This window comes from Acidovorax sp. GW821-FHT09A11 (assembly GCF_059418365.1).
In genome coordinates, this window is record NZ_JBWKPS010000001.1 from 78,777 (window position 1) to 526,164 (window position 447,388).

General features: G+C 67.3%; 409 protein-coding genes, 2 tRNA genes and 1 pseudogene (2 of these 412 only partly in view). 233 read left to right on the forward strand and 179 right to left on the reverse strand.

What is annotated here, in order from left to right; translation table 11 throughout:
• The 4 genes from AC07PV_RS00360 to AC07PV_RS00375 all read right to left on the reverse strand — a co-directional run.
• Positions 1–1,009, reverse strand: the 5' portion of a protein-coding gene (locus tag AC07PV_RS00360) for a nitrite/sulfite reductase (RefSeq protein ID WP_218340994.1). The gene continues 779 nt to the left of window position 1, outside the view; only the first 1,009 of its 1,788 coding nucleotides appear in the window; its start codon is at positions 1,007–1,009; its stop codon lies off the left edge, out of view.
• Positions 1,010–1,019: 10 nt separating this feature from the next.
• Positions 1,020–1,823, reverse strand: a complete 804-nt coding sequence (locus tag AC07PV_RS00365) for a sulfite exporter TauE/SafE family protein (RefSeq protein WP_218340995.1) — start codon at positions 1,821–1,823, stop codon at positions 1,020–1,022.
• A 146-nt stretch (positions 1,824–1,969) separates the two neighbouring features.
• Entirely contained in the window at positions 1,970–3,883 is a 1,914-nt protein-coding gene (gene mnmC / locus AC07PV_RS00370; protein WP_494629464.1) for a bifunctional tRNA (5-methylaminomethyl-2-thiouridine)(34)-methyltransferase MnmC2/FAD-dependent 5-carboxymethylaminomethyl-2-thiouridine(34) oxidoreductase MnmC1, read from the reverse strand.
• A 270-nt stretch (positions 3,884–4,153) separates the two neighbouring features.
• Positions 4,154–4,429 carry an oxidative damage protection protein gene (locus AC07PV_RS00375; RefSeq protein WP_218294608.1) on the reverse strand — a complete coding sequence of 92 codons (276 nt, stop codon included), beginning with the start codon at positions 4,427–4,429 and terminating at the stop codon, positions 4,154–4,156.
• A gap of 166 nt (positions 4,430–4,595) precedes the next feature.
• On the opposite strand from AC07PV_RS00375, the gene AC07PV_RS00380 reads away from it, so the two are divergent.
• The 16 genes from AC07PV_RS00380 (at position 4,596) to AC07PV_RS00455 (ending at position 18,172) form a co-directional block, all read left to right on the forward strand.
• Positions 4,596–5,621, forward strand: coding sequence for a sulfate ABC transporter substrate-binding protein (locus tag AC07PV_RS00380; RefSeq protein ID WP_494629039.1), 1,026 nt, complete (start codon positions 4,596–4,598; stop codon positions 5,619–5,621).
• A gap of 113 nt (positions 5,622–5,734) precedes the next feature.
• Positions 5,735–6,325, forward strand: coding sequence for an NADPH-dependent FMN reductase (gene ssuE, locus AC07PV_RS00385; RefSeq protein ID WP_218294609.1), 591 nt, complete (start codon positions 5,735–5,737; stop codon positions 6,323–6,325).
• 253 nt (positions 6,326–6,578) lie between these two features.
• Positions 6,579–7,535 carry a sulfonate ABC transporter substrate-binding protein gene (locus AC07PV_RS00390; protein WP_494629465.1) on the forward strand — a complete coding sequence of 319 codons (957 nt, stop codon included), beginning with the start codon at positions 6,579–6,581 and terminating at the stop codon, positions 7,533–7,535.
• A gap of 43 nt (positions 7,536–7,578) precedes the next feature.
• A complete protein-coding gene (locus AC07PV_RS00395) occupies positions 7,579–8,535 on the forward strand; it encodes a sulfonate ABC transporter substrate-binding protein (RefSeq protein ID WP_494629041.1) in 957 nt (318 codons plus the stop codon).
• Between the two features lie 172 nt (positions 8,536–8,707).
• Positions 8,708–8,929 (forward strand): hypothetical protein, encoded by a 222-nt coding sequence (locus tag AC07PV_RS00400; RefSeq protein WP_494629043.1) that lies wholly within the window; start codon positions 8,708–8,710, stop codon positions 8,927–8,929.
• A 26-nt stretch (positions 8,930–8,955) separates the two neighbouring features.
• On the forward strand, positions 8,956–10,119 hold the full coding sequence (gene ssuD, locus AC07PV_RS00405) for an FMNH2-dependent alkanesulfonate monooxygenase (protein WP_494629045.1): 1,164 nt from the start codon (positions 8,956–8,958) through the stop codon (positions 10,117–10,119).
• A 22-nt stretch (positions 10,120–10,141) separates the two neighbouring features.
• Positions 10,142–10,516 carry a VOC family protein gene (locus AC07PV_RS00410; protein WP_218294613.1) on the forward strand — a complete coding sequence of 125 codons (375 nt, stop codon included), beginning with the start codon at positions 10,142–10,144 and terminating at the stop codon, positions 10,514–10,516.
• Positions 10,513–11,385, forward strand: a complete 873-nt coding sequence (ssuC, locus tag AC07PV_RS00415) for an aliphatic sulfonate ABC transporter permease SsuC (protein ID WP_218341000.1) — start codon at positions 10,513–10,515, stop codon at positions 11,383–11,385. Before AC07PV_RS00410 ends, ssuC begins: the two co-directional genes overlap by 4 nt.
• A 186-nt stretch (positions 11,386–11,571) precedes the next feature.
• Entirely contained in the window at positions 11,572–12,543 is a 972-nt protein-coding gene (locus AC07PV_RS00420) for an aliphatic sulfonate ABC transporter substrate-binding protein (RefSeq protein ID WP_494629046.1), read from the forward strand.
• A gap of 4 nt (positions 12,544–12,547) precedes the next feature.
• Positions 12,548–13,360, forward strand: coding sequence for an ATP-binding cassette domain-containing protein (locus tag AC07PV_RS00425; RefSeq protein WP_218341002.1), 813 nt, complete (start codon positions 12,548–12,550; stop codon positions 13,358–13,360).
• Between the two features lie 92 nt (positions 13,361–13,452).
• On the forward strand, positions 13,453–13,668 hold the full coding sequence (locus AC07PV_RS00430) for a TOBE domain-containing protein (protein ID WP_007857120.1): 216 nt from the start codon (positions 13,453–13,455) through the stop codon (positions 13,666–13,668).
• Between the two features lie 195 nt (positions 13,669–13,863).
• The gene (locus AC07PV_RS00435; RefSeq protein ID WP_494629047.1) at positions 13,864–14,520 is read left to right on the forward strand and encodes a TetR/AcrR family transcriptional regulator; all 657 of its coding nucleotides are present in this window, start codon (positions 13,864–13,866) and stop codon (positions 14,518–14,520) included.
• 106 nt (positions 14,521–14,626) lie between these two features.
• Positions 14,627–15,628, forward strand: coding sequence for an NADP-dependent oxidoreductase (locus AC07PV_RS00440; RefSeq protein ID WP_494629048.1), 1,002 nt, complete (start codon positions 14,627–14,629; stop codon positions 15,626–15,628).
• A gap of 89 nt (positions 15,629–15,717) precedes the next feature.
• Entirely contained in the window at positions 15,718–16,425 is a 708-nt protein-coding gene (locus AC07PV_RS00445) for an SDR family oxidoreductase (protein WP_218294619.1), read from the forward strand.
• Positions 16,426–16,775: 350 nt separating this feature from the next.
• A complete protein-coding gene (locus AC07PV_RS00450) occupies positions 16,776–16,991 on the forward strand; it encodes a TOBE domain-containing protein (RefSeq protein ID WP_056168199.1) in 216 nt (71 codons plus the stop codon).
• Between the two features lie 215 nt (positions 16,992–17,206).
• Complete coding sequence (locus tag AC07PV_RS00455) at positions 17,207–18,172, forward strand: CysB family HTH-type transcriptional regulator (protein WP_218341006.1); 966 nt, start codon at positions 17,207–17,209, stop codon at positions 18,170–18,172.
• A gap of 37 nt (positions 18,173–18,209) precedes the next feature.
• On the opposite strand, the gene AC07PV_RS00460 is transcribed toward AC07PV_RS00455, so the two are convergent.
• The 16 genes from AC07PV_RS00460 to AC07PV_RS00535 form a co-directional block, all read right to left on the reverse strand.
• Entirely contained in the window at positions 18,210–18,746 is a 537-nt protein-coding gene (locus tag AC07PV_RS00460; protein ID WP_494629050.1) for a hypothetical protein, read from the reverse strand.
• Positions 18,747–18,817: 71 nt separating this feature from the next.
• Positions 18,818–21,175, reverse strand: a complete 2,358-nt coding sequence (locus tag AC07PV_RS00465) for an ATP-dependent DNA helicase (RefSeq protein WP_494629051.1) — start codon at positions 21,173–21,175, stop codon at positions 18,818–18,820.
• Positions 21,172–21,993, reverse strand: coding sequence for a hypothetical protein (locus AC07PV_RS00470; RefSeq protein WP_494629052.1), 822 nt, complete (start codon positions 21,991–21,993; stop codon positions 21,172–21,174). The genes AC07PV_RS00465 and AC07PV_RS00470 overlap by 4 nt, the downstream gene beginning before the upstream one ends.
• A gap of 96 nt (positions 21,994–22,089) precedes the next feature.
• The gene (gene dgoD, locus AC07PV_RS00475) at positions 22,090–23,238 is read right to left on the reverse strand and encodes a galactonate dehydratase (protein ID WP_218341009.1); all 1,149 of its coding nucleotides are present in this window, start codon (positions 23,236–23,238) and stop codon (positions 22,090–22,092) included.
• Positions 23,235–23,924, reverse strand: a complete 690-nt coding sequence (locus tag AC07PV_RS00480; RefSeq protein WP_218341010.1) for a 2-dehydro-3-deoxy-6-phosphogalactonate aldolase — start codon at positions 23,922–23,924, stop codon at positions 23,235–23,237. The genes dgoD and AC07PV_RS00480 overlap by 4 nt, the downstream gene beginning before the upstream one ends.
• Positions 23,921–24,967 (reverse strand): 2-dehydro-3-deoxygalactonokinase, encoded by a 1,047-nt coding sequence (locus AC07PV_RS00485; protein WP_494629054.1) that lies wholly within the window; start codon positions 24,965–24,967, stop codon positions 23,921–23,923. Before AC07PV_RS00485 ends, AC07PV_RS00480 begins: the two co-directional genes overlap by 4 nt.
• A gap of 7 nt (positions 24,968–24,974) precedes the next feature.
• Entirely contained in the window at positions 24,975–25,913 is a 939-nt protein-coding gene (locus AC07PV_RS00490; RefSeq protein WP_494629055.1) for a dihydrodipicolinate synthase family protein, read from the reverse strand.
• 109 nt (positions 25,914–26,022) lie between these two features.
• On the reverse strand, positions 26,023–27,756 hold the full coding sequence (locus tag AC07PV_RS00495; protein ID WP_494629057.1) for an IlvD/Edd family dehydratase: 1,734 nt from the start codon (positions 27,754–27,756) through the stop codon (positions 26,023–26,025).
• A 35-nt stretch (positions 27,757–27,791) separates the two neighbouring features.
• Complete coding sequence (yjfF, locus tag AC07PV_RS00500) at positions 27,792–28,844, reverse strand: galactofuranose ABC transporter, permease protein YjfF (RefSeq protein WP_494629059.1); 1,053 nt, start codon at positions 28,842–28,844, stop codon at positions 27,792–27,794.
• A complete protein-coding gene (locus AC07PV_RS00505; protein ID WP_494629060.1) occupies positions 28,841–29,893 on the reverse strand; it encodes an ABC transporter permease in 1,053 nt (350 codons plus the stop codon). The genes yjfF and AC07PV_RS00505 overlap by 4 nt, the downstream gene beginning before the upstream one ends.
• Positions 29,886–31,412 carry a sugar ABC transporter ATP-binding protein gene (locus tag AC07PV_RS00510; RefSeq protein ID WP_494629061.1) on the reverse strand — a complete coding sequence of 509 codons (1,527 nt, stop codon included), beginning with the start codon at positions 31,410–31,412 and terminating at the stop codon, positions 29,886–29,888. The genes AC07PV_RS00505 and AC07PV_RS00510 overlap by 8 nt, the downstream gene beginning before the upstream one ends.
• 243 nt (positions 31,413–31,655) lie before the next feature.
• Positions 31,656–32,885 carry a multiple monosaccharide ABC transporter permease gene (mmsB, locus tag AC07PV_RS00515; RefSeq protein WP_494629063.1) on the reverse strand — a complete coding sequence of 410 codons (1,230 nt, stop codon included), beginning with the start codon at positions 32,883–32,885 and terminating at the stop codon, positions 31,656–31,658.
• 5 nt (positions 32,886–32,890) lie between these two features.
• The gene (gene mmsA, locus AC07PV_RS00520; RefSeq protein WP_492253410.1) at positions 32,891–34,528 is read right to left on the reverse strand and encodes a multiple monosaccharide ABC transporter ATP-binding protein; all 1,638 of its coding nucleotides are present in this window, start codon (positions 34,526–34,528) and stop codon (positions 32,891–32,893) included.
• Positions 34,529–34,637: 109 nt separating this feature from the next.
• Positions 34,638–35,708, reverse strand: coding sequence for a multiple monosaccharide ABC transporter substrate-binding protein (chvE, locus tag AC07PV_RS00525; protein ID WP_494595988.1), 1,071 nt, complete (start codon positions 35,706–35,708; stop codon positions 34,638–34,640).
• A gap of 140 nt (positions 35,709–35,848) precedes the next feature.
• A complete protein-coding gene (locus AC07PV_RS00530) occupies positions 35,849–36,814 on the reverse strand; it encodes an ABC transporter substrate-binding protein (protein WP_369642702.1) in 966 nt (321 codons plus the stop codon).
• Between the two features lie 77 nt (positions 36,815–36,891).
• A complete protein-coding gene (locus AC07PV_RS00535) occupies positions 36,892–38,346 on the reverse strand; it encodes an aldehyde dehydrogenase family protein (RefSeq protein WP_494629064.1) in 1,455 nt (484 codons plus the stop codon).
• Positions 38,347–38,464: 118 nt separating this feature from the next.
• On the opposite strand from AC07PV_RS00535, the gene AC07PV_RS00540 reads away from it, so the two are divergent.
• Positions 38,465–39,427: a LysR substrate-binding domain-containing protein gene (locus AC07PV_RS00540; protein WP_218294635.1), complete on the forward strand. Its 963-nt coding sequence runs from the start codon at positions 38,465–38,467 to the stop codon at positions 39,425–39,427.
• A gap of 177 nt (positions 39,428–39,604) precedes the next feature.
• Here AC07PV_RS00540 and AC07PV_RS00545 read toward each other — a convergent pair whose 3' ends face one another.
• Positions 39,605–40,399, reverse strand: a complete 795-nt coding sequence (locus AC07PV_RS00545; RefSeq protein ID WP_494629066.1) for an SDR family NAD(P)-dependent oxidoreductase — start codon at positions 40,397–40,399, stop codon at positions 39,605–39,607.
• A 131-nt stretch (positions 40,400–40,530) separates the two neighbouring features.
• Between AC07PV_RS00545 and AC07PV_RS00550 the strand changes: the two genes are divergently transcribed.
• Entirely contained in the window at positions 40,531–41,463 is a 933-nt protein-coding gene (locus AC07PV_RS00550) for an SMP-30/gluconolactonase/LRE family protein (protein WP_494629466.1), read from the forward strand.
• A gap of 22 nt (positions 41,464–41,485) precedes the next feature.
• Positions 41,486–42,418 carry an aldose 1-epimerase gene (locus tag AC07PV_RS00555; protein WP_494629067.1) on the forward strand — a complete coding sequence of 311 codons (933 nt, stop codon included), beginning with the start codon at positions 41,486–41,488 and terminating at the stop codon, positions 42,416–42,418.
• A 79-nt stretch (positions 42,419–42,497) separates the two neighbouring features.
• On the opposite strand, the gene AC07PV_RS00560 is transcribed toward AC07PV_RS00555, so the two are convergent.
• Together AC07PV_RS00560 and AC07PV_RS00565 are read right to left on the reverse strand one after the other, a co-directional pair.
• Positions 42,498–44,099: a rhodanese homology domain-containing protein gene (locus AC07PV_RS00560; RefSeq protein WP_494629068.1), complete on the reverse strand. Its 1,602-nt coding sequence runs from the start codon at positions 44,097–44,099 to the stop codon at positions 42,498–42,500.
• Between the two features lie 31 nt (positions 44,100–44,130).
• Complete coding sequence (locus AC07PV_RS00565) at positions 44,131–44,796, reverse strand: cysteine dioxygenase family protein (RefSeq protein ID WP_494629070.1); 666 nt, start codon at positions 44,794–44,796, stop codon at positions 44,131–44,133.
• Positions 44,797–44,957: 161 nt separating this feature from the next.
• Between AC07PV_RS00565 and AC07PV_RS00570 the strand changes: the two genes are divergently transcribed.
• The 4 genes from AC07PV_RS00570 (at position 44,958) to AC07PV_RS00585 (ending at position 49,240) form a co-directional block, all read left to right on the forward strand.
• Positions 44,958–45,986: an ABC transporter substrate-binding protein gene (locus AC07PV_RS00570; RefSeq protein WP_218294640.1), complete on the forward strand. Its 1,029-nt coding sequence runs from the start codon at positions 44,958–44,960 to the stop codon at positions 45,984–45,986.
• Positions 45,987–46,178: 192 nt separating this feature from the next.
• Positions 46,179–47,264 carry an ABC transporter permease gene (locus AC07PV_RS00575; protein ID WP_492804841.1) on the forward strand — a complete coding sequence of 362 codons (1,086 nt, stop codon included), beginning with the start codon at positions 46,179–46,181 and terminating at the stop codon, positions 47,262–47,264.
• The gene (locus tag AC07PV_RS00580; RefSeq protein WP_494629071.1) at positions 47,258–48,061 is read left to right on the forward strand and encodes an ABC transporter ATP-binding protein; all 804 of its coding nucleotides are present in this window, start codon (positions 47,258–47,260) and stop codon (positions 48,059–48,061) included. Before AC07PV_RS00575 ends, AC07PV_RS00580 begins: the two co-directional genes overlap by 7 nt.
• A gap of 9 nt (positions 48,062–48,070) precedes the next feature.
• Positions 48,071–49,240 (forward strand): c-type cytochrome, encoded by a 1,170-nt coding sequence (locus AC07PV_RS00585; RefSeq protein WP_492253401.1) that lies wholly within the window; start codon positions 48,071–48,073, stop codon positions 49,238–49,240.
• Positions 49,241–49,362: 122 nt separating this feature from the next.
• On the opposite strand, the gene AC07PV_RS00590 is transcribed toward AC07PV_RS00585, so the two are convergent.
• From AC07PV_RS00590 to AC07PV_RS00625, 8 genes are all read right to left on the reverse strand, one after another.
• A complete protein-coding gene (locus AC07PV_RS00590) occupies positions 49,363–49,752 on the reverse strand; it encodes a VOC family protein (protein ID WP_494595970.1) in 390 nt (129 codons plus the stop codon).
• Positions 49,753–49,937: 185 nt separating this feature from the next.
• On the reverse strand, positions 49,938–50,306 hold the full coding sequence (locus AC07PV_RS00595; RefSeq protein ID WP_218294645.1) for a hypothetical protein: 369 nt from the start codon (positions 50,304–50,306) through the stop codon (positions 49,938–49,940).
• Between the two features lie 308 nt (positions 50,307–50,614).
• Entirely contained in the window at positions 50,615–51,607 is a 993-nt protein-coding gene (locus AC07PV_RS00600; protein WP_494629072.1) for a Bug family tripartite tricarboxylate transporter substrate binding protein, read from the reverse strand.
• A gap of 128 nt (positions 51,608–51,735) precedes the next feature.
• Positions 51,736–52,953, reverse strand: a complete 1,218-nt coding sequence (locus AC07PV_RS00605) for an acyl-CoA dehydrogenase family protein (protein ID WP_218294647.1) — start codon at positions 52,951–52,953, stop codon at positions 51,736–51,738.
• 132 nt (positions 52,954–53,085) lie between these two features.
• Positions 53,086–54,702: an AMP-binding protein gene (locus AC07PV_RS00610; protein ID WP_494629074.1), complete on the reverse strand. Its 1,617-nt coding sequence runs from the start codon at positions 54,700–54,702 to the stop codon at positions 53,086–53,088.
• Positions 54,703–54,830: 128 nt separating this feature from the next.
• Positions 54,831–55,259: a DUF1801 domain-containing protein gene (locus AC07PV_RS00615; protein ID WP_218294648.1), complete on the reverse strand. Its 429-nt coding sequence runs from the start codon at positions 55,257–55,259 to the stop codon at positions 54,831–54,833.
• Positions 55,260–55,298: 39 nt separating this feature from the next.
• Positions 55,299–55,796 carry a GrpB family protein gene (locus AC07PV_RS00620; protein ID WP_218294649.1) on the reverse strand — a complete coding sequence of 166 codons (498 nt, stop codon included), beginning with the start codon at positions 55,794–55,796 and terminating at the stop codon, positions 55,299–55,301.
• Positions 55,797–55,807: 11 nt separating this feature from the next.
• The gene (locus AC07PV_RS00625) at positions 55,808–56,812 is read right to left on the reverse strand and encodes a LysR family transcriptional regulator (protein WP_218294650.1); all 1,005 of its coding nucleotides are present in this window, start codon (positions 56,810–56,812) and stop codon (positions 55,808–55,810) included.
• A 201-nt stretch (positions 56,813–57,013) separates the two neighbouring features.
• Between AC07PV_RS00625 and AC07PV_RS00630 the strand changes: the two genes are divergently transcribed.
• From AC07PV_RS00630 to AC07PV_RS00640, 3 genes are all read left to right on the forward strand, one after another.
• On the forward strand, positions 57,014–58,120 hold the full coding sequence (locus tag AC07PV_RS00630) for an LLM class flavin-dependent oxidoreductase (RefSeq protein ID WP_494629075.1): 1,107 nt from the start codon (positions 57,014–57,016) through the stop codon (positions 58,118–58,120).
• Entirely contained in the window at positions 58,120–59,187 is a 1,068-nt protein-coding gene (locus tag AC07PV_RS00635; protein ID WP_369642687.1) for an ABC transporter substrate-binding protein, read from the forward strand. Before AC07PV_RS00630 ends, AC07PV_RS00635 begins: the two co-directional genes overlap by 1 nt.
• Positions 59,188–59,481: 294 nt before the next feature.
• Positions 59,482–60,039, forward strand: coding sequence for a dihydrofolate reductase family protein (locus AC07PV_RS00640; protein ID WP_218341032.1), 558 nt, complete (start codon positions 59,482–59,484; stop codon positions 60,037–60,039).
• A 146-nt stretch (positions 60,040–60,185) separates the two neighbouring features.
• Here the strand turns inward: AC07PV_RS00640 and AC07PV_RS00645 are convergent, their stop codons facing one another.
• Positions 60,186–61,124 (reverse strand): LysR family transcriptional regulator, encoded by a 939-nt coding sequence (locus tag AC07PV_RS00645; protein ID WP_494629077.1) that lies wholly within the window; start codon positions 61,122–61,124, stop codon positions 60,186–60,188.
• A 96-nt stretch (positions 61,125–61,220) separates the two neighbouring features.
• On the opposite strand from AC07PV_RS00645, the gene AC07PV_RS00650 reads away from it, so the two are divergent.
• Entirely contained in the window at positions 61,221–62,459 is a 1,239-nt protein-coding gene (locus AC07PV_RS00650) for an MFS transporter (protein ID WP_494629078.1), read from the forward strand.
• A 118-nt stretch (positions 62,460–62,577) separates the two neighbouring features.
• Here the strand turns inward: AC07PV_RS00650 and AC07PV_RS00655 are convergent, their stop codons facing one another.
• Both AC07PV_RS00655 and AC07PV_RS00660 read right to left on the reverse strand, forming a co-directional pair.
• A complete protein-coding gene (locus AC07PV_RS00655; RefSeq protein WP_494629080.1) occupies positions 62,578–63,177 on the reverse strand; it encodes a putative pterin-binding protein in 600 nt (199 codons plus the stop codon).
• Between the two features lie 100 nt (positions 63,178–63,277).
• Positions 63,278–64,309, reverse strand: coding sequence for an ABC transporter substrate-binding protein (locus tag AC07PV_RS00660; RefSeq protein WP_494629081.1), 1,032 nt, complete (start codon positions 64,307–64,309; stop codon positions 63,278–63,280).
• Positions 64,310–64,786: 477 nt separating this feature from the next.
• Here AC07PV_RS00660 and wecB point away from each other — a divergent pair, with 477 nt between their 5' ends.
• From wecB to AC07PV_RS00690, 6 genes are all read left to right on the forward strand, one after another.
• Positions 64,787–65,932 (forward strand): non-hydrolyzing UDP-N-acetylglucosamine 2-epimerase, encoded by a 1,146-nt coding sequence (gene wecB / locus AC07PV_RS00665; protein WP_492910566.1) that lies wholly within the window; start codon positions 64,787–64,789, stop codon positions 65,930–65,932.
• A complete protein-coding gene (locus tag AC07PV_RS00670) occupies positions 65,907–67,232 on the forward strand; it encodes a glycosyltransferase (RefSeq protein ID WP_492253390.1) in 1,326 nt (441 codons plus the stop codon). Before wecB ends, AC07PV_RS00670 begins: the two co-directional genes overlap by 26 nt.
• Before the next feature lie 2 nt (positions 67,233–67,234).
• Positions 67,235–68,395, forward strand: a complete 1,161-nt coding sequence (locus tag AC07PV_RS00675) for a glycosyltransferase family 4 protein (protein WP_492253389.1) — start codon at positions 67,235–67,237, stop codon at positions 68,393–68,395.
• Between the two features lie 15 nt (positions 68,396–68,410).
• Positions 68,411–69,901 carry a polysaccharide pyruvyl transferase family protein gene (locus tag AC07PV_RS00680; RefSeq protein ID WP_492253388.1) on the forward strand — a complete coding sequence of 497 codons (1,491 nt, stop codon included), beginning with the start codon at positions 68,411–68,413 and terminating at the stop codon, positions 69,899–69,901.
• A 148-nt stretch (positions 69,902–70,049) separates the two neighbouring features.
• Entirely contained in the window at positions 70,050–72,242 is a 2,193-nt protein-coding gene (locus AC07PV_RS00685; protein ID WP_494629083.1) for a glycosyltransferase, read from the forward strand.
• Positions 72,239–73,162, forward strand: coding sequence for a class I SAM-dependent methyltransferase (locus AC07PV_RS00690; protein ID WP_218294664.1), 924 nt, complete (start codon positions 72,239–72,241; stop codon positions 73,160–73,162). Before AC07PV_RS00685 ends, AC07PV_RS00690 begins: the two co-directional genes overlap by 4 nt.
• Positions 73,163–73,185: 23 nt before the next feature.
• On the opposite strand, the gene AC07PV_RS00695 is transcribed toward AC07PV_RS00690, so the two are convergent.
• The 3 genes from AC07PV_RS00695 to AC07PV_RS00705 all read right to left on the reverse strand — a co-directional run bounded on the left by AC07PV_RS00695 (position 73,186) and on the right by AC07PV_RS00705 (position 76,018).
• Positions 73,186–74,445 (reverse strand): ABC transporter ATP-binding protein, encoded by a 1,260-nt coding sequence (locus AC07PV_RS00695; RefSeq protein ID WP_494629085.1) that lies wholly within the window; start codon positions 74,443–74,445, stop codon positions 73,186–73,188.
• Positions 74,435–75,253, reverse strand: a complete 819-nt coding sequence (locus AC07PV_RS00700) for an ABC transporter permease (protein WP_492253385.1) — start codon at positions 75,251–75,253, stop codon at positions 74,435–74,437. The genes AC07PV_RS00695 and AC07PV_RS00700 overlap by 11 nt, the downstream gene beginning before the upstream one ends.
• Positions 75,254–75,367: 114 nt before the next feature.
• Positions 75,368–76,018, reverse strand: a complete 651-nt coding sequence (locus tag AC07PV_RS00705) for a 2OG-Fe(II) oxygenase (RefSeq protein ID WP_218341038.1) — start codon at positions 76,016–76,018, stop codon at positions 75,368–75,370.
• An 817-nt stretch (positions 76,019–76,835) separates the two neighbouring features.
• Between AC07PV_RS00705 and AC07PV_RS00710 the strand changes: the two genes are divergently transcribed.
• The 6 genes from AC07PV_RS00710 to AC07PV_RS00735 all read left to right on the forward strand — a co-directional run bounded on the left by AC07PV_RS00710 (position 76,836) and on the right by AC07PV_RS00735 (position 84,530).
• Positions 76,836–77,657: a class II aldolase/adducin family protein gene (locus AC07PV_RS00710; RefSeq protein WP_494629086.1), complete on the forward strand. Its 822-nt coding sequence runs from the start codon at positions 76,836–76,838 to the stop codon at positions 77,655–77,657.
• Positions 77,654–78,808: an acyl-CoA dehydrogenase family protein gene (locus tag AC07PV_RS00715; RefSeq protein ID WP_492253383.1), complete on the forward strand. Its 1,155-nt coding sequence runs from the start codon at positions 77,654–77,656 to the stop codon at positions 78,806–78,808. Before AC07PV_RS00710 ends, AC07PV_RS00715 begins: the two co-directional genes overlap by 4 nt.
• Positions 78,805–79,857, forward strand: coding sequence for an NAD(P)-dependent oxidoreductase (locus AC07PV_RS00720; RefSeq protein WP_492253382.1), 1,053 nt, complete (start codon positions 78,805–78,807; stop codon positions 79,855–79,857). The genes AC07PV_RS00715 and AC07PV_RS00720 overlap by 4 nt, the downstream gene beginning before the upstream one ends.
• A 162-nt stretch (positions 79,858–80,019) precedes the next feature.
• Positions 80,020–80,973: an ABC transporter substrate-binding protein gene (locus AC07PV_RS00725; RefSeq protein WP_494629088.1), complete on the forward strand. Its 954-nt coding sequence runs from the start codon at positions 80,020–80,022 to the stop codon at positions 80,971–80,973.
• A 187-nt stretch (positions 80,974–81,160) separates the two neighbouring features.
• Positions 81,161–82,366 (forward strand): MFS transporter, encoded by a 1,206-nt coding sequence (locus AC07PV_RS00730; RefSeq protein WP_255591468.1) that lies wholly within the window; start codon positions 81,161–81,163, stop codon positions 82,364–82,366.
• Positions 82,367–82,463: 97 nt separating this feature from the next.
• Positions 82,464–84,530 (forward strand): hybrid sensor histidine kinase/response regulator, encoded by a 2,067-nt coding sequence (locus AC07PV_RS00735; protein ID WP_218294672.1) that lies wholly within the window; start codon positions 82,464–82,466, stop codon positions 84,528–84,530.
• Between the two features lie 36 nt (positions 84,531–84,566).
• On the opposite strand, the gene arsB is transcribed toward AC07PV_RS00735, so the two are convergent.
• The 3 genes from arsB to AC07PV_RS00750 are packed head-to-tail and all read right to left on the reverse strand — an operon-like array spanning position 84,567 to position 86,504.
• Positions 84,567–85,631 carry an ACR3 family arsenite efflux transporter gene (gene arsB / locus AC07PV_RS00740; protein ID WP_494629089.1) on the reverse strand — a complete coding sequence of 355 codons (1,065 nt, stop codon included), beginning with the start codon at positions 85,629–85,631 and terminating at the stop codon, positions 84,567–84,569.
• 60 nt (positions 85,632–85,691) lie between these two features.
• On the reverse strand, positions 85,692–86,135 hold the full coding sequence (locus AC07PV_RS00745) for an ArsI/CadI family heavy metal resistance metalloenzyme (RefSeq protein WP_494629091.1): 444 nt from the start codon (positions 86,133–86,135) through the stop codon (positions 85,692–85,694).
• 42 nt (positions 86,136–86,177) lie between these two features.
• Complete coding sequence (locus AC07PV_RS00750; protein WP_218294675.1) at positions 86,178–86,504, reverse strand: ArsR/SmtB family transcription factor; 327 nt, start codon at positions 86,502–86,504, stop codon at positions 86,178–86,180.
• Between the two features lie 292 nt (positions 86,505–86,796).
• Here AC07PV_RS00750 and AC07PV_RS00755 point away from each other — a divergent pair, with 292 nt between their 5' ends.
• Entirely contained in the window at positions 86,797–87,852 is a 1,056-nt protein-coding gene (locus tag AC07PV_RS00755) for a methionine ABC transporter ATP-binding protein (protein WP_494629092.1), read from the forward strand.
• A gap of 15 nt (positions 87,853–87,867) precedes the next feature.
• Complete coding sequence (locus AC07PV_RS00760; protein ID WP_218294677.1) at positions 87,868–88,533, forward strand: methionine ABC transporter permease; 666 nt, start codon at positions 87,868–87,870, stop codon at positions 88,531–88,533.
• A 123-nt stretch (positions 88,534–88,656) separates the two neighbouring features.
• Here AC07PV_RS00760 and AC07PV_RS00765 read toward each other — a convergent pair whose 3' ends face one another.
• Positions 88,657–89,622 carry a tripartite tricarboxylate transporter substrate binding protein gene (locus AC07PV_RS00765; protein WP_492805361.1) on the reverse strand — a complete coding sequence of 322 codons (966 nt, stop codon included), beginning with the start codon at positions 89,620–89,622 and terminating at the stop codon, positions 88,657–88,659.
• 142 nt (positions 89,623–89,764) lie between these two features.
• Complete coding sequence (locus AC07PV_RS00770; RefSeq protein ID WP_218294678.1) at positions 89,765–90,856, reverse strand: tartrate dehydrogenase; 1,092 nt, start codon at positions 90,854–90,856, stop codon at positions 89,765–89,767.
• Between the two features lie 105 nt (positions 90,857–90,961).
• On the opposite strand from AC07PV_RS00770, the gene AC07PV_RS00775 reads away from it, so the two are divergent.
• Positions 90,962–91,942 (forward strand): LysR family transcriptional regulator, encoded by a 981-nt coding sequence (locus AC07PV_RS00775; protein ID WP_218294679.1) that lies wholly within the window; start codon positions 90,962–90,964, stop codon positions 91,940–91,942.
• A gap of 91 nt (positions 91,943–92,033) precedes the next feature.
• Positions 92,034–92,663 carry an Lcl C-terminal domain-containing protein gene (locus AC07PV_RS00780; protein ID WP_494629095.1) on the forward strand — a complete coding sequence of 210 codons (630 nt, stop codon included), beginning with the start codon at positions 92,034–92,036 and terminating at the stop codon, positions 92,661–92,663.
• A gap of 33 nt (positions 92,664–92,696) precedes the next feature.
• Here AC07PV_RS00780 and AC07PV_RS00785 read toward each other — a convergent pair whose 3' ends face one another.
• Positions 92,697–93,539 (reverse strand): EamA family transporter, encoded by an 843-nt coding sequence (locus tag AC07PV_RS00785; RefSeq protein WP_492253378.1) that lies wholly within the window; start codon positions 93,537–93,539, stop codon positions 92,697–92,699.
• Between the two features lie 123 nt (positions 93,540–93,662).
• Between AC07PV_RS00785 and AC07PV_RS00790 the strand changes: the two genes are divergently transcribed.
• On the forward strand, positions 93,663–94,568 hold the full coding sequence (locus AC07PV_RS00790) for a LysR family transcriptional regulator (protein WP_218341046.1): 906 nt from the start codon (positions 93,663–93,665) through the stop codon (positions 94,566–94,568).
• Positions 94,569–94,676: 108 nt separating this feature from the next.
• On the opposite strand, the gene AC07PV_RS00795 is transcribed toward AC07PV_RS00790, so the two are convergent.
• The 3 genes from AC07PV_RS00795 to AC07PV_RS00805 form a co-directional block, all read right to left on the reverse strand.
• On the reverse strand, positions 94,677–94,985 hold the full coding sequence (locus AC07PV_RS00795) for a hypothetical protein (protein ID WP_218294683.1): 309 nt from the start codon (positions 94,983–94,985) through the stop codon (positions 94,677–94,679).
• A 115-nt stretch (positions 94,986–95,100) separates the two neighbouring features.
• Complete coding sequence (locus AC07PV_RS00800; RefSeq protein WP_218341047.1) at positions 95,101–95,649, reverse strand: GNAT family N-acetyltransferase; 549 nt, start codon at positions 95,647–95,649, stop codon at positions 95,101–95,103.
• The gene (locus AC07PV_RS00805; RefSeq protein ID WP_494595920.1) at positions 95,646–96,263 is read right to left on the reverse strand and encodes a helix-turn-helix domain-containing protein; all 618 of its coding nucleotides are present in this window, start codon (positions 96,261–96,263) and stop codon (positions 95,646–95,648) included. Before AC07PV_RS00805 ends, AC07PV_RS00800 begins: the two co-directional genes overlap by 4 nt.
• A 271-nt stretch (positions 96,264–96,534) precedes the next feature.
• On the opposite strand from AC07PV_RS00805, the gene AC07PV_RS00810 reads away from it, so the two are divergent.
• The 9 genes from AC07PV_RS00810 (at position 96,535) to AC07PV_RS00850 (ending at position 105,566) form a co-directional block, all read left to right on the forward strand.
• Positions 96,535–97,623 (forward strand): DUF6817 domain-containing protein, encoded by a 1,089-nt coding sequence (locus AC07PV_RS00810; protein ID WP_218294686.1) that lies wholly within the window; start codon positions 96,535–96,537, stop codon positions 97,621–97,623.
• Positions 97,624–97,726: 103 nt separating this feature from the next.
• Entirely contained in the window at positions 97,727–98,524 is a 798-nt protein-coding gene (locus AC07PV_RS00815) for a MetQ/NlpA family ABC transporter substrate-binding protein (protein ID WP_218294687.1), read from the forward strand.
• A 123-nt stretch (positions 98,525–98,647) separates the two neighbouring features.
• Positions 98,648–99,856, forward strand: coding sequence for an N-methyl-L-tryptophan oxidase (gene solA / locus AC07PV_RS00820; RefSeq protein WP_492253372.1), 1,209 nt, complete (start codon positions 98,648–98,650; stop codon positions 99,854–99,856).
• A 141-nt stretch (positions 99,857–99,997) separates the two neighbouring features.
• Positions 99,998–100,489: a rhodanese-like domain-containing protein gene (locus AC07PV_RS00825; protein ID WP_494629096.1), complete on the forward strand. Its 492-nt coding sequence runs from the start codon at positions 99,998–100,000 to the stop codon at positions 100,487–100,489.
• Positions 100,490–100,548: 59 nt separating this feature from the next.
• On the forward strand, positions 100,549–101,472 hold the full coding sequence (epsC, locus tag AC07PV_RS00830; RefSeq protein ID WP_494629097.1) for a serine O-acetyltransferase EpsC: 924 nt from the start codon (positions 100,549–100,551) through the stop codon (positions 101,470–101,472).
• Entirely contained in the window at positions 101,469–101,741 is a 273-nt protein-coding gene (locus tag AC07PV_RS00835; RefSeq protein WP_494629098.1) for a helix-turn-helix domain-containing protein, read from the forward strand. The genes epsC and AC07PV_RS00835 overlap by 4 nt, the downstream gene beginning before the upstream one ends.
• A gap of 78 nt (positions 101,742–101,819) precedes the next feature.
• On the forward strand, positions 101,820–102,752 hold the full coding sequence (locus tag AC07PV_RS00840; RefSeq protein WP_218341054.1) for a family 2A encapsulin nanocompartment shell protein: 933 nt from the start codon (positions 101,820–101,822) through the stop codon (positions 102,750–102,752).
• An 8-nt stretch (positions 102,753–102,760) separates the two neighbouring features.
• Positions 102,761–104,818 carry a family 2A encapsulin nanocompartment cargo protein cysteine desulfurase gene (locus AC07PV_RS00845; protein WP_494629099.1) on the forward strand — a complete coding sequence of 686 codons (2,058 nt, stop codon included), beginning with the start codon at positions 102,761–102,763 and terminating at the stop codon, positions 104,816–104,818.
• A gap of 196 nt (positions 104,819–105,014) precedes the next feature.
• Positions 105,015–105,566: an NADPH-dependent FMN reductase gene (locus AC07PV_RS00850; protein WP_494629100.1), complete on the forward strand. Its 552-nt coding sequence runs from the start codon at positions 105,015–105,017 to the stop codon at positions 105,564–105,566.
• 168 nt (positions 105,567–105,734) lie between these two features.
• Here the strand turns inward: AC07PV_RS00850 and AC07PV_RS00855 are convergent, their stop codons facing one another.
• Positions 105,735–106,379, reverse strand: coding sequence for an FMN-dependent NADH-azoreductase (locus AC07PV_RS00855; protein ID WP_218294694.1), 645 nt, complete (start codon positions 106,377–106,379; stop codon positions 105,735–105,737).
• 261 nt (positions 106,380–106,640) lie between these two features.
• Between AC07PV_RS00855 and AC07PV_RS00860 the strand changes: the two genes are divergently transcribed.
• The gene (locus AC07PV_RS00860; RefSeq protein ID WP_218294695.1) at positions 106,641–107,588 is read left to right on the forward strand and encodes a LysR family transcriptional regulator; all 948 of its coding nucleotides are present in this window, start codon (positions 106,641–106,643) and stop codon (positions 107,586–107,588) included.
• Between the two features lie 170 nt (positions 107,589–107,758).
• Entirely contained in the window at positions 107,759–108,628 is an 870-nt protein-coding gene (locus AC07PV_RS00865; RefSeq protein ID WP_218294696.1) for an HDOD domain-containing protein, read from the forward strand.
• A gap of 33 nt (positions 108,629–108,661) precedes the next feature.
• Here AC07PV_RS00865 and AC07PV_RS00870 read toward each other — a convergent pair whose 3' ends face one another.
• The 3 genes from AC07PV_RS00870 to AC07PV_RS00880 all read right to left on the reverse strand — a co-directional run bounded on the left by AC07PV_RS00870 (position 108,662) and on the right by AC07PV_RS00880 (position 111,374).
• Entirely contained in the window at positions 108,662–109,804 is a 1,143-nt protein-coding gene (locus AC07PV_RS00870; RefSeq protein WP_494629101.1) for an ankyrin repeat domain-containing protein, read from the reverse strand.
• Positions 109,801–110,346, reverse strand: a complete 546-nt coding sequence (locus AC07PV_RS00875; protein ID WP_494629467.1) for a sigma-70 family RNA polymerase sigma factor — start codon at positions 110,344–110,346, stop codon at positions 109,801–109,803. Before AC07PV_RS00875 ends, AC07PV_RS00870 begins: the two co-directional genes overlap by 4 nt.
• 113 nt (positions 110,347–110,459) lie before the next feature.
• Positions 110,460–111,374 carry a hypothetical protein gene (locus tag AC07PV_RS00880; RefSeq protein ID WP_494629102.1) on the reverse strand — a complete coding sequence of 305 codons (915 nt, stop codon included), beginning with the start codon at positions 111,372–111,374 and terminating at the stop codon, positions 110,460–110,462.
• 219 nt (positions 111,375–111,593) lie between these two features.
• Here AC07PV_RS00880 and AC07PV_RS00885 point away from each other — a divergent pair, with 219 nt between their 5' ends.
• The 8 genes from AC07PV_RS00885 to AC07PV_RS00920 all read left to right on the forward strand — a co-directional run bounded on the left by AC07PV_RS00885 (position 111,594) and on the right by AC07PV_RS00920 (position 118,682).
• Positions 111,594–112,322: an AAA family ATPase gene (locus tag AC07PV_RS00885; RefSeq protein WP_494629103.1), complete on the forward strand. Its 729-nt coding sequence runs from the start codon at positions 111,594–111,596 to the stop codon at positions 112,320–112,322.
• A gap of 112 nt (positions 112,323–112,434) precedes the next feature.
• Positions 112,435–113,076 (forward strand): peroxiredoxin, encoded by a 642-nt coding sequence (locus AC07PV_RS00890; protein ID WP_218294700.1) that lies wholly within the window; start codon positions 112,435–112,437, stop codon positions 113,074–113,076.
• A 66-nt stretch (positions 113,077–113,142) separates the two neighbouring features.
• The gene (locus AC07PV_RS00895) at positions 113,143–113,727 is read left to right on the forward strand and encodes an RBBP9/YdeN family alpha/beta hydrolase (RefSeq protein WP_218294701.1); all 585 of its coding nucleotides are present in this window, start codon (positions 113,143–113,145) and stop codon (positions 113,725–113,727) included.
• A 229-nt stretch (positions 113,728–113,956) separates the two neighbouring features.
• Positions 113,957–114,961: a sulfate ABC transporter substrate-binding protein gene (locus tag AC07PV_RS00900; RefSeq protein ID WP_494595895.1), complete on the forward strand. Its 1,005-nt coding sequence runs from the start codon at positions 113,957–113,959 to the stop codon at positions 114,959–114,961.
• Between the two features lie 157 nt (positions 114,962–115,118).
• The gene (gene cysT, locus AC07PV_RS00905; RefSeq protein ID WP_218294703.1) at positions 115,119–115,970 is read left to right on the forward strand and encodes a sulfate ABC transporter permease subunit CysT; all 852 of its coding nucleotides are present in this window, start codon (positions 115,119–115,121) and stop codon (positions 115,968–115,970) included.
• Positions 115,967–116,875 (forward strand): sulfate ABC transporter permease subunit CysW, encoded by a 909-nt coding sequence (gene cysW, locus AC07PV_RS00910; RefSeq protein WP_218341177.1) that lies wholly within the window; start codon positions 115,967–115,969, stop codon positions 116,873–116,875. The genes cysT and cysW overlap by 4 nt, the downstream gene beginning before the upstream one ends.
• A 12-nt stretch (positions 116,876–116,887) precedes the next feature.
• A complete protein-coding gene (locus tag AC07PV_RS00915) occupies positions 116,888–118,012 on the forward strand; it encodes a sulfate/molybdate ABC transporter ATP-binding protein (protein WP_218341063.1) in 1,125 nt (374 codons plus the stop codon).
• Between the two features lie 142 nt (positions 118,013–118,154).
• Positions 118,155–118,682: a disulfide bond formation protein B gene (locus AC07PV_RS00920; RefSeq protein ID WP_218294705.1), complete on the forward strand. Its 528-nt coding sequence runs from the start codon at positions 118,155–118,157 to the stop codon at positions 118,680–118,682.
• An 80-nt stretch (positions 118,683–118,762) separates the two neighbouring features.
• Here the strand turns inward: AC07PV_RS00920 and AC07PV_RS00925 are convergent, their stop codons facing one another.
• Positions 118,763–119,383, reverse strand: coding sequence for a glutathione S-transferase (locus AC07PV_RS00925; protein WP_494629469.1), 621 nt, complete (start codon positions 119,381–119,383; stop codon positions 118,763–118,765).
• Between the two features lie 53 nt (positions 119,384–119,436).
• Entirely contained in the window at positions 119,437–120,441 is a 1,005-nt protein-coding gene (trhO, locus tag AC07PV_RS00930) for an oxygen-dependent tRNA uridine(34) hydroxylase TrhO (protein WP_218294706.1), read from the reverse strand.
• A 92-nt stretch (positions 120,442–120,533) separates the two neighbouring features.
• Between trhO and AC07PV_RS00935 the strand changes: the two genes are divergently transcribed.
• On the forward strand, positions 120,534–122,165 hold the full coding sequence (locus AC07PV_RS00935; RefSeq protein WP_494629105.1) for a GAF and HD-GYP domain-containing protein: 1,632 nt from the start codon (positions 120,534–120,536) through the stop codon (positions 122,163–122,165).
• A gap of 175 nt (positions 122,166–122,340) precedes the next feature.
• Here the strand turns inward: AC07PV_RS00935 and AC07PV_RS00940 are convergent, their stop codons facing one another.
• A complete protein-coding gene (locus tag AC07PV_RS00940; protein ID WP_494629107.1) occupies positions 122,341–123,069 on the reverse strand; it encodes a Crp/Fnr family transcriptional regulator in 729 nt (242 codons plus the stop codon).
• Between the two features lie 219 nt (positions 123,070–123,288).
• Here AC07PV_RS00940 and AC07PV_RS00945 point away from each other — a divergent pair, with 219 nt between their 5' ends.
• Genes AC07PV_RS00945 through AC07PV_RS00960 form a run of 4 tightly spaced genes read left to right on the forward strand, consistent with a single transcriptional unit; the run spans position 123,289 to position 127,105 of the window.
• The gene (locus AC07PV_RS00945; protein WP_494629108.1) at positions 123,289–123,840 is read left to right on the forward strand and encodes an ester cyclase; all 552 of its coding nucleotides are present in this window, start codon (positions 123,289–123,291) and stop codon (positions 123,838–123,840) included.
• Positions 123,837–124,628 carry an SDR family NAD(P)-dependent oxidoreductase gene (locus AC07PV_RS00950; RefSeq protein WP_494629110.1) on the forward strand — a complete coding sequence of 264 codons (792 nt, stop codon included), beginning with the start codon at positions 123,837–123,839 and terminating at the stop codon, positions 124,626–124,628. The genes AC07PV_RS00945 and AC07PV_RS00950 overlap by 4 nt, the downstream gene beginning before the upstream one ends.
• A gap of 26 nt (positions 124,629–124,654) precedes the next feature.
• Positions 124,655–125,728 carry an MBL fold metallo-hydrolase gene (locus AC07PV_RS00955; protein WP_494629112.1) on the forward strand — a complete coding sequence of 358 codons (1,074 nt, stop codon included), beginning with the start codon at positions 124,655–124,657 and terminating at the stop codon, positions 125,726–125,728.
• A gap of 54 nt (positions 125,729–125,782) precedes the next feature.
• A complete protein-coding gene (locus tag AC07PV_RS00960; protein ID WP_494629114.1) occupies positions 125,783–127,105 on the forward strand; it encodes an MFS transporter in 1,323 nt (440 codons plus the stop codon).
• A gap of 69 nt (positions 127,106–127,174) precedes the next feature.
• Here the strand turns inward: AC07PV_RS00960 and AC07PV_RS00965 are convergent, their stop codons facing one another.
• The gene (locus AC07PV_RS00965) at positions 127,175–128,050 is read right to left on the reverse strand and encodes a LysR family transcriptional regulator (RefSeq protein ID WP_492804922.1); all 876 of its coding nucleotides are present in this window, start codon (positions 128,048–128,050) and stop codon (positions 127,175–127,177) included.
• A 98-nt stretch (positions 128,051–128,148) separates the two neighbouring features.
• On the opposite strand from AC07PV_RS00965, the gene blaACA reads away from it, so the two are divergent.
• Positions 128,149–129,063 (forward strand): ACA family class A beta-lactamase, encoded by a 915-nt coding sequence (gene blaACA, locus AC07PV_RS00970; protein WP_494629116.1) that lies wholly within the window; start codon positions 128,149–128,151, stop codon positions 129,061–129,063.
• Here the strand turns inward: blaACA and argA are convergent.
• The 4 genes from argA to AC07PV_RS00990 all read right to left on the reverse strand — a co-directional run bounded on the left by argA (position 129,050) and on the right by AC07PV_RS00990 (position 135,015).
• Entirely contained in the window at positions 129,050–130,396 is a 1,347-nt protein-coding gene (gene argA, locus AC07PV_RS00975; RefSeq protein WP_218294715.1) for an amino-acid N-acetyltransferase, read from the reverse strand. The genes blaACA and argA overlap by 14 nt on opposite strands.
• A gap of 85 nt (positions 130,397–130,481) precedes the next feature.
• Positions 130,482–132,512: an AAA family ATPase gene (locus tag AC07PV_RS00980; RefSeq protein ID WP_494629118.1), complete on the reverse strand. Its 2,031-nt coding sequence runs from the start codon at positions 132,510–132,512 to the stop codon at positions 130,482–130,484.
• A gap of 22 nt (positions 132,513–132,534) precedes the next feature.
• Complete coding sequence (locus tag AC07PV_RS00985; protein WP_218294716.1) at positions 132,535–132,786, reverse strand: hypothetical protein; 252 nt, start codon at positions 132,784–132,786, stop codon at positions 132,535–132,537.
• A 360-nt stretch (positions 132,787–133,146) separates the two neighbouring features.
• Positions 133,147–135,015, reverse strand: coding sequence for a serine hydrolase domain-containing protein (locus tag AC07PV_RS00990; protein ID WP_494629120.1), 1,869 nt, complete (start codon positions 135,013–135,015; stop codon positions 133,147–133,149).
• A 198-nt stretch (positions 135,016–135,213) separates the two neighbouring features.
• On the opposite strand from AC07PV_RS00990, the gene hrpA reads away from it, so the two are divergent.
• Positions 135,214–139,296: an ATP-dependent RNA helicase HrpA gene (gene hrpA, locus AC07PV_RS00995; protein WP_494629122.1), complete on the forward strand. Its 4,083-nt coding sequence runs from the start codon at positions 135,214–135,216 to the stop codon at positions 139,294–139,296.
• A gap of 66 nt (positions 139,297–139,362) precedes the next feature.
• On the opposite strand, the gene AC07PV_RS01000 is transcribed toward hrpA, so the two are convergent.
• Positions 139,363–139,719 (reverse strand): hypothetical protein, encoded by a 357-nt coding sequence (locus AC07PV_RS01000; protein ID WP_494629123.1) that lies wholly within the window; start codon positions 139,717–139,719, stop codon positions 139,363–139,365.
• A 212-nt stretch (positions 139,720–139,931) separates the two neighbouring features.
• On the opposite strand from AC07PV_RS01000, the gene AC07PV_RS01005 reads away from it, so the two are divergent.
• From AC07PV_RS01005 to AC07PV_RS01125, 25 genes are all read left to right on the forward strand, one after another.
• Positions 139,932–141,617, forward strand: coding sequence for a long-chain fatty acid--CoA ligase (locus tag AC07PV_RS01005; protein ID WP_494629125.1), 1,686 nt, complete (start codon positions 139,932–139,934; stop codon positions 141,615–141,617).
• A gap of 625 nt (positions 141,618–142,242) precedes the next feature.
• Positions 142,243–142,503: a hypothetical protein gene (locus tag AC07PV_RS01010; protein ID WP_218341077.1), complete on the forward strand. Its 261-nt coding sequence runs from the start codon at positions 142,243–142,245 to the stop codon at positions 142,501–142,503.
• 153 nt (positions 142,504–142,656) lie between these two features.
• Positions 142,657–142,968, forward strand: a complete 312-nt coding sequence (locus AC07PV_RS01015) for a hypothetical protein (RefSeq protein ID WP_218294722.1) — start codon at positions 142,657–142,659, stop codon at positions 142,966–142,968.
• 157 nt (positions 142,969–143,125) lie between these two features.
• The gene (locus AC07PV_RS01020; RefSeq protein WP_494629126.1) at positions 143,126–143,326 is read left to right on the forward strand and encodes a hypothetical protein; all 201 of its coding nucleotides are present in this window, start codon (positions 143,126–143,128) and stop codon (positions 143,324–143,326) included.
• Between the two features lie 42 nt (positions 143,327–143,368).
• Entirely contained in the window at positions 143,369–143,644 is a 276-nt protein-coding gene (locus AC07PV_RS01025; RefSeq protein ID WP_369642651.1) for a hypothetical protein, read from the forward strand.
• A 196-nt stretch (positions 143,645–143,840) separates the two neighbouring features.
• The gene (locus tag AC07PV_RS01030; protein WP_494629128.1) at positions 143,841–144,308 is read left to right on the forward strand and encodes a Spy/CpxP family protein refolding chaperone; all 468 of its coding nucleotides are present in this window, start codon (positions 143,841–143,843) and stop codon (positions 144,306–144,308) included.
• A gap of 16 nt (positions 144,309–144,324) precedes the next feature.
• The gene (locus tag AC07PV_RS01035; RefSeq protein ID WP_218294726.1) at positions 144,325–144,642 is read left to right on the forward strand and encodes a hypothetical protein; all 318 of its coding nucleotides are present in this window, start codon (positions 144,325–144,327) and stop codon (positions 144,640–144,642) included.
• A 9-nt stretch (positions 144,643–144,651) separates the two neighbouring features.
• Positions 144,652–145,338: a response regulator transcription factor gene (locus AC07PV_RS01040; RefSeq protein WP_218341080.1), complete on the forward strand. Its 687-nt coding sequence runs from the start codon at positions 144,652–144,654 to the stop codon at positions 145,336–145,338.
• Complete coding sequence (locus tag AC07PV_RS01045; RefSeq protein ID WP_218294728.1) at positions 145,335–146,741, forward strand: sensor histidine kinase; 1,407 nt, start codon at positions 145,335–145,337, stop codon at positions 146,739–146,741. The genes AC07PV_RS01040 and AC07PV_RS01045 overlap by 4 nt, the downstream gene beginning before the upstream one ends.
• 364 nt (positions 146,742–147,105) lie before the next feature.
• A complete protein-coding gene (locus AC07PV_RS01050; protein WP_218294729.1) occupies positions 147,106–148,071 on the forward strand; it encodes an ABC transporter substrate-binding protein in 966 nt (321 codons plus the stop codon).
• A 35-nt stretch (positions 148,072–148,106) separates the two neighbouring features.
• Positions 148,107–148,943: an ABC transporter permease gene (locus AC07PV_RS01055; protein WP_492245387.1), complete on the forward strand. Its 837-nt coding sequence runs from the start codon at positions 148,107–148,109 to the stop codon at positions 148,941–148,943.
• Positions 148,940–149,719: an ABC transporter ATP-binding protein gene (locus AC07PV_RS01060; protein ID WP_218294731.1), complete on the forward strand. Its 780-nt coding sequence runs from the start codon at positions 148,940–148,942 to the stop codon at positions 149,717–149,719. Before AC07PV_RS01055 ends, AC07PV_RS01060 begins: the two co-directional genes overlap by 4 nt.
• A gap of 13 nt (positions 149,720–149,732) precedes the next feature.
• Positions 149,733–150,554, forward strand: coding sequence for a histidine utilization transcriptional repressor HutC (gene hutC, locus AC07PV_RS01065; protein WP_218294732.1), 822 nt, complete (start codon positions 149,733–149,735; stop codon positions 150,552–150,554).
• Between the two features lie 64 nt (positions 150,555–150,618).
• Positions 150,619–152,160 (forward strand): histidine ammonia-lyase, encoded by a 1,542-nt coding sequence (hutH, locus tag AC07PV_RS01070; RefSeq protein WP_494629130.1) that lies wholly within the window; start codon positions 150,619–150,621, stop codon positions 152,158–152,160.
• A gap of 52 nt (positions 152,161–152,212) precedes the next feature.
• Positions 152,213–153,937 (forward strand): urocanate hydratase, encoded by a 1,725-nt coding sequence (gene hutU / locus AC07PV_RS01075; RefSeq protein WP_494629131.1) that lies wholly within the window; start codon positions 152,213–152,215, stop codon positions 153,935–153,937.
• Positions 153,938–154,046: 109 nt separating this feature from the next.
• Positions 154,047–154,793, forward strand: a complete 747-nt coding sequence (locus AC07PV_RS01080) for an IclR family transcriptional regulator (protein ID WP_369642648.1) — start codon at positions 154,047–154,049, stop codon at positions 154,791–154,793.
• A 31-nt stretch (positions 154,794–154,824) separates the two neighbouring features.
• Positions 154,825–155,574, forward strand: a complete 750-nt coding sequence (locus AC07PV_RS01085) for a transporter substrate-binding domain-containing protein (protein WP_218341087.1) — start codon at positions 154,825–154,827, stop codon at positions 155,572–155,574.
• A 26-nt stretch (positions 155,575–155,600) separates the two neighbouring features.
• Positions 155,601–156,269, forward strand: a complete 669-nt coding sequence (locus tag AC07PV_RS01090; protein WP_218341088.1) for an amino acid ABC transporter permease — start codon at positions 155,601–155,603, stop codon at positions 156,267–156,269.
• The gene (locus tag AC07PV_RS01095) at positions 156,266–157,060 is read left to right on the forward strand and encodes an amino acid ABC transporter ATP-binding protein (RefSeq protein WP_255594646.1); all 795 of its coding nucleotides are present in this window, start codon (positions 156,266–156,268) and stop codon (positions 157,058–157,060) included. Before AC07PV_RS01090 ends, AC07PV_RS01095 begins: the two co-directional genes overlap by 4 nt.
• A 55-nt stretch (positions 157,061–157,115) precedes the next feature.
• Positions 157,116–157,985 (forward strand): phytanoyl-CoA dioxygenase family protein, encoded by an 870-nt coding sequence (locus tag AC07PV_RS01100; protein ID WP_492245383.1) that lies wholly within the window; start codon positions 157,116–157,118, stop codon positions 157,983–157,985.
• A 17-nt stretch (positions 157,986–158,002) separates the two neighbouring features.
• Complete coding sequence (locus AC07PV_RS01105; protein ID WP_369642646.1) at positions 158,003–158,620, forward strand: HutD/Ves family protein; 618 nt, start codon at positions 158,003–158,005, stop codon at positions 158,618–158,620.
• Positions 158,621–158,710: 90 nt separating this feature from the next.
• Positions 158,711–160,009, forward strand: a complete 1,299-nt coding sequence (hutI, locus tag AC07PV_RS01110) for an imidazolonepropionase (protein WP_494629471.1) — start codon at positions 158,711–158,713, stop codon at positions 160,007–160,009.
• Positions 159,999–161,396 (forward strand): formimidoylglutamate deiminase, encoded by a 1,398-nt coding sequence (locus AC07PV_RS01115; RefSeq protein ID WP_494629133.1) that lies wholly within the window; start codon positions 159,999–160,001, stop codon positions 161,394–161,396. The genes hutI and AC07PV_RS01115 overlap by 11 nt, the downstream gene beginning before the upstream one ends.
• 30 nt (positions 161,397–161,426) lie before the next feature.
• Positions 161,427–162,248 (forward strand): N-formylglutamate deformylase, encoded by an 822-nt coding sequence (gene hutG / locus AC07PV_RS01120; RefSeq protein ID WP_218294741.1) that lies wholly within the window; start codon positions 161,427–161,429, stop codon positions 162,246–162,248.
• 194 nt (positions 162,249–162,442) lie between these two features.
• On the forward strand, positions 162,443–162,652 hold the full coding sequence (locus AC07PV_RS01125) for a hypothetical protein (protein WP_218294742.1): 210 nt from the start codon (positions 162,443–162,445) through the stop codon (positions 162,650–162,652).
• A gap of 39 nt (positions 162,653–162,691) precedes the next feature.
• On the opposite strand, the gene asd is transcribed toward AC07PV_RS01125, so the two are convergent.
• From asd to AC07PV_RS01160, 7 genes are all read right to left on the reverse strand, one after another.
• On the reverse strand, positions 162,692–163,543 hold the full coding sequence (gene asd, locus AC07PV_RS01130) for an archaetidylserine decarboxylase (protein ID WP_218294743.1): 852 nt from the start codon (positions 163,541–163,543) through the stop codon (positions 162,692–162,694).
• Positions 163,544–163,607: 64 nt separating this feature from the next.
• Positions 163,608–164,321: an ABC transporter ATP-binding protein gene (locus AC07PV_RS01135; RefSeq protein ID WP_369642642.1), complete on the reverse strand. Its 714-nt coding sequence runs from the start codon at positions 164,319–164,321 to the stop codon at positions 163,608–163,610.
• A gap of 1 nt (position 164,322) precedes the next feature.
• Positions 164,323–165,099, reverse strand: a complete 777-nt coding sequence (locus AC07PV_RS01140; protein ID WP_218341094.1) for an ABC transporter ATP-binding protein — start codon at positions 165,097–165,099, stop codon at positions 164,323–164,325.
• Positions 165,089–166,093, reverse strand: coding sequence for a branched-chain amino acid ABC transporter permease (locus AC07PV_RS01145; RefSeq protein ID WP_218294746.1), 1,005 nt, complete (start codon positions 166,091–166,093; stop codon positions 165,089–165,091). The genes AC07PV_RS01140 and AC07PV_RS01145 overlap by 11 nt, the downstream gene beginning before the upstream one ends.
• A gap of 64 nt (positions 166,094–166,157) precedes the next feature.
• Entirely contained in the window at positions 166,158–167,021 is an 864-nt protein-coding gene (locus AC07PV_RS01150) for a branched-chain amino acid ABC transporter permease (protein WP_218294747.1), read from the reverse strand.
• Between the two features lie 18 nt (positions 167,022–167,039).
• Positions 167,040–167,681, reverse strand: coding sequence for a LysE family translocator (locus AC07PV_RS01155; protein WP_494629134.1), 642 nt, complete (start codon positions 167,679–167,681; stop codon positions 167,040–167,042).
• A gap of 155 nt (positions 167,682–167,836) precedes the next feature.
• Positions 167,837–169,024 carry an ABC transporter substrate-binding protein gene (locus AC07PV_RS01160; protein ID WP_218294749.1) on the reverse strand — a complete coding sequence of 396 codons (1,188 nt, stop codon included), beginning with the start codon at positions 169,022–169,024 and terminating at the stop codon, positions 167,837–167,839.
• A 251-nt stretch (positions 169,025–169,275) separates the two neighbouring features.
• Between AC07PV_RS01160 and AC07PV_RS01165 the strand changes: the two genes are divergently transcribed.
• The 4 genes from AC07PV_RS01165 (at position 169,276) to AC07PV_RS01180 (ending at position 172,240) form a co-directional block, all read left to right on the forward strand.
• Complete coding sequence (locus AC07PV_RS01165; RefSeq protein ID WP_218341097.1) at positions 169,276–170,532, forward strand: HPP family protein; 1,257 nt, start codon at positions 169,276–169,278, stop codon at positions 170,530–170,532.
• A 224-nt stretch (positions 170,533–170,756) separates the two neighbouring features.
• Entirely contained in the window at positions 170,757–171,008 is a 252-nt protein-coding gene (gene infA, locus AC07PV_RS01170) for a translation initiation factor IF-1 (protein WP_218294751.1), read from the forward strand.
• 172 nt (positions 171,009–171,180) lie between these two features.
• Positions 171,181–171,257: transfer RNA gene (locus AC07PV_RS01175), tRNA-Pro, on the forward strand.
• 185 nt (positions 171,258–171,442) lie between these two features.
• Positions 171,443–172,240: an acetyltransferase domain-containing protein gene (locus tag AC07PV_RS01180; RefSeq protein ID WP_494629136.1), complete on the forward strand. Its 798-nt coding sequence runs from the start codon at positions 171,443–171,445 to the stop codon at positions 172,238–172,240.
• A gap of 144 nt (positions 172,241–172,384) precedes the next feature.
• Here the strand turns inward: AC07PV_RS01180 and AC07PV_RS01185 are convergent, their stop codons facing one another.
• The 6 genes from AC07PV_RS01185 to AC07PV_RS01210 form a co-directional block, all read right to left on the reverse strand.
• A complete protein-coding gene (locus AC07PV_RS01185; RefSeq protein ID WP_218294753.1) occupies positions 172,385–173,170 on the reverse strand; it encodes a foldase protein PrsA in 786 nt (261 codons plus the stop codon).
• A gap of 67 nt (positions 173,171–173,237) precedes the next feature.
• On the reverse strand, positions 173,238–173,498 hold the full coding sequence (locus AC07PV_RS01190; RefSeq protein WP_494629137.1) for a BolA family protein: 261 nt from the start codon (positions 173,496–173,498) through the stop codon (positions 173,238–173,240).
• A 13-nt stretch (positions 173,499–173,511) separates the two neighbouring features.
• Positions 173,512–174,060 carry a septation protein A gene (locus AC07PV_RS01195; protein ID WP_218294755.1) on the reverse strand — a complete coding sequence of 183 codons (549 nt, stop codon included), beginning with the start codon at positions 174,058–174,060 and terminating at the stop codon, positions 173,512–173,514.
• 24 nt (positions 174,061–174,084) lie between these two features.
• Entirely contained in the window at positions 174,085–174,498 is a 414-nt protein-coding gene (gene msrB, locus AC07PV_RS01200) for a peptide-methionine (R)-S-oxide reductase MsrB (RefSeq protein WP_492804946.1), read from the reverse strand.
• Complete coding sequence (locus AC07PV_RS01205; protein WP_492804948.1) at positions 174,495–175,976, reverse strand: protein adenylyltransferase SelO; 1,482 nt, start codon at positions 175,974–175,976, stop codon at positions 174,495–174,497. Before AC07PV_RS01205 ends, msrB begins: the two co-directional genes overlap by 4 nt.
• A 121-nt stretch (positions 175,977–176,097) precedes the next feature.
• Positions 176,098–177,141 carry an AraC family transcriptional regulator gene (locus AC07PV_RS01210; protein WP_218341100.1) on the reverse strand — a complete coding sequence of 348 codons (1,044 nt, stop codon included), beginning with the start codon at positions 177,139–177,141 and terminating at the stop codon, positions 176,098–176,100.
• A 183-nt stretch (positions 177,142–177,324) separates the two neighbouring features.
• Between AC07PV_RS01210 and AC07PV_RS01215 the strand changes: the two genes are divergently transcribed.
• On the forward strand, positions 177,325–179,031 hold the full coding sequence (locus AC07PV_RS01215; protein ID WP_492804950.1) for a carboxylesterase/lipase family protein: 1,707 nt from the start codon (positions 177,325–177,327) through the stop codon (positions 179,029–179,031).
• A gap of 30 nt (positions 179,032–179,061) precedes the next feature.
• Here AC07PV_RS01215 and AC07PV_RS01220 read toward each other — a convergent pair whose 3' ends face one another.
• Positions 179,062–179,748, reverse strand: coding sequence for a Crp/Fnr family transcriptional regulator (locus AC07PV_RS01220; protein WP_494629138.1), 687 nt, complete (start codon positions 179,746–179,748; stop codon positions 179,062–179,064).
• Positions 179,749–179,964: 216 nt separating this feature from the next.
• On the opposite strand from AC07PV_RS01220, the gene AC07PV_RS01225 reads away from it, so the two are divergent.
• The 20 genes from AC07PV_RS01225 to AC07PV_RS01320 all read left to right on the forward strand — a co-directional run bounded on the left by AC07PV_RS01225 (position 179,965) and on the right by AC07PV_RS01320 (position 201,101).
• Positions 179,965–181,608 (forward strand): 3-(methylthio)propionyl-CoA ligase, encoded by a 1,644-nt coding sequence (locus AC07PV_RS01225; protein ID WP_218341102.1) that lies wholly within the window; start codon positions 179,965–179,967, stop codon positions 181,606–181,608.
• A 281-nt stretch (positions 181,609–181,889) separates the two neighbouring features.
• The gene (locus AC07PV_RS01230; protein WP_218294762.1) at positions 181,890–183,122 is read left to right on the forward strand and encodes a branched-chain amino acid ABC transporter substrate-binding protein; all 1,233 of its coding nucleotides are present in this window, start codon (positions 181,890–181,892) and stop codon (positions 183,120–183,122) included.
• Positions 183,123–183,190: 68 nt separating this feature from the next.
• On the forward strand, positions 183,191–184,144 hold the full coding sequence (locus tag AC07PV_RS01235) for a branched-chain amino acid ABC transporter permease (RefSeq protein ID WP_218294763.1): 954 nt from the start codon (positions 183,191–183,193) through the stop codon (positions 184,142–184,144).
• A gap of 4 nt (positions 184,145–184,148) precedes the next feature.
• Entirely contained in the window at positions 184,149–185,480 is a 1,332-nt protein-coding gene (locus AC07PV_RS01240; RefSeq protein WP_218294764.1) for a branched-chain amino acid ABC transporter permease, read from the forward strand.
• Between the two features lie 2 nt (positions 185,481–185,482).
• Positions 185,483–186,274 carry an ABC transporter ATP-binding protein gene (locus tag AC07PV_RS01245; protein WP_218294765.1) on the forward strand — a complete coding sequence of 264 codons (792 nt, stop codon included), beginning with the start codon at positions 185,483–185,485 and terminating at the stop codon, positions 186,272–186,274.
• A gap of 3 nt (positions 186,275–186,277) precedes the next feature.
• Positions 186,278–186,973 carry an ABC transporter ATP-binding protein gene (locus AC07PV_RS01250; RefSeq protein ID WP_218294766.1) on the forward strand — a complete coding sequence of 232 codons (696 nt, stop codon included), beginning with the start codon at positions 186,278–186,280 and terminating at the stop codon, positions 186,971–186,973.
• Positions 186,974–187,283: 310 nt separating this feature from the next.
• Entirely contained in the window at positions 187,284–189,383 is a 2,100-nt protein-coding gene (locus AC07PV_RS01255) for a 3-hydroxyacyl-CoA dehydrogenase NAD-binding domain-containing protein (RefSeq protein ID WP_218294767.1), read from the forward strand.
• 77 nt (positions 189,384–189,460) lie between these two features.
• A complete protein-coding gene (locus tag AC07PV_RS01260) occupies positions 189,461–190,636 on the forward strand; it encodes an acetyl-CoA C-acyltransferase (RefSeq protein ID WP_218294768.1) in 1,176 nt (391 codons plus the stop codon).
• Positions 190,637–190,639: 3 nt separating this feature from the next.
• On the forward strand, positions 190,640–191,152 hold the full coding sequence (locus tag AC07PV_RS01265; RefSeq protein WP_494629140.1) for a PaaI family thioesterase: 513 nt from the start codon (positions 190,640–190,642) through the stop codon (positions 191,150–191,152).
• A gap of 136 nt (positions 191,153–191,288) precedes the next feature.
• Entirely contained in the window at positions 191,289–191,765 is a 477-nt protein-coding gene (locus AC07PV_RS01270) for a hypothetical protein (protein WP_494629141.1), read from the forward strand.
• Between the two features lie 54 nt (positions 191,766–191,819).
• Positions 191,820–193,673 (forward strand): acyl-CoA dehydrogenase, encoded by a 1,854-nt coding sequence (locus AC07PV_RS01275; protein ID WP_218294770.1) that lies wholly within the window; start codon positions 191,820–191,822, stop codon positions 193,671–193,673.
• The gene (locus tag AC07PV_RS01280) at positions 193,673–193,873 is read left to right on the forward strand and encodes a hypothetical protein (protein WP_494629142.1); all 201 of its coding nucleotides are present in this window, start codon (positions 193,673–193,675) and stop codon (positions 193,871–193,873) included. Before AC07PV_RS01275 ends, AC07PV_RS01280 begins: the two co-directional genes overlap by 1 nt.
• 145 nt (positions 193,874–194,018) lie before the next feature.
• Positions 194,019–194,810: an SDR family oxidoreductase gene (locus AC07PV_RS01285; protein WP_494629144.1), complete on the forward strand. Its 792-nt coding sequence runs from the start codon at positions 194,019–194,021 to the stop codon at positions 194,808–194,810.
• A 153-nt stretch (positions 194,811–194,963) separates the two neighbouring features.
• Positions 194,964–195,395: a PaaI family thioesterase gene (locus AC07PV_RS01290; protein WP_218294773.1), complete on the forward strand. Its 432-nt coding sequence runs from the start codon at positions 194,964–194,966 to the stop codon at positions 195,393–195,395.
• Positions 195,396–195,489: 94 nt separating this feature from the next.
• Complete coding sequence (locus AC07PV_RS01295; protein WP_218294774.1) at positions 195,490–196,506, forward strand: NADP-dependent oxidoreductase; 1,017 nt, start codon at positions 195,490–195,492, stop codon at positions 196,504–196,506.
• A complete protein-coding gene (locus tag AC07PV_RS01300; protein ID WP_218341107.1) occupies positions 196,506–196,958 on the forward strand; it encodes a GNAT family N-acetyltransferase in 453 nt (150 codons plus the stop codon). The genes AC07PV_RS01295 and AC07PV_RS01300 overlap by 1 nt, the downstream gene beginning before the upstream one ends.
• Entirely contained in the window at positions 196,955–198,646 is a 1,692-nt protein-coding gene (locus tag AC07PV_RS01305) for an isovaleryl-CoA dehydrogenase (RefSeq protein ID WP_492804962.1), read from the forward strand. Before AC07PV_RS01300 ends, AC07PV_RS01305 begins: the two co-directional genes overlap by 4 nt.
• Before the next feature lie 40 nt (positions 198,647–198,686).
• Positions 198,687–199,631: a glutathione S-transferase family protein gene (locus tag AC07PV_RS01310; protein WP_494629146.1), complete on the forward strand. Its 945-nt coding sequence runs from the start codon at positions 198,687–198,689 to the stop codon at positions 199,629–199,631.
• Positions 199,628–200,533, forward strand: a complete 906-nt coding sequence (locus tag AC07PV_RS01315) for an SDR family oxidoreductase (protein WP_492253340.1) — start codon at positions 199,628–199,630, stop codon at positions 200,531–200,533. The genes AC07PV_RS01310 and AC07PV_RS01315 overlap by 4 nt, the downstream gene beginning before the upstream one ends.
• On the forward strand, positions 200,523–201,101 hold the full coding sequence (locus AC07PV_RS01320; RefSeq protein WP_494629147.1) for a methylated-DNA--[protein]-cysteine S-methyltransferase: 579 nt from the start codon (positions 200,523–200,525) through the stop codon (positions 201,099–201,101). The genes AC07PV_RS01315 and AC07PV_RS01320 overlap by 11 nt, the downstream gene beginning before the upstream one ends.
• A gap of 15 nt (positions 201,102–201,116) precedes the next feature.
• Here AC07PV_RS01320 and AC07PV_RS01325 read toward each other — a convergent pair whose 3' ends face one another.
• The gene (locus AC07PV_RS01325; RefSeq protein WP_494629148.1) at positions 201,117–201,902 is read right to left on the reverse strand and encodes an IclR family transcriptional regulator; all 786 of its coding nucleotides are present in this window, start codon (positions 201,900–201,902) and stop codon (positions 201,117–201,119) included.
• A gap of 200 nt (positions 201,903–202,102) precedes the next feature.
• Here AC07PV_RS01325 and AC07PV_RS01330 point away from each other — a divergent pair, with 200 nt between their 5' ends.
• The 6 genes from AC07PV_RS01330 to AC07PV_RS01355 all read left to right on the forward strand — a co-directional run bounded on the left by AC07PV_RS01330 (position 202,103) and on the right by AC07PV_RS01355 (position 208,239).
• Positions 202,103–203,104, forward strand: coding sequence for a TRAP transporter substrate-binding protein (locus tag AC07PV_RS01330; RefSeq protein WP_494629150.1), 1,002 nt, complete (start codon positions 202,103–202,105; stop codon positions 203,102–203,104).
• 129 nt (positions 203,105–203,233) lie between these two features.
• Positions 203,234–203,683 carry a type II 3-dehydroquinate dehydratase gene (locus AC07PV_RS01335; protein WP_218294782.1) on the forward strand — a complete coding sequence of 150 codons (450 nt, stop codon included), beginning with the start codon at positions 203,234–203,236 and terminating at the stop codon, positions 203,681–203,683.
• Between the two features lie 189 nt (positions 203,684–203,872).
• Positions 203,873–204,451, forward strand: coding sequence for a TRAP transporter small permease (locus tag AC07PV_RS01340; RefSeq protein ID WP_494629151.1), 579 nt, complete (start codon positions 203,873–203,875; stop codon positions 204,449–204,451).
• Positions 204,448–205,728, forward strand: a complete 1,281-nt coding sequence (locus AC07PV_RS01345; protein ID WP_492253337.1) for a TRAP transporter large permease — start codon at positions 204,448–204,450, stop codon at positions 205,726–205,728. Before AC07PV_RS01340 ends, AC07PV_RS01345 begins: the two co-directional genes overlap by 4 nt.
• Before the next feature lie 133 nt (positions 205,729–205,861).
• Positions 205,862–206,905, forward strand: coding sequence for a diguanylate cyclase (locus AC07PV_RS01350; RefSeq protein ID WP_218294785.1), 1,044 nt, complete (start codon positions 205,862–205,864; stop codon positions 206,903–206,905).
• A 116-nt stretch (positions 206,906–207,021) separates the two neighbouring features.
• Positions 207,022–208,239: a multidrug effflux MFS transporter gene (locus AC07PV_RS01355; protein WP_218341114.1), complete on the forward strand. Its 1,218-nt coding sequence runs from the start codon at positions 207,022–207,024 to the stop codon at positions 208,237–208,239.
• Positions 208,240–208,335: 96 nt separating this feature from the next.
• Here AC07PV_RS01355 and AC07PV_RS01360 read toward each other — a convergent pair whose 3' ends face one another.
• The 6 genes from AC07PV_RS01360 to AC07PV_RS01385 all read right to left on the reverse strand — a co-directional run bounded on the left by AC07PV_RS01360 (position 208,336) and on the right by AC07PV_RS01385 (position 214,010).
• Positions 208,336–209,259 carry an NAD(P)H-hydrate dehydratase gene (locus AC07PV_RS01360; RefSeq protein WP_492245362.1) on the reverse strand — a complete coding sequence of 308 codons (924 nt, stop codon included), beginning with the start codon at positions 209,257–209,259 and terminating at the stop codon, positions 208,336–208,338.
• A 9-nt stretch (positions 209,260–209,268) separates the two neighbouring features.
• Entirely contained in the window at positions 209,269–210,036 is a 768-nt protein-coding gene (locus tag AC07PV_RS01365; RefSeq protein WP_494629154.1) for a histidine phosphatase family protein, read from the reverse strand.
• A 9-nt stretch (positions 210,037–210,045) separates the two neighbouring features.
• Positions 210,046–210,330 carry a hypothetical protein gene (locus tag AC07PV_RS01370; RefSeq protein WP_494629156.1) on the reverse strand — a complete coding sequence of 95 codons (285 nt, stop codon included), beginning with the start codon at positions 210,328–210,330 and terminating at the stop codon, positions 210,046–210,048.
• Between the two features lie 95 nt (positions 210,331–210,425).
• On the reverse strand, positions 210,426–211,535 hold the full coding sequence (locus AC07PV_RS01375) for a DUF72 domain-containing protein (protein WP_494629158.1): 1,110 nt from the start codon (positions 211,533–211,535) through the stop codon (positions 210,426–210,428).
• A gap of 57 nt (positions 211,536–211,592) precedes the next feature.
• Positions 211,593–212,003 (reverse strand): hypothetical protein, encoded by a 411-nt coding sequence (locus AC07PV_RS01380; RefSeq protein WP_494629160.1) that lies wholly within the window; start codon positions 212,001–212,003, stop codon positions 211,593–211,595.
• A 285-nt stretch (positions 212,004–212,288) separates the two neighbouring features.
• Positions 212,289–214,010 (reverse strand): IPTL-CTERM sorting domain-containing protein, encoded by a 1,722-nt coding sequence (locus AC07PV_RS01385; protein WP_494629162.1) that lies wholly within the window; start codon positions 214,008–214,010, stop codon positions 212,289–212,291.
• A gap of 405 nt (positions 214,011–214,415) precedes the next feature.
• Here AC07PV_RS01385 and AC07PV_RS01390 point away from each other — a divergent pair, with 405 nt between their 5' ends.
• The 3 genes from AC07PV_RS01390 to AC07PV_RS01400 all read left to right on the forward strand — a co-directional run bounded on the left by AC07PV_RS01390 (position 214,416) and on the right by AC07PV_RS01400 (position 218,960).
• Entirely contained in the window at positions 214,416–216,785 is a 2,370-nt protein-coding gene (locus AC07PV_RS01390; protein WP_494629163.1) for a Tex family protein, read from the forward strand.
• 60 nt (positions 216,786–216,845) lie between these two features.
• Positions 216,846–217,673 (forward strand): HDOD domain-containing protein, encoded by an 828-nt coding sequence (locus AC07PV_RS01395; protein ID WP_218294793.1) that lies wholly within the window; start codon positions 216,846–216,848, stop codon positions 217,671–217,673.
• Between the two features lie 87 nt (positions 217,674–217,760).
• Positions 217,761–218,960: a phospholipase gene (locus AC07PV_RS01400; protein WP_494629165.1), complete on the forward strand. Its 1,200-nt coding sequence runs from the start codon at positions 217,761–217,763 to the stop codon at positions 218,958–218,960.
• A gap of 7 nt (positions 218,961–218,967) precedes the next feature.
• On the opposite strand, the gene AC07PV_RS01405 is transcribed toward AC07PV_RS01400, so the two are convergent.
• Positions 218,968–221,799, reverse strand: coding sequence for an EAL domain-containing protein (locus AC07PV_RS01405; RefSeq protein ID WP_494629167.1), 2,832 nt, complete (start codon positions 221,797–221,799; stop codon positions 218,968–218,970).
• 260 nt (positions 221,800–222,059) lie between these two features.
• Entirely contained in the window at positions 222,060–223,196 is a 1,137-nt protein-coding gene (gbd, locus tag AC07PV_RS01410) for a 4-hydroxybutyrate dehydrogenase (protein ID WP_494629169.1), read from the reverse strand.
• A 59-nt stretch (positions 223,197–223,255) separates the two neighbouring features.
• On the opposite strand from gbd, the gene AC07PV_RS01415 reads away from it, so the two are divergent.
• From AC07PV_RS01415 to AC07PV_RS01425, 3 genes are all read left to right on the forward strand, one after another.
• A complete protein-coding gene (locus tag AC07PV_RS01415; protein ID WP_369642617.1) occupies positions 223,256–224,134 on the forward strand; it encodes a 2-keto-4-pentenoate hydratase in 879 nt (292 codons plus the stop codon).
• A gap of 71 nt (positions 224,135–224,205) precedes the next feature.
• Positions 224,206–225,174: an alpha/beta hydrolase gene (locus AC07PV_RS01420; RefSeq protein WP_494629171.1), complete on the forward strand. Its 969-nt coding sequence runs from the start codon at positions 224,206–224,208 to the stop codon at positions 225,172–225,174.
• Between the two features lie 8 nt (positions 225,175–225,182).
• Positions 225,183–226,040 carry a YbgC/FadM family acyl-CoA thioesterase gene (locus tag AC07PV_RS01425; protein WP_218294799.1) on the forward strand — a complete coding sequence of 286 codons (858 nt, stop codon included), beginning with the start codon at positions 225,183–225,185 and terminating at the stop codon, positions 226,038–226,040.
• A 151-nt stretch (positions 226,041–226,191) separates the two neighbouring features.
• Here the strand turns inward: AC07PV_RS01425 and ygfZ are convergent, their stop codons facing one another.
• On the reverse strand, positions 226,192–227,106 hold the full coding sequence (gene ygfZ / locus AC07PV_RS01430) for a CAF17-like 4Fe-4S cluster assembly/insertion protein YgfZ (RefSeq protein WP_494629173.1): 915 nt from the start codon (positions 227,104–227,106) through the stop codon (positions 226,192–226,194).
• A 45-nt stretch (positions 227,107–227,151) separates the two neighbouring features.
• Between ygfZ and mltG the strand changes: the two genes are divergently transcribed.
• The 6 genes from mltG to AC07PV_RS01460 all read left to right on the forward strand — a co-directional run bounded on the left by mltG (position 227,152) and on the right by AC07PV_RS01460 (position 231,914).
• Positions 227,152–228,135 (forward strand): endolytic transglycosylase MltG, encoded by a 984-nt coding sequence (gene mltG / locus AC07PV_RS01435; protein ID WP_494629175.1) that lies wholly within the window; start codon positions 227,152–227,154, stop codon positions 228,133–228,135.
• A 74-nt stretch (positions 228,136–228,209) separates the two neighbouring features.
• Complete coding sequence (gene tmk, locus AC07PV_RS01440; protein WP_494629176.1) at positions 228,210–228,887, forward strand: dTMP kinase; 678 nt, start codon at positions 228,210–228,212, stop codon at positions 228,885–228,887.
• Positions 228,884–229,906 carry a DNA polymerase III delta subunit-related protein gene (locus AC07PV_RS01445; RefSeq protein WP_492245354.1) on the forward strand — a complete coding sequence of 341 codons (1,023 nt, stop codon included), beginning with the start codon at positions 228,884–228,886 and terminating at the stop codon, positions 229,904–229,906. Before tmk ends, AC07PV_RS01445 begins: the two co-directional genes overlap by 4 nt.
• 17 nt (positions 229,907–229,923) lie before the next feature.
• Positions 229,924–230,283, forward strand: a complete 360-nt coding sequence (locus tag AC07PV_RS01450; RefSeq protein ID WP_015013859.1) for a PilZ domain-containing protein — start codon at positions 229,924–229,926, stop codon at positions 230,281–230,283.
• Positions 230,284–230,436: 153 nt separating this feature from the next.
• A complete protein-coding gene (locus tag AC07PV_RS01455; RefSeq protein ID WP_218341126.1) occupies positions 230,437–231,243 on the forward strand; it encodes a TatD family hydrolase in 807 nt (268 codons plus the stop codon).
• Positions 231,240–231,914 carry an ankyrin repeat domain-containing protein gene (locus AC07PV_RS01460; protein ID WP_492253327.1) on the forward strand — a complete coding sequence of 225 codons (675 nt, stop codon included), beginning with the start codon at positions 231,240–231,242 and terminating at the stop codon, positions 231,912–231,914. The genes AC07PV_RS01455 and AC07PV_RS01460 overlap by 4 nt, the downstream gene beginning before the upstream one ends.
• A 38-nt stretch (positions 231,915–231,952) precedes the next feature.
• On the opposite strand, the gene msbA is transcribed toward AC07PV_RS01460, so the two are convergent.
• A complete protein-coding gene (gene msbA / locus AC07PV_RS01465; RefSeq protein ID WP_492245351.1) occupies positions 231,953–233,761 on the reverse strand; it encodes a lipid A export permease/ATP-binding protein MsbA in 1,809 nt (602 codons plus the stop codon).
• A gap of 240 nt (positions 233,762–234,001) precedes the next feature.
• Between msbA and tolB the strand changes: the two genes are divergently transcribed.
• From tolB to AC07PV_RS01500, 7 genes are all read left to right on the forward strand, one after another.
• Complete coding sequence (tolB, locus tag AC07PV_RS01470; protein WP_218294807.1) at positions 234,002–235,321, forward strand: Tol-Pal system beta propeller repeat protein TolB; 1,320 nt, start codon at positions 234,002–234,004, stop codon at positions 235,319–235,321.
• Positions 235,322–235,365: 44 nt separating this feature from the next.
• Positions 235,366–235,905 carry a peptidoglycan-associated lipoprotein Pal gene (gene pal, locus AC07PV_RS01475; RefSeq protein ID WP_218294808.1) on the forward strand — a complete coding sequence of 180 codons (540 nt, stop codon included), beginning with the start codon at positions 235,366–235,368 and terminating at the stop codon, positions 235,903–235,905.
• Positions 235,906–235,913: 8 nt separating this feature from the next.
• Positions 235,914–236,702, forward strand: a complete 789-nt coding sequence (gene ybgF, locus AC07PV_RS01480) for a tol-pal system protein YbgF (RefSeq protein WP_494629179.1) — start codon at positions 235,914–235,916, stop codon at positions 236,700–236,702.
• On the forward strand, positions 236,702–237,532 hold the full coding sequence (locus AC07PV_RS01485) for a tRNA threonylcarbamoyladenosine dehydratase (RefSeq protein WP_492253324.1): 831 nt from the start codon (positions 236,702–236,704) through the stop codon (positions 237,530–237,532). Before ybgF ends, AC07PV_RS01485 begins: the two co-directional genes overlap by 1 nt.
• 43 nt (positions 237,533–237,575) lie before the next feature.
• A tRNA-Lys gene (locus tag AC07PV_RS01490) sits at positions 237,576–237,651 on the forward strand.
• A 357-nt stretch (positions 237,652–238,008) separates the two neighbouring features.
• The gene (locus tag AC07PV_RS01495) at positions 238,009–238,815 is read left to right on the forward strand and encodes a hypothetical protein (RefSeq protein WP_494629180.1); all 807 of its coding nucleotides are present in this window, start codon (positions 238,009–238,011) and stop codon (positions 238,813–238,815) included.
• A complete protein-coding gene (locus tag AC07PV_RS01500; protein ID WP_494629181.1) occupies positions 238,812–239,918 on the forward strand; it encodes an OmpA family protein in 1,107 nt (368 codons plus the stop codon). Before AC07PV_RS01495 ends, AC07PV_RS01500 begins: the two co-directional genes overlap by 4 nt.
• A gap of 80 nt (positions 239,919–239,998) precedes the next feature.
• Here AC07PV_RS01500 and AC07PV_RS01505 read toward each other — a convergent pair whose 3' ends face one another.
• Positions 239,999–240,466 (reverse strand): tyrosine-type recombinase/integrase, encoded by a 468-nt coding sequence (locus AC07PV_RS01505; RefSeq protein ID WP_494629183.1) that lies wholly within the window; start codon positions 240,464–240,466, stop codon positions 239,999–240,001.
• A 193-nt stretch (positions 240,467–240,659) separates the two neighbouring features.
• On the opposite strand from AC07PV_RS01505, the gene AC07PV_RS01510 reads away from it, so the two are divergent.
• Positions 240,660–241,262 (forward strand): IPTL-CTERM sorting domain-containing protein, encoded by a 603-nt coding sequence (locus tag AC07PV_RS01510; protein WP_494629184.1) that lies wholly within the window; start codon positions 240,660–240,662, stop codon positions 241,260–241,262.
• Between the two features lie 296 nt (positions 241,263–241,558).
• Here the strand turns inward: AC07PV_RS01510 and AC07PV_RS01515 are convergent, their stop codons facing one another.
• From AC07PV_RS01515 to AC07PV_RS01530, 4 genes are all read right to left on the reverse strand, one after another.
• A complete protein-coding gene (locus AC07PV_RS01515; protein WP_494629186.1) occupies positions 241,559–242,827 on the reverse strand; it encodes a DMP19 family protein in 1,269 nt (422 codons plus the stop codon).
• Positions 242,824–243,159 carry a DUF4303 domain-containing protein gene (locus AC07PV_RS01520; RefSeq protein ID WP_218294813.1) on the reverse strand — a complete coding sequence of 112 codons (336 nt, stop codon included), beginning with the start codon at positions 243,157–243,159 and terminating at the stop codon, positions 242,824–242,826. The genes AC07PV_RS01515 and AC07PV_RS01520 overlap by 4 nt, the downstream gene beginning before the upstream one ends.
• Positions 243,160–243,756: a hypothetical protein gene (locus tag AC07PV_RS01525; protein WP_492253305.1), complete on the reverse strand. Its 597-nt coding sequence runs from the start codon at positions 243,754–243,756 to the stop codon at positions 243,160–243,162.
• A 124-nt stretch (positions 243,757–243,880) separates the two neighbouring features.
• Positions 243,881–244,279 (reverse strand): SMI1/KNR4 family protein, encoded by a 399-nt coding sequence (locus tag AC07PV_RS01530; RefSeq protein ID WP_494629473.1) that lies wholly within the window; start codon positions 244,277–244,279, stop codon positions 243,881–243,883.
• A 211-nt stretch (positions 244,280–244,490) separates the two neighbouring features.
• Between AC07PV_RS01530 and AC07PV_RS01535 the strand changes: the two are divergent.
• Positions 244,491–244,904 (forward strand): annotated as a pseudogene (locus AC07PV_RS01535) (methyl-accepting chemotaxis protein); the annotation flags it as partial.
• 136 nt (positions 244,905–245,040) lie between these two features.
• Here AC07PV_RS01535 and AC07PV_RS01540 read toward each other — a convergent pair.
• Positions 245,041–247,017, reverse strand: coding sequence for an alkyl/aryl-sulfatase (locus AC07PV_RS01540; RefSeq protein WP_494629187.1), 1,977 nt, complete (start codon positions 247,015–247,017; stop codon positions 245,041–245,043).
• Between the two features lie 80 nt (positions 247,018–247,097).
• On the opposite strand from AC07PV_RS01540, the gene AC07PV_RS01545 reads away from it, so the two are divergent.
• A complete protein-coding gene (locus AC07PV_RS01545; RefSeq protein ID WP_494629189.1) occupies positions 247,098–248,021 on the forward strand; it encodes a LysR family transcriptional regulator in 924 nt (307 codons plus the stop codon).
• A gap of 209 nt (positions 248,022–248,230) precedes the next feature.
• Positions 248,231–248,449, forward strand: coding sequence for a hypothetical protein (locus AC07PV_RS01550; RefSeq protein ID WP_218294817.1), 219 nt, complete (start codon positions 248,231–248,233; stop codon positions 248,447–248,449).
• 158 nt (positions 248,450–248,607) lie between these two features.
• Here the strand turns inward: AC07PV_RS01550 and AC07PV_RS01555 are convergent, their stop codons facing one another.
• Complete coding sequence (locus AC07PV_RS01555; RefSeq protein WP_218294818.1) at positions 248,608–249,672, reverse strand: AI-2E family transporter; 1,065 nt, start codon at positions 249,670–249,672, stop codon at positions 248,608–248,610.
• Between the two features lie 233 nt (positions 249,673–249,905).
• On the opposite strand from AC07PV_RS01555, the gene AC07PV_RS01560 reads away from it, so the two are divergent.
• The 5 genes from AC07PV_RS01560 to AC07PV_RS01580 all read left to right on the forward strand — a co-directional run bounded on the left by AC07PV_RS01560 (position 249,906) and on the right by AC07PV_RS01580 (position 257,495).
• Positions 249,906–252,785: a 2-oxoglutarate dehydrogenase E1 component gene (locus AC07PV_RS01560; RefSeq protein WP_218294819.1), complete on the forward strand. Its 2,880-nt coding sequence runs from the start codon at positions 249,906–249,908 to the stop codon at positions 252,783–252,785.
• Positions 252,786–252,840: 55 nt separating this feature from the next.
• On the forward strand, positions 252,841–254,103 hold the full coding sequence (gene odhB, locus AC07PV_RS01565) for a 2-oxoglutarate dehydrogenase complex dihydrolipoyllysine-residue succinyltransferase (RefSeq protein ID WP_218294820.1): 1,263 nt from the start codon (positions 252,841–252,843) through the stop codon (positions 254,101–254,103).
• A 90-nt stretch (positions 254,104–254,193) separates the two neighbouring features.
• Positions 254,194–255,621 (forward strand): dihydrolipoyl dehydrogenase, encoded by a 1,428-nt coding sequence (gene lpdA, locus AC07PV_RS01570; RefSeq protein WP_494629190.1) that lies wholly within the window; start codon positions 254,194–254,196, stop codon positions 255,619–255,621.
• Positions 255,622–255,702: 81 nt separating this feature from the next.
• Positions 255,703–256,800, forward strand: a complete 1,098-nt coding sequence (zapE, locus tag AC07PV_RS01575) for a cell division protein ZapE (protein ID WP_218294822.1) — start codon at positions 255,703–255,705, stop codon at positions 256,798–256,800.
• Complete coding sequence (locus AC07PV_RS01580; protein WP_218294823.1) at positions 256,797–257,495, forward strand: hypothetical protein; 699 nt, start codon at positions 256,797–256,799, stop codon at positions 257,493–257,495. Before zapE ends, AC07PV_RS01580 begins: the two co-directional genes overlap by 4 nt.
• 116 nt (positions 257,496–257,611) lie before the next feature.
• Here the strand turns inward: AC07PV_RS01580 and AC07PV_RS01585 are convergent, their stop codons facing one another.
• A complete protein-coding gene (locus AC07PV_RS01585) occupies positions 257,612–258,418 on the reverse strand; it encodes a PP2C family protein-serine/threonine phosphatase (RefSeq protein WP_218294824.1) in 807 nt (268 codons plus the stop codon).
• Between the two features lie 107 nt (positions 258,419–258,525).
• Here AC07PV_RS01585 and AC07PV_RS01590 point away from each other — a divergent pair, with 107 nt between their 5' ends.
• Together AC07PV_RS01590 and yoaA are read left to right on the forward strand one after the other, a co-directional pair.
• Complete coding sequence (locus AC07PV_RS01590) at positions 258,526–258,729, forward strand: YdcH family protein (protein WP_369642568.1); 204 nt, start codon at positions 258,526–258,528, stop codon at positions 258,727–258,729.
• On the forward strand, positions 258,729–260,777 hold the full coding sequence (yoaA, locus tag AC07PV_RS01595; RefSeq protein WP_494629193.1) for a DNA repair helicase YoaA: 2,049 nt from the start codon (positions 258,729–258,731) through the stop codon (positions 260,775–260,777). The genes AC07PV_RS01590 and yoaA overlap by 1 nt, the downstream gene beginning before the upstream one ends.
• On the opposite strand, the gene AC07PV_RS01600 is transcribed toward yoaA, so the two are convergent.
• Positions 260,740–261,537: an outer membrane protein assembly factor BamD gene (locus AC07PV_RS01600; RefSeq protein WP_218294827.1), complete on the reverse strand. Its 798-nt coding sequence runs from the start codon at positions 261,535–261,537 to the stop codon at positions 260,740–260,742. The genes yoaA and AC07PV_RS01600 overlap by 38 nt on opposite strands.
• 181 nt (positions 261,538–261,718) lie before the next feature.
• On the opposite strand from AC07PV_RS01600, the gene dnaE reads away from it, so the two are divergent.
• The 3 genes from dnaE to clpA all read left to right on the forward strand — a co-directional run bounded on the left by dnaE (position 261,719) and on the right by clpA (position 268,134).
• Positions 261,719–265,252, forward strand: a complete 3,534-nt coding sequence (gene dnaE, locus AC07PV_RS01605) for a DNA polymerase III subunit alpha (protein ID WP_218341139.1) — start codon at positions 261,719–261,721, stop codon at positions 265,250–265,252.
• A gap of 107 nt (positions 265,253–265,359) precedes the next feature.
• Entirely contained in the window at positions 265,360–265,728 is a 369-nt protein-coding gene (gene clpS, locus AC07PV_RS01610) for an ATP-dependent Clp protease adapter ClpS (protein WP_029414237.1), read from the forward strand.
• Positions 265,729–265,785: 57 nt separating this feature from the next.
• The gene (clpA, locus tag AC07PV_RS01615; protein ID WP_218294829.1) at positions 265,786–268,134 is read left to right on the forward strand and encodes an ATP-dependent Clp protease ATP-binding subunit ClpA; all 2,349 of its coding nucleotides are present in this window, start codon (positions 265,786–265,788) and stop codon (positions 268,132–268,134) included.
• A gap of 152 nt (positions 268,135–268,286) precedes the next feature.
• Here clpA and AC07PV_RS01620 read toward each other — a convergent pair whose 3' ends face one another.
• Complete coding sequence (locus AC07PV_RS01620) at positions 268,287–269,666, reverse strand: lytic murein transglycosylase (protein WP_494629194.1); 1,380 nt, start codon at positions 269,664–269,666, stop codon at positions 268,287–268,289.
• Between the two features lie 213 nt (positions 269,667–269,879).
• Between AC07PV_RS01620 and sbcB the strand changes: the two genes are divergently transcribed.
• The 3 genes from sbcB (at position 269,880) to AC07PV_RS01635 (ending at position 274,060) form a co-directional block, all read left to right on the forward strand.
• Positions 269,880–271,325, forward strand: a complete 1,446-nt coding sequence (gene sbcB / locus AC07PV_RS01625; protein WP_369642565.1) for an exodeoxyribonuclease I — start codon at positions 269,880–269,882, stop codon at positions 271,323–271,325.
• A gap of 138 nt (positions 271,326–271,463) precedes the next feature.
• Positions 271,464–272,711 (forward strand): cystathionine gamma-synthase family protein, encoded by a 1,248-nt coding sequence (locus AC07PV_RS01630; RefSeq protein WP_494629195.1) that lies wholly within the window; start codon positions 271,464–271,466, stop codon positions 272,709–272,711.
• 29 nt (positions 272,712–272,740) lie between these two features.
• On the forward strand, positions 272,741–274,060 hold the full coding sequence (locus tag AC07PV_RS01635) for a protein kinase domain-containing protein (RefSeq protein WP_494629197.1): 1,320 nt from the start codon (positions 272,741–272,743) through the stop codon (positions 274,058–274,060).
• A gap of 9 nt (positions 274,061–274,069) precedes the next feature.
• Here the strand turns inward: AC07PV_RS01635 and AC07PV_RS01640 are convergent, their stop codons facing one another.
• Entirely contained in the window at positions 274,070–274,777 is a 708-nt protein-coding gene (locus AC07PV_RS01640; RefSeq protein ID WP_492805007.1) for a hypothetical protein, read from the reverse strand.
• Positions 274,778–275,024: 247 nt separating this feature from the next.
• Between AC07PV_RS01640 and AC07PV_RS01645 the strand changes: the two genes are divergently transcribed.
• From AC07PV_RS01645 to AC07PV_RS01655, 3 genes are all read left to right on the forward strand, one after another.
• Positions 275,025–275,516: a DUF2753 family protein gene (locus AC07PV_RS01645; protein ID WP_218341142.1), complete on the forward strand. Its 492-nt coding sequence runs from the start codon at positions 275,025–275,027 to the stop codon at positions 275,514–275,516.
• Positions 275,517–275,609: 93 nt separating this feature from the next.
• Positions 275,610–276,233, forward strand: coding sequence for a superoxide dismutase (locus AC07PV_RS01650; RefSeq protein ID WP_494595776.1), 624 nt, complete (start codon positions 275,610–275,612; stop codon positions 276,231–276,233).
• Between the two features lie 67 nt (positions 276,234–276,300).
• A complete protein-coding gene (locus AC07PV_RS01655) occupies positions 276,301–277,245 on the forward strand; it encodes a ZIP family metal transporter (protein WP_492253293.1) in 945 nt (314 codons plus the stop codon).
• Between the two features lie 188 nt (positions 277,246–277,433).
• On the opposite strand, the gene AC07PV_RS01660 is transcribed toward AC07PV_RS01655, so the two are convergent.
• Positions 277,434–278,663 (reverse strand): nucleoside recognition domain-containing protein, encoded by a 1,230-nt coding sequence (locus AC07PV_RS01660; protein ID WP_218341145.1) that lies wholly within the window; start codon positions 278,661–278,663, stop codon positions 277,434–277,436.
• A 239-nt stretch (positions 278,664–278,902) separates the two neighbouring features.
• Between AC07PV_RS01660 and AC07PV_RS01665 the strand changes: the two genes are divergently transcribed.
• From AC07PV_RS01665 to AC07PV_RS01695, 7 genes are all read left to right on the forward strand, one after another.
• A complete protein-coding gene (locus AC07PV_RS01665) occupies positions 278,903–279,616 on the forward strand; it encodes a YebC/PmpR family DNA-binding transcriptional regulator (RefSeq protein WP_218294839.1) in 714 nt (237 codons plus the stop codon).
• A 63-nt stretch (positions 279,617–279,679) separates the two neighbouring features.
• Entirely contained in the window at positions 279,680–279,979 is a 300-nt protein-coding gene (locus tag AC07PV_RS01670) for a DnaJ domain-containing protein (protein WP_218294840.1), read from the forward strand.
• The gene (locus tag AC07PV_RS01675) at positions 279,976–280,554 is read left to right on the forward strand and encodes a hypothetical protein (RefSeq protein ID WP_218294841.1); all 579 of its coding nucleotides are present in this window, start codon (positions 279,976–279,978) and stop codon (positions 280,552–280,554) included. Before AC07PV_RS01670 ends, AC07PV_RS01675 begins: the two co-directional genes overlap by 4 nt.
• A 150-nt stretch (positions 280,555–280,704) precedes the next feature.
• Entirely contained in the window at positions 280,705–281,469 is a 765-nt protein-coding gene (locus AC07PV_RS01680; protein WP_218294842.1) for a hypothetical protein, read from the forward strand.
• 169 nt (positions 281,470–281,638) lie between these two features.
• Positions 281,639–282,934, forward strand: coding sequence for a hypothetical protein (locus tag AC07PV_RS01685; protein ID WP_218294843.1), 1,296 nt, complete (start codon positions 281,639–281,641; stop codon positions 282,932–282,934).
• 159 nt (positions 282,935–283,093) lie between these two features.
• On the forward strand, positions 283,094–284,362 hold the full coding sequence (locus AC07PV_RS01690; RefSeq protein ID WP_218294844.1) for a GGDEF domain-containing protein: 1,269 nt from the start codon (positions 283,094–283,096) through the stop codon (positions 284,360–284,362).
• Between the two features lie 176 nt (positions 284,363–284,538).
• The gene (locus tag AC07PV_RS01695) at positions 284,539–285,186 is read left to right on the forward strand and encodes a DUF1569 domain-containing protein (protein ID WP_218294845.1); all 648 of its coding nucleotides are present in this window, start codon (positions 284,539–284,541) and stop codon (positions 285,184–285,186) included.
• Positions 285,187–285,316: 130 nt separating this feature from the next.
• On the opposite strand, the gene AC07PV_RS01700 is transcribed toward AC07PV_RS01695, so the two are convergent.
• Positions 285,317–285,973, reverse strand: coding sequence for a hypothetical protein (locus AC07PV_RS01700; protein ID WP_218294846.1), 657 nt, complete (start codon positions 285,971–285,973; stop codon positions 285,317–285,319).
• A gap of 157 nt (positions 285,974–286,130) precedes the next feature.
• Here AC07PV_RS01700 and AC07PV_RS01705 point away from each other — a divergent pair, with 157 nt between their 5' ends.
• The 3 genes from AC07PV_RS01705 to AC07PV_RS01715 are packed head-to-tail and all read left to right on the forward strand — an operon-like array spanning position 286,131 to position 291,101.
• A complete protein-coding gene (locus AC07PV_RS01705; RefSeq protein WP_218294847.1) occupies positions 286,131–287,198 on the forward strand; it encodes an HlyD family secretion protein in 1,068 nt (355 codons plus the stop codon).
• Positions 287,195–289,966: a ribosome-associated ATPase/putative transporter RbbA gene (gene rbbA / locus AC07PV_RS01710; protein ID WP_218294848.1), complete on the forward strand. Its 2,772-nt coding sequence runs from the start codon at positions 287,195–287,197 to the stop codon at positions 289,964–289,966. The genes AC07PV_RS01705 and rbbA overlap by 4 nt, the downstream gene beginning before the upstream one ends.
• A 1-nt stretch (position 289,967) precedes the next feature.
• Positions 289,968–291,101 (forward strand): ABC transporter permease, encoded by a 1,134-nt coding sequence (locus tag AC07PV_RS01715; RefSeq protein ID WP_369642555.1) that lies wholly within the window; start codon positions 289,968–289,970, stop codon positions 291,099–291,101.
• Between the two features lie 58 nt (positions 291,102–291,159).
• Here the strand turns inward: AC07PV_RS01715 and AC07PV_RS01720 are convergent, their stop codons facing one another.
• Positions 291,160–292,434, reverse strand: coding sequence for an amidohydrolase family protein (locus tag AC07PV_RS01720; protein ID WP_218294850.1), 1,275 nt, complete (start codon positions 292,432–292,434; stop codon positions 291,160–291,162).
• A gap of 119 nt (positions 292,435–292,553) precedes the next feature.
• On the opposite strand from AC07PV_RS01720, the gene AC07PV_RS01725 reads away from it, so the two are divergent.
• Positions 292,554–292,946, forward strand: a complete 393-nt coding sequence (locus AC07PV_RS01725) for a VOC family protein (protein WP_218294851.1) — start codon at positions 292,554–292,556, stop codon at positions 292,944–292,946.
• Between the two features lie 64 nt (positions 292,947–293,010).
• Here the strand turns inward: AC07PV_RS01725 and AC07PV_RS01730 are convergent, their stop codons facing one another.
• Genes AC07PV_RS01730 through AC07PV_RS01745 form a run of 4 tightly spaced genes read right to left on the reverse strand, consistent with a single transcriptional unit; the run spans position 293,011 to position 296,210 of the window.
• The gene (locus AC07PV_RS01730; protein ID WP_494629199.1) at positions 293,011–293,745 is read right to left on the reverse strand and encodes an AraC family transcriptional regulator; all 735 of its coding nucleotides are present in this window, start codon (positions 293,743–293,745) and stop codon (positions 293,011–293,013) included.
• Positions 293,746–293,758: 13 nt separating this feature from the next.
• A complete protein-coding gene (locus tag AC07PV_RS01735) occupies positions 293,759–294,223 on the reverse strand; it encodes a hypothetical protein (protein WP_494629200.1) in 465 nt (154 codons plus the stop codon).
• Positions 294,224–294,228: 5 nt separating this feature from the next.
• On the reverse strand, positions 294,229–295,152 hold the full coding sequence (locus AC07PV_RS01740) for an ABC transporter permease (RefSeq protein ID WP_492805022.1): 924 nt from the start codon (positions 295,150–295,152) through the stop codon (positions 294,229–294,231).
• Positions 295,149–296,210, reverse strand: a complete 1,062-nt coding sequence (locus AC07PV_RS01745) for an ABC transporter permease (RefSeq protein ID WP_494629202.1) — start codon at positions 296,208–296,210, stop codon at positions 295,149–295,151. The genes AC07PV_RS01740 and AC07PV_RS01745 overlap by 4 nt, the downstream gene beginning before the upstream one ends.
• Positions 296,211–296,311: 101 nt before the next feature.
• Between AC07PV_RS01745 and AC07PV_RS01750 the strand changes: the two genes are divergently transcribed.
• Positions 296,312–296,860 (forward strand): hypothetical protein, encoded by a 549-nt coding sequence (locus tag AC07PV_RS01750; RefSeq protein ID WP_494629203.1) that lies wholly within the window; start codon positions 296,312–296,314, stop codon positions 296,858–296,860.
• Between the two features lie 31 nt (positions 296,861–296,891).
• Here AC07PV_RS01750 and AC07PV_RS01755 read toward each other — a convergent pair whose 3' ends face one another.
• The 8 genes from AC07PV_RS01755 to AC07PV_RS01790 form a co-directional block, all read right to left on the reverse strand.
• Complete coding sequence (locus AC07PV_RS01755) at positions 296,892–298,463, reverse strand: ABC transporter ATP-binding protein (RefSeq protein ID WP_494629204.1); 1,572 nt, start codon at positions 298,461–298,463, stop codon at positions 296,892–296,894.
• Positions 298,460–299,431, reverse strand: coding sequence for a 5'-methylthioadenosine/S-adenosylhomocysteine nucleosidase (locus AC07PV_RS01760; RefSeq protein ID WP_494629205.1), 972 nt, complete (start codon positions 299,429–299,431; stop codon positions 298,460–298,462). The genes AC07PV_RS01755 and AC07PV_RS01760 overlap by 4 nt, the downstream gene beginning before the upstream one ends.
• 99 nt (positions 299,432–299,530) lie before the next feature.
• Positions 299,531–300,541, reverse strand: coding sequence for a BMP family protein (locus AC07PV_RS01765; protein WP_218294858.1), 1,011 nt, complete (start codon positions 300,539–300,541; stop codon positions 299,531–299,533).
• A 206-nt stretch (positions 300,542–300,747) separates the two neighbouring features.
• Positions 300,748–301,377, reverse strand: coding sequence for a uracil phosphoribosyltransferase (gene upp, locus AC07PV_RS01770; protein ID WP_494629207.1), 630 nt, complete (start codon positions 301,375–301,377; stop codon positions 300,748–300,750).
• Positions 301,378–301,567: 190 nt separating this feature from the next.
• Positions 301,568–302,560: a threo-3-hydroxy-L-aspartate ammonia-lyase gene (locus AC07PV_RS01775; protein WP_218294860.1), complete on the reverse strand. Its 993-nt coding sequence runs from the start codon at positions 302,558–302,560 to the stop codon at positions 301,568–301,570.
• A 163-nt stretch (positions 302,561–302,723) separates the two neighbouring features.
• Positions 302,724–303,569, reverse strand: coding sequence for an enoyl-CoA hydratase-related protein (locus AC07PV_RS01780; protein WP_369642548.1), 846 nt, complete (start codon positions 303,567–303,569; stop codon positions 302,724–302,726).
• 151 nt (positions 303,570–303,720) lie between these two features.
• Positions 303,721–304,527, reverse strand: a complete 807-nt coding sequence (locus AC07PV_RS01785) for a glycine-rich domain-containing protein (RefSeq protein WP_494629208.1) — start codon at positions 304,525–304,527, stop codon at positions 303,721–303,723.
• 191 nt (positions 304,528–304,718) lie between these two features.
• Positions 304,719–306,242 carry a helicase HerA-like C-terminal domain-containing protein gene (locus tag AC07PV_RS01790; RefSeq protein ID WP_218338489.1) on the reverse strand — a complete coding sequence of 508 codons (1,524 nt, stop codon included), beginning with the start codon at positions 306,240–306,242 and terminating at the stop codon, positions 304,719–304,721.
• 80 nt (positions 306,243–306,322) lie between these two features.
• Between AC07PV_RS01790 and AC07PV_RS01795 the strand changes: the two genes are divergently transcribed.
• From AC07PV_RS01795 to rng, 7 genes are all read left to right on the forward strand, one after another.
• The gene (locus tag AC07PV_RS01795) at positions 306,323–307,042 is read left to right on the forward strand and encodes a YebC/PmpR family DNA-binding transcriptional regulator (protein ID WP_218294864.1); all 720 of its coding nucleotides are present in this window, start codon (positions 306,323–306,325) and stop codon (positions 307,040–307,042) included.
• 115 nt (positions 307,043–307,157) lie between these two features.
• Complete coding sequence (gene purD / locus AC07PV_RS01800) at positions 307,158–308,435, forward strand: phosphoribosylamine--glycine ligase (protein WP_494629210.1); 1,278 nt, start codon at positions 307,158–307,160, stop codon at positions 308,433–308,435.
• A gap of 142 nt (positions 308,436–308,577) precedes the next feature.
• Positions 308,578–309,546, forward strand: coding sequence for an oxygen-dependent coproporphyrinogen oxidase (gene hemF / locus AC07PV_RS01805; protein ID WP_218338490.1), 969 nt, complete (start codon positions 308,578–308,580; stop codon positions 309,544–309,546).
• 205 nt (positions 309,547–309,751) lie between these two features.
• Positions 309,752–310,633: a ribosome silencing factor gene (rsfS, locus tag AC07PV_RS01810; protein WP_218338491.1), complete on the forward strand. Its 882-nt coding sequence runs from the start codon at positions 309,752–309,754 to the stop codon at positions 310,631–310,633.
• Between the two features lie 73 nt (positions 310,634–310,706).
• Positions 310,707–311,174: a 23S rRNA (pseudouridine(1915)-N(3))-methyltransferase RlmH gene (gene rlmH / locus AC07PV_RS01815; protein ID WP_005798500.1), complete on the forward strand. Its 468-nt coding sequence runs from the start codon at positions 310,707–310,709 to the stop codon at positions 311,172–311,174.
• Positions 311,175–311,273: 99 nt separating this feature from the next.
• A complete protein-coding gene (locus tag AC07PV_RS01820; protein ID WP_369642544.1) occupies positions 311,274–311,888 on the forward strand; it encodes a Maf family protein in 615 nt (204 codons plus the stop codon).
• Between the two features lie 144 nt (positions 311,889–312,032).
• Positions 312,033–313,520: a ribonuclease G gene (gene rng, locus AC07PV_RS01825; protein ID WP_492805035.1), complete on the forward strand. Its 1,488-nt coding sequence runs from the start codon at positions 312,033–312,035 to the stop codon at positions 313,518–313,520.
• A 26-nt stretch (positions 313,521–313,546) separates the two neighbouring features.
• Here rng and AC07PV_RS01830 read toward each other — a convergent pair whose 3' ends face one another.
• Positions 313,547–314,155 carry a glutathione S-transferase family protein gene (locus AC07PV_RS01830; protein WP_494629211.1) on the reverse strand — a complete coding sequence of 203 codons (609 nt, stop codon included), beginning with the start codon at positions 314,153–314,155 and terminating at the stop codon, positions 313,547–313,549.
• Positions 314,156–314,246: 91 nt separating this feature from the next.
• On the opposite strand from AC07PV_RS01830, the gene AC07PV_RS01835 reads away from it, so the two are divergent.
• The 4 genes from AC07PV_RS01835 (at position 314,247) to AC07PV_RS01850 (ending at position 318,323) form a co-directional block, all read left to right on the forward strand.
• The gene (locus tag AC07PV_RS01835; protein WP_218294871.1) at positions 314,247–315,200 is read left to right on the forward strand and encodes a helix-turn-helix transcriptional regulator; all 954 of its coding nucleotides are present in this window, start codon (positions 314,247–314,249) and stop codon (positions 315,198–315,200) included.
• 174 nt (positions 315,201–315,374) lie between these two features.
• Positions 315,375–316,349: a quinone oxidoreductase family protein gene (locus AC07PV_RS01840; RefSeq protein ID WP_494629212.1), complete on the forward strand. Its 975-nt coding sequence runs from the start codon at positions 315,375–315,377 to the stop codon at positions 316,347–316,349.
• A 32-nt stretch (positions 316,350–316,381) separates the two neighbouring features.
• Positions 316,382–317,329, forward strand: coding sequence for a LysR family transcriptional regulator (locus tag AC07PV_RS01845; protein ID WP_494629213.1), 948 nt, complete (start codon positions 316,382–316,384; stop codon positions 317,327–317,329).
• A gap of 79 nt (positions 317,330–317,408) precedes the next feature.
• A complete protein-coding gene (locus AC07PV_RS01850; RefSeq protein ID WP_494629214.1) occupies positions 317,409–318,323 on the forward strand; it encodes a DMT family transporter in 915 nt (304 codons plus the stop codon).
• 20 nt (positions 318,324–318,343) lie between these two features.
• Here AC07PV_RS01850 and AC07PV_RS01855 read toward each other — a convergent pair whose 3' ends face one another.
• From AC07PV_RS01855 to lptF, 5 genes are all read right to left on the reverse strand, one after another.
• Positions 318,344–319,516 carry a pyridoxal phosphate-dependent aminotransferase gene (locus AC07PV_RS01855; protein ID WP_494595743.1) on the reverse strand — a complete coding sequence of 391 codons (1,173 nt, stop codon included), beginning with the start codon at positions 319,514–319,516 and terminating at the stop codon, positions 318,344–318,346.
• 70 nt (positions 319,517–319,586) lie between these two features.
• The gene (locus AC07PV_RS01860; RefSeq protein WP_218338495.1) at positions 319,587–320,528 is read right to left on the reverse strand and encodes a CysB family HTH-type transcriptional regulator; all 942 of its coding nucleotides are present in this window, start codon (positions 320,526–320,528) and stop codon (positions 319,587–319,589) included.
• 43 nt (positions 320,529–320,571) lie between these two features.
• A complete protein-coding gene (locus AC07PV_RS01865; RefSeq protein WP_369642537.1) occupies positions 320,572–320,955 on the reverse strand; it encodes a sirohydrochlorin chelatase in 384 nt (127 codons plus the stop codon).
• A gap of 33 nt (positions 320,956–320,988) precedes the next feature.
• On the reverse strand, positions 320,989–322,095 hold the full coding sequence (lptG, locus tag AC07PV_RS01870) for an LPS export ABC transporter permease LptG (RefSeq protein WP_494595740.1): 1,107 nt from the start codon (positions 322,093–322,095) through the stop codon (positions 320,989–320,991).
• Positions 322,092–323,195, reverse strand: coding sequence for an LPS export ABC transporter permease LptF (lptF, locus tag AC07PV_RS01875; protein ID WP_218294878.1), 1,104 nt, complete (start codon positions 323,193–323,195; stop codon positions 322,092–322,094). The genes lptG and lptF overlap by 4 nt, the downstream gene beginning before the upstream one ends.
• 73 nt (positions 323,196–323,268) lie before the next feature.
• Here lptF and AC07PV_RS01880 point away from each other — a divergent pair, with 73 nt between their 5' ends.
• The 4 genes from AC07PV_RS01880 to AC07PV_RS01895 all read left to right on the forward strand — a co-directional run bounded on the left by AC07PV_RS01880 (position 323,269) and on the right by AC07PV_RS01895 (position 327,070).
• Positions 323,269–324,798, forward strand: coding sequence for a leucyl aminopeptidase (locus AC07PV_RS01880; RefSeq protein WP_494629216.1), 1,530 nt, complete (start codon positions 323,269–323,271; stop codon positions 324,796–324,798).
• A 7-nt stretch (positions 324,799–324,805) separates the two neighbouring features.
• Positions 324,806–325,240 carry a DNA polymerase III subunit chi gene (locus AC07PV_RS01885; protein WP_218294880.1) on the forward strand — a complete coding sequence of 145 codons (435 nt, stop codon included), beginning with the start codon at positions 324,806–324,808 and terminating at the stop codon, positions 325,238–325,240.
• Positions 325,240–325,812 (forward strand): hypothetical protein, encoded by a 573-nt coding sequence (locus AC07PV_RS01890; protein WP_494600366.1) that lies wholly within the window; start codon positions 325,240–325,242, stop codon positions 325,810–325,812. The genes AC07PV_RS01885 and AC07PV_RS01890 overlap by 1 nt, the downstream gene beginning before the upstream one ends.
• A 130-nt stretch (positions 325,813–325,942) precedes the next feature.
• Positions 325,943–327,070: a branched-chain amino acid ABC transporter substrate-binding protein gene (locus AC07PV_RS01895; protein ID WP_218294882.1), complete on the forward strand. Its 1,128-nt coding sequence runs from the start codon at positions 325,943–325,945 to the stop codon at positions 327,068–327,070.
• 132 nt (positions 327,071–327,202) lie between these two features.
• Here AC07PV_RS01895 and AC07PV_RS01900 read toward each other — a convergent pair whose 3' ends face one another.
• From AC07PV_RS01900 to lexA, 3 genes are all read right to left on the reverse strand, one after another.
• Complete coding sequence (locus AC07PV_RS01900) at positions 327,203–328,210, reverse strand: D-2-hydroxyacid dehydrogenase family protein (RefSeq protein ID WP_218294883.1); 1,008 nt, start codon at positions 328,208–328,210, stop codon at positions 327,203–327,205.
• 263 nt (positions 328,211–328,473) lie between these two features.
• Positions 328,474–328,971 (reverse strand): hypothetical protein, encoded by a 498-nt coding sequence (locus tag AC07PV_RS01905; RefSeq protein WP_494629218.1) that lies wholly within the window; start codon positions 328,969–328,971, stop codon positions 328,474–328,476.
• A gap of 156 nt (positions 328,972–329,127) precedes the next feature.
• Complete coding sequence (gene lexA, locus AC07PV_RS01910) at positions 329,128–329,802, reverse strand: transcriptional repressor LexA (RefSeq protein ID WP_494629220.1); 675 nt, start codon at positions 329,800–329,802, stop codon at positions 329,128–329,130.
• 83 nt (positions 329,803–329,885) lie between these two features.
• Between lexA and AC07PV_RS01915 the strand changes: the two genes are divergently transcribed.
• Genes AC07PV_RS01915 through AC07PV_RS01925 form a run of 3 tightly spaced genes read left to right on the forward strand, consistent with a single transcriptional unit; the run spans position 329,886 to position 331,771 of the window.
• Positions 329,886–330,842 carry an asparaginase gene (locus tag AC07PV_RS01915; RefSeq protein WP_218294886.1) on the forward strand — a complete coding sequence of 319 codons (957 nt, stop codon included), beginning with the start codon at positions 329,886–329,888 and terminating at the stop codon, positions 330,840–330,842.
• Positions 330,843–330,861: 19 nt separating this feature from the next.
• A complete protein-coding gene (locus AC07PV_RS01920) occupies positions 330,862–331,281 on the forward strand; it encodes a hypothetical protein (RefSeq protein WP_218295306.1) in 420 nt (139 codons plus the stop codon).
• A 19-nt stretch (positions 331,282–331,300) separates the two neighbouring features.
• Entirely contained in the window at positions 331,301–331,771 is a 471-nt protein-coding gene (locus tag AC07PV_RS01925; RefSeq protein WP_218294887.1) for a DUF6152 family protein, read from the forward strand.
• A 151-nt stretch (positions 331,772–331,922) separates the two neighbouring features.
• Here the strand turns inward: AC07PV_RS01925 and adk are convergent, their stop codons facing one another.
• The 6 genes from adk to AC07PV_RS01955 all read right to left on the reverse strand — a co-directional run bounded on the left by adk (position 331,923) and on the right by AC07PV_RS01955 (position 336,208).
• Entirely contained in the window at positions 331,923–332,579 is a 657-nt protein-coding gene (adk, locus tag AC07PV_RS01930) for an adenylate kinase (RefSeq protein ID WP_369642533.1), read from the reverse strand.
• Between the two features lie 237 nt (positions 332,580–332,816).
• Positions 332,817–333,644 carry a 3-deoxy-manno-octulosonate cytidylyltransferase gene (gene kdsB, locus AC07PV_RS01935; RefSeq protein ID WP_370627702.1) on the reverse strand — a complete coding sequence of 276 codons (828 nt, stop codon included), beginning with the start codon at positions 333,642–333,644 and terminating at the stop codon, positions 332,817–332,819.
• Positions 333,641–333,823 carry a Trm112 family protein gene (locus tag AC07PV_RS01940; RefSeq protein WP_056062396.1) on the reverse strand — a complete coding sequence of 61 codons (183 nt, stop codon included), beginning with the start codon at positions 333,821–333,823 and terminating at the stop codon, positions 333,641–333,643. Before AC07PV_RS01940 ends, kdsB begins: the two co-directional genes overlap by 4 nt.
• A gap of 80 nt (positions 333,824–333,903) precedes the next feature.
• Positions 333,904–334,950 carry a tetraacyldisaccharide 4'-kinase gene (gene lpxK, locus AC07PV_RS01945; protein WP_494629222.1) on the reverse strand — a complete coding sequence of 349 codons (1,047 nt, stop codon included), beginning with the start codon at positions 334,948–334,950 and terminating at the stop codon, positions 333,904–333,906.
• 6 nt (positions 334,951–334,956) lie between these two features.
• Positions 334,957–335,391 (reverse strand): ExbD/TolR family protein, encoded by a 435-nt coding sequence (locus tag AC07PV_RS01950; protein ID WP_218294890.1) that lies wholly within the window; start codon positions 335,389–335,391, stop codon positions 334,957–334,959.
• Positions 335,392–335,563: 172 nt separating this feature from the next.
• The gene (locus AC07PV_RS01955) at positions 335,564–336,208 is read right to left on the reverse strand and encodes a MotA/TolQ/ExbB proton channel family protein (RefSeq protein ID WP_218294891.1); all 645 of its coding nucleotides are present in this window, start codon (positions 336,206–336,208) and stop codon (positions 335,564–335,566) included.
• 352 nt (positions 336,209–336,560) lie between these two features.
• Here AC07PV_RS01955 and xseA point away from each other — a divergent pair, with 352 nt between their 5' ends.
• Positions 336,561–337,886 carry an exodeoxyribonuclease VII large subunit gene (gene xseA, locus AC07PV_RS01960; RefSeq protein WP_494629224.1) on the forward strand — a complete coding sequence of 442 codons (1,326 nt, stop codon included), beginning with the start codon at positions 336,561–336,563 and terminating at the stop codon, positions 337,884–337,886.
• Between the two features lie 181 nt (positions 337,887–338,067).
• Positions 338,068–338,649: a superoxide dismutase gene (locus AC07PV_RS01965; protein ID WP_218338504.1), complete on the forward strand. Its 582-nt coding sequence runs from the start codon at positions 338,068–338,070 to the stop codon at positions 338,647–338,649.
• 102 nt (positions 338,650–338,751) lie between these two features.
• On the opposite strand, the gene AC07PV_RS01970 is transcribed toward AC07PV_RS01965, so the two are convergent.
• Both AC07PV_RS01970 and AC07PV_RS01975 read right to left on the reverse strand, forming a co-directional pair.
• A complete protein-coding gene (locus tag AC07PV_RS01970) occupies positions 338,752–339,276 on the reverse strand; it encodes a DUF192 domain-containing protein (RefSeq protein WP_494629225.1) in 525 nt (174 codons plus the stop codon).
• A gap of 208 nt (positions 339,277–339,484) precedes the next feature.
• The gene (locus tag AC07PV_RS01975) at positions 339,485–339,715 is read right to left on the reverse strand and encodes a hypothetical protein (protein ID WP_218294896.1); all 231 of its coding nucleotides are present in this window, start codon (positions 339,713–339,715) and stop codon (positions 339,485–339,487) included.
• A gap of 193 nt (positions 339,716–339,908) precedes the next feature.
• Here AC07PV_RS01975 and icd point away from each other — a divergent pair, with 193 nt between their 5' ends.
• From icd to AC07PV_RS01995, 4 genes are all read left to right on the forward strand, one after another.
• Entirely contained in the window at positions 339,909–341,171 is a 1,263-nt protein-coding gene (gene icd / locus AC07PV_RS01980) for an NADP-dependent isocitrate dehydrogenase (RefSeq protein ID WP_494629226.1), read from the forward strand.
• A 333-nt stretch (positions 341,172–341,504) separates the two neighbouring features.
• Positions 341,505–343,355, forward strand: a complete 1,851-nt coding sequence (locus tag AC07PV_RS01985) for a PAS domain S-box protein (RefSeq protein ID WP_218338506.1) — start codon at positions 341,505–341,507, stop codon at positions 343,353–343,355.
• A complete protein-coding gene (locus AC07PV_RS01990) occupies positions 343,352–343,747 on the forward strand; it encodes a response regulator (RefSeq protein ID WP_218294899.1) in 396 nt (131 codons plus the stop codon). Before AC07PV_RS01985 ends, AC07PV_RS01990 begins: the two co-directional genes overlap by 4 nt.
• An 18-nt stretch (positions 343,748–343,765) precedes the next feature.
• Positions 343,766–347,407, forward strand: coding sequence for an EAL domain-containing protein (locus AC07PV_RS01995; RefSeq protein WP_494629228.1), 3,642 nt, complete (start codon positions 343,766–343,768; stop codon positions 347,405–347,407).
• A 50-nt stretch (positions 347,408–347,457) separates the two neighbouring features.
• On the opposite strand, the gene mmsB (AC07PV_RS02000) is transcribed toward AC07PV_RS01995, so the two are convergent.
• From mmsB (AC07PV_RS02000) to AC07PV_RS02050, 11 genes are all read right to left on the reverse strand, one after another.
• Positions 347,458–348,351, reverse strand: coding sequence for a 3-hydroxyisobutyrate dehydrogenase (mmsB, locus tag AC07PV_RS02000; protein ID WP_218294901.1), 894 nt, complete (start codon positions 348,349–348,351; stop codon positions 347,458–347,460).
• A gap of 106 nt (positions 348,352–348,457) precedes the next feature.
• Entirely contained in the window at positions 348,458–348,847 is a 390-nt protein-coding gene (locus AC07PV_RS02005; protein ID WP_218338508.1) for a DUF488 domain-containing protein, read from the reverse strand.
• Between the two features lie 30 nt (positions 348,848–348,877).
• Entirely contained in the window at positions 348,878–349,342 is a 465-nt protein-coding gene (locus tag AC07PV_RS02010; RefSeq protein ID WP_369642528.1) for a TfoX/Sxy family protein, read from the reverse strand.
• A gap of 71 nt (positions 349,343–349,413) precedes the next feature.
• Positions 349,414–350,580: an acyl-CoA dehydrogenase family protein gene (locus tag AC07PV_RS02015; protein WP_494629229.1), complete on the reverse strand. Its 1,167-nt coding sequence runs from the start codon at positions 350,578–350,580 to the stop codon at positions 349,414–349,416.
• A 45-nt stretch (positions 350,581–350,625) separates the two neighbouring features.
• On the reverse strand, positions 350,626–351,006 hold the full coding sequence (locus AC07PV_RS02020) for a lysozyme inhibitor LprI family protein (protein ID WP_494629475.1): 381 nt from the start codon (positions 351,004–351,006) through the stop codon (positions 350,626–350,628).
• 198 nt (positions 351,007–351,204) lie between these two features.
• Positions 351,205–352,728, reverse strand: a complete 1,524-nt coding sequence (locus AC07PV_RS02025; protein WP_494629231.1) for a CoA-acylating methylmalonate-semialdehyde dehydrogenase — start codon at positions 352,726–352,728, stop codon at positions 351,205–351,207.
• A gap of 277 nt (positions 352,729–353,005) precedes the next feature.
• Complete coding sequence (locus AC07PV_RS02030) at positions 353,006–353,548, reverse strand: phage tail protein (RefSeq protein ID WP_218294906.1); 543 nt, start codon at positions 353,546–353,548, stop codon at positions 353,006–353,008.
• Between the two features lie 12 nt (positions 353,549–353,560).
• Positions 353,561–354,745, reverse strand: coding sequence for a type 1 periplasmic-binding domain-containing protein (locus AC07PV_RS02035; RefSeq protein WP_494629232.1), 1,185 nt, complete (start codon positions 354,743–354,745; stop codon positions 353,561–353,563).
• The gene (locus AC07PV_RS02040; RefSeq protein WP_494629233.1) at positions 354,742–355,770 is read right to left on the reverse strand and encodes a sulfotransferase family protein; all 1,029 of its coding nucleotides are present in this window, start codon (positions 355,768–355,770) and stop codon (positions 354,742–354,744) included. The genes AC07PV_RS02035 and AC07PV_RS02040 overlap by 4 nt, the downstream gene beginning before the upstream one ends.
• Positions 355,758–356,606 carry an aspartyl/asparaginyl beta-hydroxylase domain-containing protein gene (locus AC07PV_RS02045; RefSeq protein ID WP_492245982.1) on the reverse strand — a complete coding sequence of 283 codons (849 nt, stop codon included), beginning with the start codon at positions 356,604–356,606 and terminating at the stop codon, positions 355,758–355,760. Before AC07PV_RS02045 ends, AC07PV_RS02040 begins: the two co-directional genes overlap by 13 nt.
• Entirely contained in the window at positions 356,603–357,439 is an 837-nt protein-coding gene (locus AC07PV_RS02050) for a hypothetical protein (RefSeq protein ID WP_369642522.1), read from the reverse strand. Before AC07PV_RS02050 ends, AC07PV_RS02045 begins: the two co-directional genes overlap by 4 nt.
• Before the next feature lie 445 nt (positions 357,440–357,884).
• Here AC07PV_RS02050 and AC07PV_RS02055 point away from each other — a divergent pair, with 445 nt between their 5' ends.
• From AC07PV_RS02055 to AC07PV_RS02065, 3 genes are all read left to right on the forward strand, one after another.
• A complete protein-coding gene (locus tag AC07PV_RS02055; protein WP_494629235.1) occupies positions 357,885–358,808 on the forward strand; it encodes a LysR family transcriptional regulator in 924 nt (307 codons plus the stop codon).
• 451 nt (positions 358,809–359,259) lie between these two features.
• Positions 359,260–359,721: a YiiD C-terminal domain-containing protein gene (locus tag AC07PV_RS02060; protein WP_494629236.1), complete on the forward strand. Its 462-nt coding sequence runs from the start codon at positions 359,260–359,262 to the stop codon at positions 359,719–359,721.
• A gap of 326 nt (positions 359,722–360,047) precedes the next feature.
• Positions 360,048–360,617 (forward strand): EF-hand domain-containing protein, encoded by a 570-nt coding sequence (locus tag AC07PV_RS02065; RefSeq protein ID WP_494629238.1) that lies wholly within the window; start codon positions 360,048–360,050, stop codon positions 360,615–360,617.
• Positions 360,618–360,768: 151 nt separating this feature from the next.
• Here AC07PV_RS02065 and AC07PV_RS02070 read toward each other — a convergent pair whose 3' ends face one another.
• The 5 genes from AC07PV_RS02070 to AC07PV_RS02090 form a co-directional block, all read right to left on the reverse strand.
• Complete coding sequence (locus tag AC07PV_RS02070; RefSeq protein ID WP_007856361.1) at positions 360,769–360,927, reverse strand: DUF3309 family protein; 159 nt, start codon at positions 360,925–360,927, stop codon at positions 360,769–360,771.
• Between the two features lie 239 nt (positions 360,928–361,166).
• On the reverse strand, positions 361,167–362,798 hold the full coding sequence (locus AC07PV_RS02075) for a DHA2 family efflux MFS transporter permease subunit (RefSeq protein ID WP_494629239.1): 1,632 nt from the start codon (positions 362,796–362,798) through the stop codon (positions 361,167–361,169).
• Between the two features lie 15 nt (positions 362,799–362,813).
• On the reverse strand, positions 362,814–364,118 hold the full coding sequence (locus AC07PV_RS02080) for an HlyD family secretion protein (protein ID WP_255590774.1): 1,305 nt from the start codon (positions 364,116–364,118) through the stop codon (positions 362,814–362,816).
• 53 nt (positions 364,119–364,171) lie between these two features.
• Positions 364,172–365,641 (reverse strand): efflux transporter outer membrane subunit, encoded by a 1,470-nt coding sequence (locus tag AC07PV_RS02085; RefSeq protein WP_494629240.1) that lies wholly within the window; start codon positions 365,639–365,641, stop codon positions 364,172–364,174.
• Positions 365,642–365,682: 41 nt separating this feature from the next.
• Entirely contained in the window at positions 365,683–366,186 is a 504-nt protein-coding gene (locus AC07PV_RS02090; protein ID WP_218338520.1) for a MarR family winged helix-turn-helix transcriptional regulator, read from the reverse strand.
• A gap of 256 nt (positions 366,187–366,442) precedes the next feature.
• Here AC07PV_RS02090 and AC07PV_RS02095 point away from each other — a divergent pair, with 256 nt between their 5' ends.
• Entirely contained in the window at positions 366,443–367,033 is a 591-nt protein-coding gene (locus AC07PV_RS02095) for a Pr6Pr family membrane protein (protein WP_494629242.1), read from the forward strand.
• An 82-nt stretch (positions 367,034–367,115) separates the two neighbouring features.
• Positions 367,116–368,069, forward strand: coding sequence for a ketopantoate reductase family protein (locus AC07PV_RS02100; RefSeq protein ID WP_218294918.1), 954 nt, complete (start codon positions 367,116–367,118; stop codon positions 368,067–368,069).
• Between the two features lie 35 nt (positions 368,070–368,104).
• On the opposite strand, the gene metE is transcribed toward AC07PV_RS02100, so the two are convergent.
• A complete protein-coding gene (gene metE, locus AC07PV_RS02105; RefSeq protein WP_494629243.1) occupies positions 368,105–370,486 on the reverse strand; it encodes a 5-methyltetrahydropteroyltriglutamate--homocysteine S-methyltransferase in 2,382 nt (793 codons plus the stop codon).
• Positions 370,487–370,594: 108 nt separating this feature from the next.
• On the opposite strand from metE, the gene AC07PV_RS02110 reads away from it, so the two are divergent.
• Positions 370,595–371,521 carry a LysR family transcriptional regulator gene (locus AC07PV_RS02110; protein ID WP_492805082.1) on the forward strand — a complete coding sequence of 309 codons (927 nt, stop codon included), beginning with the start codon at positions 370,595–370,597 and terminating at the stop codon, positions 371,519–371,521.
• Here the strand turns inward: AC07PV_RS02110 and AC07PV_RS02115 are convergent.
• Positions 371,499–371,933, reverse strand: a complete 435-nt coding sequence (locus AC07PV_RS02115; protein ID WP_218338525.1) for a nuclear transport factor 2 family protein — start codon at positions 371,931–371,933, stop codon at positions 371,499–371,501. The two genes, AC07PV_RS02110 and AC07PV_RS02115, sit on opposite strands and share 23 nt — an antisense overlap.
• A 97-nt stretch (positions 371,934–372,030) precedes the next feature.
• Between AC07PV_RS02115 and AC07PV_RS02120 the strand changes: the two genes are divergently transcribed.
• Positions 372,031–372,897 (forward strand): LysR family transcriptional regulator, encoded by an 867-nt coding sequence (locus AC07PV_RS02120; protein WP_494629244.1) that lies wholly within the window; start codon positions 372,031–372,033, stop codon positions 372,895–372,897.
• A gap of 110 nt (positions 372,898–373,007) precedes the next feature.
• The gene (locus AC07PV_RS02125) at positions 373,008–374,309 is read left to right on the forward strand and encodes a M20/M25/M40 family metallo-hydrolase (protein WP_494629246.1); all 1,302 of its coding nucleotides are present in this window, start codon (positions 373,008–373,010) and stop codon (positions 374,307–374,309) included.
• Between the two features lie 88 nt (positions 374,310–374,397).
• Here the strand turns inward: AC07PV_RS02125 and AC07PV_RS02130 are convergent, their stop codons facing one another.
• From AC07PV_RS02130 to AC07PV_RS02145, 4 genes are all read right to left on the reverse strand, one after another.
• Entirely contained in the window at positions 374,398–375,366 is a 969-nt protein-coding gene (locus AC07PV_RS02130) for a 2-hydroxyacid dehydrogenase (RefSeq protein WP_494629247.1), read from the reverse strand.
• 76 nt (positions 375,367–375,442) lie between these two features.
• Positions 375,443–375,904 carry a nuclear transport factor 2 family protein gene (locus tag AC07PV_RS02135; RefSeq protein WP_492246475.1) on the reverse strand — a complete coding sequence of 154 codons (462 nt, stop codon included), beginning with the start codon at positions 375,902–375,904 and terminating at the stop codon, positions 375,443–375,445.
• A gap of 133 nt (positions 375,905–376,037) precedes the next feature.
• The gene (gene kdgD, locus AC07PV_RS02140; protein ID WP_218339050.1) at positions 376,038–376,949 is read right to left on the reverse strand and encodes a 5-dehydro-4-deoxyglucarate dehydratase; all 912 of its coding nucleotides are present in this window, start codon (positions 376,947–376,949) and stop codon (positions 376,038–376,040) included.
• Between the two features lie 51 nt (positions 376,950–377,000).
• Complete coding sequence (locus AC07PV_RS02145) at positions 377,001–377,972, reverse strand: Bug family tripartite tricarboxylate transporter substrate binding protein (protein WP_218294926.1); 972 nt, start codon at positions 377,970–377,972, stop codon at positions 377,001–377,003.
• 371 nt (positions 377,973–378,343) lie between these two features.
• On the opposite strand from AC07PV_RS02145, the gene AC07PV_RS02150 reads away from it, so the two are divergent.
• Both AC07PV_RS02150 and AC07PV_RS02155 read left to right on the forward strand, forming a co-directional pair.
• Complete coding sequence (locus AC07PV_RS02150) at positions 378,344–379,450, forward strand: lactonase family protein (RefSeq protein ID WP_218338530.1); 1,107 nt, start codon at positions 378,344–378,346, stop codon at positions 379,448–379,450.
• An 81-nt stretch (positions 379,451–379,531) separates the two neighbouring features.
• A complete protein-coding gene (locus tag AC07PV_RS02155) occupies positions 379,532–380,524 on the forward strand; it encodes a Bug family tripartite tricarboxylate transporter substrate binding protein (RefSeq protein WP_218338531.1) in 993 nt (330 codons plus the stop codon).
• A gap of 69 nt (positions 380,525–380,593) precedes the next feature.
• On the opposite strand, the gene AC07PV_RS02160 is transcribed toward AC07PV_RS02155, so the two are convergent.
• From AC07PV_RS02160 to AC07PV_RS02220, 13 genes are all read right to left on the reverse strand, one after another.
• Positions 380,594–380,893 (reverse strand): helix-turn-helix domain-containing protein, encoded by a 300-nt coding sequence (locus tag AC07PV_RS02160; RefSeq protein ID WP_218294929.1) that lies wholly within the window; start codon positions 380,891–380,893, stop codon positions 380,594–380,596.
• A 237-nt stretch (positions 380,894–381,130) separates the two neighbouring features.
• Complete coding sequence (locus tag AC07PV_RS02165; RefSeq protein WP_218338532.1) at positions 381,131–381,460, reverse strand: EthD family reductase; 330 nt, start codon at positions 381,458–381,460, stop codon at positions 381,131–381,133.
• 164 nt (positions 381,461–381,624) lie between these two features.
• Positions 381,625–383,460 carry an ABC transporter ATP-binding protein gene (locus AC07PV_RS02170; RefSeq protein ID WP_218338533.1) on the reverse strand — a complete coding sequence of 612 codons (1,836 nt, stop codon included), beginning with the start codon at positions 383,458–383,460 and terminating at the stop codon, positions 381,625–381,627.
• A 108-nt stretch (positions 383,461–383,568) separates the two neighbouring features.
• Positions 383,569–384,366: a sulfite exporter TauE/SafE family protein gene (locus AC07PV_RS02175; protein ID WP_370627704.1), complete on the reverse strand. Its 798-nt coding sequence runs from the start codon at positions 384,364–384,366 to the stop codon at positions 383,569–383,571.
• 88 nt (positions 384,367–384,454) lie between these two features.
• Positions 384,455–385,387, reverse strand: coding sequence for a LysR family transcriptional regulator (locus AC07PV_RS02180; protein WP_218338534.1), 933 nt, complete (start codon positions 385,385–385,387; stop codon positions 384,455–384,457).
• A gap of 23 nt (positions 385,388–385,410) precedes the next feature.
• Entirely contained in the window at positions 385,411–385,878 is a 468-nt protein-coding gene (locus tag AC07PV_RS02185) for a CopD family protein (protein WP_218294934.1), read from the reverse strand.
• A gap of 112 nt (positions 385,879–385,990) precedes the next feature.
• On the reverse strand, positions 385,991–386,236 hold the full coding sequence (locus AC07PV_RS02190; RefSeq protein ID WP_494629249.1) for a hypothetical protein: 246 nt from the start codon (positions 386,234–386,236) through the stop codon (positions 385,991–385,993).
• Positions 386,237–386,350: 114 nt separating this feature from the next.
• Positions 386,351–387,715: a sensor domain-containing protein gene (locus AC07PV_RS02195; protein ID WP_218294936.1), complete on the reverse strand. Its 1,365-nt coding sequence runs from the start codon at positions 387,713–387,715 to the stop codon at positions 386,351–386,353.
• A gap of 199 nt (positions 387,716–387,914) precedes the next feature.
• Complete coding sequence (locus tag AC07PV_RS02200) at positions 387,915–388,778, reverse strand: isocitrate lyase/PEP mutase family protein (RefSeq protein WP_494629250.1); 864 nt, start codon at positions 388,776–388,778, stop codon at positions 387,915–387,917.
• Positions 388,779–388,851: 73 nt separating this feature from the next.
• Positions 388,852–390,039 carry a 2-methylaconitate cis-trans isomerase PrpF gene (gene prpF / locus AC07PV_RS02205; protein ID WP_494629251.1) on the reverse strand — a complete coding sequence of 396 codons (1,188 nt, stop codon included), beginning with the start codon at positions 390,037–390,039 and terminating at the stop codon, positions 388,852–388,854.
• A 36-nt stretch (positions 390,040–390,075) separates the two neighbouring features.
• Positions 390,076–392,712: a Fe/S-dependent 2-methylisocitrate dehydratase AcnD gene (gene acnD, locus AC07PV_RS02210; protein WP_494629253.1), complete on the reverse strand. Its 2,637-nt coding sequence runs from the start codon at positions 392,710–392,712 to the stop codon at positions 390,076–390,078.
• A gap of 53 nt (positions 392,713–392,765) precedes the next feature.
• Positions 392,766–393,938 carry a bifunctional 2-methylcitrate synthase/citrate synthase gene (gene prpC / locus AC07PV_RS02215; RefSeq protein ID WP_494595671.1) on the reverse strand — a complete coding sequence of 391 codons (1,173 nt, stop codon included), beginning with the start codon at positions 393,936–393,938 and terminating at the stop codon, positions 392,766–392,768.
• Positions 393,935–394,339, reverse strand: a complete 405-nt coding sequence (locus AC07PV_RS02220) for an acyl-CoA thioesterase (protein ID WP_218338539.1) — start codon at positions 394,337–394,339, stop codon at positions 393,935–393,937. Before AC07PV_RS02220 ends, prpC begins: the two co-directional genes overlap by 4 nt.
• 123 nt (positions 394,340–394,462) lie before the next feature.
• Between AC07PV_RS02220 and AC07PV_RS02225 the strand changes: the two genes are divergently transcribed.
• Positions 394,463–395,947, forward strand: coding sequence for a short-chain fatty acyl-CoA regulator family protein (locus AC07PV_RS02225; RefSeq protein WP_218338540.1), 1,485 nt, complete (start codon positions 394,463–394,465; stop codon positions 395,945–395,947).
• 27 nt (positions 395,948–395,974) lie between these two features.
• Here AC07PV_RS02225 and AC07PV_RS02230 read toward each other — a convergent pair whose 3' ends face one another.
• Complete coding sequence (locus AC07PV_RS02230; protein ID WP_218294943.1) at positions 395,975–396,178, reverse strand: hypothetical protein; 204 nt, start codon at positions 396,176–396,178, stop codon at positions 395,975–395,977.
• Positions 396,179–396,196: 18 nt separating this feature from the next.
• Here AC07PV_RS02230 and AC07PV_RS02235 point away from each other — a divergent pair, with 18 nt between their 5' ends.
• From AC07PV_RS02235 to AC07PV_RS02265, 7 genes are all read left to right on the forward strand, one after another.
• The gene (locus AC07PV_RS02235; protein WP_218294944.1) at positions 396,197–399,352 is read left to right on the forward strand and encodes a bifunctional diguanylate cyclase/phosphodiesterase; all 3,156 of its coding nucleotides are present in this window, start codon (positions 396,197–396,199) and stop codon (positions 399,350–399,352) included.
• A 288-nt stretch (positions 399,353–399,640) separates the two neighbouring features.
• Positions 399,641–403,165, forward strand: coding sequence for a chromosome segregation protein SMC (gene smc / locus AC07PV_RS02240; protein ID WP_494629254.1), 3,525 nt, complete (start codon positions 399,641–399,643; stop codon positions 403,163–403,165).
• Positions 403,166–403,322: 157 nt separating this feature from the next.
• The gene (locus AC07PV_RS02245; protein WP_218294946.1) at positions 403,323–404,444 is read left to right on the forward strand and encodes a cell division protein FtsZ; all 1,122 of its coding nucleotides are present in this window, start codon (positions 403,323–403,325) and stop codon (positions 404,442–404,444) included.
• Between the two features lie 8 nt (positions 404,445–404,452).
• Complete coding sequence (locus AC07PV_RS02250; protein WP_218294947.1) at positions 404,453–404,920, forward strand: GNAT family N-acetyltransferase; 468 nt, start codon at positions 404,453–404,455, stop codon at positions 404,918–404,920.
• The gene (gene ligA, locus AC07PV_RS02255; protein WP_218294948.1) at positions 404,913–407,000 is read left to right on the forward strand and encodes an NAD-dependent DNA ligase LigA; all 2,088 of its coding nucleotides are present in this window, start codon (positions 404,913–404,915) and stop codon (positions 406,998–407,000) included. Before AC07PV_RS02250 ends, ligA begins: the two co-directional genes overlap by 8 nt.
• 29 nt (positions 407,001–407,029) lie before the next feature.
• The gene (locus AC07PV_RS02260; protein ID WP_494629256.1) at positions 407,030–409,378 is read left to right on the forward strand and encodes a penicillin-binding protein 1A; all 2,349 of its coding nucleotides are present in this window, start codon (positions 407,030–407,032) and stop codon (positions 409,376–409,378) included.
• 821 nt (positions 409,379–410,199) lie between these two features.
• Positions 410,200–411,078: a hypothetical protein gene (locus AC07PV_RS02265; RefSeq protein WP_492245294.1), complete on the forward strand. Its 879-nt coding sequence runs from the start codon at positions 410,200–410,202 to the stop codon at positions 411,076–411,078.
• Between the two features lie 69 nt (positions 411,079–411,147).
• Here AC07PV_RS02265 and AC07PV_RS02270 read toward each other — a convergent pair whose 3' ends face one another.
• Positions 411,148–411,699: an NUDIX hydrolase gene (locus AC07PV_RS02270; RefSeq protein WP_218294951.1), complete on the reverse strand. Its 552-nt coding sequence runs from the start codon at positions 411,697–411,699 to the stop codon at positions 411,148–411,150.
• A 120-nt stretch (positions 411,700–411,819) separates the two neighbouring features.
• Positions 411,820–412,515 carry a fumarylacetoacetate hydrolase family protein gene (locus AC07PV_RS02275; RefSeq protein ID WP_494629257.1) on the reverse strand — a complete coding sequence of 232 codons (696 nt, stop codon included), beginning with the start codon at positions 412,513–412,515 and terminating at the stop codon, positions 411,820–411,822.
• Positions 412,516–412,656: 141 nt separating this feature from the next.
• Here AC07PV_RS02275 and AC07PV_RS02280 point away from each other — a divergent pair, with 141 nt between their 5' ends.
• The 3 genes from AC07PV_RS02280 to pgeF all read left to right on the forward strand — a co-directional run bounded on the left by AC07PV_RS02280 (position 412,657) and on the right by pgeF (position 414,763).
• Positions 412,657–413,112 carry a MarR family winged helix-turn-helix transcriptional regulator gene (locus AC07PV_RS02280; RefSeq protein WP_218294953.1) on the forward strand — a complete coding sequence of 152 codons (456 nt, stop codon included), beginning with the start codon at positions 412,657–412,659 and terminating at the stop codon, positions 413,110–413,112.
• A gap of 110 nt (positions 413,113–413,222) precedes the next feature.
• Complete coding sequence (gene maiA / locus AC07PV_RS02285; RefSeq protein WP_494629259.1) at positions 413,223–413,891, forward strand: maleylacetoacetate isomerase; 669 nt, start codon at positions 413,223–413,225, stop codon at positions 413,889–413,891.
• On the forward strand, positions 413,888–414,763 hold the full coding sequence (pgeF, locus tag AC07PV_RS02290; RefSeq protein WP_494629260.1) for a peptidoglycan editing factor PgeF: 876 nt from the start codon (positions 413,888–413,890) through the stop codon (positions 414,761–414,763). Before maiA ends, pgeF begins: the two co-directional genes overlap by 4 nt.
• On the opposite strand, the gene AC07PV_RS02295 is transcribed toward pgeF, so the two are convergent.
• Positions 414,683–415,018, reverse strand: a complete 336-nt coding sequence (locus AC07PV_RS02295; RefSeq protein WP_494629261.1) for a hypothetical protein — start codon at positions 415,016–415,018, stop codon at positions 414,683–414,685. The two genes, pgeF and AC07PV_RS02295, sit on opposite strands and share 81 nt — an antisense overlap.
• 124 nt (positions 415,019–415,142) lie before the next feature.
• Here AC07PV_RS02295 and AC07PV_RS02300 point away from each other — a divergent pair, with 124 nt between their 5' ends.
• The 3 genes from AC07PV_RS02300 to phbB all read left to right on the forward strand — a co-directional run bounded on the left by AC07PV_RS02300 (position 415,143) and on the right by phbB (position 419,249).
• Positions 415,143–416,843, forward strand: a complete 1,701-nt coding sequence (locus AC07PV_RS02300; RefSeq protein ID WP_218294957.1) for a PHA/PHB synthase family protein — start codon at positions 415,143–415,145, stop codon at positions 416,841–416,843.
• Between the two features lie 187 nt (positions 416,844–417,030).
• Positions 417,031–418,209 carry an acetyl-CoA C-acetyltransferase gene (locus AC07PV_RS02305; RefSeq protein ID WP_218294958.1) on the forward strand — a complete coding sequence of 393 codons (1,179 nt, stop codon included), beginning with the start codon at positions 417,031–417,033 and terminating at the stop codon, positions 418,207–418,209.
• Positions 418,210–418,511: 302 nt separating this feature from the next.
• Positions 418,512–419,249, forward strand: coding sequence for an acetoacetyl-CoA reductase (phbB, locus tag AC07PV_RS02310; protein ID WP_218294959.1), 738 nt, complete (start codon positions 418,512–418,514; stop codon positions 419,247–419,249).
• A 490-nt stretch (positions 419,250–419,739) separates the two neighbouring features.
• Here phbB and AC07PV_RS02315 read toward each other — a convergent pair whose 3' ends face one another.
• The 6 genes from AC07PV_RS02315 to dapC all read right to left on the reverse strand — a co-directional run bounded on the left by AC07PV_RS02315 (position 419,740) and on the right by dapC (position 427,497).
• On the reverse strand, positions 419,740–421,797 hold the full coding sequence (locus AC07PV_RS02315; protein ID WP_494595650.1) for an ABC-F family ATP-binding cassette domain-containing protein: 2,058 nt from the start codon (positions 421,795–421,797) through the stop codon (positions 419,740–419,742).
• Positions 421,798–421,908: 111 nt separating this feature from the next.
• Positions 421,909–422,841 carry a 50S ribosomal protein L3 N(5)-glutamine methyltransferase gene (gene prmB / locus AC07PV_RS02320; RefSeq protein WP_494595648.1) on the reverse strand — a complete coding sequence of 311 codons (933 nt, stop codon included), beginning with the start codon at positions 422,839–422,841 and terminating at the stop codon, positions 421,909–421,911.
• The gene (gene dapE, locus AC07PV_RS02325) at positions 422,838–424,043 is read right to left on the reverse strand and encodes a succinyl-diaminopimelate desuccinylase (protein ID WP_494595646.1); all 1,206 of its coding nucleotides are present in this window, start codon (positions 424,041–424,043) and stop codon (positions 422,838–422,840) included. Before dapE ends, prmB begins: the two co-directional genes overlap by 4 nt.
• Before the next feature lie 156 nt (positions 424,044–424,199).
• Positions 424,200–425,363: a PilT/PilU family type 4a pilus ATPase gene (locus tag AC07PV_RS02330; RefSeq protein ID WP_218294963.1), complete on the reverse strand. Its 1,164-nt coding sequence runs from the start codon at positions 425,361–425,363 to the stop codon at positions 424,200–424,202.
• 78 nt (positions 425,364–425,441) lie between these two features.
• Positions 425,442–426,275 (reverse strand): 2,3,4,5-tetrahydropyridine-2,6-dicarboxylate N-succinyltransferase, encoded by an 834-nt coding sequence (dapD, locus tag AC07PV_RS02335; protein WP_218294964.1) that lies wholly within the window; start codon positions 426,273–426,275, stop codon positions 425,442–425,444.
• 16 nt (positions 426,276–426,291) lie between these two features.
• Positions 426,292–427,497, reverse strand: coding sequence for a succinyldiaminopimelate transaminase (dapC, locus tag AC07PV_RS02340; protein ID WP_494629262.1), 1,206 nt, complete (start codon positions 427,495–427,497; stop codon positions 426,292–426,294).
• Between the two features lie 168 nt (positions 427,498–427,665).
• Between dapC and AC07PV_RS02345 the strand changes: the two genes are divergently transcribed.
• On the forward strand, positions 427,666–429,156 hold the full coding sequence (locus tag AC07PV_RS02345; RefSeq protein ID WP_218338554.1) for a methyl-accepting chemotaxis protein: 1,491 nt from the start codon (positions 427,666–427,668) through the stop codon (positions 429,154–429,156).
• 68 nt (positions 429,157–429,224) lie between these two features.
• Here AC07PV_RS02345 and AC07PV_RS02350 read toward each other — a convergent pair whose 3' ends face one another.
• From AC07PV_RS02350 to AC07PV_RS02360, 3 genes are all read right to left on the reverse strand, one after another.
• Positions 429,225–429,878, reverse strand: coding sequence for an RnfABCDGE type electron transport complex subunit B (locus AC07PV_RS02350; protein WP_494629264.1), 654 nt, complete (start codon positions 429,876–429,878; stop codon positions 429,225–429,227).
• Between the two features lie 71 nt (positions 429,879–429,949).
• A complete protein-coding gene (locus AC07PV_RS02355) occupies positions 429,950–431,488 on the reverse strand; it encodes a polyhydroxyalkanoate depolymerase (RefSeq protein ID WP_494629265.1) in 1,539 nt (512 codons plus the stop codon).
• Positions 431,489–431,694: 206 nt separating this feature from the next.
• Positions 431,695–432,789 (reverse strand): GTP pyrophosphokinase, encoded by a 1,095-nt coding sequence (locus AC07PV_RS02360; RefSeq protein WP_218294968.1) that lies wholly within the window; start codon positions 432,787–432,789, stop codon positions 431,695–431,697.
• A gap of 251 nt (positions 432,790–433,040) precedes the next feature.
• Here AC07PV_RS02360 and AC07PV_RS02365 point away from each other — a divergent pair, with 251 nt between their 5' ends.
• The gene (locus AC07PV_RS02365) at positions 433,041–435,848 is read left to right on the forward strand and encodes a bifunctional diguanylate cyclase/phosphodiesterase (protein ID WP_494629267.1); all 2,808 of its coding nucleotides are present in this window, start codon (positions 433,041–433,043) and stop codon (positions 435,846–435,848) included.
• A 6-nt stretch (positions 435,849–435,854) separates the two neighbouring features.
• On the opposite strand, the gene dusA is transcribed toward AC07PV_RS02365, so the two are convergent.
• Positions 435,855–436,871: a tRNA dihydrouridine(20/20a) synthase DusA gene (dusA, locus tag AC07PV_RS02370; RefSeq protein WP_370627708.1), complete on the reverse strand. Its 1,017-nt coding sequence runs from the start codon at positions 436,869–436,871 to the stop codon at positions 435,855–435,857.
• Positions 436,872–437,235: 364 nt separating this feature from the next.
• Here dusA and AC07PV_RS02375 point away from each other — a divergent pair, with 364 nt between their 5' ends.
• Positions 437,236–437,823 carry a lysophospholipid acyltransferase family protein gene (locus AC07PV_RS02375; protein WP_218294985.1) on the forward strand — a complete coding sequence of 196 codons (588 nt, stop codon included), beginning with the start codon at positions 437,236–437,238 and terminating at the stop codon, positions 437,821–437,823.
• Positions 437,824–437,924: 101 nt separating this feature from the next.
• Here AC07PV_RS02375 and AC07PV_RS02380 read toward each other — a convergent pair whose 3' ends face one another.
• The gene (locus tag AC07PV_RS02380) at positions 437,925–438,377 is read right to left on the reverse strand and encodes an Lrp/AsnC family transcriptional regulator (RefSeq protein WP_218294986.1); all 453 of its coding nucleotides are present in this window, start codon (positions 438,375–438,377) and stop codon (positions 437,925–437,927) included.
• Positions 438,378–438,548: 171 nt separating this feature from the next.
• Between AC07PV_RS02380 and AC07PV_RS02385 the strand changes: the two genes are divergently transcribed.
• Positions 438,549–439,679, forward strand: a complete 1,131-nt coding sequence (locus AC07PV_RS02385; RefSeq protein WP_494629269.1) for a saccharopine dehydrogenase family protein — start codon at positions 438,549–438,551, stop codon at positions 439,677–439,679.
• A 191-nt stretch (positions 439,680–439,870) separates the two neighbouring features.
• Here AC07PV_RS02385 and AC07PV_RS02390 read toward each other — a convergent pair whose 3' ends face one another.
• Complete coding sequence (locus tag AC07PV_RS02390; protein WP_492253235.1) at positions 439,871–441,730, reverse strand: AMP-dependent synthetase/ligase; 1,860 nt, start codon at positions 441,728–441,730, stop codon at positions 439,871–439,873.
• Between the two features lie 328 nt (positions 441,731–442,058).
• Between AC07PV_RS02390 and AC07PV_RS02395 the strand changes: the two genes are divergently transcribed.
• Entirely contained in the window at positions 442,059–443,219 is a 1,161-nt protein-coding gene (locus AC07PV_RS02395; RefSeq protein ID WP_218338560.1) for a sensor domain-containing diguanylate cyclase, read from the forward strand.
• A gap of 8 nt (positions 443,220–443,227) precedes the next feature.
• Here AC07PV_RS02395 and AC07PV_RS02400 read toward each other — a convergent pair whose 3' ends face one another.
• Positions 443,228–443,863, reverse strand: a complete 636-nt coding sequence (locus AC07PV_RS02400; protein WP_218338561.1) for a GntR family transcriptional regulator — start codon at positions 443,861–443,863, stop codon at positions 443,228–443,230.
• A 129-nt stretch (positions 443,864–443,992) separates the two neighbouring features.
• Between AC07PV_RS02400 and scpA the strand changes: the two genes are divergently transcribed.
• The 3 genes from scpA to meaB form a co-directional block, all read left to right on the forward strand.
• Positions 443,993–446,164 (forward strand): methylmalonyl-CoA mutase, encoded by a 2,172-nt coding sequence (gene scpA, locus AC07PV_RS02405; RefSeq protein WP_492805121.1) that lies wholly within the window; start codon positions 443,993–443,995, stop codon positions 446,162–446,164.
• Positions 446,165–446,241: 77 nt separating this feature from the next.
• Positions 446,242–446,670: a GNAT family N-acetyltransferase gene (locus tag AC07PV_RS02410; RefSeq protein ID WP_218294992.1), complete on the forward strand. Its 429-nt coding sequence runs from the start codon at positions 446,242–446,244 to the stop codon at positions 446,668–446,670.
• Positions 446,667–447,388, forward strand: the 5' portion of a protein-coding gene (gene meaB / locus AC07PV_RS02415) for a methylmalonyl Co-A mutase-associated GTPase MeaB (protein WP_218294993.1). Its footprint extends 295 nt past the window's final position; only the first 722 of its 1,017 coding nucleotides appear in the window; the start codon lies at positions 446,667–446,669; its stop codon lies beyond the right edge, outside the window. The genes AC07PV_RS02410 and meaB overlap by 4 nt, the downstream gene beginning before the upstream one ends.

Sequence of the window (447,388 nt, forward strand, 5' to 3'; positions counted from 1 at the left end):
ACGCCTGCAAGGCTGCGGGGGCCACGTCGGCAATGTCGGCCAGCTTGGGTGGCACAAAGCAGGCGGCCACGCGGTCGAACTCGGCCTGGGGCACGGTGTGCGGGCCGCCGTCGATCTCCATGATCTGGCGGTACTCTTCTTCCACATCGTCGATGTACTGCTGGCCTTCGGACTTGACCAGGATCTTGATGCGGGCCTTGTACTTGTTGTCGCGGCGGCCGTGCTCGTTGTACACGCGCACGATGGCCTCGATGTAATTCATGATCTGATTCCAGGGCAGGAACTCGCGGATCACCGTGCCGATCACGGGCGTGCGGCCCATGCCGCCGCCCACGAAGACCTTGAAGCCGATCTCGCCCGCCTCGTTCTTGACGAGGTGCAGGCCCACGTCGTGCCAGCCGGTGGCGGCGCGGTCGTCCTTGGCGCCGCTGATGGCGATCTTGAACTTGCGCGGCAGGAACGCGAACTCGGGGTGCAGCGTGGTCCACTGGCGGATGATTTCCGCGTAGGGGCGCGGGTCCACGATCTCATCCACGGCGACGCCGGCCAGTGCGTCGGTGGTGGTGTTGCGGATGCAGTTGCCGCTGGTCTGGATGCCGTGCATGTCCACGGTGGCCAGCAGGTCCATCACGTCAGCGCTCTTGGACAGCGGAATCCAGTTGAACTGCACATTGGTGCGCGTGGTGAAGTGGGCGCAGTTCTTGGGCAGGAAGGTGGTGCCCAGCAGGCCCTGGCCTTCCATGGCGGCCTTGAACACGGCCGCTTCGGGCTCGTCGTACTCGCGGGCGATGGTGGCCAGCACGCGCAGCTGGCGGCTGGCGATCTCGCCGTAGGGCACGGCCACGCGCAGCATGGGGGCGTAGCGCTGCACGTACCAGCCGTTTTGCAGGCGCAGGGGGCGGAAGTCGTCCTCGGCCAGTTTGCCGGCCTGCCAGCGGTTGAGCTGGTCGCGGAACTGGCGGGCGCGCTGCTTGACGAACGTCTTGTCGAAGGGTGTGTATTGATACATCGTGGACCAATCAGATCATTATTAATTTGGCGCCTGCCCAGGCCAGCAGGAGGGACAGCGCGGAGCGGATCAGGCGCTCGGGGGTGCGGGTGACCAGGCGCGAGCCCAGCCAGATGCCCGGCAACGAGCCAGCCAGCAATTGTGCAAGCAAAGGCCAGTCCACCGAACCCAGCGTGGCATGGCCCAGACCCGCCACCAGGGTCAATGGCACGGCATAGGCGATGTCGGCACCGATCACGCGGGGCAGGGGTAGCAGAGGGTAGACCAGCAGCAGCACCGTGACGCCGATGGCGCCCGCGCCCACCGAGGTGAAGGTGACCAGCGTGCCGATCACGGCGCCCAGCAGCACGGGCAGGCTCCAGTGGCGGGGGCGGGTGGATTGCTCGGTGCTGGCCTGGCGCTTGGCATGGTCGGCCGCCTGGCGCTGGCGCGAGAAGGCCACCACCTTGTACAGCGTGGCCGCGGCTGTCAACAGCAGCGCGAAACCGAGCGTGGTCGTCATGATCCGCTGCGCCTGGGCACTGGCGGGGCCCAGGACCTTGAGCGCCCACAGCGCCAGCAGCGCGGCCGGAATGCTGCCCGCGCACAGCTGGGCCACCACGCGCCAGGGCACCAGGCGCTGGCGCGCCATGCTCACGGTGCCGCCCATCTTGGTGAATGCGGCAAACAGCAGGTCGGTGCCGATGGCCAGGTGGGGCTTCACGCCGAAGAAAAAGATCAGCACGGGGGTCATCAGCGAGCCGCCGCCGACCCCGGTCAGGCCCACGATGAACCCGACCGCAAAGCCTGCGAAGACAAACACCAATTCATGCATAGGGTGCGAATGTAGGATGCTCGCTTATGGATGCAAACTATTGTTTCGTCCTTCCAATATGCCTATTTGCTTATAAGCAAGGATTGGCGCGGGTTTCCACGGGGTAAGCCGCCGTGATTCCCGGTCACGAAGCTGTTACAGGCCCGCTACAACCGTTCGCTGCCCAGCGCTTTGGCGAGTTTCGTGTCGATGGGCAGGGGTTCTCCCTGCAGGCGGGCGGCCAGCAGTTCGCCGCACAGAAGCGCCAGGGTCAGCCCGCGCGCGCCCATCGCTGTGCAGGCCCAGAGCCCGGGCAGCGCCTCGGCGTCGACGGGACCCACGATCGGCAGCCGGTCGGGCGCGGTGCAGCGCACGGCGGCCCAGGCGTGCAGGGGGCCGGGCGCAGCCTCCGCCGCCTGCGGTGCGGCGGCAAAGGCCGCGCGCAGCACAGGGGCCGTTTGGGGCAGCAGCGCCTGGAGCTTGGCCCAGTTGGCCGCGTGGGCCGCCTGGACGTCGGCCCCGGACGGAGGCAGGGTATCCACATCGCGCTCGAAGGTGGAGCCCATCACCCACGCAGCCGGGCCGCACGGGCCGTCACCCAGCGGAAAGCGGGGCACCAGGTTGCCGTTGCCGTTCACGGGAAAAGGCACCCCGGGCCCGGGGCCTGCCTGGTGCTCGCCCCAGGACACCTGCCCGCGCACGGGCTGCAGGGGCCATCGGTGTTCCAGCAGCATCGCACTGCCCGCGCCCGCGGCAATGACGATGGTGGGCGCCTGGGCGAGCACCTGGCCCCGGGCGTCCAGCGCCTGCCAGACGGGCGCCGCGCCGGCGGCCTCCACACGCCGCAGGCGGGCCACCTCGCAGTGGCCCTGCCAGTGGATGCCGGGTTGCGCGAGCAGGGCGGCCGCCATGCGCGCGGGGCGTATCCAGCCCCCCTGGCTGTGCCAGCACGCGGTGGTTTCGCGGCCCAGGCCCGCGGCGGCCAGCGTTGCCGGCGGGGCCGGCTCGCTCCAGTCCACGCCGGACCCCTGGCCCCAGCTGGCGGCCAGCCCGGGGGTGCCGTCGGTGCGGTGCTCCAGCACGCCGCAGGCCAACCAGTCGGTGCCTTCGCGCAGCAGCCATCGGGCTTGCTGCAGGGTGGTGCGCACGCCGCTGCGCGACAGGCGCGACAGCACGCTGTCGTCCGGCGACACATGGGGCGCGAACACCCCCGCCGGCAGGCCCGAGGCCCCGGCGGCGGGTTCGGCGGCGCTGTCCAGCACCCGCACCTGCCAGCCCCGGCGCGCCAGGCTGGCCGCGCTGGCCGCGCCGGCGATGCCCCCGCCGATCACGATGCAATCGCCGGGCAGCGCGGGTTCGGGCTGTGCGCGGGGGGCGGTGCGCGGCTCCCAGTGGGGGGCGTACTGGGCGTGCAGGTTGTCGCGCTTGGGCGGCACGCCCGGGACACGGGCCACCGCGAAGCCGCACTGGGTGAGCGCGTCGCGCACCGCGCGCGCGATGGTCCAGGTGGACAGGCGGGTGCCGCGCTGGCAGCAGCGTGCCACGGCCTTCAGGGTGTGCAGGTCCCAGATCCCGGGGTTGCGCTGCGGGCTGAAACCGTCGAGGTAGATGGAATCCACCGTCAGCTGCTGCTGGCGCAGCACGGTCTGTGTATCGCCCACACACAGCGTGAGCAGCACCCGGCCTCCGTCGAACCGCAGCCGGTGCACCCCGGGCAGCAGGCCCCACCATTGGCGATGAAGCTCCTGCGCCAAGGGGGCCAGCTCGGGGTGGGCCGTGGTGGCGCGCAGCAGGTCGGCCGCGCTCACGGGCCAGGCCTCGGTCGACACGAAGTGCAGCAGGGTGGGGCGTGCGGGGTCAGCCCGCCAGGCGGCCCAGGTCACCAGGAAGTTCAGCCCGAAGCCGAACCCCGTTTCCAGAATGCGCCATTGCGGCTGCCCCGCCCAGGCGCCAGGCAGGCCGCAGCCCTGCAGGAAAACGCGGCGGGCCTGGTCCAGGCCGCCATTTTCACTGTGGTAGCGGTCACCAAAACGGGGGCTGTAGGGGGTGCCGTCCGGCAGCCAGTCAACAGGCTCGGAGATGACGCACCCCCTGAGTCGCTTCGCGCCGTCCCCCTCTCTCACGCTTCGCGTGGGAGGGGGCCGCAGCCAGCGGCCTGGCAAATCCAGTTCCGCGGCTACCTCGTCCGGGCAGCGCCAGTTTCATGGGCTGCGGGTGGTCGGTAATGCTACGGAAAACTGACATGGAGGCTCATGCGCTCGGTGGGACGTAGCCCGCTGCGGCATCCGCACCACCGCCGAAAAAGTGGTTTTGGCGAAACCACTTTTTGCAGCGCTGCATTTCGCTGCGCTTCATTGCGCGCTGGGCGGGACATATCCCGCCGCGGCGTCTGCGCCACCGCCAAAGAAATGGTTTTCCATCTGGCGGGCCAGGTACTGGCGGGCACGCGCGTCGGCCAGATTGAGGCGGTTTTCATTGACCAGCATGGTCTGGTGCTTGAGCCAGCCTGCCCAGGCTTCCTTGCTCACGTTTTCCCAGATGCGTTTGCCCAGCTCGCCGGGGTAGGGCGGAAAGTCGAGGCCCTCTGCTTCCTTGCCGAGCTTGATGCATTGAACGGTGCGTGCCATGGGGTTCCTTGTTGATGGGTGGAGTCTGCCGCAGCGCAAAGGGCTGCTCAGATGATTTGGATATAAAGAACTGAAATCTCAGTAGTTCCAGTTTTGAAGAGGGTCTTCCAGAATGCGTTTCATCGGTGAGTTGCACCGTTTTGCATTCGAAAAAAAGAGGCTCCCTATGAACTTTCGCCGCGACTTTATCAAGTTTCCCTTCGCCGCCGCCCTGGCGGGGAGTTTGGCCCTGACGGCATTGCCGTCGTTTGCGCAGTCCGTGACGCTGCTCAATGTCTCGTACGACCCGACGCGCGAGCTGTATGTGGATTTCAACCAGGCGTTCGCCAAGCACTGGAAGGCCAAGACCGGCCAGGACGTGACCGTCAAGCAAAGCCACGGCGGCTCGGGCAAGCAGGCGCGCTCCATCATCGACGGGCTGGACGCCGACGTGGCCACCCTGGCACTGGCCGGCGACACCGACGCGCTGCATACCAACGGCGGCTGGATCCCCAAGGACTGGCAAAAGCGCCTGCCCCATAACAGCTCGCCCTACACCTCGACCATCGTGCTGGTGGTGCGCCAGGGCAACCCCAAGGGCATCAAGGACTGGGACGACCTCGTCAAGCCCGGCATCAGCGTGATCACGCCCAACCCCAAGACCTCGGGCGGCGCCCGCTGGAACTATCTGGCCGCCTGGGAGTTCGCCAAGCGCAAGAACGGGGGCAGCGATGCCAAGGCGAAAGACTTCGTGGCCAAGCTGTACGGCAACGTGCCCGTGCTGGACACCGGCGCACGTGGCTCCACCATCACGTTTGCCCAGCGCAACCAGGGCGACGTGCTGATCGCCTGGGAGAACGAGGCCTACCTGCTGGAAAAGGAATTCGGCACCAAGTTCGACGTGATCGCGCCCTCGATCTCCATCCTGGCCGAGCCCGCCGTGACGGTGGTGGACAAGAACGTGGACAAGAAGGGCACGCGCGCCGTGGCCGAGGCCTACCTGCAGTACCTGTACACCGAAGAAGGCCAGGACATCGCCGGCAAGCACTTCTACCGCCCCGCCGTGTCGGACAAGGCCAAGGCCAAGTACGCCAAGCAGTTCCCCAAGCTGAACCTGTTCACCATCAACGACGCGTTCGGTGGCTGGGACAAGGCGGCCAAGGAGCACTTTGCCGACAACGCCAGCTTCGACCAGATCTACACCAAAAAATAGGCTCACCCCGAAGCGGCCTTCGGCCGCCTCCCTTCAAGGGGCGCCACCCGTGGCCCGGCGAAGCCGGATCCACGGTGGCGCTGGCCAAGTCACGCCCTCTGGAAACACATTTCATGTCCGCTCTTCTCATCGCCGGCAGCCCCTCCGAGCGTTCCCGCTCCGCCGCCCTGCTGGATGCTGTGGCCCAGCGCCTGTCGGTGCGCGGCGCGCTGGTGGACCGCATCCATATCCGCGACCTGTCGCCCCAGGCCTTGCTGCTGGCCGACTTCGGCCATCCCACCGTGGTGGGCGCTGTCGACCAGGTGGCCCGGGCCAGCGTGCTGGTGGTGGCCACGCCGGTTTACAAGGCGGCCTACAGCGGCGTGCTCAAGGTGTTCCTGGACCTGCTGCCGCAGACGGCGCTCAAGGGCAAGATCGTGTTGCCCCTGGCCACCGGCGGCAGCCCGCACCACATGCTGGCGCTGGACTACGCGCTGCGCCCCGTGCTGCAGTCGCTGGGTGCCAAGAGCATCCTGCCGGGCATCTATGCCACCGATGCGCAGGTCACGCTGACGCCCGAGGGCGCCTACCACCTGAACGACGACATCGCCACGCGGCTGGACGATGCGGTCAACGTGCTCGTGACCGAGACGCTGCGCCCGTTCCCTGCCCAGGCCACGCGGTTCGCGCCGGTGCATTTCTCGCAGGTGCGATGTAGCGTCTGACGGGCCCCGCCCGCACATCCGCAGCGGTGGGGTGCCGCGGCCCGGCTGGGCTCCCCCATTTTTCGTTTCCCTCTTTCGATGGCCCCGCTGCCCGCAGCGGTGGGCAGGGCGGAGCACTGCCCGGTTCAGACGCCCCCTTTTTTTCATGATTCAAAGGACATTCACCATGAGCACACTGACACGCGACGGCGCAGCCAGCTCAGACCGCGCCCACGATGCCCCGCCCGCCGGCGGGCTGGCCGCCCTGCGCAACATGTTCATCGGCTTCGTGGTCTTCACCGCGTTCGTGCTGATCGCCGCCTTCCTGCTGGCGCAGCCGGTGCATGCCCAGACCAGGGGCGAGCTGCGGATTGGCTACCAGAAGTCGGCCAGCCTGTTCGTGCTGCAAAAAGCGGCGGGCACGCTGGAGAAGAAGCTCGCTCCCCTGGGCTTCGGCGTGAAGTGGGTCGAGTTTCCGGCTGGCCCCCAGCTGCTGGAAGGCCTGAACGTGGGCGCCGTGGACGTGGGCTATGTGGGCGAGGCGCCGCCCATCTTCGGCCAGGCCGCTGGCGCCAAGTTCGTCTACTTCGGGCACGACCCCGCCGCGCCGCGCGCCGAGGCCATCCTGGTGGCCAAGGACTCGTCCATCAAGTCGGTGGCCGACCTCAAGGGCAAGAAGGTCGCGCTCAACAAGGGCAGCAACGTGCACTACCTGCTGGTCAGGCAGCTCGAGAAGAACGGCCTCAAGCTCTCCGACATCCAGCCCGTGTACCTGGCCCCGGCCGACGGCCGCGCCGCGTTCGAGAGCAAGAACGTGGATGCCTGGGTGATCTGGGACCCGTTCCAGGCCGCCGCAGAGAAAGCCACTGGCGCCCGCGTGCTGGCCGACGGCACGGGCGGCGTGGTCAACAACTACCAGTACTACCTGGGTGCCCGCGACTTCGTCACCAGGAACCCCAAGGTGGTCGCGGCACTGTTCGAGGACTCGGTGGCCCAAGGCATCTGGCTCAAGAAGAACCTGCGCCAGGCCGCAGAGCTGATCGCGCCGCTGCAAGGCCTGCCGGTGGACGTGGTCGAGCTGGCGCTGCAGCGCTACGAATTCAACGTCAAGCCCATCACGCCCGATGTCGCGGCCGACCAGCAAAAGATCGCCGACACGTTCTTCGAACTGAAGCTGATCCCCAAGGCCATCAAGGTGAGCGACGCAGTGGTGCTCGGCGCCCAGCCCTGATGCCCCGGCCCATTGCATACGCATCCATCTTCAGAAGAACACCATGACGACTTCGATCTCCCTGTCCCGCCGCCGCCTCGTCCAGGGTGCGGCCAGCGCAGTCGCGCTGCCGGCCTTCGGCGCGTTGGCGCAAACCCCTGCCCGTGAGTTCCGCATCGGCCACCAGAAGGGCTTCCTGAGCCTTCTCAAGGGCCGCGGCACGCTCGAAAAGCGTCTGACCCCGCTGGGTGTCTCCATCAAATGGACCGAGTTCACGGCCGGCCCCGTGCAGCTGGAGGCACTGAACGTCGGCTCCATCGACTTCGGCGACGTGGGCGAAGCCCCCCCGATCTTCGCGCAGGCCGCGGGCGCCCCGCTGGCCTATGTGGCCGCCACCGTGCCCCGTCCCAAGGCCGAGAGCGTGCTGCTGCCCAAGGGCTCGCCCATCAAGACCGTGGCCGACCTCAAGGGCAAGAAGATTGCGCTCAACAAGGGCAGCAACGTGCACTACTTCCTGGTCAAGCTGCTCGAGAAGAACGGCCTGAAATATGCGGACGTGAACGTGGTCTTCCTGCCCCCGGCCGATGCACGCGCCGCATTCGAAAAAGGTTCCATCGACGCCTGGGTGATCTGGGACCCGTTTGCCGCTGCCGCCGAAAAGACGCTGGACGCCCGCCTGCTGGCCGACGCCACCGGCGTGGTGGGCAACCGCGCCTACTACTTCTCGTCGCTGCAGTACGCCGACAAGAACACCGACGTGCTGCGCATCGCCATCGAAGAGATCAACAAGATCGACATCTGGGCCAAGGTCAACCGCGACCTGCTGGCGGCCGAACTGGCCCCGCTGTTCGGCATCCCCAAGCCCGTGCTCGATTTGTCCACGTCGCGTGCCGAGTACGGCACGGGCCCGGTCACACCCGAGATCCTGGCCGAACAGCAAAGGATCGCCGACACCTTCTTCGACTTGAAGCTGATTCCCCGGCGGATCCAGGTGCGCGACGTGGCGCGCTCGCCGTGGTAGAGGCCGGGGTGCACCCCCTGAGCCGCTTCGCGTCTTCCCCCTCTCCTGCGGGAGGGGGACGCACCCGGTGGCCTGGCAGAGCCAGTTCCACGGGTGCACTGGCCTGGGCCGCGCCAGTTTTGAACGCCATGCGTCACACAGTCCGCCGCAATTGAAACCAAGGAGCCCTGACATGCCCAACGCTTTCGCAAACCCTGTCCACGACGCAGCACGCCGCGTGCTGCGCACCACGGCCAACGCCTGGCGCCTGAAGGCGCCGGCGCGCAGGCTGGTCCGCACGCGCAACCGTGTGCAGGCCGGTGTGCGTGCCGATGTGGCGGCGGGGGGCATGCGGGCCTGTCCATTGCGTTTCGGCTTTTCGCTGGCGGGCTACGGCCTGGCCTTCTCCTATTGATGACCCCCACACGGCAAAGCGACACCATGAAAATCTACTGGTTCATTCCCACCCACGGCGACAGCCGCTACCTTGGCACAGCCAGGGGCGCGCGCCAGCTCAGCCTCGAGTACCTGCAGCAGGTGGCAGTGGCCGCCGACAGCCTGGGCTACGAAGGAGTGCTCATTCCCACCGGCCGTTCGTGCGAAGACCCGTGGGTGATCGCATCGAGCCTGCTGGCGGTCACGAAGAAGCTCAAGTTCCTGGTAGCGGTGCGCCCCGGCCTGCACCAGCCTGCGCTGGCCGCGCGCATGGCCGCCACCTTCGACCGCCTGTCGGGCGGGCGTCTGCTCATCAACCTGGTGACGGGTGGCGACCGGGCTGAGCTGGAAGGCGATGGCGTGTTCCTGGACCACGCCACGCGCTATGAGCAGTCGGCCGAGTTCATCCGCATCTGGCGCGAGATTCTCACGCGCAGCCACCGGGGCGAGACCTTCGACTACGAGGGCAAGCACCTGTCCGTCAAGGGCGCCAAGCTGCTGTTCCCGCCGCTGCAGGAGCCGCACCCTCCGGTGTACTTCGGCGGCTCGTCCGACGCAGCGCACGACCTGGCGGCCGAGCAGGTCGAGACCTACCTCACCTGGGGCGAGCCCCCGGCCGAAGTCGCCAGGAAGGTGGCCGACGTGCGCGCCCGTGCCGCCAAACACGGCCGCACCGTGAAATTCGGCATCCGCCTGCACGTCATCGTGCGCGAGACCGAGGCGCAGGCCTGGGCCGCGGCTGAAGAACTCATCAGCCATGTGGACGACGAAACCGTGGAGCGTGCGCAGTCGGTCTTTGCGCGCATGGACTCCGAAGGCCAGCGCCGCATGGCCGCGCTGCATGCCGGGGGTGTGAAGCGCAGCCGCGCAGACCTGGAGATCAGCCCCAACCTGTGGGCCGGCGTGGGCCTGGTGCGCGGTGGCGCGGGCACGGCGCTGGTCGGCGACCCCGAGACGGTGGCCGCCCGCATCACCGAATACGCGAATCTGGGGCTCGACCACTTCGTGCTGTCGGGCTATCCGCACCTGGAAGAAGCCTACCGCTTCGCTGAACTGGTGTTCCCGCTGCTGCCGCTGGGCGTGCGCGAGAAGCTCGCTGGCGGCAACCCGCTCGGCCCCTTTGGCGAAACCGTGGCCAACGACTTCGTGCCACGTGCGTCGCAAAGCTGAAACCCCTGACAGGAGCCATGCCATGAGCATCCAGTCCATCAACCATGTGCAGCTGGCCTTTCCGGCCGGTGCCGAGGCGCCCATCCGGCGCTTCTATGCCAGCCTGCTGGGGCTGCCCGAAGTGCGCCTGCAGGCGGGCAACACGCTGCGCTTTGCCGCGGGCACGCAGCGCATCGACCTGGTGCCCACCGAGCACTGGCAGCCCGCGCCCGCGGTATCGCACCTGGCCTTCGAGGTGCAGGACCTGCCCGCATTGCGCCACCGCCTGCTGCAGGCCGAACTGGCGCTGGTGGAAAACCGCGCACTGCCCGGCTACCTGCGCTTTTACGTCAAGGACCCGGCGGGCAACCAGCTGGAGTTCTTGGAGCCTGACCACGAACCGGAAATCAACCCATGACACAGACACAGACTGTCCGAGAGCTGCAGGTATCGCCCGTGGCCGACTCCGTCGATCTGCCGATCGAGAGTCCCTTGCTACCCGCGCCGCTGGCCCGCTTCCTTGCCAGCGTTGCGCAGCGCCTGCTGCCCTGGGCCGTGCCCGTGGGGCTGATCGTGCTGTGGCAGATCGCGTCGTCGCAGGGATGGCTCTCCACCCGGGTGCTGCCCGCGCCCCTGGAGGTGATCAAGGCCGCCTGGACGTTGACCGTGTCGGGCGAGCTGTGGACCCATGTCAAGGTGAGCGCGGGCCGCGCGCTCGCGGGCCTGGCGATCGGCGGTGGCCTGGGCCTGCTGCTGGGCCTGCTCACGGGCTCGGTGCGCGTGTTCGAGACCTTGCTCGACTCCACCATCCAGATGGTGCGCAACATCCCCGCGCTGGCGCTGATTCCGCTGGTCATCCTGTGGTTCGGCATCGATGAGTCGGCCAAGCTATTCCTCATCAGCGTGTCGGTGTTCTTCCCGATCTACCTCAACACCTTCCACGGCATCCGCAACGTGGACCCCGGTTTGATCGAGATGGGGCGCACCTATGGCCTCGGCCGCTGGCAGCTGTACAAGCAGATCATCCTGCCCGGCGCGCTCTCCAGCATTCTGGTGGGCCTGCGCTTCTCGCTGGGCCTGATGTGGGTGATCCTGATCGTGGCCGAGACCATCTCGGCTCAGGCGGGCATCGGCTACCTCACGATGAACGCCCGCGAGTTTTTGCAGACCGACATCGTGCTGGTCGGCATCCTGCTGTACGCACTGCTGGGCAAGCTGGCCGATCTGTTCGCCAAGGGCCTGGAGCGCTACTGGCTGCGCTGGCATCCTGGTTATGCAACCCCCTGAGCCGCTGCGCGGCTTCCTCCTTCTCTCTACGCGCTGCGCGCTAGGGGAAGGGGGACGACACCGGCGCGGCGGCGGGGCGGCCCTTGCGCGGCGTCTCTCGCACCGGGCGCGCCAGTTGCAGGGGATGCGGCGATGCATCGGCCCCTGAGTTGCCAAGTTCCTCCTCATTTCAAGTTATCGACCACCATGACCACCCCTTTCCACATTCATCGGCGCACCATGCTGGGTGCCATCGCCGCGCTGTCGAGCGGCCTGGCCGCCGCGCAGGGCAAGCCTGAGACCCTGCAAACATTGCGCATAGGACTTCAAAAATCCTCCACCCTCACCACCATCCTGCGCACGCGCGGCACGCTGGAGCAGTTGCTCGCGCCGCTCAACGTCAAGGTGACGTGGCACGAGTTCACCAGTGGCCTGCCGCTGCTCGAAGCGCTGAACCTGGGCAACATCGATGTGAGCGCCGACGTGGCCGACACCGTGCCGGTGTTTGCCCAGGCAGCGGGCGCCAACCTGACCTTCGTGGCGCAGGAGTCTCCATCGCCCTCGGCCCAGGCCATCGTGGTGCGCGCCGACTCGCCCATCAAGACGGTTGCCGACCTCAAGGGCAAGAAGATCGGTTTTGCCAAGGCCGCTGGCGTGCACTTCTTGTTGATCGCCGCGCTGGAAAAGTCGGGCCTGGCGTTCAAGGACATCGAGCCCGCGTACCTGACCCCCGCCGATGGCCGCGCCGCCTTCGAGCGCGGCGCCATCGACGCCTGGGTGGTGTGGGACCCGTTCCTCGCTGCCGTGCAAAAGCAGTCCACTGTGCGGGTGCTGGCCGACGGGCGCGACCTGGCCTCCTACCAGCGCTACTACCTGGCAGGCACTTCGTTTGCCCAGGCGCGGCCCGACGTGCTGCGCGTGTTCTTCACCGAGCTGCAAAAGGCTGGCGTCTGGGTCAAGCAAAGCCCCAAGGACGCGGCCGCGCTGCTGTCGCCCGTATGGGGGCTGGACGCGGGCGTGATCGAGCTGGCCAACAGCCGCCGCAGCTACGAGGTGCGCGCCGTGGTGCCCGCGGCGCTGACTGAACAACAACGCATCGCCGATGCCTTCTTTGCCGAAAAGCTGTTGCCCAAGCGCGTGAACGCGCTGGACGTGCCGCTGTTCAAGACCGGAGCCTGACACCATGACCCAGACGACCCACACCCCCGCCGCGCAAGGCGTGCGCCTGGAAGTGCGCGGCGTGGACAAGCGCTACGGCGCGCGCGACGTGCTCAAGAAGACCGAGCTTGTGATCGAGCCCGGCCAGTTCGTGGCCATCGTGGGCCGCAGCGGCTGCGGCAAGAGCACGTTGCTGCGCCTGGTGGCCGGGCTCGAATCCGTCTCGGGCGGCGCGATCCGCCTCGACGGCAAGGACGTCGCCGGGCTGAGCGACGACACCCGCATCATGTTCCAGGACTCGCGCCTGCTGCCCTGGAAGCGCGTGGCCGACAACGTGGCCCTGGGCCTGCCGCCCGCGCGGCGCGGCGCCGCCGCCGATGTGCTGGCCCGCGTGGGCCTGGGGGACCGCCTGACCGAGTGGCCCGCGCGCCTGTCCGGCGGCCAGCGCCAGCGCGTGGCCCTGGCCCGCGCCCTGGTGCACAACCCGCGCCTGCTGCTGCTCGACGAGCCCCTGGGCGCGCTCGATGCGCTGACCCGCATCGAGATGCACCGCCTCATCGAAGGCCTGTGGCGCAGCAGCGGCTTCACCGCGCTGCTGGTGACCCACGATGTGCAGGAGGCCGTGGCCCTGGCCGACCGCGTGATCCTGATCGAGGACGGCCAGATCGCGCTCGACCAGCGCATCGACCTGCCACGCCCCCGGTCGCACGGCGACGCTGCCTTTGCCGCCATCGAAAAACGCATCCTGGACCGCGTGCTGCAAAAGCCCGATGGCGAACCGGCGCACGAAGCGCCGTGGCCCGGCGTGCCTGCGCATGGTCTGCGCTGGGCGGTGTAGCCGTTTCTGGCGCCTGCTGCCTTTCATTGCTTTCTTTTTTTTGTCTTCTGTCATTCCTTTCTTCGCCCTACGGCCCCATCAAGGAGAACCCCATGTCCATCCAAGCCATCAACGTCCGCAACCAGTTCAAGGGCAAAGTCCGCGAGATCGTGCGCGGCGATGTCGTCTCCGAAGTCGATGTCGAAACCCCCTGGGGCATCGTCACGTCGGTCATCACCACGCGCTCGGTGGACGAGCTGGCGTTGGTCGTGGGCTCCGACGTGGTGGCGCTGGTCAAGTCGACCGAGGTGTCCATCGCCAAGCTGTGAGTGGATGTGAGAGAAATAGGCCCCTACCGCTTGCTGGTAGGGCGCAAGGCGCTATGAAAATTGTAGTGTTTGCAGGCAGGCCCTTTCGCAGGGCCTGAGTCTCTGGTGTCGAGGGCGCAGGGGGCTCGGGTGGATGGGGCCTCGCAGAAGCTGCGGCTCAGACGGCCGGGATTGCGACACAGAGTGATATGTCGTATGATGCGCATCATGCTAAAGTCCACACCCCATTCCAGAGCCGCCGCCAAGGAGGCCACGCACGAGCGCATCGTGTCGGTGGCCTCGCGCGCGATCCGGCGCCAGGGGTACCACGGCACGGGCGTGGCGGACATCATGAAAGAGGCGGGCCTGACGCACGGCGCCTTCTACGCGCACTTCGACTCCCGCGAGGCCATGCTGGCCGAGGCGGCCGCCAAGGCGTGCACGGAATCCGCAGCGCTGGCGGCCGGTGCCGCGGCCGGCGAGCCGTCGCCCCGCGCGCTGGCCGCCATGCTCTCGGCCTATCTGTCGCGCCAGCATGTCGAGAGCGTCGAGATGGGCTGCCCGCTGGTCGCCCTGGGCTCGGAGACATCGCGCCAGGCGCCCGAGGTGCGCCGCGTGGCCACCCGGCACATCAAGGAAATGGTCGACCTCATCGCGCGCCAGTCGCCGCAATGGGGGCAGCCCGGTACGCACGAGCAGGCGCTGGTCACCATGGCCACCATGGTGGGCGCCCTGGTGCTGGCCCGCGCGGTGGACGAGCCCGCGCTGTCGGACAGCCTGCGCGAGGCCGCGCTCAAGCACCTGACGCAGCTGACGAATTCGACGCACGCTGCAGACTCTGCGCCTGCCACGCCGCCCGGCGCGCCCGGCTGACTCCCCCAGCAGCGCGCTTTTTTTTGCCTTTACATATGATGATCATCATGCGAATTTGCTTGCGAGCTGCACGGTTCTGCGCTTTGCCCCTCACCCAGGATGCCCCATGAAAGCCTTTGTCCTCGACCGCTATGCCAAAAAGGCCGCGCTGCGGCTTGCCGATATGCCCGCCCCGGATCTGCGCGACGACGAGGTGCTGGTCTCCGTGCATGCGGCGGGAATCAACCAGCTGGACGCGAAGATCCGCGACGGTGAGTTCAAGCTCATCCTGCCCTACAAGATGCCCCTCGTCCTCGGGCATGACGTGGCGGGCGTGGTGGTCAGCGTGGGGCCGCGTGTGCGGCAGTTCAAGCCCGGCGACGAGGTCTACGCCCGGGCCGACGATTTCCGCATCGGCGCCTTTGCAGAACTCATCGCCGTCAAGGAGTCCTCGCTGGCGCTCAAGCCCCGGGGCCTGACGATGGAAGAGGCGGCGTCGATCCCGCTGGTGGGCCTCACGGCCTGGCAGGCGCTGGTGGAAAAGGCGCAGCTGAAAAAAGGCCAGAAGGTCTTCATCCAGGCGGGGTCCGGCGGGGTGGGCACCTTTGCCATCCAGCTGGCCAGGCACCTGGGCGCCACCGTCGCCACCACGGCCAGCGCGGGCAATGCGGCGCTGGTCCAAAGCCTGGGCGCCGACGTCGTCATCGACTACAAGACGCAGGACTTCGAAGAGGTGCTGCGCGACTACGACGTCGTGCTGCACAGCCAGGACGGCAAGGCGCTGGCCAAGTCGCTGCGCGTGCTCAAGCCCGGCGGCCAGGTCGTCTCGATCTCCGGCCCGCCCGACCCGGCATTCGGCCAGACGCTCCGCGCGCCCGGCTTGGTGCGGCTGGTGATGCGCCTGCTGAGCGCGGGCACCCGGCGGCGCGCCAAGGCGCTGGGCGTGGGCTACTCGTTCCTCTTCATGCGGGCTCACGGCGCGCAGCTGCGGGAGATCACGCGCCTTGTCGAATCGGGCGCCATCCGCCCGGTGGTCGACAAAGTCTTTCCGTTCAGCGCCACCAACGATGCCCTGGCCTATGTGGAAGCGGGCCGCGCCAAGGGCAAGGTCGTCATCCAGGTGGTGTGAGCCAGCAGGCCGCTGCACATCCCTTTTTCACACGTCGCCGGTCCCCACCCAACCTCCCATCCGTTCCACCTGTCCCTCTGGAGATTTTCATGAAGATCGAAAACGCTGTCGTCCTCATCACCGGTGCCAACCGCGGCATCGGCCTGGCATTTGCGCGCGAGCTGCTCGCCCGCGGCGCACGCAAGGTCTACGCCGGTGCGCGCGACCCCGCCACCATCACGCCCCAGCCCGGCGTGCAGGCCCTGCGCCTGGATGTCAACAACCCGGCCGATGTAGCGGCCGCTGTGGCAGCGGCGCCCGACGTGACACTGGTGATCAACAACGCCGGCATCGCCCAGCCCGGGGGCTTTCTGGCCGCCGACAGCGAAGAGGTCGCGCGCCGCCTCTTCGACACCAACTTCTTCTCCGTGCTGCGCGTCAGCAAGGCGTTCGCACCCATCCTCGCGGCCAACGGCGGCGGCGCGCTGCTCAACGTGCTGTCGGTGGCATCGTGGGTCAACGGCGGCGAGCTGGCGGCATATTCGGCCAGCAAGTCCGCCGCCTGGTCGCTGACCAACGCGCTGCGCCACGAACTGGCGGCGCAAAAGACGCAGGTGCTGGGGCTGCACATGGCCTATGTCGATACCGACCTGACGCGCGGCTTCGACGTTCCCAAGTCGAGCCCCGAGCAGATCGTGCAGCGCGCGCTGGACGGTCTGGCGGCGGGTGCGGACGAGGTGCTGGCCGATGAACTCACGCAGCACGTCAAGCTGTCGATGACGGCCACGCGGCCGAGCTACCTGCCGCAGCCCGCCTGAGACACCAGCGACTTCCCCGGCTGAACCGGCCGCTTGCATTCGCCCCGCCAGATCGAGAGGTCTGGCGGGGCGGCTGCGTTTTGCGGCGGCCATCGGGTGGGGCGGCCCGAACAACGGTGCACTCCCAGGGCCCGTGCTTATGCCGTGGCGGCTGCAACTCATGCCCCACACATCTAAGTCAAAGCTTATGAGTAATGACCATTTATTCGTATAAGAAACTTAATTTACATTGCTTCTGGTTGTTTAGTTTTGTGGGTGCGTAGCGGGTGACCCCGCGCGACCGATCGTTGTCGAAGCCCGCCACCGCCAAGTGCCTGCCCATTCTTTTTCCATCTTCCAGGAGCCTTTCCATGTCCATCCAAGCCATCAACGTCCGCAACCAGTTCAAGGGCAAGGTGCGCGAGATCATTCGCGGCGACGTCGTCTCCGAAGTCGATGTCGAAACCCCCTGGGGCATCGTCACGTCGGTCATCACCACCCGCTCGGTGGACGACCTGGCCCTGGTCGTGGGCTCCGACGTGGTGGCGCTGGTCAAGTCCACCGAAGTGTCCATCGCCAAGCTGTGATCCGGATTTGATGAAAATGGGCCGCCGGCGCTTTCTGGTAAAGCGCTGGCAGCTATTGAAAATATAGCGAACGCCTGTCTGCGCTGGGAGGCCGGCGAGGCGCGTGCACCGGTTCGGTTCAGGCCGGGCGACGAGGTCTGCGCGCGGCGGGCCGATTTCCGCGCGGGTGGCCATGCCGAGCGGGCCGCCCCGCCCATCCATCTCTACAGGGACCCATGAATTTTCAGCAACTGCGCTCCGTGCGCGAAGCCGTGCGCCGGGGCTTCAACCTGACCGAGGTGGCCAACATGCTGCATACCTCGCAACCCGGCGTGAGCCGGCAGATCCGCGAACTGGAAGAAGAACTGGGCGTGGAGATTTTCGTGCGCGCGGGCAAGCGCCTCACGGGCCTGACCCCGCCGGGCGCAGCCCTGCTGCCCACGGTGGAGCGTCTGCTGCTCGAAGCCGACAACCTCAAGCGCGCGGGGCAGGATTTCAGCGACAGCGCGCAGGGCCGCCTGTCGGTGGCGGCCACGCACTCGCAGGCGCGCTACGCACTGCCGCAGGTGGTGCGCGACTTCCGCGCGCTGTTTCCGCAGGTGTCGCTGCACCTGCACCAGGGCTCGCCGCGCCAGGTGGCCGAGATGCTGCTCAGTGGCGAGGCCGATATCGGCGTCGCCACCGAAGCGCTCGCGGGCTATGACGCGCTGGTCACGCTGCCGTGCTACCGCTGGACGCACAGCATCGTCGTGCCGCCCGGCCACCCGCTGCTGGAGCTGCAGGCGCCGGTCACGCTGGAGCAGCTTGCGCAGCACCCCATCATCACCTACGAGCTGGGCTACACGGGCCGCGCGCACATCGACGAAGCGTTTGCCCGCGAAGGCATCGCGCCCGACATCGTGCTGACGGCCATGGACGCCGACGTGATCAAGACCTATGTGGAGCTGGGCATGGGCGTGGGCATCGTGGCATCGATCGCGGTGGACGCCGAGCGCGACCGCCACCTGCGGCTCATCGACGCGGGCCATCTGTTCGAGGTCAACCTCACGCGGCTGGGCCTGCGCAGGGGCGCCTGGCTGCGCGGCTACGCCTACCACTTCATCGAGAGCTTCGTGCCCACGCTCACGCGCGAGGCGGTGGAGAAGGCCGTGCAGCAAGGCGCGCAAGGGGCGGGCGAGCTTTCGGAGCCGGTGGACCGCTGACGCGGGGCCCGCGGCACCGGCCCACGGGGCGCGGCCCTCAGCGCGGCAGGCAGCCCGCCATGCCCTGGCCGGGCGCGGACACATCGGCCAGCGCGAGGGCCACCGTGGCGTCGTCCTGCCCCGGCGTCTTGGTCAGGCGCGAGCCATTGTTCCACCGCCACTGCCGGCCGTCGAAGCTGTAGATGAGCGTGTGCGTGCGGTTGGACACCAGGTGGGCGGGCGTGAGGGTGATGGCCTGGGCGTCGGCCTCCGACGCGGCGGCGGCCCGGGCCTCGTTGTCCTTGACCACGATCTTGCCCACATAGGGGGTGATGGCGGATTCGGTGCGTGTGAGCTCATGCTGCACCTGGGCGGGGCTGTGGCCGAGCTTGATCCATGGGCCGGCGCCCAGGCGCTGCACGGCGGGCGTGCGCCCGGCCAGGAACCCGGTGCACGATGCGACGATGGCGTCAAACCCCGCCTGGGCCGCGCTGGCCGGGGCTGCCGGGGTGGCACCCGAGCCCGAAGGCCTGTCGCAGCCCGCCAGGGCGATGGTGAGGAGCAGAACCAGGGGGACGCGCAAGGGGAGGGACATGGGATGTGTGGCGGGCGGGATGCACTGGGGCCATTGTGAGCCGCGCGGAGGCCGCCGGGGCTTGACCGGGATCAAGTCTTTGCATTGCCCGCGTGGGCGGCGTCCAACCCGGCGCGGCGGGGCGCCCCGCACACCCACCAGCCTGGCAGCAGCGCTTGCACGGCGTCCCGGCCATAGCGGTCGTCCATCAGGTGCACCACGCCCTCGTCGGTGGGGGTGCGGATCACGCGCCCGGCCGCCTGCACCACCTTCTGCAGGCCGGGGTAAAGATAGGTGTAGTCGTAGCCCGCCCCGAACAGGGTTTGCATGCGCTGGCGGATCTGCTCGTTGACGGGGTTGACCTGGGGCAGGCCCAGCGTGGCCAGGAAGGCGCCGATGAGGCGCTGGCCCGGCAGGTCGATGCCCTCGGCGAAGGCGCCGCCCAGCACCGCGAAGGCGATGCCCTGGCTGGTGTCGGTGAAGCGATCGAGGAACTGCCGCTGCTCCGCTTCCAGCATGCGGCGCGACTGGCACCAGTGGGGTACCTCGGGGTGGCATTGCGCAAACAGCGCCGCCGCCTGCTGCAGGTAGTCGTAGCTGCTGAAGAACGCGAGGTAGTTGCCCGGCCGCGCGTGGAACTGCCGCGCCATCAGCGCCACGATGGGAGGCAGCGACGCGCCCCGGTCCGCGTAGCGGGTGGAGATGTGCCGTGCCACCCGCACCTGCAGTTGCGCGGCCTGGAACGGGGACTCGACATCGATCCAGCAATGCCCGGCGGGCAGCCCCAGCAAATCGGCGTAGTAGCGCGCGGGCTGCAGCGTGGCCGAGAAGAGCGTGCTGGTGTGTGCTGCTTCCAGCCGGGGCCGCAGGAAGGGCGCGGGCACCACGTTGCGGATGCAGACCAGCGATTCGCCCGGCGTGGGTGCCTTGCCGCCCGGGGCCGCAGCGGGCCGCGTGATGTCCACCAGCGAATGCGCATCCAGCAGCTCGGCCATGCGCACCACGTGCAGGGCATCGAAGTAGAAGGCCTGCAGCGCCGGATCGGGCTGCGCCGGCTGGTCGGCGAAGTGTTCGGTGAGCGTGCTGCCGCACTGCTGCAGCGCGGCCAGCAGCTTGTCGGGGAAAGCCTCCAGCACGGCATAGCCGCCGGTTTGCGCCTTGTCCAGCGCCACCCAGCAGCGGCGCACCTTGTCCAGAGCCTTCTTCACGGGGGCATGGCGCGCGGCGGTGGTGCTGCGGCGGGCCTCGGCCAGCGCGGCGGGGCGCAGCTCGGCGGTGTACATCTTGCGGCCTCGCTCGACGAGGTTGTGCGCCTCGTCCACCAGCAGCGCCGCGCGCCAGCCATTGGCCTGGGCCAGGCCGTGCAGCAGCCCGCCCATGTCGAAGTAGTAGTTGTAGTCGCCCACCACCACGTCGGCCCAGCGCGCCAGCTCCTGGCTCAGGTAGTAGGTGCAGACCTGGTGCTGCAGGGCGGCCTCGCGCACGCGCGCCTGGTGCAGTGCCACCCGCTGATCCGCGCCGCCGGCCGATGGCTGCAGCGCGGCGGCGCGTGCGGCGGGGAGGCGGTCGTAGAAGCCCTGGGCCAGCGGGCAGGATTCGCCGTGGCAGGCCTTGTCGGGGTGCTCGCAGGCCTTGTCGCGCGCCACCAGTTCCAGCACGCGCAGCGGCAGGGCGGGGGCGCTGCCGCACAGGCGCGAGAGGGTGTCCAGGGCCGTCTGCCGCCCCGAGGTCTTGGCGGCGAGGAAGAACACCTTGTCCAGCCGCTGCGCGGGCACCGCCTTGAGCAGCGGGAACAGGGTGCCCATGGTCTTGCCGATGCCCGTGGGCGCCTGGGCCAGCAGGCAGCGGCCAGCGGAGGCGGCCTTGTAGACGGCTTCCGCCAGGGGGCGCTGGCCGGTGCGAAAGCCGCCGAACGGGAAGGCCAGTGCCGTGAGCGCCGCGTCGCGCGCGGCGCGGTGCGCCACCTGCGCCTCGGCCCAGGCGATGAAGCGCTCGCACTGCGCCTCGAAATGCCGCTGCAGCTCGGAGGCGGCATGGTGTTCGGTGAACACCGTCTCCTGCTGGCTGCCGATGTCGAAGTAGACCAGCGCCAGGTCGATGTGGGCCAGGCCTTCCTGCGCGCACAGCAGCCAGCCGTAGATGCGCGCCTGGGCCCAGTGCAGCGCGCGGTGCGAGGCGGGCTGGCGGTCGAGCCGACCCTTGAAGGTCTTGACCTCGTCGAGCCGGCCATGCTCGGGGTCGAAGCCATCGGCCCGGCCGCGCACGCGCAGGCCCTTGTAGCTGCCGGCCAGCGCCACCTCGGCGCGGTAGCCCGCGCCCCGGCGCGCGGCGGCCACCGCATGGCCGGCCATGCCTTCCAGCGCCGTGGGGGCGGGCGTGAAGCGCAGGTCCAGGTCGCCCTGCTTGGCGGTGAACTCGCACAGCTCGCGCACCGCCACGGTGTAGGTCATGGCATGTCCGCGGGAGGCAGTTCGCCAGCACCGGGCTCGCCCAGGTGGGCCTGCGCCGTCTCGTCCTCGCCGCGCAGCGGCGTGGCCTTGCACAGGGCCATCCACACCGCGAAGGGCAGGGTGCAGCTCGCATGGCGCGCGGGGCGCAAGAGCTCGAAGCGGCCATCGTCCAGCCCGCCATGCAGCACCCAGATGCCGAAGTGCTCGGGAATCTCGTCGGCCTCAGCCACGCCGGCCGGGAACACGTAGTAGCATTCCTCGCACAGCCACTGGTAGGCTTGGCGCTTGGCATCGTGGCGCAGGTCCGAGAGCAGGTCGGATCGGCTGTACTTGATCTCGTGCACCATGGGCTGCAGGTAGGCCGGCACGCTGGTATTGCGCACCGAGAACAGGTCCGGCCGCGCCATGCGCCAGACGTTGGCTGCGGTGCGGCTGGCGGGCGTGTCTTCGCTCCACAGCGGGCTGCTGGTGGCCGGGATGGGGGCAGGGGCTTCGGGCACAGCCCCGTCGATCACGGCGCGCAGCGACAGCTCACGCCAGACGATGCGGCCCGAGGCCAGCAGGTGCCCGGCAAACTTCTGGCCCAGGCGGTCGTGCGCGCTCAACGCCCGCGCGCCACGCTGGCGCGCCTGTGCCAGGGTGCGGATACCTTCCTCGGTCAGGCGCAGCGTCTCGCAGCCTTCGGGCGAGGTGTGCAGCACCACCAGCTGCGCGGCCAGCAGGTCGATTTCCAGCGCATCCTTGCACGGCCAGCCCGCCGAACGCCAGATCTGCATCAGGCGCGCGCGGTGAAAGCGGGTGAGGGTGAGCGGTGTCATGGCACAAGGATAAAACACTGATTGTAATTACAGTGTTCTGCCCGGACGCCACCTGCTTTCCGGACGCTCGGTACACCCCGGCCGGCATGCGGCCCGTCACCATTCGGCGAAGCTGCCGTCGCGGTGGCGCCACACGGGGTTGCGCCAGCGGTGGCCTTCGGACGCGCGTTCGCGCACATACGCCTCGTTGACCTCAATGCCCAGGCCCGGGCCCTGGGGAATGGCCACCATGCCGTCCTCGTACGCGAACACCTCGCCGTTGGACACGTAGTCGAGCAGGTCGTTGCTGGCGTTGTAGTGGATGCCCAGGCTCTGCTCCTGGATGAAGGCGTTGTAGCAGACGCCGTCGAGCTGCAGGTTGGCCGCCAGCGCGATCGGCCCCAGGGGGCAGTGCAGGGCCAGGGCCACGTCGTAGGCCTCGGCCATGGTGGCGATCTTGCGCGTCTCGGTGATGCCGCCCGAGTGCGAGGGGTCGGGCTGGATGATGTCCACATAGCCCTCGGACAGCACGCGCTTGAAGTCCCAGCGCGAGTACAGCCGCTCGCCCAGTGCGATGGGGGTGGACGAGAGGTGCGCCAGCTCCTTCAGGGCCTCGTAGTGCTCGCTGAGCACGGGCTCCTCGATGAACATCAGCCTGTAGGGTTCGAGCTCCTTGAACAGCACCTTGGCCATGGGCTTGTGCACGCGGCCATGGAAGTCCACGCCGATGCCCACGTTGGGCCCCACCGCCTCGCGCACGGCGGCCACGTTCTGCAGGCATTTCTCGACCTTGTCGAAGCTGTCCACGTATTGCATTTCCTCGGTGCCGTTCATCTTCACCGCGGTGAAGCCGCGCTCCACGGCGGCCTTGGCCGCCGCGGCGGTCTCGCTGGGCCGGTCGCCGCCGATCCAGCTGTAGACCTTGATGCGCTCGCGCACGCAGCCGCCCAGCAGCTCGGACACGGGCACGCCCAGGGCCTTGCCCTTGATGTCCCACAGCGCCTGGTCGATGCCCGCCAGCGCACTCATGTGGATGCCGCCGCCGCGGTAGAAACCGCCGCGGTAGAGCACCGTCCAGTGGTCCTCGATGTGGCGCGGGTCCTTGCCGATCAGGTAGTCGCCCAGTTCCTCGACGGCGGCGGCCACGGTGTGGGCCCGGCCTTCGAGCACGGGCTCGCCCCAGCCGACGATGCCTTCGTCGGTCTCGATTTTCAGGAAGCACCAGCGTGGTGGCACCAGGAATGTGGTCAGTCGGGTGATCTTCATGGGGCAGGATGCAAAGCGGAAATGGAAGAGGCGGCGGAGGACGCGCCGCCGTAGGCGCCGCGCCAGGCCTGCATGAAGGCCGCGGCCTGGCGAGCCACGTCGGGCGCAGTGTCCCCCGGACGGTAGAGGGCCGAGCCCAGGCCGAAGCCGCTGGCCCCGGCGGCCGCGTAGGTGGCAATGGCCTCGGGCACGATGCCGCCCACGGGCACCAGCGCCATGGGCGGGGTGATCACGGCGCGCCAGGCCTTGAGCACATGCGGGGGCAGGGCTTCGGCCGGAAAGAGCTTGAGCATGTTGGCGCCCGCCGCCAGCGCGGCATAGGCCTCGGTCAGCGTGGCCACGCCGGGCGCGCAGGCCATGCCGGCCGCGCGTGCGGTGCGGATCACTTGGGGGTCACTGTGGGGCATGACGATGATCTGCCCGCCTGCCGCCGCCACATCGGCACAGGCCTCGGGCGTGAGCACCGTGCCTGCGCCCACCAGGCAGTCGGCGGGCAGCGCGTCGCGCAGCGCGCGGATGCTGGCCAGGGGCTCGGGGGAGTTGAGCGGCACCTCGATGATGCGAAACCCCGCGTCGTACAGCGCATGGCCAATGGCCACCACCTCATGGGGCTGCACGCCGCGCAGGATGGCGATCAGGCCGCAGTGCTGCATGGTGTTGAAGAGGTTCTTGTCGATGGGGTTCATGCGGCTTGGCTCCTGGGGGATGGTGTTTGCTGTGCGCCAGGGGTAACCAGCCCGGCTGCCAGCGCGATCTGCCACAAGCCAGTGACCGTGGCTTGGGCGGCAATAGTGGGCGGCGCGAAGCCGCAGGCCTGCAGGGCGATGGCGTAGCGGCGGCACAGGTCGGCCTCGCCGCACAGCACCAGCGGGATGGGGGCGGCGCCAGTGGGCGGGTGCAGGCGCGCCAGGCTGGCGATCTCGTGCCCGATGAGGATGCCCGACAGGTAGTCCGCCTGTGCCGTGGCGGGCAGTGCGCCGGTCAGGCCCAGCGTGCGCGTGCTGAAGATGTGCGACAGCAGGCCCGGGGCGGCATCGCTGCCGCGCGCCACCTGCAGGCCTTGCGCGAATGCGGCGTCGTCGGGATCGGCCGGGGCCTGCATCGTCCGGCCCAGGATGGTGTGGCCGCGCAGTACGGCAAACACTTCGCCCGTCATGAAGGTGTGGAACCGATCGATGCTGCGCCGGGTGCCGTCTCTCTGCGCCACCACCCACTTGCTGTGCGTGCCCGGCAGGCCCACGAGCAGCGGGCCTTGGCCCGCCAGGGCGGCATCGGCCAGCACGCCCAGCACCTGCGTCTCTTCGCCGCGCATCACATTGGGCAGGCCGGAGCGCTGCAGCAGCCCGGGCACGATGTGCAAGGGTGCGCCGTTGCCACGCTGCACCACGGTCAGCCCGCGCGCGAGGTCGTCCAGCGAGGTGGGGGTGTCCAGGTATTGGGCTTCGCGCCAGCCCTGGGCGCTGCCCACCATGCCGCAGGCCAGCACCGGCACCGAGGGCAGGGTGGCCAGCCAGTCGCCGCAGGCGTCTTGCAAGGCACGCTCGAAAGCCGCGCCGGGCTCGGCATCGGCCTGGCCCGCGGGTGCCGGGGGCAGGTTCATGATGCCCCAGGGGCGGCTGCGTTGCTCCAGCACCTTCCCGTGGGCACCCAGGCGAAAGGCGCGCAGCGAGCTGGTGCCCCAGTCCAGGGCGATCAGGCGGGTGTCCGGGAGGTTGGCGGTGTGGGCCATGGCGTGCCTATCGGCCCCAGCGCAGCACCAGCGGGTCCAGCCGGCGCGCGATGTCGATGAGGCCCCTGCGTACTTCAGGGTGCATGGCCGGGAAGGGGTGGCGGCCGGCCTCGCAGGCGATCACGCCGCCTTCCTTCATGAGTGCCTTTGCGGTGAGGATGCCGCCCTGGCGGTTCTCGTGGTTGATGAGCGGCAGCCAGCGCTGGTAGAGCGCGAAGGCCTGGTCCATGTCGCCCTGGCGGTGGGCTTCGATGATGGGGCGGATGCCGTCGGGGAAGGCGCCGCCCGTCATCGCGCCGGTGGCACCGGCATCCAGGTCGGCCAGCAGGGTGATGGCCTCTTCGCCGTCCCATGGGCCTTCGATGGCCGCACCGCCCAGGCGGATCAGCTCGCGCAGCTTGCTGGCGGCGCCGGGCACCTCGATCTTGAAGTAGGCCAGGTGCTCGATCTCCTGCGCCATGCGCGCGAGGAACGGGGCCGACAGCACGGTGCCGCTGGCGGGCGCGTCCTGCACCATGATCGGGATGCCGATCGCATCGGACACGCGGGCATAGAACTCGTAAATCTGCGCCTCGGGCACGCGGAAGGTGGCGCCGTGGTAGGGCGGCATGATCATCACCATGGCGGCGCCCATGTCCTGCGCGGCGCGGCTGCGCTCGGCGCACACGCGGGTGCCGTAGTGGGTGGTGGTGACGATGACCGGCACACGGCCTGCCACATGCTCCAGCGATGTGCGGGTGATGACTTCGCGCTCGGCGTCGGACAGCGAGAACTGCTCGGAGAAGTTGGCCAGGATGCAGACGCCGTCCACGCCGGCATCGATCATGAAGTCAAGGCAGCGCTTCTGGCTGTCGAGGTCGAGCGTGCCGTCTTCGTGGAAGGTGGTGGGCACCACGGGGAAGATGCCTCGGTGGCGAGGGTTCTGGAGGGAATGTGTGGCTGGCATGGCGGAGGAAAGGTGGAGATTTGAGTGGAATACGGCTCTGGCGCTTGTCTATCAAGCGCTAATTGCTATGAAATATGTAGCATTCCAACGAGCTGGTTAGCCGCCGGCATCAGTGAGAGTGGCGAGGGACGGCGGCGCCACGGCAGCCGACGAGGAAGTCGAAGTCGCAGCCATCGTCCGCCTGCAGTACATGGTCCACATACAGGCGCTGGTAACCGCCGCGCCCGCCGTTGTCGGTGCCCGCCAATGCGGCCAGGCGTGCCGCCAGTTCCTCGTCGCTGATGTCCAGGTGCAGGCGGCCCTGCTCGCAGTCGAGCTCGATGAAGTCGCCGTCGCGCACGGCGGCCAGCGGGCCGCCCGCGGCGGCCTCGGGCGCCACGTGCAGCACCACGGTCCCGTAGGCCGTGCCGCTCATGCGTGCGTCGGAGATGCGCACCATGTCCTTCACGCCCTGGCGCAGCAGCTTGGGCGGCAGGCCCATGTTGCCCACCTCGGCCATGCCGGGGTAGCCCTTGGGGCCGCAGTTTTTCATCACCATCACGCAGCTGGCGTCGATGTCCAGGTCCTCGTCGACGATGCGCTCCTTGTAGTGCTCCAGGTTCTCGAACACCACGGCGCGGCCCCGGTGCTTGAGCAGTTCGGGCGACGCGGCCGAGGGCTTGAGCACCGCGCCACGAGGCGACAGGTTGCCGCGCAGGATGCAGATGCCGCCGTCGGCGATCAAGGGGTTGTCCAGGGGGCGGATCACCTCGTCGTTGTACTGGGGTGCCTCGCGCACGTTGTCCCACAGGCTCTTGCCATTGACGGTGAGCGCGCCGGGGTGGGGCAGCAGGTCGTTTTCGCCCAGGCGGCGCAGCACGGCGGGCAGGCCGCCCGCGTAGTAGAACTCCTCCATCAGGAAGCGGCCCGAGGGCTGCAGGTCCACCAGGGTGGGGGTGCCACGGCCGATGCGCGTCCAGTCCTCCAGGTCGAGCTGCACGCCGATGCGCCCGGCAATGGCCTTGAGGTGGATCACGGCGTTGGTCGAGCCGCCGATGGCGGCATTGGTGCGGATGGCGTTCTCGAACGCCTCGCGCGTGAGGATCTTGGACAGCGTGAGCCCTTCGTGCGCCATCTCCACGATGCGCCGGCCTGACATGTGGGCCAGCACGTAGCGGCGCGCGTCCACGGCCGGTATGGCCGCGTTGTGCGGCAGCGAGGTGCCCAGCGCCTCGGCCATGCAGGCCATGGTGGAGGCCGTGCCCATCGTGTTGCAGGTACCGGCCGAGCGGGACATGCCCGCTTCCGCCGCGAAGAACTGGTGTTCGTTGATTTCACCCGCCTTCAGCGATTCGTGCAGCCGCCACACGGCCGTGCCCGAGCCGATGTCCTTGCCTTCGAGCTTGCCGTTGAGCATGGGCCCGCCCGTGACCACGATGGCCGGCACGTCGCAGCTGGCCGCGCCCATCAGCAGGGCAGGGGTGGTCTTGTCGCAGCCCACCAGCAGCACCACGGCATCGATGGGGTTGCCGCGGATGGATTCCTCCACGTCCATGCTGGCCAGGTTGCGCGTGAGCATGGCCGTGGGGCGCAGGTTGGACTCGCCGTTGGAGAACACCGGGAACTCGACCGGAAAGCCCCCCGCCTCGTAGATGCCGCGCTTGACATGCTCGGCGATCTTGCGGAAGTGGGCGTTGCAGGGCGTGAGCTCGGACCAGGTGTTGCAGATGCCGATGATGGGGCGGCCGTCGAACTCATGGTCGGGGATGCCCTGGTTCTTCATCCAGCTGCGGTACATGAAGCCGTTCTTGTCGGCGGTGCCGAACCATTCGGCGGAGCGGAGCTTGCGCGGGGAGGAGGTCATGCTGTTGTGGTTCTGGGAGAGGTGATTCGTGGAATTCAGGAAGGCTTGCCGCTGCGGTGCGTGAGCAGGCGCTGCAGCAGGCAGAAGACGAAGAGCAGCACGCCGACGACGATGCGCGTCCACCACGAGCTGAGCGTGCCGTCGAAGGAGATCAGGGTCTGGATGATTCCGAGCATCAGCACACCGAACAGCGTGCCGGCCACATAGCCCACGCCGCCCGTGAGCAGGGTGCCGCCGATGACCACGGCGGCGATGGCGTCGAGTTCCATGCCCGTGGCGTGCAGGCCGTAGCCCGAGAGCATGTAGAAGGTGAACACCACGCCGGCCAGGGCCGAGCAGAAGCCCGAGAGCGTGTACACGCCGATCACCGTGGCGCGCACCGGCAGGCCCATGAGCACGGCCGAATGCTCGTTGCCGCCCACGGCATACACATTGCGGCCGAAGGGCGTGCAGTGCGCGACGAAGATGGCGGCCAGCAGCACCGCCATGGCGATCAGTGCGCCCAGCGAGAGCGACGCGCCCTCCCACAGTTCCAGGCGCCACTGCGCCATCTCGGAATACGCCTCGTCGGCCATGCTGATCGAATCGATGCTGATCAGGTAGCACAGGCCGCGCGCGAGGAACATGCCGGCCAGCGTCACGATGAAGGGCTGCAGCCGAAAGCGCTCGATCAGAAAGCCCATGAAGGCCCCGAACACCGTGCCCATGAGCAGCACCAGCGGGATGGCGGTGAGCGGGCTCCAGTGGTGGTGCTCCACCAGGCTGGCCAGCACCATGGTGGTCAGCGCCACCACCGAGCCCACCGACAGGTCGATGCCGCCCGAGAGGATCACGAAGGTCATGCCCACCGCGACGATGATCAGAAAGGCGTTGTCGATCAGCAGGTTGAGGAACACCTGGGCCGAGAAGAAGCCGGTGTAGAGCACCGAGCCCGCCGTGGCCATGGCCAGGAACAGCGCGATGGTGGCCGCCAGCGGCAGGTACTTGGGGTTCAGGCGCATGCGGGCAGGGATGGTTGGGCGTGCTGGTGCGGTGGTGGGCGTGGCGCTGGGCGCCGCATCCAGGGCGGGGCTGTGTCCGCCGCTCATGACAGCGCTCCCCCGGCCGCGGGGCGGCGCACCAGGGCGCCCACCTGGGCGCGGAAGTCGGGCGACTGCAGCAGCATCACGACGAACACCACCACGGCCTTGACCACCAGGTTGATCTCGGGCGGCACGCCCAGCGAATAGATGGCGTAGGTCAGCGTCTGGATGATGAGCGCGCCGATCACGCTGCCCACCATGCTGAAGCGCCCGCCGGTCAGCGCCGTGCCACCCAGCGTGACGGCCAGGATGGCGTCGAGCTCCAGCATCTGGCCGGCGTTGTTGGCGTCGGCGCTCTTCACGTTGGAGCTGATCAGCAGGCCCGCGATGCCCGCGCACACGCCGCAGAAGGCGTAGGCCGCGACGACCAGGCGGCGCGACTGCACGCCGGCCACGCGTGCCGCCGTCGGGTTGATGCCCACCGCCTGGATGAACAGGCCCAGCGCCGTGCGCGTGACCGCCAGGTACAGGCCGGCGAACACCGCGGCCAGCACGAACAGCGAGAACGGCAGGCCCAGCAGGTAGCCCCCGCCCAGGAAGAAGAAGGGCGCGTAGTAGATGGTGATGATCTGCCCGTCGGTGATCAGCTGGGCGATGCCCCGGCCCGCCACCATGAGGATCAGCGTGGCGATGATGGGCTGCATGCCCACCTTGGCCACCAGCAGGCCGTTCCACAGCCCGCACAGCAGTGCCGCGCCGATGGCGCCGGCCATTGCCAGCGGCAGGGGAAAGCGGCTTTCGGTGCCCGAGACCGAGCCGCCGATCATCCAGGCACCCACGGCGGCGGCGATGGCCACCACCGCACCCACCGAGATGTCGATGCCGCGCGTGGCGATCACCATGGTCATGCCCAGTGACACCAGCGCCAGCGGTGCCGCGCGGTTGAGGATGTCGACCAGGCTGCCGTAGAGGTGGCCGTCGCGCCACTCGATGTGCAGGAAGCTGGCGTTGAACGCCGTGTTCACGGCCAGCAGCAGGGCCAGCGTGACCAGCGGCCAAGTGAGCCGGTGGCGCAGCGCGGCGGCAAACAGGGAAGGGGTGGGTGCGTCAGGCATTTTCGGAGGCAATCAGTTCGTACACGGCTTCTTCGCTGCTGCCGGCGGGCAGCTCGCCGACCTTGCGGCGGTCACGCAGCACCACGATGCGGTGCGCCACGCGCACCACCTCGCTCATTTCGGAGGAGATGAAGACCACGGCCATGCCGGCCTGGGCCAGGCGCAGGATCTGCTCCATGATTTCCTGCTTGGCGGCCACGTCGATGCCGCGCGTGGGCTCGTCCAGGATCAACAGGCGCGGCTCGATGGCCATCCAGCGCGCCAGGATCGCCTTTTGCTGGTTGCCGCCCGAGAGCAGCGCGATGGGCGTGTCCACGCTGCTGGTCTTGATGCCCAGGAGCTTGACGTAGCGCTCGGCGATCGCCGTCTGCTCGGCGCGCGACAGAAAGCGCCCCATGCCCATGCGCGCCTGCAGTGCCAGCGCGATGTTCTCGCGCACCGAGAGCTCGGCCACGATGCCATCGGTCTTGCGCTCCTCGGGGCACAGGGCCAGGCCCTCGCGGATCGCGTCCATGGGGTTGGCGAAGGCCACTGCCTTGCCGTCGATGCGCAGCACGCCGCGGTCGGGCACCTGCAGGCCGAACAGCAGGCGCGCCAGTTCGGTGCGGCCCGAGCCCAGCAGGCCCGCCAGTCCCACCACCTCGCCGGCCCGTACCTTGAGGTCCATGGGCTGCAACTGGCCGCTCTGGCCCAGGCCCTCGGCCTGCAGCAGGGCAGTGCTTGCGCCATCGAACTGCGGCGAAACAGGCGGTTCGGTGGACTGCGCGGCCAGCTCGCGCCCCAGCATGGCATTGATCAGCGCCTGCGCCGGCAGGTCGGCCGCCGCCCATTCGCCCACCCAGGCGCCGTTGCGCAGCACCGTGATGCGGTCCGACACGGCGTATACCTGGTTCAAAAAGTGCGTCACGAACACGATGGACAGGCCCTCGCCACGCAGGCGGCGCAGCACCTCGAAGAGCTTTTGCACCTCGTCGTCGTCCAGGCTGGAGGTGGGCTCGTCCAGGATCAGCACCTTGGCCTCGATGCTCAGCGCGCGGGCAATGGCCACCAGCTGCTGCACGGCAACCGGGTAGTCCGAGAGCAGGCGCGTGACGTCGATGGACAGGCCGATGCGCGCCACGAGGTCGCGCGCGTGCTGGTGCAGCGTGGCCCAGTCGATGCGAAAGCCCTGGGCGATGCCGCAGCGCGGGTAGCGCCCGGCGAAGATGTTCTCGGCCACCGACAGGTTGGGGCAGAGGTTGACCTCCTGGTACACCGTGCTGATGCCCAGGCGCTGGGCTGCCAGCGGCGAATCGGGCCACACCGCCTGGCCGGCCAGGCGCATCTGGCCGCCGCTGGCTTCGAGCACCCCGGTGAGCACCTTGATCAGCGTGGACTTGCCCGCGCCGTTCTGGCCCATGAGGGCATGAATCTCGCCCGGGTACAGGTTGAGCTGCACGTCGCGCAGCACGGGGATGCCCGCGAATTGCTTGTGGATGCCCGCGAGCTGCAGCACGGGAGTTTGGGATGGGCTGCTCATGGTGCTCCAAACGGTCGTTGCTGTCCGCACAGTCCGCAAAGCAGGCGCGGCGCAGGCCAGTGCCCCCGCGCAAGGGCCGCCCCGCCGCGCTGGGGGCGTCCCCCTCCCAGATTGCGAAGCAAACTGAGAGAGGGGCTGAGGGCCGCGGCTCCAAGCCTGCCTGCGCAGGCTTGGACGTGCCCGAAGAGCGGCCGACTCTGGCGGACGCACGGAGGCGCGAAGCGACTCAGGGGGGGCTTCATTTCAGGCCTTGTTTTTGTTGTACACGTCGACCAAAACCGCCGCCAGCAGCACCACGCCCTTGATGACCTGCTGGTAGTCGATGCCGATGCCCAGGATGGACATGCCGTTGTTCATCACCCCCATCACGAAGGCGCCGATGACCGCGCCCATGACCTTGCCCACGCCGCCCGAGGCCGATGCGCCGCCGATGAAACACGCCGCAATCACGTCCAGCTCAAAACCCAGGCCCGCCTTGGGCGTGGCGGTGTTGAGCCGCGCTGCAAACACCAGTCCGGCCAGGGCCGCGAGCACGCCCATGTTGATGAAGGCATACAGCGTGAGCCGCTCGGTCTTGATGCCCGAAAGCCTGGCGGCCTTTTCGTTGCCCCCCATGGCGTAGATGCGGCGGCCAATGGTGGTGCGGCTGGTGACGAAGTCGAACAGCACGATCAGCAGCGCCATCACGATGAGCACGTTGGGCAGCCCCTTGTATGACGCCATGAGGTAGCTGAAGTACACCAGCAGGGCGCCAAACACCACCGTGCGCGCGATGAACAGGCCGGCGGGTTCGGCGCGCACACCGTGCCGCAGGCGGTTGGCGCGTTCGCGCAGGCCGCTCACGGCCAGGGCAGCGGCCACGGCGGCGCCCAGCAGCAGCGAGGTCAGGCGCAGCCCCTCCACGTTGAACAGGTCGGGAATGAAGCCCGAGCTGAGCATCTGGAACGCCGAGGGGAATGGCCCCACCGACTGGCCTGCCAGCAGCGCCAGCGCCAGGCCCTTGAACACCAGCATGCCCGCCAGCGTGACGATGAAGGACGGAATGCGCGAGAAGGCCACGAACCCGCCCTGCACCGCACCGATGAGCCCGCCGCAGAGCAGGCACACCAGCGTGGCGGGTACGAAATGCCAGTTGTATTCGACCATCAGCACCGCTGCCAGCGCGCCGATGAATCCACACACCGAGCCCACCGACAGGTCGATGTGCCCGGCCACGATGACCAGCAGCATGCCCAGCGCCATGATGACGATGTAGCTGTTCTGCAGCACCAGGTTGGTGAGGTTGAGCGGCTGCATCAGCGTGCCGTCCGTCATGTACTGGAAGAAGCCCATGATGGCCACCAGCGTGATCAGCATGCCGTACTCACGGAAGTTGTGCTTGATGTGCTCCAGCAGCGGCTTGTCGTGGTGGGCCGGTGCCTCGGCGGGTGCGCTGGCGAGCGTGGCGGTGGGGGAGGGGGTCATCTGGCTCATTTCAGTTATCCGTTGCGTTGTCCGCTGCCCTTGAGACCGGCGCTGCCCATGCCAGAGCCGCCGCGCAAGGGCCGCCCCGCCGCGCTGGCGGCGTCCCCCTTGAGGGGGAAGGCGCGAAGCGACTCAGGGGGAGCATTGACTATTGCACGCATGATCTTTTCCTGGGAGGCTTCGGCGGTGGGCATCTCGGCCACAAAGCGGCCCTCGTTCATCACGTAGATGCGGTCCGTGATGCCCAGCAGCTCGGGCATTTCGGAAGAGATCACGATCACGCACTTGCCCTCGGCCGCCAGCTGGGCGATGAGGGTGTAGATCTCGTACTTGGCGCCCACGTCGATGCCGCGCGTGGGCTCGTCCAGGATAAGCACCTCGGGGTTGGTGAAGAGCCATTTGCCCAGCACCACCTTCTGCTGGTTGCCGCCCGAAAGGTTCAGCGTCTTCTGGTCCACCCCCGAGCAGCGGATGCGCAGCTTCTCGCGGTAGTCCTGCGCCACCCGGTGCTCGCGGCCGCTGTCGATCACGGTGGCGAACGAAACACCTTCCAGATGCGCCAGGGAGGTGTTGAACTGGATGTCTTCGTTCAGCACCAGGCCATTGCCCTTGCGGTCTTCGGTCACATAGGCCAGGCCGTGGCGCACGGCCTTTTCCACGGTGCCCACGTCGATGGCCTTGCCGTGCAGCCGCACCTCGCCGCTGATGCGCTGGCCCCAGGACCGGCCAAAGATGCTCATGGCCAGCTCGGTCCGGCCCGCGCCCATCAGTCCCGCAATACCGACGATCTCGCCGCGCCGCACGTTCAGGTCGATCCCCTTGAGGTGCTCGCGGTCGCCGTGCTGAGGGTGGTGGGCACGCCAGTCGCGCACTTCAAAAACGATGCCGCCGATCTGCGGCTGGCGCTGGGGGTAGCGATCGCTCATCTCGCGGCCCACCATGGCCTGGATCACGCGGTCCTCGCTCACCGGGCCTTCGCGGCAGTCCAGCATCTGCACGGTGCTGCCGTCGCGCAGCACGGTGATGGCATCGGCCACCCGCGAGATCTCGTTGAGCTTGTGCGAGATCAGGATGCAGGTGATGCCCTGGGCTTTCAGCTCCAGCAGCAGGTCCAGCAGGGCCTGGCTGTCGTTCTCGTTGAGGCTGGCAGTGGGCTCGTCCAGGATCAGCAGGCGCACCTTGCGCGACAGCGCCTTGGCAATCTCCACCAGCTGCTGCTTGCCCACGCCCAGCTGGCCCACCGGTGTGTCGGGCGACTCGCGCAGGCCCACCTTGTGCAGCAGCGCCTGGGCGCGGCTGTGCGCGGCCATCCAGTCGATGACGCCGTGGCGCGCGGTCTCGTTGCCCAGGAAGATGTTTTCGGCGATCGAGAGCAGCGGTACCAGCGCCAACTCCTGGTGAATGATGATGATGCCCAGGTGCTCGCTGTCGCGGATGCCGGAGAACTGACGCTCCTGCCCGTCGAACAGGATCTGGCCGCTGTAGCTGCCGTGTGGGTAGACACCCGACAGCACCTTCATCAGCGTGGATTTGCCCGCCCCGTTTTCGCCGACGATGGCATGGATCTCCCCGGCCTGCACCTGCAGGTTGACCTGGTTCAGCGCCACCACCCCGGGGAAGGTTTTGCGGATGTCCCGCATTTCAAGAAGCATGGTCTCTCAGTCTTTTGGCGGGCTGCGGGCCCGTCCCGGTTGCATGCCGTCCGCTAGGCACCAGAGGTGCCAGGCGGACGGCGGCTCTACGTGCCGAAGCCTGGCATGCCTACTTGATTTGTGATTCCTTGTAGTACCCGCTGCCCACCAGCACCGCGTTCCAGTTGGAGGCATCCACCGACACGGGCTTGAGCAGGTACGAGGGCACCACCTTCACGCCGTTGTGGTAGGTCTTGGTGTCGTTGATCTCCGGCTGCTTGCCCGACAGCGTGGCGTCCACCATGTTGGCGGCCACCTTGGCCAGTTCGCGCGTGTCCTTGAACACGGTGGAGGACTGCTCGCCCTTCAGGATGGACTTGACCGATGGCACCTCGGCGTCCTGCCCGCTGACCACGGGGCAGGGCTGCTGGGCGGTGCAGTAGCCCACGCCCTTCAAGGACGACAGGATTCCGATGGACAGGCCGTCGTAGGGCGAGAGCACGGCATGCACCTTGTCCTTGCCGTAGTAGGCCGACAGCAGGTTGTCCATGCGCGCCTGGGCGACCGAGCCGTCCCAGCGCAGGGTGCCCACCTTGTTCATGCCCGTCTGCTTGCTGCGCACCACCAGCTTGCCGCTGTCGATGTACGGTTGCAGCACGCTCATCGCGCCGTCGTAGAAGAAGAAGGCGTTGTTGTCGTCGGGTGAGCCGCCGAAGAGTTCGATGTTGAACGGGCCCTTGCCCTGCTTCAGGCCCAGCTTGTCCACGATGGACGTGGCCTGCAGCACGCCGACCTGGAAGTTGTCGAACGTGGCGTAGTAGTCCACGTTCTTCGAGCCCTTGATCAGCCGGTCATACGCGATGACCTTCACGCCCTTGTCGGCCGCGTTCTGCAGCACGCGCGAGAGCGTGGTGCCGTCGATGGAGGCAATCACCAGCACCTTGGCGCCCTTGGTGATCATGTTCTCGATCTGCGCGAGCTGGTTGGGGATGTCGTCGTCCGCGTACTGCAGGTCGGTCTTGTAGCCGCGCTCCTTGAGCACCTTGACCATGTTGTCGCCATCGGCGATCCAGCGCGACGAGGACTTGGTGGGCATCGAGATGCCGATGCTGCCCTTGTCCTGGGCATGGACCAGTGGGGTCGCGCCCACGGCGGCCAGCGCCACGGTGGCCAGCACGGCCTTGAAAATTTCGCGCTTCATTTATCTGTCTCCAGGTTCTATGTTTTTTGATGTTGGCCTATGCCATGTCCGCTATCTGTGAAACTGGCGCGCCCCAGGCCAGTGCCGCCGCGCTGGCGCCTTCCCCCTGAGGGGGAAGGCGCGCAGCGACGCAGAGGGCATCAATATTTGCGCTTGGGGAACTCGGCGGCGGCCACTTCCATCGGGAAGATGCCTTCCTCGGTCACGATGCGCTTTTGCACCGCCTTGCCGGCCTTGATGTCCTTCACGGCCGTCATCAGCTGCGGGCCCAGCAGGGGGCTGCATTCCACGCTCACGTTGAGCTTGCCGGCGATCATGGCCTCGAAGGCGCCCTTGACCGCGTCGATGGAGATGATGGTGATGTCCTTGGCGGGCTTGAGGCCGGCTTCCTCGATGGCCTGGATCGCGCCGATGGCCATGTCGTCGTTGTGCGCGTACAGCACGTTGATCTTCTTGCCCTCGGCCTTGAGGAAGGCTTCCATCACCTCCTTGCCCTTGGCGCGCGTGAAGTCGCCGGTCTGCGAGCGCAGGATCTTGAACTTGGGGTCGGCCTTGACGATTTCCTCGAAGCCCTTCTTGCGGTCGATGGCCGGGGCCGAGCCCACGGTGCCCTGCAGCTCGACGATGTTGATGTCGCCCTTCTGGTCCTTCATCTTGTCCACCAGCCAGCGGCCGGCCTTGCGGCCTTCCTCGACGAAGTCCGAGCCCATGAAGGTCACGTACAGGGACTGGTCCTTGACGTTGACCGAGCGGTCGGTCAGCACCACGGGGATCTTGGCGGCCTTGGCCTCGCGCAGCACGTTCTCCCAGCCCGACTCGACCACGGGCGAGAAGGCGATCACATCCACCTTCTGCGCGATGAAGGAGCGGATGGCCTTGATCTGGTTCTCCTGCTTTTGCTGGGCGTCGGAGAACTTGAGCTCGATGCCGGCCTCCTTGGCCGCGGACTTGATCGACTCGGTGTTGGCGGTGCGCCACTCGCTCTCGGCACCCACCTGGCTGAAGCCCAGCACGATGGGCTTCTGGGCCCAGGCGGCGCCCGGGAGCAGCCCGGCAACGGGGGCGCAGGCAAGGGCGGATACGAGGGTCCGGCGGTTCAGTTTCATCATTTGTCTCCTGTCTGTCTGTTGTTGACGCTGTTGTGGAAGAAAGAAATGCACTGCGGGAAAGGGAAGCGGGCGTTTCAGGCGAGCATGTAGCCGGTCTTGACGGTGGTGTAGAACTCGGCGGCGTGGCGGCCCTGCTCGCGCGGGCCGTGGCTCGACTCCTTGCGCCCGCCGAAGGGCACGTGGAAGTCCACCCCCGCCGTGGGCAGGTTGACCATGGTCATGCCGACCACGGCGTTGCGCTTGAAATGCATGGCGTGCCTGAGCGAGGTGGTGCAGATGCCCGCGCACAGGCCGTAGGGCGTGTCGTTGGCCAGTGCCAGCGCATGCTCGTAGTCGTCGGCGCGCAGCACGCAGGCCACGGGGCCGAAGATCTCCTCGCGCGCAATGCGGTGCTCGGGCCTGGCCAGGAACAGCGCCGGGGCCATGTAGTGCCCGGGCGTGGCGCGTTCGAGCCGCTCGCCGCCCCAGACATGCTGGGCGCCCTCGCTCCGGGCGATCTCCACATAAGAGAGGTTCTGCTCCAGCTGGCTGGAGTCCGCGACCGGTCCCATCTCGGTGCCGCGTTCGAGCGCATGGCCCACCTTCAGGGCCACGAGCCGCTGGCGCAGCCGGTCCACGAAGGCATCGTGCACGCTGGCTTCGACGATCAGCCGGCTCGATGCCGTGCAGCGCTGGCCGGTGGAAAAGTACGAGCCCTGCAGCGCGCAGTCGATGGCCTGGTCCATGTCGGCGTCGGCCAGCACCACCAGCGGGTTCTTGCCGCCCATCTCCAGCTGCACCTTGGTGCGGCGTGCCGTGGCCGACTTGAGGATACGGTCTCCGGTATCGACCGATCCCGTAAAGCTGATCGCATTCACCAGCGGGTGTTCCACCAGGGTCTGGCCGACCTCGCGGCCACTGCCCATGAGCAGGTTGAACACGCCGGCCGGAAGGCCGCAGCGGCTGATGATCTCGGCCAGGGCCCAGCCGCAGGCGGCCACCAGCTCGGCGGGCTTGAACACCACCGTGTTGCCATAGGCCAGGGCGGGGGCGATCTTCCAGGCCGGGATCGCGAACGGGAAGTTCCAGGGCGCGATGATGCCGACCACGCCCACGGGCTCGCGGGTCACGTCCACCTGCACGCCCTGGCGCACCGACGCCATGAGCTCGCCCGGGATGCGCAGCGCCTCGCCGGCAAAGAACTTGAAGATCTGGCCGGCGCGGGCCACCTCGGCCACGGCCTCGGGCAGGGTCTTGCCTTCCTCTCGGGCCAGCAGCGTGCCCAGCGCGTCCTTGCGCGCCAGCAGTTCGCTGCCGATCAGGTCGAGCACGTCGGCGCGGCGCTGGGGGCTGCTCTGGCTCCAGTGGGGCAGGGCGTCGGCGGCGGCGCGGATGGCGCGTTCGGTCTGGTTGCGGTCGGCCCGGGCGTATTCGGCCACCACCTCACGGGTGTCCGACGGGTTGGTGCTCACCCCGGTGGTGGTGCCGATCTCCCAGCGCCCATTGATGAGGTGCCGGGGGGTGAGCTGCTGTGTGTCGCCGAGTTTCATGGGAACCTGGGAAAGAACCTTGGTGCGGATGTGCGGCAAAGTCTAAGATCGATTTAGATATCAATCTAATAGTTTTTTTGACAAAATACATATACGTCCACGCATTCTGGAAAACCCCATGAGCACCTACAACCACTGGTTCATCCGCGCACGCCTGAAGACGCGCCAGCTGCTCTTGCTGGTGGCCCTGGCCGAGGAGGGCAACATCCACCGCGCGGCCCAGGTGCTCAGCATGACCCAGCCGGCGGCCTCCAAGCTGCTCAAGGACCTGGAGGACGTGCTGGAGGTTTCGCTGTTCGAGCGCCTGCCGCGCGGCATGCGCCCCACCTGGTATGGCGAGACCATGATCCGCCACGCGCGCATGGCGCTGGCCAGCCTGAACCAGGCCCATGTGGAGCTGGCGGCGCTCAAGACCGGGCACTTCGGCCAGGTGGGCATCGGGGCCATCACCTCGCCGGGCCTGAGCCTGCTGCCCGCCGCCGTGGCCCTGGTCAAGCAGGAGCACCCGAGCCTGCGCATCTCGCTCGATATCGAGACCAGCCCGGTGCTGATGGACCGGCTGGAGCAGGGCAAGCTCGACATCCTGGTGGGCCGGCTGTTCGAGGAGCACGACAAGGCCAACCTGCGCTACGAGCCGCTGAGCGAGGAACTGGTCTGCGCCATGACCCGCCCGGGCCACCCCCTGCTGGGTGTGCCGGGCCTGGCCCTGCGCGACGTGCTGGCCGCGGGCTGGATCGTGCCGCCCGCGGGCAGCGTGCTGCGGCACCGCTTCGACCTGATGTTCCAGCAGGAGGGGCTGGCGCCGCCGGTCAACGTGGTGGAGACCGCGGCCCTGCTGTTCATGACGCGGATGCTGCAGCAAAGCGACATGATCGCCGTGGTGGGGGCCGACGTGGCGCACTACTACGCATCGCACGGCATGGTGTCGATCCTGCCGCTGGCCATGCCCTGCCACATGGACGCCTTCGGCATCATCACCCGCAGCGACCGCCTGCTGTCGCCCGCGGCCAAGGTGATGATGAAAGCGCTCAAGCAGACCAGCCTGGTGCAGTACGGGCGCCGGCTGGAAGCGGGAGACTGAGCGTGCTTCCCTGTCGGAGCTTGTGCTTGTCGGTGCCGCTCGATACTGGCGCGGCATAGGCCGGGACCGCCGCGCAAGGGCCGCCCCGCCGCGCTGGCGGTGTCCCCCTTCTCTCGAATGGCGCAGCCATTCGAGAGAAGGGGGAAGGTGCGAAGCGACTCAGGGGGATGGTCCGAATCACACCCAGCCGGCGTCGACCTTGAATTCCTGCGCGGTGCACATCGCGGCATCGTCGGACGCCAGGAACAGCACCATGCGCGCGATGTCGTGCGGGCGCAGCTTGTCGGGCAGGCACTGGTTGCGCGCCAGTTCCTTCTCGCCCTCGGCGTCGAGCCAGAGCTTGATCTGGCGCTCGGTCATCACCCAGCCGGGCGACACGGTGTTGATGCGGATGCGGTCCTGGCCCAGGGTGCGCGCCAGGCCCCGCGTGAGCCCGTTCACCGACGACTTGGCAATGGCATAGCAGGGGTAGCCTGCGCCCTTGCCCTGCCAGCCCGTGGAGCCCAGGTTGACCACCGAGCCCGCGCCCAGGCGGCGCATGCCGGGCACCACGGCCTGGATGGCGAAGAAGGCCGGGCGCTCGTTGATGGCCATGCGCTCGTCGTAGTAGTCGGGCGTCACGGATTCCAGCGTGTGGCGGTCGTCGCTGGCCACGTTGTTGACCAGCACCGAGAAATCGCCCACCGCTGCCGCTGCACGGGCAATGGAGTCCTGCAGCGCGGCGATGTCGCGCACGTCGCACACCTGCCACCAGGGCCGGGCATGGCCCGCGTCGGCGATCTGCTGGGCCAGCGCCTCGCTGGCTTCGCGCGCCACGTCCACGAAGGCCACGCGCGCACCCTGTTCGGCGAACGCCGCGACGATGGCCGCGCCGATGCCGCTGCCCCCGCCCGTGACGAAGACCGATCGGCCTTGCAGGCTGGGAAACTGGGCGAGCGTGGGCTGGGAGGGGATATGGATATCAGTTGTCATTGCAATTTGTATATCGAAAAATTCCAAAAATAATCATTCCATGCATCAATTGACGTTGATAAGATGCCCGGCGTCAAGAGGCAGGCAGGTAAACAACAAACAGGAGACAAGCTTTGAGCAACCAGAATCCCATGGCAGCGGCCGCTGCGCCGTCGCGATTTCCCGTCCCCACCCTCACGGGGCCCCTGCGCTGCGTGGTCCAAGCCGATGCGCAGCTGGGGGAGGGGCTTGTATGGTCCGTGCGGGAGCAGGTGGTGTATTGGCTGGACATCCTGGGCTGCCGCCTGTACCGGCTGGACCCGGCCACGGGCGTGCAGAGGCAGTGGCGCTTCGACGAAGAGATCTCGGCCCTGGCCGAGCGCCGGGACGCGCCCGGCCTCATCATCACCCTGCGGCGCGGCTTCGCGCTGTTCGACCCGGCCACCGACAGCGCCCCGCACTACCTGCACCAGCCCGCGGCCGAGCTGCCGGGCAACCGCTTCAATGACGGCAAGTGCGACGCGCAGGGCCGCTTCTGGGGCGGCAGCATGGACTTTGATTGCCAGCTGCCCACCGGCGCGCTCTACCGCTACGACCCCGACGGCCGCTGCACGCGCCATGACGAGGGCTTTGTGGTGACCAACGGGCCCACCTGGGCCCTGGCGGAGGGCCGCCAGTGCCTGTACTTCAACGATACGCTCAGTTCCATCACCTGGCGCTACGACTTCGATGCGGCCGCAGGCACCGTTTCCCACAAGCAGATGTGGAAATGCTTCAGTGCCGAGGACGGCCTGCCCGACGGCATGACCACGGACGCCCTGGGCCGCCTCTGGATCGCCCACTGGGGCGGCCACTGCGTGACCTGCCACGACCCCGAGACGGCCGAGGAACTGGGCCGCGTGGTGCTGCCCGCGGGCCAGGTCACCACCTGCGCCTTTGGCGGCGCGGACCTGCGCACGCTGTTCATCACCACCGCGCGGGTCGGCCTCACGCCCGAGCAGCTCGCTGCACAGCCGCTGGCCGGCAGCGTGTTTGCCATCGAGATCGACAGCCCCGGCGTGCCGGCCCATCTGTTCGGCGGCTGACCTCCTTCACGAAAGCATGCGCATGAGCGACGCCACCACCCACCCCATCACCTGGTTGAGCCACGCGGGCCAGCACCTGGGGCTGGTCCCCTCGCTGGGCGGCAGCGTGGCCGCCTGGCAGATCGACGCCCCCGGGCAGCCCGGCGGCCGGATCGACCTCTGGCGCCCCTGGGACGGGGCCACGCCCGATCTGTACAAGATGGCCTCCTTCGCCATGGTGCCCTGGTCCAACCGCATCAGCGGCGGCGGCTTCACGCACGCCGGGCGGTTCCATCCCGTGCGGCCCAACCGCGCTGGCGAGCCGTACCCCATCCACGGCGATGGCTGGCTGCAGCCCTGGGAGATGGCCCAGCCCGCGCCCGACACGCTGCAGATGCAGATGCGCTCCGAGCGCTTTGACGGCAACCCCTACGAGTACGAGTGCGTGCAGACCTTCCGGCTGGTGGAGGGCGGCCTGGACCAGTCGGTACAGGTGCGGCACCTGGGCGCACAGCCGCTGCCCTACGGCCTGGGCCTGCACCCCTGGTTTCCGCGCACGCCCGGCACGCGCATCAGCGCGCCGGTGGGGGCCGTCTGGCTCAGCGGGGCCGACCCGCTGCCCACGGAGCTGACGGCCCGGTTCCCGCCAGGCTGGAACCTGAATGAAGGCATCTCCGCCCACGGCAGCCTGATCGACAACGCCTACACCGGCTGGGGCGGCACGGCGCGCATCGAATGGCCGGAGCGGGGGCTGCAGCTCACCGCGCACATGCCCGACTTCGCGCAGGATGGCGGCGCGGCGGGGCACTTCTGCCTCATCTACCGCCCGCCGCAGGGGCCCGCGTTCTGCTTCGAGCCCATCACCCAGCCCATTGACGCCTTTCACCAGCCTGGGCAGCCCGGCCTGCGCACGCTGGCACAGGGGCAGACGCTGGCGCTGAACGTGCAGTGGCGCCACGGCCGCCTGGATGGCTGAGAATCAACATGAAAAATGGCTCCAGCGCTTTTGGAGAAGGCGCTGGCAGCTATGAAATGTGGAGCGCCTGGTGGCCTGGTCACAGCACCTTGAAGCCGTGCGTGCCATCGCGCCCCAGCTGCTCCACCAGGCCGAACTCCCAGTCCAGGTAGGCCTGCATGGCTTCGCGCGGGCTCTCGGTGCCTTCATAGGGGCGGCGGTAGCGGTCGATGCGGGGCGAGGCCAGGCGTGTCTCGCCATGTTCCAGCGGCAGGCCGGCCGCGATCCAGGCCAGGGTGCCGCCCTCGAGCACATGCACCGGGGCGCCCGTGAGGCGGGCCAGGTCCTGCGCGGCATAGCGGGCCAGCAGGCTGCTGCCGCAGGTGAGCACATAGCGCTGCGCGCGCGGGATGGACTGCACGGCCTGCGCGAGCTGTGAGCGGATCACGAACCACGCGCCGGGGATGTGGCGCAGCGTGTAGTTGGCGCTGGTGGTCAGGTCCAGCACGGCCGTGTGGTCGGCGCCGCCGTCTTGCAGCCAGGCCGCCAGGTGGGCGGGGGTGGCCCAGGCGATGGGGCCTTCGGGTTCGGGCACGGTGTTGGCCACGGCGCCGGTCTCGCTGAAATCCGCCGGCTGCGCGCCGTCGAGCACCCACACTTCCCAGCCCATCTGGGCCAGCCACGATGCGCTCATGTTGGCGCGCACGCCGTCGTCGTCCACCAGCACCAGGCGCGCGCCGCGCACGGCGGCCGTGTGGTCGGTCTCCTGCACCAGCTGGCCGCCGGGGGTGTTGCGAAAGCCGGGCAGGTGGCCGGCCGCGAACTCCTCGGGCGTGCGCACGTCCAGCAGGTAGGTGGTGCGGCCGGCCTCGGCCGCGAAGCGGGCCAGGTCGCCGGCCTGGGCGCGCTGCACGCGGGCCCGGTCGGCCACGTTGCGCGCCTGTTGCGGTGCCTGATTGCGGTCGATGTGCACGGCGGGGTCGAAGCGTCGGCTGGCGCCGCGTTCCAGCGTCTGCCCGGCCAGCAGCCAGCCGATGGTGCCGTTGCGCAAGGCGGCCACGGGGTTGGGGATGCCCGCGTTCACCAGCGACTGCGTGCCGATGATGCTGCGCGTGCGGCCCGCGCAGTTCACGATGATCTGCGTGGCCGGGTTGGGCGCGAGCGCCTGCGCGCGCAGCACCAGCTCGGCGCCGGGCACGCTCACGCCGGTGGGGATGTTCATGGTGTGGTACTCGTCGTAGCGGCGCGCGTCCAGCACCACCACGTCGGCCTGGGCATCGATCAGGGCCTGCACTTCCTCGGCCGCGAGCGAGGGCGTATGGCGCTCGGCCTCCACGAGCTCGCCGAAGGACTTGCTGGGCACGTTCACGTCGATGAACAGCTCGCCCCCGGCATCGCGCCAGCCCTGCAGGCCGCGCGCCAGCAGGGTCACACGGGTGTAGCCCAGCTGCTGGAGCGTGCGTGCCGCGGGTTCGGCCAGGCCCTCGCCATCGTCGTAGACCACGATGAGGGTGTCGCGGCGGGGAATGCGCGCGAAGGCCTCCAGCTCGATCTTGCTGGCCGGCAGGTTGGCGGCGAACAGCGGGTGGCCCTGGGCATAGGGGTCTTCCTCGCGCACGTCGAGCAGGGCGATTTCCTCGCGGGCGAGCAGGGCCTCGCGGACCTGGAGGACGGAAGTCTCTGGAATAGTGGAAGCAGTCATGGGGAAATCGTACGGGTCTTCGAAAACAGGTTCAGGCCGAGGGCGCCGGGCTGCGGGACAGGTCCCAGATGTTCGGAAGCGTCGCATTGCTGTAGCCCGAGATGAAGGGCTTGGCCGTGCCGTCTTCCAGGTACACGCTGCGTTGCACGGCGCCGATGTTGGCGCCATACACGTGGATGCTGATGGAGGTCTGGCCCTCCCACGCATTGTTCACCCGGTGCACGTCGCCGATGGTGGGCGACACGGCATCGACATCGCCGGGCCGCAGCCGGTGCGGTGCGCCCTCTGGCGCCCAGCGCCCATCGGCGGTGCGGGCGAATGCCTGCGAATCTTCGGCGCCGCGCAGCATGCCGATCAGGCCCCACACCGTGTGGTCGTGGATGGGCGTGGCCTGGCCCGGGCCCCACACAAAGCTCACCACCGAGAAGCGGCCCAGCGCATCGGCATGCAGCAGGTACTGCTGGTAGCGGTCGGGGTTCGGCTGCGCAAACGCGGCCGGCAGCCAGTCGTCGTGGGCCACCAGGGCGCCCAGCAGGGCGCCGCCGCGCGCCAGCAATTCTGGCTCCGGCGGCGTACTTTCCACCAGCGCGGCCAGTTGCTGCACGAAGTGGCGCAGGCGGGCGGTGTCGGGCGCTGTGGACGTTGGTGTCGCGCAGGAGGCGGGCTGCGGCAGGGCCGTGGAGGCGAGGGCATTCATGCGCTGTATTGCACCAGTGTCCGGCGCGGGGGTGTGCGGAATCTTTTGCATATGCATCTCCGTTTTTCTTCGTTCTCTTTTGGTGCCCGTGCGCATGCAATGCGGTCAGCGGGCTGCGGATGCGCGGCCATTTTGTCTTTTTCACACAAAAGGTGCAGGGCATGAACAACAAGGGTCAGATTCTGGGTGGGGGAGAAGCGCGCTGGTCGCGCCGGCAGTTGCTGCGGGCCACGGGCGCGGCCACGGTGGTGGGCGCCTCGGGCGTGGTGGGCAGCCACGTGCTGGCCGCCGGCAAGCTGCGCGAGGTGAAGCTGGCGTGGAACGCCAATGCCATCTGCCTGTCGGCCGCCCCGGTGGCGATCGAGCGTGGCATCTTCGAAAAGCACGGCCTCAAGGTCGAGCTGGTCAACTTCGCCGGTTCCACCGACCAGCTGCTGGAGACCATCGCCACCTCCAAGGCCGACGCCGGCCTGGGCATGGTGCACCGCTGGATCAAGCCGCTGGAGTCGGGCTTCGACGTGAAGCTGGTGGGCAGCTCGCACGGCGGCTGCTCGCGCCTGGTGGGCTACGAAGCGGCGGGCGTGACCAGCCTGCAAAAGCTCAAGGGCAAGACCATTGCCGTGTCGGACCTCAACAGCCCGGGCAAGAACTTCTTCTCGGTGCTGCTCACCAAGGCCGGCCTGAACCCCGAAAAGGACGTGACATGGCGCCAGTTCCCCGGCGACATGCTGGGCCTGGCCGTGGAAAAGGGCGAGGCCCAGGCCATTGCCGACGGCGACCCCAACCTGCTGCTGATCCAGCGCCGCACCAAGGGCCTGGTGGACCTGGCCTCCAACCTCTCGGGCGAGTACGCGGCCAAGACCTGCTGCGTGCTCGGCGTGAGCGGCGCCCTGGTACGCAACGACAAGGGCACGGCCGCGGCCCTCACGCGCGCCATCATCGAGGCCTCGGACTTCGTGGCCGACAACCCGAACGAGACGGCGCGCATCTTCAGCCCTTACTCCAAGGTGCCGCAGGACGACCTGCGCGCCGTGCTGGGCACGCTCACGCACCGCAGCCACCCCGTGGGCACGGCCCTGCGCCAGGAGATCGAGTTCTACGCGCGCGACTTCAAGCTGGTGGGGGTGCTCAAGCCCTCCACCGATCCCGCACGTTTCGCCGCCCACGTGCATGCCGACGTGCTGGCCTGAAGTGGCGCATTCCCTGAGTCGCTTCGCGCCTTCACCCCTCTCTCGCATTGCCGCGCAATGCGGGAGGAGGACGCCCCCAGCTCGGCGCGGTGCGGTGCCCCTTGCGCGGGCGCACTGGCTGTGGGCGCGCCAGTTTCACGGGTTGTGGGCGATGCGCATCGCCACACGAGCTGACATTCACCGGAGTTTGCCATGAGCACCGTTGCCGACCATATCCTGCCAGCGCCCAATTCCGTGGCCGAGGCGCCCCGGGCGCGACGCCCCGCGGCGCCTCCCGCGAAGGTGGCCGCGCCCGCCGCATTCGGCGCGGCCCGGCCCATTCCCGCCTTCTGGCGGACGGGCCTGTTGGCCGCCGCCGCCTGGGCGGCGCTGGGCCTGCTGACCTACCTGTGGCCCAACAAGCCGGCAGGCTTCAGCGAGTGGGCATTCACCGAAGAATTCGCCATCGGTGCCGGTGCCGTGGCAGTGCTTCTGGCGGTGCTGGCGTTCGTTGCGGGCGCGCTGGGGCCCGTGGGCCACAAGGTGCGGCGGGCCGGCCCCTGGCTGGTGGCCATCGCCGCCGGCCTCACGGTGTGGGAGGTGTTCACCGCCAAGCTGGGCACCTTGCCGCCCCCGTTCTTCGCACCGCCGCAAAGCCTGGTGGAGGTCTACGCCACCGACTGGGCGCGCCTGCTGGAAAGCGCGGGCGCATCGGTCCGCCTGCTGGCGCTGGGCATCGCCATCGGCGCGGCGGCGGGTTTCACCACGGGCGTGCTCATCGGCTGGTCGCGCCAGGCCAGCTACTGGATCCACCCGGTGCTGCGCATCCTGGGCCCCGTGCCCACCACGGCGCTGCTGCCGGTGAGCTTCTATTTCTTTCCGTCGAGCTGGTCCACGGCGATCTTCCTGATCGCGCTGGGCACGGCCTTCCCGGTCGCCATCCTCACCTGGTCGGGCGTGGCGGGCGTGCACAAGAACTACTACGACGTGGCGCGCACCATGGGCGCGTCGCCCTGGTTCCTGGTGCTGCGCGTGGCCATCCCGGCGGCGCTGCCGCAGGTGTTCGTGGGCCTGTTCATGGGCCTGGGCGCGGCGTTCTCCACCCTGGTGGTGGCCGAGATGCTGGGCGTGAAGGCCGGCCTGGGCTGGTACCTGACCTGGGCCCAGGGCTGGGCGGCGTACCCCAACATGTACGCCGCGCTGATCGTGATGGCGCTGCTGTTCTCGGGCGTGATCACCTTGCTGTTCGTGCTGCGCGACCGGGTGCTGTCGTGGCAGAAGGGGGTGGTGAAATGGTGAGCACCGCGACCGCCCCTGAAGCGGGTGTGGGAGCCAAGGTGACGGGCGCACGCATCGACGTGCGCAATGTCAGCCACTGGTTCGACCTGCCCGCCGGCCCGCTGCACGTGATCGACGAGCTGGACCTGTCCATCGCCCCCGGCGAGTTCGTGGCCCTGCTCGGGCCCAGCGGCTGCGGCAAGAGCACCTTGCTGCGCCTGGTGGCGGGGCTGGAGCCCGCGACCACGGGCGAGCTGCTGCAGGACGGCGCGCCCATCACCGACCCCGATCCCTCGCGCATCGTGGTCTTCCAGGACCCCACGCTGTTTCCCTGGCGCACCGTGTGGGACAACGTGGCCCTGGGCCTGCAGGCGCGCGGCATCCTGCGCCAGCAGCGCCACCGGGTGGACGAAGCGCTGCGCCTGGTCGGCCTGCAGGACTTTGCCAAGGCCTTCCCGCACCAGCTGTCGGGCGGCATGGCGCAGCGCGTGGCATTGGCCCGTGCGTTGGTCAACGACCCGAGCCTCCTGGTGCTCGACGAGCCGCTGGGCAAGCTCGACTCGCTCACGCGCCTGACCATGCAGACCGAGCTCGTGGACCTGTGGCTGCGCACGGGTTTCTCGGCCCTGCTGGTCACGCACGATGTGGAAGAGGCGCTCTTCATGGCCCAGCGCGTGGTGGTGTTCTCCGACCGGCCCGCGCGCATCCAGCAGGTGCTGGTGAACGATTTGCCCTACCCGCGCCACCGCGGCGACCCGCGCCTTGCGGCCCTGCGCCACGAGGCCCTGGCGTTGCTGGGCCTGGGTGCGAGCTGGTAGGCCAGCGGGTTGTCGCCGGATCTGCTGAACGGCCTGCTCGAAGGCCTGCTCGCCGCGCAGCAGGGCCTGCGCGCGGTGCTGCATGCGCTGGGCCTGGCGCCGGAAGTCCATGGCCAGCCCGCATGGCCGTGGGGGCACCGCATCGCGGCCGAGATGCTGGCGGTGGACGCGGGCCACGCGCGGCAGGTGCTGCTGTCCCTGCTGTGCGCGGGGGCCGCGCTGCTGGCCCTGGCGGTGTCGCTGCCCTTCCAGCGCGCGCGCCCGTGGCTGATCGCCTTGGCGGCCGCATTGCTGGTGTTTGCCCCCTGGCCCCAGGCGCACCTGCTGCTCGCGCCCGCCGTGCCCACCAGCCTGCACCAGTCGCCCACCGGTTTCGCTGCCGGGGGCATCGTCCGCGGCCAGGCTGTCTACCAGCAGCACTGCGTGCGCTGCCACGGCGCCGATGGCCGGGGCGAAGGCCCCGATGCCCCGCAGCTGGCCCAGTGGCCGCCCAACCTGAACGGCGCGCTGCTGTGGAAGCGGCTCGACGGCGAGCTGTTCTGGCGTGTGCGCGAGGGCATGCACAACCGCGCCGGCGTGCAGACCATGCCGGGCGTGGGCAGCGCGCTGCGCGACGAAGAAATCTGGGACGTGCTGGACTACCTGCAGGCCCATGCCGCAGGGCAGATGCTGCGCGAGGCCGGCACCTGGGACCGGCCCGTGCGCCTGCCCGGCATGGCCGTGCAGTGCCGCCATGGCCGGGCCCGCCAGAGCCGGGACCTGGTGGGCCAGCGCGTGCGTGTGGCCGTGGCGGGCCCGGGCGTGCCGCTGGTGGCCGATGACCCGCGCCTGGTCACCCTGGTGGCGGGCGCCTTGCCGGCGGGCGCCGATGCCGAGTGCCAGCCGCAGGGCGATCCGCAGCACAAAAGCGCCGTGGAGCAGGCGCTGGCCCTGGTGCTGGGCGTGTCTGCCGCCGAACTGCCGGGCTACCAGCTGATCGTGGACCGCGCGGGCTGGCTGCGTGCGCGGGGCCAGCCCGGCAAGGCCGCGTGGTCCGAGGACGACCTGGTCTGCCGGGCCACCGCCGCGCCCGCGCCGCCGGTCGGGGCCGCCACGGCGCCGGTGGATGGCCTGCAGGCGCTCATACGCCGCATGGACGCCGAGCCGGTGCGCCTTGTGCGAGGAGGCTTTCCCCACTGAGCACCGGGCCTTGGGCCGCCGTGGGGCCAGGGCCCGGAAAATGAATGAAAACGGCTTGCAGCGCCGTTGGATAAGCGCTGATAGCTATCAATGAGATAGCATTTCGCCACGGCCTCGGTGGCTCACACTCCCGGCTGGACCAGGTTGATGAGATTGCCGCACGTGTCCTCGAACAGCACCGCCTTGATGGGCCCCATGGCCAGGGGCGTGCCACGGAACGCCACGCCCCGCTCCGAAAGCCTGCGGAACTCCGCATCGATGTCATGGGTCATGAACGCGGTGGCCGGAATGCCCGCCTCGAACAAGGCCTTCTGGTAGACCCGCGCGGGCGCGAAGGCCATGGGCTCCAGCACCAGCTCGACGCCCGTGGCGCCTTCCGGCGATGTCACGGTGAGCCAGCGGAAGGTGCCCATGGGAATGTCATGCTTCTTCTCGAAGCCAAGGACCGTGGTGTAGAAGTGCAGGGCGTGGTCCTGGTCTTCGACGAACAGGCTGGAGAGCGTGATTTGCATGGGTTCTTCCTCGCGGTTTTCGTGGGGGGAGGGGCTGCCGGGCCGGAACCTCCCTGGATTCCGGCGGCCTGTGGGCCGGATTCTCCACGGTACGGCTTCGCGCCGCCACCGCGCCACCCCGAAGCACAAAAGCCCGCGAATGCGGGCTTTGTACAGGGAATGGCGGGCCACGGGCGGCGAGAAAGCTAGGGCTTCTCTATGTATCCCGGCTCGGCGGCCTCGTCCGCGGGCTCCTTGGGCGCTTCGGGTTCGACCACCTGGCCCACGGCCGCGCCGCCGAGGGCGCCGGCAATGGCGCCTGCCGTGCCGCCCACGAACACGCCCACGGGCCCGGCCACCGCCACGCCCACGGCCGCGCCGGCGGCGGCTCCGGCCATCATGCCGCCCCCCATCAGGGCGGATTTGGACTCGCGCTCGGATTCACTCGGGCTCAGGGTATGTTGCGCGGCGGGGTCGGGGTCCTGCGAGGGGACGCCGTGGCCGGGCACGGCCTGTGCGGCCAGGTCGGGGTCGATGGGTTTTTCCTCGGCCACGGGATTCGAGAGGGTGTTCATGGGGCTCTCCTTGTCGTGTTGCGGGCAGGCGAGCAATGTCACTCGCTGCATTCATTCTTGGACGGGGGGGGCGCGCTGCCCGCCATCCAAGGAATCGGCCGCCTGTCGGACAAATGCCCGTGGCGCGGGCCTGCTTGACGGGGGGCAAGGAGCGGGCGGCCCCGGGGCCGGCCCGTGGCGCAAGGGTGCGAACGCGCGGCGGCCGCGCCGCAGCCAGGGTTTGGGTATGAAAAGTGCCGCTGCCGACCATCCATCCAGCGGTAGTTGCTATAAAAGGAGAAGCGTTGGCGAGAAACGGCCGGCCGCCGCTACATCGGCTCCAGCCGCGCCCTCTTCATCATGGTTTCCGTGAACGCTATTTCCTTGCCGAAAGCGCGTGTGAAGGCCTCGCTGTCCTGCACGAAGACCTGGCCGCCCTGTTCTTCCAGCGCGCTCACGACGGCGGGCTGCCTGAGCGCGGCATCGAGGGCGGCGCGCACGCGCGCGACGATGGCGTCGGGCGTGCCGGTGGGCACCGAGACACCGCCCCACGACGTCAGCTCCACGCCGGGCACCTGCAGCTCCGCCAGCGTGGGCACGCCCGGCAGCTTGGGGTTGCGCCGGGGGCCGGTCACGGCCAGGGCCCGCAATTTTCCAGCCTGGATGTTGGCGTACGCCACCGAGGTGATGGGGGCGCCGAAAGTCACCTGCTGGCCCATCACGGCATTCACGATCTCCGAGGCGCCCTTGTAGGGCACGTGGGTGGCTTCGGCCTGGGCCACGCTCAGCAGCATCTCCACCCCCAGGTGCGACGGGGTGCCGATGCCGCCCGACGCGTAGTCGATCTTGCCCGGCTGGGCGCGCATGCGGGTGAGCAGTTGCTCCAGCGTGCGGATGTCGGAGCTCGCGTGCACGATCACCGTGGTGTCGGAACTGGTGAGCCCGATCACGTGGCGGAAGTCCTTGAGCACGTCATACCCGGGCGCCTTGTACATGCGCATGCTGGCCGCCATGGGCGAGCCCGAGTAGATCCAGGTGTAGCCGTCCGGCGCGGCCTTGGCCACCTGCCGCGCGCCCAGGTTGCCGCCCACGCCGCCACGGTTCTCGATGACCACGGGCTGGCCCAGTTCCCTGGACACGGCCTCGGCCACGATGCGGGCCGTGGTGTCGGGCCCCGTGCCGGCCAGATAGGGCACCACCCACTTGATGGCGCGGCTGGGCCAGGGGGCGGAGGCCAGGGCGGGCGGGCCCGCCAGCAGCGGCAGCAGGCTGGCGGCCAGCAGGGCGCGGCGGCGCGGGGAGGATGGGGAATGGGTTGTCATGTCTTGTCTCCTTGTGATTGTCGGGTGGGTGCGCTCGCGCACTGGGCACCGTTGTGGCGGTATGGCGGACCGGAGCAACTGGCCTGGCCCGGGCCGGGGCCTGCGCGCCGCAGCGGCGGCGCAGCCGCTCAGGGGGCTGCCAGCAATTCCTTGGCGATGGTGTTGCGCTGGATCTCGCTCGTGCCCGTGAGCACCCGGTACATGCGCAGCATGCGGAACAGGAATTCCACGCGCCGGCCCTGCACGATGCCTTCGCCGCCGTGGATCTGCACCGCGCGGTCGGCAATGCGGAACGCCGCTTCCGAGCAGAACAGCTTGGCCATCGCTGCCTGCGCGCGCGGATCGCCGCCCGCGTCGATCTGCCGGGCGGTGGCCAGCATCAGCCCGCGCGCGGCGGCCCAGTCGGTCGCCATGTCGGCCAGCATGTGCTGAATGGCCTGGAACTGCCCGATGGCGCGGCCGAACTGCTGGCGCTGCTGCGCGTAGTCGCGCGCATCGCGCAGCGCCACCTGGGCCAGGCCCAGCATGGCGGGGCAGTGCAGTAGCCGGTTCACGGTGATGCGGCCCAGCGCCAGCGCCAGGCCCCGGCCCGGCTCGCCGATGAGGTGGGTGGCCGGCACGCGCGCGCCGTCCAGGGCGATGTTGCCCGTGCTCGTCTGGCCCGCCATGGTCTTGTAGCCCGCCTGCACGCGCACGCCGGGCGCATGCAGGTCCACGAAGAACGCGGACACCTCGCGCTGCGCCGGATCGGTGGCGGTGGAGGCCATCAGCACCGCATAGTCGGCAAAGGGCGAGCCCGAGATGAAGCGCTTCTCGCCGGTGAGCACGTAGTGGTCGCCATCCTTCACGGCGCGGGTCTGCACGTTGCCCGCGTCCGAGCCCGCCTCGGCCTCGGTCAGCGCAAAGCAGATCGCCATGTCGGCCTGCGCCACGGGCAGGATGAAGTTCTGCAGCTGGAACGGCGTGGCGACGCGCGCCAGCGCGCCCACGCGCGGCGGGCCGCTCAGCTCGCCGAACACATGCGGCGCGAAGGGCGAGCCGCTGGCATAGATCGCTTCCTTCACGAGCACATGGTCCAGCACCGACAGGCCCAGGCCGCCCATCTGCGGAGGCAGCGTCATGCCGTAGAAGCCCAGCGCGTGCGAACGTTTCCACACCTGGCGCAGCAGCGCCTTGCCGGGGCTGTTCTCGTGGTCGATGCCATGCTCGCGCGCCAGCGCGGCCAGCTCGCCGTGCAGGTACTCGTTGATGCGGGTGATCAGCTCGGCCGCCTGCGGCGAGCCTTCGAACGGCACGCCCGGAAACAGTGGCGCGGGGATGGGGGAGGTGATGTCGTGGTTGTTCATGTCGAGATTCCTTGTCGGTTGTGGTGCCGACTGGATGTGGAAACTGGCGCGGCCCGGTGCCGCGGACGCGGGGCGAGGGCCGCCTCTGGCGGACGCGCCAGGGCGCGCGGCGCCTCGGGGGGATGCCGCTCTCTAGTTCACCATGCGGCCCCGGCCTTCCCAGTAGGGGGCCTGCACCGCGCGGCGCATGACCTTGCCGTTGGGGTTCTTGGGCAGCGTGGGCACGAACTCGATGCGCCGGGGCCGCTTGAAGCCACCCAGGTGCTGCGCGCAGAAGGCGTCGATGGCGGCGCTGACCTCGTCGCCCGCCGTGTGGCCGGGCTTGAGCACCACGTGCGCGGCCACGGCCTCGCCCCACTTGTCGTCGGGCACGGCGAACACGCAGGCATCGGCGATCGCGTCGTGCTGGTACAGCACGGCTTCCACCTCGGAGGGGTACACGTTGAAGCCGCCGCTGATCACCATGTCCTTCTTGCGGTCCACGATGTAGACAAAGCCTTCGTCGTCCATGCGGGCCAGGTCGCCCGTGTGGTACGCACCGTCCTTGAGCACCTCGGCCGTGAGCTCGGGCGCGCGCCAGTAGCCCGCGAAGACGTCGTCGCCGCGCACCACGATCTCGCCGATCTCGCCCGTGGCCACGGGCCGGCCGTCGTCGCCCAGGATCTGCACGTCGCATTCGAGGAACGGCCGCCCGCACGATGCCAGGCGCTCGGGCCGCGCGGCGCGGGCAAACAGATGGTCTTCCACCGACAGGCCACAGACACCCGAGGTCGTCTCGCCCGCGCCATAGCCTTGCTGCAGGATGGGGCCGAACACGTCCATGGCCTTCAGGATGCGCGCGGGCGCCATGGGGGCGGCGCCATAGCCCAGGCGCAGCAGGTCCGGCAGGGGGCGGTACTGGCCCTCCAGCTCGGCCAGCAGCATGTTGATCATGGTGGGCACCATGAAGGTGTGCGTCACGCGGTCGGCGCGCATGTCGGCGATGAAGCGCGCGGGCTCGAAGCCGTTGAACAGGCGGATGGTCACGCCCTGGCACAGCGCGGGCACGATCTGCATGCCCGATGCGTGCGTGATCGGCCCCACCAGCCCCAGGATGTGCCCGGGCTGCTGTCCGTCCGAGCGCGTGAGGAACTTGCGCAGCTGCGCCAGCCGGTTGCCAAAGGTCTGCATGGCCGCCTTGAGCACGCCCGACGAGCCCGAGGTGTAGTGCAGCACGGCCACCTCGTGCTCGTGCACCTGCACGGGACTGAAGGCATCGCTGGCCTGCGCCAGTGCGGCCTCGTAGCTTGCGGCACCTGCGCCATCGAGCAGCAGCAGGCGAGGCATGCCGCCCTGCAGTGCCTGCTCCACGTGCGGGCGGATGGCCTCGGCCCGCTCGGCCGTGGTGACGATGAGGGCGGCATCGCTGTTGGCCGCCACGGCGCCCACTTCGGCGGGCGACAGCCGTGCGTTGAAGGGTGCCTTGACGAGCCCGGCCTTGTAGCAGGCGATCTCGATCTCGACGATTTCCACGCAGTTGGGCAGGTAGATGCCCACGCGGTCGCCGCGCGCCAGGCCCAGGCCGAGCAGGGCGTTGGCCAGGCGGTTGGAGCGCTGCTCCAGCTCGGCATAGGTGACGCTGCGCGCGGGGCTCTTCACGGCCACGCGCCGGGCGTGCGTCCGGGCGCTCCTGGCGACAAGCGCGCCCACGTTGGCGACCGCGCGGGGAGGGAGGGGGGAGGGGGTGGTAATGGCTGTCTCCTGAAACACCGGCCCCGTCGAGCGCGGGGCATGGGGCCACTGTTCCAGAAGACGGGGGTATCAGGGAAATACCGATTGCTGATGGGGAGGTATCAGATGAATTGATGGCCTTGCTGCCGGCCACCACCCTGGGAACACTATTTCGCCTTGGCGCGGGCGGCGGGCTTTCTGCCGGCGGGCCTGGCGGCATTGAGCTCCACCGCAGCGCGGATGAGCGCCTTGAAGGCATCGGCATCCACCTCATCGCCTTCATGGATGTCGATGGCCCGCCGCGCGTTGCCGTCCAGGCTGGCGTTGAAGAGCCGGGCCGGGTCGGGCAGCGAGGCCCCCTTGAGGAAGGTGAGCTTCACCGACGCCTTGTAGCTCTCGCCGGTGCACAGGATGCCGCCCAGCGACCACACGGGCGTGCCCATCCACTTCCATTCCTCCACCACGCCGGGCGCGGCCTCGTGGATGAGCTGGCGCATGCGGGCCAGCGCGCGGCCGCGCCAGTCGGCGAGGTCGGCGATGCGCTGGTCGATGAGGGTGGAGGCGGGCTGGTTGTTTGTGGTGCTGGTGGATGGCATGCGTGTCTCCTGCGGCTGGTTTTTCGGGAAGGCGTGCGATCAATCTGCAGCGCAGGATGTTCCTGCGGCCTGCAGCACCGCCTTGATGAACCGCGCTTTCTCGTCGCGGTATCGGTCCATCCCATCGGATGCGAACCGCTGTTTGAGCTGGTTGTACTGGGTTACCAGCGCAGGGTCGGCGCGCAAGGCATCGCGAAAATGCAGAAAGAACTCGAACTCCGAGCCACGCGCTACCACCTGCAGTGCAACGTCCATGGTGGTGTCGGCTGACAAAAGCATGCACAGCGCGGGCGTGCGCAGCGTGCCGGCCTTGGCCACGTAGCCCGCAGCTTCCAGGGCTTCGACACTGCGTGCGTGGTCCTGCGCCGGTACCAGCAAGCAGATGTCCAGGTCGCCCTTGGAGATGGCGCCTGGGATGGACGAGGCACCGATGTGTTCGATGATGGCGTGGGGCACAAGCCTGGCGACTTCAGCGGCCACCGCCGCGAAGGTGGCTGCTGCCTGGTCCTGGTACTGCGCGGATTCGAGCAATGTCACCCTGGGCATCCTCACACCACCGCCTCCCACTTCCCCGACACCACCAGTTCCAGCACCACCGCGATCAGCGCCTCCATCACCACCTGCATCACGCCGTCCACCTCGCGGTCGGCGGTGGTGGCCAGGGTATAGCTGCGCGTCAGCTCGGGGTTGACCACGCGGGCCACCATCCAGTCGGGGCCGGCGGCAGGCGCGTCGCCCAGCGCGCAGGCGGGCGTGAAGGTGAAGCCGCCCCCGCACGCGTACAGCGACCGGATCACGCGGGCGGAGTCGTGTTCGTGGGCGATGTTCAGGGCCACGCCGCGCGCGGCGGCGGCTTCTTCCACCCGCTGGCGGATGGAGTAGCGGCGCGACTGCAGCACCAGGGGCTGCGCGGCGGCGTCGGCGAAGTCGATGGTGGGGCGCGCGGTGGCGGCCGCCGCGCCCGCAACGGTGCCGGTAGTGGCGGCGATGGCGTCGGCACCCGGTGGCTTGCGCAGCAGCGCCCGCACGGCGCCGCCGGGGTCGTGCCCGCAAAAATACATGGCCTCGCGCACCAGCGGGCGGCAGTGCAGGCCCTCCACCTGCGCCGCGTCCACCAGGATGCCGATGTCCGCGCGGCGGTCGAGCATCGCCTTTTTCACCATCAGGCTCAGGTCGTCCAGGACAAAGACGCGGATGCGCGGGTGCGACTCCTTCAGGTGCGCCAGCAGCGGGCCCATGATCAGCGACGAGAGCAGGAACGGCACCGCGATCGTCGCCGAGCCCTCGGGCCCCTGCGGCAGGCGCTGGATGCGCTCGCGCATCGCGGCGGCGTCGCTCAGCAGGCGGCGGGCGTCTTCGTACAGCTGCTGCCCGGCGGGCGTGGGCGTGACGCCGGCGTGCGAGCGCTCGAACAGCCGCGCGCCCAGCTCGCCCTCGAGCTTCTTGATCTGCGCGGTGAGCGCGGGCTGGGCGATGTACAGCGTGCCCGCCGCGCGCGAGAGGCTGCCGGCTTCCAGCACGGCGATGAAGTAGCGGAGCGCGCGCAGGTCCATGGGGCAGGGCGGAATCTGGGGGAGGAAGGAGGGTGGTCGGCGGATGAATCGCACGCAACTCTAACCTGCCCGCCACCCCGGGCCGGGGGTATGCGGAGGGCGAGTTTGCAAACGCGTTTTTCTTCGTTGGGGCGCGGGCTCCGCGCGCGGATCATGCCCTTCAACCCCATCCCCCAACCGCTTATCCCGCAGGAGCCCGCTATGCCCGTCCAGTTCATCGGCATGATCCAGCCGAACGAAGTGTCAGAAACCATTCCCCGCCGTGGCCCGGCGGTGGACCCCGCCTATGTGCGCGTGTTCGCCCAGGCGCACGAGCACGCGGGCTTCGACCGCATCCTGGTGCCCGCCAGCTCATCGAGCCCCGACACGCTGCTCACCGCCACCTACGCGGCCTCGGTCACGCAGAAGATCGGCCTGCTGCTGGCCCACCGCCCCGGCTTCGTGGCGCCCACGCTGGCCGCGCGCCAGCTGGCCACGCTGGACCACTACACCGGCGGCCGCCTGGCGGTGCACTACATCAGCGGCGGCTCGGACGAAGACCAGCAGCGCGACGGCGACTTCCTCGGTCACGACGAGCGCTATGCGCGCACCGACGAATACCTCGGCATCCTGCGCCGCGTGTGGGCCGAGGACAAGCCCTTCGACCACGAAGGCACCTACTACCGCGCCAAGGGTGCCGTGTCCGAGGTGAAGCCGCTGCAGGGCCAGCGCGTGCCCATCTACTTTGGCGGCGCATCGGCCCCCGCCTTGCAGGTGGCCGGCAAGCATGCCGACGTGTACGCGCTGTGGGGCGAATCGCTGGCCCAGGCCGGCGACCTGGTGCGCCGCGTGCGCGCCGAGGCCACCTTGCACGGCCGCCATGTGGATTTCAGCATCTCGTTCCGTCCCATCCTGGGCAAGACCGAGGACGAGGCCTGGGCCAAGGCCGAGCGCATCCTGGACGACACCCGCCGCCTGCGCGTGCAGCAGGGCTATGCACGCGGCGTGGGGCCGCAGCAAAGCGAAGGCGCGCAGCGCCTGCTGGCCGATGCGGCCAAGGGCGACCGCGTGGACGAACGCCTGTGGACGGCCATCGCGCGCGAGATTGGCGGGCGGTCCAACTCCACCTCCCTGGTCGGCACGCCCGAGCAGGTGGCCGACGCGCTGCTCAAGTACTACGACCTGGGCATCACCACCTTCCTCATCCGGGGCTTCGACCCGCTGGTGGATGCCATCGACTACGGCCGCGAGCTGCTGCCCCTGGTGCGCGCCAAAGTGGCTGAACGCGACGGCGAGCACGCCGCGCAAAGCCTGCGCAAGGCAGCCTGATGAGCGGCCGCATCGACCACGCCGAGGGCAACCGCCCCGGCATCGGCAGTGACGACAGGGGCAGCGCCGGCCACCGCAGCCGCCCCGGCGCATCGCGCCGCCAGTGGCTGCAGCAGGCGGCGGCCCTGTCGGTGGGCGCCACCGGCATCCTGGGCCCGGGCTCCGCCGCCCGCGCCCAGGCGCAGGCACCTGCGGCATCGCTGGTGCTGGGCGACCAGGCCGGTGGATTGCGTGCCCTGTTCGAAGCCGCCCGCACGCTGGAGGGCGCACCGTTTGCCTGGCGCTGGGCCAACTTCCAGGGCGCTGCGCCACTGTTTGAAGCGCACCGCAGCGGCGCGGTGGACACCGCCATGGCCGGCGACCTGCCCGTACTGGCGGCCGCGGTGGGCAAGACGCCGCTCAAGATCGTGGCCACCCGCGTCGGCCAGCCCGACTCGCTGGGCATCGTGGTGCAGGGCGACTCGCCGCTGGGCAAGGTGGCCGACCTGCGGGGCAAAACCGTCATCGTCTCGTCCGCGCGCGGCAGCATCTCGCAATACCAGCTGTACGGCGCGCTGGAAGAGGCGGGCGTCAAGCGCGAGGAGGTCACGGTCAAGTTCGTGCTGCCCACCGACGCAGCCGCCGCCTTCGCCTCCCGGCAGATCGACGCCTGGGCGATCTTCGACCCCTACTACACCATCGCCCTGCAGCAGGGCGGCCGCATCCTGCGCGACGGACGCGGCATCAACACCGCCCTGGGCTTCATCACCGCCACCGAGGCCGCCCTGGCCGACCCAGCCAAGCGCGCCGCCATCGTGCAGTACCTGGACCGCCTGGCCCGCGCCGGCGACTGGGCCCTGGCCCACCGCGAGGCGTATGCGCAGGTCTACACCCAGCTCACGCGCCTGCCCATCGACGCCTCGCGCATCATCACCGGGCGCGCGGCCATCGCGGCCCGGCCCGTGACGCAGGCGGATGTCACGGCGCTGCAGACGGTGGCGGACCGTTCCGCGCGAGATGGGATCCTGCCGGTGCGGGTGGATGTGGCGGCGATCACGGATATGCAGGTTTGGCGAGGGGCCGTGTGAGCAGTGGATTCTCTGTTTTGAATGAAAAATGGCCCTGGCGCTTTCTGGTCAAGCGCTGGGTGCTATTGAAACGAGAGCGGACGATGTGCCGCTCTTTTTCTTTCGGCCGTGAGGAGATCCGGGCCGAACTAGCGCACGAGGCCTGACAATTCACTCCAGCCAACGCCGCTTCGTGGCGCGGCTTCACGGCCAGGCGCCAGCCGGCAGTCGGCACGGGGGCGCGCCTCGCGAAGGGGCTCGTGCACGGGAGCCAGGCGGCGAGCGGCTCGTTGCGTATCTCGCACGGAGGACACCATGGGACTCTTGACCTTCAGCATCAACGTCACCCTGGACGGCTGCGTCGACCACCAGGAAGGAATCGCCGACGAGGAGACACACGCCTTCTTCACCCGCCTCATGGACGAGAACGGGGCGATGCTGTGGGGCCGCGTGACCTACGAGATGATGGAGAGCTACTGGCCAGCGGTGGCGCGTGGCGACGTGGAGGCGCCGGCGGCGGTGCGCGAGTGGGCGGTCAAGCTGGAGGCCAAGCCAAAGTACGTGGTGTCCTCGACGCGAAAGGACTTCCCGTGGACCCGCAGCCACCACATCGCCGGCGACCTGCGCACGGGCGTGCAGCAGCTCAAGGACGCGACCCCAGACGGCGTACTTCTCGGTAGCGGCAAGCTCGCGACCGAGCTGGACCGGCTGGATCTGATCGACGAGTACCAATTGCTTGTCCATCCCAGGATCTCCGGCCACGGCCCAACCCTGTACGAGAGCGGTCTGCCCGGTACGCGGCGGCTCGCGTTGATCTCGGCGAGGCCGCTGCGCTGCGGCGCGGTCGCCATGCACTACCGGCGCGCGCGCTGAGGCCGGGAGGGGCCCTGCCGCCTCACGGCGTGCAGCCCTTGGACGGGTCCGCGCTGCGCGGCCCGCCGGTGAGGCGGGCGTTGCGGCGGCGCCGCCAAAAAAAGCCACCGGCAGCCCCTGGCCGGGACGCGTCTTGCATCTGGCGCTCAGCCCGCCACCGCCCGCATTCCCACCAGCCCGGGCATCGCGCCCCGCATCGCCTCCAGGAACAACCGCAACCGCGCCGGATAGAACCGCGCGTAGGGGTACACCAGGTACACCGGCAGCGGCGCGGCGTGCCATGTGGGCACCAGGTGCAGCAAATGCCCCTGCCGCACATCGTTGTCCACGATCCACGCCGATGAAATGCATGCCCCCAGTCCGGCCAGGGCGGCGCTGCGCAGGGCGTACAGGCTGTCGGTGGCCAGGCGCGGTGTGATGCCGAAGGTGTGGGCCTCCCCGCTGGGCTCGTGCGCCAGCGTCACGTCGCGCCGGTAGAAGGTGCTGAGCGCCAGCCAGGGCAGCCGCTGCAGGTCCTGCGCATGCTCGGGCGTGGGGCGCCCGGCCATGAGGGCCGGGGAGGCGAGCACGATGCGGGGCACTTCGGCCAGGCGCACGGCCACCACGCTGGGGTCGTCCACCGCGCCGACCTGGATGGCGCAGTCGATGCCTTCGGCGATGAAGTTGGGGCGGCGGTCGTGCAACATCCATTCCACGTCCACCTCGGGGTAGCGGCGCAGGTAGGCCATCAGCGGGGCGATGAACTGGTCTTGCCCGAAGGCGTGCGGTGCCAGCACGCGCAGGGTGCCGCGCGGGGTGTCGGCCGTGCCGCGCAGGTCGTCTTCCATGGCGCGCCAGTCTTCCAGCAGGGCCTTGGCGTGGGCAAAGCAGCGTTCGCCGTCTTCCGTCAACTTCATCACGTGCGTGGAGCGCTGCAGCAGCTTGATGCCCAGGCTGCGCTCCAGCGCCTGCAGGCGGCGGCTCACGGTGGGCTGGCTGGTGCCCAGCTGCTGGGCGGCGGCAGACAGGCTGCCGGTCTCCACGATGCGGATGAAGGTCTGCATCAGCTCGATGCGGTCGGCGCCGGGCGGCAGGGTGATGGTCATGCGTCAAGCGTATAACAAATCTGCAGCTTGGCCCACTACCCAAGGGGAGGATGCGCTAGAACAATCGCACCATTCCTTTTGTTGAGCGGGTTTGAGATGTCTTCCATTCAAAATTTGCATGCAACAAGCCCTGCCGCCGGCACGGCCCCGGCGCGGCCGCCTGCCGAGGGCGCGGTGAGCGCGCCGCTCTTGCTGCTGCTGGCCACCACGGCGGGGCTGAGCGTGGCGTCGCTGTACTACAGCCAGCCCATGCTGGGCGTGCTGGGGCCCGACATGCAGGCCGACAGCCGCGTGGTGGGCCTGGTGCCCACGCTCACCCAGCTGGGGTATGCGCTGGGCATTCTGCTGCTGGCCCCGCTGGGCGACCGGTATGACCGGCGCCGCATCATCGTCATCAAGTCCATCGCGCTGATGCTGGCCCTGCTGCTGAGCGGCCTGGCGCCCGGCATGGGCGCGCTGCTGGCGGCCAGCCTGGCCGTGGGCCTGGCGGCCACGGTGGCGCAAGACGTGGTGCCCGCCGCCGCCACGCTGGCCCCGGCCGCGCAGCGCGGGCGCATGGTGGGCATCGTGATGACCGGGCTGCTGCTGGGCATCTTGCTGTCGCGCGTGGTCAGCGGCTTCGTGGCGCAGCAGTGGGGCTGGCGCACGGTGTATGTAGCGGCGGCGGTGGCCATTGCGCTGCTGACGGTGGCCGTGTGGCGCGGGCTGCCGCGTTTCGCGCCCACCACGCAGCTGGGCTATGGGGCGTTGATCGGCTCGATGGTGGCACTGTGGCGCCAGCACGGTGCACTGCGCCGCGCGGCGTGGGCGCAGGGCCTGCTGGCCGTGGGCTTCAGCGCGTTCTGGTCCACGCTGGCGATGATGCTGCACAGCCAGTTTCAGCTGGGCACGGCGGCTGCGGGTGCGTTTGGCCTGGCCGGGGCTGCGGGCGCACTGGCCGCGCCCCTGGCGGGGCGCCTGGCCGACAAGCGCGGGCCCGAGGTCGTGACCCGCTATGGCGCCGGGCTGGCGGCCGCATCGTTTGCCGTGATGGCGCTGGCGCCGCTGCTACCGGCACAGGCGCAGCTCGCGTTGATCGTGGCCAGTGCCATCGGTTTTGACTTTGGCGTGCAGGCCACGCTGGTGGCGCACCAGACCATCGTGTACGGCATCGACCCCGCCGCGCGCAGCCGGCTCAATGCGCTGCTGTTCACGGGCATGTTCATCGGCATGTCGGCCGGCGCGGCGCTGGGCAGCCTGGTGCTGGCGCAGTGGGGCTGGCTGGGGGTGGTGGCGCTGGCCACCGCGGGGTCGCTGGCGGCCCTGGGGGCGCGGATGGTGGGGAGGGCACCCTGATTGGAGTGAAAATGGCCTTTCGTGCTTGTTGGACAAGCGCTGGCAGCTATGAAAAAAAGAGCGGCCATCGGGCCGCTCTTTTTCTTTTTCTTGGGGCTGCGTCATCCGGCAGGCTGACTCAGGCCTTTTTCACCTCGATGTGGTAGAGCCCCCAGGGGCACAGGCCAAAGCGCTCTTTCACCGGCTTGTCCTTGAACGCGGGCAGCACATCGGCGTCGTACACGGCCCACTGGGGGCCCAGGCCGCCCAGGGCCATGGGCTGGCCGTCGATGTGGGTGGCGACGATCATGCGGTAGGCCTGCGCGTCGGCCATGCTGATGGTGACGTTGTAGCCGTCCACCGCGCGCAGCACCATCTGCACCGGGCTGCCCGCCGCCACGCCCGCTGCCGCGAGCACGGTGGTGAGCAGGGGGCCTTTGAGCGTGTGGGGCTTGGCGTCGTACTCCAGCGTGGGTTTGATGGTGACGGCCGCCATGCGCTGCAGGGCGGCGGCGTCGAACGCGTGCGCCTGGGTGAACTGGATGCCATGCTTGCCCATCATCTGGTCGATGGTGGGGTCCAGCGCGCCACGGTTGGGCTTGGTGATGGCGCCGCTGATGGTCAGCAGCGCGGGGTTGCCGGAGGCGGCGGGCGGGGCCGCGTGGCTGCTGCCGGTGGTGGTCCACAGCCCTGCCAGTCCCATGCTGGCCGCGACGAAATGGCGCTTTTGCTTGTTCATCATGCTCCTCGTTGTGGTTGAGGGGCGCATGGTAAGCGCAAGGCGGGCTGGTGCCACGCAAAAAATGACCGGCCGGCCGGATGCCGGCCGGTGCATTGCCTCAGCCCGCCGTGGCCAACCCGGGCGGCTGCAGCACGCTCTTGAAGCTGCGGTCCCACAGCGGTGCGACCTGCGCCGGGCCGTCGAGCACGCCCAGCTGCAGGAAGGCATCGGCCACGGCCTGGTGCCCTTTGACCACGGCGTCGTCCACGGGGCGCAGGTCGTAGTCGGTGCTGCGGTTGTTCCACAGCTCGATCAGGTCGCCCACGGGCACGCGGGTTTCGGCGGACTGGGCCCGGGCGTACTCAAGGTAGTTGCCGTTAGCCCACAGGTAGGCGCGGCGCAGGCGCTGCAGGTAGTCGCTGATGGCGGCGTGCCGGGCCGGGTCTTCCACCGCGCGCGGGTTGGCGTAGATGGGGAAGTTGCCAGACAGGTAGCCCTGGCCGGTCTTGAGCACGCGCGCGCCGTAGCGCAGCCGCGCCAGCTGGCCGTTGTAGCCATAGATGGCCCAGGCATCCAGGTCGCCCCGGTCGAAGGCCGAGAGCCCATCGGCCGGCGTGAGGTTGATGGCGCTGATGTCGGCGAACGACAGGCCCGCCTCGGCCAGTTGCCGGCTCAGGTAGTAGTGCGAGGTGGTTGCGCGCACGTAACCCACGCGCTTGCCCTTGAGGTCCGCGATGCGCTGGATGGGCGCGTCCTTGCGGGCCAGCGTGACCTGGTTGTGGAGGTCTTCGCGCACCACCGCGATGAAGCGCACCTGTGCCTTCTGGCGCGCGGCGAACAGGGCCGGGATCTCGCTGCCCGAGCCCAGGTCCAGCGCGTCGCCGTTCAGGGCCTCGATGTGCAGCACGCCGTTGTTCAGCTCGCGCCATTCGATGCGGTAGGGCGTGCGGCCCTGGCCGGACGCGGCGATGAGGGCACGCCACAGGCCCTTGTAGGTGCCGATGCGCAGTGTCACCTTGGAGAGGTCGGGTGCGGGTGGCGTGGGTGGCGCGGCCAGCGCGGGCACGCCCGTCGTGGCGGCCCAGGCGGCGGCGCCCAGGCCGGCCTGGATGAGGTGGCGGCGGTTCAGGGGTTGGGGTGTGTGGGGCATGGCGGGCAGGTTCGTGGAGCAATGGGACAGGCCGCGAGGTTCCGACAAGCGCTACGGCTGCGCAAAGACCATTGCGTAGCATCGATATGCGCTAAATGCGGCACCCGCAAGGGTCCCCGGCAAACAGGCTTCCGCGAAACTGCGGATGCCCCAATGAACCGGAGCCTCCGTCCCCGCAGAGGAGTGCGCACTGGGCTCCTATAACCAGAAGCATCCTGGTGCGATGTCAATGAAATTGACGGGCTGCGTCCAAGGGGGTCTGGGCGTACGATGGATGGCCGCTGGCGTTGTAGCAATATCCTGCAGCTCTCCGTCCCGGGGAGCCGGGGCTTCGTGTTTTTTCACTCCCACTTTAATGTGCGTGAGAAATACAGGGCATGAACGAAAGACGAGAATTTCTCCGATAGAGATTAATCCGATCAAGAGCGTGGCTGGCAACGGCCTCGTTGTTATTTTTCGCAGCTTCATCCTTTTGTAATGTACTTGTCCAACAGAATAAAAATAATTTGCGTAGTTGGCACCAGGCCAGAGGCCATTAAAATGGCGCCGCTGATTATCGCATTGCGTAGCACCAGCTGGGCATCAGTGCGAATTGTTTCGACAGGACAGCATCCTGTTCTGGTCGAGAAGATGCTTTCTCATTTTTCGCTGGCTCCAGATATCATTTGTGAGGTGATGGCGCCAAACCAAAGCCTGTCGAAACTGACGATTCGGTTGCTTGGTGAACTGGATCGTTGTTTTCAGGCTGAAAAACCGGATATTGTGATTGGGCAAGGGGACACAACATCCGTAATGGCTGCAGCGCTTGCTGCATTCTATCTTCGCATTCCATTTGCGCACGTGGAGGCGGGCTTGCGAACCAGGGACTATGACAATCCATTTCCAGAAGAAATGAACCGTGTTGTGGTTGGAAATATGGCTCGGTGGCATTTTGCACCAACGGATATTGCTCGAAATAATCTCATTGAGGAAGGAAAAGCCGCCAATACCATTCATGTAACTGGTAATACGGTTGTTGATGCATTGCTCTATACGGCAGATCTTTGTCCATCACCGGTATCATCGGAATTTGAAAAATACAGAATGATACTGTTTACCGCACATAGAAGGGAGAATATCGGGGAACCTTTTTTTGAAATATGCCGAGCGGCAAGACATCTGGCTGATGTGCGGAATGACATCTTTATTCTCTTTCCGGTTCACCCGAATCCTGCCATAAAAAATGCAGCATATGCATATCTTTCGGATCATCCTAGGATTCGCCTTGTCCCGCCGCTTGATTATGTGGATTTCGTTGCGGCCATGAAATCTGCATTTTTCATACTGACTGACTCTGGTGGAGTCCAGGAAGAGGCGCCATCATTGGGAAAGCCTGTGCTTGTTTTGCGCAATGAAACTGAAAGACCCGAAGGCATAGACGCTGGAGTGACGAAGCTGGTAGGGTGTGATTTTGACTCCATTGTCAACTCATCGTTGCAGCTGCTTGATGATGATGCTCTCTATCAATCATTTTCATCGCGAAACTCCCCTTACGGCGATGGCCGTGCATCCGCAAGAATTGTGGATATATTGCAAGAGGCATTGACCAAAAGTAGCTATGCGCATTCTTCTGATCGCCTATGAGTTTCCTCCCATCGTCTCAGCACAGTCACTACGATGGTTCTATCTGGCGAATGAACTGGCAAGGCTCGGCGTAGAAGTGCATGTACTTTGTCCCGATATGCCCGCATTGCCACCCTTTCACCAGGATTTTGCGCCTGGAGTGATCATCCACCGGGTTTGGCCTGGGCCGTATGTTGGCTTTTCGCAGAGTGCCTATTTATATATATCCAGGCGATCACAAGGTGCTGGTGTTGTGGGCCCCATTGGCGGTGACTCCATTTGGCTAAAAATGCATCGCTGGGGGCGTCGTGCACTCGATCAGATCATATTTCCTGATCTGCGTACCGAATGGGTACCCACCGCATCTTTGCGTTTGATTCACTTGCTCAGAACGACGAAATTCAGTGCAATCGTGGCTTCCCATGAGCCCGGGGCCGACCTTCTTCTCGGCCTCCTGGCCAAACGGATCTTTCGAATTCCACTCATCATCGATCTTGCTGACCCGGTCGTTGCTCCTTATACGCCGCGCTGGCGTCAGCGAATTGATCTGGCCTTTGAGGCAAAAATTATCACCCATGCTGATGCGATGGTGGTGACGACAACGGCTGTTGTTGATCTTTTGAGAAAGCGCCATGACCTGCATGATGTTGACGGAAAATTCACATGCATCGCGCAGGGGTTTCCAAGTAAAAATAGTGGATTTATTGAAAACCGCGATCGATCGAAGTCTCTACGCCTTGTATATACCGGGAATTTTTACGCAGATTTCCGTTCGCCCGTCGAGCTGGCAATAGCGTTGCGATCGCTTCGTGATTTGGATATCTCAGTCGACTTTTACGGAAATCACGTCGCGTATCAATCACTGTTCGACGGTATTTCAGGCATCAAATTTCATGGGGTTGCCGATCATGGGAAATGCATTTTGGCACAGCAGAATTGCAATGTGCTGCTTAGCATTGGCAATAGCCAGCCATTCCAGATTCCAGGAAAGATTTATGAATATCTTGGTGCAGGCACTCCTATATTGCATATTTCCAGTGCGGCCACGGATGAGGCCGGAGCGCTGATCATGCGAGTCTGCGCGGGATGGGTTATCCAGAACAATGCAGCTTCAATTGAGCATACTCTTCGCGAAATTCATGCGTGCTGGTTGGGCGGGGCCCTGGAATCGATGTTTTTGCGGAATGAGAGTGCCATTGCCGAGTTTGCGTGGAGCAAGAGAGCAATTCATTACAAGGAGGTGATCCATAGAATTTTAGAAACCTCAAAAAATACCGGATCGGCAGATGATTCGGAACAAAAAAAGAAAAAGGAAATGTAGCTATGCGCATAGCCGTGGACATCAGCATGCTTGAAATACCCGGTTCAGGTATTGCGAGGTACATAAAATGCCTGCTGCCGTTGATGATTGAGCAGAGTCAAGGCCGGCATCACTGGTTGCTCTATGGAAGGGTTTGTCCAGCGGCTCATTATGTCCAGCTGCCGAATGTGACTTGTCGATCCGATTACTTTCCCCGTGATGTCGGAAGGATCGCCAGTCTGTTCTTCTCGCAAGTCATCTGGGGGAGCATTGATCAGCCCGATGTCTACTGGAGTCCCGCGCATAGATTGCCGTGGTCGTTACCACGAAAAACAGCCACAACAGTGACCGTTCATGATCTTTGCTGGCTGAAGCAGCCAGAAACAATGCGCCGCGTCACATACTGCCTGGACCGCTTCTTCATGCCTCGAAGCCTTGCGGCCGCTCAACAGATCATCGCGATCTCGGAATCAACGGCGGAGGATATCAAACGGTATTTTGGGGAATCGGTCCGGAAAAAAGTGTCAGTTGCAACCGAAGGCGGGGCGCATATGCCCCCCCCATTGCCGCTCGTTCATTTAAGGAGCTTGGGTATTGAAAGGCCATATGTACTGTTTGTGGGCAGCTTCGAGCCCCGAAAGAATTTGGCAAGATTGCTGCAGGCTTTTCGACGCATGATCGACCGTACGGAGGCCAAAATTCTTTTGGTGCTGGTGGGGGCTGCGAGCTGGGGCCGAAATTCCGTGAAGAATGATATTGAAGCCCTGGGGATCAGGGACAAGGTGGTCATCCTGGAAAATGTTGATGATCAGGTTCTGTCAACACTGTATCGGCATGCGCAATGCTTGGCTGCGCCGTCTCTTCTGGAGGGCTTTTGTTTGCCGGTAGCGGAAGCAATGTCATTTGGAACCCCGGTGCTGGCTTCCGTATCGTCAGCATTTCCAGAAGTGGTTGGGCGAGGAGGTGTACTCGTAGATCCCCTCAATGTGGATTCAATTGCTGACGGACTCGCCAGACTCATCACCAACGAAGACTTGAGACAGGAACTCAGCGAGCATGCACTCAGGCACTCTTCGAGTTTTTCGTGGGAGCGAGCGGGATTGGCGACGCTGAAGATCCTAGAAAGCGCGCATGAAAACCAAGTGCAGAGAAGTATGAGTCCGGGTCGTGATGGAGTATCCTAGATCTCTGATCTATCGATGATGAATAATATTGGTCTGGTTGACCGTGATGGTTTACCTCGTCAGCAGTTTTTGCAAACGCGAGAAATGAATACAAGCGATTCCAATGCAATGAAAAATCAACGTTCCTGGCGCATTGGCATCTTTGGCACGTTTGATGTTCAAAATTATGGTGATCTGCTTTTTCCGATCATTGCTGAACTGGAGCTTTCTCAAAGGCTCGGGAACATTGAACTCGTCCCCTTCTCTTATCACGCCAAATCTTCGCAGGATTGGCCATATGGGGTGGAATCACTTGCGGACCTGCCCCGCATGGCCAGTGGTCTTGATGCGATCCTGATCGGCGGCGGTTTTATTGTACGTTTTGATAAATTCATCGCCCCTGGATATGAGCCGCCGGTAGCGTGGATTCAACATCCCACAGGATACTGGCTGACCCCGGCATTGCTTGGTGCACAACATGGTGTTCCGGTGATATGGAATGCACCGGGCATGCACTGCAACGATATACCAAGCTGGAGCCATCCGCTACTTTCTCTGGCTCTGGAGTGCAGTACTCATATTGCAGTACGAGACGAGCCCTCGAAAACCGCGCTCATGCCATTTGTTGACCCGCAGCGTGTGCATGTGATGCCTGATACAGCATTTTCAATTGGACGCTGTTTGAAGTCTCATTCTGGAACCGATGAGGCAGATGCAATCCTCAAGTACTTGGGCCTCAAGACGCCCTACATAGTTATTCAAGCGACTCAAAATCTCGAGCGATTTACTGATTATGTCAAGAAATTTCGAGTTGAGCTGCCGAACCTTAGTTTCCTTCTCCTCCGCCTTGGCCCCGTGCTTTGTGACCACGAATCGTTCATCGATGCTGATCTCCCAGGTACTTTCTGTCTCGGTGAATGGCCGTCGCCAATGGCCCTGGCATCATTGATCAGCGGATCCGAGGCTGTTGTGGGGCACAGCTATCATCTTGCGATCACAGCATTGTCGTGTGGTATTCCGGTGTTCAGTTCCAGTGATCTTTCCCAAGGAAAATTCACGGCACTTTCCAAATACAGCTCCGTGCATCCGCTGCCGCCGGCAGGCTGCGATGATCCCGAATGGCTGTCCCAGCGGATTGGCCGAAAAGAACCTTCGCAGTTGGCCATGGAGGCAAATGATGTGCTGGAAAATTACTGGGATCATGTTGCCGATATGGTTCGGAGTGGCAAGACCGATTCCATGGTCGTCATGAATGCTTTTTGGATGTCACTGCCTGGCATTCTTGAACGTGAATCTCGACGGGCTGGAGCCACCAGGTCAGAATCCCCCGGGGAACTGCAAGATTTTGAGGCTCGTTTGAGCGACAGCAAAAATTTGCTTGATGCAGCAAAAACGCAGTTGGTCGACGCATCGGAGAGGTCGCTCGAGCTTGAAAAAAGGCTGCTTGAAATGCAGGAATCCATTTCCTGGAGAATGACTGCTCCCTTGCGCAGTGCGTGGCGCTGGGTGCAAGGTTTGTCTATCTGAAGCAAATTAACACTATTTTCTCATGAAGACATATTCAGAGCCGCAGGAAAATTCCTCCGCGAACTCCGTGCGCACCACCAGCAATGGGGGCTGCGAATGCTTCCCCGGTTGCGCGTGCTGTGACGAAATAGCTGCAATGCGGCAGACTATGCAGCAAATTGAACGGGAGTTGATCCTCGGCAAGGAGACAATTGCGTCTCGAGACATTGCCATTGATTGGCTAAAAAAAGAGGTTGACGCCGCGAGGATGACGTTGGAGTGGCGTCGCAAAAGCCTGAAATATCTGCTTGTCGACCTTATATATCTGCTGGCCGACCGTTCGACGCTGGCCCGTACGCTTGGCAATATGCTTTTGCCAAGGCGCATTAAAAGAAGGCTGCATGCGGAATCGATAAACAATCAGTTGCAGGGAGTTCCATCCCAGCATGTACCAGCCATGCCACTGCTCGGTAAGGTATGCAATGGGAAAATTGATATTGTTTGTTTTGCCAATATTGAGTGGTCTGCCCGGTATCAAAGACCACAGCAGATGATGTCTCAATTTGCTGGCCATGGTCACCGTGTATTTTATATTGTCCGCTCAAAAATGCCTGCGCGCGGCGCTCCCTATGAGTTGAGGCAGGTAGCCGAAAAAATATTCGAAGTGAGCCTTGCATTTAATGAATATGAGGATTTCTATTCGGAGCGAATGTCGCCTTCCAATCGAAGGGCTGGGAACGAGTCATTTTCCCGCTTGGCGCTTGATGCGGAAATAAGGGCAGCCTTGGTTGTTGTTCATCTGTCTTACTGGACGGCGTTGTCCATTGATCTGCAGAAATCACGTTCCTGGCGTGTGCAATATGATTGCATGGATGAATGGGCTGATTTTCCAGATATTGGAGTGCAACTTGTAGAGGAAGAAGAAATACTGGTTAAACATGCAGATTTGGTAACGGTCACGGCATCCATTCTAGAAAAAAAATGGATGCAAAAAAATACAAAATGCCTCCTTGTCCGAAATGCGGTGGACTATGATTTTTTTGCAGACCGATGTGTGGAAAATGGCTTGCTTGCTCACTTGGGAACACCAGTTATTGGATTCTACGGCGCCTTGGCCCCTTGGATAGATTTCTCCCTGCTGCGTTTCTTGGCAGAAAATCGCCCCAATTGGAGTTTTGTGCTAGTCGGCGATTGTTTTGTCAAAGATATGGCTGGGCTTGACAGGATGCCCAACGTGCATCTCACGGGTCGAAAGCCTTATGAAGACATGCCTCGCTATCTCCATGGCTTTGATGTATGCCTTATTCCATTCAAGTTGAACAAGGTTACGCATGCGGTCGATCCGGTGAAATTCTACGAATTCATGAGCGCGGGGAAGCCTGTTGTGAGCGTGCCACTTGAGGAAATGGCCATATATCAAGATTATGTGTACTTCGCCTCTGAGTTTGAGGATTTTCTTGAAAAAATTGAAATAGCTTTGGCCGAGAGTAACCCGGATTTAAAGAGTCGAAGAATTGGTCTGGCCAAAGAGAATGATTGGCGGCATCGCTACCTTGCGACCGATGAGGCCATCAAGGCGCTATATGGAAGGTGCTCAATTGTGATCGTGAGCTATAACAACGTCGAACTCACAAAACAATGTATCGAAAGCATATTTTCCCGGACCACTTATCCCAACTATGAGGTAATTGTTGTTGATAATGCTTCTTCTGATGGTACAGAAGACATGTTGCGACAGATGCAGATCCAGCACGCAACGGTAAAAGTGGTTATTAATAATAGCAACAGAGGTTTCGCAGCGGCGAATAATCAGGGAATTGCGTTGGCAGAGGGGGAGTATATCGTATTGCTTAATAATGATACTGTGGTCGCCAATGATTGGCTGGAAGCAATGCTTCGGCACTTGCAGAACGAGAATATAGGGATGGTCGGGCCCGTCACCAATTCAATCGGAAATGAGGCAAAGATAGATACAAACTACCTCAACCTGGAGCAGATGCATGACTTTGCTTCTCGCTATACCCTTGCGCATGCTGGACGCCATTTCGACATCTCGATGCTTGCAATGTTTTGCGTGGCAATGCGGCGCGATGTTTTCAATGAAATTGGAGCGCTGGATGAGATGTTCGGTCTTGGGATGTTTGAGGATGATGACTACAGCCGAAGAATGCACGTTGCCGGCTATCGCACAGTGTGCGCGGAAGATTCCTTTGTTCATCATTACGGGCAGGCATCGTTTGGGAAATTGATTGAAACAGGGGAGTATCAGGCCCTCTGGGATAGAAACCAGGCTTACTTTGAAGGCAAATGGGGCGCTTGGAAGCCACACACGCACAACCGCAATCGGCAGGAGACGGAATGAAATCCGATGACGAAATTACTGCCGCCCATTGGTCGAAGAATGTGGCGAGTTCAGATGCTTTTTCACCCCAAGTCTATTGGCTCGCTGTACCGGCTGTTCAGCAGCGTTTTCAGCGGCTTGCCTGTAGGGGAACAGATCATCGCTGGTGGGTGGAATACTGTCTGGGCGAATTCCTGCGCCGCTCGACATCCTCGGCCAGAATGCTGAGCATTGGCTGTGGCAGCGGTACCTTGGAGCGCGACCTTTTTCGGCTGAATGCATTTTCCGAGTGCGACGCAATTGATATCGCATCCGGTGCCATTGATATCGCCCGGAAGGAAGCGCATTTGATTGGTGCTTCCAATATCAACTATCACGTACAGAATGTTCAGGAAACCCCGCTGGGCGAGAGTATTTACGATGCGGTCTGGTTTAATGGCTCCTTGCATCATATCAAGCAACTGGAATCGGTTTGTGAGTCGGTTCGGGTCGCCCTGAAACCTGGGGGGTGGGTATTTTTTAATGAGTATGTTGGGGCGAACCACTTCGCTTTCTCAGAACGCCAGCGTGAGGTCATTGAAAATGCATTCCGATTGTTGCCTCCGGAATATCGTCGATCATTTCAGCCGGAACATTTTGGGAAAGTTCAGTTGAAGGTTCAGCTTCCTGATCCAGCAGACGTGATCAGGGTGGACCCTTCCGAGGCAATTCGATCACAAGATATCCGTGCGGTTCTGTCTGATTACTTTGTTGAACATGCATTTAATTCTTGTGGGGGCAACATTTTGCAATTCGCCCTGCACGGAATCGCAGGTAATTTTGTAGAAACTGACTCACGCTCAATGGCACTGCTGCAGATGCTGTTTGATATTGAAGACACGCTATTGGAAAATCAATTTTTTGCGACTGATTTTGCGGTTGGGGTCGTGCGGGTTCCGTAGCGGAATGAGGGTGATGCAGAATTTCATTCGTCAGGGGTATTGGATACCGGGGTGCTTGCTTCGATTCCTAAATCGACGATACCAAGAAATGAATTGCTTCCGTGAGCTACTGTGTCAAAACTCAAGATACCTACTTGTTTGTCAATCAGCAGCGAGGTCTCTTCGGTGCGGCCATTCATCAGCTTGATGGTGACGTGATATCGACCGGCCGCCAGGATCGCTGGAAAGTGGAAAGTAATGGTTCCCTCTCGCCAATCGCTTTCCACATTGGAGTAAGGGAGGTCGAAGTTTTTTCCGCCAACCACGAGCAGCCGGGCTTCCTGGATGGTAATGCTGATGTTCGGCAGTAAAACAGATTTGCTGACCCTATACCCGATGGCAATATCAATCGTCTCACCGTAGGCAAATGATGAGTAGTGACTCTCGGTATTGGTGAACCTAGCTGAAATAATTTCACCTTCTTCTGTCCCAAATGCGATGCGGGCTTCGTTCAGTTCTTTTTTTCTAGCGACCGATGTCTTCCCGCCGCTGGCCCACCGGCGTTGTTCATCTCGCATATCCAGCAAATACATTTCGGATATTGTCTCCGGGGTTCCAGATGCCTTTAACATTCCTTCGGTGAGATAAATTGCGGTGTTGCAAAATCTCTTGATCATGCTCATGTCATGAGATACAAACAGCAGAGTCGTCCCTTTTTCTGCCAGCTTTTCTAGCCGTCCCAGGCATTTGAATTGAAAAGACGCGTCACCGACGGCAAGGGCTTCGTCGACGACCAGTATGTCGGGTTCTACGCAGACGGATACCGAAAATGCCAGGCGTACGAGCATTCCACTCGAATATGTCTTGGTTGGCTGATCGATGAAATCCCCGATATTGGCAAAATCGGCTATCTCATCAAAGCGAGCATCTATTTCTGCCCGCTTCAATCCAAGCAGTGCTCCATTAAGATAGACATTTTCACGGCCGGTGAATTCTGGGTTGAACCCTGAACCCAGTTCCAACAAAGCAGCGATTTTCCCGTGAGCCAGAACCTGCCCCGACGTGGCGCGAAGTGTATGGCAGATCAGTTGAAGAAGGGTGGATTTTCCACTTCCGTTTCGGCCAATGATACCGAGGGCTTCCCCTTTGCGGACGCGAAATGAGATATCTTTCAGTGCCCAAAATTCGCGAAACCGCTGCTGCCCAGCGAAAGGTAGCATTTGCAGTAGGCGGTCTTGCGGCTTGTCATAAATTTGATAGCATTTGCTGATTTTTTCGACTTCAATGGCGAATTCAGAGGACATCAGAAAATCCCTCGCGACTTTTCTGAAATAAGCAGAGGCTCGATATTGCAAAGATAGTGGAGAAAATAACCGATTCTCCCCATTCAATAAAATTTGGTATGCCTCCCCAAAAAATTACCATGCGTGCATTTTCAATCACTTGCGCCAAGGGGTTCATTCCCATCGCCTGATGCAACTCCGGAGGCAGGGCGCTTGTCGGGTAAAAGACGGGCGTCAAGAACATGAGTGGCAGCAATAGCGCTGAAATAATATGAGTAATATCCCGAAAATATACACCGAGAGCACTGAGAATCCAGGAGAGCCCGAGTATGCAGAGGAGTAGAGGAAGTAAAATGACCGGAAAAATAATGCATGACGCAGGTGGTGCTCCCATCGTCAATCCATAGAAGGCCAACCATACGGCAGAACTGACAAGCATGTGAAAAATGCCCACACCCAAGCTTATCCAGGGCAGGGCTTCAAGGGGAAATTTTATTTTCTTGACGTAGTTTGTATTGGTGACAATCAATGCTGGTGCGCGGAGCACGCACTCCGAGAATAGATTGAAAACTGTCATGCCAATAAAAATAAGCAATGCAAATTCGATGGGTGATTCCTTCCCCCCAGGCCAGCGAACTGTAAATACCTTTGTGAATACGAGCGTGTAGACGGCAAGGGTAAATGCAGGATTGATTATTGACCAAATCAATCCAATAGTAGAACCTCGATAGCGGGAATGGATTTCTCTTTGAATTAATGAGAAGATAAGTTCCCTGTGTGTCCAGGGAATAAATAGATTGACGAGATAAAAAAATGACTGCCTGGTCATGTATTGCCAATGGTTGCGAACTTGGCGTTAAAACCGCGTCCCGGTGATTGTTTTCAATGCTTCGTTGAAAACTAGCGAAACCAGAGATGACTGTGCATTGAGCGAGAAAGCAGGTCAAGCTGCGTAGTCGTGCAATTCCATCTCCACGCCTGCGGGCCACATTGAACTGACGGATCCAGGCTGATAAAACGTCACAGTCACGCTCCGCCGGGATTGGCTGGCTCGCTCTGAAACCCGTGTCACCTCATGCCAGGAATTGTCTGACCTCACAAAGGTGGCTGAATTCCCGATGACCGGATTCACCAAGGCGGCAATGTCTTTTGCATCGGAAGAATTGAGGATGGCGAGGCAACCTCCGTCCGTGGGGTGCCACTTGTGGTTGAAATAAAAGACATGGGTAACCATTTTTTCAGGAAGATCGCGATGGGGGCCGAGAAGTCCGCCACGGCCATAGTGGTACACATGCGCCTCCATCGGAAGGCTAGTCAAGTCAAGGCCGGTGATTGACGACATCGCCATCCGGTATTCAGTGGAAAGCAGGTCTTTTGCCAGTTGCTGCCATGGAAGACTCAGGAATTCGGCATGCGATATGGTTTGCTCGCCCATTGGAATCAGAGAACGGGCGTCATACCGGTAATCTTTCTCTCCTCCATAAGCCTCAATGGTCCGGAAGTGATCGTGAGGATAGGTTTCGGAAAGCGCAGCGCAATCGGCCTGTGAATAGAGATTCGATATTTCAGCCCATCTAAAAGGCTGAGTGTTCATGCGACATTCCCTAATTTTTGAAAAATCGATCATGGTCTGATAACTGATGATGAAAAGAGAAGGTTGGTGAAGCGTTGACAACGTGGAGAAGAGAGTTTTTTCGCGCGGTCGAAACAGTATGCACTTCGCTTCGCCGCCCGTCCGAGGCCGCAGATTCGCACGGCGCGACGGTTGTGTGAAGGCCTTCTCGCCGGATTTTTCAGTAGGGGGCGTTGTCCGTGCCCCGACCCTATCAAGCGTGCCGCTGTTGCCGCGCTGTGATCATTCAGGAGAGGATGAGAGGCGAACGCGGCCATGGACATGCTTGATTGACGGGCTCAGGTCGAGCCATTTTGACCCGCCAGCTGAATCGCTCCGGATTTCCACGGGTTTTCGTTCGCCGGATGGGTGGGACTGCGCTAAGCGGTTCCGTGCGCACATCCATCCCGGCGCCCTCCAGTCACAGATGTCCGAAGCACGGCCTTGGTACGCGGCGGGAGCCTGACGTCAGAGCGCCCAATCCGTGTAAGTCGGCGCTCATCGAAAGAGTTGGCGCGTGTGGGGCATAACCGCGCCGCCCATCCCCCGTGGCATCGCGCCTGGGCGCCACCATTGGCAATCGCAGTCCATTGCCCAGCAAGGCTGGTCCACCGCAGAACGAAAGGGCTCTGGCGCTACGCTGGGGATAGAGTTGGACAACGTTCCTGTGGGGCATGCAAAAACCGCATGTGGTCACGCGGATTTCTTCGTTGGCGAAGCAGGAGGGGACTTCTAAGGTGGCTGCGTTCTTCCGCCTCTTGCTTTTGCCAACCCTCTCCGCTTCCGAAAGCCATTGCCCATGTCTGCAGTCCTCACACCCACTCCTGCCATTCACACTCTTGTCCCCAACGCCCAGCCCCGGCGCAAGGACTGGTTCGACGCCCCGGCGGCCCGCCCCACGGTCGAGGCCGAGCGCCGCCACCGGCAGGAGACGCTGGCCGTGGCCTTCCGGCTGTTTGCGCAGCAGGGCTTCAACTACGGGCTGGCCGGCCACATCACCGCGCGCGACCCGGAGTGGACGGACCACTTCTGGGTGAACCCCCTGGGCCTGCATTTCTCGCAGATCAAGGTGTCCGACCTGCTGCTCGTGAACGCTGCCGGCGAGATCGTGGTGGGCCAGGGCCCACTGAACCGCGCGGCGTTCGCCATCCACGCCGCGCTGCACGAGACGCGCCCCGACATCGTGGCCGCCGCGCACACGCATTCGACCTACGGCAAGGCCTGGTCGTCGCTGGGCCGCAAGCTCGATGCGCTCACACAGGACTCGTGCATCTTCTATGAAGACCACGCGCTGTTCGACGACTTCACCGGCGTGGTGCTGGAGACCGATGAGGGTTTTCGCATCGGCGAAGCCCTGGGCGCGCAAAAGGCCGTCATTTTGCAGAACCACGGCATCCTGACGGCAGGCCCGTCGGTGGAGGCCGCCGCGTGGTGGTACATCGCGCTGGAGAACGCCTGCCAGGTCCAGCTGCTGGCCGAAGCCGCCGGCACCCCCAAGCCCATCCCGCACGAGATCGCGCAGCGCACGCATTCGCAGATCGGCGGGCCGGGTGGTGCGCAGTTCGCGTTCAAGAGCCTGTTCGACATCATCGTGCGCGACCAGCCCGAGGTGCTGCAGTGAATGCGCCACTGACCCGGGGGCAGGCCGCACGCGCGCTGGCGGTGGAGTTCGGTGCGCGCGCCGCGGTGCACGACCGCGATGCGAGCTTTCCGCACGCCAACTTCGCCGAGCTGCAGCAGGCCGGCCTGCTGGCCCTGGCCGCGCCGCGGTCGCTGGGCGGGCAGGGCGCGTCGGCCGCGCAGCTGGCCGAGGTGATCGGCGCCATCGGCCAGGGCTGCCCGGCCACGGCGCTGGTGCTGACCATGCAGTACATCCAGCAGCGCGGCATGGGCCGTCCCGGCTCGCCCTGGCCGCAGGCACTGGCGCAGCAACTGGTGAATGAATCGGTGCATGAGGTCTCACTGATCAACGCACTGCGCGTAGAGCCCGAGCTGGGCTCGCCCGCGCGCGGCGGCCTGCCGGCCACGGTGGCGCGGCACACGGCCGAGGGCTGGCGCATCAGCGGGCACAAGGTGTATTCGACCGGCGCGCCCATCCTGCGCTGGTATGTGGTGTGGGCCCGCACGGACGAGGCCGCGCCGCGCACCGGCGCCTTCCTGGTGCGAGCGGGCCTGCCCGGCATCCGCATCGAGGAAACCTGGGACCACCTGGGCCTGCGCGCCAGCGGCAGCCACGATGTGCACCTGCACGATGTGCTGATCCCCCACGCACACGCACTGGACCTGCGCCTGCCGCAGGACTGGGCCCGCGGCGAGCCCGCCATGCAGGCCGAGATGACGGTGATGCTGGCCGCGCTGTACACCGGCGTGGCACGCGCCGCGCGCGACTGGCTGGTGCAGTTTCTGCGGGAGCGCGTGCCCGCCAGCCTGGGCGCGCCGCTGGCGACCTTGCCCCGCGCGCAAGAGGCCGTGGGCCGCATCGAAGGCCTGCTGCTCACCAACGACCGCCTGATCGCCAGCCTGGCCCACGACCTGGATGCCGGCACGCTGGTGCCCACCGTGGACAGCGGCCTGGTCAAGGCCCTGGCCACGCGCAACGCCATCGAGGCCGTGCAGGCCGCGCTGGAGCTGACCAGCAACCACGGCCTGGCGCGCAAGAACCCGCTGGAGCGCCACCTGCGCGATGTGCTGTGCGGCCGTGTGCACACGCCGCAGGACGACAGCGCCTATGTTGCCGCGGGCCGCAGGGCGCTGGCCGTGGGGGCCGCATGAGCGCGGTGCTGACTGCGCATGACCCTGGCAGCGGGAACGTCGATGCACGTGACGACACGGACGCCAGGGTTGATGCGGATCGCTGGGTCGTTCTGAACCAGATAGGCCCCGAAGCCGATGCGCTGCTGGGCTCGTCAGGCTTGCCCATCGTGCTGACCGCCGACGACGCCGCAGTGCCCGCCTGGGAGCGCGCTGCCGATGTGGACATCCTTTTCACCGGCCCGCGCAACGGCTGGCGCCAGGCGCCGGCCACCGCACCCGCAGGCTGGCCCGGGCGGCTGAAATGGGTGCACGTGGCATCTGCCGGCATCGACTTCTTCCCGCCCTGGCTGCTGCAGGTGCCGCAGGTGACCTGCTCGCGCGGCGTGGCGGCCGTGCCCATTGCCGAGTACGTGCTGACCGCGCTGCTGACGCACCAGCGCGCATGGGACACGCTGCAGGTGTCGGGCGCCGGGCCGTGGCGCGAGACGTTTGCGCGGGTGGACCAGCACCTGCCCGGCACGCTGCAGGGGCGGGCGCTGGGCATCGCGGGCTACGGTGCCATCGGGCGCGAGGTGGCGCGGCTGGCGCAGGCCTTGGGCATGCAGGTCACGGTGCTGCGCCGCGGCGGAGCGAATGTGCAGGGCGATGATGGTGTGCGCACCGCCTCCTCCATCGAGCAGCTGCTCGCGGCCTCGGACCACCTGGTGCTGGCCCTGCCCATCACCGCGCAGACCTACCACCTCATCAACGCCGCCACCCTGGCGCACGCCAGGCCCGGGCTGCACCTGGTGAACATTGCGCGCGGGGCCCTGGTGGACCAGCAGGCGTTGCTGCATGCGCTGGACAGCGGCCGCCTGGCGGGCGCCACGCTGGACGTGACCGACCCCGAGCCGCTGCCCGACGGCCACCCGCTGTACACCCACCCGCGCGTGCGGCTCACGCCCCATGTGTCGTGGGCGGCGCAGGGCGCGGCGCAGCTCACGGCCCGCAAATTCGTGGCCAACCTGGCGCGCCATGTGGAGGGGGAGCCGCTGCAAGACGTGGTGGACGGGGCGCGCGGGTACTGATGCCAGGTCGCGCGGGCGGGCAGGGTCCGCACGCGGCCAGTGCCTGCATGCGAAAACCGCATATGGATGGTCGCAAGCCTTCGTTGCTGGAGCGCGGGCCCGGTGATGCAATGGCAGCCAGAGTCCCTTCAAAGTGCCAAACCCATTTCACACCCGACCACCATGCTGCGCCGCCAATTCCACCATCTGCTGACCGCCTCCGTTGCCGCCAGTTCGTTCCTCTCACCCGTGCTCATCCACGCCCAGCAGCGCGTGTTGCTGCGCGCTGGCGACCAGAAGGGCGGGTTGCAGGCCCTGCTCGACGCTGCGGGCGAACTGAAGAACCTGCCCTACGACATCAAGTGGAGCGAGTTCCCGGCCGCCGCGCCGCTGGCCGAAGCGCTCAACGCCAACGCCGTGGATTTCGGACCCATCGGCGATGCGCCGCTGCTGTTCACCCTGGCGGCGGGCAGCCGGGTCAAGGCCTTTGCGGCCAGCCGGTCGGATGCGTACGGCACCGCCGTGCTGGTGGCGCCCCACTCGCCGCTCAAGACGGCTGCCGACCTCAAGGGCAAGAGCATCGCCACCAACCGCGGCTCCATCGGCCACTTCGTCACGCTCAAGGTGCTCGAATCCGCCGGGCTCAAGGCCGACGACGTGCAACTGCGCTTCATCCCTCCACCGGACGCCAAGCTCGCGCTCACGCAGGGTTCGGTGGACGCCTGGGCCACGTGGGAGCCCTACACCGCGCTGGCCGAGACCAGCGGCCATGCGCGCGTGCTGGTCAGCGGCCGGGGGTTGTGGACGGGCCTGTCCTTCCTGGCCGCCACCGACGCGGCGCTGGCCGAAAAGCGCGCGGTGCTGCAGGACTTCAAGGAGCGCGTGGCGCGCGCCCAGGTGTGGTCCTACCAGAACGCCAAGCCGTTCGGCCAGTCGCTCGCCCGCATCATCGGCATCCCGGCCGACGCCGCGCAACTGCAGTTCGAGCGCCGTGCCACGCGCTGGCAGGACATCGACGCCCAGGTGCTGGCGGACCAGCAGAAGACGGCCGACTTCTACCTGGCGGCCGGCCTGATCAAGCAGCGGCTGGATGTGCGGGGCACCTTCGACACCAGCTTCAACCTGGCCAAGGGCTGAGGCCCGCGCAGGCGTGTCTGTCGGGCAAGTCCGGCGCCCCCTGGGCGCGGATGCCGCGCGGGCCAGTGCTGGCCGGTGAATTCGTCCGAACCACCGGGCGGCCGGCGGCGAAGGGCCGCGCGGCGGTTTGCGGGCCATTGGCGGGTGTGCCTGCACCGTGGCGCGCGCCGCCCCACAATCGGGTCATATGACCTCTTCTTCGACGATGCTGCGGCTCATCAGCCTGGCAGCTTTCTGCAGCATGGCGTCCATGCGTGTGTGCGACCCCATGCTGGTGTCCCTATCCCATGAGTTCCATGTCACCACGGGCGATGCCTCCGCCGTGGTGGCGGCCTTCGCGGTGGCCTATGGCGTGCTGCAACTCGTCTACGGACCGCTGGGGGACCGGCTGGGCAAGCTGCAGGTGATCATTGGCGCCACGTCAGCCTGCGCGGTGTTCAGCGCGGCCACCGCGCTGGCGCCCAGCTTCACCGTGCTGGTGGTCGCGCGTGCGGCCATGGGGGCGGCGGCGGCGGGGATCATTCCGCTGTCCATGGCCTGGATCGGTGACGAGGTGGACTATGGGCAGCGGCAGGAGACGCTGGCGCGCCTCATGGTGGCCACCGTCACGGGGATGATGGCCGGCCAGTGGTTTGGCGGCTTTGCCACCGAAACCCTGGGCTGGCGTGGCGCGTTCGCCGTGCTCTCGGTGCTGTTCATGACGGCGGCGGTGCTGCTGCTGCGCCGCCTGCGGGCCGGCGGGGCCGCAGCGGCGCACCCTGCGGGCGCGCAGGAGCCGGGGGCCGGGTTCTCGCTGGCGGCCTACCTGGCCAGCACCCGGAACCTGCTGCGCATGCCGCGCGTGCGCTGGGTGCTCGCGGTGGTGTCCATCGAGGGGGCGCTGGCCTTTGGCACGCTGGCCTTCGTGCCCGCGCGCCTGGTCGACGGTTTCGGCCTGTCGGCCTCGGCGGCTGGCGGCGCGATGGTGCTCTATGGCGTGGGCGGGCTCCTCTACAGCATGTTCGCCCGCCGGTGGCTGGCCGCGCTCGGCGAACAGGGGCTGGCGCTTGCCGGGGCCTCCCTGATCGCCAGCGGCCTGCTGCTGCTGGCCTGGGCGCCGTGGGTGGCGTGGGCGGTGCTCGGGTGTTTCCTGGCGGGCATCGGTTTCTACATGCTGCACAACACGCTGCAGGTGCAGGCCACGCAGATGGCGCCGCAGGCGCGCGGCACGGCGGTCACGCTGTTTGCGTGCCTGCTGTTCCTGGGCCAGTCCCTCGGGGTGCTCGCCGTGGCGTTCAGCGTGGACCGGGGGTGGCTGCCGCCCGTGTTCTCGGTGGCGGCGCTGGGGATCTTCGTGCTGGGTTTCCTGGTGTCGCGCCGGGTGCAGCGGCGCGGCGCCGTCGCGGGCGCCTGAGGGTGCCGGGGTTCGCGAAGCGGTGGCGCTTCGCCTGTAGACTGCATGCACTTTGTGCCTGGGCGCCAGCCCCTGCTGCTGCCGCGCCCCATCCACCATGAACGATTCCCCGCCCGCCACCGTGCTGCCATTTCCCCGCGCCGAGGGCGCCATGAGCGAGAAGGTGCGCCGCTACGACTGGGCGGGCAGCGCGCTGGGGCCCATGCAGGCATGGCCCGCCACGCTGCGCTACTGCGTCGAGGCCCTGCTCGCGTCGCGCTTTCCGTCATGCCTGGTCTGGGGGGCGCAGTTCACCACCATCTACAACGATGCGTTCCGCCTGATACTGGGCAACAAGCCCGAGGCGCTCGGGCGCTCCTTCAAGGATGTGTGGAGCGAGGCCTGGCCCACCATCGGTCCCATCGCCGAGCGCGCCTATGCCGGCGAAGCCACGTTCATCGAGGATTTCCCGCTGGAGGTGAACCGCTACGGCCACCCCGAGCAGGCCTATTTCACGTTCTGCTACAGCCCGGTGCGCGACGAGCACGGCGCGGTGGTGGGCATGCTGGACACCGTGATCGAGACCACCAGCAAGTTCAACGCGCTGCGCCAGTGGCGCGATGTGGCGGCGTCGCTGGAGCAGCAGGTGGCGCAGCGCACGGCCGACCGCAACCGGCTGTGGCAGCTCTCGGACGACGTGCTGCTGGTGGCCCGCCTGGACGGCACCATCACCGCTGTGAATCCCGCCTGGACCGCGACGCTGGGCTGGTCGGAGGCGGAGACCGTGGGCCATCCGCTGGCGGCGTTCGCCCATGGGCACGACATGGCGCAGGTGCAGGACGAAATGGCCCTGCTGGCCACCGAGCCCACGCGCCGCCAGATCACCGCGCGCTACCGCCATCGCGACGGCGGCGAGCGGTGGATCGCCTGGACCGCCGTGCCCAGCGAGGGCTTCATCCAGGCCGTGGGCCGCGACACCACCGAGGAGCACCTGCGCAAGGAGGCGCTCAGCAACGCCGAGGAGCTTTTGCGCCAGAGCCAGAAGATGGAGGCCGTGGGCCAGCTCACCGGCGGCATCGCCCACGACTTCAACAACATGCTGCAGGGCATCGTGCTGCCGCTGCAGCTCATCCGGCAGCGCATTGCCCAGGGGCGCCATGACGAGGTGGGGCGCTACATCGAGTCGGGCCTGGCGGCGGCCAAGCGGGCGGCGTCGCTCACGCAGCGCCTGCTGGCGTTCTCGCGCCGCCAGCCGCTGGATTCCCGGCCCGTGGACCTGGTGTCCTCGCTGGGCGGGCTGGAGTCCATGCTCAAGACGACGTGCGGCGAGAACATCGCGCTGCAGCTGCACCTGCCGCAGGATCTGTGGCCCGCGCTGACCGATGCCCACCAGTTTGAGAGCGCGGTGGTGAACCTGGCGATCAATGCGCGCGATGCCATGCCGGGCGGCGGTGCGCTGTACATCGCGGCCGACAACGTGCATGCCGACGCCGCCACCGCGCAGGCCACGCCGGGGCTGGAGCCGGGCGACTACGTGCGCGTGACGGTGCGGGACACGGGCACCGGCATGACGGGCGATGTGATCGCGCGCGCCTTCGATCCGTTCTTCACCACCAAGCCGCTGGGGCAGGGCACGGGGCTGGGGCTGTCGATGATCTACGGCTTCATGCGCCAGTCCGGCGGCCTTGCGGTGCTGGACAGCGCCGTGGGGCTGGGCACCAGCGTGGCGCTGTATTTCATGCGGTCGCAGCACGAGGCGATGGCCGAACTGCCCGAGCCGGTGGCCAATCTCTCCAGCGCGCGCCGCCCCGATTCCACCCTGGTGGTGGAAGACGACGACACGGTGCGCACGCTGGCCGTGGAACTGCTGCGCGACATGGGTTTCCACGTGATGGAGGCCGCCACCGGCAGCGCCGCCATGGCCCTGCTCTCGGGGGCGGTGCACTTTGACCTGCTGGTGTCCGACGTGGGCCTGCCCGGCCCCAACGGCCGCCAGGTGGCCGACTATGCGCGCGAGAAGTTTCCGTCCATCAAGGTCATCCTGATGACGGGCTATGCCGAGCAGGCGGCCATGACGCCGCAGTTCCTCGGCGCGCAGATGGAGCTGCTGGTCAAGCCCTTCGATGCCCAGACCCTGGTGGGCAAGGTCAACGCGGTGATGGGGCACGGCCCGCGAGACGCCTGAGGGCCATCGCCGGGGCGGCCTGCCGCGCGCGGGCCGTCAGATACCGGCTTCATACCAGCCCTTGCTGCGGTTGACGGCGTGCACCACCAGCAGCATCACCGGCACTTCGACCAGGACACCCACCACGGTGGCCAGCGCCGCGCCCGAGTGCAGTCCGAATAGGCTGACGGCGGCGGCCACGGCCAGCTCGAAGAAGTTGGATGCGCCGATCAGCGCCGACGGGCAGGCGATGCTGTGTTTTTCGCCCACGGCGCGGTTCAGGCCGTAGGCCAGCGCGGAGTTGAACAGCACCTGGATCAAGATCGGCACGGCCAGCAGGGCGATCACCAGGGGCTGCCGCAGGATGGCCTCGCCCTGGAACGCGAACAGCAGCACGAGGGTGGCCAGCAGCGCGGCGATGGACCACGGGCCGGTGCGCGCCATGGCCGCCTGGAAGGCCGCTTCGCCCCGGCGCAGAAGCCGCCTGCGCAGCCACTGCGCGATCGCCACCGGGATCAGGATGTACAACACCACCGAGGCAAGCAGCGTGTCCCACGGCACGGCAATGGCCGACAGGCCCAGCAAAAAGCCCACCAGCGGCGCGAACGCCACGACCATGATGCTGTCGTTGAGCGCCACCTGCGACAGCGTGAACAGCGGGTCTCCGCCCGTGAGCCGGCTCCACACGAACACCATGGCCGTGCAGGGCGCGGCCGCCAGCAGGATCAGCCCGGCGATGTAGCTGTCGATCTGCTCGGCGGGCAGCCAGGGGGCAAACCAGTGGCGGATGAACAGCCAGCCCAGCAGGGCCATCGAAAACGGCTTGACCAGCCAGTTGACGAACAGCGTCACGCCAATGCCCCGCAGGTGCTGCCGCACACCCGCCAGCGCGCCGAAGTCCACCTTCAGCAGCATGGGGATGATCATGACCCAGATGAGCAGGCCCACCGGCAGGTTGACACGCGCCACCTCCAGCGCGCCCACCGCGCGGGCCGCGCCCGGCAGCCATTGGCCGAGCGCAATGCCCGCCACGATGCACAGCAGCACCCACACGGTGAGGTAGCGCTCGAACACCGCCATGCCGGCGGCCGGGGCGGACTGTGAAGGGTTTTTGGGGTGCATGGGGATGTCAGTGCGCGGGCAGTTCGCGGGCAGGGGTTCTCGGCGTGGGCCTCGTTCGGGTCAGCAGCACTTGTTGGGGTTGGTGGCCGTGGGGCCGCAGCAGGCGGCCTGGGCGGGCTGGGCCGCGGCTTCGTTGAACACGGGAATGTTGCCCAGCGTGTGGAAGTGTTCCCACGCCACGCCCTGCGGGTCGGTGATCCAGTGCTTGTCGCTGCGGGCATAGCAGCAGGTGGTGGCGCCTTCGTCCAGCAGGGCCATGTCGGCGCCCTGGGCGCGCGCCTTCAGCTCGGCCAGTTCGCCGGCCTCGTCCACCTGGAAACCCAGGTGGTCCACGCCGGGCTTGTCGCCGCGGGTGGAGATGGCGAAGTTCACGCCCGGGTCTTCGAGCATCCATTTGGCATAGTCGGCCTCCATGCGCGCGGGGCCGGCCGCGAACAGCCGGGAATAGAACGCGATGCTCTTGGCGAGGTCATCGACATGCAGGTGGACGTGGAATCGCTTCATGGTGGCTTCCTTTCGGCCGTGGGCCGTGGCGTGGGTTGTGGGTCAGCAATCGCAGGCGGCGGTGGCGGTGCCGGGCAGGCAGGCGGCGCCCTGGCAGCAGTTCTCGGTCAGGTAGGCCAGCAGCTCGTTCATGGTGGCAAACGATGCGCGGTAGATCAGGTTGCGGCCCTGGCGCTCCTGGCTCACCAGGCCCGCGTGGGTCAGCTCCTTGAGGTGGAACGACAGCGTGTTGGGCGCAATGCCCAGCTGTTCGGACAGCGCCCCGGGCGTGAGCCCGTCCTGGCCGGCCACCACCAGCGCGCGGAACACGCGCAGGCGCACTTCCTGGGCCAGGGCGGCGAGGGATCGGATGACGTCGGGTTCTTGCATGATTCGATATTACAGCAAAAGTTGAAATATCGAATCGTTCTTGGGAGATCGTTTTCAAGCCTTCATGAAAAAGCAGGAAAATTGGCGAATTGCGCTGAATGGTATTGCGCCAGATGCTATGCAATTAGGAGCGGTGAAGGTGGACCTATCACGGTCTTCATAACCTGTGGATCTAATTACCCGATTTTTCAATCGTTTGTGAACTTACGATTCGCCGATACAGTCCCGCATCCCATTCCTCACAGCGCGCCACGGACCATCGGCATGTCCTGTGACGCGCCACTGCTTTTTCATGATCGACTTACGGGGTATCACCCAAACCTACCAGGGCTCGCAAGGCCCGGTCGAGGCTCTCAAGGGCATCGACCTTCACATCACGCCGGGCGAAGTGTTCGGCATCATCGGCAAGAGCGGTGCGGGCAAGAGCTCGCTGGTGCGTGTCATCAACCTGCTCAACCGCCCCACCACGGGCCAGGTCATCGTCAATGGCCGCGACCTGACCCAGCTGGGCGATGCCCAGCTGCGCGATGCCCGCCGGCAGATCGGCATGGTCTTCCAGCATTTCAACCTGCTGTCCTCGCGCACGGTGTTCGACAACGCGGCCCTGCCGCTGGAGCTGGCGGGCATGGACAAGGCCGCCATCCGCGAGCGCGTGAACCCGCTGCTGGAGCTGGTGGGCCTGTCGGCCCTGGCCCAACGCTACCCGGCGCAGATCAGCGGCGGGCAGAAGCAGCGCGTGGGCATTGCGCGCGCGCTGGCCAGCCGCCCCAAGGTGCTGCTCTCGGATGAAGCCACGTCCGCGCTCGACCCCGAGACCACGCGCTCCATCCTCGACCTGCTGCGCCAGGTGAACCGGGAGCTGGGCCTCACGGTGGTGCTCATCACGCACCAGATGCAGGTCATCAAGCAGGTGGCCGACCGCGTGGCCGTGATCGAGGCCGGCCGCATCGTGGAGCAGGGCCGCGTGCTGGATGTCTTCACGCGCCCGCAGCAGCCCATCACCAAGAGCCTGATCGACGAGATCCTGCCGCAGGAGCTGCCCGCCAGCGTGCTCGGCCACGTGCGCACGCTCGCAGTTCAGCTCGCTGCCACGGCACCGGACCGCACGGGCCAGCTGCTGCGCCTGTCGTATGCGGGTGACAGCGCGTACCAGCCCATCCTGTCGCAGCTCATCCGCCAGTTCGGCGTGGACATGAGCATCCTGCACGGCCAGGTGGACGAGATCCAGGACGAGACCTTCGGCTCGCTGGCCGTCTATGCCAGCGGCGAGGCCGACCGCCTGCGCGGCGCCGTGGCGCACCTGCGCGCCAGTGGCGTCGCCGTCGAAGAAGTGGCCGTACCGGCTTGAGGAAGGGAAAAAAACATGTTCGACAACTTCACCCCGGCCATGCTGGACCTCTTCGCCTCGTCGCTGTGGGAAACGCTGGTCATGGTCGGCATCTCCGGCCTGGTCGGCGGCCTGCTGGGCGTGCCGCTGGGCGTGTTCCTGCGCCTCACCGACCAGGGCGGCGTGCTCGAAAACGGGCCTGTCAACAAGCTCGTGGGCTGGCTGGTCAACGCCGTGCGCTCCACGCCCTTCATCATCCTGCTCGTGGCCATCATCCCGTTCACGCGCTTCATCACCGGCTCGTCCATCGGCACGGCCGCGGCCGTGGTGCCGCTGACCATCGCCGCCGCCCCGTTCGTGGCGCGCCTGGTGGAGGCCGCGCTGCGCGAGGTGGACCACGGCCTCGTGGAAGCCGCCCAGGCCATGGGCGCGACCACCAGCCAGATCGTGTGGAAGGTGCTGCTGCCCGAGGCGCTGCCCGGCATCGTGGCGGGCCTGACCATCACCTTCGTGAGCCTCACGGGCTACTCGGCCATGGCCGGCGCCATCGGCGGCGGCGGCCTGGGTGACCTGGGCATCCGCTACGGCTACCAGCGCTTCCTGCCCGAGATCATGCTGGCCGTGGTGCTGGTGCTGATCTTCTTCGTACAGGCCGTGCAGAGCCTGGGCGACTGGGCGGTGCGCAGGCTCAGCCACCGCTGACCCCAGGCACCAGTCGCCTGTTGATTGCTATCTAATTGATAGCTATTGGCGCTTGATGGTAAAGCGCTTGTGGCTGTTTTTTGCTGCAAGTTTGGTGCGGGGCTGTGCCCGCCGCCGGATGCTTCATTCCGCAGAGATCCGGTGGTCCGCCACCAGCCTGGCAAAACGCGCCGTGTCGCTGGCGATCTGCTGGGCCATCTGCGCCGGGGTGTTGCCGACGGGCTCGGCGCCGATGTCCAGCATGCGCTTCCTGAAGTCGGCCGACTGGATCACCTTGACCATTTCGGCGTTGAGCCGTTCCACGACCTCGGGCGGCGTGCGCACGGGCGCGAGCACGCCGAACCAGGTGCCGATGTCGAAGCCCGCGAAGCCGCTCTCCTGCAGGGTGGGCACGTCGGGCAGCGCGGACGACCGCCTGGCCGTGGTCACGGCCAGCGCGCGCAGCTTGCCGGCCTTGATGTGCGGCAGCACGGGCGTCACGGTGTCGAACGACATCGATACCTGGCCGCCCAGCAGGTCGGTGGTCAATGGCCCGCTGCCCTTGTAGGGCACGTGCAGCAGCGGCTGGCCGATGGCCGTGGCGAACTGCGTGCCGATCAGGTGCTGCGCGGTGCCCGCGCCGTTGGAGCCGTACGAGAACTTGTCGGGCGCGGCCTTTACCAGGGCCACGAGTTCCTTCACGTCCCTGGCGGGCGTGGCGGCGGCCACGGCGAGCACGTTGGGCACCAGTGCGACGGTGGTGATGGGCGCGAAGCTCTTCTGGAAGTCGTAGCCGAGCTTCTTGTACACGCTGGTGGCGATGGTGTGGTGCACCGCGCCCATCAGCAGCGTGTGGCCGTCGGCAGGTGCCTTGGCCACGTAGTCGGCGCCAATGGTGGCGCCCGCGCCGCCCCGGTTTTCCACGATGACCGGCTGGCCCAGTGCCACGCCCAGCTTTTCGCCCAGTGCGCGCGCCAGCACGTCGGTGGTGCCCCCGGCCGCGAACGGCACGACGATGGTGACGGGCTTGGCGGGCCAGGCCGGGCCCTGCGCGTGGGCCTTTGTGCCGGGCAGCAGGCAGGCGGCTGCGGCGACCGCCGCCAGGGCCATCAGGTAAGGGCGGCGCAGCGGCTGGGCGATGCAGGTGGGATGGGGGGTAGGGCGGCGCATGGTTTGTCTCCGAAAGGGTGGTTGTGCGGCGGGTGCATGGCCTTTGTGGCCTTGTTGTTCTGCCCGCCGGGGGCAAGTGCGGTCAGGCGGCTTTGCGCGCGGCCGGTGCGCTGCTGATGAGCGCGCACACGGCATCGGTCACCTGCGCCGTGGTGGCCGTGCCGCCCAGGTCGCGGGTGTGCAGGGCGGGGTTGGCGGTGACCTGCTCGATGGCCTGCATCACGGCGCGGGCCGCCTCGGCCTCGCCCAGGTGCTCCAGCAGCATCACCACCGACCAGAAGGTGCCGATGGGGTTGGCCAGGCCCTTGCCCATGATGTCGAAGGCCGAGCCGTGGATGGGCTCGAACATGCTGGGGTAGCGGCGCTCGGGGTCGATGTTGCCGGTGGGCGCGATGCCCAGGCTGCCGGCCAGCGCCGCGGCCAGGTCCGAGAGGATGTCGGCGTGCAGGTTGGTCGCGACGATGGTGTCCAGCGTGGCGGGGCGGTTGACCATGCGGGCCGTGGCGGCGTCCACCAGTTCCTTGTCCCATTGCACATCGGGGAACTCGGTAGCCACCTGCGCGGCGATCTCGTCCCACATCACCATGGCATGGCGCTGCGCGTTGCTCTTGGTGATGACGGTGAGTTGCTTGCGGGGGCGCGATCGGGCCAGGCGGAAGGCAAAGCGCAGGATGCGCTCCACGCCCACGCGGGTCATGATGGAGACATCGGTGGCGGCCTCGATGGGGTGGCCCTGGTGCACGCGGCCGCCCACGCCGGAGTATTCACCCTCGGAGTTTTCGCGCACGATGACCCAGTCCAGGTCCTGGGGCGTGCAGCGCTTGAGCGGCGCGTCGATGCCCGGCAGGATGCGCGTGGGCCGCACGTTGGCGTACTGGTCGAACCCCTGGCAGATCTTCAGGCGCAGGCCCCACAGCGTGATGTGGTCGGGGATGTCCGGGTCGCCGGCCGAGCCGAACAGGATGGCGTCCTTGCCGCGCAGGGCGTCCAGGCCATCGGCCGGCATCATCGCGCCGTGGGCGCGGTACCAGTCGCCGCCCCAGCCGAAATTCTCGAACGCGAACTGCAGGCCAGGGTGCTGGGCGGACAGGGCTTCCAGCACGCGCTGGCCTGCGGGAATCACTTCCTTGCCGATGCCGTCTCCGGGAATGGTGGCGATTTGGTAGGTGGTCATGGGGTGTACAAAGAACGGTGGTGGATGGCTGGACTTTAGGCCGCCGTGCGCACAGGAAATGCCCTGAAAGTGAATCCATCGTTAACCCTGGGTTAACATGGATGCATGAGCTCCAGCACCATCCAGCCCGCCGAACTGGGCTTTTTCTCCACCCTGGCCGCCAGCCCCAGCCTGAGCGCGGCGGGGCGCGAAATGGGCGTGTCCACCGCCGCCGTGAGCAAGCACCTGGCGCAGATGGAGCGGCGCCTGGGCGTGGTGCTGGTGAACCGCTCCACGCGGCGCATGAGCCTCACGCCCGAGGGCGAACTGCTGCTGGAGCACGCGCGCCGCATCCTGCGCGAGATCGATGCGCTCGATGAACTCATCGTGCAGTCCCGGGCCAGCCCCAAGGGCCTGCTGCGCGTGAACGCCACGCTGGGCTTCGGGCGCATGCACATCGCGCCGGCCATCTCCGACTTCGTGCGGCTGTACCCCGAGGTGGACGTGCAGCTGCAGCTGTCGGTGCACCCGCCGCCGATCACCGACGACGCCTACGACGTGTGCGTGCGTTTTGGCGAGCCGCCCGACGGCCGCGTGATCGCGCGGCGCATCGCGCCCAACCGGCGCGTGTTGTGCGCGGCCCCGGCGTACCTGGACCGCCACGGCAGGCCGCGCGTGCCGCGCGACCTGATGGAGCACCGGTGCATCGGCATCCGCCAGGGTGACGAGGCCTACGGCCTGTGGCGCCTGACCACCGGGCGCGGGAGCAAGGCGCACACCGAGTCGATCAAGATCACGGGCAACCTGACCACCAATGACGGCGAGATCGCCGTGCTGTGGGCGCTGCAGGGCCACGGCATCGTGATGCGGGCGGAGTGGGACGTGAACCGGCACCTGGCGCAGGGCCTGCTGGAGCCCGTGCTGCCGCAGTACCAGACGCCCGCGGCCGACGTCTATGCGGTCTATCCGCAGCGCCACCAGTTTTCCACGCGGGTGCAGACCTTCGTCACCTTCCTGGCGCAGGCGCTGGCGCGGTCGGGCGCGCTGGCGGGCGTGGCACCGGATGCGGGGCCGCAGGCGGGCAGGCGCACCGCGAAGGTTTCTTGATCTGGCGCGGGGCGCGGGGCGGGCCATGCGGTTAGGCTGTGGTCCATCGCGGCCCACGCCCACCGTGGCCGCGCCGCCCCCCATCCAGCACATGACCACACCGTCCCGCCCACACCTTCATCCCGCCGCCTTGCTGGGCGGCGCACTGGCCTTCGCCACGGCCTGTGCCGCCCCCTGGCCCGCGCGGGCGGCCGAGCCCTTGGCCGCCACCGAATGGGCGCTGTCGAAGGATGGCGCGGTGGTCCTGGACCTGCGCGCCCGGCTGGCCTGGCCGCGCTGCGCCGAGGGCATGCAATGGAGCCGCCAGGCCGGTACCTGCACCGGCAAGCCACGGTTGCTGGACCGCGCCGAAGCCGCGGCGCTGGCCAGCGACCGCTGGAAGGCAGAGGGCGTGGCCTGGCGCCTGCCGCGTGCGCTGGAGCTGCAGCGGCTCATCGACCGCACGGCCAGTCCCCCGGGCCTGAACGCCGTGCTGTTTCCGGCGGCCCCCGCGCAGTGGCACTGGTCCGCCACGGCCAATGTGGCCGCGCAACGGGGCAACCCGTACAACTACAACACTGTCATGCAGGGGCGTTCCGGCGACGCGGCGGCCCAGATGGGGGCGATCAATGGCTGGGCGGTGAACCTGTCCACCGGCGAGGCGCGCGGCGATGTGGCCCGCGCCAGCAAGCTGCCGGTGCGGCTGGTGCGCCCGCTCGGCGAGGCCGAAGCGCCGCAGTAGCTGCCCTGGCCGCCCTGGCCGCTCGCACGGCCTTCAGGACGAGAGTCGCACCATCAGCAGCCCCGCGCACACCAGTGCGGCCGAAGCCATGCGCGCCGCGCCCAGGGGCTCCTTGAGCATCCAGGTGGAAATCAGCGCCACCAGCAGCACGCTGGTCTCGCGCAGGGCCGACACGGCGCCCATGGGCGCGCGCGCCAGGGCCCAGACGGCGATCCAGTAGGCGCCCATCTGCATCGTGCCGGCCGCGGCGCAGCGCCAGAGCATGGGCGGGTCGACCCGGAAGGCGCGGGGCCCTTTCCACCACAGAACGATGAGCGCCGTGGCGATGCCGTCGCCCAGCGTGAGCACCACCGCGAAGCCGATGGCCGACCCCGCCTGACGTGCCCCCAGCGCATCCACCACCGTGTAGGCGGCGATCAGCACCCCGGTCAGCAGCGCATACCCCACGGCCCGGCGCTGCGTGCCGCCACCCCGCACGAGCGCCAGCGACAACACGCCCGCGCACAGGCAGGCAACGCCCCACAGCGCCCCGGCCCCTGGCCATTCCCCCGCGAACATGGCCGCCCCCGCCACCACCAGCAGCGGCGCCGAGCCCCGGGCGATGGGGTAGACCTGCCCCATGTCGCCGTGGTTGTAGGCAATGGGCAAGGCGAAGTGGTAGGCCGTGTGCACCGCAACGGACAGCGCGAGCAGCGGCCAGCTGGCCGCGGCCGGCAGGTTGACCCATGGCAGCGCCAGCAGGGACAGACCGCTGCCCATGAGCGTGGTGATCGCCATGGCGGTGATGCGGTTGCCGCCCAGCTTGATGGCGCTGTTCCAGCCCGCGTTGAGCGCGGCCGACAGCAGCACGATGAGGAAGACGTCGTTGGTGAGCATGGCGATGGGGTTCCGGGGGCTGAGTGAGTGCGCGCAGGGGCCAGTTTTTTGATGGGCGAATGATGTTTTTCAGCCAGACATCTGTAAAGTTGAATTCAATGACTATTGAATTCAGGATTCCTGATGCGAAACCTCAACCTGGACCAGGTCCAGACCCTTGTTGCCATCGCCGACCTGGGCACGCTGGCCGCCGCGGCCCAGGCCCTGCACCTGGCGCCACCGACGGTCAGCCTGCACATCAGTGAACTGGAGTCGCGGCTCGGCGCCGCGCTGGTGGTGCGCGGCCGGCGCCAGGCCAGCCTGACGCCGGCTGGCGAGGCGCTCGTGGCGGGGGGGCGCCGCCTGCTGGCCGGGGCCGACGAGGTGGTGGAGCAGGTGCGCCGGCGCGCGCAGGGGCTGGAAGGCCTGGTGCGCCTTGCCACCACGGCGGGCGTGAGCGCGGGCTTGCTGCCCCGCCTGCTGGAGCGGCTGGCCCGTCAAAGCCCGGGCGTGGATGTGAAGCTGGATGTGCTCAGCTCCGCCGAGGCCATGGCCCGGCTCGGCGCGGGCACGCTGGATCTGGCCATCGTCGCGATGCCGCAGGCCGCCGGCCGCGACGTGCAGGTGCGCCCCTGGCGCACGGACCCCATGGTGGCGCTGATTCCGCCCGCGTGGGATGCGCCGGCGCAGGCCACGCCACAGTGGCTGGCCGGCCAGCGCTGGATGTCCTTCGGACCGGCCACGCAGATGTACCGGCTCATCGCCGGCTGGTTCGCGCAGGCCGGCCTGAACCCCCGCCCCCGCATGGAGCTGAACCACCCGCTGGCACTGCGCAGCCTGGTGGGCGCCGGCCATGGCGTGGCGGTGCTGCCGCTGGAGCAGCCCGGGGTGGCGGGCGGCGATGTGGAGCAGGACAACGCGGGCCTGCAGGTGCGCCCGCTGAGCCCGCCGCTGTGGCGGGAGCTGGGGCTGGCGCGGCGGGCGTCGCAGGTGCACGACACGGCCATCCTGGCGGTGTGGGCGGCACTGGAGTCCCTGGCCGTGCCGTGACGGGCACTGGCTGCGCGCTACCGCGTCTTGCCGCCTCCCTCATTCCCGGCCCCTGGTCCGTCCAGGCAGGGGCAGGGCAAGGCAAGGCAATGGGCCCCCGAAAGAGGCTTACAGCAGCCGGACCTCGAAGTACGCGCCGTCTCCTTCCCCCAGGTCGCGAAACCCCGCCTGCCGCGCGGCGACGCTGGCTTTGCCCCATTGCTTGATCAAGGCGAGGTCACCGGCCGACACGATCTCGGGCGGCGATTCTTCCAGGCTGGACATGGTGTCCAGGGCCGCGGCGACCTGCGCGGGGCCGCCGAGCTGTTTTTCGAGCTCCCTGGCATAGCGTGCCTCGGCGGCCATGCGCTCCCGGGGTGGCAGCTCTTCAGGGTAGTCGCGCAGGGCGACCGCGTAAGTGGATTCAAGAACTTCCATGGCGCTTCTCCGTAAATGATTGACTGTATGAATATACAGTTTTATCGGGCGCGCTGCATGCGGGTTGGTCCGGGGCGGGTGCCGGGGGCGCTGTCCCCGGAGGGGCAGGGAAAGGTCAGATCCGCTTGCAGAAGAACGTGGTGCCGCAGAACGCGCCGTCCGGCATCAGCGCATAGTCGGGCACCACGCCCACGCGCTGCCAGCCGGCGCGCTCGTACAGGCGCTCGGCGTCGCCGCCGGTCACGGTGTCGAGCACGAGCACGGTCTTGCCCTCGGCGCGCGCTGCGTCGTCCACGGCGGCCATGAGCTGCTGGGCGATGCCCCGGCGGCGGGCCTGGCGGTGCACCAGCATCTTGGCCACGTCGGCGCGGTGGGGCTGGTTGTCGGGCATGGCGGTGACGAGCTGCACGGTCCCCACGATGTGGCCTCCCGGGGCCTCGGCCACCAGCAGCACGCGTTCGTTGCGGGCCACGCCGTCGGCCACGCCGCTCCAGAACGCGAGGGCCTTGTCGCGCGGCAGCGGCCACATGAAGCTCACCGACGCCCCACCTTGCACGCAGTCGATCAGCACGTCGGCCAGCGCCGGCACGCTCGCGGCCGCCTCGCGGGCGCCCAGGCGCCGGATGGTGACGGCGGGCGAAGGGGCCCGTATGTCGGTGGTCATGGTTTTCTCCTCGGGGTGGGGGATGCGAAGCGGGCAGGCGGCAGGCCCAGCGTGGTGAGCGCCACCAGGTAGCGCGCGGGCCGCGTGCCCGGGTTGTGGAACACGATGGGCTGGTTGAGCTGCATGGCCAGGCAGTCCCCCGCGCCCAGCGCCCAGGTGGTGGTGCCCACGGTCAGGTCCATGCGGCCTTCCACCAGCCAGACCTGCTGGTGGATGTCGGCATCGTGCACGGCCGAGTCGAGGGCGACGCGCTGGCCGGGCGGAAACTCCACCTCCACCAGCTGCAGCGGCGAGGGCGCGGGCGGCGACAGCCGGCGGCGCACATAGCCCGAGGCCGGGTCCTGCCAGCGGGGCTGGTCGGCGGCCCGGATCAGGGGCGAGGGCAGGGCCTCGCGCTCGCCATCGGTGCCGTCCTCGAAGAAGGAGGCGAGTGCCACGCTCAGCCCGACGGCCAGTTTGTCCAGCACGGCGGCCGTGGGGCTGCTCTGGCCGCGTTCGATCAGCGAGATGTTGGAGCGGCTCACGCCGCTGCGCTCGGCCAGCGTGTCCAGTGAGTAGCCCCGGGTGTCGCGCAGCTCGCGCAACCGGCGGGCGATGCGGTGGTTGATGTCCATGGCGGCAGTTTAATGGAAATTTATTCCATAAAACTGGAAGTTGGTGGCGGCAAGCTCACGGACGGGAGCGTGTCGCGGGATGGGGATGCGGCAGATGGGAGACTTTTTGCTTCTGTTTTAATAGCTGAAAGCGTAAATCCAGAAAGCGCTGCCGCCATTTTTTATCGAATTGATACACCCACGTGGCCTTGGCGGCCCGCGCCAGCCGCGCTGATACTGTGTGTACTTTGCATTTCGATCTGCCAGAACAACCGCCGGAGACATTCAGACCATGACGCTGCCTTTTCACACGCTCGACCCCGACCTGTTTGCCCGTGCCCAGCCACTGCTGGATGAAGAGTGGCTGGCGCGCGACGCCGACCTCGCGCCCGCGCTGCCCACGGTGCTCGCACGCAACGTGGGGCAGGACTGGCACAAGGCGGGCACCTTCCGCCACCATCTGGTGGGCGTGGCGCGCTCGCTCACCGTGTGGCGGCAGCCGCGCGATGTGCGCCTTCTGGGGCTGCTGCACAGCGTGTATGGCAATGCCTTCGTGGACCTGGTGAAGTTCGACCCCGCCCGGGAGCGTGCGCGCGTGCGCGAGATCGCGGGCGAATCGGCCGAGCACCTGGTCTACCTGTTCTGCACGCAGTCGCGCACGCAGTTCGTGCAGCGCGTGCTGGCCGGGCAGCTGGAGCCCGATGGCAGCCTGGCGCTGGAGAAGGACGGCGTGCGCCACGTGCTCACGCCCTACGAGGTGGCGGCGTTCATCATCGTGAGCATGGCCGACACCATCGAGCAGTGGTTCAGCTGGCAGGACGACATCTTTTCGCGCTTCCCCGCGGTGCAGCACCGTCCCCAGCCGGTGCACTGGGCCGCGTCGCTGTGGCCCGGGCCGATGCGGCCGAGCGGACGCATGGTCTCGCAGATCAACGGCCTGGGCCTGGCGCTGCAGCACCCGGGCCTCCAGGGCCTGCTGCCCACGCCGCCCGTGTTTGCCCATTGCACGCAGCCGCTGGCGGCGGCGGACGAGGCGGCGGCCGCCTCGCTGTACTGGTCGGTGATCCAGCAGGACCAGCCGCTGGTGGACCTGGATGTGGCCACCGGGGTGCTGGAAAGCGCGGTCCGTCACAACCCCTGGGTGGGCGAGCCACAGATGGTGCTGGCGCAGCTGTATCTGTCGGCGGGCCGCAGGCAGGACGCCAGGGCGGCGGCGGACAGCGCGCTGCAGCTGTTCAGCGCCTGGGGGAATTCGTGGGACAAGCGGGTGCAGTGGGACGCCTGGGTGGCCTGGACGCGCATTTTGCTTCAGGGCGCGACGGTGGAAGGCACCTGGCCCGAGCGACTGGACAAGCTCAACAACGTCGCGCTGCGAGGGTGACAAACGTTATTCATATTAATTGTAAGAACATAAAAACTTATTCGTTCCTGTTTTATCGGGGAAACCCTAGGATGCCTGCATCTCTTAACGAAAGGTGTCTTCCGTGAACAAGCGCTCGCTGCTGCAAACCACTCTCGCCCTGGCCCTCGCCGCCGGCTTTTCGACCGGCGCCCTGGCGCAGGACAAGCCCCTGAAGATCGGCGTGACGGGCGGTCCCCATGCGCAGATCTTCGAAGTGGTCAAGAAGGTCGCCGAGAAGGACGGCCTCAAGATCCAGGTCGTCGAGTTCAGCGACTACGTGCAGCCCAATGCCGCGCTGTCGGCCGGCGACCTCGATGCCAACAGCTACCAGCACAAGCCCTACCTGGATGCCCAGGTCAAGGACCGTGGCTACAAGCTGGTGCCCGTGGGCTATACCGTCAATTTCCCGATCGGCCTGTATTCCAAGAAGGTCAAGAAGCTCGAAGACCTGAAGGAAGGCGCCAAGTTCGGCATTCCCAACGACCCCACGAACGGCGGCCGCGTGCTGCTGGTGCTGCAGGACAAGGGCCTGATCAAGCTGCGTGACGGCGCCGACCTGAAGGCCACGCCGCTGGACGTGGTGAGCAATCCCAAGAAGCTCAAGTTCGTGGAACTCGATGCCGCCCAACTGCCCCGCTCGCTGGATGATCTGGACGCCTCGGCCATCAACACGAACTTCGCGCTCTCCGCCGGCCTGAACCCGGGCAAGGATGCGATTGCGCAAGAGAACGCCAAGAGCCCCTACGTCAACCTGATCGCCGTGCGCGAAGCCGACAAGGACAAGCCCTGGGTGGCCAAGCTCGTGAAGGCCTACCACTCGGAAGAAGTGCGCAAGTTCATCCAGACCGAGTTCAAGGGTTCGGTGCTGCCAGGCTTCTGATGCTTACAGCTGCCGGTGCCTGAACGGGCCCCGGGACGGCTTGTCCGCGGGCGTGCCGCACCCTGCGCGGCGCCATGGTGCCGCCCGGCCACCTGCTGCCGGTGCTGATCATCGGATCGTTGCATGGCACATTTCGACAGTATCGTCGTCGGCCTCGGGGCCGTGGGCTCCGCCACGCTGTACCAGCTGGCGCGGCGCGGGGCCAGGGTGCTCGGGCTGGACCAGTTCCAGCCGCCGCACAGCCTGGGCTCCTCGCATGGCCAGACCCGCATCACCCGGCTGGCGGTGGGCGAGGGCGACGAATACGTGCCCCTGGTGCGCCGCTCGCACGAGATCTGGCGCGAACTGGAGGCCGCGACCGGCCAGCCCATCTACACCCGCACCCACGGCCTGGTGCTCGGTCCGCGCGATGGCGCGCCGCTGCACCAGGGACGCCGCCTGGACTTCGTGCACAACACCATCGAGATCGCGCGCCGCCATGGCATAGACCACGAGGTGCTGGACCATGCCGACCTGCGCCGGCGCTACCCGCAGTTCCAGCTCAACGACCACGAATTCGCCTACTGGGAGCGCGACGCCGGCTTCGTGCGGCCCGAGGCCGCCATCAGCGCCCAGTTGCAACAGGCCCAGGTGCATGGCGCCGCGGTGCAGACAGGGGTGCGCGTGACCGGCCTCGCGCGCGAAGGCGGGCACCTGCGGGTGGACACCACGCAGGGCCGCTACAGCGCCGGGCAGGTGGTGCTGGCCGCGGGCCCCTGGCTCCCGGGCCTGCTGGGCCAGGAGCTGCGCCATGCCTGGGCACCCCGGCTGGCGGTGTACCGCCAGGTGATGTTCTGGTTCGACGTGGGGGCCGCCAGGCCCTCGTTCGAGCCCGGGGTGTTTCCGGTCTTCATCTGGACCTTTCGCGACGGACCGGACGACTCGATCTATGGGTTCCCGATCGCGGATGAGGGCGCGCCGGCCTTCAAGGTGGCCACCGCGCAGTACCTGGAGACCACCACCCCGGACACCGTGGACCGCACCGTGGCCGATGCCGAGAAGCACAGCATGCTGCAGCGCCACGTGCTGCCGCGCTTTGATGCCCCGGCCGCCCGCTGCACTGACGCCCGCGCCTGCCTGTACACCGTGACTCCCGACCACGGCTTCGTCGTCGACCGGCTGCCCGGCTGGCCAGGCGTGCACGTGGCCTCCGCCTGCTCGGGCCATGGCTTCAAGCACTCGGCCGCCGTGGGGGAGGCCCTGGCGCAGCAGGTGCTGGACCTGCCGGAGCGCCTGGATCTGCGGCCCTTTGGCCATGCCCTGCACGGGTTGGCAGCCACAGGGTTTGCCTGAACAAACTCAAGGATGTTTTGGTTTTATAGAAACCAAATTTTATTCTTTTGGGTTTTATGAGAAGGGTTCTAGAGTGAACACATTGTTCACGGCAGCCCCGCCCATGAGGGCTGCGAAACCCTAGCCTCAAGGACCCCTGCCATGCTTTCATCCGCCATCCAGGACACCCAGGACGCTGTGCTCGCACACGAATTGGAATCTGCCCGCTCGGTCGCACTGGCGTCCGGCCTGCCCTATGCGGGCGGCGTTGCGCCCACCGTGGCGTGGAAACTCGTCCTGGCCGGCGATGCCGTGCTGGTGGACGTGCGCTCGGCCGAAGAGCTGAAGTTCGTCGGCCAGGTGCCGGACAGCCTGCACGTGCCCTGGGCCACGGGCACCGCCCTGCAGCGCAACCCGCGCTTCGTGCGCGAGCTGGAGGCCCGCCTGGCCAGCCACGGCGGCAAGGAGGCCACGGCGCTGCTGCTGTGCCGCAGCGGCAAGCGCTCGGCCCTGGCGGCCGAGGCGGCGGCCAAGGCCGGCTTCACCCGTGTCTTCAACGTGCTCGAAGGCTTCGAGGGCGAGATCGATGGCCGCAAGCAGCGCGGCGGCTCCGACGGCTGGCGCTTTCACGGCCTGCCCTGGGTCCAGGACTGAAGAACCGACTGCCCGCGGCCAACCCCCTCACGACTGAACCACTGCTCTCTCTTCTTCCCATGGCCGTCTTCAACATCGAACCCATCGTGCAGTCCCTGCACGCCGTGCGCCGCGACTGGCGCAGCCTGCAAAAGCGCTCCCAGGAGCCGGGCGGGCGCGAGTTCCCATCGCGTGACGCACTGGCCGACATCGTGGACAAGCTCAAGGGCGTGCTGTTTCCCATGCGCCTGGGTCCACCCGACCTGCGCCAGGAGAGCGAGGACTTCTATGTAGGCCACACGCTGGACGCCGCCCTGCACGCGCTGCTGGCGCAGATCCGCCTGGAGCTGCGCTACGTGCTGCGCCACCAGCCGGTGGAAGAGCAGAACATCGAAAAGCGCGCCGTGCAGGCGGCACGCACTTTCGCCGCGGCGCTGCCCGAGACGCGCAGCCTGCTCGACAGCGACGTGCTGGCCGCCTACCACGGCGATCCGGCCGCGCGCAGCGTGGACGAGGTGCTGCTGTGCTACCCCGGCATCCTGGCCATGATCCACCACCGCCTGGCGCACACGCTGTACCAGCTGGAGTTGCCGCTGCTGGCGCGCATCGTGGCCGAGCAGGCCCATGCGCAGACCGGCATCGACATCCACCCCGGCGCGCAGATCGGCGCGGGCTTTTTCATCGACCACGGCACGGGCGTCGTGATCGGCGAGACCGCGGTGATCGGCGAGCGCGTGCGTGTCTACCAGGCCGTCACGCTGGGCGCCAAGCGCTTTCCCACGGACGAGGATGGGCATTTGCAGAAGGGACTGCCGCGCCACCCGGTGGTGGAAGACGATGTGGTCATCTACGCCGGGGCCACGGTGCTCGGCCGGGTGACGCTGGGGCGCGGCGCCACCATCGGCGGCAATGTCTGGATCACGCACGACGTGCCCGCGGGCGGCAACGTGACCCAGGCCCTGTCGCGCCACAACGGCGACGAACCCAGGGTGGGCGTGGCATGAGTGAGGTGCTGGTACGCAGTTTCGGCACCGCCGTGCGGCGCCTGCGCGAAGCTCGCGGCTGGTCGCAGGAGCAACTGGCCGGGCATGCCGACCTGAACCGCTCCTACGTGGGCGAGATCGAGCGCGGCCGCGCCATTGCCTCGCTGGTCACCATTGACAAGCTCTCGCAGGCCCTGGGCGTGAGCAGTGCCACGCTCCTCGGACATTGCGACGAATTGAACAGCGCCCATGTGCTGAAAGGCACGCGATTGGCGGCTATAGCATGTTGAAGCGATAGCGGGGGAATCCGACACTGGCTGGGAATCGAAACCTGTTCGTTTACCAACCTTTCTGATACGGAGCCTCACATGACGGCAACAGTGGGCGGCACGACCGCCCTGGGCGACAACGCAGCACGGCAACTTGCCAACGCGACCAAGACCACCGCACAACTCTCGACCATCTCGCCGCGCTGGCTCACGCACCTGCTGCAGTGGGTGCCGGTCGAAGCGGGCATCTACCGCCTCAATCAGGTCAAGAACCCCGAGCTGATCAAGGTCACCTGCACCGCCCGCGAGGAAGAGAACCAGTTGCCGCGCACCTTCGTGGACTACGAAGAGAACCCGCGCGAGTTCTTCCTGAATGCCGTGAGCACCGTGCTCGACGTGCACACCCGCATCTCCGACCTGTACAGCAGCCCGCACGACCAGATCAAGGAACAGCTGCGCCTGACGATCGAGACGATCAAGGAAAACCAGGAGAGCGAGCTCATCAACAACCCCGACTACGGCCTGCTGGCCCAGGTGACGGAAGAGCAGCGCGTGTTTCCGCTCACCGGCGCGCCCACGCCGGACGACCTGGACGAGCTGCTCACCAAGGTCTGGAAGGAGCCCGCCTTCTTCCTGGCCCACCCGCTGGCGATCGCCGCCTTCGGCCGCGAGGCCACGCGCCGTGGCACGCCGCCGCCCACGGTGAGCCTGTTCGGCTCGCAGTTCATCACCTGGCGCGGCATTCCGCTGATCCCATCGGACAAGGTGCCTGTGGCCGACGGCAAGAGCAAGATCCTGCTGCTGCGCGTGGGCGACAAGCGCCAGGGCGTGGTCGGCCTGTTCCAGCCCGGCCTGCCGGGCGAGCAAAGCCCCGGCCTGTCGGTGCGCTTCATGGGCATCAACAACCATGCCATCGCGTCCTACCTGATCTCGCTGTACTGCTCGCTGGCCGTGCTCACGCCCGATGCGCTGGCCGTGCTGGACGACGTGGAGATCAACAAGTACCACGACTACCCCGACACCTACAAGTAAAGCGCCGCGTGGTGACCACTCCATCCTCCCTTCCTGCCAGCGTACCCGCCACGCTGCAGCCGCCGATCGACCCGGCGCTGCTGGCCGGGCTGGCGACGGCCCTGTTCGCGGCCCGGCCTGGCGAAGAGCCGCGCTTTGCCGGGCCGGCCACAGGCCGGCCCTCCACGCCACCGGGCTCGCTGCCTGGTGCGGGGCAGGGCACGCCCTGGCCGCCTGGCGTGCAGGCGCCCGTCAACATCGCACCGGCCGGCTCGCCGCTGGTCAGCCCGGCGGGCTTTGGCCCCGGCGTGCCCGGCACCCCCATCCCGCAAGGGCTGGTGCCGGGTGCCAACCTGGTGCCGGCCTCGCCCACGCCGCTGGCCTCGCTGGCGCACCGTGCGCCGGCCCTGCTGCCTCATGCGGTGGCTGGCAACGGCGTACCCGACTCGGTGATCAGCACCTTGCCGGCCTACGAGCCGCGCTTTGGCAGCGGCGTGCTGGGGGTGCCCGAGGCGGCGCAGCCTTCCGCACCACCCGTCCCATCGACAGCATCGCCGTACTACTTTCTCGGTGAGCGCCATGGCCACCCGCTGGCGGCCGACCGCGCACCGCAGGTGGCACCGCCCGACGGGCATGGCGCCGTTCCCGGCGGGCTCGATGCCCTGGCGCGCCTGCCTTTTGCCGCACCCGAAGTGCCGCGCGTGGGCTCGCCCACGGCCGGCACCGGCGTGCCCAGCACGGTGCCATCGACCGAGCCGCGTTTCTACTTCGCCCACGCCGTGGTGCTGCCCGGCGGCTACACCACGCCCGGCCGTGCCCCGGCTGCCGGCAGCGTCCCGCAGGCCGACCGCAGCGCCCACCCCGCGTTCGACGTGCATGCGGTGCGCCGCGACTTCCCGGTGCTGCAGGAGCGCGTGAACGGCCGCCAGCTCGTCTGGTTCGACAATGCGGCCACCACGCACAAGCCGCAGTCGGTCATCGACCGCATCAGCCACTTCTACGCGCACGAGAACTCCAACATCCACCGCGCGGCGCATGAACTGGCGGCCCGTGCCACGGACGCCTACGAGGGCGCACGCCAGCGCGTGCAGCGCTTCATCAATGCGCCCGACGTGAACGAGGTGATCTTCGTGCGCGGCACCACCGAGGCCATCAACCTGGTGGCCAAGAGCTGGGGCGCGCAGCATGTGGGCGAGGGCGACGAGATCATCGTCAGCCACCTGGAGCACCATGCCAACATCGTGCCCTGGCAGCAGCTGGCGGCTGCCAAGGGCGCGCGCCTGCGCGTGATCCCGGTGGACGACTCGGGCCAGGTGCTGCTCGACGAATACCAGAAGCTGCTCAACGACCGCACCAGGATCGTCGCCGTCACCCAGGTCTCCAATGCCCTGGGCACCGTGGTGCCGGTCAAGGAGATCGTGGCCCTGGCCAGGCGGGCGGGCGCCACGACCCTGGTCGACGGCGCGCAGTCGGTCTCGCACATGCGGGTGGACGTGCAGGACCTGGGGGCCGACTTCTTCGTGTTCTCGGGCCACAAGGTCTTCGGACCCACTGGCATCGGCGTGGTCTGGGGCAAGCGTGCGGTGCTCGAAGACATGCCGCCCTGGCAAGGCGGCGGCAACATGATTGCCGACGTGACCTTCGAGAAGACGGTGTTCCAGCCCATCCCGAACAAGTTCGAGGCCGGCACCGGCAACATCGCCGACGCCGTGGGCCTGGGCGCCGCCATCGACTACGTGAACCGGGTGGGCATCGAGAACATCGCGCGCTACGAGCACGAACTGCTGGTCTACGGCATGCGCCACCTGGGTGCGATCCGCGGCGTGCGGCTCATCGGCACGGCCGACGACAAGGCCAGCGTGATGTCCTTCGTGCTCGCGGGCTACACCACGGAAGAGGTGGGCAAGGCGCTCAACGAGGAGGGCATCGCCGTGCGCACCGGCCACCACTGTGCCCAGCCCATCCTGCGCCGCTTCGGCGTGGAGACCACGGTGCGGCCTTCGCTGGCGTTCTACAACACCTTCGACGAGATCGACCGCCTGGTGGCCGTGGTGCAGCGCCTGGCCGGGCAGCGGCGCGCGGGCTAGCGGCCGACCGGGCGGGCCTTCATGGCGGCGCAATACGCTATACAAAATGCAGCAATTGCGCCGGGCCCGCCGCCCTGCGTTTTCACGGGGCTGTGGCTATCATGGCAAGCGCTGTGTACAGCATGGCCCGGTACGTTCCGGTCGATGCCATGCGGTGCTTTTTTTCTCCGTTGTCGTCCATTCACAAGGAGTTTTCATGAGCAATGTCCAGATCGCCGTCATCGTCGGCAGCCTCCGCAAGGATTCCTTCAATCGCCAGCTGGCCACCGCCATCGCGCGGCTGGCACCGGCGGATTTCCAGTTCACGCAGTTGCGCATTGACGACCTGCCTTTGTACAACCAGGACGACGATGGCCAGCAGGCCGCGCCAGTGTTGCGCCTCAAGCGCGAGGTCCAGGCCGCGCAGGGCGTGCTTTTCGTGACGGCGGAGTACAACCGGTCCATCCCCGGCGTGCTCAAGAACGCCATCGACCATGCGTCGCGGCCCTATGGCCAAAGTGCATGGGCGGGCAAGCCCGCGGGCGTGATCGGCGCGTCGGTGGGAGCCATCGGCACCGCCCTGTCGCAGCAGCACCTGCGCAACGTGCTGGCCTACCTTGACATGCCCACCCTGGGCCAGCCCGAAGCATTCATCCATGCCAAGGACGGTCTTTTCGATGCCGATGGCAACGTGGGCGAAGGCAGCAGGAAGTTCCTGCAAGGCTGGGTGGACAAATACGTGGCCTGGGTGAAGGCGCACGCGGCCTGAGCGGCCGCGCCATCTGCACCTTTGGCGTCAGCGCGCGCAGGGGCGCAGATGCCGCTCGAAGAAGCTCAGAGGGTCTGCGATCACGGCCGCCCTGATGCGGGGGGCCGCCGGCGGCAGCAGTTGCGGTGCAGCCGGCTGGCGGCGGTCCAGCCCGGCTGCGGATGCCGCTCAGGCTGCCTGTGCCACCCTGGCCTGGTTGGCCGCGACGGTGGTGTGGGCCTGCAGGTCACGGTCGGCATTGGCCAGGGCCGCTGCCTTGGCGTCCGGGCCCATGCCCACGCCTTCGGCGCGCACGAAGCGCACGTCGGTGATGCCGAAGAAACCGAACACGACCTTCAGGTAGCTTTCCTGGTGCTCCAGGGCCTGGCCGCCCTCGCTGGTGGAATACACGCCGCCGCGGCTGGACGCCACGATCACCGTCTTGCCCCCGGCCAGGCCCACGGGGCCCTTGTCGGTGTACTTGAAGGTGCGGCCCGTCTGCGCGATGCGGTCGATCCAGGCCTTGAGCTGGCTGGGTATCGAGAAGTTGTACAGCGGAGCGCCGACCACGATCACGTCGGCGGCCAGGAACTGGCTCACCAGCGCTTCGGACACGGCGTTTTCCTGGCGCTGGAGTTCCGTCGCCGCGGCCTGGCCGGTGCGAAAGCCCAGGGAGTCGGATGACAGGTGCGAAGGAGCCTGGGCGGCGAGGTCGAGGTACTGCACGCTGGTGCCGGGGTGGCTGGCCTGCCATGCGCCCACGATGCGGGCGGTGAGTTCGCGGGAGACGGATTGTTCGCCGGTGATGGCGGAATCGATGTGAAGCAGTTGCATGAGAGAACTCCTTGGGGGTGTGTCAGCGGTGGGACCACGGCGTGTGGCCATGGGATGAATTGTGGGGATGCATCAAAATGTTGATAAGGTAGTGAACTTGCGATAGATTGTTCTATCCATAGAACGATCAGGGCGTCTGATGCGCCTTGCCTTACCGTGGGACCTCCATGCCGGTGATCGCTGGGCGCGGGCACAGGCCTTGTGGTCCCGGCTTTCGCGGGCACGTCAACGTGCACAACACGCTCACAACACGCTCTCACCATGCAAGACCTCAACGACATGCTGTATTTCGCCGAAGTGGTGGAGCGGGGCGGCTTCGCCGCCGCCGGGCGGGCGCTGGGGATCCCCAAGTCGCGCCTCTCTCGGCGCGTGTCGGATCTGGAAACGCAGCTGGGCGTGCGGCTGTTGCAGCGCACCACGCGCAAGCTCTCGCTCACCGAGGTGGGAGAAGCCTATCTGCGCCATTGCCAGGCCATGCGGGAATCCGCCCAGGCGGCTGCCGACACCGTGGCCCAGGTGCAGACGGCACCGCGGGGCACCATCCGCGTGAGCTGTCCGGTGACGCTGGCGCAGACCGTGCTGGCCGAGCTGATGCCGCAGTTTCTTTCCACCTACCCCGAGGTGCGGGTGGAGATGCTGGTGAGCAACCGCGCCGTGAACCTGGTGGAGGAAGGCATCGACGTGGCGCTGCGCGTGCGGCCCTCGGTGGAGGACAGCGGCAGCATGGTCGTCAAGCGCCTTGACCATGCAACCCAGATCCTGGTGGCCAGCCCGGACCTGCTGATCCGCCAGGGCACCCCCGAGACACTGGAGGACCTGGGGCGGCTCGACAGCATCGCCATGTCGGCGCCCGATGGCCGGTCCACCTGGAACCTCATCGGGCCCGGCGGTGTGCACCAGGTGGTGCACCACGCCCCCCGCTACGTGGCCGATGACCTGCTGACCCTCAAGATCGCGGCGATGGCGGGCACCGGCATCTGCTGGATGCCGGACTACATGTGCTCCGAGGAAATACGGGCGCGCCGGCTGGTGCGGGTGCTGCCGGACTGGGCTCCCCTGCCCGCCATCGTGCATGCGGTGTTTCCATCGCGCCGGGGCCTGTCCCCGGCGGTGCGGCGTTTTCTGGACTATCTGGGCGAGGCCATGCCCGGACGCAGCAGCCTGAGCACCCGCCAGGCCCTGATGGGGGTGGACGGGGCGGATATCTGAGCCGTGGCTGCGGCGCGGCGCGCCCGGCGTGCGGCATCGCCGGCCGTGGAAAAGACGGTGCCCCACCCGTGCCGCGCCTGCGCCCCGCCTTTTGGCGCCACAATGCAACGAATTGCAACTGTGCGGGCAACCCCTGTGTGTACCGTACCGGGGCGGCCCGGTGATTCTTCGTGACCGCTCCACACCCCATCGATCAAGATATCCGGCAAGCCCGCGTGCACCCTGCGGTACGGGCCATCGTGGTCCCGCCGTGCCCCGAGTCGCTGCTGCGCCTGCAGCAGATCGTGGCCGCGCCCGAGCTGGACTCTGCCGCCCTGGAGCAACTGGCCTCCTCGGACGTGGCCCTGGCCGCCGCCGTGATGCGGCTGGCCAACAGCCCGCTGTATGGCCTGGCCCAGCCGGTGCAGACCGTGGGCATGGCGCTCACGGTGCTGGGCCTGCAGCCGGCGGTGGAGCTGCTGTCGGCCTTCATCACGCGCAATGCCCTGCAGGTGCGGTCTCCGCTGCTGGAGCATTTCTGGGAAAGCTCGCAGCGCCGCGCCATCGCGTGCGAGCACATCGGCCACCAGCTCTACAGCTTTGACCCGGGCCTGGGCTACAGCTTCGGGCTGTTCTGCCATGTGGGCATGCCCGTGCTGGTGAAGGCCGTGCGGGGCTATGCCGGCACCGTGACCGAGGCCCTGGCCCGCAAGGACCGCACCTTCACCCAGACCGAAAACGCCAGCCACCGCACCGACCACGCGGTGATGGGCGCCATCGTGGCCCGCACCTGGCACCTGCCGGGGGATGTGGCGCAGGCCATCTGGCTGCACCACGACTTTGCGTGCCTGGGCGATGAGCGCTTCAACCCCACGGTTCGGCACCTCGTGGCGCTGGGCCTGCTGGCCGAGTACCTGGTGAACCACCACGACAGCCTGGCCCCCACGCGCGAATGGCTGCAGCATGGCCAGGCCTGCATGCAGCATCTGCATGTGACGCAGGATGAGCTGGACCACTGGATCGACGCGCTGCACCCGGCTTTCGAGGCCGTGCGGTTCTGAGCCTGGACACTCCCTGCGCTGGAGGTTCCGCGGCTAGCGTTGTTCAGCCTCGATGAGGTCCGCAATGCGCGCATGTCCCCGTTGCCGGGCTTGCTGCGCCGCGTTCAGGCCTTCGCGGTCCACCAGGGTTCGGTTGGCGCCCAGGGCCAGGAGTTTCTGGACGGCGGTGGCCTGGCCGTGGATGGCCGCGAGCATCAGTGCCGTCCTGCCAGCGCTGTCGCGGGCGTCGATGGGCGCGCCCTGGCGAACGAGGCTTTCCACCTGGAGGGAGTCGCCTGTACGGGAGGCTTCCCACAAGTGCCGCGACAACAAGGCGCTGGAACCCGCATCGGCGCTGGGTGCGGTGGCAGCAAGTTTGCCGTTCGCAGCATTGCCCCCTTGTAGGCTGCGGGCCGCAGCAGCGGCGGCAGGTGCCGCAGCGGATGGCATGGCCTGGGGCTGTGGCACCACTTCCCTCGAAGCGGCACCATCTTGCGCAACGGAGCGCTCGCGCATCTCGGCGCGGGGGGCTGGCGCAGCGGAGGGCGCGGGGGGCGGTGCGGGACGGGGCGTGATGGCCTTCTCGGCCGTCATGGGCGGCGATGCGGGAAAGCCTGAAACGGCCCCGGCTGCGCTGTGGCCCGGTGAGGACTCGGCCTCGGGGGCCGCGATTGCGGGGGCCGGTGCCGGTACAGTCTTGGCCAGTGGCCTGGCCTGGCCTGGCGCCGCAGACGCAGGTTTTTGTGCCGTGGACCTGGCCGGTGGGATCGCCGTGTCGCGGGCACGGTCTGGCAAACCCGCAGCGGCCGATGGCGCCGTTGAGTTTGTTTCTGCCGCTGGGGCCGTGGAAGGTGCAGGTGCGGGAGCTGGCAATGCGGCGGGGGCTGGCGCTTCGGCCCGGCGCTGGCCATAGGCGACTTCTTTTTCTTCGGGCGTCCCGCGCTCGAATTGCAGCATCAGCAAGCCAGTCAGCCCCACCACGGCCACGGTGGCCAGGGCCGAGATCTTCCAGCGCGACTGGTTGGCGGCGGCACGGGTGGGTGGGGCTGCCGTGGGCGATGGGGCCGTGGCGGCTGCTGCCGCCAGCATCTGCGCATGCGCGCGCACAGCATCGCGCACCTGCGCGCCGGGGCGGGCATCTTCCTGCGCGCTGGCTTCGCGGTATCGCCGGACCAGTTCGTCGTCTGGCGCGCTCATGCTGCAAACTCCTTGAGGTGCTGGCGAAGGCTGGCCCGCGCATAACGCAGGCGGCTCTTGGCGGTTTCAAAATTCACGCCCGTGGCCTGTGCAATCTCCTGCACGCTGAGGTCACCTTCGGCCTGCAGCAGAAAGGCCTCCCGCTGTTCGAGGGGCAGTTGCTCCACGGCGGCGATCAGCGCCACCGCCTGCTCGCGGGACTGCAACTGCCGCACCGGCCCGAAGCCGGAGTCGGCCACCAGCGTGTCCGCCAGGCTGCGCGCGTCATCGTCGTCGCTCGCGTCCAGGCTGGCGTGGTTCTTGGCGGTGCGCAGGTGGTCGACCAGCCGGTTGTGCGCCAGGGTGAACAACCAGGTGCGGAATTTCGCCTTCACCTCGTAGCTGCCGGCATGGCGCGCCACGGCAAACCAGACATCCTGCAGCAGGTCGTCGGCCACGGCCTGGACCTTGACGCTGCGAAACACGAACCGCCACACCGCCAGTTCGTGCCGGCCATACAGCGCGTCGAATGCGCCCATGTCTCCTCCGGCATAACGCAGCATGAGCGTCTCGTCGGATTCGTCCGTGGGGGCGGGGGAAGGGGCGGTCGGCACCGGCGCATTATGCGAGGCCCTCATGCACCGGCGGGCCTGTGCGGGGCGGAAGCCCTCAAGGCCTACCTCGGGTCGGGCACATAGGACAGGTTGTCCGACTGCGGAAATGCGCGGGGCACATGCGGCCGGGCCAGTGGCTCGCGGATCACGCCGCTGGCGACGAGGTTTTCGCGGCTGTCATACCGGATGCTGATCACTTCATTGGGCTGGTCCTGCAGGCGCGTGAAGGTGGTGTGCGAGACGACCGAGGTCTCGCGCTGGCCATGGGCCGTTCCCAGCTTGGGAGACGGCATGGGCGCCGCCTTGGCCACACTGTCCGCAGCCATCGACCGTGCGGAAGACTCGGCTTCCGAGGAGGGAGCGGGTGCCGCAGCGGCGGGTGCTGCCGATGGCGAGGGCAGATGGGGGACAGGCTCCTCGCGCAGGCGTCCCAGGCTGTTGCCGTTGCCGCCGCTGTTGTCGCGGCGCTGGCTCTGGCTGTACGGCTCGGGGGTGACGGCGGGCGAGGGCACCGGCGGCTGTTCGCGGAACAGCGCGACACCGATCACGCCCACGTGGGCCGGGCGGCCCGTGCGGCTGGCGTAGGAGTTGGCAATGCTGGAGAACTCGAAGGCCGCGACCTGGCTGTCGCTCTTGCGCCAGCCGGTGATCTGGTAGCGCTCGTAGGGCGAAAACACATAGCCGCGCTGGTCCCAGGCGGCGGTTTCGCCGCTGAGCACATTGACGCCATCCACCGAGGGCACGGCCAGCATCCGTTCACCCGAGCGGTTGCGCACCGTGATGGCGTAGCGCGCGCCAGGGCGGCCAGCCACCCAGTATTCGCCCTTGGCGTAGTGCACCGGCAGCGTGGCGCCCGTGTCGCGGTCCACGATGGTGACATCGGCCAGGCGGCCAATGGCCTGGGCTGGCAGGCTGGCCACTGCCAGCAAGGCGGCCAGCGCGGTGAGTGCGGGAAGGGTGAATGAACCGGGTTTCATGGCAGCTCCATCAAAGTGTTGTTGGTGCTGGGTGAAACGAACGGGGCGGGGGAATGGGGTTGAAGAACAGAAAAATAATGGGAAATATTTTTCTATTACCTCCGGATTCGGCGCTGCCGCGGGATTGAGGGTCGATACCTGCCGTGCCACCGGATAAACCGCCGCCTGGGGCGCTTTATCAGTCTGCCGCTTGGCCATGCCGCCCGTTAGCATGGCGACATGCTGTCTGCCAAACCCTACCTCCAGAGCGCCTGCATCCGCCCAGATGCGGAGATCGACTACGACACCTACCCGTACAGCATCCCCGCCATCCGCGAGTTGGGCCGGCTGGAGTTTCACCCGGACGTGACGTTCTTCGTGGGCGAAAACGGCTCTGGAAAATCGACGCTGCTGGAGGGCATCGCCCTGGCCCTGGGCTACAGCCCCGAGGGTGGCACCCGCAATTTCCAGTTAGCCACGGCCGGTTCGGAATCGTCCCTGCATGAGGTGCTGCGGCTGGCGCGCAGCTACCGCTCACCGCGCGATGGCTACTTTCTGCGGGCCGAGAGCTTCTTCAACGTGGCCACCTACATGGACGAGGTGGGCTACCTGGACTCCTATGGCGGCAAATCGCTCCATGCCCGCTCGCATGGCGAAGCGTTCATGGCCCTGCTCACGCACAAATTCCAGGGCAGGGGGCTGTACCTACTGGACGAACCCGAATCCGCGCTGTCCCCCAATCGGCAACTCGCTGCGCTGTCGGCCATCCACCAGTTGGTAGAGGACAAGTCGCAGTTCATCGTCGCTACGCACTCGCCCATCCTGCTGTCTTACCCGAACGCCAAGATCATCCAGTTCGACGGTGGCGGTTTGACCGAAGTCGCTTTCGAGGAGACCGAGCACTACGTGGTGACGCACGATTTCCTCAACAACTACCCGGATCGGCTGAAACGCCTATTGGAAGGGTGACGGATTGCTCCGTTTATAGACGTTTTGGCGATTAAGTAAGAGCAATATATTCGTTTGGGTTTTAAAGGCCGGATCGCAGAATGCCCCCTCAGACATTGAAGGAGCGTTCCACATGGCCACCTTGCGACTCGGCGACACCGCCCCCGACTTCACCCAGGAATCCACCGCCGGCACCATCCGTTTCCACGAATGGGCCGGTGATTCGTGGGTCGTGCTGTTCTCGCACCCCGCCGATTTCACGCCCGTCTGCACCACCGAACTGGGCAAAACGGCTGCCCTGGGCGGCGAATTTGCAAAGCGCAACGTCAAGCCCATCGCCGTGAGCGTGGACCCTGTCGATTCGCACAACCGCTGGGTGGGCGACATCAACGACACGCAGAACACCACCGTCAACTTCCCCATCCTGGCCGATGCGGACAAGAAGGTGGCAGACCTCTACGACATGATCCACCCCAACGCATCGACCACGGTCACGGTGCGCAGCGTGTTCATCATCGATCCCAAGAAGGTCATCCGCACCACCTTCACCTACCCCGCCAGCACGGGGCGCAATTTCGACGAGATCCTGCGCGTCATCGACTCGCTGCAATTGACGGACAGCCACAAGGTGGCCACTCCCGCCAATTGGAGGGACGGCGACGACGTGATCATCGTGCCCAGCCTGCAGGACCCGGCCGAGATCGCGCTGCGCTTTCCCAAGGGCTTCAAGGCGGTGCGCCCCTACCTGCGCATCACGCCCCAGCCCAACAAGTAAGCAGAAGAAGCAAGACACAACAGGGCAGGGCCGCGGCGCGAGGCTGTGGCGGGCCCTCTGATTGCCGTGAGCACCTCCACCTCCATCATCATCGTTCCCGGCTGGCGCGACTCCGGTCCCGGCCACTGGCAAAGCCTGTGGGCCGAGCGCATCCCGCACGCCCGTCGCGTGGTGCAGGACGACTGGATCACGCCCACGCGGTCTGCCTGGGTGGGCCAGCTTGAAAAGACCGTGCTCGCGGCGCCCGGCCCGGTGGTGATCGTGGCGCACAGCCTGGGCTGCATCGCCACGGCCCACATCGGCCCCGAAGCGGCTGCCCGTGTGTGCGGCGCGCTGCTGGTGGCCCCGGCCGACCCCGAGCGCCGGGCCGTGCTGAGCGACTTCGCACCGGTGCCCTATGCCGCGCTGCCGTACCGCAGCATCGTGGTGGCCAGCAGCAACGATCCGTATTGCCCCATTCGCCTGGCGGGCGCCTATGCCCGTGCCTGGGGCAGCGAGTTCGTGCGCATGCAGAACGCCGGGCACATCAACATCGAGTCCGGCCATGGAGAGTGGCCCCTGGGCTGGGCGCTGCTGCAGTCGCTGGAGGGCGAACACGGCGCCCTGCCGCCATCCGCCGCCCATCCACACGCCACGTCGGCGGCATTCTGATTGCTATATTTTTAATAGCTTCCTGCGCTTGATCATCAAGCGCTGCGGGCCATTTTTTCTTGAAATCCGTCGCCAGGACGCTTGCCAGGCCCGCTGGCAATCACCAGCCGGCCCGCCATTGAAAATCTATATTCCAATAGCTGATTATTTAACAAGAATATATTCTTTTGAGTTTTAAGCACGGCTCCGCACAATGGAGCATCTCCAGTACTTTTCGGGCGAAGGCACCATGACCTCTTTGAAACTCAAGACCCTTCTGGCCACCGTGGCCCTGGCTGCCAGCGGCATGGCCGCTGCACAGAATTCGCTGCTCAACGTGTCGTACGACGTGGCCCGAGAGTTCTACAAGGACTACAACGCCGCCTTCGCTGCCCACTACAAGAAGACCACCGGCCAGGACGTGAAGATCGACCAGTCGCACGCCGGCTCCAGCGCCCAGGCGCGCGCCGTGAACGACGGCCTGGCGGCCGACGTGGTGACCATGAATACGACGACCGACGTGCAGTTCCTCGCCGACAGCGGCGTGGTGGCCAAGGACTGGGCCAAGAAATTCCCGCACGACGCATCGCCCACCACCTCGACCATGCTGTTCCTGGTGCGCAACGGCAACCCCAAGGGCATCAAGGACTGGGAAGACCTGATCAAGCCCGGCGTGCAGGTGATCGTGGTGAACCCCAAGACCGGCGGCAACGGCCGCTATGCCTACCTGGCCGCCTGGGGCGCCGTGCGCGAAAAGGGCGGCACCGAGGCGCAGGCCGCCGAATTCGTGGGCAAGCTCTACAAGAACGTGCCCATCCTGGCCAAGGGTGGACGTGATGCCACGGCCACCTTCCTGCAGCGCAATCAGGGCGACGTGCTGATCACCTTTGAATCCGAAGTGGTCTCCATCGACCGCGAATTCGGCGCCGGCAAGGTCGATGCGATCTACCCGTCGGTGAGCGTAGTGGCCGAGAACCCCGTGGCCGTGGTGGAGCGCACCGTGGCCAAGAAGGGCACCGCCCAGCTGGCCAAGGCGTACCTGGACTACCTGTACTCCGAGGAAGCCCAGGAAATCGCCGCCAAGCACGCGATCCGCCCGCGTTCTGAAACGGTGCTCAAGAAGTACGCCGATACCTTCAAGCCGCTCAAGCAGTTCACGGTGGCCAAGTACTTCGGTTCGCTGACCGAAGCGCAGAAGGTGCACTTCAACGACGGCGGCCAGTTCGACAAGCTCTACACGCCCGGCGCCAAGTAGTAGTGGACAACCCCCTGAGCCGCTGTGCGGCTTCCCCCTTCTCTGGGCTATCGCCGGGAAGGGGGACGACGCCAGCGCCGCGGGGCGGCCCTTGCGCGGCGTCTGCTGGCTTGGGTCGCGCCGGTTCCTACCGACGATGCGCAATGGATAACAACATATGAACGGTAAAAAAAGCGCACCAAGAAGCGCTAGGAGGGTATTGCCCGGCTTTGGGCTGACCCTGGGCTACACGCTTTTCTATCTGAGCATCATCGTGCTGATCCCGCTGTCGGCACTGATCTTCAAGACCTTCACGCTGACCTGGGAGCAGTTCTGGGCGGCCATCAGCGCGCCGCGCGTGATGGCCTCGTACCGGCTGACCTTCGGGGCCTCGTTCCTCGCGGCGCTGGTCAACCTGGTGTTCGGCCTGCTGATTGCCTGGGTGCTGGTGCGCTACAAGTTTCCGGGCAAGAAGATCGTCGATGCACTGGTGGACCTGCCGTTCGCCCTGCCCACGGCGGTGGCCGGCATCTCGCTGACCGCCTTGCTGGCCGGCAACGGCTGGGTCGGCAGCATCCTGGAACCCCTGGGCATTCAGCTCGCGTTCAAGCCCGCGGGCATCGTGATCGCGCTCATCTTCATCGGCCTGCCGTTCGTGGTGCGCACCGTGCAGCCCGTGCTGGAAGACGCCGAAAAGGAGCTGGAAGAAGCCGCCACCTGCCTGGGCGCCACGCGCCTTCAAACCTTCACCAAGGTCATCTTGCCTTCCATCACTCCCGCGCTGCTCACCGGCTTTGCCATGGCGTTCGCGCGGGCGGTGGGGGAGTACGGCTCGGTGATCTTCATCGCCGGCAACATGCCCATGGTGTCTGAAATCACGCCGCTCATCATCATCGGCAAGCTCGAGCAGTACGACTACGCCGGCGCCACCGCCGTGGCCGTGGTCATGCTGGTCATCTCGTTCATCCTGCTGCTCATCATCAACGCACTACAGGCCTGGCAACGGCGCCACGCGGGAGCACCAGCATGAGCGGCAACAACTCCCGGACCATCCGCCGCGCACAGGCGGGCACGACTGAAGCGCCCTGGGTCCGCTACACGCTGATCACCATCGCGCTGGCCTTCATGCTGCTGTTCCTGGTGCTGCCGCTGGCCGCCGTGTTCGCCGAGGCGTTGCGCAAGGGCTTCGGGGCCTACCTCGAAGGCCTGCGCGAGCCCGATGCCTGGGCGGCCATCAAGCTCACGCTGATCACCGCTGTCATTGCCGTGCCGCTGAACCTCGTGTTCGGCGTCGCGGCCGCCTGGTGCATCGCCAAGTACGAGTTCAGGGGCAAGGCGTTCCTGACCACGCTGGTGGACCTGCCGTTTTCCGTCTCTCCCGTGGTGGCGGGCCTGATCTACGTGCTGATGTTCGGCGCGCAGGGCTGGTTCGGCCCCTGGCTGCAGGCGCATGACATCAAGATCATCTTCGCCGTGCCGGGCATCGTGCTGGCAACGGTGTTCGTGACCTTCCCGTTCATCGCGCGCGAACTGATTCCGCTGATGCAGGCGCAGGGCAATGACGAAGAGCAGGCCGCCATCGTGCTGGGCGCCACCGGCTGGCAGACCTTCTGGTACGTGACGCTGCCCAACATCAAGTGGGGCCTGCTGTATGGCGTGATCCTGTGCAATGCGCGGGCCATGGGCGAGTTCGGCGCGGTGTCCGTCGTGTCCGGCCACATCCGTGGGCAGACCAACACCATTCCGCTGCACGTCGAAATTCTCTACAACGAGTACCAGTCCGTGGCCGCGTTCGCCGCTGCATCGCTGCTGGCCTTGCTGGCCCTGGTCACGCTGGTCATCAAGACCATTGCCGAACACCGCAACGAGCAGGCCTTGAAAGCCGCCGCCGAGTTGCCCCCCGAGCGGCCCGCACCCGCGCCAGCCGTCCGCTGAAGGAAGAAGACCATGAGCATTGAAATCCGTAACGTCAGCAAGCAGTTCGGCGACTTCCAGGCGCTGCGCGACGTGAGCCTGGACATCGCATCGGGCGAACTCATCGCGCTGCTCGGCCCCTCGGGCTGCGGCAAGACCACATTGCTGCGCATCATCGCCGGCCTGGAGACGGCCGATGTGGGCACCATCCACTTCAGCGGCGAGGACACCACCGACGTGCACGTGCGCGAGCGCAACGTGGGCTTCGTGTTCCAGCACTACGCGCTGTTCCGCCACATGACCGTGTTCGAGAACGTGGCCTTCGGCCTGCGCGTGAAGCCCCGTGGCGAGCGCCCGAGCGAGGCGCAGATCAAGCAGAAGGTGACCGACCTGCTCAAGCTCGTGCAGCTCGACTGGCTGGCCGACCGCTACCCCTCGCAGCTCTCGGGCGGCCAGCGCCAGCGCATCGCGCTGGCCCGCGCCCTGGCGGTGGAGCCCAAGGTGCTGCTGCTCGACGAGCCCTTCGGCGCGCTGGACGCCAAGGTGCGCAAGGAACTACGCCGCTGGCTGCGTCGCCTGCACGACGAGCTGCACGTGACCAGCATCTTCGTCACGCACGACCAGGAAGAGGCACTGGAGGTGGCCGACCGGGTGGTCGTGATCAACCAGGGCCGCATCGAGCAAAGCGGCTCGCCCCAGCAGGTGTGGGACCAGCCCGCGAGCCCGTTCGTCTACGGCTTCCTGGGCGACGTGAACCTGTTCCACGGCCGGGCGCACGAGGGCCTGGTGCACCTGGAGGGCATGCAGATCGACTCGCCCGAGCACCAGGGCGCGCAGAACGCCAAGGCTTTTGCCTATGTGCGCCCCCACGACCTGGATGTGGAGCGCTACTCCCCGGGCGCCGGGCTCGACGCCCAGGGCCGCCCGCGCGGCATCGTGGCGCAGCTGAGCCGTGCCATCGTGGTGGGCCCGATCGCGCGCCTGGAACTTATTCCATCCCAGGATCACAAACCAGCGGACAATGCGTCCCCGGAACACTTGATCGAAGCGCAGATACCTGCGCAGCAGTTCAAGGAGATGGGGTTCAAGGAGGGCGAAACGCTGGTGGTGACGCCGCGCCGCGCCCGTGTTTTTCTGGACCACGCCGCCGGGATCTGATTCCCCCGAGCCGCTGCGCGTCTTCCCCCTGGGCGGACGTACCCGGTGGACTGGCGGGGCCAGATCCACGGGTGCACTGGTGCGGGGCACGCCCGTTTCGCCGGCGGCACCGTTTGCAACGGCTATTGATGAGGGATAAGAAATGAACTGGTTGACTGCGGCCCCGCGCCGTGTGCTGGCGCTGATCAGCGTGGCGTGTGTGGCGATGCTCGCCTTCGGCATGTACCTGCAGCATGTGGTGGGCCTGGAGCCTTGCCCCATGTGCATCGTGCAGCGTTATGCTCTCATTGGTGTAGCAATCTTCGCAGGCCTGGCAAGCGCCAGGGACGCTAAAGGCTGGTGGATGGGCTGGGGCGTGCTGGCCCTGGTGGCCTCGGGCTTCGGCGCCTTCGTGGCGGCCCGCCAGAGCTGGCTGCAGTGGTACCCGCCCGAGGTCGCCACCTGCGGCCGCGACTTCTACGGAATGATCGAGAACTACCCCATCAGCCGCGCCATTCCCATGATCTTCCGGGGCTCGGGCGACTGCGCGGCGGTGGACTGGACCTTCCTGGGGGGCTCGATCGCCAACTGGTCGTTTGTCTGCTTCGTGGGTTTCGCGGTGGTACTGCTGGCGCTGCTGGTGCGCGGCATGCGCGGTGGCCGCCGTGGCGGCGGGCTGTCCATGGCCTGAGTTTTCCAGGCTTCGTTTCAAGGCAAAGGCGCCCCTCGGGGCGCCTTTTTTGTGGCTAGACCGCGTGGGCCCGCCCCGGCTCAGGCGAAATCTGCTTCGGCAAACGGAAACGCCACACCCTCCGTGCCATCCATCCACGCCGGCAGTTTGGGCATCACGCTGGCCAGCAGTGGTGATGACTGCCAATCAGCCAGCCAGGCCTGTAAATGCGGCCAGGGCTGGGCCGCCCACCAGCCCATGTCGATGCCCGCGAACTGGCGCACGAACGGGGCGATCGCCATGTCGGCCAGCGCTGCATGGGCGCCGAACAGGTGGGGCTGGGCGCACAGGCGCGCATCCAGCGTGCCCAGCCAGGCGGTGGCCGCCGCGCGTTCGGCCCCGATGTCCGCACCCGGGTGGCGGCTGGGGTACTTGCAGCGGTCCAGGGCCTGCTTGAAGGGGCCGTCGCATTCGGCAATCAGCGCCAGCATCTCTGGCACCGTGCCCCCGGCGGGCGCGAGCCAGCCTTGGGGGTCGTGCTGCTGCAGCGCCCACAGCATGATGTCCAGGCTCTGCTCCAGCACGCGGCCATCGGGCAGGACGAGCACCGGCACGGTGCCCTTGGGCGAGGCCTGCAGCAGGCCCCGGGGCTTGTTCTTGAGCACCACCTCGCGCAGTTCGCAGGCCTGGCCGCTCACGGCCAGGGCCAGCCGGGCGCGCATCGCATAGGGACAGCGGCGGAACGAATACAGAACGGGCAGGGCGGTGGCGGTGCTCACGCGGTGTCGTCCTTTTGGGGGGCGCCTTCCGGGGCTCCGCCGTGCACGCGCACTGGCGTGCCGGGCTGGCGCGCGCCGATGTGTTCCTGGCCGCGCCGGGCGGCCAGCTGCATCTGCCGCTCGCGCTCGGCCAGGGCGCGTTCCTGCTCGGCCGTGCGGGTGCCGTGGCAATAGGGGCAGCTCACGCCCGCCACGTAGTGCGGCGACTGCAGCTCCGCCTCGCCCAGGGGCATGCGGCACGAGCGGCACAGCTGGTGGTGCCCGGGCACCAGGCCGTGGCCCACCGACACGCGCTCGTCGAACACAAAACAGTCGCCGTGCCAGCGGCTGGTTTCCTCGGGCACGGTCTCCAGGTACTTGAGGATGCCGCCTTCGAGGTGGAAGACCTCCTCGAACCCCTGGGATTTGAGGAACGCGGTGGATTTTTCGCAGCGGATGCCGCCCGTGCAGAACATGGCCACGCGGGGTTTGCCCGCCAGCACGCCGCCGGGCCCCGATTGCGCGGCCACCCAGGCCGGAAACTCCGCAAAGCTCCTGGTGTGCGGGTTGACGGCGCGCTCGAACGTGCCGATGCCCACCTCATAGTCGTTGCGTGTGTCCACCACCACCACGCCGGGGTCGTCGATGAGCGCGTTCCAGTCCTCGGGCTTCACGTACGTGCCCGCGTTGCGGGCCGGGTTCAGGCCCGGTACGCCCAGGGTGACGATCTCGCGCTTGAGCCGCACGCGCATGCGGTAGAACGGCATGCGCTGCGCGTGCGCCTCCTTGTGCTGCAGTGCTGCAAAGCGCGGGTCGCTGCGCAGCCAGGCCAGCACGGCCAGCACATCGGCTGGCTCGCCCGCGATGGTGCCGTTGATGCCCTCGGGCGCCAGCAGCAGCATGCCGCGCACGCCGCGCTCGTCGCACAGGGCCTGCAGCGGCGCGCGCAGCGCGGCGCAGTCGGGCAGATCGACAAACTGGTAGAGGGCGACGGTGAGAAAGCGGGGTGTGACCGAGTGCACAAGAAATGGGAAAGCGGGAAACAGAAGGTCGATGATAGCCGTCACTTTTCGTTACGATGAGCGGTCGCCAACGCTGCACCCAAGGTGGTTTTATGGGCAAGGAATCCACAGTCAACCTGTTTCGCCGGCTGGAGCAGCTCAACGGCATCGGCGCCGCGCTCTCGCGCGAGCGGGACATCGACCGGCTGCTGGAGAACATCCTGGAGGCGGCCAAGGCCATCACCGGCGCCGATGGCGGCACGCTCTACAGCGTGACCGAGGACCAGTCGGCGCTCAAGTTCGAGATCCTGCGCACGGATTCGCTGGGCATCCGCCTGGGCGGCACCACGGGCAAGCCCATCGATTTTCCGCACCTGCCGCTGCGCAACGCCGATGGCTCGCCCAATGATTCGCTCGTGGCGGCGCACGCCGCCATCCACGACCGCACCGTGAACATCGCCGATGCCTACAGTGCCCAGGGCTTCGACTTCTCGGGCACGCGCGCCTTCGATGCGCGCACGGGCTATCACTCGCAGTCGTTCCTCACCGTGCCGATGAAGAACCACGACCATGAGCTCATCGGCGTGCTGCAGCTCATCAACCCCCGCGACCCGGAGACGGGCGCGGTCACGACCTTTTCCGAGGCCGACCAGGGCCTGGCCGAGTCGCTGGCCTCGCAGGCCGCGATCGCGCTCACGAACCGGCTGCTCATCTCGCAGCTCGAACGCCTGTTCGAGTCGTTCGTGAACCTCATCAACCTGGCCATCGACGAAAAATCGCCCTACACCGGCGGCCACTGCCAGCGCGTGCCGGCCCTCACGCTGATGCTGGCCGATGCGGTCAACGCCACACGGCAGGGGCCGCTGGCGAGCTTTCGCATGAGCGAGCGCGACCGCTACGAGCTCAAGATGGCCGGCCTGCTCCACGACTGCGGCAAGATCACCACGCCCGTGCACGTGGTGGACAAGGCCACCAAGCTGCAGACGATCTACGACCGCATCGGCCTGGTAGACACGCGCTTCGAGGTGCTCAAGCGCGATGCGGAACTGGCCGCGCTGCGCCGCCAGCTGGCGCTGCGCCCCGTGGTGGATGCGCGGGCCGAGGGCCAGGAGCTGCAGGCCCTGCAGCACGAGATCCAGGCGCTGGAAGAAGACCGCGACTTCCTGCGCCGCTGCAACACCGGCACCGAGGCCATGCGGCCCGAGGACCAGCAGCGCGTGCGCGACATCGCCGCCATACGCCACTGGCGCAACCCGCAGGGCGTGCAGACGAGCTTCTTGACGGCCGAGGAGGTGGAGAACCTCACCATCCGCGCGGGCACGCTGACCCAGGCCGAGCGCGACACCATCAACTACCACATCGTCGCCACCATCAAGATGCTGGAGACGCTGCCCTGGCCCCGCCACCTCAAGAACGTGCCCGAGTACGCGGGCGGCCACCACGAGCGCATGGACGGCAAGGGCTACCCGCGCGGCCTCACGCGCGAGCAGATGTCGCTGCAGGCCCGCATGATGGGCATCGCCGACATCTTCGAGGCCCTGACGGCGGCAGACCGGCCCTATAAAAGCGGCATGACCCTGTCAGAGGCGCTGGCCATCATGCGCAGAATGCGGGACAACGGGCACATCGACCCAGACCTGTTCGAGGTGTTCGTGCGTGAGGGGGTGTATCTGCGGTATGGACAGGAGTTTCTGGAAGCGGGGCAGGTGGATGGGGTGGATGTGGGGGCATTGGGGTTTGTGTAGCTGGGGTTGCTAGCTGCTGTTGATAGCTTGTGCTGTTGTTGTGCTGTGCTTGTGTTGGGGGCGGGGGCCGGGCGCACACCCCGGCCTCCGCCCTTCGATCAGAAGCAGTAATTACTATAAAAACAATAGCGGCTGGCGCTTTCTATATAAGCGCACACGGCCCATTTTGATCAAATCACACCCCATCCCGCACACACCCCTCCAGCTTTCCCCGATCCATCACCTCCACCACCCGGTACCCCACCCGCAGGATTCTCTCGTCTTCCCACAGCTTCAACTGCCGGTTCACGCTCTGCCGTGACACCCCCAGCATGAAGGCCAGGTCTTCCTGCGACACCGCCAGCGTGGTCGCCCCGTCCGAAGCCTCGGGCCGCGCGTCCAGCGTCAGCAGCCGGTGCGCCAGCCGCACGGGCAGCGGCTGCAGGATGGCGTCGTCGATCCACGCCAGCGCCTGGCGCAGCCGCATGCACACCAGCCTGGTAAACGCCATGTGCACCTGAGGCTGTGTGTTCACCAGGTGGTGGAAGTCGTCGGCATAGACCACCGCGATCTCGGTGGTATCGGCCGCGCAGGTGTCGTACACGCGCTCACGGCCCACGAAAAGGGAGACCTCGCCGAACCAGTGGCCGGGCTCCAGCACGGCGATCACGGCCTCGCGCCCGCCGGGGGCCACCACGCTCACGCGCAGCGAGCCGCTGACCACGCCGAACAGCGCATCGGGCGCCGAGCCCTTGAGGAACAGCGAATCGCCGCGCTGCAGCTGCTTGTGGTGCGCCACCTGCAGCAGTTGCAGTTGCACATCGTCCGGCAGGCGCAATCTGTTGGCCGCGTCGGGGGCGGTGAGCGCGTGGGGCGCGTCGGGGGACAAGGTGGGAGAGCGGGGCGGGGGCGTGCGCAGGGGCATGGGGTGGATGGCGGGCTTGTGCGTGTTGGCGAGCTGAGACGAGCGATCAAGGTGGGTGGCACGGTGTACCGCATGCGGGGGCGGGGCGGAAGGCCTGTGCGGGTTTGTCCGGGGCCGCAATTGCCAACAACAGACAGTCTGCGAAGGGCGGGTTGCGGATAGTCGATGGCTGTACTGCGATGCAACACGCAGATCACCATCTAGACCAAGGAACCCACGATGACGACTGCCACCACCTCCCCAGCCCCACAGACCGCCCTGCAGGCCCTGCGCGAGAAGACCGTGCTGGACCATTTTGCCGACGAGACCCGCCAGGACTTCGACGCGGTGCTGGACACCTTTCCGCACCCGCACTACGAACTGATTCCGACCGGCGAGGTGCACGACGGCAACGAGGCGGTGCGTGCCTACTACCTGGCCTCGCGCAAGGCCTTCCCGGACCAGCGGCACGAGATCATCCAGCTGCGCCACACCGACGACGCGGTGATCGTGGAGTTCTGGCTGCTGGGCACCCACCGGGGCCCGCTGGGCAACCTGCCGCCCACGGGCAACAGCTTCCGCTGCCGCATGATTGCGCTCTTCATCTTCGAGGGCAAGCGCCTGGTCTGCGAGCGCGTGTACTTCGACTCGATGACCATGCTGCGCCAGTTGCTGGCCGGCGTGCCGCCCGCGCAGCTGCCGGCCATTGTGGGCTCGCTCCTGGCGGCGGGGCCCACCAGCGCGCCCGCAGCTTCAGGGCGCCAACCAGAAACCACTGCGGCTGCCGCATGACGGCGGGCTCGGCGCTCTCGGGTCACCACGCGGTCATCACCGGCGGCGCACAGGGCATCGGCTTGGCCATTGCCCGGCGCTTTCTGGCCGATGGCGCCAGTGTGTCCCTGTGGGACCGCGACACAGAGGCGCTCCAGGTCGCCAGGGCCCCGCTGGATGCCAGCGCCCGCATCCACACGGCCCGGGTGGATGTGGCCCATGAGGCCGATGTCGAATCGGCCGCCCAGGCCAGCGAGGCGGCGCTCGGGCCTATCACCGTGCTGGTGAACAACGCCGGCGTGCTGGGCCCGCTGGCGCCGTTGTGGGAACACACCCCGGCGCAGTGGCGCCAGGTGATGGAGGTGAACCTCACGGGCGCCTTTCTGTGCTGCCGGGCCGTGGTGCCACGCATGCTGCGGGACCTGGCTGGCACCCAGCAGCCCGGCCTGGGGCGGCGCATTGTCAACATCGCCTCAGTGGCGGGCAAGGAAGGCAACGGCCTGAACGCGGCCTACTCCGCGTCCAAGGCCGGGCTCATCGCACTCACCAAGTCGCTGGGCAAGGAGCTGGCGGCGCCGGGCATTCTGGTCAATGCCATCACCCCCTCGGCGGCCGACACGGCGGTGTTCGATGCCGTACCGGCGGAGCACCAGGCCGCGCTGCGCCAGAACCTGCTTGCGCGCGTGCCCATGGGCCGCTTCGTGTTGCCCGATGAAGTGGCTGCGATGGCGGCCTGGCTGGCCTCGGCCGACTGCTCGTTCAGCACCGGCGCGGTGTTCGACATCTCGGGCGGGCGCTCGCTCTACTGACCTGCCTACTTCTCCAGGAGAACTCCATGAAAAGAGAAAACGCCCCTTCCGCCCTGGTGGCGGTCACGGACTTCGACGGCGCCCGCAGCGCGCCGTCGCCGCAGGACCGCCTGCGCGCGCTGCGCCGCAGCGGCGCGCAGTTCCGCGAGTGGTTCCTCGACGAGCCGGCCGTGCGCTACGCCCGCAGCTTCGACCTGCTGCGCATTCCCTATCCGGCCTGGTATGCGTTCAGCGGTGTGTATTCGCAGCAGCTGCTCAAGCCGCACATGGTGCATCTGCTGGCGCGCACGGTGCTCATCCAGTTCGAGGACTTCGGGGGGCAGCTGCGCCACCTGCTGTTCACGCCGGCAGACCACGAGACGGGGCGCGACACGCCGTACTTCCGCCGCCTGAGCGAGCAGACGCCAGCCTTCCTGCACGGCACCATCGCGCCTATCTACGGCACCGTGCTGGATGCCCTGGCCAGCGTGGGCGTGGCGCCCGAGTGCATCGACTACATCACCTACGACCACCTGCACACGCAGAACCTGCGGCGCTGGCTGGGCACGGACGGCGGGCCTGGCCTGCTGCCCAACGCGCGCCTGCTGGTGCATCGGCAGGAGCTGGCGAGCGTGGCGGGCCTCTTGCCCACCCAGGCCGACTGGTACTGCCCCGACGGCCTGCGCGGCGTGGCCGGCGACCGCATCGTGCCATTCGACGGCAGCGTGCAGCTGGGCCGGGGCCTGGCGCTGGTGCACACGCCGGGGCACACCGAGGGCAACCATTCGCTGGTCTACCGCGTGCCGGACGGCCTGCGTGTGAGCAGCGAAAACGGCGTCTCGGCCGACAGCTGGGCGCCCGAGGTCTCGTGCCACAACGCCATCCGCCGCTTTGCCAAGGCGACCGGGGCCGAGGTGGTCCTGAACGGCAACACGCAGGAAAACAGCAACGACCAGTACCTCTCGATGGTGCTGGAGAAGACCATCGCCGGCACCTCGGCGTCGCACGGCTTCAGCAACGTGGTGCCGTCGAGCGAATGTTCGCCGCACTGGCTGTTCCCGGGCGCGCCCACGGGCCACCTCTGGGGCGCCACCGAGTCGGGACAGCTGCAGCGCGTGTGACGCCTGTGAACTGCCGGTGCACCACGCGACAAGAACAAACCCAGGAGACAACCCATGAACACGGCCACCTATGGCGCGGCTGCGCCGGCATCCGCTGCCACCGAGCACACCAGCACCCACGCGCTCTACCGCAAGATCAGCTGGCGGCTCATACCGCTGCTGTTTGTCTGCTACATCTTCAACTACCTGGACCGCACCAACATCGGCTACGCGCAGTTGCAGATGAAGGCCGACCTGGGCTTCGGCGATGCGGTCTTCGGCCTCGGGGCCGGGGTGTTCTTCATCGGCTACGCACTGTTCGAGATCCCCAGCAATGTGATGCTGGCGCGCGTGGGCATGCGGGCCACGCTGCTGCGCATCATGGCGCTGTGGGGTCTGGCATCGGCGGCCACCTTGTTCGTCACCACGCCCACGCAGTTCTATGTGCTGCGGTTCCTGGTGGGGGTTTTCGAGGCAGGCTTTGCACCGGGCGTGCTGTTCTACCTCACGCTGTGGTTCCCGGCGCAGCAGCGTGCGCGGGCCACGGCGCTGTTCTTCATGGCCTACGGAGCGGCACCCATCGTGGCGGGCCCGCTGGCGGGACTGACCATGACGTACCTGGATGGCGCCCTGTCCCTGCGCGGCTGGCAGTGGCTCTTCGTGGTGGAGGGCTTGCCGTGCGTGTTGCTGGGCGTGCTGGCCTATCGCTGGCTCGACAACTGCCCCGAGGAGGCTGGCTGGCTCACATCGCAAGAAAAAGCCCAGGTGCGGCGCGATCTGGCGCAGGAGCAAGCCATCGGTGGCGGCGCGCCGCAGTCCTTTGGCAGCGCATTGCGCAACCCGCAGGTGTGGCTGCTGGGGTTCATCTCGTTCCTGGTGATCCTGGGCATCTACGCCATGTCGTTCTGGCAGCCCACCCTGCTGCAGTCCATGGGGCTGTCGGTGCTGCAGATCGGGTTCTACTCGGTGGTCCCGGCGGCGCTGGGCATCGCTGCCACGCTGGTGGTGGCGCGGCATTCGGATCGCACCCAGGAGCGGCGCTGGCACTTTGCCGTGGGCGCGGTGCTCGGGGCCGTGGGGCTGTCGCTGACGACCCTGTTCATGCACAGCCCCTGGGCGGCCGTGGCCTGCCTGTCGCTGTCGGCCATGGGGGTGTCCAGCGCCTTCGCGGTGCTGTGGGCGGTGCCCGCCAGCCTGCTGGCCAAGGACGCCGCGGCGATGGGCATTGCGCTCATCACCACGCTGGGCGGCACGGCGGGCGTGGTGGCGCCGGTGATGGTGGGTGCCATCAAGTCGGCCACGGGGAGCTTCAGCCTGAGCCTGTACATCCTGAGCGGCGCGCTGGTGCTGGCGGCGGCGCTGATGGTGGCCGTGGGGCCCCGCAGGCGTGTTGCCTGACGGGATACATCTGCTATTGTTGTGATAGCTGCTAGCGCTTTATGAACAAGCGCTGGAAGCCAATTCCCTTCATATTTCTTCCGCCGCCATGCGGGCCTGGGCCCGGAGCCAGTCGCTGAACGCCAGCAGGGCGTCCGTGGCCGGGCGCGACTGCAGCCGCGTGAGCCAGTAGGCGCCCCGGTGCAGTTCTTGGACAAAGGGCCGCACCAGGCGGCCCTGCTGCAGTTCGCGCGTGAACATGCGCACCGGCAGCAGCGCCATGCCCGCGCCCTGTGCCGCTGCTTCCGCCAGGGTGAGGGACGAGTCGAACACCGCGCCGCGCACCACGGGGCAGGGGGCGCCCGCGGCCTCGAACCACGCCGCCCATTCATCGGTGCGGTAGCTGCGCAGCAGTGGTTGCCGTGCCAGGTCGGCCGCCGTGCGCAGGCCGTGGGCCAGCGCGGGCGAACACATCACGGACATGGGCGCGTCCATGATGCGTTCGGCATGCGTGCCGTGCCAGGCGCCGTCGCCAAAGCGGATCGCGCAGTCCAGCCCTTCGCCCGCCATGTCCACCCGGTTGTTGTGCGTGAGCAGGCGCAGGTCCACGAACGGGCAGGCCTGCTGGAAGTCGCGCAGCCGGGGCAGCAGCCAGCCCACGGCAAAGGTGCCCACGGCGCCCACGGTCAGCACCTCGCGCGGGCGGGTGTCGCCCAGCTTTTCCAGCGCACGTTCCAGGCTGGCGAACGATTCCACCACCACCGGCAGCAGCGCCTGCCCCTCGTCCGTCAACGCCAGGCCGCGCGGCAGGCGGCGGAACAGCGGCTTGCCCAGGCGGTCTTCGAGCTTGCGGATGTGCTGGCTCACGGCGGTCTGGGTGACGTGCAGTTCCTCGGCCGCCCGCGTGAGGTTCAGGTGGCGCGCCGAGGCTTCGAACGCGCGCAGGGCATTGAGCGGAAGATGCATAAGTTTTTCTGGGGGCTGGCGGCAATTATTGTCGATGGTGCTGGGGGCTGTATCACCGTATCGTTCGGTCCTTGCTTCAACTCACCCCTCCATCTCTTATGCAAAGACGACAGTTTTCCTTGGGTTTGATGGCTGCCACCGCCCTGCCTATCTGGGGCTGCGCCGCCGCCGGCACCGCGGCGGACCGCGGCACCACGGCCCGCCAGTGGAATGACACGCTGGCCGGCATCGAACGCGCCGCCCAGGGCCGCCTGGGCGTGGCCATGCTGGACACCGGCTCGGGCCTGGCGCTGGGCTGGCGCCAGGACGAGCGTTTTGCCATGGCCAGCACCTTCAAGGCGGTGCTGGCGGGCTGGATGCTGGCGCTGGTGGACCAGGGCAAGGAGCGGCTGGACCACCGCCTGCACTACGACCGCGAGGCCGTCATCGCCCATTCGCCCGCGAGCGGCCCGCGCGCGGGCGACGGCGGGGGCCTCACGGTGGGCGAACTCTGCGCCGCCACCGTGAGCCTGAGCGACAACACCGCCGCCAACGTGCTGCTGGCGCGCCATGGCGGGCCGGCCGGGTTCACCGCCTTCGTGCGCTCGCTGGGCGACACCACCACGCGCCTGGACCGCACCGAGCCCACGCTGAACGAAGCCAAGGTGGGCGACCCGCGCGACACCACCACGCCGCTGGCCATGCTGCAGACCCTGCAGAAACTGGTGCTGGGCGATGTGCTCACACCGGCGTCGCGCGCCTGGCTGCAGCGCTGGCTGGTGGAGACGAGCACCGGCGACCAGCGCCTGCGCGCCGGCGTGCCGGGCTGGAAGGTGGGCGACAAGACGGGCACGGCCGGCGACAGCGGCACGGCCAACGACATCGGCGTGTTGTGGCCCCCGGGCGGCGGCGCGCCGGTACTGGTGACCTGCTACCTCACGCGGTCCGCCGCCGCGCCGCAGCAGCGCGACGCGGCCATTGCGCAGGTGGCGCGCGCCGTGGCGGCGGCGCGCGAAACACTCAGAGCCTCTTGACCAGCACCTGGCTGCGGCGGTCCCAGTTGTACTTGCGCTTGCGCGCGTCGGGCAGCCAGTCCGGGTCCACGGGCTGGAAGCCGCGCTTGATGAACCAGTGCATGGTGCGGGTGGTCAGCACGAAGATGCTGTCCAGCCCCTGCAGGCGCGCGCGCTGCTCGATGCGCTTGAGCAGCTTCTCGCCGTCGCCCGTGCCCTGGCTTTGCGGGGACACGGTCACCGCGGCCATCTCGGCCGTCTTGGCCTCGGGGTAGGGGTAGAGCGCCGCGCAGCCGAAGATCACGCCGTCGTGCTCGATGATGGTGTAGCTGGCGATGTCGCGCTCGATCTCGGTGCGGTCGCGCTTGACGAGGGTACCGTCCTTCTCGAAGGGCTCGATCAGCTGCAGGATGCCGCCCACGTCGTCGATGGTGGCTTCGCGCAGCTCTTCGAGCTTCTCGTCGATCACCATGGTGCCGATGCCGTCGTGCACGTACACCTCCAGCAGCAGCGAGCCATCCACCGCGAATGGCAGGATGTGGCTGCGCTCCACCCCGGCCTTGCAGGCCTTCACGCAGTGCTGCAGATAGAAGCCCGTGTCGGTGGGCGTCTGCGCGGTGGGCAGCGTGGCCAGCAGGGCCTGCGCGGCGGCCAGGGGCAGCTCGGTGTCGATGGGGTTGTCCTCGCTCTCGGGTTCGCCGGGCAGCATGCGGATGCCCGGCACCTCGGTCAGGAAGATCAGCTTGTCAGCGCGCAGCTCGATGGCCACGCTGGTGGCCACTTCTTCCATGCTCAGGTTGAAGGCCTCGCCCGTGGGCGAGAAGCCGAACGGCGAGAGCAGCACCAGCGCGCCCATGTCCAGCGTGCGCTGGATGCCGGCCACGTCCACCTTGCGCACCAGGCCCGAGTGCTGGAAGTCCACGCCGTCCACGATGCCCACGGGCCGCGCCGTGAGGAAGTTGCCCGAGATCACCCGCACCGTGGCGCCCGCCATGGGCGTGTTGGGCAGGCCCTGGCTGAACGCGGCCTCGATCTCGTAGCGCAGCTGGCCCGCGGCTTCCTGCGCGCAGTCGAGCGCCACCGAATCCGTGATGCGGATGCCGTGCGAGTATTTCGCCGCATGGCCCTTGGCCGCCAGTTGCTCGTTCACCTGCGGGCGAAACCCGTGCACCAGCACGATGCGCACGCCCATGGCCTGGATCAGCGCCAGATCCTGCGCGATGTTGTGCAGCTTGCCCGCCGCGATGCCTTCGCCCGTGAGCCCGATCACGAAGGTCTGGTTGCGGAACTTGTGGATGTAGGGCGCCACCGAGCGGAACCAGGGGACGAAGGTGAAGTTGAAAACGGCGGACATGGGCGGTGGAGGGCGGTGGGGTGGCCTTGGAGCGAGGGGAAAACCGGCAACGGCGGGCGGCCGCGTGCGGCCGCCAAGTCGCGCATCATAAGCATGCAGGGCTTTCGCTGTCCGGGGCAGGTGCGGGTTGGCTCCCGGTTTGTTGCCGAAACGCGGCCAGCCGGGCCGCGAAGGGCTCCAGGATCAGGGCTTCGTCGGGCCCCGTGTGGGCTGCCACCGCAATGGCCACGCCACTTCGGGCCATCAGCGTCTGCATCTCGGGCTGGGCGATCATGCCGTGGTCCAGCAGGGCCTCCACCAGGCGGGTGAGGGCCTCCCGGTGCTGGCGCAGCAGGGCGCTGGCGCGCTGGTACTGGGACTGCAGCAGTTGCTCGATGGCCGCATTGCTGGGTTCCACGTCGGTGTTGAGGTGGTTGTCCAGCTCCACCGTCACGTCGGTGCGGGACAGGCGCGTGCCAAAGCCGTGGTGGCGGATGAACCGCGCCGCTTCGGCCGTGACCTGCTTGTAGTCCTGCTCGGCGCCGGTCGTGCAGGCCATTTCGCCAAACACCAGCTCCTCGGCCGCCCGGCCCGCCAGGCCCACGCACATCATGTCGAGCGCGTTCTGCCGCGTGGTGACCTTCAGGCCCGCGAAGCTGTTGTAGCCGCCCTCGAACGAGGCGATGTTGATCTTCACCTCCTGCGGGGCCTGGCCGAACAGCAGGCAGTACACCAGTCCGTGGCCGGCTTCGTGCACCGCCAGCAGGGCGCGGAAGTCGGCATTGGCGCGCTGCTTGAGGCGGTTGAGCTCCAGCGCCACCGCAAACTGCGCCTGCCGCGCCTCGCCCTGGCCGCCGAGGCCGCGCACCACCAGGTGGCGCTTGTCGGCCGCCAGCGTGATGGCGACGTCCTGTGCCAGGGGCAGCTGCTGCTCCAGTGCCCACAGCGCGGCGTTGACCAGGTTGGCGCTCAGGATCGCGTGCACCGACGAGAACAGCGGCCGCGTGCCCTGCGCCGGAAACACCGCGTTGGCATACAGCTCGTCCAGCACGTCCTGCCCGATGGCAAAGCGCACGCCGCACTGTGCGGCGATGTCGTCGCAGTAGCGCGCGCACAGGTTGCGGATGAGCTGCTCGTAGGTGGCCTTGTTGAACGAGGGGTAGATCACGTGCTCGTTGCCCAGCCGGGCGATCTGCTCGGGCTTGAAGCGTTCGCTCAGGGCCTTCTTCACGTCGATGAGCGAGAGCTTGCGCGTGAGGCGGTGGAAGATGTCGGCGTCGGTGTCGCAGTCTTCCACGCGCTGCGCGGTCTCGTGGTACATCTCGTCGAGGTTGCCGCAGACGAACACCAGCAGCTTGCTGTAGTCGGTCTCCCAGGACGACAGCGACTGCTGGAACCGCGTGAACAGCGCCTGTACCTGCGCGGGCGGCCACTGCATGATCTCGGCCAGGGGCTCCGAGAGCTTGAGCATGCGCTTGAGCTCCTGGGCATCCCAGGCGTCGAGCTGGAAGCGGTAGGGCTTCTTGCCGGCGCGCTCGTCCTCGTTGTCGTCGGCGCGTTCGGCTTCGTAATGCGCGTCGGCCAGCTTGCGTTCGATGTTGGTGAGGGCGCTCAGCGCGGGCGGCAGGCGCCCGTCGGACAGCAGCGTCCACACGTCCTGGTAGCGCTCCACCTTCACGTCGGCGCCTTTGGTGTCCACCGTGCGAAAGCGCTGGAACTCGTCCAGCACCAGCATGCCCGGCGCGCCCTCGTGGATGCCGGAGTCCGCGAGCATGCCCGAGATGGACGAGCTGCGGTAGCTCGCGCCGTGGCTGAAGCCGTCCATCTGCACCTCCACGAAGCGGTCGTAGAAGCCCAGCAGCTGCGCCAGGCGCCTCGTGAGCTGCGTCTTGCCCGTGCCGGTCAGGCCCCACAGGCACACGATCACGGGCCGGGTGATGAGCTGGGGCAGCACGTACCAGGCGCGGATGGCGTCGACCACGCGGTCGATCACGTCGTCGATGCCAAACAGCTCGGCCTTGAGCTGCGCTGCGGCCAGCGCCAGCGCCTGCTGGCGCTGGGCCAGCAGCTCCCGCTGCGCGATGGGCGGAGTGGGCCGCTTGTGCGGCGTGTCTTCGGAAAGGGTGGAAAGGTCCATGGTTTTCAATCGTTGTGTCGCATCAGTCGCTTTCGGTGAAGCGGGATGTCTGGATCGCCTTGCGCAGGGCGACGTTGTCCGCGCGGCGCTGGGCCCCGCGGGCTCGGATGTGCTTGCCTGCCGCGCTCGACAGGCTGCGCCGGGCCAGTGCGGTGGCCACGGGATTTCGGGGCGGGCCCGAGGACTCGAGAACTACGACCAGGGGCTGCTTCATGCGGCGCAGCTTCTTGATCTCACCCTGGGCATAGGCCCGGGACAATTTTTTGGCACTCATGTGCACTCCACAAACAAAAAACCCCGGCAATGGAGCCAGGGCTTGCGGAGCGCGTGGGGGCGCCGGGGGCCAAGGCTGGACAGTGCGTGCGCACACAGTCCAGCCGGGGCGGTGGACGGTGGTCAGGCGGGAGCGGACAAGGGAACAAACATAGCGGTGACCTCCAGTGTTTTCAGGGGCTGCCGTGGCGGCGGGCACATGCCTGAAAGAAAGAAGCGCGAATTGTGGCGAGGCCCCCGGGGCTTGGCAAGCGCAAGGGGCCGCGAACGGCTGCATTTGTCGTGTGAAAGGAACAGTACCGGGCAGCCCGTGCCCTGCGCCTGTGTGCTGCGGTGGCTGCGGGGCGGGCAGGGCCGGCGCTCAGCCCTGCCGGCGGTAGGCCCAGCCGGCGGCGTGCATCCATTCCTCCTTGTCGCGGGTTTCCACGACCAGCTCCACCAGATCGCGGCCGTCGTTGAGCGGCACCTGCACCGCCATGCCGGCGCGGTCCGGCGACAGGGGCAGCAGGAACTGGCTGTCGTCCCAGAAGAGGTAGCCGGGAAGCTCGGGCAGCTCGCGCAGGGCGGCCGCCCCCACACCCAGGGCCAGCGGAATGGATTCGGACGCTTCGTTCGCGAGCAGCCAGGTGCTGTCCAGCCGCGATATCCACTGCGCAGGGAGCGCGGCGGCGGCGCGCGGCATCTGCTGGCCCACGGGCATGGTGACCCAGTAGTGTCCCGCCGTGGCGGGCTCGCGCGAAAGCAGGTAGCGGCGGCCGTCGGCCATCTCCCAGCGGTAGTGGGTGCGGGGCTGGGCATCCGACCACCACCACCCGTCGCTGCGCGGGCGAAGCCCCGTGCACAGCGGTGCCCAGTCCTTCGCCGGCGCGGACCAGATCCACAAGTCGATCTGCTGGCTGTCGGGCGAGAGGACTTTCAGGGGTTTCGAGGAACGGCCATAGATGCCGAGCACCGCATCGACCGCGCTGGACGACGAGGTGGCCAGCGCGGGGGCGGCGGTGGACACCTTGGGCGGCAGCGCAGGGAGCTGGCCGGTTTCCTGCAGCGCGCGCAGCAGAATGCCCTCGGCGATGGGCCCGGGCTTGAAGCTGGAGGCGCTGCCCGTGAGCAGCAGGGCCAGGCCCGCCTGCGGCAGCACGTGGAAGTCGCTGGCGTAGAACATCGTGCTGCCGCTCTTTTGCCATGCGAGGACGCCCGCGGCGCCCAGGCCCTGATGCCGCGTGCTGTCCCATCCCAGGCCGGTGTGCCAGTCGGGCGTGAGGTGAAGGTGCGTGCCCTGGCCCTGGTCGCGGCCCATTTCCAGCACGGCGGCTTTCGAGACGATGCGCCGGCCGTCGTATTCACCGCCCTGCAGGAGCATCGCGGCGAGCTTCATCATGTCGCCCGGCGTGGTGCACAGCCCGCCGGTGGCGTAGCCCATCACGAACTCCTGGCCCTGGCGCACCTTGTGGATGTACCCATGGGCGAAGCTGCCTTCGGGCAGGGGCAGCAGCGTGTAGCCCGAGCGGGCCATGGCCAGCGGGTTGAAGAGGACCGATTGCACGAATGCCGGGTAGCCTTGCCCTGTGACCGCGAGCACGATGCGCTCGACCAGCGTGAAGCCGTCGTTGCAGTAGGTCGCCAGCGCCCCGGGCGCATGTTTGAGGTGGACGCTGGCCAGCGCCGCCTCCAGCCCCGCCGCATAGCCCGACAGCGGCGCAAAGGAAAACATGTTGTGCGCGTGGGTGCCCGGCAGCCCGGAGGCATGGCTCAGCAGGTGGCGGACGGTGATGTCGCGGTAGTCTTCCGACAGCATCGTGAACCGGGGCAGATAGCGCACCACGGGGGCGTCGAGCTGCACGAGCTGGCGGTCCACCAGCACCATGACGGCCAGCGCCGCGAGCACCTTGCTGACGGAGCCGACATTGAAGCGCGTGTCGGGCGTTGCCGGGATGGCGGACGTGTCGTCCAGCACCCCGAACGCCTCTTGCCAGACGAGGCGGTCGCCGTGCAGCAGCGCGACGGAGGCGGCCCGCGCATCACTGCGCAGCATGGCCTGGCGTATTTCGTTGCGGCCCCAGGCCATGGTGGCCGACATCGCGGGGCCGGGGTTGCCGGTGCCCCCGCAGGCCGGCAGCAGGGGGGCCAGGGCTGCGGTGCCGGCCCATGCGAGCCAGTCGCGGCGCGAGGAGGGCGGTGGGGTGGCGCTGTCGCGGGCGGAAAAATTCGGGGCAGATGTCTGCGGGAGCATGCGGTCATTCCGGAGGGCACCCGCCACGCAGACATCTTCGGGGCGGAACCGGGGTATTACATACTGAAATCCCCGGCACCAAAAAGTGGCGTTTGACAAAAGACCGCGCAAGGGAGGGAGCGCGGGGTGCTCCGTTTGGCCGCGCGCATGGCCTGTGTTGCACGGGGCCAACGCCCGCCTCGGATAATGCGTGGCTTCATGACCGAATCCGCGCCTCCCACTCCCCCCCGATCCGCCCCGCGAACCGCGCCGCTGCGCATCACCTTTCCCGAATCGTTGCCCGTATCTGGCAAGCGCGACGAGATCATGGAGGCCATCGAGAAGCACCAGGTCGTCATCGTCTGCGGCGAAACCGGCTCGGGCAAGACCACGCAGCTGCCCAAGATCGCGCTGGCCCTGGGCCGGGGCAAGTGCAATGCGCCCGCAGGCCAGAAGGGCCAGTTGATCGGCCATACCCAGCCGCGCCGCATTGCCGCCAGCAGCGTGGCCAAGCGCATCGCCGAAGAGCTGCAAACGCCGCTGGGCGACGTGGTGGGCTTCAAGGTGCGCTTCCAGGACCGGCTCTCGCGCGACGCCTCGGTCAAGCTCATGACGGACGGCATCCTGCTGGCCGAGACGCAGACCGATCCGCTGCTCAAGGCCTACGACACCATCATCATCGACGAGGCGCACGAGCGCAGCCTGAACATCGACTTCCTGCTGGGCTATATCCGCCAGATCCTGCCGCGCCGGCCGGACCTCAAGGTGGTAGTGACCTCGGCGACCATCGATGCAGACCGGTTTGCCAAGCACTTCGAGTCGGCCAAGGGGCCGGCGCCGATCATTTATGTCTCCGGCCGCACCTTTCCGGTGGAGCAGCGCTGGCGGCCGTTCGAAGACACGCGCGACTACGGCCTCAACGAAGCCATCGCCGATGGGGTGGATGAACTCTGGCAGGGCAATGCGGCCGGTGACATCCTCATCTTCCTGCCCGGCGAGCGCGAGATCCGCGAGGCCGCCGACCACCTGCGCAAGCACCTGGCCCACCAGCCGGTGATGCGCAACGCCGAGGTGCTGCCGCTGTTCGCCCGCCTGTCGCAGGCCGAGCAGGACCGCATCTTCGACGGCCACACGGGCCGCCGCCTGGTGCTGGCGACCAACGTGGCCGAGACCTCGCTCACGGTGCCGGGCATCCGCTACGTGATCGACGCAGGCACGGCGCGCGTGAAACGCTATTCTTTCCGTAGCAAGGTGGAGCAGCTGCTGGTCGAGCCCATCAGCCAGGCGGCCGCCAACCAGCGCGCGGGCCGCTGCGGCCGGGTGGCCAACGGCATCTGCATCCGCCTGTACGACGAGGCGGACTTCAACGCCCGCCCGCGCTTCACCGACCCCGAAATCTTGCGGTCATCGCTGGCCGGCGTCATCCTGCGCATGAAGTCGCTGCACCTGGGCGACGTGGTGCAGTTCCCGTTCATCGAAGCACCCTCGGGCCGCGCCATTGCAGACGGCTACCAGCTGCTGGGCGAACTCGGCGCGGTGGACGAGGCCAACGAACTCACGCCCATGGGCGTGGAGCTGTCACGCCTGCCGCTCGACCCGCGCGTGGGCCGCATGATCCTGGAGGCGCGCGACCGCAAGGCGCTCGATGAGGTGCTGGTGATCGCCAGCGCGCTGAGCGTGCAGGACGTGCGCGACCGGCCCATGGAAGCCCAGCAGCAGGCCGACCAGGCGCACGCCAAGTTCGACGACGAGAAAAGCGAGTTCAGCGGCTACCTCAAGCTGTGGAAGTGGATCAACGAGGCACGGGGCGGGGCGCCCACGCTGCCTTCTGCCCGCGCGCAGAAGGCCATGGCCCACCAGCGCGCACCGTCGCAGGCCCACCTGCCCGTGGCCCAGCGGCTGGTGGCCGCGGCGGCACCCGCGCCCGCGGTGGCCAGTGCCACCGCACCGGCGCCCACCCACAAGCTGAGCAACCGCCAGTACGAGCAGTTGCTGCGCCAGAACTTCATCAGCATCCGCCGCCTGCGCGAGTGGCGCGACATCCATACGCAGCTGCTCACCGTGGTCGCCGAGCACAAGTGGCCCATCAACACGCAGCCCGCCAGCTACGAGCAGCTGCACCTGTCCATGCTCGCCGGGCTGCTGGGCAACATCGGCGCGCGCAGCGAAGAGGAAGACTGGTACCTGGGCGCGCGCGGCATCAAGTTCTACAAGCACCCGGGCGCCCACTTGAACAAGAAGCCCGGCCGCTGGATCGTGGCGGCCGAGCTGGTGGAGACCACACGCCTGTTCGGGCGGGGCATCGCCGCCATCGAGCCGCAGTGGATCGAGCAGGTAGGTGGTCACCTGCTGCGCAAGCAGCTGCTCGACCCGCACTGGGAGAAGAAGTCGGCCGAGGTCACGGCGCTCGAACGGGCCACGCTCTACGGCCTGGTGGTCTACAACGGCCGGCGCATCAACTTCGGCAAGATCGACCCGCACGCCGCGCGCGAGATCTTCATCCGCGAGGCCCTGGTGGGGGGCAACTGGGAGAGCAAGCTGCCCTTCCTGGCCGCCAACCAGAAGCTCATCGCCAAGGTGGAGGAGCTGGAACACAAGTCGCGCCGCCAGGACGTGCTGGTGGACGACGAGCTGATCTATGCCTTCTACGACCAGCAGCTGCCACCCGACGTGTGCAGCGGCCATGGCTTCGAGGCCTGGTACCGCGAGGCCTCCCGCCAGCAGCCCGATCTGCTCAAGCTCACGCGCGAAGAGCTCATGCGCCACGAGGCGGCCGGCATCACCAGCAACGCGTTTCCCAAGACCGTGCGCCTGGGCGGCGTGGACTGCGCCGCCAGCTACCTGCACGAGCCCGGCGATGCGCGCGACGGCATCACCGTGACCATCCCGCTCTTCGTGCTCAACCAGGTGAGCGACGAGCGCTGCGAATGGCTGGTGCCCGGCATGCTCAAGGACAAGATCCAGGCGCTGCTCAAAAGCCTGCCGCAGCGCCCACGCAGCCGCTTCGTGCCACTGCCCGAGTCCGCTACCCGCCTGGCCGAGCTGCTGGGCACGCCCGAACGTTTTGGCACCGGCAGCCTGACCGATGTGCTGCTCAAGCAGGTGCGCGACGAGACCTCGCTCGATGTGAAGCGCGCCGACTTCAAGCTCGACATGCTCAGTCCGCACCTGTTCATGAACTTCCGCGTGGTGGACGAGCACGGGCGCCAGCTGGGCCACGGCCGCAACCTGGGTGCGCTGAAAGCGGAGTGGGGCGCCAAGGCGCGCGGGGCATTCCAGGCGCTGGCGGGACTCAAGCTCGGCGGCGCGGCGGCAGAGGGTGCGAAATCTGATTCAAATATGCCTCCAGCGCTTGATGGTAAAGCGCAAGCAGCTATTAAATCAGGAGTAAGAGGTGCCGCGCAGCCTGCCCAGCCTGCGAAACCCGCCAGCGCCACGCCGTCTGCCCCCGCAGGCCAGCGCTACGCCACCTGGACGTTCGGCGAGCTGCCCGAGCTGATGGAGATCAAGAAGGCGGGCCAGACGCTGATCGGCTTCCCAGCGCTCATCGATGGCGGTGACGCCGTGACCATCGAAGTGTTTGACGAGCCCGAGGTGGCAGCGGCCAAACACCGCGCGGGCCTGCGCCGTCTGTTCGCTCTGCAGATCAAGGACGCGCTCAAGTACCTGGAAAAGAACATTCCCGACCTGCAGAAGATGGCGGTGGCCTACATGCCGCTGGGTACGCAGGAAGAGCTGCGCACCCAGATCATCGACGTGGCGTTGGACCGGGCCTTTCTGCTCGACCCGCTGCCCACCGACGAGTTCGCCTTCAAGCGCCGCGTGGAGGAAGGCCGGGGCCGCCTCACGCTGATCGCCAACGAAGTGGCGCGCCTGGCCGCCACCATCCTCACCGAATACGCGGCCGCCGCCCGCAAGATCAAGGACACCAAGAACGCCCCCGAGGCCACGCAGGACGCGCAGCAGCAGCTGCAGCGCCTGGTGCCCAAGAACTTCATTGCGGCCGCCCCGTGGACACAGCTGGCGCACTATGCCCGCTACCTCAAGGCCATCACGCTGCGCCTGGATAAATACCGCGCCGACCCCGCCCGGGACGCCGCCAAGCTGGCCGAGCTGCGCCCGCAAGAGCAGCGCTACTGGCGCCTGGTGGCCGAGCGCAAGGGGCAGGTTGATGCGCGCATGCAAGAGCTGCGCTGGCTGCTGGAGGAGCTGCGCGTGAGCTTCTTCGCCCAGGAACTGCGCACGCCGCAGCCAGTGAGCGTGAAGCGGCTGGACAAGCTGTGGGCGCAGGTCAATAGCTGACGGCCGGGGCCGGTGGAGCCGGTTCCGGCGGGCACCTGCCGCCATTTCAGGTGCGAGAGCAGGGCCTCATGCCCTGAACCAGATCTTGAGGGCCACGTACATCGTGTAGCCCAGGGCCAGCACCATCCACACCACAAAAAACAGGTTGGCCCAGTAATGGCCGGAATGCTCTGCCAAGGTGTAGATCTGGCCTGCGCAGCCTTTCCCGACGCACGGAATCTTGCCCAGCACCAGGGCGCGCAGGGCCTCGAACAACAGATAACACGCCACACCGCCGATGAGCACAAAACCGACGGGCCCGACAGGCGGCTTGGTGAACTCATCGTTCTCGTCGCGCAGGCCCTTGTCGAGCAGTTTCTGTCCATACCTGTACCAGGCGTATCCGACCAGGAGCATCAGGGCGTAGTAAGTGGCGGTGAGCATGCGTCAACTCGTCGTTGCTGGAAGGGAAACAATGCGGCTTCGCAAGGATGGTATCCGAGACATCCTCATTCCCCGGCGGCCCCCGCTGCGTGTCCGCTGCCCGTGCGGCGCGGCGCCTCGGCGTCACATGCGCGACCCGGCATCAGTGGCATCCCCAATGCCACGCGGGTGCAGGGCCTCTAGGCTGCGGGTTCAAAGGAACCGAATCACCCATGCGCCCTCACTACAAGTTCTGGCCCCAGCGTCTGCCCCGCTCCATCACCCTGCCGTCCACCTCGCTGTGGGACAACCTGGCCATCAGTGCCCGCCGGTATCCGGACAAGACGGCCCTGGTGTTCTTTGGTGCTTCGCTGAGCTACCGCGCCCTGCTCGAAGGCGCCGAGCGCCTGGCGGCGAAACTGGTGGCCCTGGGGGTGCAGCGTGGCGACCGCGTGGTGCTGTGCATGCAGAACTGCCCGCAACTGGTGATGGCGCACTTCGCCATCCTGCGTGCCAATGCGGTGGTGGTGCCGGTCAACCCGATGAACCGGGCGGAAGAGCTCAAGCACTACATCACCGATCCCGACACCCGGGTGGCCTTCACCACGGGCGACCTGGCTCCGGAGATGGCCAAGGCAAGCAACGCGCTGCCAGCGGGCGAACGCCTGGCACACCTGGTGGTGACGCAATTCACGGATGCGTTCGATGCGCAGGTGACGGGCACGGATGCGCCGCCCGAGGCCTGGCGGGAGTGGCTGGGCACGCGCCACCCGCTGCCTGCCCTGGAGGGCGGCCAGGCCCATGCCTGGACGGACGCCCTGGCCTGCGCGGAGGCCCCCCCGGAGCTGGTGGTCGGGCCAGACGACCTGGCGCTGCTGCCCTACACCAGCGGCACCACGGGCCTGCCCAAGGGCTGCATGCACCTGCACCGCAGCATCATGCACAACGCGGCGGCTGGCGCCCTGTGGGGCACGGGTTCGGTGGACAACGTGACGCTGGCCGTGGTGCCCATGTTCCACATCACCGGCATGGTGAGCGTGATGCACACCGCCATCTACTGCGCCGCCACCCTGGTCATCATGCCCCGCTGGGAGCGCGACCTGGCCGGGCGCCTCATCTCGCGCTACCAGGTCACCAACTGGACCAACATCCCCACCATGGTCATCGACCTGCTGGGCAGCCCGAACTTCGCAAGCTACGACCTCTCCAGCCTGGTCTACATTGGCGGCGGCGGCGCGGCGATGCCGCAGGCCGTGGCGCAGCGTTTGCTCGAACAGTACGGACTGCGCTACTCGGAGGGCTACGGCCTCACCGAAACGGCCGCGCCCTCGCACTCGAACCCGCCCGACCACCCCAAGCAGCAGTGCCTGGGCATCCCGTTCATGAGCACCGATGCGCGGGTGGTCGATCCCGACACGCTGCAGGAAGTGCCCGTCGGCGAACAGGGCGAGATCATCATCCATGGTCCCGAGGTGTTCGAGGGCTACTGGAAGCGCCCGGATGCCACCGCCTCGGCCTTCATCGAGTTCGAGGGCAAGCGCTTCTTCCGCTCGGGCGACCTGGGCCGCATGGACGAGGACGGCTACTTCTTCCTGACCGACCGCTTGAAGCGCATGATCAACGCGAGCGGCTTCAAGGTCTGGCCGGCGGAGGTCGAGGCGCTGATGTTCCGCCACCCCGCCATCCAGGAGGCCTGCATCATCTCCGCCAAGGACAGCTACCGGGGCGAGACCGTGAAGGCCGTGGTGGTGCTGCGCGCATCGCACAAGGACACCACCGAACAGCAGATCGTCGACTGGTGCCGCGAGAACATGGCGGTGTACAAGGTGCCGCGCATCGTGCAGTTCGTGAACGCACTGCCCAAGAGCGGCAGCGGCAAGGTGATGTGGAGGCAGCTGCAGGAGCTGGAAGCGGGCTGAAAAAATAGCCCGCACGGGGGCGGGCTAAATCATTGCATCACTCGCACAGGGAGGGGCGAAACCGCCAGGGATTTGACGGTAGGTGCATCCTAGGTCCGATTCTGGCCGCCCGCCCGCCCGTGTGCGGCGCAACCGTGAAATAAGTCCGGTTTGGATGGGGCAGCGACCCTTGCCAGGGTCAGAGCCTCGAAGGCTCGGGGGCAGCGGTGATGGAGCCACTGGCAGGCGCGGGTGGGGCTCAGATGCCCACGATCGCGGCGGCCAGCGCCACGGCGATCAGCTGGATCCCGAAGAAAATCACGACGATTGGCATGGCCATCCCCTTTGATGAAGCAAGGATGCTAGGTGTGCGTACTCCAGGCCGGGGTGCGACAACAGCGAAGGACCGCGTAGGCGGTTTCCTACGGTAAGACCGGTATGGATGGTGCGGGATTTGTTACAAAAATCCGAATGGCAACAATATCGGCAGGGGTTTACGCGGCTGCCAGCGGGGCGCCCAGCCGCGCTGGTGCTTCATTTGGGGCCCCTGGCTGCCGGGCCCGCAAGGTTGTAGCTTCGTGTATCAATCCTTGAACCCGGGGGGCTCGCGCCGCACAATATTCCTTCATTCACGCCGGAGGCCGCCATGCCAATGGAGTATCTAAGGGAACTGGAGCGCGATGCGCTTCCCCTGATTGAATCGGACGTGGTCAACATCGACAAGCTGCGCGTGTTGCGGGCGGCCGGTATGGTGGAAGTGCAGCTCCCGCCCGTCGATTCGCCACAGCAGAAGGCGCAGGTGCTGTACATCACCGGCCTGGGTTGCGCGACGCTCAGAGCCTATCGATCCCGCGTGAGGGCGCCCCGCCCGCAGGCGCACACCGATCTGGAGGCTTCATACGACTGATGGGCCGTGCCACGTATCCGGCCTCATGCCCGTAAACCCCGCTCGGAGTCACTGTCCTACAAATTGATGCGCCGCACCAGAAGTGCCGCGGCCGCGCTGCGTAAATACGATGGGCCATCCGTATTTACTGGCACGGCCAGGTGAAAGGCGCATATGAGCAGTTGGTACAAATTGGCACTCGGCAATGATGATCAGGCCTTTGAGCCCACGCTGCGCATTCAGCAGATGTTCATGTCGAAGTTCCTGATGTGCCCCCCGGGGTCCGGCAGGGCGCTCTTTTCCTGCTATGACAAGGAAAAGGACAATCTCTGGCTCTATTTCTCTCCCGCCGCCCAAGACATAGCCTTGCGCGTCTATGCCGAGCCCTGCGATCCGCCGACGGCCCTGGACTGCATCGGTCTTCTGGCGGGCGAGGGGGATGCCCTGGGGATCGGGGAATCCCCGCTGCTGGCAAAGGCTGCCTGACGGCGCCCAGGGCTTTGCGATCCTGCCGGCGGGACGGCGTCCGCATCCACGTCAGTGTTGTCCTACACCTGTCTTCACGGGGTTCCGACATGCGTGTGTTCGGGCCCATGCCTCAATCACCACGGGGCCAGTGCGGTGCCCGTGCGAGGAGTTCAGCATGTTTTCTTTCGATCCCCCATCCCATCATCTGGAAGCGTGGCCAGAAGCGCCTGCCTTGCAAATGGGGCAGCCGATGGAGCGGGTTTTCCAGCGCCAGCAAACCGACGATCTCGCGCCTTGGGGGGGAGACAGCCATGGCATGGAGCGGGAATTACAGTTTGCAGACCTGGAATACCGCGAACCCCAAGCGATGGGTTGACGACAGGCCTGAGTGCGCCCCGGGTGCGTGCAGCGAGAAACCATGCGGGTGTTGACATTGCACATTCGGCCCGAGGGCGCCGCGCAGTACCTGGCCCGGGTGTTTGACGGAAAGGTCCTGGTCGGCACCCCCACCCTGCATGCCGAAATTGACGAGGCCATCGAGGCCTATGGCCACGCCGACGGGTTCCCCGGCGTGACCGCCTTCAACATCTGGTATGGCGGGGGCAGCGTGGGCACGGTTCCGCTCATCCAGATGCGCACCGACGCCGTGGAGCTGTCAAACCGGCTGGTGGTGCTGTCCGCCGTCCTGCGCTGAGATTCCGCCTGTCTCGATCTGGCTGCTGCACCCCACCTGCGGGCGCGGCTTGAAGCGCTCCAAAGGACCTGGGCCTCTGCCAGCGCCTTCTCCCGCGAAACAAAATGAAATAAACCGAAACTGCGTCGAGACCACTCCCGAAGCACCTGCCGGCACCATCAGGGCCATGTTCAACACCGTCCCGAAAGGACTGATCATGAAACCCTGGATCAAGAGAACGCTGGTAGGAATCTTTGGCGCATCCATCATGGTGGGTGGTCTGACGGCCTGTTCCAGTGGAGCCCACCGCCACGGGCCCATGAGCCCGGAGAAAATGGCGGAGGTGCGCGCCAAGGTGGTCGACCGGGTCAGCGGCAAGCTGGACCTGAACGATGCGCAGAAGCAAAAGCTCAATGTGCTGGCGGACAGGATGGAGGCACAGCGCACGGCCTTCCTGGGCAAGATAGCCGATCCGCGCGCGGAAGTGCAGGCCATCGTCGCGGGCGACAAGTTCGACCGTGCACGCGCGCAGAGCCTGCTGGAGGAGAAGACCCGCGCGGTACAGGCGAACAGCCCTGACGTGATCAATGCGCTGGCGGACTTCTACGACAGCCTGAATCCGGACCAGCAGCAGAAGGTGCGCGAGCTGATGCAGCGGCGCAGGGGCTGGATGGCGCGCGGCTGAGGCAGGAGCATTTTCCATGTCACCGATGCTGGATCCCATCCACCACTTGACGCAGGAAGTGCGCATGCACGGCCCTGTGCTGCTGGCAGGCATGCCCGAGCCCCATGACGAGTTGATGTCGCTGGTATGGGGGCCGCGCTTTGACAGGGAGCATGCGCTCGGGCTCGTGGCGCGCCAGCCCGCTGCCGCCGCGCCCGCCCTGCCTGCGCTGCTCGCGGCCGCGGACGCCTTCGATGCGCTGCACCTGCCTGCGCAGCACCGCCTGCGGGAGCTCATCCGGCGGCACCGCGCATTGCTTGCTCCGCCGGTGGCCGGCAGCGGCCTGCCAATGTAAGAATCGCGCATGCACCGCATCCTGCTCATTGACGACGACGCCCAACTGGGTCCGCCGCTTGCCATCTATTTCCAGCGTTTCGAGCTGGAACTGGTCCATGCGCTCAAGCCCAGCGAAGGCCTGGCCCGGCTCGGGGCGGGCGGCTTTGATGCCGCCATCCTTGATGTCATGCTGCCCGAGATGGACGGCTTTGAACTGTGCCGCACCATCCGCAAGCAGGGGGACCTGCCCATCGTGATGCTCACGGCCAGGGGTGAGGTGATGGACCGCGTGGTGGGCCTGGAGCTGGGTGCCGACGACTACCTGCCCAAGCCTTTCGAGCCGCGCGAGCTGGTGGCACGGCTGCAGACCGTGCTGCGCCGCAGCCGCGCGCCGGGGCAGGGCGGCGATTCGGGGACGCTGGAGTTTGAAGGCCTCAGCATTGATGCCGCGCGCCGCAGCGTGCTGCGACAAGGGGGCATCGTCGAGCTGACCGGCACCGAATTCGACCTGCTGCATCTGCTGGCACGCGAACCGGGCAAGGTGTTCAGCCGCGATGACATCCTGAACCAGTTGCGCGGGCACGAGGCCGAGCTGTACACCCGCGCCGTCGATATCGTGGTGAGCCGCCTGCGCAAGAAGCTGGAACCGCTCGACTGCATCAAGACCTTGCGCAACGCGGGCTACTCGCTGGCCCTGCGGCGGGCGGCGCCATGAGGTTCTGGCGGCGTTCGCGCCCTGGCGAGGGGGCCGAAGACGGGCACGATTGCCCCTGGCACCGCCGCGCGCGGCGCGCGGTCGGGTATTCGCTGCGCATCCGGCTGGTGCTGGTGTTCATGGCGCTCGCGGTGACGGTGGCCGTCACCTTCATGGGCGGAGTGCAAAAGGCGGTGTCCGTGGGCTGGCGCGAGGCGGCCAGGCCCCTGCTGATGGACTACGTGGACCGCCTCGCGGACGAGATCGGCAGCCCGCCCAGCATCGAGCGGGCGAAGGCCATCGCGAGCCGGTTGCCGGTCACGCTGCGCATTGACGGGCCGGTGGTCCACTGGGAATCCCACCCCGATCAGCCGCGCAGCGACTGGATGAGCGACAAGTTCCAGCGCGAGGAGCACTGGAACGGCCATGGCAGCGACGACCAGGGCCGCCGGCTCCTGCAGCGCACCACGGCGGACGGACACAGCATCGAGTTCGGGCTCAATGCGCTGTCCTGGGAAAAGCGCCCGCGCATTGCGTGGGGCACGCTCACGGTGCTGTTGCTGCTCACCGCGCTGGCCTATGTGTACGTGCGGCATCTGCTGCGCCCGCTCGACGACATCCGCCGGGGCGCGCAGCGGTTTGGCGAAGGCAATTTCGCCCAGGCGATCCCCGTGCGGCATGCCCACCGGCCCGACGAGCTGGGGCAACTGGCGGCCACCATCAATACCATGGGGGATGACATCCACCAGATGCTGGAGGCCAAGCGGGCCCTGCTGCTGGCCATGAGCCATGAATTGCGCAGCCCCCTGACCCGCGCCCGCCTGAACACCGAGCTGCTGCCCGAGACCGCCGACGTGCAGGCCCAGCGGCAGGCCCTGATGCGCGACCTGAGTGAAATGGCCGGACTCATCACCGACCTGCTCGAAAGCGAGCGCCTGGCTGGACGCCACGCCGCCCTGCACCGCGAGCCCGTGGACCTGGCTGCGCTGGCGCGGGAGGTGGTGGCCGAGCTCGGCGGCCGCCATGCCGGCGCGGCGGGGATCACCCTCCATGCACAGCAGGGCATGCCGCCGCTGTCGCTTGACCGCTCCCGCATGCGCCTGCTGCTGCGCAACCTGCTGGACAACAGCCTGCGCCACAGCAGCGATCCGGCCGCGCCGCCGCCCGAGTTGCATCTGCGCCTCGCGGCGCAGACGCTCGAACTGGAGGTGCGCGACCACGGACCGGGTGTTCCCCCAGAGCACCTGCCGCACCTGGCGCAGGCGTTCTACCGGCCCGACACGGCGCGGCAGCGCACCACCGGCGGCGTGGGCCTGGGCCTGTACCTGTGCCGGCTGGTGGCACAGGCGCACGGCGGCACGCTGCAGATGCGCAACGCCGGGCCCGGCCTTTCGGTCACGGTGCGCCTGCCGATCGTCGCCTGAGCTGGGTGCCCCGCGGCCCCCCGGCCTGCCGAGGGCGCCGCACTGCACCGCGATGGTGCGTTGGCGTGGCGCGGTGTTTTTCTCCGTACGATTTCGCGAAGCGCAAAATGGATGCCAGACCGGCGTTGGTATACACCTGCCATGGATGGTTTGCTATCAATTTCTGATTTTCACCGGCGGTCGCCGGCGTGGGGTACTTACGTTGGCCTCATTCTTGCTCAGACTGGCTACCGGCCCCTTTTGGGGACTCTTTAGCGTTTACCCTGTATATACAGGTATGCTGCGGCTGTCATCATGGCGGCTGGAATGCGGGTGCGACCCGGCCGGGATGGGCTAAGGTACTTTCTTCAAACAGGAGCAGATGATGACTCGATCGGTTGTGAAATGGACGTCGCTGGCAGCGGCAACGGCATGCGTGATGGCCCTGGCCGCCCCGGCCCAGGCGCAGGAAACCAAGATTGTGCTGGGCATGTCCGGCTGGACGGGTTTCGCGCCGCTCACCCTGGCCGACAAGGCGGGCATCTTCAAGAAGAACGGCCTGGATGTGGAGATCAAGATGATCCCGCAGAAGGACCGCCACCTGGCCCTGGCCTCCAAGTCCATCCAGTGCGCCGCCACCACCGTCGAGACGCATGTGGCCTGGAACGCCAACGGCGTGCCCATCGTGCAGATCTTCCAGATGGACAAGTCCTACGGCGCCGACGGCATCGCGGTGCGGGGCGACATCAAGGGCTTTGCCGACTTGAAGGGCAAGACCATCGGCGTGGATGCTCCCGGCACCGCCCCGTACTTCGGCCTGGCCTGGATGCTCAGCAAGAACGGCATGAGCCTCAAGGACGTGAAGACCACCACGCTGTCGCCCCAGGCGGCCGCGCAGGCCTTCGTGGCCGGCCAGAACGATGCCGCCATGACGTACGAGCCCTATCTTTCCACCGTGCGCGACAACCCTGCCGCCGGCAAGATCCTGGCCACCACGCTCGACTACCCCATGGTGATGGACACCGTGGGCTGCGACCCCACCTGGCTCAAGGCCAACGGCAAGGCCGCGCAGGCCCTGGCCAATTCGTACTTCCAGGCGCTCGACATGATCAAGGCCGACCCCACCAAGTCCAACGAGATCATGGGCGCGGCCGTCAAGCAGACGGGCGAGCAGTTCGCCAAGTCGTCGTCCTTCCTGCGCTGGCAGGACAAGGCCGCCAACCAGAAGTTCTTCGCGGGCGAACTGACCACGTTCATGAAGGATGCCACCGGCATCCTGCTGGAGGCCGGCATCATCCGCAAGGCGCCTGAAGATCTGGCCGCCACCTTCGACGCGAGCTTCATCAAGTAACAACTGAGTTTTTCCGAGCCAAAGAAGAGCGCGCCATGTCTGCAGTGCAACCCCTGTCCGTTACCGAGTCCCACGCTCCCGTGCGCCGGCGCTCGCTGGCTCCCCTGGAGCCCGTGAGCAGCCGTGCCCGCTGGATGCTGGGGCTGGCCTTCTTCGTCGTGTTCGTGGCGGTGTGGGCGTTCTTCACGCTGGGCGGCTTCGTGTCGCCCACCTTCCTGGCCAGCCCCATCACCATGGCCAAGGAAGGCTGGCTGCTGTTCACCGAATACGGCTTCATCAAGGACATCGGCATGACCATCTGGCGCGTGGTCGGTGGCTTTGTGCTGGCCGCAGTGATCGCCGTGCCCCTGGGCATCGCCATGGGCGCCTACAAGGGCATCGAGGCGTTCTTCGAGCCCTTCGTCTCGTTCTGCCGCTACCTGCCCGCGTCGGCCTTCATTCCGCTGCTCATCCTGTGGGCCGGCATTGGCGAGACGCAGAAAATCCTGGTCATCTTCATCGGCTCGGTCTTCCAGATCACGCTGATGGTGGCCGTGACCGTGGGGGGCGCGCGGCGCGACCTCGTGGAGGCCGCCTACACGCTGGGAGCCGGCCACAAGGGCATCGTGACGCGCGTGCTCATCCCGGGCGCCGCGCCCGAGATCGCCGAGACCCTGCGCCTGGTGCTGGGCTGGGCCTGGACCTACGTGATCGTGGCCGAGCTGATCGGTTCTTCGAGCGGTATCGGCCACATGATCACCGACAGCCAGTCGCTGCTCAATACCGGCCAGATCATCTTCGGCATCATCATCATCGGCCTCATCGGGCTGGTGTCCGACTTCGCCTTCAAGGCGCTCAACCACCGTCTGTTTGCCTGGAGTTTTGTGCGATGAGCCGCGTATCCATCCAAGCCGTTTCGCGCGTCTTCGAGACCGCCAAGGGCCAGCGCACGCAGGCGCTGCAGCCGGTCGACTTCGAAGTGCAGGACAACGACTTCGTCACCATCCTGGGCCCCTCGGGTTGCGGCAAGTCCACGCTGCTGCGCATCGTCGCGGGGCTGGACCACGCCACCAGCGGCCGCGTGCTGCTCGACGGCGCGCCCGTGGAAGGCCCGGGCGCCGAGCGCGGCATGGTGTTCCAGAGCTACACGCTGTTCCCCTGGCTCACCATCGAGCAGAACATCCGCTTCGGCCTGCGCGAGCGCGGCATGCCCGAAGCCCAGCAGAAGGAACGCGCCGCGTACTTCATCGCCAAGGTGGGCCTGCGCGGCTTCGAGCAGCACTTTCCCAAGCAGCTGTCGGGCGGCATGCAGCAGCGCACCGCGATTGCGCGCGCGCTGGCCAACGACCCCAAGATCCTGCTGATGGACGAGCCCTTCGGCGCGCTCGACAACCAGACCCGCGTGCTCATGCAGGAGCTGCTGCTGAGCATCTGGGAGGCCGAGCGCAAGACCGTGCTTTTCGTCACCCACGACATCGACGAGGCCATCTTCATGGCCAACCGCGTGGCCGTGTTCAGCGCGCGGCCCGGCCGCATCAAGACCGAGCTGGCGGTGGACCTGCCGCACCCGCGCCATTACACGATCAAGACCAGCCCCGAGTTCATGGACCTCAAGGCGCGCCTGACGGAAGAGATCCGCGCCGAATCCATGGCGGCCGACCTGCACTGAACGCCTTGGTCCCATGAGCGCCCGTCCTTCCCGCCGTCCCGCAGCAGCTGCCCCGCGCAGCGCACCGCTTGCCGCTCCAGCCAGGGCGGTGGCGGCCGTGGCGGCGCCCGCGCAGGCGATGGCGCTGTACGAGCAGATCAAGGACCATATCTCGCGCAAGATCCAGGAAGGCATCTGGCGCGCGGGCGACCGCCTGCCGTCCGAGAACGAGCTGGTCACCCAGTTCGGCATCTCGCGCATGACGGTGAACCGCGCGCTGCGCGAACTGGTGGAGCAGGGCCGCATCGTGCGCGTGGCCGGCGTGGGCAGCTTCGTGGCGGAAGACAAGCCACAGTCCACGTTGCTGCAGATCGCCAACCTCGCGAGCGAAATCCGCCAGCGGGGGCACGACTACCGCTGCGACGTGCTGGCCGTGGAGCGCATCTCGGCCACGCTCGAAGTGGCGGCAGCGCTGGACCTGCGCACGGGGGAGTCGGTGTTCCACTCGCTGTGCGTCCACCGCGAGGACGGCCTGCCCGTGCAGCTGGAAGACCGCCACGTGAATCCGCGCCAGGTGCCCCAGTTCGCCGCGCAGGACTTCACGCTGCTGCAGCCCTCCGAATACCTGGTGCGCAACGTGCCGTTCGACCAGATCGAGCACGTGGTCGATGCCGTCATGCCCACCGCCGAGCAGGCCACGCTGCTGGAGATGTCGCCGCAGGAGCCCTGCCTGCTGCTCACCCGCCGCACCTGGTCGCGCGGGATTCCCATCACCGTGGTGCGTTGTTTGCACCCCGCTACCCGCTACCGCCTGGGCAGCCGCTTTCGAGCCGACGGCAACCCGGTCGCTGGTTGAACGCTTGCCTGAAGGGCCCGATTTTTTTACGCTTGTACCTACTTGTATATACAGGATCAATGCCATGACAAAAACCACCACTTCCTCCCTGATCTTGCATCCCGGCCGGGTCACGCTGGCTGAATTGCGCCGCATCCACGCCGCGCCCGTGCAGCTGTCGCTGGACCCGTCGGCGCGTGCCCTCATGCAGGCGTCGCTGGCCACGGTGCAGCGCATCGTGGATGAGGACCAGGTGGTCTACGGCATCAACACCGGCTTCGGCAAGCTCGCCAGCACCAAGATCGCCCACGAGCGCCTCGCCGAGCTGCAGCGCAACCTGGTGCTGTCCCACAGCGTGGGCACGGGCGATGCGCTGCCCGATCCCGTGATGCGCCTCATCCTGGCCACCAAGGCCATCAGCCTGGCGCGTGGGCATTCGGGCATCCGTCCCGAGATCGTGGATGCGCTGCTGGCCATGGCCAACGCCAACGTGCTGCCCGTGATTCCGGCCAAGGGTTCGGTGGGCGCGTCGGGCGACCTGGCGCCGCTGGCCCACCTGGCCTGCGTGCTGATCGGCGAAGGGCAGGCCAAGGTCGATGGCACGGTGGTGTCTGGGGCCGAGGCCATGCGCTCCATCGGCCTTGCGCCGTTCGTGCTGGGCCCCAAGGAAGGGCTGGCGCTGCTCAACGGCACGCAGGTATCCACCTCGCTCGCGCTGGCGGGGCTGTTCGGCGCGGAGAGCGTTTTCGCCGCCGCGCTGGTCGCAGGCTGCCTGTCGCTCGAGGCCATCAAGGGCTCGGTCAAGCCGTTTGACGCACGCATCCACGAGGCGCGCGGCCAGGCGGGGCAGATCGCCGTGGCGGCCGCCGTGCGCGCATTGCTGGATGGCAGCGCCATCGACCCTTCACATCCCCACTGCGGCCGCGTGCAGGACCCGTACTCCATCCGCTGCGTGCCGCAGGTGATGGGCGCGTGCCTCGATAACCTGCACCACGCCGCGCGCGTGCTGGCCATCGAGGCGAATGCCGCGTCCGACAACCCCCTGGTATTCGACAACGGCGACGTGATCTCGGGCGGCAACTTCCACGCCGAGCCCGTGGCCTTCGTGGCGGACATCATCGCGCTGGCCGTGGCCGAGATCGGGGCCATCTCCGAGCGCCGACTGTCGCTGCTGCTCGACCCCGGCCTGTCGGGCCTGCCGGCCTTCCTGATCCGCGACAGCGGCGTGAACTCGGGCTTCATGATCGCCCAGGTCACCGCCGCCGCGCTGGCGGCCGAGAACCAGTGCCTGGCCAACCCCAGCAGCGTGACCAGCCTGCCCACGTCGGCCAACCAGGAAGACCACGTTTCCATGGCCACCTACGGCGCACGCCGCCTGGGCGACATGGTGCGCAATGCGGCGGTGATGGTGGGCATCGAGGCCATGGCCGCCGCGCAGGGCATGGAGTTCGACCGCAGCCTGAAATCTTCTGTGCTCATCGAAGACCAGTTCGCTGCCATCCGCCAGCGCGTGGCCTACCTGGAGCAAGACCGCTTCCTGGCCACCGACATCGAATCCATGCGCGAATGGGCCTCGGAGACGCCATGGCCCGCGCCGCTGCTGCAGTGCCTGCCCAGCCATTCCTGATTTTTTCCTTTCTTTCTCTCTTTGCCACGCCACCCATTCACAGGAGCCCACCATGAACGCCAACGACGCCATCATTGCAGCCGCTTCCAACACCGATCCCCGCCACGACGCCAGCCGCGTGATCCGTGCGCCGCGCGGCAGCCAGCTCACCTGCAAGAGCTGGCTCACCGAAGCCGCCTACCGCATGATCCAGAACAACCTGGACGCCGAAGTCGCCGAGCGCCCGCAGGACCTGGTGGTGTACGGCGGCATCGGCCGCGCCGCGCGCAACTGGGAGTGCTATGACCAGATCCTCGCCTCGCTCAAGGACCTGAACGACGACGAAACCCTGCTCATCCAGTCCGGCAAGCCGGTGGGCGTGTTCAAGACCCATGCCAACGCACCCCGCGTGCTGCTGGCCAACTCCAACCTGGTCCCCAAGTGGGCCAACTGGGAGCACTTCAGCGAGCTGGACCAGAAGGGCCTGTTCATGTACGGCCAGATGACCGCCGGCAGCTGGATCTACATCGGCACGCAAGGCATCGTGCAGGGCACGTACGAGACCTTTGCCGAAGCCGGCCGCAAGCACTATGGCGGCTCGCTCGAGGGCAAGTGGATCCTGACCGCGGGCCTGGGCGGCATGGGCGGCGCGCAGCCGCTGGCCGCCACCTTCGCGGGCGCGGTGTCGCTCAACATCGAATGCCAGCAAAGCAGCATCGACTTTCGCCTGCGCACGCGCTATGTGGACAAGCAGGCGCGCGACATCGACCACGCCATCGAGCTCATTCAGCAGCACACGGCGGCCGGGGAGGCCATCTCCATCGCTCTGCTGGGCAATGCGGCCGACGTGCTGCCTGAACTGGTGAAGCGCGCCCAGGCGGGTGGGTTGAAGCCCGACCTCGTCACCGACCAGACCTCCGCCCACGACCTCGTCAACGGCTACTTGCCCGCAGGTTGGACGGTGGCCCAGTGGCGCGCCGCGCAGCAGGATGTGACGCAGCACGAGGTGCTGAAGAAGGCCGCTGCCAAGTCCTGCGCCGTGCATGTGCAGGCCATGCTCGACTTCCAGCACATGGGCATCCCGGTGGTGGACTACGGCAACAACATTCGCCAGGTGGCGTTTGACGAAGGCGTGAAGGACGCCTTCGACTTTCCCGGCTTTGTGCCCGCCTATATCCGCCCCCTGTTCTGCGAAGGCAAGGGCCCGTTCCGCTGGGTGGCGCTGTCGGGTGACCCGGAAGACATCCGCAAGACCGACGCCAAGATCAAGGAGCTGTTCCCGGAGAACAAGCACGTGCACCGCTGGCTCGACATGGCGGGCGAGCGCATCGCCTTCCAGGGCCTGCCCGCGCGCATCTGCTGGCTGGGCCTGGGCGAGCGCCACATCGCGGGCCTGGCCTTCAACGAGATGGTGAAGAGCGGTGAGCTGAAGGCGCCCATCGTGATCGGCCGTGACCACCTCGATACCGGCAGCGTGGCCAGTCCCAACCGCGAGACCGAAGGCATGAAGGATGGCACGGACGCCGTGAGCGACTGGCCGCTGCTTAACGCCTTGCTCAATACCTCGGGCGGCGCCACCTGGGTCAGCCTGCACCACGGCGGCGGCGTGGGCATGGGCTACTCGCAGCACTCGGGCATGGTCATCGTGGCCGATGGCACCGATGCGGCGGCCGAGCGCCTGGCGCGCGTGCTGGTCAACGACTGCGGCAGCGGCGTGATGCGCCATGCCGACGCAGGCTACGAACTGGCCGTGGAAACGGCGAAGAAGCAGGGCCTGAAGCTGCCCATGGTGAAGTGAAACAGCGTCGGCAAGGAGGTGTGACAGGGATGTGAAAAAAGGGAACGGCATTCCCATTCGGTGGGAATGTTGGGTTTGAATGCCGCTGCAATCCTTTGATACTGAGTCCATGCCCACCCGTGGACCGACCTCCGTTGCCGCCGCCGACCGTGTTCTGCACGTGCTGGCGGTGCTGGCGCAGCATGGCCAACCCATGTCGGCCGCCGAGCTGATGGAGGCCACGGGCCTGGCGCGCAGCACGCTGTACCGGCAGCTCGCGCGGCTCAAGCTGTGGGGCTTCGTGCTGGAGAGCAGCGGGCACTACGCGCCCGGGCCGCTGAGCCTGCAACTGGCCCTGGGCTTTGACATGGCGTCGCACCTGGTGCACCACGCACGGCCGGACATGCAGGCCCTGGCCCGGCAGTCCCACGAAAGCGTGGGGCTGGTGGTGGCCGTCAACGACAGCGTGGTATGCCTGGACATGGTGGACAGCACGCAGGCCCTGCGCTGCTCGTTCGAAAAGGGGCGCAGCGTGCCGTTGCGCGCCGGCGCCTCCGCCAAGTGCCTGCTGGCCCATGTGGCCCCGGCCACGCGCAATGCCATTCTGGACCTGCACTACGGCGCGGGCACCCCCGAGCGCCAGGCGGCGCTGGCCGAGCTGGAAGGCATTGCCAAGGCGGGCTACGCCGTCAGCTCCGGCGAGGTGGATGCCGGTGTCTGGGGTGTCAGCGTGCCCGTGTTCGGCTCTCCCCGGCAGGCCGCGGGGGCCATCACCCTGATGGCCCCGATCTTGCGAGCCCAGGGGCAGGAGGCCGCGCTCACCGGCATGGCCGTCATCGCCGCCGCGCGCATCTCCCGCCAGCTCACTTCTCCCTGATTTCCCTCACCCCTCCCCAGGAGCTTTCCCCATGAACCTTCGTCGCAACCTTCTTCTGGCCAGCCTGGCCGCCGCCGCCTTTTGCACCACGGGTGCGCAGGCCCAGGACAACGTCCTGCGTGTGGGCACCGATGCCACGTTCCCGCCCATGGAGTTCGTCGAGAATGGCAAACGCACGGGCTTTGACGTCGAGCTGGTGGAAGCGATCGCCAAGGCCATGGGCAAGCAGGTCGAATGGGTGGACATCGACTTCAAGGGCCTGATTCCCGGCCTGATCTCCAAGCGCTTCGACATGGCGGTATCGGCCATCTACATCACCGACGAGCGCAAGAAGGTGGTGGACTTCACCGACTCCTACTACGCCGGCGGCCTGGTGGTGATGGTGAAGGCCGACAACAAGACCATCCACAAGCTGGCCGACCTGGACGGCAAGAAAGTCAGCGTGCAGGTGGGCACCAAGTCGGTGGCATACCTGACCGAAAAATTCCCCAAGGTGCAGCGCGTCGAGGTCGAGAAGAACCAGGAGATGTTCAACCTGGTGGACATCGGCCGGGCCGATGCCGCCGTGACCGGCAAGCCCGCCGCGTTCCAGTACGTGCGCACCCGCCCGGGCCTGCGTGTGCTCGACGAGCAGCTCACCACCGAGGAATACGGCATGGCCCTGCGCAAGGACACGCCCGAGCTGACGAAGGCCGTCAACGGCGCCATCACCAGGCTCAAGGCCGACGGTACCTATGCGGCCATCGTCAAGAAGTGGTTCAGCAACAGCGCTGCCAAGTAAGCCACGGACCGTTGCCGGACTGAACCATGGAACTCGATTTTTCTCCTGTCTGGGCCGGGCTGCCCCAGTTGCTGGCGGGCGCGCTGGTCACCGTGGAAATCACGGCCGCCTCGCTGCTGCTGGGCTGCGTCATGGGCCTGCTGGTGGGCATTGGCCGCCTGAACCCCAGGCGCCGCGTGGTCTACGCCCTGTGCACCGCCTACGTGGCCGCGATCCGCGGCACGCCGCTGCTGGTGCAGCTGTTCATCCTGTTCTTTGGCCTGCCGCAGTTCGGCATTCTCCTGCCCGCCTTTGTGTGCGGCGTGATCGGCCTGGGCATCTACTCGGGCGCCTACGTGTCCGAGGTGGTGCGCGGCGCCATCCAGTCCATCGACAAGGGGCAAATGGAGGCCGCGCGCTCCATCGGCATGTCCTCGGGCCTGGCCATGCGCACCGTGGTGCTGCCGCAGGCGGTGGTGCGCATGATTCCTCCGCTGGGCAATGAGTTCATCGCACTCATCAAGAACTCGGCGCTGGTGTCGCTGCTCACCATCCACGACCTGATGCACGAGGGGCAGAAGATCATCAGCGTGTCGTACCGTTCGCTGGAGGTGTACCTGGCGATCGCGGTGGTGTATTTCATTCTGACCGGGGCCACCACGCTGGTGCTGCGCCGCATGGAACTGCGCCTGCGCGCCGGAGGGATGGTGCAATGAAGACAACGTCTGCAGTGACCGGCGCGAACCCGGCTTCCGAGCCCATCGTGCGCATTCGCAGCCTGCGCAAGTCGTTTGGCAGCCATGTGGTGCTCAGTGGCATCGACTTCGACGTGTTCCCATCGCAGGTGGTGGTGGTCATCGGGCCCAGCGGCTCGGGCAAGAGCACCTTCCTGCGCTGCTGCAACGGCCTGGAGCAGCCCGAGGGCGGCACGGTCGAGATCTGCGGCCGCACGCTGGTGCAGGAAGGCCGCATGCTGCCCGACCATGACCTCAACGCGCTGCGCGAGGAGGTCGGCATGGTGTTCCAGTCGTTCAACCTGTTCCCGCACCTGTCGGTGCTCGACAACGTGACGCTGGGCCCGCGCAAGCTGCGCGGCCTCTCGCGCAAGGAGGCCGACGAGCGTGCCCAGGCCCTGCTGGCCAAGGTGGGGCTGGCGCACAAGGCGTCGGCCATGCCCGCCAGCCTGTCCGGCGGGCAAAAGCAGCGTGTGGCCATTGCCCGTGCACTGGCCATGGAGCCGCGCGTGATGCTGTTCGACGAACCCACCTCGGCGCTCGATCCGGAGCTGGTGGGCGAGGTGCTGCAGGTCATGAAGCTGCTGGCCAGCGAAGGCATGACCATGATGGTCGTCACCCACGAGATGGACTTCGCGCGCGAGGTGGGCGACGTGGTCGTCGTCATGGACGGCGGTGGCATCATCGAGGCCGGCGCCCCCGCCACCATCTTCACCAACCCCACGCAGGAGCGCACGCGCTCCTTCCTGCAGGCCGTGCTCACCCGCGCCTGAGGCGCTGCGCGGCGCTGTGCACGGTTGCCGTCAACCCCAGAGGAGGAAACCCCCGATGTCCCCGCTTTCACCCGTGATGCAGCAGCGCCTGCAAGAGCGCCTGACCCAGGACGACATTGCCCGCTTCGACCGCGACGGCGCGCTGTGCATCAAGCAGTTGCTCACGCCCGGGGAGGTGGCGTTGCTGCGCGAAGGCATCGACGCCAACCTGGCCGCGCCCAGCCCGCGCGCCAAGGTGGCCAGCCGCCCCGACGACCCGGGCCGTTTCTTCGAGGACTTCTGCAACTGGCAGGACATCCCGCAGTTCGGCCGTTTCGTGCGCGAGACGCCGCTGGCCCTGGCCGCGCAGCGCCTCATGCGGTCGCGCACCGTGCGGCTGTACCACGACCATGTGCTGGTGAAGGAGCCCGGCACGCGCCAGCGCACTCCGTGGCATCAGGACCAGCCGTACTACAACATCGAAGGCCTGCAGAACATCAGCATGTGGATTCCGGTCGATCCGGTGTCGCGCGCGGCCACGCTTGAATTCGTGGCCGGTTCGCACAAGGGGCCCTGGCTCATGCCGCGCACCTTCATGGACAACCAGGCCAAGTGGTTCCCTGAAGGCAGCCTGCAGGACCTGCCCGATGTCGAGGCCCGCCGCGAGGCTTTCCCCATCGTCGGCTGGGAGATCGAGCCCGGCGATGTGGTGTGCTTTCACATGCTCACCCTGCACGCCGCGGGCGGGGTGGAGGGCGTGAACCGCCGGCGCGTGTTTTCGGTGCGCTTTCTGGGCGACGACATCCGCCACGCCCCCCGGCCCTGGAAGACCTCGCCCGAGTTTGCGGGCCTGACCGACGTGCTGCCCGCCGGAGCCGAGATGGACCACCCGCTGTTTCCGCTGCTGGTGGCCGAAGCGGTGCAGGCCGGGGAGGGTGCGCGATGAGCGGGGCACCGATGGGGATGCCAGTCTTCTTTGACCTTGCCGCCACCCCCGCCACGCCCTGGAAGAATGGCGGCGGCAGCACGCAGGAACTCGCCTGCTGGCCGCCGGGAGCGGACATGAACGCCTTCGAGTGGCGGGTCAGCCTGGCCACGGTCGACCGGCCCGGCCCGTTCTCGGTCTTTCCGGGCATCGACCGCCAGATCATGCTGCTGGGAGGCGACGGCCTGCACCTGCGCGGCCCGGGCTGGGAGCACGGGCTGGACCAGCGCTGGCAGCCGTTCGCCTTCCCGGGGGACGACGCCGTGGACGGCGCCATGCTGGGCGGCACCTCGAAGGACTTCAACCTCATGCTGCGCCGGGGCGCCTGGCACGGCGCCCTGCAGGTGGCAGGCGAGGCGCGGGCGCCCGCGGGCGTGCACGCCGGCCTGTGCATGGTGCTGCAGGGTGGCTGGCGATGGGTGCCGGGAGAGCAGGGCGGCGAGCCCCGCGTGCTGCACGCAGGGCAGGGCTTCTGGTGGGTGCAGGAGGGTGCTGCCTTGCAGGGGCGCCTGGAGCCCGCCCATGGCGGCAGTGCGGCGGATGCGCCGGCGCTGGCCTGGATCGCGCTGGAGCGTGGTTCCAGAACGGAATTTTGATAAAAATGGCCTCTGGCGCTTGCTGAATAAGCGCTGGCAGCTATTGTTTGCATAGCAATTGATACCATGAACCTTCCGGCAGACAAGCAGATGCAGCAGGCGCGGCCCGGTGGCCCGGCCGGCGAGAGCGCCGAGGGCGTGTGGGTGAATCTGAAGCCCGTGGCCGGACTCGTGGCGGCCGATGTGCCCGTGCCCGAGGGCGAACCCACCTGCGTGGTGGTGCAGGACGGCCGCATGGCCTGGATCGGGCCCGAGGCGCACCTGCCGCCGGCCTTCCATCCCCTGCACCGCTGGGATGGGCAGGGCGCGCTGGCCACGCCCGGCCTCGTGGACTGCCACACCCACCTGGTCTACGGCGGCCAGCGCGCCAACGAGTTCGCGATGCGGCTGGCGGGTGCCACGTACGAAGAAGTGGCCAGGGCGGGTGGCGGCATCGTGTCGTCGGTGAAGGCCACGCGCGGGGCGTCGGAAGACGAGCTCTTTGCCCTGGCCGCTCCGCGCCTCTCGGCCCTGCTGGACGAGGGCGTGTGCGCCATCGAGATCAAGTCCGGCTATGGGCTGGCCCTCGCGCACGAGCGCAAGCAGCTGCGCGTGGCCCGCCGCCTGGGCGAGGCGTTCGGCGTGACGGTGCGCACCACCTTTCTGGGCGCGCACGCGCTGCCGCCCGAATACGCAGGGCGCAGCCAGGACTACACCGACCTCGTCTGCAACGAGATGCTGCCCGCGCTGGCGGCAGAAGGCCTGGTGGATGCGGTGGATGTGTTCTGCGAACGCATCGCCTTCACGCTGGCCGAGACCGAGCAGGTGTTCCAGGCCGCGCAAAAGCTGGGCATCCCGGTCAAGCTGCATGCCGAGCAGCTCTCGGACATGGGCGGCGCGGCCCTGGCCGCGCGCTACGGCGCGCTGTCGTGCGACCACATCGAACACCTGTCGCAGGAGGGCATCGCCGCCATGAAGGCCGCGGGCACCGTGGCCGTGCTGCTGCCGGGTGCCTACTACACGCTGCGCGACACGCACCTGCCGCCCATCGCGCAGCTGCGCGAGGCCGGCGTGCCCATGGCGGTGTCCACCGACCACAACCCCGGCACCTCGCCCGCGCTCAGCCTGCTGCTCATGGCCAACATGGCGTGCACGCTGTTCCGCCTGACGGTGCCCGAGGCCCTGGCCGGCATCACCACACACGCCGCGCGCGCGCTGGGCTTGCAAGATTCCCACGGCCTGATCGCATCAGGCAGGCCCGCCAATTTTGTGCTGTGGCCGCTGGGCGATGCGGCCGAGCTGGCCTATTGGTACGGCCACAAGCCCGCTTGCACCGTCGTGCGGCAGGGGCAGGTGGTGGCCGATGGCATGGGCATCCAAACACAGCAGGGGGCCCGCCATGGCGCTTGACGCTTCACACAGCCTTTTTGCGGCCGATGCGCTGCTGCCCACCGGCTGGGCGCGCAATGTGCTGGTGCAGTGGGATGGGGCAGGGCGCATCACCGGCGTGGCCTCCGATGCTGCGGTGCCAGCAGGCACGCCGGTGGCTGCTGGCCCGGTGCTCCCCGGCATGCCCAACCTGCATTCGCACGCCTTCCAGCGCGCGTTTGCCGGGCTCACCGAGTACCGGGCAGAAAGCCAGGACAGCTTCTGGAGCTGGCGCAACCTCATGTACCGCTTTGCCGCCCGCATCACGCCCGAATCGCTGGAGGCCATCGCCACCTGGCTGTATGTGGAGATGCTGGAGGCGGGCTACACCTCGGTGTGCGAGTTCCACTACGTGCACCACGACCAGGGTGGCACACCCTATGCCGACGACGCCACGCTGTCGCTGGCCCTGCTGCGCGCCGCCCGCAACGCGGGCATGGGCATCACGCTGCTGCCGGTGCTCTACCAGACCAGCGGCTTTGGCGCCAAGCCACCACGGGCCGACCAGGCCCGGTTCATCCGCAGCACCGGCAATATGCTCTCTTTATTGGAGCGCCTGGCGCCCGCTGCACGGGCGCAGGGGGCCGTTCTGGGCCTGGCCCCGCACTCGCTGCGTGCCGTGCCGCCCGAGAGCCTGACCGCCGCCGTGCAGGGCCTCGCCGCCCTCGATCCCCACGCACCCATCCACATCCACATCGCCGAGCAGACGCAGGAGGTGGACGACTGCATCGCCTGGAGCGGCCAGCGCCCCGTGCGGTGGCTGCTCGACCACGCCCCGGTGGACGAACGCTGGTGCCTGGTGCACGCCACCCACATGACGCCCGATGAATACGCCGGCGCCGCGCGCAGCGGCGCCGTCGCTGGCATCTGCCCCACCACCGAAGCGAACCTGGGCGACGGCATCTTCGACATGCCGCTGTGGCTGCAGCAGGGTGGGCGCTGGGGCGTGGGCTCGGACAGCCATGCCTGTGTGAATGCGGCCGAAGAGCTGTTGATGCTGGAGTACAGCCAGCGCCTGTCACGCCGGCAGCGCAATGTGCTGGCCTCCGCCGCGCAGCCCGAGGTCGCAACCGCCATGACCTTGCAGGCCGTGGCTGGCGGGGCGCAGGCCGCGGGGCGGGCCGTTGGCGGCATCGCGGTGGGCCAGCAGGCCGACATGGTGGTGCTGGACGCGCAGCATGTGGCGCTGCGCGATCTGCCCGCGCACAGCATGCTCTCGGCCCATGTGTTTGGCAGCCACCGGACCTCGGCCATCGGCAGCCTCTGGGTGGCGGGCGTGCGCCGCGTGTCCGGAGGCCGGCATGTACTCCATGAATCGGCGGCCCGGGCCTTTGTGGCAGCCCGGTCGGCCACCATCGCGCCGGATTGAGGCTGTCTTTGTTTTATTTCTGAACCCACCATGACCGACACCGCACCATCTCCGTTTGTCTTTCACCAAGGCACCCAGCCGCTGCTGATCTCCATGCCCCACGCGGGAACCTACGTGCCGCCCGCGCTGGCCGCGCGGTTTACCGAAGAGGCCCGCCAGGTGCCCGATACCGACTGGCACATGGACCGGCTGTACGGTTTTGCGCGCGACATGGGCGCTTCCATCCTGGTGGCCACGCACTCGCGCTACGTGGTGGACCTGAACCGTCCGCCCGACGGCGCGAGCCTCTACCCCGGCCAGAGCGTCACCGGCCTGTGCCCGGTCGATACCTTTGACGACACGCCCATCTACGCCCAGGGCGACGTGCCGGGCGAAGCCGAAGTCGCCGCGCGCCGCGATGCCGTCTGGGCGCCGTACCACGCGCAACTGCGCGCCGAGCTCGATCGCATCCACGCCCGGCATGGCGTGGCCGTGCTGTGGGACGCGCATTCGATCCGCTCGGTGCTCCCGCGCTTCTTCGAAGGCAAGCTGCCGGACCTGAACCTGGGCACGGCCAACGGCGAAAGCTGCGATCCCGCACTGGCCCGGGAGCTGCTGGCCATCGCGGAGGCCGCGGGCGGCTACACGGCGGTGCTCAACGGCCGCTTCAAGGGGGGGCACATCACGCGCCACTATGGCCAGCCGGGGCAGGGCGTGCATGCCGTGCAGCTGGAGATGACGCAGTGCAGCTACATGCAGGAATCCTTGCCGTTCGACTACCTGCCCGACGTGGCGCAGCGCGTGCAGCCGCACCTCGAACGCATGCTGCGGGCCGCGCTGGCATTCGCGCACGCGCGCCAGGCTCCGCGCTGATCCACGGGTCCGCAGGGGCCCCAACGGTGCGGCGGTGTGCCCCTCTGCTCGAATTCTTGTAGCGGCATGGGCCAGGGTGGCGGGGGTTCGGTGCTAGTATGGCTGCAGCGATGGTTCGGAATCGCCCGGCGGGCGCCCCCTGTTTTCACCACCCTGTGCCCGGTCAGCCAATGCGGAAGGAGCCGCACCCCCTCATGGATCCAGCGGCCTACTACTACATGCCCCTTTTCAAGCCCGGAGCCTCCGTGCAATGGGGACAGCAGCGCGAGACGGTCAGCCACGTGGTGGTGCGCCGCAACGCGATGATGATCTACCTGGTGGGGCACGATGCGCCGGTGCACCCCGATGCCCTTCGGGTGGAGCCCACGGCCTTCCACCTCACGCGCGTTCCCGACCGGTTCTGACGCGGCGCCCGGCGCGCCGCCACCGCGGGCTGACGAACCTCAGCGTGCGCCGAACTGCGCCATCGCCTCGCCCAGCTGGATGGGCCGGGCGGGCGCCCACTGCGGGTTGAACTGCAGCGGGCCCTGGGGAAACAGCATCACCACGGTCGAACCCAGCAGGAAGCGCCCCATTTCCTCGCCCTGCCGCAGGCTCACCTGTCCCTGGGCATAGTCCCATTGGCGCGGCGTGCCCGGACGCGGTGGATTCACCTGCCCATGCCATACCGTGGCCATGCTGCCGACGATGGTGGCCCCCACCAGCACCAGCACGAACGGCCCCTGCGCCGATTCAAAGAAGCACACCACACGCTCGTTGCGGGCAAACAGCCCGGGCACGCCGCGCGCCGTGGTGGGGTTCACCGAAAACAGGTCGCCAGGCACATGCACCATGCGCGTGAGCTCGCCCGCGCAGGGCATGTGGATGCGGTGGTAGTCGCGCGGGCTCAGGTACAGCGTGGCGAAGTGGCCGTTGTCAAACCGCGCCGCGGCGGCGGCATCGCCGCCCACCAGCGCGGTGGTGGAGTAGGTGTGGCCCTTGGCCTGGAAGATCTGGTCCTTGGCGATGGGGCCGAACTGGCTGATGGCGCCGTCCACGGGGCAGACCAGATCGGCCTGCGCCAGCGGGCGGGCACCAGGCTTCAACGCACGCGTGAAGAAGTCGTTGAACGATGCGTAGCTGGCGATGTCAGGGTTGGCCGCCTCGGCCATGTTGACGTTGTAGCGGGCCACGAAGCGGCGGATCACCGAGGTCGTGAGGCCACCCAGCCGGGCCGACGCAAATTTGCCGGCCAGGGTGGTCAGGGCCTGCTTGGGCATGAGGTATTGCGGCAGGACTGCCAGGCGATCAGACACGGGTGGGGCCCCTTCAGGAGGAAAGCGGATGATTCTATCGGCGCGGGCTGCCGCCACCGGGGCTTCATACCCCCAGGTACTGCTCCAGCAGCTGCGGCTGCGCATGCAGGGCGTCGGAGCTGCCCTCGAACACCACCTGGCCCTTGACCAGGATGACGTTGCGGTCGGTGATCTGCGTGACGTGTTTCCAGTTCTTGTCCACGATCACGCTGCTGATGCCGCTGTCCTTGATGAGGCTGCAGATGCGCCAGATCTCGCGCGCGATGAGCGGCGCCAGGCCTTCCGTGGCCTCGTCGAGAATGAGCACGTCGGGGTTGGTCATGAGCGCCCGGCCGATGGTCAGCATCTGCTGCTCGCCGCCGCTGAGCTGCTGGCCGCCGTGGCCCAGGCGCTCCTTCAGGCGGGGGAAGGTCTCCAGCACGCGTTCGTAAGTCCAGTCCCGCTGGCCCCGGGTTCCCGCGCGCGCGGCCATCTGCAGGTTCTCGACCACGCTGAGGTTGCCGAAGATGCCGCGCCCCTCGGGCACGTAGGCCACGCCCAGGCGCGACACTTCGAAGGGCGGGCGGCCGGTCATGTCGCGGCCCGCGACGGTCACCGAGCCGGAGCGGGGCTTGACCAGGCCCATCAGCGACTTGAGCAGCGTGCTCTTGCCCATGCCGTTGCGGCCCATGAGGCCGATGGTCTCGCCCTGGCCGACGGTGAAGTCCACGCCGTGCAGGATGTGGCTGGGACCATAGAAGGTGTGGATGCCGCGCGCATCAATCCAGGGAGTCGCCATGTCAGTGATCCTCCCCCAGGTATGCGGCTTGCACCGTGGCATCGGCACGCACCTCGGGGGGCGTTCCGTGGGCGATGACTTCGCCGTTGACCATCACGGTAAGGTGGTCGGCCAGCGCGAACACGGCATCCATGTCGTGCTCCACCAGCATGATGGCGTGGGCGGGCTTGAGGCGCTGCAGCAGCTCGACCATGCGTTCGGCCTCGGCCACGCCCATGCCGGCCAGGGGCTCGTCGAGCAGCAGCACCCGCGGCTCGGTGGCCAGGGTCATCGCGATTTCGAGCTGGCGCTGCTCGCCGTGGCTCATGGCGCCTGCAATCGCCATGCGCCTGTCCTTCAAGCCAGAAAGCTCGATGGCGCTTTCCAGGCGTGCGTGGGTAGCTCTGTTTTTGATAGTGTTGGCGCGCGTGTCCTGCCACCAGCGCAGCGGATTCCAGGGCTGCTGCGCATCGCGCGACTGGGCGGCCAGGCGCACGTTTTCGTGCACCGTGAGCGGCAAGAAGATGTTGGTCTTCTGGTAGCTGCGGCCCAGGCCCTGGCGCGAGATGCGCTCGGGGGCCCACCCGGTCACCTCGGTGCCGCCAAGCTGCACCATCCCGGAGGTGGGCGCCAGGTCGCCCGAGAGCAGGTTGGTCAGCGTGGACTTGCCGGCGCCGTTGGGGCCGATCACGGCATGGATGCGGCCACGCCACAGGTCCAGCGACACTCCGTTGACGGCGGCCAGGCCGCCGAACCGCTTGGTGAGCTGGCGGGCCGAGAGCAGGGTTTCATCGGCCATGGTGCGGACCCTCCTCCTGCGCCCTGGCGGCCCGGCGCTGCCCCAGCATGCCCAGCAGCCCGCGCGGCGCGGCCACCACCACCAGCACGATGAAGCTGCCCATCAGCAGCTGCCAGTGCTTGGTGATGTCCTTGAACACGTGCAGCAGGTACTCGAACGCGAAGGCGCCCACGATGGCGCCCGCGAAGTTGCCCATGCCGCCCAGGATGATCATCATGATGGCGTGGGCACTCATGTGAAAGCCCATCAGCTCCGGGTTCACATAGCCCGTCTGCGCGCCCCACAGGTAGCCCGCCAGCCCCGCGAGCGCACCCGCCACGGTGAAGGCGGTGAGCTTGTAGCCGCGCGTGCCAAAGCCCATGGCGCGCATGCGGTGCTCGTTGATGCGGATGCCCGAAAGCGCGCGGCCCAGCGGACTCCAGAGCAGGCGGCGCAGCAGCACATAGACGATGACCACCAGGGCGAGGGTGAAGTAGTAGAAGGTCTTGCGGCCTTCCAGGTCGAACGGCAGCCAGCCGAAGATGGAGGCGTCGGGCCGGAAGTTGATGTACAGGCCATCCGAGCCGCCCAGGACCTTGTTGTCGAAGAACAGATAGAACACCATCTGCGCGAACGCCATGGTGACCATGATGAAGTAGATGCCGTGCGTGCGAACCACGAAAAAGCCGATGAACAGCGCCACCAGCCCCGCGCCGGCCACGGCCAGCGGCAGCGACCACCACAGGCTCACCGGCATGTCGGCGGGCGTGAGGAACGCGAGCGCGTAGCCCGCCACGCCAAAGTAGGCGGCATGGCCCAGCGACACCAGGCCGGTCACGCCCTGCAGCAGGTCCAGGCTCATGGCGAAGATGGCCATGATCATCATGCGCGTGACCATCTGCACGTAGAAGTCGCTGCCGACGACCGGGAACAGCAGCAGCGCAGCCAGCCCCAGTGCCAGGGCGAATTGCACGCTGCGCGGCAGCACCTCGATGTTGGCGCGGGGCGTGCTCATGCGCTGCCGCCGGGCCGCCCCGGGGCGGGCAGCGAAATACACGAAGTGATGAACGTGGGGGGCATCATTGCTTGAAAAGACCTTCAGGTTTCCACAGCAGCACAGCCGCCATCAGCATATAGACCAGCATCCCGGCCATGGAGGGCAAGAGCACCTTGCCGAATGTATCGACAAAGCCCACCAGCAGCGCCGCGATGAGTGCGCCGCGCACGGAACCGATGCCGCCGATCACCACCACCACGAAGCACATGATGAGCACCGAGGAGCCCATGTTGGGATAGACGCTGGACACCGGCGCGGCCACCATGCCCGCGACGGCGGCCAGCCCCACGCCGAGGGCGAACACGATGGCATGGATGAGCTTGATGTTCACGCCCAGCGATTCGGCCATGTCGCGGTTGAACGCGCCGGCGCGGATCTTCATGCCCAGCCGGGTCCTGGAGATCAGCAGGTACAGGGCCAGCGCCAGCGCGATGCAGACCCCGGAAATGAAGAGCCGGTACACGGGGTAGGAAAGGGTGTCGGTGAGCGGGATGGACCATTCCAGCACCGGCGGAATCGCCACGCCGTGCACGTCGTCGCCCCAGAGGATGGAGCGCAGTTCCTCGAAGATGTAGATGAGGCCGAAGGTGAGCAGCACCTGGTCCAGGTGGTCGCGGTGGTAGAAGTGGCGAAACAGCAGCCACTCCAGAGCCAGGCCAAAGACCACGGCCAGCACCGTGCCGCCAAGGATGGCGAGCGTGAGGCTGCCGAAGTAGCCCGACAGCGAATAGCCCAGGTAGGCTCCCAGCATGTAGAAGCTTCCGTGCGCGAGGTTCACCACGCCCATGATCCCGAAGATCAAGGTGAGGCCCGCCGCCAGCATGAACAGCAGCAGCCCGTACTGCACGCTGTTGAGCAGCTGGATCAGGAAAGTGGCGAAGTCCATGGCGTGCTGGCGCAAGGGTCAGGCGGCGCGGCGCGTGGCCAGCAGGAGCGTGCCCATCAGCGTGAACAGGCCGCCCGAGACGCGGTTGAACCAGCGCATGCGGGTGCCTGAACGCAGCACCGGTGCCAGGCGCGCCACGCCCAGGGCGCACAGCGTGAGCACCGTGAATTCAAAGACCACAAAGGTGCTTGCCAGCACGGCGAACTGTGGCGCCCACGCCGCTGCAGGATCCAGAAACTGGGGAAAGAACGCGGTGAAGAACAGCAACGCCTTGGGGTTGCTGCCGCCCACGATCAACCCCTGGACGTAGAGCTTGCGCGCGAAGGCCGTGGCCTTGGACTGGTCGCCCTTCGCGGGCATGTGGTCGAACACCGTGGTCTGGCTGCGGAACGTCTTGATGCCAAGCCAGATCAGGTAGGCCGCGCCCGCGGCCTTGAGCACCCAGAATGCGGTTTCGGAGGCCGCCAGCAGCGCCCCCAGCCCCAGGGCGGACAGCAGCATCGTGCCCAGAACCGCTGTCACGCTGCCTGCCGCCGCGGCCAGGGCCTTGCGCGGGCCGTGCTGCAGGGAACTGGTCATGCACATGAGCATCGTCGGTCCGGGGGACAGGACCAGCAGGGCCACTGCGGCGAGGTAAAGCAGGTAGGTACTGAGCGACATGGAAAAAGGTTCGAGGAAGGTGGCCGCAAAGTCCGGGCGCACGGCAGACGGGCCTGCCCCCGGGCAGCCCCTTGGTGCATTGTGTCAAAGTCGCGGGTTGCCGCCACGGAAGGCGGGGCGCGCCTTGGGCGGGCCGTCCGCGGCGCGCGGGGGCTTCAGCCCATTCGGCATCCTGCGCCGCTGTCGGCCAGGGCCTTGGCGGCCACGCCGATCACCTTGTTTTCCTTGTTCTCCACGCGGCGCAGGTAGATGTCCTGCACCGGGTTGTGCGACTTGCTCATCGTCCACTTGCCGCGCGGGCTGTCGATGGTGGCGTTTTCCATGGCCTTGATGACGGCGGGCTTGGCAGACAGATCACCCTTCACGGCATTGGCGCCCTGCACCAGCAGCAGGCCCGTGTCGTAGCCCTGCACCGCGTAGACGTCGGGCTGGCTGCGGAACGCCTTGGCGTATTCCAGGCGGAACTGCTTGTTGCGCGGCGTGTCCAGCGAATCGCTGTAGTGCATGGTGGTGATGATGCCGTCGGCCGCAGGGCCCGCGGCGTCCAGCACGCCTTCGGTCAGGAAGCCCGACCCGTACAGCGGAATCTTGTCCTTGAGGCCTGCCGCCGCGTAGTCCCGGATGAACTTGGCGGCGCCCCCGCCGGCGAAGAAACAGGCCACGGCATCGGGCTTGAGCGCGGCGATCTCGGTCAGCAACGCCTGGAACTCCACATTGGGGAAGGGCAGGCCCAGCTCCTTGACGATGGTGCCGCCCGCGGCGGTGTAGCTTTGCTTGAAGCCTTCGAAGGCCTCGTCGCCGGCCGCGTACTTCCAGGTGATCCAGACGGCCTTCTTGTGGCCCTTCTCGACCATGGCCTTGCCCAGGGCCAGCGTGGGCTGGGAATTGCTGAAGGAGGTTCGGAACACGTTGGGGGCGCACAGGGCGCGCGTGGCGGCATGCACGCCCGCGTTGGGGATGAGGTTGAGCACGCCGGTGTCGCGCGCCACCTTCTGGATGCCCATCTGCACGCCCGAGTGCACGGTGCCGATCAGCACGTCCACCTTGTCGCGCTGCACCAGCTTGCTGGCGTTTTCGACGCCCTTGCTGGGCTCGGACTCATCATCCACCTTGAACCACTCAATCTCGCGCCCGCCGAGCTTGCCGCCTTGCTGGTCGATGGCCAGGCGCACGCCGTTCTCGATGGCCACCCCCAATTGGGCGAAGGTGCCCGTGTAGGGCAGCATGAAACCCACCCGTACCTTGCCGCTTTGCGCACGCACGATGGAGGGCAGCAACAGGCCCGTGGATGCGGCGCCAACGAGGGCGGCGCTGCGGCTGATGACGAGGCGGCGGGTGGTCATGGAATGGAGCTCCTTTGTTTAGGCTTAAAGCAATTTACCCCAACGTCCCCTGCAGGAAACCTATGGCTTACCCGTACCGGGGACACAGCGATGGGGGCTTGGTGGGGCGCCCCGGGATCGCCTGGCATGAAGGCGGCAAAATAGGGGTTGTCCAGAATCTCCTTTCGAACGCCCGTGCCTCATGCCCCTCGTGACGGCGAGGGACTCCGCCCTGAAGCGGTTGCGTTGCCGCGAACCGCTGCTGCTGCTCCATGCCCCCATCCGACTCCGATCATTCCGTGTCTTCTTCTGCCGCCATGGAGGGGGCAGACGCATCTGCGTATGTCCGGACCCTGCGTTGGCTTCGCAATTTCTGGCCTGCGCCGCTGGGCATCGACGGGCGTGAACGCCTGCGCTTTATCGCCGGTGCCGTGATCGGGGTTCTCATCACGGCATTGCTCAGCCGGTGGTGGGCGGGCGATGCGGCCTCGGGCCCCTGGATGGTGGCGTCCCTGGGGGCCAGCGCCGTGCTGGTGTTCGGCATGCCGTCGAGTCCCCTGGCGCAGCCGTGGCCGGTGCTGGGCGGCAGCACGCTGTCGGCGCTGGTGGGGGCGCTGTGCTCGGCGGTGGTGCCTGACCCCGTGATATCCGGCGCCCTGGCCGTGGGACTGGCCATCGCGCTCATGGTGCCGCTGCGCTGCCTGCACCCGCCTGGCGGTGCCATGGCCCTGTATGTGGTGCTGACGGCGGGCGATGGCTTGCATCTGGCCGTGTTTCCCATCCTGTTCAATGTCGTGATCCTGCTGATCGCGGCCATGGTCTACAACGGTCTCACCGGGCGCCGGTATCCTCATCCACAGCGGGTGGCGCCCAGAACCCACGTCGCCAAAGGCGCGTTCACCGCCTCTGACGTGGACGCGGCGCTGGCCCACTACAACCAGGTGCTCGATGTCAGCCGGGCCGACCTGGAGGGCCTGCTCCATCTGGCGGGGCGTGCCGCGTTCCAGCGCACGCTGGGAGATGTGCGCTGTGCGGACATCATGTCCAAGCCTCCGTTCGCGGTGGAGGCGGGTGTCTCGCTCAAGGAGGCATGGACGTTGATGCGCAGCGAGCAGATCAAGGCGCTGCCCGTGGTCGATATGCAGCGGCAGGTCATCGGGATCGTGACCGTGGCGGATTTCATGCGGCTCGCCAACCTGGACCTGCATGAAGGCCTGGGCCAGCGCCTGCGTGCGCTGGTCATGGGCCGCAGCGGCCAGCCCACTGCGGTGGACCAGATCATGTCCCACCCGGTTCAGGTGGCCCGGACCGGGCAGCACGCCATGGACCTCGTTCCCCTGTTTTCGCAGGGGGGCCACCACCACATCCCCATCGTGGACGAAGAAGACCGCCTGGCGGGCGTCATCACCCAGACCGATCTGGTGCGGACCCTCGCCGTGGCCGTGCAGGGGCGCGCCGAAGATGGCATGTCTGCACCGCCCCGGGCGCCTCGTGCGCAGGCGGCCCCGGCCGCCCAGGCAAGGCCGTAGGCAGATTGCTGCACATCGCGGTACAATCGACAGGCTTTGCACAGCGCTCTGCCTGTCCATTGACGCCGTCTCCCCCGGCCCTCTGCCTGATCTGCGCCCCGGGTGCAGCGACTCCCACCGCCCGCAATGCACCGTGTGTCGAGCACCGTCCCACGCGGTAGCTGCCGTGGCGGATGCACGAATCAGGCGCCGATCACAGAATATTTGTTTTGAAGAGATAGAACATGGCCAAAGAAGAACTCATTGAAATGCAAGGCTCCGTGACGGAAGTCTTGCCCGACTCGCGCTTTCGCGTCACGCTGGACAACGGTCACCAACTGATCGCATACACCGGCGGAAAGATGCGCAAGCACCACATCCGCATCCTGGCGGGTGACAAGGTGTCCCTGGAAATGTCGCCCTATGACCTGACCAAGGGGCGCATCACCTTCCGCCATCTGGCCGGCCGCGGCCCTGGCCCTTCCAGCAACCGCTGATCCCCTGGGCTTGAGGTCCGCTGGTTTTCTTGCTGTTCCCGTGACCGCGCGCTGCTTCGCACGGGGCGTGATACCTGTCGGTGCCGGTCCCCATGAATTGCTTTCAGAAAAATCACAAAAAGCGGGCATCGAGCCAAAAACAGGCAAATTCCCGGGTTAGAATACGAGCTGTCGGAGCGTAGCGCAGCCTGGTAGCGCATCTGCTTTGGGAGCAGAGGGTCGCGAGTTCGAATCCCGCCGCTCCGACCAATGTTTGAGGGCCTTGCAGCACATGCTGCAGGGCCTTTTTTCTTGCCTGCTGGTTTTCCCGGTTCCTGGTTGCGGTTCCACGGGGCTGCCGCGGCGGCATCGGATTTCCGTACCATCGGGGCTCGCCGTGGCGAGCTGCCATCCGCACCCCCGTCACCGCTCGCCGCCCCTTCGCCTGCAATGCAATGAACCGCGTGCCTTCCCCTTTACCCGCTTCGTTTTCCCATTCGTCGCCGCGCTATGACAGCGTGGATGCCCTGCGCGGCCTGGCGATGGTGTGGATGACGGTTTTTCATTTTTGCTTTGACTTGAGTCATCTGGGTTTCTGGCCCCAGGATTTTCGGGGCGATCCGGTCTGGACCCTGCAGCGCACGGCGATCGTGAGCCTGTTCCTGTTCTGTGCCGGCCTGGGGCAGGCCATTGCACTACAGCAGGGGCAGGGGTGGCGACGGTTTGGGCGGCGATGGCTGCAGATCGCCGGCTGCGCGCTGCTGGTGTCCGCGGGGTCGTTCGTGATGTTCCCGCGCAGCTTTATCTATTTTGGCGTGCTCCACGGCATGGCGGTGATGCTGCTCATCGCCCGAGGCACGGCGGGCTGGGGGCGGTGGCTGTGGCTGGCAGGGCTGGTGGCGGTGGCGCTTCCGCCGCTGGCGCAGCAGCTTCTGGCCAGCGCATGGTCCGAGGCCGCGCCGTGGTTCAACGGACGTGCCCTCAACTGGCTGGGCCTGGTTTCTCGCAAGCCGTTCACGGAGGACTACGTGCCGGTGCTGCCCTGGCTGGGCGTGCTGTGGTGGGGGCTGGCCGCTGGCCAATGGGCCATGGCGGCGGGGGCGCGGGCCGGGGGGGCGCCGTTTGGGCGGCTTCCGGGGGCTTTTCAGCCCCTGGCACTGCTGGGCCGGTGGAGCCTGAGCTACTACATGCTGCACCAGCCCGTGATGATCGGACTGCTGATGGCCGTGGCCTGGATCGCGACGAAGGGCTAGCTAGCGCGCGGGGAGCAGGGGGGCGCTGATGCATGCGCTGCATGCGGCATCGACAGAAACGCGGCTGTGCCACCATGAAAAAACGCGGCCTGGGCCGCGTTCGTTTCGGGCGGGCATCGCAGCAATGCGATGCGGCGGGACCCGTTACTCGACCTTGGCCTTCGCGCGCAGGTCTTCCTGGAACTTCGCCAGCTTTTGCTGTTGCAGCTGCTGTGCCACCTGGGGCTTCACTTCTTCCAGCTTGGGCAGTTCTGCCTGGCGCACATCGTCCAGGCGGATGACGTGCCAGCCGAACTGGCTCTTCACGGGGGCGTCGGTCATCTTGCCCTTTTCGAGCTTGACCAGGGCTTCGGTGAATTCACTCACATAGCTGGAAGGGTTGGCCCAATCCAGGTCGCCGCCCTTGGCACCGGACCCTGGGTCCTTGGATTGCTTCTTGGCGATGTCTTCAAACTTGGCGCCCTTCTTGATGGAAGCGATGATGGCCTTGGCATCCGATTCCTTTTCCACCAGGATGTGGCTGGCCTTGTATTCCTTGCCGCTGTTGGCCGCGACGAACTTGTCGTACTCAGCCTGGATTTCGGCATCGGTCACCGGGTTCTTCTTCTGGTAGTCGGCGAACAGTTCGCGGATCAGGATGGTCTGGCGGGCCAGATCCATTTGCGCCTTGTAGTCCGCCGAGCCTTCCAGGCCGCGCTTTTGCGCTTCCTGCATGAAGATTTCGCGGGTGATCACTTCTTCCTTGATCTGGCCTTCGATGTCCGGTGTCACGGGGCGGCCCGAGCGCTCCACTTGCTGCTTGAGTGCCTCGACGCGCTCTTTCGGCACGGCCTTGCCGTTGACGATGGCGACATTCTGGGCGGAAACGGGCAGGGCCATCGTGCCCAGCACGGCGGCGGCCACGAGGCCGGACAGGAGCTGTTTCTTCATGCGGAATCCAAAAAATGAGAGGTTGTTTGCCAGCTGAGTTCCGGCAACTGGGGACATGGGGGCCGGTTCAGAGAACTTCAATGGCAAGGGCGTGAACCCCTTGGTCAATAAATTCTTGCAGCGCATCATACACAAGGCGGTGCTGCGCGACCCGGGCCTTGCCTGTAAACAAAGGTGACGAAATGCGGACCCGGAAATGGGTGCCGAAACCAGTGCCGTTGGCCCCCGCATGTCCCGCATGGGCGGCGCTTTCGTCGAGCACTTCCAGGGCCGTGGGCGTGAGCCGGTCCGTCAGGGCCTGGTGCATCTGCTGCGCGAGTGTGGTCATGGCAGGTCGTCCTTCAGGCTGCGGGCTCATCGCCTTCGTCGCCCTTGAGGTGGGGCGCCACATAGATGCCCTGGCCCACCAGGAAGACCAGCGGGAAGGCATACCCCCAGAGCTTGAAGTCCACCCAGGCCTCGGTGCTGAAGTTGACGACGACATACGCGTTGATGGCCGACATGAACGCGCAGTACACGATCCAGGCGACGTTCAGCCGGTGCCACACACCCTCTGGCAGGGTCAGCTGGCTGCCCAGCAGCATCTTGAGGAAGTTCTTCTTCATGATCCACACCGCCACCGCGAGCGCGACGGACATGGCGCCGTACAGCACGGTGGGCTTCCACTTGATGAAGCGGTCGTCCTGCAGCACCAGCGTGAGCGTGCCGAACAGCAGGATCAGCACCAGGGTCACCTTGTGCATGGTCTGCAGGCGCCGGTCGATGGCGTAGATCAGGGCCATCTGCGCGACGGTGGCGCCCATGAGCACCGCGGTGCCCACATAGATGCCGTACAGCTTGTAGGCCCCGAAGAACAGCAGGATGGGGAAGAAGTCGATCAGGATTTTCATGGGGTCAGGGGCGGGTCTCGGGGCTCAGTCCTTGTCGGATTCGAAATCCAGCGAGGCCGAGTTCATGCAGTAGCGCAGGCCGGTGGGGGTGGGGCCATCTTCGAAGACATGGCCCAGGTGGGCCCCGCATTGTGCACACACTGTCTCGGTGCGGACCATGCCATGGCTGCGGTCCACGATCTCGGTGATCGCCCCGGGGATGGCCTCGGAGAAACTGGGCCAGCCGCAGCCGGCATCGAACTTGGTCACCGAATCGAACAATTTCGCGCCGCAGCAGATGCAGTGGTAGCTGCCATCGGCCCAGTGGGCCTCGTATTTGCCGGTGAAGGGGCGTTCGGTGGCGGCATGGCGCGTCACCTGCAGGGCGGCGGGTTCGGCGCCCTTGCCCTGCAGGATGGCTTGCCACTCGGCTTCGGTCTTCTGGACGGGGTAGGTCATGATGAACAGCTGATCTCGATGGAAGACGCCCAGTCGGGCGGGAAGGCTGCGTAGGCGTCGTGCCCGGGGTGCTCGTCGAAGGGGTACTCCAGCAGCCGCTGAAGGGTTTGGAGTTCACTGAAGTCGCCAAGTTTCGCCGCACGGATGGCTTGCTCGCCCAGGTGGTTGCGCAAGACGAACTTGGGATTCGTTTTCAGCATTAAATCGGCTGCTGGCGCTTGCCCATCAAGCGTCAGTAGCTCTGAATAGGATAGCAACCACTGGTCCAGGGCGGCGCGGTCGGCAAACAGGTCCCGCACGGGCTCGAAATCGCGCCCGGCCACTGCATGCGACAGGCGGCGCCAGAAGATCGTGTAGTCCACACCGTTGCGGGCGAGCAGCTGCAGGATGCCGTCGATCAGTTGCCCATCGCCTTCGCTGGCGCCCGCAAGCCCCAGCTTGGCGCGCATGCGGGCCATGAATTCCTCGGGGAACACGCTCTTGTAGGACTCCAGGGCCTGCTTGGCCAGTTCCTGGTCGCCGATCAGGGGCAGCAGCGCCTGCGCCAGGCAAAACAGGTTCCAGTACGCCACGTTGGGCTGGCGGTTGTAGGCATAGCGGCCCTGGGTATCGCTGTGGTTGCACACGTGGCCGGGCACGAAGGCATCCAGAAACTGGAAAGGGCCGTAGTCGATGGTCAGGCCCAGGATGCTCATGTTGTCGGTGTTCATCACCCCGTGGCAAAACCCCACGGCCTGCCACTGCGCCATCAGCCTGGCCGTGCGCTCGCTCACGGCCTGCAGCAGCGCGGCGTAGGCATTGCCGCCGACCTCGGTGGTGCCCCGGCATTCGGGGTAGTAGCGGTCGATGACATAGTCGGCCAGGGCCCGAAGCTGTGGCTGCAGGTCGTTGGCGGCGAAGTGCTCGAAATGGCCAAAGCGCACGAAACTGGGGGCCACGCGCGTGACCACGGAGGCTGTTTCGATCTCTTCGCGGCGCACGGGCGCGGGCGAGCCGGTGATGCACAGCGCGCGCGATGTCGGAATGCCCAGGCCATGCATGGCCTCGCTGCACAGGAATTCGCGGATGCTGGAGCGCAGCACGGCCCGCCCGTCGCCCATGCGGGAGTAGGGCGTGCGCCCCGCGCCCTTGAGCTGGATTTCCAACCCGCCGGCGGTTTCCCCCAGCAGGATGGCCCGGCCGTCGCCCAGCTGGCCGGCCCAGACGCCGAACTGGTGCCCGCTGTAGACGCTTGCAAGGGGCCGCGAGCCAGCGAGCAGCACGTTGCCCGTGAAGGCCTGCAGGGCTTCGTCGCTCTCCAGCCATGCAGGGTCCAGGCCGATCAGCCGCGCCACGGCGGCGCTGGTTCCCACCCAGTGCGGCGCGGGCAGCGGGGTCGGGCGCAGTTCGGTGAAAAAGTCCGGTCCCAGGGCCGCGAAACCATGGTTCCAGGCCAGGCCGATGTCGGCGGTGGTGTCGCTGTCGGCGGGCAGGTTCATGGGGTCGATTGTCTCGCACCGGTGATGCCCCGGCCCCGGCAGGGCCATGGGTGGGGGAGGGTGGAACCCGTTGCGCCGCGCGCAGGCCGCCGCGCGGCCCGCGTGGGTTCGCCGGGTGTTCTCAGGCGCCCTGTTCGGATGCCGTGCTTTCGGGCTCCGCGTGCAGTACGTGGGCCCGGTACTGGCCGGGCGGCATGCCGAACCAGCGCTTGCACGCCCGAAACAGGTTGCTCTGGTCGGCGAACCCCAGCAGATCGGCCACCTCCGCCAGGCTGCGGCGCTCATCGCTCAGGTACTGGCCGGCCAGCTCGCGCCGCGTGTCGTCCAGCAGTTGCTGGTAGCTCACGGATTCGGCCTGCAGGCGCCGCTGCAGCGTGCGGTCGGTCAGGTGCAGGCGCGCCGCCACGTCTTCGCGGCGGGGTTCGCCCAGGTGCAGGATGCGGGCCACCTCGGTGCGCACGCGCGTGCTGGCCAGCGTCTGGCCCAGGTGGTCCAGTTCGGTCTCGACCAGTCTTTCGTGCAGGGCCCACAGGCTGGGGTTGTGGGTGGGAATGGGGGCCAGAAGGTCGGCCTCGGCCAGCAGGAAGCGGTTGGCGGGCTGGCTGAAGTGCGGCAGCAGGCCGAAGGCGGAGCGGTAGCGCGCCTCGTCCGCGGGCGGCGGGGTGATGAGTTCGACCGCCAGCGGCGTGAGCTCGCGGCGCGTCAGCCAGCCGCACAGGGTCAGCAGGGTCAGCACGGCGAACTCGACCCGCTGGCGCGGAATGGGCCGGGTGGCGCCGATGTGGCTCAGGACGAGCCAGTACCCGCGCGGCCCGCGCTCCATCTCGAAGGTGGTGGCGTCCGAGATCACCGCCATGTGCCGCTGCAGGTGCTGAAACCCAACAAGGAGATTGGGGCCCGACGCCAGCGCATAGCCCACCAGATCCACGTTGCCGTAGCGCCCGGTCAGGTTGCGGTCGAGCCCCAGCCCCGGCTTGCCATACTGCGCCGCGGCCAGCTCCCACAGGCGGCTCACTCGGTCCACGTCGACGCGGGTCTGGGGCAGGTGCAGCGCGGCCAGGTCGATGCCCGCCTCGGTGCACAGCTGCGCGGCCGGCAGGCCCTCGGCCGCGAACATGTCCGCGATGCCCCGCACCCAGGCGGCCGAACTGGTGCGTGGGGTCATGGGTGGTTTTTCCCCTCAGGGTTAACGCTAGGGTGGTGTTCTGAAGTCACTGTTTTGGCGAGGTTGCGATAGTGGGCCGAAGGCGAAGCATTCACACAATCGTCGCTGAGGACGGGCCCTGCCGCAAGTGTGACGCTTCAGAGAGGCCCGCCCCATTCCTGAAAACCCCAAAGGAGACAAAACATGCCCGATTTTCAGTGGTGTCTGCGGTGGAGTGCCGCCGTGCTGTCGGTGTTGGCGACAACGGCGTGTGGCGGTTCGGACGGCAAGCCCCCCGAGCTGCGGGAAACCCGCTACGGCATGGTGCGTGGCGTGGACGACAGCGCCGCCACCGGCACCTATGCCTGGAAGGGCATTCCCTTCGCGAGGCCGCCGGTGGGCGAGCTGCGCTGGCAGCCGCCGGTGGAGCCCGTGGCGTGGTCGGGCGAACGCAATGCCAGCCAGTTCGGCAATGCCTGCCTGCAGATGGGCCGCATCTACGGTCCCGGCGCCAACAACCGGTTCGACGACACCATCGGCCAGACGCTCAACACGCCCGTGGGGAACGAGGATTGCCTGACGCTCAACATCTGGCGCCCGGCCACGTCGCAGGACAACCTCCCCGTGCTGCTGTTCCTGCACGGCGGCAGCGCCATCTCGGGCTATACCGCCGATCCCGTGTACGACGGCGCGGCGCTGGCCCGCGCGGCCAATGCCGTGGTGGTGACCGCCAACTACCGCCTGGACGTGCTGGGGTTCATGCAGCTGCCCCAGCTGCACGGCGGCGGCCAGCCCTATACAGGCAACTACGCCCTGCTCGACAACGTGCTGGCACTGCGCTTCATCCAGAACAACATCGCCGGTTTTGGCGGCAACGCGGGCAATGTCACCCTGATGGGGCAGTCGGCGGGCGCCATCAATGCGCTGGCGCTGCTGACGGCGCCCCAGGCTGCTGGGCTGTTCCACAAGCTCCTGCCGGTGAGCGGGGGGATTTCGCTGGCGGCGAATCTGCCGCCCGGCTCCATTCCCACGCTCAATCCCGCATCCCGGTATGCCACCCAGTCCGGCATGCTGCTGGCGCATCTGGCGCTGGCCGACGGCCTGGCGCCCGCGTTGCCCGCGGCCCAGGCGCTGGTCGCGGGCTGGCCCGCCTCCCAGGTGGCCGGCTACCTGCGCGGCAAGGATGCGAGCGTGATCCTGCAGACGCTGCTCAAGAACGGGCTCACCGGGTCCGGCCCCATCCCCGACGGCGTGGTGGTGCCCGCCGATCCGATCGCCGAACTGGGGGCCGGGCGCTATCACAAGGTGCCTGTCCTGTCCGGCTACACGGCGGACGAGGGCAAGCTGTTCGCGCCGTTCCTGGCATTGCTGGGGGGCAAGCCAGGGATGAAGATTTCCGACGCGGACCGCTTCGCGATGATGCAGAAGTTCAACCCCGACGCGCCCACCACGCTCACGGCCGGCGACATCCTGGATGCCTCCTATCTGCCCGTGACGGCGCCCGGCACGGGCTACAACGCGCGCACCCGCCTGCTGGGCAGCGTGTTCATCGACCCGAGCCGCGACAACCTGCTCAACACCCTGCGCAGCCAGCAATCCGCGGTATGGAGCTACCAGTTCAACTGGGCGCAGCAGCCCGCGCCCTGGAACGACGTGTACGGCGCGGCGCATGCGTTCGACCTGCCGTTCCTGTTTGGCAACTTCGGGCCCTCGGTCTTTGCCAGGGCCACCAACAGCGCGGCCAACCAGCCAGGGCGCCTGGCGCTCTCCAAGGCCATGATGGACAGCGTGCGCGCCTTCGTCCACACGGGAGATCCGAACAACGCGACGGTGAACCAGAACTGGAAGCCGTGGCCCAGCCGGCTCCTGTTCGACGCCGACCAGAAGGCCGTGCGCCTGAGTGTGCAATAAGGTGAGGGTGCCAGTGCGATCTGCAGGGTGTCAGCGCGCCGCGGTGGCGGCGAGGTACGCGTTCAGCGCCTCGTCGTCCACGATGGCCACACGTCCGAAGTCCAGCGACACGATGCCCATGCCTTCCAGCGCGCGCAGCACCTTGTTCACCGTCTGGCGCGACAGGCCCACCAGCTGGCCCAGCTCGTCCTGCGTGAGGTTCAGCCGCCGCGTGCTGCGCCAGAACAGGCGGCTCAGGTACAGCGCGACGCGGTGCTCGGTGGACTGGGTCCGTCCGGCCTCGATGATCGTCATGGCCTGGCCCAGCCGCATGTTCAGGTGCAGCACCAGAAACTGGTTGAACGCCAGGCTGCTCTCGCGCAGCGTTGCGAACAGCGGCAGCGGCAGGCACAGCAGCGTGGTGGGGCGCAGGGCGACCACGTGGTACCGGCGGGGCTCGGGCTTCATGGCCGATCCTTCGCCGAACCATTCGCCATCGGGCACGCCGATGAAGGCCGAGGAGCGCCCCTGGCTGGCGGGGCTTTGGAGCATCACCAGGCCGGACAGCACCGCGTGCCAGCCTTGCACGGCACTGCCGGCCGGCATCATCACTGCGCCCTTGTCGCCGTGCGTGGCGAATACCTCGGCGCGCAGGCGCTCCTGCAGGGTTGCGGGCACGCTGGCAAACCAGGGCTGGGCCGCGATGAACCGTGGGGCGGAGGGGGCGGAACTGAGCATGGGCGTGATTGTCACCGCCCACGCCAGGCGTTCAGGGTATTCCCTTGGCCTTTGTCAATGGGACGACAGGTGTTGGCAGGCGCGGCCGCCGCGCGCACACTGCGGCCCTGTTGCATGTGCGCCGGCCGGCCAGTCCGCTTGCCCTGGGCGACACCGCAATGAGACACGCCGCGCTACGATGACCATTCCATTCACCACAACATCCAAGGAGCACACATGCTGGGCCTGATGCAGAGCCAACCGTTGCTGATTTCGTCGTTGATCGAGTTCGCAGAGCGCCACCATGGCGATGCCGAAATCGTCTCGCGGCGGGTCGAGGGCGACATCCACCGCTACACGTACCGCGATCTGGGCGCGCGTGCACGCCGGTTGGCCAATGCGCTGGACGAGCTCAAGCTCGCGTTCAGCGACCGCGTGGCCACCCTGGCCTGGAACGGTTACCGCCACATGGAGATGTATTTCGGCGTGAGCGGCTCCGGCAGGGTGCTGCACACCGTGAACCCGCGCCTGCACCCCGACCAGATCGCCTGGATCATGAACCATGCCGAAGACCAGGTGCTGTGCTTTGACGTGACGTTCCTGCCCCTGGTGCAGGCCGTGCATGCCCGGTGCCCCACGGTGAAGAAATGGGTGGCCCTTTGCGATGCGGACAAGCTGCCCGCGGATTCCGGCATCCCCGGCCTCACGAGCTACGAAGCCTGGATCGGCGCGCAGTCGCCGGACTACGCCTGGCCCGCGTTCGACGAGAACTCGGCATCGAGCATGTGCTACACCAGCGGCACCACGGGCAACCCCAAGGCCGCGCTCTACAGCCACCGCTCGACCACGCTGCACGCCTATGCCGCCGCGCTGCCGGACGTGATGTGCCTGTCGGCCCGCGACTCGGTGCTGCCCGTGGTGCCCATGTTCCACGTCAATGCCTGGGGCATTCCGTACTCGGCCGCGCTCACGGGCTGCAAGCTGGTGTTCCCCGGCCCGGCCATGGACGGCAAGTCGATCTACGAACTCATCGAATCCGAGAAGGTCACCTACGCGGCCGGCGTGCCCACCGTGTGGCAGATGATGCTGGGCCACATGAAGCCGGCCGGCCTGAAGTTCTCCACGCTCCGGCGCACCGTCATCGGCGGCTCGGCCTGCCCGCCCGCGATGATCCATGCGTTCAAGGAAGACTTCGGCGTGGAAGTCCTGCACGCCTGGGGCATGACCGAGATGAGCCCGCTGGGCACGCTGTGCACGCTCAAGAACAAGCACCTGGCCATGTCCAAGGACGACCAGATGAAGATCCTGCAGAAGCAGGGCCGCGCGATCTACGGCGTGGACATGAAGATCGTGGGCAGCGACGGCAGCGAGCTGCCCTGGGACGGCAAGACCTACGGCGACCTGCTGGTCAAGGGGCCGTGGATCGTGGACAGCTACTTCAAGGGCGAGGGCGGCCATCCGCTCATCCAGGATGCCCAGCGCCGGGGATGGTTTCCCACCGGCGACGTGGCCACCATCGATGCCGACGGCTTCATGCAGATCACCGACCGCAGCAAGGACGTGATCAAGTCCGGCGGCGAATGGATCAGCTCCATCGACATCGAGAACATCGCCATGGCGCACCCCGCGATTGCGATGGCGGCCTGCGTGGGCATGCCGCATCCCAAGTGGGATGAGCGCCCCATCGTGGCCGTGGTCAAGCGCCCCGGCACCGAGGTCACGCGCGAGGAGCTGCTGGCCTTCTACGAAGGCAAGACCGCCAAGTGGCAGATCCCCGACGACGTGGTGTTCGTCGAGGCCATTCCACTGGGCGCCACCGGCAAGATGCTCAAGACCAAATTGCGCGAGCAATTGAAGGACTACAAGCTTCCGGGCCTTTGAAGAAAGCTTGACGGCGGTGGCCTCAATGCATCGCCGTCGTCGTGGCCGTCGAATCTGGCGCAGACCAGACCAGGCCAGGCCAGTGCACCCGTGGAACCGGCTTTGCCGGGCCACCGGGTGCGTCCCCCTCCCGCGCAGCGAGAGAGGGTGAAGGCGCGCAGCGCCACAGGGGGTGACACCGATTCCAGTCACGTGTGCGACGCTGGTAGGGGCAATCCCTGAGCATCGCTTTGTTGCAACGCGGTACGCTGCGTTGTGTTGATTTACAAGGAGACAAGACCATGAAATTTGCTATTAAGGCTGTAGCAGCCTCGGTACTGTTGGCAAGCGCTGGCGGGGCATTCGCTCAAAAGGGCGAGACGGTGAAGATCGCCTGGCTCGACCCGCTCTCCGGCCTGATGGCGGCAGTGGGAACGAACCAGCTCAAGAGCTTCCAGTTCATCGCTGAAGAGTTCAACAAGAAGAACCCGGCGGGCGTCAAATTCGAGATCATCGGCATCGACAACAAGCTCAGCCCCCAGGAGACCACGAGCGCCCTGCGTTCGGCCATGGACCAGGGCGCACGCTACGTCGTGCAGGGCAACGGCTCCGGTCCGGCCCTTGCCATCATGGACGCGCTGGAAAAGCACAACGCGCGCAATCCCGGCAAGGAAGTGCTGTTCCTGAACTACGCGGCCGTGGACCCCGACCTGACGAACAGCAAGTGCAGCTACTGGCACTTCCGTCTCGATGCAGACACCTCCATGAAGATGGAAGCGCTGACGACCTACATGAAGGACTTGCCTGAAGTCAAGAAGGTCTACCTGATCAACCAGAACTACTCGCACGGCCACCAGGTGGCGAAGTTCGCCAAGGAAATGATGCAGCGCAAGCGCCCCGACGTGCAGTTCGTCGGCGACGACCTGCACCCCCTGGCCCAGGTGCGCGACTTCTCGCCCTACATCGCCAAGATCAAGCAGTCGGGTGCCGACAGCGTGATCACCGGCAACTGGGGTTCCGATCTGGCGCTGCTGATCAAGGCGGCCAACGACGCGGGCCTGAACAACGTCAACTTCTACACCTACTACGGTTCCGTCACCGGCAGCCCCACGGCCATGGGCGCCGCCGCGGCAGGCCGCGTGTACATGGTGGCCTATGCGCACATGAACCTGCCGGGCGAGCTCAACAAGATCGTGGTGGACTACAAGAAGAAGTTCAACGACGACATGTACACCGGTGCCGTGTACCACGCGTTCACCATGCTGTCCGAAGGCTTCGCCAAGGCCAAGTCCACCGACCCGGTCAAGGTGGCCGCCGTGTTCGAAGGCATGAAGTTCAAGAGCTTCAACGGCGAGGTCGAGATGCGCAAGACCGACCACCAGCTGCAGCAGGGCCTGTTCATCTCCAAGTGGGAAAAGGCGGGCGCCAAGTTCCCGATCGACTCGGAGAACACCGGCTACACCTTCGTCCCTGTGAAGTACTACGAGCCCTATGTGGCCAGCACGCCCACGTCGTGCCAGATGAAGCGCCCGTAAATCCGGTTCCATCGCTTCGAGGCCCGACCTACTCGGGCCTTTTTTTTACCTTGCAATGAAAAATTCCAATGAATCCTGAGTTTTTCGTGATTTCCCTGCTGAACGGCGTGAGCTACGGGCTCCTGCTGTTCATGCTGAGCTCGGGCCTCACGCTGATCTTCAGCATGATGGGGGTGCTCAACTTTGCGCACACCAGCTTCTACATGCTGGGGGCTTATTTCGCGTTCACCATCTCCGGGGTGGTGGGCTTCTGGCCGGCGCTGGTGCTGGCCCCGCTCGTCGTGTTCGCGCTGGGCGCCGCCTTCGAGCGCTACTGCCTGCGCCGGGTGCACAAATTCGGGCACGTGCCCGAACTGCTGGTCACCTTCGGCCTTTCGTACCTGATTCTTGAAGTGGTGCAGCTGGTGTGGGGACGCTCCACCGTGCCCTATGGCCTTCCGGAGCAACTGCAGGGACCCCTGTTCTCCCTGTATGGCACGCAGTTTCCCAAGTCGCGCTCTTTCGTGATGCTGGTGGCGTTGCTGATGCTGGTGTCGGTGTGGCTGCTGCTCACGCGCACACGCATCGGCCTGGTGATCCAGGCGGCACTCAAGTACCCCGAGATGGTGGAAGCGCTGGGCCACAACGTGCCGCGCGTCTTCATGCTGGTGTTCGGCGGCGGCGCCGCGCTGGCCGGCCTGGCCGGCGTGATCGGCGGCAACACCTACGTGACCGAGCCCGCGATGGCGGCATCGGTGGGCTCCATCATCTTCGTGGTGGTGGTGGTCGGCGGCATGGGCTCGCTGGCGGGGGCCTTCCTCGCGTCGCTGCTCATCGGCCTGGTGCAGACCTTCGCCGTGGCGCTCGACTATTCGCTGATCCATGTCTTCCAGGCCGTGGGCGTGGCGGTGACCGACCAGACCTTCGGCTATCCCTTGCTCAAGCTCACGATTTCCCAGGTGGCGCCCATCCTGCCCTATCTGTTCCTCGTGCTGATCCTGATCTTCCGCCCCAAGGGCCTTCTGGGCACGCGGGAGGACTGATGCCATGAATTCCACTACGACAACCACCCCCGCTGTTTCCAGCGCCACCTCCTACTACCGGTTCAAGCCGTGGAACGTGGGCCGGTTCATGATCTGGACCCTGTTCGCGGTCATGCTCATCGTCGCGCCCATGCTGTTTCGCAGCAGCCTGGCACTGACCATGCTCTCGCAGATCGGCTACCTGATCATCATCTGCCTGTCCTACAACATCCTGCTGGGGCAGGGGGGGATGCTGAGTTTCGGCCACGCGGTGTACACCGGGCTGGGTTCGTTCATCGCCATCCACGCGATGAACATGGCGACCAAGGGCTCGGTCAACATTCCCCTGGTGTTCATCCCGCTGGTCGGCGGCCTGGCCGGAGCGTTCTTCGCCATCCTGCTCGGTTTCGTGACGACCAAGAAGTCGGGCACCACCTTCGCCATGATCACGCTGGGCATTGGCGAACTGGTCGCCTCCATGGCGCTGATGTTCCCTGAGTTCTTTGGCGGGGAGGGCGGCATTACCACCGACCGCGTGTATGGCAAGGCCTTCTTCGGCCTGAACTTCGGCTCGGGCATGCAGGTGTACTACCTGATCGCAGCCTATTGCTTCGTCTGCACCGCCGCCATGTTCGCGTTCACCGGCACGCCGCTGGGCCGCATCCTGAACGCCGTGCGCGACAACCCCGAGCGCGTGGAGTTCATCGGCTACAACACGCAGCGCGTGCGCTACTTCGCGTTCATCATCGCGGGCTTCTTCGCGGGCATTGGCGGGGGGCTGGCCACCATCAACTTCGAGATCATCACGGGCGCCGACAGCCTGAGCGTGATCCGATCCGGCGGCTACCTGCTGTTCACGTTCCTGGGCGGTGCCACCTTCTTCTTCGGGCCCATCATCGGCGCGGTGCTGCTGGTGCTGGCGTCGGTGCTGCTGTCCGAGCTGTCCAAGGCCTGGCTGCTGTACCTGGGCCTCGTGTTCCTGTTCATGGTGATGTATGCGCCCGGCGGCATCGCCAGCCTGATCATGATGAACCTGCGGCTGGCCAAGTACGGCAAGCTGCGCCCGCTCTGGAGCTCCTACCTGGCCCTGGCCGGCACGGCGCTGGTGGGCGTGATGGGTGCGGCCTGCATGATCGAGATGACCTACCACCTGCAGCTCAACGCAGCGCTGGGGCCTGAGCTGACGTTCCTGGGCGCGACACTCAATGCCAAGGGCTTCACGAGCTGGTTCGGCGCCATTTTCGTGATGGTCACGGGCTTTGGACTCTTTGAACTCTGCCGTCGCCAGTTCGTGCGCCAGTGGAGCACGATCCAGGAAGAGATCGAACATGAAATCAAGCGTGGGGAGGCGCTGTAAACATGGCGGCTGACAACGCAACCAATACCTATGCGCTCGAACTGCGCGACCTGCGCAAGAGCTTTGGCAAGACGGAAATCATCCGTGGCGCGAACCTGGCGGTCGCTCCGGGCGAACGCGTGGCCATCATCGGCCCCAACGGCGCGGGCAAGTCCACGCTGTTCAACCTCATCAGCGGGCGCTTCGCACCCACCAGTGGGGACGTGATCCTCAACGGCCAGCGCATCAACGGCCTGGCACCGTACGAGATCAACCGCAAGGGGCTGTCGCGCAGCTTCCAGATCACGAACATCTTTCCCAAGCTCTCGGTGTTCGAGAACCTGCGCTGCGGCGTGCTGTGGAGCATGGGCTACCGCTACACCTTCCTGCGTTTCCTGTCGAACCTGCACGACGCCAACGAGCGCGCCAAGCAGCTCATGGAGATGATCAAGCTCGACAAGAAACGCGACACGCTGGCCATGAACCTCACGTATGCCGAGCAGCGCGCTCTCGAGATCGGCATCACCATCGCGGGCGGCGCCAACGTGATCCTGCTGGACGAACCCACGGCCGGCATGAGCAAGAGCGAGACCACGCGCTTCATCCACCTGATCAAGGAGGTGACCGAGGGCCGCACCCTGCTCACGGTGGAGCACGACATGGGCGTGGTGTTCGGCCTGGCCGACAAGATCGCCGTGGTGGTGTATGGCGAGGTGATCGCTTTCGATACACCCGAGAAGGTGCGCGCCAATGCGCGCGTGCAGGAGGCCTACCTGGGATCGGCCGTGGCCGACGAGCAGGGCGCGGGACACTGACTTATGCTGAAAATAGACAATCTCCACGCCTACTACGGCAAGAGCCATGTGCTGCATGGCGTGAGCTTCGACGTGCAGCCCGGCGAGATCGTGGCGCTGCTCGGGCGCAACGGCTCGGGCCGCTCCACCACCGCCAAGGCCATCATGGGACTGGTGGACTGGGAGGGCACGCTGCAGTTCAAGGGCCAGGACCTCAATGGCAAGAAGGCCTATGAGATCGCCCACCTGGGCCTGGGCTACGTGCCCGAGAGCCGGGACGTGTTCCCCAACCTCACCGTGCACCAGAACCTGCTGCTCGGCCAGAAGGGCAACGGCAAGGGCAGCCGCTGGTCGTTCGACGACATGTACGAGATGTTCCCGCGCCTCAAGGAGCGCCAGCACACCGAGGCGGGGGTGATGTCCGGCGGCGAGCAGCAGATGCTCACGCTGTGCCGCACGCTCATGGGCGACCCGGACCTGATCATCATCGACGAGCCGACCGAGGGCCTGGCGCCCAAGATCGTCGAACTGGTGGGCCAGTACCTGCAGACCATCAAGGCGCGCGGCATCTCGGTGCTGCTGATCGAGCAGAAGCTGACCATCGCCATGAAGATCTCGGACCGCGCGCTGGTGATGGGGCATGGCTCCATCGTCTTCCAGGGCACGCCGGACAGCCTGCGGGCCGACAACTACATCCGCAAGGAATGGCTGGAGGTATGAAGGCCCTCCTGAGTCGCTTCGCGCCATCCCCCCACGGGGGGGGGCGCTCCCAGCGCGGCGGGGCGGCCCTTGCGCGGGAGCGCTGGCCTTGGCCGCGTCCGATTCAAAGGCCATGAGCCCTGCTACAGCCTGTGATTGGCCCAGAGAGGCGCCTGGACTGACCTGGCGCCTCTTTTTTTGCCCGAAGAGACGGGTTGGCGGCCAGGAGCCATGTCCCCACCGGGACAAATTGACACGCCAGCGCCGCGCGAAGTCTCTACAATAAAAACGCACGATCGTTCTTTTTCACTCTCCAAGGAACAACAGCACCATGACCGCTGAATACAAAGTCCACGGCTCCGTTGCCGTGATCACCATGGCCAATCCCCCCGTCAACGGACTCGGTCTGGCGACCCGCCAGGGCATCGTGGACGGCCTCGGCCGTGCCAATGCCGATGCAGCGGTCACTTCCATCGTCATCACCGGCGCTGGCGGGGCCTTCTCCGGGGGGGCCGACATCAAGGAGTTCGGCACCGACAAGTCCCTGCAGGAGCCCAACCTGCTGTCGGTGATCGCCGCCATCGAGAACTCGGCCAAGCCCGTCGTCGCCGCCATGCACACGGTCGCCATGGGCGGTGGCCTGGAGCTGGCTCTGGGTTGCCACTACCGCATTGCCGCGCCTGGCTGCGCCATCGCGCTGCCGGAAGTCAAGCTGGGCCTGATCCCCGGCGCGGGTGGCACGCAGCGCCTGCCGCGCGTGATCGGCGTGGAGGCGGCGCTCAACATGATCGTGAGCGGCGAGCCCGTCAAGAGCGAAATGATTGGTGGCGTGCCAGGCCAGAAGCTGTTTGACAAGATGGCCGCGTCCGCCGAGTCCCTGGCGCAGGAAGCCCTGGCCTTCGCCCAGAGCGTGGCTGACGCCCGTCCGCTGCCCCTGGTGCGCAATTTCCCCTGCAAGCATCCCGAAGGCGACGCGTACTTCCAGTTCGCGCGCAACATGGTCAAGGGCATGGCCAAGAACTTCCCGGCGCCCGCCAAGTGCGTGGACGCGGTCGAAGCCGCCACGAAGAAGAAGTTTGCCGAAGGCATGCTGGTCGAGCGCGAGATCTTCATCAACCTGATGTGGACGGCCGAGTCGCGCGCGCTGCGCCACCTGTTCATGGCCGAGCGTGCGGCCAGCAAGATTCCCGACGTGCCGTCCGACACCCCCAAGCGCGACATCAAGCTGGTGGGCGTGATCGGCGCCGGCACCATGGGCGGCGGCATCTCCATGAATTTCCTGAACGCGGGCGTCCCCGTCAAGATCCTGGAGATGAAGCAGGAAGCCCTGGACCGTGGCGTGGCCACGATCAAGAAGAACTACGAAGCCCAGGTCAAGAAGGGCAAGCTCAAGCAGGACAAGTACGAGCAGCGCATGGCCCTGCTTAGCACCACGCTGAGCTACGACGATCTCAAGGACTGCGACCTCATCATCGAAGCCGTGTTCGAGGAGATGGGCGTCAAGGAAGCCGTGTTCAAGCAGCTCGACGCCGTGGCCAAGCCCGGTGCCATCCTGGCCTCCAACACCTCCACGCTCGACGTGGACAAGATCGCCGCCTTCACCCAGCGTCCGCAGGACGTGGTGGGCATGCACTTCTTCAGCCCCGCCAACGTGATGAAGCTGCTGGAAGTGGTGCGCGGCAAGCACACCGCCAAGGACGTGCTGGCCACCGTGATGGCCATCGGCAAGAAGATCAAGAAGACTTCCGTGGTCTCGGGCGTGTGCGATGGTTTCATCGGCAACCGCATGATCGAGCAGTACAGCCGCCAGGCAGGATTTCTGCTGGACGAAGGCTGCACTCCCCAGCAGGTGGACAAGGCGGTCGAGAAGTTCGGCTTTGCCATGGGTCCGTTCCGCATGGGCGACCTGGCCGGCAACGACATCGGCTGGGCCATCCGCAAGCGCCGCGCCGTGGAGCGCGCCGACATGAAGTACAGCCGGACCGCCGACAAACTGTGCGAGCTGGGCCGCTTCGGCCAGAAGACAGGCGCGGGCTGGTACGACTACCAGGCCGGCAAGCGCGATGCGATCCCGAGCGACCTGGTCAACAAGATGATCGAAGACCACCGCAAGGAACTGGGCATCACGCCGCGCAAGATTTCGGACGAAGAGATCGTCCAGCGCCTGGTGTTCGCCCTGGTCAACGAAGGCGCGCACATCCTGGAAGACGGCATCGCCAGCAAGTCGGGCGACATCGACATGGTGTACCTCACGGGCTACGGCTTCCCCATTCACCGCGGCGGCCCCATGCACTACGCCAGCGAAGTGGGCCTGTTCAACGTGGTGCAGGCTATGGACCGCTTTGCCAAGAACCCCAACGACGATGCGGCGTTCTGGAAGCCCGCCCCGCTGCTGGCCAAACTCGCCGCAGAAGGCAAGGCGTTCAACTGACATCGATGCGAAGCCGCACCGCGTGCGCAGGCCGCAGGCCGCCACGGGTGCGTTCCACCCCCTGAAAGGATTTCCCCATGACCTCCGCAGTGATTGTTTCCACCGCCCGCACCCCGCTCGCCAAGAGCTGGAAGGGTTCCTTCAACATGACCCACGGCGCCACGCTGGGCGGCCATGCCGTGCAGCACGCCGTGGCGCGCGCCGGCATCGATGGCGCCGATGTCGATGACGTCATCATGGGCTGCGCCACGCCCGAAGGCGCCACCGGCAGCAACATCGCCCGCCAGATCGCGCTCAAGGCCGGCCTGCCCATCACGAGCTCGGGCGTGACGGTGAACCGTTTCTGCTCCTCCGGGCTGCAGACCATCGCCCTGGCCGCCCAGCGCATCATCGCGGGCGAAGCCGACGTGTTCGTGGCCGGCGGCGTGGAGAGCATCTCCTGCGTGCAGCAGGAGATGAACCTGCACATGATCCAGGACCTGGCCCTGGCCAAGCAGAAGCCCGAGATCTACTGGAGCATGCTGCAGACCGCCGAGCAGGTGGCCAAGCGCTACAACATCGGCCGTGAAGCCATGGACGAATACGGTGCCGCCAGCCAGCAAAAGGCCTGCGCGGCGCAGGCCGCCGGCCTCTTCGACGCCGAGATCGCCCCCATCACCGTCACTGCCGGCGTGGCCGACAAGACACTGGGCCTGATCACCAGGCAGGTCACGGTGAGCAAGGACGAAGGCACGCGTGAAGGCACCACGGTCGAGGCGATCCAGGGCCTGCGCTCGGCGCTGCCCGGCGGCCTGATCTCGGCCGGCAATGCCAGCCAGTTTTCCGACGGCGCGGGCGCCTGCGTGGTGACCAGCGAGGAGTACGCCAGCAAGAAGGGCCTGAAACCCCTGGGCCGCTTCCTGGGCTTCGCGGTGGCGGGCTGCGAACCCGACGAGATGGGCATCGGCCCGGTCTTCGCCGTGCCCAAGGTGCTCAAGAAGCTGGGTCTCACGGTCAACGACATCGACCTGTGGGAGCTCAACGAAGCCTTCGCGGTGCAGGTGATCTATTGCCGCGACAAGCTGGGCATTCCGGCGGACCGCCTGAACGTGAACGGGGGGGCCATTGCCGTGGGCCATCCCTACGGCGTGTCGGGCCAGCGCCTCACGGGCCATGCGCTCATCGAAGGCAAGCGCCGCGCCGCCAAGCGCGTGTGCGTGACGATGTGCATTGGCGGCGGCATGGGTGCCGCAGGCGTGTTCGAGGTGTTCTGAGGCATGGCCTCGGACCGCTCCACCGACATGCGGTCCGGGATGGCCTCGCCCGAGGCCTTCCTGGCGCTGGGCCGGCAGGTGCTGGCCAACCAGCCCTTCAGCGTGCTGCTGGGGGCGGAGCTGGCGGCGCTGGCGCCGGGCCGGTGCGAGCTGTCCCTGGCGTTCACGCCGCAGCTGCTCCAGCAGCATGGTTTTGCGCACGGCGGGGTGGTGAGCTATCTCGCGGACAACGCGCTCACCTATGCCGGCGGAACGGCCATGCAGGTGCCGGTGGTCACGTCCGAGTTCAAGATCAACTACCTGCGGCCCGCGGTGGGCGAACGCCTGCTGGCCCGTGCCGAGGCGGTGCACCATGGCAAGAGCCAGGCTGTATGCCGCTGCGAGGTATTTGCGGTCCGGGGCGGGCAGGAAAAGCTCTGCGCCGTGGCGCAGGGCACGATTGCGGCATTGCCCGCTGCGGCGGGGCAGGGCGTGCCGGGGCGAAGGGGCCGCGGCGGGCGAAGACTGAGGGGATGAAGGGGCGGACTACAAATTGTTTCTTTGTCGGGGCGTGACGTGGAGGTCCGGTGCCGGCCGCACGGGCAGAATCCCCGCGGCCACCGGTGTGCTGGTGGCCCTGGCCTCCGTCCTCCACCCCAACCCGGTACCTTCCATGCGTTGCCTGCTTCCTTCCGCCCCCCTTCTTGTCGCCCTGTCGGCCCTGGCCATGGCATGTGGCGCCCACGCCCAGAGCTTCAAGCTCCAGCTGCCGCTGGAGTCCGATCCTGACGTGGTGCTGCAGGACATCGTGCTCGACGCGCGGCAGACGCGTGCGACGCTGCTGGTGAAAAACACCACCGACGAGGCGTTTGAGGCCTGCGCGCAGCCCACCGGCTCGGCCGATGCGTTCACGCTCAAGGACCTGGGCAGCGGCGCCGTGCTGCAGCAGCAGGCGATCAGCGGCCTGACGTTCTGCAATGTGAAGATGGATGTGGTGAAGCCCGGCCGCACCAAGATCCTCAAGATCACCTTCCCGCCGCTCCCCGCGGGTGCATCGCGCCTGCAGCTGGGCGAGGCCAGTTGCCAGCCCAGGCCCGATTCGGACATGGACTACTGGTGTTTCAAGAATATTGTGCTGCCCGCACGCTGAGCCCCTGAACGCAGGGGCTGGACCGGGCATTGCACGCAGTGACAAGGAGACCTTATGACCCTGCGTTCCACCCTCGACTTCCTGCTGTACGACTGGCTTGATGCCAAGGCCCTGACGGCCCGCACGCGTTTTTCCGACCATTCGCGCGACACCTTCGACGCGGTGCTCGACACCTGCGAGCGCATCGCGCGCGAGAAGTACGCGCCCTTCAACCGCACGGTGGACATCGAGGAGCCTCATTTCGACGGCGAGAAGGTCACGCTGCCCCAGTGCACGCACGATGCGCAGAAGGCCTACGCGGCCTCGGGCATGCTCAGTGCCGCGCAGGACTACGACATTGGCGGCATGCAGCTGCCCTACACGGTGGAGGCCGCGGCCAACAGCTTCTTCGCCGTGGCGTCGATCAGCATGGGCTCGGGCCTGCTCACGGTGGGCAATGCCAACCTGTTGATGGTGCATGGCACCGAGGCGCAGAAAACCGTGTTCGCGCTCAACGAATTCTCGGGCCGCTTCTCGGGCACCATGTGCCTGTCGGAGCCGCAGGCGGGTTCGTCGCTCAGCGACGTGGCCACGCGCGCCGTGCCCGATGGCGAGGGCTTCGAGAGCGACCCGCTGGGCCCGCGCTACCGCTTGAAGGGCAACAAGATGTGGATCTCGGCCGGCGAGCACGAGCTCACCGAGAACATCATCCATCTGGTGCTGGCCAAGATCCCCGGGCCCGACGGCAAGCTCGTGCCCGGCACCAAGGGCATTTCGCTCTTCATCGTGCCCAAGAAACTGGTGGACACCGACGGCAAGCTCACCGGCGTGCGCAACGACGTGGCGCTGGCGGGCCTGAACCACAAGCTCGGCTGGCGCGGCACGACCAACACGCTGCTCAACTTCGGCGAGGGCAAGTACCCGGTCGATGGCGAGGCCGGCGCCGTGGGCTACCTGGTAGGCCAGCCCGGCAAGGGCCTGCACTGCATGTTCCACATGATGAACGAGGCGCGCATCGGCATCGGCATGGCCGCGACCATGCTGGGCCTGGCGGGCTACTACGCGAGCCTCGACTACGCGAAGAACCGCCCCCAGGGCCGTCCGGTGCAGGGACCCAAGGATGGCGCCGCTGCCGTGGTGAAGGACGTGGCCCAGCCGCAGGTGCGCATCATCGAGCACGCCGACGTCAAGCGCATGCTGCTGGCGCAAAAATCGTACGGCGAGGGCGCACTGGCGCTCAACCTGTTCTGCGCGCGCCTGGTGGACGAGCAGGCCACGGGCGATTCGGCCGCCGCCGACGAGGCGCGCCTGCTGCTGGAGGTGCTGACTCCCATCGCCAAGAGCTGGCCCAGCGAGTGGTGCCTGGAGGCCAACAGCCTGGCCATCCAGATCCACGGCGGCTACGGCTATACGCGCGATTTCCCGGTGGAGCAGTACTGGCGCGACAACCGCCTGAACATGATCCACGAGGGCACGCACGGCATCCAGGCCATGGACCTGCTGGGCCGCAAGGTGCTGATGGAGGGCGGGCGTGGCCTGCAACTGCTGGCCGGGCGTATCAATGCCACCATCGAACGCGCGATCCAGGTGCCCGCGCTGGCCGCGCATGCCAACGCGCTGGGCGCGGCGCTGCAGCAGGTGGGCGCCGCCACCAAGGCCGCATGGGCCACGGGCCAGCCCGCCGACGCGCTGGCCAATGCCGTGCCCTACATGCAGGCCTTTGGCCACATGGTGCTGGCCTGGGTGTGGCTGGACGTGGCGCTGGTCACGCTGGCCGCCGATGCACAGCTGGCCCGGCCGGCCAGCGTGGGCCGCATGGGCGCGATGCGCTTTTTCTTCCACTACGAGCTGCCCAAGATCGGTGCCTGGCTGCAGGTGGTGAGCGCGCGCGATGCGACCTGCGCCGCCTTTCCCGAAGAGGCGTTCTGATGGTGGCACCCCGAACGCTGCAACGCCTGCACAAGCTCATCTGGACACTCATCTACGGCGGCCTGCTCACGCTGGTGCTGGGCATCGCCACGGGGCGCGCCGATGGTGCGCTGGGCTGGAGCCTGGTGGTGGGCGGCGCCCTGGTGGCCGTGGTGGGCGTGGCGCTGATCGCGGTGCGCGCGCGCCTGAAGGCGGGCTGACCCCGCCGGCCGACGCGGTGGCGACACAATGGCCCCGCGTTGCGCCGCACAATCATTGACTGATTTCCCCTGCCGGAACAGCGCGGCGCGTGGCGCCTCCGTTCCGGGCAGACGACCCATCCAGAGCAACCCAAGGAGACAACCCATGACCCGCACCATCCAACAATTGTTTGACCTGACTGGCAAGACCGCGCTCGTCACCGGCGGCTCGCGCGGCCTGGGCCTGCAGCTGGCCCATGCGCTGGGCGAGGCCGGCGCCAAGATCGTGCTGAGTTCGCGCAAGGCGTCCGACCTGGAAGAAGCCGCCGCCGACCTGCAGGCCGCCGGCATCGACGCCCGCTGGATCGCCGCCGACTGCGCCAACGAGGCCGACATCCGCCGCCTGGCCGACGAGACGCTGCAGCGCCTGGGCCACGTGGACATCCTCGTGAACAACGCGGGCGCCGCCTGGGGCGCACCGGCCGAGGACCATCCCGTGGAGGCCTGGGACAAGGTGATGAACCTCAACGTGCGCGGCTATTTCATCCTCTCCCAGCACATCGCCAAGCACAGCATGATCGGCCGCCGCGGCGGCAGCATCATCAATGTGGCATCCATCGCCGGCCTGGGCGGCAACCCCAAGGGCATGAATACCATTGCCTATAACACCTCCAAGGGCGCGGTGATCAACTTCACCCGTGCGCTGGCGGCAGAATGGGGCGCCTACAACATCCGCGTCAACGCCATCTGCCCAGGCTTCTTCCCGAGCAAGATGACGGTGGGTACCCTGAAGGCCATGGGCGAGGAAGCACTGGCGGCGCATGCTCCCCTGGGCCGCCTGGGCGACGATGAGGATTTGAAGGGCCTGTGTGCGCTGTATGCGTCCGATGCCGGCAAGCACATCACGGGCCAGTGGCTTGCGGTCGATGGCGGCGTGAGCATCGTCACGGGCGGCTAGTTGGAGTACAACCTCCCGAGGCGCTTCGCGCCTTCCCCCTTCTCTCGGCTTCGCCGGGAAGGGGAACACCGCCAGCGCGGCGGGGCGGCCCTTGCGCGGCGGTCGCTGGCTGGGGCCGCGCCAGTTTTTGAGTTTGTGTACTGAGGAAATGCCGTGAAAAGTTTTGGTGTCGAAATTCCCTTTGTCAGCCACCTTGGCTTCACCCTGCACCGCATGGAAAAGGGCGAATCCGAACTGCGCTACGAAGCCAGGCCCGAGCACCTGAACTCCTTCGACGTGACCCACGGCGGCGCGTCGATGACGCTGCTGGACGTGACCATGGCCACGGCCGCGCGCAGCGAGACGCCCGACATGGGCGTGGTCACCATCGAGATGAAGACCAGCTTCATGCAGCCCGCCCGCGGCCCGCTGGTGGCCAAGGGGCGGCTCATCCACCGCACCGCCACCATGGCGTTCACCGAAGGCACGGTGTACGACGCGCAAGGCAAGGTGTGCAGCCACGCCACCGGCACCTTCAAGTACGTGAAGCGCCTGCCGGTGGACAGCCGCACCGCGAATGGCCTCAAGGTGATTTCCACCGACTGAGTTCGCTCAGAATTTGAGTAAAAATGGCCGCTGGCGCTTGATGGATAAGCGCTGGAAGCTATCAAAATAGTAGCAAATGTTCAAGGAGCTTCCCATGCCACGCAACCAACAGATCGTTCTCGACAACCGCCCCCAGGGCGAGGCCGTGGCCAGCAACTTCAAGCTGGTGGCGGTGGACACGCCTGCGCTGCAGGACGGCCAGGTGCTGGTGCGCCACCACTACCTGAGTTTGGACCCCTACATGCGCGGCCGCATGAACGAGAGCAAGAGCTATGCGGCGTCCCAGGGCCTGGGCGAGGTCATGATCGGCGGCACCGTGGGCGAGGTGGCCGAGAGCCGCCACCCCAAGTACGCCGTGGGCGACAAGGTGGTGGGCATGGGCGGCTGGCAGGAGTACAGCGTGGTGGACGGCAATGCCGTGGGCGCGCTGCGCAAGGTGGACACCACCCATGTGCCGCTGTCGCACTACCTGGGCGCCGTGGGCATGCCCGGCGTGACGGCGTGGTACGGCCTGGTGAAGATCATCGCCCCCAAGGAAGGCGACACCGTGGTGGTGAGCGCCGCCACTGGCGCCGTGGGCAGCGCCTTCGCCGCGCTGGCCAAGGCGCGCGGCTGCCGCGCGGTGGGCATTGCCGGCGGTGCCGACAAGTGCCGCTATGCGGTCGAGGAACTGGGCTTCGACGCCTGCATCGACTACAAGGAACACAGCGATGTGAAGGCCCTGTCCAAGGCCTTGAAGGAAGCCTGCCCGAACGGCATCGACGGCTACTTCGAGAACGTGGGCGGCTGGATCATGGACGCCGTGATGCTGCGCATGAACGCCTTCAGCCGCGTGGCGCTGTGCGGCATGATCGCCGGCTATGACGGCCAGCCCCTGCCCATGGCCAACCCCGCGCTGATGCTGATCAACCGCATGAAGATCGAGGGCTTCATCGTGAGTGAACACATGGAAGTGTGGCCCGAGGCGCTCAAGGAGCTGGGCACCCTGGTGGGCACCGGCAAGCTGCGCCCGCGCGAGACGGTGGCGCAGGGCATTGCCGCCGCGCCCGAGGCCTTCCTGGGCCTGCTCAAGGGCAAGAACTTCGGCAAGCAACTGGTGAAGCTGATCTGATGACGCTCCGTTGGGTCTGGGCCCGCTTCGATGACCTGGGCGTGCACGCGCTGCATGACGCCCTGGCCCTGCGCTGCAGGGTCTTCATCCTGGAGCAGGGCCCGTACCAGGACCCGGACGGCGCGGACAAGCAATCGTGGCACCTGCTGGGCTATGGCGAGGCCGGTGCGCTGCAGGCCTGCCTGCGCGTGGTGGACCCGGGCGTGAACTACCCCGAGCCGTCCATCGGCCGCGTGGTCACGGCCCGGGAGGCGCGCGGCAACGGCACGGGCCGGGCGCTGATGCTGGAAGGCATCGCCCGTTGCAGCGGTGCGTGGCCCGGCCAGTCCATCCGCATCAGTGCGCAGGCCCACCTGCAGCGCTTTTACGGCAGCCTGGGCTTCGCGGCCGTGTCGGACGAATACCTCGAAGACGATATCCCCCATATCGAAATGTTGTGGAGCCCATCATGACCACTGCCGCTGCCCGCCCCGCCAGCACCCATGAGGTGTTCAACCAGAGCACCCCCTGGGCCGACGTCAATCTGTTCACCACCAACCGTCCCTTGCAGGATGCGCTGCGCCTGCACAGCCCGGCGCTGCCGCTGGAAGGCCTGACCGCGCTGGGCGCCGAGATGGGCTCCGCCGAGATGCAGGCCCATGCCCGCCTGGCCAACACCTGCCAGCCCCAGCTGCGCACGCACGACCGTTTCGGCCACCGCACCGATGTGGTGGAGTTCCACCCCAGCTACCACGCGCTCATCGGCGCGGCGCTGCGCCACGGGCTGCACGCCACGCCCTGGTCGCGCAAGGATGCGGCGGGCGCGCCGGTGCCGCATGCCCACATCGAGCGCGCGGCGGGCTTCATGCTGTTCACCGAGGCCGAGCCCTCGGTGCTGTGCCCCGTCTCCATGAGCTACGCCGTCACGCCCGCGCTGCGCGGCAACCCCGCCGTGTGGGCCGACTGGAGCGCGGGCCTGGCCAGCACGCGGTACGACCCGCGCCTGGCCCTGTTCTCGCAAAAAACCGCGCTCACCATGGGCATGGGCATGACCGAGAAGCAGGGCGGCTCGGACGTGCGCGCCAACACCACGCAGGCGGTGCCTGATGGCGAGGACGCCTGGGGCCCGCGCTACCGCATCACCGGGCACAAATGGTTCTTCTCGGCGCCCATGTGTGATGCCTTCCTGATCCTGGCGCAGGCGCCCGGCGGGCTCACCTGCTTCTTCCTGCCGCGCGTGCTGCCCGGTGAAGGGGAGGGGTCCGTCAACACCATCCGCATCCAGCGCCTGAAGGACAAGCTGGGCAACCACGCCAACGCGAGTTCCGAGGTCGAGTTCATCGATGCGCTGGCCTGGCGCGTGGGCGAGGAGGGGCGTGGCGTGGCCCAGATCCTGGAGATGGGCACCATGACGCGCCTGGACTGCGCCCTGGGCACCAGCGGCCTCATGCGCCAGGCGCTGAGCATCGCGCTGCACCACACGCGCCAGCGCTCGGCCTTTGGCAAGAAGCTCATCGACCAGCCGCTCATGCGCAATGTGCTGGCCGATCTTGCTCTTGAAAGTGAAGCGGCTACCGCACTATCCATAAGGCTTGCCAGCGCTTTTGATCAAAAAGACAGCAGTGGGCACGAGGCCGTGATGGCCCGCCTGCTCACGCCCGTGGCCAAGTTCTGGGTGTGCAAGCGCGGCAGCGCGTTCGCCCAGGAGGCCATGGAGTGCCTGGGCGGCAACGGCTATGTGGAGGAGGGCGGCGAAGGCACCATGGCCCGCATCTACCGCGAGATGCCGCTCAACTCCATCTGGGAAGGCGCGGGCAACATCATGGCGCTCGATCTGCTGCGCGCCGTGCGCCGCGCCGACACGGCGGCGGCCCTGGCAGACGAGCTGGCCCCGGCGCGCGGCGCCCACCCGGCACTCGACCGCATGGCCAGCGCGCTGCCGCTGCGCGTGGACGCGATGACCACCGAGGCCGAGGCCCGGCGCCTGGCGCAGGACGTGGCCCTGGCCGTGCAGGCCGCGCTGCTGTACAGGAGCGCGCCGGCCAGCGTGTTCGGCGCCTTCTGCGATGCGCGCCTGGGCGGCGACTGGGGCTACAGTTTCGGCACGCTGGGCGCGGGCGTGGATTTCGACGCCCTGCTGGACCGCGCGCTGCCTGCATGAGCGGCACCCCCACCACCACAGCCTTGCCGGAGAGCCCCCGATGACCACCTCCCTGATCCTGCACCACTACCCCTCGTCCCCTTTCTCGGAAAAGATCCGGCTGGCGCTGGGCTACAAGCAACTGGCCTGGAAGTCGGTGATCATCCCCAGCATCGCGCCCAAGCCCGATGTGGTGGCGCTCACGGGCGGCTACCGCAAGACGCCGTTCCTGCAGATCGGTGCCGACATCTACTGCGACTCGGCCCTGGTCTGCGACGTGCTCGAGCACGTGCAGCCCGAGCCCGTGCTCTACCCGCCACACCTCAAGGGCGTGGCGCGGGTCTTCGCCCAGTGGGCCGACACCACGCTGTTCTGGGCCGCCATGGCCTACAACCTGCAGCCCAAGGGCGCATCGGCCATGTTCGCCAACCTGCCGCCGGCCGCGGCCCAGGCCTTTGGCGAAGACCGCCGCGAGATGAGCGCCGGCATGCAGCGCCTGCGCCCGGCCGATGCCACGGCGGCCTACCGCTCCTACCTGCGCCGCATCGCGCACATGGCCGAGGAGCATGACTTCCTGTTCGGCGCCGAGCCCTGCCTGGCCGACTTTGCCGCCTACCATCCGCTGTGGTTCACGCGCCAGTGCGTGCCGGTGATGGCCGACATCTTTGCCGCCACGCCCGCGTTGCTCGAATGGATGGACCGCGTGGCGGCCCTGGGCCATGGCCGCATGGAAAAGCTGAGCGCTGAGGACGCCATCACCGTGGCGGCGGGGCTGGACCCGCTGCCCCTGGCGGACGACGTGTTCCAGGACGAGCACGGCATCCCGCTCGGCAGCCCGGTGGCGATTGCCGCCGAGAGCTTCGGCACCGAACCCACGGAGGGCGAACTGATCGCCGCCACGCGCACGCGCTACACCCTGCGCCGTACCGACCCACGTGCGGGCACGGTGCATGTGCACTTCCCCCGGATTGGCTACACATTGCGAAAGGCCGAAGCCACCAAATGATCGACGATTTCAAAGGCAAGACAGCCGTTCTCACCGGCGCGGGTTCGGGCTTCGGCCTGGAATGCGCGCGCATCGGCGCGCGCCTCCACATGAACCTGGTGTTGGTGGATGTGCAGCAGGACGCGCTCGACGCGGCCGCCGCCGAGGCGCAGGCCGCCGGTGTCCAGGTGCTGGCGCGCAAGGTGGACGTGTCCGACGCAACGCAGATGGAGCAGCTGGCGGCGGACGTGGAGCAGCGCTTTGGCGCGCCGCACCTGGTGTTCAACAACGCCGGCGTGGGCGCGGGCGGCCTGGTGTGGGAAAACACCGCCAAGGACTGGGAGTGGGTGCTGGGCGTGAACCTCTGGGGCGTGATCCACGGCGTGCGCCTGTTCACCCCCATGATGCTCGCCGCCGCGAAGAAGGACCCCGCCTGGCGCGGCCACATCGTCAACACGGCCAGCATGGCCGGCCTGGTCGATGCCCCCAACATGGGCATCTACAACGTCAGCAAGCACGCGGTGGTGAGCCTGTCCGAAACGCTGTACCAGGACCTGGCCCTCGTCACCGACCAGATCAGCGCCAGCGTGTTGTGCCCGTACTTCGTGCCCACCGGCATCGCCCAGAGCCACCGCAACCGCCCAGGCGAGCTGCAGGCCGGCAAGCCCACGCGCAGCCAGCTCATCGGCCAGGCCATGAGCGACAAGGCCGTGGGCAGCGGCAAGGTGACGGCGGCCGAGGTGGCGCAGAAGGTGTTCGACGCGGCCTCGCAGGGCCAGTTCTACATCTACAGCCACCCCAAGGCGCTGGCTTCCGTGCAGACGCGCATGGAGGACGTGCTGCAGGGCCGCAACCCCACCGACCCCTTCGCGGGCAAGCCCGAGATCGGCGCCCAGCTCAAGGCCGCCCTGCGTGCTGACTGAAAAACGCGGGCCTGCAGCAGCCCAGGGCTTCGCGCTGTTTTCGACGGCGGTGGGGCACTGTGGCCTGGCCTGGAATGGCCCCTTGCTGGTCGGTGTGCAGCTGCCCGAGGACGAGGGCGAGGCGCACACGCGTGCGCGCATGCAGCGGCGCTTTCCGGGTGCGCCTGAATCGCCCATGCCACCCGAAGTGGCCGCTTGGGCGGCCCGCGTGGTGGCCTTGCTCGCGGGCGCGCACGACGACCTGCTCGACGTGCCCTTGGCCACCGAGGGCGTGCCGCCCTTCAATGCCCGTGTCTACGAGCTGGCCCGGCGCATACCGCCCGGCAGGACCATGACCTATGGCGAAATGGCCGCCGCCCTGGGCGAGCCCGGCGCCGCGCGCGCCGTGGGGCAGGCGCTGGGCCACAACCCCTTCGCGCCCGTGGTGCCCTGCCACCGCATCCTCGCGGCGGGCGGCAAGACCGGCGGCTTCTCGGCCGGTGGGGGGGCCGCCACCAAGATGCGCATGCTGGAGATCGAGGGCGCGTTTGCCCATGAGACCCTGGCGCTCTTCGCGCCACGGGACTGAGCCCGGCCTCAGGGCCTACCCGCGTTTTCTGAGCAGGGTCGAGCCGCTGCTGGCCATGGCGAGTTCTTGCGTGGTGGCCAGCAGAGCGGGGCCCAGGGCCAGTATGCGCTCCTCGGTCAGGCGCACCAGAGGCCCCGCGATGGTGACCACGCCGATCACCGCGCCGTTGTGGCTGCTGCGGACGGGCGCGGCCATGGCGGTCATGGCGGGGGCGAACACTTCCACGATCATGCTGAAGCCGCGCTCGCGCGCCGCCTGCAGGTAGGCCAGCAGCGCCTTCACGGTGGTGGGCGCGTTGGGGCCGTAGTCCTCGGGCTTGCCAAAGCCACGCCTGGCGACCAGCGCCAGGGCTTCCTCGTCGGTCATCGTGGACAGCCACGCGTGGCCGGCCGAGCTGCACGACAGGTTCACCGACAGGCCCATGTCCGGGTCGTAGCGCAGACCGCGCATCGCGCCCTGCGCCTTGGCCACGAAGGTCAGTTCGTCGCCATCCACCACCGCGAGGCGCACCAGCTCGCCCGATTCGGCGGCCAGCCGGTCCAGCAGCGGCTGCGCAATGTCCACGATGCCGCTGGCGCTCAGGAACCCGAGGCCCAGCGACACCAGCTTGATCGTCAGCATGTAGTTGCCCTGGTTGTGTTCCTGGCGCACATAGCCGCAGCGGACCAGCTCGGCAAGCAGCCGGTGCGTGGCGCTCAGCGGCATGTCCAGTTCGGACGCGAGGTTCGACAGCGCCTTGCCTTCGGGGTGGGGCGCGAGGTGTTCCAGGACTTTGAAGCTGCGCTCGAGGATGCTGCTCATGGGCAATGGCTTTCGAAGATTTGTGCGGACGCACGCTGGGAGCGTCGGCACCGGTTCGGCAGCAATGTACCAAAAATTGTTAAAGGGTTTCTACTATGGAAACACTTTCCACTTTTTCCTACGATGCGTCCCAAGTGCTGCGGCGGCGACTTCGGTTACGCCCTGGCAAGCCTTGGTCCCTTTTTTGATGGAGATCCCCCGTGAAGAAAACTGCCTGCCTGCTGGCCACCGCCGGCCTGTCCCTGTTGCTGGCCCTGCCTGCCGCTGCGCAGCAAGAGCGCGTGATCCGCTTCGGCCATCTGAACAATGCGGACCATCCGGTGAGCTTTGGCGTGAAGCGCTTTGCCGAACTGCTGGCGGCCAAGAGCGGCGGCAAGCTCAAGGTGCAGGAGTACCCCGCCTCGCAGCTGGGCAACGAGATGCAGCAGCAGTCGGCCCTGCAGGGCGGCGTGCAGCAGATGTCGGCACCGGCGACCACCTCGCTGGCCGGCATCGTCAAGGAATTCGGGCTGGTGGACTTTCCGTTCGCCGTGGCCAATTTTGCGCAGGCCGATGCCCTGCTCGACGGCCCGCTGGGCCAGGCACTGATCGCCAAGTTGCCTGAAAAGGGCCTGGTGGCCCTGGGCTATTGGGACCTGGGTTTCCGCAACGTGACCAACAGCAAGCGCGCGATCACCAAGGCCGACGACTTCGACGGCCTCAAGCTGCGCGTGATCCCCAACCCGGTGTTCCTTGAGACCTTCAAGGCCTTCAAGGCCAACCCCGTGCCCATGCCGTTCGCCGAGCTGTACGGCGCGCTGGAAGCCAAGGCGGTGGACGGCCAGGAGAACCCGTACGCGGTGATCCTGTCGAACAAGATGTTCGAGGTGCAGAAGTACGTGAGCGCCACCAACCACGTGTACGCCGCCAACATCGTGCTCGTGAGCAAGAAGTTCTGGGACCAGCTTTCGCCCGCCGAGCAGAAGATGATGAACGACGCCGCCAACGAGGCGCGCGGCTACCAGCGCCAGGTGAGCCGCGCCGCAGCGCAGCGCTCGGTGGGTGACCTGCAGGCCAAGGGCATGGCCTACAACGAGATCGCGCCGGCCGAGCTGGCGCGCATGCAGCAGATCGCCAAGCCGGTGATCGAGAAGTTCGCGGCCACCTATGACCCGGCCATCGTGAAGCTCTACAACAGTGAACTCGCCCGCATCCGCAAGTAAGAGCGCCTGGCAAAACTCTTCTGGCGTCGTTGCTGCGTCTTGTCGTGCTATTCGCACTGCCTTCGACGCAGCGCCTAGCCAGAACCGCTTCGCTGAGCTTTGTCAGCCGCTCCCAACCCTGAACACCCCATGAAAATCCTCGTCCTCCACGGCCCCAACCTCAACCTGTTCGGGCGCCGCGAACCCCATATCTACGGCACCACCACGCTGGCGCAGATCAACGAGCGCCTGCAGAAGCTCGCCGCCGAGCTCGGCGTGGAACTCGGCATCCTGCAGTCCAACCACGAAGGCGCGCTGATCGACTTCCTGCACGAGCACATCGACGCGGCGCAGGGCGCGCTGGTGAACCCTGCCGGCCTCACGCAGCATGGCGTGCCGCTGCACGACGCGATCAAGGCCATGCCCTTCCCGGTGATCGAGGTGCACATGTCCAACATCGCCGCGCGCGAGGCCTGGCGCGCGCACTCCATCATCTCGCCGGCCGTCAAGGCCACGGTGCAGGGCTTCGGTCCGCATTCCTACCTGGCCGCGCTGCGCTCGCTGGTGGAAAGCCTGCGCGAAGCCTCCCAGCCCGCCTGAGCGCCGTTCCGCCAGGATTCACTGCGCTGCGCGTTGCGCGCAACGCATAAAACTGGCGCAGCCCAAGCCAGGGCCCCCGTGCAAGGGCCGCCCCGCCGCACTGGGGGCGTCCCCCTCCCGACTCGCGCAGCGAGACGAGAGAGGGGGAAGGCGCGAAGCGCCTCAGGGGGTGTTTTTAGGACGTACAACATGAACACATGGATGGACCGCGCCTGCCGCGGCCTGGAGGCGGTGATCGCCGCCCTGCTGGCGCTGATGGTGGTGCTGGTGTTCGGCAACGTGGTGCTGCGCTACGGCTTCAATTCCGGCATCACCGTGTCGGAAGAAGTGTCGCGCTGGCTCTTCATCTGGATGACCTTCCTCGGTGCCATCGTCGCGCTGCGCGAGCATGGCCACCTGGGGGTGGACATGGTGGTGCAGCGCCTGCCCGCGCTGGGCAAGAAGATCTGCCTGGCCCTGGGCCATGGGGTGATGCTCTACATCGTCTGGCTGCTGTTCCAGGGCAGCCTGGCGCAGGCGCGCATCAACTGGGACGTGACGGCGCCGACCACGGGCGCGTCCATGGCCATCGTCTACGGCGCGGGCCTGGTGTTCGCCGTCTGCGCGGCGCTGATCCTGGCCATCGACCTGTACAAGCTGCTCAGCGGCCAGATCGCCGAGGAGGACCTGGTGATGGTGCAGGAGTCCGAAGAGGCGGTGCAGCTGCAGCAGATCCTGGGCTCGGCAGGCACCACCGATGCGCCGCGCGGCAAGGAGGCCGCGCGATGACCATCTTCGTCTTTGTCGGATCGCTGCTGCTGGCCATGGCCATGGGCATCCCGATCGCGTTCTCGCTGCTGGCCAGCGGCGTGGCGCTGATGTGGCACCTGGACCTGTTCGACGCGCAGATCCTGGCGCAGAACCTGATCGGCGGGGCCGACAGCTTTCCGCTGCTGGCCGTGCCCTTCTTCATGCTGGCGGGCGAGATCATGAACGTGGGCGGCCTGTCGCGCCGCATCGTGGACTTCGCCCTGGCGATGGTGGGCCATGTGAAGGGCGGGCTGGGCTATGTGACCATCATGGCCGGCTGCCTGCTGTCGGCCCTGTCGGGCTCGGCCGTGGCCGATGCGGCGGCGCTCACGGCGCTGCTGCTGCCCATGATGGTCAAGGCCGGGCACGACAAGTCGCGTGCCGGCGGGCTGATCGCGGCCACCGGCGTCATCGGCCCGGTGATCCCGCCCAGCATCGGTCTCGTGATCTTCGGGGTGGCGGCCAATGTGTCGATCTCCAAGCTGTTCCTCGCGGCCATCGTGCCGGGCATCCTGATCGGCGCCGCGCTGTGGCTCACCTGGGCCTTCCTGGTGCGGCGCGAGAAGATCGTGCCGCCGCCGCGCAAGTCCGCTGGCGAGATCCTCACGGCCCTGCGCAAGGCCCTCTGGGCGCTGATGCTGCCGGTGATCATCCTCGTGGGCCTGCGCATGGGGGTGTTCACGCCCACCGAGGCGGCTGTCGTGGCGGCGGTGTACGCGCTCTTCGTCTCGGCAGTGATCTACCGCGAGATCACCTGGCGCGACCTCTACGGCATCTTCGTCGCTGCCGCCAAGACCAGCGCCATCGTGATGTTCCTCATCGCCGCGGCCATGGTGAGCGCCTGGCTCATCACCGTGGCCGACCTGCCGTCCAAGGTGGTGGGCCTGCTGCAGCCCTTCATGGACAACAAGATCCTGCTCATGGCGGCCATCATGGTGCTGGTGATGGCGGTGGGTACCGCCATGGACATGACGCCCACCATCCTGATCCTCACGCCCGTGCTGATGCCGGTGGTCAACGCGGCAGGGATCGACCCGGTCTACTTCGGCGTGATGTTCATCATCAACAACTCCATCGGCCTCGTCACCCCGCCCGTGGGCACGGTGCTCAACGTGGTGGCGGGGGTGGGCAGGATGTCGATGGACGATGTGACCAAGGGGGTCGTCCCGTTCATGGTCGCGGAGTTCGCCATCATGTTCCTCATGGTGGTCTTTCCCTGGCTGGTGACCTGGCCCGCGAAGTGGTTCCACGGCTGAAGCGGGGCGTGGAGGATGCAGGGTAGTTCCGTGTTTTCGCGGGGACAGGGCGGGTGTTACATTCAAAACATGCCTGCTGGCGCGGGCCGCGCGCGGCGGCGCATCCCCCCAGCACCCGACAAGGACCCACCGCATGTCACCGGAACGCGAGCGACTGACCCGCATGCTCTTCGATGAGTACATCGAGATGTATGCCGCGCGCGATGCCCGGCTGCTGGCGCGTTTCAGCGAGAATTTCAGCGGCTTCGCGGGCAGCAGCGACCAGCTGATCAAGACCCGTGCCGGATGGATCGAGGTGACGCAGCAGGATTTCGCGCAGGTTCCAGCGCGCATCGGCATCGAGATGGTCGAGCTTTTCGTGCAGGACCTGGGGGCCGACCTGCTTGCCGCCACCGCCTTCTTCCACATCCACCTGCCCATTCCCGACGCGCTGTTTGCCCGCGAGACCGCGCGCAAGGTGGTGCTGTTCCGGCGCGAGGGCGGCCAGGAGGCGGGAGGCGACTGGAAGATCGCGCACGTGAGCGTCTCCATCCCGTTCGGCAAGGCCCGTGGCAGCGAGGTGTACCCCATCGAGGAGCTGCGCCAGCGCAACCGCGAACTCGAGGCGCTGGTGCAGGAGCGCACCCAGGCCCTGGCGCAGGCCAATCAGCGCCTGGAGCTGCTGAGCAATACCGACGGTCTCACGGGCATCGCCAACCGCCGGCACTTCGACGATGCCCTGGCGCGTGAATGGGCGCGCGCGCAGCGGGCCCGCACGCCGCTGGCCCTCATCATGCTGGACGTGGATGTGTTCAAGCACTTCAACGACCACTATGGCCACCTCGCGGGCGATGCCTGCCTGCAGGCGCTGGCCCTCACGCTGGCGCAGACGGGCGCGCGGCGCGAGGGCGAGCTGGCAGCGCGTTTTGGCGGCGAGGAGTTCGTGGTGCTGCTGCCCGGCTCCGACCTGCAGGCCGCGGCCGATGTGGCGCGCCACATCCAGGAGGCGATCCACCAGTTGGCGCTGCCGCACGAAGGGGCGCCGCTGGGCATCGTCACCGTGAGCTTCGGGGTGGCCAGCGTGCAGCCGCAGCGCGACGAGTTGCCCGAGATGCTGGTGCGCCTGGCCGACCGCGCCATGTACCGCGCCAAGCAGGGCGGGCGCAACCGGATCGAACTGGCCGACGGGGCGGGCTGACAGGCAGCGCGCGCGGGCCCGGCGCCTTGCGTCGCAACCGGGGGGTGGCCGCGCTGTTGCGGGTTTTTGCAGGGTTAACCCGCAGGCTTGCACCAAACTGGTGACAATGGCCTGCTATGCATGCTTCCCGTTTCTTCAAGATGGCCCTGATCCTGGGCCTGCTGTCGGCCATCGGCCCCTTTGCCATCGACATGTACCTGCCGGCGCTGCCCGAGATCGGCGCGAGCCTGGGCGCGGAGGTGGGCGCCGTGCAGTGGAGCCTGACGGCGTTCTTCATTTCGCTGGGCGTTGGCCAGCTGTTCTATGGTCCGGTGTCGGACATGGTGGGCCGCAAGCCGCCGCTGTACGTGGGTCTGCTGCTCTTCACGCTGGCGAGCGTGGGCTGTGCGCTCGCCACCGACATCCAGACCCTGGTGGTCCTGCGTTTCGTGCAGGGGCTGGGCGCCGCTGCCGGCATGGCGATTCCCCGCGCCGTGGTGCGCGACCTGCACACCGGCACCGAGGCCGCGCGCCTCATGTCGCTGCTGATGCTGGTGTTCAGCATTTCCCCGCTGCTGGCGCCGTTGGCGGGCAGTGGCGTCATTGCGCTGACGGGGTGGCGCGGGGTGTTCTGGGCCGTGGCGGTGGCGGCGGTCGCCGGCCTCCTGCTGGTATCCCGGGGGCTGCGCGAAACGCGGCCGGCAGCCGAGCGCCTCGAGAGCAGCCTGGCGGGCGCGCTCTCGGGCTACTGGCTCCTCCTGCGCGACGGGCACTACCTCGGCCTCGTGTTCATCGGGGGCTGCTCGATGGCGGGGTTCTTTGTCTACCTGGCGGGCTCGCCCTTCGTGCTGATCAACCACTACGGCCTCACGCCCGTGCAGTACAGCCTGGCGTTCTCGGTGAATGCCGCCGCATTCTTTGCCGCCGCGCAGTTCACCGCCCGGCTGGGGCGCCGCTTTGGACTGGTGCCCACTGTCAAGGTGGCGGTCACCGGTGCGGGCGCCGTGATGGTGGCCATGCTGGCTTACTACCTGGCTGGCGGCGACCGGCTGGAAGTGCTGCTGGGCCTGTATTTCGTCGCCAGCGGCCTGATGGGGCTGGTGATTCCCACCACCTCGGTGCTCGCCCTGGAGGAGCACGGCGCCATCGCGGGCACCGCCTCGGCGCTGCTGGGCACGCTGCAGATGCTGATCGGCGCTGCCGCCATGGGCGTGGTCGGTGTGTTCGCCAATGGCAAGCCGCTGCCCATGGTGGTGGGCATGGCCAGCGGCGCGCTCCTGGGCCTGGTGCTGACCTGGGTCACGCTGGGCGGCGAGTGCGCGGCACGGCCGCTGGCCAAGGGCAACGCGCCGTAGCCCGATTGCTATTGAATTGATAGCTTTCTGCGCTTGTGCATCCAGCGCAGGCGGCCTTTTTCGTTCAAACCGCGTGATGCGGGCGAGCCCTGTGGATCACTTCGGTCCGGCATGGCGCCGTGGGGTGGCGCGCGGGCCCAGGGCATGGATCAGCGCAGGCACCTGCGCCGACAGTTCGCGCGCCAGGTAGCCCAGCGTGCCCTGGTCCCGCGCCAGCGCGCTGCCCGCGCGTGCATGCAGGAGCACGCCCCAGGCCGTGGCATGCAGCGGCGGCGCGCCGCGCGCGGCCAGGCCGCCGATGAGGCCCGCCAGCGTATCGCCCGAGCCCGACGTGGCCAGCCCCGGGGTACCGCCCGCAAACCGCAACGAACAGCCGTCGGGCTGCGCGATGCAGGTGGTGCTGCCCTTGAGCGCCACGCAGGCGCCCCAGCGTTGCGCGCCCGCCCGGGCGGCGGCCAGCGGGTCGGCCAGCACGGCGTCCTTGGATGCACCGGTCAGGTGGGCCATCTCCCCGGCGTGGGGCGTCATGACGACGGGCTGGTCGAACGCCGCGCCGACTGCGGCCGACATGGCGTAGGCGTCCAGCACCACCGTGCTGCGGCGAAACAGCGGCAGCATCGTGCGCACGAAGGCCACGCTGCGGGCTTCATCCAGCATGCCGGGGCCCAGCACCACGGCGCTCACCTGGTCGGACAGGGGCCCGAGCCGGTCGCAGTCGCGCGCGGCAAAACCCCCGGCCCGCGTCTCGGCAAGCCCCATCACGCGCGCCTCGGGGATGGCCAGTGCCAGGCCCTGCGCCACGCGCTCCGGTGCGGCCACGGTGAGTTTACCGGCCCCCGCACGCAGCGCGGCGACGGCCGCCAGCAGCGCCGCGCCGGGCATTTCATGGCTGCCCGCGACCACCAGCACGTGCCCGCGCGCTTCCTTGTCCGCATCGTCGCCGGGATGGGGCAGGGGCCAGCGCCGAAGCAGTGCCTCGGTCAGGGCTCTGGGCCGGGGCCAGGTAGGGTTGCGGGGCATGGCGTGCCGTCAGGGCTTGGGGGCGGTGGCGGCGTCGGGCTCCCGCGTCACCGGTGTCCGCGCGTCGCGCAGCGGGGCAAGGAAGTTGGCCTGGACCAGCTGCATGGCCTCGTCGGTGCGCCCCTCGTGCGCCCCATGGGCGCGGTAGATCGTCACCGCGCAGTTGGGCACGTCGCCCTGGCGGTCGATCTCCAGGATCTGCTGCTCGTCCATCTGCTCGATGAGGTAGCGCATGCAGTTGACGATGACCTGGTGCGCGACCACCAGCACCCGTTGCCCCGCGTATTCGCGCGTGACCATCTCCTGCAGGCTGCGCAGCCGCAGGATCACGTCGCACCAGCTTTCACCGCCGGGCGGCCTGAAGTAGAACTTGCCCACGTGGGTGCGTTGCTCATGCAGCTGGGCGTGCTGCTGCTGGATGCCGAACTTGGTAAGCCGGTCCAGGATGCCGAACTCCTTTTCCCGCAGCCGCTCGTCCAGCCGCAGGGTGACATGCTCCAGACGGCTGTGCCGCGCCACCAGGCGGGCGGTCTGCAGCGCGCGCACGTAGGGCGAGCACAGGATGACCTGCGGCTGCCCATCCACGGGCTGGCGTCCAAACCATTCCCCCAGCACCACCGATTGCGCGGTTCCCAGGTCCGACAGCGGCACATCGATGTCCCGCCATGCGAGGTCGATGGTCTGAAGCCCCGCCGCCTCGGCCGCGTCGCGCGCCACGTTGCCGGCGCTTTGTCCATGCCGCACCACCCACAGCCGCGCGGGCCAGCGTGTTTCCATGGCCTCGGGCTACCGAGGGGCACGAAGGCGGGCCCTGCCCACGGCGCCAGCCGCCGGGGCCTTTTCCGTCTCCCGTGCCAGCTTGCCGGCCACCCCGTCGCGCCCCGATGCGGCGCGCGCGATGAGGGCGCTGCCCAGGGCCCGGCCCGCTGCGCGGCGCACCAGGCCACGGCTGCGGTTGGCGCCGCGCAGCACCAGCAGGCCCGCACCCAGCACCAGCCAGTGCTCGCCTGGAAAACCGGCACGTTCGGCGTCCCATTGGCGCACGCCGCGGAGTTTTTGAAGAAGGTTCATGTGACGGGCCCTGACGTTGACAGCATGCCGCCATCGTCGCGCAGGGTACGGCCGCCCGGTGTCAGCGCACGGTTTTGGCGCGGGTGCTCCGCGTCCTACACCACGGGGCCGGGCGCTGCGGCGGGCGCCGGGCCGCCAAGCTGGGCCGCCACGCATTCGGCCAGCGCCTGCACGGTGCGCGGCGCGCAGCCTTCCGCATGGTTGCTGATGGCCACGAAGGCGTTGTGCCCCCGCCCGGTGATGCCCGCGATCAGGCTCGCCAGCGCGGCACGCGTGCCAGGGTCGGGGTGGTGGAGCCGGTCATAGGGCGCATAGTTCTTTTCCGCGTCTTCATAGCCATAGGGGCCGTGGATGGGGTGGAGATTCCAGCGGCACACCAGCGGACCGGGCCAGAGCGCGCGCAGCATGGGCAGCTGTTCCTGCAGCGGCGGCATCTTTGCGTGCAGGCCCAGGCAGTAGGTGGCCCCGGCCTCGCGCAGCACCGCCGCGAAGCGCGGGGTGAGCCATTGGGGATCGCGCACCTCCACGGCCATCACGCCGTCCGGCGCGGTGGGGTGCAACGCAGGCTGCGCACACAGCATGGCGCGCAGGCGCTCCAGCAGCTCGTGCATGCGGTCCAGCTGCGCCAGGGGCAGGGGGCTGATCTGGAACACCAGCGCCCCCAGCTTGTGCCCCAGGCCCTGCAGCGCGGGTTCCACGAATTCACTGAGGGCGAGTTCGGGGCTGAGGAAAGCCGGATTGGGCTGGCGCCCCCGCCCGTCCTCGCTGCGCACGAGGGCGTCGGTCACCAGGCTGGGCGCCTTCACCACGAAGCGGAAGTCATCGGGCACCTGCGAGGCATAGCGCTCGTACTGGCTCACCGTGAGCGGCCGGTAGAAGCTGCGGTCGATGCTCACCGTGCGCAGCAGCGGGTGCTGGGCGTAGACGGCCAGCCCCTGCTTGGAGAGCATGGACTCGGAATGCTCGCCTTCCCAGACCAGTCCCTTCCATCCGGGGTATGTCCATGACGACGTGCCCAGCCGCAGCTGGCGGGGGAGGGCGGCGGCCAGGGCGCACAGACCATCGTGCCCGGGGGCCGGATGCACCCCGGTGCGGCGCGGCCTGGCCGCCGCGGGCTCATCTGCATCGGCCGCGAAGCCAGCGGCGGCGGCCTTGTGGGTGGGAGGGGGCGGCACCGGCGGGCCGCCGAAAAGGTCGTCTTGCATGTGAAGGACGCGGATGGTGTGGCGGGCGCGAGCCGGAATGGGGTACCGCAGAGGAGGTCACAGGCCCGCGAACAGTCCACCTTCGTTCAGCAGTTCGTAGGTGATTTCCGGGTGCTGGTCCATGCTCTTGCGGATCGCGGCGGGAATCGCCTGGCGGGTCTTGCGGCACAGGCCGGGCTGCTCCAGCACCAGGATCGCAATGCCTCGCAGGCTGCGCACCTCGTGGGGGCTGGGGGTGATGGAAAGGCGCACGCCCAGCTGGTCTTCCATGCGGCCCAGCAGGCGGCGCAGGTCGCTCAGGCTGGTGAGGTTTTCCAGTCGTTCGAGCAGTTTTTTTTCCTCGTTGCGCGTGAGGCGCAGGATGCGGACATCGCCGCCCGGCGCCTCCAGCAGTGCATCCCGGCCGCACACGCAGGTGCCGGGAGGGCATTCGGTGCGGATGGGGAAGGAAAGAGGGGCGGCGTCCATGCGTGTGCTTGGGGTGGCTTGGTGGCCCGGCACATTCTAAGAGCGGCGGTGCGGGCGTTCGCGGCGTGGTACTTCTTCGGACCGTTGCTGTGCCCGCACCGGGTGGCCCCCCGCCCTTTGCCGGTGTCCGCTTTCGGTGATGGCCGTGCCCTGCCGCGCCTGCGCGCCCGGGGGACGCTACCGCTCCAGCGCTTGCGCACCGTTGCCAGAAACGACCGGCGCGCCTCGAGGGCGCGCCGGTCTGTTCAATGTCGATGCATCAGCCTCTCGTGAGAGAGACCCGGGTCAGCGAAGGTTGCCCCGCTTGCGCTGCAGCCACACATAGGCCATCAGGGCCAGGCCCAGCAGCATCATTCCGTACTCGCTCAGGGTGGGGATGTTGCTGGCCACGACGGCACCTCGGGTCAAAGTGTAAAGCTCGCCCGTAGTGAAATTTCCATTGCCAGCACCCGGACCACCAAGGGTGAAGCTTGCGGGCGCTGGACCCATGATGGAATCGTTGTCCACGACATCCAATCTGATCGTGCCACTGCCGGTGCCTGTATTCACAGTGACGGTGTAGACGGCTCCTGAACCGCTGACGCCAGTCACCGAGGCGCCTGCGATGCCTCCGGTTGTCAACACGAAATCCGACGCGTCCACCCCGGTCACAGCCTGGTTGAACGTCACCGTGTAGTTCACAGCTGCCGCCGTGGTGGGGTCGGGATCGGCCCGCACAATGGATTGCACGTTCGGAAGGCAGGCGGCGTCCGTGCAGCCTGCTATCTCAAAGACGGTGCCGCCTTCTGGCAGGCCTTCGATGACAACGCCCAGCTTGTAGGCACCCGTTTGCTGGATACCCAAAAGGAAGCGCAGATCCAGGGTTGCACCCGGGGCCAACGGAGTGCCAAGGGTTACTGTGCCCGACGACAGCGTCGAGTTGAAGCCACCGCCGTTCGGTTGAGAAGGTGGCTGCTCCAGCGTGGTTCCTTGCACCGTGACGTTGCTGGTGCCCGATCCGCAAGGTGCGCGGTCCACTGTGACCACAACGGCAGTGGACGTGCGGGGGCGCAGGTCCGCGATGCCAGAGGGTGCAGGGAAGGTCGTCAGGTCAATGATCTTGAAGCGCAGCCGGGTGAGGTTGCTGCCACTGGTGTTGGTCAGCGTGCGGCGGACATCCAGCGTACCGAAGGTGGAGTTGTTGGCCGGATCACTGGTGAAGTCCCGGACCACGTTGGGCGGTGAGCTCGGTGCGACGCAAGGGTCCAGAAGAGCTGGGCTTGCAATGGTGCCGAGTATGGGGCTGCTCAAGTTTGCAGGGGACGGTGCGCCCAGCCGCTGGCCGGCGCCGGCCGAGGTGCCATTGGTGTCGACAAAGATGAAATCGACTGCGTTGTTGTTGGTGTCGATCGCCACGCCCGTGTTCAGGCACGCTGTAAAGCTGGTGATGGAGCCTTGCTTTCCGCAAATGTCGCGGGTGAAGGCGTAGTCGATGGAGAACGGCGTGAGGGCCGGGTAGCCTGCGCCTTCCTTGTACAGCGTATTGGCTTCCGACGTGGAGCCCACGGCGTCAAGGCGGTTTGGCAGGGTGAAGTCCACAGCGACGCTGGTGTTGAACAGCGCGATACCTGCATTGTCGGGAATGTCGGTGGTGTATGTGGCGTCGCCGGTGGCCGTGGTGCCATTGCCCGCTGGATAGGCAGCCAGCGAGTAGCCGACACTATTCACGCACAGGTAGTAGCCAAAGCCAGGAATCACCGTGCCGTTGGGAACAACGCAGCGTGCCACGCCATCCGAGGCCGCGACGGCAAAGCCCGTGCCGCCGCCCGCCACTGTCAGCGGCGAGGCGGTTTCGTTGTAGAGCTTGATGAATTCATCGTTGGCACCGTTGGGGCCGCGGACCCGGAACTCTCCGATGATCAGCGCGGAGGCCTGCGGGGCAGCCACGCACAGCAAGATGAATGCAACCGCGCTGAAGCGTCGGTGCAGGAGATCCAGAAATGCCCGTACCAGGTATTGAAATCCCATAGTGCCTCCGAAAACGCCTTCGGCGTGGTTGCTGTTTGTTACTAATTGACAATTGTTGCCTAATTTTTCGCTGGCGAACAGGATTTAACGGAACTTTCTCAAATCTTCCCTGTAGGACGGCACCGCCTCCGGGTCAGCCGGTATGCCAGCCACATGGCGGCAGGAGCAAATGCAGCCTTCATCCCCTTCGGGAGCAGGGGCGCGGGTCGAGTGTGCTCACAGAATTCTCGGTGCATTGTTTTCACGTTTCCATGCGCTGTGGGGTGGGGGACGTGGGCCCTCCGGTAACGCGCGGGGCGCCTGGTGGCCCGGAGAAGTTTGCTGGCGCCTGTCAGCCAAAGTCCCTGTGGCAAACTCGCGCGCTTCGCGTTTTGTTTGATTGAGTCTCAGAGAGTTCGCCCACCCATGCAGCAGATCGTCCGGCAGTTGGCCGCAGAAATCAAAGTCAGTGAATCCCAGGTGCGCGCAGCGGTGGAGCTGCTCGATGGCGGCGCCACGGTGCCGTTCATCGCGCGCTACCGCAAGGAAGTGACCGGCGGGCTGGACGACATCCAGCTGCGCGAACTCGAAGCGCGCCTGTCGTACCTGCGCGAACTGGAAGACCGCCGCGCCGCCGTGCTCAAGAGCATCGACGAGCAGGGCAAGCTGACCGATGCCCTGCGCCTGGCCATTGCACAGGCGCCCACCAAGCAGGAGCTGGAAGACCTCTACCTGCCCTTCAAGCAAAAGCGCCGCACCAAGGGCCAGATGGCCCGCGAGTTCGGCATCGAGCCGCTGGCGGACAAGCTGTTTGCCGACCCCACGCTGGACCCGGCGACCGAGGCCGCGGCCTTCACGCGGCCGCCCGAAGTGCTGGACGACGGCAAGACGGGCGCCGATTTCTCCACCGTACCGGCCGTGCTCGACGGCGTGCGCGACATCCTGTCCGAACGCTGGGCCGAAGACGCCGTGCTGGTGCAGAACCTGCGCGAATGGCTCTGGGCCGAGGGCCTGCTGCGCAGCAAGAAGGTGGAGGGCAAGAACGAGAACGACCCCGAGGTCTCCAAGTTTCGCGACTATTTCGAATACGACGAACCCATTGGCCGCGTGCCGTCGCACCGCGCGCTGGCCGTGTTCCGCGGCCGGGGGCTGGAGATCCTGGAAGCCAAGCTGGTGCTGCCCGTGGAGCCCGAGCCCGGCAAGCCCAGCCTGGCCGAAGGCAAGATCGCCCTGCACCTGGGCTGGAGCCATGCAGGCCGCCCGGCCGACGACCTGATCCGCAAGAGCGTGGCCTGGACATGGCGCGTGAAACTGAGCCTCTCGACCGAGCGCGATCTGTTCGCCCGCCTGCGGGACGACGCCGAGAAAGTCGCCATCAAGGTGTTTGCCGACAACCTGCGCGACCTGCTGCTGGCGGCCCCTGCGGGCCCGCGCGTGGTGATGGGCCTGGACCCCGGCATCCGCACCGGCGTGAAGGTGGCCGTGGTCGATGCCACGGGTAAGCTGGTCGAGACCGCCACCGTGTTCCCGCACGAGCCGCGCCGCGACTGGGAAGGTTCTTTGCACACCCTGGCCAAGCTGGCCGAGAAGCACGGCGTGAACCTGATCGCCATCGGCAACGGCACGGCCAGCCGCGAGACCGACAAGCTGGCGGCCGACCTCATCAAGCTGGCGGCCAAGGTGGACCGCGTGATCGAAAAGGTTGTGGTGAGCGAAGCCGGCGCCTCGGTCTACTCCGCCAGCGAATACGCGTCGCAGGAAATGCCCGACGTGGACGTGAGCCTGCGCGGCGCCGCCTCCATCGCCCGCCGCCTGCAGGACCCGCTGGCCGAGCTGGTGAAGATCGACCCCAAGAGCATCGGCGTGGGCCAGTACCAGCACGACGTGAACCAGAGCGAGCTGGCGCGCACGCTGGGCACGGTGGTGGAAGACTGCGTGAACTCCGTGGGCGTGGACCTGAACACGGCCAGCGTGCCGCTATTGAGCCGCGTGTCGGGCCTGTCGGGCAGCGTGGCCAAGGCCGTGGTGCGCTGGCGCGAGGCCAACGGCGCGTTCAAGAGCCGCAAGCAGCTCATGGACGTGGCCGGCCTCGGTGCCAAGACCTTCGAGCAGAGCGCGGGTTTCTTGCGCATCCGCGGCGGTGACAACCCGCTGGACATGACGGGGGTGCACCCCGAGACCTACCCGGTGGTCGAGCAGATCATGGAAAAGACCGGCAAGCCCGTGGCCGAGATCATGGGCCGTGCCGACATGCTCAAGACCCTGAAGCCCGAGCTGTTCGCCAACGAGAAATTTGGTGTGATCACCGTCAAGGACATCCTGGCCGAGCTGGAGAAGCCCGGCCGCGACCCGCGCCCGGACTTCAAGGTGGCGCGCTTCAACGACGGCGTGGAGGACATCAAGGACCTCAAGGAAGGCATGGTCCTGGAGGGCACGGTGAGCAACGTGGCCCAGTTCGGCGCCTTCATCGACCTGGGGGTGCACCAGGACGGCCTGGTGCACGTGAGCCAGCTGGCGCACAAGTTCGTGAACGACGCGCGCGAGGTGGTCAAGACCGGCGACATCGTGAAGGTCAAGGTCATGGAGGTGGATGTGGAGCGCAAGCGCATCGGCCTGTCGATGAAGCTCGATGCCGCGCCGCCGCGCCAGGGCGGGGAGCGGGGCGCGCCCCGCGACAACCGGTTCGAGGGCGCTGGCCGGGGCTACGCGCAGCCGCAGCGCCGTGCCCCCGAGCCCGCGCAGCAGTCGGCCATGGCGTCGGCATTCGCCAAGTTGCAACAGGCGAAGGGCCGTTGACGGATTGGGGGGTGATGGGGGCCATAATCGCCAGCAATCGAAACTCTGGCGCCTGACCCCATGGAGTTGAACGCATTGCTGGCACAACCAGTGGCTCTGCCCAGCCTTCCGCGTGCGGTGGCGCTGCTGATGAGCGAACTGGCCCATGAAGAGCCCAGCCTGCGGCGCCTGAACCAGCTCTTTGGCACGGACCCGGCGCTGGCCGGGCGACTGCTGGAGCTGGCCAATTCCCCCACCTTCCAGTTGCCGCGCCAGATCGCGGGCATCCCGGAGGCCCTGGCGCTGCTGGGCACGGCCCAGGTGCGCTCGCTGGTCAATTCGGCACCGCTGGGCACCACCTCCCGCTCGGTGCCCGGAGTGAACATGCAGCAGTTCTGGCGCTACAGCCTCAACACGGCCAAGCTGGCGCGGTCGCTGGCGGGTATCGCGCAGCAGGACCAGATCGCCGCATACACCGCGGGCTTGCTGCACGCGCTGGGCGAGCTGGTCATTCACCTGGCCGACCCGGAAAAGGCGCAGTCGGTCAACACGCTGGTGGCGCCATTCGATCTGCGGCGCGGCAAGATCGAGCAGCGCATCTTCGGCTACTGCTATGGCCATGTGACGGCCGGGCTGGCGCGCCGCTGGCAGCTTCCCGAGGTGGTGGTCGATGCGCTGCAGCACCAGAGCGTGCCGTTCGACAACAACGCCTACGAGCCCCTGGCGGGAGTGATCCACCTGGCCTCCTGGCGCGCGCGGGCCCGCGAGGCGGAGCTGGGCGAGAAGGAGATGGCCGTATCGTTCCCCGGCGAGGTCGGCCTGACCCTGGGGCTGGACATCGACATGGTGCTGCAGCAGGACCCCATCGACTGGACGGCACGGCCCGAGGCCGCCGACTACGTGGTCTGACGGCGGTTTGCGAACCGGGATGCTTGCGCCCGGCCCGGGCACCTTGCGCGACATGCCGGGGCGCGGTGCTTTGCGACAATGCCGTCCATGAAAGCCCTGCGCATCCATGCCGGCCCTCGCGCCCGGCAGCACCTTGAAAACCACGGCCTGCGGCCGGGCGACGTGGGCGTGATCCCCGCGGCGGCCGGTGGCCCCAAGGGGCTCATCCTGGGGCCCCTGGACCGCTTCATCTTCGGCGAATGGCTGGCCCAGTCGCGCCAGCCGGTGGACCTGGTGGGCGCGTCGATCGGCGCCTGGCGCATGGCCACGGCCTGCCTGCAGCAGCCGGTGGCGGCCTTCGAGCGGCTGGAGCACGACTACATCCACCAGGACTACGACCTGCCGCCCGGCAAGAAGCGCCCGTCGGCGGCCCACGTGAGCGAGCGGTTTGGCCAGAACCTGCAGGCGTTCTATGGCGGGCGTATCGACGAGGTGCTGAACCACCCGCGCTACCGCCTGCACATCGTCACCTCGCGGGGGCGGCACCTGCTGGGGCGCGAGCACCGCGTGGCCACGCCGCTGGGCTATCTGGGCGCCTTTCTGACGAACACGGTGCACCGCAAGGCGATGGGGGCGTGGCTGGAACGTGTGGTGTTCTCCTCGTCCGATGCGTCCGGTACCTCCGCCGAGGGGGCGGGGGCTGCGTGTGCTGCATTGCCCTTTGGCACCTCGGACTACCGCACCTGCCAGGTGCTGCTGCACGGCGGCAACTTCATGCAGGCGCTGCAGGCCAGCTGCTCGATCCCGTTTGTGCTGCAGGCGGTGCACAACATTCCGGGTGCGCCCCGTGGGGCGTATTGGGACGGGGGCATCACCGATTACCACCTGCACCTGGCCTATGGCAGGCAAGAGCAGAATGCTATTGAATTAATAGCTGATAGCGCTTTTCCATCCAGCGCTGGAGGCCAAAAAGACTTGAATTCTGACCCCGCTGCCTCGCCCGGCCTGGTGCTGTACCCGCATTTCCAGCACCGCGTGGTGCCCGGCTGGCTGGACAAGGGACTCAAGTGGCGCCACCGCTCCACGCCTGCGCTGGACAACATGGTGGTGCTGTCGCCCAGCCCCGACTGGGTGCGCAGCTTGCCCAACGCCAAGCTGCCCGACCGCAACGACTTCACGCACTACGGCGCCGACAGCGCCGCGCGCGCCAAGGCCTGGCTGGCGGCCACGCGGGCCAGCCAGCAGCTGGTGGACGAGTGGCAGGCGTGGCTGGCGCGGCCGGACATGAACGCCGTGCACCCGCTATAGGGGCCGCTCAGGTCGCTGCAGGCCGCCGTGCCGCATCCTGCACGGCCCGGGCCGCGTGGCGGGCCGTGTGTTGCCGTGCCCAGGTCAGTACCTCGTGCGCGGGCATGGGCCGGGCGATGCCAAAGCCCTGGGCACGCTCGCAGCCCAGCTCCAGCAGCCGTGCGGCCTGCTCGGCGGTCTCCACCCCTTCCGCGACCACGTGCCGCTGAAAGGCCGTGGCGAGCGCGACGATGGCTCCCACGAGCGTGAGGTCGTCGCCGTCTTCCAGGATGCCGCGCACGAACGACTGGTCGATCTTGATGGTCTCGGCCGGCAGGCGCTTGAGGTAGGACAGCGAGGAGAAGCCGGTGCCGAAGTCGTCCAGGGCGAAGCGCACGCCCAGCAGCTGGCAGTTCTGCATCATCTGGCGCATGTACTGCATGTCCTGCAGGGCCGCGGATTCCAGGATTTCCAGTTCCAGGCGGGTGGGCGAGACCTCCGGGCAGGTGTGCAGGATGTCCTTGAGCCGCTCGACGAAGTTGGGCCGGTGGAAGTGCGGCGCGGAGATGTTCACGCTCACCTCCCACTGCATGCCGGCATCGGTCCATTGCCGCATCTGCGCCAGGGCCTGGCGCAGCACCCATTCGCCCAGTTCCACCTCCAGCTCTGCGTCCTCGATCAGCGGCAGCACGTGCTGCGGGCCCAGCAGGCCGTGGTCGGGATGCTGCCAGCGCAGCAGGGCCTCCAGCCCCAGGATCTCGCCGGTGCGCAGGTGCACCTTGGGCTGGTAGTGCAGCACCAGCTCGCCCCCGTGCAGGGCCTGGGCCACGCGCGTCTGGCGGGTGTGCTGCGTCTGCACGGCATGGTCCAGCTGCACGTCGAACACGTGCATCTGGTTGCGGCCGAAGCCCTTGGCCTGGCACATGGCCTGGTCGGCGTGGCGCAGCAGGGTGTCGGGGTTGGCGTCGTCCTGCGGGAACACGGCCACGCCCACGCTCACGGTGGTGTGCAGCACGCGGTCGTCGATGGCGTAGGGGGCGGCCAGCTGCTGCATGAGCACGCCCACGCGGGCCTCGATGGCGGGCACGTCCGGCAGCTCGCCCAGCAGCAGCACGAACTCGTCGCCCCCCATGCGCGCCACCGCGTCCTGGGGCGTGATGAACGCGCCCAGGCGCCGCGCGGTTTCCTTGAGCAGCCGGTCGCCCACGCGGTTGCCGTGGGTGTCGTTCACGGCCTGGAAATGGTCCAGGTCGAGCATGCACACGGCCAGCAGCAGGCCTTTCTGCCGGGCGACGAAGATTGCGTGCGTGAGGCGCTCGGCCAGCGCCGTCCGGTTGTACAGGCCTGTGAGCGCATCGTGGCGGGCATGCCACGAGATCTGGTGGCGCAGGTTGCGCGTCTCGGTCACGTCGCGGAACACCAGCACGCAGCCCACGGCCGTGCCGTCGCCCTTGCGGATCGCCGACGCGGTGTACTCGATGGCGTAGCGCTCGCCGGAGCGGTGGATCAGCACCTCGTGCGCGACCTGGTGGAGGGCGCCCGGCACGGTCTCGCGCTCCGCGGCCGAGCTGGCATTGCGGCTCGCGAGCTCCTGGTACAGCCGGAACACGTCGTCCAGCTGACGGCCCAGGGCCTGGTCCGCCGTGAAGCCGGTCATGAGCTGCGCGGCTTCGTTGATGGTCTCGATGCAGCCGGCCAGGTCGGTGGTGATCACGCCGTCGCCGATGGAGGCGAGCGTGACCTCGGCACGCTCTTTCTCGGCGCGCAGGGCCTCCTGCGCGCGCTTGCGTTCGGTCACGTCGACCAGCGTGCCGATGGTGCCGGCGAGTGTGCCCCGGGTGGTGGTGAACGGGGCTTCGTAGTAGGCCATGTCCCGGGGCGGCTGGTGGTTGGCGGGGTGGATGCGGATCTCGTTGTCCTGCGCCTGCGCGATCTGCGCGGAGCGCGCGGGCGCCAGCTCTTCGGGGTACGCCGGGGGGGATGCGGGGGCCGTGCCCGCGCTGGCGGGCGTGTGAAAGAGCCGTTGCCAGGCCCGGTTGACTTCCAGGTAGGCGCCATTGGCGTCCCGCACGAAGACGGGCAGGGGCAGCGCGTCGATCAGCTGGCGTGTGAAATGCAGCTGCTCGCTTTGCAGGTGCTGGGTTTCGCGCAGCGACAGCACGAGCGACTGGACCTTGCCGGCCATGTCGTTGAAGGTGGCCGCCATGGCGCGTGATTCGAGCGTGCCGGTCACGTCCATGCGCGTGTCCAGATGGCCGTGGCGGAACGCGTCCGTGGCTTCGGCCAGCCGCCGCAGCATGCGCGCATTGGCCCGCAGCAGCAGCGTGAGCAGGAACAGGATCGTGAAGATATTGAGCGCCGAGATGCGCAGCTGCACCACGACGGTGCTCCAGATCTGGCCCACGAGGGGCGCGGATTGCAGCGTCACCGTCAGCCGCCCGGTCTGGCCGCCGGGCACGGCCTGCCCGAACTGCTGCGTGGGCGGCGCGATGCGCACCCATTCGGCGAACCATCCCGGGGCCGATGCGCGCAGGGGCGGCGCCTGGACATCGATGACGGGCCCGTCGCCCACCTGCCACTTCACCGACTGGACGCCCGGCCCGAAGCGGGCGACCCCTTCATGCAAAAGCGTGGCCTGGGCTTCGTGCTCCGAGGGGGGCAGGGCTGCCACCCCGGGCAGCAGCGCATCGCCCGCCCGGCGCAGCTCGGTGGCGGCATGGCGGCGGACTTCGTCGGTTTCCGCGGCCACCAGGTAGTGGTAGCGCACGGCGCTGACCAGCAGGATGATCAGGACAATCGGAACGTACAGCCGGGGATAGGTGCCCCGCAGGAGCCAGGTACTGAGATTTCCGGTGCGCATCGGTCGTGGCCCTCCCCCCAAAACCCCAGGGTAATGAATTGTTAATTAATTGTTGACCGACCGGAGTCTAGCGTGTGGGCAGGGGGTGTGCGGCACCCGGGGTAGCGCAATCCCGCCGGGCTTCGCCAGGGGGAAGGCTGGGGGTGCGTTGCGGGCGCGCGGGCACGGCGAAGGAGGGCCGCCGCCCGCTGGCCGCGCGCCGCGCCAGCGGGGCAGGCGCGGCGGGGGGCTGGCGAAAGCCGGGGGGACGGGAGCGGGCCCTACAGCGACTGGCTCAGGATCTCGCGGTACTCCTCGGGCGTGGCGATGCGGGGGTTGGTCTTGTGGCAATGGTCGGCCAGCGCGCCCCTGATGATGTCGTCGAACATGCCTTCGGTCACGCCCATGGCGGCAAGGCCCGTGGGCAGGCCCAGGCGGGCGTTCATGTCGCGGATGGCCTCGGGGATGTCGCCCGCCGCGCCCAGCCCCATGGCGTGGGCCATGCGCTCCAGGCGTTTTTCGTTGCGCACCGATTCGGCCCCGGCATTGAACCGGACCACGGCGGGCAGGAACATGGCGTTGAGCGTGCCATGGTGCAGGCGCGGGTTCACGCCACCCAGGCTGTGGCTGAGCGAGTGCACGGCGCCCAGTCCCTTCTGGAAGGCCATGGCGCCCTGCATGCTCGCGCTCATCATGTGCAGGCGCGCCTCGCGGTCGCTGCCGTTGCGCGTGGCCGGCTCGATGTGGGCCCAGCCACGCGTGAGGCCGTCCAGGGCAATGCCGTCGGCCGGCGGGTTGAAGGCGGCCGACATGAAGGTTTCCATGCAGTGGGCGATCGCGTCCATGCCCGTGGCGGCGGTCAGCATGGGCGGCAGGCCCAGCGTGAGCTCGGGGTCGCAGATGGCGGTCTTGGGCACCAGGTTCCACGAGTGGAACCCGAGCTTGCGGTGGTCGTCCACGATGATGATGGCGCCGCGCGCCACCTCGCTGCCGGTGCCGCTGGTGGTGGGCACCGCGATCAGCGGCGCGGCGCGCTCGGTGATGCGGGGCGAGCCGCCTTCGATGGTGGCGTAGTGCGTGAGCGGCCCGTCGTGCGTGGCGGCGATCGCGATGCCCTTGGCGCAGTCGATGGCCGAGCCGCCGCCCACGGCGATCAGGCCGTCGCAGCCCTCGGCCTGGTAGATCGCCACGGCGGCGCGCACGGCGGCCTCGGTGGGGTTGGAGGGCGTCTGGTCGAACACCGCCACGGTCATGCCAGGCAGGGCGTCCAGCGCCTTTTGCAGGATACCAGCGGCCTTCACGCCGGGGTCCGTCACGAGCAGGGGGCGTGTGATGCCGACGCGCTCGCATTCCTGCCGCAGCAGCTTGACCGCGCCGAACTCGAACTGGATCTGGGTGACGTAGTAGATGAAAGCCATGGTGAAGGTGGAAGTTACGTTTACGATTGCTGCAAAGACTCTACAACCCGGAGGCACCGATGACCACGAAGCAAACCCTCATTCCGCTCGCACTGGCCGGTGCATTCGTCGCGTTTGCGACATCCGCGCAGGCCGGCTGCCTGACCGATGCCCAGGCCGCCGAGCTGGTGGCCCACTACACCGCGAAGACCCCGGCCGCCAACCCCGAGGACCTGTCGGACGCCGATGGCGCCTGCACCCGCGCCAAGGTCAACCAGTTGCTGGCGCAGCGTCTGGGCAAGGTCGTGGGCTACAAGGCCGGCCTTACCAATCCCGCGGTGCAAAAGCGCTTCAACACCGACAAGCCCGTGTGGGGCAAGCTCTATGAAGGCATGGTCCTGCCCAGTGGCGCCACCGTGGACGCGGCCTTCGGCGCCCGGCCGCTGTACGAAGCCGACATGCTGGTGCGGGTGAAGAGCACCGCCATCAACCATGCCAGGACGCCGATGGAGGTGCTGGAGGCGGTGGACCAGGTCATCCCTTTCATCGAACTGCCAGACCTCATGGTGCAGGCGCCGCCCAAGCTCAATGGCGCCGGCGTGACGGCCATCAACGTGGGTGCGCGGCTGGGCGTGGCGGGCGCGCCGCTGCCCGTGCCGGCCTACCGGGCCGAGCGCTTCGCGATGCTGCAGGCCCTGGCCGACATGAATGTGTCGCTGGCCGACGGCGCGGGTGCGCGCCTGGGCGGCGGCAAGGGCAGCGACATCCTGGACCATCCCCTCAATGCCGTGGTGTGGCTCGCGGGTGCCCTCGCGCAGGAGGGGCTGGCGATGCAGCCGGGCGACCTGATCAGCCTGGGTTCGTTCTCGCCGCTGCTGCCGCCCAAGGCGGGCCTGGCGGTGACAGCGACCTACGACGGCCTGCCGGGCGCCGCGCCCGTGCGCGTGACCTTCAAGTAACAACAAACAAACAAACGACCCGCGGGCTGCCTGCCTGCGCGGGCTTCCTCCTGTTGCCGAGATCCTGACCGTTGGCCGACCTGCACATCCACCACACCCGCCTGACCCCCCAGATGCGCAGCGTGCTTGAGCGCATGGCGCGCGCGGGGCACCCCCCGCTGCACACCCGCTCGCCCCAGGACGCACGCACGGCCTACCAGGCGGGCGCCGATGTGCTGGAGGTGCCCAAGGCGGCCCTGGCGCGGGTGGAGGACCTGCACGTCCCCGCGCGCGACGGCCATGCGCTGCCCGCGCGGCTGTACGCACCGACCACGGAGGCGGGCCTGCCGGTGCTGCTGTACACCCACGGCGGCGGCTTCACCATCGGCAACATCGCCACGCACGACATCCTGTGCCGCGAGCTGGCGCGCCTGGGCCGCTGCATGGTGGTGTCGCTGGACTACCGGCTCGCGCCCGAGCACCGTTTTCCCACCGCGAGCAACGATGCCTGGGATGCGCTTGCATGGCTTGCTGCCCACGCCCGCGAACTGGGCGCCGACCCGGCGCGCATGGCCGTGGGCGGAGACAGCGCGGGCGGAACACTGGCCGCCGTGAACGCCATCCTGGCGCGCGACGCGGGCCTGCCGCTGGCACTGCAGCTGCTGTTCTACCCGGGCTGCGCGGCCCACCAGGACACGCCCTCGCATGCCACGTTCGCGCGCGGCCTGGTGCTGGAAGAGCCTGCCATCAGCTGGTTCTTTGGCAACTATGTGCGCAGCCGCGCCGAGCGCGAGGACTGGCGCTTCGCCCCGCTGCACGCCCCCGACGTGGACGGCGTGGCCCCCGCCTGGATCGGCCTGGCCGAATGCGACCCGCTAGTGGACGAGGGCGTGGACTATGCGGACAAGCTGCGGCTCGCGGGCGTGCCCGTGGACCTGGAGATCTACCGCGGGGTGACCCATGAATTCATCAAGATGGGCCGTGCCATTCCCGAGGCGCGCACCGCCCATGCCGACGCGGCCCGGGCGCTGCGCCAGGCGTTCTTTCAAACCACGGAGTGAATCTATCCATGCAACGCAGTGACTTCCGCTGTTTTCACCGCCTGCGCGTGCGCTGGGCCGAGGTGGACATGCAAAAAATCGTGTTCAACGCACACTACCTCATGTACATCGACACGGCGATGTCCGACTACTGGCGGGCGCTGGCGCTGCCGTATGAAGCGGGCATGCTGGCCCTGGACGGCGAGATGTACGTGAAGAAGGCCACGCTGGAATACCATGCGTCGGCGCGTCTGGACGACACGCTGGACGTGGGCCTGCGCTGCGCCAGGGTGGGCAATTCTTCCAGCCTGTTCCAGGCGGGCATCTTCAGCGGCGACCAGCTGCTCGTCTCGGGCGAGCTGGTCTATGTGTTCGCCGACCCGGCCACGCAGACTTCGCGCCCGGTGCCTGACAGCCTGCGCTCCATCTTCGAGGGCTTCGAGGCCGGCGCCGCGATGGCCGAGGTCAAGACCGGCGACTGGAACACGCTGGGCCGCGATGCCGGGCGCCTGCGCACCGCGGTCTTCGTGCGCGAGCAGGGCATTCCCGCGGACATCGAGGCCGATGCCCTGGACGCCAGCGCGCGCCACGCCGTGCTCTACAACCGCCTGGGCATGCCCGTGGCCACGGGGCGGCTGCTGCAGGAGGCGGCCGGCGTGGGCCGCATCGGGCGCATGGCGGTGGACCGCTCCGTGCGCGGCGCGCAGTGGGGCCAGCAATTGCTGGAAGCCTTGGTGGCCGCCGCGCGGGCCCGTGGCGACGGCGAGGTGCGCCTGCACGCCCAGCGCAGCGCGGAAGGCTTCTACCGCCGCGCGGGGTTCGCCGTGGTGGGCGAGCCCTGGGAAGAGGCGGGCATCGCCCACATCGCCATGGCGCGGCGCTGGTAGATTCTGCTATCAAAAAGAAAGCGCCTCGCGCTTTCCTGCAAACGGCCCTGGGGGATTCGTATCTGGATCCGCCCTGCATCAAGCGCGGGATGCTCCTGAATGCATAGCGGCGTGGCCTGATCCCGCAGCGGCCCGGTCCTGCCCGCGGGCGTCAGATGTCCGCGAGCAGCTCGTACGGCAGGGGCGCCAGCGCCAGCGCCAGCGGCACGCCCTGCACGTTGCCCACCTGCAGGGCACCACCCTGCGCGGCGGCGATCTGCAGCGACACGAGGGCGTCGGTGCCGCCACCGGGTGCCGGGGCGGCCTGCACGACGGTGCCGCAAGGCTGTTCCAGGTCCGGCACGGCGAACACTTCGGCCCCCACCGCCACATCGGCCGGGGCGTGGGCAATGTAGGTGCGGCGCTTGAGCGTGCCCCGGAACTGGCTGCGCGCCACCACCTCCTGCCCGGGGTAGCAGCCCTTCTTGAAGTTCACGCCGCCCACGGACTCGTAGTTGAGCATCTGGGGCACGAAGGCCTCGACAACCGGGGTGGTCAGCGTTGCCACCCCGCTGCGCACTTCGCTCCAGAGCCACAGGGCGGGTTCCATCGCGGGACCGGCGGGCGCGGGTTCTGCCGCGGGAGCCACCCAGAGCGCGCGCGGCCGGCCGTCGGCGGGATACAGGTGGACCACCGAGGCGGCACCCACGTCGGCCTTGGTCCAGGCGGGCTGGCCGCCGCCGGGCACCACATCGCCCGCCAGGCCGTACAGGGCGAAGTCGGCGGTGGCGTCGGTCAGCCTGGCCTTGGAGCGCAGCACGAACATCGACAGGCGATTGAGCGTGGGCGGCAGCAGGTCGCGGCTGCAGACCAGCAGGATCTCGCTGGCGCTGCGCTTGAAGCCGATGAAGGTGGCCTGCATGCGGCCCTTGGCGGACAGGAACGCTGCCAGGCGGGCCTGGTCCATGCCCAGCAGGGCGAAATCCTGGGTGAGCTGGCCGTGCAGGAACTTGGCGGCGTCTTCGCCTTCCACGCGAATCACGCCCAGGTGGGACAGGGGGGCTATGCCGTTCAAGGGGGTAGTCATCGCTGAATTATGATGCCCGGTTCTACACACACATTCATCAGGGTTGTGCGACGTCTATTGGCTTTGATTACGTTGGTTCTGATCGCCTCGGGCGGTGCGGCCTTCTGGTGGCTGCACCAGCCGTTGGTGACGGGCAGCGAACCCCTGGAGCTGGCCATCGAGCCCGGCACCACGCCGCGGGGCATTGCGCGCGACGTGGTGGCGGCAGGGGCGCGGGTCGATGCGCGCATGCTCTACGCATGGTTCCGCTTCTCGGGCCAGGACCGCGCCATCAAGGCCGGCAACTATGAAATCCCGCCCGGAACCACCCCACGGGGCCTGCTGCAGAAACTGGTGCGCGGCGAGGAAACCCTGCGCGCGCTGACCCTGGTGGAGGGCTGGAACTGGCGCCAGGTGCGCCAGGCCCTCGCCAGGGAAGACCAGCTCAAGCCCGACGCGGCGAACCTGAGCGACGAGGCGCTGATGGCCCAGCTGGGCCGCCCGGGCGTGCCGCCCGAGGGGCGGTTCTTTCCGGACACCTACGCCTATGCCAAGGGCTCCAGCGACATCGCCCTGCTGCGCCGGGCGCTGCACGCCATGGACCGCCGCCTGGAGGCCGCCTGGGCCCAGCGCGCGGCCGACACGCCGCTCAAGTCGGCCGATGAAGCATTGATACTGGCCAGCATCGTCGAGAAGGAAACCGGCCGTCCGGGCGACCGCGCCCAGATTGCCGGGGTTTTTGCCAACCGACTGCGCGCCGGTATGCTGCTGCAGACCGACCCCACCGTCATCTACGGCCTGGGCGAGCGGTTCGACGGCAACCTGCGCCGGCGCGATTTGCTGGCCGACACGCCGTGGAACACCTACACCCGGGCCGGCCTGCCTCCCACGCCCATCGCCATGCCCGGCAAGGCCGCCCTGCTCGCGGCGGTGCAGCCCGAGCCCACGCGTGCGCTGTACTTCGTGGCCAAGGGCGACGGCACCAGCCATTTCAGTGCCTCGCTGGAAGAGCACAACCGTGCGGTCAACCGCTACCAGCGCGGCCAGTAGCGCATGCGGCCTGGTGCGCGGGCGGCCGCGGCGCCCCGAGCCATGCGCCCCTGCAGATTCAACCCAAGGCTTTCATGTCACGACCCGGTCTTTTCATCACCTTTGAAGGCATCGACGGCGCGGGCAAGTCCTCGCACATCGAGGGCCTGGCGGCGGCTTTCCGTGCGCAGGGCCGCACGGTCACCGTGAGCCGCGAGCCCGGTGGCACGCCGCTGGCCGAAAAACTGCGCGAGATGGTCCTCAACGACCCGATGGACGCGCTCACCGAATCGCTGCTCATCTTCGCCGCGCGCCGGGACCACCTGCGCAATGTGATCGAGCCCGCCCTCGCGCGTGGCGACGTGGTGCTGTGCGACCGTTTCACCGATGCCACCTTCGCCTACCAGGGGGCCGGCCGGGGCTTCGATCTTGGCGTGCTATCGATATTGGAGCGGCTTGCGCAGACGGGTCTTTCGCCAGAGGCCGATCTGATGCGTGAGCCCGATCTGACCGTGTGGTTCGACCTGGCGCCGGAAGTGGCTGCCCAGCGCCTGGCCGGCGCCCGCGTGCCCGACCGTTTCGAGGCCCAGCCCGCCGAGTTCTTCCGCCGGGTGGCCCAGGGCTATGCCGACCGCGCGGCCGCCGCACCCCAGCGGTTTGCACGGCTGGACGCCGCGCAGGACCGCCACCGCGTGTGGCAGCAGCTCACCAGCGTCTTTGTGCGCAAGGGCTGGCTGGCCATCATGGTGGCCACCCAGGGAGGGGCGGCATGAGCGAGCCCGCCAACGCCCCTGCGACGGCCCTCGCGCCCTGGATCGCCGCACAGCGTGCCAGCCTGCTGGCCCAGCGCGGGCACGCCTGGCTGCTGCAGGGCCCGTCGGGCATGGGCCAGTACGCGCTGGGCATGGAGCTGGTGCGCGCCTGGCTGTGCGATGCACCGACCGCGCAGGGTGCCTGCGGCCAGTGCGGCAGCTGCCATGCGGTCAACGTGCGCACGCATGCCGACCTGTGCGTGCTGATGCCCGAGGTGCAGATGATGGCGCTGGGCTGGCCCCTGTCGGAGAAGGCCCAGGCGGACATCGACGACAAGAAGCGCAAGCCCAGCCGCGAGATCCGCGTGGAAGCGATGCGCGACGCGGTGGAGTTCTCGCAGCGTACCTCGGCCCGAGGCCGGGGCAAGGCCGTGCTGGTGTATCCCGCCGAGCAGATGAACCACATCACGGCCAATGCCTTGCTCAAGACCCTGGAGGAGCCGCCGGGGGATGTGCGCTTCGTCCTGGCCAGCGAGGCCGCGCACCAGTTGCTGCCCACCATCCGCAGCCGCTGCCTGGGCCACACGATGGTCTGGCCCGCCGAGGACCAGATGCTGCAGTGGCTGCAAGGGCAGGGCGTTGCCGGCGCCGCCGCGACGGCGTTCCTGCGCGCCGCCGGCGGGCGGCCCGACGATGCGCTGGCGCTGGCCCAGTCGGGGCGCAGCCCGCAGGCCTGGTCCGCGCTGCCCCAGGCCGTCGCCAAGGGGGATGTGACCGCGCTCGGGGACTGGGCGCCTGCGCAGGCCATCGATGCGCTGCAAAAGCTCTGCCATGACCTGCTGGCGGCGAGCGTGGGCGCCGCTCCGCGCTACTTCGCGGCGGCGGACCTCCCGAAGGCGCTGCCGCCGCTGGGCGCGCTGACACGCTGGTCGCGCGCGCTGGCCAAGGCCGCACGCACGGCGGACCATCCTTTCAATGCCGGCCTCATGCTGGAGGCGCTTGTCGCCCAGGCGCGAAACACCCTACACTCCAAGCACTGAGCCGTACCCACCCATCCATGAGCAGTCCATCCACCGCCCCCCGCCCCAGCGTCATGCAGCTGGCCATCAAGGAAAAGGCGGCCCTGTACGCGGCCTACATTCCCTTTTTCGCCGAAGGGGGCATTTTTGTCCCCACCCAGCGGGACTACAAGCTGGGCGATGATGTCTATGTGCTGCTGACGCTGCCGGACGACACGCAGCGCTACCCGGTGGCCGGTCGCGTGGCCTGGGTCACCCCGGCGCGGGCTGCGGGCAACCGCACGCAGGGCGTGGGCATCCAGTTTCCCAAGGACGAGAAGTCGCGCCAGCTCAAGGCCAAGATCGAGGAACTGCTCGGCACGGCGCTGGGGTCCGACCGGCCGACACAGACCATCTGAGCCGGCACCCGCCCACCGTGCCGACCCGTGCCAGGCGGGTCGGCATTTTTGTTTGCTGGCTGCGGCGGGCGGGCGGGGCTGCTGCCCACCCCGGAGGCTGCGATGGCCACCGGTGGCCCGCGTGGCGCGCAAACACGATTATTTTGAAACCGCATGTTCACTGATTCGCACTGTCATCTCAATTTTCCCGAACTGGCGAGCCAGCTGCCCGCCATCCGCCAGGCCATGGCCGACGCGCGCGTGGACCGGGCCTTGTGCATCTGCACCACCCTGGAAGAGTTCGAGGGCGTGCATGCCCTGGCCATGGCGCACGACAACTTCTGGAGCACGGTGGGCGTGCACCCGGACAACGAAGGCATCGCAGAGCCCACGGTGCAGGACCTGCTGGAGCGCGCCGCCTTGCCGCGCGTGGTGGCCATTGGCGAGACGGGGCTCGACTACTACGGCATGGAGGACCGCAAGGGAGGGCGCAGCATCGCCGACCTGGAGTGGCAGCGCGAGCGCTTTCGCAACCACATCCGCGCGGCGCGGGCGTGCGGCAAGCCGCTGGTCATCCACACCCGCAGCGCGTCGGACGACACGCTCTCCATCTTGCGCGAAGAGGGGGAGGACGGCCCCGGCAACCGCGCGGGCGGCGTGTTCCACTGCTTCACCGAATCGATGCAGGTGGCGCGCGCGGCGCTCGATCTGGGCTACTACATCTCCTTTTCGGGCATCGTCACATTCAAGAGCGCCCAGGAACTGCGCGACGTGGTGGCCTTCGTGCCGCTGGACCGCACCCTGATCGAAACCGACAGCCCCTACCTCGCGCCCGTGCCATACCGTGGCAAGACCAACAACCCGTCGTATGTACCCTACGTGGCCAGGCAGGTGGCCGAAACCAAGGGGCTGGCGCTCGAGGCGGTGGCCGAGGCTACGAGCCGCAACTTCGACGCCTTGTTCAAGGGAGTGACCGAATGATCCACCATCGCCGCAACGTGTTGGCGACCCTGGTGCTGGGGCTGGCTGCTCCCGCTATCTGGGCAGGAGCCTACGAGGATTTTTTTGTCGCCATCCTGCGCGATGACGGTGGCGCCATCACCGCGCTGCTGCGCAGGGGGTTCGACCCTGATACGCGCGACCCGAAAGGCCAGGTGGGCCTCACCATCGCCTTGCAAAACGGCGCTTCCAAGGCCTTCTTTGCACTGCTGGCCGCACGGCAGGTGAATGTGGATGCACGGAACGCACAGGACGAGAGCCCCTTGATGATGGCCGCGCTCAAGGGCAACGTGGAGGCCGTGAAGGCGCTTCTTGCACGCGATGCGGATGTGAACAAGACGGGCTGGACGCCCCTGCACTACGCGGCGTCCGCCGGCTCGCCCCAGCATGCGGCGATCATCGCGCTGCTGCTGGAAAACCATGCGTACATCGATGCCGCTTCGCCCAACGGCACGACCCCCCTCATGATGGCGGCGCACTACGGCTCCATCGAGTCCGTGCAGCTTTTGCTGGACGAGGGCGCCGACCCCACGCTCAAGAACCAGCTGGGCCTGACCGCCACGGACTTCGCCATGCGCGTGAGCCGCACCGATTCTGCGGAACGGATTGCCGCTGCCATACGCAAGCGCCAGCCCAACCGGGGCAGGTGGTAGGGCTCGTGCGAGGGTTTCCCGCGCGGGGTGGCGCGGGTTCAGTGGAGTGCGGCGGTTTCGCCCGAGGCCGGCCGCGCCTGCAGGCGCGCGTACAGCCCGCCCCGCGCCATCAGTTCGCCATGGGTTCCTTGCTCGGCAATGCGTCCACGCTCCATGACGATGACCCGGTCCGCATGTTCGATGGTGGACAGGCGGTGGGCAATGACCAGCGTGGTGCGCCCCTGCATCAGGCGCTGGAGGGCGTCCTGCACCAGCCGCTCCGATTCGGTGTCCAGCGCCGAGGTGGCCTCGTCCAGGATCAGGATGGGGGCATCCTTGTACAGCGCCCGGGCAATCGCCAGCCGCTGCCGCTGCCCGCCTGACAATTGGGTGGCGTTGTGGCCCACCACGGTGTGGATGCCCCGTGGAAGCGCCGCCACGTGTTCCGCCAGGTTCGCGGCTGCCAGGCATTCCTGCACGCGCAGGTCGTCCACCTCGCGCCCCAGCGCCACGTTGGCGGCGATGGTGTCGTTGAACATCACCACGTCCTGGCTCACCATCGCGAACTGCGACCGCAGCGATCCCAGGTCCCACTCGGGCAGGGGGCGGCCATCCACCAGGATGTCGCCCGACGCGGGCATCACGAACCGTGGCAGCAGGTTGACCAGTGTCGTCTTTCCGGCGCCGGAGGGGCCGACCAGGGCGACGATTTCACCGGGCTCCACGCGCAGGCTGACCTGGTCCAGTGCCGGGGCATGGTCGGGGCCGTACGACACCGTCACCCGGGACAGCTCCAGCGCGCCCCGCACGCGGTCCGTGCGGTACTGGCCGCCTGTTTCGGCGCCGGTGTCGCCCAGCAGCGCGAGTCCCCGTTCAAGGGCCGCCACCCCCCGGGTGATCGGGCTGGCGACATCGGCCAGGCGGCGGATGGGAGCTATGAGCATCAGCATGGCCGTGATGAACGACACGAAGCCGCCCACCGTGACGTCCTTCGCGTCCACCGCGCCACGGCTTTGCCACAGGGCGATGCAGATCACCACGGAGAGCGCCGCGGCGGCCAGCAACTGCGTGAGCGGTGTCATGGCCGCGGACGCAATCGTCGACTTGATGGCCAGGCGGCGCAGGCTCTGGCTCAGCCCGGCGAAGCGCCCGGCCTGGCCGGCCTGCGCGCCGTGCAGCCGCACCATGCGGTGCGCCAGCACGTTTTCCTCCACCACGTAGGCCAGCTCGTCGGTCGCCTGCTGGCTGCTTTTTGTCAGGTGGTAGAGGCGCCGGGAAAGTGTCTTCATGATCCAGGCCACGCCCGGCACCACCACCGCCACGATCAGCGTGAGCTGCCAATTGAGGTACAGCAGGTAGGCCAGCAGCGCCACCAGCGTGAACCCGTCACGCGATACGCCCAGCAGTGCCTGCACGAGCAAGGTTGCGCCGGTCTGCACTTCGTACACCACGGTGTTGGACAAGGTGCTGGCCGACTGCCGCGAGAACAGGCCCATTTCCGCCGCCAGGACCCTGTCGAACAGCGATTGCCGCAGCGTCAGCATGCCCTCGTTGGCAATGCGTGCCAGCGCGTACTGGCCGACGAACTGCGCGACGCCGCGCACGAAGAAAACGCCCAGGATGGCCAGGGGCACCATCCACAGCTGCAGGGTTCCCTGGGTGAAGCCGCGGTCCAGCAAAGGCTGCAGCAGCGCGGGAATCAGGGGCTCGGTCACGGCGCCCACGAGGGTGGCGACAACGGCAAGGCTCCAGGCCATCCGCTGGTTGCCGAAGTAGACCGATAGCCGCTGAAGGCGCGTGGTCAGGCTTGCGGCAGGAGGAGGAGGGGGGGCGGGCGTGGCGCCCGGGCCTGAATCTGTGGCTTGCATGTGGCCCGGATTCTACGGTCGCGGGCTGCCAGGGCCTGCACGCTCCTCTGAGCAGTGCCCATTGATCGGATGCGGGCCGGCGCGGCAGGAAAAAACCAGCGCCCGAAGGCCATGCGCACGGTTGGCTCGAAATCAAGGCCGATGGCCCTGGTGGCCGCACAGTTTGTCACAGGGGTTTTCCCGCTGTGTGTAACATTCGGGTTTGCCCTTCGGCATTTGTTCGGCTACCGCTGGATGCCAATGACCACAGATCGAATCTCTACACACCCATCTCCTGCGGCTTTGCCGCATCCCTTGCGCCGCCAGGTACTGGCCGCGCTCATTGCCACTCCCGCCCTGCCAGCACTGGCGCAATTTCGCGTCGAGGTGACGGGCGTTGGCCTGACCCAGCTGCCCATTGCGATCGCTCCGTTCCGGGGCGAGGCGCAGGCGCCCCAGAAGATGTCGTCCATTGTCCAGGCCGACCTGGAGCGCAGTGGCCAGTTCCGTGCGGTGGATGCGTCGGGCGCGGTGCTGGACGAAACCGCGCGCCCCGATGTGGCCCTGTGGCGCCAGAAAAGCGCGGATTCCCTGGCAACCGGTAGCATCACGCGCCTGGCGGATGGCCGCTTCGACATCCGCTTTCGCCTTTGGGATGTGGTGAAGGGGCAGGACCTGGGTGGGCAGAGCTTTGTGGTCACGCAGGGCGATCTGCGCCTGGTGGCCCACCGCATCGCCGATTTCATCTATGAAAAGCTGACGGGTGAACGCGGAATTTTCTCGACCCGCATTGCCTACGTCACCAAGACCGGCCCCCGCTACAGCCTGTGGGTGGCGGACGCCGACGGCGAGAATGCGCAGTCGGCCCTGTCGAGCCCCGAGCCCATCATCTCGCCCGCGTGGTCGCCCAATGGCGGCCAGCTCGCCTACGTCTCGTTCGAATCACGCAAACCCGTTGTCTACGTGCACGACGTGGCCTCCGGCCGCAGGCGCCTGATCGCCAATTTCCGGGGCTCCAACAGCGCGCCCGCCTGGGCTCCGGACGGACGCTCCCTGGCCGTGACGCTGAGCCGTGATGGCGGCTCCCAGCTCTACACCATCGACGCCAATGGCGGCGAACCGCGCCGCCTCATGCAGAGCTCGGGCATCGATACCGAACCCGTGTTCTCCGGCGACGGCCGCAGCATCTACTTCGTGAGCGACCGGGGTGGCGCACCGCAGATCTACAAGGTCCCTGCCTCTGGCGGCAATGCGGAGCGTGTCACTTTCACGGGCAGCTACAACATTTCCCCCAGCATCAGCCCGGATGGCCGCTGGCTGGCCTATATTTCCCGCGTTGGCGGGGCTTTCAAGCTGCATGTCATGGACCTGTCCTCCGGCACCGTGAATGCAGTCACGGACACCACGGCGGACGAGAACCCCAGTTTTGCTCCCAATAGCCGCCTCATCGTCTATGCCACCCAGCAGCAAGGGCGCGAAGCGCTCATGACCACCACGCTGGACGGCAAGATCAAGGCCCGGCTCGCGGGGCAGGCGGGAGATATCCGCGAGCCCGACTGGGGCCCATTTCAAAAGCAATGAACTTATCCGCACTTTCAGTTACCAAGCTTTCAGGAGAATTTTGGATGATCAAACGCATTACCCTTGCCCTTACCGTTGTCGCATTGATGGCCGGATGCAGTTCCGGCGTGAAGCTGGATGACGTGCCTGTCGAAGACAAGAACGCCACGTCCACCATGGGCACCAACAGTGGGGCCAACTCCGGCAACACTGCCCAGAGCGGCGTGGCCGGCGTGGACCTTGGCCAGTCGGGCCGCGATGCAGCCGGCCCCGTGGGTGTGAGCCGCATCGTCTATTTCGACTACGACAGCTACGTGATCAAGCCTGAATTCCAGTCCCTGATCGAAGCGCATTCCCGCTTCATCAAGTCTGGCAACGGCCGCAAGGTCATGATCGAAGGCCATACCGACGACCGTGGTGGCCGCGAGTACAACCTGGCCCTGGGCCAGAAGCGCGCCGAAGCCGTGCGCCGTTCGCTGGCGCTGCTGGGTGTGCCAGACAACCAGATGGAAGCCGTGAGCTTTGGCAAGGAAAAGCCCGCCGCCCAAGGCAATAGCGAAGACGTGCACGCACAGAATCGCCGGGCAGAACTGTCCTATCGTTGATGCGCACGTTGTCTTTTCCTGTGTCCTACCTGTTCAAGGCACTGGCGGCCGGGGCGCTGTCGGCGGCCTTGCTGCCCGCGGCGCATGCAGCCCTTTTTGAGGACGACGAGGCCCGCCGCGCCATCATCGAAATGCGCCAGCGTGTTGACGGGCTGCAAATGTCCCAGCAACGCGCAGCCGAAGAAATGCGCAGGCTTGGCGAAGAGAATGGCCAGCTCCGGCGCAGCCTGCTTGATCTGCAGGGGCAGATCGAGACGCTGCGCATGGAGCAGTCCAAGCTTCGGGGCCAGAACGAGCAGTTGCTGCGGGACGCTGCGGACCTGCAGCGGCGCCAGAAGGACATTGCCCAGGGAGTGGATGAGCGCCTGAAGCAGTTTGAGCCGGTGAAGGTGACGGTGGACGGCCAGGAGTTCCAGGCCGACCCCGCCGAAAAGAAGGACTTCGAAGCGGCCCTGTCCGTGTTCCGTTCGGGCAAGTTTTCCGATGCGAGTTCGGCATTTGCGGCGTTTGTGCGGCAGTACCCGCGCAGTGGCTTCGTGCCTTCCGCCCGCTTCTGGCTGGGGAACGCCCAATATGCCACCCGCGAGTACAAGGAGGCCATCAACAACTTCAAGCTGATGCTGGCTGATGCCCCCTCCCATGCCCGTGCGCCGGAAGCGGCCCTGTCCATCGCCAACTGCCAGATCGAACTCAAGGACATGCGGGCCGCGCGCAAGACGCTGGAAGATCTTCTGCGCGCCTACCCGCAATCTGAAGCTGCGATGGCGGCCAAAGAACGCCTTTCCCGCTTGAAGTGATGCCCGGCGCACCGTCTTTTCAAGCGGCGCCGTCCCCCATTGTCGTGCCTGAGTCCGCCGCCCCGGATCGCCGTTTCGGCGGACTGGAGCGGCTGTACGGCGTGCAGGGCGCCGCCCGGATCCGCCAGGCACACATCGCGGTGGTGGGGATTGGTGGCGTAGGCTCATGGGCCGCCGAGGCCTTGGCGCGCAGCGGGGTGGGGCAGATCACCCTGATCGATCTCGACCATGTGTCCGAGTCAAATATCAACCGCCAGATTCATGCGCTCACCGGGACCATTGGACAAGCCAAGGTTCTGGCGATGCGGGATCGGATCGCACAGATTCACCCGGAGTGCACGGTCCATTGCATCGAGGACTTCGTGGAGCCGGAAAACTGGCCTGGGTTGCTTCCCGTGCCCGTTGATGCGGTGATCGATGCCTGCGATCAGGTCAAGGCCAAGACGGCCATTGCGGCATGGGCCCAGGCCAGCGGGGTGCTGCACATCACCGTGGGTGCGGCGGGTGGCAAGCGGCATGCGCACAAGGTGGATGTGGACGACCTCGCGCGGACGACCCACGATCCTTTGCTGGCGCAACTGCGCTATCGCATGCGCAAGCACCACCGTGCCGCGCGCGAGGGCAAGAAGATCGGCGTGGACTGTGTCTTCAGCCGAGAGGCTGTGGCTCCGCCGGATGCGTCATGCCAAATCGATGGGGATGGCTCCCTGAATTGCCATGGGTATGGTTCGGTGGTCGCCGTGACGGCCACCTTCGGCCAGTGTGCCGCGGGCTGGGTGCTGGACAAACTTGCCGCAACTTCCAGGAAGGCCGTAAAAACAACGCTATAATCCAAGGCTTTGCAGCCATCGGCCACGATTGCTGCAACAGGTCGGGACGTTAGCTCAGTTGGTAGAGCAGCGGACTTTTAATCCGTTGGTCACAAGTTCGAATCTTGTACGTCCTACCACCCATACAAGGCCCTGTAGCAATACAGGGCCTTTTTTGTTTGCTGCGAAATTTGTAGCAATGCGCTCAATCACGTTGATGTGCTCTTTCCGCAATCTGGCTGGGTGTTCCGCAAAAATAGGTGCGATGTACTCCGTACTTGTCCAACTTTCCTCTCACTAAAGCTCAACTATCCAGGCCATAGGTCGCTCTGCGCAATTGCCAGACATGCATTGTTGGCCGCCAACTTTCCATTCGTTTGGCCGCTTGATCTGTCCGCTTTCTATCCCGGCCGTTGGTTCAACTCGATGGCTCAGGACCAAAAAAACTTGCGGATCTGTAACGGCCGGGATAGGCTTGTAAGCAGGAGGGATTAAAAATGAGATCTATCGCAGTTGCATTGGTGCTTTGTAGCTCTTTGTCTTGCCTTGCTGCCGATCCGTCGCCGCCCTGTTCAGAGAATCCATATGTCATCCAGACCGAACGTGGAAAACTGAGCATTAAGACGACTCTTCCTCCAAGTTTGATAGGTCCCTCCGCCAAACCTGATGGCACTTCTGCTGAAGCAGCACTTCAATTCACCCGAAGCATGTATGCGGACATGGCTCCTGGTGTTATTAGTGAGGTGCTTGGTATCTATACATGCTGGGTTGAGCGAGCGATCGAAGCAGACGCAACTAAAACACCTGAGCAAAAGAGAGCTATTAAAGATGCTTGGGACGCTGCTGTCATTGACATTTCCATTACTTCATCGCGGTACTTTACAGCCTTTGTTGCGAGATACGATACGGTTGACCAGCTGAACCCTGCAAAACTGAAAGAGTCCCTAGATGCGGATGGCAGATCTCCTTCAGCTTATCTCAGTGCTATCAAACAGGAGAATTTTTTGATCACCTCAGGTTTTGAAGGTTGGATAAGCGGCACCATCAATGGGATATCTGGGACGGTCTGTGGTACATACTTACGCAGAGCGCTCGCTACTAATGCTGCAGCAATTCAACACGTCGCAGCATCTGTCCGCCCTGTGCTTGCAAATTATTTTGCAGACAAAAAAAGCGGTGTAATCGCTGCGAAAGCCATGCTCTATACTCGGGCGGCCTCGTCGCTGTTGTTGCAACCGCCAACAGATGAGGAGTCACTTAAAGCGTTGAGCCAATGTGCGGCCTTGGGGTCATCTCCCAAATGAAATCTCTTCCTTGCTCAATTGGCGGAGTATTGCTGGCCGTGCTGGTGACAGGGTGCGCTTCTTGGCCTCCCTGGGGTCAACCTGAAGATCCTTTAATCGCTGAGACCTGCACCTCCATCAGCAACATCACCGAAAAGAATTATAGGCTTGGTGCAAGCATGAGCTATGTGTTGGTTGGTCTCGGATTGATTTTTGAAAAATCCGGTGTCACCCTCACTTCTCAAATGGCCGATCATCAAATAGACCAAGATAGAATATGTCGACTGCGTGCCAAGGGAAAAATAAGCGAAGAAAGTTGGCTCCAGGCCAGTCTAGCTTTCGCAACTGCTAGTTCTGCAGGGGCATCCCGCACCAAGGACCCAGAAGTATTACGGAAACTCAAAGAGAATCTTGCAGACTTACAGGTCCAGGTTCGCAAGATTTCAGAGATAGGACCGCGTACTCCTGAAATCCGTGGATCCGTTACCGAGCTAGACATTAGTCAGGTGATAGCTGACGCTCAGCTAGTTTCCGATACCGAGCTCAGTGCAAGACTAAAAGCGCTAAATGACAAGTTCGGATTTCAAGCGGATAGCGTCGCCACTTTGCGGGAGCAGTACGAGAAATCTCAAAAAGCTAGGGATGAGCAGGATTTCCGCCTCCTTGGAACACTTGCAGCGCTTCAGAAGCAAGTAGAAACTCTACGATCCGCCTCTGGCCCCATTACCGTTGCTGGAGCTCAACAACTTGCATGGCGACAGCAACAAACGTTTCGTATTGGTTTTGACCTGGGGTCGTCGAACCTGTCTGAGCGTGCCAAACTCACGTTGCGCTCAGCGCTAAGTGAGCTGACCCATTCGGAAGATTACCGCGTCGAACTTTTTGGATACACGGACACATCAGGGAGTGCTGTGACCAATGCCGCACTCAGCATGGCGCGTGCGCAGGAGGCGCGTGACTTTTTGATGGACATGGTTCAGCTGGAGCCTTCCAAAATTCTCGCAGTAGGACGACAGCGAGGAGTGAGCAAGTTTGGCTCGCCAAAAGAAAATCGAGTTGTGGAAGTGCGTGTGTTTGTCTTAGGCGCACCCGACGCGTTCGCTGAAGCTGTAGCACCACGCTGAACACTTCGCAGCGGGGCTACAACTTGGTGAATAGCTTGTTCCGCTGTTGATAGGGAAATCAGATGTGGATGTTGCAGCATTCAACGCACTGGCTTCACCTTCTTCCCCACCTTGTGCCTGATGTAGTGGGCGGTCATTCCCTCGGTGGTGTGCCCCAGTAGCGCCTGCGCAGACCGGGTTCCTGATTCCTCATCCACAGCGGTAGCAGCAGTGGCCCGGAGATCACGAAACTGAAAGTCGGCCTTGGCGATGCGAGCAGCAGCGCGGGCATCATCGAAGCGGTCCCGCAGCATGTGCTTTGACAGCTGCTCGCCCGACTCATTCACCAATAGCGCCAGCGGCCGCACCTTGAACTGGGCTTTGAAGGCCTGAATCTCTTCCAGCAGGCGCTTGAGTTCACCCTCGATTTCAATGCGCAGCTTGGCGCCAGTCTTGCCCTGGCGCACGTGCAAGACGCCTCCGCTGATGTGGCTCTCGCTCATGCGCAGCACGTCGCCCGGTCGTTGGCCTGTGAGGTCGGCCAGGCGGATGGCGAACTGGAGCGGCAAGCCAGCGTGTTCCAAAGATGCTCTGCATCATCTGGTCGCTCACCACCACATCACGGCCCGATTCCTTGAACCCCCTCGTTCCGGCGGAAGTGGTTTGGCGCTGCGTGCCGCCATGGCAGCTCCCTATAGGTAGCAAGTGAATTCAACCGTCCGATACACTTGAACACATATGTATTCATATGGAGGAGCGGAGATGAACTTGCGCAGTGCCTGCGTTGGCTTGGCGTTCTTGGCTGCGGCGAACGCGGCCCAAGCCATTTACACGATCAACATCGATCAGGTGGGCGCGGATGTTGTGATGACAGGCTCCGGCTCGCTCAATACGAGTTCAATGTCTGCGTTGACAACCATCGGGTTGTGCGCTGCAGGACACGGGTTGATCCACAACAACGCTATCTGCATCGGGACGGAAACGACTGCAGACATGTTCAGCGGTGTGCTATTCCCAAGCTTGACTGGCGTAGCCTCCACACCACAAGCCGGCACTGGTTCCATGGGGCCTGGCGTCTACATTCTCGGTGCCGATCTTTATTTGCCCGAGAACTACATCTCTGAGGCTTCCATCTCGAACTCAACGACGTTCGCGGGGACAACCCTCGCGGGAGCGGGGCTGACCGTCGGAACCCGAACGCTCTTCCTGCCCTCGGGCGACGAGATCATCATCAACATCGGGCTGGCTCCGCCGCCAGTTGTCCCCGCCGCCAGCATTCCTACCTTGAGTGAGTACGCCTTGATGGCCATGGCGTCAATGATGGCCATGCTGGGCGTCGCAGCAGTGAGACGCAGGCGGGGCTGAAGGCTGCCCGGGCTTTCCAGCAGGAACCCCGATCAGCGGCAGCGCCACTGCCGGGCCCCAGCTATGCACACAGGACCCGAAGTTGACGTGTCGGTTGACTTTTGACGTTGGCGGGTGCACGCCATCTGGCAGTTTCAGGCTGCTTGCTGCTGCCAATCAACCAACGTCCGCCCCAGGTCTTTTGGGTGGCCACGAGGACCGCAGCGTGTTCCTGGATCGCTGCGGGCCAGCTTCCGCACATCGACAACAGCCACGGCATCGCGCCGCGGGGGAACCTCCAGGCGGCGTGCACAGCGCTAGGCCACACGGCCATTCTTGAAGAACGTACGCTCGGTTTCGCGCGGCTGGCTGCCGTCGGGCTGGCTTGCCATGCGCACCACGGGGCCCTGCAGAAAGCCTGCCACCAGTTGGCCTTCGCGCCATTGGCGCATGTCGGCATCGAGGCTCAGCATTTCGAACAGGCGCCCCGTGCCCTGGGGGGCCAGGTCGTTTCCCTGCGCGTCCAGGCAGCGCAGGTAGCGCGTGGCGCCATCATGGCCCTCGATGCTTTCGGTGTTGAGTGCGCCGCTGGGCCAGTAGCGCAATTGATGTTCGCCCTTGTCTTGGCGCCTGCAGCGCAGCAGTGGTGCGCCGCAGGGGTAGAAGTGCTCGCTGCACAACTCCTCTCCGTACCAGTACAACTGCGTGCTTTCGCGCTGGCCCTGGGCGTCGAAAGCCTCATGCAGGCCATGGTGGCCCAGGCCCAGTGCCAGCCGGTCGCTGCGCACGGACTGCAGGGCGCCACTCATGAAGTGCTCGCCGCTGGTCCAACTGTTGCTGGCCTGGCTGGGGTAGTGGATCCAGTGGCGACTGCGCTCATTGCCAAAGCCCTGTGTCTCGCACTGCAGCAGCGTGCGGTCGGGCGAGAACCAGACCACGTCGCAACCGCAGTCCTGATTCTCGAAGACGTTGGGGCCGATGGGAAAACCATCCACGAAGCGCAGGCGGTGCGCACCGTCTGCAAGCGTCACATGCTCGACACCGCTGCCACGCAACCCGGGCACGGCCGCCAGGGAGAAATAGCGGTGTGGGTCGCGCACGATGTCCTGCTCCAGCCGCTGGCGGACGGCGTGGTGCAGGGCGAAGAATTCGGTGGCGATGGCTGCAAGGCGCTCCCCGTGCGGGGCGAGCAGATCCTGGTAGGCGTCCCAGGCATCTTCGTCACAGCCTTCTTCTCCCTCATCGTCATCATCATTTTCTTGGTCCGGATACGCCTGCGCGACCATATTCCAGATCGCGTGCACTTCCTCGATCAGCGGCAGCACGGACGCATAGACGGGATTGGCCGCGATGATGCCCGGCACCGCGCTTGCATCGTCCAGATGCGCGGCCACGTTGTCGAAGTATTGATCCACGCCGCCGTTGGAGACCTGCGCGTCGAACAGGTCGAAGTAGTACACCGCCCGCGCCAGTGGCGCGAAGCCGTCAGGTCCGGATGCGTGCAGCGCATCGACGATGGCACGGCTGAAGTACGGGGCGCAGCGCAGCAGCGCGGGCCAGTCGGCAAGGGGCAGTCGTGGGCTCATTCCATGTCCTTGTGCTGTTTCAGGAAGGTCTCGCAGACCTCGGGCCGGTTCAGCCACCGGGCCGATTGGTCCTCCATCGCTTCGGCATCATCGGAGCCGGGCGAGGTGATGAACAGAACCGCAGCGTTGGCCCCCTGGCGGTGCCGGCCCAAGAAGCCCTCGTTGTCCAGCCGCTTCAATGCCTCGATCAGGGCGTGAGGCTCCTGGGCCTTGACGGTGTCGGATGAAGCCACGTCACCGGAGCCATGGCCCTGTCCATGGTCTTCATTCTTTATGCTCCCGTATTGATAGCTGCTTGCGCTTTGTGGACGGGCGCTGGTGGCTATTTTCATTTACGTCACCTGTACGAAGAAGAGGCCGCTGCAGTCGGTGCTCTCGTTGGCCTGCGTGGGCAGGTACAGGTAGCCTACCCCGTCGGCCAGGTAAAACAGGTTGCGCAGCGGCGCGGGCAGGTTGCCGCCGTCGATCTGCAATGCGAAGGCCAGGCCGCCGAGTTCCAGGTCTTCGTTTTGCAGCCATTGCGGCGCACCGCCGATGAAGGACCGCGCGTCCCCGCCGGCCTGCACGTGGATGCCGTGCGGTGGCAGTTCCAGCGCGCTCTGCACCAATGTGCCGGCCTCGTGCACCAGCACTTGCGTGGTGCCCCGGCGCAGCAGCGCCAGTTCGGCCGGGTCGCCGTGGTAGGTGATCTCGTCGAGGAAGTACGTGCCCGGCGCGTAGGTGGTGAAGACCGAGGCGATGCGGCCCGCGCCGATGTCAATGCCCGCATGCTCGGCCAGGAATGCCGCGGGCAGCGATGCGGCGAGCACCAGCGGCCGGCCCGAGGGGCCGTGCGGCCAGTGGGCCACGCCGCCGATCAGCGCGCCGCCGCCCAGGCGGGGCGCCAAGGGGTGAACGCCGTCAGGGGTGATGGTGAGGGGTGTCGGCATGGTTTTGCTTCACATGTGATGGCTGCTTGCGCTTGCTGGGAGGGTGGTGGAGGTCGGTTTAGATCAAATCACTTCTTTCATCACACGCAGCGCCAGCAGTGCATACGGTACTGGGAGATGCTGGTCAATCGTAATCTGCGAAGCAAGGTGCGAAGTAGTCTTCGTAGAAGTCGATAAAGCTGGGTCCGGTGCGATCGACATGGCCGCTGTGCGAGCTGGGGTAGAAGTGCACCACGGGATTTTCGCCGTCCACCACGCGCGATGTGTCCAGGCAGGACGGCTCGTTGTCGTCCCCATTGCACTGAATGGCCACGAGGTAGCAGTGGCGTGAACCCGCGTCTTGCCGCCAATGCAACGTGTCGTCGTGCGCGGTGCCGCGCCCGCCCAGTGGCTCGCCCGCGGGTAATGAGGAAATCGGGAACAGATCCAACCCACCGTCGCGGGTGCGCAGGATGAAGTTGCGGACTGAGCCGGAGATGCGCAGGTTGAGTGCCGCCTCGACGTTGGCGATGGCCTGCTCGATGCTGGCACCGGCTCAGCTGACTTCGGCATCGGTATCCTGTCGCGCAAGATCATGCAGACGGATAACCAAAGTGCCGATGCGTTCACGGGAGCGTGAATTCCTGATGTTCTCTTTGGCAGTGGCATCTGATCTGGGGTTCATGGCACATCCTGCCTCCGTGCCTCCGTGCCTCCAGACCCAGGCTGGCGCCAAAGGTCCGGCGTGGATGTGGCGCAGCCCGGAGGCTGCCAAGGAAATCAAGATGCTGATTGGTGAAAGCGTTTCACGGGTTGGCCAGGGCGCCACACTGGTTGACCAGGCCGGCACAACGATGACCGAAGTGGTCAGCGCCATCAAGCGCGTGACGGACCTCATGGGAGAGATCAGCGCCGCCAGCGAGGAACAGAGTCAAGGCGTGGCGCAGGTGGGAGAAGCGGTGATGCAGATGGACCAGGCCACCCAACAGAATGCGGCGCTGGTCGAAGAGATGGCGGCAGCGGCTAGCAGCTTGAACAATCAAGCGTCAGAGTTGGTCAATGCGGTAGCGTTTTTCAAATTGTCAGGCGCAGATGGAGCCGTCGTGCGCAGCCGCAAGACCGAGTCATTCCCCGAACAACGACCTACCGTTGCCGCTCGTCTAAGGTAGCTCGCCGAGGAGGGGACCGCCTTGGTCGATGGCCAAGCGCGGACGCCAGGCATCCTCCACGGCGGCTTTCAGCGATCCCATCCCGCGCGCCCGCAACTGTCATCTCCGGGCCCTCCAGGGGCATATCCAAGATTGCCTACCTCCTCGGCTCAACCACCGGGAACATCGTCTCGAAGCTGTCGAACATTGCCAGCAGCTCGCCAAGCTTGGCGCGGTCACCCTCGACCTTGATCTGCCCGGTCTGCACCGCTTCGGGGAAGGTGGTCTGCCTGAGCGTAATTGCGTCCAGCGTGGCACGGCTCAGGGTGAGGGTTGTGTCTGCATTGCGGGCTTGGCCACTGGCATGGGTGAGCGCCGAGTTCTCCAGCGTCAGCGCGAACTGCTGCTTGGAATCGGTGAAGTTCCAGTTGATCACCATCTTCTTGCCTTCGGCCTTGGCCGCATCAACGCGCACAGCCAGGTAGTCGAAGTACAGCTCGTTGCTCACCGCCTTGAGCGTGTCGGGGGTGCTGCTGCTGCGCGCAGGGATCTTCGGTACTCCGCCGCGCAGTTCCATCGCACCCGCCAGGTAGGCGTTGCGCCAGGTGCTGGCCTCGGACTGATAGCCCAGCTGCTCCAGGGCATCGGCGCCCAATTGGCGCGCCGCGCTGTTGTCCGGATCGGCAAACACCAGCTGATTCATCACGCTGGCCACCCAGCGGTACTCGCCTTTCTTGAAGTCATCGCGGGCACGGGCCAGCACGGCATCAGCGCCACCCATGTATTCGACCGTCTTTTTCGCATGGGGCACGGGTGGTAGCGGGTCCAGGTTGGCCGGATTGGCGTCGTACCAGCCCAGGTACTTCTGATAGACCGCCTTGGCGTTGTGGCGCAGTGTGCCGTAGTAGCCGCGTGCCGACCATTCACGCTCCAGGCTGGCGGGCATGCGCAGTTGCTCGGCGATGTCTTGCGGCCCCAGGCCGTGGTTGAGCAGGCGCAGCGTCTGGTCGTTGATGAATTTGTACATGTCGCGCTGCTTCTTCAGCAGGTCGGCGACACGCTCGCGCCCCGTCACCGGCCAGTGGTGCTGCGTGATCATCACGTCGGTCTTGTCGCCGAAATCCAGGCGTGCGCGATCAATGTATTTGGCCCACAGGTTGCCGTCGCGCACCTCTGCGCCGCGGATGGTGTAGAGGTTGTGCATCGTGTGCGCCACATCCTCTGCCATGTTGAGCACGCGCTGTTGCGGCAGGTGGATCAGCATCTCTGCTGGAGCCTCTGAACCCGGCACCAGCTGGAACACGAAGGCCACGCCGTCGATGGTGCGCTCCTCGGTGGTTTTTTCGATAGTGCTGGTAGGCGCGATCAGGGTGGTGGTGCCGCTGGCCAGACGTTTGCCCAGGCCGGCGTCGACCTGGCCGCGCGGGCCCGAGGGCAGCAACACGCCGAACTGGTAGTGTGCACGGCGGCTCATCGCGGTGCCGGCCAGGATATTCTCGGCCACGGCCGACTCCATGAAGCCCGACGGCGCGATCACTTGTACCTTGCCGGCCGCGACATCGGCCTCGCTGACCACGCCCTTGACGCCACCGAAGTGGTCGGAGTGGCCGTGGGTGTAGATGACGGTGCCCACTGGTTTCCTGGGTCGGTGCTGGTAGTAAAGATCGAGCGCGGCGCGGGCGGTCTCCACGGAAAGCAGCGGGTCGATCACGATCAGGCTGGTGTCGCCTTCAACAATCGTCATGTTCGCGAGGTCAAAGCCGCGCACCTGATAGACCTTGTCGACCACCTTGAAAAGGCCGTGGATGAGATTGAGCTGGGCCTGGCGCCAAAGGCTCGGGTTGACGCTGTCAGCCGGCGCGTCGACCTTCAGGAAGTCGTAGGGCTTCAGGTTCCAGACCGGGCGCGCGCCGGTACCCGGCACCAGCGCATCGGGCACCGTTCCGATGAAGCCGCGCATCGCATCCTCGAAATCCTGGCGATCGGCGAAAGGCAGCGCCTTCGCCATCTCTGCATTGGCCTTCAGCGTGGCGGGCTCGGGCGCCTTGGGTGTGGTCTGCGCCAGGACCGGCGCGGTGGCGAGCATGCAGGCCCAGGCGGCGAAGGCAATGGGAAGGAGGGAAGAACGGGGCATGGTTGTCTGCTTATGTGAACGAGGAACAAGCGAGCGACCCATTCTCGAGAGCATTCAAATCGTTGGCAAATGCAAAATACGTGCTGACATTTAAAGAAAAACGCAAAATGCAACTACGACAGCTCGAACACCTTGTTGCCCTCGCCGACCACGGCAGCTTCGGCCGTGCCGCGCTGGCGGTGCATTTGTCGCAGCCCGCGCTTTCGCGCAGCATCGACACTCTCGAGGAGAGTCTGCAGGCGCGCCTGGTCGACCGCGCCTACGGCACCGTGCGCTTCACGCAAGCTGGAGAGCTGGTGCTCGCGCGCGCCCGCGAATTGATCGCCGATGCACAGCAGATCCGGCGCGATGTACTGCAGCTCGAAGAGCTCGCAATCGGCCGCCTCGCGGTCGGGCTGGGCCCGTTCGCGGCTGGCACGCTGGGCCGTGCGGCGTTGTCGCTGATGGCGCAGCGTTATCCGCAGCTGACGATGCAGGTGGAAGTGGCACATGCGAATTCGCTGTGTGAACGGCTGTACAACCGACAGCTGGACCTGTTCGTGGCCGACACACGAGACCTGAAGAAGCAGCCTGGCCTGAAGATCGCGCGTCTGCCCAACCAGCCGGTCTCGTTCTTCGTGCGGCCCAAACATCCGCTGAGCCAGCTCAAGCAGGTCACGCTGGCGCAGGCCATGCAATATCCCATGGCCGGTCCGCACCTTCCTGCCGAAGTGGCCATTCAATTCCATCAGCAGTTTCCTCGGGCTGACCGGGCTGTCTTCAACGTGGCCTGCGACGACGAAGGCACGCTGCAGCATCTTGCCCTGACCGCGGATGCGGTGATCCTCGCACCGCATGCCGCGGCACTCAAAGCGAATACCGACACTCTCGTGCAGTTGCGGATCGTGGGCTTCACGGACATGCAAACGCACTACAGCCTGGTGACGCTTGTGGGGCGCACGCCTTCGGCCGCGGCCCGCGCCTACATCGGCGTCCTGGCCGAATTGCTCGGGCCTGCAAGGTAGCGTGCACACAGGCCGCGGCGCCGGCAGATTGGTCAAGTGAGTTTTTGCTGCACGCCCAGCCGCACCGGCTGGGAAGAATGGACCTTGGCACCGTACCCGCTGCGCGGGGACTGGGCGAACGATAGTGGCCAGCTTGCGATGTTTTCTTACAAAGCACTGGTTCACATAGCGTTGACAATTTTTCCTCCACACGCCACCGGAGGTTGGTCATGCCATTTGAGTACCTGCAAGAACTCGCCGCTTGCGAGCTTCCATTGACTGTCCACGACCCTGCCTGCATTGACAAACTCAGGGTACTTCGGGCGGCCGATCTTGTCGCGGTGCTGGTGTCCAATGATGAAAGCCCGGTGCCATTCGCACGGGTGCTCTCGCTCACGGACAAGGGGCGAACGATGCTGGCCCAGGGCGAGGCGCGTGAAATCCTGTGACCGGGTATGGGGTGGGCAGCTCTGTGCCCGCGGTTTGGACCTCTCCGTGCGACCCCCTGCGACAAGGGCCCCGACGATGTCGGCCGATGGAGACCCCGCCAGGCGGCGATGGCTTGGTCACGCAGGCCGTCGCCCTGGCTCTTCAGGCAAGCGCCATGTCATTCTGTCGACGCTGATCCCGTCGTGCTGGGGGAGAAGAGATCCCAGCTAGCGATGAACAGGGCGGCGATGACAGGGCCGATCACGAAGCCTGTCAGGCCAAAAAGCGCCATGCCGCCCAGGGTCGAAATGAGCACAACGTAGTCAGGCATCTTGGTGTCCTTGCCCACCAGAATCGGCCGAAGGACGTTGTCCACCAGGCCGATGACCCCGATGCCGAACGCGGTCAGCACCACCCCTTGCCATACAGCGCCGGTGGCCAGGAAGTAGATCGCCACGGGCACCCAGATCAGTCCTGCGCCCACGGCGGGCAGCAGCGACAGGAATGCCATCGAAACGCCCCACAGCACGGGTCCCTGGATGCCCAGGATCCAGAAGATCAATCCGCCCAAGGCGCCCTGCGACGCGGCCACGACGATGTTGCCCTTGACCGTTGCGCGGATCACGGTGGTGAATTTGCTGACCAGCTGCCGCTTGTGCGTGTCATCCAGCGGTGTGGCCTGGCCGATGCGCAGCGCGAGGCTTGATCCATCGCGCAGCAGGAAAAACAGCAGGTACAGCATGATGCCGAAGCTCACCAGGAACTGCAGCGTGTTCTGCCCGATGCTCAATGCTTGCGCGGCCACGAACTGGCTCGCCTGGACGGCGACCGACGAGAACTTCTGTTGCAGTTCGCCAACGGTTGTGAGGTTCAGCCGGTCCAGCAGGTTGGCCGCCCAGGCGGGCAGGGCGGCGATCACCTGTTGCAGATAGAGCCCGAAATTGAGCTGGCCGGAGCGCATCCGCTCATAGATCACCGTGGCCTCTTGCACCAGCGACACCGTGATGGCGGTCATGGGCAGGATGACCACGATGAGGCACAGCCCCAGGGTGCACAGTGCGGCGAGATTGCGCCGCCTGGGCATGCGCCGCAACAGCTTGCGGTGCAGGGGGGCAAAGAGAATCGCCAGGATGACACCCCAGAAGACGGCCCCGTGAAACTGCCACAGGATCGCCCCGAAGGCAATGGTGACAAGGGCCAGCAACAGCAAGAAGGCCTTGTTCTGGGGGGTGGGTGGTGTCATGTTGGTGCGTGGCAATGGGATACCCGGAATGTACGCGAGCGCGGGTTCCCGCTGCTGGCCGGCCCGCTCGTGAAAACCTTTCCCGTTGGGCGGCAGGCTGTTCGGTGGCACAATGGCGCCCGTACCAAGGCCCTTCCCCAGCCACAGTCGCATCCGCCAATCGGTTCAGCCGTGTCGCGGAAGGTTTCTCAACCAGCTAATGCTTTCCCAAGGAAAGCGGAGGTCAGCGGAATATGAGCGATACGACGTCCGTCTATCAAGCCTACCAAGGCAACACCTACCTCTTCGGCGGCAATGCGCCCTATGTCGAAGAGATGTATGAGAACTACCTCGCCAATCCAGGCAGCGTGCCAGACAACTGGCGCGAATACTTTGACGCACTGCAAAACGTGCCCGCGGTGGACGGCAGCAATGCCAAGGACGTTCCCCATCTCCCCGTGGTCAATGCCTTTGCCGAGCGCGCAAAGCAGGGTGGAACCAAGGTCGTCGTCGCCACCGGCGCGGATTCGGAACTGGGCCGCAAGCGCACCGCCGTCCAGCAGCTGATCGCCGCTTACCGCAACGTGGGCCAGCGCTGGGCCGATCTGGACCCCCTGAAGCGCACCGAGCGCCCCGCCATCCCCGAGCTCGAACCCTCCTTCTATGGTTTCAGCGATTCCGACCAGGAAGTCGTGTTCAACACCAGCAACACGTTCTTCGGCAAGGAGTCGATGCCGCTGCGCGAGCTGATCAACGCCCTGCGTGAAACCTACTGCAGCTCCATCGGTGCCGAGTACATGTACGCCACCGACCAGAACCAGAAGCGCTGGTGGCAGGAAAAGCTCGAAACCATCCGCAGCAAGCCCAGCTTTGGCGCGGACAAGAAGAAGCACATCCTCGACCGCCTGACCGCGGCCGAAGGCCTGGAGCGCTTTCTCCACACCAAATACGTCGGCCAGAAGCGTTTCTCCCTCGAAGGGGGCGAAAGCTTCATTGCCGCCATGGACGAACTGATCCAGTCCGCCGGCGCCAAGGGCGTGCAGGAAATCGTGATCGGCATGGCCCACCGCGGCCGCCTGAACGTGCTGGTCAACTCCCTGGGCAAGATGCCTGCGGACCTGTTCGCCGAATTCGACCACACCGCTCCCGAAGACCTGCCATCGGGCGACGTGAAATACCACCAGGGCTTCAGCTCCGACGTGACCACCCCCGGCGGCCCGGTCCACCTGTCGCTGGCGTTCAATCCGTCGCACCTGGAAATCGTGAACCCCGTGGTCGAAGGCTCCGTGCGTGCCCGCATGGACCGCCGCGCCGACCCCCATGGCAAGCAGGTGCTGCCCGTGCTGGTGCACGGCGACGCGGCCTTTGCCGGCCAGGGCGTGAACCAGGAAACGCTGGCGCTGGCGCAGACCCGTGGTTATTCCACGGGCGGCACGGTGCACATCATCATCAACAACCAGATCGGGTTCACCACCTCCGACCCGCGCGACGCACGCTCCACGCTGTACTGCACCGACATCGTGAAGATGGTCGAGTCGCCCGTGCTGCACGTGAACGGCGACGATCCCGAGGCCGTGGTGCTGGCCACCCAGCTCGCCCTCGAATTCCGCATGGAGTTCCAGAAGGACGTGGTCGTGGACATCATCTGCTTCCGCAAGCTGGGCCACAACGAGCAGGACACGCCTGCGCTGACCCAGCCGCTCATGTACAAGAAGATCGGCCAGCACCCCGGCACGCGCAAGCTGTACGCCGACAAGCTGGCCACGCAGGGCCTGGGCGAAACGCTGGGCGACGACATGGTCAAGGCCTACCGTGCCGCCATGGATGCGGGCAAGCACACGGTCGACCCGGTGCTGACCAATTTCAAGAGCAAGTACGCCGTGGACTGGAGCCCGTTCCTGGGCAAGAAGTGGACGGACGCTGGCGACACCGCCATTCCCCTGGCCGAGTGGAAGCGCCTGGCCGAGAAGATCACCACCATCCCTGAAAGCGTGACGCCGCACCAGCTGGTCAAGAAGGTGTACGACGACCGCGCCGCCATGGGCCGTGGCGAGATCCCCGTGGACTGGGGCATGGGCGAGCACATGGCGTTCGCCTCGCTCGTGGCCAGCGGCTATCCCGTGCGCCTGTCGGGCGAGGACTGCGGCCGCGGCACCTTCACGCACCGCCACTCGGTCATCCATGACCAGAAGCGCGAGAAGTGGGACATCGGCACCTATACGCCCCTGCAGAACGTGGCCGAGAACCAGGCTCCGTTCGTCGTGATCGACTCCATCCTGTCCGAAGAGGCGGTGCTGGGCTTCGAGTATGGCTACGCGTCCAACGACCCCAACACGCTCGTGATCTGGGAAGCCCAGTTCGGCGACTTCGCCAACGGTGCGCAGGTCGTGATCGACCAGTTCATCGCCTCCGGCGAAGTGAAGTGGGGCCGCGTGAACGGCATCACGCTGATGCTGCCGCACGGCTACGAAGGCCAGGGCCCGGAGCACAGCTCGGCACGCCTGGAGCGTTTCATGCAGCTGTCGGCCGACGCCAACATGCAGGTGGTGCAGCCGACCACGGCCAGCCAGATCTTCCACGTGCTGCGCCGCCAGATGGTGCGTGATCTTCGCAAGCCGCTGATCATCATGACGCCCAAGTCGCTGCTGCGCAACAAGGATGCCACCTCGCCGCTGTCCGAATTCACCAAGGGCAGCTTCCAGACGGTGATCCCGGAACAGGACGAGGCCATCGTGAAGAAGGCCGCCAAGGTCAAGCGCGTGATCGCCTGCTCCGGCAAGGTGTACTACGACCTCGTGAAGAAGCGCACCGAGCGCGAAGACGATGACGTGGCCATCATCCGTGTGGAACAGCTCTATCCCTTCCCGCACAAGGCGTTTGCCGCCGAACTCAAGCGCTACCCCCATGCCACCGACGTGGTGTGGTGCCAGGACGAGCCGCAGAACCAGGGCGCCTGGTTCTTCATCCAGCACAACATCCACGAGAACATGCTCGAGGGCCAGAAGCTGGGCTACTCCGGCCGCGCGGCATCGGCGTCGCCTGCCGTGGGTTACTCGCACCTGCACCAGGAACAGCAAAAGGCGCTGGTGGACGGCGCGTTTGCCAAGCTCAAGGGGTTTGTCCTGACCAAGTAAGGCCAGCTACCCGAACGAACACAGAACAAACAGAACCCTACTGAAAGAATTCAAAATGGCTATCGTAGAAGTCAAAGTCCCCCAGCTGTCCGAATCCGTGGCGGAAGCCACCATGCTGACCTGGAAGAAGAAGGCCGGTGAGGCCGTGGCCGTGGACGAAATCCTGATCGAGATCGAAACCGACAAGGTCGTGCTCGAAGTGCCCGCGCCGTCGGCTGGCGTGTTGTCCGAAATCATTCAGGGCGACGGCGCCACCGTGGTGGCCGAACAGCTCATCGCCAAGATCGACACCGAAGGCAAGGCTGGCGCAGCCGCCCCCGCACCGGCTGCCGCTGCGCCGGCTCCCGCGGCCGCAGCGCCCGCCGCCGCACCAGCGGCTGGCGGTTCGAAGGGCGATGTGGCCATGCCCGCAGCCGCCAAGCTGCTGGCCGACAACAACCTGTCGGTGTCGGCCGTGGCCGGCACGGGCAAGGATGGCCGCGTGACCAAGGGCGACGTGCTGTCCGCCGTGGCCGGCGGCGCCAAGGCTGCTGTGGCTCCGAGCGTGATTCCCACGGGCGTGCCGACCAAGACGCTGCCCCAGGTGTCCGCGCCTGCCGCCAAGGAAGACCTGAGCGGCCGTCCCGAGCAGCGCGTGCCCATGAGCCGCCTGCGCGCCCGCGTGGCCGAGCGCCTGCTGCAGTCGCAGTCGACCAACGCCATCCTGACCACGTTCAACGAAGTGAACATGGCCCCCGTGATGGATCTGCGCAAGAAGTTCCAGGACTCCTTCACCAAGGAACACGGCACCAAGCTGGGCTTCATGTCCTTCTTCGTGAAGGCCGCCGTGCACGCCCTCAAGAAGTACCCCGTGCTGAACGCCTCGGTGGACGGCAACGACATCGTCTACCACGGCTACTTCGACATCGGTATCGCCGTGGGTTCGCCCCGTGGCCTGGTGGTGCCCATCCTGCGCAATGCGGACCAGATGAGCTTCGCCGACATCGAGAAGAAGATCGCCGAGTTCGGCAAGAAGGCGTCGGAAGGCAAGCTGGGCATCGAAGAAATGACCGGCGGCACGTTCTCCATCTCCAATGGCGGCACGTTCGGCTCCATGCTGTCCACTCCCATCATCAACCCGCCCCAGTCGGCCATTTTGGGTGTGCACGCCACCAAGGACCGCGCCGTGGTCGAAAACGGCCAGATCGTCATCCGCCCGATGAACTACCTGGCCATGTCGTATGACCACCGCATCATCGACGGCCGCGAAGCCGTGCTGGGCCTGGTGGCCATGAAGGACGCGCTGGAAGACCCATCGCGTCTGCTGTTCGACATCTGATCCCCTGACTGTATCGACCCACCCGCGTGGCCCGGCCTCTGGTCCTGCCCGCCGGTGGGTCTTTCTCCAACAGACTGAACGAGATTTCCCATGAGCAAACAATTTGATGTGATCGTCATCGGTGGCGGCCCCGGCGGCTACATCGCCGCCATCCGCGCTGCCCAGCTGGGCTTCAACGTGGCCTGTATCGACGAGTGGAAGAACGAGAAAGGTGGCCCCGCGCCCGGTGGCACCTGCACCAACGTGGGCTGCATTCCGTCCAAGGCGCTGCTGCAATCGTCCGAGCACTTCGAGCACGCCAACAAGCACTTCGCCGAACACGGCATCACGGCCACCGGCGTGAAGATGGACGTGGCCAAGATGATTGCCCGCAAGGACACCGTCGTGAAGCAGAACAACGACGGCATCCTGTACCTGTTCAAGAAGAACAAGGTCAGCTTCTTCCACGGCCGCGGCTCGTTTGTGAAGGCCGCCGAAGGGGGCTACGAGATCAAGGTGGCCGGCGCCGCCGAAGAGGCGATCACGGGCAAGCAGATCATCATCGCCACGGGCTCCAACGCGCGCGCGCTGCCCGGCACGCCGTTCGACGAAGAGTTCGTGCTGTCCAACGACGGCGCGCTGCGCGTGGGCGCGGTGCCCAAGAAGCTCGGCCTCATCGGCTCGGGCGTGATCGGCCTGGAAATGGGCTCGGTGTGGCGCCGTCTGGGCGCTGAAGTCACCATCCTCGAAGGTCTGCCGACCTTCCTGGGCGCGGTGGACGAGCAGATCGCCAAGGAAGCCAAGAAGGCGTTCGACAAGCAGGGCCTGAAGATCGAGCTGGGCGTGAAGGTCGGCGAGATCAAGACCGGCAAGAAGGGCGTCTCCATCGCCTACACCAACGCCAAGGGCGAAGCCCAGGCGCTGGAGGTGGACAAGCTCATCGTCTCCATCGGCCGCGTGCCCAACACCATCGGCCTGAACACCGAAGCCGTGGGCCTGGCCCTGGACGAGCGCGGCGCCATCGTCGTCGATGCAGACTGCAAGACCAACCTGCCCGGCGTGTGGGCGGTGGGCGACGTGGTGCGTGGCCCGATGCTGGCGCACAAGGCGGAAGAAGAGGGCGTTGCCGTGGCCGAGCGCATTGCCGGCCAGCACGGCCACGTGAACTTCAACACCGTGCCCTGGGTCATCTACACCAGCCCCGAGATCGCCTGGGTGGGCCGCACCGAGCAGCAGCTCAAGGCCGACGGCGTCAAGTACAAGGCCGGCTCCTTCCCGTTCCTGGCCAACGGCCGCGCGCGCGCGCTGGGCGACACCACCGGCATGGTCAAGATGCTGGCCGATGCCGACACCGATGAGATCCTGGGCGTGCACATCGTGGGCCCGCAGGCCAGCGAGCTGATCTCCGAAGCCGTGGTAGCCATGGAGTTCAAGGCCAGCAGCGAAGACATCGCGCGCATCTGCCACGCGCATCCGTCCCTGAGTGAAGCCACGAAGGAAGCGGCCCTGGCCGTGGACAAGCGCACGCTGAACTTCTGATATTTGAATAAAAACCGGCTCTAGCGCTTGACCATCAAGCGCTGGCAGCTATTAAATTCATAGTATCAGGACAACCACCACGTGACCGTCAAACAGGCTTACCTGGCCGAGCTGGCCGCCAAAGGCTTCCAAAGCGACCCTGCCCAGCTGCGTGCCGTGGATGCCCTCCAGCGCTGCGCCGATGAATGGGCGGCCTACAAGGCCCGCCGCTCCAACGCGCTCAAGAAGCTGATCAACCGGCCGGACATTCCGCGCGGCGTGTACATGTATGGCGGGGTGGGGCGCGGCAAGAGCTTCCTCATGGAGTGCTTCTTCGACGCCGTGCCCCTGAAGCGCAAGGTGCGCCTGCATTTCCATGAATTCATGCGCGAGGTCCATCGCGAGCTGGCGGCGCTGCAGGGCACGGTGAACCCGCTGGACGTGCTGGGCGAACGCATTGCGCGGCGCTACAAGCTCATCTGCTTCGATGAGTTCCACGTTGCCGACATCACCGACGCGATGATCCTGCACCGCCTGCTGGCGGCACTGTTCGACAACGGCGTGGGTTTTGTCACCACCTCCAATTTCAAGCCCGACGACCTGTACCCCGGCGGCCTGCACCGCGACCGCATCCTGCCCGCGATCGCCCTGCTCAACGAGCGGCTGGAAGTCGTCAATGTCGACAACGGCACCGACTACCGCCGGCGCACCCTGGAGCATGTGAAGCTGTACCACACGCCACTGGGGCCCGAGGCGGACGCCGAGATGGGCCAGGCCTTCGACCAGCTGGCCGAAGTGCACGACGAAGACCCGGTGCTGCACATCGAGGCCCGCGAGATCCGCGCCCGCCGCAAGGCCGGCGGGGTGGTGTGGTTCGACTTCAAGACGCTGTGCGGCGGTCCCCGTTCGCAGAACGACTACCTGGAGATCGCGACGCAGTTCCATACCGTGCTGCTGTCCGACGTGCCCCACATGCCCGTGAGCATGGCGTCGCCCGCGCGGCGTTTCACCTGGCTCGTGGACGTTCTCTACGACCGGCGGGTCAAGCTCATCCTGTCCGCGGCAGTGCCGCCCGAACAGCTGTACACCGAAGGCCCCCTGGCGCACGAGTTCCCGCGCACGATTTCGCGGCTCAACGAGATGCAGTCCAAGGAATTCCTGGCGCTGGAGCGCCGCACTGTCGATACGGGGCTGACATGATCATGCTGAAGCGCCTGGCCCTTGTTGCCCTCGCAGGCTTTGCCTGTGTTTTCGCGGCCCCTGCACCGGCGCAATCCGGTGCGCCAGCGGGTGTGCCGCAGGGCAGCCCACAGGCCGCGGCCGCCCAGCGCAAGGCGGAGCACGACCGTATTCGCCACGAGCGCGATGCCGTCAAGGCCCGGCGCCAGCAGGACGAAGCGGCCTGCTACCAGCGCTTCTCGGTGGAGGACTGCCTTCGCGGTGTCCGTGCGGGAGCGCGTGACGCGGAGTCCCGCCTGCGTGCCCAGGAGATCGAACTCAACGACGCGGAGCGCAAGGAAAAGGCGGCGGAGCGCCTGAAGTCGATCGAGGAAAAGCAGCGGGCGGTGGTGCCGGAGGGGCCGTCGGCGGGTGCCAGCGCGCCGGATGCCTTGCTGCGCAAGCCGCACGATCCGCAGGGCATGAAGTCCCAGCGCGACCAAGAGGCAGGGCAACGGGCGCAGCAGCAGCGCGACCGGGTGCAGAAGCAGGCAGAGGAACGGGCTGCCCACAATGCCACGAATGCCGAGCGTGCCGCGCAGGCGCGCGAACGCCACGCGGCCGCGCTCAAGGCCGCGCAGGAACGCCGCGCACGGATAGAAAAGTCGCAGGCAGAGGCTGCTGCCCAGGGGCGCAAACCCGCCGCGCCGCTACCCGCTGCTTCGGCGGCGCGCTGAGAACGGTTCTGGCGTAGGGCATGCGCAGGCGCCGCGCAGGGATCTGGCGGGGTGGCCTGGATCTGCTGGCGCAGGCGTGAGCCCACCAACCAGCGTCAGCCGGGCCCCGGGGCGTATCAGGGCCGGCCTGCGTCGGCGGGGACCAGGCGCGCCACCTTCTTTTCTTCCACCAGCGCTTCCATCTTCACGATGACCAGGGAAAGGTTGTCACCGCCGCCGCGCGCCCGGGAACGGGCTTTCTCGATCAGGAACTCCGTGGCTTCCCGTGGCGACAGCGAGTCCACCACGGAACCCAGTTCGGTGGGCGAAAAGTAGTGCCACACGCCGTCGCTGCAGGCCATGAGCACGTCGCCCGGCTGCAGCTGAGGAATCACATGGGTGGTGATGGGCGGGTCGCTTTCGGTCCCCAGGCAGCCCACCAGGATGTTGGAATGCGGATGGTTGTTGGCCTCCGCCTCGGTGAGCTCGCCCCGGTCCACCAGTGCCTGGACATAGGAATGGTCGCTGGTGCGAAACACCATGCGCGCGCCCTGAAAGTGGTAGATGCGCGAATCGCCCGCGTGCACCCAGTGGCAGTCGCCGCGCGGGTTGATGAGGAAGGCCGCGATGGTGCTGTGCGGCTCCTGCTCGGCCGCGATGGCCGTGAGGCGGATGACGATGTGGGCTTCCTCGACCATGCTCTTGAGCATGGCCACCGGGTCGTCGGTGTCCGGGGAATAGCGTTCGAACAGCTGGCGCGCCGTCATCATGACCTGGTCGGATGCCTTGCGCCCGCCGCTGCGGCCGCCCATCCCGTCGGCAATCACGCCCAGCACGCAGCCGTTGTGCCGCTCGTGCGAGATCAAGGTCACCTGGTCTTGCTGGTACTCCCGGTCACCCTTGTGGATACCGGTGGACGCGATGAGGCGAAACGCTTTGGTCATGCTGGTGATTGTGGGGGCGCGTACGCAAACGGCCGTCGCGGAATGCGGGCCAAGCGCGTATTATCCGCCCGCCTGTGGCATTTTTGCCATCCTGCGGCCCCCACGCCTTGAACCTCAGCCTCCATTCTCCGCACCGGCAGCTCATTGCACTGCGCATCGAACATGCCGATCTCGATGCCCTGATCGGCCTGTGTGCTCCAGACGGGGCACCTGACGAATTCACACTGCGCCGCCTCAAGAAGCGCCGCCTTGCGCTGCGCGATGCCATGCACCGCCTGGAGCGGGCCCTTCAACCCCAAGAGCCCGCCTGATGGCGCTGGCGGAAATGGTTCAGGAGGTGTTCGCCGCCGATGGCGTGCTGGCGCGGGCGGACGTGCATTTCCAGCCCCGCGCGGGACAGACGGACATGGCGGTGGCCGTGGCGCGCACCATCGAGGCCGGTGGCGCCCTGGTCGTGGAGGCGGGCACGGGGGTGGGCAAGACCTTCTCCTACCTCGTGCCGGCGCTGCTCAGCGGCGAGCGCGTGCTGCTGTCCACCGCCACCAAGGCCCTGCAGGACCAGCTGTTCGCGCGCGATCTTCCGCGCCTGGCCCAGACGCTGGGCCTGCCGGTGCGCATGGCGCTTCTCAAGGGCCGGGCGAGCTATCTGTGCCTGTACCGCATGGGGCTGGCGCGCCAGGACGTGTCTGCCCGTGAGCCCGGCGTGGCGCGCGTGCTGGCCAAGGTGGAGAGCTGGTCGCACGGCACCCGCTCGGGCGATCTGGCGGAGCTGACAGGGCTGGACGAGCGGTCGCCCGTGATACCGCTGGTCACATCCACCCGGGAGAACTGCCTGGGCTCCCCGTGCCCGCGTTTCCGCGAATGCCACGTGCATCTGGCACGGCGGGAGGCGTTGGCGGCGGACATCGTGGTCATCAACCACCACCTCTTCTTTGCCGACCTGGCGGTCCGCGAATCCGGCATGGCCGAGCTCTTGCCGTCGGTGCGCGTGGTGATGTTCGACGAGGCGCACCAGATCAACGAGACCGGCGTGCAGTTTCTGGGACTTGCGCTGTCCACGGGCCAGCTGATGGACTTCGGCAGGGACCTCCTGGCCGTGGGGCTGCAGCATGCGCGCGGCCTGGCGGACTGGACGGGGCTGGCCAGCCTGGTGGATCTTTCGGCCCGGGACTTGCGCCTGACGGTGGGAGAGCGGCGGGGCGGGGCGAAGCTGCGCTGGACGGATGAGGCCCCGCAGGGCGTGGCGGGTGATGCGTGGCATGCGGCCATCCGCGGCATGGCGGTCGCCTGCGCACAGGCCCAGGAGGCGCTCGACACGGTCAGCGAAATGGCGCCCGACTTTGTGCGGCTGTACGAGCGCGGGACCGAACTGCTGGCGCGGCTGGCGCATTTCGCCGGCCCTGGCAACCCTGACGCCGTGCGCTGGATCGATGTGGGTGCGCAATTGCGCCTGATGGAGTCGCCCCTGGACATCGCCGAGGCCATGCGCACCCGCCTGCTGGCCTCGCCGGCCGAACCGGCGGGCGAAGATGGCTGGCCCGAGGAGTCCGCGGCGGGCCCCGGCAGGGCATGGATCTTCACGTCGGCCACGCTGGGCGATGACGAGCGGCTGAGCTGGTTCACGGAGCGGGCCGGCTTGCAGGATGCCGAGATCCTGCGGGTCGCGAGCCCCTTCGACTATGCGTCGCAGGCGGCACTGTACGTCCCGCGCCACCTGCCGTCGCCGGCCGACCCCGCGCACAGCGGCATGCTGGCGCAATGGGTGGCCCAGGCGGCGGAGCAGCTCGGTGGCCGCACGCTGGTATTGACCACCACGCTCAAGGCCCTGCGCACGATCGGCGATGCGCTCGGAGACCGGTTTGCGGCATCGGGCAGCCTGGAGGTCCTGGTGCAGGGCGAGTGGCCCAAGCGGCGGCTGATGGAGCGTTTTCGGGAAGGGAGCGAGCACGGACAGCGGGGCTGTGTGCTGGTGGCGTCGGCCACGTTCTGGGAAGGATTTGATGTGCCCGGCGACGCATTGCAGCTTGTTGTCATCGACAAGCTGCCTTTTCCGCCTCCGGGCGATCCCCTGGTGGAAGCGCGCACGCAGCGCATCGAAGAATCGGGCGGGAAGGCGTTCAAATCCTACGCGCTGCCGGAGGCGGCCGTCGCGCTCAAGCAGGGGGCGGGGCGCCTGATACGCCGCGAGTCCGACCACGGCATTCTCGTGGTGGGCGACACCCGCCTGGTCACCATGGGCTATGGCAAGCGCCTGCTGGCGGCGCTGCCGCCGATGCGGCGCCTGGAATCACAGCAGGAATTCGAGGCCGCGGTTCAGGCGCTTACCAGAACTTCCACCACGGATCGGCCTTGGCCCTGAGGCCGCCGCGCACGTACTCGCTCTGGGGGTACGAGGTGTCCATCACCCGGCGCGCATCGTCGCGCAGCTGCGTCATGCCCAGCGCGTCATAGGACTGGATGAGGATGTACAGCGCTTCTTCCAGCGCGGGCACGCCCTGGTAGTCGGCCAGCGCCACCTGCGCGCGGCTGATGGCCGCCACATAGGCGCCGCGCTGGAAGTAGTAGCGCGCCACATGCACTTCGTATTGCGCGAGCGAATTGACGATGTAGGTCATGCGCTGGCGCGAGTCCTGCGCGTAGCGCGATTCCGGAAAGCGGGTGACCAGCTCGCTGAAGGCTTCGAACGAATCCTTGGCGGCTTTCTGGTCGCGCTCGGAGAGGTCCTGGCGCGAGATGAACGAGAACAGGCCCAGGTTGTCATTGAAGTTCACCAGGCCCTTGAGGTACAGCGCGTAGTCGAACGCCGGACTGGCAGGGTGCAGCTTCATGAAACGGTCCAGCGTCGCGATGGCCTGAGCCTTCTCGCCGGCCTTGTAGTGCGCGTACGCCTTGTCGATCTGGGCCTGCTGCGCCAGCGGAGTGCCTGCCGCGCGGCCCTCCAGCTTTTCCAGCAGGGGGACGGCCTTGTCATAGGCGCCGCTGTTCATCTCGTCCTGCGCTTCCGAATGGATGCGGTTGGGGCTCCAGTTGGCCGTTTTGTCTTCGGTCGTGCTGGAGCAACCCGCCAGCAGACCGGCAAGCAGCAGGGCGGAAACGAGGGGCAGTGGGGCACGCAGCATCGCAAGCAGCTTTCAGCAAAAGAGGAGGCAGGGGGTGCAGGATATCTGCGCCGGTCCAGCGGGCCGGGCGCCGTTGGCATCCGGGGCACGGAAAGGCATTGTACCGGCGGCCGTCCCTGTCAAGAGGCGCCGTGCGGCTGGCTTTCGTGGCGAGGCGCGTGGGGCTTTCTACAATGCTCCCATGTTTGTTCACCTGCGCCTGCACACCGAGTTTTCCGTCGTCGACGGTACCAATCGAATCGATGAGGTGGCCAAGGCCGCCGCCAAGGACGGCCAGCCCGCGCTGGCCATCACCGATCTCAACAACCTTTTTGGCGCGATCAAGTTCTACAAGGAGGCGCGGGGCAAGGGCGTCAAGCCCGTCCTGGGGGCCGAGATCTTTCTGGAGGGCGAGGCGGGCGCAGCGCCCTCGCGCCTCATCGTGCTGGTGCAGAACCGCCAGGGCTACCTCAATCTGTCCGAACTGCTGGCGCGCGCCTGGACGCGCAATGTCGTCAAGAACCTGGCGCTGTGCACCTGGGACTGGCTGCAGGAGCTTTCGGAGGGGCTGATCGCCCTGGCCGGGGCACAGGCAGGGCCCGTGGGGCAGGCCCTCCTGAAGGGGGATGAGTCGGGCGCCGCCCAGGTGGCCTTGCGCCTGGCGGGGCTGTTTCCACACCGGTTTTACATCGAGTTGCAGCGGGCGGGCCGCGTGGACGATGAAAGCCACGTGGTGGCCGCGGCGCAGCTGGCGGCGCGCCTGAGCTTGCCCGTGGTGGCGACGCATCCGGTGCAGTTCGCCACGGCGGACGACTACGAGGCGCACGAAGCGCGCATCTGCATCGCTGAGGGCGAGATCCTGGCCAATCCGCGCCGCGTGCGCAAGTTCACGCGCGACCAGTACTTCAAATCCTCCGCGGAGATGGAGGCGCTGTTTGCGGACGTGCCCTCGGCCATCGCGAACACGGTGGAAATCGCGCAGCGCTGCAACCTCACCCTGGTGCTGGGCAAGCCGCAGCTGCCGGACTTTCCCACACCCAACGGCATGCCGATCGACGAGTATTTTGGGCTTGCATCGTTCGATGGCCTGGAGGCGCGGCTGAAACTGCTGTTTCCCAAGGAGGCCGAGCGCGACCAACAGCGCCCGCGTTACGTGGAGCGGCTGGAGTTCGAGATCGGCACCATCCTCAAGATGGGCTTTCCGGGTTACTTCCTCATCGTGGGGGACTTCATCCAGTGGGCTAAGGCCAACGGCTGTCCCGTGGGGCCGGGCCGGGGCTCGGGCGCCGGCTCGCTGGTGGCCTATGCGCTCAAGATCACCGACCTGGACCCGCTGCAGTACAACCTGCTGTTCGAGCGCTTCCTGAACCCCGAACGGGTGTCCATGCCCGACTTCGACATCGACTTCTGCCAGTCCAACCGGGACCGGGTGATCGACTACGTGAAGGACAAGTACGGCAAGAACGCGGTGAGCCAGATCGCCACCTTCGGAACCATGGCCGCCAAGGCGGCCATCCGCGACGTGGGCCGGGTGATGGACATGAGCTACATGTTCTGCGACGGCATCTCCAAGCTGGTGCCGGGCAAGCCCGGCATGTCGTACACGCTGGCCTACCCGCCCGAGGTGAAGAAGGAAGGCGACAAGAACAACTACGCGCTGGAACTGGAGCCGCAGCTGTACGAGCGCGTGCAGAAGGAAGAGGACGTCAAGACCATCATCGAGATGGCCCAGAAGCTCGAGGGCATGACGCGCAACATCGGCATGCATGCGGGCGGGGTGCTGATCGCGCCGGGCAAGCTCACCGACTTTTGCCCGCTGTACCAGCAGCCGGGCAGCGAATCGGCCGTGAGCCAGTACGACAAGGACGACGTGGAGGCCATCGGCCTGGTGAAGTTCGACTTCTTGGGCCTGGCCACGCTGACCATCCTGGAGATCGCGCGCGAATTCATCATGAAGCGCCACAAGGGGCAGGAGAACTTCACGTATGAAGCCGTCCCGCTGGACGACGGGCCCACCTACCGCCTGTTCTCGGAAGGCAAGACCGAGGCGGTGTTCCAGTTTGAAAGCCGGGGCATGCAGGGCATGCTCAAGGAGGCGCGCCCCAGCCGGCTGGAGGACCTGATCGCGCTCAACGCGCTGTACCGCCCGGGCCCCATGGACCTGATCCCCAGCTTCGTGAACCGCAAGCACGGCAAGGAGGTCGTGGAATACCCGCACCCGCTGGTGGAAAAGGTGCTCGCCGAGACCTACGGGATCATGGTGTACCAGGAGCAGGTGATGCAGACCGCCCAGGTGCTGGGGGGCTACAGCCTGGGCGGCGCCGACATGCTGCGCCGCGCCATGGGCAAGAAGAAGGCCGAGGAGATGGCCGAGCACCGCGAGATCTTCCGCAAGGGGGCCGCCGAGAAGGGCATTGGCCAGGAGAAGGCCGACGAAGTGTTCGACCTGATGGAGAAGTTCGCCGGCTACGGCTTCAACAAGTCGCACGCTGCCGCGTACTCGCTGCTGGCGTACCACACCGGCTGGCTCAAGGTGCACTTCACGGCCGAGTTCTTCTGCGCCAACATGACCGTGGAAATGGACGACACCGACAAGCTCAAGGTGCTGTTCGAGGACGCGCAGAAGATGGGGCTCTCGTTCGAGCCGCCGGATGTCAACCGGGGCTTCTACCGCTTCGAGCCGGTGACCGACAAGATCATCCGCTACGGCCTGGGGGCCGTCAAAGGCACGGGGCAGCAGGCCATCGAAGCCATCGTGGCCGCGCGCGAGGGGCGGGGCGAGGGGCCGCAAGGCTCGACCACCGGCCCGTTCAAGAGCCTGTTCGACTTCTGCGTGCGGGTGGACCGGGCGCGCCTGAACAAGCGCACGGTGGAGGCGCTGATCAAGGCGGGTGCGTTTGACTCGCTCCATCTCAACCGCGCCTCCCTGGTGGCTTCCATCGACCGCGCGTTCGATTTTTCGGCGGCCACGCTGGCCAATGTGAACCAGGGGGGGCTTTTCGACATGATGGGCGACGACGCCCATGGATCGAGCACGCAGGAGCCGGATCTGGTGGATGCCATGCCCTGGGGCATCAAGGAGCGGTTGACGCAGGAGAAAACGGCGGTCGGCTTCTACCTCTCCGGCCATCTGTTCGACGAAGTCGCCACCGAGGTGCGGCGCTTCGTGCGCACCTCCATCGACGAGCTGCTGGACAGCCGCGAACCCCAGGTCCTCGCCGGGATCATCAGCGACTTCCGGGTGATCAATGGCCAGCGCGGCAGGCTGGGCCTCTTCCGCCTGGACGACAAATCCGGTGTCATCGAAGCCTCCGCGGACGAGGCACTGCTCAACACCTACAGGAACCAGCTCAAGGAAGACGAGTTCGTGGTGATGATGGGCCGCCTGCAGCTGGACCATTTCAGTGGCGGGCTGCGCGTGAAGGTGCAGCAGGTCTGGGATCTGGCCGGGGCGCGCTGCCGCTTCGGCAAGTATCTGCATGTGCTGGTGGGCGACAAGGGGCCGGATGTGCCTCGGCTGGTGCGGGAGTTTCCCGCCCGCCGCGAGGAGATCGCGGAGGGTGAACTGGTCCATGGCCTGCGGGTGCGCATGGGCGTGCGCTGCGTGGCGGGCGACGCGGCGGCGGTCGCGGAGCTGCAACTGGGAGAAAGCGCCCGTTTCTATCCCACCGACGCGGCGCTCGCGGCCTGGACGGCCCAGGCTGGCAGCGGGTCCGCCACCGTGGTCTACGAATAGGGCGGGCCCGCGACACCCAAGAGTGAATATCCGGCGTGCCATAGCTTGAAAAAAACAGGATCAACGTCAGATTTCTCTCACGGCATCACCCCGCGCGGATCGCTAGAATGATTTTCATGGCAACAAAACCACCTTCACCCCCCACCGCGCCGCCCGTGACCCGGCCAGCGCGGGATGATGGCGGTTCGGTCGTGCTCGAAAGACGCACACAAAAGACCCAGCCGCCCCAGATGTACCAGGTGGTCATGCTCAATGACGACTACACCCCCATGGAATTCGTCATCGTGGTGCTGCAGGAGTTTTTCAGCAAGGACCGCGAGCAAGCCACCCAGATCATGTTGAAGATCCACCTCGATGGCAAAGGCGTCTGCGGCGTTTACTCCCGCGATGTGGCCGCCACCAAGGTGGAACAAGTGCTTGACGCCGCCCTCAAGGCGGGCCACCCACTGCAATGTGTCAGTGAGCCTGTTGAATAACAGGTTTTTGATCCCGATCTACAGTTATCCCTTCCACGCAAGCACAAAGGAGTTCACATGATTGCCCAGGAACTGGAAGTCAGCTTGCACATGGCCTTTGTTGAGGCCCGTCAGCAGCGCCACGAGTTCATCACCGTGGAGCATCTGTTGCTTGCATTGCTCGATAACCCCAGCGCAGCGGAGGTGCTGCGCGCTTGTTCTGCCAACATCGATGATCTGCGTTCATCGCTGGCGAACTTCATCAAAGACAACACGCCCCAGGTGGCTGGCACCGACGAGGTGGACACGCAACCCACGCTGGGCTTCCAGCGTGTGATCCAGCGCGCCATCATGCACGTGCAGTCCACGGGCAATGGCAAGAAGGAAGTCACGGGCGCCAACGTGCTCGTGGCCATCTTCGGCGAGAAGGATTCCCATGCCGTGTATTACCTGCACCAGCAGGGCGTGACGCGGCTGGACGTGGTCAATTTCATCGCCCACGGCATCAAGAAGGGCGAGCCGCCAGAGCCCGCCAAGGCGGAAAACCAGGCCGAAGGGGAAGAGGGCGGTGGCTCCGAGCGCAACGAGAAGGCCTCGCCGCTGGAGCAGTTCACCCAGAACCTGAACCAGGCCGCCAAGGAAGGCAAGATCGATCCGCTGATCGGGCGCCACTACGAGGTGGAGCGCACGATCCAGATCCTGTGCCGCCGCCGCAAGAACAACCCGCTGCTGGTGGGCGAAGCCGGCGTGGGCAAGACCGCGATCGCCGAGGGTCTGGCCTGGCGCATCACGCAGAACGACGTGCCGGAGATCCTGGCGGAGGCCACCGTGTACTCGCTCGACATGGGCGCGTTGCTGGCGGGCACCAAGTACCGGGGTGACTTCGAACAGCGCCTCAAGGGCGTGCTCAAGTCGCTCAAGGACAAGCCCAATGCAATCTTGTTCATTGACGAGATCCACACGCTGATCGGTGCGGGCGCCGCGTCGGGTGGCACGCTGGATGCCTCGAACCTGCTCAAGCCGGCGCTTTCGAGCGGCCAGCTCAAGTGCATCGGCGCGACGACCTTCACGGAATACCGCGGCATCTTTGAAAAAGACGCCGCGCTGTCGCGCCGCTTCCAGAAGGTGGACGTGGTGGAGCCCAGCGTGGCCGAAACCATCGACATCCTGAAGGGCCTGAAGTCGCGCTTCGAAGAGCACCACAGCGTGAAGTACGCCGCGGCCGCGCTGCAGGCCGCCGCCGAGCTGAGCGCCAAGTACATCAACGACCGCCACCTGCCCGACAAGGCCATCGACGTGATCGACGAGGCGGGCGCCGCGCAGCGCATCATGGTGCCGAGCAAGCGCAAGAAGACCATCGGCAAGGCCGAGATCGAGGAGATCGTCGCCAAGATCGCGCGCATTCCGCCGGCCAACGTCTCCAACGACGACCGCGGCAAGCTGCAGACGCTGGAGCGTGACTTGAAGAGCGTGGTGTTCGGCCAGGACAAGGCCCTGGAAGTGCTGGCCAGCGCGGTCAAGATGGCGCGTTCGGGCCTGGGCAAGGGCGACAAGCCCATCGGCTCGTTCCTGTTCAGCGGCCCCACGGGCGTGGGCAAGACCGAGGCGGCCAAGCAGCTGGCCTACATCATGGGCATCGAGCTGATCCGCTTCGACATGTCGGAGTACATGGAGCGCCATGCCGTGAGCCGCCTGATCGGCGCGCCTCCAGGTTATGTCGGTTTCGACCAAGGTGGTCTGCTGACGGAAGCCATCACGAAGAAGCCGCACGCGGTGCTGCTGCTCGACGAGATCGAGAAGGCGCACCCGGACATCTTCAACGTGCTGCTGCAGGTCATGGACCATGGCACGCTGACGGACAACAACGGCCGCAAGGCCGACTTCCGCAACGTGCTCATCATCATGACCACGAACGCCGGCGCCGAGACCATGAACAAGGCGACGATCGGCTTCACCAACCCGCGCCAGGCGGGCGACGAGATGGGCGACATCAAGCGCCTGTTCACGCCCGAGTTCCGCAACCGGCTGGATGCCATCGTCAACTTCAAGGCGCTCGACGAGCAGATCATCCTGCGCGTGGTGGACAAGTTCCTGCTGCAACTGGAAACGCAGCTGGCGGAGAAGAAGGTGGAAGTCACTTTCACCGACGCCCTGCGCAAGCACCTGGCCAAGAAGGGTTTCGATCCGCTCATGGGTGCGCGGCCGATGCAGCGCCTGATCCAGGACACCATCCGCCGTGCGCTGGCCGACGAGCTGCTCTTCGGCCGCCTGACGGAAGGGGGTCGCCTGACGGTCGACATCGAGCTCAAGACCGATGACAAGGGCGTGGAAACGTCCGAGGTGCTGCTGGACATCCAGCCCTTGCCCAAGAAGGAGCGCTCGGCCAAGTCCGAACCTGCCGAGCCGGAAGAGGCCACGGCGGACTGACACGCGGCGGCGGCCGCCGCCCTGGCCGCGCGCGTGCCGGCCAGGTAAAAGCCCACGGTGTATGCCGTGGGCTTTTTTTTGGCCGGATTCGCGGAAGCTTGCGCTTTTCGCGCTGTCCGTGGGGGCGTGCAGCCGGGCGGGGCCCTGCGGGGTCAGGGCGCCTGCAGGCGCTGCAGCATCTCCAGGGTGGGGTAGCCGTCCGCCACGCTGCCGGTGCTGCGCTGGAAGGCGCGCAGCCCTGCGCGGGTGGCGGGGCCCATCACGCCGTCCGGGGTGCCGGCCGCGAAGCCCTTGCGGTTCAGTGCCTCCTGCAGGGCCTGCAGCTGGGTGCGCGACAGGGGCTCCAGGTCGCGTGGCCAGGGCGCGGCGATGGGGCCGCCCCCGCCGATCTGCCGGGACAACAGTGCGACCGCCAGGGCGTAGTTGACGGAGTTGTTGTAGCGAAGAATCGCCCGGAAGTTCGCCCCCACCAGAAAGGCGGGCCCGCGCGCTCCGGCAGGGGTCGCGATGGAGGCCGCACCCAGGGGGGGCAGCGGCTGGCCCCCTGGCGCGCGCACGCCCTCGGCCTCCCATTGCGCGCTGGTCTGGCGCACCGCCGGGTCCGCGCGCGCGTGGTCGAAGGCCGCCGGCAACTGGACCTCGGCGCCCCAGGGCTCGCCGGGTTGCCAGCCCGAGCGGGACAGGAAGTGGGCGGTGGATGCCACCACGTCCGGGATGCTGCCCCAGATGTCGCGGTGTCCGTCGCCGTCGGCATCCACGGCATAGGCCAGGAAGACGGAAGGAAGGAACTGCGTGTGCCCCATGGCGCCGGCCCAGGAACCCAGCATGCGCTCCGCCGGGATGTCGCCCTGGTCCACGATGCGCAGCGCCGCGAGCAGCTCCGCCTGGGCCCAGGTGCGCCGGCGCCCTTCGTAGGCCAGCGTGGACAGCGCGTCCACGGTGCGAAACGTGCCGAAATTGCTGCCGTAGTTGCTCTCCATGCCCCAGATCGCCGTGATGAGGGTGGCCGGCACGCCGTAGCGGGCGGCGGCCGCCTCGAGCGCGGCGCTGTGTTCGGCCAGCTTGACCTGGCCCTGGGCGATGCGCTGCGGGGAGACCGCGTTGTCGAGGTAGGACCACGGCGTGCGGGTGAATTCGGGCTGCGCGCGGTCCAGTTCCACCACGCGGGGCTGCCATTGCGCCTGGCCCAGCACGCTGCGCACCGTGCCGGGCTGGATGCCGGCCTCCAGGGCCTGCGCGGAAAAGGCGGCGCGCCAGGCGGCGAAGCCCGCTGCGTGGTCCACCATGTCGGCGGCGGGGCCGCCGGGGGAGGATGCGGGGGTGTCCGGGCCGGTTGCAGCGGGGGGCGCCACGCGGGCGGCTGCCGCCTGCGGCGCCGTCCCTGTGCTAGGGCGGTGGGAGGGGGACGGGGCGGCGGCGCAACCCGCCAGCGCCAGGGCGGCCGCCCAGGCCGCCAGCGGGAGCCGGAGTGGGGACGCGAGGGAGATAGGGTGCCGCAAGAACGGGAAAGGTGCTCGGTGGGTGCTGTGCATGCGCCATTGTCCCGTGCCGCAGCGCGGGAGCCGGGCCACAGGTGTATCACGGCGTGAAGCGGCCGTGGAAGCTGTGGCCTTCGATTACTACTATTTTGATAGCTGCCAGCGCTTGAACGGTATGCGCTGCGGGCTAAAAATGCCTGCAAATCAGGTTACAGTTCGCTGTTTCCCCTGCCTTGTTCCCGTCCCGCCCCTGTTTGCCCACCGACCATGGCCCCCCACACCTTCCTCTGGCACGACTACGAAACCTTTGGTGCCAACACGCGCCGCGACCGGCCCGCGCAGTTCGCGGCCATCCGCACCGATGCCGAGCTCAATGAAATCGGCGAGCCGCTGATGTTCTATTGCCAGCCGGCCAGCGACTACCTGCCGGATCCGCAGTCCTGCCTCATCACCGGCATCACGCCGCAGCTGTGCCTGGAAAAAGGCGTGCCCGAGCACCAGTTCGCTGCCCGCATCGAGGCCGAATTCGCGCAGCCCGGCACCATCGGCGTGGGCTACAACACCATCCGCTTCGACGACGAGATCACGCGCTTCATGTTCTGGCGCAACCTCATCGATCCGTACGCGCGCGAATGGCAGAACCAGTGCGGGCGGTGGGACCTGCTGGACGTGGTGCGCATGACGTACGCGCTGCGGCCCGACGGCATCCAGTGGCCCCGGAAGGAGGACGGCTCGCCGAGTTTCAAGCTCGAGCATCTCTCGAAGGCCAACGGCCTGGTGCACGAGGCGGCGCACGATGCGCTGTCGGACGTGCGCGCCACCATTGCGCTGGCGCGGCTCATCCGCGAGCGCAACGCCAAGCTCTTCGACTTCGCGCTCTCGCTGCACAAGAAGGACCGCGTGGCCGCCGAGCTTCGCCTGCCGGCCACCGCCATCACGGCCCGGCCGTTCCTGCACGTCTCGGGCATGTTCCCGGCCGAGCGCGGGTGCCTGGCCGTGATGTGGCCGCTGGCCAGCCATCCCACCAACAAGAACGAACTCATTGCCTGGGATCTCTCCCAGGATCCGGCGGCTCTCGCCACCATGGGGGCCGACGAGATCCGCCTGCGCATGTTCAGCAAGGCCGACGCGCTACCCGACGGCGTGACGCGCCTGCCGGTCAAGACCATCCACCTCAACAAGTCGCCCATGGTGGTGGGCAACGTGAACACGCTCACGCCCGCGCTGGCCCAGCGCTGGGGCATTGACCTGGCCCAGGCCGCCCAGCATGCCGAGGTGGCCCGCGGCCTGCCCGACATGAGCGGCATCTGGCCCGCCGTGTTCGCCCGCCCGCCCGAGGCCACGCCCGATGTGGACCAGGACCTGTACGGCGGCTTCGTCGGCAACAACGACCGCCGGCTGCTCAACGACCTGCGCACTATGAGCGGCGAGAAGCTGGCCCGCTCCCGCGCCGCGTTCGACGACCCGCGCCTGGCCGAGCTGCTGTGGCGCTACCGGGCGCGCAACTTCCCCGCTACGCTGTCGCCTGAAGAAGCGCAGCAGTGGGAGGCGCACCGCGCGGCCTGCTTGTTCGACGGGCAGGGCGGGGCACGTACGGTGGAGCAGCTGTTCACAGAAATCGACACGCTGTCGGAGACCGCCGAAGACGACCGCACGCAGGACATCCTGGGGGCCCTGTACGATTACGCGGAGCACATCGCGCCTGAACGATGACTCCCCCTGAGGCGCTGCGCGCCTTCCCCCTGAGGGGGACGCACCCGGTGGCCTGGCGGAGCCAGTTCCACGGGTGCGCTGGTATGGGGTGCTCCGGTTTTTGCCGCTTTGGGGCTTGCAGATAGACATCGAGTTTTTATGACGACACCGCAGAACCACCATTTCACGACCGAGATCCTTCATGCTGACCGCCATGGCGGCGCGGAGCATGGGGCCATCCACAAGGCCATCCACACCTCGGTCCAGTACGGCTACGACAAGGTCGAGGACCTGATCGCCGTGTTCCAGGGCACGAGCAAGGGCGGCTTCAACTACGCGCGCCAGGGCACGCCCACCACGGCGGCGCTGGAGGCCAAGATCACGCAGATGGAAAAAGGGCAGGGCACCATCGTGTTCGCCACGGGCATGGCGGGCATCTGCGCGATCTTTCTCACGCTGCTCAAGGCGGGCGACCACCTGGTGGCCAGCCAGTTCGTGTTTGGCAACACCAACAGCGTGTTCGGCACGCTGGCCGACCTGGGCATCGAGGTGACCCTGGTGGACGTGACGGACGCCGCCCACGTGGCCGCCGCGGTGCGGCCCAACACCCGCATGGTGTTTGTCGAGACCATCGCCAACCCCGGCACGCAGATCCCCGACCTGGACGGCGTGGGCACGGTCTGCCGCGAGCGCGGCCTGCTGTACGTGGTGGACAACACCGTGGCGTCGCCCTACCTGTTTCGCGCGTCCACGGTGGGCGCGGGGCTGGTGCTCAACTCGCTCACCAAGAGCATCGGCGGGCAGGGGGCGGCGCTGGGCGGCGCGGTGACGGACACCGGCCTGTTCGACTGGAGCACGTACCCCAACATCTTCGCCCCCTACCGCAAGGGCGACGCCAAGGGCTGGGGCCTTCAGCAACTGCGCAAGAAGGGCCTGCGCGACATGGGGGCCACGCTGTCTTCCCACGCCGCGCACCAGATCGCGCTGGGCGCTGAAACCCTGTCGCTGCGCATGGACCGCACCAGCGCCACGGCCCTGGCCCTGGCGCAATGGCTGGAGCAGCACCCGGCGGTCTCGCGCGTGCTGTACCCCGGCCTGCCGTCGCACCCCCAGTACGCGTTTGCCCAGAAGCACCTCAAGGCCGGTTCGTGGCTGCTGTCGTTCGAGCTGCGCGACCCCGGGCAGTGCCTGCCCGTGTGCAACCGGCTGCAGCTGCCGATCAAGGCCACGGGCCTGGCGGACACGCGCACGCTCATCATCCCGGTGGCCCACACCATCTTCTGGGAGGCCGGCCCGGCCGTGCGCGCCGCCATGGACATCGCCGACAGCATGATCCGGCTGTCGGTCGGGCTGGAAGAGGTGGAAGACCTGCTCGCGGACTTCGAGCAGGCCCTGGCCGGCTGCTGAGGCGGCACCCCGCAACCTGTCAGCGCGCCATGGCCACCACCACCTCGGCCCCGCCCGCCAGCATTGGCAAGTACCGCATCGAGCGCGAGCTGGGCCGGGGCGCCAGCGGCATCGTGTTCCTGGGGCTGGACGGTTTTCGGGGCCGCAAGGTGGCCATCAAGCAGACCCACGCGCACCTGCTCAGGCAGCCCGAGCAGGCCGAGCGCTACCGCAAACTGCTGCGCAACGAGGCCGCCTTGTCCGGCCGCCTGCGCCACCCCAACATCGTGCGCCTGCTCGATGCGGACGAAGAGGCGCTGCCGCCGTACCTGGTGCTCGAATACGTCGAGGGACAGCCCCTGTCGGCGTTTGCGACGCCCGACGCGCTGCTGCCCGTGCCCCAGGTGCTGGACATCGCGTTCAAGTGCTGCAACGCGCTCGAATACGCCTACCGCGAGGGCCTGGTGCACCGCGACATCAAGCCCGCCAACCTGATGCTGGCCCAGGGCGGCGACGTCAAGCTCACCGATTTCGGCGCGGCGCTGTCGCTGCGCAGCGATGCCACGCAGCTGTCGGGCCTGGTGGGCTCGCCGTCGTACATGTCGCCCGAACAGGTGCGCGAGCAGGACCTCACCCACCACAGCGACATGTTCTCGCTGGCCGTGGTGGTGTACGAACTGCTCACCGGCCGCCGCCCCTTCGACGGCGACACGGATTTCGCGACCCTCTACAAGATCGGCAACGAAGCCCCCACGCCGCCCAGCCTGCTGCGCGCCTCGCTGCCCGGCCATGTGGACGGCGTGCTGCTGCGCGCCCTGGCCAAGCAGCCCGCAGACCGCTTTGCCACCTGGCAGGATTTCGCCCAGGCCCTGCTCGCCGCCCACCAGGGCCTGCCGCGCCAGCGCTCGCAGGACACCGAGGCCGAACGCTTCGCGCGCCTGCGCGCACTGCCGTTCTTCGCCGACTTCCACGACGTGGCGCTGTGGGAGCTGATGCGCCTGGGCAGCTGGCGCCGGCTGGAGCGGGGCACCGTGCTCATGCGCGAGAACACGCCTGGCGACTCCTTCTGCATCCTCATCGAGGGGCAGGTGGCCGTGAGCCGCCAGGGCTGGACCCTCAGCACCCTGGGCCCGGGCGTCACCCTGGGCGAGATGACCTACCTGCGCCCTGAGAACAGGAAGCGCACCGCCACCGCCGTGGCAGAGACCGAGGTGCTGGTGCTCAAGGTGCGCAACCCGGCGCTGCGCGGGGCGTCGGAAGACCTGCAGTCGCACTTCGACAAGGCGTTCATCAAGCTGCTGGTGGGGCGGCTGATTGCCACCAGCGAGCAGCTGGCGGAGTGGGAACAGGGCCTGAGCGGGCCGGAGTGAGGCCGCCGCTCATCGCACCGCTGGTTCCCGCGCCGCGCGGCGCCGGCTCCACCCGGCGCCCGCTGCCGCCACGCCCAGCGACAGGGCCAGCAGCGCCGGGAGGGACAGCGTGGGGATGGCGGCGGGCCCGGCGGGTACCGCGCCGCTGTCGGTGATGCGCAGCAGCACGCTGTTCGTATCCGCCACCCAGCTGGCGCCAGCGTCGACGGTGTAAAACGTGTCACCGGCGTCCGCCGCCGTGCCCCAGCGGAAGGTGTCCCCGGCCACGGCGGCCTTGGCCACCACCCAGAGGTGCTGCCCGGCCGGCGCGGCGTAGCTGCCCGTGAACTGTACGGGTTCCAGTGACGACGAGATCGGACCGACGGGTGTGAACGCCGCGCACGATGGCCCGGGCGCCGTGCCGCCAGGGCCATCGTCGCAGACCTGCAGGTTCACCGTGCCGATCGCGCTGACGCCGCCGCCGTTGCTGAGCAGCAGCGTGACCTCGGCCACGGAGAAGCCGGCACCTCCGACGGGGATGCGCACGGCGGTGAACTGGGTGAAATTCAACCCGTTGAACCAACCCAGTCCCCCCATCCCCAGGTTGTCATGCAGCGTGGCGGCGCCAGCCGCCAGGGGGGTGGCTGCCAGCGCGGCAGCGGCGGCTGCCAGGGCCACGCGCCAGCGGCAGGCGCGCAAAAGGGACCGGGGTCGAAGCAGCAGGGGCGAAAAATGCATGGCAAACAGTGGTGGAACGATGGAGGGGGTCCGGGCGGGGTCTCTGACGGCACCACGGCGGCGACGGGTTGAGCGTAGGCGGAGTGCGGGCGGCGGATTGACTGGCTATCCCGCCGGCCTTTGACCCGGCGTTTCCGGGATGGCGTCCCATCTCGACAATATGAATGAGAATCAGTATCATTTAAGTGCCTGAGTACGCCACACCCGTCCACCGCAAAAGGCTTGTCCTTCTTCAAGGAGCATTGCCATGGACACCGGCGTACACACCAACTCCCACCAGAGCGCAGCCGTGCACCACGCGCCCGCCACGCTGGCGCGGTGGCAGCATGCCGTGCAGCGCGCACGGGCAGCGCAGCAGACGGGCCAATGGCGCATGGCGACCGCCTATCAGCACCAGGCCCTCGCGTTGTCGCTGCGGCTGTTGGAGCACACGCCGCCACCGGGGCGCGAGGACGACTGCGTGGCGGCGGTCGTGGTCTCGCACCTCAATGTGGCCGACCTGCAGGTGCAGGCGGGCGCCGTGGACGACGCCACCCAGATCCTGTGCCGCGCCCATGCCGTGCTGCTGGGCCTGATGGCCGATGCGCGCCACGGCGCGGGCCTGCAGCAGGCCGCGTGGCGCCACAGCCGCGAAACCCATGCCGCCTTGCTGCGCCATGTGCAGGCCCATGGCGCGCACCCGTCCGTCACGCAGGCCCTGGCCTCGGCCCATTTGGCCCACGGCCCGGGGCCGCACTGAAGGGCGTGCCGCTTCCTGGCCGTGGGGTGCCATGGCCCGAAGGACGACGCGCTCCGGCCTTTTTATCCACTCCGTTTCCGATCCAAGGACACCATGCCCCATACCTTGCCCGCCTTGCCCTATGCCTATGACGCGCTCGAGCCCCACATCGATGCCCGCACGATGGAGATCCACCACACCCGGCACCACCAGACCTACATCAACAACCTGAACGCCGCGCTGGAAGGCACGCCGCACGCCCAACTGCCCATCGATGAGCTGGTGGCGCGGCTGGTGCTGCTGCCCGAGAACCTGCAGGGCCCGGTCCGCAACAACGGCGGCGGCCATGCCAACCACAGCCTCTTCTGGAGCGTGATGTCGCCCCGGGGCGGCGGCCAGCCCCAGGGAGAGCTGGCGCGGGCCATCGATACGGATCTGGGCGGGTTCGGCGCCTTCAAGGAGGCCTTCACCAAGGCCGCGCTCACGCGCTTTGGCAGCGGCTGGGCCTGGCTTTGCGTGACCAAGGCGGGCCAGCTGGTGGTGGAAAGCACGGGCAACCAGGACAGCCCGCTCATGGCGGGCCCGATGTCGGGCCACACGCCCGTGCTGGGGCTTGATGTGTGGGAACACGCCTATTACCTGCAGTACCAGAACCGGCGTCCCGAATACATCGCCGCGTTCTACAACGTCATCGACTGGGCCGAGGTGGCCCGCCGCCATGCGCTTGCCCGGGCCTGACGGGCCATCGCGCCCGCTCCACCACCCGCATTCTGAAAACCGCCCCCCGACAACCCCAGGAGCCGCCATGCAGACCCCGCCCGCTTCCACCCATACGGTTCTCGAACCGCTGGCGCGTTCCGCCTCGGCGGCCCGCCGCGTCGCCACCCTGCGTGGGCGGCAGTGGCTCGGGCTGGGCATCGTGCTGCTTGGCATCGTGGCGGGCTCGGCGCAGGCATGGGCCTGGATCGCCGGCCAGCCGGTGGTGCTGGGTGCGCTCTGGGCCGGCCTGGCGGCAGCGCTGGCCACGGCGCTGGGCACCGCGCCGGTGCTGCTCTCGCAGCGCCTTTCCGAGCGCACGCAGGACACGCTGTTCGGCTTCGGCGCGGGCGTGATGCTCGCCGCCTGCTCGTTCTCGCTCATCATCCCCGGCATCCAGGCGGCACGCGCGGGCGGCGCCGGTGCCTGGGCGGCCGGGGGCACGGTGGGGGCGGCCATCCTGCTGGGCGCGCTGGTGCTGCTGATGATGGAGCGGCTGCTGCCGCACGAGCACTTCATCAAGGGCGTGGAGGGCGGGCAGGCCTCGCGCACGCTGCGGCGCACGTGGCTGTTCGTCTTCGCCATCGGGCTGCACAACCTGCCCGAGGGGCTGGCGATCGGGGTGGCCTACGCGGGCGGCGATGCCCTGCGCGCCAGCGCCCTGGCCACCGGCATCGCGATCCAGGACGTGCCCGAGGGCCTGGTGGTGGCCGTGGCGCTGCTCGCCGCAGGCTACCGGCGCTTGCTGGCCGTGGGGCTCGGGATGGCCTCCGGGCTGGTGGAGCCCGTGGGCGCCGTGCTGGGAGCCGCCGTGGTCAGCTACTCCGCAAGCCTGCTGCCCTGGGGGCTGGGTTTCGCGGCCGGGGCCATGCTGTTCGTGATCAGCCACGAAATCATCCCCGAGTCGCACCGCAAGGGCCACGAGGCCTGGGCCACCGGCGGCCTGATGCTGGGCTTCGTGATCATGATGCTGCTGGATACGGCGCTGGGGTGAATTTTGCTATCGAATTAATAGCTTTCAGCGCTTTCCTGTCAAGGGGGAGGTGCCGATTTGATCCGTAGTGCAGGGAATGCAGGACTGGCACCGCCCCCGCTGCCTCCGCCCGGCGCGGTCCGCACCCGTGCCACCGCGAAGCCGGCTTGCCGGGGGGAGGGGCAAGACATGCCGGGGGACCTTTTTCCCTACCCAAAGAACCGGTAGCACACCACGATGGCCGCCACCACGCCCGCCAGCTCGGCCAGCAGCGCGCAGCTGACGGTGTGGCGGGTGCGCTGGATGCCCACCGCGCCGAAGTACACCGCCAGCACGTAGAAGGTGGTCTCGGTGCTGCCCTGGATGGTGGCCGCTGCCAGCGCGGCAAAGCTGTCCACGCCCTGGGCCTGCATGGTCTCGATGAGCATGGCACGCGCGGCGCTGCCGGAGAATGGCTTGACCAGCGCGGTGGGCAGCGCATCGACGAACCGGGTGTCCGCGCCCAGCACCTGCACGCACCAGCGGATGCCGTCGAGCACATAGCCCAGCGCCCCCGATGCCCGGAACACCCCCACGGCGCACAGCATGGCCACCAGGTACGGCAGCAGGCCCTTGGCCACATCGAAGCCTTCGCGCGCACCCTCGATGAAAGCCTCGTACACGGCGACCTTGCGCCAGGCGCCCAGGGCCACGAACAGCACCACCAGCATGAACAGCGTGAGGTTGCCGAGCAGGGAAGACAGCTGCGACAGCGCCGCCGCGCTCAGCGTGGTCAGGAGTGCCATGAAACCGCCGAGCACCAGCGCCACGGGCAGCAGGTAGGCCAGCACCACGGGGCTCCACAAGGGCAGGCGCTGCACCACCGCCACGCTGAGCAGGCCCACAAGGGTGGATGCGGACGTGGCCAGCAGGATGGGCAGGAAAACGAGTGTCGGGTCGGGCGCGCCCTGCTGCATGCGGTACATGAAGATCGTCACCGGCAGCAGCGTGAGCGAGGAGGCATTGAGCACCAGGAACAGGATCTGCGCGTTCGTGGCGGTCTCTGGCTCGGGGTTCAGCTCCTGCAGGGCTTTCATGGCCTTCAGGCCCATGGGGGTGGCCGCGTTGTCCAGCCCCAGCGCGTTGGCCGCGAAGTTCAGCGTCATGAGACCCAGGGCCGGGTGGCCGCTGGGCACGCCGGGCATGAGGCGGCGGAACAGCGGCGCCAGCCAGCGCGCGAGGGCGTCCACGATGCCCGCCTTCTCGGCGATGCGCAGGAAGCCCAGCCAGAGCGTGAGCGTGCCGAACAGCAGCACCATCACCTCGACCGAGAGCCTGGCCATGGCGAACAGCGCCTCGACCATGGCGGCGAAGATCTGCGCGTTGCCCGCCACGAGCCACTGCGCCAGCGCCGCCACCGCGGCGGTCAGGAAAAAGCCCAGCCACAGGGTGTTGAGCATCAGGGGGTACCGGGAAGAGTGGGGGGATCAGCCTGCATGCCGCCAAGGTTACCCGGCTTGCCGCGCAACACCCGCCGATACCGTGGCTGGCAGGCAACGGATGGGTCAGTGGTACCCTATAGGGTTCGGTTTACCGCCGTGCGGGGGCTTTGGGAAGCGCTTTTCCCGCGCCTGCGGGGGCCGCACCACACATCCTCAGGCGCCTGGCGCGCCGCAACACCAACGAAAAGAGATCCAACATGGGCGCGCAGTGGAAAGCAAAAGGCAAGGCACAGGTGGCGGATGCCAAGGGCAAGCTGTTTGGCAAGCTGGTCAAGGAAATCACCGTGGCCGCGCGCGGCGGCGCCGATCCGGCCAGCAATGCGCGCCTGCGCCTGGTGGTCGAGCAGGCCCGCAAGGCCTCGATGCCCAAGGACACGCTGGAGCGCGCCATCAAGAAAGGCTCGGGCACGGGCGCCGACGCGGTCAACTACGAGCGCGTGATCTATGAAGGCTTCGCACCCCACCAGGTGGCGGTGATGGTCGAATGCCTGACCGACAACGTGAACCGCACCGCGCCCGAGATGCGCGTGCTGTTCCGCAAGGGCCAGCTGGGCACTTCGGGATCGGTGGCCTGGGACTTCAACCATGTGGGCATGATCGAAGCCGAGCCCGCCACGCCCGATGCCGACCCCGAACTGGCTGCCATCGAGGCGGGCGCGCAGGATTTCGAGGCCGGCGACGAGGAAGGCACCACCACCTTCTGGACCGACCCCACCGACCTGGACCTGGTGAGCCGCGCGCTCCCCGCCCATGGCTTCAATGTGCTGTCGGTCAAGCTGGGCTACAAGCCCAAGAACCCCGTGAATCCCGCCAACCTCTCGCCCGAGCAGCTCGAAGAGGTCGAGAACTTCCTGGCGGCCATCGACTCCAACGACGACGTCCAGAACGTGTTCGTGAGCCTGGGCGGCTGATGCCGGTGCGCCGGCTTCGCGGCCGGGCCCGCTCCCTGCATCGCCCTCGCAATTGACTTGTCCATGACCGCAGACCACTACGCAGCCCTCGGGCTGGCGGCCAACGCGTCGCTCGCCGACATCAAGAAGGCCTTTCGCCAGAAGGCGTCGTTCTACCACCCGGACCGCAACGACGCGCCCGACGCCGCCCAGCGGTTCCAGGCCGTGCAGAAGGCCTACGAAGTGCTGTCGGACGACACCGCCCGCCAGGCCTACGACGACAACCGCCGCCGCAACCTGCTGGACGACCCGCTGCAGACCGCGCAGGAGATCTGGCAGGCCTACTCCTCGCGCATCCTTTCCTCTCCTTCTTCCGCTTCGTGAAACTATCTCCCTACTTCTACGATCTGCGCTCCGCCTACCAGGCCGAGCTGGATGACCTGGTCTCCGACTCCGAGGGCAAAGACGTCCTGCGCAAGCGCCTGGCGGAAAAGCGCAACGAGATCGCCTTTCTGGTGCAGATGATGGAGCTGGCCCCCGAGATGGTCGCGGTGGTCTTTCACCACGGCTTTCGCTTCACCAAGCCCGGCGCGGTGGAGCACCTGCTGGGCCTGCCGGTGGACGAACTGCCCGACTGGCACAGCCTGGCCCATGCCGTCACGCTCGAGCCCTGGGCCCAGAGCCTGGCGCAGACCGTGCTGCGCGAGCCGCAGGGCGCCCGGTTCATGGCGGTGGCGGCCGGGCTCGAGTACCTGCACCTGCATGCCCGCATGGCCCCCGCGGCGCACGCGGCCGAGGGCGACGGCGACCAGGGCGAAGACGCTGCGGATGCGGCGGAACACGATGACGATTTCAGCGCCCTGAGCGCCGACGACGCCGTGGACCCGCAAAACAGCCGCACCCGCGAGGAAGCCAGCTCCAACTGGCTGGCCGATGTGGGGTTCGACAGGAAGGACTGAGGCCCTCCCGAGGCGCTGCGCGCCATCCCCGCGAGGGGGACGCCTGCTGCGGACCGGCAAAGCCGGACCAAGGCAAGGCGGCGCTGGCGACGGCGGCGCGCCAGTTTTTAGCGGTCTGCGCCCGGCGCAGCGACACACCAAGGAATACGCATGAGCAGCAACAACACCCACCTCGCCCTGATCACCAGGACCACCAGCCTGATCGCGGCCGGCGACATCGTGGGCGCCGAGTCGGCGCTGGCCGAGCTGGCCGATACCGACGGGGACGGCGCGCTGATGGTGGTGCTGGACCAGCTCGCGCCCAAGGACATCCTGGCCGTGATGCGCGAGTACGACGACTCCAAGGCCTCGGTGGTCAACCTGCTGGTCACGCCCGAGCAGTTCGCGCGCGCGATGGTGCTGGAAAAGCAGTACAAGGACCTCACGCACACGCACCTGCGCAACATGGTCAATGCCGTCATCTTCCGCGACGACGCCGATCCCGTCGAGTTCCTCACGGCCATCGGCGACCTGGAAGGCGGCGCCGAGGCACTGGCCAACTACTTCGCCGAAAAGTGGAGCCGCATCGAAGCCTTTGCCCGCACCGGCACGTTCGACGCGGTGGAAGACTACGGCCCCACGCTGACCGACGACGAACTCCTCGCCTCGGGCTATGTGCAGCCGCGCATCGACCAGGACGAGGTGGCGGACCGCGACTGGATGCAGATGGCCTGGCTGCTGCGCTACGAGTGCCGCGACCTGTTCATCGAAACCTTGCTGGTGCTGCGCGCCAAGGCCCGCGCCTTTGACCTGGGCCTGGAAGAGGGCGACGAATCGCCCGCCGAGGAAGACGACGGCAAGTTCGAAACCAGCGAAACCGACCGTGGCAAGGCCACGCCCGCCGCCCGCACGTCCGACGAAGAATCCGCGATTTAGATGACAACCCCCTGTGGCGCTTCGCGCCTTCCCCCTTCTCTCGAATGGCTGCGCCATTCGGGAAGGGGGACACCGCCAGCGAGGCGGGGCGGCCCTTGCGCGGCGGTTCTGGCCTGGAGCGTGCCAGTTTCATGGCCCATGAGCACTGCGAAGCGCGATAGATACTGATATGACTGTGCCCAACACGCCTTCTTCAACGACTGACGAGATTGCAGCCGCCAACGCGCTGCAGCTCCACGACGCCCGCCCGTTCTTTGAAAAGGCGCTGGCGCATGGCGTCCAGCATGGCGTGCTGGGTGCCGACAAGCTCGCGGCCATCAATGCCGATGCGCCCAAGGGCATGGTGCAGATCGCGCGCTACTTCGGCAGCGAATTCTTGCGGCCCGAGCTGGAGAAGGCGCGCGACCGCATGGTCAACCTCATCAGCCTGTACCTGCTGGACACCACCGGGGGCGACCTGCACGAGGCCGCCGTCTCGCTGCGCGACCATTCGTTCCTGTCGCGCTCCAAGGGGGGCTCGGACATGCTCAAGCGCCTGATCGCCATGCCCGAGAGCAGCAATTTCGGCATGGCCGGCTATGCCGATGCCGAAACCCCGTTGCTGGCCGTGTGGTCGCTGCGCAGCCACGCCGACTACCGGGCCGAGCTGGCGCGCCGCACGCAGATTGCGCAGGCCATCCGGGCCGCCCAGTGGCTGGCCGGGCAGTTCGACCTGGACCCCGACGAGCTGGAAGCCGCGGGCGCCGACGCGGAAGCCGTCATCCGCGCTGGCTTGCTCATGGTGGCCCTGGCGCCCAAGGCCATGGACCTCGGCGAGTGGCCCAACACCGTGTCGTTCGAAAAAGTGCTGATGGCACAGCGCAAGAAGAAGCTCGCGCCGCCCGTGCAGCTGCGCCTGCCTGCCGGCTTGCCCGCCGAACTGCGCGAGGTGGTGCAGGCGCATTGCGCCAGCGTGCTGGCCGACCTGCCCAAGCTACTCGACGCGGCCACACCGGTGCGCACGCTGCTGCGCCCCACCGGCGCTTTCCGCGCGCGCTACTTTCTGCTGGACGACCCCTTGGCCGAGGTGGACAACTTCCACCGCAGCCTGGATGCGCTGGAGGAGGGTGAGGAACCCCCGCTTCCCGCGAGCAAGACCTGGACGAGAACGGTGCAGGGCAACGATGACGAACATTCGCTGCTCACGCTGTGCCTGTGCCTGGCGGCCGGGGCCCCCAAGAAGACGCTGCTGACCGAGAAGACCGCCGCGAGCCTCGTCCGAAAGATCCGCAAATCGGGCCTGCAGCCCGCGCTGGCGGCCGACTTCATCCGCGCCCATGCGCCCGGCGTGCACCAGCAGGACTACATCGCCCTGTGGACCGGCTTCGTGCAGGACGCGGAAAAGACCCTGCTCAGCGACATGGACTACCAGATGCACGACGCCCTGGCACTGCTGCGCCGGGAGTGCAACGTGGTGGGCGACTGAGCACCAAGGAAGAGGTGGCCGGCCGCGGCCTGGGGCATGGGCGCTGGCACCGGCGGCCCGCGCCCGTGGCGCCGCCGCGTGGCCCCGCGCGATAGTTCCTGCATTTCGCAACGGCTCGGTTAACATTCAGCGCGTTTCTTGTCCTGCCGCAATCCCTTCATGCCAGCCCCGCGGGGCTCCCTTACGCCGCTGCCCCGTTCCGTCTCCGTGCACAGCCCCACACTCGTCATTCTCGCGGCCATCCTGTCGGCGCTGGTTACCGCAGTGCTGTATGCCGTGTGGCATTTCAACAAGAACATCCCGGGCCTGCGGCTGTGGACGCTGTCATTCCTGGGCGCGTCGGTGTTCTGCGCCACGCTGCTGGCGCGCGAGCGGATGCCCGAAGTGCCGGCCGTGGTGCTGGCGCAGGGGGCCAATGCGCTGGCGGCCTACCTGTGCTGGCTGGGCAGCCGCGCCTACATGGGGCGCCCGCCCATCGCCCACCGGTATGCCGCGGCCGCCATCGTGTCGCTGGTGGCGCTGTCGGTGTATTTCACGGTGGCGCAGCCCCATCCCGGCGCGCGGTTCGCCCTGGCGGGCTGGTTCGCGGGCGTGTGCTTCCTGCTCACGGCGCGCACGCTGGCGCAGGGTGGCTTTCGCCGTGTGCCGGCGCGTTACCTGCTCGCGGGCGTCATGGCCTTCCATGGGGTGTGCGTGCTGGTGCGCCCCGTGATCTTCCGGCTGGCCGCCCCTTCGGATGCCGGCCTGCTGACGCAGCTGTCGCAGTTCGTGGTGCTGGAGGCCACGGTGGCCCTCGTGATGATCGCGTTTGGCGTGCTGATGCTGACCAATGAATTCGTGACGAGCGAGCTGCGCCACCTCGCCGAGATCGACCCGCTCACCAGCGTGTTCAACCGCCGCGCCTTCATCACGCTGCTGGACAAGGGCCTGAGCAATGCCCAGCGCACCCGGGCCGCGCTGCCCGTGCTGGTGATGGACCTCGACCACTTCAAGAAGATCAACGACACCGGCGGCCACCAGTGCGGGGACGACGCGCTGCGCCACTTCGTGGACCTGGCCCACCGCTGCCTGCGCCGGGAGGATGTGATGGGCCGCCTGGGTGGGGAGGAGTTCGCCATCTTCCTGCCCAACGCGGACGGCCCTGGTGCCGCCGGCGTGGCCGAACGCCTGCGGGCGCTGGTCGAGTCCGAGCCCATGGATGCCGAACGGCGTCGCGTGGCCCTGACCGTGAGCATCGGCATCACGCTGTCCACCAGCGGGGATTCGGCCGAGGCGGTGCTGCAGCGAGCGGACGAGGCGATGTACCTTGCCAAGGCGCGCGGGCGCAACCGGGTGGAGGTCGTGGCGCTGCCGGACGATCCCGTGCCGTTGAAGTGGCCGCGCCCCGCGGAGCGGCCAGGCACCGCGCGCAGCGCGGCGGTGCTGTAGCCAGCTTCCACCAGGCGCGCGTGCGGTCGCGCCGCCGGGCCCTGCCGCTTGCCTGATGGGCCTGAAACGCTGCCTGTGTCGGCTGCCCGACCTTCGGGCGTGCCGCCGCGCAGCGCGCCGCCGCACAATGGTGGCCTTGCCTCGTCCCGTCCATTCCCAGACCACCACCATTCCCCATGGCATTGAATCCCCTCGGCAGCAACCCGCTCGGCGGCGCGGGCCCGGGCACCGCGCCCGGTGCATCGCCGTCGGCGCCCGCAGCGCAGCGCAGGGCGTTCCTGGCATCCGGCACGGGGCTGGCCGCCCTGGGTGTGGCGGCGGCCGCCGGGGCAGGCTACCTGCTGTACCGGCCGGGCAACGACCGGCAACTCGTCTTTGGCACCCTGGCGCGCGCCATGCAAGAGGTCGAGCGCCTTGCGGGCGCTGCGGTCCAGCCGCTGGCGCCCGCCACGGCCTGGAACTGGCCGCAGACGCTGGAGCACTGCGCACAGAGCATCGAGTTCTCGCTGCGGGGCTTCCCGGCGCCCAGGTCGGCGCTGTTCCAGAACACCCTGGGTGCGGCTGCTTTCAACGTGTTTGCCCTGCGCGGCCGCATGAGCCACGACCTGGCGGAGCCCATCCCGGGCGCGCCCGCGCTGGATGCGTCCACGCCCGGGGCGTCGGCGGCCCTGGCCCGGCTGCGCCAAGCCGTGCAGGACTTCTCCGTGCACGCGGGGCCGCTGCACCCGCACTTCGCCTACGGGGCGCTGGACAAGGCGCAGTACGAGCAGGCGCACGCCATGCACCTGGCCAATCATCTGTCGGCGTTTGACGCAGGGGGCTGAGCGCGGGCTGCGCGGCCCTGTGCAGTTCCATGCCATGCGGATGCCGGCTGGATGCTATTGAAGTTATAGCTATTGGCGCTTGTCCAGAAAGCGCCAGAGGCATATTTCACCCGAATGTGCCCATTCTCTCTCAGCCCAGATCGTCAAAATCCCATTGGGCGCAGAGGGCGTCAAAGCGCAGGGCGTCCAGCACGCTCAGGAACACACCGGGTTCCGCAAGCTCCCCCTCGGAGTGCAGGTACCACACCAGCGCCTGCGGGCCCACGGTGAAGATGCGCAGCCCCGCCATGTCCACGACGGGCCGCGCCCGCAGGGCGTCCAGCAGCGACGCCAACTCGCCGGGCGTTGAGAACGCCCCGCACGTGCGCATGCCGCAGAACGGATAGCCGCCCTGTGCCATCTGGTAGTAGGAGACGGTGTGCAAAAACGCCTCCAGGCCCACGGCTTCCTCGAACCAGTCCGGGGAATCCAGGTCGGTGGTCTGCCACACCCGCTGCCGGGCATCGGTGGCCCACCAGCACACGCCCTGGTTCTCTTCCAGAAACAGCAGCTTGTCGCCCAGGCACTCCCAGTCTTGCGGCGGCGCAAACCGCTGAAAACCGGCCATCAAATCGGCACGCCTGCCCACGGCGGCGTAATAAGCGTGCAGGGCAGGGGGCACTGGGCCACCCAGGCGATGGCTTGCGGCGGCCAGTTCATCTTCCGGCAGCCCGTCTTCGGGGCTGACAGGGCGGCCCAGCAGCCAGGCCAGGGTGTCTGAAAGGGGCGGGGTGGTGAGGGCAGTCATGGGTGTCGGTTCAAGGGGCCGCCACGCGCGGCAGGTGCAGGCCGGATGTTCGGGTGGCGATTGATGCAGGTCAAGGGAGGGCGTGCTGCGGCTTGGGGTAACGCGGGGTGCAAAGCTACCATCCCTCGACGGGCCCAAGTGCCCACAAGGATGGACCATGAGCAAGCAATGGAAGATCGCTGCGGCTTTGGCCGTGGTGCTGCTGGGGGGAGGGCTGCTGCTGCGCTGGGCGCCCTGGCAGGCCAAGTGGCCAGGCCCCGGCTTCGTGAGCGGCAACGGCCGCATCGAGGCCACCGAGATCGCCGTGGCCACCAAACTCGCGGGCAAGGTGCTCGATGTGCTGGTGGCCGAGGGCGATTTCGTGAAAGCCGGGCAACCCCTGGCCCGCATGCAGATCGACAGCCTGCAGGCCCAGCGTGAAGAGGCGGTGGCCCGGCTGCAGCAGGCGCAGCTGGCCATCGGCAGTGCCCAGGTGCAGGTGGCCCAGCGTGATAGCGACTACCAGGCCGCGCTGGCCGTGGTCGCGCAGCGCGAGAGCGACCTCGACACCGCCCGCCGCCGCCTGCCGCGCTCCGAGCAGCTGGCGCGCGAGGGCTTTTTCTCCAGCCAGTTGCTCGACGACGACCGCGCCAAGGTGCGCAGCCAGCAAGCCGCTGTGACCGCTGCAAAAGCCCAGGCGAAGGCCGCGCAGGCGGGCATCGGTGCGTCGCGCACGCAGGTGACCAGCGCCGAGGCCAATGTGCGCGCGCTGCAGGCCACGCTGGCCCGCATCGATGTGGAGCTGGCCGACAGCGAGCTCAAGGCGCCGCGCGATGGCCGCGTCCAGTTCCGCGTGGTGCAGCCCGGCGAGGTGGTGGGTGCGGGTGCGCGCGTGCTGCAGCTGGTGGACCTGAGCGACGTGTACATGACCTTCTTTTTGCCTGAGACCGTGGCGGGCCGCGTGGCGCTGGGCAGCGAGGTGCGCATCGTGCTCGATGCCGCGCCGGGCTTCGTCATCCCGGCCACCGTGTCGTTCGTGGCCAGCACCGCGCAGTTCACCCCCAAGACGGTGGAAACCGCGAGCGAGCGCCAGAAGCTCATGTTCCGCGTGCGCGCGCAGATCGACAAGGCGCTGCTGCTGCGCCACCAGGAACAGGTCAAGACCGGACTGCCCGGCGTGGCCTGGCTGCGGGTGGACCCTGCGGTGGAGTGGCCCGCAGAACTCGCCGTCAAGGCTGGCCAGTGAACCCAGCGGCCGGCGCTGCACCCGTGGCCCGCCTGCGCGGCGTGGGCCAGCGCTACGGGCGCACGGTGGCGCTGGAGGGCATCGACCTGGAGGTGGCCGCCGGCCGCATGGTGGGCCTGATCGGGCCGGATGGCGTGGGCAAGTCCAGCCTGCTGGCCCTGGTGGCGGGCGCGCGGGCGGTGCAGCAGGGCACCGTGGAGGTGCTGGGCGGCGACATGGCCCAAAGCCGCCACCGCAGCCGGGTGTGCCCCCGCATCGCCTACATGCCCCAGGGCTTGGGCAAGAACCTGTACCCCACGCTGTCGGTGGAAGAGAACCTGCAGTTTTTTGGCCGCCTGTTCGGGCACGACGCGGCCGAGCGGCGCCGCCGCATTGACGAACTCACGCGCAGCACGGGGCTGTATCCATTCCTGGCGCGGCCAGCGGGCAAGCTCTCGGGCGGCATGAAGCAGAAGCTGGCCCTGTGCTGCGCGCTCATCCACGACCCCGACCTGCTGATCCTGGACGAGCCCACCACCGGCGTGGACCCGCTGGCGCGCGCGCAGTTCTGGGATTTGATCGGCCGCATCCGCGCCGCGCGGCCGGGCATGAGCGTGATCGTGGCCACGGCCTACATGGAAGAGGCGCAGCGTTTTGAATGGCTGGTGGCCATGGACGAAGGGCGCATCCTGGCCACCGGTACGCCTGCCGAGCTGATGGCCCGCACCGGGCACGATGCGCTGGAGCAGGCTTTTGTGGCCCTGCTGCCCGAGGCCAAGCGCCGGGGCCACCGGGCGGTGCAGATTCCGCCGTTGGACCGGTCGCAGGCAGACGACGCTGCCAACGTCGCCATCGAGGCGCGCGACCTCACCATGCGCTTTGGCGACTTTGTGGCGGTGGACCATGTGAGCTTTCGCATCCAGCGGGGCGAGATCTTTGGCTTTCTGGGCAGCAACGGCTGCGGCAAGTCCACCACCATGAAGATGCTCACCGGCCTGCTGCCCGCCAGCGACGGGCAGGCCTGGCTGTTTGGCCAGCCGGTGGACCCCAAGGACATGGCCACGCGGCGGCGGGTGGGTTACATGTCGCAGGCGTTTTCGCTGTACAGCGAGCTGTCGGTGGAGCAGAACCTGGTGCTGCATGCCCGGCTGTTCCACGTGCCCGAGGCCGAGGTACCCGCGCGCGTGACGGCCATGCTCGAGCGCTTTGACCTGCAGGCCGCGCGCGGCTCGCTGCCCATGAAGCTGCCGCTGGGCATGCGCCAGCGCCTGTCGCTGGCCGTGGCCATGGTGCACCAGCCCGAGCTGCTGATCCTGGACGAGCCCACCTCGGGCGTGGACCCCATGGCGCGCGACAACTTCTGGCGCCTGATGGTGGAGCTGGCGCGGCGCGACAAGGTCACCATCTTCATCTCCACCCACTTCATGAACGAGGCCGAGCGCTGCGACCGCATCTCGCTGATGCACGCGGGGCGTGTGCTGGAGAGCGCCGCGCCGCAGGACATCGTGGCCAAGCGCGGTGCTGCCACGCTGGAGGAAGCCTTCATCGGCTACCTGGAAGATGCCGCGGGCACGGCCCAGGCCCCTGTACCCGTGGAGGCTTCGGACCACACCAGGCTATCGGCTGTACCCACACCCAACGCCTCCACCTGGCCCACTCGTTTGCGCCAGAGCCTGGCCCGCATCCACAGCACCCAGTGGCGCGAATCTCTGGAGCTGCGCCGCGACCCCGTGCGGGGCGCCATGGCGCTGCTGGGCTCGCTGATCCTGATGTTCGTGATGGGCTACGGCATCAGCATGGACGTGGAGAACCTGCGCTTTGCCGTGCTGGACCGCGACCAGACCGCGCTGAGCCGCGCCTACACCCTGAACCTCGCGGGCTCGCGCTACTTCACCGAGCAGCCGCCGATTGCCACCTACGCCGAGCTGGACGCGCGCATGCGCTCCGCCGAGATATCGCTGGCGCTGGAGATCCCGCCCGGCTTTGCGCGCGACGTGGCACGCGGCCAGCCGGTGCAGATCGGTGCCTGGGTGGACGGGGCCATGCCCCAGCGCGCCGAAACCGTCATCGGCTACGCCCAGGGCCTGCACCAGCAATGGCTGGTGGAGCAAAGCCGCAGCCGCACGGGCGTGGTGCCCCGGGGCCTTCTGGAGGTGGAGCCGCGCTACCGCTACAACCCCGACGTGCGCAGCCTGCCGTCCATGGTGCCTGCCGTGATCCCGCTGCTGTTGCTCATGCTGCCCGCCATGCTCACGGCCCTGGCCGTGGTGCGCGAGAAGGAACTGGGCTCGATCATCAACCTGTATGTGACGCCCACCACGCGCACCGAATTCATGCTGGGCAAGCAGCTGCCCTATGTGCTGCTGGCGCTGTTCAACTTTGGCTTGATGTGCCTGGCGGCGGTGACGGTTTTTGGCGTGCCGATGACGGGAAGTTTTGCCACATTGACGCTGGCCGCCGTGGTGTTCAGCCTGTGCTCCACGGGCATGGGCCTCTTGGCCTCCACCGTCACGCGCAGCCAGATCGCGGCGATGTTCTTCGCCATGGTGGGCACCATCATTCCCGCCGTGCAGTTTGCGGGGCTCATCAACCCGGTGTCGTCCATGACGGGGTTTGCGCGCTGGGTGGGCGAGGTCTACCCGGCCAGCCACATGTTCACCATCAGCCGGGGCGTGTTCAACAAGGCGCTGGGATTGCAGGACCTGCAGGCCGAGTTCTGGCCCATGCTGGTGGCGGTGCCGGTCATCGTCGGTGCCGCCATTGCCTTGCTGAAGAAGCAGGAGACCTGACATGGCGTTGCGTGGACGGTGGTCCAACATCTTTCGGTTAGGCATCAAGGAGCTTTGGAGCCTGTGGCGCGACCCGGCCATGCTGTTCCTCATCGTCTACACCACCACACTCGCGGTGTACTCGGCGGGCATGGCGCAGCCCGAGACGCTGCACCACGTGCCCATTGCCATCGTGGACGAGGACGACTCGGCCTTGTCCCAGCGCATCGCCACCGCGTTCTACGCCCCCCAGTTCACGCGCCCCGCCATGATCAGCATGCGCGAGGTGGACCCGGGCCTGGACGCCGGCCGCTTCACGCTGGTGCTGCACATCCCCGCCCACTTCCAGCGCGACGTGCTGGCAGGCCGGGTGCCGCAGGTGCAGCTCAACATCGACGCCACGCGCATGGGGCAGGCGTTCGCGGCCAATGGGGCGGTGCAGCAGATCGTGCAGCTGGAGGTGGCCGAGTTCGTGCAGCGCGACCGCTCCGTGGCCGAGCAGCCCATCGAGCTCACGGTGCGCTCGCGCTTCAACCCGGCGCTGAACCCCGCGTGGTTCGGCTCGCTCATGGAGCTGATCAACATCGTGACCATGCTCTCCATCATCCTCACCGGCGCCGCGCTGATCCGCGAGCGCGAGCATGGAACGGTGGAGCATTTGCTGGTGATGCCCGTCACCCCGGGCGAGATCATGCTGGCCAAGGTCTGGGCCATGGCGCTGGTGGTGCTGGTCGCCACGTGGATTTCGCTCACGGCGGTGATCCGCTGGGCGATTGGCGTGCCCATCGAGGGTTCGGTGCCGCTGTTCCTGCTGGGGGCCACGCTGCACCTGTTTGCCACCACGTCCATGGGCATCTTCATGGCCACGGTGGCGCGCAGCATGCCGCAGTTTGGCTTGCTGATGGTGCTGGTGATGATGCCGCTGCAGATGCTGTCGGGCGGCGTCACCCCGCGCGAGAGCATGCCGCTGTGGGTGCAGTACGGCATGGCGCTGGCGCCCACCACCCACTTCACCGAACTGGCCCAGGCCATCCTCTACCGGGGCGCGGGCTGGGCGGTGGTGTGGCCGTCGCTGGTGTGGCTGCTGGGGATTGGGGCCGTGCTGTTCAGCCTGGCGCTGGCGCGGTTTCGCAAGACGATTGCGCGCATGGCGTAGATGCTTGTAATGCTATGGAATGTGTAGCTGCCTGCGCTTGATACATAAGCGCGAGAGGCTAATTTGATGTGAAATTCACGTTGTCGGGCCGCCCCGGCAGGTGCAGTTGGGCCACGGGGGGCGGGCTGCTGGCCAGTAGCTTGCCGCGCCGCCACACGCCCAGGCGCGCGGCGCGCAGGCGGATTGCTTCCACGGGATTGCGTGCGTGCAGCAGCACGAAGTCGGCATATGCGCCCGGCTCGATGCCGTAGCCCTCCAGCCCCAGCAGCTTGGCGGGATTCACCGTCACCGCATCAAAACACTGCCGCATCGCGGCCTGGCTGGTCATCTGCCCCACGTGCAGGCCCATGTGCGCGGCCTCCAGCATGTCGGCGCTGCCGCCGCTGTACCAGGGGTCCAGCACGCAGTCGTGGCCGAACGCCACGGTCAGGCCCGCGGCCATCAGCTCGGGCACGCGGGTCATGCCCCGGCGCTTGGGGTAGGTGTCGTGGCGGCCCTGCAGCGTGATGTTGATGAGCGGGTTGGCCACCACGCCCAGGTCGGCCTCGGCCATCAGCGGGATGAGCTTGCTCACGTAGTAGTTGTCCATGCTGTGCATGGAGGTGAGGTGCGAACCCGTCACGCGGCCCTGCAGGCCCAGGCGCTGGGTCTCAAAGGCCAGGGTTTCGACGTGGCGTGACAGCGGATCGTCGGATTCGTCGCAGTGCATGTCCACGCGCTTGCCCTGGCTTGCCGCCAGTTCGCAGAGGACCTTCACGCTCTCGGCGCCCTGGGCCATGGTGCGCTCGAAATGCGGAATGCCGCCCACCACCTCCACGCCCATATCCAGAGCCCGTTTCAGGTTGTCGAGCCCCCCCGGCGCGCGCAGCACCCCGTCTTGTGGGAAGGCCACGAGCTGCAGGTCCAGGTAGGGCGCCACGCGCTGTTTCACATCCAGCAGGGCCTGCACGGGCAGCAGGCTGGGGTGGCTCGTGTCCACATGGCTGCGAATGGCCAGCAGTCCGCGCGCCACGGCCATGTCGCAATAGCGCAGGGCGCGCTCTACGATGGACTCGTGCGTCAGCATCGGCTTGAGCTCGCCCCACAGTGCAATGCCTTCGAGCAGCGTGCCACTCTCGTTCACGCGCGGCTGGCCGTAGCTCAGGGTCGAGTCCATGTGGAAATGCGCGTCCACGAACGGTGGGCTGACGAGCAGGTCGCCCGCATCCACTGTTTCGTGCGCGGGGGCTTGCAGGCCCTCGGTCACCTCGGCGATGCGGCCGTCCTGCACGGCAATCGACATGTTCTGGCGGCCGTCGGGCAGGGTGGCGTGGGTGATGAGCAGGTCGAGCATGGTGGGGGCGTCTGGTGTCGGGGTGTCGGGTTTTTTCAAGACCGTGGCGGGCTTTGTGCCTAAGCTGGGTGTCTCACAGGGCGCATCTATTTCAGCGCATTTTTGCAAAGGCAGTCTTCATGCAATTTGGCTACACCATTCTCTACGTCGAAGATGTTCCCAGGACCATCGCTTTTTATGAGGCCGCCTTCGGCTTCACCCGCCGCTTCGTGCACGAGGCCGGCGACTTCGGCGAGCTGGACACGGGCGCCACCGCGCTGGCCTTCTCGTCGCTGCGGCTGATGGCCGAGCTGGGCAAGAACCCGCAGCGCGCGTCGGCAGAGGCGCCCAGTTTCGAGATCGCGTTCACCACCACCGACGTGGCTGCTGCCGTGCAGCGCGCGGTGGATGCCGGTGCCCGGCTGGTGCAGGCGCCCGGGCAGATGCCCTGGGGCCAGACGGTGGCCTATGTCGCGGACATCAACGGTGCGCTGGTGGAGCTGTGCACGCCCATGGGGCCGCCCGCCGTTTGAACGGTCGTGGTGGCGCAGGCGTAGACGGTGGTGCCGGCCCCGGGGCGTGGGTTTCACATGAAATTCAGCCATAGCCCGCCTGCGCCACCGTGGCCAGCAGTTGTGGTGTGCGGCGCAGCGCTGCAGGCGTCTGCCCGAGCCAGCGCAGACAGTCGCGGTGGAAGTGGGCTTGGTCGGCGTAGCCGTTGTCGGCTGCAATCTCCGCCAGCGGTTTGGCCGTGCCGAGCGCCTGCGCTGCACGGCGCACGCGGGCCAGCGCGCGCCAGAAGCGGGGCGATTGGCCGGTGGAGCGTTGGGTCAGACGCTCCAACGTGCGTTCGGACACCCCTAGGCCGTGTGCTGCCGCGCCCACCGTGGCTGCATGCGCCAGCGCGTGTAGCGCCTCTTGGACGCGTGGGTCCCTGTCGGTGTGGTGGTCGATGGCCTCCAGCAGCAAGGCTTCCAGCGCCGTGGTGTCGTGGCCCAGGCCGCAGGAGCGTGGCCCAGCGCGGCGCCTGTGCTGGTGCCAGATGGCCCGTGCGGACTGCAGCAATGCTGCTGCATCGATGGTGGTGCCGGGACACAGGCGGTAGCCCAGCCAGTGCTCGCCAGCGCGTCCGGGCACCTCCATGACAGAGTCGGCCAGTGGTGAGATATGCCAGGCGGAGTGCCCGCAAGCGTCCACATGCAGGATGAGGTCGCTGCAGCCATCGGGCAGCACCGTGGTGGCACTGGCATCGGTGGTGTCGAACTGCCAGCGCGCCAGCACGGTCAGTGGCAGCAAGGGGCTGGTGCTGAGAGAAGGCGGCACGTCTGGCATGGCAGGCCCGCCGTCAGCGCTTTTGTGTGGTGCGAAAGCGCACCTCGCCCGGGTTGTGTCCTGCGTCGATGGTGATACGGAACACACTGTCGTCATGGCCAGACTGCGCCCGCGCTGTGAAGCGAATGCCCCGGCGCGTGGGCAGGCAGCTCATCTGGCTCAGGGTGATGGCGGCATGGTCGTTGTTGATCTGCGCAAAACCCTCGGTGTGAACCGCGGCGGCGCTGTCGGTGCGGTCCCGCGCGATCCACTGCAGGTAGAGAAAAGACTGCGCGTAGCGCGTGGCGTGCACGATGCGGTACGTGCCGCCGCCTTCACCCGGATGCACCGGGGCGGGCCACTGACCGCAAACCTTGACCCAGTCCACATCGGGCGCGGCGGTGAAGGATTCATACGGCATGTCTTGCCCCAGCGCGTGGGCATGCCCCGCACAGGCCAGCAGCGCGGCCGCCAGCCAAGGCGCGATGGGGCTGGGCACGCGCCTCACCGCTCGCCCTTGCGGTAGGGCTTCATCAGCGCCTGCGGGTACGCTGCCTTGCGCGCCACCAGCACCAGGGCCAGTATGGAGAGCAGGTAGGGCAGCATCAGATACACCTGGTACGGAAGCCACGCGCCGCCCGCCTGCTGCAGCCGAAGCTGCAGCGCATCGAAAAAAGCGAACAGCAGCGCGCCCAGCAGTGCCTTGCCGGGGCGCCACGAGGCGAACACCACCAGCGCGACGCAGATCCAGCCGCGCCCGTTCACCATGTTGAAGAAGAAAGCGTTGAACGCCGACAGCGTGAGGAAGGCCCCCGCCACACCCATCAACGCCGAGCCCGCCACGATGGCCCCCGTGCGCGTGGCCGCCACCGGGATGCCCTGGCCCTCGGCGGCCTGCGGGTTCTCGCCCACCATGCGCACGGCCAGGCCCAGCGGCGTGCGCATGAGCACCCAGGCCAGTATCGGCACCAGGGCCAGCGCCAGCAGCGTGAGTGGCGTCTGCGCTGAGAGAATGGGCACGCCCAGCCAATCCATGGCGGCGAAAGGCTCGATGGTGGGCGGCGTGTTCACCTTCGGAAAGCTCACGCGGTAGCCGTAGTAGCTGAGCGCTGTGGCCAGCAGCGTGATGCCCAGGCCCGAGACATGCTGCGACAGCGCCAGCCCCACCGTGAGCCAGGCATGCAGCAGCCCGAACACGCCCCCCGTGAGCGCCGCCACCAGCACCCCGGTCCACAGGCCGTGCCCGGCGTACACCGTGAGCCAGCCCGTGAAGGCGCCCGCCACCATGATGCCCTCGATGCCCAGGTGGAGCACGCCGGCGCGCTCGCACAGCAGCACCCCGAGCGTGCCCAGGATGAGCGGCGTGGCCACGCGCAAGGTGGCGATCCAGAAGGCCGGATTGGCCATGATGTCGAGGAGTTCGGTCATTTCCACCTCACCCGGTACTGCGTGAGCAGGGTGGCGACGAGCACCGCGATGAGCGAGGTGGCCACGATCACGTCGGCGATGTAGGTGGGCACGCCCACCGCGCGGCTCATGCTGTCGGCACCCACCAGCACGCCGGCCACGAAGGTGCCCGCCGCGATCACGCCCAGCGGGTGCAGCCCGGCCAGCATGGCGATCACGATGCCGCTGTAGCCATAGCCCGGCGACATGTCGAGCGTGACGTAGCCGGTGCGGCCCGCCACCTCGATGGCACCGGCCAGCCCCGCCAGCCCGCCCGAGAGCAGGGCCACCAGCACCACGGTGCGGGTGATGGGCACGCCGGCAAACGCGGCGGCCCGCGCATTGGCACCGGCCGCGCGGATGTCGAAGCCCGGCACCGTGCGCCGCAGGATGGCCCAGAGGATCAGTGCCAGGCCGATGGCCCACAGCAGTCCCGTGTGCAGGCGCGTCTGCGGCACCAGCCTGGACAGCTCCAGGTCTCCCTGCAGCGCCACGCTCTGCGGCCAGCCCATGGACAGCGGGTCTTTCATGGGACCGTCGAGCAGGGCCGAGACCAGCAGCAGGGTGATGAAGTTGAGCAGCAGCGTGGTCACCACCTCGTCCACCCCCAGGCGCGACTTCATGAGCGCCGGGCCCAGCAGCAGCAGGGCGCCGGCCAGGGCCGCCGCCAGCATCATCGCCGGGAACAGCAGCCAGGGCGACCATTCCAGCCCCGTGCCGCCATGCAGGCCGCCCACGGCCACGGCGGCCAGCGCGCCGGCATACAGCTGCCCCTCGGCACCGATGTTGAACAGCCGGGCGCGAAAGGCCACCGCCGCGGCCAGCCCGGTCAGGATCAGCGGCGTGGCGCGCGTGAGCGTTTCGGTCAGCGCGAAGACCGAGCCGAAGGCGCCTTTGACGAGCAGTGCATAGGTCTGGCCCACGGGCGCGCCGGCCCACAGCACCAGCAGGCCGCTGATGACGAGGGTGAACACCACGGAGCCCACCGGCGCCGCCACGTAGGCGGCGGGGGAGATGTGGTTGCGTTTCTCAAGCCGCATGGGTCGGCGCTTCGTGGGGAATGGAGGGCATCGGATTACCATCCGCGGCGGAGAGGTTCGGCTTGCACCACGCAGGCCGCCAATAACGGGAGAGAGAGATCATGCAAAACCTGGTGTGGGGATGGCTTGGGCGCCTGTTGCTGTGCGGCGCGCTGGCGCTGGGCTGCGCAGGTGCCATGGCACAGGCATTGACCGGCGAGGGCCCGGCAACGGCTGCGCCGGTCGCCCCGCCGGACCTGCCGCTGAAGAACGAAGCGGAATACACCGCCGACATCAACGAATGGCTGGACCACACACGCAGGCTGCAGGAAGAAGGTCGGGTGCGGCACAGGCGCATCACCATCGGCGTGGTGTCGGCCCTGGTGGCAGGCTTTCTCGGCCTGCTGCTGCATACCTGGCGCAGCGGCCGGCCCATGGCCTTCAAGATCAGCCGCGTGCTGCTGTGGGCGCCCCTGTTCCTGTTGGCGGGGGTGTGGTTCTTTCCATCCATCATCCTGATGGTGATGGGGTGTGCGCCCGTGATGCTCGGCGTGTGGTGGCGGCGCGCCCTAACGTGGTGGGAGCTGTCCATCGCCTCCGCGCTGTACCTGCCGGCCCTGGTGTTCACCTGGCTTGTCTTCAGGACACTGGCTGGCATGGGCGGCGGGTAAGGGCCCGGGCGCTGAATCGGCGCCTGCGCAGTCACGGGGTTTCCTCCGCGCTGCTGGCGGCGCCCGCCATCGCCAGGCCGATGGCCTCGCGCGTCCAGCCCTCTGCGGGCCGCGCTGCGCTCAGGTGCCCCTCGTGCATCACCGCCACGCGGTCGCCCAGGGCCAGCACCTCGTCGAGATCGTCCGAGATCAGCAGCACGGCGGCACCGCCGTCGCGCGCGTTGATGAGCTGCTGCTGCACGAAGGTGACGGCGCCGATATCGAGCCCCCAGGTGGGCTGGTGGGCCACGATGAGGCGCGGCGCAGGGGCGCTCTGGCTGGCGTCGTAGGGCGGCAGCAGGGCGCGGCCCAGGATGAGCTTTTGCATGTTGCCGCCCGAGAGCGCGCGGGCAGGGGTGTCGGGCCCGCCGCCGCGCACGTCGAAGGTCTCGGCCACGCGCTGGGCATGCTGGCGCGCGGCGCCGCGCTTGACCCAGAAGGCCCGGAACCAGGGGTGGGCGAACCAGTGGCTGCGCAGGCGTTCGGACACGGCGTTCTCCCACACCGGCAGGTCGCCCACCACGCCCACGGCATGGCGGTCCTCGGGGATGCGGGCCACGCCCTGGTCCACCACCCAAGCCGGGCGGGCCTGCAGCGGCGTGCCGAGCAGCGTCACCTGGCCTGCGGTGGCGGCGCGCACGCCGCACAGCACATCGGCCAGCGCCACCTGGCCATTGCCCGAGACACCGGCGATGGCGACGATCTCGCCGGCGTTCAGGGTGAGCGATACGCCCTGCAGCCGATCACGACCCGTGGATGCCGTGGATACGTTGGCCAGCGCGCACACCGGCGCACCCACGCTTCGGGCGGGGCGGCGTTCGCTGGCCTCGATGGCATGGCCCACCATCCACTGCGCGAGCTGGCCTTGCGTGGTGCCCTGCGCGGGCGCCTCGGCCACGAGCTTGCCCTGGCGCAGCACGGCCACGCGGTGCGAGACGCGCAGCACCTCGGCCAGCTTGTGGCTGATGAAGATGATGGACAGGCCCTGCACCACCATCTGCGCGAGCGTGTCGAACAGCGCTTCGCTTTCCTGCGGCGTGAGCACGGCGGTGGGCTCGTCCAGGATGAGGATGCGCGCGCCCCGGTACAGCGCCTTGAGGATCTCCACGCGCTGGCGCTCGCCGACCGAGAGGCCGCCCACCAGCGCCTCGGGCCGCACGGGCAGGCCGAACTGGCGGGACACCGCCAGCAGGCGCTCGCGCGCACCCGCGCGCCGTGAGAAGGGCTGCCACAAGGGTTCGGTGCCCAGCAGCACGTTGTCCAGCACCGTGAGGTTGTCGGCCAGGGTGAAATGCTGGTGCACCATGCCGATGCCCGCCGCCAGCGCCGCGCGTGGCTGGCCGGGCGGCAGCGGCTGGCCGAAGACCTCGATGTGGCCCGCGTCGGCCACGTAGTGGCCGAACAGGATGGACATCAGCGTGGACTTGCCCGCCCCGTTCTCCCCCAGCAGTGCCAGCACCTCGCCGCGCTGCAGCGCAAGGCTGATGCCGTCGTTGGCCACCAGCTTGCCGAAGCGTTTGGTGATGCCCTGCAGGCGCAGGACGGGGCCGGAGGGGTCCGTCATTTCCAGTTCGAGAGAAAGGCCTGCAGCACCTTGGCGGAGTTGGCCGCCGCCAGGCCCATGAAGGTGCCCATTTCATTCTCGCCTTCGCCACCACCGGCCAGATCGCTCAGCGAGCGAAAGGCGATGTAGGGCACGCCGTTGCTGTGGGCCACCATGGCGGTGGCGGCGGTCTCCATGTCGAGCACATTGGCCTCGAAGGTCTTGAACGCGTACTCGCGGAAAGCCTTGTTGTCCACGAAGGCCTGGCCCGACACGCCGTTGCCGCCCACCACGAGCTGCGGGCGCTGTTTCAGGCAGGTGCTGGCCAGGCAATGCGCCAGGCCCACGTCCTGCAGGCCGCGCGCGGTGGCCAGCATTTGGGGGTCCGCCTCAAACCAGAACTGTTTGGTGATGCCGGGCTTGGCCGCCGACCTCACCTCGACCGGGCGCGGATGCATCATGCCGAAGGCGGGCATCGTCAGCTCGCTTTTCATCCACGCGGGGGCGCTGTACTGGCCGGGCTGGTCTTCACGCGCCATCAGCCATTCCATGTACTGGCCCCACTGCGCGGGCACGGTCACGTCCCCAATGTGCAGGCCGGGGTTCACGCCGCCGGCGATGCCGGAAAAGACGATGTGGCTCACGTTGAAGCGGTCCAGCACCAATTGCGTGTTCATGGCCGCGTTGGTCATGCTGATGCCCGACAGGAACACCACCACGGGCTTGCCCGAGAGCGTGCCGGTGGTGAATTCCACGCCGTTGACGCTGTGCCTGGCGGGCTGCTGCACCTGCGGCAGCAGCACCGTCAGCTCGGGTGCAAAGGCCGAGATGACGGCGATGCGCGGCGTGCTGTCCAGCCGTGCCGCCTGGCCCGGCGCGACCGCGGCGCATCCCGCCACCAGCGTGGCCAGGGCCAGGGCGCCCAGCAGGCGCATGCACCGCGCGGCCAGGGCGGTTGTCTCGGGGCGGTGGGAAAGCGGTGCGGGCATGGCGTTCCTTGTCGGGAAAAAGAAGAAAAGGAAAAATCGTACAGCGCAGCGCACGGCGGCGCAGGCCACAGCGCAGCCGGTGCCCGCGCGCCGGGGTGCCTACCTGGCCGTGGACTTGGGCTGGCTGTCGTCCACCTTCACGCTGAACTTGCCGGCCAGGATGTCGGCCTCCTTGGCCTTGACCTTGGCCACGATGTCGGCGGGCACCTTCTTCTCGAACGTGCCCAGCGGCGCCAATTCAGAGCCCTTGTGCTTCATCATCGAGTAGGGGCCGTAGTCCTCGGCCGTGAACTTGCCGTCCTTGACCAGCTTGAGGGCGCGTTCGATGCTGGGCTCCATGTGCCACAGCGCGGAGGCGACCACGGTGTCGGGGTACTTGTCCTGGGTGTTGATCACGTTGCCGATGGCCAGCTTGCCCTTCTCCTTGGCCGCGTCGGACACGCCAAAGCGCTCGGCATAGAGCACGTCGGCGCCCTTGTCGATCATGGCGAAGGTGGCTTCCTTGGCCTTGGGCGGGTCGAACCAGCTGTTGATGAAGGTGATGGTGAACTCGACCTTGGGGTTGGTCTCCTTCGCGCCGGCCATGAAGGCGTGCATCAGGCGGTTGACCTCGGGAATGGGGAAGCCGCCGACCATGCCGATCTTGTTCGTCTTGGTCATGCCGCCCGCGACCATGCCGGACAGGTAGGCGGGCTCCTGGATGTAGTTGTCGAACACGCTGAAATTGGGCGCCTGCGGCTTGCCCGAGGAGCCCAGCAGGAACGAGGTCTTGGGGAAGTCCTTGGCCACCTTGCGGGCGGCGGTCTCCACCGCGAAGGCCTCGCCCACGATGAGCTGGTTGCCGCCGGTGGCGTACTCGCGCATCACGCGCTCGTAGTCGGCGTTGGAGACGTTCTCGCTGGCCTTGTATTCGATCTCGCCGCGCGCTTCGGCGGCCTTCAGGGCCTTGTGGATGCGGCTCACCCACTGCTGCTCGTAGGGCACCGTGTAGATCGCCGCGACCTTGAGCTTGGACTGCGCGTGGGCCAGAGAGGGCGCCAGGCCCATGGCGGCCGAAAGGGCCATGGAAGTGCAGAGCAGGCGTCCGGTGAAGATGCGGCGAGTGGTCATGGTGGGGTCCTTCAGACAGGCAAACAAGGAGGAATGGGTGTCAGCAGCCAAGCAAGGAGCGCGCCAATGGGCAGCCGCCCGGTGGCACGAGGCCGGAGGCAAGTCTGCCAGAGGAAAGCCACCAGTTGGTAAAAAAATGACGCGCCAAAAAAACCACCGGAGGGCCTGGCCCCGCGGTGGCTGGTTCGCGATGGCGTGCCGTGCGCCTACTTGGTGCCGAAGATCCGGTCCCCCGCATCCCCCAGCCCCGGCAGGATGTAGCCGTGGTCGTTCAGTTCGCGGTCGATGGCGGCGGTGAAGATCGGCACGTCGGGGTGGGCCTTCTGCAGCGTGGCCACGCCTTCGGGGGCGGCCAGCAGGCACACGAACTTGATGGAGCGGGGGTTGAGCTTTTTCAGGCGGTCCACGCAGGCGGCGGCCGAGTTGCCGGTGGCCAGCATGGGGTCCACCACGATGATGTCGCGCTCGTCCATTTCGGACGGCATCTTGAAGTAGTACTCCACCGGCTGCAGCGTGGCCGGGTCGCGGTACAGCCCGATGTGGCCCACGCGGGCGCCGGGCACCACGTTGAGCATGCCGTCGAGGAAGCCGTTGCCCGCGCGCAGGATCGAGACCAGTACCAGCTTCTTGCCGTCGATCACCTGGCCGGTCATGGTCTCCAGCGGGGTTTCGATCTGCACCTCCTGCAGGGGCATGTCGCGCGTGACTTCGTACGCCATGAGCGTGCTGAGCTCGCCCAGCAGGCGGCGAAAGCTGTTGGTGCTGGCGTCCTTCTTGCGCATCAGCGTGAGCTTGTGCTGGACGAGGGGGTGGTTGATGACGGTGACGTTGCTCATGGCTGGGCCTGTGTTTTGGGGGATGGAAAGAGGCGCGCCTGCATTTTTACCTGACAGAGGCGCTGGCGGCAGGCACTGTCAGGGTTGCGGGCTGCCGTGCTGCCGTGCTGCCGTGCTGCCGTGTGGCTGGCCGTGGCGGGCCGCTGGCGTCGCCCTCTGGGGCTGGCGGCGGCGCGGCGCATGGGTGAGTCTAATCCGACAGGAACCGCGCATAGCGCGCCAGGTCCACATTGCCGCCGCTGATGATGACGCCCACCCGTTCGCCCTGCAGCAGCTTGCCGCCGTCATCGACACCCGAGAACGCGTGCGCGCCCGCATAGGCAAGGGCGCCCGTGGGCTCCACCACGATCTTCATGCGCTCCGCGAAGAAGCGCAGGGACTGCATGAGCTGGGCGTCGCTCACGCTCAGGATGTCTTCCACCCGCTCGCGGATGATGGGAAAGGTGAGCTCGCCCAGCGCCTGGGTCTGCGCGCCATCGGCGATGGTGTGCGGCGTCGGGATGCGCACGATCTGCCCCGCCCGCAGCGACTGCTGGCCGTCGTTGCCGTTTTCGGGCTCCACGCCGATCACGCGGCAGCGCGGTGCCAGGGCGCCCGCGGCCAGCAGGCTGCCTGCCAGCAGGCCCCCGCCGCCCACGCACACGAACAGGTAGTCGAGGTCGGGCACTTCTTCAAAAAGCTCCAGCGCCGCGGTGCCCTGGCCCGCGATGACGTGGGGATGGTCGAACGGAGGCACCAGCGTCATGCCGCGCTCCAGCGCCAGGCGGCGGCTGATGGCCTCGCGGTCCTCGGTGTAGCGGTCGTAGGTGACGACCTGGGCTCCATAGGCGCGCGTGGCCGCCATCTTGGAGGCGGGCGCGTCTTCGGGCATGACGATGGCGACGGGCATGTCCAGCAGGCGGGCCGACAGCGCGATCGCCTGCGCATGGTTGCCGGCCGAGAAAGCCAGCACGCCGCGTTCGCGCTGCTCGTCGGTGAACTGGGCGAGCGTGTTGAAGGCGCCGCGGAACTTGAACGCGCCCGTGCGCTGCAGGTTCTCGCATTTGAAGAAGAGCTGGGCGCCCAGCATTTCGTCGGCGGTGGTGGAGCGCAGCACCGGCGTGCGGTGCGCGATGCCCTTGAGCCGGTGCGCGGCGGCGGCCACGTCGTCGTAGGTGGGCGGGGTCAGACTGGGCAATGTCATGGCGGCGTCCTCGGGGCAGGGGCGGGCAGGGGGTTGCCCGTGTTCGCCACATGATAGCCCCAGACGCGATCGCCGCGCGCCGAAAAGGCCTCTGCCGGTTGTCCTGTCAGCGCGGGCAGCTATCAATTTTGATTTTTCGCGCCGGTCTTGCGGCGCGGCGCTCTCAGCCCAGTTCGCTGAACCGTACCAGCGGCGCCAGGGCCGGGAAGTCGCCCGCGCGCTTTTGCTTCATGGCCGTGACCGACTCGCGCACGTGCTGGTTGCTCCAGATGGCGCCCTGCAGCCAGCCCATCTGGCGCAGGCTGTCTTCCACGCTGTGGTCGCGCGCGTAGTTCACGGCCTGCTTGGTGCCCCAGATGGCGACGGGGGGCTTGGAGGCGATCTCCTGGGCGCATTGCAGGGCGGCGGCCAGCATGGCCTCCTGCGTGTCGAACACCTCGTTGACCAGCCCGTGGCCCAGGGCCCTGGCGGCGCCCAGGCGGCGGCCGGTGTAGGCCAGTTCTTTCACCACGCCCAGCGGGATGAGCTTGGGCAGGCGCTGCAGCGTGCCCACGTCGGCCACCATGCCGATGTTGATTTCCTGGATGCAGAAGAACGCATCCGCCGTGGCGTAGCGCACGCAGGCCGCCGTCACCATGTCCACCGCGCCGCCGATGCAGCCGCCGTGGATGGCCATGATCACGGGGATGCGCAGGTTCTCGATGCGGGTGAAGGTGGCCTGCATGTCGGTGAGCAGGTCGAAGATGGCGGCGCGGCCTTCGGGGCTCTGGTCGTCCATGGTGATGGCGCCGCCGAAGGTCTCCAGCGCCATGCCCGCGCTGAAATGCTTGCCCGTGCTGCTGATGACCAGCGCGCGCGCCTCGCCCGCCTGTTGCAGGTGGGCCAGCACCTCGTCCAGCTCGCGCCAGAAGGTGGGGTGCATGGTGTTCATGGCCTCGGGCCGGTTCATCACCAGGTGGGCGACATGCTGGGAGATGCCGAGGCTGAAGCAGGTGAGGGTCTTGTTCATGGGGTGCCACTGTAGACCCGCTGGCCCCGGCAGTGTCGTCGCCTGGGTGACTTTGGATGATTCTGGCTTCAAGCCCTTATCTATCAAGCGCCAATAGCTATCAAATAAGGAGCATTTGCACGAGGGTGGCAGACGGCCGTGGCATGGCCCGTCAATCGCCGCCCCCGCCGCCGCAGCCGCCGCCATCCCCTGCGCCGTCGCTCCCGCCTCCATCCGAGCTGTCGGCGCCGCCGAAGTCGCCCGAGCTGCCGCTGTAGCCGCCGTCCGAGAAGCTGGTGCCGCAGTAGCTGTCGCCGCCGCTGCCGCCCGCATCGCTCTTGCGGGCGATGTCGGAGCAGTCAGGCACGTAGGCAAAGCCGCCCGGGATGGCGAACTTGGCATCCAGCGCGAACAGCAGGGGCAGGCGGCTGGGGGCCTTGGGGTCGATGGATTCCTCCTTGCACACCCAGTACCAGCAGCGGCGCAGGCCGTCGTTGTGCCGGGCCTTCGCGCCCAGCGCCTCGGCGGGCGTGTGGTGCAGGAAGAAGCCCAGCGCATGGTGGCACCAGTGCTTGTAGGCCTGGGTGTGCAGGATGAACTCATGCCACAGCACGTCGACCGCCCTGGAGGGCATGGCCACGAACTGCTTGTTGCCGCGCAGGCAGGCCATGAAGAACTGGCGCAGGCCCCGCTCCACCAGCTCGCAGTCGCGCGTGCTCAGGTGGGGGTAGGTTTCGCGCAGCTTGCGCTGCAGAAAGCGGGGCAGGGGGGCTTCGCGGATGGTGCGCTGGCGCACCGCGCGGGTCCACTGGATCGCCAGGGCCGTGATGATGACCGTGGCAAGGAAATACAGGAGCCAGGGCCAGCGCAGGCGCCAGGCGCCGCCCAGGAGCCCGGCGATGGCAACCACCCACGCGGCAATCGCCAGCGGCACGACCTTGCTTGCCCACCACAGCAGCATGTTGTCGATGCGTTTCATCGTCCCTCCTTTTTTGTTGTTGTGTGGCGATTTCACGGCGGTTTTGTGACCGATTGATGACACTTCGGATGGTGTCGCCAGGGGGGCACGGCTGGTGTGCCCGCCGCACCATCACCACCCTGCTGCAGCCGCGGCGACAGTGCCGCGCCGGGGACGCAGGGCAGGGGCGGGAATCTGCGCCCCGCCCGTGGTCAACGGCGCTTGCTGCCGCCGAAGATGCTGCCCAGCACTCCGCGCAGGATCTCCTTGCCCAGCGAGGTGCCCATGGTGCGCACGGCCGACTTGGCCATGGTCTGGGCCAGGCCGTCGCGTTTGCCGCCGCGCGGGCCTGTGGTGCCAAACAGCACGTCGTTGAGCCCGCCCATCAGGCCGCCGCCGCTGTCTTCCGTGTTGGCGGGCGTGCCTTTGCTGCCATTGGCTGGCGCCTGGGCGCTGGCTTCGGCCGCGCGGCCCTTGAGTTTTTCGTAGGCCGACTCGCGGTCCACCACCTTTTCATACACGCCCGCGACCAGCGAGTTGGCCACCAGCACCTGGCGCTGCTGCGGCGTGATGGGACCGAGCTGGCTGCCGGGCGGCAGCACGAACACCCGTTCGGTGATGCTCGGGCGGCCCTTGGCATCGAGAAAGCTCACCAGCGCCTCGCCCACGGCCAGTTCGGTGATGGCGGTCTCGATGTCGAGGCCCGGCTTTTGCCGCATGGTGGTGGCCGTGGCCTTCACGGCCTTCTGGTCGCGTGGCGTGAAGGCGCGCAGCGCATGCTGCACGCGGTTGCCCAGCTGGGCGAGCACGCTGTCGGGGATGTCCAGCGGGTTTTGCGTCACGAAGTACACGCCCACGCCCTTGGAGCGCACCAGGCGCACCACGAGTTCGATGCGCTCGATGAGCACCTTGGGCGCCTCGTTGAACAGGAGGTGGGCCTCGTCGAAGAAGAACACCAGCTTGGGCTGCTCGGGGTCGCCGATCTCGGGCAGTTGCTCGAACAGTTCCGACAGCATCCACAAGAGGAAGGTGGCATACAGCCGCGGCGAATTCATGAGCTTGTCGGCCGCCAGGATATTGACGACACCGTGGCCATCGACGGTTTGCATGAAGTCCTGGATATTGAGCATGGGCTCGCCGAAGAACTCGCTGCCGCCCTGCTGCTCGATCTGCAGCAGCCCGCGCTGGATGGCGCCCACGCTGGCGGCGCTCACGTTGCCATATTCGGTGGTGAACTCCTTGGCGTTGTCGCCCACGTACTGCAGCATGGCGCGCAGGTCCTTGAGGTCCAGCAGCAGCATGCCGTTGTCGTCGGCGATCTTGAACACCAGGTTGAGCACGCCCAGCTGGGTTTCATTGAGGTTGAGCATGCGGCCCAGCAGCAGCGGGCCCATGTCGGACACGGTGGCGCGCACCGGGTGGCCCTGTTCGCCGAACACGTCCCACAGCGTGGTGGGGCAGGCCAGGGGGGCGGGCAGGGGAAGGCCGCGCTCCTTGAGCACGGCGGCCAGCTTGTCGCCGATCTTGCCGGGCTGGCTGGCGCCCGTGAGGTCGCCCTTCACATCGGCCATGAACACCGGCACGCCGATGCGCGAGAAGTTCTCGGCCAGGGTCTGCAAGGTCACTGTCTTGCCCGTGCCGGTGGCGCCGGTGATGAGCCCGTGGCGGTTGGCCAGCCCTGGAAGCAGGTGGCATTCGATGGTGTCGTGCTTGGCAATCAGCAGGGGTTCGGCCATTTGGGGTTTCCTCGGGGGTACAGGTTCGGCAAAAAGTAAAATCGCGCTCAGTAGATTAAATCAATACAAAAGGATCTCTCGTGGCAGGACACAGCAAATGGGCGAATATCCAGCACCGCAAGGGGCGGCAGGATGAAAAACGCGGCAAGATCTGGACCCGCATCATTCGCGAAATCACCGTGGCTGCCCGCTCGGGCGGCGGCGACCTGTCTGCCAACCCCCGCTTGCGTCTGGCGGTGGACAAGGCCAAGGCGGCCAACATGCCCGCCGACCGCATCAAATACAACATCGACAAGGCCACGGGCAACGCCGAAGGCCTGACCTACGAGGAAATCCGCTACGAAGGCTATGGCATTGGCGGCGCGGCCATCATGATCGACACCATGACCGACAACCGGGTGCGCACCGTGGCCGAAGTGCGACACGCGTTCAGCAAACACGGTGGCAACATGGGGACCGAAGGCTCGGTGGTGTTCCAGTTCAAGCACTGCGGCCAGCTGATCTTTGCCCCTGGCACCAGCGAGGACAAGGTGATGGAAGTGGCGCTGGAGGCGGGCGCCGAAGACGTGGTGACCGACGATGATGGCGCCGTGGAGGTGCTGACCGCTCCGGCCGACTTCGAGGCCGTGAAGAACGCGCTGGAGGCGGCGGGCCTCACTGCCGAGGTGGCGGGCGTGACCATGCGGCCCGAGAACACCATTGAACTGACCGGCGACGACGCCGCCAGGATGCAAAAGCTGCTGGACGTGCTGGAAGACCTGGACGATACGCAAGAGGTCTACCACAACGCCGCGCTCTGACCTCTGCGCCCCTGGATCGCCGATTTTTTCTTGCGCTGACCTGTTTTCCGACTGATATTTCCCCGAACCCCGCCACGCAGCCCGGTGCTGCGGGCCGGGTTCACCAAAGGCTCCTATGAAAGTACTTGTGATTGGTGGCGGCGGCCGTGAACACGCGATGGCGTGGAAACTGAGCCAGTCCCCCAAGGTGACCAAGGTGTATGTGGCGCCCGGCAACGGCGGCACCGCGCTGAACCCCAAGCTCGACAACGTGGCCATCTCCGACGTGCGCGAGCTGCGCGTGTGGGCGCAGGCCGAGAAGATCGCGCTGACGGTGGTAGGCCCCGAGGCGCCGCTGGCCGCCGGCGTGGTCGATGAGTTCCGTGCCAACGGCCTGCGCATCTTCGGCCCCACCAAGGCCGCTGCGCAGCTCGAAAGCTCCAAGGCCTTCTCCAAGGCCTTCATGCGCCGCCATGGCATTCCCACGGCCGACTACGACACCTTCACCGACCCGGCCGCCGCCCACGCCTTCGTGGACCGCCTGGGTGCCCCCATCGTCATCAAGGCTGACGGCCTGGCCGCTGGCAAGGGCGTGGTCGTGGCCATGACGCTGCAGGAGGCCCACGATGCCGTGGACTTCATGCTGGTGGACAACAAGTACGGCGTAACGCACAACGAAGGCGGTGCGCGCGTGGTGATCGAGGAATTCCTCGAAGGCGAGGAAGCCTCCTTCATCGTGCTGTGCGATGGCAAGAACGTGCTGGCGCTGGCCACCAGCCAGGATCACAAGCGCCTCAAAGACGGCGACGAAGGTCCCAATACCGGCGGCATGGGTGCGTATTCGCCCGCGCCAGTGGTCACGGCCGATGTACATGCCCGCGCCATGCGCGAGATCATCCTGCCCACGATCCGTGGCATGGAAAAGGACGGCATCCCTTACACCGGCTTCCTGTACGCCGGCCTGATGATCGACGCCAAGGGCCAGCCCAAGACGCTCGAATTCAACTGCCGCATGGGTGACCCCGAGACGCAACCCATCCTCATGCGCCTGAAAAGCGACTTCAGCGACGTGATGGCCGCTGCAGCCGACGGCAAGCTCGACCAGATGGAGCTGCAATGGGACCGCCGTACCGCGCTGGGCGTGGTCATGGCCGCCCACGGCTACCCCGAAGCTCCGCGCAAGGGCGACCCCATCACGGGCCTGCCCGCCGAGGCCGACGATGCGGTGGTGTTCCACGCCGGCACGCAGTTGCAGGACGGCGTGGTCAGCGTGACCGGCGGCCGGGTGCTGTGCGTGACGGTGCTGGCCGACAGCGTCAAGCAGGCGCAGCAGCGTGCCTACGACGTGGCGCGTGGCATCCAGTTCGATGGCGCGCAATACCGCCGCGACATTGGCTTCCGCGCGGTGAAATAGCTCCCCCTGAGTCGCCTGCGGCGCCTTCCCCCGCAGGGGGATGACGCCCTCGCGGCGGGGCGGCCCTTGGCTTGGCGTCCCTGGCCTGGGCCGCGCCAGTTTTAGCGGCCACGCATGGCGCCGATGGCAATGGACAACTGAAATGCAACAACCTGGATTGAATCCGGCCACGACCGTGGCGACCGTACGCAGCTACTTGCAGGGCCTGCAGGCGCGCATCACCGATGCGCTCGAGGCCGTGGAAGGAGAGGGCGGTGCACGCTTTCTGGCCGATGCCTGGAGCAAGCCGCCCGGCGAGCCGCTGCAGGGCGATGGCATCACCAAGATCCTGGAGGGCGGCCGGGTGTTCGAACGCGCGGGCTGTGGCTTCAGCCATGTGCGCGGCCCGCAGCTGCCACCCTCGGCCACGCAGCACCGGCCCGAGCTGGCCGGTGCGCCGTTCGAGGCCATGGGCGTGTCGCTGGTCTTCCACCCGCGCAACCCCTATGTGCCCACCGTGCACATGAATGTGCGCATGATCGCGGCGGGCCATCCGGGGCAGGCGCCGACCTGCTGGTTTGGCGGTGGCATGGACCTCACGCCGTACTACGGCTTCGAGGAAGACGCGGTGCACTTTCACCGCACCTGCCGCGATGCGCTCAGCGCCTTTGGCGACGACAAGTACCCACGCTTCAAGCAGTGGTGCGACGAATACTTCTACCTCAAGCACCGCGGCGAGCAGCGTGGCGTGGGCGGGGTGTTCTATGACGACTTCTCGGAGCTGGGCTTTGACCAGAGCCTGGCCATGACGCAGTCGGTGGGCGACGCCTTCCTCAAGGCCTACCTGCCCATCGTGGAGAAGCGCCAGAACCTGCCGTTTGGCGAGCGCGAGCGCGACTTCCAGCTCTACCGCCGGGGCCGCTATGTGGAGTTCAACCTGGTGTGGGACCGGGGCACCCACTTTGGCCTGCAGTCGGGGGGGCGCACCGAGTCCATTTTGTTGTCCATGCCGCCGCTGGTGTCGTGGTCGTACCAGCGCTCCGATGCCGCCGATTCGGCCGAGGCGGCGCTGTTGCAGAGGTTCCTGGTGCGCCGCGACTGGCTTGCCGAAGGTGCCGCCCCCACCGCCTGAAAGCCGGTCCCAAGGGTGTGAACACTGCAAAAGCTATAATTTCAATAGCTGCCCGCGCTTTTCACACCAGCGCAAGAGGCCAAAAACACCTCAAACTGCTGCAGCGCCAAAGCACAACACCAGCGCAACACCCAAGGCTCAGCCCGCTGGCTGTGCGCTGCGTTGCACGCTATATTGATTCCATTCCCTCTCTATTCACCGCCTGATGACCACCTCCACCAAATCGGAAACCGCCGCCAAGAAAGACGTCACCAAACTCCAGCGCGCCATCGTCGATGGCCTGGAGGACGTCAAGGCGCAAGACATCCAGGTCTTCAACACCGAGCATCTCTCGCCGCTGTTTGAACGGGTGATCGTGGCATCGGGCACCTCCAACCGCCAGACCAAGGCCCTGGCCGCGAGCGTGCGCGACGCGGTGAAGGAAGCCGGTTTCACCAAGCCGCGCATCGAGGGCGAAGACAACGGCGAATGGATCATCGTGGACTGCGGCGCCGCCGTGGCGCACATCATGCAGCCCGCCATCCGCCAGTATTACCGCCTGGAAGAGCTGTGGGGCGACACGCCCGTGCGCCTGAAGCTCGGCGCGGCCAAGCCGGTCTCCAGCGCGGCCACCGAGCTGGCCGAGAAGAAGTCGGCCCAGAAGGCGGCGAAATCCGACGCCAAGGCCGCTGGCAAGGCGCCTGCAAAAAAGACGGCGGCGCCCACCGTGGCGGCCCGTTCCGGCAAGGCCACGGTGAAGGCCGTGGCCAGGACCGCCGCCAAGACTGCCGCGGCTGCGCCGGCCAAGTCTGCTGCCGCCAAGCCGGCTGCGAAGACCCACGTTGGCAAGCCCGCCGCCAAACCCGCCAGCAAGACCGCGGGCAAGGTTGCCGGCACGGCAGCCGCCAGGAAGCCTGCAGCGCCCAAGGCACCCGTCAAGACCGTGGTCGTGAAGCCAGGCGGCGCGAAAAAGCCCGCAGCCAAGAAATCATCGGCCCCCGTGGGCAAGGCGCCTGCGCGCGCCGCCGCCAAGCCGGCGTCCAGGACCGCTGGCGCCGCCGCAGCGGCCAAGCCCGCGGCCAAGAAGGCTCCAGCCCGCAAGGGCTGATGCGTGGGCGGGGCTGTGTGCTGGCCGCTACGCCTGCGCACGGCGCCCCCTCTGAACCCCAGGTGCACATCACATGAAGCTGCTTATCGTGGCGGTCGGGCAGCGGGTGCCTGACTGGGCGCAAACGGCTTACGACGACTACGCCAAACGCTTTCCGCCCGAACTCAAGGTCGAACTCAAGGCCGTCAAGACCGAACCGCGCGGCTCCAAGACCCTGGAGACGCTGTACGCCGCCGAGCGCGAGCGCATCGAGGCGGCCATCCCGCGCGGCACGCGCGTGGTGGCGCTGGACGAGCGCGGCACCAGCCTCACCACCAAGGCCCTGGCCGAACGGCTCAAGGGCTGGCAGCTGGGTGGCGACGACGTGGCACTGGTCATCGGCGGCCCGGACGGGCTCGATCCGGCGTTTCGCCAGGGCGCGCACGAGCGCATCCGCCTCTCGGACCTGACTTTGCCCCACGCCATGGTGCGCGTGCTGCTCATCGAGCAGCTGTACCGCGCCTGGTCGGTGAACGCCGGGCACCCTTACCACCGCGAATGAGGGCTGGATCGGCGTGCGGGTGAAATACTATATTTTTTTTATAGCTGCTAGCGCTTGATGGATAAGCGCTAGAGCCGGTTTTCTTCTCAAAATCCGTTCATGCCCGATTTCATCTACCTTGCCTCCCAGAGCCCCCGCCGGCGCCAGCTGCTCGAACAGCTGGGCGTGCGCCACGAACTGCTGCTGCCCAACGTGGACGGCGACGAGCCCGAAGACGCCGAGGCCATCGAGGCGGTGCTGCCCGGCGAGGCGCCCACGGCCTATGTGGAGCGCGTGACCGGCCTCAAGCTGGATGCCGCCGTGGCCCGGCGCGCGCGTCGGGGTTTGCCGGATGCGCCCATCCTGTGCTCTGACACCACCGTGGCCTTGGGCCGCGCGATTTACGGAAAACCCGACGACGCACAACACGCTGCGCGCATGCTGGCCGAACTGGCAGGGCACGAGCACCGCGTGCTCACCGCCGTGGCGCTGCAGGTGGGCCCCAGGCGCCTTTCTGCGCTGTCGGTGTCGCGCGTGACCTTCGCCGCCATGACGCCCGCGCAGATTGATGCCTACGTGGCCACGGGTGAGCCACTGGGCAAGGCCGGGGCTTACGGTATTCAGGGCCGGGCTGCTGCCTATGTGGAGCACCTGGCTGGCAGCTATTCGGGCATCATGGGGTTGCCGATGTACGAGACAGCGCAACTTCTGCGCGCCGCCGGGTTTCAGATATGACCCTCCTGAGTCGCTTGCGGCGCCTTCCCCCCAGGGGGACGCCGCCAGGGGCCTGGCAAAGCCAGTTCCCCGGCGGCCCTGGCGTAGCGCCTCGGTGATTCCAACAGCAGCAAGAACGCGACCGATTTCAGAAAAGAAGAAGCCATGCAACAAGACATCCTGATCAACTGGTCGCCCCAGGAAACCCGCGTGGCCGTGGTGGAGCATGGCGCCGTGCAGGAGCTGCACATCGAGCGCACGCTGGAGCGCGGCCTGGTGGGCAACGTCTACCTGGGCAAGGTCTCGCGCGTGCTGCCGGGCATGCAGTCGGCCTTCATCGACATCGGGCTGGAGCGCGCGGCCTTTTTGCACGTGGCCGATGTGTGGCAACGCCAGCCCGATGGCGAGCCGCCGGCATTCGCCCGCAAGAACGAGCCGCAGGTACCCATTGAAAAGCAGGTGTTCGAAGGCCAGTCGCTGATGGTGCAGGTCATCAAGGACCCGATCGGCACCAAGGGCGCACGCCTGTCCACGCAGATCAGCGTGGCCGGGCGCCTGCTGGTGTTTCTGCCGCAGGACGACCATGTGGGCGTGTCGCAAAAAATCCCCGGCGCGGAGCGCGATGCGCTGCGCGCGCGGCTGCAGGCGCTGGTGGGCGACAAGGCCACGGGCGGTGGCGGCGGCTTCATCCTGCGCACCAACGGAGAGGATTCGACCGATGCCGAGCTGGCGGAGGACATCGCCTACCTGCGCAAGACCTGGGCGCGCATCAAGGAGGCATCGCTCAAGCTGCCCGCGATGTCGCTGCTGCACCAGGACCTGGACCTGCTGCAGCGCGTGTTGCGCGACCTGGTGGGCGACCACACGCAGACCATCCGGCTCGACTCGATGGAGCAGTTCCAGCGGCTGCGGGCGTTTGGTGTGGAGTTCATGCCCGCCGCCGCCGGCAAGCTGCAGCACTACAAGGGCGAGCGCCCGATCTTCGACCTGTACTCCATCGACGAGGAAGTGGCGAAGGCGCTGGGCCGGCGCGTCGATCTGAAATCCGGCGGCTACCTCATCGTGGACCAGACCGAGGCGCTGACCACCGTCGACGTGAACACCGGTGGCTACGTGGGCGCGCGCAATTTCGACGACACCATCTTCAAGACCAACCTGGAGGCCGCGCAGGCCATTGCGCGCCAGCTGCGCCTGCGCAACCTGGGCGGCATCATCATCGTGGACTTCATCGACATGGTGCGCGAGGACCACCAGCAGGCCGTGCTGGCGGAGTTCCGAAAGCAGCTTGGCCGCGATCGCGTGAAGACCATGGCCGGCGGCTTCTCGCAGCTGGGCCTGGTGGAGATGACGCGCAAGCGCACCCGCGAATCGCTGGCCCACATGCTGTGCGAACCCTGCGAGGCCTGCCAGGGCAAGGGCAGCGTGAAGACCGCGCGCAGCGTGTGCTACGACATCCTGCGCGAGATCCTGCGCGAAGCCCGCCAGTTCAACCCGCGCGAGTTCCGCGTGGTGGCCTCGCCGCGGGTGGTGGAGCTGTTCCTGGACGAGGAAAGCCAGCACCTGGCCGGTCTCTCGGACTTCATCAAGAAGCCGATCTCGCTGCAGTCCGAAAGCGCGATGGGGCAGGAGCAGTACGACATCGTGCTGCTCTAGCCCTGGCCGCCTTTTTCGCCGCCAGCTCAGCTTTCGATCTGCATCGCCGGACGCGCCTGCACGCGCGCCAGCCAGGCCTGCACGTGGGGGTGTGCGTTGACGGGCGCACCCAGGTACACGCTGTAGCCCAGGACCGAGCCCACCACCAGGTCCACCAGCGAGTAGTCCGCGCCCAGCATCCAGGGCTGCGCGGCCAGCCGTGCATCCAGCAGCGTCAGCAGTTCGTTCAGCCCCCGGGTGGCGGCCTCGGCGTGCGCGGGGCTGCGCAGGGCCTCGTCGCCTTGCGTGGCCACCTGCAGGCGCACCAGGACCGTGCCGTAGGTGACATACGCCCAGACGCACCACGACAGGGCCTGCAGCGCCTCTGGCGTGCCCGCGGCGGGCCACAGCCCCCGCTCGATGCCGTAGCGGTGGCCCAGCCACAGGTGGATGGCCAGCGCCTCGAACATGGGGGCGCCGTCCACGGTCAGGGTGGGCACCTTGCCGTTGGGGTTGAGGGCCAGGTACTCCGGGCGGCGCTGCTCGCCAGTGCGGATGTCGATCTTCACGCGCTCGTGGGGCACGCCCAGTTCGGCAAGGGCGCAGGCAATGGGGCTGGCGCTGGACATGGGGTGCCAGTAGAGGACGATGGACATGGAAAACTCCTTGGTGGTGGAAGAAAAGGTGGTGCCACTGTAGATTCCATTGCGGACAGTTTCGGTCCTCAATAAAAAGTACAGTCGCACCATGCTCACTTCATCGACCCGCCTTTTGCGCCTGCTGTCGCTGCTGCAGACGCGCAACCACTGGATGGGGCCAGAACTGGCCGAGCGCCTGGAGGTGCACCCGCGCACCCTGCGGCGCGACATCGACCGCCTGCGCCAGCTGGGCTACCCTGTGCATGCCAGCAGCGGGGTGGCCGGCGGCTATGCCTTTCGCGCCGGACAGGCGCTGCCGCCCCTGCTGCTGGACGACGACGAGGCCCTGGCCGTGTCGATCGCGCTGCGCACCGCCACGGCCGGCGCGGTGGGCGGCATCGAGGAGCCCGCGCTCCGGGCGCTGGTCAAGCTGGAGCAGGCCATGCCCGCGCGCCTGCGCAAACGCGTGGACGCGCTGCGCTCGGCCATCCTGCCGCTGGACCGCACCGGGCCGGTGGTGGAAGCATCGCTGCTGGCCACGCTGGCGTCCGCCTGCCGCGACCAGCTGCGCATCGAGTTCAGCTACGAGGACGGCAAGGGCCGCAGCGCACAGCGCCAGGTGGAGCCGCAAGGGGTGGTGCACACCGGCGAGCGCTGGTACCTGGTCGCCTGGGACCGGGTGCGCACCGACTGGCGCACCTTCCGCATCGACCGCATCGTGGGCGACCCCCAGGTGGGCGCGCATTTCGCGCCCCGGGCCTCGCCTGACGGCGGCGATCTGAAGGGCTACGTTGCGCGCTCCATCTCGGCGCCGCACCACGCCGAGCAGGCGCGCGTCGTGCTGCATGCGCCGTATGCGGTGATGTCGCGCCGCATTCCCAAGTCCGCGGGCGTGGTCTCCACCCTGGGCAAGGGGCTGCGGTGCCAGCTGGAGTGCGCGGCCAATGATTCCCTGGTCTACTGGCTGATGGCGCTCGATGTCGAATTCGAGGTGCTCGCGCCGGCATCGCTGAAGGAGCGGCTGCGGGTGGCGGGCGAGCGGGCGTTGCGCTGCACGGCATGAGCCTTTGGGGGCTGTGGCAGGCATCGATGGCCGATCCCGCTCCGGCCACCAGAGCCGGGCCCTTCCTGGCAACTGCTGCACCCGTTGCAGGAGTCAACTGCATGCCCCCCGATTGCTGGATACGGCACCACAATTTACGCTCTGTGCATGGAATCAACCGACAAGGAAAAACCCATGCACCACCGCGTGCGGATCGATGCAGCCGGAGGGCCCGATGCCCTGCGGCTGGAAGGGGTGGAGCCCCAGGCGCCCGGCCCAGGCCAGGTGTGGCTCGCGCAGGCGGCCATCGGCGTGAACCCGCTGGACGTGAGCCAGCGCAAGGGCGCGGTGCCCATCCCGTTCCCGTCCGGCCTGGGGCTGGAAGGCGCGGGGCAGGTGGCGGCCGTGGGGCCGGGGGTGCTGAATGTGGCGGTGGGCGACCGTGTGGGCTACGCCACCGGGCCGCTGGGGGCCTATGCCAGCGCGCGCCTGTTCCCGGCCGAGCGGCTGGTCAGGCTGCCCGATGCGCTGGGGTTGGACGAGGCGGCGGCGGTGCTCTTCAAGGGCATCACGGCGCAGTACCTGCTCAAGACGACATATTCCGTGGCCCCGGGCTCGAAGGTGCTCATTTATGGCGCGGGCGGCGCGCTGGGCCAGCTGATGTGCGCCTGGGCCCGTCACCTGGGCGCCTTTGTGATGGGCGTGGTCTCCCGGCCCGAGAGCGTGGAGCGCGCCCGGGCGGCGGGCTGCGACGCGGTGTTCGTGTTCGACCCCGCCACGCTGGCGGACCAGGTGCGCGAGGCCACGCACGGCAGCGGGGCCGACGTGGCGTACGATCCCATCGGGCGGGCCACGCTGGAGGACTCGCTCGACAGCCTGCGCCCGCGCGGCCTGCTGGTGTCCTTTGGTGCCACCTCGGGCGTGCCGGCGCCCATCGCGGTGGGCACGCTCAATGCCAAGGGCTCGCTGTTCCTCACGCGCCCCTCGCTGGCCGCGCACACGGCCACGGCGGCGGAGTACCAGGAGCGCGCCCAGGACGTGCTGCGGGCCGTGGCGGACGGCGTCATCACGCCGCGCATCTGGCGCCGCTACGCGCTGGCCGATGCGGGCACCGCGCATGCCGACCTGGAGCAGGGGCGCTCGCAAGGTGCGATCATCCTGGCTCCGTAGCCTCTGCGCTCCCATGGCGCTTTTGATACCCGATGGACCTGCTCGACAGCCAGCACGCCGATGAACTGGCCACCCTTATTGCCCTGAGCGACGCGGGTTCGTTCGCGGCGGCGGGCCGCGCGCTGCAGCGCCACCCCTCGGTGCTGTCCAAGCGCCTGAACGCGCTGGAGCGCCGCCTGGGCGTGAGGCTGGTCGAGCGCACCACGCGTCAGCTGCACCTGACGCACGAAGGCCAGCGCCTGGTCGAGAAGGTGCGCGAGGCGACGGACTTGATCGCACAGGCCCAGAAGGAAGCGGCCGATGGCGCGGCGCAGGTGCGCGGGCGGCTGCGCGTGTCGGTGCCCGCCGCCATGGGGCGGCGCCTGCTCAGCCCGATGGTGGCCGAATTTGCGCTGGCCCATCCGCAGGTCACGCTGGAGCTGGAGTACGCCGACCGGCTGGTGGACATCGTGGGCGAGCGCTTCGACGCCGCGATCCGCATCGGCCAGCTGGCCGACAGCCGGCTGGTGGCCACGCGGCTGTGCAGCCACCGCCGCATCATGGCGGCGGCGCCGGGCTACTTGGCGAAGAACGGCACCCCGCAGGTGCCTGCGGACCTGGCGCAGCACAACTGCCTGGGCTTCACCGGCCTGCAGTCCTACCCTGAATGGCAGCTCACGCAGGCGGGGGCGAGCCACAGCGTGGTGGTGCGCGGCTCGCTGGTGAGCAACGACAACGAAGCGCTGCTCGCGGCCGCCATCCTGGGCGTGGGCATCCTGGCGGGCGGCGACTGGCTGATCGACCCCGGCATCGCATCGGGCCAGCTGGTGCAGGTGCTGCCGCAGTGGCAGCTCAACACCGACGCGGGGATCTATCTGGTGCGGCCCTCGGCACGCTTCAGCACGGCGGCGATGGCGGCCTTTCGCGCCTGGGTGGTGGACTGGTTTGCCGCGCGGGCGGACAACGGTCATGACCAGGCCACCGTGGATGTGCCCCCGTGAGCTTGGCGTCCTTGTGTTGTCAACTTCGTCTTGTTTCGGCTGTGATGCCGGTCCGCGCTTCTTCCTCTATTGACATTCCATGACCCAGGCAACGCCCCAGCCCCAGCAGCACCCCACCGCCACGCCGGGCACGCTCGACGCGCTCATTCCCCTGCTCTTCGTCGCGCTGTGGAGCACCGGCTTCATCGGCGCCAAGCTGGGGCTGCCGTATGTGGAGCCGCTCACCTTTTTGGCCATTCGTTTCGCGATCGTCGCCGTGCTGATGCTGGCGGTGGTGACGCTGGTGCGTGCTCCGTGGCCGCCGTCGGGCAGGGCGTGGCTGCACATCGGCGTGTCGGGCCTCTTGGTGCACGGGGTGTACCTGGGCGGGGTGTTCATCGCTATCGGCCACGGGTTGCCGTCGGGCATCACGGCGCTGGTGGTGGGGCTGCAGCCGCTCTTGACCGCGCTGGTGGCGGGCGCCCTGCTGGGCGAGAAGGTGCGGCCCGCGCAATGGGCGGGCCTGGCGCTGGGTTTTACCGGCGTGGCGCTGGTGGTGGCCGGCAAGGTGGCCACCGTGCCGGGCGGCGCGCTGGTGGACATGCTGCTGCCGGCCGTGGTGGCGCTGCTGGGCATCACGGCGGGCACGCTGTACCAAAAGCGCTTTTGCCCCGCGTTCGACCTGCGCACCGGCTCGGTCATCCAGTACCTGCCGTGCGTGGTGGCCATGGCAGTGCTGGCGTACGCGACGGAAACCATGGCCGTGCAGTGGAGCGGCGAGTTCCTGTTCGCGCTGGGCTGGCTGGTGCTGGTGCTGTCCCTGGGCGCCGTCAGTTTGCTGAACCTGCTGATCCGCCGTGGTGGCGCGGTGAACGTGGCCAGCCTGTTCTACCTGACCCCGCCCACCACCGCGCTGATCGCCTGGGCCGTGTTTGGCGAGACGCTCGGCGGCTGGGCGCTGGCGGGCATGGCGCTGGCGGTTCTGGGTGTCTGGCTGGCCCGGCAGACCCGGTAGGGCCGGGGGCCGTGGCCTGGTCAGAGCTTGCGCAGCCGCTCCAGCGCGGCGCGCAGCGTGTCGTCCTTCTTGGCAAAACAGAAACGCACCACGCGCTGGTCAAACCCGTCTCCGTAGAACGCCGACAGCGGAATCGCCGCCACGCCCACCTCGCGGGTGAGCCACTGGCAGAAGTCCGATTCGTTCAGGTCGCTCACGGCCGAGATGTCCACGCACTGGAAGTAGCTGCCGGTGCTGGGCAGCAGCTTCAGGCGCGAGCCCTCCAGGCCCTGGCGGAACAGGTCGCGCTTGGCCTGATAGAACGCGGGCAGCTGCAGGTAGGGCGCCGGGTCCTGCAGGTAGGCGGCCAGGCCGTGCTGCATGGGCGTGTTCACGGTGAACACGTTGAACTGGTGCACCTTGCGGAACTCGGCCGTCAGCGCTGCGGGGGCGGCCACGGTGCCGACCTTCCAGCCGGTGACGTGAAAGGTCTTGCCAAAGCTCGACACGATGAAGGCGCGTGCCGCCAGGCCGGGAAAGCGTGCAGCGCTTTCATGCTCGGCGCCGTCGAACACCATGTGCTCGTACACCTCGTCGCTGATGAGCAGGATGTCGGTGGGCGCGAGCAGGTCTTCCAGCTGGCGCATCTCCTGGGCCGTCCAGATGGTGGCGCTGGGGTTGTGCGGGCTGTTGATGAGGATGGCGCGCGTGCGCGGCGTGATGGCCGCACCGATCTTGCCGAAGTCGGGGCGGAAGGTGCCCGGCGTGAGCGGCACGCGCACCGCCTTGCCGCCCGCCAGTTCGATGTTGGGCACGTAGCTGTCGTAGCAGGGGTCGAGCACGATGACTTCATCGCCTGGGTGCACGATGGCCAGGATGGCTGTGATGATGGCCTGCGTGGCGCCGGCCGTGATGGTGATCTCGGTGCCCGGGCTGTACCGGCGGCCGTGCAGCGCCGCGATCTTGCTGGCGACCGCCTCGCGCAGGGCCGGGATGCCGGGCATGGGCGGGTACTGGTTGTGGCCGGCCTGCATGGCCCGCGTCACGGCATTCACCAGCTCCGGGGCGCATTCGAAGTCAGGAAACCCCTGGCCCAGGTTGACCGCGCCGTGCTCGGCCGCCAGGGCCGACATCACGGTGAAGATGGTGGTACCCACCTGGGGCAGCTTGCTGGGGAAGGCGGGTGTGCGGGCAGTGTCGGTGGTCTCAGTCATGGCGCTGTGGCGGGAGGTCAGGCTGGGAAGCAATGGGGCGGTGGAATGGGCAATCGGGCGGGTGCCGGTGTCAGAGTTCGTAGTCGTTGACGTGGCCGGTCATCGCGCGGGCGATGAGCTCGCGGCTCAGCCGGTCGCTGAGCAGTTCGGCGAACTTGTAGACGAAGTTGCGCAGGTACGCACCCCGCTTGAAGGCCACCCGCGCCACGCTCTGGCCGAACAGGTGCCCCACGGGACGCACGGCAAGGTCACCCACGGGGTCGTCGCGCATGGCCATTTCGGCCACGATGCCGATGCCCAGGCCCAGGCGCACGTAGGTCTTGATCACGTCGGAATCGATGGCCTCGAGCACGATGCGCGGCTGCAGCTTGCGTGCGGCAAAGGCATGGTCGATCTTGCCGCGGCCGGTGAAGGAGGGGTGGTAGGTGATCAGCGCCTCGTGGGCCAGGTCGTCCAGCCCGATGCGCTCCTTCTGCGCCAGCGGGTGGTCGTTGGGCACCACCAGCACGTGCTGCCATTCATAGCAGGGCAGGGTGACGAGTTCGGGGTAGTCGGCCAGGGATTCGGTGGCCATGCCGATCTCGGCCACTTCATCGATCACCATGCGCGCCACTTCGTGCGGTGTGGCCTGGTGCAGGCTGATGTTGACCTTGGGATAGGCCTCGCGCAGGCGCGCCACGGGCACGGGCAGCACGTAGCGGGCCTGGGTGTGGGTGGTGGCGATGCTGAGGGTGCCGCTGTCCTGGGCGCTGAACTGCTCGCCGATGCGCTTGAGGTTGCCCACCTCCCGCATGATGACCTCGATGCTCTTGAGCACGTGCTGGCCGGGTTCGGTGATGCGCTTGAGGCGCTTGCCATGGCGCGCGAAGATGTCCACTCCCAGTTCTTCTTCGAGCTCGATGATGGCCTTGGACACGCCCGGCTGGGAGGTGTGCAGGGCCTTGGCCGCTTCGGTCAGGTTGAGATTGCGGCGCGCAGCCTCTTGAACGAAGCGGAATTGGTGCAGATTCATATCTGATATCGCCTAAAGAGTTGCATCATTATGCTGCAGCTATCTAAGGGATTTCAGCGGAAGGCACCTCACAGGCAATTTCTGCCATCAAAGCCGTCATGCGCGGGTCTTCGCCAATGGCGGGCTGCACATGGAACCGCACGGCGGGATGGGCCGCTCGCAACTCCTCCACCAGCAGCGGCAGGTCGTTCCGCGCATGCTTGCCCGTGCCAAGGAACATGGGCACGACCGTGACATGGGCCGCTCCCTGCGCGACGAGCTGGTCCGTGGCCTGTGCCAGCGTGGGGGTGCACAGCTCCAGGTACGCGCAGGCCACAGGGCGGTCCGGGTGCTGCCCGCCGATGCGGGCGGCCACGGCTTCCATGGGGGCGCGCCACAGGGGGTCGCGCGAGCCGTGGGAGAACAGGACGATGGCGCGGTGGTTCATGGGTTGCAGATCGGGGCAGGGTGACAGCCGGGGCTAGCGCCGGAGCACCAGCCATCCAAAGGCCGCGAGCGAAAGCACGGAGTAGATCAGCCCGGGCGCGGCCGCCGTGAGCCACGGCGACCAGTTCTGCAGGTTGCCCGCATAGCCAAACACGTTGTTCAGCAGGAAGAAGCTGATGCCGGCCATGACGCCGCCAAACACATAGCCCGCGATGCCGCCCGAGCGGAAGTGCAGGTAGGCAAAAGGCAGGGCCAGCACCACCATCACCAGGCAGCTGAGGGGATAGAACACCTTGCGCCAGAACTCGATCTCGTAGCGCTGGGCGGACTGGCCGTTGGCGTCGAGGTGGCGGATGTACTGGAACAGGTCGATGGTGGCCATGCGGTCGGGTTTGAGCAGCGAGGCGGCCACCATGTCGGCGCTGATGCGGGTGGGCCATTGCAGGGTGGGGGCATCGAAGTGCTCCACGCGCGCTTCGTCGCCGCCGCGCTGCTCGAAGCGGCTGCGCTGCACCTTCTCCAGATTCCACGCGCCGTCCGGCCCAAACTGGCCCGCCGCCGCCCGTGTCTGCGATGCCAGCCGGCCCTTGGCATCGAACTCGAAGATGCGCACGTCCAGCATGCCGCCGTTGGTCGTGAGCGCGCGCACGTTCACCGCATAGGAGTGGTCGTCCTGGCGCTCCTTGAGCCAGGCGCCGGTGGCGCCCGTGGTCAGGCGCCCGAGGTACCGCACCTTGACCAGCTGGGCGGCGCGGTCGGTCAGCGGCGCGATGTAGTCGCCCACGGCGAAGGTCAGAAGCACGAAGAAGCCGCCCAGCGCCACCAGCGTGCGCAAGGCACGCCAGGGGCCCATGCCGCTCGTGCGCATGATGGTGAACTCGGAGCTTTGGGCGAGCCGCGCCATCACGAAGATGGTGCCGATGAGCACCGTGATGGGCAGCAGCTCGTACAGGTGGCTGGGAATGCTCAGCACCACGAACAGGAACGCGTGCGAGAGCTGGTAACCCTCGGCGCCGGTGCGGCCCACCCAGCGCAGTTCGTCCACCAGGTCAAAGAAGAAGAACAGCGCCAGAAACCCGGCGGTGACGAAAGCGACCGCGAACAGGGCTTCGCGGTGGATCAGGCGGCGGATGGTTTTCATGCGGGGCTCCCTGGCGGCGTGGGCTGCCAAAGCCGCCGCAGCGTCCAGTGATTGTGGCGCGCGGCCAGTACCAGCAGCGACATGAGCAGCATGCCGCCGTGCAGCAGCACCATGAAGCTCACCAAGCCGAGCCGGCCTGCGCCCACCCAGCTTTGCCCCAGCGTCATGAGGTTGTAGTACACGATGAAGGCAAAGAGCGCGAACACCAGGCTGGTGCTGCGCGCGGCGCGCGGGTTGACGCTGGCCACGGCCAGCCCCAGCACCACGAAGTTGAGCGCCGCCAGCGCCAGCCCCAGGCGCCAGCCCAGCTCGGCCCTGTAGGCGGGCAGGGGCTGCATGAGCAGCTCGTGCGTGGCGCGGGTCTTGACGGAGAGCTCTTCGGCCGAGCCCGCGGGCGCGGAGCCAATGCGGGTGCCGTATTCGACGAACTCGCTGATTTTCACGCCGGGTTTGTCGCGTGAGGTCTCCAGCCGCTGGCCCTCGCTCAGCACGGCCATGCGCTCGCCGCCCCGTGTCTCCAGCCGGGCGCTGCGCGCGGAGGTGACGGATTCGCGGGCACCGTCGGTGGCGGCGATGAAGATGTTGTTGCCGGCCTGGGTGTCCGGGCTGTCCTTGTCGATGAAGAACACCCGGCTGCCATTGGAGGATTCCTGGAACTCGCCGGGTGCGATGCGGTCGATGTCGCTGCGCTGTTCATAGCGCGTCTTGAGTTCCTGGATCTGGGAATTGGCCCAGGGCCAGACCAGCAGCGACAGCACGGCGATGATGACCATCACCGGCCAGGCAAAACGTAGCAAGGGCCGCAGCAGGCTGACCAGCCCGCGGCCGCTGGCGAACCAGATGACCATTTCACTGTCTCGGTACATGCGCGACAGCGTCCCGACCACGGCGATGAAGAGGCTCAGGCTCAGGATGGTGGGCAACTGGCCCAGCACCGTGAACCCCATGACCAGCATGACATCGGAAGGGCTCACGCTGCCCCGCGATGCCTGGCCCAGGGTGCGGATGAGCATCATGGTCATGACCACGGTCACCAGCACCACGAGGGTCGCACCGAAGCTGCGCGCCAGCTCCTTGCGGATGGATGAATCGAATAACATTGGCGAGGAGCGCGCTATGCACTTTTGCGTGCATGTCAAAGTGCATAGCACGCTCAAAAGGAAAACACCGATTATGAACTTTGATCTCAAGACCCTTGACCTTGCTGCGGCAGCTTCGGAAAAATGCGACCTGCTGGTCGTCCTGCTTCCCGAGGGCTTCAAGCCTGGCAAGGATGCGCTGTCTGCCCTGGCGGCGCTGGCGCTCAAGAACGGAGATCTGTCCACCAAGGCAGGCAAGCACCTGCAGCTGTACCAGGTGCCTGCCGTTGCCGCCCGCCGGGTGGTTCTGGTCGGACAGGGCGACGGCGCGGCCCGCGCCACGCGCCAGGCCCTGCAGGCGGCGGGATCGGCCATCAAGGCGCCGCAGACCAAGCGGGTGGCGCTCTGTTTTGCGGGTGCTGCGCAGCCAGCTGCCGTCAGTGCCGCCGTGCAGGCCGTGGCCGAAGCGAGCTACGTCTATACGACCACCAAGACAAAGGTGGAGGCGCGCAGCCTGAACCGCTGCGTGGTGGGTGTGCACAGCGTCCCCGAGGTGCGCGAGGATTTCGATGCCGGCGTGGCACTGGTCGCCGGGGTCGAGTTCGCGCGGGAATGGGGCAACCGCCCCGCCAACCACGCCACGCCCAGCCTGCTCGCCGATGCGGCCAAGACACTGGCCAAGCTGCCCCGCATCCAGTGCAAGGTCCATGGCCCGGCTGAGGTGGCCCGCCTGGGAATGGGCGCCTTCCTCGCCGTGGCGAGGGGGTCCGAGGAGCCTTTGCGGTTCATCGAGCTGCGCTACAGCGGCGCGGCCAAGGACCAGGCGCCTGTCGTGCTGGTGGGCAAGGGCATCACGTTCGACACGGGGGGCATCTCGATCAAGCCCGCGCCGGAGATGGACGAGATGAAGTTCGACATGTGCGGCGCCGCCAGCGTGCTGGGAACGTTCCGCGCGCTGGGCGAGCTGCAACCCGCCATCAACGTGGTGGGGCTGATCCCCGCCTGCGAGAACATGCCCGACGGCCGTGCTGTCAAGCCCGGCGACGTGGTCACGAGCATGAGCGGCCAGACCATCGAGATCCTCAACACCGACGCCGAAGGCCGGCTGGTGCTCTGTGATGCGCTCACCTATGCGTCCCGCTTCAAGCCCGCCGCCGTGGTGGACATCGCCACGTTGACCGGCGCGTGCGTGATTGCGCTGGGTGGCGTGCGCAGCGGGCTGTTTGCCAACAACGATTCCCTCGCAGCCGCGCTGCAGGAGGCCGGGGAGTCCGCGCAGGACCCCTGCTGGCGCATGCCGCTGGACGACGATTACGCGGATGGCCTCAAAAGCAATTTCGCGGACATGGGGAACGTGGCGGGCCGCGCGGGCGGTTCCATCACCGCGGCCAAGTTCCTGCAGAAATATGTGGGTGACCTGCCCTGGGCCCATCTGGATATCGCGGGGACGGCCTGGAAGGGTGGGGCCGCCAAGGGGGCCACGGGGCGGCCGGTCGGGCTGCTGGTGCATTACCTTCTGGGGCAGGCGGCCAACACCAAGCCCGCCTCCAAGGCCTCTTCGGCCGCGCGTGCGGCCTCCCCCAGGCCGGCGACGGTGAAGGCGCCGCGCGCCAAGCTCGGCTGATCTCGCCATGACCGAGGTCGCGTTTCACTTCAATGCGCCGGACAAGCTGGCCTATGCATGCCGCTTTGCGCGCAAGGTGCAGCGCAGCGGTGCACGGCTGGTGATTGCAGCACCGGCCGAGACGCTGGCGGTGCTGGACCGCATGCTCTGGGTGCTGGCGCCGCAGGATTTTGTGGCCCATTGCCTGGGCGGTGCCGACGAAGAACTGGTCCATGCATCGCCCGTGCTGCTGACGGCCGACGCGCGTTCCGCCGCGCACCACGAGGTGCTGTTGAACCTGCACGCCGAAGTGCCGGAAGGGTTTGGCCGGTTTGATCGCCTGGTCGAGGTGGTGAGCGCGCAGGATGAGGCCGATCGCGGCGAGGCGAGGTCGCGCTGGCGCCACTATGCCTCGCGCGGGTATGAGATCACCCGCCACGACCTGGTGCTGAAAGCCGGCTGATGGCACTGCCCCCCAAGACGCCTCCGCGCTTTGTCCCCACCCTCACCGAAGTGGTGCGGGCGCCGGATTCCGCTCCATCGCAGGCCGCGGCCGCTGCACCATCGCGCACCACGGTCATGCATCCCTCCATGCTGCCCGAGGCGCGGCCGGCGGCGAACGCCGTGCACCAGGCGGCGCAGCCGCCGGGTTCCTTCGTGCATGGCGCCCATCGGCCCGCCGTGGCCCCGCCAAGGCCCGCCGCTCCGCCGGGCATCGTGCCCGCGCCGGCCCGCAATGCTCCGGCAGCGGGCACCGTGGCGCCGCCCGTGTCCGTGGGGGCCGTGAGTCCGGTTGCGCTGACCCGACCATTGCCGGAGGGCATGGAGGAATACATGGTGCACAGGGTCATGCAGCGCGTGGACGTTGTGCTGGATCAACGTTTGCGCGAAGCGATCGCCACGGTGGTGCAGGAGCAGACACGATCGGTGCTGCCACGGCTGCGCGAAGAGATTGAATCGGTGGTCCGGCACGCTGTGTACGAGGCGGTGGCGGATGAGCTGGCCAGCGGGACGCCCTCGGTGCCAAAGGGATGACAGGGTATTCCCCTGTGGTTTCTCTCGCTTTTAATCGTGTTCCCTAATGATCTGGCCCGTAAATTGCGATATGTTCGCCTGCGTTGAGACACAAGAATATTCTCAGCGTTTATCTTTACTGGAGATTGATATGCAATTGAAGTTGAAACTGACCGTGGTTGCTGCTATCGCGGCTGCTGCTGGTGTGGCCTCTGCACAAGAGCAGGTGGTCAAGATCGGCCATGTGGCTCCGGTTTCCGGTGCCCAAGCCCACTACGGCAAGGACAACGAAAATGGCGCCCGCATGGCCATTGAAGAGCTGAACGCTCAAGGCGTCACCATCGGCGGCAAGAAGATCAAGTTCGAACTGCAGGCCGAAGACGATGCAGCCGATCCAAAGCAGGGCACGGCCGCTGCACAAAAGCTGTGCGACTCCAAGGTCGCAGGCGTTGTCGGTCACCTCAACTCCGGTACCACCATCCCAGCATCCAAGGTCTACAACGACTGCGGCATTCCGATGGTGACGGGCGCTGCGACCAACCCCAACCTGACCAAGCCAGGCTACAAGACCACCTTCCGCATCATCGCCAACGACAACGCCCTGGGCGCTGGCCTGGCTTTCTACGCGGTCGACACGCTCAAGCTCAAGACCGTTGCCATCATCGACGACCGTACCGCTTACGGCCAAGGCGTGGCAGACGTGTTCAAGAAGACGGCCACGGCCAAGGGCATGAAGGTGGTGGACGAGCAGTTCACGACCGACAAGGCCACCGACTTCATGGCCATCCTGACCGCCATCAAGTCCAAGAACCCTGATGCGGTGTTCTACGGCGGCATGGACCCACAAGCCGGCCCCATGCTGCGCCAGATGGAGCAGCTGGGCATGGGCAACGTGAAGTACTTTGGTGGTGATGGCGTCTGCACGTCGGAAATCGCCAAGCTGGCCGCCGGTGCCAAGACCCTGGGTAACGTGATCTGTGCCGAAGGCGGTTCTTCGCTGGCCAAGATGCCTGGCGGCACGGCCTGGAAGGCCAAGTACGACGCCAAGTACCCCAACCAGTTCCAGGTGTACAGCCCCTACACCTATGACGCCACGTTCCTGCTGGTGGACGCCATGAAGCGTGCCAACTCCGTGGACCCCAAGGTGTACGTGAACGAACTGGCCAAGGCCAGCTTCAAGGGCGTGACCTCCACCATCGCCTTCGAACCCAACGGCGAAATGAAGAACCCCGCCATCACCCTGTACGTCTACAAGGACGGCAAGAAGACCCCGCTGTAATTAGTCAGCGCGGTACCGCGCTGCAGGGCCCCTGTGCCCTGCAGGGCTCAAAAAAGGCTTCCCTCGGGAAGCCTTTTTTATTGGGCACCCGCGCCGTCGATGGCGCAAGCGGCCCGGTTGTTGCCCTGCTGGCTAGCGTCTTACCTGAAGCGAGCCTGGATTCACGATATTGGTGGGCGTGCCCTTGATGAAATTCACCACGTTGTCGAATGCCGCGCCAAAGTACAGCTCATAGCTGTCCTGCTCGACATAGCCAATGTGGGGCGTGCAGATGCAATTCTCCAGCCGCAGCAAGGCGTGGCCCTGAAGGATGGGTTCGCTCTCGAACACATCGACCGCCGCCATGCCGGGACGGCCCCGGTTCAACGCTGCGATCAGCGCGTCGGGCTCGATCAATTCGGCCCGCGATGTGTTGACGAGAAGGGAGGTGGGCTTCATGCAAGACAGGTCTTCCAGCGAGACGATGCCGCGCGTTTCATCGTTGAGGCGCAGGTGCAGCGAGATCACGTCACACTGCGAGAAGAACTCCTCGCGCGTGGTCGCGGCCTGGTAGCCGTCCGTCAAGGCCTGGGCGCGGGACGCTTCGCGGCCCCAGATGCGCACGTTCATGCCGAAAGCGCGTCCGTAGCCAGCCACGAGCTGTCCGATGCGGCCATATCCCCAGATGCCCAGCGTTTTGCCGCGCAGCACGTTGCCAAGGCCGAAGTTGGCGGGCATGGATGCGGTCTTCAGCCCGGACTGCTGCCAGGCGCCGTGCTTGAGGTTGGCGATGTACTGCGGCAGCCTGCGCATGGCTGCCATCACGAGGGCCCAGGTCAGTTCGGCCGGGGCCACCGGGGACCCTATGCCCTCGGCCACGGCAATGCCCCGCTCCGTGCACGCCGTCACGTCGATGTGACTGCCGATCTTGCCGGTTTGCGCGATCAGTTTGAGACGGGGAAGCTTTTCCACCAGTTGGCGCGTGATCTGTGTGCGCTCCCGCACCAGAACGATGATGTCGGCATCCTTCAGGCGGACAGAAAGCTGCCCAAGTCCTTTGACGGTATTGGTGTAGACCTTGGCGGTGTACGCGTCGAGCCGGGATGCGCAGTGCAGCTTGCGGACTGCGTCCTGGTAGTCGTCGAGAATCACAATGTTCATCCCGATATTGTGCCTTGGTGGCGCCACCGGCATTCACCGGGCTGCCGCCCTGGGGCATCAAAGTACGGGGCTTTTGGTGACGGAGTGTTGGCGCATCCCGCAAAACGCTGCCGACCATGGCAGGACGGGGCGGGGCCGTGCCATCGCTCCCCGGCCGTTTTTCTCACGCCCGCAGATCCATCTCTTTCGAGAAGGAACGCCACACGCCAACGAGGACCGTGCCGTTGGCGCCCTTGGCCCGTGATGAAGGAAGTATCTTGGTCTCAAGAGGCCTGAAGGGCTCCCTCGCAGGCCACCATGCGGTCCAGTTCCGCGCACACGTCGGCCATCCTGCCGGCGATCACCAGCCGGCCTGTGCCGGGGGCTGAGATCCTGCGCAAGACCTTGGCGGTCCGGCGGCCCGATCCATCGGTGGGCCGCGGTGCTGCGCAGGCGCTGCGGTTTCCTGCGGGCGGCACCGGCATCGCGGGCGGTGCTCTGCGGGTGGCGGCCTGCCGCCCGGGGCCTTCGGCGGGGGGCGTCTGGGGCGTGTTGATCGTGAAGGGCCAGTTGCCGCGCAGCGGACGTGGGCCAGGGAGACCCTGCGGGCGGTGGATGCTCCTGGAGCCGGCCGTGCCCCGGCCGTCGCTGCGGTCCGTGCCATCGTGGTGGGAACGGGGTGGGGGCGAACCTGCCGCAGACGGCATCGCGAGCGCGGCGGTCGAGTGAAACCAGCGCGTCAGCGAGCGCAGCGGCACGGAGAAGGCGGAAAAGGTGGTCAAGGCAATTCCCATGTGAAAACTCCGAAGGTCGGGGGTTGGACATAGGCAGGATTGCAAATTGAACCCGCACCGCAGGGCTGGCGTGCCGGTTTGCCCGGCACACCAAACGCCCGCCACCTGCAATGCGGTAGTGAATGGACCAGCAGCCGGGACCGGCTACATCAGCATGGTGTTGCGAATGAGGCCTACCGCGAGACCTTCGATTTCGAAAGGTTCGCCAGGCTGTACCACGATGACCGGGTAGTCCGGGTTTTCAGGCAGCAGCTCGATGGCCGTGGCGGTGCGCCGCAGGCGCTTGACCGTCACGTCGTCTCCCAGGCGGGCCACGATGATCTGGCCGTTGCGCACCTCGCGGGTGGACTGCACGGCCAGCAGGTCGCCGTCCATGATGCCGGCATCGCGCATGGACATGCCACGCACCTTGAGCAGGTAGTCGGGCTTGTGCTGGAACAGGCTGTTTTCCACGCTGTAGGTCTGGTCGACGTGTTCCTGCGCGAGAATGGGCGAACCCGCCGCCACACGCCCCACCAGGGGCAGGACCAGCTGGGAGAGCCCGGGAATGGGCAGGTGGAACTGGCTGCCGCGCGCTGCATTGATGGAGCGCAGCGTGTCGCTGCGCAACCGGATGCCCCGCGATGTGCCGCTCACCAGTTCGATCACGCCCTTGCGTGCGAGGGCCTGCAGATGTTCTTCTGCCGCATTGGCCGACTTGAAGCCCAGTTCAGCCGCGATTTCGGCGCGGGTGGGAGGCGCCCCTGTGCGTGCAATGGCGGTCTGGATGAGGTCCAGGATCTGTTGCTGGCGGGCCGTGAGTTTCGGGTTGTCGAGCATGGTGGTTTCCGGTGGAGGCGGCTACAGTGAAGGACAACTGTTTTTTAATCCAGTAACTGTATTTTTCACCAGTTTTTCGGAGTATGCAAGTGAGTGGGCAAAAAATTGTGGTTTTGGGCACTGGAGGAACCATTGCCGGCACGTCGGCACAGGCGGGTGACAACATCGGGTACACCGCCGCGCAGGTCGGGGTGGAGCAGCTGCTGGCAGCGGTCCCCGGATTGCAGGAGGCGGCCGGTGGCATGCTCGTGGCGGAGCAGGTGGCTCAGATCGACAGCAAGGACATGGATGGCGGGGTGTGGCAGGCCCTGGCGCTGCGCTGCGCCCACCACCTCCAGGATGCTTCCGTGCGCGGGGTGGTCATCACCCACGGCACCGATACGCTGGAGGAGACGGCCTGGTTCCTGAACCAGGTGCTGGATACCCGGCTGAAACCCGTGGTGCTGACCTGCGCCATGCGCCCGGCCACGGCGCTCACGCCCGACGGGCCGCAAAATCTCCTGGATGCCGTGGCGGTCGCGGTGGCTGCGGGTGCCCGCGGCGTGCTCGCAGTGGCCGCTGGCGAGGTCCACGGCGCACAGCAGGTCCAGAAGGTGCATCCGTACCGTGTCCATGCGCTCAGTTCGGGCGAGGCCGGGCCTTTGGGGTGGGTGGAGGAGGGCGCCATTCGCCTTGCGCAGGATTGGCCGATACCGCCCGCCAAGCATGCGTGGGGTGCTCTGCAAAATATAGCAAATGCAGCGGCCTGGCCCCGCGTGGAGGTGATCATGAGCCACGCGGGCGCCACGGGCGCCATGGTGGATGCGCTGGTGCGTGACGGCGTCCAGGGGCTGGTGGTGGCATGCACCGGCAACGGCACCATCCACCACCTTCTGGAAGCCGCATTGCTGCGCGCGCAGGAGGTGGGCGTGCGGGTGGTCCGGTCCACGCGCTGCGCCGAGGGGCGGGTGCTGCCCAAGCCTGGTGACGTGCTGCCTGATTCCGGCGGGCTGCCGCCCCTGAAGGCCCGGATCTCGCTGATGCTGGACCTGATGCGCTGAGCGCGAAGGCTGTCCGGTGTTGTTTGCAGCCCTCAAGACACACGCCTGGGCCTACCCGGCGCTGGAAGTGGTGCACATCGTTGGCATTGCCCTGCTGCTGGGCAACCTGGTGCTGCTGGAGTTGCGCGTGTTTGGCCGGGGGGCGGCGCTGCCCGTCAAGGACCTTGCGCGGCTCAGCCTGTCGCTGGCATTGTGTGGCTTTGGCCTGGCGGCGGCATCGGGCCTGCTGATGTTCGCCACCCAGCCTTCCGAGCTGCTCGCCAGCCGCGCATTCACCTTGAAGATGCTGCTGTTAATGCTTGCGGGCTGCAACGCCGCGTGGTTCCATGGGCGTGGATCGCTGGCGCGCCTGGACGCCCTGGCCCGGGTGCAGATGCTGGCGTCCACGCTGATCTGGCTGGCCGTGGTGGTCTGTGGCCGCTGGATCGCCTATCTGTGACCTGACAAGGAGAGAACCGATGAGTCTGCAACGCCGCCGCCTGCTCCTGGCCACTGCGATGGTTCCGCTCTGGGCGCGCGCCCACCATGGCTGGAGCAGTTTTGATGCCGAGCGCCCCATCTATCTGGAAGGCACGGTGCGCAAGGTGCGCTGGCAAAACCCCCATGCCGAGCTGGAGCTGGAGCTTCCCGCGCAGTTGCGGCTTCCCGCGGACCTGGCGCAGCGCGCGGTGCCCGCCCAGGCCTCGCCCGTGGACGGCAAGGCCTTGCTGGCCAAGGCGGTGCTGCCCACCCGCAAGGACCGCCGCTGGGAGATCGAGCTGGCGCCCCTGACACGCATGCAGGCCTGGCAGGTGCAGGAGATCAAGCCCGGCACGGACCTGTCGGTGGTGGGCTTCACCCTGCGCGATGAGAAGGGCGATGCGGTGCTGCGCGCGGAATACCTTTTCGTGGACGGCAAGGCCTACGGCCTGCGCTCCAGTCCGGCCTGAACAAAACCAGGATGGGTGGCAAGGCCGGGGCCATGAGGGTCTGGCCCGCTGGTGCCACGGCGCGCCTGAAGGGGCCACCGGCACCTCCCAAAAGAAAAGCGACGCCCTGGTGCCCCATGGCGTCGCTGGTCCTGGGGCGTGGCCCTCGCGCTCAGCTGGCCAGCGCCTGGAGCGCGCGCGCGGTGATTTCTTCCACGCTGCCCGTGCCGCTGATGGCGCGGTACTTGGGGGCGGCGTCGGGCTCGGCCTGGGCCCAGCTGCTGTAGTAGTCCACCAGGGGGCGCGTCTGGTCGCTGTAGACCTGCAGGCGCTTCTTGACGGTTTCTTCCTTGTCGTCTTCGCGCTGGATCAGTTCCTCGCCCGTCAGGTCATCCTTGCCTTTCACCTTGGGGGGGTTGAACTTGACGTGGTAGGTGCGGCCGCTGGCAGGGTGCGAGCGGCGGCCGCTCATGCGTTCGATGATGGCCTCAAAAGGCACATCGATTTCGAGCACGTAGTCGAGCTTGACGCCCGCCGCCTTCATGGCGTCGGCCTGGGGAATGGTGCGGGGAAAGCCGTCGAACAGGAAGCCGTTGGCGCAGTCCGCCTGCGTGATGCGTTCCTTCACGAGACCGATGATGATGTCGTCGCTGACCAGGGCACCCGAATCCATCACGGCCTTGGCCTGCAGGCCCAAGGGCGTGCCCGCCTTCACCGCCGCCCGCAGCATGTCGCCGGTGGAGATTTGCGGGATGCCGTATTTCTGGCAGATGAACGTGGCTTGCGTGCCCTTTCCGGCGCCAGGCGCGCCCAACAGAATCAGTCTCATGGAAGTCCTCGAAGGTTAGAAATCGGTTGGCGCCGCTGGCGGGGACGTTCGAAGGGCGCCTGAAGCCGTTCTGTGCGCCCGGGATGCGGTGCTCTCGTTGCGGGCGAGGATAGCATGCGACCACCTTGCGCTGACTTACACGCCGTACCGCGCGGCGGCCAGGGTGTCGCGGTGCGGATAGTGCCCTGCACGGTGGCGCGGGCAGGTCCCCGCGCCACGGGGCCGCCGGGGCGTCCGTCAGCGGAAAAGGCTGCGGACCCGCTCCAGATCCTCGGGGGTGTCCACGCCAGGCCCCGGGGCGGTGCTGGCCAGGTGCACCGCGATGCGGTGGCCGTGCCACAGCGCGCGCAACTGCTCCAGCGCTTCCACGGCTTCGGTGGGGGCTGGCGCCAGCGCCGGAAATTCCCGCAGGAAGCCGGCACGATAGCTGTAGATGCCCACATGCCGCAAAGGCGCGAACCCCGCCAGGGCGGCGACGCCGGGTGTGGCCGCCTGGGCGGCGCCTTGCCACCAGGGCGTTGCGGCATGGTCGCGGGCGAAGGGGATGGGCGCCCGGCTGAAGTAGTGCGCCAGGCCCCGCGCGTCCAGCACCACCTTCACCACGTTGGGGTTGGCGTAGTCGGCTTGCGACGCAATGGCGTGCGCGGCCGTGCCCATGCTGGCCTCGGGGCGGGCCGGCAGCAGTTGCGCCACGGCATGGATGAGGCCGGGGTCCATCAGGGGTTCATCCCCCTGCACGTTGACGACGATGTCGGCGCCATCCAGCCCCAGCTGGACGCAGGCCTCTGCCAGCCGGTCGCTGCCGCTGGCATGGTCGGCGCGGGTCAGGATCGCCTCCACGCCGTGGGCCGCGCAGGCCTGCAGGATGCGGTTGTCGTCGGCGGCCACCACGACCCGGGTGGCGGCGCTCTGGGCCGCGCGGCGGGCAACCCGCACCACCATGGGCAGGCCGGCGATATCGGCCAGGGGTTTGTCGGGCAGCCGGCTCGATGCCATGCGGGCCGGGATCAGCACCGTGAAGCGGCTGTCCGGTGCCACGGCGCCGGGGGCGGGCACAGCGCTCACTGCTCCAGTTCCTCGTCGGTGAGCGTGCGGGCTTCGTTTTCGAGCAGCACCGGGATGCCGTCGCGCACCGGGTAGGCCAGCCGCGCGCTGCGGGAGACAAGTTCCTGCGCCTCGCGGTCGTAGGTCAGCGGGCCTTTGGTGACAGGGCAGACCAGCAGTTCAAGCAGTTTGGGATCCATGGTGGCGGTGCTTCCGGGAGGTTCGTTCGGGCAGGCAGCGATGATAGCGGCGGCCAGCCCCGCGGGACCGCCGGTGCGCGCTAAAGACCACCCGGTGCCGGCAGGCGCGCATCCAGGGCCGCGAAAAAGGCTGGATCCATGTGCAGTTGCAGGGGCACGGCCAGTGCGTCCGGGTGGCGGGGCCACAGCTTGACGGCATCTTTTTCAGTGCAGATCAGCGTGTAGCGGTTGTCTGGTGAGCGGTTCCAGCTATCAAAATCATAGTGATCCGGCAGGGCCTGCGCGTGCGCCAGTTGCAACGCCTGGGCCTGCAGCATCGCAAAGAAGTCCCCGGGGCGTGCGACGGCCGCCACCGCGTGCAAAGGCTGCCCCCGCAGGCTGGACAAGGGCACGCGGGTGCCGTCCGAGCGCACGGCCCAGGGGGCCAGGCGCCGTTGCAGCGCATAGGCCTCGAAGTCTCCCCGGGGCGGTACGCCACCCGCATGGAGCACCAGGTCCACCGGCCGCGGCCAGGGCTCGCGCAGCGGGCCCGCAGGCAGCAGGAAGCCGTTGCCGACGCCCTGGTCGTTGAAGATGCAAACCTCCACATCGCGCGCCAGGGCCAGGTGCTGCAGCCCGTCGTCGCAGACGATCACGTCGGTGTGCGGGTGCGCCGCCAGCAGGGCGCGGGCCGCGGCGATGCGGCGCGGCGCGACGAAAACCGGCACCCCGCAGCTGCGCGCGATCAGCGCGGGCTCATCGCCCACCTCGCGGGCGGGGCTGTCGGGCGCCACCGCCCGGCAATCGGTGGTGCTGCGGCCATAGCCGCGCGAGATCACCCCGGGGCGCAGGCCGCGAGCCTGCAGGTGTTTCACCACGGCGATGACCACGGGCGTCTTTCCGGCGCCTCCGGCGATCACGTTGCCCACCACGACGACGGGACGGCCCGGGTGTTCGGCCTTGAGCACGCCAGCGCGGTAAAGCCCCCGGCGCAGGCCCACCAGCGCCCGGTACAGCAGGGAGACGGGCCACAGCGCCCAGGCGGCCGGGCCGCGTGCCTGCCAGATCTTCTGCAGCCCGGAGGCCGGGGAAGGGGCGCCGCCGCGCGCCGCGGACCGGGGGGGCGGCTGCGGCCCGGGGCCAGCCATGCCGTGTCAGCGGCCGGTGCTGCGCGCCGCGGCCGACGACTGCGTGGCAAACGTGATCTGCGTGAGGCCCACGCGGCGCGCCGCCTCCATCACCGAGACCACGGACTGGTGCGGCGACATGGCATCGGCGCTGATGATCACGACACTATCGCGCCCGGCGGTGGCGGCGCCGCGCAGGGCCTGCGCGATGGCGTCCACGCTCTTGCCGTCCACGCCGTTCTTGTTGACGGCATAGCGGCCGTCGGCGGCCACCGAGACGATCACTTCCTTGGGGTGGTCGCGCTGCTGCTCGGCGTCGGCCACCGGCAGGGTGAGCTGCAGCTCCGTGAACTTGCTGTACGTGGTGGTCAGCATCAGGAAGATGAGGATCACCAGCAGCACGTCGATGAACGGGATCAGGTTGATCTCCGGCTCTTCCTTGGCGCGGGGGCGAAAATTCATGTCGACGATCCAATGGGCGGTACGCGTTGCCCGCGAAGTTTGGAAACCGGCGGCCTCAACGCGGGCGGGCGTGGCGCAAGGGCCGCCCCACCGCACGGGCGGCGTTCCCCTGCCCGCGGTGCATGGCGCTGCGAGAAGCAGGGAAGGGCGCGGCCGCGCCTCAGGGGGGAGTTCACTTCTTCCTCAGGCGCAGGATGTGGCGGACGAACTGCTCGGAAGCCAGCTCCAGCGTGAGCAGATAGGCATCGACGCGGGCGCGGAAGTAGCGCCAGAAGATCAGCGCCGGGATCGCCACGATCAGGCCGAAGGCCGTGTTGTACAGCGCCACCGAGATGCCATGCGCCAGCTGCGCGGGGTTGCCGCCGCCCATGGCCTGGCCCACGCCGCCGCTGCCGGCCTGCGAGCCGAAGATCTCGATCATTCCGATCACGGTCCCCAGCAGGCCCAGCAGGGGCGCGGCCGATGCGATGGTGGCCAGCGCCGCGAGGTACTTCTCCAGCCGGTGGGCCACGGCCCGGCCGGCGCCTTCCATGGCCGAGCGCAGGTCGGTCTCGCTGCACTGGGGGTTGCTGTTGAGGGTGCGCAGGCCGCTGGCGAGCACCTCGCCCAGGGCGGAGTTCTGCGCGAGCTGGTTCACCACGTCGGGGGTGGGCACGGCCTTGGAGGACACCGTGATGGCTTCATCGAGCAATTTCGGAGGAGCGACGCGGGCCGTCTTGAGGGCCACGAACCGTTCGAAAATCAGCGCCATTCCCAGGATGGAACACGCAATCAGGGGCCAGATCGGCCAGCCTGCGGCTTGTATGATGGACAGCAAATCTCTCTCCGCGCAGATGAAAGCAATCGGCGATTATGGCCCAGCTTCCTGCCGCCTCCGCGTCACAAACAGTTACCTTGCCGGGTGGCCACCGCATCGGCGGTGTCACCCACAAAAACTGTGGATAACTTTGTGGGAAACCCGGTTCGTGCGCCGCGCAAAGTGGCGTCCCGCCGTGCTTGCAACAGATTGATGAAAAATTGCGCAGTGAAAAAATCATATAAATCAATAACTTGCACGTGCAACCGTGTTTTGCGGCCAGTTTTGCCGGGCGCGCTGCCGTCCTGGGTCGCTCGGGCGGTTCTGTGGAGTACTCGCCCCTGGAGCGCGCCGCGGAAGCCCGCCGTATCTCATGTTTGAGCGCCCGGGCCTCGCGGCGGCGCCGCGCGTTTGGGAAGTTGGCGCGCTATGCCGCGCCATTGCTGATGCGCTGGAGGCGCGGTTCAATCCTGTCGCGGTGCGCGGGGAGATCACGGGCTTCTCGCGCGCTTCCAGCGGTCATTGCTACTTCTCGGTCAAGGACGCGAATGGCCAGTTGCGCTGTGCCATGTTTCGCCGCGCGGCCAGCCTGCTTGACTTTTCTCCACGCGATGGCGAATTGGTGGAAGTGCGCGGCCGTCTTGGCGTGTACGAAGCGCGTGGCGACCTGCAGTTCATCGTGGAAAGCATGCAGCGGGCGGGGCAGGGGGCGCTGTTCGAGCAGTTCCTGCGCCTGAAGGCCCAACTGGAGGCCGAAGGCCTTTTCAGCGGCGACCGCAAGCGTCCGCTGCCCCTGCAGCCGCGCGGCATCGGCCTGGTCACCTCCACGGGGGCGGCGGCCCTGCACGACGTCGTCACCGCCTTGCGCCGGCGCGTGCCGCACATCCCGGTGGTGCTGGTGCCCGCGCAGGTGCAAGGGGGCGCCGCACCGGCGTCGCTGGTGGCGGCGCTATCAAAATTGTATCTGCTGGCGCAAGCTGGACAAGCGCCAGGGGCTGATCTGACCCGCAACCCGTCGATCGACGTCATCCTGCTGGTGCGGGGCGGGGGTTCCATCGAAGACCTCTGGGCCTTCAACGACGAGCAACTGGCCCGCACCATCGTGCGCAGCCCCGTGCCGCTGGTCAGCGGCGTGGGGCATGAAACGGACTTCACCATCGCCGACTTCTGCGCCGACCTGCGCGCGCCCACGCCCACCGCGGCCGCCGAGCTGGTGGCCCAGCCCCGCGACGTGTGGCTGGGCGCCCTGGGCCTGCTGGGCGAGCGCATCGGCGACGCGGTGCAGCGCCAGCTCGATGCACGCCACCAGCGGCTGGACCAGGCGGCGGCGCGGCTGGGCCGCCCGTCCGGCCTGGTGGTGCGCCAGCAGATGCAATTGGCGCGCCTGGCCCAGCGCATGCGGCATGGAGTGCTCCTGAAATTGCAGCGCCTGGCGCAGACGCAGAAAGCGCTGGAGGCCGATTTGCCCAACAAGCTGCAGCGCTGCGCCGCGCGGCAGTCGGACCGCCTGGACCGCGCGGCCCTGCGGCTGGAGTTGCTAGACCCGCGCCTGGTGCTGCAGCGCGGGTACGCGCTGCTGACCGATACCGGGGGCCAGGCCGTGACCAGCGCGCGGCAGGCGCACCCCGGCGACGCCTTGCGCGCCACGCTGGCCGACGGCGTGGTGGATGTGACGGTGTCCCAGCCGCGCCTGCTCTGACGGGGGTGCCTGTAGGACAGTGGCGGGTTGTGGCGCTTCGGCACCGATCCGTGTGGCCTCACGCTGCACAGGTCACCTGATCTTCCTACAATGCCCCCTTTGTGCTGTGTCCGACTGCATTGCTCAGGAAAGATCGCGGTGCAGATGGCATCCCAGAATTTCAAACCACGAGGAAACCACCATGGAACATACCCTTCCCCCGCTGCCTTACGCCATCGACGCCCTGGCGCCGCACTACAGCCAGGAAACCCTGGAGTACCACCACGGCAAGCACCACAACGCCTATGTGGTGAACCTCAACAACCTGCAAAAGGGCACTGAATTCGAATCCATGACGCTCGAAGAGATCGTCAAGAAGTCCAGCGGCGGCATCTACAACAACGCCGCCCAGATCTGGAACCACACCTTCTTCTGGAACTGCATGGCACCCCAGGGTGGCGGTGAGCCCTCCGGCGCGCTGGCTGCGGCCATCAACGCCAAGTGGGGCAGCTACGCCGCCTTCAAGGAAGCCTTCGTCAAGAGCGCCGTGGGCAACTTCGGCTCGGGCTGGACCTGGCTGGTGAAGAAGGCCGACGGCAGCGTGGACATCGTGAACACCGGCGCCGCCGGCACGCCGCTGACCACGGCCGACAAGGCACTGCTGACGGTGGACGTGTGGGAACACGCGTACTACATCGACTACCGCAACATGCGCCCCAAGTTCGTGGAGACCTTCCTCTCCAGCCTGGTGAACTGGAAGTTCGCGGAAGCCAACTTCGCCTGACGGATTGCTTGCGCGGTGCCGCGGCAGCCACCTGCCGCGGACAAGAAAAAACGGCCCCGCGGGGCCGTTTTTCTTTGCGGTCCCTCTGGCCCAGGGGCGGACCTAGGGGCGGCGAAACAGCGCGCCCGAGAGTTTGGTCCCTGCCTTGATGCCCTTCTGGGCAAACCAGCCCTGGTTCATTTCCAGCACATAGCGCACGGGCTTGGCGGAGCAGTGGGAGTCCAGTGTCTGCGGCTTCATGTCCGCCAGGTTCACGATGGTGCCGTCATCCTCCACGAAAGCCGCGGTGAGGGGCAGCAGGGTGTTTTTCATCCAGAAGCACTGCTGTGCCGGCTGCTCGAACACGAACAGCATGCCTTCGTGCTGCGGCATCTCCTTGCGGTGCATGAGGCCGGTCTGGCGTTCCTGGGGTGCAAGGGCGACCTGGGCGTCGATGCGGTGCATGCCCGCCGTCAGTTCGACGCGCCGCAGATTCAGCTGCGGTCCTTCCTGGGCGGCAACCCCGCCTGCATGCAGCAGGGCGGTGGCGGCCACCAGGGCGGCGGCGGCCAGGGCGGCGCGGCGCGCGAAGGACATCACGCGGGCGGTGCGGGCCTGCGGGGCGCGGGCCGGGAGAAGATCGGTCATGGGCAGGGCTTTCATGAAGGCAACAAGGACGATGGCAATGAACGGGCAGCGGAAAAATCACGCTGCGGACGATGGCAGATTAGCGCAAACATGCCGGCATGGCGGCACAACGGGGCATTGCACGGCCCCCATCAACAAAAACGCCCGCGGCAGCGGGCGATCTTGAAGCGGCGGGCCCTGGCCCCGCGCGGGCCTGGCGCCCGGCGTTTCAGGCCACCTTCTTGGTGGTTTTCTTCTTGGCGACCTTCTTGGTGCTGTGCGTCTTCTTCTTGGCCGTGGTGGCGGCCTTGTGGGTCTTGGCTACCGGTGCGGGAGCTGCGGCGGGCGCAGCCATGGGGGCTGCGGGGGCAGCAGGGGCGGGAGCGGTTGCTGGCGCTTGCTGTGCGAAAGCACCCGCAGCAAACAGACCAGCCACCAGTACAGCGAGGAGTTTTTTCATATGTGCCGTTTCCAGTGTGAACAAGGGTTGAGGGCCATGCGAAACCCCGCATGGCTCCACCCCCAACGATAGCAGCGGCAGCCGCGTTGACAGGGTCTTGGCCAGAAATATTTGTCATTAGAATTGACCGGCTTCAGAGCGCTTTGCCCAATTCGCTGAATCCTGTTTCAGCCACCCCAGGAGACACCCGCCCATGACCAGCTACCAGCACATCAAGGTGCCCGCCGAAGGCGAGAAAATCACCGTCAACGCCGACATGTCGCTGAACGTGCCGGACCAGCCCATCATCCCTTTCATCGAAGGCGACGGCACGGGCCTGGACATCACGCCGGTGATGATCAAGGTGGTGGATGCCGCGGTGGCCAAGGCCTATGGCGGCAAGAAGAAGATCCACTGGATGGAGGTCTACGCCGGCGAGAAATCCACCAAGGTGTATGGCCCCGACGTGTGGCTGCCCGAAGAGACCCTGCAGGTGCTGCGCCAGTATGTGGTTTCCATCAAGGGCCCGCTGACCACGCCCGTGGGCGGCGGCATCCGCTCGCTGAACGTGGCGCTGCGCCAGGAGCTGGACCTGTATGTCTGCCTGCGCCCCGTGCAGTATTTCAAGGGCGTGCCTTCGCCCCTCAAGGAGCCCGAGAAGACCAACATGGTGATCTTCCGCGAGAACTCGGAGGACATCTATGCCGGCATCGAGTTCGAGGCCGAGTCCGACAAGGCCAAGAAACTCATCAAGTTCCTGCAGGATGAGATGGGCGTGAAGAAAATCCGTTTCCCCAACACCTCGGGCATCGGCGTCAAGCCCGTGTCGCGCGAGGGCACCGAGCGCCTGGTGCGCAAGGCCATCCAGTACGCCATCGACAACGACAAGCCCAGCGTGACCATCGTGCACAAGGGCAACATCATGAAGTACACCGAAGGCGGATTCCGTGACTGGGCCTATGCCCTGGCGCAAAAGGAGTTTGGCGCGCAGCTGATCGATGGCGGCCCGTGGTGTAAGTTCAAGAACCCCAAGTCGGGCAAGGACATCACCATCAAGGACAGCATCGCCGATGCCTTCCTGCAGCAGATCCTGCTGCGCCCCGCCGAATACTCGGTGGTGGCCACGCTCAATCTCAACGGCGACTACATCTCGGACGCGCTGGCGGCCCAGGTCGGTGGCATCGGCATCGCGCCCGGGGCCAACATGTCCGATTCGGTGGCCTGCTTCGAGGCCACGCACGGCACGGCGCCCAAGTACGCCGGCAAGGACTACGTGAACCCGGGCTCAGAGATCCTCTCGGCCGAGATGATGCTGCGCCACATGGGCTGGATCGACGCTGCCAACCTGATCATCCGCTCGCTGGAAAAGTCGATCGCCTCCAAGAAGGTGACCTACGATTTCGCGCGCCTGATGGATGGCGCCACGCAGGTGAGCTGTTCCGGTTTTGGCCAGGTGATGATCGACGCGATGGACTGACCGCCGCCGCGCCGCGCGGGGCCGCGCGGCACGGATGGAGCCCCTGATCTCCGTGAGGATTTCAGGGGTTTTTGTTTTTTCGGCCTCCCACGGCGGATGGCGAAGATGGGTCGGGGTATGGCGCATCGCGGCTTGGGCCGCGCGGTCCCGGGGCGGCCCGCGCCCAGGCGGCCGGGGCGGGTGATCCGCGGGGCGGTTGAGTGTTGGCTATTTGGAGATTTCCCGCCTAAGATGGGATCAGCCATTGGCGAGGGCAATGAGGGCGAAGGCCGCTGCCGTCTGTGCGCGTTGGGCGCGCTGCGCAGGGAGATGGCCTCACACAGGGAGGGCTGCATGGCATCTGATTTTTCCGCCGCATACTGGGAGCAAAACCCCGATGCGCTGCTGGTGCTGTCGCCCGAGGGCATGGTGCTCAACTGGAACCCCGCCGCCGAAGCGATCTTTGGCTACGCGCTGGCCGAGGTGCAGGGCCGATCCCTGATGGATCTGATCGTTCCCGAGGGACGGGCCCATGAGGAAGACGAGATCCGCGCCGAGGCATTGCGCGGCGTGACGGCGGTGCACGAGTCGGTGCGCCGCCGCAAGGACGGCTCGCTCGTGCACGTGAATGTCTCCACCAAGGCGGTGCGCGATGACGGCGGGCAGCTGCTGTACTTCCTGTCCAGCAAGAAGGATGTCACCCAGCTCAAGGTCCAGCGCGAGGCCAAGTTGCTGGAGGCACGGTTTCGCGACCTGCTCGAATCCACGCCGGATGCCATCGTGATGGTCAATGTGACCGGCCGCATCGTGCTGGTGAATTCGCAGGCCGAGCGCGTGTTCGGCTACGAGCGGGCCGAGCTGCTGGGGCAGGCGGTGGAAGTGCTTCTGCCCCACCGCTACCGGGGCGCGCACCTGGGGCACCGCAGCGGCTTCTTCGGGGCACCGCGCACGCGCACGATGGGAGCGGGCCTGGAGCTGTATGGCCTGCGCAAGGGGGGCACCGAGTTTCCGGTGGAGATCAGCCTGAGCCCGATCCACACCGAGGAAGGCGAGATGGTGATGAGCGCCATCCGCGACATCACCGACCGCAAGCGGGCCGACCAGAAGTTCAAGGACCTGCTCGAAGCCGCGCCCGACGCCATGGTCATCGTCGACCGGGATGGCAGCATCGTGCTGGTCAATTCCCAGGCCGTGAAGCTGTTCGGCTGGAGCCGCACCGAGTTGCTGGGCCAGAAGATCGAATTGCTCGTGCCCGAACGTTTCAATGCCCGGCATCCCGAGCACCGCCACCGCTTCTTCGTCGAGCCACGCACCCGCTCCATGGGGGCGGGCCTTGATCTGTACGGACTGCGCAAGGACGGCTCCGAGTTCCCGGTCGAGATCAGCCTGAGCCCGCTGCAGACGGAGGAAGGCCTTTTCGTCTCGAGCGCGATCCGCGACGTGACCGAGCGCAAGCGGATCGAGCGGGTCTTGCGCGACAAGAACCTGGAGCTTGAAAATGCGGCCTTGGTCAAAGACCGCTTCCTGGCCAGCATGTCCCACGAACTGCGAACCCCGCTCAACGCCATCATCGGTTTCACGGGCACATTGCTGATGAAGCTGCCGGGCCCGCTCAATCCCGAGCAGGACAAGCAATTGCGCATCGTGCAGACGGGGGCGCGGCACCTTCTTTCCCTCATCAATGACCTGCTGGATGTGGCCAAGCTCAGCGCCAACAAGGTGTCGCTCAACATCGAGGCGCTCGACTGCCGGAGCATCGTCGCGGAAGTCGCGGCCACGCTGGAGCAGGAGGCCGGGCGCAAGGGGCTGGCGTTCAGCGTGCGCGCGCCCGCCCAGGCCGTCACCCTGCACACCGACCGCCGGGCGTTCAGCCAGATACTCATCAATCTGGTGGGCAATGCCATCAAGTTCACGCCGGAGGGGTCCGTGGAGGTGGTGCTGGAAGAGACGCTGTCGCCGCAAGGCCGCACCGTGCAGGTCCGGGTGCGGGACACGGGGCCCGGGATCGCGCCGCAGGAGCAGTCCCGGCTGTTCGAGGCGTTCTCGCGCGTGGAGACCGCCGACCGGCGCCACCACGAAGGCACGGGCCTGGGCCTGCACCTGAGCCGCAAGCTGGCCGAGGCGCTGGGCGGCAGCGTCGGCTTTGAAAGCACCGAAGGGCAGGGCAGCACGTTCACCGTGGAATTCCAGGAGACCAGCGCATGAAAGCCACCATCCTCGTCATCGAGGACGATGACGCGAGCCGGGAGCTCGTCACCTACCTGCTGGAGGCCGCGGGCCACCGCGTGCTGGCCGCCGAGAATGGCGCGCTGGGCATGGGGCTCGCGCTGGCGGAATCGCCCGACCTGATCCTGTGCGACCTGCAGATGCCCGTCATGAACGGCTACGAGGTGGCGCAGAGCCTGCGCTCCCACCACGCGTGGCGCGTGGTGCCGCTGGTGGCCGTCACGGCATTCTCCATGCCGGGCGACCGCGAGAAGGCGCTCGACGTGGGTTTCGACGAGCACCTTTCCAAGCCCATCACGCCCGAGACCTTCGTGAAGCAGGTCGAGGCATTTCTGGGCTCCTCGTTCCACGCGCCGCCTGCGGCGGCCTGAAGCAGCTACGGCGGCAGCATGGCCAAGATCCTTGTCGTGGATGACCTTCCGGCCAACCGGGCGCTGGTGGCCACGCTCATAGGACACAGCGGCCACCAGGCGCTGGAGGCGGCGGACGGCGCCCAGGCGCTGGACGTGGTGCGGGCAGAACGCCCGCAGCTGGTGATCTCCGACATCCTGATGCCCACGATGGACGGCTATGAGTTCGTGCGGCAATTGCGTGCCGACCCCCAGCTCGCCGCCACGCAGGTGATTTTCTACAGCGCGCATTTCCGCGAGCAGGAGGCGCGCAACCTGGCCCTGGCCTGCGGGGTCGCCCAGGTGCTGGTGAAGCCCTGCGAGCCGCAGGACATCATCGCGGCCATCGAGCAGGCGCTGTCGCAGGTTCCGCCACAGCCCGTGCTTCCGCTGGAGCACAGCTTCCAGACGCGGCACCTGCAGCTCATGGCGGACAAGCTCACCGGCAACGTGGCCGAGCTGGAAGCCATGAACCGCCGGCTGGCGGCGCTGACCGACCTGAACCTGCAGCTGGCGTCCGAGCGCGACCCGCAGGTGCTGCTGGCCAGCGTCTGCCGGGGTGCGCGGGACCTGGTGGGCGCGCAGTACGTGGTGCTGTGCGCCGTGCGCAAGGATGGCCATGCGGCCCTGGTCTGCACCAGTGGCATCGATGCCGCCGCGACGGGGGTGCTGGACCTGCCCGTGGTGTCGCACGGCCTGCTGGGCAGCGTGCGCGCCGAGCGGCGGGCGCGGCGGGTGGCCAACGCCAGCGGCGACCCCCGCGAGGTGGGCTTGCCGGCGGGCTATCCGGCGCTGCACTGCGGCCTGATCGCGCCCATCACATCGCTGTCGTTCTCCTATGGCTGGATCTGCCTGGCCAACAAGCCCGGGTCGCACGAGTTCAGCGCCGAGGACGAGAAGATCCTGTCCATCCTGGGCGCCCAGGTGGGGCGCATCTACGAGAACGGAAGCCTGTACGCGGAGGTGCAGCGCCATGCCGACCAGCTTCAGTTCGAGGTGATCGAGCGCAAGCGGGTCATCGAAGAGCTCCGGGCCAGCGAGGCGGGCCTGCACCGCGCGCAGGTGCTGGCCAAGATCACCCATGTGATCAGCAGCCAGGACGGCGTGTTCGAGAGCTGGCCCGACACCTGCCCCCAGATGCTGGGCGTGGAGCCGTCGGCGATGCCCCGGTCCGCGCGCGAATGGCTGGCCCTCGTGTATCCGGACGACCAGCCCTTGTTCCGTGAGCGCGCGCTGGAGGCTGCCAGCGAGGGCGTGCGCCTGGATTTCAACTACCGCCTCGTGCGCGCAGACGGCGCGGTGATCCACCTGCGCCAGGTCATGGAGCCTTTGCTGGCCGACGATGGCGTGGGCAGCGACACCGTCCGCTGGTTCAACACCATCCAGGACATCAGCGTGCAAAAGCGCGCGGAGGAAGAACTGCGCGAGAGCGACCGCCGCTTCAACGACATGCTGGACAAGGTGGAGATGATCTCGCTGATGCTCGACTGCGAGGGGCGCATCACCTATTGCAACGACTACCTGCTGCGCCTGACCGGGTGGCGGCGCGACGAGGTGTCCGGCCAGAACTGGTTCTCGCTGTTCGTGCCGCCCGAGCAGGCGGATGTGCGCGACGTGTTCGCCGACCTGCTGGCCGACCGCCCTTCTGCCTGGCACTACGACAACGAAATCATCACTCGCGGCGGCGAGCGCAGGCTGGTGCACTGGAACAACACCGTGCTGCGGTCGGCGGGCGGCCAGGTGACCGGCGTGGCCGCGCTCGGGGAGGACATCACCGAGCGCAAGGAGGCCGAGCACAAGATCAAGCGGCTCAACCGCGTGTACGCCATGCTCAGCGGCATCAACACGCTGATCGTGCGCGTGCGCAAGCGCGAGGAGCTGTTTCACGAGGCCTGCCGCATCGCCGTGGAGGAAGGGCAGTTCAAGATCGCGTGGCTGGGCAAGGTGGACGCGGCCCGCCAGCAGCTGGTGCCGGTGGCGCTCTCTGGCGCGGGAGAGGACTTCCTCGCGCACATCCGGGACCGGCTGCGGCTCCACGACAAGCCCACCCCGGGCGAGAGCCTGAGCGCGGAGGTGGTTCGCACCGGGCTGCCCGCCGTGTGCGACGACGTGGTGGGCGACCCCCGGATCTTGCTGCCCGGCCTGCTGGCGCAGCGTGGCGTGGCGTCGCTGGCCATGCTGCCGCTGGTCGTGGCCCACGAGGTGGTGGGGGTGCTGGCCCTGTTTTCCGAAGAGATGGGTTTTTTCGACGAGGCCGAGATGAAGCTGCTGACCGAGCTGGCCGGCGACATCGGCTTCGCGCTCGACCACCTCGACAAGGAAGACCGGCTGAGCTACCTGGCCTACTACGACGAGATCACCGGCCTGCCCAACCGCACGCTTTTCCTGGAGCGCGCCGGCCAGCACCTGCGGCCCCGCGAAGGGCCGCGGCCGCTGCTCGGGATCGCGCTGATGGACATCAGCCGGTTCCGGTTCGTCAATGACACGCTGGGGCGGCAGATGGGGGACGAGCTTCTCAAGCAGGTGGCGCAGCGGCTGCAGCATGCGGCGGCCGATGTGCACGGTGTGGCGCGCATCGGGATCAACAGTTTCGGCATGGCCGTGGCCGGCGCCCGCGATGCCGGGGCCGTGGCGCTGGTGGTGGACCATCTCATGCGCAGCTGCTTTGATGCGCCCTTCCTGCTGGGGCAGACCGAGCTGCGCATGGCCGCCAAGGCAGGGGTAGCCCTGTACCCCATGGACGGCGTGGATGCCGAAGCACTGCTGCGCAACGCCGAGGCCGCGGTCGGCAAGGCCAAGGCATCGGCCGACAGCCTGCTGTTCTACACCTCTGAAATGAACACCCGCGTGGCCGAGGCGCTGAGCCTGGAAGGCCGCCTGCGCGAAGCGCTGGAGCAGGGCCAGTTTGTTTTGCACTACCAGCCCAAGCAATGCCTGGCCAGCGGCGTCGTGGCGGGCGCCGAGGCGCTGATCCGCTGGAACGATCCGCACCGGGGCCTGGTGCCACCGGGGCTCTTCATTCCCATCCTGGAGGAGACCGGCCTGATCTACGACGTGGGCCGCTGGGCCCTTCGCCAGGCGCTGGCGGACAACCGGCGCTGGCGGCAGGCGGGCCACGCGCCGCTGCGCGTGGCGGTCAATGTGTCGTTCCTGCAGCTTCGGCACCGCAACTTCGTGGCCGAGGTGCGCGAGGCCCTGGCCCTGGACCCGGGGGCGGGCAGCGGGCTGGAGCTGGAGATCACCGAAAGCATGGTGATGGAGGACGTGGAGCACAGCAGGCGCAGCCTGCACGCCCTGCGCGAGATGGACATCACGATCGCCATCGACGATTTCGGCACCGGGTTCTCATCGCTGAGCTACCTGGCCACGCTGCCGGCCGACACGCTCAAGATCGACCGCTCCTTCATCCTGGGCATGGACACCGGAGCCCAGGGGCAGGCGCTGGTGTCCACCATCATCAACATGGGGCACTCGCTGGGGCTCAAGGTGGTGGCCGAGGGGGTCGAGACGGACGACCAGTGCCGCCGGCTCGCACTGCTGGGCTGCGACGAGATCCAGGGCTACCTGCTCAGCCGGCCCCTGCCCGCGGACGTGTTCGAGGCCCAGTTCCTGGCGGGTTCCGCCGGCGTGCCCGCGCATTGAGTCCGGCGGCGGTCCCGTGGCGGGCCCCGCCGCCGCGCCGCCGCGTGGTGTCAGTGTTTTTGCACCAACTTGATGATGCTGGAGAAATCCAGCGCGCCATGGCCCGCCAGGCTGTGTGCGGCATACAGGCTGCGTGCCAGGCCGCCGAGCGGGGTGGAGGCCTTCACGGCCGCGGCGTTCTCCTGCGCCAGCCCCAGGTCCTTGAGCATGAGGTCGGTGCCGAAGCCGCCCGCATAGCCCTTGCTCGCCGGCGCGGTCTCCATCACGCCGGGCATGGGGTTGTACTTCTCCAGCGCCCAGTTGCCGCCCGAGCTGCGGCGCATGATCTCGGAGAGCACCTTCGGGTCCAGGCCATTGGCCACGCCCAGGGCAATCGCCTCGCTGGTGCCGGCCATCAGGATGCCCAGCAGCATGTTGTTGCAGATCTTGGCCGTCTGGCCCGCGCCCACGGCGCCGGCGTGAAAGATGTTGGCGCCCATCTTCTCGAGCACGGGGCGCGCGCGTTCCAGTGCCGGGGTGTCGCCGCCCACCATGAAGGTCAGCGTGCCGGCGATGGCCCCGCCCGTGCCGCCCGAGACGGGCGCGTCGATGAAGTCCATGCCCCGTGCCTTGGCGGCCTCGGCCACCTTGCGCGACGTGGCGGCGGCGATGGTCGAGCAGTCGATCACCAGCGTGCCCTCGGCCAGCAGCGGCAGCAGGCCGGGTTGCCGGTCGCTGCCCAGATAGAGCGTTTCCACGTGCTGGCTGGCGGGCAGCATGCTGATGACGACCTCGGCCCCTTGCACGCAGGCGCCGGCGTCCGTCGCGATGCGCACGCCATCGGCGGCGAGCTTGTCGCAGGCCGGCTTGGAGAGGTCGAAGGCGCCCACGTCGTGGCCCGCCTTGTGCAGGTTCAGGGCCATGGGGCCGCCCATGTTGCCGAGGCCGATGAATGCAATCTTCATGGTGTGTTTCTCCTGGATGTCGTTGTGGTGGTGAATCGGGTTGGTATGAAATTGATAGCTGCCAGCGCTTGATTTCAAAGGGCTACCGGCCGAAAAGACTTGAAAATCACTCGGCGAAGTCTGCGCCGCGGGCTTTCAGCTCCGCGCGCAGCACCGAGCGGTGGCAACGCGATTCGTCCTCGCAGTAGCAGCCCAGCGACATCGCGGCGTGGCGCGAGAGCGCGGCCAGCAGGTCCAGCGTGCGGCTGGCCTCGGGCTGGGCCAGTTCCTTGCGGAACTGCTTGACGAACGCGTCCCACTCCTTGTCCGTCTGCGCCTGCTGGCCCTGGGCCATGAGTTCGGCCGTGGGGGACAGCAGGGGGTACCACACGTCGTAATAGTCGCGGCTGGCGAACTCGGTCTTGGGCACGCCACGCGGCGGGCGGCGCACGGTGCCGATGCGGGTGCCTTCCCCGGCGGCGCGCGGGGTGCCGAGGCGGACGATGCGAAGGGGCATGGTGGTGGGCTCCAGGGAGGGTGGGGCAGATCAGTCGTCGGCTTCGAAGATGCTGTGCTTCTTCGCGGCGGTTTTTTTCTTCGGCTGGGTGCCGGTGCTGGCGGGCGCTTTCCTGGCCGCGGCCGGGGTGTTGGTTGTTTTCTTCTTGCGCGGCGATGCCTTGGCCAGCGGGTTGTAGGCCAGGGCTGCTTCGAGCCAATGGTTCCACTGTGCGCGCGTGGCGTAGCCATTGGGCTCCACCCAGAAGTAGCCCTTCATGCCGCCGCCGGGCGACAGCTCGCGGGTGTTCTGCATCTCCTGCACCTCGCCATGGCGCTCCGGCGGCAGGCGCACCAGCAGTTCCTCGCCCTTGACGGCGACACACATCTTGCCGTCCACAAAAAACGCATGGGTGCCGAACAGCGGGCGCTCCTCCACGTCGCTGCGGTGCGCGAGCGCCGTGCGCACGGCGTCGATCAGGTGCAGGGTTTCGTCGGAGAGGGGGCGGGCGGGCATGGTTTCAGGTCAAATAGGCCGCTAGCGCTTGATGGATAAGCGATGGCAGCTATAAAAACAGGAGTTCTTGCCTAGCGGATGGCCTCCGTCGCATCCCCGTCCAGCATGCGCCGCGCAATGATCACGCGCATGATTTCGTTCGTGCCTTCCAGGATCTGGTGCACGCGCGCGTCGCGCAGCAGGCGCTCCAGCGGGTATTCGCGGATGTAGCCATAGCCGCCGTGCAGCTGCAGGGCGTCGTTGATGACGGTGAAGCCCGCGTCGGTGGCGAAGCGCTTGGCCATGGCGCAGTAGGTGGAGGCGTCGCGGGCCCCCGCGTCCAGCTTGCTGGCGGCCAGGCGCACCATCTGGCGCGCGGCCACGAGTTCCGTCGCCATGTCGGCCAGCTTGAACTGCAGGGCCTGGAAGCTGGCGATGGGTTTGCCGAACTGCTTGCGGTCCTGCATGTACTGCTGGGCCGCGTTGAGCGCGCCCTGCGCCGCGCCCACCGAGCAGGTGGCGATGTTGATGCGCCCGCCATCCAGGCCCTTCATCGCGATCTTGAAGCCTTCGCCCTCGCGGCCCAGCAGGTGGTCGGCGGGGATGCGCACGTTGTCAAAGCTGATGGTGCGCGTGGGCTGGCTGTTCCAGCCCATCTTGTGTTCCTTCTTGCCGTAGCTGATGCCGGGCGTATCGGCGGGCACGGCAAAGGCGCTGATGCCGCCCGCGCCCGAATTCGCGTCGCCCGTGCGCGCCATGAGCACCAGCACGTCGGTGCTGCCCGCGCCGCTGATGAAGGCCTTGCTGCCGTTGATGACGTATTCGGCTCCGACCAGTTCGGCACGCGTCTTGAGCGAGGCGGCGTCGGAGCCCGCGCCGGGCTCGGTGAGGCAGTAGGACGCGAGCTTCTCGCCCGTGGTCAACAGCGGCCCCCAGTGGTCGCGCACGGCAGGGATGGCCCAGGTGCCCAGCATCCAGGTGGCCATGTTGTGGATGGTGATGAAGGCGGTGGTGCTGGGGTCGATGGCGGCCATTTCCTCGAACACCAGGGTGGCGTCCAGGCGGGGCAGGGCGAGGCCACCGGCGTTCTCGGGTGCATACAGGCCACAAAAGCCCAGCTCGCCCGCCTTGGCGATGGCTTCCTTGGGGAAGATGCCTTCAGCGTCCCACAACGCCGCGTGGGGCGCGAACTCGGCTTGCGCAAAGTCGCGGGCCGTCTGGGCAAAGGCGCGTTGTTCTTCGGTGAGTTCAAAGTCCATGGTGTTCTGTCTCGTCGTCGGTTCTTGTTGTTCTGGGCGCCCGGTTCAGGGCCTGGCGGATGGGTGGTCCAGCGTCAGCCAGCGCATCAGGCCCTTGCGGCGGGTCTCGGTCTCCGTCGTCAGACACTCGTGGTACAGGCGCGGCCACTGGGGCTGCGACTCGGCACTGCGCGTGGCCTGCTTGCAGCGCGTGGTGCGTTCGCGCTGCCAGGCCGTGTGCTCCTGCCGCAGCTGGGGCCGCTCGTGGGCCGACAGGGCGCGCATCACATCACCGTAGAGGATCGCGATCTGCGTGTCTGCCGCCTGAAAGGCCTGCACGGCGCAGGCATTGGTTTCGTCCACGCTGCCGCCGGGCTTGCAGGCGGCACCGGCCTGCGCGTGGGCATTGGCTCCCACCAGCATCACGCAAGCCGCACCGAAGACCATGGCCCATCCCCGCATCATTGTCAGATCAATTTGCATGCCCCGCTTTTACCATCGACCACAGTGGTCACGACTGGCGCGGCCTAAGGCCAGTGCCACCGTGCAAGGGCCGCCCCGCCGCACGGGTGGCGTCCCCCTTCCGCATCGCGCAGCGATGCAAGAGAAGAGAAGGGGGAAGGCGCGCAGCGCCTCAGGGGGATGTCACTTCAAGCTAATCGTCGTGTTCACACCATGCGACGTGGTGCTGTCATCAAACCAGCGGGCCGTCACCGTCTTGGTCTGCGTGTAGAACATGACGACCTGCTTGCCGTAAGGGCCCAGGTCGCCCAGCTTGGACGCGCGCGAACCCGTGAACGAGAACAGCGGCACTGGCACGGGGATTGGCACGTTGATGCCGACCTGGCCCACATCGATCTCTTCCTGGAACTTGCGTGCAGCCGCACCCGACTGGGTGAAGATGGCGGTGCCGTTGCCGTTGGGGTTGCTGTTGATGAACTCGATGGCTTCGTCGATGTCGGCGGCGGGCACCAGGGCCAGCACGGGGCCGAAGATTTCGTGGTCATAGATGGCCATGCCGGGCTTCACGTTCGAGAAGATCGTCGGGCCCACGAAGTTGCCCTTTTCATAGCCGGGCACCACAGGCTTGCGGCCGTCCAGCTCCAGCGTGGCGCCGTCGGCAATGCCGCGTTCGATCAGGCCTTCCACACGCGAGAGCGCCGCACAGGAAACGAGCGGGCCCACGTCCGTGCCCTTTTCAGTGCCGCCGTTGACCTTGAGCGTCTTGGCCTTGGCCACCAGATCGGGAATCCACTTTTGCGCCTCGCCCACCAGCACCACCACGGGCAAGGCCATGCAGCGCTGACCGGCGGCGCCGAACGCGGCACCGGCGATGGCGTTGAGCGACTGTTCCTTGTTTGCGTCGGGCAGGATGATCGCGTGGTTCTTGGCGCCCATCATGCATTGCGCGCGCTTGCCGGCCAGGGTGGCGCGGTTGTACACATGGGTGCCCACCTTGGTGGAGCCCACGAAGGAGACTGCCTTGATGTCCTTGTGGTCGCAGATCGCGTTCACGGCCATCTCACCGCCGTGGATCACGTTGAGCACGCCGGGTGGAATGCCCGCTTCGAGCGCCAGCTCCACCAGGCGCATGGTCACCATCGGGTCCTGCTCGGAGGGCTTGAGCACGAAGGTATTGCCCGTGGCGATCGCCATGGGGAACATCCACAGCGGGATCATGGCCGGGAAGTTGAAGGGGGTGATGCCCGCGCACACACCCAGCGGCTGGAGCAGGGTGTAGGTATCGACGCCACCGGCCACGTTGTTGGCCAGCTCGCCCAGCTGCAGGTTGCCGATGCTGGCAGCGTGTTCCACCACTTCCAGGCCACGGAACACGTCGCCTTCGGCGTCGGGCAAGGTCTTGCCTTGTTCGGCCGTGAGGATGGCGGCCAGCTCGGCCATGTTTTCGCGGATGAGCTGCTGGTACTTGAGGAAGATGCGGGCGCGCGTGCCGATGGGCGTCTTCTTCCAGGTCTTGAACGCTTCCTTGGCCGAGGCCACGGCGGCATCGATTTCTTCGGCCGTGGCAAAGGGCACGCGGGCCAGCACCTCTTGCGTGGCGGGGTTCACCACGTCGCGCCACTCGGTGGTCTTGGACTCGACGAACTGGCCGCCGATCAGCAGCTTGACGGTGGGGGCCAGTGCGGCCACGTGGGTGGGTGCGTTCATGGTTTTGTCTCCGGGGGGTTGCAAACGGCCCGCGGTGCAGGCCAACCCGTGCATGTTATGCGTGCAAATATGTAATTACAAGGCGTTGCTCTGCAATGTGTATGTGCTTATTTGCACATGAAAACAGCAAGCCCGAACCCCAGCGGATCAGGGGATGAGCAGCCGAAGGCTCCTGTCCTCAGGGTGCGGTTTTTTGTTCAGTGAAGCAGAAATGCAAAAAGGGGCAAACGCTGCCGTCGGCCCCTTTTTTCCGCCGCTCCGTGGCGGGTTGGTCCATTCAGTTTCTGGACGGGTATATGCCCTCCACGGCAATGATGTAGTTCATCCCCAAATACGGGGGCATGATGGAAAACGGTTGACTGCCACCTGCAATACCGGTCGTCGCGCTGCTCATGGGCAATTGGGTATCGGCAGTGCCGCTGGCAGCATATTGGGCATTGCGCTGATTGGACGCTGCCGGCATCGCCCCGGGACCGGGTGCCTGCAGGGTGCCCAGGGTGGTGGATGCAGGAATGGTGGGCGCTGCATGGGTGTGTGCCGGCATTTCCGTGCTGATCAGCGTGTGGGTGGGGCTGCCGCCAATTTCACCCATGGTGACTTCGGGAAGTCCCGGCCCTTGGCCTGTGCCGACGGGAGCCCGGCCACGCAGGTCTGGCAAGGCAAAGGTGGTTTGTCCATTGCCGCCGTAGGTGGTGCCCAGCAGGGAAAACAAGGCCGTATTTTGGGCAATGCTCATAATTTGACCCTGGCAGAAAGCCCACCCACGGGGGGCGAAATTGCCAGCGAACATTTTGATTTCGGCAATAAACGGTTCACTCATAGCGATTCCTCATCAAGTCAAAAAGTAGCCAGTGATCCATCCACCCTGGGCGGCAGCGGACGCACCGAGGTGGGAGTAAGCCTGGTGGCGTTGGAGCCAGGTGCCGGTGACGGAGGTCGAGCGCTCCCACAACGGCCCTGCGCTGTCGCTGGCGGAACTGGCCCAGTACCGTTGTCCGCGAGGGCCCGCCAGCGGTTTGCTCGTCAATGCCGCCCAGACGTCCTTGGTGCTGGTTCCCGGGGGAGCGGCCGCCAGGGCGCTGCCCAGGCTGGCGCCGGCCTCTGCACCCAGCAGCGCAGCGGCGGTCCACGCAAGGCCTGCCTGTGCGAATCGAGTCTTCCAACCAGTCTCTGCGATGTCTGCGGTGGGCCAGCTTGCCACGGTCCATGGACGAACGCCCGAGGTGCCATCGGAAAGCCATGGGAACCCGGCCAGTTGGGTGCGCAGCAAGGCCGGCTGGGCTTGCCACCATTGGCTGAAACGGTGCGCCTGGGGGCCGGAGAACAATGCAATCACCGCATCCGGTTGCTGCGAAACAATCGCCTGCTTCAGATCATCAAATTCCGGTGAACGCCCTGGAGCGCCTGCAATGTGGCGGCCCACGATCTGCCCACCCAATGAGCGCCAGCGGTGCTGGAAGGCCTGGACAAAGTCATACCCCGATTCGTGCCAGCCCATCGACAGGAAAGCGCGTGGACCACATTGCGCGTGCACCTTGTCGGCCAGCGCGGATGCCATGGTGCACAGTTCGAGGCTGTGGCGAACCTGCAGGGGGTGCTGTTCCGAGGGAGTGGCGATGTCGGCGCCGCTGTCGCTGATCCAGAGGGGCACACCGGCCTTCTCCGTCAAGGCAGACACCTTTTTCGCTAGCAAAGGGGGTATCCACCCCATCACGGCATCGATCTTGCCGTCCTGCAGTGCGGACCCGATGGCCTTGGCAGGGGCTCCAGGCAAGGGGCCTGCCGACAGCCAGGTCAGCCCGACCTGCGAGGCGCCAGCCTGCGCCAGGCCCAGCTCCACGCCGTGCCGGTAGTCGTGTGCAAGCTGCGGCAGCTTTTCCGACATGGGCGCGATGCCCAGGATGTGCCAATGGGGGCTTGACGGGCCGGCGGACGCGAGAACAGGCGTCGAGACGCCGGTGGCCGCCACCGCACTGCCCGCGGCCAGGAAATGGCGTCGATGCAGGGGGGCGATCATGGCAGTGCCTCCTCGGCGAGATGCGGGGAGGCTGCAGGATGGTGGGACTGGCGCAGGTCCTGAAGCCTCAGGTAGTGAGGGGCGATCCATTGCGCGGTCAGGGATTGAAGATGATCGCTTGCCATGCTGTGTTTGGATTCCGTGTCTGAAACATAGACTTGATGGGGGTGCTTGCCGTGCCGTGTGACACGTTCGCGCATCCGCTCTTGATCGGTCGCCGAGGCATTCCAGCCCATGTGGGAAAGCACCCGGGTTTCAATGGCGCCGGGCAGTTCGGCGTGGTCGAGCAGCAGTGTGCGTGCGGGGTCGAACTCCTGGGTCATGGCCGCATAGATGTTCCCCAGCACGCGCGCGCAGTAAAGCTCAGGGTGCATGACGGCCAGTTCATGGACGCTGAGACCGTCCAGGCATGCGCCCAGCGTGCCCGGCACAAGGAAGAAGGCGCGTTCTCGCATCTGCGAGACCAGCACCGCCAGGGGTTCCCGGGTCAGGAATGCCCAGGGCGTTTCGGGCCAGGCTTCCGCCACGAGCGGGGCCTTGTCTGTGTTCCAGGCGTCCAGCTTGATGCTGAAGGACTCCAGCCCCGGGCTGGCATCGTCGCAGCGCTGCCCCCAGGCACTGGCCCACGCCCGTAACGCACGGACGACCTGGGTCCTGTCCAGCCACCCGCTGGGCAAGGCCTGGCGCAGCAGAAAGTCCACCGGAGCGGGCTCCGACAGTTGCAGATGGTGCGGGCTTTCCGCCAGCGCCTGCGTGATGAGCGTGGAGCCACAGCGCGACACGTGGAAGATGACGAGCGAGGGGTCCAGGCCCGGCGACCGTTCATGCCAGGCCAGCAGGTCGTGAAGCGGCGTCTGGCGCCGGAACGCCAGATGGAAGGGGTGCTGCATCTGGCTCTGGATGCCGTGCTGGAAGAAAGGCTCGCGCAGCGGCTCGTCGAGCATGCGGATCCAGTCCACCATCACCTGGCCCTTGGCGATGTAAAAACGGATCGGGCGCCAGCCGCTGAAGTTCACAGAATCCATTGTTCCACCCACGCGCGGCGCCCGGCCTTCATGGCCGACTCCACATCCGATGCGTCAAATTGAAAGCCGGCGTCCTGCCCCATGCGCACCGATTCCTGCACGAACTCGGCGGTGTTGGTGATGGCGCTGAGCCTTGCGGAGTGTTCCGCATCCGCTCCCACGAAGTCGCGAAACCGGATGAACTGGCTCCACGGGTCGCTGGGGTCGGGCAGGGGCTCGCCGGCATCGCTGGCGCGGAAGGCCTCGAACAGGCGCATGTCCACCGAGGTGTCCGCCACCAGGTGGACCCGGGTCTGGCTGCCACGGTTGCGAACCCGGTGCGGGCGCGATACGTCGACGTACCAGCACTCGCCAGCCCGCAGCGGGATGCGCTCGCCATCGACATGGAAGAACACCTGCTCGCCCGTCTGCAGTGGCACGTGCAGGCGGGCCTCGCCCCGCGCCGCGCACACGCCGGCATCGGTGTGCTCCTTGATTTCGCAGCCCGGCAGCAATTGCATGAGCCGCACGGACTTCCAGGGCAAGGCCATGGTGTCCAGCATGGCGCGCAGCGTGGGGCACTGTTCCAGCGCGGGCGTGTCGGCATAGCCCGATGCCGGCACATCAACAGGAACGACATCGATGGGGGCCTCGGGCGCGGAACGCAGCGCGAGGGCCTGCCAGCCGCCATCGTGGCGGCCCTCGTTGAAATGGGTGCGCCACAGCGAGGAGGGCAGGGCGTTGACTTCGGCCAGGGCCGCAGCGGCGTCGAACCGCCAGGGCAGCCGGGCTGTTTGCATGCCCTGCACCATCAGGCCCTGGGGCTGTGCTTGCGCAGGTGATTCCAGAGGCGTCATTGCGCGCAGATGGCGTAGGCGATGCACGCCGACGTCAGGGTGGGAACGCGGTAGGAGTTCAGAAGCCGGATGCTCCAACTTTGCACCGAAGCGCCGCAAGCGCCGCCCGCCGTGGGGTAGTTGGCGGCGATGAACACGCCGCCCGTATCGATCCCGCCAGCCCCGCTGGCACCCTCGTACCCTCCCCCTACAACCTTCTCCCCGGGCAGGCAGCAGGCGGTCGCATTGCAACTGTCCGTGGTGCCGGTGCCGGTTGCGGTCCGCACATTGACACTGAGCGAGCCCGCAGGGCCTGGGAGGCCGGTCGCGCCCGTGGCACCCGTGGCGCCCGCAGGGCCTGTAGCGCCCGTGGGGCCGGTGGCTCCCGCCACGCCCGGAGCGCCGTTGCTACCCGCCGCGCCCGTGGCGCCGGCGGGGCCTGCCGTTCCGGTCGCGCCGGTCGCGCCAGTGGGGCCGGCGGCCCCGGTAGCGCCCGTGGTGCCTGCCGGGCCGGTGGCGCCGGTCGCTCCGATGGCTCCCGTCGCGCCGGTCGGGCCGGTCGCTCCCGTGGCTCCCGACGCCACGCCGGGGGCGCATTGCCCCAGCCGCCCGGACGGGCCGTCAAAGCACAGGACGCTGGTGTTCGTATTGGGCGTGCCCGACAGGCTGGGGACCAGCACTTCGCCGGAGCCTTGCACGCGCAGCCTGTCGGTGTTGGAGGGGCCTTTGATCACAAAGCCGCCACCGACAGGCGGCGTGATGCTCACATCCGCCGCATGGGCACCCAGGGTGGCCAACGCCAGGCAGGCCTGGCCGGCCCAAAGCGACTTGTATGAGAGAGTGGTGCGTGTCATAGATGTCTGAGGCTAAGGAAGCGGGGAGGCAAGGAAAGCGGGGCGTGGCCCGGGATGCGCGGAAAGGAAGCCCGCCGCGCGCGGCTTCCCGAAAGATGCAAGGAATGGGCCCGGGGCGCGGAGGCTGGCGCGGAGAAGCCCGGCACGGGCTTGCTTCTGGCGGGCAGCCGCGGGCGGCTGCATGAATGCATTCATCCTGTCCTCCCTGTGTATCGGCGGCCTTGGGGAATCCCTGGGCTCTTGTGGCTGTGCGCGGTCCCGCTGCTCGGGTGCCGGGCGCGGCTGGAGTGTGCAACAAAAAACACAGAGTGTAAATTTTTAACAATCATCGCGTTTACAGCGAAAGGCGCCTGGTGCAGGAAAGGAGGAGGGCGAGCCCGGGGGCGTGCAGGCGTCGCATCCTCTTCTTCCTGGCGACGGGCTCCGAGGGCGCCACAATCGGCCCATGGATTGGGATCATTTCCGCTACTTTCTGGAGCTCGCGCGCGCCGGCACGCTGGTGGGCGCCGCACGCCGCCTGGGCGTGGAGCACACCACCGTGTCGCGCCGCCTGCAGGCGCTGGAGAAACAGGTGGGATCGGCCCTTTTCGCCCGTGAAGCCGGGGGCCACCGGCTCACGGAAGCAGGGCGGCAGCTGATGCCCAAGGTGGAGGCCATGGAGGCCGCGTTCCTCGCGGTGGAGAGTGCGGCGCCTGGTGTGCGGCAAGGGCTGCACGGCCTGGTGCGCATCGGCACCACCGAGGGTTTTGGCAACCTGATCCTCGCGCCGCAGCTGGCCCGCTTCGCACAGAACCACCCGGGCCTGGTGGTGGACCTTCTGGCGCTGCCCCGCCTGGTGCACCTGTCGCGGCGCGAGGCGGACATCGTGATCTCCCTGGAGCGCCCCGTGCGAGGCGCGGTGCTGGTGGTCAAGCTCACCGACTATGTGTTGCAGCTCTACGGCGCGCGCGACTACCTCGCCGGCCATGCGCCCGTCCACACGGCCGACGACCTGCGCGGCCACACCTTCATCAGCTATGTGGACGACCTGCTGTTCAGCAAGGAACTGCAGATCCTCGACGAGCTGCACCGCCCCGCGCATTTCGTGCTGCGCAGCACGAGCATCCTCGCGCAGTACGAGGCGGCGCGCGCCGGTGCCGGGCTGGCGGTGCTGCCCGCGTTCGTGGCGGCCCAAGATCCCTCGCTGGTCCCGGTGCTGCCCGGGGTGGCGCGGTTCCAGCGCACGTTCTGGATGTCGATGCCCGCCGAGAACAAGCACGTGGCGCGCATGCAGGCCACCTGGGCGTTCTTGCGCGAGGCCGTGGCGGCCCGGCAAGGGTTGCTGCTGCCTTCCATTGGTGCTATTGATTTGGGAGCTACTAGCGCTTGATGGAAAAGCCTTACGGGCGCTTTTCATGAATTTTTTGCAGTGCCGCGTGTCCCGGCACCGGTGATTGCACCGCGGGGCCCTGGCACGGCGGCATCGCCGATGAAGGAGACCTGTGATGGCCAAGTACCGGATATTGAGCCTGGACGGCGGCGGCCTGCGCGGCCTGATCACGGCACGGCTGCTCGCGCGGCTCAACGGCATCCGCAGATCGCGGGCTGGCCGGACGTGCTGCTGCTGTCGCGGACTACCAGACCGCGCAGTTGCCGCAGGCGGCGGCTGCCATCGTGGACACGCAGGCGCAGCGCCCTTGTGCAGCCCGTCCACCCCTTGCGTGAGGCTGCCCATGCGGGCCGGCCCGGCCTGAAAGCGGCGCCCCTGCGGGCCCGCCGTGGCAAAGTGGCGGCTTGCGGCGGGCCACACTTCCGCCACCGCTTCCCCGTGACCCTTCAGAATGCACGCCGTGACTCCCCTTGACCTCCAAGCCTATCTGCACCAGCACATTCCCCTGTCCCACGCCATGGAGGTGACGGTGGTCGACGCCACGCCGCAGCAGGTGGTGCTGGCCGCTCCGCTGGGGCCCAACATCAACCACCGCGATACGGTGTTTGGCGGCAGCGCATCGGCCGTGGCGATCCTGGCCGCCTGGTCGATGCTGCACCTGCGCCTGTCGGCCGAGCAACTGGGCAGCCGCCTGGTGATCCAGCGCAACACCATGGACTACCTCGCGCCCATGGCCGGCGCCTTCACCGCCGTGGCGCAGGCGCCCACGCCGCAGGCCTGGCGCTCTTTCATCCGGATGCTGCAGCGCAAGGGGCTGGGCCGGATCGTGCAGGCGTCGGCGCTGCACTGCGATGGGCGGCCAGCGGGGCGGCTGGAAGGAGAGTTCGTGGCGTTCGGGCCGGGTTACCCGTAGGGCAGGGCCCTGGGCGCACGCCGACTGCGGCGGGCCGCCGGGGCATCCAGCCCCCGGGTTTGTCCCCGCGCTCCGGGCAGGCGAGACGCCGGCGTGCTCCAACGCTGGGGCACGGAGCGCCGCATCGCAGCCGGGATGTGCCGGACAGGTGCCGAAATGGGGTCCAAAGGGTGCTTTCATCCTGCCACTGCGTCGTGGGGCGCGGCGTACCCTTCATGTCCTGGGCGAAGCGGTGATCACGGTGGCCTTGTCCTTTTGTCTTCTCCAAGCAAGGACCAGCAGGAAGGGCCAGGACACCGGGTTTTGCCCCACAGGAGTCCATGGCGATGTCACCTCTTATCTCCGGCCTTGCGTCCGTAGCCTCTCTGATCTTCAACGCAGCCTCCAGCGGGCCGGGCAAGTCCGCCGCATCGCGGCGCGGCGCTGGTGCGACCGAGCCTGAGTCCTCCACGGTCCTCACCCTGAGTCCGCAGGCCGAGGCACTGGCAGGGTTTGCAGAAAAAGGCATTCTGGTCTCGCAGGGCAAACTCGACGGCCCCGCCGTGGGCGCGGTGGGGCGGGGCGGCGGTCCGGTGCCGGCGGGGGCTTCCGGCGCATCGGGCGGCCGGTCGGTCTCCAGGGAGGATTTTCGGGACCTGCTTGCCCGCTTTGGTGCCACCGAGGCCCAAACCGAGCAGCTGACGGCAGGCTTTGACACCAACAAGGACGGATCCATCTCGCAGGATGAATTCCTCAAGGGCCTGGCCAGTACCAAGGGCGCCCAGGCGGGCAGTGGTTTTTCGCAGGCGGTGATGCAGCTCATGGACCAGGGCGGCAACGCGGATGGCACGGTGGCGCAGAAGGAGTTCGCGGCGTTCTCGACAGCCTTCGCGGCAGCGGGCCAGCGCCGAGCGTGAAAAGCCAGGCCGCAGGGGCATCGAACCCGGTGCCTCCAACAGGCATAAAAAAACGGCGCTTCCAAGGAAGCGCCGTTCTCTTGCGGGGCCGACAGGTGCCGCCACCCCTTGCGGGAGCAGGGCCCCCGGCCTCAGCCGGGAGGTGTCGTCGTCATATCCTGCCCATCAGCAGCAGGATCACGAGAATCAGCACCACCAGCCCGATCCCGCCGCTGGGTCCGTAGCCCCATGAGCGGCTGTGGCCCCAGGTTGGCAGTGCGCCAACCAGGATGAGGATGAGGACGATCAGCAGAATCAGCGAGAGCGACATGGCAGTTCCTTGTTGTGTGTTGCGGTGACTGCATTGTTGGGGCGCCCCCCGGGGTGCGGCCGAAGGTGCCGCGCCCGCCTGGAGGTCAGGTTTTTCCGACGTGGCCTGTGGGAGGCCGCGCAGTGCCGCAGGGCGCGGCAGGTGGCTTGGGTGCTATAAAAAAATAGCTGCCAGCGCTTGTTGTTAAAGCGCTGCAGCCATTTTCCGGTGTTATTCAGCTGCTGCCGGCCCGCTGGCCCTCAATGCGCTCCGGCCGCGTCGGCGGCGCCCGGGCCCTGGGCCCTGGGCGGCCGCCTGGTCAGCCAGATCAGCCCGATCAGCAGCAGGAACAGCCCGGCCGATCCGAGGAAGATGTCGTTGGCCGCGCGGGTGAATGCCTGCTGGTCGATCAGCCGGTTCACCTGCGCCAGCGCCTGCAACTGTGTCAGGCCCGATGCCATCAGGTTGTCCAGCGTGATGGCGAACACGCCCTGGCCCTGCACCAGGCCCTCGGTCAGGTGCGCATGGTGCATGGCGGCGCGGCTTTCCCACAGCGTGGTGGCGATGGACGTGCCCATGGCCCCGGCGGTGATGCGCACGAAGTTGCTCAGCCCGGCGGCGGCCGGAATGCGCTCGGGGGCCACCCCGGCCAGCGTCAGCGTGGTCAGCGGGATGAAGAAGAACGCCATGGCCGCACCCTGCAGCAGGGTGGGGATCAGGATGTGGATGAAGTCGGTCTGCACGGTGAACTGCGAACGCATCCACAGCACGATGCCGAACACGATGAACGCGCCCGTCGCCATGCGCCGGGGGTCCCACTGGCCGACCTTGCGGCCCACCAGCGGCGTGAGCAGGATGGCGAAGATGCCCACCGGCGCCAGCGCCATGCCGGCCGAGGTGGCGGTGTAGCCCATCCACTGCTGCAGCCACAGCGGCAGCAGCACCACGTTGCCGAAGAAGAGGGCATAGGCCACCGACAGCGCGAGCGCGCCGAAGGTGAAGTTGCGGCCCTTGAAGAGCTTGAGGTCCACCACCGGGTGCTTGTCGGTGAGCTCCCAGACCAGGAACACGGCGAACGCCACCACGGCGACGACGGCCATGATGATGATCTCGTTGGAGGCGAACCAGTCGAGCTCCTTGCCCTTGTCGAGCATGAGCTGCAGCGCGCCCACCCACAGCACCAGCAGGGACAGGCCGACGGTGTCGATCGGCAGCTTGCGGATCGGGGTCTCGCGCTTGCGGTAGATGCCCCAGGTGAGCACGCCGGCCAGCAGCCCCACGGGCACGTTGATGTAGAAGATCCACGGCCAGGAGATGTTGTCCGTGATCCACCCGCCCAGGAGCGGCCCCACCACGGGCGCGACCAGCGTGGTCACGCCCCACAGGGCCAGCGCCGTTCCGGCGAGGGCACGCGGGTAGCTGGCCAGGAGCAGCGTCTGCGACAGCGGGATCATCGGCCCGGCGACCAGGCCCTGCAGCACGCGAAAGAAGACCAGCATCTCCAGCGACGAGGCGAAGCCGCACAGCCAGGAGGTGAGCACGAACAGCAGCACGCTCATGGTGAACAGCCGCACCGCGCCGAAGCGCTGCGTGAGCCAGCCCGTGAGCGGCACCGAGATGGCGTTGGCCACGCCGAAGCTGGTGATGACCCAGGTGCCCTGGCCCGGGCTCACGCCCAGGTCACCGGCAATGGCGGGGATGGAGACGTTGGCGATGGACGAGTCCAGCACGTTCATGAACGTGGCCAGCGACAGCGACAGCGTGCCCAGCAGCAGGGCCGTGCCCTGCAGCGGGGGGTAGGCCGTGGGCGGCCCGGGCGGGGCGGCTGGCGGCGGCGCGGCGGGCAGCGCCGAGGCGCCGGCCTGGTCCGCGGTGGGGTTGGCGGCAGTCATGGAAAAGACTCCGGCTTACTGCACCACAGGGGCGCGCACGGGGGCGGAGGCGTGGTTCTGTGCCTGCCCGGCGCTGCCGCCCGGCGTCTGGACCACCTTGGGCGAGGCCACGGCCAGGGCCTTGCGGCCCAGGTTGGCGGCGATGATCTGGGCCACCTCGTCGTCGGCGGCCTTGAACTGCGCGTCGAACACGGCGGTGGCGGCCACGGGCGTGGTGCGCTGGGTGTCGGACAGGGTCTTGCCGCTCTGGTCGGCCGTGTCCACCTTCACGTCCATCGACAGGCCCACGCGCAAGGCGTGTTCGCTGACTTCCTTGGGGTCGAGGGCAATGCGCACGGGCACGCGCTGCACCACCTTGATCCAGTTGCCCGTGGCGTTCTGCGCGGGCAGCAGCGCGAAGGCGGCGCCCGTGCCGGCACCCAGGCCGGCGACCTTGCCGTGGTAGACGACCTTGGTGCCGTACACGTCGGCCACCAGCTCGGCGGGCTGGCCGATGCGCAGGTTCTGCAGCTGGCTTTCCTTGAAGTTGGCGTCCACCCACAGGTCGTTCAGGGCCACCAGTGTCATCAGCGGGGCACCGGCCTGCACGCGCTGGCCCACCTGCACGCCGCGCTTGGCGACGTGGCCGTCGAGCGGCGCCACCAGCTGGGCGCGCTGCACGGCCAGGTAGGCCTCGCGCACGCGTGCCGAGGCGCGCTGCACGTTGGGGTGCTGCTCGATGGAGGTGCCTTCGGTCTGTGTCTGGCTGGCGGCCAGTTGCTCCTGCGCGGCCACCACGGCGGCCTGGGCTGCGGCCACGGTGCTTTTGGCGGCGGTGACCTGGGCCGTGGCGTGCTGGAACTCTTCCTTGCCCACGGCGCCGCTGGCCATCAGCGGCGCGCGGCGGGCCACGTCGTCCTGCAGGCGGGCGGCTTCGGCCTGGGCGCGCGCCAGGTCGGCGCTGCGCAGGCTGACCTGGGCCTTCAGCGTGGAATTGTTGGCGAACAGGGTGCGCACTTCACGCACGGTCTGCGCCAGCTGGGCCTCGGCCTGCTCCAGCGCCACGCGGGCATCGGCGGGGTCGAGCTTGACCAGCAGCTGGCCGGCCTTCACGTAATCGGTGTCGTCCGCGCCGATGGAGACCACGGTGCCGCCGATCTGCGGCGTGATCTGCACCACGTTGCCCGCCACGTAGGCGTTGTCGGTGGTCTCCACATGGCGGCCATTGGCCCAGTGCCAGCCGCCCCAGCCGATGGCGGCCAGGGCCACGGCGGCGGCGATCAGGGTCAGGCCCCGGCGGCGGGCGGTGTTGGCTTCTTGGGAGGTGAGGGGTTCGCTCATGGCTGTGATCTTTCGGTAGGTGTTTGTTGTGTGTGTTTTTCGTGTGCCAGGAATCAGCGCGCGGCGGTGCGCAGCGTGTCGGTGTCGTCCGTCCAGCCGCCGCCCAGGGCCTTCATCAGCATGAGGCGGGTGTCGAGCTGGCGCGCGCGCAGGTCCACGGCCAGGCGGCGCTGGGCGAGCACCTGGCTTTCGGTGGACAGCACCACCAGATAGTTGCCCAGGCCCGCGCGGTAGCGCTCCTGCGCGAAGCGGTAGGCCTTCTCGGCGCTGGCGGCGGCATCGTCCTGCAGCGCCTGCTGGCGCGTGAGCGACTGCACCGAGGCCATGGCGTCGCCGGCTTCCTTGACCGCGTCGAGCACCATGCCGTTGTACTGGGCGATGGCGGCGTCGAGCTCGGCCTGGCGGCCGCCCAGCTGCGCGCGCAGGCGGCCGCCGTCGAAGATCGGCAGGCGCAGGGCAGGCGTCACGCCCATCTGGCGCGAGCCGGCGTTGAACAGGTTGTCCAGCCCCAGCGAGTTCAGGCCGATGAAGGCGCCGATGTTGATGTTGGGATAGAACTCCGTGCGCGCGACCTTCACGCCCTGGGTGGCGGCTTCCACGCGCCAGCGCGCGGCCACCACGTCGGGGCGGCGGCCCAGCAGGTCGGCGCCCAGCGCCTCGGGCACGGGCGCGGGCTGCAGGGCGGCCAGCTGCGGGGTCAGGGTGGTGAGCGCATCGGGTGCCTGGCCGGTGAGCACGGCCACCTGGCGGCGCGCCAGGGTGATCTGCTCGTCCAGCGCCTCGATCTGCGTGCGCGCATCGGGCACGGCGGCCTGGGCCTGGGTCAGCTCGACCTGGCTGTCGAGGCCCGCGGCCACGCGGTCATTGGTCAGGCGGCGCTGCTCTTCGCGCTGCTCCAGCGCGCGCACCGCGACTTCGCGTTGCGACACCAGGCGCGCCAGGGCCACGTAGCTGCGTCCCACCTGGGCAGCCAGGGTGTTGGCTGCCGCGGCAGCATCGGCCTGGGCCGCGCGCGCCTGGCCCAGGGCGGCCTGCAGCTCGGCGGCGTGCTGGCCAAAGAAGTCGGGCGACCAGCTGAACGTCGCCTGCACCGTGCCACTGTTGTAGGTGTTGCCGGCCACCGGGGCGGGCACCAGGCCGTGCGCGGTGTAGCGCTGGCGCGTGGCGTCCACGCCCAGGTTCACCTGCGGGCCGCTGGCGGCTTCGCGCACCTGGCTCAGCGCCACGGCCTGCTCCAGGCGGGCGCGGCTCACGGCCAGGCTGGGGCTGCCCTGCAGGGCCTTGTCGACCAGGGCATTGAGCTGTGCGTCGCCCAGGGTGGTCCACCACTGCGACGGGGCGGCCGATTCGCTGGCCGAGGCGTTCAGACCCGCCCCGGCGGGCGTGGTCTGTGCCAGCGGCGTGTGTGCCGGCCCGGGGCTGGCGCAGCCGACCAGGAACAGGGCGGCCGCCAGCGCGACGGCCGAGACGGCGAAGTGGGCCGCCACGGCGGCGCGGGTTGAAAAGGGGGTGGGTTGGGACACGTCAATCTCCAGGGATTCGAAAAAAGTACGGGGCACCGCGATCAGGGCTGCGCGGGCGGCTGCTGGCGCAGCGCTTCGCCATTGGCCAGCATGCGGCGCAGCATGCGCAGCAGCAGCTGCCATTCGTCGTGGGTGAAGTCGCTCAGGTGGCCGTTGAGCACGTCCGCCAGCACGGCGGGCACCTGGGCGGCCACGGCCTGGCCTTCGGCCGTGAGCGCGAGCTGCACCACGCGGCGGTCCGTGGTGGAACGCTCGCGCAGCACCAGGCCCTTGGCTTCGAGCCGGTCGAGTGCCCGGGTCATCGACGCCGGATCGGTCTCCAGGTCGCGGGCGAGGCTGGCCACCGTGGTCTTGTCGCAGCGCGAGATCTTGTACAGCGGCAGCCACTGGGCGTAGGTCAGGTCGCGCGGAGCCAGCTGCGCATCCGCCTGGGTGCGGATGGAGGACATCACCTTGCGCATGAGGTAGCCCACGCTGTCCTCGGGCTGGAGGTGGTCGGGGCTGTAGAAGCCCTGGATCGAGGGGGTGGGACGCGCGGAAGTCATGGGCAGGAATTTAATTGACTAGACAATGATTGTCTTTGCAATCAACTGATTCCCGAGTTGTTGCCAGGGGTTATTGCAACTTCCGTCCCTGGGTGAGATGGCCGTGCCACGGCCTTTGGGCTATGGTGCTGGCACATCCCATCGAGAGCAGGGCACACCCTTGAATCCTTCGCCACCCCCGTCTGCGCACGCCGCGCGCCCCACCCCGGCCGAAAGGCGGGCCACCTTTTCCCTTGCACTGCTTGTCTGGTTCGCCGTGCTGCTCCAGCTGGTGCTTTCCCTGCGGCTTGCGTTGGCCGGCGGCCAGTCCGCCCTGCAGGGCCTGGTGGCCTATCTGGGGTACTTCACCGTGCTCACGAACATCCTGGTGGCCCTGGTGCTGACCCTGCCGGCGGTGGCCGCAGGCTCCTCCTGGGGGCGGTTCTTCGCGCGCGCGCCGGTGCAGGCGTGTGCCGCCATCAGCATTGTTCTGGTGGGCCTGGCCTACCACTTCCTGCTGCGCAACATCTGGGATCCCCAGGGCTGGCAGTGGCTGGCCGATGTGCTGCTGCACTACGCGGTGCCCGTGCTGTTCGGCCTGTACTGGCTGGGGGCCGCGCCCGGCAAGCGCGGGTTGCGGTGGTGGGTGCCGCTCGCAGCCTGCGCCTACCCGCTGGCGTACTTTGCCTATGCGCTGGTGCGCGGCGTGTGGCTGGGCAGCTACCCGTATCCGTTCATCGATGTGAACGCCCTGGGGTATGCCATGGTGCTGCGCAATGCGGCTGGCCTGCTGGGCGGCTTCGTGCTGGTGGGCTTCCTCTTCCTGGGGGCGGGCAGGTGGGCGGAGCGCGTGCTGCGCGGCGCCTGAGCGTGCGCGCGGGCGGCGGATCGCCCGATATAGTCTCAAGGCCCATCGGCCCAGCCTTCTTTTTGTGTCCCCCGGACTTTCCATGACCACAGCCGTTTCCTCCAGCGCCCCGCCCACCCCCGGCCCCTTGCTGCGTATCGCCGTCATGGGCGCGGGGGCGGTGGGCTGCTACTACGGCGCGCTGCTGGCACGCGCCGGGCACCCGGTGACGCTCATTGGCCGGCCCGCCCATGTGCAGGCCGTGCGCGAACGCGGGCTGCGCCTGCAGACAGCCGTGCTGGATGTGCAGGTGCCGCTGGCGGCCAGCACCGAGGCCAGCGCGGTGCTGGGGGCCGACGTGGTGCTGTTCTGCGTCAAGTCCTCGGACTCGGAGGACGCCGCGCGCGGGATGCGCCCGCACCTGGCGCCCGGCACGCTGGTGCTGACCCTGCAGAACGGCGTGGACAACGACGAGCGCGTGCGCGCCGTGCTCGGCGCCAGCACCCCCGTGGCCGCCGCCGTGGTGTACGTCGCCACCGCCATGGGCGGCCCGGGGCATGTGGTGCACCATGGCCGGGGCGAGCTGGTGATTGCGCCATCGCCACGCAGCGGCGAGGCCGCCCGCCAGCTCACGGCGGCGGGCATCCCCACCCAGGTGTCAGACAACGTGCGCGGTGCGTTGTGGGCCAAGCTGGTGCTCAACAGCGCGTACAACGCGCTCTCGGCCCTGTCGCAGCAGCCCTATGGCCCGCTGGTACAGGTGCCCGGCGTGACGCAGGTGATCGCCGACATCGTGGCCGAATGCCTGGCCGTGGCGGCTGCTGACGGAGTGACGATTGCGGGCGACGTGCAGGCCGCCGTGCGCGGCATCGCTGCCACCATGCCCGGCCAGTTCTCGTCCACCGCACAGGACCTGGCGCGGGGCAAGCCCACCGAGATCGACCATCTGAACGGCTACGTCGTCAGGCGCGGGGCCGCTCTGGGCGTGCCCACGCCCCTCAACCACGCTTTGCTGGTCCTCGTGAAATTGGCGGAGATGAAGGGCGCTGCGGGCTGAGTGGGCGGCCAGCCGATCTCGCGGCGGGGCCTCCGTCATGCCAGGGCCGCTTCCTCCAGCAGCCGCTCGCGCACTTCCTGCGCGGCCTGCACCATGTGGCGCAGGGCGGCTTCGGTCTCGGGCCAGCCCCGGGTTTTCAGGCCGCAGTCGGGGTTCACCCACAGGTGCTCCACGGGCACGACCTCGGCGGCTTTTTCCAGCAGCGCGGCCATCTCCTGCACGCCGGGCACGCGGGGGGAGTGGATGTCGTACACGCCGGGGCCGATCTCGTTGGGATATTTGAAGTCGCCAAAACCCTGCAGCAGTTCCATGTCCGACCGGCTGGTCTCGATGGTGATCACATCGGCATCCATGGCCGCGATGGCGGGCAGGATGTCGTTGAACTCGCTGTAGCACATGTGGGTGTGGATCTGGGTGTCGTTGCGCACGCCGCTGGCACTGATGCGGAACGCGCGTGTGGCGCGCTCCAGATAGCTCTTCCACCCGGCGCGGCGCAGCGGCAGGCCCTCGCGGATGGCGGGCTCGTCGATCTGGATGATGGCGATGCCGGCGGCTTCCAGATCACACACCTCGTCGCGGATGGCCCAGGCGATCTGGTCGGCCGTGGTGGCGCGCGGCTGGTCGTCGCGCACGAAGCTCCACTGCAGGATGGTGATGGGTCCGGTGAGCATGCCCTTCATGGGGCGGTCGGTCAGGCTCTGCGCGTACTGCGTCCAGGCCACGGTCATAGGCGTGGGGCGGGCCACGTCGCCGTAGATGATGGGCGGCTTCACGCAGCGTGAGCCATAGCTTTGCACCCAGCCGTTGGCGGTGAAGGCGAAACCGTCGAGCTGCTCGCCAAAGTATTCGACCATGTCATTGCGCTCTGCCTCGCCATGCACCAGCACGTCGATGCCCAGGGCTTCCTGCTTGCGCACGGCCAGGGCAATTTCCGCTTGCATCTTTTGTTGGTAGTGGGCCGCATCCAGTGCCCCGCGCTTGAAGGCGGCACGGGCTGCGCGGATCTCCGCCGTCTGCGGGAACGAGCCAATCGTGGTGGTGGGCAGCAGCGGCAGCTTCAGGCGTGCGCGCTGTGCCTTTTGCCTGGCGGGAAAGACGTCGTGGCGCTGGTCGGCCCCCGGCGCAGCGGCGGCCAGGCGGGCGGCCACGGTGGCACGGTGAACGCGGGGGCTGGCGCGGCGGGCGGCCAGGGCGATGCGGGCGGCGTGCAATTCATCGTCCACCGCAACCTCGCCTTGCGACAAGGCGGCGGCAAGCACACGCAGCTCGTCGAGCTTTTCGACGGCAAACGCCAGCCAGGATTTCACTTCGGCATCCAGCTGCGTTTCGGCCTCTAAGCTGAACGGCACATGCAGCAGAGAGCACGACGGTGCCAGCCACAGCTCGCCCTGGTGCTTGTCGGCCACGGGGCGCAGCTTGGCCAGAGCGGCATCGAGGTCGGTGCGCCAGATGTTGCGGCCGTCCACGATGCCCACGGACAGCACCTTGTGCGAGGGCAGCCAGTCCGCCACGCCCACCAGCTCGTCGGGGGAGCGCACGGCGTCCACATGCAGGCCGGCCACGGGCAGCTGGCAGGCCAGGCGCAGGTTCTCGGCCAGTGGCGAGAAGTACGTGGCCAGCAGCAACTTGGGCGCGCTGCGCGCCAGTTGCCAGTAGCTGGGTTCGAACGCATGGCGCCAGGTGTCGGGCAGGTCCAGGCCCAGGATGGGTTCGTCGATCTGCACCCATTCCACGCCCTGGGCTTTCAGGCGCGCCAGCACGGTTTCGTACACCGGCAGCAATGACTCCAGCAGGCTGAAGCGGTCAAAACCCGCCGTTTTGGATTTGCCCAGCCACAAAAGGCTCAGGGGCCCCAGCAGCACGGCCTTGACGCGGTGGCCCAGCGCCTGGGCCTCGGCCACTTCGGCGAACAGGCGCTCGCTGGCCAGGCGGAACTGGGTGTGGGCGCTGAACTCGGGCACGAGGTAGTGGTAGTTGGTGTCAAACCACTTGGTCATCTCCAGAGCGGGCTGGCCTGCGGTGGTGTGCTTTGCCTGGCAACCGGCGCTGCAGCCCTGATGGTCTTCGGCGGCGTGGGCCGACACGCCCCGCGCCATCGCAAAGTAGCGCGCCAGCTCGGGCGTGTGGGCGTCAAAGCCAAAGCGCGCAGGCTCGCAGCCCAGCAGCTGGATGTGGTTGGCCACGTGGTCGTACAGCGCAAAGTCGCCCACCGTCACACAACCCAGGCCCGCATCGGCCTGCGCCTGCCAATGCAACTGGCGCAATTGGGCGGCGGTGGCCTGCAGCTCGGCCTCGGTACTGTCGCCGCGCCAGAAGGACTCGAGCGCGAATTTCAGTTCGCGCTGCGCCCCCATGCGCGGAAAGCCCAGTGTGTGCGTGAGCACAGGGCGAGAGGAGGATTGGGCGGCGAGCGACATGGTGATTTCCTTCTTCTGAATGGAGCAATGCAATGAAGGCACCGATGGTCGCGCGGGCTCGTTTATTATTCAAACGAAAGTTTTATGCGATCAACTTGAAAATTAGTAATGAACCAGTCGATTCTGGAAGTGCGCCACCTGCGCACCCTGGTCGCCCTGCGCGACAGCGGCAGCCTGGTGCGGGCCGCGCAGCTGCTCAACCTCACGCAGTCGGCGCTGTCGCACCAGATCAAGCTGTTGGAGGACCGCTATGGCCAGCCGCTGTTTGAGCGCAAGTCCGTCCCGCCGCAGTTCACCGCCGTGGGCGAACGCCTGCTGGCGCTGGCCGATGCGATGCTGCCGCAGGTGGAAGGGGCCGAACGCGACATTGCCCGTCTGGTGCTGGGGCAGGGCGGGCAGATGCGCATTGCGGTGGAATGCCACACCTGCTTTGACTGGCTCATGCCCGCCATGGACGCGTTTCGCACCCGCTGGCCCGAGGTGGAGCTGGACATCGTGAGCGGCTTTCACGCCGACCCGGTGGGCCTGCTGCACCAGGGCCGGGCCGACGTGGCCATCGTGTCGGAGGTGGATGCCGACGAGGCGGGCGTGGACTACCACGCGCTGTTTGGCTTCGAGATCCGCGCGCTGCTGGCCAAGACGCACCCGCTGGTGGCCAGGCCGCACCTGGTGGCGCAGGACTTTGCCGACCAGACCATCATCACCTACCCCGTGCCCGACGAAATGCTGGACCTGATCCGCCAGGTGCTGGAGCCCGCCGGGGTGCGCCCCCCGCGCCGCACCACCGAGCTGACGGTGGCCATGCTGCAGCTGGTGGCCAGCGGGCGCGGCGTGGCGGCGCTGCCGCTGTGGGCGGTGCAGAGTTACCTGGACCGGGGGTATGTGACGGCCAGGCCCATCGGAGCCCGGGGGTTGCGTGGCGAACTGCACGCCGCCTGCCTGCCCAGCCTGTCGGCCAAGCCGTACCTGCAGGACTTTGTGCAGGTCACGCGCGAGACGAGTTTTGTCACGCTCAAGGGCGTGGAGTTGTTGTGATAATCGGATCCGGCGCGTACTTGTCGCCCACCTCTTCGCGCAGCGGGTGGGTGTCGTAGACGATGTTCATGTCGCGGATGCGGGTGCTGCCCGCGTCGAACGTGAACACATCCACGCAGGTGAAAGTCACCTCGCGGCCATCGTTCAAGGTCCAGTCGTAGCGGAAATAGGCGGCGACCCGCACGGCGCCGCCGCTTTCTGGTTGGGCGGAGGCGAACAGATCCAGCACGGTGATCACGCTGCGGCTGGAAGCCTGGGCGAGCTTTTGGAAAAAGCCCCTCGCGCGCATGGTGCCCAGAAAGGGCGAATGCACCATGCCATCGTCTTCAAAACAGGCAATCAGCCCGTCGGTATGACTGGCATGCAGGTGGGCGAGGTAGGTGCGGACGGTGTCGATGGGGGAATGGCTCATACGTGGCGATGCAAAGGGCGTGGAGTGGAGTGCGTAGCTTCGCCAACTCCGCGCCGCACGACAAGAGACAATGGTGGCTTGTACATAAAAGGTGTTTATGTATCTGCGCTACCTGCAATACCTCCGTGCGGTCATCGATCAGGGCTCGTTTGCCTTGGCGGCCAAGGCCTGCGGCGTGTCGCAGCCTGCGATCAGCCATGGCATGAAGGCACTGCAAGTCCACTTCGCGAAGCCCTTGCTGGTGCAGGAAGGGCGCCGCCATGTGCCCACCGACCTGGCCCGGGCTGTAGCCGCGCAGGCCCTGCACCTGGCGCAAGGGGTTGAGGCGCTGCCCCGCGCGTCAGTGGCTGCGGCAGACCGCTACCTGCTGCGGGTAGGGCTCACGTCTTCAGCGGCGCTGGTCTGTGGCCCGCTGCTGTATGCCAGCTGGTGCCTGCCCAACGCCCGGCGCTCGCTGGAGATGGCGACGGCCGATGAAGGCAGTCTGCTGGAGGGCCTGCTGCAGCGGCGCTTTGATGCGGTCATTGCCCCCAAACCGCGCAAGTTTGCGCATCCCGATGTGACGGAGCGCCCCCTGTACGAGTTGCATCCCCAGGTCTATGCGCGCAAGGGCCACCCATGGGTCCGGGCCCAGTCGCTGGCGCAACTGCAGGGCGCTGCGTGGGCCTGTGTGGGGCCCAGTGTCAGCGGGCCGGTGGATGTGTTGACGGAAGCGCACCGTGTGCGCCGCATGCCCGCGCCCAGGATGTCCGTGCGCTGCCCCGACTTTGCCAGCCTGCTGCACCTGGTGGCGCAGTCCGACCTGCTGGCTGTTGTGCCGCACCCTGCGTTGCTGGGCGGTGCGTCCACGCTGGTGGCGCCCCTGCGGCTGGCGGAATCTCTGCCGCTGTATGGCATGTGGCTGTTTGAACCCCGGGGCCACAAGTCACGGCTGAGCCCCGAGGTGTTTGCGCCTGCGGGCTGAGTCTGGCGCGCAGGCGCTGACCGAAGCATTGCAAGGAGGATCAGTGTTTGAAATTGGTGTTGCAAGACTCCATAATCGCTTTCCTCATCCCTTCACCGAGCCTTTGCACCATGCACCATCCGCAGCGCCGCCCACACTCAGCCCCTTCGTTCGTCCGCCCCCTGATGGCCTCGCTGGCGCTGGCGTTTGCCGCCGCCGTGGCCCACGCTGCGCCGGTGGCTGACGTCCATGCACTGGCTCAGAAGGAGCAGCAACCCCTGCTCGACACCCTGCGTGACCTGGTGCACATCGAGTCGGGCAGCAAGGACATCGAAGGCCTGAACCAGATCGCCGAGCGCATTGCCGGCCAGCTCAAGCAACTGGGCGGCACGGTGGATGTGCTGCAAACCAGCGACATCTACCGCCTCGACGACACGCCCGAGAAGGTGGGCCCTGCCGTGCAGGCCGTGTTCAAGGGCACGGGCAGCAAGAAGATCATGCTCATCGCGCACATGGACACGGTGTACCTGAAAGGCATGCTCAAAGGCCAGCCGTTCCGCATCGATGGCGACAAGGCCTATGGCCTGGGCATTTCGGACGACAAGCAGGGCATCGCGCTCATCATCCACACCGTGGCCTTGCTGCAAAAGCTCAGCTTCAAGGACTACGGCACGCTCACCGTGCTGATCAATGGCGACGAGGAAATCAGCTCGCCCGGCTGGCGCAGCACCATCACCCGTGTGGCGTCCGAGCAGGACGTGGTGTTGTCGTTCGAAGGCGGCGGCACCGACGGCACGCTGCGCCTGGCCACCAGCGGCATCGGGGCGGCCTACCTCACGGTGCAGGGCAAGGCATCGCACGCCGGGGCCAAGCCCGAGGATGGCGTGAACGCGCTGTACGAACTGTCGCACCAGCTGCTGCAGATGAAGGACCTGTCGAAGAACGACGAAGGCCTCAAGCTCAACTGGACGGTGTCCAAGTCCGGCACCAACCGCAATGTGATTCCGGCCGAGGCCACCGCCCAGGCCGATGCGCGTGCCCTCAAGGTGGCGGACTTTGACGGGTTGGAGAAGGCGCTGCAGGAGAAGATCAAGACCCGGCTGCTGCCCGCCTCCAAGGTGGACGTGAAGTTCGAGGTGCGCCGGCCGCCGCTCGAAACCAGCGAGGCATCGCGCCGTGTGGCCGGTTACGGCAAGGTCATCTACCAGGAGTTGGGCCTGCCGCTCAACGTGGTCGAGAAAGCCACCGGGGGCGGCACCGATGCGGCCTTTGCGGCGCTCAAGACCAAGGGCGCGGTGGTGGAGGGTATGGGCCTGTCGGGCTACGGCGCCCACTCCAACGATGCGGAGTACGTGCAGATCAATACCATCGTGCCGCGCCTGTACCTGGCCACGCGCATGATCATGGACATCTCGCGCGACAAGCTGAAGTGACTCCCTGAGCCGCTTCGTGCCTCCCCCCTGCGGGGGCGTCTCCGGTGCTGCAGGGCGAGGAGCCAGGCACGGAGGCGCTGTTTACGGCTTACTCAAGTACCAAGGTGCCAGGCACCGGCGCCAGCACGGCACCGGTGGTGTAGAACGATTCCAGGTTTTCCAGCACCAGGTCGGCCATCGCGCGTCGGGTTTCGTGCGTGGCGCTGGCGGTGTGCGGCGTCAGCACCACGTTGTCCAGCGCCATCAGCGCGGCGGGCACGGTGGGCTCGTTCTCGAACACGTCCAGCCCGGCACCGGCGATGCGGCGTTCGGTCAGCGCTTCGATCAATGCGGCTTCGTCCACCACGCTGCCGCGCGCCACATTGACGAGGTAGCCGTTCGGCCCCAGGGCATCCAGCACATCGCGGTTGACGAGGTGGCGCGTGCCAGCGCCGCCCGCCACGGTCAGCACCAGATAGTCGGCCCACTGCGCCAGCGCGGTCAAGGACGCGAAGTAAGGGAGTGCGCAGCCCTCGGCCTGCCGACGGTTGTGGTAGCCCACCTCCATGCGGAAACCGCTCGCACGATCGGCCACCGCCTGGCCGATGCGGCCCATGCCCACGATGCCCAGGCGCTTGCCCGACACGCGGCTGCCGAGCGCAAACCTGGCCTTCGGCCATTCGCCACGGCGCACAAAACGGTCGCTGGCGGCAAGGTTGCGCGACACATCCAGCATCAGCGCAAATGCCATGTCGGCCACGCAGTCGTTGAGCACGCCGGGCGTGTAGCCCACCTGCACGCCACGCGCCTTGGCCGCATCGATGTCCAGCGCGTCAAAGCCCACGCCAAAGCTGCTGATGACCTGGAGGTGGGGCAGCGCGGCGATGACCTCGCCCTTGAGGCCGATGGCGGCGGTGGTCACCACCCCGGTGAACTCCGCACCGTGTGACGCCAGAAAAGCCGCTGGATCGGGCTGTTCGGCCAGGCAGGCGACGCTGTAACGGGCCGCCAGTTCGGCCTCCAGCGCGGGGAGGGGCAGGCGGCCGATTTGCAGGATGCGGTGGGGAGTCGTGGTCATGGTTTCGTGGGGCAGCAGTGCCAAAAAATGCAACGGGCGGCATACGGCGGCACACTGCCGCCCCGATGTGTCTACATCATGCCGCGACGCGCACGGCCTGGCGTGCCAGCAGCTTCCACTGGCCGCCTTGCTGCTGCCACACGCCCAGGATCTTGATCTGCACCTTGCCGGGCTTGCCCGAGTCATTGGTATCGGCCGTGAGGGTGTGGCGCACGATGGCAGTGTTTCCCACGACCTTGATGGTCTGGTCGGAGATGGCGATGGTGACGAAGTCGGATTTTCCTGCGATCAGGTCGCCGATGAAACTGTCCTTGGTGTCCACGCGGCCCCCCGAATGGCCGTAGCTCAGGTCGTCGGCGACGAGTTGGGCGAGGGCCGTGGGCGTGGGATCGATCATGGCCACGCGCAGTTTTTCCGCAGCCGCGGCCACCGATTGCTCGGACGATGCCGAAGATGCAGCGGGTGCGCTGGCGGCGCAGCCCGTGAGCGCGGCAATGGCCAAGGCGGCGGCCGTGGCGAGAACGATTTGCTTGAACATCTTGTCTGTCTCCGTTGTGGTGTTGGGGATGTGTGTGCGTGCCACGGCTGCACCACGCGCCCGTGCACGGCCAGGCGCGTGGTGGAATGCAACCAAAGAAAAGGGGCCTGGCTTGCCAGGCCCCTCGGCGCGCTTACTGCGGGCCGAGCTTGTCGATGAGCGCCTTGAGCTCTTCCATCTCGCTGGGCTTCAAGTCCGTCAGCGGCGCGCGCACCGGCCCACCGTCATGGCCCACGATCCTGGCGCCCGCCTTGATGATGCTCACGCCATAGCCTTCCACCCGGTTGCGGATGGCCAGGTAGGGCATGAAGAACTCCTTGAGCAGCTTATGCTGGGTGGCCGTGTCGTCTGCCGCCACGGCCTTGTAGAAGTCCATCGCCGTCTTGGGAATGAAGTTGAACACTGCGGACGAATACACCGGCGTGCCCAGCGCCTTGTAGGCCGCCGCATACACCTCGGCCGTGGGCAGGCCGCCCAGGTAGGAGAAGCGGTCACCCATCTTCATGAAGATGGAAGACATGGTCTCGATGTTGCCCACGCCGTCCTTGAAGCCGATAAGGTTGGGGCAGCGGTCGGCCAGGATGGCCAGGGAATCGGCGGTGAGCTTGGTGCGGTCGCGGTTGTAGACGATGACGCCGAACTTCACGCTGTTGCACACGGCGGCCACATGCTCGATCAGGCCCTCCTGGCCGGCTTCGGTCAGGTAGTGGGGCAACAGCAGGATGCCGTGGGCGCCCAGGCGCTCGGCCTCCTGGGCATGGGCGATGGCGGTGCGGGTGGGGCCGCCGGCGCCGGCAATGATGGGCACCTTGCCACGGCAGGTGTCCACGGCGGTCTTGATGACCTGGCCGTACTCGGGGCCCGAGAGCGAGAAATACTCGCCCGTGCCGCCGGCGGCGAACAGGGCGCTGGCGCCATAGGGGGCGAGCCATTCCAGGCGCTCGATGTAGGTCCTGGGGCGGAATTCACCCTGCTCGTCGAAGTCCGTGATGGGGAAGGACAGCAGGCCGGAGCCCATGATGGATTTGAGGTCTTGCGGGGTCATGGTCATTGCAACGAGGGAGAAAGGTGAATGAAACAGGGGGGTGTGAAGTGCTCAGTCGAGCTTGATGTTGGCGGCCTTGACCACGCTGGCCCAGCGCGCACGCTCCTTGACGAAGAACTGGTCCTGCTCGGCGGAGGTCATGGTCACCACCTCGGCGCCCTGGCCGGCCAGGCGCGAGCGGATCTCGGGTGCGCGGATGGCGGTGATGAGGGCCTTGTTGAGCTTTTGCACGACGGCATCGGGCGTGCCGCGTGGCAGCAGCACGCCTTGCCAGGTGCCGGACTCGTAGCCGGCCACGCCCTGCTCGGCAATGGTGGGCACGTCGCCGATCAGGGGCATGCGCGTGGACTTGGACACGCCCAGCACCTTGAGCTTGCCGCTCTGCACCTGGGGCAGGGTGGCCAGCATGCCGTTCATCAGCACCTGGGTCTGGCCGGCGACGGTGTCCTGGATGGCGGTGACGCCGCCCTTGTAGGGGATGTACTGCCAGCGCGCGCCGCTGGCGCGCTCCAGCGCCACGCCAGCCAGGTGGGGAGCGCTGCCGGTGGCCGTGACGGCAAAGTTCAGGTCGTTCTTCTTGGAGTAGGCGACCAGCTCCTTGAGGTTGCTCACGGGCACCGAAGGGTGCACCACCAGCAGGTGGGGCGAGTAGGCCAGCATGGTCACGCCACGCAGGTCCTTGGAGGGGTCGAACGACAGCTTGGTGTAGACCGAGGGGCTGATGGCCAGCGCGCCCACGTCGCACAGCAGCATGGTGTAGCCGTCCGGCTCGGCCTTGGCGACGAAGTCCGCCCCCAGGTTGCCGTTGGCCCCGGGCTTGTTCTCGACGATGACGGTCTGCTTGAGCGCCTCGGACAGCGACTGGCTGATCGAGCGCGCAATGATGTCCGAGCTGCCGCCTGGAGGGTAGGGCACCACGATGCGCAGCGTCTTTGCTGGCCATTCCGCCGTCTGGGCGGTGGCGGAGGCTGCTGCCAGGGCGGCGGTACAGGCCAGGAGGATGGCGCGTCGGTTCAAGGTCATGGAATGTCTCCGTTGCATGGATTGTTGTTAGTCATCGTACAACTAGACGCGATCCAAAACAACCGACCAGCCTGGAAATGTCGGGTTTACCCTTAAAAAATCAGGGTAAGTACCAGGGTTTTGGGAGGCTGTTTCCTTATGGCGACAGGGGCTCGGCGCACCAATCGAGTGTCAAGAAACTTCGGGTAATCCCTTTAGGGTTCCGGGTGGGAGTGGCTCCACAATCGCCTCTTTGTTGTATGACGACATATGACAAAAGACTCCCACCCCGCGCCCGGCAGGCCGTGAAATCGCCCGGCGGGAAACGACCACCATGGCAACGCGAGTGCGCTGTTCCCCAGCCTTCGCCGCCATCTGCCCAAGGAATACGGATGATTGCAGCACTTCGCTCCCGCCGCAGGGCCGCACGGCTGGCGCATGTGGCCGTTGCCGTGGCCGCCGCACTGGCCACGCCGGGCGCCTGGGCCGCTACCTGGGTCTATGTCTCCAACGCGGACAGCCAGGACGTGTCGGTGTTCGAACTGGACCGCAGTGCCGCCGCGCTCAAGCCGGTGGACACCACGCCGCTGGGCGGTATGGCGATGCCCATGGCCGTGAGCCCGGACAAGAAGATGCTGTACGTGGCGCTGCGCTCACAGCCGTTCAGGGTGGTGAACCTGGCGATCGATCCCGCCAGCGGCAAGCTGCGCAAGCTGGGCGAGGCGCCGCTGGCCGACAGCATGGCCAACATCGACACCGATGCCACCGGGCGCTGGCTGTTCGCGGCCTCGTACCCCGGCCACAAGATCACGGTCAACAGCATTGGCAAGGACGGCGCGGTGGGGGCGGTGCAGCAGCTCATTCCCACGGCGCCGAATGCGCATGCCATCCATGCGGATGCCGCCAACCGCCATGTGTTCGCCACCAGCCTGGGCGGAGACAACCTCTCGGCCTGGCGCTTCGATGCCGAGACGGGCAGGCTCAGCGCGCACGAGCCCGCCCTCACCACCGTCGCCCCTGACAAGTCGGGCCCGCGCCACTTCGTGTGGGACAAGGGCCAGCGCTTCATGTATGTGCTCAACGAACTGGACGCCGCCGTGCACGTGCTGGCCTACGACTCGGCGCGGGGCACGCTGCGCCCAGTGCAGCGCGCCACGGCGCTGCCCGCAGGGTTTGCGGGAAAGCCCTGGGCCGCTGACATTCACCTGTCGCCCGACGGCCGCACGCTGTATGCGTCGGAGCGCACTTCCAGCACCCTCAGCAGCTTCCGCGTCGACGCGGTCACGGGCCAGCTGCAGCCGCTGGGCCAGGTGCCCACGGAAAAGTCCCCGCGCGGCTTTGCGGTGGACTCTTCGGGCCGCTTCCTGGTCGCGGCGGGGCAGGAGTCCCACCAGGTGTCGCTGCACCCCATCGACCCTGCCACCGGCGTTCCGGGCACCCCCACGCGCGTGCCAGCGGGCAAGAACCCCAACTGGGTCGAGATCGTTGACCTGCCTTGAGACGGACTGAACCGTGGAAATGCCTGAACGGTTCTTCCATTCGGTCCCGCCATCCACCATCCACAAACCAGGAGACCCTTCATGCAACGCAGAACCCTCATCCACACAGCGGCCCTGGCTGCCGCCGTGGGCCTCATCGGCCTGCCCACCGCCGCCCAGGGCACCTGGCCCACGGGCAAGCCCATCAGCTACGTGGTGCCGTTTGCCGCTGGCGGCACCACCGACACGCTCGGCCGCCTGATCGGCCAGCAACTGGGCACCGCCCTGGGGACCACCGTGGTGGTCGAGAACAAGGGTGGCGCGGCCGGCAGCATCGGCTCGGAAGCCGCGGCGCGCGCCGCGCCCGACGGCTACACGCTGCTGGGCGGCACCGTCAGCTCCCACGCCATCAACGTCAGCCTGTACCCGAAGCTGGGCTACGACCCCATCAAGTCGTTCAGCCCCGTGACGCTGATCGGCACCAATCCGGTGGTGCTGGTGGTGTCGGCCAACAGCCCGCACAAGACGCTCAAGGACGTGCTGGCCGCCGCCAAGGGCAAGGAGGGCGGCCTGTCGTCGGCCTCCGCCGGCACCGGCAGCTCGCAGCACCTGGCCGTGGAACTGCTGGCCTACAAGTCGGGCGTGAAGTTCACGCACATCCCGTACAAGGGCAGCGGCCCCGCCATCCAGGACGTGATCAGCGGCCAGGTCGACATGATGTTCGACACCACCGTGGTCGCCGCCCCGCACATCCAGAGCGGCAAGCTGCGCGCCATCGCGGTGACCTCGCCCAAGCGCCTGGCCTCCATGCCCGACGTGCCCACGGTGGCCGAATCGGGCGTGAATGGCCTGGCGGACTTCCAGGTGCAGTCGTGGCAGGCGATCTTCGTGCCGGCCGGCACGCCCGCGCCCACCGTCACGCGCCTGCACGACGAGATCCGCAAGATCCTGGCCCAGCCCGACATGCAAAACCGCCTGAAGGGCTTTGGCATGGAGCCGGCCGACATGACCACCGCCCAGATCGCCAGCTTCCAGAAGGCCGAGGTGGACAAGTGGGCCCAGGTGATCAAGGCCGCCAACATCAAGGTGGACTGAGCCACCCGCTGTTTCGGCGATCTCCCTGCAAGCAGTTCGCGGAAGGGTCTTTGGACCGTTCCGCTTTTTTCATGGGGCGACGGCGGATGGGGCCGCACCGGAGCGCCGGGCCAGCACGTAGTCGGGATGCTGCCCCGTGAGCAGCAGGAACATCGCGTAGACGGGCCCCTGCATGTTGCGCTCGTCGGTGGTGCTCTCCAGCGCCTGCCAGGTGCGCGACTGCACGCCCCCCCGGCTGCCGGTCTGCAGCGGATAGCCCATCAATTCCGCGGCCTGGGCCTGGCTGAGCCCGGCAGCGGCGCGGCTGGCCTTGAGCTGGTCGCCGGTGGGCGCGGGCATGTCGAGTGGGATGGGGGTGCTGGTGGTCATGGAGCTGCGGCCTGGAATGTATGTTGCTATTAAATTTATAGCTTGATGCGCAATGCAAACCTGCGCGAGGGCCTATTTTTATCCATGTGGGGCCAGGCGGCGCTGCCGGTTGCCTTCCCCGGGCCTTGGACTGGCCGTCCACCGCGTGCCACGTGCTGGCCGCCGTGCCGGGGCCGGGCAGGGCGGTGTGTGCGCCTGTTGCCCAAGGCCGTGCGCGAGCGGTGGATCGACGCGCTCTCAGGCCGTTGCCACCTCGTGCGCCAGCATCTGCGCGAAGTAGGACTCGGGCGTGATGTTGGTGTAGTTGGGGATGTCCACCGTCAGTTGCGCCGCCGTTTGCCTGGCTGCGGCCTGGGCCTGCTTCAGGTCGCTGAAGAACGCGTTGGTCAGCGCCACCACCTGGCCGGGGCGGGGCTCGCCGGGGTAGAGCACGCGGTCGCTCTCGAGCCGCACCAGGCCCAGGGGCTGAAGCGCCGCGCGGGCGATGCGCATGTGTTCGCCGTGGTAGTAGTCGTGGTTGAACGTGGCGCCTTCGCGCCAGCGGTACACCGCCGTGACCTTGATCATCGGATCGTCTCCTTCGGTTGGCCAGGCCACCATGGCCCGTGCAGGGCTGCAACGGTAGAACGTGCGCGGGCCGCGCACAGCCGCCTGGGCGACAGGCCGGTGCCGTGCTGTCGCGTGGGTGGCAGGCAGCCCGGCTGGCTGGCTGGGCGGCGAGGCAGTGGCTGTCAGTCTTCTTCCGATTCGCCCAGGAATCCGCCGCTCTGGTGCCCCCACAGGCGTGCATACACGCCGCCCTGGCCCAGCAGCTGCGCGTGCGTGCCTTCTTCCACGATGCGGCCCGCGTCCATCACGATGAGGCGGTCCATGGCCGCGATGGTGGACAGGCGGTGCGCAATCGCGATCACGGTCTTGCCCTGCATCAGGCTGTCCAGGCTTTGCTGGATGGCGGCCTCCACCTCGGAGTCGAGCGCGCTGGTGGCTTCGTCGAGCAGCAGGATGGGCGCGTCCTTGAGCATCACCCGCGCGATCGCGACCCGCTGGCGCTGGCCGCCCGACAGCTTCACGCCGCGTTCGCCCACATGCGCCTCGTAGCCCGTGCGGCCTTGCAGGTCGGTCAGCGTGGCGATGAAGTCCGCCGCCTCGGCGCGCTCGGCCGCCTTGTGCAGGTCGGCCTCGCTCGCGTCGGGGCGGCCGTACAGGATGTTGTCGCGCATGGAGCGGTGCAGCAGCGAGGTGTCCTGCGTCACCATGCCGATGGAGCGGCGCAGGCTGTCCTGCGTGACGTGGGCGATGTCCTGGCCATCGATGAGGATGCGGCCCGAGCTGACGTCGTGAAAGCGCAGCAGCAGGTTCACCAGCGTGGACTTGCCGGCGCCCGAACGGCCGATGAGCCCGATCTTCTCGCCCGGCCGGATGACCAGGTTCAGCCCGTCGATCACGGGCCGGCCGTTGCCATAGGCAAAGCTCATGTTGTCAAAGCGCACCTCGCCCTGGGTCACGGCGAGTGGCTGGGCATCGGGTGCATCCACCACCGTGCGCGGCCTGGTCAGCGTGTTGATGCCGTCCTGGATGGTGCCCACGCTCTCGAACAGGGTGGTCATCTCCCACATCACCCAGTGCGCGTGGCCCGACACGCGCAGCGTCATGGCGGTGACGGCGGCCACGGCGCCCGCGCCCACCTCGCCGAGCGACCACAGCCACAGCGCCGTGCCGCACGCACCCAGGATCATGACCACCACCAGGATGTGATTCACGATCTCGAAGAGGCTCACCAGGCGCATCTGCGCGTAGCCGGTGAGCTTGAAGGCGTCCATGGCCGCGCGCGCGAATTCGGATTCGCGGCGCGTGTGCGAGAACAGCTTGACGGTGGCGATGTTGGTGTAGGCATCGGTGATGCGCCCGGTCATCACCGAGCGCGCATCGGCCTGGGCCTTGCCCACCTTGCCCAGGCGCGGCACGAAATACCAGCAAGCCAGCCCGTAGGCCACCATCCAGGCGGCGAACGGGGCCAGCAGCCGCACGTCAAACCCGGCCAGCAGCACGAGGATGGTGACGAGGTAGACGCCCATGCCGATCACCACGTCGGTGGTGGTGAAGATCATGTCGCGCACGGCCAGCGCGGTCTGCATGATCTTGGTGGTGATGCGGCCCGCGAACTCGTCGGCATAGAAGGCCATGCTCTGGCCCAGCATCAGGCGGTGGAAGTTCCAGCGCAGGCGCAGCGGGAAGTTGATGGCCAGCACCTGGTGCTTGATGGCCGTCTGCAGCGCCACCAGGCCCACGGAGCCCAGCAGCAGCGCGGTGATGCCGAGGATGGAGGCCTTGTGCTGCGTCCACAGCGCACCGGGTGCGACGGTGGAGAGCCAGTCGACCACATGGCCGAGCACGGCGAACAGCAGGGCTTCGTACACCGCGATGGCGGCGGACAGCCCCGCCATCGTGGCGACGTAGCCACGCAGGCCACGCGTGCCATCCCAGACGAAGGCCATGAAGTCCTTCGGGGGCAGGTGGGGTTCGGCGGGGGGATAGGGGGGAAGGCGGTTTTCGAAAAACTTGAACACGTAGCGCGGCTCCTCTTCGCCCGATGGTAGAGGACCGGGGCGCGGCGCGCGCGCCGGCGGGCCCTTGTCCGCAACCCAAGTAGGTGAACCGGCGGCCGGGGCCTGCGGCTATGCGCCCGCCCACTGCCGCCACAGCAGCAGCACGCCCGAGCACAGCACCACCCCGTGGACCACGCGCAGAAATTGTTCGCGCGACAGGCGCAGCGTGATGCGCCGCCCGATGGCCGTGCCCAGCAGCATGGCCGGCACCAGCGCGGCCGCCAGCACCAGCATCGGCGCCTGCGCGTACACACCCGCCAGCAGGAACAGCACCGCGCGGGTCAGCGTGCTCAGCCCGATCAGGGTGGACTGCGTGACGCGGATACGGTCCTTGTCGTCCAGCCGCCCCGCCAGGTAGATGGCATAGAGAAAACCGCCGCTTCCAAAGAGGGCCGAGAAGATGCCGCCGATGAAGCCAAAGGGGAGGGCCGCGCGCGGGGGCAGCGCCGACCGGGGCTTGTGGCCGCTCAGCGCATGGAGCGCATAGCCCGTGGCGAATGCGCCCAGGGCCCACTGCAGTGCATCGGGCCTCCCCCAGAGCAGCAGCGCGGCCCCCGCGAGGCTGCCCGCGGCCAGGAACGGGACCAGGCGGCCCAGCTCGGCGCTGTCAGCCGCATGGCGGTCGCGTGCGATGTTGGTGGCGGCGGCGAAAAAATCGAGCAGCGCCAGCAGCGGCACGATGGTCGCGACGGGGATGAAGTGGGCCAGCACCGGCCCGGCCACCAGGGCGGTGCCGAAACCGGCCATGCCGAAGATCACGTAGGCGGCGGTCACCCCCGCGCAGATGAGGGCCAGTTGCCACGGCTGGACGGCGGGCAGAAAGTCGGCAAGGGTGGAGAGCGGCATGGTGGCGGGGGCAACAGGCACGGTGGACGAATGCGATGCACTCTACCGGCGGTCCCCCTGCACATCCAATACCGAATGGGGCGGGTATCTATCTCGAAATCAGCTGGGTTCAGCCCGCAGGCGGGTGGGAGCCGGGGGCCTGTGGCAGCGGGGCGAAGCTGCGCACCATGGCATCCGCGAACTGCTGCACCAGGGGCGCTGCGTCCTGGCGCCACAAGACCAGCACCGCCGTGCGGTGACCCGTGCTCCCGGCCAGTGGGCGCACGGGCACACCCGGCGGTGCCCATGCCGCCAGCGATTCGGGCATCACCGCCACGCCAAAACCTCCCTGCACCAGGGCCAGCTGCGACCATTTGCGCGAGCGTACCCGCGCGCTGCGCGGCTCGAACCCGGCCGCCCGGCACAGCTGGGCCACGTGGTGGCTGAGGCCGCCCCGGTCCAGGTGGGGCGTGGCCACGAAGGACTCCCCGCGCAAGTCGCCCAGTGCGATCTCGGGCGCTTGCGCCAGTGCATGGCCGGGGGGCAGGGCCACCACCAGCCCCTCGGTGTACAGCGGCTCATAGTGCATGCCGGGGTAGCGGCGCAGCACCGGCGCGCGCGCCAGGCCCATGTCGGCGCGCGCCTGGGCGATGTCGGGGGCCTGGTGCTCGGACGAGGATTGCGATACCTCGACCGACACCCCCGGGTGCTGCGCCAGATGGCGGCGCAGAAAGGACTGCAGCGCGGGCGTGAGCGGCACCGAGCTGGCATGCAGCAGGTGCACCGTGCCCTCGATGCCGCGCTGCGCATCGCGCGCGTTGACGGCGGCCTGCTGCAGGTCGGCGAGGATGCGGCGCGCGTCGGCATACAGCGACCGCCCCGCGGGGGTGGCCTGCAGGTGCCGCGTGCCGCGCTCGAGCAGGGGTACCTGCAGCGCCTGTTCCATGTCCTTGACCTGGCGGCTCAGCGCCGACTGGGCGATGAACAGCCGCTCGGCCGCCAGGCTGAAGCTGCCCGCGTCCACGATGTCCACGAAGTAGCGCAGCTGCTTGTGCGTGAGCATGGGCAGGAAGCGGCGGCGCGCCGTCAGGCCAGCAGGGTGACGACGATCGTGACCACGCCCAGCGCCAGATTGACGCCCACCCAGCTGCGGATGCTGGCGAGGGCCTGGCCGCCGGCAGGCCAGTCCGAGGCGGCCACCGCACGCTGCAGGCGCCTGAACAGCGCGAAGCGGATGTGGCCGAAGATGGCCATCATCACCAGGCCCAGGGTGGCCATGACGGTCCAGTCCAGCGGCATGGAAAACGAGCCGCCGGCCTGCACCGCCTGCCTGGCCACGCGGCCGATCATCCACAGCCCGCTGGCCAGCACGACCACGACGGCCACCGACACCGCCGCGAGAAAGCGCTGGAGCACGTCGTGCATCAGCCGCACGCGCTGCGCGGGCTCCAGCGACTGCGCGGCGGGGCGCAGGAAGAAATGCGCGAACACCATGCCTCCTATCCACACCACGATGGACAGGACATGGGCGAGCTTGAGGGCGTTGTAGAGCATGGGGGCGGGGCCGTAGGCCGTGGGTGAAGGGCGCGGGTGCGAAAGGCGCATTGTGCAGCGACATCGCCGCCAGCCGCCGGGGGGTGTGGCGCAGCGGCTTGCCGGGCGGTGGCTAGTGCCCCGCCCGGTGGCCCCGGGCCGGGCGCAGGCTTCGCACGGCGCGCAGCAGGGCCGGCCCCGCCAGGGCGAGCGCGAGCAGCCCCCAGGTGGCCAGGTAGCACCAGCTGGCTGGGCCTTCGCGGCCCATGCTTTCGATGCCGGTCGTGCGCTCCAGCCACGACCAGAACGGAAAGGCTGCGAACGTGAGGACCATCGCCACCGGCAAGGCCAGCACGGCAAGGCCCAGCCGCTTCAGCAACTGCAGGGCCGCCGCGCGGCGGCGGGGCGTGGGCGCGGCGCGGGTGTCGCCGGGGCGTGGGGCGTGGGGCGTGGGGCGTGCATGGCGGTCCGGTGGTGCGGGCGGCCCAGGTCGCTAAGGGCCCCTGTCCGCGCGGGGCTGCGGCGCAAGCCGCACCTGGTTGCCCCCGTTTTTCTTCGAGAGGTACATGGCGGCGTCGGCGTGGCCCAGCAGGTGGTGCACCTCGCTGCCGTGCTCGGGGTGCAGGGCCACCCCGATGCTGGGGTGGATCGCCAGCCTCGTGCCCTCCAGGTCGAAGGCCTGGCCGAATGCCGCCAGGATCTTTTCGGCCACCGCCGTGGTGTGCCCTTGCGCGGGGCCATGCTCGAGCAGCACCACGAACTCGTCGCCGCCCAGGCGGGCCACGGTGTCGGAGCCGCGCACGCATTCCAGCAGCCGCTGCGCCACCCGCTGCAGCAGCAGGTCGCCCATGGCATGGCCCAGGGTGTCGTTCACGTCCTTGAAATGGTCCAGGTCGATGAACAGCAGCGACAGCTGGCCCTGGTCCCGCCGGGCGCGGGCGAGGGCGGTCTTCAGTCGGTCCAGGAACAGCTGGCGGTTGGGCAGGTGCGTGAGCTGGTCGTACTGCGCCATGTGCTCCAGGCGCTCGTGCATCTGCTGGCGTTCGATGGCGGCCGCGACCTGGGTGGAGACGAACTGCAGGAGCTCCTTGTCCTTGTCGGTGTAGCGGTACTGCCCGGTATGGCTTTGCAGCACCAGCGCGCCGATGGCGCCCTGCGGTGTCTGCAGCGGCACGCCCAGCCAGTACAGCGGAAGGTGTTCGTGCGGCACCTCCACGGGCAGCCCGGCCCGTGTGGTGGGCGTGAGCAGCAGGGTGCTGCCGTTGCGGATGACCTCGGCGCACAGCGAATCGCGCACCAGCGCCATGGGGGCGGGCATGGGCAGCCCGTCGCTCACGTGGTAGGGAAAGCTCAGAGCGCCGTTCTCGCGGTCGTACAGCGCCACCGAAAAATCGGTGGCGGGCAGCAGCTGCCCGACGGTGTGGTGGATGCGCCCGAACAGCGTATCCAGGTTGGGCGCTGTCTGCGCCGCTTCGGAGATCGCGTAGATCGCCCCGCGCATGGACTCGGTGAACTTGCGTTCGGTGATGTCGTGGGCCACGGCCAGCCGCAGCTGCCGGTCGGGCAGCCAGCGCGCCGTCCAGCGGATGTGCGCGACGGTGCCGTCCTTGCGCACATAGCGGTTCTCGAACTGAAGCTGCAGATGGCCCTCGGTCACGCTGCGCGCCTGGCGCTCGGTGGCCTCGAGGTCTTCGGGGTGGACCATGTCCAGCATGCGCCGCCCCACCACCTCCTGGGGCGCATAGCCAAAGATGCGCTCGAAGGCAGGGCTCACGAACACGATCCGGCTGTCGGCTTGCACGATGCAGACGGCATCCAGCAGCAGGTCTACGATGTTCGCGGAAGAAATGCTTTGCATTGGCAGGGCGCGCACAAGGTACGGAAAACCCATTGTGCAGCGCGGCCCGCGGCTGTGCCGTGGCGTGTGCGTAAAACGCTACGCCGTCGCGCGCTGGCTTGACGCCCGCGGATTGGCCGCACCGCGTGGCGTCAGGCCGTTTGATTGCTATTGAATATGTAGCTGCTTGCGCTTTTACAGCAAGCGCCAGGACTGCTTTTTATTGGTATTTGCGCTCCAGCGCATCCCATTCGGGCTTGCGCACCAGGCGCTGGCGTTCGGCAAAGGGCGCGGCCAGGGCGGGGTCTTCGTCGATGCGCCGGGTTTCGCGCAGCACCGCCAGCGCCTTCTGCATGCCGGCCACGGCACCTTGCAGCACGGCATTGGCGTACAGCACGATGCCGTAGCCCAGGCCCGCCAGTTCCTCGGCGCTGACGATGGGGGTCTTGCCGCCGATCACCATGTTCATGAGCTGGGGCCTGTCGGCCAGGCGCCGGGGCAGGGTGCGGATTTGCTCGGCCGTGGTCACGGCCTCCACGAACAGGATGTCGGCGCCGGCCTCGCCGTAGCGCTGCGCGCGCTCCACGGCGGCTTCGAAGCCCTGGGTGGCGCAGGCGTCGGTGCGGGCCAGGATCAGGGTGTCCGGGTCGCGGCGCGCGTCCACCGCCGCCCGGATCTTGCCCAGCATCTCCTCGGTGGAGATGACCTCCTTGCCGTTGAAATGCCCGCAGCGCTTGGGGCTGACCTGGTCTTCGAGCTGGATGCAGTCGGCGCCCGCGCGCTCCAGCGTGCGCACCGCATGGTAGGTATTGAGCGCGTTCCCGAAGCCGGTGTCGGCGTCCACGATGAGCGGCAGCTCCACCGCGTCGCGGATGCGCGCCGTGTGGTCGGCGATGTCCGTGAGGCCCATGAAGCCCTGGTCCGGCAGGCCGAACCACATGTTGGTGACGCCCGCGCCGGTGACGTAGAGGGCCTCGAAGCCCAGGTCGGCCACGACGCGGGCGGAGAGGGCGTTGAACGCGCCGGGCACGAGGATGCCGCGGCGGGCTTCGGCCAGGGACTTGAGTCGCTGCTTGGTGTTCATCATTTTCTTCTTCGCTGTTGATTCAATGGCGGCACGCAGGCGTGCCGCACTTTTCCTGAAACCGCGCCGCCGCTCAGGGGGCGGGCACCCTGACCCAGCCTTCCATGAGGATGCGGGCGCTGCGGCTCATCACGGCCTTGGTGACCTGCCACCGGCCGTCGACCTGTGCGGCCTCGGCGCCCACGCGCAGCGTGCCGGACGGGTGGCCGAAGCGCACCGCACCGCGCGGGCCGCCGCCCGCCGCGAGGTTGACCAGCGTGCCCGGGATGGCGGCGGCGGTGCCGATGGCCACGGCCGCCGTGCCCATCATGGCGTGGTGCAGCTGGCCCATGGAGAGCGCCCGCACGAGCAGGTCCACGTCCTGCGCCTCGACGCGCCTGCCACTGGAGGCCGTGTAGCCGGCGGGCGGTGCCACGAAGGCGATCTTGGGCGTGTGCTGGCGCGTGGCGGCCTCGGCCAGCTCCCGGATCAGGCCCATCCTCAGCGCGCCGTGCGCGCGGATGGCCTCGAAGCGCGCGAGCGCCTGCGCGTCGCCGTTGACGGCGGCCTGCAGCTCGGTGCCGGTGCAGCCGATGTCCCGGGCATCGAGGAAGATGGTCGGTATGCCCGCGTTGATCAGCGTGGCCTGGAAGCTGCCGACGCCCGGCACGTCCAGGCGGTCGACCAGGTTGCCGGTGGGGAACATCGCGCCGCCGTCCTCGCCCTCGTCCGCCGGGTCGAGGAATTCAAGCTGTACCTCGGCGGCCGCGAAGGTCACGCCGTCCAGCTCGAATTCGCCCGTCTCCTGCACCTGCCCGGCGGCCATCGGCACGTGCGCCACGATGGTCTTGCCGATGTTGGCCTGCCAGATGCGCACGGCGGCGGCGCCGTCGCGCGGCACGCGCGCCGCATCGACCAGCCCCATGTGGATGGCGCAGGGCCCCACGGCGGCCGAGAGGTTGCCGCAGTTGCCGCTCCAGTCCACGAAGGGCTGGTCGATGGAGACCTGGCCGAACAGGTAGTCCACGTCATGGCCGGGGCGCGTGCTGCGGCTGAGGATCACGGCCTTGCTGGTGCTCGACGAGGCATTGCCCAGGCCGTCGATCTGCTTGCCATAGGGGTCGGGGCTGCCCAGCACGCGCAGCAGCAGCGCGTCGCGCGCGGCGCCGGGCTGCCGGGCCGCCTCGGGCAGGTCCTGCAACTGGAAAAAAACGCCCTTGCTGGTGCCGCCTCGCAGGTAGGTGGCGGGGATCCGGATCTGTGGCGCAAAGAGTGTCGTCATGTCGGATTTTTCAAATTTGATAGCGGCCAGCGCTTGTCATGACTGCGCCAGGGGCTGTTTTTGCTTGACATTCTGGGCCAGGAAGTCCTGGGCGAAGCGCTGCAGCACGCCGCCCGCTTCGTACACGGAGACTTCCTCGGCGGTGTCCAGGCGGCAGGCCATGGGCACGTTCACCACCTCGCCATTCTTGCGCCGGATGACGAGCATGAGCGTGGCGCGTGGCTGCGGCTGGCCTTGCACGTCGTAGGTTTCGGTGCCGTCGAGCCCCAGGGTCCGCCGCGTGGTGCCGTCCTTGAACTCCAGCGGCAGCACGCCCATGCCGATCAGGTTGGTGCGGTGGATGCGCTCGAAGCCCTCGGCCACCACGGTTTCGACGCCCGCCAGGCGCACGCCCTTGGCGGCCCAGTCGCGGCTGGAGCCCTGGCCGTAATCGGCGCCGGCGATGATGATCAGCGGCTGGCGGCGGTGCAGGTAGGTTTCGATGGCCTCCCACATGCGCATGACCTGGCCTTCGGGCTCCACCCGGGCGAGCGAGCCCTTGCGGACCTGGCCATCCACCACGGCCATCTCGTTGACGAGCTGCGGGTTGGCGAACGTGGCGCGCATGGCGGTGAGGTGGTCGCCGCGGTGGGTGGCGTAGGAGTTGAAGTCCTCCTCGGGCAGGCCCATGCTGTGCAGGTACTCTCCGGCCGCGCTGTCGGGCAGGATGGCGTTGGAGGGCGAGAGGTGGTCGGTGGTGATGTTGTCCGGCAGGAGGGCCAGCGCCCGCATGCCCTTCAAGGTGCGCGGGTTCGCGGCCAGCGCGCCCACGCCTTCGGTGTCCCAGTAGGGCGGGCGGCGGATGTAGGTGGACTGCGCCCGCCAGCCGTACTGCGGCGATACGCGCTGGCCGTCGTCGTGCCGGATGGCGAACATCGGTTCGTACACGGCGCGGTACTGTGCGGGCTTCACGGCGGCCTTCACGACGGCGTCGATTTCCTCGTCGGCGGGCCAGATGTCCCTCAGGCGCACGGGCTTGCCGTCCACCACCGTGAGCACGTCGTTCTCGATGTCGAACCGCACCGTGCCCGCGATCGCATAGGCCACGACCAGCGGCGGCGAGGCCAGGAACGCCTGCCGGGCATAGGGGTGGATGCGCCCGTCGAAGTTGCGGTTGCCCGAGAGCACGGCGGCCGTGTGGAGGCCGCGGCCGATGATCTCCTGCTGGATGGCCGGATCGAGCGCACCGCTCATGCCGTTGCAGGTGGTGCAGGCGAAGGCCACGATGCCGAAGCCCAGCTTTTCGAGGTCCTGCAGCAGGCCGGCTTCCTTCAGGTACAGCTCCACGGCCCTGGAGCCGGGGGCCAGCGAGGTCTTGACCCAGGGCTTGCGCGCCAGGCCCAGCCGGTTCGCATTGCGGGCGAGCAGGGCGGCGGCGATCACGTTGCGCGGGTTGGAGGTGTTGGTGCAGCTCGTGATGGCCGCGATGATCACGGCGCCGTCGGGCATCGTGCCTTCTTCCGGCGTGGGCATGCGCCAGGCGCCCGCGATGCCCTTGGCCGCCAGATCGGCGGTGGCCACGCGCGCATGCGGGTTCGACGGGCCCGCCAGGTTGCGCACCACGCTGGACAGGTCGAACTCCAGATGGCGTTCGTACACGGCCTCCCTGAGCGAGTCCGACCACAGGCCGGCGTGCTTCGCGTAGGTCTCGACCAGCCTGACCTGCTCCGCCGCGCGGCCCGTGAGGGTCAGGTACTCCAGCGTCTGCGCGTCGATGCTGAACATGGCGGCGGTGGCGCCGTATTCGGGGGCCATGTTCGAGATGGTCGCGCGGTCGCCAATGGTCAGCCTGGCCGCGCCTTCGCCATGAAACTCCAGGTAGGCACCCACCACCCTGGACTTGCGCAGGAACTCGGTCAGGGCCAGCACCACGTCGGTGGCGGTGATGCCGTCCTGGCGCTGGCCGGTGAGCTTGACGCCCACGATCTCGGGCAGGCGCATCCAGCTGGCGCGGCCCAGCATCACGTTCTCGGCCTCCAGGCCGCCCACGCCGATGGCGACCACGCCCAGGGCATCCACGTGCGGCGTGTGGCTGTCGGTGCCCACGCAGGTGTCGGGATAGGCCACGCCGTTGTCCGCATGGACCACGGGCGACATTTTCTCCAAGTTGATCTGGTGCATGATGCCGTTGCCCGCGGGGATGACCTGGACGTTGGAAAACGCTTTTTTCGTCCACTCGATGAAGTGGAACCGGTCCTCGTTGCGGCGGTCCTCGATGGCGCGGTTCTTTTCGAATGCATGGGGGTCGAAGCCGCCGCACTCCACGGCCAGCGAGTGGTCCACGATGAGCTGCACGGGCACCACGGGGTTCACCTGGGCCGGGTCGCCGCCCTGGGCCGCGATGGCGTCGCGCAGGCCCGCCAGGTCCACCAGCGCGGTCTGCCCGAGGATGTCGTGGCAGGCCACGCGTGCCGGAAACCACGGAAAGTCGCGTTCGCGCCTGCGTTCGATGATCTGCACCAGGCACTCGCCGACGATGGCAGGGTCGGCCCGGCGCACGATGTTCTCGGCGTGCACGCGCGCGGTGTAGGGCAGGCGGTTCCAGGCGCCGGGCTGCAGCGCCTCGACGGCTTCGCGGGCGTCGAAATAGTCCAGATCGGTACCGGGCAGGTTCTTGCGGAAGAGGGTGTTCATGGCGTGGGGCGGGCGCGGACGGTGGCACCGTCCGTCGCCGTTGGGGGGCGAATTTACTTGCGGTCCTGAATGGGCACGAACTGCAGGTCGTCCGGGCCGGTGTAGTGCGCGCTCGGGCGGATGATCTTGTTGTCGATGCGCTGCTCGATGATGTGCGCCGCCCAGCCGCTGGTGCGCGCGATGACGAACAGCGGCGTGAACATCGCGGTGGGCACGCCCATCATGTGGTAGCTCACGGCGCTGAACCAGTCGAGGTTGGGAAACATCTTCTTGGCCTCCCACATCACCGACTCCAGCCGCTCGGCGATGTCGAACATCTTGGTGCTGCCGGCCTCCTCGGAGAGCTGGCGCGCCACGCGCTTGATGACCTCGTTGCGCGGGTCGCTCACGGTGTAGACCGGGTGGCCGAAACCGATCACCACCTCCTTGGCCTCCACCCGGCGGCGGATGTCGGACTCGGCCTCGTCGGCGTTGTCGTAGCGCTTCTGGATCTCGAAGGCCACCTCGTTGGCGCCGCCGTGCTTGGGCCCGCGCAGCGCGCCGATGGCGCCGGTGACGCACGAGTACATGTCGCTGCCGGTGCCGGCCACCACGCGCGCGGTGAAGGTGGAAGCGTTGAACTCGTGCTCCGCGTACAGGTTCAGCGAGGTGTGCATGGCGCGCTCCCACGCGGCGGGCGGCTTTTGGCCGTGCAGCAGGTGCAGGAAGTGCGCGCCGATGGAGTCGTCGTCCGTCTCCACCTCGATGCGCTTGCCCTGGGTGGACCAGTGGTACCAGTACAGCAGCATCGAGCCGAGCGATGCCATCAGCCGGTCGGCGATGTCGCGCGCGCCGGGCGTGTGGTGCCCGTCCTTCTCGGGCAGCACGCAGCCCAGGGCCGACACGCCTGTGCGCATCACGTCCATGGGGTGGCTGCTGGCGGGCAGCTGCTCCAGCGCCTCCTTCACATTGGCCGGCAGGCCGCGCAGCGCTTTCAGGCGTGCCTTGTAGCCGCGCAGTTCGGCGGCGGTGGGCAGCTTGCCGTGCACCAGCAGGTGGGCGATCTCCTCGAACTCGCAGACATCGGCGATGTCCAGGATGTCGTAGCCACGGTAGTGCAGGTCGTTGCCCGTGCGGCCCACGGTGCACAGCGCCGTATTGCCGGCGGTCACGCCCGACAGGGCGACGGATTTCTTGGGCCTGAAGCCCGCGGGTGCGCTGGTGCTCGGGGTTGCGGTATCGCTCATGGTGTCTCCATCGGGGAAAAAGGGGTGGGGCGGCCCGTGGCGTCCACGGCCACCATTTCAAACGTGCCGCACAGGGCGGGCAGGTGCCGCCCCGAGGCCAGGTCATGTGCCGCGCCTTCGACCTGCACGGTCATCGAGCTGGCGCCGGTGCGCACCACGCGGGCCTGGAGTTCCAGCGCCTGCCCCTGGGGCACGGGCGCCAGAAAGTCCACGCCGCCGCAGCGCGCCATCACCACGGCGCTGCGCGCATGCCGGCTGGCCGTGACGAAAGCGGCCTGGCCCATGAGCAGCAGCGCCTGGCCGCCAAACAGGGTGCCGTAGTGGTTGGTGCGCCCGGGGAACACCATTTCGGTGAACGCCTGGGTGCCGGGGGGCTGGTGCGGGTGGGTCGCTTGGTGCATGATTCGCAATGTACGCACCCGGGATTCGCGGCACCACCCCTGAATCGGCGAATGATTGCGAAGTATTTCTGGATGATTTGCAAATATTGCGAATATTCGTCTTCTTGACCCCTGGACCTTGCGATGAGAAAAACCTTCATGGGCGTGCGCCTGCGCCGCCTGCGCGAAGAACGCGGCATGACGCAGGTCGCGCTGGCACGCGCGCTGGACCTGTCGGCCAGCTACCTCAACCAGCTGGAGCAGAACCAGCGGCCCCTCACGGTGCCGGTGCTGCTCAAGATCAACGCGGTGTTCGGCGTGGATGTGCAGCGCTTTTCGGACGACGACGAGGCGCGCCTCATCACGGGCCTGCGCGAGGTGCTGGCCGACCTCCCCGCGGGCCTGGGCGGGGAGGGGGCGGGCGATGCCGTCTCGCTGGCCGAAATCCGGGAGCTGGCCGCCGGGATGCCCGCCGTGGCCCGCACCTTGCTGGCATTGCACCAGCGCCACCGGCAGGCCCTGGAGCGGCTGGAAGCCCTGGGCGCGCTCAATGCGCAGTGGGGCCTGGGCGACGAGCGCGGCATGCCGCCGCTGCAAGGCCATCCCCCCATGGCATACGAAGAGGTGCGCGACTTTTTCTTTGCCCGGCAGAACCATATTGCCGAGCTGGACGACGCGGCGGAGCAGTGCGCCGCCGATTGGTCGCTGCAGCCCGGGCGCTCGGACGAGGGCCTGGCGGAGCGGCTGCTGGCCGCCCATGGCGTGCGGGTGGGCAGCGCGGCGGATGCGCTGCCGGGCAACGCGCAGCGCGTCTTCGAGCCCGGGACGCGGGTGCTGAAGCTCGCCGCGGGGCTGGAGCCGGGCCAGCGCGCCTTCCAGATGGCGACGCAGCTGGCGTTCCTGGAGCAGGGGCCGCTGCTGCGGCGCATCGCCGACGGCGCGGGACTGTCCGGCGACCAGGCCCGGGCGCTGGCGCGCATCGGCCTGGCGAACTACTTTGCGGGGGCCCTGGTGCTGCCGTACACGGCCTTCCTGCGCGCGGCCGAAGCCGTGCGCTACGACCTGGACCGGCTGGGCCACCAGTTCGGCGTGGGATTCGAGACGGTGTGCCACCGCTTGTCCACCCTGCAGCGGCCCAGCGCGCGCGGGGTGCCGTTCTTCTTCGTGCGGGTGGACCGGGCGGGCAACATCTCCAAGCGCCAGTCGGCGACGCACTTTCACTTCAGCAAGATCGGGGGCACCTGCCCGCTGTGGAACGTGTACGAGGCGTTTGCCCAGCCCGGGCGCATCGTGCCCCAGCTGGCGCGCATGCCCGACGGCCGCGCCTACCTGTGGGTGGCGCGCACGGTCTCGCGCGGCGGCGGCGGCTGGGGGGCGCCGGGCAAGGAGTTCTCGGTGGCGCTGGGCTGCGATGTCCGCCACGCGCCGCAGCTGGTGTATTCGCAGGGACTGGATCTCGCGAACCCGTACGGGGGCGTGCCCATCGGCATGGGCTGCAAGGTGTGCGAGCGCGACGCCTGCCCGCAGCGCGCGTTTCCTCCCATTGGCCGGGCGCTGGACGTGAACGAGAACTGGAGCCGGTTCGCGCCGTACCCCGTGGCCGACAGCCGCACGGGGCCGGCGTCCTGACGCAGGTTATGAAATGTGCTCATCAATTCATAGCTGCTGGCGCATGAGGGTGTTGCGCTGACGGCACTTTCCACCAAATAACTCATTGGTAACCAGTTGTTCTGCCGCAGGTTGCTCCAAAGGGCTGCGGATTGCCGCTATCCTGCGCCTTGCGGCCGGGCCCTGGCGCGGCCAACGACCCACCGCAACACCACCCACCACCACGGCCCAGACGCTGTTCTGATTCTGCATGCCCACCCGTTTCCTGCCATGGCTTCCTTGACGCCAGACGGTCGCTATCGGCACTGGCTGGCCGGGCTGGGCGTGGCCGTGCTGGGCGTGGCGGTCAGCCTGTGGCTGGCCTGGCAGCAGGCCGACTCGGTGGCCCAGGCCGGGCAGACCCGGTTCATGCAGGAGGCCCGCGCGTTCGCCGACGCGCTGAGCCAGCGGATCGAGGGGCATACCGAAGTCGTCAACGGCCTGCGCGGCCTGTTCACGGCCAATCCGCACCTGACCCGCGCGGAGTTCGAGCGCGCGGCGAGCGACCTGGAAGTGGGCCAGCGGTATCCCGGCGTGCGCAACCTGTCGTTCACCCGCTGGGTGCCGGGCGCCGAGCGAGCCGCCTATGAAGCCCGGGTGCGCGCCGACACCTCGCTGTCCACCCACGGCTACCCCGACTTCGCCATCCGGCCACCGGGCGAGCGGGCCGAGTACTTCGTGGCCGAGTACCTGTGGCCCATGGCAGGCAATGAAAGCGTGCTGGGCCTGGACATCAGCGCCCAGCCCACCAACCTGGCCGCCATGCAGTACAGCCGGGACAGCGGCCACACCGTGGCCTCGGCCCCGTTCGACCTGCTGCAGGAGGACAAGCACCGCGCGGGCTTCGTGATCCGCGTGCCGGTGTTCGACTACACGGCGGGCACGCCGGAGCCGCGCTTCCTGGGCGCGGTGGCGTCCACCATCCGGGTGTTCGACCTGGTGCAGGCGCTGGGGAGCCAGGGCCTGCTCAACGGCATTGCCGTGTCGATGGAGGACCATGGCTCGGTGCGCGCGGGCTCCACCGACACCACCGTCCGGCCCCTGCTGGCGCAGTCGTCGGCGGCGCTGCCCGATGCGCAGCCGTTTGTGCGCGACCTGCTCGTGCACGACCGGCGCTGGCGCCTGACCTTCCATCCCGCGCGCTCGTTCCTCTCGCCGTCCGAGGCGCGGCTGCCGGTCCTGGCGGGGCTGGGGGGCATCCTGGTGTCCCTCCTGCTGGCTTCCACGGTCGGGCTGCTGGTGCGCCAGCGCACCATGGCGCTGGTGCGCGCGCAGGCGTCGGACGAGGCCCGCCACGAGAGCGAGGAGCGTTTTCGCGCCCTGTTCAACCAGGCCAGCGTGGGGGTCGCGCTGCTGGACACCTCCACCGGCCGGTTCCTGCGCGCCAACCAGCGCTATGGCGACATCGTGGGCTACAGCCCCGAGGAGATGCAGGAGCTCAACATCCGGGCCATCACGCACCCCGACGACCTGGAGACGGACGCGCAGCACCTGGAGCGCCTCAAGTCAGGGGAGGTGCCCGAATACCGGCTGGAAAAGCGCTACATCCACAAGCGCGGCCATTCGGTGTGGGTCGACCTCACCGTGTCGCCGATGTGGGTGCCCGGGGCCACGCCCGACCACCACATCGCCGTGGTGCAGGACATCACCTCGCGCAAGCGCATGGAGGACACCCTGCGCACCAACGAACACCGGCTGCGGGGCATTCTGGAGCGCCTGCCCATGGGCCTGTGCCTGGTGCAGCCCGACGGGCGCATCAGCTTTCGCAACCAGCGCTACGTGCAGATCTGCGGGTACACCGAGGCCGAGGTGCCCGACGTGGACACCTGGTGGGAGCGCGCGTTCCCGGAGCGCGAGGAGCGCGAAACCGTGCGCCAGGGCTGGCGCGAGGCGGCGCAGAGCGCCCAGGCCGGCGACGGCGTGATCCCCGGCGCCGAGTACCTCATCCGCTGCCATGACGGGCAGCTGCGCCCCGTCGAAGTCTCGGGGGTGCAGGTGGAAGGCGGGCACCTGGTCACCATGCAGGACCTGAGCCAGCGCAAGGCGGCCGAGGAGGAGATCAACCACCTGGCCTACTACGACCCGCTCACGCGCCTGCCCAACCGCCGCCTGCTCATGGACCGGCTGCAGCAGGCGCTGGCCACCAGTGCCCGCCACGGGCGCAGCGGCGCCTTGCTGCTGCTCGACCTGGACAACTTCAAGACACTCAATGAAACCCGGGGCCATGACAGCGGCGACCACCTGCTGCTGCAGGTGGCGCACCGCCTGCGTGGCTGCGTGCACGAGGACGACACCGTCGCCCGCCAGGGAGGCGACGAATTCGTCGTGGTGCTGGAAGACCTGGGCGACAACCCCGAGGAGGCCGCGGCCCGCAGCGAAGAAGTGGGCCAGCGCATCCTGGCCACCCTGCGCGAGCCCTACATGCTCAACGGCACCGCGCACCACAGCTCGCTGAGCATGGGCGTCACCATCTTCAGCGGCATGCGCGAGACCGTGGACGAACTGCTCAAGCGCGCCGACCTGGCGCTCTACCAGGCCAAGAACGCCGGCCGCGACACGCTGCGCTTCTACGACCCCCAGATGCAGGCCGCCGTGAGCGCCCGGGCCGCGCTGGAGCGCGACATGCGCATTGGCCTGGCGCAGGGCCAGTTCGAGCTGTACTACCAGCCGCAGATCGACCGGGGCCGCATCACCGGTGCCGAGGCGCTGCTGCGCTGGCGCCATCCACGCGACGGTTTTGTCTCCCCCGCGCATTTCATCCCGCTGGCGGAGGAGACGGGACTGATCCTCCCGCTGGGCGAATGGGTGCTGCAGGTGGCCTGCGGGTGCCTGGCCCGCTGGGCCGCGCAGCCCGAGCTGGCCGTGCTGAGCCTGGCGGTGAACGTGAGCCCGCGCCAGTTCCACCAGGGCGATTTCGTGGCCCAGGTCCTGGCCGCGCTGGCCAGCTCGGGCGCCCAGGGGCACCAGCTCAAGCTGGAGATGACCGAGGGCCTGCTGCTGGACGACGTGGAAGACACCATCGAGAAGATGGGCCAGCTCAAGGGCTACGGCGTGGGCTTCTCGCTGGACGACTTCGGCACGGGGTACTCGTCGCTGGCCTACCTCAAGCGCCTGCCGCTGGACCAGCTCAAGATCGACCAGAGTTTCGTGCGCGACGTGCTCACCGACCCCAACGACGCCGCCATCGCCCGCACCGTGGTGGCGCTGGGCACCAGCCTGGGCCTGCGCGTGATCGCCGAAGGGGTGGAAACCGAGGCCCAGCGCGAGTTTCTGGAGCGCCACCACTGCCACGCCTGGCAGGGCTACCTGTTCAGCCCGCCCGTGCCGGTGGCCGAGTTCGAGGCGCTGGTGCGCAAAACGAATGGGACGGGCGCGCAGCACGCGTAGCCCTGGCACACCGGCCCGCACCAGCCCGCCCGCCACCCTGCCGGTACAGGATCTTTCAAAATCGATAGCATGAAATCAAGGCGGTATAAGCGCAATAGCTGGTTTTTGCCAAATGTTTGCGCTGCACCCCGGCCGTGTGCCCCTGCCCGTCAGCCGGGGGCCGGGGGGCTGCAGGCGGCGCGGTATCATTCCGCCCTTGCTGCGGCCTGGGTGTTCCGGCCTGGAACGTCCGCCTGGCGCCACTTTTGCATCCCCGCCTTCATCCTCTTTTTGCCCGTTCCCTGACCCGTGCGTCTTACCTCGATCAAGCTTTCCGGTTTCAAGTCGTTCGCTGAACCCACCAATTTCATGCTGCCCGGGCAACTGGTCGGTGTGGTGGGCCCGAACGGCTGCGGCAAGTCCAACATCATGGACGCGGTGCGCTGGGTGCTGGGCGAGAGCAAGGCCAGCGAGTTGCGTGGCGAGTCCATGCAGGACGTGATCTTCAGCGGCACCACCACCCGCAAGCAGGCCAGCCGCGCCAGCGTGGAGCTGGTGTTCGACAACTCCGACCACCGCGCGGGCGGCCAGTGGGGCCAGTACGGCGAGGTCGCGGTGCGGCGCGTGCTCACGCGTGACGGCACCAGCAGCTACTACCTGAACAACCAGCCCGTGCGCCGCCGCGACGTGCAGGACGTGTTCCTGGGCACGGGCCTGGGGCCGCGCGCCTACGCCATCATCGGCCAGGGCACCATCAGCCGCATCATCGAGTCGCGCCCCGAAGAGCTGCGCCTGTTCCTCGAAGAAGCCGCTGGCGTCTCCAAGTACAAGGAGCGCCGCCGCGAGACGGAAAACCGCCTGTCGGACACGCGCGAGAACCTCACGCGGGTCGAAGACATCCTGCGCGAGCTGAACGCCAACCTCGAAAAGCTCGAAAAGCAGGCCGAGGTGGCCGCCAAATACAACACCCTGCAGGCCGACGCCACGCTCAAGCAGCACCAGCAGTGGTTTTTGAAGCGGGCCGAGGCCGAAGAGCAGCAGAACAAGGTGCGCCTGGACGGCCTCCAAGCCGTCAACGACCTCGAATCCCGCATGGCCGACCTGCGCGCCGTCGAGTCCGACCTCGAAACCATCCGCCAGGCCCACTACGCGGCCGGCGACCAGGTGAACCAGGCCCAGGGCCGGCTGTACGAGGCCACGGCCGAGGTCGGCAAGCTCGAAGCCGAGATCCGCTACGTGATCGAAGGGCGCCAGCGCGTGGAGCAGCGCTTGGTCACGCTGGCAGAGCAGATCGCCCAGTGGCAGGCCCGCAAGGAAGAGGCCGATATCGAGCTCGAAAACCTGGCCGGTGCCGGTGTGGACGCCGAAGAGCGCGCCGAACTGCTGGCCGCCCAGGTCGAAGAGCAGGCCATGCAGCTGCCCGACCTGGAAGAAGCCCTGCGCCAGGCCCAAAGCCGCACGGCCGAGCAGCGCAGCAGCGTGGTGCAGGTGCAGCAGCAGATTGGCGTGCTGGCCGCCGAGCAGCGCAGCATCGACGAACAAAGCCGCCAGCTCGACAGCCGCTTCGAGCGCCTGCGCACCGACCGCAATGCACTGGCCGCGCCCGATGAAGCCCGCCTGACGAACCTGCGCGAGCAGCTCGAAGAGGCGCAGGAGATCGCCGAGACCACGGCAGCCCGCCTGCACGAGCTGCAGGAGTCCGTGCCCCAGCTGGACGACGACCGCCGCACCCGCCAGCAGGCCGTGAACACCGAAAGCGCGCGCCAGGCCGACCTGTCGGCGCGCATGGAAGCGCTCAAGGCGCTGCAGGAAAAGGTCAAGACCGACGGCAAGCTGCGCCCCTGGCTGGCCAAACACGGGCTCGACGGCCTGCAAGGCCTGTGGAGCCGCATCCACATCGAGCCCGGCTGGGAAAACGCGTTGGAAGCCGCGCTGCGCGAGCGCCTGGCTGCGCTGGAAGTGGGGCGCCTGGACATGGTGCGTGGCTTCCTGGGCTCGGGCGGCACCGACGCGCCGCCCGCGCGCCTGGCCTTCTACAGCGCTCCCGCCGCGGGCCACCCCGAAACCTCGTCACCCCACGCCCGCCTGTCCGACCTGTTGCGCCTGAACGATGCCGGCCTGCGTGCCGTGCTCACGGACTGGCTGCAAGGCTGCTACACCGCGCCCACGCTGGACGACGCCCTGGCCCGCCGCAGCACGCTGCAACCCGGGGAGGTGGTGTTTGTTCCTACCGGCCATGCGGTCAGCGCCCACAGCGTGAGCTTTTACGCGCAGGACTCCGAGCAGTCGGGCATGCTGGCCCGCGCGCAGGAAATCGAGCACCTCGAAAAAGAGCTGCGCGCGCAAGCGCTCATCGCCGAAGAATCGCGCACGGCCCTGGTGCGGGCCGAGGCCGCGTACGCCGATGCCTCCCAGCGCCTCGTGGCCGCGCGCCGCGAAGCCACCGAAACCCAGAGCCGCGCCCACGAGCTGCAGGTCGAGACCCTGCGCCTGACCCAGCTGGCCGAACAGACCCGCGCGCGCAGCCAGCAAATCGACGGCGACCTGGCCGAGGTGGAGGCCCAGCTGGCCGACCTGCAGGAACGCCGCGTGGCCGCCGAGGCGCGCTTTGAAGAACTCGACATGCAGCTGGCCGACAGCCAGGAGCGCGAGGCCCAGCTGGGCGACCGCGTGATCGAGGCCGAGCGCAAGCTCACCGCCTGCCGCGAACAGCAGCGCACGCTGGAGCGCCAGGCGCAAGAGGCCACGTTCTCGCAACGCAGCCTGGAAGCGCGCCGCGCCGAACTCAACCGTTCCATCGAAACCGCCACGCAGCAGGCCACGGCCCTGGCCGACGAGCAGCAGCGCGCGCGCGATGAGCTGGCCCGCCTGTCCGACGCCGCCGCGCAAGGTGGCCTGCAGGCCGCACTGGAAGTGAAGATGGAGCGCGAAAAAGCGCTCGGCGCCCAGCGCAGCGAATACGACGACCTCACCACCAAGCTGCGCGCCAGCGACGAGCGCCGCATGCAGCTCGAACGCGCGCTCGACCCGCTGCGCGCCCGCATCACCGAATTCCAGCTCAAGGAACAGGCGGCGCGCCTGGGCCTGGAGCAGTACACCACCTTGCTGGCCGACGCCCAGGCCGACCTCGAGGCCGTGGCCCAGTCGATCACCGACGGCAATGTGCGCGTGTCCGGCCTGCAGGGCGAGATCGACCGCCTGCACCGCGAGATCGCCGCCCTGGGCGCTGTGAACCTGGCCGCGCTGGACGAACTCAAGCTCGCCAGCGAGCGCAAGGTCTTCCTCGATGCGCAGACGGCCGACCTGACCGAGGCCATGAACACGCTGGAAGACGCGATCCGCAAGATCGACGGCGAAACACGCCAGCTGCTCTCGGGCACCTTCGACACCGTGAACGCGCACTTTGGCCGCATGTTCCCCGAGCTGTTCGGCGGCGGCCAGGCCAAGCTCATCATCACCGGCGACGAAATCCTTGATTCCGGCGTGCAGGTGATGGCCCAGCCGCCCGGCAAGAAGAACCAGACCATCCACCTGCTGTCGGGCGGCGAGAAGGCTCTCACGGCCATCGCGCTGGTGTTCGCCATCTTCCAGCTCAACCCGGCGCCGTTCTGCCTGCTGGACGAGGTGGACGCGCCGCTGGACGACGCCAACACCGAGCGTTACGCCAAGCTGGTGTCCAGCATGAGCAAGGGCACGCAGTTCCTGTTCATCAGCCACAACAAGATCGCGATGGAAATGGCCGAACAGCTGATCGGCGTGACCATGCAGGAGCAGGGCGTGTCGCGCATCGTGGCCGTCGATATGGAGTCGGCCCTCTCCATGGCGGAAATATGAGTACCCCCCTGAGGCGCTTCGCACCTTCCCCCCAGGGGGACGACGCCCTTGCTGCGGGGCGGCCCTTGCTCGGCGTCTCGCGCACAGGCCGCGCGCATTTTCACCGCGGCGGCCCTTGCGCCATGCAGCGGATAGCCGTTAGCCGAGAATTTCTTTTATGAGCACATTGCAACTGAGTCTGGCCATCATCGGCGGCCTGGTGCTGGCCCTCATCGTGGCCTACAACACCTGGACCTCGCGCCGCAACGCGCCCAAGCGCGCCTTGCCGCCAGAGCCGGAACGCGAGCGCGCGGCCGAGCCCGCGCTGCGCCAGGAGCCAGGTTTCGAGGCGGGCGCGGCCGCCGACCTGCCCCCCGGGGACTTTCACGGCCTGGACCGCGGGCCCGAGCCTTCCGAGCACACGGTGGATGCCAGCGAGGCCCTGCAGATGCCCGTGCCGCCGTTCTCGCTGGAGCGCCGCCCCGGGCTGGACCCGCTCATCGACGTGATCGCACCGCTGCAGCCGGAGGTGTCCGTGTCCGGCGATGCCGCGCTGGCGGCGCTGCCTCCCACGCGCCGGGCCGGCAGCAAGCCGTTTGCGATCGAAGGCCTGAACGAAGCCACCCAGCAGTGGGAGACGCCGGCGCCCGGCCAGCGCTACCAGAGCTTCCAGGCGGGCGTGCAGCTTGCCAACCGCATGGGCGCGCTCAACGAGATCGAGTTCTCGGAATTCGTCGTCAAGGCCCAGGCGTTTGCGGACGCCATCAATGCCGCCCCCGATTTTCCCGACATGCTGCAGGAAGTGGCCCGCGCCCGCGAGCTGGACCAGTTCGCCAGCGACCACGACGCGCAACTGGCCTTCATGCTGCGCGCGCGCCAGGCCGCCTGGAGCCCCGGCTACGTGCAGCAGAACGCCGCACGCGTGGGCTTCGTGCCGGGCGCCATGCCCGGGCGCCTGGTGCTGCCGGCCGGCGCGCAAGGCCTGCCGCCATTGCTCACGCTCGGCTACGACACGCAGGCGGCACTGGCCGAAGACCCGGACCAGTCCGCCATCCGCGACATCACCCTGAGCCTGGACGTGGCGCAGGTCCACCGAACCGAACAACCCTTTGCGCGCCTGCGCGAGGCCGCCGCCGCGCTGTGCGAGGCCATGGACGGCGTGCTCTGTGACCAGAACGGCCAGCCGCTGCCTGCCATGGCCATGGACCCGATCGCCTCGGACCTGGAGCTGCTGTACGACCAGCTCGACGGGCGCGACCTGTCGGCGGGGTCGGTGCTGGCGCGCCGGCTGTTCAGCTAGGCCGCCGCATGAGCGCAACGCTGGTCCGGCTGGCGCACGAGGCCGATCACGGCGCCGTCAGGGCGCTGTACCGCGAACTGCGGCCCCAGGACCCTGTGCTGGGCGACGATGCATCGCTGGACAGCTTTCGCGCCGTGTTGCGGTCCCCCAGCGCGCGGCTGGTGGTGGCGCTGCGGCATGGCGAGGTCGGTGCGACCTGCATGCTGGCGCTCGTGCCCAATTTCGCCAGCGCCGGGATGCCCATCGGCGTCGTCGAGCATGTCATCACGGGCGGGCGCTTCCGGCGCCAGGGGCTGGCCCGGGCAGCGCTGGAGTTCGCCCTGGACGCGGCCTGGGCCCTGAACTGCTGCAAGGTTTTCCTGCTGTCGGGCGCGCAGCGCGCGCAGGCCCACCGGCTCTATGAATCCGTGGGCTTCGCGGGCGGCAGGGAACTGGGGTTTGTCAAAAGGAATCCCAGCTTGGGCCACCATGACTGAACAATCAGAACTTTTTTCGGCCGCAGCGCAGACCAGCCAAGCGCAGGCAGCTATCAAAATCAAAGCGCTGCGCGAGCAACTCCACCGCTGGGCGCACCAGTACTACGTGCTGGACGAGCCCACCGTGCCCGATGCCGAGTACGACCGCGTGTTCCGGGAACTGCAGGCCCTGGAGACGGCGCACCCCGACCTCATCACGTCCGACTCGCCCACGCAGCGCGTGATCGGGGCGGTGATGGAAGGCCTCACACCCGTGCGCCACGCGGTGCCCATGCTCAGCATCCACACCGAAACCGACACCGAGGCCACCGGCGCGCAGGCGTTCGATGCGCGCGTGCGGCGCGAGCTGGGCCTGGCGGAATCGGACCCCGCCATCGAATACGTGGCCGAGCCCAAGTTCGATGGCCTGGCCATGAGCCTGCGCTATGAAAACGGCCGCCTCGCGCAGGCCGCCACGCGGGGCGACGGCGAGGTGGGCGAGGACGTGACGCACAACATCCGGACCATTCGCCAGATACCCCTGACCTTGCCCGAGGGCGTGCCCCCGCTGCTCGAAGTGCGTGGCGAGGTCTACATGCGCCGCGCTGATTTCGATGCGCTCAACGAGCGGCAGCGGGAGCAGGGCGGCAAGACCTTCGTGAACCCGCGCAACGCCGCAGCCGGCGCGGTGCGCCAGCTGGACTCGAACATCACCGCCCAGCGCCCCTTGAGCTTTTTTGCGTATGGCCTGGGCGCCGTCACGCCGCCCGGCGAGGGAGGGCCGGTGTTCCGCACGCACTACGAGATGCTGCAGACCCTGAAGTCATGGGGTTTTCCGGTGGCGGCGCAGGTGCAGATTGCGGCGGGTGCTGCGGAATTGGTAGCATTTCACCAGCAGGTGGGCGGCAGCCGCGATGCGCTGCCCTACGACATCGATGGCGTGGTCTACAAGGTCAACTCGCTGCAGCTGCAGCGCGACCTGGGCTTCAAGACCCGCGAGCCGCGCTGGGCCGTGGCGCACAAGTACCCGGCGCAGGAGATGGCCACCAAGATCGAAGGCATCGACGTGCAGGTGGGCCGCACCGGCAAGATCACGCCCGTCGCGCGCCTCGCGCCCGTGTTCGTGGGAGGCGTCACCGTCACCAACGCCACGCTGCACAACCTGTTCGAGATCCGCAAGAAGGGCGTTCGGGTGGGCGACACCGTCATCGTGCGCCGCGCGGGCGATGTGATTCCCGAAGTCGTGGGCGTGATGCCGGGCAACCGGACCGGCTATGTGCCCAACTTCAAGATGCCCAAGGCCTGCCCCGTCTGCGGCAGCGCCGTGGTGCGCGAAAAGGGCGAGGCCAACCACCGCTGCACGGGCGGCCTGTTCTGCGCCGCGCAGCGCAAGGAGGCCATCCTGCACTTCGCCGCGCGCCGCGCCATGGACATCGAGGGGCTGGGCGACAAGCTGGTGGACCAGCTGGTGGACACCAATGTGATCCGCACGCTGCCTGACCTGTACCGCCTGGGCCTCACCTCCCTCATCGCGCTGGAGCGCATGGCCGAGAAGTCGGCCCAGAACGTGCTGGCCGCGCTCGAAAAATCCAAGCAGACCACCTTGCCGCGTTTTCTGTTCGGCCTGGGCCTGCGCCACGTGGGCGAGGCCACGGCCAAGGACCTGGCGCGGCACTTTGGCACGCTGGACGCCATCATGGACGCCAGCGTGGAGCAGCTGCTGGAGGTGAACGATGTGGGCCCGGTGGTGGCGCAGAGCCTGCACACGTTCTTCCAGCAGCCGCACAACCGCGAGGTGGTCGAGCAGCTGCGCGCCTGCGGCGTGACCTGGCCCGAGGGCCCGGTGGCCGAACGCGCCCCGCAGATCCTTGCCGGCAAGACCGTGGTGCTGACCGGCACCCTGCCGACCTTGAGCCGCGACGCGGCCAAGGACATGCTGGAAGCCGCTGGCGCCAAGGTGGCCGGTTCGGTCAGCAAGAAGACCAGCTATGTGGTGGCGGGCGATGAAGCCGGCAGCAAGCTGGCCAAGGCCCAGGAGCTGGGCGTGCCGGTGCTGGACGAAGCGGGCATGCTGGCGCTGCTGTCGGGTCCGGGCGCCTGAGGCGCTCTCCCCCTTACTCCGAGTTCTTGATGCGCACATTGCTGCTTTCCTTCCAGGCCCGCGCCGCGGCCCTGCTCCGCTGGCTGGCCGGCCTGTTTGCCTGGATGCCCCGCCCGCTGCGCCGCGCGCTGCTGTGGGGCGCCCTCGCGCTGCCTGCCGCGGTGCTGGCATACACCCTGGTCCTGATCCCGTTCACGCCCTCCATCAGCGACATCCGCAAGGCCAAGAGCGAGCTGCCCGCGCAGCTCATGTCGGTGGACGGCAAGCTGCTGGCCGAGTACCGCTGGGCCAATCGCGAATGGGTGGAGCTCGACAAGATTTCTCCGCATGTGGTGAACGCGCTCATCGCCACCGAGGACCACCGCTTCTACGACCACTTCGGCCTGGACTGGAGGCGCACGGTATCGTCGGTGGTGCACACGCTGCGCGGCGCCCCGCAGGGCGGCTCCACCATCACGCAGCAGCTGGCGCGCAACCTGTTTCCGGAGGAGATCGGCCGCTCGCGCGTGTTCCCCCAGGCCCTCACGCGCAAGCTCAAGGAGGCCATCACCGCGCTCAAGATCGAGTTGTCGTATTCCAAGGACGAGATCCTGGAAACCTACCTCAATACCGTGCCCTTCCTGTACAACGCGTTCGGCATCGAGATGGCCGCGCGCACGTACTTCGACAAGTCGGCCGACAAGCTCAATGTGCTGGAGAGCGCCACGCTGATCGGCATGCTCAAGGGCACGGCCTACTACAACCCCGTGCTCAACCCCGAGCGTGCGCAGGCCCGGCGCAACACCGTGCTGTCGCAGATGGTCAAGCGCGGCAAGCTGGAGCAGGCACAGTTCGACACGCTGCAAAAGCGCCCGCTGCGCGTCAACTTCGAGCGCCAGACCGAGGTCATGGGTCCCGCGCCGCACTTTGCGATCCAGCTGCGCAAGCAGCTCATCGACTGGGCCGACAGCAAGGGCTACAGCCTGTATTCGGATGGTCTGGTGATCCGCACCACCATCGACTCGCGCCTGCAGGCCTATGCCAATCAGGCGGTGGCGCGCCAGGGCCGCCAGCTGCAGGGCGTGGCCGATGCCGCCTGGAGCAAGCGCGATGGCTGGGGGCCGCAGAACGAACTGGTGCAGACCCTGGTGCGCGAAAGCAGCGAATACCGCGCCGCGCTGGACAAGGGGGAAGAGCCCGCCGAGGCGCTCAAGGCGCTCCTGGCCGACGACGCCTTCCTGCAGAAGCTGCGCTCCGAGAAAACGCGCGTGCAGGCGGGATTTCTCGCGCAGGATCCCGTCACGGGCCATGTGCTGGCCTGGGTGGGCAGCCGCGACTTCGCCCAGGACCCGTTCGACCACGTGCAGGCGGCCCGGCGCCAGCCCGGCTCCACGTTCAAGCCCTTCGTGTACGGCGCGGCCTTTGCCAAGGGGGCATCGCCCGGCGACACGCTGATGGATGCCGCGGTGGAGATACCGCTGGGCGGTGGCCGCGTGTGGCGCCCCACCGACGGGCGTCCGCCGAGCGACGAGCCCATGACGCTGGCGGATGGACTGGCGCTCTCCAAGAACACCATCACCGCGCAGGTGATGCAGCAGGTCGGCCCCGCCCGCGTGGCGGAAGTGGCGCGGGCGCTGGGGGTGCGGCAGTCGCCACTCGAGGAAGTGCCATCGCTGGCGCTGGGCACGAGCCCGGTCACGCTCAAGGAAATGATCTCGGCCTACAGCAGCATCGTGAACCTGGGGCGCTATGTCGAACCGGTGCTCATCACCAGCATCGAGGACCGCCACGGCAAGGTGCTCGAGACCTTCGCGAAGCCGGTGCCCGAGGCGGTCTTCGAAGGCCGCGCGGCCCAGACGCTGCGCAACACCATGCGCGGCGCGGTGGACAGGGGCACCGCCACCGCGATCCGCTCACGCTATGGCATCCAGGCCGATGTGGCGGGCAAGACCGGCACGACCCAGGACAACACGGATGGCTGGTTCATCCTCATGCATGCCCGCGTGGTGGCGGGGGCCTGGGCGGGCTTCAATGATGGCCGCATCACGCTGCGCAGCGACTACTGGGGGCAGGGCGCCCGCAGCGCGCTGCCCATGGTGGGCGAGTTCATGCAGCAGGCGATCCGGGCCAAGGTGATCGACGGCCAGGAGCGGTTCTTCGATGAGTTCGACACCACCCCACCGCCCCCGCCGGCGGATAGCTCGCTCGGCGTCATGCGCGACTGGATACGCGGGCTGTTTGGCAGCGACACGGCACCGCCAGCACCGGTGCCCTCCGCGCCAGCAGCGTGGCCCCTGGGTCCTGCTGCGCCCCGGCCGCCTGGAGGCCAGGGCCTGCCTCCCGTCACGACCGATCCGGGCTATCCCCCGGCACCCGCCGAAGAGCGCGTGGGCGGCTGAGCACGGCTGCGGGCGGCTCGCGGTCCCGGCCGGGCCGGGCCGGTCACTTTTTGCTGGCGCCAGCCCATGACCGCCGCTAGGATGCGCGGCGATGAAATTGTTACGTGTGCCGTCCCCGGGGGGGCATTTTCCGCAAATGTGCTTTGCCTGGGGCCGGGCGCTCCCGCCGGGTGCTTTTACGGGCCACCGGAGACCCGCCGTGACCCATTTCATTCATCCCTTCACCGCGGTGTGCCTGCAACCGGTCCTGTCGCCCTTGGCAGGGAGCGAAGCTCGCCGCGTCCCGCCCATCGTGCATCCACGACCCACAGAAAATGACTCCAAGACGCTTTCGTTTCTCGCTGCCGAGCTATGCCCTTGCTTGCGGTTTTGCACTGACCCCCTGCCTCGGCGGGGCCGCAGATATCCGGTTGACGCCTCCACCTGGCGGCGCCCTCGTGGTGACCGATTCGGCAACCCAGACCGTGCGTTTTCGCGTGGACGATGCGGGCAGGATCCGGATGCCCGGACTGGCTGGCGCGCCCGCACAAGGCAGCCTGCTCTGTTTTGAAAGCGCAAGCGGCGCGGTGGGAGGCTGCACGGCGGGCGTCGCCACGGGGCCGATGGGGCCCGCAGGGCCTGCCGGAGCGGCAGGCGCCCCGGGAACCCCGGGAGCGGTGGGCCCTGCAGGCGCGGCCGGTCCTGAGGGTGCCACCGGCCCCGTGGGCCCAGCGGGCGCCACGGGGCTGCAAGGGCCTGCAGGTGCGCAGGGGCCCGCGGGGCCCCAAGGGCCCGCAGGCTCCGTCGCGGCGTATGGTGATGGCTCCGCGGGGGCCTATACCGTGTCGATCGCCTCGACCATCGACCTGTCCACGACAGCAGGGTTCAACAGCCTTGGCGGACGGCACCACATGCAGTTTTCCACGATCGACATCGCGGGAGCGCTGACGCTTCCCAGCGGGACCGTGCTGCGCGCGACCGGCGACGTGACCATTTCCGGCTCCATCACCGTCCTTGAAGGGTCGCAAGGGGCCAGCAATGTCACGCCACACCCCGGTATTGCGCTGTCGTCACCCGGGACACCCCAAGGCGGTATCGGACTGCCAGCACTCTCTGCCGCGCGGCTCTTGAAACCGCCAGCCGCCGCGGGTGGGGCGGGTAGCCGGCCGAACGCGCAGGACACGGGTGGAGGCGGGGGCGGATCACTTGTGATCCTTGCCGGGGGCAATGTGACCGTCACCGCATCGGGCGTGATCAAGGCCAATGGCGGCAACGGGCAGAACGCCATGACCCCGGGCGCGGACGCCGCCGGGGCCGGTGGCGGGGCAGGAGGCGTGATCGTCATCGCGGCCGGCGGCGACATCACGGTGGCGGGCGCACTGTTGGCCAATGGCGGGCATGGCGGAAATGGCTTCAACGGCAACCTTGGCAACGCGGTGGGCGCGGGCGCGGGAGGTGGTGGTGGGGGCGGCATCATCCACCTGGTGGCGTCCTCCACGCCCGTGGTCACGGGATCGCTGCTGGTCAATGGCGGCGCGATGGGTCTGGACGATTTCTCGGGGGGATCGTCCCTTGCTGGAGGGGGCGGCGGGGCCAGCGGCGGAAACGGCGGCAACGCGGGCGTGGTGAATGCGTCGGTGGTTCAGCCGGCGCAGGCGGGCTTCAGCGGCCGCTCCATCCTCACCACCGTTCCTGCACCCTGGAACCTGTTTCTCCACTGAGGCAGGGCCGGAACACCCGGTGGACCGGGGGCACGTACCCCCCGGACTGGGCCGTCCAGGGGCCGGGCGCTACTCGATATCGATGCAGTGCAGCCCGAAGCTGCCCGCCTTGCGGTCGGCAAAAAACGCTTCCAGCGTTTCCTTGACGGTACGGAAGGCGATCTCGTCCCAGGGCACCTCGTCTTCGGTGAAGAGCCGCGCCTCGATGGTTTCATACCCGGGGTTGAACTGGTCGCTGAGCAGGTGGGCCCTGTAGAACAGGTGCACCTGCCCCACACGGCGCACATTGAGCAGGCTGAACAGCGGGCCCATCTCGATCTGTGCGCCGGCTTCCTCGTCCGTCTCGCGCGCAGCGCCCTGGGCCGTGGTTTCGTCCAGTTCCATGAAGCCCGCCGGCAGCGTCCACTTGCCCCAGCGCGGTTCGATGTTGCGTTTGCACAGCAGTACGCGTCCATCGGGCAGGGTCGGCACGGTGCCCACCACGTTGAGCGGGTTCTCGTAGTGCACCGTGCTGCAGGTGGGGCACACCGCGCGCTGCTTGGTGTCGCCGTCGTCCGGCAGGCGGTAGACCACGGCGGTGCCACAGGCGCGGCAGTGTTTGATGGGGCTGCGGAAGGTCATCGGGGGTTTTGATTCAAATAGGCTGCTGGCGCTTGTTCCATCAGCGCTGGCAGCTATGAAAAAGATAGCTTTTGGCTGCGCGCCGGGGCCTGTGCGCCAGGTGGCCCAGGCCGCGGGGCGTCACACCACGCTCAGCCGCAGCGTGCCCAGGCCGTCCACGCCGCCCTCGAGCACGTCGCCGCGCACCACGGCGCCCACGCCTTCGGGCGTGCCGGTGTAGATCAGGTCGCCGGGCTGCAGCTCCCATGCGGCCGACAGGTGCTCGATGGTCTCGGCGATGTTCCAGATGAGCTGGGCCACGGTGCTGCGCTGGCGGTCCGCGCCGTTGACCTGCAGCCAGATGCCGGCCTTCTCCACGTCACCGGCCTGCGCGGCGGGCGTGATGGGGCCGATGGGCGCGCTCGCGTCGAAGCCCTTGCCGATGCACCAGGGGCGGCCCTGTTTCTTCATGTCGTTCTGCAGGTCGCGGCGCGTCATGTCCAGGCCCACGGCGTAGCCGTAGATGTGGGTGAGCGCATCGGCGGCCTGGATGTTCTTCCCGCCCTTGCTAATGGCCACGACCAGTTCGATCTCATGGTGCAGGTTGGCCGTGAGGCTGGGGTAGGGCAACTGGCCCGTCTCGCCCGCATTCACCACCACGATGGCATCGGCCGGCTTCATGAAGAAAAACGGCGGCTCGCGGCCGGTGAAGCCCATTTCCTTGGCGTGTTCTTCGTAGTTGCGGCCCACGCAGTAGATGCGGTGCACGGGGAACCGGTCGGCGCTGCCGGCCACGGGTACGCTGGCCAACGGTGCGGGAGAAAACACGTAGCTCATGTCTGCCTTTCTTCTTGTCTCTGGGTGCGATGGAACGGGTGCGGGCCTGGCGTGCGGGCGGGTTGCCCTGCGGGCCGGGCCGAAGTGTGGCAGTGTGCCATGGGTGCGGGCGTCTTGCTGTGGGACGCTACACTCGCGCCCATGGCAAAGAGCTTCGATTTCCACAACACGCCAGGCCACCTGGTGCGCCGTGCCCACCAGCGTACCGTGGCGCTTTTCATGGAGGAGACAGCGGGGTTTGACGTGACGCCCGTGCAGTTCGCCATCCTGCATGAACTACTGGCCCGGCCCGGGGAAGACCAGGTCACCTTGGCATCCCGCGTGGCGTTCGACGCGGCCACCTCGGGGTCGGTGATCGGGCGCCTGGAAAAGCGCGGCTGGATTCGCCGCGAACCCGACACCCGCGACCGCCGCCGCAAGCTGCTGTGGATCACCCCGGAAGGCGAAGTGGCGGCCCTGCAGATGCGCGATGCCGCCCAGCGCGTGCAGGAGCGTCTGATGGCGCCCCTCAACGCGCAGGAGCGCGGCGACCTGATGGTGCTGCTCACCAAGGTCGTCTACAACCACCAGGACCCGGCCGGCGCCTCGGGCGCATGACGCCGGCCCCGCCGGGCCGTGGCAGGGCTTGCGGGACGCACCGTACAACCGCCGCTCTCCACGGCACGCACGCCCACCTATCCATCGAAGCAATCCCCATCCCCATCCCCATGCAGCTGTACAACTACTTCCGCTCCTCGGCCTCGTTTCGCGTCCGCATCGCGCTGCAGATCAAGGGCCTGGCCTACGACTACATTCCCGTGCACCTCGTGAAGGGCGAGCACCAGCAGCCTGCCTACGCGGCCCTCGCCGCCGATGCCCTGGTGCCCACGCTGGTGACCGATGGCGGGGAGGCATTGTCGCAATCGATGGCCATCATCGAATACCTGGACGAGACCCATCCCACACCCGCCCTGATGCCCGCCACGGCCCTGGACCGGGCGCGCGTGCGGGCGCTGGCGCAGATGGTGGCGTGCGAGATCCACCCGATCAACAACCTGCGCGTGCTCAAGTACCTGGTGCGGGAGCTGAAGGTGGATGAAGCCGCCAAGAACGCGTGGTACCACCACTGGCTGCGCAACGGGCTCGAGGCCTTCGAGCGGCAGCTGGTGCTGCTCTCGCAGGAGCGCGCGGCCCAGGGGCTGGCGCCCTCGGTGCTGTGCTGGGGCGGCACCCCCACGCTGGCCGACTGCTGCCTGGTGCCGCAGATCTTCAACGCCCAGCGTTTCAAGGTCGACCTGGGCGGCCTGCCGCTCACGATGGACGCGTTCGACGCCTGCATGGCGCTGCCCGCATTCCAGAAGGCCCAGCCTTCCGCCTGTCCGGACAACGAAGCTTGACCCTTCGCACGCACTCCCCGCAGGCCACCGACTGGCTGGTGCCGGACTGGCCCTTGCCGCCTGGCGTGCATGCGCTGTGCACCACCCGCACGGGTGGCGTGAGCCTGCCCCCGTATGACAGCCTGAACCTGGGCACGCATGTGGGGGACGACCCCGCCGCTGTCCGCGCTAACCGCCTTCGGCTTCAGTCCGCCCTCGAAGGAGTGACAGCGGGCACGCGGCCCGTGTTTCTGAGCCAGGTGCATGGCGATGGCGTGGTGCAGCTCGACGGCGGCACGCCCGACGGCATCGAGGCCGACGCCTGCGTGGCGGCGGTTCCCGCGGTCGCCTGCACCATCATGGTGGCCGACTGCCTGCCGGTGCTGTTCGCCCACCGCTCAGGCCGGGCCGTGGCGGCGGCCCATGCGGGATGGCGCGGGCTCGCGGGGGTGGGCGGGCAGGGGGTGCTGGAATCGGTTTTCAAGCGATTTGTCGCGCTGGCCCAGGCGGATCAAGCGCACGACGCTATAAAAATTGAAGCAATCCTGCCCTTGCAAGGGGTGGCCCAGGACACGCTGGCCTGGCTGGGGCCCTGCATCGGCCCGCAGGCGTTCGAGGTGGGTCCCGAGGTGCGGGCGGCTTTTTGCGACACTGCCCCGGCCTTGCAGGATTGCTTCGCGCCCAGCGGCCACGCCAGCGGCAAGTACCTGTGCGATCTGGCGGGCCTCGCGCGGCGGCGGTTGCAGGCGCTCGGAATCACCCATGTCCACGGCAATGACGGAACACCGCCATGGTGCACCGTCACGAACGCATCAAGGTTCTTTTCCCACCGGCGCGACAGCGCCGCCCTGGGCGGCAGCGGGCGCTTCGCTGCCTGCATCTGGCGCGGCTGAGGAACCGGGGCCGCCAGCCTCGCGGGCCGCCGCGGCCTGCTCGGCATCGTGGGCGGCCTGCTCCGCGGCTTCACGCGCCTTGATCGTGCGCTTGCGCGAAGGCGTGCCCAGGATGTACACCAGAATGCCCATGGGCAGCAGCCCATACAGCGCGAACGTGATCACGGCGCCCAGCAGCGTCCCGGTGGGGCTGGTGGCTTCGGCCACCGCCATCATGAGGGTGACGTAGGTCCAGGCGATGACGATGAGGTACATTGGTTTATGTTCGCTGCAAGCGTTGAATCCGTTGCCATGCTGAAGTGGGTCGGCAACAATGAACCCGAGACACAAAAAACAAGAAGCCCTGCCGCTGCGAGCGACCAATCACTGAGGAAAGAGCATGAATTCTGAATCACCATGGGCCGAGAGCGCCCAGCAGTTCCAGCAGATTTTCGGGCAAAGCTGGTCACAGGCACTGCAGTCGTTCCAGAAGCTGGACCTTGGTACGCAGGTACCCGCCACCCCCCCTCTGAAGTTTTCACCCAGCAAGCTGCAGGCGCTGCAGCAGCAGTACCTGAAGGAAGCGCAGGAACTGTGGGCGCAGGGCCTGCAGGGCGCGCCCGAGGTCAAGGACCGCCGCTTCGCCGGCGAGGGCTGGGCCAGCAACCCCGTCGCGGCCTTCTCGGCCGCCGCCTACCTGCTCAATGCGCGCACCCTGATGGGCCTGGCCGAGGCGGTGGAGTCCGACGAAAAGACCAAGGCCCGCATCCGTTTCGGCGTGGAGCAATGGATGGCCGCCATGGCGCCGAGCAACTTCCTGGCCTTCAACGCCGAGGCGCAGAAGAAGGCCATCGAAACCAAGGGCGAGAGCATTGCCAAGGGCATGCAGAACCTGCTGCACGACATCACACAGGGCCATGTGTCGATGACCGACGAAAGCCTGTTCGAGGTGGGCCGCAACGTGGCCACCACCGAGGGCGCCGTGGTGTATGAGAACGAGCTGTTCCAGCTGCTCGAATACAAACCACTCACCGCCAAGGTCTATGAGCGCCCCTTCCTGCTGGTGCCGCCGTGCATCAACAAGTTCTACATCCTCGACCTGCAGCCCGAGAATTCGCTGATCCGCTACGCCGTCGAACAAGGCCATCGCACCTTTGTCGTGAGCTGGCGCAACCCCGGCGATGCCCTGGCCCACAAGACCTGGGACGACTATGTGGAAGATGGCGCGATGGCGGCCATCGACGTGGTGCGGAACATCACCGGCGCCGAACAGATCAACGCGCTGGGCTTCTGCGTGGGCGGCACCATCCTGAGCAATGCGCTGGCCGTGCTGGCGGCGCGGGGCGACGAGCCCGTGGCCAGCGCCACGTTCCTCACCACCCTGATCGACTTCACGGACACCGGCATTCTGGATGTGTTCATCGACGAGGCGTTCGTGAAGTTCCGCGAGATGCAGATGGGGCAGGGCGGGCTGATGAAGGGGCAGGACCTGGCATCGACCTTCAGCTTCCTGCGTCCCAACGACCTGGTGTGGAACTACGTGGTGGGCAACTACCTCAAGGGCGAGACGCCGCCGCCGTTCGATCTCCTGTACTGGAACAGCGACAGCACCAACCTGCCCGGGCCGTTCTACGCGTGGTACCTGCGCAATTTCTACCTGGAGAACAACCTGGTCAAGCCCGGCAGGCTCACCGTGTGCGGCGAGAAGATGGACCTTGGAAACCTCACGCTGCCGGTGTACATCTACGGCTCGCGCGAAGACCACATCGTGCCCATCAACGCCGCCTATGCATCCACCCAGGTGCTGCCTGGCAAGAAGCGCTTCGTGATGGGGGCCTCGGGCCACATCGCCGGCGTCATCAACCCCCCCGCCAAAGGCAAGCGCAGCCACTGGATCCGCGCGGACGGCAAGCTGCCCGCCACGCTGGACTCGTGGCTGGAGGGCGCGACCGAACACCCCGGCAGCTGGTGGACCGATTGGTCCGGATGGCTCAAGGGCCATGCCGGCAAGCAGATCGCGGCCCCCAAGGCCTACGGCAAGGGCACGAAATTCAGGGCTACCGAGCCGGCACCGGGCAGCTACGTCAAGCAGAAGGCGTGACATGCGCAAGCCCCTGGGTCGCCTCTGGCGTGCATTGCCGATCAGGGACGGCGGCGCCGCCCCGCATTGCGGCACCTGTCTGGCGCCCCGCGCCGGGGCAGCGCCGGCACCGGCGGATACGCAAAAGCACTGATCCGCGGCGCTGCGAGAATTACCAAGCAACAACCCCCAACCACAAGGACATTCCATGGAAGACATCGTCATCGTTTCGGCCGCCCGCACCGCCGTGGGCAAGTTTGGTGGCGCACTGGCCAAGACGCCCGCGACCGAGTTGGGCGCCATCGTGATACGCGAAGCCATCGCGCGCGCGGGCCTCTCGTCCGACCAGATTGGTGAAGTCATCATGGGCCAGGTGCTGACCGCGGGCGTGGGCCAGAACCCGGCGCGCCAGGCCTCCATGAAGGCCGGTGTGGCCAAGGAGACCCCCGCGCTCACCATCAACGCCGTGTGCGGCTCGGGCCTCAAGGCCGTGATGCTGGCGGCGCAGGCCGTGGCATGGGGCGACAGCGAGATCGTCGTGGCCGGCGGGCAGGAGAGCATGAGCCTGTCGCCCCACGTGCTCAACGGTTCGCGCGACGGCCAGCGCATGGGCGACTGGAAGATGGTCGACTCGATGATCGTCGATGGCCTGTGGGACGTCTACAACCAGTACCACATGGGCATCACGGCCGAGAACGTGGCCAAGCAGTACGGCATCACCCGCGACATGCAGGACGCCCTGGCGCTGGCGAGCCAGCAAAAGGCCGCTGCCGCGCAGGATGCCGGCAGGTTCGCTGACGAAATCGTGGGCGTGAGCCTGCCGCAGAAGAAAGGCGACCCCATCGTCTTCAATGCCGACGAATACCTCAACCGCAAGACCAATGCCGAAGCGCTGGCCGGCCTGCGCCCCGCGTTCGACAAGGCAGGGAGCGTGACGGCGGGGAATGCCTCGGGTCTCAATGACGGCGCGGCCGCCGTGGTCGTGATGAGCGCCAAGAAGGCCGCCGCACTGGGTCTCAAGCCCCTGGCACGCATCGCGGCCTTCGGCACCAGCGGTCTGGACCCCGCCACCATGGGCATGGGCCCTGTGCCTGCATCGCGCAAGGCGCTGCAGCGCGCGGGCTGGAGTGCCGCGGATGTGGACCTGTTCGAACTCAACGAAGCCTTTGCCGCCCAGGCCTGTGCCGTGAACAAGGAGCTGGCCATCGATCCGGCCAAGGTCAATGTGAACGGCGGCGCCATCGCCATCGGCCACCCCATCGGCGCGTCCGGCTGCCGCATCCTCGTGACGCTGCTGCATGAAATGCAGCGCCGCGACGCCAAGAAGGGGCTCGCCGCGCTGTGCATTGGCGGAGGCATGGGCGTATCGCTCGCGGTGGAGCGCTGAGGCGCCAGGGGGGGCGCGGCAGTCCATGCGGCGCAACCTCCACCGATCCCGGGCCGAGGCCGCGTTCGCGCGGCTTTTTTTATTTCCGGACGCTAGTCAGGCTGCGGTCCGCATGCCGGTATGGCCGTGGACCTTTTTTGTATCAAGGCGTGGCAGCGCGCGCCGAATTCAGGGCGTCCTGGCCGCGGTGCAGGCCAATCTGTCAAAAAGGAAAGGGCTTCAGTGTTTTCCTTCACGGCAGTGTCCGATTTCTTGGGTAGAGTGGACGCTGAAGGCATCACCAATCAACAAGGAGAAATCACATGAGCCAGAAAGTTGCATACGTCACCGGCGGCATGGGCGGCATCGGAACCGCCATTTGCCAGCGCCTGCACAAGGAGGGCTTCAAGGTCATTGCGGGTTGCGGACCGACCCGCGACCATGCCAAGTGGCTGGGTGAGCAAAAGGCCCTGGGCTACACCTTCCATGCGTCAGTGGGCAATGTGGGCGATTGGGATTCCACGGTCGAGGCCTTTGGCAAGACCAAGGCGGAACACGGCAACATCGACGTGCTGGTGAACAACGCGGGCATCACGCGCGACCGCATGTTCCTCAAGATGTCGCGCGAAGACTGGGATGCGGTGATCGAGACCAACCTGAACAGCATGTTCAACGTCACCAAGCAGGTGGTGGCCGACATGGTGGAAAAGGGCTGGGGCCGCATCATCAACATCAGCTCGGTCAATGGCGAGAAGGGCCAGGCAGGCCAGACGAACTATTCGGCCGCCAAGGCGGGCATGCATGGGTTTTCAATGGCCCTTGCGCAGGAACTGGCCACCAAGGGCGTGACGGTCAACACCGTGAGCCCTGGCTACATCGGCACGGACATGGTCAAGGCGATCCGCCCTGACGTGCTCGAAAAGATCGTGGCGACCGTTCCCGTCAAGCGCCTGGGCGAACCCAGCGAAATCGCATCGATCATTGCCTGGCTGGCATCGGAAGAAGGGGGCTATGCCACCGGGGCTGACTTCTCGGTCAATGGCGGCTTGCACATGGGCTGATGGCCTGGGCCCGCTGTTTGCCGCAAAGAACAAAAACCCCGCAGTGCGGGGTTTTTTGTTGGGGAGGAGCAAGAGGGAAGGACTGCCGGGCGTCTTGCCTCGATGGGGCTATGAAATGCGCCACCCGGTGCAAGCATGGCCCACACGTTGGTATGGTTCGTGCTTCATGGTGGTGGCTGGCATTTGAGGGCCTTCGGGCGGGAAACGCTGGCTGCGGCGCCTTCAGAGGCGGGCGGGAGCGCGCTTGCGGTCGCGTTCGTCTTCGGGCCAGGCGGACAAGATTGCGGTGGTATTCATGCTGAAAACTCCTGTGATGTACCAACAACGCAGCCAATCCACAGTCCGTTGACAGCGTTTCGCAAAAAAATGCAACCGCCAGTGCCCGTCTGTTTACAATGTAAATCGCTATCAAAAATGAAGCACTAAATGCTTTCCAGATATGCGCCAATGCCAAAAAATAGAGTCTTTTGGCTTACATGGATTTACATTTTCAACCCGCTGCCGACGCCGACATTTCTTCCAGGGCCGAAGAAATTTCCAGCCAACGCTCCTCCAGCCTGGCTGTCTCGTCGTTCCCTGCCTTGAGGTTGCGGCCACACTCGGCGATCTCCGCCGGCGCAAGGGCCTGGGTGAGCTTGTGCTCCAACGCGGCCCGCTCGGTGGACAGGGCGGCCAGGCGCTTGTCGATTTGTTCCAGCTCCTTTTTCAGGGGCCGGGTTTTTTCCGCCTGCTGCTGACGCACCTGGGCATCGAGCTTGCGCTGCTCCCGTCCATCGCGCGAAGGGGTGGGGGCGGCGGCCGGTGTGGGGGCCGGGGCGGTCGCGGGGGCGGGATGTGCCACCGCTGGCGAAGGTGCCACGGAGGCTGGGGGTGGTGCCTGGCTCGCCGCTGAGGATGTCTGCGCCTGCTCGGCCAGGCGGGCCTCCTCGCGCAGGCGTTTGGATTCCTCGAGCAGGTAGCGCTGGTAGTCGTCCAGATCGCCGTCAAAAGGCCCCACGACGCCCCGGCCCACCATCCAGAAGTCCTCGCAGACCGAGCGCAGCAGCGCACGGTCGTGGCTGACCAGCATGACCGTGCCATCGAAGTCGTTGAGCGCCATGGCCAGGGCTTCGCGGGTTGCCAGGTCGAGGTGATTGGTGGGCTCGTCCAGCAGCAGCAGATTGGGGCGCTGCCAGACGATCATCGCCAGCACCAGCCGCGCCTTTTCGCCGCCGCTCATGGTGCCCACGGCCTGCTTGACCATGTCGCCTGTGAAGTTGAACGTGCCCAGGTAGCTGCGCAGGTCCTGTTCGCGGCTCGGTTGCTTGATATCGGGCCCCAGCTCCTTGGCCAGGCGGATCATGTGCTCCAGCGGGTTCTCCGCGGGGCGCAGCACGTCCAGTTCCTGCTGGGCGAAGTAGCCGATGTTCAGTCCCTTGCCCTCGGTCACGCTGCCGCCCAGGGGTTTCATGGTGCGGGCGATGGTCTTGACGAGGGTGGATTTGCCCTGGCCGTTGGCGCCCAGGATGCCGATGCGCTGGCCCGCCAGCACCGAGCGGTTCACGCCCCTGAGAATGGTGGTGGCCGCGCCCTCGTCATCCACATAGCCGAACGATGCGTCGCTGATCGCCAGCATCGGATTGGGCAGGTTGGCCGGCTCCTTGAACTCGAACGTGAAGTCCGCTTCGGCCAGCACTGGCCCGATCTTCTCCATGCGTTCGAGTTGCTTGACGCGGCTTTGCGCCTGCTTGGCCTTGCTGGCCTTTGCCTTGAAGCGGTCGATGAACTTCTGCAGGTGGGCCATCTTCTCCTGCTGCTTGGCAAAGCTGGCCTGTTGCAGTTCGAGTTGCTGGGCGCGCAATTCCTCGAACTTGCTGTAGTTGCCGCCGTAGCGGTTCAACTCGCCTTGCTGGATCTGCAGGGTGACGTTGGTGATGGCGTCGAGGAACTCCCGGTCGTGGCTGATCACGATCATGGTGCCCGCATAGCGCTTGAGCCAGGCTTCCAGCCAGACCAGCGCGTCCAGGTCCAAGTGGTTGGTGGGCTCGTCCAGCAGCAGCAGGTCGCTGGGGCACATCAGGGCCCGCGCCAGCTGCAGGCGCATGCGCCAGCCGCCCGAAAAGCTGTTGACCGGCTGCTCCAGCTCGCTCACGCGAAAGCCCAGGCCCAGGATCAGCGCCTGGGCGCGCGCCACGGCGTCGTGTGCGCCGGCGTCGTGCAGGTCGGAATACGCATGGGCAATGGCCATGCCGTCGTCGCTGGCCTCGGCCTCCACCAGCTGCTGCTGGACCTCGGCCAGCCGCGTATCGCCTTCCAGCACGAACTCGGTCGCGGACTGGTCCGTCTCGGGCATGTTCTGCGCGACTTCGGCCATGCGCCAGCTCGCGGGGATGTGGAAGTCTCCACCGTCTTCATGGAGCTTGCCGCTGAGCAGCGCGAACAGGCTGGACTTGCCCGCGCCGTTGCGGCCCACGAGTCCGACGTTCTCGCCGGGGTTGATGGTGGCGGAAACGCTGTCGAGCACGACTTTGGCGCCGCGTCGCAAGGTAACGTTCTTGAGGGTGATCATCCGGAGTTCACAAAAAGGCGCACCCGCGCTGGGCGGGTGGCATGAAAAAGCAGGGGGCCAGCGCTGCTGCAATCGGTGCAGCCGATGCAAGCGGCAGCGGCGCGCAACCCTCTATTGTGCCGCGAGACGGGATTGGGCGGCCAGGGCCCGCCGGGTCACCAGCAAAACCTGGTCTTCGCCAGCGCTGGTATCGAGCCAGAACACGGGCAACTGGGGGAAGGCTGCTTCAAAGTAGGCGCGCTCGTTGCCGATCTCCAGAATGATCACGGCATCCTCGCTCATGCAGGCGGGCGCGACAGCAAACAGCTGGCGTACGAAGTCCATGCCATCACTGCCGCCGGCCAGGGCGAGTGCGGGCTCGGCGCGGTACTCGGCGGGCAAGGTGGCCATGCTGGCCGCATTCACGTAGGGCGGGTTGCACAGGATCAGGTCCCATGGGCCGGGAAGGGCCTGAAGGCCGTCGGAGAGCTGCAGCTGGATGCGGTCCTGCAGGCCGTGCTTGTCCACGTTGATCCGGGCCACGGCCAGGGCGTCGGGCGAGATGTCGGCACCCGTCACCAACACCTCGGGCCAGGCCATGGCGGCCAGCACGGCCAGGCTGCCGTTGCCCGTGCACAGGTCCAGCACCCGGTGGGTGTGGTCGCTCAGGTACTCGTCCGCGCCGCCGTCGACAAGCAGCTCGGCGATGAAGCTGCGCGGGACGATGGCGCGTTCGTCCACATAGAACGGCACGCCCTGGAGCCAGGCCTCCTGCGTAAGGTAGGCGGCGGGCTTGCGCGTGCGGACGCGTTCTTCGAAAAGGGTGGCCACCAGGGCGACCTGCTCGGGTGCGACAGACTGGTTTCTCAGGGAATCGGGCGCGTCCGACAGGTCGCTGTCCAGCGGCAGGCCCAGGCGCCACAGCACGAGCCAGGCGGCTTCATCGTGGGCGTTCGTGGTGCCATGGCCAAAGGAAACGCCAGCTTCGGCCAGTTGCCGGCTACCCGATTCGACGAGCGCGCCGACCGTGGTGCCCGCCATTGCGTGGGGTGCCGCCGTGCTCATGCACGCACCGCCGGGGCGGCCTTGGGGGCTGCCAGCGCCTGCGCATGCAGGTTTTCCAGTGTGCGGCGGTAGATATTCTTGAGCGGCTCGATGTCGGCCACCACCACGTGTTCGTCGATCTTGTGGATGCTGGCGTTGGGCGGGCCCAGTTCGATCACCTGGGGGCAGACCTGCGCGATGAAGCGGCCATCGCTGGTGCCACCCGTGGTGGAGAGCTCGGTCGTGAGGCCGGTCTCCGCCGCGATGGCCTGTTGCACGGCGTCCACCAGTTCACCCGGCGTGGTGAGAAAAGGCTGTCCGCCCAGCGTCCAGCGCAGGTCGTACTCCAGCCCGTGGCGGTCGAGCACGGAGTGCACGCGCTGCTTGAGGCCTTCCGCCGTGGATTCGGTGGAGAAGCGGAAATTGAAGTCCACCACCACGTCCCCCGGGATGATGTTGGTGGCGCCCGTACCGCCATGCATGTTGCTGATCTGCCAGCTGGTGGGCGGGAAGAAGGCATTGCCCTGGTCCCACACCGTCGAGGCCAGTTCGGCCAGGGCAGGCAGCGCCTGGTGGATGGGGTTGCGCGCCAGTTGCGGGTAGGCGATGTGGCCCTGGATGCCCCGCACGGTGAGCTTGCCGCTGAGCGTGCCGCGCCGGCCGTTCTTGATCATGTCGCCGGTGCGTTCGACCGACGTGGGCTCGCCGACGATGCAGTAGTCCAGTTGCTCGCCGCGCGCCTTGAGCTGCTCGACCACGACCTTGGTGCCGTCCACCGACGGGCCTTCCTCATCGCTGGTGAGCAGGAAGGCGAGCTGGACCAGGGGCTCTGGCGTGTGCGCCAGGAATTCCTCGACCGCCACGACGAACGCGGCGATGGAAGTCTTCATGTCGCTGGCGCCCCGGCCGTAGAGCTTGCCGCCACGGTGGGTGGGGACGAAGGGATCGCTGCTCCACTGCGCCAGCGGCCCCGTGGGCACCACATCGGTGTGGCCTGCGAATACTATTGTTTTAATAGCTGATGGCGCTTTTCCAGACTGGGCTGCAGCCCGTTTTGCCCACAAATTGCTGACGCGGAAATCCGCCGGGCCGCTGTCCAGCCGTTCGCACACGAATCCCAGCGCGGCCAGGCGGGCCGCCAGCACGTCAAGGCAGCCCGCGTCCTCGGGGGTGATGGAGGGCAGGGCGATGAGCTGTTCGGCCAGATGCAGTGTGCGGGACATGGGAAGGGGTGGGTAAGACAGGGGGCGTTTAAATAGTCGATTGTCCCAGACGCCGCGTCATGCACCGGCGCGGCCCGGGCGTGTGGCTCCGGGCACGCGCCGCAGCCAGGGCGCCGTCACCCCGGGGGCAGTGCGCCGAAGGCGACTCAGGAGGGATCATGCAGCCGGTTTAACGTCCAAAACGATCTCGGTGAACGAAGGCTGGTCGTCCGGGGTATCCCGCGCTTCTTTCTGGGCCTTGGCCGCATTGGCCGCCAGGGAGAAGTCGTTCTGCAGGCGCCACATGAGGTTGGTGGGGGAATCCGCGTACGCCAGGCCTTCCTTGCGGTCGATCTTGGATTCCATGATCAGGTGCGCCAGCGCTTCCTCAAAGGTCTGCGAACCTTCCGCCATGGATTTCTCCATCGCTTCCTTCACGCCGGAGAAATCGCCTTTCTCCACCAGCTCGGACACCAGCTTGGAATTGAGCATCACTTCCACCGCGGGGACGCGGCCGCCGTCCGATTTGCGGACCAGGCGCTGCGACACCACGGCCTTGAGCGCGGAAGCCAGGTCGCCCAGCATGGTGGGGCGCACTTCCACGGGGTAGAACGACAGGATCCGGTTGAGCGCGTGGTAGCTGTTGTTGCCGTGCAGCGTGGCCAGGCAAAGGTGGCCCGATTGCGCATACGCAATGGCGGCGGACATGGTTTCGCGGTCGCGGATTTCCCCGATCAGGATCACGTCGGGCGCCTGGCGCAGCGCGTTCTTCAGGGCCGTCTGCAGCGACTGCGTGTCGCTGCCGATCTCGCGCTGGTTGACGATGGATTTCTTGTTCTTGAACTGGTACTCGACCGGATCCTCGATGGTGAGGATGTGGCCGGTCAGCGCTTCGTTGCGGGTGTCGATCATGGAAGCGAGCGTGGTGCTCTTGCCCGAGCCCGTGGCGCCCACCACCAGGATGAGCCCGCGCTTTTCCATGATCAGCTCGCGCAGCACGGGAGGCAGGCCCAGGGAACTGAATTCCGGGATCTGCTGCGAGATGAAGCGGATCACCACCGCATAGCTGCCCCGCTGGCGCATGGCGCTGACGCGAAAACGCCCCACGCCGCTGAGTGGCACGCCCATGTTGAGTTCGCCGGTTTCTTCCAGCTCTTCGATGCGGTCCGGAGGGACCACTTCGGAGAGCAGGTTGCGCGGAGCATCCGGCGGCAGGATCTGGTTGTTGATCGGCACGCACTCGCCGTTGATCTTGATCAGCGCCGGCGCATTGGCCGACAAATAGACGTCGGAGGCTTTTTTCTCGGCCATCAGGCGAAGAATCCGTTCCATCGTGCTCATGGTGTGTCCCTCTGTTTGTCGTCTTTGTCTGGGGTGGCGCTGATCGTGCCGGTCAGGTGCGGGGCCGGTCAGCCGCGATCAGTCGCGCAGCAGGTCGTTGATGCTGGTCTTGGAGCGCGTCTGCGCGTCCACCTGCTTGACGATGATGGCGGCGTACATGCTGTAGGGCGCGCCGTTGGCGGCCGTCTTGGGCAGGTTGCCGCTGACCACCACCGAGCCAGAGGGCACGCGGCCATAGCTGATCTCGCCCGTGGCGCGGTTGAAGATGGGGGTGCTCTGGCCCAGGTACACGCCCATGCCCAGCACCGAGTTTTCTTCCACCACCACGCCTTCGACGACTTCGGAGCGCGCGCCGATGAAGCAGTTGTCTTCGATGATGGTGGGGCCGGCCTGCAGCGGCTCCAGCACGCCGCCGATGCCCACGCCGCCCGACAGATGCACGTTGGCGCCGATCTGCGCGCACGAGCCCACGGTGGCCCAGGTGTCGACCATGGTGCCTTCGCCCACGTAGGCGCCGATGTTCACGTACGACGGCATCAGGATCGCGCCCTTGGCGATGAAGCTGCCGCGGCGCGCCACGGCGGGAGGCACCACGCGCACGCCGGTGGCTTTCATCTCTTCTTCGGAGAGGTGGGCGAATTTCGTCTGCACCTTGTCGTAGAAGCCCAGGTCGCCGGCCTTGACCACTTCGTTGTCCTTGAGGCGGAACGACAGCAGCACGGCCTTCTTGATCCACTGGTGCACGGTCCACTGGCCCACGCCTTCGCGCGTGGCCACGCGCAGCTTGCCGTTGTTCAACTCGGCGATCACGTGCTCGACAGCGTCCTGGATTTCCTTGGGGGCGGCGGAGGGCGAGAGGCTGGCGCGGTTGTCCCAGGCGTTGTCGATGAGGGTTTGGAGTTGTTGGGTCATGTCGTTGTCGATCAGATCAGGCAGTACGGGATTGGATGAATTGCACGATGCGCAGCGCGGCTTCCACGCATTCTTCGGTTTCGGCCACCAGGGCCATGCGCACGCGCTGGGCGCCGGGGTTGCTGCCCTGGGCCTCGCGGGCCAGGTAGCTGCCGGGGAGCACGGTGACATTGTATTGAGCCAAGAGGGCGCGCGCGAACTCGGCGTCGTCCATGCCCAGGGCTTCGGGCACCTTGGCCCAAAGGTAGAAGCCGGCATCCGGCAGGGCGACTTCCATGACGCCGGCGAGCAAGGGCGTGACCTGGGCGAATTTCTTGCGGTAGCGCGCGCGGTTCTCCACCACGTGCTGTTCATCGCCCCAGGCGGCAATGCTGGCCGCCTGCACGATGGGGCTCATGGCGCTGCCATGGTAGGTGCGGTACAGCAGGAACGCCTTGATGAGGGCCGCGTCACCCGCCACGAAGCCGCTGCGCATGCCGGGCACGTTGCTGCGCTTGGAGAGGCTGGTGAAGGAAATGAGGTTCCTGTAGCCGCTGCGGCCCAGCTGGTCTGCGGCTTGCAGGCCGCCCAATGGAGGTTCGTCCCGGAAGTAGATCTCGCTGTAGCACTCGTCCGAGGCAATGACAAAACCATAGCGGTCGCTCAGTTCAAAGAGCTTCTTCCATTCGCCGAGCGGCATGACCGCGCCGGTGGGGTTGCCGGGGGAGCACACGAAAAGCAGCTGGGTCCGCTGCCACACCGTTTCCGGCACGGCGTCCCAATCCACCGCGAAGTTGCGCGCCGGATCGCTGGCCGCGTAGTAGGGGGTGGCGCCCGCCAGCAGCGCGGCGCCTTCGTAGATCTGATAGAACGGATTGGGGCAGACCACCAGCGGCTGGCCCTGTGAAGGGTCGATGACGGTCTGCGCAAACGAGAAAAGCGCTTCCCGCGAACCGTTCACGGGCAGGACCTGGGTCGCGGGGTCCAGGGTGATCGCATACCGCTGATTCAGCCATCGGGTGAAGGCCTCGCGCAGAGCCGGCTCCCCCGCCGTGGCCGGGTAGCTCGCCAGCCCACTGAGGTTGTTACTAAGTGCATCTTTGATGAACTGCGGTGTAGGATGGCGTGGCTCGCCCATGCCCAGGCTGATGGGACTGTAGGCTGCCGGGGGAGCCACCCCCGCGAATAGCTGCCGCAGCCGCTCGAAAGGGTAGGGCTGGAGATAGGAAAGCAGGGGATTCATGGGGCGCCATTATGGGCGATGGGGCCCGGTCCATTGCCGCAGCATGCGCGGGCTGCGGGCCCGGGTGGGCGGCGCCCCGGCAGGCCCCCTGCACCCGGTCTGTCAATCCGCCGTAAGTGCCGGCCCCTAGGATTCGCGCCAGTTGCAAGAACGACAAGAGGAGACATGATGTCAGGATTCCTACCGCTGCGTCCGGGACTTTGGTGGATGCGCAGGTGGCATCTGCCTGGCAAACTGCTCTCGCTGGGTTTCCTGGTGGCGGCCGCGCTCGCCATCGCGGCATGGGGATCGCCCTGGTGGCTGTTCGCGCTGGGTGCCGGAGTGGTGGCCTATGCCCTGCTGGCGCTCTACATCAGCCTCTCGAGCGACCTCGCCGGGCTGGCGCGGACCATCGAGCTGACCCAGGGCGGGGATCTGCGCGCACAGGCCCGCGGCGACCATGGGCACGATGAGGTCGCAGAGATGGCGAAGTCGCTCGACCGCATGGTGATCACGCTCTCCTCCATGGTGGCCGACATCCGCAGCAACGCGGCGCTGGTGGCCCATGCGGGCCAGAGCCTGGCCGAGGGCAACCGGTCCTTGGCCGACCGCACCGAGCAGCAGGCGGCCAATCTGGAACAGACAGCGGCCAGCGTGGAACAGTTGTCGTCCGCCGTGCAGAACAACGCGCAGACGGCCCAGAGTGCCGATGCGCGGGCCGCCCAGGTGCGCAGCGCGGCCGATGCGGGCGCGCAAGCCATGGCACGTGCCGTTCAATCGGTCGAAGCCATCCAGCAAGGGGCGCGGCGCATGACCGAAATCATCGGCGTCATCGACAGCATTGCATTTCAGACCAACATCCTGGCCCTGAACGCCGCCGTCGAGGCCGCACGGGCGGGCGAGCAGGGCCGCGGGTTTGCCGTGGTGGCCGCGGAGGTGCGCACGCTGGCCAAGCGGTCCAGCGATGCGGCGCACGAAATCCGCGAGCTGATCGGCGCCTCGGTCAGCCAGGTCGAGACCAGCGCGGGCCTGATCCGTTCGGCCGGGGAGGGCATCTCCGACATGGCGGGAGGTATTCGCAGCGTGGCGGCCAGCATGTCCGAGATCTCCGGGTCGAGCACCGAGCAGAGCACGGGCCTGCGCGAGGTCAGTGCTGCGGTGCAGCAGCTGGACCAGATCACCCAGCACAACGCCCAGATGGTGGGCCATGCCGTGCAACAGGCCGAAGCCCTGGAGAGCCGGGCATCCACGTTGTCGCGCGCGGTGTCGGCATTTCGCCTGCAGCAGGGCACCGCCGAGGAGGCCGTGGCGCTGGTGAGCAGGGCAGTGGCATTGCACAAGAGCACTTCGCGCGACCAGTTCCTGCGCAGCATTACCGACAAGAGCCAGCCATACCACGACCGGGACATGTATGTGTTCGTGCTGGATACCGCCGGCACCTATCTTGCCTTTGGTGGCAACACCGCCAAGGTGGGCACACGCGTACAGGACATTCCAGGCATCGCGGGGGACCGCCTCGTGAGCGATATCGTCGGCCAGGCCGACCATGCCCCAGGCTGGGTGGAGTACAACATCACCAACCCCTCCACCGGCGCGGTGCAGACAAAGATGTCCTATGTCAGCCGCGTGGGAGATCTGTATGTGGGGTGTGGGGTGTACAAGGCGCTGGCGGCGCGCTGAGCACACCTGGCGGGCTTCTGTGCAGAAGGCAGAAGGAAGGGCGGAGGCCTCCTCACTGCCTTGTGCGTCTAGCGCGGGTTTTGGGCGCGCCGCTGGCGGGCACGTTCCAGCGCGGCGGCAATGGCGGCCTGGCGCAGTGCCTGGGCCTTGTCATCTTCGCCTCGGATGAGAGAGGTGGACGGATTGTGGTCTGCCGAGGCTATGGTGGGCATGGCAGCCCCGTTGATCTCGGGAAAATCCTTGTCTTCCACCACCGCCTCCAGGGGCAGGCGTTCGCGGTGTGCCTGATAGCGCTGGCGTGCCTGCTGGGCCAGCGGCGCGGACCAGGCGGACCAGCCAGTGGCGGCACCGCTGATGTTTTCCATGTGGATGCAATCCACCGGACACACAGGCACGCACAGTTCGCAGCCAGTGCAGTAAGGCTCAATGACCGTGTGCATTTTCTTGTGGGTACCCACGATGGCGTCGGTCGGGCAGGCCTTGATGCACAGCGTGCAGCCTATGCACCACGCTTCGTCGATGAAAACCACGGCGCGCGGGGCCTCCGTGCCATGCTCGGCGCTCAGCGGCAAGACCGGCTGCCCGGTGATGGCGGCGAGGCGGGCAATGCCCTCGGCCCCGCCGGGAGGGCACTGGTTGATGGGGACGCCATGCTCCGCAATGGCGTGGGCGTATGCCGCGCAATCCGGGTAGCCGCAGCGCGTGCATTGCGTCTGGGGCAATGCCGCGTCAATCCGCACCGCAAGCGCTGACGGTGCTGCGGGGGGAGGGCTGGGAATGTGCGGCGGTACGCTCAAGCCTTGCGGGCCGCGCTGCGGCGGGTGCGGGATGGCGTTGCGGCGCTGACGGTCGCCTTGGCCGCCGCGACCGGGTCTGCCTCGGCGGGCGCCGCCGCTCCCGTGGGCTTGGTGCGGGTGCCAGCGGGGGCCACCCAGCGGGTGACCACGGGCGCCGCGGCTTTCACAGCCGTCCTGGCGGCTGCCTTGGGGGCCGCGACCTTTTTTGGCGCCAGGCTGGGGGGGTTGTCGTCCGGGGTTTCCGTCACGGGTACCGCGGCCTTTTTCTGGGGCTGTTCATGCTGGAGGATGAAGGCGCGCACCTGCGGGTACACCACTTCGCGCCAGCGCCGGCCGCTGAAGATGCCGTAATGGCCTGCACCCTTGGCTTCCAGGTGGCGCTGCTCCTTGCGCACGATGCCGCTGCACAGGTCATGCGCGGCCTCGGTCTGCCCCGAACCTGAAATATCGTCGAGTTCGCCCTCGACGGTGAACAGCGCGGTGGTCTTGATGTCCTGCGGGCGCACGCGCTCGATCTTGCCTTCGGGGGAGCGTACGTCCCAGGTGCCGTTCACCAGCTTGTAGTCCTGGAACACGGTCTGGATGGTTTCCAGGTAGTAGTCCGCGTCCATGTCGAGCACGGCGTTGTATTCGTCGTAGAACTTGCGGTGGGCCTCGACGCTGGCGTCGTCGCCCTTGATCAGGTCCTTGAAGTAATCGTAGTGGCTGCTGGCGTGGCGGTCAGGATTCATGGCCACGAAGCCGGTGTACTGCAAGAAGCCGGGGTACACACGCCGCCCCGCGCCGGGGAAGTTCTCTGGCACGCGGTAGATCACGTTGTTCTCGAACCATTCGAAGCTGCGGTTCGTTGCCAGGTTGTTGACGGCCGTGGGCGACTTGCGGGCGTCGATCGGCCCCCCCATCATGGTCATGCTCAGCGGCGTGGTTTCACCCCGGCTGGCCATCAGCGACACGGCAGCCAGCACCGGCACCGTGGGCTGGCAGACGCTGATCACATGGCAATTGCCATAGACGCCCTGCAGGTGGCGGATGAATTCCTGCACGTAGTTTACATAGTCGTCGAGGTGGAATTCGCCATCGGCCAGGGGCACCAGGCGGGCATTCTTCCAGTCGGTGATGTAGACCTTGTGGTCCTTGAGCATGGTGCGCACGGTGTCGCGCAGCAAGGTGGCGTAGTGGCCCGACAAGGGAGCCACGATCAGCACCACGGGCTGGGCCTTGAGCTTGGTCAGGGTCGCGGGGTCGTCCGAGAACCGCTTGAAGCGGCGCAGCTCGCAGAACGGCTTGTCCATCTCGATGCGTTCATGCACCGCCACGCCCACGCCATCCACATCCACGGAGTGGATCTCGAACGCCGGCTTTTCGTAGTCCTTGCCCAGGCGGTACAGCAGTTCGTAGCCTGCGGACATGCGCTGCGCCAACGGGCTTTCGCTGAACGGCGACATGGGGTTGCTGAACAGCTTGGCAGCGGCCTGTGCGAAATCGGTAAATGGCTCCATCAGCGAGCGCTGGGTTTCGTAGATGTGATACAGCATGGGCGAAACTCCGTTTTGTTGCAGTGCAATATAGCAGCACTTGGTAACAAGCGCATGGAGGAAAACCACCAATGACCAGTCACCTATGCGACAGTCCGGGGGTGTCCAGGGCACGTCCCGCTCCTGCCGGATGCCCCAAGCCCGCCTTGCTACAAACCCAATAGCAAAGAAGGTAATGAGAGAGGCCGTGGAATGCCTTTCGCAGACTATTGCGGCCTGGGCTCCGCGTGCTCCTGCAGCCACGCTTCAAAGGATTCGCGCGCCGAGTTGCGCAATGCCGGGCGGAACGCCGCCTTGTTACTCAGGTACAGGCAGTGCCGGATCACGGTGTAGGGGTTGAAGCTCGCCTGGGGGTTCTGCTCTTCAAAATGCTGCTTGTAGCGCTTGACCACGCCCACGGTCTCGCGCATCAGCGCGTTGAAGCGTGCCCGTGTCATGCCGGGAGACCAGACCTGGATGTCATCCACGAAACCGTCCACCTTGGACGGCTCGAACTCGAAGTCCTTGAAGAAGTGCGTCGCGATCTTGAGGAAGGTGAACGCGTTGAGCTCGCTGCTGGGCGCCGGCGCCTTGCTGGGAGCCTGCGGGTTGCTGTCGTCGGGTGCGGCATCGGCGAGGGGTTCTTCCGTCTCGTCGGGCGCCTGGAGCAGTTCCGCGGCCGTGGCATCGCGGATCTGGCGGAACTCGCGGTCGGCCAGCTCGAACAGGGCAGACAGCACATTGATGCGCCGCTTGAGCTGGCCGGGAATGGACTTCTTGTACTTGATCCGGTGGTCCAGCACGCTCCAGGAGTCCTGGATGATGGTGCGCACTTGCAGCTCGAAGGGCAGGTGGGCGTAGGCCGCGTGCTCGGGCAAGCCGCGTTCGGCGGTGCTCAGCTTGAGGTCCAGGTGCAGGCCCTTGTAGCCAAACGATGCCTCGGTGCTTTCCACCGCCGTCACCTTGTCCGTGACATCGATCACCGCGAAGTGCGAACGCACGATCTGGGCGATCTTCTCCAGTTCATCCTCATAGAGGCACACCACGCGCACGCCGACCAGGTCCGTGATGTAGCCCTGGATCTCGTAGGCCGTGTTGCTTTCTTCCAGCGACGGACGATATTTGCGCACGAACTTGCGGATGCATTCATCCACCTCCTTCACCCGGCCTTCCACCTTGGCGATGTCCACGCCTCCCGCACGCGTGACCACGGCCGCGACCATGCCCGTGAGGGCTGCGCAGGCCGCCTCCAGCGCGGCGGACTGCTGCGCGTAGAACGCGCGGAAATGGGATTCCTCCAGGTCGAAATCAAGGGATGGCATGCCGTGTCTCTGCGTTCTGGGTGGGTTCGGATCGGTGGGCTGGCGTGGCGCCTGTCCATGCAAGCATATCCGCCACGGCGCCGGAGCCTGATGCAGGATGTACGGAAAGCCCGTGGGGACGCCCCTGCCTCTTTGCCGCGGGGGGCCGGGGCCGATAATGGTGCCGATCTGTCCCCACCTGTCCAAGGGAACCCGCACGCCTTGTCCCATCCGCCGTCCCCCACGCCCTTCCCGGCAAGGCCAGGAAAGCCATGACCCCGCCGCCGCATCCCCCAGGGGGCCCGCCTGCGGCGGCTGATGGCGTGCGCGAGGCTTCGCGCCTGGACGGCGCCGCCAGCCAGCGGTGGCTGGCCGTGGTGCTGCCACCCCTGGTCGCGGCACTCATGCTGGGGTTGACCTTTTTGTACTGGCAGAGCGAGGAGCGCGGCGCGCGGGCCAAGCGCGAGCAGAATTTCCAGGTGGCTGCTGACCACATCGCCTACAACCTGGCGGACCGCCTCGCGACGTACGAGGTGGTGCTGCGCGGGGTCAAGGGGTACTTCGAAGGGTCGGAGCGCATTGACCGTGAAGAGTTTCAAGCCTATGTGGGCGCGCTGCAGCTGCAGGAGACCCGGCCCGGCCTGCAGGGCATCGCGCTCATCCTGCAGTTGCCCGCCTCGGCCCTTGAAGCGCACACCCACGACATGCGCACGCGCGGTTTTCCGGGCTACAGCGTGCGGCCCGCAGGAGCGCGGCCCCTCTACGCGCCCATCACCCATGTCGAGCCGCTGGAAGGTGGCAACCTCGACACCCTGGGTTTCGACACCTTGACGGTTCCCGCCGCCAGGGAGGCGCTCGACAGGGCCCGCCTCACGGGCGAATTGGCGCTGTCCGGCCCGCTGGCGCTTCGCCCGGACAGCGAGCCAAGCTTGGCGATGTACCTGCCTTTGCACGATACCGTGGCCGACATGCGGTCTGGCGATGGCCGGCGTGCGGGACTGGTGGGCTGGGTCAGCGCCACTTTTCGCATCGCCGATGTGGTCCGCGGCATGGCCAGGGAGTTCGATTCGGACATCGGGTTTCAGATCCTCGACGGCATGGTGCCGGGCCCCACGGCATCCGGCACGCGCCTGTTCACCAACACCGAGCCCGCGGCGCAGGCCCCCGCCGCGGAAGCCCCAGGGCTTCAGGCCACCCGGGAGCTGAAGTTTGGCGGGCGGCGCTGGACCTTGCAGATGTCGCCACTGCCCGCGTTCGAGCTGCGTCACGAGGACAACAGCCACCTGCCCGTGGCCGTGATGGGCACGGCATTGAGCCTGCTGCTGGCGTGGTTCACGTGGCTGCTGGCCACGGGGCGCGAGAGGGCGGTGGCGCTGGCGCTGGACATGACGGCCGCGCTGCGGGCCACGCGCGACGACCTGGAAAGCACCCTCAACGCGATTCCCGACCTGCTCTTTGAACTGGGGCTGGACGGCCGCATCCACCACTACCGGTCGGCGCGCTCCGAGCTGCTGGCGCTGCCGCCCGAGATGTTCCTTGGCCGGCTCGTGACGGACGTGGTGCCCCCCGAGGCGGCCGCTGGCTGCCATGCCGCGCTGCAGGAGGCGCACCGCACCGGCTATTCCACCGGCCAGCAGTACCGGCTGGAACTCGGCGGCACCACGCACTGGTTCGAGCTGTCCATTGCGCGCAAGGAAAGCGCGGCGCCGGGCGACGGGCCACGGTTCATCGCATTGTCGCGCGACATCACCGAACGCAAGCTGGCCGAGGCGCGCACCCATCAGCTCGCCTACTTCGACGGACTCACCGGCCTGCCCAACCGGCGCATGCTGCTCGACCGCATGGAACAGGCGCTGCGCAGTGCCCGCAAAGCGGCCCAGGTCGGCGCGGTGCTCTACATCGACCTGGACAACTTCAAGCAGATCAACGACGCGCGCGGCCACACGCTGGGCGATGCCTTGCTGATGCAGGTGGCCGAACGCCTCGTGCAGCGGCTGCGCCCCGGGGATACGGTAGCGCGCCTGGGCGGGGACGAGTTCGTGGTGCTCGTGCACAACCTGGCCGCCGACATGGAATCCGCCGGCCGGGCCGCCCTGCAGATGGCCGAGGAGATGCGGCTGGCGCTGGAGGCTCCCTACACCATCGACACCCACCTTTACAGCAGCACCGGCAGCATCGGCATCACGCTGTTTCCCCAGCGGGACGAGGGCGTGGAGGACCTGCTGCGCGAGGCCGACACGGCCATGTACCGCGCCAAGGACCTGGGCCGCAACCGCGTCCGCTTTTACGAGGCTGCGATGCAGTCCGACGTGCAGGAGCGCCTGGCCCTGGAGCAGGACCTCAAGCAGGCCCACGCGGAAGGGCAGCTGGCCGCTTTCGTGCAAAACCAGGTGGATGCGGCCGGGACGGTGGTCGGCGGCGAGTTGCTGATGCGCTGGGACCACCCCGAGCGCGGCGCCGTGCCGCCCAGCCGCTTCATCCCCATCGCCGAAAGTTCGGGGCTCATCCTGCGCATGGGGGACTGGATGATCCAGCAGGCCTGCGAAACCCTGGCGCGCCTGCAGGCGGCGGGGCACAGCCTGTCGCTGTCGGTCAACGTGAGCCAGCGGCAGTTCCGCCAGGACGATTTCGTGGAGCGCATCCGCCATGTGCTGGCCCGCACCGGCGCCCTGCCGGCGAACCTCATCCTGGAGGTCACGGAAAGCCTTCTCATCGAGAACCTGGACGACACCATTGCCCGCATGACCGAGATCGTGCGGCTGGGCGTGCGCTTTTCCATCGACGACTTTGGCACGGGCTACTCCAGCCTGGCCTACCTCAAGCGGCTGCCGCTGTACGAACTCAAGATCGACAGGAGCTTCGTGCAGGACACGCCCGACGACCCGGACGACACCGCCATCGTGCAGTCCATCATTTCCGTGGCCCGCCACCTGCGCCTGCGCGTGGTGGCGGAGGGCGTGGAAACCCGCGCCCAGGCGGACTTCCTGGCCGACAGCCAGTGCGACTGCCTGCAGGGCTATCTGTTCGGGAGGCCAGAGCCTCTGGACACCTGGCTGGCCAGACAGGCGCCGCGGGCGTGAACCGCGCTATGCCACCGCTTGTGCGGCAGCGGACGGCGCATACGACTGCATCGCGAGCGCATGCACTTCCCGCGCGGGGCGGTCCTTGAGCAGGTGGTTGCTCCACACCTGGCGCCAGACGCGGGCGCCCGGCAGGCTGTGGCGCAGGCCCAGCATGTGGCGGGCGATGTGGGGCCAGGGCGTGCCATGCTGTGCGGCCTCGCGCTCCATGTATTCGACCATGGCCAGCTCGACCTCTTCGCGGGTCAGGGGGCAGGGCGTGCCACCCTGACTGCCGTAGTAGAGCTGATCCCAGCGCGCCATCCACCAGGGGTTGTGGTACGCCTCGCGGCCGATCATCACGCCGTCGAGGTGTTCGAGTTGCTGCAGCACCACCTCGTCGGCCTGGATGCCGCCGTTGATGGCGATCGTGAACTGCGGGAACTCGGCCTTGAGCTGGTGCACCACCTCGTAGCGCAGGGGCGGGATGTCGCGGTTCTCCTTCGGAGACAGGCCCTGCAGCCACGCGTTGCGCGCGTGCACGATGAACACGGTGCAGCCCGCCTCGGCCACCGTGCCGATGAAGTCGCGCACGAAGCCGTAGTCTTCCTGCTTGTCGATGCCGATGCGGTGCTTGACCGTCACGGGCACGGCCACCACGTCCTTCATGGCCTTCACGCAGTCGGCCACCAGCTGCGGCGCCTTCATCAGGCTGGCGCCAAACGCGCCGCGCTGCACCCGGTCGCTGGGGCAGCCGCAGTTCAGGTTGATCTCGTCATAGCCCCATTCCTCGCCCAGCCGCGCGGCCTGGGCCAGCTTGTCGGGTTCATTGCCGCCCAGCTGCAGGGCCACGGGATGCTCTTCCGTGTTGAAGCGCAGGTGGCGCTCGGTGCCGCCGTGGATGATCGCGCCCGCATTCACCATTTCGGTGTACAGCAAGGTCTGGCGCGTCAGCAGGCGGTGAAAGTAGCGGCAATGGCGGTCGGTCCAATCCATCATCGGCGCGACGGACATGCGCCAGGGGCTCAAAGCGGGGGATTCCACAGCAGGCAAACAGGCAAGGAGAACGGGGGAAAGGCCCGCAGCGGCACGCCCGGACGGGGCGGGCGACGGAGGCTGCAGGGGAGGGCCGTGATTATCCCATTGGCCAACGATCCGCGCCAGCCCGTGGTCATGAGAAAAAAAGGACGCTGCCGCTTGATCCACAAGCGCTTGCCGCTATCAAAATGAAAGCGCCCCGCGTCCCCGCCGTGGCGACAGGCGCCAAGCCTTGTCCTGCCGCAAGGCGGGGCCAAGGCCGCATCGGCGATACTCGCGGCGCTTTTTGATGTTCCTGCCCCATGCCTGCCGGGTGGCTGGCTGCCTTGCAGCCGCCTTCTGCGCGGGCGCCGCCTGCCCCTGTTTCCCCATGCACCACACGATTTTTGACACGCCGGTTGTCAACACGCTGCTGCGCGCCTTCTCGCGCGCCACCCTGCGCCTGACGGGCTGGAAGGTGGAGGGAGCCTTGCCCGCCCACGCCGCCAAGAGCGTGCTGATCGCCGCCCCCCACACCAGCAACTGGGATCTGCCGTACACGCTGATGCTGGCGTTTTCGCTGCGCCTGCGGGTGTACTGGATGGGCAAGCAGAGCCTGTTCAGGGCGCCGTTTGGCGGCGTGATGCGCTGGCTGGGCGGGATTCCGGTGAACCGGGAGCAGGCGAACAACCTGGTGGCCAGCTCGGCCCAGGCCATGCGGGACGCGGACGGCCCCATGCAGCTGATCGTGCCGCCCGAGGGCACGCGCGGCAAGACGCGGCACTGGAAGACGGGGTTCTATTACATCGCCCAGCAGGCGGGCGTACCCATCGTGCTGGCTTTCGTGGACTACGGCCGCAAGGTGGGAGGCCTGGGGCCTGTGTTCGAGCCCACGGGCGATGTGGAACGCGACCTGGCGAGCATCAAGGCGTTCTACGCGCCCATCCAGGGCAAGAACCCGGCGCAGTTCGACGCCTGAGTTGCCTGTCAAGGTTTTTCAATGAAATGGGCCTCTGGCGCTTATCCATAAAGCGCTAACAGCTATGAAAATTGAAGTGAATGCGCTGGCGGCAGCCGCCGTCACACCCCCACACTGCGCCGGTCGATCTTGCGGCTGAGCACGATGCTGGTCTGCGTCTGGTGCACGCCGTCGAGCTGGCCCACCTTGTCGAGCAGGGTGTCGAGCTGCTCATGGCTCGTGCAGCGCAGGAACACCAGGTAGTCAAACGGCCCGCTCACGGCGGATACCTCTTCGACCTCGGCCATGGCCTCCAGCGCGCGCAACACGGCGGGCGCTGTTTTGGGCAACACGCTGATGGAGCACCACGCGCGCACGGTGGTGGCATCGAGCCGGGCCCCCAGCCGCACGCCGTACCCCGCGACCACGCCCGAGCGCTCCAGCCGTGCAATGCGCGCCACCACGGTGGTGCGGGCCAGCCCCAGCCTGCGCGCCAGCGTGGCCGTGCCCTCGCGGGCGTTGGCCTGGAGCAGGCTCAGCAGCTGGCGGTCGGTGTCGTCCAGGGCCTGGGTCATGGGCAATTTCTCCAGAAAGTCATAACGTCCATCATATTCGCCGTTATGAAAAAACAAAGAGCAGTTTTCGACGATATAAGCACTACACATTGACAGCACCCTTGCCTAGCATCAAGGCATCTGCAACACCTCTCACCGCCTCACGCGGTGGGCACCACCGGGAGCACCGCCATGACCATCCTTTCCACCACTTCCAGCACCACCGCCCGCCGTGCCATCACCATCCTCGGCGCGGGCCACATCGGCTTTGCCGTGGCGCTGCTGCTGCAGCAGGCTGGCGACTACGACATCCTGGTGGTGGACCGTGACCCGGCGCGCCTGGCCGAAGTGGCCGCATTGGGCGTATCCACCCGGCTGGCGACGGACGACGCGAGCCTGAAGGCGGTCATCGACGGCCGTTTCGCCGTGCTGAACGCGCTGCCGTTTCACCGCGCCGTATCCGTGGCCACGCTGTGCGCAACCGCAGGCGTGCACTACTTTGACCTGACCGAGGACGTGGCGAGCACCCAGGCCATCCGCGCACTCGGCGCCAGTGCCCGCAGCGTGCTCATGCCCCAGTGCGGCCTGGCGCCAGGCTTCATCGGCATCGTGGGCAACGACCTGGCCCGCCGCTTCGATACGCTGCACACCCTGCGCATGCGCGTGGGGGCGCTGCCGCGCTACCCGCAGGGCGCCTTGCGCTACAACCTGACCTGGAGCACCGAGGGCCTCCTCAACGAATACTGCAACCCCTGCGAAGCCATCGTGGATGGTGTGCGCACCACCGTGCCGGCGCTGGAGGGCCTGGAGACCTTCGCGCTCGACGGCGTGGAATACGAGGCCTTCAACACTTCGGGCGGCCTGGGCACGCTGACGGAGACACTGTCCGGGAAAGCGCGGCAGGTGGACTACCAGTCCATCCGCTATCCCGGCCATTGCGCCATCCTGAAACTGCTGCTCAACGACCTGCGCCTGCGCGACCGGCGCGACCTGCTCAAGGACATCCTGGAAACCGCGGTTCCCACCACCGACCAGGATGTGATCGTCATCTTCGCCACCGCCGCGGGCTTGCGGGGAGGCCGGTTGGTGCAGGAGTCGTATTCCGCCCGCATCGTCGGCAGCCAGGTGGCAGGGCACACGCTGAGCGCCATCCAGCTCACCACGGCGGCGGGCATCTGCACGGCGCTGGACCTGGTGGCACAGGGGCGGCTGCCGCAGCAGGGGTTCGTGGGGCAGGAGTCGGTGCGGCTGCGGGACTTTCTGGCGAACCGGTTTGGCGCGGCCTATGCGGCAGAGGCGGGCTGGACGGCCATGGCGGCGTAGATCCCATCCCAAAACAACACACCCTTGCCGCCTGCTGCGACTGGACCAGCAAGCCGGAGAGCCAACAGGCGGCTGACCCCCAGCGCGGCCCCGGCGGGCAGAGGAAGCCCGGCCCCCATGCGCTGCGGGTGGGGGACTGGCGATGGCGGGCGGATTTTCGTGCCTGCCTGCCTGCCTGCCTGCCTGTCTGTCTATCGCCCGCCCGGCTTCTGGTACATCCCCTCGATCGCCTCCGCGTAGAACGCCATCAGGTTGTTGCGCTTGAGCTTGAGCGTGGGCGTCATGAAAGTGTTCTCGATCGTCCAGGGCGTGAGCGTGCAGTGCACGGCGCGGGGCACGGCATAGCGGGCGAAGCTGGCGGTGTTTTTTTCGATGCGCGCCAGCACGGCCCGGTGCACGCTGGGGTGGTTCAGGCTGGCGGCGTCCTGCGCGGAGAGGCCCAGGTCGGCCGCCAGGCGCTGCCATTCGTCGCGCTGCAGGACGGCCACGCAGGCGATGAAGGGGCGGTTTTCCCCCACCACGAAGGCCTGCTCCAGCAGCGGATCGGCCAGCAGCGCCAGCTCCAGGTCCCCGGGCGGCACTTTTTCGCCGGTGGAGGTGACGATGATTTCCTTGATGCGCCCCCTGATGTAGATGCGGCCGCCCACGATGTCCGCCTGGTCGCCCGTGCCCAGCCAGCCGTCGGGGCCGAGGATGCGTGCCGTGTCTTCGGGCCGCTTCCAGTAGCCCTTCATGACGATGGGGCCGCGCACCTGCAGTTCGCGGTTCTCGCCAATGCGCACTTCCACGCCGGGCAAGGCCTTGCCCACGCACGCCGGATCGTTGTCGTGCAGTGCGTTGACGGACACCACGGGCGCCGTCTCCGTCATGCCGTAGCCCTGGATGAGCGGCAGGCCCAGGCCCAGAAAGCACTTGGCGATGGTGGGCGACAGCGGGGCGCCGCCGCTCACGGCCACCCGCACACGGCCGCCAAACTGGGCCAGCAAGGGCGTGGCCACCAGGGCTTGCAGCAGCGGCCAGGGCAGTGCGGCCATCCAGCCTCCCGCGGGCTTGCCGGCCTCGGGGGCGGGCGCCGGCAAACCCTGCGCCGCGCAGAAGCGGGCCCAGCCCCTGTTCTGTGCGGCCTCGTACAGCTGCATTTTCCAGGGCGATGGCGAGAGCTTTTCGAGCAGCCTGGCGTGGATGCGTTCGTAGATGCGCGGGACCGAGACCAGCACCGTGGGGCGCACCGTCTTCAGATCCTCGGCCAGCAGGGCCACGGAGCGCGCATACGCCACGCAGCTGCCTGCCGCGATGGGAAGGTAGTAGCCGCCCGTGCGCTCGAACGTGTGCGAGAGCGGCAGGAACGACAGGAACACGTCGTCCACCGTGGGCGCGATGCGCTCCAGCACGGCCTTCACGTCGCTGACCACGTTGCGGTGCGTGAGCATCACGCCCTTGGGCTTGCCGGTGGTGCCCGAGGTGTAGACGATGGCGGCGAGATCGTCCGGGCCGGGCGCGGGGGGCAAGGCCTGCTGCGCTGCCTGTGCGGCGCCTTCGAGCCACTGCGCCAGCGAGCCCACGGCGGGGCCGTGCGACGAGGGCGGGGTGGCGGCGAAGGCGGCGTCCGGCTCGGTCACGATCACCGCGCGCAACGCGGGGAATTCCGTGCCTGTGTCGCGGATCTTCTCCCATTGCTGGGCACTGGCCACGATGAGCATCGAGGCCTCGCAGTCCGAGAGGATGTAGGCGATGCTGCCGGGGTTGTCGATGGCGTGCAGCGGCACCGGCACGCAGCCGGCGGCCAGGGTGGACTGGTCGGCGCACATGGCGTGCAGGCCGTTGGGCAGCAGGATGGCCACGCGCGCGGCCGCGGGCAGCTGCATGGCGGCCAGGGCCTGCGTCCATTCGGCCACGCGCTGCGCGGTCTGCCGCCAGGTCAGGCTGGCCCACGCCTGCGCGGTGGTGTCGAAGGCACGGTAGGCCTCGGCGTCCGGGGTGAGGGCCGTGCGCAAGGCAAGAAGCTGCGGCAGCGTCTGGACGCTGGCGATATCGGGAAGGGAGGGGGTCATCGAACTCGGCGGCGGTGGCGGCGTCGGGCGCGGGCCGCGCCGTTGCCTCGGTGGAAACCCGGGGGATCATAACGACCGGGCCCGCACCAGGGCGGGGCGCAACACCCTGTTGCGTTGCAAATGGTGCATTCCGGTTTGTGGAATGATGGGCCCCAGTGTGCCCCGTGCCGCGCGAAATCCGTGGCACCGGCGCGGCGCCTCGGCCACAATCCGCACAGGCTCGCTCGCACGTCCCTCGCACAGCCATGGCATCACCGTGGCGTGCCGACCCCTTCCTCTCCATCTCCCGCCGCTGCCCGGACCGCCGTCTCTACCGCGCCCTTCCGCCATGGACCCCATCACCATCTTTATCGTCGCCACGCTGATGATGCTGGCCAATGGCTGGGTCCTGGGGCTGATGCGCAACGACTTTCCCGAGGCCTTGCGGCCCAGCGCGGGAACCTGGCGCACGGCCACGCTGCTGCTGGCCGCCAGCGCGGTGCTGTACGCGGTGCAGTACCGGCTGCCGCTGGGGCTGGCATCGCCCATGGCCAATGGGCTCGTGCTGCTGGGGTGCACCGGCTACTGGCGCGCGCTGCGGCAGTTCTATGGGCTGCCGGACAGGCTCTGGCTGCTGGCCCCTGCGATCGTGGGGATTGGCGGCATTGCCTGGTTCGCCATCGCACGGCCGCACACGGGCATGCGCGTGCTGATCCTGTCGGGCAGCTGCGCCTTCCTGCTGCTGGCATGCTTCGCGCTGCTGGCCTCGCAGAAGTCGCATGACGGCGCGCGCAGCCGCCGGGTGATGGCCAGCCTGTTTGCCGCCGTGGCGGCGTTCACGGTGTTTCGCGCGGGCTACTTCCTGCTCAAGGGCGTGAGCCCGTCGTTCGATGTCACGGGAGATGGGGCCTGGATCAACATGGCCAGCCCGATGATCACCGCCATCCTGCCCGTGGTGGGCACCACCGGCTTCCTGCTGATGTGCTCCCAGCGCATCGGCCGCCAGTGGGAGCTGGCCGCGTCAACGGACTATCTGACGGGCCTGGCCAACCGCCGCACCCTGGTTGCGGTGGGCGAACAGCGTTTCGCGCAGGCGGGTGCGCGCGGGGGCGGCCTGGCCCTGGCGCTGATCGACATCGACCACTTCAAGGCCATCAACGATTGCCATGGGCATGCGGTGGGCGACGTGGCGCTCAGGCATGTCGCCGGGCACCTGCAGGCCTCCTGCCGTGGGGCCGACTTCGCGGCGCGCCACGGCGGAGAGGAGTTCGTGGTGCTGTGGGACGCCGCGGACAGCCGGGCCGCGCGGGCCGCCGGGGAGAGGCTGCGCAGGCTGGTGGCCACCCGCCCGCTCTCGGTGGACGGACTGCCGCTGGCCATGACCATTTCCTTGGGCGTGGCCTTGAAGAACGAGGGGGACAGCAGCTTTGACGAGCTCCTGCACCGAGCGGACGAAGCCCTCTACGCGGCCAAGACCGGGGGCCGCAACCGGGTGGAAGTGGCTGGCTGAATGCCCGGTCAGGTCGCGGCTTCCAGGCCGTGGGCGAAATGGGCCTGCATGGCGCGGGCCGTGGCCTGGGCATCGCGCGCCACCATCGCCGCCAGGATGGCGCGGTGCTCGTTCAGCGAGTCCTCGATCCGCCCCTGCTTGAGCAGCGAGTTGTGGCGGTTGAGCTTCATCACCTTGCGCAGGTCGGCCACCATCTGGCTGCGCCAGCGGTTGTCGGCCAGTTCCAGCAGCAGCATGTGAAAACGCTCGTTCACGGCAAAGAACCGTTCACGTTCGCCGGCGGCCGCCTCCAGTTCGGCATGCAGGTCCTGCAGCGCCTGCAGTTGCGCCGCGGTGGCGGTGGCGGCCACCACGCCGGCCGCGTCGCTCTCCAGCAGGCTCAGCAGGTGGTAGACATCGCGCAGGTCCTTCTCGGACATTTCGGTCACATAGGCGCCACGGCGCACCTTCATCGTGACCAGGCCTTCGGCGGCCAGCACCTTGAGCGCCTCGCGCAGGGGGGTGCGGCTGATGCCGAATTCCTCGGCGATCTTGAGTTCGTCGATCCAGCTGCCGGGCTCCAGCTCACGGCGGAAGATGCGCTGGCGCAATTGCTCGGCGACTTCTTCGTACAGGGCACGCGGCGTGAGGGTAAGGGCAGACATGGGGCGGATTGTAAGCTCAGAGGAATATTTTGAATCAATAATTATGAATGATGTAAACTCGCCGCCACATCGGGAACCGTCCCCGCGCCGTTTTACGCCTGCAACGCCATCTTCGGAGAAGTTTTCGCCATGAGTGACACCCCCCCCAACAACACTCCCGAATTCGCCGCGTCTTCGCTCGAAGCCTGGGCCAAGGCCGCCGCCAAGTCGGCACCGGGTGGCGACGTCGGCGCCCTCAACTGGGTCACGCCCGACGGCATCACCGTCAAGCCGCTGTACACCGCGCAGGACACGGCGGGCCTGCCATACGCCAACACCTTGCCCGGCTTCGAGCCCTACCTGCGCGGCCCCCAGGCCACCATGTACGCGGTGCGCCCCTGGACCATCCGCCAGTACGCGGGCTTTTCCACCGCCGAGGAATCCAACGCCTTCTACCGCAAGGCGTTGGCCGCAGGCGGGCAGGGCGTGTCGGTGGCGTTCGACCTGGCCACGCACCGGGGCTATGACAGCGACCATCCCCGCGTGACGGGCGACGTGGGCAAGGCCGGCGTGGCCATCGACTCGGTGGAGGACATGAAGATCCTGTTCGACCAGATCCCGCTGGACAAGGTGTCGGTCTCGATGACCATGAACGGCGCCGTGCTGCCGGTGCTGGCGGGCTACGTGGTGGCGGCGGAAGAACAGGGCGTGAGCCAGGACAAGCTCTCCGGAACGATTCAGAACGATATTCTGAAAGAGTTCATGGTGCGCAACACCTACATCTACCCGCCCAAGCCGTCGATGAAGATCATTGGCGACATCATCGAGTACACGGCCAGGAACATGCCGAAGTTCAACTCGATCTCGATCAGCGGCTACCACATGCAGGAAGCTGGCGCCAACCAGGCGCTGGAGCTGGCCTTCACGCTGGCCGACGGCAAGGAATACGTGAAGACCGCCATCGCCAAGGGCATGGACGTGGACGAGTTCGCCGGCCGCCTGAGCTTCTTCTGGGCGATCGGCATGAACTTCTACCTGGAAGTGGCCAAGATGCGCGCGGCGCGCCTGCTGTGGTGCCGCATCATGAAAGAGACCGGCGCCAAGAACCCCAAGAGCCTGATGCTGCGCACGCACTGCCAGACCAGCGGCTGGAGCCTGACGGAGCAAGACCCCTACAACAACATCGTGCGCACCACCATCGAGGCCATGGCGGCCGTGTTTGGCGGCACGCAGAGCCTGCACACCAACGCGCTGGACGAGGCCATCGCGCTGCCCACCGAATTTTCCTCGCGCATCGCGCGCAACACGCAGCTCATCATCCAGGAAGAGACGCACATCACGAACGTGGTGGACCCCTGGGCAGGCAGCTACATGATGGAAAAGCTGACCCAGGACATGGCCGATGCCGCCTGGAAGATCATCGAGGAGGTCGAGGCCATGGGCGGCATGACCCAGGCGGTGGACAGCGGCTGGGCCAAGCTCAAGATCGAGGCCGCCGCCGCCGAGAAGCAGGCGCGCATCGACAGCGGCAAGGACGTGATCGTGGGCGTCAACAAGTACAAGCTGGCCAAGGAAGACCCGGTCGATATCCTGCAGATCGACAACGTCAAGGTGCGAGACGGGCAGATCGAGCGCCTGAAAAATATCCGTGCAAAACGCGATCCAGACCTTGTGCAGCAAGCGCTGGATGCTCTTACTTCCGCAGCAGAAAGCGGCGAAGGCAACCTGCTCGACCTGGCCATCAAGGCGGTGCGCCTGCGCGCCACGGTGGGCGAGGTGTCGGATGCGCTCGAGAAGGTTTTTGGGCGCCACCGCGCCGATACGCAAAAGGTGACCGGTGTGTACGCAGCAGCCTATGACTCGGCCGAAGGCTGGGACAAACTCAAGACCGAGATCAACGAATTTGCCGAAAAGGAAGGCCGCCGCCCGCGCGTGATGATCGCCAAGCTGGGCCAGGACGGCCACGACCGGGGCGCCAAGGTGGTGGCCACCGCGTTTGCCGACCTGGGCTTCGACGTGGACATGGGCCCGCTGTTCCAGACGCCCGAGGAGTGCGCGCGCCAGGCGATTGAAAACGACGTGCACGCCGTGGGCGTGAGCACGCTGGCCGCCGGCCACAAGACACTGGTGCCCGCCATCATCCAGTCCCTCAAGGACCAGGGCGCGGACGACATCATCGTGTTCGTGGGCGGGGTGATCCCGGCGCAGGACTATGAGCACCTGTACGAAGCGGGCGTGAAGGGCATCTACGGCCCGGGCACGCCGATTCCGGCCAGCGCCAAGGATGTGCTGGAGCAGATTCGCAAGGCGGTTACCGCTTGAGTTCGCCTTTTCCTTCCGAGCCTTTTCGCCATCCCATGTTTGGCTTTGAAAGCGTTGCGCAAGCAGACTTTGAGTCCATGGCCGACCTGCGTGCAGAGGCCATGCGCGAAAGCCTGGAGCGATTGGGGCGCTTTGACCCCGTGCGGGTGCGGGAAAGGCTTCGCGATGCCTTTGTGCCGGCCTATATGCGGCACATCGTGGCAGGTGACGAGCGCATTGGTTACCTCACGCTGCTCCCGTATGCGGACCCCGCACGCATGAGGCTGCACCACCTGTACGTCCGACCCGGTCGCCAGGGCCGGGGCGCCGGGGCGTGGGCCCTGGAGTGGGCCAAGGCACAGGGCAGGGCGCTGGGCCAGGACATCACCCTGGGTGCCCTGCGCGGCAGTGGCGCCAACCGCTTTTACGTGCGCAATGGCTTTCAGCTGGTGGAGGAGCAGGAGTTCGACCTGGAGTACCGGTGGAGCCCCGCATTCGAGAAGGCCGCAGCGAGGATGTCGCCATGAACCTCTACCCAGGTGTGCTTGGCCAGCCCGGCCCCACGCAGCGCCGCGCGATGTCCAAGGCCATCACCCTGCTCGAATCGACGCGGGCGGACCACCGCGCCCAGGCGGATGAATTGCTCACGCAGCTGCTGCCCCATACCGGCAAGGCGTTTCGCCTGGGTATCAGCGGCGTGCCCGGCGTGGGCAAGTCCACCTTCATCGAAGCCTTGGGCCTGTACCTGATCGGCCAGGGCCACCGCGTGGCCGTGCTCACCATCGACCCCTCCAGCACCGTCTCGGGCGGCTCCATCCTGGGCGACAAGACGCGCATGGAGCACCTGTCGGTGCACGAAAAGGCCTACATCCGCCCCAGTCCATCGAGTGGCACTCTGGGTGGTGTGGCTGAGAAGACGCGCGAGGCCATGCTGGTCTGCGAGGCCGCGGGCTACGACGTGGTTATCGTCGAGACCGTGGGCGTGGGCCAGAGCGAGATCGCGGTGGCGGGCATGACGGACATGTTCGTGCTCATGCAGCTGCCCAACGCGGGCGACGACCTGCAGGCCATCAAGAAGGGCGTGATGGAGATTGCCGACCTGGTGGTCATCAACAAGGCCGATATCGACAAGAACGCCGCCACGCGCGCCGAGGCGCAGATCACCTCCAGCCTGCGCCTGCTCGGCATGCACGGCAACCCTGACCACGCGACGCACGGCGCGCTGTGGCAACCGCGCGTGCTGCA

What these genes read in the sequence shown, in the direction of transcription:
- AC07PV_RS02250 (WP_218294947.1), top strand. Translation starts at nt 404,453, where the DNA reads ATGAGCGCAACGCTGGTCCGGCTGGCGCACGAGGCCGATCACGGCGCC.
- AC07PV_RS01985 (WP_218338506.1), top strand. Translation starts at nt 341,505, where the DNA reads ATGGCATCTGATTTTTCCGCCGCATACTGGGAGCAAAACCCCGATGCG.
- AC07PV_RS01895 (WP_218294882.1), top strand. Translation starts at nt 325,943, where the DNA reads ATGCAATTGAAGTTGAAACTGACCGTGGTTGCTGCTATCGCGGCTGCT.
- AC07PV_RS00490 (WP_494629055.1), bottom strand. Translation starts at nt 25,913, where the DNA reads ATGCCAGCCACACATTCCCTCCAGAACCCTCGCCACCGAGGCATCTTC.
- wecB (WP_492910566.1), top strand. Translation starts at nt 64,787, where the DNA reads ATGTACTTGTCCAACAGAATAAAAATAATTTGCGTAGTTGGCACCAGG.
- AC07PV_RS01555 (WP_218294818.1), bottom strand. Translation starts at nt 249,672, where the DNA reads ATGACACCACCCACCCCCCAGAACAAGGCCTTCTTGCTGTTGCTGGCC.
- AC07PV_RS01400 (WP_494629165.1), top strand. Translation starts at nt 217,761, where the DNA reads ATGAAAGCCCTGCGCATCCATGCCGGCCCTCGCGCCCGGCAGCACCTT.
- AC07PV_RS02270 (WP_218294951.1), bottom strand. Translation starts at nt 411,699, where the DNA reads ATGACCTTCCGCAGCCCCATCAAACACTGCCGCGCCTGTGGCACCGCC.
- AC07PV_RS01190 (WP_494629137.1), bottom strand. Translation starts at nt 173,498, where the DNA reads ATGACCACACTCGCGCAGCAGATGCACCAGGCCCTGACGGACCGGCTC.
- AC07PV_RS00960 (WP_494629114.1), top strand. Translation starts at nt 125,783, where the DNA reads ATGAACACGGCCACCTATGGCGCGGCTGCGCCGGCATCCGCTGCCACC.
- AC07PV_RS00410 (WP_218294613.1), top strand. Translation starts at nt 10,142, where the DNA reads ATGAGCATCCAGTCCATCAACCATGTGCAGCTGGCCTTTCCGGCCGGT.
- AC07PV_RS00390 (WP_494629465.1), top strand. Translation starts at nt 6,579, where the DNA reads ATGTTCATCGGCTTCGTGGTCTTCACCGCGTTCGTGCTGATCGCCGCC.
- AC07PV_RS02410 (WP_218294992.1), top strand. Translation starts at nt 446,242, where the DNA reads ATGGCCGACCTGCGTGCAGAGGCCATGCGCGAAAGCCTGGAGCGATTG.
- AC07PV_RS01665 (WP_218294839.1), top strand. Translation starts at nt 278,903, where the DNA reads ATGGGCGCGCAGTGGAAAGCAAAAGGCAAGGCACAGGTGGCGGATGCC.
- AC07PV_RS01690 (WP_218294844.1), top strand. Translation starts at nt 283,094, where the DNA reads ATGCCAGCCCCGCGGGGCTCCCTTACGCCGCTGCCCCGTTCCGTCTCC.
- AC07PV_RS01580 (WP_218294823.1), top strand. Translation starts at nt 256,797, where the DNA reads ATGATCATGCTGAAGCGCCTGGCCCTTGTTGCCCTCGCAGGCTTTGCC.
- tolB (WP_218294807.1), top strand. Translation starts at nt 234,002, where the DNA reads ATGACCACAGATCGAATCTCTACACACCCATCTCCTGCGGCTTTGCCG.
- AC07PV_RS00635 (WP_369642687.1), top strand. Translation starts at nt 58,120, where the DNA reads ATGAGCGGCCGCATCGACCACGCCGAGGGCAACCGCCCCGGCATCGGC.
- AC07PV_RS01850 (WP_494629214.1), top strand. Translation starts at nt 317,409, where the DNA reads ATGACCCAGGCAACGCCCCAGCCCCAGCAGCACCCCACCGCCACGCCG.
- AC07PV_RS01380 (WP_494629160.1), bottom strand. Translation starts at nt 212,003, where the DNA reads ATGGACGCCGCCCCTCTTTCCTTCCCCATCCGCACCGAATGCCCTCCC.
- AC07PV_RS02390 (WP_492253235.1), bottom strand. Translation starts at nt 441,730, where the DNA reads ATGACCCCCTCCCTTCCCGATATCGCCAGCGTCCAGACGCTGCCGCAG.
- AC07PV_RS01780 (WP_369642548.1), bottom strand. Translation starts at nt 303,569, where the DNA reads ATGAACAAGACCCTCACCTGCTTCAGCCTCGGCATCTCCCAGCATGTC.
- adk (WP_369642533.1), bottom strand. Translation starts at nt 332,579, where the DNA reads ATGAGACTGATTCTGTTGGGCGCGCCTGGCGCCGGAAAGGGCACGCAA.
- AC07PV_RS00965 (WP_492804922.1), bottom strand. Translation starts at nt 128,050, where the DNA reads ATGCATCTTCCGCTCAATGCCCTGCGCGCGTTCGAAGCCTCGGCGCGC.
- AC07PV_RS01860 (WP_218338495.1), bottom strand. Translation starts at nt 320,528, where the DNA reads ATGAATCTGCACCAATTCCGCTTCGTTCAAGAGGCTGCGCGCCGCAAT.
- AC07PV_RS01095 (WP_255594646.1), top strand. Translation starts at nt 156,266, where the DNA reads ATGAAGACAACGTCTGCAGTGACCGGCGCGAACCCGGCTTCCGAGCCC.
- AC07PV_RS00565 (WP_494629070.1), bottom strand. Translation starts at nt 44,796, where the DNA reads ATGAATGCCCTCGCCTCCACGGCCCTGCCGCAGCCCGCCTCCTGCGCG.
- dgoD (WP_218341009.1), bottom strand. Translation starts at nt 23,238, where the DNA reads ATGAAGATCACCCGACTGACCACATTCCTGGTGCCACCACGCTGGTGC.
- AC07PV_RS00425 (WP_218341002.1), top strand. Translation starts at nt 12,548, where the DNA reads ATGACCCAGACGACCCACACCCCCGCCGCGCAAGGCGTGCGCCTGGAA.
- AC07PV_RS01265 (WP_494629140.1), top strand. Translation starts at nt 190,640, where the DNA reads ATGGCCTCGGACCGCTCCACCGACATGCGGTCCGGGATGGCCTCGCCC.
- AC07PV_RS01050 (WP_218294729.1), top strand. Translation starts at nt 147,106, where the DNA reads ATGACTCGATCGGTTGTGAAATGGACGTCGCTGGCAGCGGCAACGGCA.
- AC07PV_RS00780 (WP_494629095.1), top strand. Translation starts at nt 92,034, where the DNA reads ATGACCACACCGTCCCGCCCACACCTTCATCCCGCCGCCTTGCTGGGC.
- AC07PV_RS02115 (WP_218338525.1), bottom strand. Translation starts at nt 371,933, where the DNA reads ATGAGCCATTCCCCCATCGACACCGTCCGCACCTACCTCGCCCACCTG.
- AC07PV_RS01375 (WP_494629158.1), bottom strand. Translation starts at nt 211,535, where the DNA reads ATGCAAGACGACCTTTTCGGCGGCCCGCCGGTGCCGCCCCCTCCCACC.
- AC07PV_RS00980 (WP_494629118.1), bottom strand. Translation starts at nt 132,512, where the DNA reads ATGGACCTTTCCACCCTTTCCGAAGACACGCCGCACAAGCGGCCCACT.
- AC07PV_RS00600 (WP_494629072.1), bottom strand. Translation starts at nt 51,607, where the DNA reads ATGACAACCCATTCCCCATCCTCCCCGCGCCGCCGCGCCCTGCTGGCC.
- AC07PV_RS01520 (WP_218294813.1), bottom strand. Translation starts at nt 243,159, where the DNA reads ATGAAAATAGCCACCAGCGCCCGTCCACAAAGCGCAAGCAGCTATCAA.
- AC07PV_RS00710 (WP_494629086.1), top strand. Translation starts at nt 76,836, where the DNA reads ATGTCTGCAGTCCTCACACCCACTCCTGCCATTCACACTCTTGTCCCC.
- dapE (WP_494595646.1), bottom strand. Translation starts at nt 424,043, where the DNA reads ATGTCCCGCACACTGCATCTGGCCGAACAGCTCATCGCCCTGCCCTCC.
- AC07PV_RS01275 (WP_218294770.1), top strand. Translation starts at nt 191,820, where the DNA reads ATGACCCTGCGTTCCACCCTCGACTTCCTGCTGTACGACTGGCTTGAT.
- AC07PV_RS00615 (WP_218294648.1), bottom strand. Translation starts at nt 55,259, where the DNA reads ATGCCATCCACCAGCACCACAAACAACCAGCCCGCCTCCACCCTCATC.
- AC07PV_RS01820 (WP_369642544.1), top strand. Translation starts at nt 311,274, where the DNA reads ATGCCCGATTTCATCTACCTTGCCTCCCAGAGCCCCCGCCGGCGCCAG.
- AC07PV_RS01880 (WP_494629216.1), top strand. Translation starts at nt 323,269, where the DNA reads ATGAACTTTGATCTCAAGACCCTTGACCTTGCTGCGGCAGCTTCGGAA.
- msrB (WP_492804946.1), bottom strand. Translation starts at nt 174,498, where the DNA reads ATGACCTACCCCGTCCAGAAGACCGAAGCCGAGTGGCAAGCCATCCTG.
- AC07PV_RS01560 (WP_218294819.1), top strand. Translation starts at nt 249,906, where the DNA reads ATGAGCGATACGACGTCCGTCTATCAAGCCTACCAAGGCAACACCTAC.
- AC07PV_RS00540 (WP_218294635.1), top strand. Translation starts at nt 38,465, where the DNA reads ATGAGCACCTACAACCACTGGTTCATCCGCGCACGCCTGAAGACGCGC.
- AC07PV_RS01940 (WP_056062396.1), bottom strand. Translation starts at nt 333,823, where the DNA reads ATGGATCCCAAACTGCTTGAACTGCTGGTCTGCCCTGTCACCAAAGGC.
- AC07PV_RS01245 (WP_218294765.1), top strand. Translation starts at nt 185,483, where the DNA reads ATGGCGGCTGACAACGCAACCAATACCTATGCGCTCGAACTGCGCGAC.
- AC07PV_RS01210 (WP_218341100.1), bottom strand. Translation starts at nt 177,141, where the DNA reads ATGACCCCACGCACCAGTTCGGCCGCCTGGGTGCGGGGCATCGCGGAC.
- AC07PV_RS01270 (WP_494629141.1), top strand. Translation starts at nt 191,289, where the DNA reads ATGCGTTGCCTGCTTCCTTCCGCCCCCCTTCTTGTCGCCCTGTCGGCC.
- AC07PV_RS01230 (WP_218294762.1), top strand. Translation starts at nt 181,890, where the DNA reads ATGAAATTTGCTATTAAGGCTGTAGCAGCCTCGGTACTGTTGGCAAGC.
- AC07PV_RS00605 (WP_218294647.1), bottom strand. Translation starts at nt 52,953, where the DNA reads ATGAACAACCACGACATCACCTCCCCCATCCCCGCGCCACTGTTTCCG.
- msbA (WP_492245351.1), bottom strand. Translation starts at nt 233,761, where the DNA reads ATGCAAGCCACAGATTCAGGCCCGGGCGCCACGCCCGCCCCCCCTCCT.
- AC07PV_RS02365 (WP_494629267.1), top strand. Translation starts at nt 433,041, where the DNA reads ATGACCCCGCCGCCGCATCCCCCAGGGGGCCCGCCTGCGGCGGCTGAT.
- AC07PV_RS02345 (WP_218338554.1), top strand. Translation starts at nt 427,666, where the DNA reads ATGTCAGGATTCCTACCGCTGCGTCCGGGACTTTGGTGGATGCGCAGG.
- AC07PV_RS00925 (WP_494629469.1), bottom strand. Translation starts at nt 119,383, where the DNA reads ATGCGCGCCCGGCTGGCCCTGGCCGTGAGCGGCCAGGCCTGCGAACTG.
- chvE (WP_494595988.1), bottom strand. Translation starts at nt 35,708, where the DNA reads ATGAAGCGCGAAATTTTCAAGGCCGTGCTGGCCACCGTGGCGCTGGCC.
- rlmH (WP_005798500.1), top strand. Translation starts at nt 310,707, where the DNA reads ATGAAGCTGCTTATCGTGGCGGTCGGGCAGCGGGTGCCTGACTGGGCG.
- AC07PV_RS00505 (WP_494629060.1), bottom strand. Translation starts at nt 29,893, where the DNA reads ATGCCTGACGCACCCACCCCTTCCCTGTTTGCCGCCGCGCTGCGCCAC.
- AC07PV_RS01105 (WP_369642646.1), top strand. Translation starts at nt 158,003, where the DNA reads ATGCCAGTCTTCTTTGACCTTGCCGCCACCCCCGCCACGCCCTGGAAG.
- AC07PV_RS00805 (WP_494595920.1), bottom strand. Translation starts at nt 96,263, where the DNA reads ATGGACATCAACCACCGCATCGCCCGCCGGTTGCGCGAGCTGCGCGAC.
- AC07PV_RS00915 (WP_218341063.1), top strand. Translation starts at nt 116,888, where the DNA reads ATGAGCATTGAAATCCGTAACGTCAGCAAGCAGTTCGGCGACTTCCAG.
- hutG (WP_218294741.1), top strand. Translation starts at nt 161,427, where the DNA reads ATGACCGACACCGCACCATCTCCGTTTGTCTTTCACCAAGGCACCCAG.
- AC07PV_RS01160 (WP_218294749.1), bottom strand. Translation starts at nt 169,024, where the DNA reads ATGACCACCCGCCGCCTCGTCATCAGCCGCAGCGCCGCCCTCGTTGGC.
- AC07PV_RS01515 (WP_494629186.1), bottom strand. Translation starts at nt 242,827, where the DNA reads ATGAGCCCACGACTGCCCCTTGCCGACTGGCCCGCGCTGCTGCGCTGC.
- AC07PV_RS02050 (WP_369642522.1), bottom strand. Translation starts at nt 357,439, where the DNA reads ATGACACGCACCACTCTCTCATACAAGTCGCTTTGGGCCGGCCAGGCC.
- AC07PV_RS00465 (WP_494629051.1), bottom strand. Translation starts at nt 21,175, where the DNA reads ATGACCTACACCGTGGCGGTGCGCGAGCTGTGCGAGTTCACCGCCAAG.
- prmB (WP_494595648.1), bottom strand. Translation starts at nt 422,841, where the DNA reads ATGAGCACGGCGGCACCCCACGCAATGGCGGGCACCACGGTCGGCGCG.
- AC07PV_RS01355 (WP_218341114.1), top strand. Translation starts at nt 207,022, where the DNA reads ATGCATGCTTCCCGTTTCTTCAAGATGGCCCTGATCCTGGGCCTGCTG.
- AC07PV_RS00560 (WP_494629068.1), bottom strand. Translation starts at nt 44,099, where the DNA reads ATGACTGCTTCCACTATTCCAGAGACTTCCGTCCTCCAGGTCCGCGAG.
- AC07PV_RS00675 (WP_492253389.1), top strand. Translation starts at nt 67,235, where the DNA reads ATGCGCATAGCCGTGGACATCAGCATGCTTGAAATACCCGGTTCAGGT.
- AC07PV_RS01645 (WP_218341142.1), top strand. Translation starts at nt 275,025, where the DNA reads ATGGACACCGGCGTACACACCAACTCCCACCAGAGCGCAGCCGTGCAC.
- AC07PV_RS01350 (WP_218294785.1), top strand. Translation starts at nt 205,862, where the DNA reads ATGTCACCGGAACGCGAGCGACTGACCCGCATGCTCTTCGATGAGTAC.
- tmk (WP_494629176.1), top strand. Translation starts at nt 228,210, where the DNA reads ATGTCACGACCCGGTCTTTTCATCACCTTTGAAGGCATCGACGGCGCG.
- AC07PV_RS00630 (WP_494629075.1), top strand. Translation starts at nt 57,014, where the DNA reads ATGCCCGTCCAGTTCATCGGCATGATCCAGCCGAACGAAGTGTCAGAA.
- AC07PV_RS02225 (WP_218338540.1), top strand. Translation starts at nt 394,463, where the DNA reads ATGAGAAAAACCTTCATGGGCGTGCGCCTGCGCCGCCTGCGCGAAGAA.
- AC07PV_RS01155 (WP_494629134.1), bottom strand. Translation starts at nt 167,681, where the DNA reads ATGTCGCTCAGTACCTACCTGCTTTACCTCGCCGCAGTGGCCCTGCTG.
- AC07PV_RS00985 (WP_218294716.1), bottom strand. Translation starts at nt 132,786, where the DNA reads ATGAGTGCCAAAAAATTGTCCCGGGCCTATGCCCAGGGTGAGATCAAG.
- AC07PV_RS00725 (WP_494629088.1), top strand. Translation starts at nt 80,020, where the DNA reads ATGCTGCGCCGCCAATTCCACCATCTGCTGACCGCCTCCGTTGCCGCC.
- AC07PV_RS00765 (WP_492805361.1), bottom strand. Translation starts at nt 89,622, where the DNA reads ATGGCCCTGGCGGCGGTCGCCGCAGCCGCCTGCCTGCTGCCCGGCACA.
- AC07PV_RS01025 (WP_369642651.1), top strand. Translation starts at nt 143,369, where the DNA reads ATGCGGGTGTTGACATTGCACATTCGGCCCGAGGGCGCCGCGCAGTAC.
- rsfS (WP_218338491.1), top strand. Translation starts at nt 309,752, where the DNA reads ATGACCACCTCCACCAAATCGGAAACCGCCGCCAAGAAAGACGTCACC.
- lexA (WP_494629220.1), bottom strand. Translation starts at nt 329,802, where the DNA reads ATGCTCGACAACCCGAAACTCACGGCCCGCCAGCAACAGATCCTGGAC.
- AC07PV_RS00955 (WP_494629112.1), top strand. Translation starts at nt 124,655, where the DNA reads ATGAAAAGAGAAAACGCCCCTTCCGCCCTGGTGGCGGTCACGGACTTC.
- AC07PV_RS01655 (WP_492253293.1), top strand. Translation starts at nt 276,301, where the DNA reads ATGCAGACCCCGCCCGCTTCCACCCATACGGTTCTCGAACCGCTGGCG.
- AC07PV_RS00550 (WP_494629466.1), top strand. Translation starts at nt 40,531, where the DNA reads ATGGCAGCGGCCGCTGCGCCGTCGCGATTTCCCGTCCCCACCCTCACG.
- AC07PV_RS00900 (WP_494595895.1), top strand. Translation starts at nt 113,957, where the DNA reads ATGACCTCTTTGAAACTCAAGACCCTTCTGGCCACCGTGGCCCTGGCT.
- AC07PV_RS01500 (WP_494629181.1), top strand. Translation starts at nt 238,812, where the DNA reads ATGAAATCTCTTCCTTGCTCAATTGGCGGAGTATTGCTGGCCGTGCTG.
- AC07PV_RS01315 (WP_492253340.1), top strand. Translation starts at nt 199,628, where the DNA reads ATGATCGACGATTTCAAAGGCAAGACAGCCGTTCTCACCGGCGCGGGT.
- AC07PV_RS02070 (WP_007856361.1), bottom strand. Translation starts at nt 360,927, where the DNA reads ATGTCGCTCTCGCTGATTCTGCTGATCGTCCTCATCCTCATCCTGGTT.
- AC07PV_RS01180 (WP_494629136.1), top strand. Translation starts at nt 171,443, where the DNA reads ATGAACCGCGTGCCTTCCCCTTTACCCGCTTCGTTTTCCCATTCGTCG.
- lptF (WP_218294878.1), bottom strand. Translation starts at nt 323,195, where the DNA reads ATGTTATTCGATTCATCCATCCGCAAGGAGCTGGCGCGCAGCTTCGGT.
- AC07PV_RS00945 (WP_494629108.1), top strand. Translation starts at nt 123,289, where the DNA reads ATGACGACTGCCACCACCTCCCCAGCCCCACAGACCGCCCTGCAGGCC.
- ssuC (WP_218341000.1), top strand. Translation starts at nt 10,513, where the DNA reads ATGACACAGACACAGACTGTCCGAGAGCTGCAGGTATCGCCCGTGGCC.
- odhB (WP_218294820.1), top strand. Translation starts at nt 252,841, where the DNA reads ATGGCTATCGTAGAAGTCAAAGTCCCCCAGCTGTCCGAATCCGTGGCG.
- hutI (WP_494629471.1), top strand. Translation starts at nt 158,711, where the DNA reads ATGCAGCAGGCGCGGCCCGGTGGCCCGGCCGGCGAGAGCGCCGAGGGC.
- dnaE (WP_218341139.1), top strand. Translation starts at nt 261,719, where the DNA reads ATGTTTGTTCACCTGCGCCTGCACACCGAGTTTTCCGTCGTCGACGGT.
- AC07PV_RS00685 (WP_494629083.1), top strand. Translation starts at nt 70,050, where the DNA reads ATGCAGCAAATTGAACGGGAGTTGATCCTCGGCAAGGAGACAATTGCG.
- AC07PV_RS01755 (WP_494629204.1), bottom strand. Translation starts at nt 298,463, where the DNA reads ATGACGGACCCCTCCGGCCCCGTCCTGCGCCTGCAGGGCATCACCAAA.
- AC07PV_RS02040 (WP_494629233.1), bottom strand. Translation starts at nt 355,770, where the DNA reads ATGGATTCTGTGAACTTCAGCGGCTGGCGCCCGATCCGTTTTTACATC.
- AC07PV_RS00570 (WP_218294640.1), top strand. Translation starts at nt 44,958, where the DNA reads ATGAACAACAAGGGTCAGATTCTGGGTGGGGGAGAAGCGCGCTGGTCG.
- pal (WP_218294808.1), top strand. Translation starts at nt 235,366, where the DNA reads ATGATCAAACGCATTACCCTTGCCCTTACCGTTGTCGCATTGATGGCC.
- AC07PV_RS01090 (WP_218341088.1), top strand. Translation starts at nt 155,601, where the DNA reads ATGGAACTCGATTTTTCTCCTGTCTGGGCCGGGCTGCCCCAGTTGCTG.
- AC07PV_RS02055 (WP_494629235.1), top strand. Translation starts at nt 357,885, where the DNA reads ATGGATTGGGATCATTTCCGCTACTTTCTGGAGCTCGCGCGCGCCGGC.
- AC07PV_RS02045 (WP_492245982.1), bottom strand. Translation starts at nt 356,606, where the DNA reads ATGACGCCTCTGGAATCACCTGCGCAAGCACAGCCCCAGGGCCTGATG.
- kdgD (WP_218339050.1), bottom strand. Translation starts at nt 376,949, where the DNA reads ATGACCCCGCAAGACCTCAAATCCATCATGGGCTCCGGCCTGCTGTCC.
- yjfF (WP_494629059.1), bottom strand. Translation starts at nt 28,844, where the DNA reads ATGAGCGGCGGACACAGCCCCGCCCTGGATGCGGCGCCCAGCGCCACG.
- AC07PV_RS02025 (WP_494629231.1), bottom strand. Translation starts at nt 352,728, where the DNA reads ATGAACGCACCCACCCACGTGGCCGCACTGGCCCCCACCGTCAAGCTG.
- AC07PV_RS00495 (WP_494629057.1), bottom strand. Translation starts at nt 27,756, where the DNA reads ATGACCTCCTCCCCGCGCAAGCTCCGCTCCGCCGAATGGTTCGGCACC.
- AC07PV_RS01830 (WP_494629211.1), bottom strand. Translation starts at nt 314,155, where the DNA reads ATGTCCATCGTCCTCTACTGGCACCCCATGTCCAGCGCCAGCCCCATT.
- sbcB (WP_369642565.1), top strand. Translation starts at nt 269,880, where the DNA reads ATGGCCCCCCACACCTTCCTCTGGCACGACTACGAAACCTTTGGTGCC.
- acnD (WP_494629253.1), bottom strand. Translation starts at nt 392,712, where the DNA reads ATGAACACCCTCTTCCGCAAGAACCTGCCCGGTACCGATCTGGACTAT.
- AC07PV_RS02280 (WP_218294953.1), top strand. Translation starts at nt 412,657, where the DNA reads ATGGCAAAGAGCTTCGATTTCCACAACACGCCAGGCCACCTGGTGCGC.
- AC07PV_RS00670 (WP_492253390.1), top strand. Translation starts at nt 65,907, where the DNA reads ATGCGCATTCTTCTGATCGCCTATGAGTTTCCTCCCATCGTCTCAGCA.
- AC07PV_RS01650 (WP_494595776.1), top strand. Translation starts at nt 275,610, where the DNA reads ATGCCCCATACCTTGCCCGCCTTGCCCTATGCCTATGACGCGCTCGAG.
- AC07PV_RS01405 (WP_494629167.1), bottom strand. Translation starts at nt 221,799, where the DNA reads ATGCGCACCGGAAATCTCAGTACCTGGCTCCTGCGGGGCACCTATCCC.
- AC07PV_RS01790 (WP_218338489.1), bottom strand. Translation starts at nt 306,242, where the DNA reads ATGGCCGAACCCCTGCTGATTGCCAAGCACGACACCATCGAATGCCAC.
- AC07PV_RS00510 (WP_494629061.1), bottom strand. Translation starts at nt 31,412, where the DNA reads ATGAGCAGCCCATCCCAAACTCCCGTGCTGCAGCTCGCGGGCATCCAC.
- AC07PV_RS02355 (WP_494629265.1), bottom strand. Translation starts at nt 431,488, where the DNA reads ATGCTGTATCACATCTACGAAACCCAGCGCTCGCTGATGGAGCCATTT.
- AC07PV_RS02035 (WP_494629232.1), bottom strand. Translation starts at nt 354,745, where the DNA reads ATGATCGCCCCCCTGCATCGACGCCATTTCCTGGCCGCGGGCAGTGCG.
- AC07PV_RS02080 (WP_255590774.1), bottom strand. Translation starts at nt 364,118, where the DNA reads ATGAGCGAACCCCTCACCTCCCAAGAAGCCAACACCGCCCGCCGCCGG.
- AC07PV_RS01485 (WP_492253324.1), top strand. Translation starts at nt 236,702, where the DNA reads ATGCCCGGCGCACCGTCTTTTCAAGCGGCGCCGTCCCCCATTGTCGTG.
- AC07PV_RS01640 (WP_492805007.1), bottom strand. Translation starts at nt 274,777, where the DNA reads ATGCATTTTTCGCCCCTGCTGCTTCGACCCCGGTCCCTTTTGCGCGCC.
- AC07PV_RS02380 (WP_218294986.1), bottom strand. Translation starts at nt 438,377, where the DNA reads ATGACCCAGGCCCTGGACGACACCGACCGCCAGCTGCTGAGCCTGCTC.
- AC07PV_RS01310 (WP_494629146.1), top strand. Translation starts at nt 198,687, where the DNA reads ATGACCACCTCCCTGATCCTGCACCACTACCCCTCGTCCCCTTTCTCG.
- AC07PV_RS00790 (WP_218341046.1), top strand. Translation starts at nt 93,663, where the DNA reads ATGCGAAACCTCAACCTGGACCAGGTCCAGACCCTTGTTGCCATCGCC.
- AC07PV_RS00750 (WP_218294675.1), bottom strand. Translation starts at nt 86,504, where the DNA reads ATGCAAGAACCCGACGTCATCCGATCCCTCGCCGCCCTGGCCCAGGAA.
- AC07PV_RS00535 (WP_494629064.1), bottom strand. Translation starts at nt 38,346, where the DNA reads ATGAAACTCGGCGACACACAGCAGCTCACCCCCCGGCACCTCATCAAT.
- AC07PV_RS01215 (WP_492804950.1), top strand. Translation starts at nt 177,325, where the DNA reads ATGCCCGATTTTCAGTGGTGTCTGCGGTGGAGTGCCGCCGTGCTGTCG.
- AC07PV_RS02360 (WP_218294968.1), bottom strand. Translation starts at nt 432,789, where the DNA reads ATGCCATCCCTTGATTTCGACCTGGAGGAATCCCATTTCCGCGCGTTC.
- AC07PV_RS02065 (WP_494629238.1), top strand. Translation starts at nt 360,048, where the DNA reads ATGTCACCTCTTATCTCCGGCCTTGCGTCCGTAGCCTCTCTGATCTTC.
- AC07PV_RS01205 (WP_492804948.1), bottom strand. Translation starts at nt 175,976, where the DNA reads ATGAACCTGCCCGCCGACAGCGACACCACCGCCGACATCGGCCTGGCC.
- AC07PV_RS00735 (WP_218294672.1), top strand. Translation starts at nt 82,464, where the DNA reads ATGAACGATTCCCCGCCCGCCACCGTGCTGCCATTTCCCCGCGCCGAG.
- AC07PV_RS02155 (WP_218338531.1), top strand. Translation starts at nt 379,532, where the DNA reads ATGCAACGCAGAACCCTCATCCACACAGCGGCCCTGGCTGCCGCCGTG.
- AC07PV_RS01970 (WP_494629225.1), bottom strand. Translation starts at nt 339,276, where the DNA reads ATGACCGATCTTCTCCCGGCCCGCGCCCCGCAGGCCCGCACCGCCCGC.
- AC07PV_RS00855 (WP_218294694.1), bottom strand. Translation starts at nt 106,379, where the DNA reads ATGCAACTGCTTCACATCGATTCCGCCATCACCGGCGAACAATCCGTC.
- AC07PV_RS00590 (WP_494595970.1), bottom strand. Translation starts at nt 49,752, where the DNA reads ATGCAAATCACGCTCTCCAGCCTGTTCGTCGAAGACCAGGACCACGCC.
- AC07PV_RS00655 (WP_494629080.1), bottom strand. Translation starts at nt 63,177, where the DNA reads ATGAACAAGCAAAAGCGCCATTTCGTCGCGGCCAGCATGGGACTGGCA.
- AC07PV_RS01340 (WP_494629151.1), top strand. Translation starts at nt 203,873, where the DNA reads ATGAACACATGGATGGACCGCGCCTGCCGCGGCCTGGAGGCGGTGATC.
- AC07PV_RS00575 (WP_492804841.1), top strand. Translation starts at nt 46,179, where the DNA reads ATGAGCACCGTTGCCGACCATATCCTGCCAGCGCCCAATTCCGTGGCC.
- AC07PV_RS00365 (WP_218340995.1), bottom strand. Translation starts at nt 1,823, where the DNA reads ATGCATGAATTGGTGTTTGTCTTCGCAGGCTTTGCGGTCGGGTTCATC.
- lpxK (WP_494629222.1), bottom strand. Translation starts at nt 334,950, where the DNA reads ATGGCTGGCCCCGGGCCGCAGCCGCCCCCCCGGTCCGCGGCGCGCGGC.
- AC07PV_RS01975 (WP_218294896.1), bottom strand. Translation starts at nt 339,715, where the DNA reads ATGAAAAAACTCCTCGCTGTACTGGTGGCTGGTCTGTTTGCTGCGGGT.
- AC07PV_RS02385 (WP_494629269.1), top strand. Translation starts at nt 438,549, where the DNA reads ATGACCATCCTTTCCACCACTTCCAGCACCACCGCCCGCCGTGCCATC.
- AC07PV_RS02120 (WP_494629244.1), top strand. Translation starts at nt 372,031, where the DNA reads ATGTATCTGCGCTACCTGCAATACCTCCGTGCGGTCATCGATCAGGGC.
- AC07PV_RS01305 (WP_492804962.1), top strand. Translation starts at nt 196,955, where the DNA reads ATGACCACTGCCGCTGCCCGCCCCGCCAGCACCCATGAGGTGTTCAAC.
- AC07PV_RS01220 (WP_494629138.1), bottom strand. Translation starts at nt 179,748, where the DNA reads ATGCTCAGTTCCGCCCCCTCCGCCCCACGGTTCATCGCGGCCCAGCCC.
- AC07PV_RS01005 (WP_494629125.1), top strand. Translation starts at nt 139,932, where the DNA reads ATGCGCCCTCACTACAAGTTCTGGCCCCAGCGTCTGCCCCGCTCCATC.
- AC07PV_RS01060 (WP_218294731.1), top strand. Translation starts at nt 148,940, where the DNA reads ATGAGCCGCGTATCCATCCAAGCCGTTTCGCGCGTCTTCGAGACCGCC.
- lpdA (WP_494629190.1), top strand. Translation starts at nt 254,194, where the DNA reads ATGAGCAAACAATTTGATGTGATCGTCATCGGTGGCGGCCCCGGCGGC.
- AC07PV_RS00885 (WP_494629103.1), top strand. Translation starts at nt 111,594, where the DNA reads ATGCTGTCTGCCAAACCCTACCTCCAGAGCGCCTGCATCCGCCCAGAT.
- AC07PV_RS00950 (WP_494629110.1), top strand. Translation starts at nt 123,837, where the DNA reads ATGACGGCGGGCTCGGCGCTCTCGGGTCACCACGCGGTCATCACCGGC.
- AC07PV_RS00395 (WP_494629041.1), top strand. Translation starts at nt 7,579, where the DNA reads ATGACGACTTCGATCTCCCTGTCCCGCCGCCGCCTCGTCCAGGGTGCG.
- hutC (WP_218294732.1), top strand. Translation starts at nt 149,733, where the DNA reads ATGAGCGCCCGTCCTTCCCGCCGTCCCGCAGCAGCTGCCCCGCGCAGC.
- AC07PV_RS00700 (WP_492253385.1), bottom strand. Translation starts at nt 75,253, where the DNA reads ATGACCAGGCAGTCATTTTTTTATCTCGTCAATCTATTTATTCCCTGG.
- cysT (WP_218294703.1), top strand. Translation starts at nt 115,119, where the DNA reads ATGAACGGTAAAAAAAGCGCACCAAGAAGCGCTAGGAGGGTATTGCCC.
- infA (WP_218294751.1), top strand. Translation starts at nt 170,757, where the DNA reads ATGGCCAAAGAAGAACTCATTGAAATGCAAGGCTCCGTGACGGAAGTC.
- AC07PV_RS01225 (WP_218341102.1), top strand. Translation starts at nt 179,965, where the DNA reads ATGCTGGGCCTGATGCAGAGCCAACCGTTGCTGATTTCGTCGTTGATC.
- AC07PV_RS00810 (WP_218294686.1), top strand. Translation starts at nt 96,535, where the DNA reads ATGACGCTGCCTTTTCACACGCTCGACCCCGACCTGTTTGCCCGTGCC.
- AC07PV_RS02030 (WP_218294906.1), bottom strand. Translation starts at nt 353,548, where the DNA reads ATGAGTGAACCGTTTATTGCCGAAATCAAAATGTTCGCTGGCAATTTC.
- AC07PV_RS01845 (WP_494629213.1), top strand. Translation starts at nt 316,382, where the DNA reads ATGGACCTGCTCGACAGCCAGCACGCCGATGAACTGGCCACCCTTATT.
- AC07PV_RS01280 (WP_494629142.1), top strand. Translation starts at nt 193,673, where the DNA reads ATGGTGGCACCCCGAACGCTGCAACGCCTGCACAAGCTCATCTGGACA.
- hemF (WP_218338490.1), top strand. Translation starts at nt 308,578, where the DNA reads ATGCAACAACCTGGATTGAATCCGGCCACGACCGTGGCGACCGTACGC.
- AC07PV_RS01685 (WP_218294843.1), top strand. Translation starts at nt 281,639, where the DNA reads ATGACTGTGCCCAACACGCCTTCTTCAACGACTGACGAGATTGCAGCC.
- AC07PV_RS00485 (WP_494629054.1), bottom strand. Translation starts at nt 24,967, where the DNA reads ATGGCCCACACCGCCAACCTCCCGGACACCCGCCTGATCGCCCTGGAC.
- AC07PV_RS02195 (WP_218294936.1), bottom strand. Translation starts at nt 387,715, where the DNA reads ATGCAAAGCATTTCTTCCGCGAACATCGTAGACCTGCTGCTGGATGCC.
- AC07PV_RS01010 (WP_218341077.1), top strand. Translation starts at nt 142,243, where the DNA reads ATGCCAATGGAGTATCTAAGGGAACTGGAGCGCGATGCGCTTCCCCTG.
- AC07PV_RS01250 (WP_218294766.1), top strand. Translation starts at nt 186,278, where the DNA reads ATGCTGAAAATAGACAATCTCCACGCCTACTACGGCAAGAGCCATGTG.
- AC07PV_RS01365 (WP_494629154.1), bottom strand. Translation starts at nt 210,036, where the DNA reads ATGGAAACACGCTGGCCCGCGCGGCTGTGGGTGGTGCGGCATGGACAA.
- AC07PV_RS01740 (WP_492805022.1), bottom strand. Translation starts at nt 295,152, where the DNA reads ATGACCGAACTCCTCGACATCATGGCCAATCCGGCCTTCTGGATCGCC.
- AC07PV_RS01680 (WP_218294842.1), top strand. Translation starts at nt 280,705, where the DNA reads ATGAGCAGCAACAACACCCACCTCGCCCTGATCACCAGGACCACCAGC.
- AC07PV_RS00625 (WP_218294650.1), bottom strand. Translation starts at nt 56,812, where the DNA reads ATGGACCTGCGCGCGCTCCGCTACTTCATCGCCGTGCTGGAAGCCGGC.
- AC07PV_RS01035 (WP_218294726.1), top strand. Translation starts at nt 144,325, where the DNA reads ATGTCACCGATGCTGGATCCCATCCACCACTTGACGCAGGAAGTGCGC.
- epsC (WP_494629097.1), top strand. Translation starts at nt 100,549, where the DNA reads ATGGCCGTCTTCAACATCGAACCCATCGTGCAGTCCCTGCACGCCGTG.
- AC07PV_RS02160 (WP_218294929.1), bottom strand. Translation starts at nt 380,893, where the DNA reads ATGACCACCAGCACCCCCATCCCACTCGACATGCCCGCGCCCACCGGC.
- prpF (WP_494629251.1), bottom strand. Translation starts at nt 390,039, where the DNA reads ATGACGACACTCTTTGCGCCACAGATCCGGATCCCCGCCACCTACCTG.
- AC07PV_RS00380 (WP_494629039.1), top strand. Translation starts at nt 4,596, where the DNA reads ATGAACTTTCGCCGCGACTTTATCAAGTTTCCCTTCGCCGCCGCCCTG.
- AC07PV_RS01785 (WP_494629208.1), bottom strand. Translation starts at nt 304,527, where the DNA reads ATGAAACGCATCGACAACATGCTGCTGTGGTGGGCAAGCAAGGTCGTG.
- cysW (WP_218341177.1), top strand. Translation starts at nt 115,967, where the DNA reads ATGAGCGGCAACAACTCCCGGACCATCCGCCGCGCACAGGCGGGCACG.
- AC07PV_RS00695 (WP_494629085.1), bottom strand. Translation starts at nt 74,445, where the DNA reads ATGTCCTCTGAATTCGCCATTGAAGTCGAAAAAATCAGCAAATGCTAT.
- AC07PV_RS02375 (WP_218294985.1), top strand. Translation starts at nt 437,236, where the DNA reads ATGCACCACACGATTTTTGACACGCCGGTTGTCAACACGCTGCTGCGC.
- blaACA (WP_494629116.1), top strand. Translation starts at nt 128,149, where the DNA reads ATGCAAAGACGACAGTTTTCCTTGGGTTTGATGGCTGCCACCGCCCTG.
- AC07PV_RS00705 (WP_218341038.1), bottom strand. Translation starts at nt 76,018, where the DNA reads ATGAACACTCAGCCTTTTAGATGGGCTGAAATATCGAATCTCTATTCA.
- AC07PV_RS01285 (WP_494629144.1), top strand. Translation starts at nt 194,019, where the DNA reads ATGACCCGCACCATCCAACAATTGTTTGACCTGACTGGCAAGACCGCG.
- AC07PV_RS01020 (WP_494629126.1), top strand. Translation starts at nt 143,126, where the DNA reads ATGTTTTCTTTCGATCCCCCATCCCATCATCTGGAAGCGTGGCCAGAA.
- ygfZ (WP_494629173.1), bottom strand. Translation starts at nt 227,106, where the DNA reads ATGACTACCCCCTTGAACGGCATAGCCCCCCTGTCCCACCTGGGCGTG.
- AC07PV_RS01460 (WP_492253327.1), top strand. Translation starts at nt 231,240, where the DNA reads ATGATCCACCATCGCCGCAACGTGTTGGCGACCCTGGTGCTGGGGCTG.
- AC07PV_RS01705 (WP_218294847.1), top strand. Translation starts at nt 286,131, where the DNA reads ATGAGCAAGCAATGGAAGATCGCTGCGGCTTTGGCCGTGGTGCTGCTG.
- AC07PV_RS01890 (WP_494600366.1), top strand. Translation starts at nt 325,240, where the DNA reads ATGGCACTGCCCCCCAAGACGCCTCCGCGCTTTGTCCCCACCCTCACC.
- AC07PV_RS01135 (WP_369642642.1), bottom strand. Translation starts at nt 164,321, where the DNA reads ATGGCGACTCCCTGGATTGATGCGCGCGGCATCCACACCTTCTATGGT.
- dapC (WP_494629262.1), bottom strand. Translation starts at nt 427,497, where the DNA reads ATGAATCCCCTGCTTTCCTATCTCCAGCCCTACCCTTTCGAGCGGCTG.
- AC07PV_RS02100 (WP_218294918.1), top strand. Translation starts at nt 367,116, where the DNA reads ATGACCACAGCCGTTTCCTCCAGCGCCCCGCCCACCCCCGGCCCCTTG.
- AC07PV_RS01345 (WP_492253337.1), top strand. Translation starts at nt 204,448, where the DNA reads ATGACCATCTTCGTCTTTGTCGGATCGCTGCTGCTGGCCATGGCCATG.
- AC07PV_RS00440 (WP_494629048.1), top strand. Translation starts at nt 14,627, where the DNA reads ATGAAAGCCTTTGTCCTCGACCGCTATGCCAAAAAGGCCGCGCTGCGG.
- AC07PV_RS01150 (WP_218294747.1), bottom strand. Translation starts at nt 167,021, where the DNA reads ATGGACTTCGCCACTTTCCTGATCCAGCTGCTCAACAGCGTGCAGTAC.
- AC07PV_RS00800 (WP_218341047.1), bottom strand. Translation starts at nt 95,649, where the DNA reads ATGACCACCGACATACGGGCCCCTTCGCCCGCCGTCACCATCCGGCGC.
- AC07PV_RS00935 (WP_494629105.1), top strand. Translation starts at nt 120,534, where the DNA reads ATGGGCAAGGAATCCACAGTCAACCTGTTTCGCCGGCTGGAGCAGCTC.
- lptG (WP_494595740.1), bottom strand. Translation starts at nt 322,095, where the DNA reads ATGAAAACCATCCGCCGCCTGATCCACCGCGAAGCCCTGTTCGCGGTC.
- ligA (WP_218294948.1), top strand. Translation starts at nt 404,913, where the DNA reads ATGACTGAACAATCAGAACTTTTTTCGGCCGCAGCGCAGACCAGCCAA.
- AC07PV_RS02090 (WP_218338520.1), bottom strand. Translation starts at nt 366,186, where the DNA reads ATGACTTCCGCGCGTCCCACCCCCTCGATCCAGGGCTTCTACAGCCCC.
- AC07PV_RS01335 (WP_218294782.1), top strand. Translation starts at nt 203,234, where the DNA reads ATGAAAATCCTCGTCCTCCACGGCCCCAACCTCAACCTGTTCGGGCGC.
- AC07PV_RS00835 (WP_494629098.1), top strand. Translation starts at nt 101,469, where the DNA reads ATGAGTGAGGTGCTGGTACGCAGTTTCGGCACCGCCGTGCGGCGCCTG.
- AC07PV_RS01550 (WP_218294817.1), top strand. Translation starts at nt 248,231, where the DNA reads ATGCCATTTGAGTACCTGCAAGAACTCGCCGCTTGCGAGCTTCCATTG.
- AC07PV_RS00580 (WP_494629071.1), top strand. Translation starts at nt 47,258, where the DNA reads ATGGTGAGCACCGCGACCGCCCCTGAAGCGGGTGTGGGAGCCAAGGTG.
- phbB (WP_218294959.1), top strand. Translation starts at nt 418,512, where the DNA reads ATGAGCCAGAAAGTTGCATACGTCACCGGCGGCATGGGCGGCATCGGA.
- AC07PV_RS02135 (WP_492246475.1), bottom strand. Translation starts at nt 375,904, where the DNA reads ATGTTCAAGCAAATCGTTCTCGCCACGGCCGCCGCCTTGGCCATTGCC.
- AC07PV_RS01745 (WP_494629202.1), bottom strand. Translation starts at nt 296,210, where the DNA reads ATGCGGCTTGAGAAACGCAACCACATCTCCCCCGCCGCCTACGTGGCG.
- AC07PV_RS01765 (WP_218294858.1), bottom strand. Translation starts at nt 300,541, where the DNA reads ATGACCACTCGCCGCATCTTCACCGGACGCCTGCTCTGCACTTCCATG.
- AC07PV_RS00460 (WP_494629050.1), bottom strand. Translation starts at nt 18,746, where the DNA reads ATGTCCCTCCCCTTGCGCGTCCCCCTGGTTCTGCTCCTCACCATCGCC.
- AC07PV_RS02330 (WP_218294963.1), bottom strand. Translation starts at nt 425,363, where the DNA reads ATGAGCACGATGGAACGGATTCTTCGCCTGATGGCCGAGAAAAAAGCC.
- AC07PV_RS02185 (WP_218294934.1), bottom strand. Translation starts at nt 385,878, where the DNA reads ATGCTCTACAACGCCCTCAAGCTCGCCCATGTCCTGTCCATCGTGGTG.
- gbd (WP_494629169.1), bottom strand. Translation starts at nt 223,196, where the DNA reads ATGGCTTTCATCTACTACGTCACCCAGATCCAGTTCGAGTTCGGCGCG.
- maiA (WP_494629259.1), top strand. Translation starts at nt 413,223, where the DNA reads ATGCAGCTGTACAACTACTTCCGCTCCTCGGCCTCGTTTCGCGTCCGC.
- AC07PV_RS00545 (WP_494629066.1), bottom strand. Translation starts at nt 40,399, where the DNA reads ATGACAACTGATATCCATATCCCCTCCCAGCCCACGCTCGCCCAGTTT.
- AC07PV_RS00795 (WP_218294683.1), bottom strand. Translation starts at nt 94,985, where the DNA reads ATGGAAGTTCTTGAATCCACTTACGCGGTCGCCCTGCGCGACTACCCT.
- AC07PV_RS01185 (WP_218294753.1), bottom strand. Translation starts at nt 173,170, where the DNA reads ATGAAGAAACAGCTCCTGTCCGGCCTCGTGGCCGCCGCCGTGCTGGGC.
- AC07PV_RS01660 (WP_218341145.1), bottom strand. Translation starts at nt 278,663, where the DNA reads ATGCTCAACACCCTGTGGCTGGGCTTTTTCCTGACCGCCGCGGTGGCG.
- AC07PV_RS00850 (WP_494629100.1), top strand. Translation starts at nt 105,015, where the DNA reads ATGAGCAATGTCCAGATCGCCGTCATCGTCGGCAGCCTCCGCAAGGAT.
- AC07PV_RS00455 (WP_218341006.1), top strand. Translation starts at nt 17,207, where the DNA reads ATGAATTTTCAGCAACTGCGCTCCGTGCGCGAAGCCGTGCGCCGGGGC.
- AC07PV_RS01495 (WP_494629180.1), top strand. Translation starts at nt 238,009, where the DNA reads ATGAGATCTATCGCAGTTGCATTGGTGCTTTGTAGCTCTTTGTCTTGC.
- AC07PV_RS00730 (WP_255591468.1), top strand. Translation starts at nt 81,161, where the DNA reads ATGACCTCTTCTTCGACGATGCTGCGGCTCATCAGCCTGGCAGCTTTC.
- AC07PV_RS01260 (WP_218294768.1), top strand. Translation starts at nt 189,461, where the DNA reads ATGACCTCCGCAGTGATTGTTTCCACCGCCCGCACCCCGCTCGCCAAG.
- metE (WP_494629243.1), bottom strand. Translation starts at nt 370,486, where the DNA reads ATGTCGCTCGCCGCCCAATCCTCCTCTCGCCCTGTGCTCACGCACACA.
- AC07PV_RS01240 (WP_218294764.1), top strand. Translation starts at nt 184,149, where the DNA reads ATGAATTCCACTACGACAACCACCCCCGCTGTTTCCAGCGCCACCTCC.
- AC07PV_RS02295 (WP_494629261.1), bottom strand. Translation starts at nt 415,018, where the DNA reads ATGTACCTCATCGTCATCGCCTGGACCTACGTCACCCTCATGATGGCG.
- rng (WP_492805035.1), top strand. Translation starts at nt 312,033, where the DNA reads ATGCAACAAGACATCCTGATCAACTGGTCGCCCCAGGAAACCCGCGTG.
- AC07PV_RS02005 (WP_218338508.1), bottom strand. Translation starts at nt 348,847, where the DNA reads ATGCCCCTTCGCATCGTCCGCCTCGGCACCCCGCGCGCCGCCGGGGAA.
- AC07PV_RS01415 (WP_369642617.1), top strand. Translation starts at nt 223,256, where the DNA reads ATGACCACGAAGCAAACCCTCATTCCGCTCGCACTGGCCGGTGCATTC.
- hrpA (WP_494629122.1), top strand. Translation starts at nt 135,214, where the DNA reads ATGACCGAATCCGCGCCTCCCACTCCCCCCCGATCCGCCCCGCGAACC.
- AC07PV_RS01885 (WP_218294880.1), top strand. Translation starts at nt 324,806, where the DNA reads ATGACCGAGGTCGCGTTTCACTTCAATGCGCCGGACAAGCTGGCCTAT.
- AC07PV_RS02180 (WP_218338534.1), bottom strand. Translation starts at nt 385,387, where the DNA reads ATGCTCACGCACAAGCAGCTGCGCTACTTCGTGGACATCGTGGACGCG.
- AC07PV_RS01950 (WP_218294890.1), bottom strand. Translation starts at nt 335,391, where the DNA reads ATGAATTTTCGCCCCCGCGCCAAGGAAGAGCCGGAGATCAACCTGATC.
- AC07PV_RS01720 (WP_218294850.1), bottom strand. Translation starts at nt 292,434, where the DNA reads ATGCTCGACCTGCTCATCACCCACGCCACCCTGCCCGACGGCCGCCAG.
- AC07PV_RS00755 (WP_494629092.1), top strand. Translation starts at nt 86,797, where the DNA reads ATGATCGACTTACGGGGTATCACCCAAACCTACCAGGGCTCGCAAGGC.
- AC07PV_RS00745 (WP_494629091.1), bottom strand. Translation starts at nt 86,135, where the DNA reads ATGAAGCGATTCCACGTCCACCTGCATGTCGATGACCTCGCCAAGAGC.
- AC07PV_RS01125 (WP_218294742.1), top strand. Translation starts at nt 162,443, where the DNA reads ATGGATCCAGCGGCCTACTACTACATGCCCCTTTTCAAGCCCGGAGCC.
- AC07PV_RS00825 (WP_494629096.1), top strand. Translation starts at nt 99,998, where the DNA reads ATGCTTTCATCCGCCATCCAGGACACCCAGGACGCTGTGCTCGCACAC.
- clpS (WP_029414237.1), top strand. Translation starts at nt 265,360, where the DNA reads ATGATTTTCATGGCAACAAAACCACCTTCACCCCCCACCGCGCCGCCC.
- AC07PV_RS01840 (WP_494629212.1), top strand. Translation starts at nt 315,375, where the DNA reads ATGCACCACCGCGTGCGGATCGATGCAGCCGGAGGGCCCGATGCCCTG.
- AC07PV_RS02220 (WP_218338539.1), bottom strand. Translation starts at nt 394,339, where the DNA reads ATGCACCAAGCGACCCACCCGCACCAGCCCCCCGGCACCCAGGCGTTC.
- upp (WP_494629207.1), bottom strand. Translation starts at nt 301,377, where the DNA reads ATGAGCAACGTCACCGTCATCAACCACCCCCTCGTCCAGCACAAGCTC.
- AC07PV_RS00890 (WP_218294700.1), top strand. Translation starts at nt 112,435, where the DNA reads ATGGCCACCTTGCGACTCGGCGACACCGCCCCCGACTTCACCCAGGAA.
- AC07PV_RS01715 (WP_369642555.1), top strand. Translation starts at nt 289,968, where the DNA reads ATGGCGTTGCGTGGACGGTGGTCCAACATCTTTCGGTTAGGCATCAAG.
- AC07PV_RS01670 (WP_218294840.1), top strand. Translation starts at nt 279,680, where the DNA reads ATGACCGCAGACCACTACGCAGCCCTCGGGCTGGCGGCCAACGCGTCG.
- AC07PV_RS01630 (WP_494629195.1), top strand. Translation starts at nt 271,464, where the DNA reads ATGACGACACCGCAGAACCACCATTTCACGACCGAGATCCTTCATGCT.
- AC07PV_RS00920 (WP_218294705.1), top strand. Translation starts at nt 118,155, where the DNA reads ATGAACTGGTTGACTGCGGCCCCGCGCCGTGTGCTGGCGCTGATCAGC.
- AC07PV_RS01195 (WP_218294755.1), bottom strand. Translation starts at nt 174,060, where the DNA reads ATGAAAATCCTGATCGACTTCTTCCCCATCCTGCTGTTCTTCGGGGCC.
- AC07PV_RS01995 (WP_494629228.1), top strand. Translation starts at nt 343,766, where the DNA reads ATGGCCAAGATCCTTGTCGTGGATGACCTTCCGGCCAACCGGGCGCTG.
- AC07PV_RS02015 (WP_494629229.1), bottom strand. Translation starts at nt 350,580, where the DNA reads ATGGACTTTGAACTCACCGAAGAACAACGCGCCTTTGCCCAGACGGCC.
- AC07PV_RS01925 (WP_218294887.1), top strand. Translation starts at nt 331,301, where the DNA reads ATGAGTCTGCAACGCCGCCGCCTGCTCCTGGCCACTGCGATGGTTCCG.
- icd (WP_494629226.1), top strand. Translation starts at nt 339,909, where the DNA reads ATGACCAGCTACCAGCACATCAAGGTGCCCGCCGAAGGCGAGAAAATC.
- AC07PV_RS02150 (WP_218338530.1), top strand. Translation starts at nt 378,344, where the DNA reads ATGATTGCAGCACTTCGCTCCCGCCGCAGGGCCGCACGGCTGGCGCAT.
- AC07PV_RS00470 (WP_494629052.1), bottom strand. Translation starts at nt 21,993, where the DNA reads ATGACACCGCTCACCCTCACCCGCTTTCACCGCGCGCGCCTGATGCAG.
- AC07PV_RS01235 (WP_218294763.1), top strand. Translation starts at nt 183,191, where the DNA reads ATGAATCCTGAGTTTTTCGTGATTTCCCTGCTGAACGGCGTGAGCTAC.
- AC07PV_RS01030 (WP_494629128.1), top strand. Translation starts at nt 143,841, where the DNA reads ATGAAACCCTGGATCAAGAGAACGCTGGTAGGAATCTTTGGCGCATCC.
- AC07PV_RS02260 (WP_494629256.1), top strand. Translation starts at nt 407,030, where the DNA reads ATGCGCACATTGCTGCTTTCCTTCCAGGCCCGCGCCGCGGCCCTGCTC.
- AC07PV_RS01255 (WP_218294767.1), top strand. Translation starts at nt 187,284, where the DNA reads ATGACCGCTGAATACAAAGTCCACGGCTCCGTTGCCGTGATCACCATG.
- AC07PV_RS01635 (WP_494629197.1), top strand. Translation starts at nt 272,741, where the DNA reads ATGGCCACCACCACCTCGGCCCCGCCCGCCAGCATTGGCAAGTACCGC.
- arsB (WP_494629089.1), bottom strand. Translation starts at nt 85,631, where the DNA reads ATGCACCCCAAAAACCCTTCACAGTCCGCCCCGGCCGCCGGCATGGCG.
- AC07PV_RS00420 (WP_494629046.1), top strand. Translation starts at nt 11,572, where the DNA reads ATGACCACCCCTTTCCACATTCATCGGCGCACCATGCTGGGTGCCATC.
- AC07PV_RS02300 (WP_218294957.1), top strand. Translation starts at nt 415,143, where the DNA reads ATGAATTCTGAATCACCATGGGCCGAGAGCGCCCAGCAGTTCCAGCAG.
- AC07PV_RS00990 (WP_494629120.1), bottom strand. Translation starts at nt 135,015, where the DNA reads ATGCTCCCGCAGACATCTGCCCCGAATTTTTCCGCCCGCGACAGCGCC.
- AC07PV_RS01990 (WP_218294899.1), top strand. Translation starts at nt 343,352, where the DNA reads ATGAAAGCCACCATCCTCGTCATCGAGGACGATGACGCGAGCCGGGAG.
- solA (WP_492253372.1), top strand. Translation starts at nt 98,648, where the DNA reads ATGGCACATTTCGACAGTATCGTCGTCGGCCTCGGGGCCGTGGGCTCC.
- AC07PV_RS01900 (WP_218294883.1), bottom strand. Translation starts at nt 328,210, where the DNA reads ATGAACATTGTGATTCTCGACGACTACCAGGACGCAGTCCGCAAGCTG.
- AC07PV_RS01385 (WP_494629162.1), bottom strand. Translation starts at nt 214,010, where the DNA reads ATGGGATTTCAATACCTGGTACGGGCATTTCTGGATCTCCTGCACCGA.
- AC07PV_RS02165 (WP_218338532.1), bottom strand. Translation starts at nt 381,460, where the DNA reads ATGATCAAGGTCACGGCGGTGTACCGCTGGCGCGAAGGCGCCACGTTC.
- AC07PV_RS00480 (WP_218341010.1), bottom strand. Translation starts at nt 23,924, where the DNA reads ATGAACCCCATCGACAAGAACCTCTTCAACACCATGCAGCACTGCGGC.
- AC07PV_RS01700 (WP_218294846.1), bottom strand. Translation starts at nt 285,973, where the DNA reads ATGACTGCCCTCACCACCCCGCCCCTTTCAGACACCCTGGCCTGGCTG.
- AC07PV_RS00760 (WP_218294677.1), top strand. Translation starts at nt 87,868, where the DNA reads ATGTTCGACAACTTCACCCCGGCCATGCTGGACCTCTTCGCCTCGTCG.
- AC07PV_RS01915 (WP_218294886.1), top strand. Translation starts at nt 329,886, where the DNA reads ATGCAAGTGAGTGGGCAAAAAATTGTGGTTTTGGGCACTGGAGGAACC.
- prpC (WP_494595671.1), bottom strand. Translation starts at nt 393,938, where the DNA reads ATGAGCGATACCGCAACCCCGAGCACCAGCGCACCCGCGGGCTTCAGG.
- AC07PV_RS00775 (WP_218294679.1), top strand. Translation starts at nt 90,962, where the DNA reads ATGAGCTCCAGCACCATCCAGCCCGCCGAACTGGGCTTTTTCTCCACC.
- AC07PV_RS00430 (WP_007857120.1), top strand. Translation starts at nt 13,453, where the DNA reads ATGTCCATCCAAGCCATCAACGTCCGCAACCAGTTCAAGGGCAAAGTC.
- AC07PV_RS00840 (WP_218341054.1), top strand. Translation starts at nt 101,820, where the DNA reads ATGACGGCAACAGTGGGCGGCACGACCGCCCTGGGCGACAACGCAGCA.
- AC07PV_RS01455 (WP_218341126.1), top strand. Translation starts at nt 230,437, where the DNA reads ATGTTCACTGATTCGCACTGTCATCTCAATTTTCCCGAACTGGCGAGC.
- AC07PV_RS00940 (WP_494629107.1), bottom strand. Translation starts at nt 123,069, where the DNA reads ATGCCCCTGCGCACGCCCCCGCCCCGCTCTCCCACCTTGTCCCCCGAC.
- ssuD (WP_494629045.1), top strand. Translation starts at nt 8,956, where the DNA reads ATGAAAATCTACTGGTTCATTCCCACCCACGGCGACAGCCGCTACCTT.
- AC07PV_RS01445 (WP_492245354.1), top strand. Translation starts at nt 228,884, where the DNA reads ATGAGCGAGCCCGCCAACGCCCCTGCGACGGCCCTCGCGCCCTGGATC.
- hutH (WP_494629130.1), top strand. Translation starts at nt 150,619, where the DNA reads ATGACAAAAACCACCACTTCCTCCCTGATCTTGCATCCCGGCCGGGTC.
- hutU (WP_494629131.1), top strand. Translation starts at nt 152,213, where the DNA reads ATGAACGCCAACGACGCCATCATTGCAGCCGCTTCCAACACCGATCCC.
- AC07PV_RS00785 (WP_492253378.1), bottom strand. Translation starts at nt 93,539, where the DNA reads ATGCTCACCAACGACGTCTTCCTCATCGTGCTGCTGTCGGCCGCGCTC.
- AC07PV_RS00530 (WP_369642702.1), bottom strand. Translation starts at nt 36,814, where the DNA reads ATGAAACTGAACCGCCGGACCCTCGTATCCGCCCTTGCCTGCGCCCCC.
- AC07PV_RS00770 (WP_218294678.1), bottom strand. Translation starts at nt 90,856, where the DNA reads ATGACCACCTACCAAATCGCCACCATTCCCGGAGACGGCATCGGCAAG.
- AC07PV_RS01760 (WP_494629205.1), bottom strand. Translation starts at nt 299,431, where the DNA reads ATGCCCGCACCGCTTTCCCACCGCCCCGAGACAACCGCCCTGGCCGCG.
- yoaA (WP_494629193.1), top strand. Translation starts at nt 258,729, where the DNA reads ATGGCGCTGGCGGAAATGGTTCAGGAGGTGTTCGCCGCCGATGGCGTG.
- AC07PV_RS01600 (WP_218294827.1), bottom strand. Translation starts at nt 261,537, where the DNA reads ATGCTGCGTGCCCCACTGCCCCTCGTTTCCGCCCTGCTGCTTGCCGGT.
- dapD (WP_218294964.1), bottom strand. Translation starts at nt 426,275, where the DNA reads ATGACCCAACAACTCCAAACCCTCATCGACAACGCCTGGGACAACCGC.
- AC07PV_RS01450 (WP_015013859.1), top strand. Translation starts at nt 229,924, where the DNA reads ATGAGCAGTCCATCCACCGCCCCCCGCCCCAGCGTCATGCAGCTGGCC.
- AC07PV_RS02275 (WP_494629257.1), bottom strand. Translation starts at nt 412,515, where the DNA reads ATGAGCTACGTGTTTTCTCCCGCACCGTTGGCCAGCGTACCCGTGGCC.
- AC07PV_RS02110 (WP_492805082.1), top strand. Translation starts at nt 370,595, where the DNA reads ATGAACCAGTCGATTCTGGAAGTGCGCCACCTGCGCACCCTGGTCGCC.
- AC07PV_RS02125 (WP_494629246.1), top strand. Translation starts at nt 373,008, where the DNA reads ATGCACCATCCGCAGCGCCGCCCACACTCAGCCCCTTCGTTCGTCCGC.
- AC07PV_RS01295 (WP_218294774.1), top strand. Translation starts at nt 195,490, where the DNA reads ATGCCACGCAACCAACAGATCGTTCTCGACAACCGCCCCCAGGGCGAG.
- AC07PV_RS00435 (WP_494629047.1), top strand. Translation starts at nt 13,864, where the DNA reads ATGATGCGCATCATGCTAAAGTCCACACCCCATTCCAGAGCCGCCGCC.
- scpA (WP_492805121.1), top strand. Translation starts at nt 443,993, where the DNA reads ATGAGTGACACCCCCCCCAACAACACTCCCGAATTCGCCGCGTCTTCG.
- AC07PV_RS01725 (WP_218294851.1), top strand. Translation starts at nt 292,554, where the DNA reads ATGCAATTTGGCTACACCATTCTCTACGTCGAAGATGTTCCCAGGACC.
- AC07PV_RS01425 (WP_218294799.1), top strand. Translation starts at nt 225,183, where the DNA reads ATGCAACGCAGTGACTTCCGCTGTTTTCACCGCCTGCGCGTGCGCTGG.
- AC07PV_RS02235 (WP_218294944.1), top strand. Translation starts at nt 396,197, where the DNA reads ATGGCTTCCTTGACGCCAGACGGTCGCTATCGGCACTGGCTGGCCGGG.
- AC07PV_RS01165 (WP_218341097.1), top strand. Translation starts at nt 169,276, where the DNA reads ATGCCCCCATCCGACTCCGATCATTCCGTGTCTTCTTCTGCCGCCATG.
- AC07PV_RS01045 (WP_218294728.1), top strand. Translation starts at nt 145,335, where the DNA reads ATGAGGTTCTGGCGGCGTTCGCGCCCTGGCGAGGGGGCCGAAGACGGG.
- AC07PV_RS01585 (WP_218294824.1), bottom strand. Translation starts at nt 258,418, where the DNA reads ATGACCAAAGCGTTTCGCCTCATCGCGTCCACCGGTATCCACAAGGGT.
- AC07PV_RS01115 (WP_494629133.1), top strand. Translation starts at nt 159,999, where the DNA reads ATGGCGCTTGACGCTTCACACAGCCTTTTTGCGGCCGATGCGCTGCTG.
- AC07PV_RS01080 (WP_369642648.1), top strand. Translation starts at nt 154,047, where the DNA reads ATGCCCACCCGTGGACCGACCTCCGTTGCCGCCGCCGACCGTGTTCTG.
- AC07PV_RS01055 (WP_492245387.1), top strand. Translation starts at nt 148,107, where the DNA reads ATGTCTGCAGTGCAACCCCTGTCCGTTACCGAGTCCCACGCTCCCGTG.
- AC07PV_RS01325 (WP_494629148.1), bottom strand. Translation starts at nt 201,902, where the DNA reads ATGAGCAGCATCCTCGAGCGCAGCTTCAAAGTCCTGGAACACCTCGCG.
- AC07PV_RS02075 (WP_494629239.1), bottom strand. Translation starts at nt 362,798, where the DNA reads ATGACTGCCGCCAACCCCACCGCGGACCAGGCCGGCGCCTCGGCGCTG.
- AC07PV_RS01360 (WP_492245362.1), bottom strand. Translation starts at nt 209,259, where the DNA reads ATGCCCCGCAACCCTACCTGGCCCCGGCCCAGAGCCCTGACCGAGGCA.
- AC07PV_RS00690 (WP_218294664.1), top strand. Translation starts at nt 72,239, where the DNA reads ATGAAATCCGATGACGAAATTACTGCCGCCCATTGGTCGAAGAATGTG.
- AC07PV_RS01865 (WP_369642537.1), bottom strand. Translation starts at nt 320,955, where the DNA reads ATGAACCACCGCGCCATCGTCCTGTTCTCCCACGGCTCGCGCGACCCC.
- AC07PV_RS02230 (WP_218294943.1), bottom strand. Translation starts at nt 396,178, where the DNA reads ATGCAGAATCAGAACAGCGTCTGGGCCGTGGTGGTGGGTGGTGTTGCG.
- AC07PV_RS01300 (WP_218341107.1), top strand. Translation starts at nt 196,506, where the DNA reads ATGACGCTCCGTTGGGTCTGGGCCCGCTTCGATGACCTGGGCGTGCAC.
- AC07PV_RS00400 (WP_494629043.1), top strand. Translation starts at nt 8,708, where the DNA reads ATGCCCAACGCTTTCGCAAACCCTGTCCACGACGCAGCACGCCGCGTG.
- AC07PV_RS01695 (WP_218294845.1), top strand. Translation starts at nt 284,539, where the DNA reads ATGGCATTGAATCCCCTCGGCAGCAACCCGCTCGGCGGCGCGGGCCCG.
- AC07PV_RS01540 (WP_494629187.1), bottom strand. Translation starts at nt 247,017, where the DNA reads ATGCCCCGTTCTTCCCTCCTTCCCATTGCCTTCGCCGCCTGGGCCTGC.
- AC07PV_RS01390 (WP_494629163.1), top strand. Translation starts at nt 214,416, where the DNA reads ATGCAGCAGATCGTCCGGCAGTTGGCCGCAGAAATCAAAGTCAGTGAA.
- AC07PV_RS00445 (WP_218294619.1), top strand. Translation starts at nt 15,718, where the DNA reads ATGAAGATCGAAAACGCTGTCGTCCTCATCACCGGTGCCAACCGCGGC.
- AC07PV_RS00660 (WP_494629081.1), bottom strand. Translation starts at nt 64,309, where the DNA reads ATGCCCCACACACCCCAACCCCTGAACCGCCGCCACCTCATCCAGGCC.
- AC07PV_RS01085 (WP_218341087.1), top strand. Translation starts at nt 154,825, where the DNA reads ATGAACCTTCGTCGCAACCTTCTTCTGGCCAGCCTGGCCGCCGCCGCC.
- AC07PV_RS02305 (WP_218294958.1), top strand. Translation starts at nt 417,031, where the DNA reads ATGGAAGACATCGTCATCGTTTCGGCCGCCCGCACCGCCGTGGGCAAG.
- AC07PV_RS00650 (WP_494629078.1), top strand. Translation starts at nt 61,221, where the DNA reads ATGTCTTCCATTCAAAATTTGCATGCAACAAGCCCTGCCGCCGGCACG.
- AC07PV_RS01395 (WP_218294793.1), top strand. Translation starts at nt 216,846, where the DNA reads ATGGAGTTGAACGCATTGCTGGCACAACCAGTGGCTCTGCCCAGCCTT.
- AC07PV_RS01015 (WP_218294722.1), top strand. Translation starts at nt 142,657, where the DNA reads ATGAGCAGTTGGTACAAATTGGCACTCGGCAATGATGATCAGGCCTTT.
- AC07PV_RS00640 (WP_218341032.1), top strand. Translation starts at nt 59,482, where the DNA reads ATGGGACTCTTGACCTTCAGCATCAACGTCACCCTGGACGGCTGCGTC.
- AC07PV_RS00875 (WP_494629467.1), bottom strand. Translation starts at nt 110,346, where the DNA reads ATGCTGCGTTATGCCGGAGGAGACATGGGCGCATTCGACGCGCTGTAT.
- AC07PV_RS01730 (WP_494629199.1), bottom strand. Translation starts at nt 293,745, where the DNA reads ATGCCAGACGTGCCGCCTTCTCTCAGCACCAGCCCCTTGCTGCCACTG.
- mmsB (WP_218294901.1), bottom strand. Translation starts at nt 348,351, where the DNA reads ATGAAGATTGCATTCATCGGCCTCGGCAACATGGGCGGCCCCATGGCC.
- clpA (WP_218294829.1), top strand. Translation starts at nt 265,786, where the DNA reads ATGATTGCCCAGGAACTGGAAGTCAGCTTGCACATGGCCTTTGTTGAG.
- AC07PV_RS01855 (WP_494595743.1), bottom strand. Translation starts at nt 319,516, where the DNA reads ATGACTGAGACCACCGACACTGCCCGCACACCCGCCTTCCCCAGCAAG.
- AC07PV_RS01140 (WP_218341094.1), bottom strand. Translation starts at nt 165,099, where the DNA reads ATGGCCGATGAAACCCTGCTCTCGGCCCGCCAGCTCACCAAGCGGTTC.
- AC07PV_RS00645 (WP_494629077.1), bottom strand. Translation starts at nt 61,124, where the DNA reads ATGACCATCACCCTGCCGCCCGGCGCCGACCGCATCGAGCTGATGCAG.
- AC07PV_RS00680 (WP_492253388.1), top strand. Translation starts at nt 68,411, where the DNA reads ATGATGAATAATATTGGTCTGGTTGACCGTGATGGTTTACCTCGTCAG.
- AC07PV_RS01145 (WP_218294746.1), bottom strand. Translation starts at nt 166,093, where the DNA reads ATGAGCACGCCCCGCGCCAACATCGAGGTGCTGCCGCGCAGCGTGCAA.
- AC07PV_RS00720 (WP_492253382.1), top strand. Translation starts at nt 78,805, where the DNA reads ATGAGCGCGGTGCTGACTGCGCATGACCCTGGCAGCGGGAACGTCGAT.
- AC07PV_RS00595 (WP_218294645.1), bottom strand. Translation starts at nt 50,306, where the DNA reads ATGAACACCCTCTCGAATCCCGTGGCCGAGGAAAAACCCATCGACCCC.
- AC07PV_RS02395 (WP_218338560.1), top strand. Translation starts at nt 442,059, where the DNA reads ATGGACCCCATCACCATCTTTATCGTCGCCACGCTGATGATGCTGGCC.
- AC07PV_RS02200 (WP_494629250.1), bottom strand. Translation starts at nt 388,778, where the DNA reads ATGAACACCAAGCAGCGACTCAAGTCCCTGGCCGAAGCCCGCCGCGGC.
- AC07PV_RS00450 (WP_056168199.1), top strand. Translation starts at nt 16,776, where the DNA reads ATGTCCATCCAAGCCATCAACGTCCGCAACCAGTTCAAGGGCAAGGTG.
- AC07PV_RS01000 (WP_494629123.1), bottom strand. Translation starts at nt 139,719, where the DNA reads ATGCTCACCGCCACTTACTACGCCCTGATGCTCCTGGTCGGATACGCC.
- AC07PV_RS01370 (WP_494629156.1), bottom strand. Translation starts at nt 210,330, where the DNA reads ATGAACCTTCTTCAAAAACTCCGCGGCGTGCGCCAATGGGACGCCGAA.
- purD (WP_494629210.1), top strand. Translation starts at nt 307,158, where the DNA reads ATGAAAGTACTTGTGATTGGTGGCGGCGGCCGTGAACACGCGATGGCG.
- AC07PV_RS02315 (WP_494595650.1), bottom strand. Translation starts at nt 421,797, where the DNA reads ATGATCACCCTCAAGAACGTTACCTTGCGACGCGGCGCCAAAGTCGTG.
- AC07PV_RS01775 (WP_218294860.1), bottom strand. Translation starts at nt 302,560, where the DNA reads ATGACATTGCCCAGTCTGACCCCGCCCACCTACGACGACGTGGCCGCC.
- AC07PV_RS01835 (WP_218294871.1), top strand. Translation starts at nt 314,247, where the DNA reads ATGCTCACTTCATCGACCCGCCTTTTGCGCCTGCTGTCGCTGCTGCAG.
- AC07PV_RS01620 (WP_494629194.1), bottom strand. Translation starts at nt 269,666, where the DNA reads ATGCACAGCACCCACCGAGCACCTTTCCCGTTCTTGCGGCACCCTATC.
- AC07PV_RS02400 (WP_218338561.1), bottom strand. Translation starts at nt 443,863, where the DNA reads ATGTCTGCCCTTACCCTCACGCCGCGTGCCCTGTACGAAGAAGTCGCC.
- AC07PV_RS02060 (WP_494629236.1), top strand. Translation starts at nt 359,260, where the DNA reads ATGCACGCCGTGACTCCCCTTGACCTCCAAGCCTATCTGCACCAGCAC.
- AC07PV_RS02020 (WP_494629475.1), bottom strand. Translation starts at nt 351,006, where the DNA reads ATGGTCTTCGGTGCGGCTTGCGTGATGCTGGTGGGAGCCAATGCCCAC.
- AC07PV_RS00555 (WP_494629067.1), top strand. Translation starts at nt 41,486, where the DNA reads ATGAGCGACGCCACCACCCACCCCATCACCTGGTTGAGCCACGCGGGC.
- AC07PV_RS01750 (WP_494629203.1), top strand. Translation starts at nt 296,312, where the DNA reads ATGCAAAACCTGGTGTGGGGATGGCTTGGGCGCCTGTTGCTGTGCGGC.
- AC07PV_RS02145 (WP_218294926.1), bottom strand. Translation starts at nt 377,972, where the DNA reads ATGACCTTGAACCGACGCGCCATCCTCCTGGCCTGTACCGCCGCCCTG.
- AC07PV_RS00375 (WP_218294608.1), bottom strand. Translation starts at nt 4,429, where the DNA reads ATGGCACGCACCGTTCAATGCATCAAGCTCGGCAAGGAAGCAGAGGGC.
- AC07PV_RS01965 (WP_218338504.1), top strand. Translation starts at nt 338,068, where the DNA reads ATGGAACATACCCTTCCCCCGCTGCCTTACGCCATCGACGCCCTGGCG.
- ssuE (WP_218294609.1), top strand. Translation starts at nt 5,735, where the DNA reads ATGTCCGCTCTTCTCATCGCCGGCAGCCCCTCCGAGCGTTCCCGCTCC.
- AC07PV_RS00880 (WP_494629102.1), bottom strand. Translation starts at nt 111,374, where the DNA reads ATGAAACCCGGTTCATTCACCCTTCCCGCACTCACCGCGCTGGCCGCC.
- AC07PV_RS02130 (WP_494629247.1), bottom strand. Translation starts at nt 375,366, where the DNA reads ATGACCACGACTCCCCACCGCATCCTGCAAATCGGCCGCCTGCCCCTC.
- AC07PV_RS01100 (WP_492245383.1), top strand. Translation starts at nt 157,116, where the DNA reads ATGTCCCCGCTTTCACCCGTGATGCAGCAGCGCCTGCAAGAGCGCCTG.
- argA (WP_218294715.1), bottom strand. Translation starts at nt 130,396, where the DNA reads ATGTCCGCCGTTTTCAACTTCACCTTCGTCCCCTGGTTCCGCTCGGTG.
- AC07PV_RS01040 (WP_218341080.1), top strand. Translation starts at nt 144,652, where the DNA reads ATGCACCGCATCCTGCTCATTGACGACGACGCCCAACTGGGTCCGCCG.
- xseA (WP_494629224.1), top strand. Translation starts at nt 336,561, where the DNA reads ATGTTTGAGCGCCCGGGCCTCGCGGCGGCGCCGCGCGTTTGGGAAGTT.
- AC07PV_RS01525 (WP_492253305.1), bottom strand. Translation starts at nt 243,756, where the DNA reads ATGCCGACACCCCTCACCATCACCCCTGACGGCGTTCACCCCTTGGCG.
- AC07PV_RS00870 (WP_494629101.1), bottom strand. Translation starts at nt 109,804, where the DNA reads ATGAGCGCGCCAGACGACGAACTGGTCCGGCGATACCGCGAAGCCAGC.
- AC07PV_RS01510 (WP_494629184.1), top strand. Translation starts at nt 240,660, where the DNA reads ATGAACTTGCGCAGTGCCTGCGTTGGCTTGGCGTTCTTGGCTGCGGCG.
- AC07PV_RS02010 (WP_369642528.1), bottom strand. Translation starts at nt 349,342, where the DNA reads ATGCCCGCCCGCCCCCTCTCCGACGAAACCCTGCACCTGATCGACGCC.
- AC07PV_RS02245 (WP_218294946.1), top strand. Translation starts at nt 403,323, where the DNA reads ATGAGCACATTGCAACTGAGTCTGGCCATCATCGGCGGCCTGGTGCTG.
- mmsA (WP_492253410.1), bottom strand. Translation starts at nt 34,528, where the DNA reads ATGCTTCTTGAAATGCGGGACATCCGCAAAACCTTCCCCGGGGTGGTG.
- AC07PV_RS00860 (WP_218294695.1), top strand. Translation starts at nt 106,641, where the DNA reads ATGCAAGACCTCAACGACATGCTGTATTTCGCCGAAGTGGTGGAGCGG.
- mmsB (WP_494629063.1), bottom strand. Translation starts at nt 32,885, where the DNA reads ATGAGCCAGATGACCCCCTCCCCCACCGCCACGCTCGCCAGCGCACCC.